The organism is Massilia sp. LXY-5, from assembly GCF_059801075.1.
Genome location: NZ_JBNNEH010000006.1, coordinates 172,555 through 596,962 on the forward strand (window position 1 = coordinate 172,555; position 424,408 = coordinate 596,962).

Here is a 424,408-nt window from a genome sequence, read left to right on the forward strand (position 1 = left end):
ACAAATTGCTTTGCTTAAAACGTGTGCAGTAGATGATTGCGCGTTCCGGCTGCAAAACCGAACGCGCGGGCGTCAAGGCTGGCTCGCCGTCGAGGAAGGTGTTTTGAATGGGCGGCCGCGCTTAGCCGGCAGGATGCGGCGCTGGGTCTGACGTTCGAGTTCAAGTTTAAATGCGTGCGAGCCGAGGGGCTGGCCCTTCTGGACGGCGTTCGCGACCTGTGCCAGCTCGTCCGCACCGATGCCCTGCTCAACCAGCTCGATATACGCCGCTTCGCGCTGGAAGGGCGTGTTGCCCAAGCCCCAGAACAGGGCGTGATCGGTGACGACGGGGTCCGCATGCACGCCGGCATGGTGGCGATAGCTCGACCACGGATAAGCGGCCGGCTCGCCTGCCTCTCCCTCGCGCAGTGGCGCCAGTTCGATGAAGCGGCTGCACATCAGGATGTGGCGGTCGGATTCGACCACGGCGGTACGAAACCGCCCTTCGAACAGCCCGCCGGCGCGTGCGTATTTGCTGTTATACCAGGGAACATACAGGCGGCCGAGCTTTTGCATCATCGCCGCCAGGCCTTCTTCCGTTTCGGGCGTGGCCAGCAGGTGCAAGTGGGTCGGCAACAAGGCGTAGGCGTGGATCGCGACTTTGTAGAAGCGGGCGGCTTCGGCCAGCCAGCCGAGGAAACGCTCGTAATCCTCGGGCTCGCGGAAGATGCGCTGGCGGTCGTTGCCGCGCTGGAGGATGTGGTGGGCTTGCTTGGGGAGGATGAGGCGGGGTTGGCGGGCCATGGTGCACAGTCAGGGAACAGATGGCCGTATTTTAGCGCGGCACCCTGACCATGTCCCCCATTTATTTAACTGCCGCGGATTCGCGCATTGACTTTGTCCCGATTTGTAGGGGTCATCGTGGCCAATGGCCGCGGTGGCGGAATTACCGGGCATGCCCGGTGAACCCGGCATCGAGGCCACTGGCCTCGATGCCCCCTACGCCAAGGTGAACCCTGCCGACAGGCTATACCCTTCGCCATACGCGCTGCGCAGCGGCAGCTCCTGCCCCAGCACCGTCCTCGTCTTCTTGCGCAGGCGATACACCAGCATGTCGACGCGGCGGCTGGCATCCGGATCGTCTCCCCCCATGCCGGCCACGATGGTGGCGCGGGGGACCGGGCGGGTGTTGATCGTCAGCAGGTGCAGGAAATTGAATTCCTTCTCAGTCAGATCGATCACCTTGCCCATCAGCTCGAGCTGGCGCGCACTCACGCGCAAGGTCCATTTCACGGGCGCCGGGGCCGGTTCGGCAGGGCGCACGCGGCGGCCCAGCGCTTCGATGTGGGCCGCCAGTTCCGGGAACTTGATCGGTTTCGTCAGGTAATGGTCGGCGCCGAGCTGCAGGCCGAGGATGCGGTTGTCGAAGGCCACGCGTCCGGTCAGCACCAGCAGGCCGATTTCCGGGTACAGCTGGCGCATGCGCGGGATGACCGTAAAACCGTCTTCGTCTGGCAGGCCCAGGTCGAGCACGACCACGGCGGCAGGGGTGCGCGTCAGCGCGGCCCACATCTCGCCGGCCGAGGTGGCAATGGTGACGTCATGCTCGAGTTCGCGCAGGAAATCGGCCATGTCCCCGGCGTAATCGCCGTTATCTTCCACAATCAGTATCTGCGTCATTGTTTTACCGCGTTTTTCATTGTGTATTGCCAGATGGTGGCAGGGCCATTGCCGCGAACGGCGCCGGATTATCGGTGCTGGCGCCCTGGCGCGCAAGCAGCTTCGCGGCGCCGGCCACCGGCAGCCAGATACGGAACTCGGCGCCACCGTCGCTCGGGTTGACCAGGCTCAGCACCCCGCCATGCACTTCGACAATCGAGCGCGCCATGTACAGGCCCAGGCCGCTGCCCGGCATGCCCGCGGCGTTGCGGCCACGATAGAACTTGTCGAACAGGTGTGCTTGTTCGTCTTGCGGCACGCCGGGACCGTGGTCGCGCACGGCCAGTTCGATGCCGCTTGCCGCCAGGCGCCCGACCAGTACGACCGGAGACGTTGGCGGCGAATACGCGATCGCATTATCGATCAGGACCTTCAGCGCCAGGCGCAGGCCTTCCGGATCGCAACGCAAAGTTTCGGGCAGTTCGTGCGCCTGGATGCTGGCCACGCGCCCGGCCGCGCGCAGCTGAGCGGCACCCTCTTCCAGCAGGGTGCGCGGGGCCACCGTGGTCGGCTGGCGTTCGCTGCCGATGCCGGCCATGCGCTCGGGAGAGAGGTAATCGTCGAGCATGCCGATCAGGCGGTCGGTGGCCAGCGCGATCTTGCGGTAGCGTGCGCGCGTCGGCTCATCGGCCAGGGTGCAGGTGGCCTCGAGGCGCTGGATGGCGCCGTCGATGGTCGACAAGGGGGTGCGGAATTCGTGGTTCAGCATGCTGGCGAAGCGTTTTTGTTCGGCTTCGCGCAGGCGTCGCGGCGACAGGTCGCGCACCAGGCCGACCAGCGCCGCCGGCTGCCCGTCTTCACCGCACAGCAGGGAAGAAATGATTTCGACCGGTACCGGATAGCCATGCGCGCCCTGCAGTTCGGTTTCGCGCACCAGGCGCAGGCGGCTACGGTCGCCCGCGCGCAGGCGTTTCACGCGTTCCGGCAGCCCGGCGCACAGCGCCGCCAGCGGCCCGCCGCCCTGGAAGCCGGCAGTCACCTCATCCGGGGTATAGCCGATCAGTTGTTCGATCGATGGACTGACATAGCGCAGCTCGCCGCTGGCGCAATCGATGCTGAAGGCAATGTCGCCGCCGATCTCGGCGATCACGCGGAACTGCTCGGCCAGCGCCAAGCCGGCATGGCCGGAACAGTCGGTGCTGGCGCTGCGGTTCATCAAACACCTTCCAAAAAATAAGGGAGATCAGGCGCTCCAGGCGGGCGCCGCCAAAGAGTATATAGCCGAGAACGCCTTCCTGTACAGGCGGGGGTGTTGCAGCGCTGACGATTGATTAAAGTTGCCCGACTGGTCAATTTGTTCAATATGTTTGAATGTACCGTCATTCTTGCCGAATTCTATTCAGCACGCATGAAAATGTCGGAAAAGGCAAAAAAAATGCCCGCCGAAGCGGGCATGACCGGTCCTGCCGGGCTTGTTTTATTGCTCGTCGAGCGGGGCGAAGATCGCCTGCAGATCTTCCTGGGTCAGCGCCATCTTCTGCGACTCGCCTTCGGCCAGGATCGACTGTGCCAGTTCCGACTTTTTCTGCTGCAGCAGCTGGATCTTTTCTTCCAGCGTGCCCTTCGCGATCAATTTATACACGAACACCGGCTTGTCCTGGCCGATGCGCCAGGCGCGATCGGTGGCCTGATTTTCCGCCGCCGGGTTCCACCACGGGTCGTAGTGAATGACGGTATCGGCCGCGGTCAGGTTCAGGCCGACGCCACCCGCTTTCAAACTGATCAGGAAAATCGGCACTGCGCCCTGCTGGAAGGCGGCGACTTGCGCCGAGCGGTCGCGCGTTTCTCCGGTGAGGAGGGCGTAGCGGATGCCGCGCGCCGCCAGTTCTTCCTCGATCAGCGCCAGCATGCTGGTGAACTGCGAGAAGACCAGGATCTTGCGGCCCTCTTCCAATAAATCGTCGACCATCTGCATCAAATCGGTCAGCTTGGCGGAGATGGCTGCCGTGTTCTTTTTCGACGGCATCGCTTTTACCAGGCGCGGATCGCAGCAGACCTGGCGCAGTTTCAATAATGCTTCCAGGATCACGATCTGGCTGCGGGCCACGCCCTTGCGGTCGATTTCCTCGCGCACCTTCTTGTCCATCGCCAGGCGCACGGTTTCGTAGAGGTCGCGCTGGGGGCCGGTCAGCTCGACCCGGCGCACCATCTCCGTCTTCTCCGGCAATTCCTTGGCGACGTTATCTTTCGTGCGGCGCAGCAGGAAGGGACGGATGCGGCGATTGAGTAACATGCGCCGCACCGGATCGTCCTGGCGTTCGATCGGGTGGCGAAATTGCGTATTAAAAGCTTTTTCCTCGCCCAGCAGGCCGGGCAGCAGGAAGTGGAACTGCGACCAGAGTTCGCCCAGGTGGTTTTCCAGCGGCGTGCCGGTCAGGCACAGGCGGTGGTTCGCGTCCAGCGAGCCGGCCGTCTGCGCCGCTTTCGAGCGCGTATTCTTGATGTAGTGCGATTCGTCCAGGATCACCAGGTGGTAATGGTGCTCGCGCAGCTTTTCCTCGTCGCGCGGCAGCAAGGCGTAGGTGGTGAGCACGATGTCGGCCTGTTCGATCTGGTCGAACATGTCCACCCGTTCCTTGCCCTGCAGTAGCAGCACTTTCAGACTCGGGGCGAAGCGCGCGGCTTCTTCCTGCCAGTTCGTCATCAGGCTGGTCGGGGCGATCACCAGCGCCGGGCTGGTCAGGCGACCTGCCTCTTTTTCGGTCAGGATGTGCGCCAGGGTCTGCACGGTTTTACCGAGGCCCATGTCGTCGGCCAGGATGCCGGCCAGGTCGTATTCGCGCAGGAATTGCATCCACGACAGACCGTCGAGCTGGTAGTCGCGCAGGGTGGCCTGCAGCCCGGCAGGCGGCGCCACCTTTTTGACGGAACCGAACTGGCTCAGCTTGCGGCCGGTCTCGCGCAACTGCTCGCCGCCGAACCAGCGCATCTCGACGCCGCGCGCGAGTTCCTCCAGGCGGCTCGCGTCCAGCGTCGACAGGCGCACGCGGTTCTTGATCTTGTCATTAAAATACAGCTCACCCAGCGTCGCCAGAATCGGTTTGACGCGCGCCCATGGCAGGGCGACCCGGAGACCTTCCGGCAGGGTCGCCAGCATCTGGTCGGTTTCACCATGGGCGGCGAGCACGGCCGGGTCGAAGTCAAGCGGGGCGTTGCGGATCAGCTGCACCAGCACCGGCAGCAGCGGCACGCGCTTGCGGTTGACGACGATGCCCAGTTCCAGCTCGAACCAGGCTTTACCGGCTTCTTCCGGCTCGTCGATCTCGGCATACCAGTCTTCCACCGGCACCACGTCATAGCGGTACTTGTTCGATTTTTGCAGGTGCCAGCCGGCATCCGACAGCGCATCGAGATCGTTTTCGGCAAAACGCAGCCAGTGCGCCTGGCTCTCCAGCTGCACCGCGCCGGCCAGGCTCGAGAGCGGCGTGGTCGCCGGTTTGCGGAAACCCAGTTCGGTCAGCTTGTCGAGCGCTGCAGCTTCGGCGGCGGCATCGCGGTCGATGATTTCGGTGACGTCGCCGATCTGGCGCACCACGCGCTGTGAAGGGTCGAAGGAGACGCGCTGGCCGTCGTAATCGAAGGACAGCACAGCGAAATCATGCCAGCGCGGCGCACCGCTGTCGGCCAGCGACACCGAATCGAGCAACAGGAAGGGTTGCGGCTTGACGTCATTGCGCAATCGTTGGGTCAGCGGCTGCGGCAGCGGCATCAGTTCCTGCAGGCCATGTGCCAGCAGCAGTTGCGACACGCGTTTCTTGTCGTTGCCGGTCAGGACCGGCGCTTGCGCCACCAGCGCCTGCAGTTCGGCCAGCGAGATATCGACCCCGCCGCGGTTCAGGGACAGGGGGCCGCAAGACAGGTTGTCGATGTACCACGGCGGATCGGTCGGCAGCATGTAGTCGATCAGGTCGGCGCCCGGGTGATTCGCCCCGTTCGCCGGTTCCACCGACCAGCCGAGCTTGGCGGCACGGCCCTCGTCGCGCCATGCCAGGTTCGCCTGGCGCGTGGGGCCGGCCTGCAGCGGATACAGCAAGCCGTTCGTCATGTCCGACCAGGAATTGGCCCACAACAGTTTGCCCTGACGCAGCAGGAGGTCGAGCAGGATGGCGCCGACTTTGCCCTTGGGCTCGGTCGCGCTGGTGCTTTGCGAGGCGCCGCTGCGCATGGCGATGAAGAAGCGCACCAGGTCTTCGTCCTCGCCCTCCAGGTAGGCGGGCGGCGCCGACAGCAGCGAAAACACTTCGTTCACCGGGCTGGCGGCGGCGACTTCACCGTTCGGGCGCAGGCGCGCCTTGCACAGGCAGACGGCGACGTGGCGGCCGCCACTGGTGGGCGCCATCACATACACGAATTTATATTGAACGGCCTTCGGATCGGCGACTTCGGCGCTCAGCTTCGGTTGCGGGTGCGCCGCCGCCTCGACCCGTTGCAGCCAGGTCGTCACCGGTGCGGGCAGTGCGGGCGCGCGGGCCGGCGTCGCGCGCGGTGCCGGGGCACCGTTCGCGTGTTCGCGTGGGAAATCAACTGTGTGCATTGGGTCCTTGACCTGTATAAAAAAAAGACAACAACCACCATTATCTCTCATACGGGCACTTCAGTTTTGTTCGGAATCGCACGCACCTGAGAAATCTTTACAAAACGAAACGCCGTACCACATCGACGTTTCGCATGTTCGGCAGGGACTGTCAAGACTGGCGCTTCGTCCCCGTTTGCGTAACACTGCCCGCCTGACTCACGCGCTTCCATTACGGATTTCCATGCTGCCTTCCATCGAACAACGCCTCGCCATTGAACTGGCCGCCAAGCCGGCGCAAGTCGCCGCCGCCATTGCCCTGCTGGACGAGGGCGCCACCGTCCCCTTCATCGCCCGCTACCGCAAGGAAGCGACGGGCGGTCTCGACGACATCCAGTTGCGCCTGCTGGAAGAGCGCCTGCGCTACCTGCGCGAGCTGGAAGACCGGAGAAGCGCGATCATCGCCTCGATCACCGAGCAAAATAAAATGACGCCGGAACTGCTGCAACAGATCGCCCTGGCCGAGGATAAAACCCGCCTCGAGGATTTGTATTTACCCTATAAGCAGAAACGCCGGACGAAAGCGCAGATCGCCGTCGAAGCGGGCCTGGCCCCCTTGGCCGATGATTTATTGAATGACCCGGCCCGCAATCCGGAAGAGGAAGCCGCCAAATACTTGCGCGAAGCGTTTACGAATGCCGACGGCGTGAATAACCCGGGCGTGGCGGATACGAAAGCGGCCCTGGACGGCGCGCGCCAGATCCTGATGGAACGCTTCGCCGAAGACGCAACGCTGCTGCAATCGCTGCGCGAATACGTGCAGGAACATGGCGTCGTCGAATCGAAAGTGGTGGCCGGTAAAGAGGACGAAGGCGAAAAGTTCGCCGACTATTTCGATTACTCGGAGCCGCTGGCGACCGTCCCTTCGCACCGCGCGCTGGCCCTGATGCGCGGCCGCCGCGAGGGTATTCTCGACGTCGTGCTGCGCCTGGATACGGAAGCCGAAAAACCGAAGTGGGACGCGCCGCACAATCCCTGCGAAAGCCGCATCGCCGCCCGTTTCGGCATCAAGGCGCAAGGCCGCCCGGCCGACAAATGGCTGCTCGACACGGCGCGCTGGACCTGGCGCGTGAAAAGTTTCATGTACATCGAGACGGAACTCATGGGCGCGCTGCGCGAAAAGGCGGAGCTCGATGCCATCAACGTGTTTGCGCGCAATTTAAAATCCTTGCTGCTGGCGGCACCGGCCGGCCAGCGCGCCACCATGGGCCTCGATCCGGGCCTGCGCACGGGCGTGAAAGTGGCGGTCGTGGACGCCACCGGCAAAGTCGTCGACACCGCCACCATCTACCCGCACCAGCCCAGGAACGACTGGGACGGTTCATTGCACGTGCTGGGCCAGCTGGCTTTGAAACACAATGTGTCGCTGATCTCGATCGGCAACGGCACCGCCTCGCGCGAGACCGACAAACTGGCGCAGGATCTCATCAAAGCCCGGCCGGAGCTGAAACTGACCAAGATCGTCGTGTCGGAAGCGGGTGCTTCCGTGTATTCGGCCTCGGAATTCGCTTCGCGCGAGCTGCCCGACCTGGACGTGTCGATCCGCGGCGCGGTGTCGATCGCGCGCCGCCTGCAGGACCCGTTGGCGGAACTCGTCAAAATCGATCCGAAATCGATCGGCGTCGGCCAGTACCAGCACGACGTCTCGCAGACCCAGCTCGCGCGCTCGCTCGACGCCGTGGTCGAGGATTGCGTGAACGCGGTCGGCGTCGACGTCAACACGGCTTCGGCGCCGCTGCTGGCGCGCGTGTCCGGCCTGTCCTCGAGCGTGGCGCAGAGCATCGTCAGCTACCGCGACATGAAAGGCGCGTTTTCATCGCGCGCGGCTTTGAAGGCCGTGCCGCGCCTGGGCGATAAAACCTTCGAACAGGCGGCGGGCTTCCTGCGCGTGATGGGCGGAGAAAACCCGCTGGATGCGTCGGCGGTGCACCCGGAATCCTATCCGGTGGTACAGAAAATCCTGGCCGACGTGAAACGCGACATGAAGGCGGTGGTCGGCGACAGTGGGCTGCTCAAATCGCTCAATCCGGCGAAGTATGCGGACGACAAATTCGGCGTGCCGACCGTGACCGATATTTTAAAAGAGCTGGAAAAGCCGGGGCGCGATCCGCGGCCCGAGTTCACGACCGCCACGTTTAAAGAAGGCGTCGAGGAGATCAGCGACCTGCGTCCGGACATGATCCTCGAGGGCGTGGTCACCAACGTCGCGGCGTTTGGCGCCTTTGTCGATATCGGCGTGCACCAGGATGGGCTGGTGCATATCTCGGCGCTGTCGAATACCTTCGTCAAAGATCCGCACACGGTGGTGAAGGCGGGCCAGGTGGTGAAAGTCAAAGTGCTGGAAGTCGATCCGAAGAGGAAGCGCATCGCACTGACGATGCGGCTGTCGGATACGGCGCCGCAGCCGGGTTCACAGCCGCAGCAGCGGGGTGACCGCGACGACCGCAAGCGCGTGGCCCAGCATCAGCGCCAGGAACGTCCGGCGGCGCAGGATGCGGGCGGGGCGATGGCAGCGGCGTTTGCCAAGCTGCGCAAATAAGATGGTGTGCGCGCCGGCGGACCCGGACAGTGCGGACGCGCGCGCGCTGATCGCCGAACTCGATGCGGCGCTGGCGGCAATATGCGGCGACAGCGGCTCGGGGTCCTTCGATCCGCTTGATGTGCGCGGGCCGGGCTCGGTGTTTCTCATGGCGCGCGATGGCGATGGGAAGGCGGTCGGCTGCGGTGCGCTGCGGCCGCTGGTACCCGGCGTGGCGGAGCTCAAGCGGATGTATGCGCGGCCAGGAAGCGGCGCCGGGCGATATTTGCTGATGGCACTGGAAGAACAGGCGGCAGGGTTCGGATACCGTGAACTGTGGCTGTCGACGCGGCGGGTCAATCTGACGGCGCTGGCGTTTTATGCACGCAATGGATATGCGCCGGTCGACAATTACGGAAGGTACGTGGGACGCGAGCAGTCGGTTTGTTTAGGCAAATGCCTATGTTGAACGTCAGAGGCTGACAGTAGCGTAACGTAGGGGCCATCGTGGCCAATGGTCACGATGGCGGGTTCACCGGGCTCTCGAGCCCACGCGTTCGGTGCCGATGCATGCCGCAACGCGTCTGCGCCGACGCGCCATGCATGAATCATGGGGGATGGGCGTCCCGCAAGAGCCAACACGGATCGACTGGTGATACGCGTGGGCTCGAGAGCCCACCCTACGTTACGCGGCCGCCAAAATTTTACCCGGCTTATCCAAAGAACTGGGCCAGCTCGGGCACGCGTTTGATCAACACCCCCGCCACATACAGCGCCAGGCAAGCCAGGCCGATCTTGTTCATGCGTCCGCGGCTCAGCGCCGGCTGGCCGGTCTTTTTGATATGGAGCGCGTCGCGCAGCAGCACGGCCGCGTAGAGCGTCATCGCCAGGCCGGTAATGAACACGCCGGCGCCGTCGCCCCGGGCGCCGACGACCAGGTCGAAGATGCCCATGAAGCCGAGCACGGCGGCGATGACAAGATTAAAACCTGCCGAAGGGGCGGCGCTGGGGCGTTGTTGCATGAAACGAATCCTGAAGGTTGGTAGAAGAGTAAGCTGGCGATGATACCGCAATCGCAGGCAAGGGAAGTCGGCCTCGGCGCCGCACCGCGCGCGTCGATTTCTTATAGAATGGCGCCATCCATATCATTCTCACCGAAGGCAGATCACATGAGCGACGTACAAACCTGGATCAAAGACACCGTGACCAACACCCCGGTCGTGCTGTTCATGAAGGGCACCGCACAATTCCCGCAATGCGGCTTCTCCGGCCGCGCCATCCAGATCCTGAAGGCCTGCGGCGTCGATAACATCGCCACCGTCAATGTGCTGGAAGATCCGGAAGTGCGCCAGGGCATCAAGGACTTCTCGAACTGGCCGACCGTTCCGCAGCTCTACGTGAACGGCGAGTTCATCGGCGGCTCCGACATCATGAACGAGATGTACGAATCGGGCGAACTGCAGGCGATGTTCAAGAAGTAATGACGAGTACCCGGCCGCGTCGTATTGTCGTCGCCATCACCGGCGCGACCGGCGCGGTGTATGGCGTGCGCCTGCTGCAGCGTTTAAACGCGGTCCCCGGCGTCGAGACCCACCTGGTCGTCTCCGACGCCGCCTCCCTCACCCTGCACCAGGAAGTCGGCATGCAGCGGCGTGACGTGGAAGCGCTCGCCCACGTCGTCCATAAGAATCGGGAAATCGGTGCCTCGATTGCCAGCGGCTCGTTCCAGACCGACGGCATGGTGATCGCGCCCTGTTCGATGAAGACGCTGGCGGCCGTCGCACACGGCCTGGCGGACAACCTGGTGGCACGCGCGGCCGACGTCGTGTTGAAAGAAAGGCGACGCCTGGTGCTGATGGTGCGCGAAACGCCGTTCAACCTGGCGCACCTGCGGAATATGACGGCGGTAACGGAAATGGGCGGGATCGTATTTCCGCCTGTACCGAGCTTTTATCATCGGCCGGCGAGCATCGACGAGATGGTCGACCACACGCTCGATCGCGTGCTGGATTTGCTGGGCATCGACAACGAGGCCGCGCCGCGTTGGCCCGGCATGCGCGGCACGCCGGAGACCTGAGGGGCTGTTCAGCGCTTCAGGTGGTCGCTGTCACCGGCCTTCTTCATTTCCCTTGCTTCCTCCAGCATCCTGCGCTGGGCGATGCGCTTGCGCATCACCTCGGCATGGCGCGCGGCCGTCATCGGCGGCGCGGTCATGAGCTCTTTCAGCTGGGCGGTGTTCATGTAATTGCTTTTCATTGGCGCACGATCCTCGGCTGTGAGAAGTCGATTATGCGCTAGTTCGACGCAATTTGGTCTACCCGACTCGGAAGAAAATTTGTAAGCGGAAACGCTGTCGCGAAGAAGGCCTCCGCTTACTTGGCAGGGGGCTGGTGGTTCAGGCGCACCAGCATGCGAATGAACTCGCGCGCCAGCTGGCGGTGGTGTTCGTCGAGCCGCTGCAGGTCGGCAATCAGCTTGACGTCGGCCGATTCGAAACGCGCGCTGGCGCCGCCTTCGGCTTGCGCCCCCGGGGCATCGGCGCCGCCGAAGCGCAGCCAGTCGGCCGGCACGCCCAGCCACTGGGCAATCATGCGCAGCTTTTCCTGGGTCGGAATGGCTTCGCCCACCAGCCACTTGCGCGCGGCGTGGACCGTGATCGGACGGCCTTCGAAGCGAATGTTAAATTCGCGCGCCAAGCGTGTCGGGCTGTCCGGCGAGTAATGGGCGTTTTTTAAAGCCTGCTGGAGACGCTCACTAAAGCTCTCCCGTTCGTTCGTGGAATTCATGATGGCACTATTTCATGCTCGACCATAAAAGTCAGTTAATGGGCTGTAAAGACCATCAATGACACCATTCGGGCCGATGACTTAACAAAGATGTGAAAATTGATGAGAATTTTCGCCGAGTTGGCGCATCATGCCACAAAATTTCCATTTGGCATGAATGTATCGTATCTGTGTTCGTACAGAAACAAACAGTTGTCGCGTGCGGGACACGCGCGCTCGGCCGGCCTGGCCGTTGCACCGGATCCGCGGGGGCGGGGAACCCCGGGCGGATCTGGCATATGAATACCTGTTACGTCAGCTGTCAGGTCAGCTGGAAGCGGATGATGCCGTCGTCTCCAGTTACCCGTTTTAACATACCATCATTCCAAAGTTTATGCAGGTGCGCGAGCGCTTCGCCGAGGGCAAAACTGAGCTGGTGGGCGTCGAGCTGGCGCCGGAACATGATCGGTACGATGTCCATCGCACTGCGCGGCGTCGTGCACGCTTCGAGCACCTCGGCCAGGCGCGCCACGTGGTGTGCGCGCAGCTGGGCGATGCGCGTGTGCAGGCCGCGGAAGGGTTTGCCGTGCGAAGGCAGCACCAGCACGTCCGCCGGCAGGTCCGCGAATTTATCGAGCGAATCGAGGTATTGCTGGAGCGGGTTGCCCTCGGGTTCGACGGCGAACACGGACACGTTGGTCGAAATGCGCGGCAAGACCATGTCGCCGGAAATGAGGACATTCAGTTCGTCCGAATACAGCGCCGCGTGTTCGGGCGAGTGGCCGAAACCGGTGATCACGCGCCAGTGCGCATTGCCGATCGCGATGCGCTGGCCATCCTGGATGCGGGTATAGGCGGCGGGCACGGCCGGCACGAGCGAGGGATAGTAACTGCGGCGGCTGCGCATCTGCTCGAGCATGGCGGGGTCGGTCAAACCGTGGCGCTCGAAATGGGGGATGGCCGACGGCCCGTCCACGCCCGGCAAGGCAGCGGCCATCATGCGCGCGAAGCCGAATTCGCCGGCAGTCAGCCAGAATGGCGCATCATGAAAACGGTCGCACAGCCAGCCGGACAGGCCGACGTGGTCCGGGTGGCAGTGGGTGGCGAGCACGCGCAGCACGGGTTCATTTTCCATGGCGCCCGCAAACACTTGTTCCCAGTGGGCGCGGGTGGCGTCGGTCGCCACGCCGCAATCGATCACGGTGTAGCCCTGCTTGCCTTCGCGCTCGTCGCGCAGCAGCCACAAATTGATGTGGTCGAGCGCGAACGGCAGCGGCATGCGCAGCCAACCCAGGCCGGGCGCCACCTCGCGCACGCTGCCTGCATTCGGCAGTTCGTCGGCGAAGGGATAGGACAGTTCGGATTCGAGCGGATTCATGGTCGACAATCTTTCGTATTCGGGACGGGTAGTGCGCGCTACAATGTGGTTGACGTTGACGTAAACGGAAAACGTCAGGAGATTCTAAGCGATTCCAGGATTTGCCACTTTCAGCCGCCTTCTTTCAGCCGTATTCAGTACTCAACCGAAATGCCCACGACCTACACCATCGCCGAACTGGCGCGCGAATTCGACATCACGGCCCGCGCGATCCGCTTCTATGAAGACCAGGGTTTATTAAGCCCCAGCCGCGAAGGCGTGGGCGGGCGCAACCGCGTCTATACCCCGCGCGACCGGACCCGCCTGAAACTGACCCTGCGCGGCAAGCGCCTCGGCCTGACCCTGTCGGAGATCAAAAGCATCGTCGACATGTACGAGTCGCCGAAGGACACGACGGCGCAGATCGACCGCTTCCTCGGCGTCCTGGCGCACCAGCGCGAAACGCTCGAGCAGCAGCGCGCCGACATCGAGATGGCGCTCGAGGAAATTTCCGCGCACGAGGAGGAATGCCGCCGGCTGCTGGCCAATGGCACGGCCGCCGGCGACGAGATCGACGCACCGGGCGGCGCCAGCAAGGCCGCCTGATATCAGGGAAACAATCAGGCTTCCTTTACCCGCTACTTGACGTTTACGTTAACGTCACACGCGAGTATGATTCACGGTGCCCAACCGCCAACCCGTTCACCGAGAGGACGACATGCTGCATCTTCCAGGCTTGACCTTTGACCATGGCGAAGACATCGCCGCACTGCGCGAAGCAGTCCAACAGTTCGCGGCGAGCGAAATCGCCCCGCGTGCCGCCGAAATCGACCGTACCGACCAGTTCCCGATGGACCTGTGGCGCAAGATGGGCGAACTCGGCCTGCTCGGCATCACCGTCAGCGAGGAATACGGCGGCGCCAACATGGGCTACCTGGCCCACATCGTCGCGATGGAAGAAATCTCGCGTGCCTCGGCCTCGGTCGGCCTGTCCTACGGCGCCCACTCGAACCTGTGCGTCAACCAGATCAAGAGAAATGGCACCGAAGAACAAAAACAGAAATACCTGCCGAAGCTGATCTCGGGCGAACACATCGGCGCGCTCGCCATGTCCGAGCCGAACGCCGGTTCCGACGTCGTCAGCATGAAGCTGCGTGCCGACCTGAAGGGCGATCGTTACGTCCTCAACGGCACCAAAATGTGGATCACCAACGGTCCTGACGCCGACACCCTGGTCGTCTACGCCAAGACCGATCTCGAGGCTGGCCCGCGCGGCATGACCGCCTTCCTCATCGAAAAAGGGTTTAAAGGTTTTTCGATCGCGCAAAAGCTGGATAAACTCGGCATGCGCGGCTCGCACACGGGAGAGCTGGTGTTCCAGGATTGCGAAGTGCCGGTCGAGAACGTACTCGGCGGCGTCGGCAAGGGTGTGAATGTCCTGATGTCGGGCCTGGACTTCGAGCGCACCGTGCTCTCCGGCGGCCCGCTGGGCATCATGGCGGCCTGCATGGATTCGGTCGTGCCCTACATCCACGAACGCAAGCAGTTCGGCCAGGCGATCGGCGAATTCCAGCTGATGCAGGGGAAAATCGCCGACATGTATTCGACCATGATGGCGTGCCGCGCCTATGTGTATGCCGTCGGCCAGGCCTGCGACCGCGCGACCAACGCCGCGGCCGTACGCGCCCTGCGCAAGGATGCTGCAGGCGCGATTTTATATAGCGCCGAAAAGGCCACCTGGATGGCCGGCGAGGCAATCCAGGCCCTGGGCGGCAACGGCTATATCAACGAGTATCCGGTCGGCCGCCTCTGGCGCGACGCGAAACTCTACGAAATCGGCGCCGGCACCAGCGAAATCCGGCGCATGCTGATCGGCCGCGAGCTGTTTGGCGAGACGATGTAAATCGCAGGGTAGGCACGGCGTGCCTACCCGTTGCATTGCAATAAAATAGCCGCTTCATCAGCCCAGGCGCGAGACGAACGATGACACAAGTTGCGTTCCCTAAACTGCTGTCTTCCCAGATCGCATTTGACATCGCGCGCACCATCCTCGACGGCTTCGACAAGCACTACCGCCTGTTCCGCGAGGCCAGCCAGGCAGCAAAACGCCATTTCGAAACCGCCGACTGGGCGGTCGCCCAGCGCGCCGCGCGCGAGCGCATCGATTATTACGACAAACGCGTCGGGGAAGCCGTCGCCACCCTGGAAAACGATTACGCCCCCGAGGACCTGGTCGACGGCGTCTGGCGCGAAATCAAGCTGCACTATATCGGCTTGCTGTCCGGCCATAAGCAGCCCGAACTGGCCGAGACCTTTTTCAATTCGGTCAGCGTCAAGATCCTGCACCGTACCTATTACCACAACGATTTCCTGTTCGTGCGTCCGGTGATCTCGACCGAATACATCGAGACCGAAGAGCTGCAGCCGACCTACCGCGTCTACTACCCGGCCGCCGACGGCCTGCGCTTTGCATTGAAGCGCATCGTCACCAATTTCCAGCTGGCCTGTCCGTTCGCCGCGCTGGATCGCGACGTGCAGCTGGTCGAAGCGCGCATGCGCGAGGCCTTCGGTCTCGACCAGCTTGAACCCAACCAGCAATTCCAGGTGCTATCGAGCCTGTTCTTCCGGAACAAGGGCGCGTACATCGTCGGCCGCGCGATCAATGGCGCGCGCGAATACCCCTTCGTGATTCCCGTCCTGCACAACCGGCGCGGAGAACTGGTGCTCGATACGGTGCTGACCGACCCGCTGCACATCGCCGTCCTGTTCTCTTTTACGCGTGCCTATTTTCTGGTCGACATGGAAGTACCGTCGGCCTATGTGCAATTCCTGCGCAGCCTGCTGCCGCGTAAACCGAAGAGCGAAATCTATACCCTGCTCGGCCTGCAAAAACAGGGCAAGACCCTGTTTTATCGCGATTACCTGCAGCATTTGAAGCACAGCTCGGACCGCTTCCAGAGCGCACCCGGCATCCGCGGCCTGGTGATGCTGGTGTTCGAGCTGCCCTCGTTTCCCTATGTATTCAAGGTGATCAAGGATTTCTATCCGCCGCCGAAAGAGACGACGCGCGCCCAGGTCAAGGAAAAATACCTGCTCGTGAAACACCACGACCGCGTTGGACGCATGGCCGATACCCTCGAATATTCGGACGTCGCCTTTCCCCTGCACCGTTTCAGCGAAGAGCTGCTGGCCGAACTCCGGCAGCACGCGCCTTCCCTGGTCGAGATCGAGGGCGAGCGCATCATCATCAAGCATTTGTATATCGAGCGCCGCATGGTGCCCTTGAATATCTACCTCGCCGAAGCGGGGCAGGCAAACGATGAAGAACGCATCGAGCACGGCATTGTCGAATACGGCAATGCGATCCGAGATTTGGTCGCCGCGAACATTTTTCCCGGCGATATGCTGTACAAAAATTTCGGCCTCACGCGCCAGGGCCGCGTCGTGTTCTACGATTACGATGAAATCGAATATTTGACCGATTGCGTGTTCCGCGATATTCCCGAAGCGCGCAACGAAGAAGAGGAAATGGCGTCCGAGCCCTGGTACCCGATCGGCAAGCACGACGTGTTTCCCGAACAATTCGGACGTTTTCTTCTTGGGAATCCGAAGATCCGTCACTATTTCATGCAGCACCACGCGGACCTGTTGACGCGCGCCTGGTGGCAGTCCCACAAGGACCGCATCCTGGCGGGCGAAGTGCAGGATATTTTTCCGTACCCGCAGCAGATCCGTTTTCACCACCCGATCACCACCCCGGCGTTGTAAATGAAACCAGCGCCATCTTTTGGAGACTTACCAACATGAATGATCCAGTCGTTATCGTCGGCGCCGCCCGTACCCCGATGGGCGCCTTCCAGGGCGATTTTTCCTCGAAAACGGCGAGCGACCTCGGTGCGGTGGCAATCAAGGCCGCGGTCGAGCGCGCCGGCGTCGACCCGCAATCGGTCGAACACGTCTATTTCGGTAACTGCCTGATGGCCGGCCAGGGCCAGGCCCCGGCACGCCAGGCGCTGATCAAGGCCGGCCTGCCGCTGTCGACCGGCGCCGTGACCTTGTCGAAGATGTGCGGTTCGGCCATGCAGGCGGCGATCTTCGCGCACGACCAGCTGGTGGCCGGCAGCGCCGACGTCGTCGTCGCCGGCGGCATGGAGTCGATGACCAACGCTCCTTACCTGATCCCGAAAGCCCGCGGCGGCTACCGCATCGGCCACGCGCCGATGTTCGACCACATGATGCTCGACGGCCTGGAAGACGCCTACTCGCGCAACGAAAAGACGGGAGAAGGCCGCTCGATGGGCACCTTTGCGGAAGAGTGCGTGGCCATGTACCAGTTCTCGCGCGAAGACCAGGACAATTTCGCGATCACCTCGGTGAAACGTGCGCAGGCGGCGAACAACGACGGCTCGTTTGACTGGGAAATCGCCCCGGTCAGCGTGGCGGCCCGCACCGGCGAACTGCTGGTCGAAAAGGACGAGGGTCCAATGAAGGCCAAGATCGACAAGATCCCGTCTCTGAAACCTGCCTTCAAAAAGGACGGCACCGTCACCGCTGCCTCGTCCTCGTCGATCAACGACGGCGCCGCCGCGCTGGTCATGATGCGCGAATCGAAAGCCAAGGAACTCGGCCTGACCCCGATCGCACGCGTGATCGGCCACGCCACCCACGCCCAGGAACCGAACCTGTTCACGACTGCCCCGATCGGCGCCATGCACAAGCTGTTCAAAAAGACCGGCTGGACGGCCGGCGACGTCGACCTCTTCGAGATCAACGAAGCCTTTGCCGCCGTGCCGATGGCGGCCATGCGCGACCTCGACATCCCGCACGAGAAGGTCAACATCCACGGTGGCGCCTGCGCGCTGGGCCACCCGATCGGCGCCTCGGGCGCACGCATTGTCGTGACCCTGCTGGGCGCTTTGAAAAAGACCGGCGGCAAGCGCGGCGTGGCGGCGCTGTGCATCGGTGGTGGTGAAGCGACCGCGATGGCAATCGAGATGGTGTAATTTAGGTTGTACCGCGTGGGCTCAAGAGCCCACCCTACGGTGCACCACTGCCGCGTAACCTAGGGTGGGCACTCGTGCGCACGCGGTCGAACCGCAATAAATCGCAACATGCATTCTGGCCGCGGACTAACCTGACGGGAATAAAATCATGCCTACTGCTTTGATCATCGGCGCCTCGCGCGGCATCGGCCACGAAATGGTTCGCCAATACCGTCTTGAAGGCTGGCGCGTGATCGCCACCGCCCGCAAAGCGCAAGACCTGGCCAATTTGGCGCAACTGGGCGCCGAACCACACGAACTCGACGTCACCAACGCTGACGCCATCGCCGGCCTCGGCTGGAAACTCGACGACGAAAAAATCGACACCGCCTGGTTAGTGGCCGGCCTGTACGGCCCGCGCCAGGACGGCTTTCCGACGCAAGCCGATTTCGACGCCGTGATGCACACCAACGTGCTGGCCGCGATGCGCCTGCTGCCGATCATTGCGCCCCTGGTCGCCGCGACGCGCGGAAAACTCGGCGTGCTGTCCTCGCAGATGGGATCGATCGGCGGGCGCCACAGCGCCAGCGGCTCGCTCTACCGCGCCAGCAAGGCGGCCCTGAATTCGGTGCTGCGCGACACGGCGATCACCTTCGGCCCGCAAGGCGCGACCTGCATCGCCTTCCACCCCGGCTGGGTGCAGACCGACATGGGCGGCGCCGGCGCCGCCATCAGCCCCGAACACAGCGTGCGCGACCTGCGCACCACCCTGGCGCAGGCGAGGCTGGAGGCCAACGGCAGCTTCCTGAACCACAATGGCGCCCCGATTCCCTGGTAAGCCAAACACACAATAACGAGACGAGACCCCATGATCCTGACCGAAGAACACCAGATGATCCGCGACGCCCTGCGCAGCTTTGCGCAGGAACGCCTGGCCCCGCAGGCCGCCCGCTGGGACAAGGAACACTATTTTCCGAAAGCGGAACTGAAAGAGCTGGCCCAGCTCGGCGCCTTCGGCGTGGCGGTGCCGGAGCAGTACGGCGGCGCAGGCCTCGATTACGTGTCGCTGGCGCTGGTGCTGGAAGAAATCGCGGCCGGCGACGGCGGCATCTCGACCATCATTTCGGTCAACAACTGCCCGGTCTGCAGCATCGCGATGATGTACGCCAGCGAAGAACAAAAACAACAGTGGCTGGTGCCGCTGGCCCAGGGCGAACTGCTGGGCGCTTTTGCGCTGACCGAGCCGCATACCGGCAGCGACGCCGCCGCCCTGCGCACCACGGCAACCCGCGATGGCGACGCGTATGTCATCAACGGCACCAAGCAGTTCATCACCAGCGGTAAATATGGCGATGTGGCCATCGTCATGGCGGTCACGGATAAAGCGGCCGGCAAGAAGGGGATCAGCGCGTTCTGGGTGCCCGTGAACACCCCCGGCTATATCGTCGCCGGGCTGGAGCAGAAGATGGGCCAGCATTCGTCGGATACGGCGCAGATCGTGTTCGAGAATTGCCGCATCCCCGCCGCCCACCTGATCGGCGAGGAAGGCATGGGCTACAAGATCGCCCTGTCCGGCCTGGAGGGCGGACGGATCGGCATCGCCTCGCAATCGGTCGGCATGGCGCGCGCCGCATTCGAGGCGGCGCTGGCCTATGCGAAAGAGAGAGAAAGCTTCGGCAAGCCGATTTTCGAACACCAGTCCGTGCAGTTCCGCCTGTCGGAGATGGCGATGCAGATCGAAGCCGCGCGCCAGCTGATCCTGCATGCGGCGTCCATGAAGGATGCGGGCCTGCCCTGCCTGAAGGAAGCGGCGATGGCGAAACTGTTTGCCTCCGAGATGGCCGAGCGGGTCGTCTCGAACGCGATGCAGGTGTTTGGCGGCTACGGCTATGTGGCCGACTTCCCGATCGAGCGCATTTATCGGGACGTGCGCGTGTGCCAGATTTATGAGGGCACCAGCGACATCCAGAAGATCCTGATCGCACGGGCACTCTGAGATGGGAGATGGCGTGCCGACCACGATCCACAGCGTGAGCGCCGCCGACCTGCCGGCCCTGTTCGTCTACCTCGACGACCACCTGCAGGACAACGGCCGCGCCGGCACGCCCCTGTTCCAGCCGATGGCGCGCGCCGATTCGCGCTTCCCGGCCGACAAGCGTGCCGCCTTTGCCATCGGTCTCGGGGCCGAGGTCGGGGCGCCGGGCTGGCGCCGCGCCTGGATAGCGCTCGATCGAGACGGCAGCATCTGCGGCCACGTCGACCTGCGCGCGCGGCCGGAGCGGGCGTCCAGCCACCGCTGCCTGCTCGGCATGGGCGTGCATCGCGACTGGCGCCGCCAGGGGCTGGGCGAACGCCTGCTGGCGCACGCCCTCGACTGGGCAGGCAGCCAGCCGGCCCTCGATTGGGTCGACCTCGAGGTCCTGTCCAGTAACCTGCCCGCGCGCCGCCTGTATGAACGCTGCGGCTTCAGGTTTGCCGGCGAATTGCCGGACCTGTTTCGCATCGATGGCGAGCAGCACGGCTATGTCTACATGACCTGTCGGGTTCAGAAGCTCAGCTGACCGCAGGCTCGAGCAGCGTCACCGTCTGCCGTTCGGTATCGAGCGTGGCGCGAATCCCCACCGGGATCGTGAACTGGTCGCGGATATGCCCGATCGAGTAACCCGTCACCGCCGGAATCGACAGCGGCTGCAGGTGGATGTCGAGCGTCTGGTCGAGCGTGAGCGAAATGTCTTCGTGCTCGGGGCCGCAGTCTTCGCAGACGCCGACCATCACCGCCGCGGCTTTTGAAAAGCCGACCGATAAATCGAGCTGGGTCATCCAGCGGTCGATCCGGTAGGGGGCTTCGTTGACTTCTTCCAGGAACAGGATGCAGTTGCGGAAATCGGCCGCATACGGCGTGCCGGCCAGCGCCGCCACCAGGCTCAGATTGCCGCCCATGAGCGGGCCGGTGGCCACGCCGCCGTGCACGGTGCGCAGCGCGAACTGCGGCTGCTCCAGGGCGCGCCGGCTGTTTTCCAGCGCCATCGGAATCGTATAGGTCGGCTGCGGGTCGCCCAGCACCGCCATCATGTGCTCGATCGCATACTCCGTCAGCGTCGACGAGGCCACTGGCCCATGAAACGTCACCAATCCGGCGTGCTTGTGGATCGCCAGGTGCAGCGCCGTGATGTCCGAGTAGCCCAATAAAATCTTCGGGTTGGCGCGGATCAGTTTGAAATCCAGGTGGGCCAGCAAGGAGATGCAGCCCGAGCCGCCTCGGACCGGCCAGATCATCTTGATCTCCGGGTCGCCGAACATCGCGTGCAGGTCTGCGATCCGTTGCGGCACGGTGCCGCCGTAATTGCCGTTCACTTCGCGCAGGGAGGCGCCCTCTCGCACTTTCAGGCCGAGGGCCTCGATGTTGCGGCGCGCCTTGGCGATCGTTTTCTCGGTGGCGTAGCCGCCCGGCGCGATCAGGCCGACGGTGTCGCCGGGCTGCAGGCGCGGGGGTTTGATCAGGGGTTTCATGCGGGAACGGGGTGGGAGACGCCTGCGTGGCGCAGCCAGCGCGGCCGCCGGCAGCAGCGCACTGGCGGCGAGCAGGGAAGAAAAGGCGCGGCGGCTGATGGGCATGCGGCTCGGCTTACAAAAAAACAGCCCCGGGGAGCGCGTGCGCGCTTCCCGGGGCTGCAGTCTATCTCACGGCAATCAGAAGAACTTGTACGTGAGGTTCAGGGTGTAGGCACGGCCACGCGGGTCGGCCACACGCGGATCCCAGCCGGCACCGACGACGTCGTCGACGTTGTGTGCGGTGAACGGCGGATCGCGGTCGAACAGGTTCTGGATACCGAAGGTGATCGACGTGTTCTTGAAGCCTTTATACGTCGTCGCCAGGCCGAAGCGGGTGTAGCTCGACACGTCCGGATCGAAACCGGACGGTGGCGTGCCCTTGCCGCCGTTCGGCAGCTGGTCCTTGTAGCCCGAGGCGAAGTTATTGCTTACCAGGACGTTCCAGTCGCCGCGGCTCACGCTGAAGGTGGCGCTGTGTTTCCAGCGCAGGTACAGGTCGCGCGTGAAGAACTCGCCGACGTATTCCTTGTACGGCTGGCCTGGAATTTCAGCGAACTTGTAGCTGTCGGTCCAGGTGCCGTCCAGGGTGGCGTTCCACTTGAAGCCGTCGCCGAACTTGCCGTCGCCGCGCAGGCCGAGGTCGATACCGCGGGTCTTGGCGCCGGAGGTGTTGATCCAGCCGGCCTGGACATAATCGACCGTACCGTCCGCGTTGCGGATGATGTTGCCCGACAGCGCGACCGGGTTCTGCAGCACGATGCTGGCGCTGCGGTTCAGGATGCGGTCACGCATGTTGATCGCCCACCAGTCGAGCGAGGCGGAGAAGCCCTTGAACGGCTCGACGACGATGCCCAGCGTGCCCTGCTTCGAGGTTTCCGGTTTCAGGTTCTGGTTACCGCCCGACTTGAAGCCGAAGCGCTCCGGCGCGCAGAAACGCACGTCGCCCGGATGGGCTGCGCAACCGACAGTGTCGATCACGCCGCTCGACAGCTCACCGTCGAGCGAGCCGCTGTAGAGCTGGGTAAAGCTCGGCGCCAGGAAGCCCTTGTTGGCCGAACCGCGCAGCAGCAGCCAATTGGTCGGCTGGTAGCGGAAGGCGACCTTCGGATTGGTGGTGGCGCCGATCACGCTGTAATCGTCGCGGCGCACGGCCAGTTGCAGTTCCAGGTCCTTGGTGACCGGCACGATGAACTCGGCGAACAATGCCTTCACGTCGCGCGTGGCCTTCGGCAGGTTGGCATTGCCGGGCGAGAGCAGGATCGGCTCGGCGGCCACGTCCTGGGTGTACAGGTAGCTCTCGCGGCGGAAGTCGAAACCGGCCGCCATCGCCAGCTTGCCGGCCGGCAGCTGGAACAGCTCGCCCGAGACAGTGCCGTCGACTTGGGTCAGGGTCGTCTTGCCGGTCTGGAAGGCGCCGCGGTACTTGGTTGCTTCGATCGCATCCATTGCCGCCTGGGTCTGGCTGCCATCGACCGACCATGGGTTGACGATACCAGTGCCCAGGAGCTTAAAGAACGGCACCGTGTAAACGTAGCCGTCGAGCAGCTCCATGTGCGAGGTGCTCTGGGCTTTCGACAGGCCGAACTTGTAGTCCCAGTCCTTGACGGTCCCTTCGAAGCCGACCAGCAGGCGGGCGCTTTCGGTCGTGTTTTCCTGGGTACGGTTACCCGCCGGGTTGGCGCGCCATTTGTAGATGATCGGCTTGGTGCGGTCGAAGGTCGAAATGAACGACGACAGATCCTGGTAATACGGGCCACCGACCGGATAAGCGCTGTTCACGCCGTTCGCCGTCAGCGAGGTCGAAATCTGGGCCGGGGTCAGGATCGAGACGACCTGCGAGCGCGAACCGATCGCCTCGACGAACATCTTGTGGTCCGGCGCCAGCTTATACGTGCCGCGCAACAGCAGGTTCGCCTGTTCCGACGGCGATTGCATCACGTAGTCGCCGCCGTAGTCGTAGGCGCAGGAATAGGTCGAGCGCAGCGGCGAGGTGACGTCCTTCCACAGCTCGGTCTGGTATTGCGACATGCCCTGGACCGTATCGCACTTGCCCTGGAAGCTCAGCGGATTGGCTTGCAAGTAGGTGTTGGTGCTGCCCGGGACCTTGAAACCGGTGCCGAGGGCGGTATTCGCGCCGGTCAGCTGGTTGGCGAAAGGCGTGCCGGTGGTATCGGGCGACAGGCCGCGCGCCGGCTGGAAGCCGTTGGCGAAATCGCGCTGGCGCGATTCCAGCTTTTCGTTTTTGGTATACGAAGCCGTGGCCATCACGTTGAAGCCATCGGTGTTCAGGTCGCCGTGGCCGACGATCAGCGAACCGCGGTGGATGTTGCCGCCGCCGGCTTCGGTGATGTTGGTATAGGCGGAGGCTTCAGCGCCTTGGTAGTCGGTTTTGAGGATGATGTTCATCACGCCACCGATCGCATCGGTGCCGTAGATGGCCGAGGCGCCATCCTTCAGGATCTCGATGCGCGCGATGGCCGCCATCGGGATGCTGTTCAGGTCGACGGCCTTGCCGCTCTTGCCGTGGGTCGGCGCGCGGCGACCGTTGATCAGCACCAGGGTACTGTTCGGGCCCAGGCCGCGCAGCGAAGCGAAGGAAGCGCCGCCACTGACGCGGTCGGCATCCGGGCCGAAGACGTTGTTGCCCGAAGTCGGGTTGTCGGCACCGGTGCCGTTGGCCGAAATCGTGGCCATCAGCTGTTCGGCCGACGTGATGCCCTGTTTTTGCAGCGTATCAAAGGTGATCACCTGCACCGGCAGGGCACCTTCCTTGGCGACGCGTTTGATGCTCGAACCCGTAATTTCGACGCGCGCGATCGGCGCTTCTTGCTGTACTTGCTGTGCAAGCACCGGGCTGGCGACCCCGATCAATGCAATCAGGTGGGCTAGTTTCTTTAACTTCACGCGTCTCTCCTAAGGTTCCGTCAATCTTTAATCAGGGCGGCTATCTGTCGCTCGGGCATCGCAATGTCATGGCATTACGTTATGTTGTCGCCCCGAGACTAGCCCGGCGCAAGGGCGCCAGCCAATGAAATAACCGGCGAGAAGTATAACTTCGAGGAATGTTTATAAGAGGAAATCTATCAAATTCTAACGGCGCTGCTGGGACAAGCGTGCCCTTTGCGCAACATCGACGTCCAGATAGCGCCAGGACGTGAATTCGACCGGATGACGCTTGTAGTTTTTTAACCACGGATGGCGGATGTCGGCCGAGACCGCATGGGTCAGCGGCACCCAAGGGTTATAGGCGTGGATCAGCTGGTTCATCTCGAAATACAGTTGTTGGCGGGCCGGGCCGTCGACCAGCTGGCGCGCCTGTTCGTAACGCGTGTCGTAGGCCGGCAAGTTGAAGCGCGCGTAGTTGGCGCGTCCTGCGTTGGGGCCGTACAGCAGCTGATAAAAATTGTCGCCGTCGGGGAAGTCGGCGATCCAGTTACTCTCGAACATCGTCACCTTGCCCAGGCGCGAAGCCTTGATGATCTCGGTCTTCTTGTCCGATTTGAAGACGACGCGCAGGCCGATCGCATTCAGGCATTTACGCCACAGCTCGTCGCGCAGGCGGCCGCCGACCGTCGCTTCGCTGTGCATGGTCAGCGTCAAGGGCTTGCCGTCCGGCGCGCGGCGGAACCCGTCCGCATCGCGCTTGCCATAGCCGTGGCGGTCCAACAAGGCGTTGGCGAGGGCGGGATCGTAGGGGATCGGGCTGCGGTAACCTGGATCGTAGCCGAGCACGTTCGGCGGCAGCGGCGACTCGGCCTTGATGGCAAACCCCTTCTTCAAGAGCGCGATGTCTTCCGCGCTGTTGTAGGCGAGCGAGATGGCGCGGCGCAGGGCGATCCGGTCTTTCGTGTAGCCGCCGAGCACCGGATCGTTCATGTTCATCCACATGTAGTAGGTCTGCAGCACCGGAAAGCGCGACAATTGCATGCCGCGCTGGGTGAGCTCCGGTTTCAGCTGGCCGTCGCGGATCACCATGTCGGTCATCGATTCCGGCACCTGCTCGAGATAATCGTATTCGCCGTTCAGGAAGCCGAGCATGCGGCCCTGGAATTCCTCGGCGATTTTGACCTCGACCCGGTCGACGCGCGGCAGGCGTTTATTCGCCAATGCCGCGGCGATCGCCCGGTCTTCCGGGTCGTTGCCGGGCGTGGCGCTGAACACGGCGGTCGAATACGGGTTCGCCAGCAGGACGATGCGGTCACTTCTCTTCCAGTCGCCGAGCATGAAGGGGCCGGTGCCAACCGGGTGGTTGCCGGCCTGGCCCGGATAGGCCTCGATGACTTCGCGCGCCACGACGCTCGACGCCGGCGTCGCCATATAGAACAGGAAATTATTGTCCGGCTCCTTCAGGCGGATGCGCAGGGTGTACTTGTCGAGGGCCTGCAGGCCGGGAATCGCGGTGCCGTAGCTGAACGTAGTTTTCAGGGCCTCGTCGCCTTCGAGTTTTCCTTCGAACATGTACGACCAGGGAGATTTGATGGCCGGGTCGTACAGGCGGGTGATGCTGTACACATAATCCTGCGCCGTCATCTCGCGTTTGATTCCTTTGAAGGCCGGGTCGGGCGTGAAATAAATGCCGGGACGGATCGTAAACGTGTAGGTGCGCTTGTCCGCGCTGATCTCCGGCATCTTCGTGAGCGTGTTCGGACGCAGCTTCACCGGGCGTGCCAGGTAGTCGTAGCGCAGCAGCGGGTCAAATAAATTTTCCAGCAGGGACAAGGTGGCGATGTCCGAGGCAGCGGCCGGATCGAGCCCGGTTTCGCTGGTCGACAGGAACATGTGCAGCACTTTTTCGCTTTTTTCCGCCGGGGCCGCCGGCGCGGCGTGGACGGCGCCCGAGACGAGCAGCAGGGCAATAAGGGTGGCGCGAAGGGTCATGTGTGCAGGTCCTGGTTGAGCGTTGCGTATCATATGCGCGGTGCCGGGCGCAGGCAAACGAAACGGAAGCCTCATAACTTTTGTGCATGGCGCGGCTGCATTCTTTCATCTGTGAACTTTGCTCTGCGCCTATACTCTCCGCTGCACAATCGTGCGCATGAACTGCCGTGACTGTCGTTTGCGGCGCTTGAATTGCCCCGCATTACGGACCCACTCATGGCATTGAATTACATCTGGACTGGTTTTTTCCTCGTCGGTTTCCTGGCAGCGCTTGCTCAATGGATTTTTCTAGGCGACACAGAAATCTTCAAACGCATCGTCGACGGCACGTTCAGCTCAGCCAAGCTGGCGGTGATGGACATCGCCCTGCCGCTGGCCGGCGTGATGACGCTCTGGCTCGGCATCATGAACATCGGAGAGAAGGCCGGCGCCATCAACGTGCTGGCCCGTTTTATTGCCCCCTTCTTCTCGCGCATCTTCCCGGGCGTACCGAAAGACCACCCGGCCAACGGCCACATGGTCATGAATTTCTCGGCCAACCTGCTCGGCCTCGACAATGCAGCCACGCCTTTCGGTTTAAAAGCCATGGAAAGCCTGCAGACCCTGAATCCCAACAAGGATGAGGCGAGCAATGCCCAGATCATGTTCCTGGTGCTGCACACCTCGGGACTGACCCTGATTCCGCTGGCCATCATGGCCCAGCGCGCGATTCTCGGCGCGGCGAATCCCGCCGACATTTTTATTCCCTGCCTGATCGCGACCTATGTCGCCACCATGACCGGCATCGTCGTGGTCGGCCTGCGCCAGCGCATCAACCTGCTCGACCCGGTGCTGTTCGGCTGGATCGGCGGCCTGACGGCGCTGATCGCCGGCATGATTTATTACATGAGCAATTACCTGAGCAAGGACCAGATCCAGCTTTTTTCGAACGTGGCAGCCAATCTGATCCTGTTCTCGATCATCGTGGTCTTCATGGTCGGCGCCCTGCGCAAGAAGGTGAACGTCTACGAGGCCTTCATCGAGGGTGCCAAGGGCGGCATCCAGACTTCGCTGACGATCATCCCCTATCTGGTCGGCATGCTGGTCGCGATCGGCGTCGTGCGCAATGCCGGCATCCTCGACTTCGTCGTGCGCGGCTTCGAGTGGGTGTTCAATCAGTTCAACCTGCGCACCGAATTCCTGCCGGCCCTGCCCACCGCCCTGATGAAACCGTTGTCGGGTAGCGGCTCGCGCGCCCTGATGATCGACACCATGACGACGTATGGCGCCGACTCCTTCGTCGGGCGCCTGGCCTGCATCTTCCAGGGTTCGGCCGACACCACCTTTTATATCGTCGCCCTCTACTTCGGTTCGGTCGGCATCCGCAAGACGCGCTACGCGATTTCCTGCGGCCTGATGGCCGACCTCGCCGGCGTGATCGCCGCCATTTTTGTTGCCTACCTCTTCTTCGGCTAAGGAGTTTTATGATCCGCCAGCTTGCCCTCGCCGCCGCCCTGTTCTCCTGCCTGTCGGCACGCGCCCAGTTGCCGGAACCGGTAGCGCGCCTGCTGGCGGAAAACGGCATGACACCGAATGCCGTCAGCGCCCTCGTGCTGCGCGGCGACCAGGTGCTCGTGTCGCACCTGGCCGAGCGCCCGATGCAACCGGCCTCGACGATGAAACTGGTAACGACCCTGGTCAGCCTCGAACACCTGGGCCCGGTGTTTCGCGGGCGCACCGAACTGCTGACGAACGCCGACGTGAAGGGAGAAGTATTAAAAGGCGACCTGGTGCTGCGCGGCGGCGCCGATGCCGACCTGTCCGGTGAAGTCCTGGAAAACATGCTGCGCGCCCTGCACAACGCGGGCATCCGGCGCATCGCGGGCAACCTGGTGCTCGACCGCAGCCTGTTCAATCCGGCCCGGAGCGACATCGGCCTGCCGCCTTTCGACGAGTCGCCCGAAGCCTATTACAACGTCATTCCCGACGCGTTATTAGTCAACAAGAACATGCTGCAGATCGACATGCGCTCGACGGATAAACGCATGCAACTCGACATGCAGCCGGCGCTGAACGGGGTGACGATCGCTTCCAACATGAAGCTGGTCGATGCCGATTGCGCCAAATGGGAAGACGGCTGGAAACTGCCGCAGGTCGTGCACACGGACGGCAAGATCAAGGTCGTGCTGGAGGGCAGCTATCCAAAAAACTGCGCCAAGACCAACAGCATCAACGTGCTCGAGCGCGACGCCTATCTCGACGGTTTATTTCGCCTGAAATGGAAGCAGCTCGGCGGCAAATTGAACGGCAGGACGCTGGCGGGCAGCACCCCGATCGATGCCCGCCTGCTGGCCGAGCACCGTGCGCGCGCCCTGCCGGAAGTCGTGCGCGACACCAATAAACCCTCGGACAACGCGCTGGCGCGCACCCTGTTCCTGAGCCTGGGCGCCCTCGAGGCCGACCCGGTGCTGGGCAGCCGGCCGTTGCCGGTGACATCGGACCAGACCACTTATACCCGTGCCGACGCCACGATCCGCAACTGGATGCGCGCGCACGGCATCGACGACAGCGGCTTCGTGATCGAAAACGGTTCCGGACTGTCGCGCATCGAACGCATCAGCCCGCTGCAGATGGGCGGCCTGCTGCGTGCCGGCCTGCTCAGCAACTGGGCGCCGGAGTTCCTGGCCAGCATGCCGATCGCGGCAACGGACGGCACCATGCGCCGCCGCCTGAACGGCAGCCCGGCCGCCGGCCGCGCCCGCCTCAAGACGGGGACGCTGCGCAATGTCGTGGCGGTGGCCGGCTATGTGCCGGATGCGAGCGGCGTGCAGAACGTGGTGGTGGCGATGGTCAACGACGAGCTGGCGGGAGAAGGACGCGGACGCGCGGTGGTCGACGCGCTGGTGGACTGGGTGGCGAAGTCGGGGCTGGTGACGCAGCCCTAGGCTTTCGTCGTGCGCCTGCCCATTTGAAAACACTTTTCACCGCTACGGTGCTCCACGGTTAACAAGCACGCACCAAAAACGGGCACAAGCGATCCAGCTTACTGCCTTTTCTCTTGCTTCGCACCCAATATTGCTGTGGTGGCACGCAAATACAACGCTCATGCAGGCTGCGTTGTATGGACAATCGTCAATTGTTAATATGACTTTTACGTATGGAAACATATCCATACCTTATGGTCGTATTTTCCGAGCACGCCGTTTCGATATTCAAGAAAAGAGAGAACATGACGCGTCACCCTGCCTGCCATCCTTTCCGACAAACCCTGCTTGCCACCGCCCTGCTGGCCGCGCTGTATCCCGCCGCTGCCCAGGAAACGACGAGCGCCGCCGCCAGCGCCGACGAGAACAATCCGGCCCGCGTCGTCGTGCTCGGTTCGCGCTCGAGCGCCAAGACCGCGCTCGATACCGCGGCGCCGGTGGGACTGATCAACGTGAAGGACATGCAGACTGCGGGCCCCCTGGAACTCGGTAAACTGCTGCAAACGCTCGATCCGTCGTTCAATTTCTCGACGACCTTCATCAGCGACGGTACCGACATCATCCGTCCGGCCACCCTGCGCGGCCTCGGCCCCGACCAGCTGCTGGTGCTGGTGAACGGCAAGCGCCGCCACCAGCAGGCGCTGGTCAACGTCCAGCAGACCATCGGCCGCGGCTCGGCCGGCACCGACATCAATGCGATCCCGATGTCGGCGATCCACCACATCGAGGTGCTGCGCGATGGCGCGGCGGCCCAGTACGGGTCCGATGCGATCGCCGGCGTGATCAACATTGTCTTGAAATCCCAGGTCAAGGAAACGCAGGTCAGCAGCTCGATCGGCACCACCTCCGAGGGCGACGGCGACATGATCTCGGCCAGCGCGAACACCGGCTTTGCGATCGGCGACGGCGGCTATGTGAACCTGTCGGCCGAGGGCCGCCGCCGCGGCGAAACCAACCGCGCCGGCGTCGACACCCTGCGCGTCGATCCGCCGCGCGTTACCCAGCGCATCGGCGACAGCCTGGCCAAGGACGCCTTCCTGTGGGTCAATGCCGGCCTGCCGATCGACAAGGACAGCGAATTCTATGCCTTCGGCGGCGTGTCGAAGCGCACCGGCGACTCCGCCGGTTTCTACCGTTCCAAGGGCGATGGCCGCAACGTGCCCGCCGTCTACCCGAACGGCTTCCTGCCGAATATCAAGACGACCGTGAAGGATGCCTCGTTCGCCGTCGGCTACCGCCGCGAGCTCGGCAACGACTGGAAGTTCGACGCCAGCGTCAACCACGGCCGCAGCCAGCTCGGCTTCCACGAGCGCGAGTCGATCAACGTCAGCTACTGGTACGAGCCGAAGCCGGGCGGCGGCATCTATGCCGAATCGCCGCTCGAGGCCGATACCGGTACCCTGAAATTCAACCAGACCACCTTCAATGCCGACCTGCGCGGCCCGATCGACCTGGGCGGACGCAAGATTTCGCTGGCCACCGGTTTCGAATACCGCCGCGACAATTACCAGATCGAAGCAGGCGATCCGATGTCCTATCAGTACGGGCGTACGAACAACCCGGCCATCGTGATCCGCGACCAGAACGGCGGTATCGCCGCCTCGGGCGCCCAGGGTTTTCCTGGCTACACGCCATCGACCGAAGTCGACGATGGCCGCCACAACATCGCCCTGTATGTCGATGCCGAGCACAACCTGACCGAAAAACTGCTGCTGGCCGCCGCGGTCCGTTACGAAAAATACTCGGACTTCGGCAGCACCACGACCGGCAAGCTGAGCATGCGCTACGACCCCTCGCGCACCGTCGGCCTGCGCGGCAGCGTCTCGACCGGTTTCCGCGCGCCCTCAGTGCAGCAGAAATTCTATAGCTCGGTGTCGACCAACCTGAACGCGGCCGGCGTGCTGACCGAAACCCTGACCGCGCGCGAAGGCAGCGCCGTCACCCGCGCCTTCGGCATCGCACCGCTGAAAGAAGAAACCTCGAAAAACGCCAGCGTCGGCATCGTGCTGCGTCCGCTGCAGAACTTCTCGGTCACGGCCGACCTGTACCGCATCGATATCGACGACCGCATCGTCTTCTCGAGCAACATCGCTCCGGAAGCCGGCGCCGGTCCGATCCGCGCCATCCTCGACCCGCTGAAGGTCGGCCAGGCCCAGTTCTTCACCAACGCGATCGACACCCGCACCAATGGCCTCGACATCGTTGCCGAGCACACCACGCGCTGGACCGATTCGACCCTGGTGCTGTCCGGCCAGCTCGGTTTCAACAAGACCGAAGTCAAGGCGCGCCACTCGCAATCTCCGGTGCTGAGCGGCACCCAGCTGTTCGACGACACGCAGGTGACGCTGATCGAACGCGGCCAGCCGCGCCAGCACCACGTGGTCGCCGCCGACTACACGACCGGCGCCTGGAACGTGAACACCCGCGCCAGCTATTTCGGCGCAGTGCAGGGCCAGGGCTTCACGCCCGGCTTCATCCAGACCTGGGATGCGAAGTGGCTGGTTGACCTGAGCGTGCGCTATGCCTTCAGCAAGCGCCTGACCCTGGCCGTCGGCGCCAACAACCTGTTCGACACCTATCCTACGGAGTGGGACAAGGTGCGCGCCGCGCCCTTCCCGCAGCTGGGCTTTACCCACTGCTGGGAAACCTGCCCGATCGGCATCAACGGGCGCCAGATGTACGCCCGCGTCGACTGGGCGTTTTAATCTGCACCCGTGCTTGCCTGCCGGACGATCGTCCGGCAGGCAAGCCGGCTCCCCGCACGGCAAGCTGGTCTTGCCGTGCTCTCCCCTCCGCCCCCGGACCTAGTCAGCCGCCCGCATCCGCCTGATAAACCGCAGGTTGTCGAACACGCCAACGTGGAGTCCATCGCCGTCATCGAAACCGGCGGCGGCGCCGCGCAGCGTGCCGAGCTGTGGCGCCGGCAGAGGCTGCGCGAGCGCACTGGCCGCCGCCATGGCGCCGTACGCCAGCGCCAACGGATACTCGGCATCGTTTCCCAATCTGCCCGGCGTCCCGTAGGCAAGCCGGTAGAGCTCGGCCAGCACCGACGAACCGAGGTAACTGATGCCGTCGCGCGCATCGATCTCCGCGCTCCATTCCACATCGTCGTCATCATAAACAGGGCTGCTCGCGACATAGAGATCGGTCACGGGCTCGTTCTCCACGACCGGATTGAAAATGCCGAACCACAGTCCCTGGTGGCCCTGGTGGAGTACCCCTTCGCGCCATGCCGACCTTATCCATCCGTTCAGTTGGACGGCATCGGCCTCGAAATCGATGCGGCGTATGCGTTCCCAATCCGGATGGGGCAGCCGGCGCGCGCAGGCGTCGACGAGCGCGTGCATGCGCTGGGCAATGCTGCCCGGTGCGGCCACGCTGTCCAGAATAATTTGAAACAAGCTGTCGTCGTAGGGCATGGTGTTTCCGTTCATCGGGTCAGGGTTTCGACGCCCGCGCAGCGCTGGGCGCCGGCTCCAGCCAGGGGGCACCGGCGACCTCGGGTTTGGCTTCGACCAGCGCGACTTGCGCCTTGGTCGTTTCGCGGATCGTGCGCACCAGGTCGAGCATGGTCTGTTCCACGTATTTTTCCGGGGTGCCGAGTACCGCGCCGGTGGCACGCCGTGGCCAGGCCAGCCAGCCGCCCTCCTTCTTGGTGAAGGCGGCGTACATGTCGAGGTGGTAGCCGGTTTTATAGGGATAGAGGCAGGCGACGATGTGCATGTCCTGGCTGCCGCGCACGTCAGGGCGCGCCTTGGCGGTCCAGCTGGCGCCGTCGCAGCTCGGGCCGCGTGCCGCGCCCGGGGTCTCGGCCATTTTGAAACGGCCGGGCTGGTCGAGCACCTCGGCCGTATCGGGCAGCGGCGTGGCCAGCGTGGCATTCAGGATATTCCGGCTGATGCCCTCGCTGGCCGCGTGCAGCACGGCCGGCGGAGGCGCGTCGGTCTTGATATCGAATACCCGGACATACTCGACCGTCTGGTCGCGCGCCGCGAACATATCGCCCGTCGCCGTGCCGCAGCCCGCCAGCGCCGTGCCCACGACAACTGCCATCATCACTCGTTTCATGGCCTACCTCTCTTGTCCGTTGGAAGAAGGGACCGCGCGAGGGAAAGAAGCAATGCAAAGAAGCGAGCTCGTCAAGCCGCGGCATCAATCTCTCGTCGGTACAAGAGGATTGTCCGGGCCTCAAACGTGAGGAAGGCTGAGAAAACTCAAGTGTGCGTGGAAGATGGATGCCGGCGGGACGTGCTTACAGTACGCGGCGGAAGGTCGAGCGCACCCGGTCGCGGTCGCCGCAATCGAAATGCCACCATTCGGTGTTGATGCCGACAAAGCCGGCGCCGAACAGGGCGCCGCGCAGCAGCCGGCGGTTGTTCACCTGCTGTTCGCTCAGCTGGCCAGTGCGCATAAAACCTTCTTCCAGGGCCGGGTGCGACAGGTCCGTCATGTCGTCGAAACCGGTGCCCATGTCGAGTTCACGGCCCTGCGGGTCGAGGATGGTGACGTCGAGCGCCATGCCGTAGGAGTGGATCGAGCCGCGCGCCGGATTGGCGAGATACATCTGCAGGCCGGTGCCGTCCAGGGCATCCCAGAGTTGCTGCTGCACCCGTTGCGGGCGCAGGGCGTCGAGCACGAGCAGGGTGTGGCCGGGCGCCTGAACCGCCAGCCAGGCCACGGCCGCCTCCAGGGCCGCCGCTGCCTCGACGTGCAGCCAGGCGCAGTCGAAGGGCGAATACAGGTCGCGCCCGACGAAATTGTTAGGGCCGGCGTAGCGCAGGTCGACCGCAATCCCCGCGATCGATGACAGGTGGCGGAACTCTTCGCTGCCGGCGATGTCTTCGCTGGCAACCGTCAAGAGTGGGCCGGTCTGATTCGTCCCGACGGGGCTTTGCCCGGCCGGGAACGAATTCTTTTCGTTCATGCACTTCCCTTTTCAAGACAGGCGCGGGCCGTCGCGCCGATACAATTGGCCAGTTCGCGCGCGCCGTGCGACAGCGGGGCGTGGTTCGCGGTCAGCAGGTACAGCTGGACCGGGATGCTCGGCTCCCACTGGCGGCGCTGCACCTTGTCCGCCGCCGCCGAGGCCGCAGTAAACGGGTCGACCACGGCCGTGCCGGCGCCCGCTTCGACCAGCGAACGGGCGATCTGGTAGGTTTGGACCACGGTACGGAACACCGGTTGCACGCCCTGCGCCTCGCAGGCGGCGACGACAATTTCTCCGAGCGGATCGTTGTCGGCCAGGCCGATGAGTTCACCGGATAGCCCTGCGGCGCCGATCGGCTGCGCGCACTCGGCTGCGCTCCAGGTGCCGGCGGGCGCCATCACGGTCAAGTTACCGTGGGCAATCGGTTCGGCGACGATGCCGGGATGGCGCGGATCCTGCAGGGACAGGGCCAGATCGGCCTCGCCCAGGCGCAGGGCGTTGACGATTTCGCTGGTGTGGTAGGTCGCCAGTTCGCAGCGCGTCTGGGCAAAATTGCGGCGCCAGGCCGTCATCGCCTGCGGCAGGACGCTGATCGCCAGGGTCGGGGTCGACACCAGGCGCACCGTTTCCACCGCGCGCCCTTTCAGACTGGCGGCGAGGCGGCGGATGCCCTGCAGGTCCCTATTTAATTTTTCCGTCTCGGCGAACAGGCGGTGCGCTTCCGGCTTCGGATACAGCTTGCCGCGCACGCGCTCGAACAGCGGCATGCCCAGCTGCAGCTCGGCATGCTGCAACACTTTCGTCACTGCCGGCTGCGAGATGTGGAGAACCTGGGCGGCACCGCTGATGGTGCCGACCTGCATGATGGCGTGGAAAACTTCGATGTGGCGCAGGCGCATTTTTTAAGTCCTTCAACGAGACGACCGCGCACGGCGCGGGCAGGCCGAAGGATACAGCGAAACCCAATGCAGAGCGAACCTCACTGTGGGTTCGCTGCAACCGGCGGCGTGTTCGGCGGCGTCGGCACCGGCGGCGTCGGCAGCGGCGAGGTGCCGGGCGGAACTGGCGGAACGGGCTGCACGGGTTCCACGGGCTGGACCGGTTGCAGCGGCTGCTCCGGCTGTACCGGACGCATCTCCGGAATCGGCGCGGGCGGCACCGGCGGCAGCGGCGCGTTGGCCGGCGTGGTCAGCACCTCCAGCATGGCTGCGGTCTCGGCATCGGGCTCGCCGGCGATGTTCGCCGGGCGGTATTTCATCTGGAAAGCGGCAATCACCGTTTTCGTCGGCCCGTCGAACAGGCCGGTCTGGGCCAGGCCGAAGCCGTGCGCGGCCAGTTTTTTCTGGAACCAGGCGGCATCCGGCGTTTGAACGTCGAACACCTGGCGCACGGCGGCGACGCGGTTCGCGTCCGGCCACACGACCAGGCCGGCTTGCGCCAGCTGGTACCACGGGAACATCGGACCCGGGTCCTGCTTGCGCAGCGGGGCGATGTCGCTGTGGCCGACGACGTTTTCCGGCAGGATGCCGTGGCGCGCGACGATATCTTTGACTAAAGGAATCAGGGCATCGATCTGGGTCTGCGGGAAGGGAGCGTAGACGCGGCCTTGTGGCGTGTCCTTCCAGCCGGCATTCACGATCTCGATGCCGATCGAGCTGTTGTTGAGCTGTGTATACCCCTTCCAACTGGAGTTGCCGGCATGGTAGGCGGCGCGGGTTTCGTCGACCAGGCCGTAAACATGCGGGCTGGCATCGTCGGTGAGCAGATAGTGGGCACTTACTTGCTGCTCGGTCAGGATCTTCAGCGAAGACGGCTTGTCCGATACGGTGTAGTGCAGCACCAGGAAGCGCACGCGGCTGGCTTGGCCCTTGGCCGAATAGGTCTTGTCGACGCCGCTCGGCGCGGTCACGCAACCGGCCAATAAGGCGATCAGGAGGGTAGCTGCAAGGGATTTCATGGCATTCCGTTCAGTGAATAAGTAATCAGGTCGTATTGCCGTCGGCAACGGCCAGGCGGGCGGCGGCGTGGTGGGCGCGCATCGCAGTGTGGGTGAGCTGCGTATTGTCCGGCAGGCTGGCGCGCATGCTTGCCACGATAGACGGGTGCAGGTCGGCGGCGCGGCCGGCCAGGGAGACCGGGCGCGGTCCGAAGCGGTGCAGCAAGGCGTTCGCCAGGCGGCCCAGTTCGCGGCCGGCTTCCGACAAAATGGCGGCGGCGGCCGGATCCTGCCCGGCGCTGGCGGCGACCGCCAGCGCCAGCTTGCCGACCTCGCCGCGTTCCTGGCCATAGATGAACTGGCGCGAACAGGCCCAGTCCGAGCCGCCGACGTGATCGAACACGGCGCGCGCCATGGGCGAATGTTCCCAGCTGCCCGGCGCCTCGTCCTCGCGGCGCCAGATGTGGCGCAATGCTTCGCGTGCGATCCAGAAGCCGCCGCCGCCGTCGTCGAGCACGACGCCGCGGCCGCCGGCCCGGTGGAATTGCCCGTCGTCATCAATAAAAGCGCCGATGGAGCCGGTGCCGGCATACACGAGGTAGCCTTCGCCAGGCATGAAGCTGGCGCGGTAGGCAATCTCGATGTCGTTGCACATGGCGATCGCACCCGGCGCAATGCCGAGCAGTTCGGCCAGCCAGCTTGCCAGGAGTTCGCCGTCGCCGCCGAACCCGGTCAAGCCGGCGCGCACGCGGGCCGGTTGCGCCTGCGCCAGTACCGCGCGCGCGAGCTCGGTAAACGTGGCGTGCACGCTGGCGCGGCCGTCGGGCTTACTCATCTGCAAGGCGGACAGGCCGGCAACGGTGCCTTCGGCCAGGATTGCGCCATCGGGCGCTGCCAGCGCCCAGCGGGTCTGGGTGCCGCCGGCATCGATGCCCAGGCCGATGCCTGGTGTCGCCGCGCCAGGCATCAGGGCTTGCCCCAGACCTGGATCCGGTCGCCTTCGATCCCCAGGCGGTCCACCGCGCCGACGAACACCGCTTCCGGGGCCCCGAAGCGCGCATCGTCCGGCAAGGTCCAGTCCACTTTCGAGGCCGGCACGACATTGAAACGCCACTCGTCGCCATGGCGCGACCACACCGTATATAAAGCGTTGGCCTTGCCGGCCGTCAGTTTCAGGTCGATCCCCTTGCCATTTCTCACCGCTTTGACGCGCGGCAGGCCCGGTTTCACGTTGCCGAGCCAGGGCGTGGCCGGCACCAGGGCCGGCGTGGCATAGGAACCGCTGCGCAGCTGGTCGGTAATGCCTTTGCGGTTCTGCATCAGTGCAACCATGCTGAAGTGTACGTGACCGCCGGCCTGCGGACGCGCACGGGTGGACTCGATCTGGCCGACGATTTCCTGCGGCGGATAATCCTTGCTCGGCGCGCCGATGCGGCTGGTGAACAGGCCCGGCCAGATGTGGCGGCCCTGCGTGTTCTGACCGATCCAGTAGTCGAGCAGCACGTCATACGCCTGCGGCGCCTGCGCGCGCGCCCAGTACAGTTGCGGCGACAGGTAGTCGAGCCAGCCCTTCTGCAGCCAGAGTTCGGCGTCCGCATACAGCTTGTCGTATTGCGAGAAACCGGCAATCCCCGGCGGGCGGCGGTCCGGGCGGCCCAGGCCAAAGGGGCTGATGCCGAAACGCACCCAGCTCTTTTCGCGGTGGATGCCTTCGTACATGTCTTCGATGAGCTGATTCACGTTCTGGCGGCGCCAGGATGCGCGGTCGAGCTTGCCGCCGCGGGCGAGATAGCGTTCCCAGGCCGGGGTATCCGGGAAATCGAGTTCGGCTTTTACGCCGGGCTTGCCGTCCAGCGCCGCTTCGTTGCCGGCCACGGTCGGGGTGGCGTCGATCGGGTAAGGATAAAAATAATCGTCGATGTGGACGCCGTCGATGTCGTAGCGGCGCACCACGTCGAGCACCACGTCCAGCGTCTGCTTCGATGCCGATTCCTCGCCCGGGTCCATCCACATGAACTTGCCGTAGCGTTTGACGGCGGCCGGGTTGGCGCGGGTGATGTGATTCGGCGCCGCCGGCGATCGGGCGCCGTCGTGGCGGGCCCGGTAGGGATTGAACCAGGCGTGCAGTTCGAGGCCGCGCGCATGCGCCTCGGTGACCCAGAATTTCAGCGGGTCATACCAGGGCTGCGGGGCTTGCCCCTGGGCACCGGTGAGATATTCCGACCACGGCTCGATCGGGGACGCGTAGATGGCGTCGGCCGAGGGGCGCACCTGCAGCACGATGGCATTCATGTTCATCGCCTTGGCGCGGTCGAGGATCGCGATCGCTTCCGCCTGCTGCTGCGGCGCCTTCAGATTTTGCCGGCTCGGCCAGTCGATGTTCGCCACCGTCGAGACCCAGGCGGCGCGGAATTCGCGCGGCGCGCCCGGTGGCAGTTTACCCTCGGCGTGAATGGTGCCGTTCGGCGCGGCGCCATTCTGCGCGCCCTTCTGCGGCGTCGTACAGCTGGCCAGGAAACCGCTGAGCGACAACATGCCCGCCACACCGGCCAGCGCCAACGCGCGTTTTTTTGTATCCACCACTACCGCTCCCACATCTCGTTGATCGTTATACTTTCACAAACCATTTACGGCGCCACATCGCCCAGGCCAGCGCGAACATGCAGGCGTTGAACAGCAGCGCGTACAGCACCGAGGTATTGACCGCACCAATCGGCAAATCGCGAATCGGCGCGTACAGGGTGCGGCCGAGCGACAGGCTGCTGCCGTCCGGCTGCGCCAGCTTGATGAAACCAAACATCTTCGCCACCAGGCCCGAGAACGCGAAAATGAACAGCGCGTTCATGCCGTAGATCCGCAGCGGTGCCGTCCAGCGCGCCGCCGCTGCGCGCACGGCGCGGTGGGGATTGACGTCCAGCAGCCAGAAGAAGGCGCTGAATATTAGCAAAGCCCAGCCCGTCATCAGGAGACAATAGGACGGCGTCCACAGGCTTTTGTTGATCGGCATGAGGATGGCGTCGCCGATCACGCCCAGCCACAACAACAATAGGCCGGCCAGCAGCAGCCACACCGTCTGCTCGGTGCGGCTGAACTTACTCAGCAGGAAACGCCCTGCCAACACGCCAAATAACTGGCTGCAGAGGGCGGGAATGGTCGTAAACAAGCCTTCCGGATCCCAGGTTTTGGTCTGCACCCACATATGCCCGCTGAGGAACATACGGTCGACGTAGGCGCCGAAATCCTTGCCCGGTTCCAGTACGCCAGCGCCGATGCCGGGCACTGGATAAAACAGCATCAGCGCGCTGTAGAGCGTGAGGAGGGCCGCGATGAGCGCCAGTTGCATTCTCCAGCCGCAGTAGACGACGATCGGCGCCGCCAGCAGCGTGCACAGGGCGATGCGCTGCAGCACGCCCGGGATGCGCACCTTTTCAAAATTGAAATACGGGATCAGGTTCAGCAGGAAGCCGATCAGGAAGATAAGGCAGGCACGTTTTGCCAGTTTGATCAGCAGTTGCGGTGTATTGGCGCCGCTTGCCGCCAGGCGGCCCAGCGACAAGGCCATCGAGACACCGCCAATGAACAGGAAGAAGGGGAAGATGGTGTCCGTAAACGTCCAGCCGTTCCACCTGGCGTGTTCGAGCTGGGAATACAGCTGACTCCAGTCGCCGGGGTTGTTCACCAGCACCATGGCGGCGATCGTGAAACCGCGGAAGGCGTCGAGCGAAGCCAGGCGGCCGGGGGCGTCGCGCAGGGCGGCGGGTGTCTCCATGGTCCCTTATTTCTTCCCGAATTCCGGATCGATTTTCACCAGGGCCGCCATGATGAAGGCGGGAACGGTCGCCACGCAGACCCAGATGAAGAAATGCTGATAGCCCAGGTATTCCTGCAGCCGCCCGCTCCACATGCCCGGCACCATCATGCCGAGCGCCATCAGGCCGGTGCAGATCGCATAGTGCGCCGTCTTGTGCTCGCCATCGGAGACCATGATCATGTACAGCATCATGGCGGTGAAGCCAAAGCCGTAGCCGAACTGCTCGATCGCGAGGAAAGCGGAGACCAGGTAAATATTCGTCGGCTGGGCCTGCGACAGGTAGACGAAGACCAGGTCCGGCAAGTGCACCGCGAACACCATCAGCCACAGGCAGCGTTTCAGTCCCAGGCGCGAGATCAGATAACCGCCAGCCAGGCCGCCGATCGTCAGCGAGATGATGCCGATGGTGCCGTAGGCCCAGCCGTACTGGGCGGTGGTGAGGCCAAGTCCCCCTTTTTCCAATGGATCCTTGAGGAAGGGCGCCACCAGTTTCAGCAGCTGCGATTCACCGAGGCGGAAAGTCAAAATGAAACCGAGGATCAGCCAGATGTCGCGCTTGCGGAAGAAGGCGCCGAAGGTGCCGAAGAATTCGCGCAGCGGATTGCTGCCGGCGGCCACCGCGTGGTCCGCCTCCGGCTTGGGCAAGACCAGCTGGTGCCAGGCGAAGGCGGCGGCGAACATGCCGGCCAGCACGAAGAAGACAATCGACCAGGCTTGATGGGCATCGCCGAGCGAGACGGCGAGATAGCCGGCCAGCACGACCAGGGGCCCCTGCCCCGCGAGGGTCGCCAGCCGATAAAACGTGCTGCGCACGCCGACGAATGCGGCCTGGTCCTTCTGGCGCAGGCCCAGCATATAAAAGCCGTCGGCCGAGATGTCGTGGGTGGCGGAACTGAAGGCCATCAGCCACATGACGGCCAGGCTGACCATGAAGAAGGAAGGTAGATGCAGCACCGTGCCGACCGCCACCAGGGAAGCGGCGACGACCAGTTGCAGTAACACGGTCCATCTGCGCTTGGTGCCGAACATGTCCACGACGGGCGACCACAGCGGTTTGATGACCCAGGGCAGGTAGAGCAGGCTCGTGTAGAACGCGATGTCGGTATTCGAGATACCGAGATCCTTGTACATGATGACCGACAGGCTCATCGCGACGACATAGGGGATGGCCTGGGCAAAGTACAGCGAGGGCACCCACAGCCACGGACTTTTTGCTTGAGAAGTGTGCATACGGCTTTCGTGATCGATCGGGCAATGGGGCCAGCCGGCCCTACCGCGTCACGGTCACTGGGCCAGTGCCTGGCGCACGCTTCCGCGTGCATTCTCCAGCAAGACCCGTGCTTGCTCGACATTGGTTTGTTTGGACAAGGCCACGATCGCGGTCTTGACGTGGAAATCGCACTGCTCCAGCACCGCGCGCGCCGCGTCTTCGTCGACGCCGGTGGCAAATGCCGTCAGGCTAATCGCGCGCCGTACCAGCTTGGCGTTGGTCGCCTTCAAGTCTACCATCAGGTTGCCATGAACCTTGTTCAAACGCACCATCAAGGCGCTCGAAAAAGTGTTCAAGGCAATCTTTTGCGAGGTGCCGGCTTTCAAACGGGTGCTGCCGGAAATCACCTCGGCGCCGGTGTCGAGGGTGACGCCGACGTCGGCCTCGTTGGCGATCGGGGCGTCGACGTTATTCGCAAAGCCGATCGTCAGCGCGCCGACGGCCCGCGCCGCGCGCAGGGCGCCCAGCACATAAGGCGTGCCGCCGGAAGCGGCGATCAGCAAGACAACGTCATTCTTCGATACGTCCACGGCACGCAGGTCGGCCGCGCCCTGGTCGACATTGTCTTCCGCGCCTTCGACGGCGACGAACATGGCATCGCTGCCGCCGGCCAGCAGGGCCACGGCACGGCCATGCGGCCAGGAAAACGTGGGATACAGTTCGACGCTGTCGAGCAGGCCCAGGCGGCCCGAGGTGCCGGCGCCGACATAAATCAGGCGTCCGCCCGCTTCCATGCGCGGCACGGCGGCGGCCACCGCGGCGGCGATGCGCGGCGCGGCCGCGCGCACGGCATTGACCGCATTGATCTGGTCATCCACCAGCGCGTTGACCAGTTCCGCGGTCGGGTACTGGTCGAGCAGGGCGTGGTCCTGGGCTGGGGTTTCGGTTTTCAGCATGGCGACTCGGTTCTGGCAGATTTTCGATAAAACCAGTGTAATACCAATTGGGCAAGACTTCCCATGAAAGTCAGGGCCGTCGCCATGCCGAAAAGTTATGCGTAATATTTACGCAGGGGCACGGCGCAGTTCGGCCACGAAATCGTAATAATCGCTGCGGCAATACGAATGCGTCAGTTCCACGGCGACACCCGACTCCAGATAGCCGACCCGGGTAATGAACAGCACCGCCTGCCCTTCCGGCACGTCCAGTTGATGCGCCAGTTCGGCGGGCGCATTCATGGCGCGGATGTGCTGCAGCGCGCGCACCGGCATCTGCCCGCTGCGCTCGAGGTGGGCATACAGCGAGTACTCCACCGCCTGCGGATCGGGCAGGACCTGGGCCGGGATCACGCTCGTTTCATAGGCCATCACCACTTCGTCGGCCAAACGTAAGCGCTCCAGGCGCGCTACCCGGGCGCCGGGCGACAGGCCCAGCGCCAGCTGCTCGTCGGCATCGGCGGCCACGACTTCCCTGCGTAACCAGCGCGAATTCGGCGTGTAGCCGCGCTGCTGCAGCTGCTCGGAAAAGCTCGACAGGTTCGACAGCGGCTGCTCGATGCGCGGCGCAATATAGTTGCCGGACCCGCGGCGGCGCACCACCAGGCCCTGCTCGACCAATTGATCGATTGCCTTGCGCGCCGTGACGCGCGAGACACCCTGCTGCTCGGACAGGGTGCGTTCCGAGGGCAGCGCCTGGTCGGCCTGGTAGCGGCCCTCGCGCACGTCCCGGGTCAGCTTGCGGGCAAGCTGCATGTAGAGCGGCGAGTTGTCGTTGAGATCGATTTTGAAATCGATGATGGCCTGGTTCATGTGTAGTAAAGGGTAAGGATCCCCCTTAGTGTAAGGGCAGCATCGGCATACAGACTGAAAATTGTTCGAAGCGCATGCATTATGATGTGGCGGCCTGACAAAAGGAGACAGCATGAATGAACACCGGCGCACCGTACTTGGACTGGCCCTGCTCGGCGCATGCGAGCCCCTGCTGGCGGCCGTTCCCGTGAAGGGCGGACGGACTTCCGCGCGCACGCTCGACGACGAGCTGAGCGCCATCGTGCGCGACCCGGCCTGCGAGCTGGCCAGCCTGTCGGTGCTGGCGATCCGCCACGGCAAACTGGCGTATGAGGGGCAGTTCGGGCGGCGCCGGATCGGCAATGGAGAGACGCCCGACCTGCCGGCGAACCGGGACACCCTGTACCGGATCGCCTCGATCTCGAAGATGATGACGACCCTCGGCTTGATGCGCCTGGTCGAAGAAAATAACGTCGAGCTCGACGCCGACGTCTCCCGCTACCTCGGTTTTACTCTGCGCAATCCGCATTTTCCGCAGCAAGCCATCACCCTGCGCCACCTGCTGACCCACCGCTCCTCGCTGCGCGACGACGCCGGCTATTCCTTCCCGGCCGGCAGCGCCTTGAGGGAGTTCGTGACGCCCGGGGCATCCCTGCACGGCGAAGGCAAGATGTGGGCAAGCAATGCCGGCCCCGGCGAGTATTTTACGTATTGCAACCTCGGCTGGGGCCTGATCGGCACCCTGATGGAAGGCATCACGGGCGAGCGCTTCGACCGGCTGATGCAGAGACTGCTCCTACAGCCGCTCGGACTGCAAGCCGGCTACAACCCCGCCGAGCTGCCGCCGCCGGCACTGGCCAATCTCGCCACCCTGTACCGCAAGCGCACGCTTGACCCGGAAATCTGGGACGCGAACGGCCCGTGGATTGCCCAGGCCGACGATTACCGCGCGCGTGCGCCGGCGCCGCCGCCCGGCATCGAGCGTTACGTCATCGGAGAAAACGCGACGCCCTTCAGCCCGACGGGCGGCCTGCGCATCTCGGCGCGCGACATGGGGACCGTGATGCTGATGCTGATGAACGGCGGCGTGCACGCGGGCCGGCGCATCCTGCGGAAAACGACGCTGCAGGCCATGTTCACGCGCCAGTGGACGGCCGACGGCAAGGGCAACAATGGCGACACCCTGAACGGCTTGTTCAATTGCTGGGGTCTCGGCAATGCCCAGTTCCCGGACCAGCCGGGACGCAGACTGGTCGAAGGCGGCTTCGACGCCGTCGGCCACCTGGGCGACGCCTATGGCTTGCGCTCGGTATTCGCCTTCGATCCGGCACGGAGAAACGGCATGATCGTCCTGGTCGGCGGCACCTCGTCGGACCCCGGCGTGCAACCAGGCGATTATTCGGCGCTGGCCCGCTTCGAGGAACGCATCTTGACGAGTACATTCCGCCACGCCATCGCCGGCTAGTGTCAGGTTCGCATGACCGCCGGTTATGGCCCGACGTTCCACTTTCATTGGCCCTGCGCGCGTCCAGCCCCTAAGCTCCTCCCTTATGTCAGCAAAATAACGGTGTATCGGGATGCAGCAAGGGGCGCAGGAAGTGATCGTCATCGGTGGCGGAGTCGTCGGCCTGACCTCGGCCTGGTGGCTGCTCGAGGCGGGCTTTCGCGTGACCGTCGTCGAACGCGCCCCCGAGGTCGCGACCGGGGCCAGCAAGGCCAATGGCGGCCAGTTGAGCTACCGGTACGTCTCTCCGCTGGCCGATGCCGGCGTGCCTTTGAAAGCCATCGAATGGCTGTTCCAGGAACACGGTCCGCTACGCTTCAAGCCCGAATTCGACTTGCGGCAGTGGACCTGGCTCGCCAGTTTCCTCGGCCAGTGCACGGCTGCCGCAAACCGGCGCACCACGGCCAAACTGCTGGAACTCGGTGAACTCTCGCGCGCCGGCATGAAGCAGCTCGACGCCATCGTCTCCCCCGATGAATTCTCCTGGCGCGACGCCGGCAAGCTGGTGGTGTACCGCTCCTCCAAGGTGTTCGAACAGGCGGCCGGCAAGGCGACCGCCGGCGAAATCTGGAGCGGCGCCGAATGCGCGCAGCGCGAACCGGCCCTGGCCGCGGCGCGCTCGCTGCTGGCCGGCGGCATCTATAACGGCGGCGAAGCGGTCGCCGACTGCCACGCCTTCTGCGTGAAACTGGCCGAACGCGTGCGCGCCCACCCGCGCTTCAACCGGTTTGTCCAGGCCGAGGTGACGCGGATTGCCGCCACCGGCGGACGGGTCGTCGGCCTCGACACGAATGTCGGCGCCATCGGCGGCGACGCCTTCGTGCTGGCGGCCGGCATCGAAAGCCGCAACCTGGCGGCCCACGCCGGCATCAAGCTGCCGCTGTATCCATTGAAGGGCTACAGCCTGACCGCGCCGATCCGCCCGGGAGACATCGCGCCCGAGATCAGCGTCACCGATTTCGAGCGCAAGGTGCTGTATGCGCGCATCGGCGACCGGCTGCGCGTGGCGGCGATGGTCGATATCGTCGGCGAAGATGTCACCCTGAATCCGAAGCGCATCGGCAGCCTGAGCCGGCAAGTGAAGGAAACCATGCCGCACGCGGCCGACTACGACCGCATCTCGGCCTGGGCCGGCCTGCGCCCGGCGACCCCGAACAGCGCCCCGATCATCGGTGCCACGGCCCTCTCGAACCTGTGGCTGAACGTCGGCCACGGCCCGCTCGGTTTTACCTTTGCCGCCGGCACCGCGCGTATCCTGGCCGACCTGATGACGGGCAAGGCGCCGCCGTTTACATTGGACATGCTGGCATTGCGGCATTAACAATCGAAAACCCTCCACCGAGGGTTTTTTCTTGCCCGGCGTTTTGCCCGGCGGCGTGTCTTGCCCCCGAATGCTCTATCATGAGGCCAACATTATAAAAAGAGCATTGGCACCATGACTCAGTACACCCTGCAACAAAAATTCTTCCTGCTGCTCCTGGCGCTCGTCACCATCGCCTTCGTCTACATCCTGCTGCCGTATTCGGGCGCCATCTTCTGGGGCGTGGTGCTGGCCATCCTGTTCGCCCCGCTGTACCGGCGCCTGCTGCGCCAGACGAAGCAGAAGCCGAACCTGGCCGCCCTGCTTACGCTGCTGTTGATCGTCGTGATGGTCATCCTGCCGGTGTCCCTGATTTCCGCTTCATTGGTGAAGCAGGCGGCCGGTATCTACGAGATGGTCAATTCAGGGCAGATCAATGTCGGCGCCTATTTCCAGCGCGTGCTGCATGCGCTGCCGCAGTGGGTCGTCAACCTGCTCGCGCGTTTCGACCTGACCGACCTGGCCTCGCTGCAGCAGAAGCTGGCGGAGGGCGCGGCGCAAGTGAGCCAGACGGTGGCGCGCCAGGCCCTCGCGATCGGCAGCAAAACCTTCGATTTCCTGGTCGGCATGTTCGTGATGCTGTATTTGCTGTTCTTCCTGCTGCGCGACGGCCAGGCGCTGGCGAGCCGTGTCCGCAGCGCCATTCCGCTCAGCCTCAAGTACAAGCAGCGCCTGTTTACCAATTTCACGACCGTGATCCGGGCCACCGTCAAGGGCAATGTGCTGGTCGCGGCGGCGCAGGGCGCCCTGGGCGGCCTGATCTTCTGGTTCCTCGGCGTGCAGGCGCCGCTGCTGTGGGCGGTGGTGATGGCCTTCCTGTCGCTGCTGCCGGCCATCGGCGCGGCCGTCGTCTGGGCGCCGGTGGCGGTCTATTTCCTCGTCACGGGCGCCATCTGGCAGGGCGTGGTCCTGATCGCCTTCGGCGTGCTGGTGATCGGCCTGGTCGACAACCTACTGCGCCCGGTACTGGTCGGCAAGGACACGAAAATGCCGGACTACCTGGTGCTGCTCTCGACCATCGGCGGCATGGCCTTGTTTGGCCTGAACGGTTTCGTGATCGGTCCGGTCGTGGCCGCCCTGTTCCTCGCCTGCTGGGATCTGTTCGTGGCGACCGAAGAATTCCAGGCGACTTGAACACAGCGGTGTTCCAAGGCATGATGATAGTTGAGCAAATACGCTGAAACTATGACATCATGCCGCGCACGCGGCCAAGCTGGTCGGCCCCCTCCGCTCCTCGACACCATGCTGCCCGATCCCGCCACCGCCCCTTCCACGCCAGAACCCCATGCCAGCTCCGAAACGCGGTTCCGGGAACTGTTCGAGCAGGCGCCGACCAGCATCCAGATCGTGGCCCCGGACGGCCGTACCCTGCGCGTCAACAAGGCCTGGGAAGCGCTGTGGCAGATCCATGAAGGCACATCCCTGTACGCCTTCATCCTCGGCGAGTACAGGCTGCTGACCGATCCGCAACTGATCGCGACCGGCATCGTCAGCTATTTGCAACGCGCCCTGAACGGGGAATCGGTCGAGATTCCGGCGATTTACTACGATGTCGTGGCCCTGGGCGGCAGCGGGCGGGCGCGCTGGGTGACGGCGCGCGCGCATCCGATCAAGGATCACACGGGGCGCGTCCTCGAAGTCATGCTGATGCATGAGGACATTACCGAGCGCATCGCCGCCGAACAGGCGCTGCGCGAGCGCGAACAGCGTTTCCGCTCGCTGGTGATGGCAACTTCCCAGACCGTGTGGAGCACGACGCCGGACGGCCGCGTGCTCGAGGATTCGCCAAGCTGGCGCGCCGTCACCGGCCAGAGCTATGACGAGTGGAAAGAGTACGGCTGGCTCGACGCCGTGCATCCGGACGACCGCGAACGGGCCCGCCGCACCTGGCTCGACTGCGCCGCGACCGGCACCGTCTACGAAACCGAATACCGCCTGCGCCAGCTCGACGGTTCCTATCGCTGGATGGCCGTGAAAGGCGTGCCGATCGCGGATGCCGATGGCGCGGTGCGCGAATGGATCGGTGCCACCAAGGATATCGACGACATGGTGAGCGCGCAGGCCGAACTGGCCGAACGCCTCGGCCGCGAGCAGCGCCATTCGGCCCTGCTGGTCAAGGTGGCGCAGGCCTCGCGCACGCTCGGCAGCGCCCTGTCGAGCCAGGACATTGCCGCGGGCCTGGTCGAGGAAGTGCGTGCCATCCTGGAAGTGCACCAGGCGGTCGTGTCCCTCAACGTGGCCGGCGACCAGGAAATCAATGCGGTGTCGATGTCCGACAAATACGCCCGCTACCGCAGCTTCGACGTCAAACCGAACGGACACGGTATCTATGCCGAGGTCTGCCGTACCAACCGGGTCATGCGCCTGACCCAGCAGGAGCTGGAAGCCCATCCAGCCTATAAAGGGTTCGGTGAACATGCGGCGCGCCACCCGACCATGCGCGGCTGGCTGGCGGTACCGCTGGTCGACCGCAAAGGCCAGAATATCGGCCTGATCCAGGCCTCGGACAAGCTTCAAGGCGATTTCACGGAGCAGGACGAAGCCATCCTGGTGCAACTGGCTTCGGTCGCGGCGAACGGTTTCGAAAACGCCCGCCTGTACAGCTCGCTGAAGGAGCAGGACCGCAGGAAAGACGAATTCCTGGCCATGCTGGCGCACGAGCTGCGCAATCCGCTGGCGCCGATCGCCTCCGCGGCCGAGCTGTTGAAGATCGGGATTGCCAGCGAAGAGCGGGTGCGCCGCTCGAGTGAAGTCATCAGCAGGCAAGTCAAACACATGACTTCGCTGGTCGACGACCTGCTCGACATTTCGCGCGTCACGCGCGGCCTGATCCAGCTGGAACACGTCGTGGTCGATATCGCCGCCACCATCCGCAGCGCCGTCGAGCAGTCGCGGCCGCTGATCGAAGCGCGCGAGCACAGCTTACGCATCGAACAGGACCCAATCGGCGCCAACGTCATGGGCGACCCGAACCGGCTGGTGCAGGTCGTCGCCAATTTGCTGAACAACGCGGCGAAATACACGCCGCGCGGCGGGCGCATCCTGCTGGCGGTGGAGCGCGCAGGGTCGACCGTCCACATCCGCGTGCAGGACAACGGGATCGGCATCGACAAGAACTTGCTGCCGCAGGTGTTCGACCTGTTCACCCAGGCCGAACGCACGCCGGACCGCTCGCAGGGCGGACTCGGGATCGGCCTGGCGCTGGTGAAAAACGTGGTGAACTTGCACGGCGGCACAGTGACGGCGGACAGCAGCGGTCCGGGTCAGGGCAGCGTGTTTACGGTGTCGCTGACTACAATTTAAGCAGCCCGGGTTGCCGGCGGCGTCGGACCCCGCCAAAATCGCGGATAATCGCGGGATGCCCACACCGACCATCTCTTCAGGCGCCTGTCCCTGCGGCGGCGCCTCGTACGCCACTTGCTGCGGCCCCTACATCGCCGGCGCGGCCCTGCCCCCCACCGCCGAAGCCCTGATGCGCTCGCGCTATACGGCCTATACCCAACGCGATGAGGCCTATCTGCGCGCGACCTGGCATCCGAGCACCCGGCCGCGCGACGCCATCGTCGACCCCGACGAAAAACTACGCTGGCTCGGCCTGGAGATAAAATCTGCTTTACGTTTACGTCAACGTAAAGCAGAATTGGCCCATCATCCAGATAGCGATCGAGACAGCGATCGGAATACGGTCGAATTCGTCGCCCGCTTCAAGGTCGGTGGCCGCGCGCACCGCTTGCACGAGACCAGCCGTTTTATACGCGAGCCCGACCCGGAGATCGGCGGCCAGGTTCGCTGGTTCTATCTGGACGGCACATTTCCCGAGTAACAGGTTATAAAAACGAGGACGGCATGCCCCACATCGAGAGCAAACTCAACCCGCGCAGTGAAGACTTCAAGGCCAACGCCGCGGCCATGCAGACCATCGTCGACGATTTGCGCGCCAAGGTGGCCGCGATCGCCGAAGGCGGCGGCGAAGCGGCGCGTAGTAAACATGTGGCGCGTGGAAAATTGCTGCCGCGCGACCGCGTGCAGATGCTGCTTGACCCGGGTACGCCCTTCCTCGAGTTTTCGCAACTCGCCGCCTACGACATGTACGAAAACGCGGCTCCGGCGGCAGGCATCATCACCGGCATCGGCCGCGTCGCCGGCCAGGAATGCGTGATCGTGTGTAACGACGCCACGGTGAAAGGCGGCACCTATTACCCGATGACGGTGAAAAAACACCTGCGCGCCCAGGAAATCGCCGAGCAAAATAAACTGCCATGCATCTACCTGGTCGACTCGGGCGGCGCGAATTTGCCGAACCAGGACGACGTGTTCCCGGACCGCGACCATTTCGGCCGCATCTTTTATAACCAGGCGAATTTATCAAGCCAGGGCATCCCGCAGATCGCCGTCGTCATGGGTTCCTGCACCGCCGGCGGCGCCTACGTGCCGGCCATGAGCGACGAATCGATCATCGTCAAGGAGCAAGGCACGATCTTCCTGGGCGGCCCGCCATTAGTAAAAGCGGCAACCGGCGAAGTCGTCACGGCCGAGGACCTGGGCGGCGGCGACGTTCATACCCGTTTATCGGGCGTGGTCGACCACCTGGCCCAGAACGATCTGCATGCGCTGTCGCTGGCGCGCACCATCGTCTCGAACCTGAACCGCGTGAAACCGGTGCAGGGCGCGACCCGCGAATCGGTCGAGCCGAACTATGCGCCGCAGGAGCTGTACGGCGTGATTCCGGTCGATACGAGAAAACCTTTCGACGTGCGCGAAGTGATCGCGCGCGTGGTCGACGGGAGCGAATTCGACGAATTCAAAGCGCGCTACGGCACCACCCTCGTCTGCGGCTTCGCCCACATCTACGGCGTCAAGGTCGGCATCATCGCGAATAACGGCATCCTGTTCTCGGAGTCGGCATTAAAAGGCACGCACTTCATCGAACTGTGCTGCCAGCGCAAGATCCCATTGGTCTTCCTGCAGAACATCACCGGCTTCATGGTGGGCAGAAAATACGAGAACGAGGGCATCGCCCGCAACGGCGCCAAGATGGTGACCGCTGTCGCCACGGCCTCGGTGCCGAAATTCACCGTCATCATCGGCGGCTCGTTTGGCGCCGGTAACTACGGCATGTGCGGCCGCGCGTTTTCTCCGCGCTTCCTGTGGATGTGGCCGAACGCGCGTATCTCCGTGATGGGCGGCGACCAGGCGGCGTCCGTCCTCGCCACCGTGAAACGCGACGGCATCGAGGGCAAGGGCGGCCAGTGGAGTGCCGAGGAAGAAGCCGCCTTCAAGCAGCCGATCAAGGACCAGTACGAGCACCAGGGCCACCCCTACTACGCCTCGGCGCGCCTGTGGGATGACGGCGTGATCGATCCGGCCGACACGCGGATGGTGCTGGGCCTGGGCCTCTCGGCCGCGCTGAACGCGCCGATCGAAGAGACAAAGTTCGGCGTCTTCCGGATGTAAGGAATCGAGATGAACTACGACACCCTCACCATCGCGATCGCCGACAAGGTCGCCACCGTCACCCTGAACCGCCCGGAACTGCGCAACGCGTTCAACGAACAGGCGATCGCCGAGCTGGCCCTGGTTTTCGATGAACTCGGGCGCAATGAGCTGGTGCGCGCGATCGTGCTGGCCGCGAACGGCCCGGCCTTCTGCGCCGGCGCGGATTTAAATTGGATGAAGAAGATGGCCGGCTACTCGCATGACGAGAACCTGGCCGATGCGTCCCGCCTGGCCGACATGCTGCGCACGATTTATTTGTGCCCGAAGCCGACGCTGGCCAAGGTGCAGGGCGACTGCTATGCCGGCGGCATGGGCCTGGTCGCGGCCTGCGACATCGTGGTTGCCGCGGAAGGAGTAAACTTCTGCCTGTCCGAGGTAAAACTGGGACTGATCCCGGCGACGATCTCGCCGTATGTGATCAAGGCGATGGGCGAACAGGCCGCGCGCCGCTACTTTATTAGCGCCGAGCGTTTCGACGCGGCGGCAGCCTTGCGCATGGGTTTTGCGCACGAAGTCGTGGTCCCGGAACAGCTCGACACGACGGTGGCCGGCATCGTCAAGTCCCTGGTGTCGAACAGCCCGCACGCCGTCGTCGAAGCGAAAAAGCTGGTGCGCGAAGTGGTGGACCTGCCGGTGACGGATGCGCTGCTGCTCGACACCGCCGGGCGCATCGCGGCCATCCGCGCATCGAACGAGGGCCGCGAAGGCGTGGCCTCCTTCCTCGAGAAGCGCAAACCGTCGTGGTTGAACTGATCGGCTGAACTGAACAAGCAATAGGAATCATTTTGAAGCACCAGACATCGTCCGACTGGATCGCACGCAGCCTGCGCAGCGTGTGGCACCCCTGCACCCAAATGCAGCACCATGAAGAGGTGCCGCTGATCGCGGTGAGCCGGGCCAAGGGGCCGTGGCTGTACGACCACGAAAATAAACGCTATCTCGACGCCATCAGCTCGTGGTGGGTGAACCTGTTCGGCCATGCGAACCCGCGCATCAACGCGGCTTTGAAGGACCAGCTCGACACGCTGGAGCACGCGATGCTGGCCGGTTTTACGCATGAGCCGGTGATTGAATTGTCGGAACAGCTGGCTGCCCTCACCGGCCACGCCCTCGGCCACGCCTTCTATGCGTCCGACGGCGCCTCGGCGGTCGAGATTGCGATGAAGATGAGTTTTCATGCCTGGCGCAATGCGGGGTTCAGCGACAAGCAGGAATTCGTCTGCCTGCAGGGCAGCTACCACGGCGAGACCGTCGGCGCCCTGTCCGTCACCGACGTCCCGCTGTTCAAGGATGCCTACGGCCCGCTGCTACGCGCGGCGCACGTGGTCGCTTCGCCCGACGCGCGCAATGCGCTCGAGGGCGAGTCGGCACAGGACGTGGCGCGCCGCGCGATCGCCGATGTCGAACGCCTGTTCGAAGAGCGTGCGAATAAAATCGCCGCGATCATCGTGGAACCGCTGGTGCAGTGCGCGACCGGCATGGCGATGCACGACCCGCTCTACCTGGAACTCTTGCGCGAGCTGTGCGACCGCCATCACGTGCACCTGATCGCCGACGAGATCGCGGTGGGCTGCGGTCGCACCGGCACCTTCTTCGCCTGCGAGCAGGCCGCGATCTGGCCCGACTTTTTATGCCTGTCGAAAGGGATCAGCGGTGGTTATTTACCGCTCTCGCTGGTGCTGACCACCGATGCGATTTATCAGTCCTTCTACAGCGAAGACATCACGCGCGGTTTTCTCCATTCGCACTCCTACACCGGAAATGCGCTGGCCTGCCGCGCGGCGCTGGCGACCCTGCAGATCTTCCGCGACGACGACGTCCTGAACCGCAACCGCGAGCTGGCCACGAAACTGACCATCGCGCTCGCACCCCTGGCCGAGCATGAGCGCACGAAGGCCTTCCGCCAGCGCGGCATGATCTTCGCGTTCGACGCCGTCGAGCCGGATGCGGCGCGTGCAGCGAGCTTCGCGCGCCGCTTTTTCACCACGGCCGTCGAGAACGAACTGCTGCTGCGGCCGATCGGGCGCACCGTGTACCTCATGCCGCCCTATGTGCTGGACGAGGAAGAAATCGACCTGTTGGGGTCGCGCGTGAAATCGGTGTTCGAATCGGTGATGGCGGCCTGACCATGGACCTGATCGATAACATCAACCGCAAGCTGGCCGCGCTCGATGCGCAAAGCCTGCTGCGCCGCCGGCGCGTGGTCGATACCCGCTGTTCTCCGCTACAGGTGGTCGACGGCCGCGCCATGCTGGCCTTTTGCAGCAACGATTACCTCGGCCTGGCCGCGCACCCGCGCGTGGTCGACGCGCTGCGCACCGGCGCCCAGCTGTACGGCGCCGGCAGCGGTGCCTCGCACCTGATCAGCGGCCATAGCCGCGCCCACGCCATCCTCGAAGAACGCCTGGCCGAACTGGTCGCACCCCATATCGAGGATGCGCGTGCGCTTTACCTGAGTACGGGCTACATGGCCAATCTGGCCGTGCTGACCGCGCTCGGGCTGGATGCCGACGCCGTCATTTTCTCGGAGGCGCTGAACCACGCCTCGCTGATCGACGGTGCGCGCCTGGCCAAGGCAGGCGTCAGCGTCTATCCGCATGGCGACGTTGCCGCGCTCGAGGCGCTGCTGGCAAACAGCACTGCCGCCACCAAGATCGTGGCCACCGACGCCGTCTTCAGCATGGACGGCAACCTGGCGCCGCTGCCGGAACTGCTGGCTTTGTGCGAGCGCCACGGCGCCTGGCTGTTCGTCGACGACGCCCATGGCTTCGGCGTGCTCGGCGCCCAGGGACGGGGCGCGCTCGAACATTTCGGATTGCGCTCGCCAAATATCGTGTATGTCGGCACGCTGGGCAAAGCGGCCGGCGTCGCGGGCGCCTTCATCGCGGCCCACGCCAGCGTGATCGAACTGATGATCCAGCGCGCCCGCCCCTACATCTATACGACGGCGGCGCCGCCGGCGCTGGCGCATGCCCTGCTCACGAGCCTGGACATCATCACCAGCGACGAAGGCGCGGCCCTGCGCAGCCATCTGGAGCTGTTGATCGCGCAGCTCGATGCCGACCTGCGCCTGGCACGCTGGCAGCGTCCTGCATCGAACACGCCGATCCAGCCGATCATCATCGGCGCCAACGACGAAGCGCTGCGCGTGGCCGCTGCGCTGTATGCGAAGGGCCTGTGGGTGCCTGCGATCCGCCCGCCGACGGTACCGAAAGGGACCGCGCGCCTGCGCGTGACCTTGTCCGCGGCCCACACCCATGACGAAGTCGCGCAACTGGTGACGGCATTGAATGAACTGGAGGCCATGTGATCAACAACCTGAACGATCCGCAGGAACCGGAGATCGAGATCGCCGTGCCGCCTGCACCCGTGCTGCCCGAGGTCGAGGTCGAGGACGAGCCGGCGAGCGCGCCGGGCGAGGCGCTGGCGGCGGAAGGCATTCCCAGCCGTTTCTGCTGCTTCGTCACCGGCACCGACACCGAGATCGGCAAGACGCTGGTGTCTGCCGCGATCCTGCACAAGCTGGTGGAGGCCGGCCACCGTGCCTGCGGCATGAAGCCGGTCGCGGCCGGCGCCGAGCTGGTTGACGGCGAACTGCACAACGAAGACGCCGACATGCTCGCCGCCGCCGGCAACGTGCACCTGCCGCAGAACATCACGACGCCCTTCATGCTGCGCGAGCCCTGCGCCCCGCACATCGCGGCCAGCCTGGAAGGCGTGACCATCGAGCCGGTGCCGATCATCGCTGCCTATGCCGAGATCCTGGCGGCGTCGGATGCGGTCGTGGTCGAAGGCGTCGGCGGTTTTTGCGTGCCCTTTTCAAACACCTTCGACAGCGCGCAGCTGGCCGAACAACTGAATTTGCCGGTGATCCTGGTCGTCGGCATGCGCCTGGGCTGCATCAGCCACGCGCTGTTGACGGTCGAGGCCATCATTGCGCGCAACCTGGTGCTGGCCGGCTGGGTCGCGAATACGGCCGACCCGGACATGCGCTTTTTTGAAGAAAACATCGAGGCTTTGGCGGCGCGCATCCCGGCCCCCCTGCTCGGCATCGTGCCGCGCCTCGAACAAGCAAGTGCCGCGAACGCGGCCCGATTCATCGATCTCGCAGGACTGCCGGGCTGGCCGTCCACGCGGGCTCTGTAACACACAAGCTGAAGGAAATCCCATGAATGCTCCCCAAACCGTCGCCCTCCACCGCCCGACCGCCGCGATTTCCGAGCGGCCCGATGCCACCTGGCCGTTGGCCGACGTGCTGGCCCTGTTCGAACTGCCGTTCAACGACCTGATGTTCCGCGCGCAAGAAGCGCACCGCGCCCACTTCCCGGACGGCGACGTCGAACTGGCGACCCTGCTGTCGATCAAGACCGGCGGCTGCGAGGAAGACTGCGGCTACTGCCCGCAGGCGGCGCGCTACGACACCGGCGTCGAAGCGAAAAAGATCCTCGACATCGACACGGTGCTCGACGCCGCACGCCAGGCCAAAGCCAACGGCGCTACCCGCTTCTGCATGGGCGCCGCCTGGCGCAGCCCGAAAGAGCGCGACATGGAAAAGGTCGAGCAAATGGTGCGCGAAGTGAAAGCGCTGGGCATGGAAACCTGCGCCACCCTCGGCATGCTCGAAGAGGGCCAAGCCGAGCAGTTGAAAAAGGCCGGCCTCGATTTTTACAACCACAACATCGACACCGCGCCCGATTTCTATAACAACGTGATTTCGACCCGCGAATACCAGGACCGCCTCGACACCCTGGGCCGCGTGCGCCAGGCCGGGCTGAAAGTCTGCTGCGGCGGCATCGTCGGCATGGGCGAGACGCGCGAGCAGCGCGCCGGCCTGCTGGCGCAGCTGGCGAACCTGAATCCGTATCCGGAATCGGTGCCGGTGAACCATCTGGTGCAGGTCGAAGGCACGCCGCTGCACGGGCTCGATCCGCTTGATCCGCTCGAATTCGTGCGCACCATCGCAGTGGCCCGCATCATCATGCCGGAAGCGCGCGTGCGCCTGTCGGCCGGCCGGCGCCAGCTGGGCGAGGCGGTGCAGGCGATGTGCTTCATGGCCGGCGCCAACTCGATTTTCTATGGCGACAAGCTGCTCACCACGGACAATCCGGAAGCGGACGACGACCGCGCGCTGCTGGCGAAACTGGGCCTGAAGACGCGCGCGGCGACGCTCGAATCGGCACCGAAGGAAAGCTGCGGCTGCTAAGGCCCGTCTACTTCATTCAACATTAAAAAGATAAAGCGAGACAAAACGCATGTTCACCAAAATCCTCATCGCCAACCGTGGCGAAATCGCCTGCCGTGTCGCCGCCACCGCGCGCCGCATGGGTATCCGTACCGTCGCCGTGTATTCGGAAGCGGACGCCGGGTCGAAACACGTTGCGGTGTGCGATGAGGCGGTGTTGATCGGGCCGGCCGCGGCCAAGGAAAGCTATTTGCGCGGCCAGAAAATCATCGAGGTGGCGAAAGCGACCGGCGCCCAGGCGATCCACCCGGGCTACGGTTTCCTTTCCGAGAACGCGGAGTTCGCCGAAGCCTGCGAGCAGGCAGGCCTGGTGTTCATCGGTCCGCCGGGCTCCTCGATGCGCGCGATGGGTTCCAAATCGGCCGCCAAGCAGCTGATGGAAGGCGCCAACGTGCCGCTGGTGCCGGGCTACCACGGAGAGAACCAGGACCCGGCCTTCCTGAACGCCCAGGCTGACCGCATCGGCTATCCGGTACTGCTCAAAGCCAGCGCCGGCGGCGGCGGCAAGGGCATGCGCGTGGTCGAACGCAGCGAGGATTTCGTCGCCGCGCTCGGCTCCTGCAAGCGCGAAGCGATCAGCTCCTTCGGCGACGACAAGGTCCTCGTCGAAAAATATTTGACGCGCCCACGCCATATCGAGATCCAGGTGTTTGCCGACAAACTAGGCAACTGCGTCTACCTGCACGAGCGCGACTGCTCGGTGCAGCGCCGCCACCAGAAGGTGCTGGAAGAAGCGCCGGCACCGGGCATGCCGCCGGATCGCCGCGCGGCGATGGGAGAGGCGGCGGTCGCTGCGGCGCGCGCCGTCGGCTATGTCGGCGCCGGCACCGTCGAATTCATTGCCAACCAGGACGGTTCGTTCTACTTCATGGAGATGAACACGCGCCTGCAGGTGGAGCATCCAGTGACCGAAATGATCACCGGGACGGATCTGGTGGAATGGCAGCTGCGCGTCGCCTTTGGCGAAGCGCTGCCGAAAAAACAGCACGAGCTGGCGATCCACGGCCATGCGATCGAGGCGCGCATCTATGCCGAGAATCCAGAAAAAGGGTTCCTGCCGTCGATCGGCACGCTGCGTCACATGGATACGCCCCAGGCCGTGAATTTTGAATTGGGCGGCGTCGCCGGCGTGGAGCCGGCCGCCGTGCGCATCGATTCCGGCGTGCGCGAAGGCGATGCGATTTCTCCGTTCTACGATCCGATGATCGCCAAGCTGATCGTCTGGGGTGTCGATCGCACCCAGGCGCTGGCGCGGCTGTCGCAGGCACTCGCTGAATTCCAGATCGTGGGTCTCGCCACCAATATCGCCTTTTTGAAACGCCTGGTCGAAGGGCAAGCGTTTTCGACGGCCGACCTGGATACCGGCCTGATCGAACGCAATGGCGACACCTTGTTCCCGCGTCTGAGCCCGGCGCCTGCCGGTGCGCTGGCGCTGGCGGCGGTGTCCCTGATCGAATCCGAACAGCGCGCGTCGAGCGGCGTGTCGGCGAATGCCGCCGATCCCTGGGGCCAGGCGCAAGGCTGGCGCCTGAACGGAGACTATCGCCGCCAGCTGTCGTTCGGCGACGAGTACGCAGCAAGCCTGGAAGGCGGCGCCTACAAGGTTGGCGTGGTGTATCACCCGCAGGGCTGGGAGCTCGAGGTCGATGGCGTGAAGCAGCCCCTGCACGTCAGCGGCCGTGACGGCGCGACCCTGTCGGTGCGCCTGGGCGAACAATCGATGCACGGCACCGTGCGCCGCGACGGCGACTTGTTCCACGTATTCACCAATGGCGCGCACCACACGTTCACGTACAACGATCCGATGGCGCACGCCGGCGAAGCCGAGGCCGCGGGCGGACGCCTGACCGCGCCGATGCCGGGCAAGGTCGTGGCCGTGATGGTGGAAGGCGGCCAGTCGGTGAAAAAAGGGGAAGCGCTCGTCATCATGGAAGCGATGAAGATGGAGCACACGATCGCCGCGCCGAGCGACGGCCTGGTCGAAGACGTGCTGTACGCGGTCGGCGACCAGGTGGCGGACGGCGCGCCGCTGCTGGCTTTCAAGGCGGCGTAATGCGCATCCTGCTGTACCGGAGCGATGGCCAGATCGGTGCCTGGGCCGAGGATCTCGCCAGGGCCCTGCCCGGCGTCGAGACGCTCGCCTGGCAGGAGGGCGACCTGCCGGCTGCCTGCGACTACGCCGTGCTGTGGAATCCTTCAGCCGGTTTGCTGGCGCAACTGGACAAGGTAAAGGCCGTGTTCCTGATGGGTGCCGGGGCCGATGCACTGCTCAAATTCGGCGACGCCTTGCCCAGTGTGCCGATCGTGCGGCTGGGTGACGCCGGCATGGCGGTGCAGATGGCGGAATACGTATCCTATGCGACGCTGCGTTACTTCCGCCGCTTCGACGAATACGAGGAGCAGGCGCGACACGGTCTGTGGGCGCCGTTGCCGCCCCACGTCAAAGAGGATTTCACGGTCGGCGTCATGGGGCTCGGCAAGCTCGGCCTGCGCGTGGTGGACACCCTGCGCGGGTTCGGCTTTCCGGTACGCGGCTGGAGCCGCACGCAGAAGGATATTCAAGGCGTGGCGTGCTTCGCCGGCATGGAGACGCTCGACGATTTTTTACGCGGCACGCGCGTGCTGGTCTCGCTGCTGCCGCTGACGATTGAGACGAACAACCTGCTCGACCGGCGGCGCCTGGCGACGCTGCCGCAAGGCGCGTATATCATCAACGTCGCACGCGGGGCGCAGCTGGCCGAGCCGGATTTGCTGACCCTGATCCGCGCCGGCCACATCGCCGGCGCCACCCTGGACGTGTTCCGCAACGAACCGCTGCCGGCGCCGCACCCGTTCTGGGACGAGCCGCGCATCACGATCACGCCGCACATCTCGGCAGTCACCATCCGCGCCGAGGCCGTGCGCCAGATCGCCTTTAAAATCGCCGCCTTCGAGGCGAACGAACCGGTGGACGACATCGTCGACCGCAACCTGGGATACTGAAATGAACAGCCAAGCCAGCCTGCCGAAAAAGGTCAAGATCGTCGAAGTCGGTCCGCGCGACGGCCTGCAGAACGAAAAGGAAACGATCAGCGCGGAAGTCAAAATCGAGCTGGTCGACCGTTTATCACGCGCGGGCTTCAGTAATGTCGAAGCGGCGTCGTTCGTGTCGCCGAAATGGGTGCCGCAGATGGCGACCAGTACCGAAGTGATGGCAAGGATCACGCGCCTGCCGGGCACGATCTATTCGGCGCTGACGCCGAACATGCAGGGTTTCGAAGCGGCGCTGGCCGCGAAGGCCGATGAAGTCGTGATCTTCGGTTCGGCGTCGGAAGCGTTCTCGCAAAAGAACATCAACTGCTCGATCGCGGAATCGATCGCGCGCTTCGAGCCGGTGGCGAAGGCGGCCAAGGCGAATGGGCTGCGCCTGCGCGGCAGCATCAGCACGGCCTTCGGCTGCCCCTACCAGGGAGAAGTGCCGTTGACGGCCGTGGCCGACGTGGTGCGCCGCATGCGCGACCTCGGCTGCGACGAGATCGACATCGCCGACACGATCGGCGTCTCGACCGCGCGCAAGACGCAGGAGGTGATGCTGGCGGCAAGCCGCGAATTCCCGCTGCAGCAGTTATCGGGCCACTTCCACGACACCTACGGCCAGGCGCTGGCGAACATCTACGCCAGCCTGGAAGTGGGCGTGCAGATTTTCCACTCGTCGGTATCGGGCCTGGGCGGCTGTCCCTACGCCAAGGGCGCGACCGGGAACGTGGCGACCGAAGACGTGCTGTACCTGCTGCACGGCCTCGGCATCGAGACCGGGATCGACCTCGACCAGGTAGTGGATGCCGGCCAGTTCATCTCGCAGCAGCTGGGTCGCAAAGGGTCCAGCCGCGCGGGCAACGCGATCGCGGCCAAGCGCCTCGGCTGAACCAGGCAACAGGCGCCCGGTCGAAGCATGTTCGAGGGGCGCTCTGCTGCATGCGGCCAGACGTAAACGAAAAAAGCCGACAACTTTCGCTGTCGGCTTTTCTCTCAATGCTGGTCGGAGTACAAGGATTCGAACCTTGGACCCTCTGGTCCCAAACCAGATGCGCTACCGGGCTGCGCTACACTCCGAAGACACACATCATAGCGGCTGAGCCGCCTTTGGTCAAGGTCGGGTTTTTCTTTTTTGGCTGTTTCGTACAACAGGAGGGGAACTGGTGGAACTGGCGGCAGCAGGCAGGGGCAGCTTGATGGACGACGCCGGCCGGATCAACCGGCGCATCGCGGCCGCAATCGCGCTCTCGCTGGCCGTGCACGCGCTCGTGCTGACGCTCGGGCGCAGCGCGCCGCCGCCGACCGTGGCCACGCCGCGCCCGATCGCCGTGCGCCTGCGGCCACCGCCCCCACCGCCGCCTGCGCCGCGCGTCGAGGAAGCGGCGCCGACCTCACCCGCCGCGCGGCCGGTGCAGCGGGCGAAGCCGCATCGACCCCGCCCCGTGATCGCGGTCGATCCGACGCCGGAACCGGCCCAATCCGATCCGTTGACGGTGCAGCAGGCGCCCGAACCTGCGAGCGAACCCGAGGCGCCGCACTTCGATCGCGAGGCGGCGCACAGGATGGCGCGTTCGCTGGCGAATATCCGCGATCCGGCCAAAGAGGGCACGGCCATCGGACAATTTCCGGAAAAACCACTGGAGACCGAATCCCGGGCCGCGCGGGCGATCGGGGCGGCGAAACGGAGGGACTGCAAGGACGGCTTGCCGGGAGGCTTGTTAGGGCCCTTGCTGATCCTGGCGGACAAAAAGGATAGCGGGTGCAAATGGTAGGGGTAGGCGAGGCCAATGGCCTCGCCTACGGTTTCATCGGGCACGCCATGCCCATGCGGAACGCTAGCCCTTGATCTGCAGCGCCCGCTCATACAAGGCATTCTTCTTGCGCCCGGTAATTTGCGCCGTCAGATTCGCCGCCTGCTTGACGCTGCATTCGGCCAACAAAATGTTGAGGATGCGCTCGGCTTCCGCATCCTGCGCATCGGTCTCGACCGTCGCCCCTTCGACCAGCACGACGAATTCGCCCCGCTCACGGTGCTGGTCGGACTTGACCCAGGCCAGCGCGTCGCCCAGCGGGCAGCGGTGGATTTCTTCAAACAATTTGGTCAGTTCGCGCGCGAACACGACCTGGCGCGTCGGCTCGAATGCCGCGGCCAGGGCCTCGACGCAATCGACGATCCGGTGCGGCGCTTCATAGATGACGAGGGTGGCCGGCTCGCGCGCCAGTTCCATCAATGCCGCTTCGCGCTGCTTCGATTTGGCCGGCAAAAAGCCGACAAAGTTAAAACGGTCGTTGACCAGGCCGGATGCGGACAGCGCGGTGACCGCCGCCGAGGCGCCCGGCAGCGGGATCACGCGCAGGCCGGCCTCCCTCACGGCGTCGACGATGCGCGCGCCAGGATCGGAGACAGCCGGCGTGCCGGCGTCCGACACCAAAGCGACACGTTCGCCTGCACGCAGACGCGCGACCAGCTTGTCGGCCGCTTCGCGCTCGTTATGCTGGTGCGCGGCAAGCATCTGTTTGTTCAAGCCGTAACGGGTGAGCAAGGCGCCGGTTTTGCGCGTATCCTCACAGGCGACCACGTCGGCCAGCGCCAGCAGGTGCAGCGCGCGCAGCGTGATGTCGGTGGCGTTCCCGATCGGGGTGGCCACCACATACAATGTTGCTGTAGGATAAGACTGTTGAGCTGCCTCGGCCATCACGGGGAGCTGGGCGATATCGATGGACTGGTTGTCGTTCATGTTGAGGATACGATGCTCGTAAAAAGTCTTATGAAAAAAGGCCTGCTGGCCGCCGGCGCAGTGGGCGCAGTGGGCGCAGTTGGCGCAGTTAGCATACTTGCGGGCTGCACCACGCCCATGCCGCCCGACCTGGGCTGCGGCGTACCGGGCGGATTGTGCGCGCCCGTCCAGCCAAACACAAGTGCGGTACCGAGCGAGCCGCCGCCAGCGCCGCCGGAAACGCCGCCCTCGGAAATGCGCACTTCGCCGGTGGAGCTGTATCCGGGAACGAATAACCCGCAGTCCGGCGCCCGGCCCGCCGCTGGTACGGCGCGCATTGCCCTGCTGTTGCCGCTGGGGTCGCCGGGTCTGGGCCAGGCGGCCGAGGCCGTGCGCGCCGGCTTCCTGGCCGGCCAGGAACGCGACGGCGCAGGAATCGAGGTCACCGTGGTCGCGAGCGGCGAGTCGCCCGAGTCGACCCTGCAGGCCTATGCCCGCGCGGCCGAACAGAACGATATCATCGTCGGCCCCTTGGCGCGCTCGAGCGTGGCGGCGATCATCGGCAGCAATGCCGTGACCCGGCCCACCCTGGTGCTGAACCACCCGCAAACCGAGGGCCCGCTGCCGCCGCAGGTGCTGGTCCTCGGCCTGTCGCTGGAAGAAGAAGCGCGACAGGCAGCGGACTGGGCCGCCCAGGAACACCCGGCCGGACGCGCCCTGGTGCTCAGTGGCAAAGCCGCCTGGCAGCAGCGCGCCGCCGGCGCGTTTACTGCACGCTGGACGCGCCTGGGCCACAACAACGCGCGTGTCGAACTGCCGATCAACGACGGTTATGTCGACGCCAATGCCCTGTCCGAGCTGCGTTCGCGCCTCGCGGTCGACCGTCCGGAACTGGTGTTCGCCGCGCTCGACGCCGGCACCCTGCGCCAGGTGCGCAGTTCGCTCGGCACCTCGCTGCCGACCTATGCGCTTTCGGCGGCCAATCCAGGGCGTTCCCCGGGCCTGGCAGTGCCGGAACTCGATGGCGTGCGCCTGGTCGACCTGCCCTGGACCATCCAGCCGGACAACGCGCAAGTGATGCTCTACCCACGCCCGGTCGACAGCGACTCGCTCGACATGCAGCGTTTATATGCGCTCGGCATCGATGCCTTCCAGGTGGCGCGCACCCTGGTCCAACAGCCGGGCACCGGCTTCGAGCTGGACGGCGTGACCGGACGCCTGTCGGTGCGCCGGAACAATGGCGCCTGGTCGCTGCGGCGCATTGAGGCGTCCGCCGTCTACCGCGACGGCATCGGTTACGAAGCGGTAGCCGGGAAGTGAGATGGCTTTTGTTAAGCTGTCCGAGAAGCAGGCGCAAGGCCGCGAGGGAGAGCAAACCGCCCTGCGCTACCTGCGCCGCCACGGGCTGGTCCTGGTCGAGGCCAATTTCACCTGCAAAGGCGGCGAGATCGACTTGATCATGCGCGACGGCGAGTCGCTCGTCTTTGTCGAAGTGCGCCAGCGCGCCGACCGCCGCCACGGCGGGGCCGCGGCCAGCATCACCCCCAGCAAAATCCGGCGCCTGATCCGTGCGGCGCAAGTCTACCTGCAACGCCTTCCCACCGTACCGCCCTGCCGCTTCGACGTCGTCGCGATCGACGGAGAAGCACTCGACTGGCTACGCGACGCGATTCAAGTGTGACAAGATACCCCGGCTTTGTAAGCAATGTTTAAAACGCTTTGCCGCCTGCCATTGCTACTACACTATAATCGTCGGCTATGAACACTCAACGCATCCTCGCTCACTTCCAGGAGAGCGCCGACCTCAAACTGCAGTCGGCCCCGGCCCTGGCGCAACCTATTTCGCAGGCGATCGAACTGATGTTCGGCGCCCTGTCCAACGGCAACAAGATTCTCGCCTGCGGCAACGGCGGCTCGGCTGCCGACTGCCAGCATTTCGCGGCCGAACTGGTCGGCCGCTTCGAGCGCGAGCGCTTCCCGCTGCCCGCCATCGCGCTGACCACCGACACGTCGATCCTGACGGCCGTCGCCAACGACTACAGCTTCCGCGAGATTTTCTCGAAGCAGGTGCAGGCCTTCGGCCAGGCCGGCGACATCTTGCTGGCCATGTCGACCTCGGGTAATTCGGCCAACGTGCTCGCCGCCGTCGAGGCCGCGCTCGAGCGCGAAATGCGCGTGGTCGCCTTTACCGGCAAGGATGGCGGCGCGCTCGCCAAATTGCTGACCGACGCCGACGTGCACATCAACGTGCCGCACAGCCGTACCGCGCGCATCCAGGAAGTCCACCTGGTCGCGATTCACTGCATCTGCGACGGCATCGACGTCGCGCTATTCGGAGGAGACGAGAATGAATAAACCCGGCCTGAAGGGCTCCCTGGCAAAAGCCGTCCTGTGCGCAGCCTTGATCGGCTCGCTGCAGGGCTGCGTGCCGCTGGTCATCGGCGGCGCCGCGATGGGTGCGGCCGCCAGCATGGACCGCCGCACGCTGGGCGCGCAGACCGAGGACAAGTCGATCACGGTCAAGGCCGAAGTCCTGGTGCCGAAACTGGTCGGCGACGCCGGCCACGTCAACATCGCCAGCTACAACCGCAAGGTGCTGCTGACCGGTGAAGTGCGCGACGAGGCAATGAAAGCGAATGTCGAGCGCGAAGTGCGCGGCATCGAGAACGTGGTCGCCGTCATCAACGAACTGGCCGTGGCCGGCCCGTCGAGCTATACCTCGCGTTCGTCGGATGCCATCATCACCGGCAACGTGAAGGGCAGCCTGGTCGAAATGAAAACGATCTCGGCCACCTCGTTCAAGGTCGTCACCGAGCGCGGTACGGTCTACCTGATGGGCCGCGTGACCCAGCGCGAAGGAGATCTGGCCGCGAACATCGCGAAGAGCGTCTCCGGCGTGCAGAAAGTGGTCAAGATTTTCGAGTATCTGACCGAAGAGGAACTGCGCACGCAGTATCCGAAAACTTCCTCGGTCGCCCTGTAATCACGGCGGGGCCCGCCCCGCTTTTTTTCCGCCTGCGCCATGAATGCTCCTACTCGCTCCTGGATCAAACCTGCCGCCATCGGCGCACTCGTGCTCGCGCTGGCGGGGGTCGGCTACACGACCCTGGCGCATGGCGAAAAAGCGCCCGACGTCACTTTCATCAGCATTGCCGGCGACAAGATCAGTACCGCGAATTTGCGCGGCAAAGTCGTCATGGTCAATTTCTGGGCAACCTCCTGCACCACCTGCGTGCACGAGATGCCGGCCATGGTCGACACCTATAACAAGTTCAAGGGCCAGGGCCTGGAATTCGTCGCGGTGGCCATGCAGTACGACCCGCCGAACTACGTCGTCAATTTTACGGAAACCCGCAAACTCCCCTTCACCGTCGCCCTCGATGCGGGCGGAGACATCGCCAAGTCCTTCGGCGATGTCACCATGACGCCGACTACCTTTGTGATCGGCAAGGATGGCAGCATCCTCAAGCGCTATGTCGGCGAGCCGGATTTCAAGCAAGTGCATGCCCTGCTGCAAAAGGCGCTCGCTGCGGGCTAAGGCTTCGATGGGCCGTGCTCGCCTTGCTGCGATGCCGAACTGTCATTACACTCGTATGCATGCGCGCCAGCGGGCCGCGATCGCGGCGAAGACGCTACAGCACGCCTGACTTAGCTCAAGCCGATGGCGCCGGAACGGGCCAAGCTTGATGCATTCGCGGGCCGCAAAGCCGCTGGCCGTACGCGCAAAGGAGATGCAATGGGGTATTTCATTCGCAGGATAGGCATGTGCATCGCGCTGCTCGCGCTGGCCGCCTGCGCCGGGCCGAAACCGAGGGCGGTCGCCGTGCTGCATTACCAGCATGTCGCGAACGCGCACGAAATCCGGTTTACCAACCCGATTCCCCTGTCGGCCGCGCTGTACCGCGTGGGCTACCTGTCTCCGGTCGATTCGCAGGGCTTCTGGGCCATCTTTGTCGTGTGCAGTGTCGACGTCAACGGGCGTGCGCAGCGCGGTTTTCATTACAGCGTCAATAATTTCCGTGTCAGCCACGAAGGACGCGAATTCGGCGGCCTGCCGCCCTATTCGCTGCGCTACCAGGGCCAGGTCGACCTGAACAATGCGGGCGATACGATGCCGATCCTCGACGCCATCGCCGCCGAAATCCAGGAAGGCCCGCCCGAACAGGTTTTCCAGAGCGGCTACTATCCTGAGCTGAACTACCGCTTCGCCATCTTCGTGCCGAAGGCGCTCGCCAACTATACGGGCGAGCAATTAACGCTCACCTATAAGGGCCAACCGGCGATTTTGGCCGGCAACGGCAAGCCGCCGTCCGATCTGCATGCCGTGGGCGGCACCGCGGCCGGCGTGGCGGCAGCTTGCGTGCCGCCGCCATAAGTTTCTTACTTCGGATACAGGATCATTTGCGTGCAGCGGAACAGGGCAATCGTCTTGCCGTTGGCCTTGTCCGTCACTTTCACGTCCCACACCTGGGTCGTGCGGCCCCCGTGCACGATGTTCGCCACGGCGACGATGGTGCCCTCGCGGGCAGTGCTGAAATGGTTCGATTTCAGTTCGATCGTCGTAAAACTCTGGGCGCCTTCGGGCAGGTTGGCGATGCAGGCGTAGCCGGCCGCGGTGTCGGCCAGGGTCACCACGCTGCCGGCATGTAAATAGCCGTTCGGCGCCAGGTGGTGCGGTTGAATAGGCAATTGCGCGGTCATGCTCTGGTGGCCGACCTCGATGATCTCGATGCCGAGGTAGCCGGGCAGCGTGCCGATGCCGCGCTGGTTGAAAGCTTCTAGGGTTGGTGCGGTGGTCATGTTGGGTTATCCCGAGTGGCGAATTGGCTATCCTACACCGGGTGGACAAGCATTGCCGGAGGGTGCCCCGGGCTAGGCCCTGCGCTTCGATTTATGCGCATTCCCGCCCTGCCGCTTGCGCGTGGCTGCATTCTGCTGCTGCAGCAGCGAATCGACCCGCTCCGATGCTTCCCGCGCCAGTTGCTGCGCTTCCTCGATGCTGGGGAAGAACTCCGGCGCGCGGTAGCCGAGCCAGGCATAGGCCGAATACATGCGGCAGGTGTCTTCCACTTCCTGCAGGTTCTTCCAGAACAGCCCTTCCGGATGCGGCGTGAGCCGGCTGACCTTCTTTTTCGCAAGAGATAAGGCCCAGTGCTCCCAGGCGCTTTGCAGCATCGGCACCCGGCTTGAAATCGGCACCAGGGACAGCATGAATTTTTCGGCCACCGTCAGGTCCAGGGTGTCGAGCCACTCGGCGCGTTCGTTCTGGTCCTCCGTGATGCGCGGATAAAAAAAGCCGTCCGGCACGTCGATGTTGTGCACGAAGCGGCGCAGCAGTTTTACGAGCGAGGTTTCTCCCGTCACCGACGAGATCCTGTGCAATTGTTCGAGCGAGGGGGCGACGGCAAAGCCGCTGGCCGGCACCGGCGGAATTTTTTCCTTCATCAGCGCGCGCATGACTTCGTGGGTGTCGTCGTCGTAGCCGGCGACAAAGCCCTCTTCGTGCACGCCGTAGCGCCCCGCACGGCCGGCGATCTGCTTGGCCAGCGCCGCCGAGATCTCTTCCTCTTCGACGCCGTTGTACTTGACGGCGGTCGTCATCACGATGCGCGCGATCGGCATGTTCAAACCCATGGCCAGCGCGTCGGTGCCGACCACGATGTCGGCCTGTCCCTCCCTGAAGCGTTCGGCCTGGGCGCGCCGCACTTCCGGAGACAGGTTGCCGTAGACGGTGGCGACCGATAGCCCCTTTTCCGTGATCATGTCGCGCCACATCAGGACCTCGCGCCGGGAAAACGCGATGACGGCATCGCCGCGGCGCAGGTTCGACAATTTACGGACCGGGCCTGGTTCCATCGCCAGCGGCGCCATGCGCTTTAATACGTGCACTTCGAGCGGTACTTCCAGCCGTTCGGCCAGGGCCTCGATCGCACGCCGCGCTTCCGGCGCCCCGACCAGGTAGACGACCGAGGCCGGCGCGCCGCAGACGGCGGCGGTCCAGGCGGCGCCGCGGTCGCGGTCGGCCAGCATCTGGATCTCGTCGATCACGGCCACTTCGATCGGCGTTTTACTGTCCAGCATCTCGACGGTGCTGGCGACGTGGGTGCTGCCTTCGGCGATGCGGCGCTCCTCTCCCGTGATCAGGCTCACCTTGATCGGCTCGCCATGGGGGCGCGCCGCCTGCAGGCGTTCGTAGTTTTCCAGCGCCAGCAGCCGCAATGGCGCGAGATAGGCGCCACTGCCCGCTTTCGCCAGCGCTTCCATCGCGCGGTGGGTTTTTCCGGAATTCGTCGGCCCGAGCAGCGCAATGAATTTACGCTGCATGCGGCTGGCGACCTCGAAGGACTCCGGGTATTCGGCCAGATTGATGCTTTCCTTGGTGCGCGCGGCGTGTCGTTCTTCCTGCTCGCGCTCGATCGCGTGTTCTACCCGCTGGCGAATCCGCTCGAACACGTAGTCGGCCGGCTCCGAGGTTTCCAGTTCCTCGAGCACCCCGAGGAAGACGCGCGGGTCGAAACCGGCATCATCGGCCTGCTCGGCGATGTCGCGCACGAACTCCTCGGTGTCGAGCTGGAGTTCCGCCAGCGCCTTGTCGCCCGTGCGCTCCTCGATCAGCGCGCGCCGGCTCGTCAAATCCATCTTGCGCCATTTACTCGGCTTGGCCAGCACGCCGCGCGCCGGCACCAGCGCGTAGCGCACGCGCAGGCCCTCGTATTTCACTTCTCCCGTAAAGCGCAGGAACACCCGCCCTTCCATTTTGACCAGTTCGATGCCGCGCTCGCCCAGGTTCAGTTCGCGTTCAAGGAAGGCGTCGTCGTCGCCGGTGTCGTTGTCGGAAGCGTCGTAGCGTGAATTGCTCATGTGTTTCAGGAGTGATGTCTGGTTGTTATCACTATAGCGCGGATGGCGCAGGCGCCCTGTTCCAGATCGCGCCGGCGTTCTAGGCTGAAACTTCGCATTTCGTCCGGAAGTGTGTACCGGTATCGACAAAAACTTGACCAGACAGGCAGTGAAAGCAGAATGTTATTTTCCTTGAAGAAATTTTCAACTATAGTCTGACGCTTCCCCACCACTTACTGTCGACCAGCGCCGCACACGCCCGGAAGGACCCGCCATCATGAAAAATAACCGGATCGGCCTGATTCTCATTGTCTCGTCGCTAGCGGTGATCGCACTGGTGGTAACCCTGCTGCTGCAACGCCAGCAGACCGAGCATGCGGAACAGGTACGCGCCCAGGGCCTGGGCATGGTGCGTTCGCTGGCGGCATTGCCGGTCGCGGTGCTGGCGCCGGGCAAGGGCGCGCCCAGCGTGCTCGACTCCATTCTCGCCTACCGCGACAATCCGGATTTTGCGTATGCGGCCGTCAGCTTCGAGAACGGGCGCAATGTGACCGAAGTGGCCAGCGCCGGCACCCTGGTGCCGCCCGCCGTGCCGCTGGCCCTGACCGGGTTTGCCGAGCGCCTCATCGCCGCCGGCCAGAACGGACGCGCGATCCGCGAATTCCACGGCCCGCTGGCCAGCGCCGACCAGAAAATGCAGGTGCGGATCGGCTATTTCGAGCCACGCACGCCCTTCGCCATGAAGGACCTGCCCTTCTATGCGCTGATTGCGCTGGCCATGTTCCTGCTGGTGCCGCTGATCTACCTCGTGATCAAGCGCGAAATGGCGCCGCTCGCCGCGCTCGGCGAGCAGCTGCGCACGGTCGCCGCCGCCCAGGCGGGGTCGGGCCAGGCGCTGCCGGCCGTGGTGCCGACAAACGGGAACGATGGCGATGCCGACGTGCGCGGCCTGGCGCATAAACTGAACCGCTACCTCGACCAGGCCAGCGCGCGCATCCGCGAGCTGGAACAGGAAAGCGTGGCCAGCATGGCCAGCGGCCGCCTGCTCGAATACGGCAGCAACAAGATGCAGGCGGTGCTGCAATGCCTGCCGGACGGTTTACTGGTGCTCGATCCGGCAGGCGAAGTGACTTTCGCCACGGGCAAGATCGAGCCCCTGCTCGGCGTACCTGTCGCCGAGGTGCTGTCGCAGCCGGTCGAGGCCTGGTGCCGCGACCCGGAACTGCGCGCGATGCTGGCGCGCTTTCGCAGCGCCGGACTCGATACGCGCAGCCAGATGACGATCGAATTCAACCCGGCCGGCGTGCCCGACAAGCGTTTATGGGCCACGGCCCAGGCATTACTCGGCCACTCGATGGCCTACGGCACCCTGGTGGTGCTGCGCGACGCCACCCGCGAGCACCTGGCGCGCCAGGCCGGCAACGATTTCGTCGCCCACGTGGCGCACGAACTGAAATCGCCGCTGAACGTGATCGGCATGTACGGCGAAATGCTGGCCGACGCCAGCGTCGACGATCCGGCGCTGCGCGTGGAAGCGATCAACGTGATCCAGGACGAAGTCGAGCGCATGAATTCGCTCGTCAACAACCTGCTCAACGTCAGCAAGCTCGAGATGGGCAGCATGCGTCCCGAGCGCCACCGCGTCAAACTCGACGACTTGTTGCGCGACGCCTGGCAGCAGGCGCGTGCGCGCGCCGACAGTAAAGGTATCCGCCTCGAACTGCAGGTGGCACGCGACCTGGCGGCCGTCTCGGTCGACAAGGACCTGTTCCGCATTGCCATCAACAACCTGCTGAACAACGCGATCAAATACAACCAGCCTGGGGGCAGCGTGGTGCTGGCGGCCGACGAAGGCGACTCGGACGTCGTGATCGCGGTGCGCGACAGCGGCATCGGCATGACCCCGGACGACCGCGAGCGCGTGACCGAGAAATTCTTCCGCGTGCGCGAAACGGGCCTTGAGCAGCGCGGCGGCCACGGCCTCGGGCTGTATCTCACCAATCAGATCGTCGAGCTGCACCATGGCCGCCTAACGATCGACAGCGAACTGGGACACGGCAGCGTGTTCTCGATCCACCTGAAAAAAATGCCGGCCCTGGTCGAAGGAGGCCAAGTCCTATGAACAAACGCATGATCCTGCTCGTCGATGACGAGCCGCACGTGATCCGCGTGCTGCGCCTGATGCTCGAGCGCGAAGGCTACGAGGTCGCCAGCGCCAACGACGGCGCCGAGGCGCTCGAAAAGATGGGCGTACGCCGCCCCGACGTGATGGTCAGCGACATCCAGATGGCCGGCATGGACGGGCGGGAGCTGTGTCGCACGGCGCGCGCCCGCTATCCCGACGCCCCCTTCCCGATCTTCGTGATGACCTCGATGACGGCATCGAACGAGCGTGAATGGGTGAAGGAACTGGCGAATGTCGATTTTCTCGAAAAGCCGCTCAGCCCCCGCCAATTGATCGCACGCCTGGCCGCCCATTTTACGAGTGCCGCCACCCAGCAGGAGAACACCCATGCAGCCTGACGCTTTGCACGCGCTCGATTTTTCCCGCCATGCGCGCTGGCTGCGCCGCGTCACCGGCGTCGAGCACGACTTCGCGGTGTGCGATGCCGGCGGCCTTGCCGTGTGGACCGCACGCGCCGACAGCGACATCGCCGCCTGGATCGGCGCGCGCTGCGCCGCCGGTTTCAACTGGCACAGCGATGGCGACGGCCTGCAACGCCTGGACGCGGACGGCGACACGCTGCTCTACATGGCGATCCACGGCAAGACCGGGCTGCTCGGCTACCTTGCCGTGCGTGTCGAGACCCTGGCTGAGGCCCCGATCGCCTGGGATGCGCTCGCCGAAACCTTCGAGGACATCGGCGCCGGCATCGCCGACGAAGTCGCGGCCAAGCGCGAACTCGACAACATGGCGCTAGAACTGTCCGAGCGCTACGAAGAGCTGCACCTGGTGTATGCGATCGACAAGCAGGTCCAGCAACTGGAACCGGGCGCCGACCTGTTCCAGAAACTGCTGCAAAGCTGGGCCGAGCACATGGACGCCGATGTCGCCGCCTTCGTCAAACCGGGCGAAAACCTGTGCGTGCATGCGACGAACCTGTCGGCGCCGATCCACAACCTCGACCTGGTGCTGGTCGAGATGCGCGGCGATTTATACCGTTTTACCCATTCGGCACGCGCACCGATCGTCATCAACGACGTGGCCGACCCGCGCCGCGCCTATATCTTTACCGACCTGCCCTTCAAATTGCTGTGCTGCCCGGTGATCCACGACCGCAGTGTCGTCGCGATCCTGGTGCTGGCGAACCATCTTGCGAAACCCGATTTTTCGAACAGCGACCGCAAGCTGGGAGAATTGCTGGCGAACCAGCTGTCGGGCTTATCCAGGATGTACGGCATGCTCGCCGAGACCCGGCAATTCAACGACCAGATGGCCAACGCCCTGATCGAGGCGGTCGAAGCGAAAGACCCGTACACGCGCGGCCACTCCGAGCGCGTGCACTACATCACGATGCAGATCGGAGAAGCGCTGAACCTCGGACCACGCGACACCGACGACCTGTTCTGGGGCTCGCTGCTGCACGACGTCGGCAAGATCGGCATTCCCGACGCGGTACTGTGCAAACCGGGCCGCCTGACCGCCGACGAGTTCACGTTCATTAAAGTGCACCCGGAGCGCAGCTACGAGATCCTGCGCCACATCGACCGTTTAAAAGGGGCGGTACCGGGCGCACGCCACCACCAGGAAAAATACGACGGCACCGGCTACCCGCACGGCCTGAAGGGCAACGATATTCCGCTGCATGCGCGCATCATCGCGGTGGCCGACACCTACGATTCGATCACCAGCTCGCGCGCCTATCGCGCCGGGCGCAGCCACGAAGTGGCGATGGCGGAGATCGCGCGCGTCGCCGGCAGCCAGCTCGACCCGGCCATCATCAAGGTGTTCGAGGCGGTCTGCGCGCAAGAGCCGGAATGGATCGCCCGTTTCAATATCGCGCGCGAGCCAGCCCTCAGTGCGGTGGGAGCTGCAGCCTAAATGAGCGAAGCAGTTACCCGCAGCCGCATCGGCTCGATGACCTACCTGGCGCCGGCGATGGCGCTGGTGGCAACGGAGGCCATCGACGCCGTGGAAAGCGCGCTCGCCGAATGCATCACCCAGCACCAGGTCAGCATCGTGCTCGACCTGGGCAAGGTGCCGCTGCTGTCCGGGCGCGCGCTGGAATTGATGACGCGCGCGGCCGCCCGCCTGGGTTCGCTCGGCGGCTGGCTCAAACTGGCCTATCCGAGCCCGCTGCTGCTCGATATCCTGACGATCACCGGCGTCGCCGACCAGGTGGCCCTGTATGACGCACCGCAGGCGCCGGCGAAACCGGCGCGCCCGGCCGGTCAATTAAAACTCGGCGACATCCTGGTCGAACGCGGCATCGTGACCGCCGCCCAGGTGGCGGAGGCGGCGAGATTGCAGGAGCAGACCGGCAAGCGCATGGGTTTCATCATGGTCGAAAAGAAGTGGCTGTCCGAGGCCGCTCTCTTTCAGGCGCTGGCCGAACAGCTGGACCTGCCTTTCGTCAGCCTGCGCGCGGGCCTGTACGATCCGACCGCCGTCTCCTTGCTGGAACGCGACGTGGCGAAACGCCTGAACGTGATCCCGCTGTTCGTGGTCGAGAACACGCTGACGATCGCCACCGGCGAGCCGCAGGCGGTGCACAGCATCGACGAGATCCGCGCCCGCACCGGCTGCCGCATCCGGGTGGCGATGGCGCCGCCGGCCGACATCAACCGCGTGCGCGACGATGCCTACGGCGGCACCATGCCGGACTTTATCCACAGCGAGGCGAACGACCTCGAACTGGTGGAAAACCAGATCCCGGACGACTACACGCAGATCGACCAGATGGCCGGCGCCAGCCCGGTGATCAACATGGTCAATGCCGTGATCCAGCGCGCGATCCACGACAACGCCAGCGACATCCACATCGAGATCTCGCGCAACAAGTCGCGCATCCGGCTCAGGATCGACGGCATCCTGTACGAGGTCATGTCGCCGCGCATCGAACTGCATCCGGCGATCGTCTCGCGTCTGAAAGTGATGGCGCACCTCGACATCGCCGAGCGCAGATTACCGCAGGACGGCCGCATCCAGGTGATGACGCAGGGCCGCACGGTCGACCTGCGCTTTTCTTCCCTGCCCGGCATCTACGGCGAGAAGGTGGTGCTGCGTGTGCTCGATAAAAACCAGTCGATCCTCGATGTCGACAAGCTGGGCATGAACGGCGGCGCCGTCGACACGTTTAAAAGGCTGCTCGGCCGCAGCCACGGCCTGATCCTGGTGACTGGCCCCACCGGCAGCGGGAAGACCACCAGCCTGTACGCGGCGATCAACTATTTAAAGAGCATCGAGAAAAACATCGTCACGATCGAGGACCCGGTCGAGTACCAGCTGGACATCATCAACCAGAACCAGGTGAACGATGCGATCGGCCTCACCTTCCCGAAAATATTAAAGCACGTGCTGCGCCAGGACCCGGACATCATCATGGTAGGTGAGGTGCGCGACCGCCAGACGGCCGAGATCGCGGTGCAGGCGGCATTGACCGGGCACCTGGTGCTCACTACCCTGCACACCAACGACACGCTGGGCGCCGTCGCGCGCCTGGTCGAGATGGGGGTCGAACCCTATTTGTTGTCGTCGGCCCTGATCGGGGTGATGGCGCAGCGCCTGGTACGCCGCATCTGCCCGGCCTGCAAAACGGGTTATCTCGTGCCGCCGAACGCGGCCGCCGCCTATGGTTACAAGGGAGAGGGCAATCTGAAACTCCTGAAGGGGCGCGGCTGTCCGTCGTGCTACGACTCCGGCTACAAGGGCCGGCTCGGCATCTACGAGCTGCTCGAAGTGGGGCCGGAGCTGCAGCGCATGATCGTGGCGAATGCCAGCAAGGACACGATGGCCCAGCACGTGGCCAACAGCGGCCACCGCGATTTGTATGCCGACGGCATGGAGCGCGCCTTTGGCGGCGACACCACGCCCGAGGAAATCGCGCGCGTCGTGCACTCGCTGTAAAGGACAGGCATGGCACTCGAATGGGACGATCTGCCGGCGCCGGTGACGGCGACCGAACTGGCCGGGCCGGCCGCCGCCAAGGCGGCCGCGCGCAAACCGGCGTGGACCTTCACACAGGAGCGCATCGGCAGTGCCGACCGCATGCTGTTTACGGAACGCCTGGCGCTGCTGCTGGAAACGGGCGTGCCCCTGCACGACGCCCTCGGCGCGCTGCGCGACCAGACCGTCAAGCCGCGTTTAAAGGCCATCATCGGCGAAGTGGCGGACGCCATCGTCGGCGGCCAGCGCTTTTCCGAAGCACTGAACAAACACCCGGACCTGTTCCCGCCGACCTACATCAACCTGATCGGCGCCAGCGAGGAAGGCGGTTTTCTCGCCGAGGTGCTCGAGCAGCTGGTCGACATGGACGAAAAGCAGGAGCGGCTGCGCAGCACCATCGTCTCGGCCTTGTCCTATCCCGGCTTCCTGATCGTGTTTTCGATCCTGGTGGTGGTGTTCATCCTGGTGGCCGTGTTCCCGAAGTTCTCGGTGATGTTCACGGCGATCTACGACGAACTGCCGCTGACGACCAAGATTTTTATTGCCGCCAGCAATGCCCTGACCCGGCACGGCACGGTCTTCGGCATCGGCGCCCTGGTTCTCGTCGGTGGCCTGCTGGTGGCCTCGCGCCGTCCCGACGTGCACGAATGGCTCGACCGCATGAAGCTGCGCGTGCCCTTCGTGAAAGACATCTTCATCAAGATCTACCTGACGCGCCTGATGCGCGTGATGGGCATTTCGCTCGAGCGCGGCGTGACCATCCTGGCCACGCTCGGCGCCTGCCGCAACGTCATTCCGAACGCCGAGTTCCAGCGTTTTATCGGCGACCTCGAGGTGCAAGTGACCGAGGGACGCGGCATCGCCGCCGGCTTTCGCGACAGCTCCCTGATTCCGGTCAGCGTCAAGCAGATGATCGACACCGGCGAGCAGACCGGTTCCCTCGGCCGCGTCATGGGACGGGTCGCCGATTTTTATGAACGAGATTTGACGCGCCAGCTGAACGCGCTGGCGAAGATGGCCGAACCGGTGATGCTGCTGGTGATGGGCGTACTGGTCGGCACCATCGTTACCTCGATCATTCTGCCTATCTTCAAAATGTCGCGCGCTGTGCACTGAAAAACGACAATCTGGAATGGTTAATGCGCAACGGCAACAAAAAGAGGTGATGTTTCATGCTACTCTTCGTTGCTACTCGTTAAGACTTTGCCCACAGCAAATCGCCCTTAGCCACCTACTCAAAAAATGATGAACTCTACTTTCCGCCGCGCCGCCGCCAAAGGCTTCACGCTTATCGAACTCCTGATCGTCGTGATCATCATCGCGATCCTGGCGGCGATCGCGATTCCGCAGTTTTCGAATACCTCGACCGACGCGCAGGAGTCGGCGGCCATTGCCAACCTGACGACGCTGCGCTCGGCCATCGAACTGTATCGCGTACAGCACAACAATACCTATCCGTCGACCTTCGTCGCCGGCGCCGCAGCGGCACTGCCCTGCACCGGTGGCACGGCTGGCGACGGTGCGGTCAACACGGAGGCCGCCCTCATCCAGCAATTGACGACCTTCTCTGACGCGGCAGGCCGCACCTGCAGCGTCGCCGCGCCTGGCTACAGCTTCGGCCCGTACCTGCGTGCGATCCCGGTCGAACCTGTCACGAATGTGGCGACCGTCACCGTGGTTACTGCCGCGGCCAACAACCCGCCGGGCGCAGCGACGACCGGCTGGCGTTTCCTGAACACCAATGGCACGCTGCAGATCAATACGACCCGCCTGTCGCGTGACGGCGCGACCGCATTGTCGGCCAAATAAAGCAGCACGCGCCATCGTGCTCCGTCGTCCTGCCGTTCGGCATGCGGGTGTCACGTTGGCGGAAATGGTGATCGTCATCGCCGTCGTCAGCGTGGTGGCCGCCATTGCCATCCCCCAGGCATCGTCGACGTCTCCCGCTGCCGCCGACGCGGTGGCGGCGGAGATCGCCAGCGCCCTGCGTTTCGCCCAGCGTGAAGCGATCCGGACCGGCAAGTACCAGCAGGTCAGCGTCAACCCTGCAACCCAGATCCTGCGGGTGTATGAGCCCAACTCCGGGAATGGCACCACCGCCACGCATCCGGTCGACAAACGCGACTACCAGATCAGCTTTGCCGGAAACGCCATGCCGCGCGCGACCATCGTCAGCGCCGTCTTCGACTACGAAGGCGGCCCCACCACCAACTACGCTTCGTTCGGCCCGGATGGGACGCCCTCGTACATCGACCCAAGCAAGCTGAGCCAGCTATGGAGCGCACTGTTCGGTACCAAGGACATCGACCCGCTGAAGGGCGAAGGCAGGGTCACGATCCGCTACGGGAATGTCGAGCGCGTGGTACGCCTGGCGCCGGTGACGGGCCGGGTGACGTTTTGAGCGCTGTCGCTCGCCAGCATGGTTTCTCGTTCGTGGAAATCATGGTGGCGGTCCTGCTGCTGGCGATCTGCGCGGTGCCGATGGGCGACGCCATCCGCAACGGCATCACGGCTTCGTCGATTGCCGCGGCCAAAGCACGAGAACTGCGCTGTATAAAGAACACAATGGAAACTGTTTTGGCCGAGCCGTACCAGAGCTTGTATGCAGCCGCCGCCGGCAAGGATCAGCTCGCGGCGCTGCCGCTGCCGGCCGATGCATCCTGCGATACCGCGCCGCGCGTTTATATTGCCTGCTACGAGCGCGAAAACGGCGCGGCTGAGGTTTGGCTCGCTTGCAACGTCAACTCCAGCGATCCCCGCCTGGAGTCGCCGCTGCTCCACATTACCGTCGCCGCGAACGGCGGCTATTCGTTCACTACGCTGGTGGCACGATGAAGCGGCCGCAGCGCTTCCGTGAACACGGCCTGAGCCTGGTCGAACTGTTGCTGGGACTGGCGATCACGGCCCTCGTGCTGGCACCGCTGGTGCCGATGCTGGCCACGGCGTCCAGCGCCGCGCGCATCGGCAGCAACCAGCTGACGGTCGAACGGGAAGCCAATTTCGCACTCGAGCGCATTGCCGCGCGCATCGGCGCCTCCACGGCGGCGGCGCAGCTGACCGGGTCGTCGTGCGGCGGCGCCAAGTCCGCCGCCTACGATGTCATCGATGGCGCACTCATCGAAACCTCGGGTAAAGACAAGTATGTGCTGGCCGAATCCGTCACCTGCATCACGCTTACGGCGCTGACATCGTCGAGCGAACGGCCTTTGATCCAGGTCAGCCTGAACCTCGCCCGCGACAGCGCCAGCACGGCCACGACTGCGGTCGTGCGCCTGGGGGTGGCGCCATGAGCACCGCAACCCAACGCGGCCTGCTGCTGCTGCCGGTGGCGCTCACCCTGGCGCTGGTGGGCACGCTCGCGTACAGCCTGACGCGCGAGGGCAGCATGTCGGTCTCCGAGGTGGATGCGAAATACGATATCGAAGCGGCGCGCTACCTGGCCAGCGCTGGCGTCGCTCTCGTACGCTGGCAGAACGAAAAACTCGGCTGCACCTCGACCAGGAAATTTGCCGACCTTCCCCTGGCAGGCGGCACGATCACGGCGGACCAGGTCAGCCTCGATGGCCGTGACTGGAAAATCAGCGTCACGGCCAAAACTGCCCGCAGCACCCGCTCGGTGGTCGACTACCGAGCCACGCGCTACAGCCGCGCGAACGCGAGCGACACAGCGCCGATCGTTCCCTCCGGCGACAGTGACACCACGATCAAGGACAGGCCCGGCAACATGGTCAACGTCCCTACCCTTGAAACGACCCAGGACACGGCGTATGCGCTCATCAAATTCGAGAACCTGCCGAGCGAGCTCTCCGACGCCCTGATCGTCAGCGCGCAGCTCAAGCTGGCGCACGCAAGCTCGAACACGGCAGCGCCGCGTTCCCTCGGCGTGCACCGGGTGACCACCAAATGGGGTGCCACCGCCACCTGGACCGCCCCGTGGACCAGCCCCGGCGGCGACTATGTACAAAAACCGCTGTGGACAGTCCCGATCAATGGCTCCAGCAGCGCCCTCGTCGAATACACCTGGCGCATCGACCCCCTGGTCGAAGGCTGGGTCAGCGGGGCGATCCCGAAATACGGCGTGCTGTTCAAACCGATCGGCCCGCTTGACGCGAAGTTCTACAGCCTCGATTCAAGCACGAACAAACCCACGCTCGTCGTCCGCTATTACCCGCGCTGCTGAGCGCATGCGCATCCAACAACACAGGCCATGAAAACCACCGCCTCCACCTTTGTCAGCGACCTCACCAAGGTCTGGTCCTGCCTCGATTTCGCCGGCGAGCTGCGCGACTACGCCACGCCGGTGATCACGCGCGAGACCCGCAAGGGCGTCGCCCTGCTCAGCCTTGTCGCCCTGCTCTTCCTGGGCCTGGTGCCCCTGGCGCCTGGCGAGGCGGCGGCATGATGAAGTCCTGGCTCAATTCCCTGGTCAGCAAAGGTGCCCTGGCGGCGCCGATCGGCGTCGATTTCGCCGCCCAGCGCCTGAACATGCTGCAGACCGCCCCTTCCGCCAAGGGCATCGTGGTACGCGCGGCGCTGTCGCTGCCTTACCCCGTCGAGCGCGCGCAGCTGCTGGCCGACCCGCGCCGCCTGAAAGCGTTCATACGCGAAGCACTGGCGGCCGCTCCTTTCGCCGGACGGCGCGTGGTGTCGGTGCTGGCGCCGAGCGAAGTGCGGATCCTGCCGCTGACGGTGCACGTCCCCGACGGCCAGAGCGAACCGCAGGCGGTGGCGCGCGCGGTGCGCGAGCAGCTGGGCGCGGCGGCCGTCGAATCGGTGGTCGACTACTACCAGGTGCGCAGCGTCGAGGCCTCCGGCATGGACAAGCAGGTGCTGGCTGCGGTGGCGGCCTCCAGCAAGGTGTTGACTTACCTGGAAACGCTGCGCGGCGCCGGCCTGGAGCCGGTGGCGCTCGATATCGGCCCGGCTGCGATCGCGCGATTACTGGCGGCGATGCAGGAAGATTTCGACCAGTCCGTCCTCCTGATCAATTTCGGGGCAAGTAAAAGCTATCTGACCGTGATCTGGGGCCGGCGGCTGATGCTGGATCGGGAAATCGACTTCGGCGAGATGCAGCTGGTCGACCGCCTGTCACGCGCGCTCGGGCTGAGTACCGAGGTCGCGCTGGCGCTGCTGCGCGAGCACGGCATCGGCACGCCGGCCGGCGCACCCCACGGGGCCGGAGAACAGCCCGACATCGGGCGCACGGTGCGCGAGATCCTGTACCAGGAATTCGCTTCACTGGCCGAAGAACTGGTGCGCACCCAGGTGTATGTGGCGTCGCGCACGCGCGGCAGCGCGATCAGCCGGGTCTACCTGAACGGCAGCGTGGCGCGCTACCGCCATATCCAGGAGCGGGTCGAGGAACTGGTGCGCCTGCCGGTCGAACTGCTCGATCCCTATAAAGCCTTCCACGGCGCGCCGCTGTCGGCGCCGGTCGGGAGCGACACGCACGGCATCGCCCTGGCCGCCGGCCTGGCATTGCGGGGAGAAGCCCATGGCTGATATCGACATGATCCCGCGCAGCTACCGCGAGGGCCTGCGCGTACGGCGCACCTTGACCGTGTATGGCGCCGCCCTGGCCCTGCTGCTGGTGGCCGGAGGCAGCGCCAGCGCCCTGCTGCGCTGGCGCCTGTCCCTGGAAACGCCGCGCCTCGAACAGAGCCGCACGGCCTCGCTGCAGATCGGTGCGATGCGCACCCAGCTGACGAACGCGCAGGCACGCAAGGATCTGCTGGCCGAGAACGTCGGCGCCCTGGACAGCCTGCGCGGCGCCGGCGACGTGGCGGCGCTGGCGACTATCCTGAATGGCACCCTCAACGACAAGGTCTGGTTCGAGCGGCTGCGCTTTGGCCGCACCCGGGAATTGCTGCAGGCGGCGCCGCCCGCGCCGCTGCCGCCCGGCACGGTGCAGGCACGCGCGCCGCAAACGGGCGCGGTGCAGGCCTGGCGCCTCGGCAGCCAGATCGAGATCGCCGGCCAGGCCGAGAGTAACGGCGCGATGACGGCCTTCCTGGCGGCGCTGGCCGCCGATCCGCATCTGGCGAATGTGCGCTTCCTGAACAGCAGCACGGCCGCGCCCGAGGATGGCGGCGCCGTCAGCTTCAGCGCCGCCGCCACCCTGGTCAAGCGGGGAGCGACGCCATGAACCCCGCCCTGATCCGCAAGGCCGCCGCCCTGCCCGCGCGCCAGCTGCACCTGATGGGCATTGGCTTGCTCCTGATCGTGTCCGCCGCATTGTGGTTCTATGCGCTGCGCGCGCCGCTGGCGGCGCTGCGCGCGGTGCGCGCCGAGCAGGCGCAGCTCGACCTCGGCGCGAACGACCCGCGCCTGCTGGCTGCGCAGCTGGCCGTGCTCGCAAGCGACACCGACACCCTGGCCAAACGCTTCGGCGCCACGGCAGCAAGCGCGCCCACGCAGGTGCTGGTGCGCCTGGTGGGCGAGCTCGGGCAGCTGGCGCAGGCCCAGGGCGTTACCCTGCACGGCATCGTTCCGGCGCCCGAGGAGACGGTACTGTCCTTTACCCAGGCCGGCTTCGATGCCGAGGCGAGCGGCACGTATGCCGCCCTGCTGGCCTGGATGGGCGCGATCGAGCACGCGCAGCCGAACCTGGCGATTGCCAGTTTCGAGATGCGCCCGGCCGCGGAGCCGGGCCAGGTCGCCATGAAAATCCGTATCGCGGCTTTCCGGCCGCAGGAGAGCAAGCCATGAAGCACGCCGCGACGATCTTGCTGGCGCTGGCGTCCCTCGCGGTGCAGGCGCAGCCCTTGCGCGATCCGTTCGCGCGCCCTGCCCCACCGCTGCGGGCTGCAGTAGCGGAAGCGGAACCGGATGCGCCGCAGCGCGCGCCGCAACTGCGCGCCGTCATGGTCGCGCCGGGACGCGCGCTGGCGAACATCAATGGCCAGATCCTCGCCGTCGGCGAGTGGTTCGGAGACTATCAACTGATCAAGGTGGAAGAACGCGGCGTCACGCTCAGCAAACGTGGCGTGAAAAGCGTTCTGGTACTGAACGAGGCAAGCCGCAAATGAAGCAGAACGTTTTAGTAAAACAGCTGATCCTGGCGGCCCTGCTCGCCACCGCTTTTGACGCGGGCGCGGCCAGGAAAAATGCGCCGCAAAGCGCCGTGCAGCCTGCGACCGCGGTGTCGTCCACGGTCGCGCCGGCCGGCGCCCCCACCTCGTTCGTGTTCCGCGACACCCCGATCGCCGAGCTGTTCGAGATGATCTCGCGCCACGAACGGGTCAACATCATGCTCGGCAAGGGCGTGACGGGCAATGTCGCCGTCAGCCTGTACGACATGACGCCGCGCCAGGCGATCTACGCGATCGCCGAAGCGGGCGGCTACCAGGTGATCGCGCGCGACAATGGCTATGTGATCGTCAATCCGGCGCAGCCGGCGGGCAGCGAGGTCGTCCCATCCGGCCAGCTGGAAGTGCGGGCGTTGAAGGTGCTGTATTCGGAGCCGCAGCTGGTGGCCGACATCCTCTCCAAACACGTCGGCCGCGGCGGCAAGGTGTCGGTACTGCCGACGCGGCGCATGATCGTGGTCGAGGACACCATTGAGGGCGTCAAGCGCATCGAAGCCGTGCTGCGCGAGATCGACACCCAGCCGCAGCAGATCATGATCGAGGCAAAAATCCTCGAGATCACGCTCGACCAGAACGAGAACTTCGGCATCGAATGGAACAAGGTGTTCAGCGGCGACGGCGTCAACCGCATCAGTACCGCCGGACTGGTTCCGCGCACAGGACAGGGCCTGGTCTTCAATTTCGTGAACAACAACGTCGACCTGTATTTGAACGCCCTGAGCAACAAGGGCCGCGTGCGCACGCTGGCCACCCCGAAACTGCTGACGCTGGAAAACCAGGAGGCGAGCACGAATATCGGCGACAAGCTGGGCTACCGCGTGACCACGACAATCAACAACGTCACCAGCGAATCGATCCAGTTCCTCGAAACCGGCGTGATCCTGCGCGTGACGCCATCGGTCGACAGCGACGGTCGTATCGCGCTGCGCGTGCGCCCGGAAGTGAGCTCGGGTTCGCTGCTGGGCGGGATCCCGTCGAAGAAGACGACCGAAGTCAACACCCAGCTGGTGGCGGAGAACGGCCAATCCATCCTGATCGGCGGCCTGATCAAGGCCAGCGCCGGCCTGCGCCGCACCGGCGTGCCGATCCTGGGCGAGGTACCGGGCCTTGGCAGACTGTTTTCGAACAGCGAGGAGACCGGCAGCTCGACCGAGACCATCGTCCTGATCACGCCGAGAATTGTGCCGACCCGCCCGGTCGGCGTGGACGCCCAGACCGTCGAGCGCGTCCGGCAGACGGAAGGGGAATTGCACCAGCAGGTCAAGGGACCGGCCATCCTGCCGTGACGGCGCATCCGCTTCGTCCATAAAAAAACGGCCTCCTCGGAGGCCGTTCCTGTTTGCGCCGGCAGGCAGGCTTTACGCCGCCACGCCCGCGTTGTGCGCCTGCTGGTCGGCATGGTACGAGGAACGCACCATCGCGCCGACGGCGGCGTGCACAAAACCCATCTCGTAGGCCGCTTCCTCGAATTTTTTAAATTGGTCCGGGTGCACGTAGCGGCGCACCGGCAGGTGCGAGTTCGACGGAGACAGGTACTGGCCGATGGTCAGCATCTCGACATTGTGCTCGCGCATGTCGCGCATCACCTGCAGGATCTCCTCGTCGGTCTCGCCGAGGCCGACCATGATGCCGGACTTCGTGACCGCGTTCGGATACAGCGCCTTAAAGTCGCGCAGCAGCTCGAGCGAGTGTTTGTAGTCGGCGCCCGGGCGCGCTTCCTTGTACAGGCGCGGCACGGTTTCCAGGTTGTGGTTCATCACGTCCGGCAGGCCGTCGGCGAAGATCGCCAGCGCTTTTGCGAGACGGCCGCGGAAGTCCGGCACCAGCACTTCGATCTTGGTGTTCGGGCTCAGGGCGCGCGTCTTGGTGATGCACTCCACAAAATGGCCGGCGCCGCCGTCCCGCAGATCGTCGCGGTCGACCGAGGTGATCACGACATACGACAGGCGCAGGTCGGCAATCGTCTTGGCGAGGTTGCCCGGCTCGTTGACGTCGAGCGGATCCGGACGGCCGTGGCCGACGTCGCAGAACGGGCAGCGGCGGGTGCACTTGTCGCCCATGATCATGAAGGTGGCGGTGCCCTTGCCGAAGCATTCGCCGATGTTCGGGCAGCTCGCTTCTTCGCAGACGGTGACCAGGTTGTTCGCGCGCAGGATGTCCTTGATCTCGTAGAAGCGCGACGAAGCCGTTGCCGCTTTCACGCGGATCCAGTCCGGCTTTTTCAGGCGCTCGGCGTCGGCGATCGGCACGATCTTGATCGGGATGCGCGAGGTTTTATTGGCGCCCTTTTGTTTATCAAGGGCGTTGTAGGCGGGATTCAGACCGGTATCGGTGTCGGTAGTCATGTCGCTTGGCCCACAGGGGCTTCAGTTGGTTTGTTCGGTTCGGCAGTCGAGGCCAGGTGCTGCACCAGGGCGTGCGCCAGGGCCTGCTGTACGTCGGCCAGCGGCGCCTCGATGCCCATGGTGCGCATGTCGACGGTGGAGAGGCCGGAATAGCCGCAAGGGTTAATCCACGAAAACGGCGATAAATCCATCGCCACGTTCAGCGAGACTCCGTGGTAGGTGCAGCCGTTGCCGCGCACCTTTAATCCGAGGGCGGCGATCTTGGCGCCGCGGCGGGGACCTTCGGCAATATAAATGCCGGGCGCGCCGGCAACGCGTTCACCGCCGAGATTATACGCCGCCAGCACGTCGATGACCGCCTGTTCGATTTTTTCCACAAATTGCCGGGCGTATAACTTGCCGCCCGGCTTGTTGCGCCGGAGATCGATCAACAAGTAGATCACGACCTGGCCGGGACCATGATAGGTGACTTCGCCGCCGCGGTCAGTCTGGATGACGGGGATGGCGTGTGCGGGCACGCCGGGCCCGGCCAGGACATGGCCGCGGTCGGCGCCGAGGCCGAGCGTGAACACGGGCGGATGCTCGACGATCCACAACTCGTCCTGCGTCTCCGGGGTGCGCGCATCGGTAAACGCGCGCATTGCGGCAAACACGGGTTCGTAGTCGGCGCGGCCCAGCTCGCGAATCAGCGGGCCGGCGGGGCGAGATGCATGCATGGGATCCGGTCGGAAAGGTGGACAGCCCCGACATTATATGCCAGTGCCTGCCGCCTTGCCCGGCGGGTCCGACCTTGCCGACCTGACACTTACATGACGATCTTGACCATCGGATGGGCCGACAGCGCGCGATACAGGTCGTCGAGCTGGGCGCGGCTGGTGGCGAGCACGGTGCAGGTCAGGCCGGTGTAATTGCCCTTGCCGGACGGACGCACTTCCATGCGGCCGTGATGAAAAGTCGGGTCGAAGCCGGTCACCACCTCGACGATCGTGGTGGGGAAGGCTTCATGCGTCGGGCCCATCACCTTGATCGGGAAGTCGCTCGGGTATTCGATGAGGGATTCTTTGGGGTCCATGGCGGCTCCTGTGCAAACCGATATTGTAGCCAATGCGAGACCAGCGCGTGAAATTGCCCGTCCGTCAACGTTCCATTTGACGTATGCCGTCGCGCCGGTGCGGGCCATCCTCGCCCCCGCGCTGCGTCCGTGGTGGCGCTGCCTGCGGCGGCGCGGACGGCTGGGGCGGCGCGGACGCCACCGCGGGAGGCGGCGTCGGCGCCGGGCGCGGCGGTGGAGAGACGATCGCCGTTGCCATCGGCCGCGCCATCTGAACCTGGGCGCGTGCCTGGGCCTGAGCCTGAGCCTGAGCCTGAGCCTGGGCCTGAGCCTGGGCTTGAGCTTGAGCTTGCGCCTGGGCTTGAGCTTGCGCCCGCGCGGCGGCCGCTTCCATCGCCGCGGCCGCTCCGCCGTGCTGAGCGAACGGTGCCGGCTGGGGCTGGGCGCCCTCGGCACGCTGCTGTAGACGCTGGCGGCGGCCATCCTCGAAGGCTTCGCGGCGCTCGCGGCCCTCGCGTTCGCGCCAGTCGCGCTGTCCGTCCGGCGCCGGGGCGGTCGTGATCACGCCCGGCTGGCGCACGAAGCCGACCTGGGGCGGCGGCGCGACGGGCGCCGGTGCCGGCACGGTCGTCACCATGGCCGGCGCGGCAGGGCGCTCGTCGCGTCCAGCCTGGCGGCCATCGCGGCGCCAGCCGCCGTCCGGCCGGCCGTCGCCGTCGCGGTCGCGCCTTTCCCAGCGGCCATCGTGGTCATCGGCGCGGCGCACGTCGTTCTGGTTGCGCTCGCGCCAGCTGCGCGGCACCGGCGGCACGGCGCCGGGCGCGCCCTGCCAGTTGGCCGGCGGCGTCACCCGCGCTTCATGTTTCACGATGACTTCGCCGCGCTGGCCGAAGCGGTCCTGCGGCACCACGGTGAGCCCGCGCTGGCGGTAATCCGGGATGCCGTCGTGGTTGCGGTCACGGCGTCCCTCGTGCGCATTCAGGCGCCGTAGACGGTTGTCCGACAGCCGGTAGCCGGGCACGAAGCGGTCGTAGGGAGACAGCGGATACCAGCCTTGCGCCACGGATCCGGCCCCGATGCTCCAGCCGGCGCCGCCGACCCAGCCGACCAGGGCCGGCGCCCAGACCGGATTTCGCTCGAGCCGGCCCGGGGCCCAGGCCCAGCGGTTGTGGAGCTGGACCCAGCGTCCATAGTGGAAAGGCGCATAGCCCCAGGGCGCGTTGTCGACCCAGGTCCAGCCCCAGGGAGCGATCCAGGTCCAGCGGCCGTCGCGGTAGGGCACCCAGTTCGAGGCCACCGCAGGCAGCCATACGCTGCCGTATTCGCTGTCTTCGCGCCAGCTGCCGTAGCGGTCGAGGTCCTCATAACCCGTCATCTCGGCCGGCACATAGCGGGTGGCGCGCACGGAATCAAATTCGCGGTCGCGCACGGCCGCCCACTCGTCGAAGCTGTCGCTGAGCGCTTGCGTCATGCGCAGATCGGGGCCCTGCATCTCGGCGCTGCGGCCGCTGCGCACGGTCAGGCGTTCGCCCCCGCCCTCGACCACGGCGACGCCGTCGAACACGCGGATGCTGCTGGTGTCGCGCACGCGCTCGGCGTCCACGCGTATCCGTCCCGGCTGCTGCAGCAGCACGCGCGCCTGCGGCGTCGTCAACTCGAAACCGGCGGCGACTTCCTCGTTGACGACGCGGATGCTGGCGCTGCCGTAGTGCAGGCGCAGGCGCAGCCTGTCGTCGTCGAGCTGGGACACCTCCAGGGCCGAGTCGCCGTCGAGGCGGATCGCGGTCGAGCCGACCCGCAGTTCGGTGCGCGCGCCGGGGGCCGTCGAGATCGTCTGGTTCGAGGTGACCGGCCAGTTGACCAATGCGGTATTGGCCACTTCGCCGGCACTGCTGATGCTGACTTGCCCCTGGGTGAGAGAGACGCGGCCGACCCGGGCCGGCGGGTCCTCGTCCGCCAGGGCGAATGTGGAACAGACCGCCAGCGCCAGCAGCGTTGCGGACTTCATCAAACGGAAGGTCATCATGGGCTCCAGGCGGTGGACGGAATGCGTCGACCTGATTACACCGCAAGCGCCCAGGCCACGACAACCGGAATTACAGACGGTTGCAAATGCTGCACAACCGAAACAAGCTCAACTAGCTGCGCGTTTTACGAAAAACAGCATCGAACCAACAACGATAAGGACTGCGCCAAAAAACCGGTTCTGGATACGCATCGCGCGCGGATCGCGGAACAACCTCTGCATCGAGGCGGCCAGCGTCGCATAGCCGTGCATCACGAGGCTGTCGATGGTGACCATGGTGACGCCCAAAATCAGCAGTTGCGGCAGCAGCGGGGCATCTTTCGAAATAAACTGCGGCAACACGGCCACCATAAAGATGATGCCTTTTGGATTCGTCGCATTCGTCAAAAAGCCGGTCAGCACGCGCTTGCCGAAAGAAGGGTGGGCGGCCAGGCCGGCGCTGCTGGCCAGCGGGCCGGCCTCGTCCTTCGAGCGCCATTGCGACACGCCCAGATAGATCAGGTACAGCGCGCCGATCACCTTGACGACGAAGAAGGCGGTGGGCGAGGCCAGCAGCAGGGAGCCGACGCCGGCGCCGGCGATCGCCAGCACCAGGATCAGGCCGAACTGCAGGCCGAGCACGGTGGCGCTGGCTTTTTTGACGCCGTAGGCCAGGCCGTGCGACATCGACAGCACGGCGCCGGAGCCCGGCGAGATGGCAATCACGGTGCCGGCGATGACGAAGGCGATCCAGGTGGCGAAAGGCATGGGGAAAATTCGGGGAAACGAAAAAAACGAAGAACGGGAACAACGGAAGAGGGCGGATGGCGCGCGGCTGCATGCCGCGGCGCCAGGCCGGATGCCCAACGGGCGTGCGGAATTAAAAAATTACTTCTTGCGCGGGTTGACCGCAGCCTTCAAGGTAGCGCCGGCCGAGAAACGCGGGGTTTTCGATGCGCCGATCTTGATGACCTCGCCCGTTGCCGGGTTGCGGCCCTTGCGCGCCGCGCGCTTGGTGACCGAGAACGTGCCGAAGCCGGTGATGCCGACGGTGTCGCCTTTTTTCAGACGCTCGGTGATGATCTCGATGATCGTGTTGACCGCGCTGTTGGCAGCGGTACCGGACATCTCGGTACGCTTGGCAAATTCCGCGATCAGTTCGCCTTTTTTCATGGTGCCTCCGGGGTTAAAAGAGCGGAAAGAGTAGCACAAATGTTTGCTACATGTAACTTTCTCGCACCCATCAACCGGACGTGGCGCCACGGCCCGGTTTTTCCGGGCATTTCAAGGCGTGCCCGTCAGAGCAGGCTCGGTTCGGCACCGGCCGCCGCCAGGCGGGTACGCAGGGCGGCGTTGATCAGGGTCTGGTAACCGGTGCCGCAGCGTTCCGACAGGTTACGGAATTCGTTCAGGACCTCGTCGTCGAGGTAGATCGTGATGCGCGTCTTGCGCTTCGGCGGACGGGTGCGGCGCAGCGGGGTGGCGGTCTGGGGTATCGTCAGGGTCGGGTTCGGTGTCATCGTCATCTCCATCGGCGGGGGCGAGGCTGGCGTACCGCAGCCTTCGATATTGACTATACGTACGTACAAGCGTCCCGTAAGCCGAAAGCGACGAGCTGCAGATTTGCGGGCCTGAACCGCAATTTATCGCGCTGAACCGTGTGCCCGCGCCATCCGTGCTCGGTTAAGATGCTGCCATATTGATAATTTCGGGAGTGGTTCATGGCTGCAGGCAGTTTGCTCGCATTATTCGACGACATCGCCGCCGTCCTCGACGACGTGGCGCTGATGAGCAAGGTCGCGGCCAAGAAGACCGCCGGCGTGCTCGGCGACGATCTGGCCCTGAATGCGCAACAGGTCTCCGGCGTGCATGCGGAGCGCGAACTGCCGGTGGTGTGGGCGGTAGCGAAAGGTTCGCTGGTGAACAAGGCGATCCTGGTGCCGGCCGCGCTCTTGATCTCGGCCTTCGTGCCCTGGCTGATCATTCCCTTGCTGATGATCGGCGGCGCCTTCCTGTGCTTCGAGGGTTTTGAGAAGCTGGCCCATAAATTCCTGCACAGCCCGGAAGAAGACGCGGACCACGAGGAACGCCTGGTCGCCGCCCTGGCCGACGAAAAGGTCGACATGCGCGAATTCGAGAAGGACAAGATCAAGGGCGCGGTGCGCACCGATTTCATTTTGTCGGCCGAAATCATCGTCATTTCGCTCGGCACCGTGTCCACCATGCCCTTCATGCAGCAGCTTGCGGTGCTGGTGATCATTGCGCTGGTGATGACGGTCGGCGTGTACGGCTTAGTCGCAGGCATCGTGAAAATCGACGACGCCGGCCTGTATTTGAGCCAAAAATCGGGCGGTTTTGCACGCAGCGTCGGCCGCATGCTGCTGGCCGCCGCGCCCCGCCTGATGAAGCTGCTGACGATCGTCGGCACCGCCGCCATGTTCATGGTCGGCGGCGGCATCATCGGCCACAACTGGGCGCCGCTGCACCATTTCGCCGAAGGGGCGGCCGAGCGCATGGGGGAAGTCGCCGTCATCGGCGGTGTGCTGCACGCGATCACCCCGACCCTCATCGACGCCCTGGCCGGCGTGATCGTCGGCGCGCTGGTGCTACTGGCGGTCACGATCGTGAACAAAGTCCGCGGCAAGAAGGTAACAGCGGACGCGCATTAAACACGGTTTCCCTTACGTCATCCTGACGTACTGACAACTGTTGCATTTGGTACTTACAGCACCCGTTGCAAATTGACATGCTCGGGTGCGCCCTCCAGACTGAGCCGGCAAGAGCCGTTCAGACTATCAATTTGAGGGAAGATCAATGCAAAGAACTATCAATAATAAAACGGTGCTGGCCCTGTCGATCGCCGCGATGTTCGCCAGCACGGCCCAGGCACAGGACAGCAGCGCCACCGAAGGCGGCACCGCGACCGTCGTCGTGACCGGCACCCGCGTGGCCAACCGCAGCGCGCTCGACACCGCTGCCGCAGTCGACATCATCTCGGCCGACACCCTGAAAAACACCGGCACCACCGAGATGAACCAGGCTTTGTCGGTCGCTTTGCCTTCCCTGAACTTCCCGCGCCCTTCGCTCACCGACGGTACCGATACGATCCGCCCGGCCACCCTGCGCGGCATGGCGCCTGACCAGACCCTGGTGCTGGTGAACTCGAAGCGCCGCCATTCGTCCGCCCTCGTCAACCTGAACGGTTCCGTCGGCCGCGGCTCGGCGGCGGTCGACATGAACACGATCCCGACCGCGATCGTGAAAAACATCGAGGTGCTGCGCGACGGCGCCGCCGCCCAGTACGGTTCCGATGCGATCGCCGGCGTGATCAACCTGCGCCTGCGCACCGACCGCAGCGGCGGAGAAGGCAGCGTGACGTATGGCGCGCGCATCACCGAATACGACCTGTGGAACGACGTGCCACCAAGCGGCGGCACCTGGAGCGGTCCCGCCTCGCGCGAGCGCACCGACGGCCAGAGCACCACGGTCAGCGCCTGGAAAGGTCTGCCATTGGGCGAGTCCGGCTACCTGACCATCGCCGCCGAATACAAGGACCAGGCGAAAACCGAACGCGGCGGCTACGACATGCGCCAGCAATACCCGAAACTGGCGAACGGCGCCTTCGATCCGCGCGAAAACACGGTCAACCGTTTTAACGCCTGGTACGGCGACCCGGAAATGCAGCAGACGACCCTGTTCGCGAACGCCGGCAACGATCTCGGCAACGGGATGAAGGCCTATGGCTGGGCCAGCTACCAGAAACGCGAAGCGCGTTCGGCCGGCTACTTCCGCCCGGCCCAGGATGCGCGCAACATCCAGGCGATCTATCCGGACGGCTTCCTGCCGATCATCGCCCCGACCGTGGACGATTTTTCCATGACCGGCGGCCTCACCTGGTCGCTGGGCAGCTGGGACATCGACACCTCGCTCGGCTACGGCAAGAACAAGATGCAGTTCGAGATCCAGAACACGCTGAACCGTTCGATCGGCCCGTCGAGCAAGACCGAATTCGACGCCGGCGGCTTTTCGTATGACCAGCTGGTGTTCAACCTGACCGGCGTGCGCACGCTGGACGTGGCCGGCCTGTCGTCGCCGCTGAACATCGCGGTCGGCACCGAAGTGCGGCGCGAAGGCTATGAGCTGTTCGCCGGCGAACCGGATTCCTACCGCTACGGCGGCCAGGTGCTGGCCAACGGCACCCCGGCCGCACCGGGCGCGCAAGTCTTCCCGGGCTTCCGTCCGGCCAACGAGATCGACACCCACCGCACCGCGGCCGGCGCCTTCGTCGACCTGGAAGCGAACATCACGCCGCAATTGCTGGCCTCGGTCGCCGTGCGCGCCGAACATTATTCCGACTTCGGCAACAGCCTGGCCGGCAAGCTGGCGGGACGCTACGATTTCAGTAAAATCTTCGCCCTGCGCGGTTCGGTCCAGAACGGCTTCCGCGCGCCGTCGCCGCAGCAGCAGAATTTCACGTCGACCTCGACCAATTTCATTAACGGCGTGCCGTTCGAGATCACGACCTTCAAACCGACCGACCCGGTCGCCGTCGCCCTCGGCGCCCAGCCGCTCGACGCCGAGAAATCGGTCAACGTGTCGCTCGGCGGCGTGCTGCGCTTCGACCGCATCAGCCTGACGGTCGATGCCTACCGGATCAAAATCCGCGACCGCATCGTGCTGTCGGAAAACCTGACGCAGGCGAACGTGCGCAACTACATCGCCTCGCAAGGTTTTGTGGGCGTGGGCGGCGGGCGCTTCTTCATCAACGGCGTCAACACCACCACCGACGGCGTCGACATCGTCATGAACTGGCCGGTGAATGCCGGCGCGGCAGGGCGCTTCGACACCACCCTGGCGGCCAATTTCAACAGCACGGAAGTGACCAAGACCCCGGTCACGGCCCAGCTGGCGGCATTGACCCCGGCGCCGGTGCTGTTCGACCGCGCCAACATCATCGCGATCGAGGAAGGCCAGCCGAAGAACAAGTTCAGCGCCAACGTCAACTGGAAGCTGGGCCAGTTCGGCGCCACCTTCCGCGCCACCCGCTACGGCAAGACGATGACGCCGGGTACCACCGCCGCCTTCGACTTCCCGCTGGCCGCACGCACCATCGTCGACCTCGAGGGCCGTTACGCCCTGACGCCGAAGCTGACGCTGGCGCTCGGCGCCGACAACCTGTTCGACCAGTATCCGGAAACGCTGCCGCCGGCGCTGAACACGACGGGGAATACGCCGTTCTCGAACTACTCGCCGTTCGGCCGCTCCGGCCGTTTCGTGTACGCCCGCGCCAACTACGCGTTTTAAGTTGAAGCGAGGGTCCTGAAACGCGCCCGGGGCTCGGTCCCGGGCGCGTTTTTTTCATTGCCCCCCGGGTGCCGTGGCGATCGCACCCAGCGCCAGGCCCACGGCGAAGGCGGCATAGACACCGGCCAGGGACTTTTTCGACAGGCGCTTTTCGTAACCGGGTTTCAGGCGTTCGGGCGTAAGCTTGTAGTCGGCGAAGCAGGCAATGGCCGAGGCGGCGGCGGAGGCGGCCAGCGTCACCCGCAGGTCCTTGTGGTCGAGTTTTTCTCCGGCCAGCTTTTCGAACAGCACCGACCAGAAGGTGGCGCTGAGGTGAGCTTCTGGCTGATGGTGGCCAGGCCGATGTAGGGCCAAGCGGAACAGGCGCCCGTAACGACCGCAGTAGAATGGGCCGCAACCAGTCAAGGAGAAGACGATGCGGGCTTACCAGATTCTGCCGGGCGACAACATCGACGGCTTGCAGTGCGTGAATTTCCCCGAGCGAGAATTGGCGAATGGTGAAGTCCGGGTACGGGTGCACGCGGTCTCGCTAAATTACCGCGACCTCATGGTTGCCAGCGGCAATTATCTGGTGAATGTGGACGATCCCATCATTCCCTGCTCCGACGGCGCCGGCGAAGTGCTCGCCGTCGGGCATGGCGTCACCCGGCTGCAGGTGGGCGACCGCGTCGCCGCTTCCTTTTTTCCCTACTGGCAGGACGGGCGCACCTGCGCCACCAAAATCCGCCATGCGCTCGGCGGAGACATCGACGGCGTACTCGCCGAAGAAGTGGTATTGCACGAGGATGCCCTGGTCAAAATTCCGCCGCAACTGAGCTATGTGGACGCGTCGACCATGCCCTGCGCCGGCGTCACCGCCTGGAATGCGATGTTTGAATCGAGCAATGGCATCAAGCCGGGCGATACCGTGCTGCTGCTGGGCACCGGCGGCGTCTCGGTGCTGGGCCTGCAACTGGCGAAAGCGGCCGGACTGCGCACCATCATCACCTCGTCCAGCGACGACAAACTGCAGCGCGCGCGCGAACTGGGCGCTCACCACACGATCAATTACCGCAGCACGCCGGAGTGGCAGGAAGAGGTATTACGGGCGACCCATGGCATGGGGGCGGACGTGGTGCTGGAAGTGGGCGGGCAGGGCACCGTCAACCGCTCGGTGGCGTCCTGCGCCATGGGCGGCAGCGTCGCCATCATCGGCGGCGTCAGCGGCTTCGGCGGCGAAGTCAATCCGGCCACCCTGCTGGCCGGCGCCAAGCGCATGGTCGGCATCTTCGTCGGCAGCCGCAGGATGCTGGAGCAGGTGATGGGCTTTGCCGCCATCAGCGAAATAAAACCGGTGGTCGACCGGGTGTTCGGGTTCGACGAAGCGAAGGAAGCCTACCGTTACATGGAATCGGGCTCGCACTTCGGCAAGGTCGTGATCGCGGTGACTGCCTAGGCTTTATCGTCCCTCGAAGCGCACCAGCTCGATTTCGAACAGCTTCGGCCAGAATTTACCCGTCACATACAGCTTGCGGTGCTTGCCATCGTAGGCAATGCCGTTGAGTACGGCATCGACCGAGTTGGTGCCGCGTTTTTCGCGCGGCAGCAGATTGGTCAGGTCGATCCAGCCCGTCACCTTGCCGCTGGCGGGATCGATGCGGGCAATGACGTCGGTGCCCCAGACGTTCGCAAACAGTTCGCCGTCGACGATTTCCAGCTCGTTCAGGGAATCGATCGGCTTGCCCTCGGCCGTGACCTGCACCCGCCGCAGCTCTTTCAGGGTGCCCGGATCGAGCACGCGGATGCTGGCGCTGCCGTCGCTCATGTAGACGTTCTTCGCGTCGCTGGCCAGGCCCCAGCCTTCTCCCTCGTAGGGGAACTTCGCTTTCATCGCAAACGTTTTGGCGTCGAACACATAGCCCGTCTTCGATTGCCAGGTCAGGCCGAGGATGTTCTCGCCGACGGCCGTGGAACCCTCGCCGAACACCTCTTTCGGCAGCTCGGTCTTCTGTACCACTTTGCCGCTTTTCAGTTCGACGCGGCGCAGGGTCGAGCGGCCGATGATGCCGGTGGTCTCGTAGAGCTGGCCGTCGCGGAAGAACAAGCCCTGCGTGAACGCTTGCGGATCGTGCGGATAGGTGTTCTTGACGATGAAGCCGTAGACGGGAATGGCCGCCACGGCGGCGGTGCTGACGCAGCTTGCGAGGACAAGGGCAAGGATGGCAGAAGCAGTGGCAGTGGGTTTCAGCATGCTGGAACGAGAGATTGATAAGGGGAATGGTCACTGTAGCATGAGGCGGACCAGGCCGCAGCTCAGACATAGGCGAGCATGCGGCCGCAGCTGATGACGCCCAGCCAGAGCAGGATCGACAGGCCGGCGCCCAGCCGGGCCAGCAGCGGCGCGGCGCGCTCGCGGTCCCAGCCGGCCACGCTGCGATACGGCAGCAGGTGGAAGGCGAGGGCGTTGCAGCCGGCGAGGGCGATCAGGGTCAGTTTCAGCAAAAAAACGGGATTCGCCGCCAGCTCGCCCGGGTGCGCACTGAACAGCAGCAGTCCGGCCGGAATCACGAGGACCAGGCTCGCCAGCGCCCAGCGCAGCAGGTGCCGGCCGAGGGCGGCGAGCGGCAGGCTTGTCGCACAGCCCAGCACGCGCAGGTCGAACAGCACCACGCTGCCGACCAATACCGAAAAACCGGCGATGTGGACGATCTCGACGATCGGATACAGCCAGGCGCTTTCGCGCATCGCGCCAGCCAGGGGCGTGGCCGCCAGGGCGTCCAATACGCCGGCGCCCTGCGCCATCAGCGCAGCTCCGTGGTCTTGCCCTCGATCGTGATGTTTTCGGCGCGCATCTCGTCTGCCTTGCTGCGGTGCGGGTAGCCGTGCACGCTGGCGCGCTGGCCCGGCACCAGTTTCTCCTTCATCAGGCCGCGGTTTTCCATGCGCGAGGGCGGCGCCAGCACCACTAGCCAGGTTTTATCGGCGGTTTTCAGGCGCACGAAACCGTGCGGCTGCTCGTAGCCGGCCTGCTCGATGGTGCCCGTCAGGTCAAGCGGCTTGTCGGACTGGTATTCGCTCCAGCCGTGGTGGGCCAGGGTGCCGGCGCTGAAAACGAGCCCGGCGGCGAGCAGGATCAGGCGTTTCATGACGTGTCTCCCGGTATGCGGTGCGCCCGATTCTACGCCCGGCCTGTGCGGGGAGGCGCACCGCTTATGTTAGGCTTTATGCATTGATTTTATAGAGAACGCGATGATGGGAAGTCTGCAGATCCTGGTGCCACTGGTGGCCGCGGCGGCTTTGAACGCACCGGCGCGCGCCGAACCGCAGTGCGCGGCCTATGCGGGGGAACTGGCGGCCATGGTGGAAGCGGCCGAGGCGGTGCGGAGCCGGATCGATTACCTGGCGTCGCCCGACGCTCCGGCGGCTGTGCAGGGGCGCACCGAGCTGGACGCGGTCGAGCGCGGCAACGCCGAGCGCCTGGGCGCGTGGATGAACGCCTGCGGCTGGCCGCGCCGCAGCGTGGAAGGCGTACAGGCCGCGCGCGGCGCCTGGCTCGTGGCCCAGCAACGCAGTGGGGACCTGCCCTTCCAGCGCCAGGTGGTGCGCCAGCTGGAGCTGGCCGTGCTCGATGGCGAAGCGCCGGCCATGTACCTGGCCACGGCCTCCGACCGGCTGGCGGTCAGGGAGGGCCGGCCGCAGCGCTATGGCACCCAGCTGCGCCAGGTCGACGCCTGCCGCTGGGATTATTACCTGCTGGACGATCCACAAAGGGTCGAGGCCCGCCGCAAGCGACTGGGCCTGCCGCCGCTCGAAGAACACATACGCGGCATCAACGATGCCGCCGCCAGCGAAAACTGCCCGCCAGCGCACCCGGTCGCGGCCGCGCCTGTCCGCTAAAATATACCGTATAAATCGTTTATTTTGTATGAATCATATAAACGATACTACGGTTTATTTGACGGTTTTTCGAGCAGTTTTTTCTTGGCCTAAAAAATGCCGAGAGACAATAAAACCTCACTAAAACTAGTCTCCAAAACCCTCGAGTACCACTTTGCCGCTGGCGGCGCCGCTCTCGATAAAGGCATGGGCGCGGCGCAGGTTGGCGGCGTTGATCGGCCCCATGTTCTGGGCCAGCGTGGTGCGGATACGGCCATCCTCGACCAGCTGCGCCACTTCGTTCAGCAGGCGGTGCTGGGCTTGCAGGTCGGGCGTGTTGAACAGGGACCGCGTAAACATCAGTTCCCAATGCAGCGAGATGCTCTTGCGTTTTAACAGGCGCACGTCGATCGGTTCCGGATCGTCGATCAGCGCCAGTTTTCCTTGCGGCTTGATCGCATTCACGAGCGCATTGAAATGCTTATCGGTGTGGGTCAGGCTGATCGCGTAGTCGACTTCACCCAGGCCGGCGCCGGTCAAGGCGGTGTCGAGCGGCGTGCCGTGGTCGATCACGTGATGGGCGCCGAAGATGCGCGCCCACTCGCGCGTTTCCGGGCGCGAGGCGGTGCCGATCACGGTGATGCCGGTCAGCTGGCGCGCCAGTTGCACCAGGATCGAGCCGACGCCGCCGGCGGCGCCGACCACCAGCAGCTTCTCTCCCTGATGGCCGCCGAACTGCAGGCCGAGGCGGTCGAACAGCAGTTCCCAGGCCGTGATCGCCGTCAGCGGCAGCGCCGCCGCTTCGGCAAAGCCGAGCTTGTTCGGCATGCGCCCGACGATGCGCTCGTCGACCAGCTGCAATTGGCTGTTGCTGCCCGGACGGTTAATGGCGCCGGCATACCAGACGCGGTCGCCGGGGCGGAACAGCGTCACCTCCGGGCCCACGGCGCGCACGATGCCGCTCGCATCCCAGCCGAGCACGCGCGGTTCAGCTTGCGCTTCGGCCGGCAAGCCACGGCGCACCTTGGTGTCGACCGGGTTTACGGAAACGGCATGCACCTCGACCAGGATGTCGTGGCCGGTGGCGACCGGATCGGGCAGCGTGATGTCCTGCAGGGATTGCTCGTCGGTGGCGGGGAGCGCGGCAAATGCGGCGATGGCTTTCATGGTCATTCCTTTTGTCAGTGTTAATTGGGTCCATCGTAGTCGGTTTCGATTACGCCGATTAGTCCTTATAATCCGGAAAGACTATCCAGCGGAGCGAACAATGAAACTCGATGCCATGGCCTTGTTCGCCCAGGTCGCGGCAAGCGGCAGCTTTACCGGGGCCGCCCTCGCCGCCGGCTTGCCGAAGTCGACCGTCAGCGCGCGGGTGGCGGAGCTCGAAAGCGCCCTCGGCGTGCGTCTGCTGCACCGGACCACGCGCCGCCTGAGCCTGACGGCCGCCGGCCAGGTGTATTTGATCCACTGCCAGGCGATGCTCGACGCCGCCAACGCGGCCGATGCGGCGATCTCCCGGCTGCGCGACGAACCGGCGGGTCACCTGCGCCTGACCGCGCCGGAAGCGTCGGGCATCCTGCTGCTGCCGCCGCTGCTGGCCGCTTTCCATGCACGCCATCCGGCCGTCACCGTCGAATGCGTGATCACCGATGCCCACCTCGACCTGGTGGCGGAGCGCATCGATCTCGCCCTGCGCACGGGCCAGCTCGGCGATTCTTCCTTCGTCTCGCGCCGCGTGGGGACGGTGCGGCGCGTGCTGGTCGCCGCTCCCGCCTACCTGGCGGCGCATGGCGCGCCTCAGCACCCGGCCGACCTGTCGCGTCAACGCCTGCTGCTGCACGATGTGCTGCCGCAGTGGCCGCTGCACAGCGACGGTAAAGTCGTGCACGTCTCCGCCGCCGGCGCCCCACTGCGCGCCAACAATTTGAACACCCTGCGCGGGCTGACGCTGGCCGGCGCCGGCATCGCCTTGTTACCCTGGTTCATGGTGCGCGAGGCGCTGCTCGACGCCAGCCTGCAGCTGGTGCTGCCCGAGCACCCGCCCACCGACAACACCTATTACGCCGTCTATCCCGGCCGCAGCCACCGTCCCGCCGCCCTCAGCGCCTTGCTCGAATTTATCGATCAATTCGGCCTGGCAAGTTACCTCGCCTGAGTCCCCACAGGTCGGCATTCTCGTCGGCTAATTGTGCGCCGGTTACCTTGCGCTTGCTACTAAGATGGTCGTAACGGAATGACAACAGCGAATCACAGCTGCGGTCGGCGCCGCCTCCTGCGCGCCTCGAACAGCCCTGTCCGACCCATCCAGAAAGGATTCACCATGACCGCTCCCGAGCGCTATCCGCTCACCCTGCGCATCAACGGGCAAGACCACCAGATAGACACCGAAGCCTGGGTGACGCTGCTCGACCTGCTGCGCGAGCGCCTCGACCTGACGGGTTCGAAAAAAGGCTGCGACCACGGCCAGTGCGGCGCCTGTACCGTCCTCGTCGACGGCAGGCGCATCAACTCCTGCATGACCCTGGCCGTGATGCAGAACGGCCGCGAGATCACGACCATCGAGGGCCTGGCCAAGGAAAATGAACTGCATCCGTTGCAGCAGGCCTTCATCGACAACGACGCCTTCCAGTGCGGTTACTGCACGCCCGGCCAGATCTGCTCGGCGGTCGGCCTGATCAATGAGGGACAAGCGAAAACCGTGGCCGAGGTGCGCGAGCTGATGAGCGGGAACGTCTGCCGCTGCGGCGCCTATCCGGGCATCCGCAAGGCCGTCTGCCAGGTGGCCGGCATCAAGGATGGCGACAACGCCGTCCACGCCATCGTTCCCGCGACGGTGCCGGCATGAACCCGTTTACTTTTTCCCAGGCCGATAGCGCGCAGGCGGCGCTGGCCCAGGTCGCCGGCAATGCCAGCTTCGCCGGCGAAGCCGTGCGTTTCATCGCCGGCGGCACCAACCTGATCGACCTGATGAAAGAGGGCGTGATGGCCTCGAGCCGCCTGGTCGACATCAACCGCCTGCCGCTCGACCAGATCGAAGAGGACGGCGAGGGCCTGCGCCTCGGCGCCACCGCCCGCAATGCCGATACGGCTTACCACCCGCTGGTGCGCGAGCACTATCCGCTGTTGACGGCGGCGATCCTGGCCGGCGCTTCTCCCCAGCTGCGCAACATGGCCAGCAACGGGGGCAACCTGCTGCAGAGAACCCGCTGCTACTACTTTTACGATGTCGGCACGCCCTGCAACAAGAGGGAACCCGGCAGCGGCTGCTCGGCGATCGGCGGCATCACGAAACAGCATGCGATTCTAGGGGCCAGCGACCACTGCATCGCGACCCACCCGTCCGACATGTGCGTGGCGCTGGCCGCCCTGGAAGCGACCGTGCACGTCGAATCGGCGCGCGGCAAACGCGACATTCCGTTCGCCGAATTCCACCGGCTGCCGGACGACGCGCCGCAATACGACACCGTGCTCGAAGCGGACGAACTGATCACGCATATCACCTTGCCCGACGCGCGCCGCTATGCGCGCCACTCGGCCTACATCAAGGTGCGCGAGCGCCTCTCGTATGCGTTCGCGCTGGTCTCCGTCGCGGCGGCGCTGGATATCGGTTCGGACGGCATCATCCGCAGCGGGCGCATTGCGCTCGGCTCGGTCGCGCATAAACCGTGGCGCAAGCCCGAGGCGGAAGCCCTGCTGGAAGGGCAGCAGGCCGACCCGGCCCTGTTCGGGCAGGTGGCCGACGTCCTGTTGAAAGGCGCCGTGGGCCAGGGCCACAACGATTTCAAGATAGGGCTGGCGCGCAAGGCGATCGTGCGCGCGCTGCAGACCGCGGTGCAGGGCACCGTCACCAATACCGGAGAGCCGCATGACTGACCTGATCCAGGCATTACATACTCCCGTCGCCGAACCGGGCACCGGACAGGTCGTCACCGGCACGGCTGTCTCGCGCGTCGACGGCCGCGCCAAGGTCACGGGTGCGGCGCGCTATGCGGCCGAACACCCGGCCGAGCATCTGCTGTATGGCGTGGTCGTCAGCGGCACGATCGCGAAAGGGCGCATCCTCGACATCGATACGGCCGAGGCGATGCTGATCGAGGGCGTGGTCGAGGTAATGAGCCACATGAACCGGCCGAAGCTGCGTTCCTTCGATCTCGCCTACAAGGACATGACGGCGCCGGCAGGGTCTCCCTTCCGCCCCTTCTACGACGACCAGATTTTGTACAACGGCCAGCCGGTGGCGCTGGTGCTGGCCGAGACCTTCGAGGCAGCACGGCGCGCGGCGGCCCTGGTGCGCGTGCGCTATGAAGAGGAAGAACACGACACGCGCCTGACCGCGAACCTCGGGCGCGCCTACACGCCGCGGCCCTTGAAGGCGGGCTATGAGCCGCCGCCCCCGGAAAAAGGGAATGCCGAGAAGGCGTTCAAGGCAGCCCCTGTAAAAATCGAGGCCGAGTTCTACCACGGCGTCGAGCACCATAACCCGCTGGAGCTGTTCGCCTCGACCGTGATTCGCGCGGAAGATGGCCACCTGACGATCTACGACAAGACGCAAAGCTCGCAGAACAGCCGCTGGTATGTCTCGCACGTGTTCGGCCTGTCAAAGGATAAAGTCACCGTGCGCAATCCGTATGTCGGCGGCGCCTTCGGTTCCGGCCTGCGTCCGCAATACCAGCTGACCCTGGCCGTGATGGCGTCCTTGCACCTTCAACGTTCGGTGCGGGTGCAGCTGACGCGCCAGCAGATGTTCAGCTTCGGCCACCGTCCGGAGACGGTGCAGTGGGTCAAACTGGCGGCCGATCGCGACGGCACCCTGACATCGATCCAGCACGAAGCGATCGCCGAAACCTCGCAGATCGAGGATTACGTGGAAGTCGTGGTGAACTGGTCCGGGCTGGTGTACGCCTGCGACAACATCAAGCTCGGTTATAAACTGGTGAGCCTCGATCAGTACACGCCGATCGACATGCGCGCGCCCGGCGCGGCGCACGGCATGCATGCGCTGGAAGTTGCGATGGACGAACTGTCCTATGCCCTGAAAATGGACCCCTTGACGCTGCGCCTGAAAAACTACGCCGACCGTTCTCCGATCGACGACAAGCCGTATTCGAGCAAGGAACTGCGCGCCTGCTATGAACAGGGGGCCGAAAAGTTCGGCTGGTCGCAGCGTCCGCTGGCGCCGCGTGCGCGCAAGGAAGGCAGCGAATGGGTCGGCTGGGGCATGGCGACCGGCGCCTGGGATGCACTGCAAATGTTCGCGCGCGCCAGCGCCGTGATGCATGCGGACGGCAGCCTCGTGGTGTCGAGCGCGGCCACCGACATCGGTACCGGCACCTATACGGTGATGGCGATGATCGCGGCCGAAGCCATGGGCCTGCCGCTCGAGCGCGTGACGTTTCAACTCGGCGACTCGACCTTGCCGGTGGCGCCGATCGAGGGCGGCTCGTCGCACGTGGCCACGGTCGGTTCGGCAGTGGCGGGCGTGTGCGACAAGCTGCGCCTGACCCTGCTGCGTTACGCCCAGGCGGACGCCGATTCTCCCTTCCGTGATAAACGTCTGAAAGATGTGGAATTCGCGGGCGGCGTGCTGCGTCTTAAAAAAGATCCAGATACCTTCATTTCGCTCGGCACCATCGTCCGCAACACGGGGCGCGAGCGGCTCGAGGAAAAATACCTGATGCTGCCGCAGATGCTCAAGCAGCGCAAATTCCGGCGCATGGTGCATTCGGCCGTGTTTGTCGAAGTGCGGGTCGACGAGGAACTCGGCATCGTGCGCGTGACGCGCGTCGTCAGCGCGATCGCGGCAGGACGCATCATGAATACCAAGACCGCGGGCAGCCAGATCGTCGGCGGCGTGGTCTGGGGCATCAGCCAGGCGCTGCACGAGGAAAGCCATACCGACCACCGCTTCGGGCGCTTCATGAACCACAACCTGTCCGAATACCATGTGGCCGTGAACGCCGACATCCACGACATCGACGTCATTTTCGTGGAGGAGGACGACCGCATCGTCAGCCGCCTGGGAGCGAAGGGCGTGGGCGAAATCGGTCTGGTCAGCGTGGCGGCGGCGGTGAGCAACGCGATCTATCACGCGACCGGCAAACGGATTCGCAGTACGCCGATCACGCCCGATAAAGTGCTGGCCGGAGGGCCGTAAGGCCGGGGAGAACACGGATGGCAGAATCTGCAGTCAAAGCGGCGATCGTCACCGGCGCCTCGCGCGGCATCGGCCGCGCGATCGCGCTGCGCCTGGCGCAGGACGGGTATGCCGTCGCGGTCAACTACGCCAGCCGCGCGGTGGACGCCGACGACGTAGTGCGGGAAATCGAGGCGGCCGGCGGACGCGCGATTGCGCTGCAAGGCGATGTCGCCCAGGCCGCCGATTGCGCGCGCCTGTTCGACGAAACGGAAAAAACCTTTGGCGCGGTCGATGTCGTCATCAACAACGCCGGCGTGATCCAGCCCGGCATGACGCTGCTGGCCGATACCGACGACGCCCTGTACGAGCGCATCATGTCGATCAACACGCGCGGCACGTTCAACATGCTGCGCCTGGCCGCGACGCGCCTGCGCAACGGCGGGCGCATCGTCAATTTTTCGACCAGCGCCATCGGCCTCGCCATGCCGGGTTACGCCGTGTATGGCGCGGCCAAGGCGGCGGTCGAGACCATGACCAACATCTTTGCCAAGGAAATGCGCGGCAAGGGGATTTCGGTGAACGCCGTGGCGCCGGGGCCGACCGCGACCGACCTGTTTTTGGATGGCAAACCGGCCGAGCTGGTGGAACGCCTGGCGAAGGCCGCGCCGCTCGAGCGCCTCGGTACGCCGGAAGACATCGCGAACCTGGTCGCGTTTCTGGTCGGGCCGCAGGGGGAATGGGTGAATGGGCAGACGCTGCGGGTGAATGGCGGGATCGTGTAATTCAATTCATCCGGATGTCGTAATGCACATCGTTGCGGTCGCGCTGCTGGGGCCCCGCGACCAGATAGGTATCCCAGCCGAGGCGGCCGAGCGGGCTGCCTTCGCGCATCGTGACCGGACGCACATCGGCCGCGCGCAGCACCAGTTCGACTTCGTATTCGAGGGACAAACCCGTAAACATCGTCAGCAGGCTGGTGAGCGCGCGCGCCGCCAGTCCACCCGGCAGGAAGGCCGTGAAACCGGCGTGATCGAGGGGACCGACCACCAGGCGCAGGCGCAGATCGCGCTGCCATACCCGTTCCCCGGCAATGGCGCGGCTGCCGAGGGTGGCGCTCTCGCAGCCCAGGGTGCTTTGCTGCGCGGGCGGCACCGCATACCAGGAACCGACGAATTGCTCGACCTCCACCGGTTGCGCGAAATATTCCGACAGCACGCGCGCCACCTGCACCGCGGAGATCGGCCGCTGGCGGATCGAGGCGGCGAAATAGCCGATCGACTCGTCCAGCACGGTGCCATTGTCCTCACGCGCCAGGCGCTTGCGCAAGGACGGATTGCCCAAGCCGGCCAGACTCATCAGCAACGGCAGGAAACTGTCCCTGCCGCCCAGTTCGTATTTGAGGTGCAGCCGGTACTTGCGCCAGGCCTCGTAGAACAGCGCCAGCGAGCGGTTCGAAAAGGTGTCGAGGAAAGCCCGCGCACCCTCGTCCTTGTCGTCGAACTGCTGTTCGGCCACGCGTTCCGTGTAATGCGGCGGCAGCACGCCGTTCACGCCCAACAGTCCCATGAAGGTCGGCGTGATGCGGATCCATTTCAGGGTGGCGGCCTGCAGCGCTTGGCCGAGGGAGGGCGCCGTCGGCTCGATCGTGCGCGGCTCGACGTGGAGCGCCTCGAGTTGGCTGGCCGGGAAACGCAGCGAGGTCGAATTCTGAAAGCGCAGGAAATTGGCGACGACACCGTGCTGGGGCGCGCCATGGCGGCGCAGCCAGAGTTCCAGCATGCGCACCGCCTGGAAATACTCGAAGCGGTAGGGTTCGCGGAACAGGCGTTCGATTACAGCAGGCTCAAATCGCCGCTTTTTGGTGTGCATGTCAATAGTTCTTCCCCGGTTTTTGCCGAAACGATGACCAGCTGCGTAAAACTGTTGGCGTGCACGTAGAGGGCGAGAAAACGTTCGACGATGTGGGTAAAGGCGTGGATGCCGCTGCCGATAAAGGCTTCTTCGTCGATGGCGAGGCGCACCTGCACCCCGCGCACGAGGCAATTAAAAGGGTTGCCGGCCAGCCAGGCGGTGGTGGCGCCCTGTTCGATGGCGGTAATGCCGCCGATCTGGCGCTGCGAGGAGGGAGAACGCGGCAAATCGTACAAAGCCAGCATCTCCCGGAAGGCTTCGACACCGCCGGCGCTGATCGACAGGTGGTTCAGGGACAAGTGCGAGATCAGGCGCCAGTGCGCGCTGCGCCCGCTGGGAAAACGCCAGGAGTGGGTCGGTTTGCGCAGAAAGTGGATCGTACGCACGCTGGAGCCGCCCTCGAGGAACAAATCGCCGCCGGCCTGACCATAGGGCAGCAAAGAGGGCAGGTCCCGGTTCGAGCAGGTCAGTTCCAAGTTCAAGGTATCGGTTTCGACCGCGGCCGGGTCGAAATCGATATCGACGATCGCGATTTGCGTTTCGAAGCCGGGGCTGCGCTCGGCCAGCGTCTCGTCGCGCCGCATCGCCCAGTAATGGCCGTTCTGCTCGGGCGTTTGCGCATGCTGCAGCGAGTAGAAGGGGCGAAACTGCACCACCGTCTCTCCCTGCGGGGTCTGGCGCACCAGGTTCACCGAATCGATAGCCTGCACCTCGAAGGCAAAGGCGCGCCGCGCATCGGCCAGCACCGGATAGCTGGCCGTGGTGTGGGTCAGCCGGATCGGTTCCCCGCGCTGGCGGAACAGATTCACGACGGGTGTGCAGCCGAGCAGGACGTTATTCGTCGACAGCGTGCCAAGCATGCGCGCCGTGTTCGAGTCGCTGCGAATGCCGGACAGGGCCAGGTGCAGGGTGATCGATTTCGCGCCGGGCAGGGCGGCGGACAGCTGCTGCAAGTCGATATCGAAAAAATTGAATTTCTCGGGAAAACAGAAATATTCGGTCAGCAGGCGGTAGGCGGCGTGCGAGCGGGCCGGGAAATCGATCAGCGATTCGGCGTCGTCGAAACCTGCCGGTTGGACGGGAATGGCGGGCAATTGAACCCAGCGTCCGTTGCCATCTCCTTCGGCATAGGCGGCCACCGTCCGCATGAACAGGGCGTCGCGCAGGGCGGCGCAGAACGAGGGTTCGCCGTCGATGAACACGCGCAGCCGGGGCAGGTCGAGTTGATTCACATCGACCTGCTCGGCGCTGCCGGCGATGCGCAAGCTGATGCTGGCCGTGGCGCCGGGCGGAGGCCGTACCGCATCGGGCGCGCGCAGGATGTCGGAAAAGCTGGCCGCGGCCAGCGCCAGCGGCGCCACCGCCACCGGGTACACGGTGCGGAACGTGCAGGCGGCGCCACGAACAGGACGCGTCGTGAGCTGGGTGCCACGCGGGATGGTGCCGGCCGTGGTCTGCTGCTTGGCCGCGCCGGTGAAATCCAGGCGCGCGATCGAGCACGAGGGAAAGGGCCGCAGGTAATGCGGGTACAGCACGTCGAACAGGGCTTCCGTGAATTCCGGATAGTCGTCGTCGAGCCGTTTGGCGATCCGGGCATTCAGCAGGGCAAACGATTCGATCATGCGTTCGGTGTGCGGGTCTTCACACACTTCTCCGCTGATCAGGAGGCGTCCGGCGATTTTCGGGTAGCGCTCGGCAAATTCGCGCAGGTTGCGGCGCAGGTAGCCCAGCTCGCTCTCGTAATACGGCAGTAATTGTTCCACTTGATCAGGCTCCCGCCGGCGCGGCGCGGCCGGCCTTGCTGATGCTGTAGCTCAGGGTCGAGGGCTGGAGCACGGCATCGAAATTCACGGCTTCTTGCGAAGCGCTGGCGACCAGCACCCCGGTGATCGAAAAATCCAGGCGGTTAACGGCGCCTTCCCGCATTTCCAGTGCGGCCTTGACGTTGCGCAGGCGTGGCTCATGGGAGCCGATCGCCTCTTCGATGCAGGCGCAGATCAGGGCCCGGTCCGAGGGACTGGACAGGGACAGCTCGGCAAAATCCTTCATTCCATAGCTGACGATCGAGCGGCTGCACTCCGGGTAGGCCTTCAAATAATCTTCCGGCAGCACGGCGCGGGTATTCAGCAGGGCTTCGAGGTCGCGCGCGACGGCATCCTTCATGTCCTCGACCGACAGGCGCGCGGCATTGCCGTTGCCACTGCCGTTGCTGCTGCGCAGTGGCGTCCCGAGCAGGCGGTCGAACAGGCCTGGCGTAAAACGGTTCATCGGTTTTCCTTGTCGAGCCTGGGTGAGGTCGGCGGGTGCACCGCTGCCGATCAGCTCCGTAGTGTTACCGCGCAGACTCCCCTCAACCTTGAAGAAGGATAAGGAAGCGGCATCGCCCGTGATGGCGTTGTGCAAACCCGACGTTTGCGCAAACGCAAGCTGCCACCGCCGAGGGCAGTGCTACTGTTTCCGTTGGCAAAGTTGCGCGCAACGAAAAATCACCGATAGGGATCACAGCGGACATGACCAGCAAAGTACTCTGGGGCGAGGGTTTATTGCTGCGCCCACAGCATTTCCAGCGCCAGGACGCATACCACGAGCATTGCCTGCAAAAAGGCATCAAGGCGGTGCACCCGTATGCCTGGGGAGTCGAGCGGCTGCAAGTCGATCGCGAAGCGCTGGCCAACAACACGCTGCGCATCCTCGACCTGGCGCTGCGCTTCCAGGATGGAGAGCTGGTCGACGCACCGAACGCCGATGCGCTCCCCGATACGGTCGGCCTCAGCCTGCTGCAGCAATCCCAGCAAAGCGTGACGTATTACGCGGCCCTGCCAAGCCTGAAACCGTTCAGCGGCAATTTCGCCACGCCCGGCCAGGCCGCGCATACGGCCCGTTTTATCCAGACCAACCTGGAAACGGCGGATTTATATACGCAGGCCGCGCCGGTGCAGCTGGCCTATCTCAAGAAATCGGTACGTCTCGTCTCGGAATTCGAGCCGCGCGACGCCTATGTTCACTTCCCGTTGCTGCGCCTGCGCCGTGCGGCCGTCGGCGGTTTTGAAATCGACCCCGGTTTCGTGCCGCCCAGCCTCTCCATTGGCGCCGCCGCCCCGCTGTTCCAGCAACTGCGGCGCCTGCTCGACGCGCTGCAGGCCAAGGTCAGCGCCCTGTATGGCCATCACCGCGAGCCGAGCCGCAACGTGATCGAATTTCGCTCCGGCGACATGTCCTCGTTCTGGCTGCTGCACACGGCCAGTTCCGCCTACGCCACGCTGACCCACCATTTTCATCACCCCAGCCTGCATCCGGAACGGCTGTACGAACAATTGCTGGACGTCGCCGGCGGCCTGATGACCTTTTCAAAAAGCTGGACCCTGGCGGATTTGCCTCCCTACCAGCACGCCGACCCGGGCCCCCCTTTCACGAAACTGCACACGATCATCCGCGAACTGCTCGACACCGTCATTTCGTCGAAATATTTTGCGATTGCCCTCAGCGAAGTGCGGCCCTCCTACCATATCGGCGCCCTCGACTCGGGCAAGATCGACGACAAGACGACGTTTTATATTGCCGTCTCCGCGGATATTCCCGCCGTGCAGCTGGTCGACGTCGTGCCCCTGCGTTTCAAGGTCGGCGCGCCGGACGATGTCGAAAAATTCGTGCTCTCTGCGCTGCCCGGCGTGCGCCTGCAATACACGCCGCAGCCGCCGGCGGCCCTGGCGGTGCGTCCCGATACCTGCTACTTCATGCTCGAATCGAAAGGGCAGATGTACGAGCGCATGCTCAAGGCGCAATCGATCTCGATCTATGTGCCGGCGGGGATGAAGGAGTTGAAGCTCGAGTTGCTGGCCGTGGCGGCGTAAGACCACGGTTACCTGCGACCACTCATCGGAGAAAACCATGTCCGGACCCTTGATTGTTCTCGGCGACAAAACCTCGCACGGCGGCGCCGTCATCGAAGCCTCAAACCAGAGCGACAGCGGCGGCGTCCCGATCGCGCGCATGGGCGATAAAACCGTTTGTCCGAAGCATGGGCCGAATCCGATCGTCAGCGGCGATTCGTCCTTGATCATCGACGGCAAACCGGCCGCCCGCCATGGCGACAAGACCGCCTGCGGCGCCTCCCTGATCGCCAGCCAGCAAGCCACGATCGACAAGCTCTGATTGACACCATGACTTCGACCACTGTTGCGCCGCCGCGCCTGGCGCCAAGCTGGATCAAAACAGCCCTGCTGGCCGCCGCCGTATTCGTGCTCTGCTGGGGCGGCGCCATCGCCTACTGGCGCTCGGCCGAGCACGGCCCGGCGACAGGCGACTTGCTGCTGGCGCTGCTGGCCGCGCCCCTCGGCGTGCTGGCTGCCGTCTGGCTCGGCAAGAAACTGGTCACCGCACGGCCCGCGGCCGCAGCGGCTGCCGGCACCGCGACTGCAGCCCAGCCGGCGCCCGCCGCCCCCGCGGCCCCACCACTCGCCGTCCTGGCCGCTGCCCTGCGCGCGCCGCACGGGGACTCACCCGACGCGCTCGCGACTGCGATTGCCGGCAACCAGGCGCACCCCGACCTCGATCCCGAGCTGATCGACGACGATGGTTTTCCGCTCACGAGCGCCCGCAGCGACGCTGCCGTTGACGAGGCGCTGCAGGAAGAAGTCCACGAATGGCTCATCCTGAACGGCATGGCCGAGCTGCGTTTTGGTGCCGCGCAGTGGCGCGCGCTGACCCTGGGCACGGCCGTCGTGCGCGACCTGGCCAACGAGGCCGTCATGCAATTGATGCCGCCCGAAGGCGCGCCGCCGCCGCTGCGCTTGCTGCCGCTGTTTCCGCCAGGCTGGACGGTCGAGCAGCGCCACGCGACGGGCCTGTGGTTCAGGCATACGGTGGCGCAATTTGGTTGGCCCGTGGACAGCCTGACCCGGATCGATGCCCCGCTGGATGCCGCTCCCACAACGATCCTCGGGCTATGTGCAGACGCGAGCGGAGCGCGCGCCCCGCAGCTTGCCACCATCCTGATCGCCTGCGCCTCGTCCATCGACCAGGAAATGGTGGATGGCTGGTCCGCAAACGGGTCGCTGCAGACGCCGGCCCGGGCCCAGGGGCGCATTCCGGGGGAAGGAGCGGCCGGCCTGCTGCTCACCAGCCTCGATGGGGCCAGCAAGACCGATGGTGCCGTGTTCGCGCAGTTGTACCCCATGGTCGAGGCACGCAGGGAAGTCTCGGCCGACAGCGCCAAACGCGCGGAAACAACACGCCTGACCGAGCTGGCGCAACGTGCCGTCCAGGCCGCCGGACTCGGATTGTCCGACCTCGCCTGCGTGGCCGCCGACACCGACCACCGCACCAGCCGCGGACTGGAACTGATGGGACTTGTCTCGTCCGCGCTGCCCGATCTCGACACGACGGCCGATGTCCTGCGTACGGGCGTGGCCACCGGCACCTGCGGCGCCGTGCCCTTCATGTGCGCCCTGGCGCTGGCGCGCCATGCTGCGCTGGCGGGCAATGCGCCGGCCCTGTTCGTCAGTCACGAGGATCCATTTACGTGCAGCATGGCGCTGGTCGCCCCTCCGCCTGCACCGGCACAGCCGGCCTGAGCGTCAGCCCTGATGAACACGCCGTGCGAAGCCGCCTACACGGCTTCAGCCCGCGCTCCTATTGGTGTACCTGAATAAACGGCTACCATCGATCCCATGGTTCATTACGCCAAGGAGATCGTCATGGCTGGAAACAAGCAATACGATGCAGGCGCCGGCAAGGCCGGTAGCCATCATCCAGATACGCGCGGACCGGATTCGTTGTCGGGCCGCTCCGACCCCGCCGACCCGGACACGGGCCAGCGCCAGCAGGCAGACAATGGCGGCTCGAATGCCGGCCATTACACCGGTGCTGGGGGAGCGAAAAGCGAACGCGAAGGCGGCATCGTCAGCGCGCCGCCGGAGAGCAATGTCGGGCCGGCAGGTGCACCGCAAAGCGACCGCGGCGCCCACGCCCACGCCGCCGGCATGACGGCGGCAGCGGCGGGCGGCAAGCCCGGTACCTCGGCGGCAGGCGAGGGGGAGGGCCAGGGACAATCGGTGGACGCCTCCGTGACCGGCACCGGCGTCGACGAGCTTGCCAAACAGACCCCGGACCGGCCGGGTGGTGCCGACTCGCGCTGATTCCCTTCCAAATCGGGAACGCCGCACGACAGGTCCATTCCTTACCCACATGCCGCTGGTGACAGCGGCTTTTTTTTTGCTCAGCCCGTCCGCCATTGCCCCGACACTGTTGCAAAACCGAGCAGCTCATCAATTTCTGATAAAACCTGCTTGCTTGTAATCTTTGTGTCATGCATCGTTGTAAAAATTTGTACTTTTATAACGAGAGGGGTGAGGCCACATGCGTCGCGTTCATACCATGAAGTTGCTGCCATTGGTGTTGGCACTCGGTTTCAGTCAGGCAGGCCTGGCATCGGAAGCGGACCACCGCGAGTTCGAAGCGACCCTGCATGCGCCCTATAGCGCAGCCGCGGCCGCCCAGGAAGGGCGCACGTTTGCCTTGACCTTCAGCTACCCCTTCGTCGTGGAGGCGCAGGACATTGTCTGGCGGCTCGAACTGCTCGATCCGGCGCAGCGCGTCATCGAGCGCTGGCAGGGCGTGCGGCGCCTGTCCGGCAAGCCGGTCGACGTCAAGGTCAACTGGCGCGGACGCGCCGGCGACCCGGCCCTGCGCGATGGCATCTACCAGGTGCGCATGGTCGCCGTGGCGCGCGCCGCCGAGGCAGGGCAAGCGCGGCCGCTGTCGGCCGCGGAGACGGACGCACTGCTCGAAGCGGAAGGCGGCCACCAGGTAGAACAGGCCTGGGACATCGCCGTCGGCGCGCCCGACACGGTCCCGATGCCGGCGTTTACGGCGCTGCCGACGACTGCCGGCGCCAGGGAAGCGGCAGCGCGCACGGGCGGCGGCATGGTGTCGCCCATATCGGTCCCGGCCACCGCCGCGCTCCCCTACACCGTGTATTACGCCAACCTGCACAGCCAGACCAACCACAGCGACGGCGGCGGGGCCCTGTCCTCCTGCACCGGCGCCCAGAGTCCGCAAACCGGCGCCTCCGGTCCGGCGCAGGCCTTCGCCTATGCGAAAGGCAAGGGCCTGGATATCCTGATGGCGTCCGAGCACAACCACATGTACGACGGCTCGGACGGCACCAATGCCGCGGCCAGCCCGGCGACGGCCAAGGCCCTGTACCAGTCAGGCCTGAAGGCGGCGAGCGATTTCAATCTCGCCAACCCGAATTTCCTGGCCGTGTATGGTCTGGAGTGGGGCGTGATCAGCAACGGCGGCCACCTGAATATCCTCAACAGCAACGAATTGCTCGAGTGGGAATACAACGGCAGCAACCAGCTGATCGGCGACACGTATACCGCCAAAAACGATTACGCCTCGCTCTACACCCTGATGAAAAACCGCGGCTGGATCGGCCAGTTCAACCATCCGGATACGAGCGGCCAGTTCCTCGTCAACGGCCTGCCGCTCGGCTACACGGCCGACGGCGATAACGCGATGGTGTTGTGCGAAGTGCTGAACACCTCCGCGTTTTCGACCAATACGACCGAAACCGAAACCGGCCGCAGTACCTTCGAGGGCGCCTGCAAAAAGGCGCTCGAGGCCGGCTTCCACGTGGCGTTTTCCAGCAACCAGGACAACCATTGCGCGAACTGGGGCGCCTCATACACCAACCGCACCGGCATCCTGATTCCGAATGGCACGGCACTGACGAACGCCAGTTTTGTCGCGGCATTGCAGGCGCGCCGCGTGTTCGCGACGATGGACAAGACCTCGCAACTGGTGCTGACCGCCAACGGCCACCTCATGGGCGAGCGCTTTGCCAATAGCGGCCCCCTGAACCTGGTCGCCAATTTCGCCAGCACCTCCGGCAAGACGGTGTCGTCGGTGGCGATCTTCGAGGGGGTTCCCGGCCGTAACGGCACGGTGACCCAGCTGTCCACCAGCGCCAGCACGACGATCACCCCAGCCACGGGCGAGCATTTTTATTATGCCAAGATCACGCAAAACGACGGCAATATCCTGTGGTCGGCACCGCTCTGGGTGACGCAAGCGACCTCGTCGTCCGGCGACACGGTCGCCCCGACGGTGAGCGCCAGCGAAAGCGGCACGGCCGGCACCGTGACCCTGTCCGCCAGTGCAAGCGACAACGTCGGCGTCAGCAAGGTCGAGTTTTATGTCGACAGCGTCCTGAAAGGCAGCGACACCAGCTCGCCCTATTCGATGACGCTCGACTCGACCACCCTGGCCAACGGCAGCCACACGCTGACTGCGAAGGCCTATGATGCGGCCGGCAACGTCGGCAGCTCGGGCGCGACCAGCTTCAGCATCAGCAACGCCAGCGGCGGCACCCAGCTGCTGCTGAACCCCGGTTTCGAGTCGGGCGCCGTGTCCTGGAATGGAGGTAGCGGCATCATCAACAATGCGACGACGACCCCGCCCCATACCGGCAGCTGGAAGGCGAAACTGGCCGGCACCGGCGCCACCCGTACCGACAACCTGTACCAGCAGGTCGCCATTCCCTCGACCGCAGCAAGTGCAAGCTTATCGTTCTGGCTGCAGGTGCAGTCGGCGGAAACGACGACCACCAGTGCCTACGACACCCTCAAGGTGCAGGTAAGGAACAGCGGCGGCACGATTCTCGCCACGCCGGCGACCTATTCCAACCTGGACAAGGGAACGAGCTACACCCAAAAGAGCGTCGATCTGTCGGCCTACAAGGGGCAGACGGTGCAGGTGTTCTTTGTCGGCAGCGAGGATTCCTCTTTGCAAACGACCTTCCTGGTCGACGACGTGGCGCTGACGGTGCAGTAAAGCGGCGTTCCATGCGCAAGACGTAAAAGCCCGGGCTGCGCTGCCCTGGGCTTTTTTTTGTCATTCGCGCATTGGCACAGTGGCGCCGCGCGCAGACAGCTGGACCGACTGCGCCGCGCGTTTGCCCGATTGCGGCGGCAGCGCACCGGACGATCCGGTCAAGGTCGGCACCGACGGATCGGTGGCGACGAGCCGGCGCTGCACCTGCGTGGCATTGCCGGCACGGTCCGTGACGGTGACCTTGACCACGAACGATCCAGCCTGGCAAAAGGTATGGCGCAGGCTGACGTCGCCCACTCCGCGCTGCTCGCGCAAGCTGGGCGCCGCCTGTGCGCACGCATCGTTGACGCTCGTCACCGCCCGGTGCGACTCGGCCACGGCGCTGTCGACGAAGTTGACGCTGAAGTCGACTGTCTGTCCCAGCCTGACGCCACCGTCGGCGGCCCCGCCGGCGACCGCACCCAGCACCGGCGCGGCCGTTCCTTCGCGCCCCGGACGCAGCAGGACCAGTCCGGCGTTCGAATCGGCGACGATGGTACCGTTGTCGTTGATCTTGCTTGCCGAATACAGCACCAGCCCGGCAGGAGCCCGGTACAGACGGGTGTTCAGGTCGACCGGATTGGCGACGTCGTTCCAGAGGACGGCGCGCCGGCTGCCGGGGTCGTCAAGCGTGCGTTCGAGGTAGCCCACCATTTCGCGCCGGTTGTTCAGTGCGTTGACTCTCCCTTCCGCTGCACCGGCCAGCGGCAAGGGGCGCATGCCGCGCGCGGCCGACCAGACGAAGGGGGCGTACCGGTATTGCGGGTCGCTGTCCACGACCAGGTTGTTCCCTGTGACTTCTCCGTTCTCGTTGAGCGCGGTGACATACTGATCGCCCGTGTCCGGGCCGATGCGCACCATGCCGCGTTGCCGGCTCCAGAGGAAGCCGATGCCGCGCCCCTCCTTGTAATAGGTGCCCAGCACCTGGCCGGTCGCGTTGATGTGGGTGGCGGTCGATTGCGTGCCGCCGAAGAGGCCGAGGTCGGTGGCCGTGCCGGCCCGGTCCCAGACCATGGCGTGGCTGTCCTGATACTGAACCTCGGAATCGCCGACCGAGACGCCGCTGTCATTGATGGCGCGCGCCGCCGATAACCTGGCGGGCGGCGGACCGAGCGGAGTAAGGGTGCCGTCGGCATTCCAGCGGTTGGCGCGGGTATAAAACATCTGCCCCTGCGCCCGGACCGCACCCACCACCTGGTTGAGGTTATTGATGGCATGGGCGTCGGACAAGGTCGGCCCCGGCAAGGCGCGCATGCCGCGCGCGGCGGTCCAGGCAAAGGCGCGGTAGTCGAAGGCGGCGTCCTGGGACTGGCCGACCACGACACCCTGGTTGTTCAAGCCCTGCACGAAGGTATACGACCCGCCCAGCGAACCCAGGGTGTACACGCGCCTGCCGTCGAAGAACCCGTTGAATATCGGTTCAGGGTATGACCAGGTGGCAAAGGCGACCTGGTCGCGCGCATTCAGGAATGCCTGTCCGGTGTCCGGACCGAGATTGACGACGCTGTATTCGGCGACACGTGCACGCGCCGCCGCATCCACGGATGCGCCTGGCGCGGTCGGGGGAGCGGCGTGGGCGCAGAGCGCAGCGATGGCGGGGACGAGCAAGCCCGCCCATTGCAGGCGTGCTTTGTTGCTGAGCATGAAAGTCATAGGAGCCTTTGGTGAAGAACAGAAGAACTACAGATTCACTGTAGATCCCGCTTCAGACTCGAACATGACTTCGCTCTAACTCAGCATCGGAACTAAAACCTCACTCAGCGGTCGGCACGCATGTTGACAGTGCCGCCGCTTGCGTGGTTGTCGATTACTCGACCGTCACCGACTTCGCCAGGTTACGTGGTTTATCCACATCGGTACCGCGTGCCAGCGCCGTGTGATAGGCCAGCAGTTGCAGGGCGACCACGTGCAGGATCGGGGACAAATCGCCGTAGTGTTCCGGCAGGCGGATCACGTGCAGTCCCTCGCCCGAGGTGATGCGCGAATCGACGTCGGCGAACACGTACAGCTGGCCGCCACGGGCGCGCACTTCCTGCATGTTCGATTTCAGTTTTTCCAGCAGCGCGTCGTTCGGGGCGATGGTCACGACCGGCATTTCTTCGGTCACCAGCGCCAGCGGACCGTGTTTCAGTTCACCCGCGGGATAGGCCTCGGCATGGATGTACGAGATTTCCTTCAGTTTTAACGCACCCTCCAGGGCGATCGGGTAGTGCATGCCGCGGCCCAGGAACAGGGCGTTTTCTTTTCTCGCGAATTCTTCGGCCCAGGCGATGATCTGCGGCTCCAGCGCGAGCACGGCGGAGATGGCCACCGGCAGGTGACGCATCAACTTCAGCTGCGACGCCTCTTCTTCGTCCGTCAGGCGGCCGTTGACCTGCGCCAGCGTCAGGGTCAGCAGGAACAGGGCGGCCAGCTGCGTGGTGAACGCCTTGGTCGAGGCGACACCGACTTCGACGCCCGCGCGGGTGATGTAGGCCAGTTCGCATTCGCGCACCATGGCGCTGGTCGAGACGTTACAGATCGTCAGCGTGTAAGGCATGCCGAGGCTGCGGGCATGTTTCAGGGCGGCCAGGGTGTCGGCCGTTTCACCCGACTGGGAGATGGTGACGACCAGGGTTTTCGGATGCGGGACACTGTCGCGATAACGGTATTCGCTGGCGATTTCGACATTCACCGGCAGCTTGGCGATGCACTCGATCCAGTATTTCGCCGTCAGGCCGGCATAGTAACTGGTGCCGCAGGCCAGGATCAGCACGCGGTCGATGTCCTTGAAAATTTTATAGGCCTTATCGCCGAACAGTTCCGGCATGATGCCGGTGACGCCCTCGAGGGTGTCGCCGATCACGCGTGGCTGCTCGAAAATTTCCTTCTGCATGTAGTGGCGGTACGGGCCCAGCTCGGCCGCGCCAGTGTGCGCGTGCACGGTTTTCACTTCGCGCTCGACTGGTTTGCCGTCGACGTCGACGATCCAGTAGCGCGACAGTTGCAGGTCGACGACGTCTCCCTCTTCCAGATAAATGATCTGGTTAGTCGTGCCGGCCAGCGCCATCGCGTCGGAGGCAACGAAGTTTTCTCCTTCGCCGACGCCCAGGATCAATGGGGAACCCTGGCGGGCGGCGACGACGCGGTGCGGTTCTTCGCGCGAGAACACGGCGATCGCATACGCGCCGTGCAGGCGCTTGACGGCCTGCTGCACCGTCTCGAACAGGTCGCCGTTGTACATGTGGTCGACCAGGTGGGCGATCACTTCGGTGTCGGTCTGGCTCTGGAACACGTAGCCGAGTTCGGTCAGTTCGCGGCGCAGCTCATCGTGGTTTTCGATGATGCCGTTGTGCACCAGCGCGATGCGGGCGTTTTCTTCGTTCGGAGAGAAGTGCGGGTGCGCATTGTGCGAGGCCGGGGCGCCGTGGGTGGCCCAGCGGGTGTGGGCGATGCCCGTAAAACCTTGCAGGCCGGTACCGGCGATCTGCGTTTCCAGGTCGGCCACGCGCGAGGTGCTGCGCGAACGGGCCAGACGGCCTTCGACGTGCAGGGCGACGCCGCAGGAATCGTAGCCGCGGTATTCGAGGCGTTTCAGACCCTCGATCAGGATAGGGGTGATGTTACGTTGAGCAACTGCGCCGACGATACCGCACATGGACTTACCTCGTTATAAAAAAATTAGCAATAAGGGATATCGTATGGCAAGTCATCTGAAATATGCTTTCAGAGCGCACCATTTTTTGTTATAAAATTTCACGCATCACGGAAGATGAAATATTATTTCATCTGATACGGAAAATTTAGAGAGAATTTCATGCCGAATGAATCTGTCTTGGATGAACTTGATCGTCGCATCTTGAACGTGTTGCAAACTGATGCATCTCAGACCAATGCGGAGCTGGCTGGGCAAGTTCACGTCTCGCCGCCTACTTGCCTGCGCCGCGTCAAGCAGTTGACCCAGAATGGTGTTATCTCACGGCAAGTCGCGCTTGTCGACCCCGATAAGGTGGGCGCCCGCCTTACCGCCATTGTCGAGATCACGCTCGACGTCCAGGCGGCGGACCGGATGGCGCAGTTCGAGAAGCTCGCCGCCACCGAGGATGCAGTAATGCAGTGCTACCGCGTCGCACCGGGACCGGATTTCGTCCTGATCATCCAGGTCGCCGACATGCCTGCTTACCACGCGCTGGCGCACCGTTTATTTGCCACCCACACCAACGTGCGCAACGTCAAAGCGTATTTTTCCACGTTCAGAAGCAAGTTCGACACCCGCATCGCCGTGTAAGCGCCAAGAGCGCCTAACAAAAACGTCAGGGCAAGGCGCAGCGCCGAAGACAGTACGAGCGTACGGCAAGGCGCTGCAACGCGGCCATGGCGATTTTGTCAGGCGCTCCAGGGCTGTGGATAATCCTGTGCAGAAGGCTGTGCAATCAGCGTGGGTATCCACTGCATAAGCCAGTGGATACCCTGTGATTTTCCTGTCGATTTCCGGTGGATTACTTTGGCTTTTTCACCGGACGGCTCCAGCCGTCGATGGTGATCTGCTTGGGCCGCGAGATCGTCAGCTTGCCGGCCGGGGCGTCTTTCGTCAGCGTGGTGCCGGCGCCCAGGGTTGCACCCTTGCCGACCGTGACCGGGGCGACCAGCTGGCTGTCGCTGCCGATGAAGGCGTCGTCCTCGATCACCGTGCGGAATTTATTGGCGCCATCGTAATTACACGTAATGGTGCCGGCGCCGATGTTGACCTTCGAGCCGACCGTCGCGTCGCCAATATAGGCCAGGTGATTCGCCTTGCTGTGCGCCGCCACCTGGCTGTTTTTGACTTCCACGAAATTGCCGATGTGAACATCCTGGCCCAGTTCGGTACCCGGGCGCAGGCGCGCGTACGGGCCGATCTGCGACTGGGCGCCGACGACGGCGTCCTCGATATGGCAGAAGGGCTTGATCTGGGCGCCGGCCGCGACCTTGGCATTGACCAGCACGCAATGCGGGCCGACCTTGACGCCATCGGCCAGTTCCACGCGACCCTCGAACACGCAGCCGACGTCGATGACGACATCGCGTCCGCAAATGAGTTCGCCGCGCACGTCGATGCGGGCCGGATCCATCAGGGTGACGCCCTTTTCCAGCAGAGCGTTGGCAATATTGAGCTGATGACGACGCTCGAGTTCGGCCAGTTGCACCTTGCTGTTCACGCCGGCCACTTCCCATTCGCCCGCCGGCGAAGCCGATACGACTTCCACGCCATCGGCAACGGCCTGCGCCACGATATCGGTGAGGTAATACTCGCCCTGTGCGTTGTTATTCGACAGCCCAGTCAACCAGCGCTTCAAATGACGGGTCGGCACCACCAGGATGCCGCTGTTGATTTCTTTGATCGCGCGTTCGGTTTCGCTGGCGTCCTTCTCTTCGACGATGCGCACGATGCGGCCGTTTTCACGCACGATGCGGCCCAGGCCGAAGGGATTGGCCTGCTCGACGGTGAGGATGCCGAGTTTATCGATACCGGCGGCCTCGACCAGGCGGCGCAACGAGTCACTTGTTGTCAGCGGGACGTCGCCGTACAGCACCAGGGTCGGCACGTTTTCGTCGAGTTGCGGCACGGCCTGCATCACGGCGTGGCCGGTGCCCAGCTGCGGCTGCTGCAGGGCGGTGTCGATCGGCGCCTCGCCGTCGCTGGCGAGCCCGGCCACCATCTCCGGCACCGCTGCGCCCCCGTGTCCGTAAATCACGCATAATTTACTCGGCCGCAGCATGCGGGCGGTATCGATGACATGCTGCAGGAGCGGCTTCCCAGCCAGCGGATGCAACACTTTAGGCAGCGCGGACTGCATGCGCTTTCCCATGCCGGCGGCAAGGATGACAACGTTCATAAGCCGTATTCAATAAGAGTTAATAAGATGAAAAAGTTTATCACGCATGACCCCTTGTTCTCGCGCACGCGTGCGCTGTTCCTGATCGTTCTGCTGGCTTTATTGGGCGCCTGCAGCACGATCCGGTTCAGCTATAACCATGGCGACACCTTACTGTACTGGTGGTTGGATGCTTATGTCGACTTTGAAGGCGACCAGTCCGATTGGGTCAAACGTGACATCGGTGAACTGTTTCAATGGCACCGCAAAACCCAGTTGCACGACTACGCCGCCCTGCTCGCCACGTTCCAGCGCCAGCTGGCCGCCAATCCGACCCAGGCCGATTTACTGGCCGACTACCGCGAGCTCCGTACCCGGACCGAAACCCTGGCGATGAAGGCGGTGCCGGATATGGTCGACCTGGCGCGTTCGCTGACGCCGGACCAGATTGAGCAAATGGAAAAGCGTTTTAACAAGAAAAATGAGGAATACCGCCGCAAGTTCGTCAGCGGCAGCGTCGAGAAACGCAATGAGGCGCGTTTCGACAAGTCGATGGACCAATTCAAGCTCTGGTTCGGCGCCTTCAGCAACGAGCAGGAAAAAGCGCTGCGCCGTGCTTCGGATGCGCGTCCGCTCGACAGCAATATCTGGCTGGAGGAGCGTATTTATCGGCAGCGCAAGATCCTGGCCCTGGCGCGCAAGATTCAGCAGGAAAAGCCGAACAAGGAACAGACCGGCACCATGATTACCTCGATGCTGCGCGAATTTTTCACGCGCATGGATACACCCGAGCGCAAGGGTTTTTATGACAGCTATATCAATGCGACCTCGAATTTCATTCTGACGGCGATCCACATCGCCACGCCAGCCCAGAAAGCCCACGCCCAGAAGCGCATGCAGGGCTGGATCGAGGATTTCAATGCCCTGGCCAAGGAAGCAAAATAAGGGCCGATCGCCTCTGGTATAGTGCGCGCCATGCAAAGAAAGCCAGCCAATAAACCCCAAGCTAAACCCCAGGGCCAGCACGGCCGTCCGCGCCTCGCGCCCCAGCAGGTGCGCATCATCGGCGGAGCATGGAAACGGCGCCTGCTGCCGGTGCTCGACGCGCTCGGCCTGCGCCCGACCCCGGACCGGGTGCGCGAGACCGTTTTTAACTGGATCCACCACCAGGTCGGCGGCGATTGGGCACAAGTCGATTGCCTCGACCTGTTCGCCGGCAGCGGCGCCCTCGGCTTCGAGGCGGCCAGCCGCGGCGCCCGCTCGGTGACGATGCTCGATTTTCACGCGCCCGCCGCGCGCCAGCTCGAAGCGAACAAGGAAATGCTGAAAGCGGAGAACGTCAGCATCCTGCGCGCTGACGCTTTGTCGGTCGCGCGCGACCTGGCCGCGCGTGGCCAGCGCTACGATGTCATCTTCCTCGATCCGCCGTATCAGCAGGATTTCATTGCGAAAGCGCTGCCGCTGTGCATCGACCTGCTCAAGGAGGACGGCATGGTCTACGTGGAAGCCGAATACGCCCTGCCGCAGGGAGGAGAAACGCCGGACTGGCTGGCCCCGTGGGAACAGGTGCGCGCCGACAAGGCCGGCATGGTTTTTTATCATCTACTCAAGCTGAACGACAACTTGCACGAAAACAAGGCTTAATTACCTGAAGTTTGCTCATTTTCCGGGCAAGGAAGGCGCCATACTGGGGCAGCTGCCGGATTTTCAGGCATAATGCGCGTTCCAACACAGGTCTTTCTTCATGGGAGCGACAATGGTAGTAGCCGTTTATCCAGGTACCTTCGATCCGCTCACCCGCGGCCATGAGGATCTGGTCCGCCGTGCATCGGGCCTCTTCGACACGCTCGTCGTCGGTGTCGCCGACAGCAAGAACAAGAAGCCGTTCTTCTCGCTCGAGGAGCGCCTGGAGATCGCGAACGAGGTGCTGGGCCATTACCCGAACGTGAAGGTCGAGAGTTTTTCCGGCTTACTTAAAGATTTCGTGCGCCAGCATGATGCGCGCGTGATCGTGCGCGGCCTGCGCGCCGTGTCCGACTTCGAGTACGAGTTCCAGATGGCCGGCATGAACCGCTACCTGCTGCCCGACGTCGAGACCCTGTTCCTGACCCCGTCCGACCAGTACCAGTTCATTTCGGGCACCATCGTGCGCGAAATCGCGATGCTCGGCGGCGACGTGTCCAAATTCGTCTTCCCTTCGGTAGATCGCTGGCTGCAAAAGAAGATCGCATCCATGACCGCGCCGAAAGCCTGACCAGGCATTCCTCTTTAGAAGCAGCATCATGGCCTTACTGATTACCGACGAATGCATCAATTGCGACGTGTGCGAGCCCGAGTGCCCGAACGACGCCATTTCGATGGGCGAAGAGATCTACGAGATCGACCCGCACAAGTGCACGGAATGCGTCGGCCACTTCGACGAACCGCAGTGCCAGGCACTCTGTCCGGTCGCCTGCATCCCGTTCAACCCGGCCTGGCGCGAAACGCGCGAAGAACTCATGGCCAAGTACGAACGCCTGACGGCCGCCAAGCACACCGGCTGATGCCGGACGCCGGCAGCCGCCGCGTACGCGCGTCGCCCGCTGTGGACAGCATGCTATGCTCGTTCCATGGGCGAACACGACGACGACCTCACATCGCGGCTGCCACAGTCGGTTAACGAAAACCTCGACACCATCGCCGAGTATTACGCTCGCCACGAAGAAAAGGTAACGCGGGCCCAGGCCTTCGTCGAGAAAATGAGCGTGTTTCTCGGCAGTCCCGGTTATGTCGCCACCAGCGTGGGCGTGATCGTCGTCTGGATCGCCTGGAACCTGGGCGCATTCGAGCTCCACCTGCAACCCTTCGATCCGCCGCCGTTTTCCTTCCTGCAGGGTTTTATCACCCTGAACGCCTTCATCATTTCCACGACGGTGCTGATTCGTCAGAACCGCATGTCGAAGCTGGCCGAGCGCAACGCCCACCTCGATTTACAGATCAGCCTGCTGTCCGAAGAAAAGATCAGCAAGATCATTGCCATGCTCGAAGAGATCCGGCGCGATTCGCCTACGCTCCCCGACAAGGTCGACGAAGAAGCCGACGAACTGGCCGAGTCGGCCGACACGAGTACCGTACTGGAAGCGATCGAACGCGACCAGGAACAGGACGAAGCCCGTCCTTCCTAAAACTTTCCCGTTGTATTGTGCCGTTGCAGCATTGAAATAGTCATTTTGTCTTGATTTACATCAAGATTTAGGTGCTATATTGACATTGCTGTTTTAGCACGATCAGACTTTTTCGACGAGACGGGGAGTTCGGTGAACATCAATAACTTGCGCATCGGCCAGCGCCTGGCGATCGGCTTCGGGGTCGTCATTTCCTTGCTGGTGTTATTGGCGGGCCTGTCGTACACGCGCCTGGCCAGCCTGGATCATGAAATGAGCGCACTGATCCACCTGCGCTATGCGAATACCGTCAGCGCCAACGCCATCAAAGCCGACGTCAACGAAGCCACGCGCGGTATGCTCAGCGTCTTGGTGATGAGCGATCCGGCACAGATCCGCAAGGAACTCGAGAGCGCCGCCGGGAAAAGCGCGAATGCCAGCGCCGCCGTCGCCGCCCTGGCCGGCACCACCAGCGAAGCAGAAGGCGCGCGCATCCTGGCCACCCTGAGCGCGATCCAGGCCAAATTCCTGCCGGGCGAGCAAGCATTTGCGAAACTGGTACTGGACGACCGCAAGGACGAAGCGATGGCGAAATTCATGTACGTCCTGCGGCCCCAGCAAACCCAGTATTTCGAACAGCTCGACCGTTTTATTGCTTACCAGAACGCCGCGATGACGGCCGCCGCCGACGCCGCTGCCGCCGTCACCCGCCGCACCCAGCTGCTGGTACTGATCCTGGCCGTGGCCGCCGCCGCCATCTCGCTGGGCGTGGCCTGGCTGTCCACGCGCAGTATCGTGCGACCGTTGCGCCACGTGGTCAAGGTTGCGCGCCGCGTCGCCGATGGCGACCTGACCAGCGAGATCCGGGTCGAGACGCGCGACGAAACCGGGCAGATGATGGGCGCCCTGCGCCACATGAACGACAGCCTGCAGCGCATCGTCGCCGACGTGCGCGTCAGCACCGAAGCGATGGCGGCCAGCTCGAGCCAGATCGCCAGCGGCAACATCGACCTCTCGGTGCGCACCGAACAGCAGGCTGCTTCGCTCGGCCACACGGCCGACGCGATGCGCGAACTGACCGACACCGTCCAGCAGAATGCCGACAACGCGCGCCAGGCGAACGCCCTCGCGGCCCAGGCCTCGACCGTGGCCGCGCGCGGCGGCGCGGTGGTCGAGCAGGTGGTCGACACCATGGGCTCGATCACGAAGTCCTCGCAGCGCATCGTCGACATCATCGGCGTCATCGATTCGATTGCCTTCCAGACAAATATCCTGGCCCTGAATGCGGCGGTCGAGGCGGCGCGCGCGGGCGAGCAGGGACGCGGCTTCGCAGTCGTCGCTTCGGAAGTACGCAGCCTGGCCCAGCGCTCGGCGGCCGCCGCCAGGGAAATCAAGCTGCTGATCGGCGATTCCAGCGACAAGGTCAAGGAGGGCAGCCTGCTGGTCGAGCAGGCCGGCGCGACCATGCGCGAGGTCGTCGACAGCGTGCGCCGCGTCACCGACATCATGGCCGAGATCACGGCCGCCAGCGTCGAGCAGAGCGCGGGCATCGCCCAGGTCAGCCGGAACGTGGTCGACATGGACCAGGGCACCCAGGAAAACGCGGCCCTGGTCGAGGAAGCGGCCGCCGCCGCGGCCTCGATGCAGGAGCAGGCGGCGCAGCTGGCCCGCGCCGTCAGCATTTTTAAGTTGACGGCGCCGGCTGAACTACCTGCGCTGGGCGCAGCAAGCACGCCGCGCCGCCTGCCGGCGCCAGCCGCAGCAAACGAATAACAAGTATGACCAACAGGAGACTGCATGACCCTTATCAAGACCACTATCCTTGCCTGCGCCGCCCTGACACTTGCCTGCAGCGCCCAGGCCGCCATCGACGTCAACGGCATCAAGTTCGAGGATCTCGCTAAAGTCGGCGGCAAGGAGCTGAAACTGAACGGCGCCGGCATGCGCACCAAGCTCGTCATCAAGGTCTATGCGGCCGGGCTGTATCTGCCGGAAAAGAAAACGGCTGTGGCCGACATCTTGAAAATGGACGGTCCGCGCCGCGTGACCCTGGTGATGGCGCGCGACATCGCTTCGGAAGACCTCGGCAAAGCCTTCATGGACGGCATCAACGAAAACCTGGACAAGGCGGAGAAGGCGAAGATCGTCAACCAGATCTTAAAATTCGGCGAAATGTTCGCTGCGGTCGACGACATCAAAAAGGGCGATGTCCTGCACATGGACTGGATCCCGGGCACGGGTACGGTCTGCGAGCTGAACGGCAAACGTATCGGCGACACGGTGTCGGATGTGAATTTCTATAATGCCGTGCTGCGCATCTGGCTGGGAGACAAACCGGTCGACCGTTCGCTGAAACCGGCATTGCTGGGCGACGCGCGCTAAAGCAGCGTCGATGAAATAAAAACGCGGCGCCGGGTAACCGGAGGCCGCGTTTTTTTATTGGGCAGGGTGTTTATTTCAAGCGCCGACGCCGGCGGAAGGCTGACGGCGTGGGGTGCGCGGGCGAACGGTCAGCACCAGGGCACGCAGCAGGCCGGAAAGCAGGGGACGGAAAAACATCAGCAGGCTGGCCAGCAAAGACAGCACCAATGCGGCGCGCACGAGTTCGGCAACCGGCAGCATCGGCAGAGACAAGTGAGTAAGAGCGTCGACAAACGGCATGGATTGGCTTTATTTTTAACTACAAGATGTTGTTTTTAAGAACTATACTGCATTGCAACATATAAATCTAATTCCGTTTACTGATGTGCCTTATATTGATTGTGAATGAAATCGGGTACACTTTGACGCAGACCAATAGCAACCCGATAGACGCCAACGAGACCGCCATGAGCTTCCTGACCCTGGATCTGAACCTGCTGCGCGTGTTCGACGCAGTCATGACCGAACAAAATTTAACGCGCGCTGCCGGCCATCTCGCCATGACGCAGCCGGCGGTATCGAACGCGATCAAACGCCTGCGCGAGAGCCTGGGCGACGAACTCCTGATCCGCACCGCCTATGGCGTGAAACCGACGCCGCGCGCGGAAGCGCTGTGGCCATCCGTGCGCGCGGCCCTGGCCTCGCTGGAAGCGGCGGTGATGCCGGAAACCTTCGACGTCTCGAAAGCGCAAGCGACCTTCAGGATGGCAATGGCCGACGCCACCGCCGCCTATTGGTTGCCGTCGCTCATGCGTTCGATCGAAAGCGAGGCGCCGGGGGTGAACATCCGCATGGTGCCGCTGACGACGCGCGAACCGCGTCCGATGCTGCTGCGCGGCGATATCGACCTCGCCGTCGGCTTTTTCCCGGGCGTGGCGGCGCAGCTGTCGTATGAGACCGGGTCGCCGATTCGCCACGAGCGCCTGTATTCCGGCCAATATGTGTGCGTGATGCGCAAGAACCACCCGCTCGCCGGCAACAAGCTCGACCTCGACACCTATTGCAAGGCGAACCATTTACTCGTGAGTTTCTCCGGCCGCGCGCACGGCCTGGTCGACGAAGCGCTGGCGCAAATCGGCCGCGAGCGCCGCATTTTACTGACCGTGAACCAGTTTTTTACCGCGGGACGGGTGGTGGCGAATTCGGATTTGATTACCGTGCTGCCGAAGCACCTGATGGTCTCGACCGGCATGACGGAATCGCTGGTCTGGCGCGAACTGCCGTTCGCCCTGCCGGCCGTGCACCTGGACATGCTCTGGCACGAACGCGACGGCCGCAGCCCGGCGCACCGCTGGTTGCGGAATAACCTGGAATCGACGGCGGCGCAGGCGACGGCGCCGAAGGGCGAGCGCGTCGCCGCCTGATCGAGGGCGGCAAGCTTGACTGAAGCGACGAAGTCAGCGGATCGGCAGCTTCGTCGTATTTTTCACTTCTTCCATCACCGCATAGGTGTGCGTCTCGCGCACGCCCTTCTGCAACAAGGTTTTTCCCAGGAATTCGCGGTAGGCCGCCATGTCCTTGACGCGCGCTTTCACGAGATAGTCGAAGCCGCCGGCCACCATATGGCATTCCAGCACTTCCGGGATCAGCTGCACGCTCTGTTTAAACGCATCGAACACTTCCGGCGTGGTGCGGTCGAGCACAACTTCAATAAAAACCAGCAGTGACACATCCAGCAGTTGCGGATTCAACTGGGCCGTGTATCCCATGATGTAGCCGGACTCGTGCAGTTTGCGCACGCGCTCGAGGCAGGCTGCCGGCGACAGGTTCACCCGGGTGGCGAGCTCGACATTGCTGATGCGGCCGTCGTTCTGCAACTCGGCGAGAATTTTTTTCGATATCTTGTCCAGCATGCCGTCTCTCCTGGGCGTAAATATTATTTGGTCGAATTCTCGCACCAAAAACTATCTATTGCTAGTGCCCCGTAAAAACAGAATTAATCCAGAAGAAATCCTTCTACAATCAAACGATTGAAGCACGTACCAAAACGCGCCGGCTGCCCCTGCAGACTGGCGCGTTTTGCTGTGCGCCCCTTGACCTACCCTGATAAGACCACCATGCAGATCGCCGCCAATTCGGCCACCACCTTCGTTCCGTTCGACGCGTTTCAGGCCGAAATCAAGCCGGACCAATCTCCCTTGCGTGCCGCCATCACGGCCGCCTACCGGCGCGACGAAAACGAAGCCGTCAACTGGCTGCTGGCGCAAGGCGCGCGGCCGAGTGCGGACGCGAAACCGCTGGCGCACCGACTGGTCTCCGCCGTGCGCGCCAAACGCACGCGCGCTTCCGGCGTCGATGCCCTGATGCACGAATTCTCGCTATCGTCGGAAGAGGGCGTTGCCCTGATGTGCCTGGCCGAAGCGCTACTGCGTATTCCCGACAGCGCCACCGCCGACCGCCTGATCGCCGATAAAATCAGCCGCGGCGACTGGCGCAGCCACCTGGGCGAATCGCCCTCCCTGTTCGTGAACGCCGCGACCTGGGGCCTGCTCATTACCGGCAAGCTGGTCTCGAGCAACAGCGAACGCGGCCTCGGTTCGGCCATGACGCGCTTGATCGCCAAGGGCGGCGAACCGCTGATCCGCAAGGGCGTCGACCTCGCCATGCGTATGCTCGGCAACCAGTTCGTAACCGGCCAGACGATCGACGAAGCCCTCAAAAACAGCCAGCCCAACGAGGCACGCGGTTATCAATACTCGTACGACATGCTGGGCGAAGCGGCGCTGACGGAAGCAGACGCGCAAAGCTATTACGCCTCGTATGAAAAGGCGATCCATGCGATCGGCAAGGCCTCGAATGGGCGCGGCATCAAGGACGGTCCCGGCATTTCCATTAAACTGTCGGCCCTGCACCCGCGCTACAGCCGCGCCCAGCATGCGCGCGTGATGAGCGAACTGCTGCCGCGCGTGCGCAGCCTGGTCTTGCTCGCGAAGGGCTACGACATCGGCATCAATATCGATGCGGAAGAAGCGGACCGCCTCGAGATCTCGCTCGACATGCTGGAAGCCCTCGCTTTCGACGCCGAGCTGGCCGGTTTCGAAGGCATCGGCCTGGTGGTGCAGGGTTATCAAAAACGCTGCCCCTTCGTGATCGACTACGTGATCGATCTGGCGAAACGCAGTGGCCGCAAGTTCATGGTGCGTTTAGTAAAGGGGGCGTATTGGGATGCCGAGATCAAGCGCGCGCAAGTGGACGGCATGCCGGGCTATCCGGTGTACACGAGAAAGGTGTACACGGACGTGTCCTATTTGACTTGCGCTCGTAAACTGCTGGGCGCAACAGACCTGATCTACGCCCAGTTCGCGACCCACAATGCCCATACCTTGTCCGTGATCTACACCTGGGCCAAGGAAAGCGGCGTCGAGAACTATGAATTCCAGTGCCTGCACGGCATGGGAGAAACCCTGTACGACCAGGTCGTCGGCAAGGAAAATTTGAATAAGACCTGCCGCATCTATGCGCCGGTCGGTTCGCACGAAACCCTGCTCGCCTACCTCGTGCGCCGCCTGCTGGAAAATGGCGCGAATTCTTCGTTCGTGAACCAGATCGTCGACGAAAAGGTCGCGATCGAAACCCTGTTAAACGATCCGTTCGAGGTGGCGCGCGCCAGCGGCGGCCTGCCGCACACGGGCATTGCCCTGCCGCGCGCGCTGTTCGGCGGCGAACGTCACAATTCGGCCGGCATCGACCTGACGAATGAGGATGCGTTGCGCGTCCTCGGTACCGAACTGTCGCGCCAGCGTGTTTATGAAGCGGCGCCGCTGATCGCCGGCAAGGTCGACGGGGCGGACACGCTGCCGGTGCGCAACCCGGCCCAAAACGCCGACCTCGTCGGCCAAGTGCAGGAAGCCTCGACAAGCGACGTCGAAACGGCGCTGGCCGCCGCTACCGCTTTTACGAGCGAGTGGAACAGCAGCGCCAACCGCGAGCGCGCGGCAATGCTCGACCGCGTGGCCGACTTGTTCGAAGCCAATTGCGCCGAGCTGATGGCCCTGGCCGTGCGCGAAGCGGGCAAATCGCTGCCGAATGCGATCGCCGAAATCCGCGAAGCCGTCGACTTTTTGCGCTATTACGGTGCCCAGATCAAGGACGCGCCGGCTGCCGAGGCCCTGGGCCCGGTCACCTGCATCAGCCCCTGGAACTTCCCGCTTGCGATTTTCACGGGCCAGGTCGCCGCGGCGCTGGCCGCCGGCAACGTCGTGCTGGCGAAACCGGCGGAACAGACGCCCCTGATCGCGCACCGCGCCGTCGAACTGTTTTACCAAGCAGGCATCCCGCGCGCCGCGCTGCAATTGCTGCCGGGCCGCGGCGAAGTCGTCGGCGCCGCCCTCACGGCGGATCCGCGTATAAAAGGCGTGATTTTTACGGGGTCGACCGAAGTCGCCCAGCTGATCAACCGCACGCTGGCCAAACGCGGAGAGAACGAGGGCATCGACATCCCGCTGGTGGCGGAAACCGGCGGCCAGAACGCCTTGATCGTCGACTCTTCGGCCCTGCCCGAGCAGGTCGTGCAGGACGTGCTGAGCTCGGCTTTCGATTCCGCCGGCCAGCGCTGCTCGGCGCTGCGCGTCCTGTTCCTGCAGGAAGACATTGCCGACAAGACGATCCGGATGCTGAAAGGTGCCTTGCAGGAGTTGCGCGTCGGTAGCCCGGACCGCCTGGCGACCGACATCGGTCCGGTGATCGACCAGGAGGCCCAGCGCAACCTGCTGGCCCACATCGAACGCACCAAAGCCACTGCGAAACAGCATTTCGCGCTCGACTTGCCGGCCTCCGTTACTTCGCAAGGCACCTTCGTGCCGCCGACCGTGCTGGAAATCGGTTCGCTGGCGGAACTGAAGCATGAAGTCTTCGGTCCGGTGCTGCACATCGTGCGTTACCGCCGCGCCGACCTGAATCAGGTCGTCGATGCGATCAATGCCACCGGGTACGGCCTGACCCTGGGCGTGCACTCGCGCATCGACGAGACCATCGATTTCATCACGGGCCGCGCCCACGTCGGCAATATCTACGTTAACCGGAACATCGTCGGCGCCGTCGTCGGCGTGCAGCCCTTCGGTGGCGAGGGCAAATCCGGCACCGGCCCGAAGGCGGGCGGTCCGCTCTACATCAAGCGCCTGCAGCGCCAGGCGGCGCCCTTGCCGACGCACGGCAGCGCGGCGTATGCGGCCCTCGCGGCGCTGCAAGTCTGGGCGCGTGCCAATGGCCATGAGGACATCGTCGCCCTGGCTGACGGCTATGCGCGCAGCCAGCTGAACGGCACCACGATCGCCTTGCCGGGCCCGACCGGAGAGAAAAACAGCTTGTCCTTCCATGCGCGGGGCGTCGTCCTGTGTGCGGCGCGCTCCACGAAGGGCATGCTGAACCAGCTGGCCGCCACCATGGCGACGGGCAATCGCGCCTTCGTGCTGGCGGGCAACCAGGTTGCGATGCCGGAAGAACTGCCGCCGGAAGTCAAGGATCGCATCCGTTTTATTGGCGCGGCGGAAGTGGACAACTGTGCATTCGAGATCGCGCTGGTCGAAAGCGGTCTGCAGGGCAGCCTGCGCTCGCAGCTGGCGGCACGTCCGGGCGCGATCGTCGGCATCGTCGATACCGATGCAGTATCTGCCGTTCCCGTGTGGCGCATGGTGGCGGAACGCGCACTGTGCGTCAACACGACTGCGGCTGGCGGCAACGCAAGCCTCATGACCCTGGGGCTGTAATCATGTAGTGAGCTTTTTCAACTGGAGGAAGACATGTTAGTTGGCGTTCCAAAAGAGATCAAAAACCACGAGTACCGGGTCGGCCTGACCCCGCCTTCCGTGCACGAGCTGGTCGCACGGGGGCATCAAGTGATTGTCCAGAAGAACGCCGGCACCGAGATCGGCCTCCTTGACGAGCAATATGTGGCGGCCGGCGCCACCATCGTCGACACGGCCCAGGAGATCTTTGCCCGGGCCGAGATGATCGTCAAGGTCAAGGAACCGCAACCGGGCGAATGCGCGATGCTGCGCGAAGGGCAGATCCTGTACACCTATCTGCACCTGGCGCCGGATCCCGAACAGACAGCGGCCCTGGTGCGATCGAAGGCGGTCTGCATTGCCTACGAGACGATCACCGGTCCCGGCGGCGGCTTGCCGCTGCTGGCGCCGATGAGTGAAGTGGCGGGGCGGATGTCGATCCAGGCCGGCGCGGCCCATCTGGAAAAATCGAAGGGCGGCATGGGCCTGCTGCTGGGCGGCGTACCGGGCGTGGCGCCGGGTCACATCGTGATCATCGGCGCCGGCGTGGTCGGCACCAATGCGCTGCAGATGGCGGTCGGCACCGGTGCCCGCGTTACCGTGCTTGACAAAAACATCGAGCGCCTGCGCCAGCTGGACCTGGTGTACGGCAACCGCATCGCCACCGTGTATTCGACGGGGCACGCGATCGAGGAAGCGGTGCTGGCGGCCGATCTCGTCATCGGCGGTGTGCTGGTACCGGGTGCGGCCGCGCCAAAGCTGGTCACGCGCAGCATGATTTCAAAAATGAAAAAGGGGGCAGTCGTGGTCGATGTGGCGATCGACCAGGGCGGCTGCTTCGAGACCTCGCATGCGACGACCCACGCCGACCCGACTTTCGTCGTCGACGGTGTAATCCACTACTGCGTGGCGAACATGCCGGGCGCCGTGGCCCGTACCTCGACTTTCGCACTGAACAACGCGACGATCGGCCATGCGCTGGCGCTGGCCAGTAAAGGCTGGCGCCGCGCCTTGCTGGACGACGCCCACCTGCGCCAGGGTTTAAATGTCTGCCAGGGCAAGGTCACCTATGAAGCCGTGGCCAAGACCCTGGGCTACGATTACGTGCCCGCCGATTCCCTGCTGGCCTGATCGCTTATTTTCACATCCTGCGCCTGCAGGCAAAAGCGCCTGACGATGTAACAGGCATATACCGCGGCCACCGATTTTACGAAACGTAAAAAATCGGTGGCCGCGTTTTCATTGGCGTTGTCCGAAATCGTCCGGATCACGGCGCAAGGCACGTCAAGCTCATGGCAGACCTGGGCCACTGCCGCCCCTTCCATTTCCACCGCCACCAGCCCGGGTAAAGCGGCATTCAAGCCGTTGATGTGCTCGCGGTCATCAATAAACTGGTCGCCGCTGGCGATCAGGCCGCGGTGAATCCTCGGCCGGGTCAGCCTGAACACCGCTTTTTCATCCGCTGCGATCGCTTCCATGAAATCTTCGTCGAGGAAAGAGGAGGCGGCGTCAAACAGGCGCGAGGCCAGCTGGTGGTCGGCGGGGAAATGCGTCAAGCCGAGCAAGGGGACTTCGAAGCGTGGAAACAGGGGACTGGCATCCATGTCGTGCTGGACCAGCGATTCGGCCACCACGATGTCGCCCACGTTCACCGTTTTGTCGCCGCTACCAGCCACACCCGTAAACAGGATGTGGGTAACTCCGAACTTCTCCACAAGCGTGGTGGTCGTCACTGCGGCGGCAACCTTGCCTATACGCGACAGAACGCACACAGCGTCGATTTCCCACAGCTGTCCGACCCAGTACTCGCGTTGACCATGGATGAGCTTGTAGGGGCTCTGCATGGCTTCCACGAGCCCCTGCTGTTCTTCGGACAGCGCGCTGATGATCCCGAGACGCATTTTTTGACGGTTTTCCAAGCTGGTGAAAGTGAAAAAAGGCGTTTTTCAGCCGTGGTTCAGGGTAAACACCGCTTGTCCACGCTGTTCGCGCTTTTCTCTGTTTACAGTAATAAAGGTATGTATACAGATTGGTAGTGATAGTAAACGCCTGTTTTTCTGTGGATAAGACGGGTTTACTCCACAAGATCAGCAGTTTAGGTCGACCTAAACGAGCTGGACAAGGATTGTATCGAGCCTGCACCGATGTTGGAAAAAAAACGTCGGCTTGTCAGTAAACGGTGTTCTGCACATCGGGTCCTGTGGATATGCAAGGGCTTGTCCACAGCCGGGATAGCTTTCACCGCGCTTTTAGCCTGGATACGGTCTGGACAGGGATACGGCCAACCGGTTTTGAGGAAAACGGGGTCCTCATGATCCTTGACGCGATCGTTTTCGCCATCGCCATCGGCATGTTGCTTTCTGCCAAACCATTGAGCAGCCGAACAGCGGCAGCTTGGCGTTCAGTCCGGAACGCATGCGAACCGATTTTTTTTCCAAGCGCTTGTAAGTCGAAGTCTTGTCTTCAGAGAAACCGGTCGCGTTTTTTTTCCTGCCAAACCTTTCAGTTGTCGATAGCAGATGGCTCGTCTCCTGGCCAGGAGCCGACGCGAGCCGGTTTTCACACACGCTTCGCTTCATCTATTTAATTAAATAAGGATGTATACAAATTGGTAGTAGTAGTAAACGAGGCGGTTTACTGTGGATAAGCCGGCTTTTCTCCACAGTCTCAAGGGTTTACGCGCGTTTCGATGTCCTGAACAAGCCCTGTATCGCGCTTGCACCGAAGGTGTACAGATTTTGCGGCGTGCGGATTCGCACTGCTTCTGCACATTCGCTCCTGTGGATATACATGGGTTTGTCCACAGCCGCCTGGCCATGCAGGAAGGGGTTTCCTCGAGTGCAGGGACTGGCAGGCAGGAGAGGCGGGTCAAGGCAGGGGCGGTTTCGTAAAACTTGTCGTGCCAGGATGGATCTGATGCAAGGGGCCAACAGTTCGGGCAGGGAACAAAAAAAATTTTTTGCGAACCCGCGGCCTGCGCGTTCTCAGGTTTACAACCAAAATAGGTATACAAGGATAGTAGTAGTGTTAACAACTGGCGTTTTCTGTGGATAAGCCGGTTAACGGATGAGAAATCATCGGTTTACGCGCGGTATAAGCCTGTGATGGCGGCTGTATCGTTGCGGTGACAAATCTGGACAAGATTTTGGCGTCCACAAAAAAACGGGTTTCTGCACAATCCGTTCCTGTGGATATCAAGAAGCTTATCCACAGATGCGCCTCTGGCTTTACGGTGACGATCTGGTAAGCTTGCCTTGGTGAATTGAAAACCGCATTGAAAACCCACTCGACAATGGAGGCGGACATGGGAATCGACGACTTGTTCCAGATACCGGTCATCCAGGGCCCGATGGCGGGCGGCGCTTGCACGCCGGAGCTGGTGGCCGCCGTGTCGAATGCCGGCGCGCTCGGCGCCTTGCCCTGCTCGCTGCTGTCTCCGGCGACGATCGAGGAGCAGGTGGCGCGCATCCGCACACTCACCAGCCGCCCCTTCATGCTGAATTTCTTCGTGCAGGGCAAACCGGCCCCGAGCGAAGAAGAAGTCGGCAAGGCCGTCGAACTGCTCCGCCCGGTCTGGGAAAGCCTGGGCTGGAACACGCTGCCGCTGCCAACCAAATGGTGCGAGGATTTCGAGGCCCAGTTCGAGTGCTTGTTGACATTACGTCCGCCGGCCGTCAGTTTCACTTTCGGCATCCTGGAAGCCGTCCAGGTCGAGCGCCTGCATGGGGCCGGCATCCGCGTGATCGGCACCGTGACCACGGTCGAGGAAGCGCTGGCCTGGCAAGCGATCGGCGCCGATGCGGTGGTCGCGTCCGGAATCGAGGCAGGCGGACACCGCGGCACGTTTTTGGGACCCCAGCAAGATGCGACCTTGCCGGCGGCCGAACTCTGGCCGGCCGTCGTCGCGGCCGTTCAGATCCCGGTGATTGCCGCCGGCGGCATCATGACGGGAACGGACATCAAGCGGGCCCTTCAACTGGGCGCGCGCGCCGTGCAGATGGGCACTGCCTTCCTCGTGACCGACGAAGCCGCGCTGCATCCTGCCTACAAGGCGCGCCTGCTCTCCGGCGAAGGGACGACAAAGCTGACGCGCAGTTTTTCGGGGCGCTACGCACGCGGCATCGAGAACGGCTTCATGCGGCAGATGGCAAGTGTAGAGCCGCTCGTTCCCCCGTATCCGATCCAGAATGCGCTGACCGGCAGCATTCGCGCCGCGGCAGCCAAAAGCGGCGACACGGAACTCATGTCGATGTGGTGCGGCACCGAATTTGCCCGGGCGCGGCCCATGCCGGCTCGTCAATTGATCGAATTGCTGGCATCCGAATTGCAGTCCTGAGGAGACGACAAGCGTGGAATCGGCTGGAGAATACGACTACATCATCGTTGGGGCCGGTACCGCGGGCTGCGTCCTGGCGAATCGCCTGACCCAGGACAAGCAGATCGAGGTCCTGCTGATCGAAGCGGGGGCACGCGACGACTATTTGTGGATCCACATTCCCGTCGGCTACCTCCACTGCATCGGCAATCCACGCACCGACTGGCTGTTCAATACCGAACCGGATCCCGGCCTGAATGGCCGCGCACTGATCTACCCGCGCGGTAAAGTGCTGGGCGGGAGCTCCTCGATCAACGGCATGATCTATATGCGCGGCCAACAGCAGGATTACGAGCGTTGGGCGGACAGTTGCGGCGACGATTCCTGGCGCTGGAATCACGTGCTGCCGCTGTTCAAAAAAAGCGAAGACCATCATCGGGGCGCCAGCGACGTCCACGGCGCCGGCGGAGAATGGCGTGTTGAAAAACAGCGGCTGTCCTGGAAAATCCTGGACGCGTTTCGCGATGCCGCAGCCGAGGTCGGCATCGAAAAGGTCGACGATTTCAATACCGGCGACAATGCCGGCAGCTCCTATTTCGAGGTCAACCAGCGCCGCGGCATCCGCCTGAATACCGCGAAGGCCTTTCTGAAACCGGCGGCCCAGCGGCCGAATCTGACCATCATGACGGGCTGCCACGTCGAGCGCCTGCTGCTGGAGACGACGGACGCCGGACCTGTCTGCCGCGGCGTGCAATTTAGCGGCGGCGGCAAAGCGCACACGGCAAAGGCGCGCCGCGAAACGCTGCTGGCGGCCGGCGCGATCGGCTCGCCCCACATCCTGCAACTGTCCGGCATCGGCGACGGCGCCCACCTGCAGCGCCATGGCGTCACACCCCTCGTCGAGCTGCCCGGCGTGGGCGAAAATTTGCAGGACCACCTGCAACTGCGCATGGTCTATAAAGTGCAGGGCGTAAAAACCCTGAATACCAGCGCTGCCTCCTGGTTCGGGAAGATGAAGATCGGCCTCGAATACGCTTTTTTACGCAGCGGACCGATGTCGATGGCGCCGTCGCAGCTGGGCGCCTTTGCGAAATCGCACCCGCAGCAGGCGACGCCGAACCTGCAATACCACGTGCAGCCGCTGTCGCTCGAAAAATTCGGCGACCCGCTGCACGGTTTCCCGGCATTTACGGCAAGCGTCTGCAACCTGCGCCCGACCGCGCGTGGGCACGTGCGCCTGGCCACGCACGACAGCTACGCGCCGCCGAAAATCACGCCGAATTACCTCAGTACCGTGGAAGACCGGCAGACGGCGGCGGCGGCGCTGGCGCTGACGCGCCGGATCGTCGCTTCTCCTTCCCTGGCACGCTACCAGCCCGAGGAATTCAAGCCGGGCATTCACTACCGCACCGAGGAAGAGCTGGCCGAAGCCGCCGGCCTGATCGGCACCACGATTTTTCATCCCGTCGGCACCTGCAAGATGGGCAAGGCCGACGATCCGGACGCCGTGGTCGACAGCCAGCTGCGGGTGCGCGGGGTAGGGGGCCTGCGCGTGGTCGATGCCTCGATCATGCCGTTTATCACCTCGGGGAACACGAATTCACCGACCCTCATGATTGCCGAGAAAGCGGCCAGCATGATCAAGGCCGCACACCCACGCTAGTCACCTGTTCATTTATGCACAACGGGTCTGCGCTGGCAGCCCAGTTGTGCGCTGCTGCACAGGTTCCCCTTGTATTGTATAAAGAACTGATCTGTGTAATATTTGCCAAGATCCTATTCGGATAGGCGCGCCAGCAGCGCGCCGGACTCAGCCGGACAGGATCAGAGTTCCCGACGCATCCACGCACTGGAGACACGATGGCAGACGTCATTCTTGAAACAAAGAACTTGACCAAAGAGTTCACGGGTTTTACTGCAGTCAATGATGTCGACCTGCGCGTTCAGCGCGGCCACATCCACGCCTTGATCGGCCCGAACGGCGCCGGCAAGACCACCTGTTTTAATTTGCTGACCAAATTCCTGGTGCCGACCTCGGGCCAGATCCTCTTCAATGGGCGCGACATCACGCGCGACAAGCCGGCGCAGATCGCACGCCAGGGCATTATTCGGTCCTTCCAGATTTCGGCCGTGTTCCCCCACCTGACGGTGCTGCAGAACGTGAGAATTGGGCTGCAGCGCGAGCTGGGCACCAGTTTCCACTTCTGGCGCAGCGAGGGGTCGCTGTCGTCGCTGGACGAGCGCGCCATGGCGCTGCTCGACGAAGTCGATTTGAGCAGCTTCGCCGACACCGTCACGGCGGACCTGCCCTACGGCCGCAAGCGCGCGCTCGAGATCGCGACGACCCTGGCGATGGAGCCGGAGCTGATGCTGCTCGACGAGCCGACCCAGGGCATGGGCCACGAGGACGTGCACCGCGTCACGGCCCTGATTAAAAAAGTGTCACAAGGACGCACGATTTTGATGGTCGAACACAATATGAACGTCGTTTCCGGCATCTGCGACCGCATTTCCGTCCTCCAGCGCGGCGCCATGCTGGCTGAAGGGACCTATGCCGAAGTCTCGAAAAATCCGCAAGTGATGCAGGCCTATATGGGCACCGCCGACGGCGAACTCGAAGCGGGGCATGCATGACCGCGGCCCTGGAAATCAGCGACCTGCAAGCCTGGTACGGCGAATCGCACATCCTGCACGGCATCAGCCTGTCGGTGGCGCCCGGCGAAGTCGTCACCTTGTTAGGTCGAAATGGCGCCGGCCGCACGACCACGCTGCGCGCGATCATGGGGCTGACGGGCCGCCGTACGGGCTCGATCCGCATCAACGGCGTCGAGGCGGTCGGTTTGCCGACCCACCGCATCGCCCACCTGGGTGTCGGTTATTGCCCGGAAGAGCGCGGCATTTTCTCCTCGCTGTCGACCGAAGAAAACCTGCTCTTGCCGCCTGCCTTGAAAGTGGGCGGGACGGCGATGTCGATCGACGAAATTTACGAGATGTTCCCGAATCTGAAAGAGCGCCGCCACAGCCAGGGCACGCGCCTGTCGGGCGGGGAGCAGCAGATGCTGGCGGTGGCGCGCATCCTGCGCACCGGCGCGCGCCTGCTGCTGCTCGACGAGATCTCCGAGGGCCTGGCGCCGGTCATCGTGCAGGGTCTGGCCCGCATGATCACCATGCTCAAGGCGAAGGGCTACACGATCATCATGGTCGAGCAGAACTTCCGCTTCGCCGCGCCCCTGGCGGACCGGTTCCACGTTGTCGAACATGGGCAAATTGTCGAGACCATCGAGGCGCGCGACCTCGAGGCGCGCATGCCTGTACTGACCGAGCTACTCGGCGTGTAGTAAAGCAATTCATAAGCAGTATCAACCACAAGAACGGAGACAAAACAATGAAACGTACCGCCCTCGCCCTCGCCGCCAGCGCCGCCTTCCTCGGCTTCATGGCACCTGCTTCAGCCCAGATCAGCGGCGACACCATCAAGATCGGCCTGCTCACCGACCTGTCCGGCGTCTATTCCGACGTCGACGGCAACGGTGGCGCCGAAGCCGTCCGCATGGCGATCGCCGATATGGGCGGCGCCGTGAACGGTAAAAAAATCGAATTCATGGTCGCCGACCACCAGAACAAACCGGACATCGCCGCCTCCAAGGCGCGCGAATGGTTCGACCAGCAAGGCGTCGACATGCTGATCGGCGGCACCAACTCCGGCGCCAACCTGGCCATGGCCAAGGTCGCAGGCGAGAAGAAGAAACTCTTCATTTCGATCGGCGCCGGCACCGCCCAGCTGACCAATGAGCAGTGCTCGCCCTACACTGTGCACTACGCCTACGACACCGTGGCGCTGGCACGCGGCACCGGCTCGGCCGTGATCAAACAGGGCGGCAAGAGCTGGTATTTCCTGACCGCCGACTATGCCTTCGGCCAGTCGCTGGAACGCGACACGACCGAGGTGCTGAAAGCCAATGGCGGCACCGTGCTGGGCAGCGTCAAGCATCCGCTGTCGGCCTCGGACTTCTCGTCCTTCCTGCTGCAGGCGCAATCGTCGAAGGCGCAGGTGCTGGGCCTGGCGAATGCCGGCGGCGACACGATCAATTCGATCAAGGCGGCCAAGGAATTCGGTCTGACCAAGAACATGAAGATCGCCGGCTTGCTGGTGTTCATCAACGACATCCACACCCTGGGCCTGGACGCAACCCAGGGCATGTACCTGACCGACGGCTGGTACTGGGACATGAACGCCGACACCCGCAACTGGTCGAAGCGCTATTTCGCCAAGATGAAGAAGGAACCGTCGATGCTGCAGGCGGCCGACTACTCGGCGACGATGAATTACCTGAACGCGGTGAAAAAGATCGGCACCGACGACTCGACCAAGGTCATGGCGCAGTTGAAGGCGACCAAGATCAACGACATGTTCACCAAGAACGGCGTCATTCGTGACGACGGCCGCATGGTGCACGACATGTACCTGATGCAGGTGAAGTCGAAGGCCGAGTCGAAGTACCCATGGGATTACTACAAGCTGGTCGCCACCATCCCGGGCGACCAGGCGTACACCAAGAAGTCGGAAACGAAGTGCGCCGCCTGGAAGTAATCTAAAGATAAAACGCCGCGGTAACGCAGGCGTGGTTTGAACGCGTGGGCGGGAAGACCCGCTCTCCGTAGGGTGGGCGGGTCCCGCCCACGCGTTTAACCACCGCCTGCACATCGCGCCGCACGTTTCGATGTTGTTTGTTCCCCTTGGCCGGTCCGGCCGCCCCGGCTGACCGCCATCCCGACTTTTTGCTTTGGGTACCTATGGAAATTTTTGGCGTCCCCCTCCAAGCCATGATGAGCCAGCTGCTGCTGGGCTTAGTGAATGGTTCTTTTTACGCGATGCTCTCGCTCGGCCTGGCCGTGATTTTCGGTCTGCTGAACGTCATCAATTTTTCCCACGGTGCGCTGTACATGATGGGGGCGTTCATCGCCTACATCGGCGTCACCTCGTACGGCCTGAATTACTGGATGATGCTGGTGCTGGCGCCCTTCGCCGTCGGCCTGTTCGGTATCGCCGTCGAAAAGACGATGCTGCGCTGGCTGTATAAACTCGATCATTTATATGGCCTGCTGCTGACCTTTGGCATCACTCTGCTGCTGGAGGGCGTGTTCCGCTCCTTCTTCGGCGTCTCGGGCCAGACCCTGGAGGTACCGGAAGCCCTGACCGGCGCGACCGACCTCGGCTTCATGATGCTGCCGAACTACCGCGCCTGGGTCGTCGTCTCCTCCCTCGTCGTCTGCCTCGGCACCTGGTTCGTGATCGAAAAAACGCGACTTGGCGCCTACCTGCGCGCCGGTACCGAAAACCCGAAACTGGTCGAGGCCTTCGGCATCAACGTGCCGCGCATGGTGACCTCGACCTATGGCTTCGGCGTCGCCCTGGCGGGCCTGGCCGGGGTGCTGGCCGCGCCCGTGATCAACGTCACGCCGCTGATGGGCTCGAACCTCATCATCGTCGTGTTCGCCGTCGTCGTGATCGGCGGCATGGGTTCCATCCTCGGTTCCATCATCACCGGCTTGCTGCTGGGCGTGATCGAGGGTTTAACACGGGTGTTCTATCCCGAAGGCTCCGAGGTCGTCGTATTCGTCGTCATGGTCATCGTGCTGCTGCTGCGCCCGGCCGGTCTATTCGGTAAGGAGAAATAAGCGATGAACAAGAAAATTTTCTATACGCTGGCCCTGGTCGCCGCGCTGGCGGCGCCTTTTGTCGGCTATCCCGTCTTCCTGATGAAGCTGCTGTGCTTCGCGCTGTTCGCCTGCGCTTTTAATCTTCTGATCGGTTTTACGGGACTGCTCTCCTTTGGCCACGCCGCCTTCTTCGGCAGCGCCGGCTACATGACCGGGTATCTGTTATCCACAGTTGGCCTGCCGACCGAACTCGGCATCCTGGCCGGCGTCGCCACCAGCGCCGTGCTCGGCCTCGTGATCGGCTCGCTGGCGATCCGCCGCCAGGGCATTTATTTTTCGATGATCACGCTCGCCCTGGCGCAGATGGTGTATTTTGCCGCCCTGCGCAGCCCGTTTACGCACGGCGAAGACGGCCTGCAGGGCGTGCCGCGCGGGAAGCTGCTCGGCGTGCTCGACCTGGGCAACGACTTGACCCTGTACTACGTGGTGCTGGCCATCTGCGTCGCCGGTTTTGCCCTGATCGTGCGCACCGTTCATTCCCCGTTCGGCCAGGTGCTGAAGGCGATCAAGGAAAACGAGCCCAGGGCCATTTCCCTTGGCTATGACGCGGACAAGTACAAGCTGCTCGCGTTCGTGCTCTCAGCGGCCCTTACAGGCCTTGCAGGGTCCACCAAAACCCTGGTGCTCGGCTTCGAGACCCTGACCGACGTCCACTGGACCATGTCGGGCCTGGTTGTCCTGATGACCCTGGTCGGCGGCATGGGCACGATGGTGGGCCCGATCATCGGCGCTTTTATTATTGTCGCGCTGGAAAACAAGCTGGGAGAGCTTGGCAATTTCCTGGCCAACAGCACCGGTATTTCCTGGTTCTCGTCCCTGGGGGAATCGGTCGGCATGGTCACCGGCCTGATCTTCATCGTCTGCGTGCTGCTGTTCCGCCGCGGTATCGTCGGAGAAATCGGCGCCCTGTTCGAGCGCATCGGCAAGAAGCGCCCGGCAGCGTCCACCCGCGTGGCAGCGGCTGCCGACCGCGAAGCAGCCTGATCGACACGCTGAGGAGGCAGCATGAAACAGGAGACCCTGGTCCTGACCGTGAATGGCTTGCGCATGCAGGTGCAGAGCGCAGGGGAGGGTCCCGCTGTCGTGCTGCTACACGGCTTTCCCGACACCCATATCGTGTGGCGCAAGCAGATCGCGCCGCTGATGGCGGCCGGTTACCGGGTGCTGGCGCCCGACCTGCGCGGTTATGGCGGCAGCGATGCACCACGTGAAGTTTCTGCCTACCGCTTGCAGCACATCGCCGCCGACGTGCTGGCCATGCTCGACCAGCTCGGCATTGCCCGGGCGCGCATGGTCGGGCACGACTGGGGCGCCGCGATCGGCTGGATGCTGTGCATGAGGGCGCCGGAGCGCATCGAGCAATATGTGGCGCTGTCGGTCGGCCATCCGCTTGCCTTCGCCAAGGCCGGCCCGATGCAAATGCTGCGCTCGAGCTACATGATGTGGTTCCTGGTACCGGGCCTGGCCGAGAAATCGCTGACGGCCGGCGATTTTTATCTGCTGAACCGGTTTACAAGGGACCGCGCCCAGGTCGGCCACTGGAAGAAGAATCTGCGGGAGCCGGGCCGCATGACGGCCGCCCTGAATTACTATCGCGCAAACGTGCCGCATGGGATAGCCATCGCCGCCAGAGCCGAGCCGGTGCGGGTGCCGGTGATGGGCGTCTGGAGCAGCGGCGACCAGGCGCTGGGCGAAACGCAAATGCGCGACTCGACTGCCTATGTGGCCGAGTATTTCCGGTATGAGCGCATCGAGGGTGCCGATCACTGGCTGCAGGTCACGGCCAGCGAGCAAGTAAATGCTTTACTGCTCGATTTCTTTGCCAACGGGCCGCATTCTGCGGCCCCTGCCACGTCCGCCTGATCCTATAAAGCGGCGGCGTAGATCGCGCGTGCGTCGGCACGCGTCAATTCTCTCGGATTGTTCCCCAGCAGGCGCGTCTGCAACATGGCGTCGTCCGCCAGCCGGTCCAGGTCGGCCTCCGCAATGCCTACATCCGCCAACCTGGTCTGGATCCCGGTGCGTAGCGCGATCTGTTGCATCGCAGCAATCAAGCCTTCGGTGCGTGCGGCGTGGCTGCCGCTGGCGCCCGGCACCACGATATCGGCCAGCTCGGCGTACAGGGGCGCCGCATGGGATGCATTAAAACGCAGCACATGCGGCAGGACGAGCGAATTCGACAGCCCGTGCGGCACATGGAAAATGCCGCCGATCGGGTAGGCGAGGGCGTGCACGGCGGCGACCGGCGCATTCGAGAAGGCCTGGCCGGCGAGGCAGGCGCCGAGCAGCATCGCCTGGCGCGCTTCCAGATTGCTGCCGGTTTCGACCGCCGTCATCAGGTTACTCGACAGCAGGCCGAGCGCCTGGCGCGCCAGGTTGTCGGACAATGGATTTTTCTTGTGCTTGCTCGTATAGGCCTCGATCGCATGCACCATCGCATCGATGCCGGTGGCGGCCGTCACCAGCGGCGGCAGGCCCAGCGTCAGCTCGGCATCGAGCAGGGCGAGGTCGGCATACAGCTGGGGAGCGACGACGCCCATCTTCGTCGTTTCTCCGGTGGTGACGATGGCGATATTGGTGACCTCGGAACCGGTGCCGGCCGTGGTCGGCACCTGGATCAATGGCAGCCGCTGACCCTTGACGTTGCCGATCCCGTAGATCTGGTGTAAAGGCTGGTCGCTGCCGGCCAGCACCGCCACCAGTTTCGCCACATCCATCGAGCTGCCGCCGCCGAAGCCGATGACGAGGTCGGTCTCGTGCTCGCGGGCAGAGGCTACCGCGGCGAGGACGATCTGTTCGGGCGGGTCGGCGACGACGTCGGAAAAAATGCGTACCGCGAGTCCCTGCGCTTCCAGGCTGGCGCGCGCGGGCTCGAGCAGGCCGGTGCGCAGGAAGCCGGCGTCGGTCACGATCAGGACGCGGCGGGCAGTGCTAAAACGTTCGGCGACGAGCTGGCCGAGGCGGGCGGCTGCGCCCGGTTCCGAAACGATGCTGGCGACGGTGTTGAAGGCGAAGGCGGTCATGGTCGATCCCGAGTCGTGGAGCAAATAGCTTACACCAGAAACGGAACGCCGAGCCGCCAGGGCGCTGCCGAGTTGCCGTACAATTTCGCCTCTTTTAAAAAGTCGAGAAGCAGTCATGATGGATTTTATGTGGCTCGGCGGCGCCGCCTTTCTTGCCGGGCTGGTGGATGCCGTCGTCGGCGGTGGCGGCCTGATCCAGGTACCCGCCATCTTTTCCTTCCTCCCGCGGGAAGCGCCGGCGACCCTGCTGGGCACGAACAAGCTGGCCAGTATTTGTGGCACGGGTGCGGCGGCGTTTAACTATTCGCGCCGCGTGCGCGTCGCCTGGAGCGCGGCAGCGCCGGCGGCGCTGGCCGCCTTTGCCTTGTCCTTTGTCGGCGCCTGGACCGTGACGCGGGTGCCGGGCGATTTCGTGCGCAGCCTGCTGCCCTTTATTTTGCTGGCGGTCGCGCTATATACCTTCCGCAAGAAGGACCTGGGGTCGGTGCACGCGCCGGTACACAGCGGCGCAGCGGAGCGCTGGTGGGCGGTCGGCATCGGCGCCGCCATCGGTTTCTATGACGGCTTCTTCGGCCCCGGCACGGGCAGCTTTTTGATTTTCCTGTTCGTGCGCTTTTTCGGTTTTGATTTCCTGAGCGCCTCGGCGGCGGCAAAGATCGTGAATGTCGCCTGCAACCTGTCGGCCCTGCTGTGGTTCGGCTACAGCGGTCATTTGCTGTGGCAGCTGGGACTGCTGATGGCGGTCTGCCAGATCGGCGGCTCGCTGGTCGGTACGCGGCTGGCGATCAAGCATGGCAGTGTCTTCGTCCGCAAATTGTTTCTGGTCGTGGTGTCGACCCTGATCGTCAAGACTGGCTTCGATGCCGTGGTACGTCTGGCCAGCTGAGTTGTTTCACGTGGAACAAAGCCGGGAAGCGCTCCGCGCCCCGGCTTTTTTTACGTCAGGCGCTTCAATTGTTCCACGTGAAACACAACTCGACCGCCACCTGACTGTGTTCCACGTGAAACAACATCCCCTGTGTTTTTTAGCCGCGCTGAGTTTGGGAACCCAAAAGATTCTATAATCGCGAATTAGACTCCTCGCCTCACACCTCCATCATGCTATTTCCAACTGAATTTGACGTGATCGTCGTCGGCGGCGGCCATGCCGGCACCGAGGCCGCGCTCGCGTCCGCACGCATGGGGCAGAAGACCCTGCTCCTTACCCATAACATCGAAACCCTGGGCCAGATGTCCTGCAATCCGTCGATCGGCGGCATCGGCAAGGGCCATCTGGTCAAGGAAGTGGACGCTTTAGGCGGCGCGATGGCGATCGCCACCGACGAAGCCGGCATCCAGTTCCGCATCCTGAACTCCTCGAAAGGTCCGGCAGTGCGCGCCACCCGGGCCCAGGCCGACCGCATCCTGTACAAGGCCGCGATCCGCTCGCGCCTGGAAAACCAGCCGAATTTGTGGCTGTTCCAGCAGGCGGTCGACGACCTGATGGTCGAGGGCGACCGCGTCGTCGGCGCCGTCACCCAGATCGGCCTGCAGTTCCGCGCCCGTGCCGTGGTGCTGACGGCCGGCACTTTCCTCGACGGTAAAATCCATGTCGGCTTGCAGAACTACACGGCGGGCCGTGCGGGCGACCCGGCGGCCGTCTCGCTGTCGAGCCGTTTAAAGGAACTCAAACTGCCGCAGGGCCGCTTGAAAACCGGCACGCCGCCGCGCATCGACGGCCGCAGCATCGATTACTCGGTGCTCGCCGAACAGCCGGGCGACCTCGATCCGGTGCCCGTGTTTTCGTATATGGGCAATGCCGCGATGCACCCGAAACAGGTGCCGTGCTGGGTCACGCACACGAATGCGCAGACCCACGACATCATCCGCAACGGCCTCGACCGCAGCCCGATGTACACCGGCGTCATCGAAGGCGTCGGCCCGCGCTATTGTCCCTCGATCGAAGACAAGATCCACCGCTTCGCCTCGAAGGAATCGCACCAGATCTTCCTCGAGCCGGAGGGTTTGACGACGCACGAAATCTACCCGAACGGGATCTCGACCAGCCTGCCGTTCGACGTGCAGATTGCCCTGGTGCGCTCGATGAAGGGCATGGAAAACGCCTTTATTTTGCGCCCCGGCTACGCCATCGAGTACGATTACTATGACCCGCGCGGCCTGAAATCCTCGCTCGAAACCAGGGCGATCAAGGGCCTGTTCTTCGCCGGCCAGATCAACGGCACCACCGGCTACGAGGAAGCAGCGGCCCAGGGGCTGTTGGCCGGCATGAATGCGGCCCTGCAAACGAAAGGCGAACCCGCCTGGACCCCGGGCCGTTCGGAAGCCTATCTGGGCGTGCTGGTCGACGACCTCACGACCCAGGGCGTGGCCGAACCGTACCGGATGTTCACCAGCCGCGCCGAATACCGTTTATCTCTGCGCGAAGACAATGCGGATATGCGCTTGACCGAAATGGGCCGCAAACTCGGCGTCGTCGGCGATGCGCAGTGGGCAGCGTTCGAGACCAAACGCGAAGCGGTGGCGCGCGAACTGGAGCGCCTGCGTTCGACCTGGGTCAATCCGCGCATCCTGGCGGCGGCCGAGTCGGAACGCGTCGTCGGCCAGGCGCTGGAACGCGAGTACAACCTGGCCGATCTGCTGCGCCGTCCGGGCGTCGAATACGCCACCCTGATGACGATGACCGGTGTCGAAGGCCAGCCGCTGGCCGGGCCCGGCGTTGCCGATCCTGCCGTGAAAGAGCAGGTCGAAATCCAGCTGAAATACGCCGGTTATATCGACCGCCAAGCGAAGGAAGTCGAGCGTCACGACCACTACGAAAACCTGAAATTGCCGGACAACCTGGACTACCTGGACATTGCCGCTTTGTCCTTCGAGGTGCGCCAGAAGCTCGATAAACAGCGTCCGGAAACCCTGGGCCAGGCTTCGCGCATCTCCGGCGTGACGCCGGCGGCCATTTCCCTGCTGCTGGTGCACCTGAAAAAACGCGGCGCCAAGGGGTTTACGACCATCCCGGCAATCAATGAGGAGGCAGCACAGTGAGGGGTTTTGACCGCGAAAAATTGATGACGGTACTGAGCGACGGCATCGACGCCATGGATTTGCCGCTGTGGGCCGCCCAGCGCGAGCAGTTGATGGACTATCTCGCCTTGATGGCCAAGTGGAACGGCGTTTATAACCTGACTTCGCTGCGCGACCCGCTGCAGATGGTCACCCACCATTTACTGGATTCCCTGGCGGCGGTCCCTGCATTCAAGGATGCGAAAAACGTGCTCGACGTCGGCGCCGGCGGCGGCCTGCCCGGGCTGGTACTGGCGATCGCGCGGCCGGACATGAAAGTCTCGCTGATCGACACCGTCCACAAGAAAACAGCCTTCCTGACGCAGGTAAAAGCGGAGCTGGGCTTGTCGAATGTCACCGTCTACACGATGAAAGTGCAGGACTTAAAAGCGGGACCTTTCGACGTCATCACCTCGCGTGCTTTTGCCGACCTCTCCGATTTCGTCAACTGGTCCGGGCACCTGCTGGCCGAGGGCGGGCAATTCATTGCCTTGAAAGGTACGGCGCCGGCCGAGGAGCAGGAAAGGCTGCCGCTGGAGTGGAGGGTGCGCGAACTACGCCCAATCAAGGTGGCGAAACTGGAGGCGGAACGGCACCTGGTTTTCATCGAAAAAGCAGCACAAACAACCTAACAATATAAATCGTTTATACCGTTTATATTTGATAAACCGAACCAACAGTTTATTTGATAAAAACGGTATTAACTGAAATGTCTCGTCCGAAGGAACAGATGGCAAAGATATTTTGTGTTGCAAACCAAAAGGGCGGCGTCGGCAAGACGACCACCAGCGTCAACCTGGCCGCCGGCCTGGCCAAGCTCGAGCAGCGCGTGCTGCTGGTCGACCTCGACCCCCAGGGCAATGCGACGATGGGTGCCGGCATCAACAAGGCGGACCTGGAAGCGTCCACCTACCAGGTACTGCTGGGCGAGGCGGAAGTGACGGAGGCGCGCCAGCGTTCGGAAGCAGGGCGCTTCGATGTCCTGCCGGCAAACCGCGAGCTGGCCGGCGCCGAAGTCGAGATGGTGGAACTCGACAACCGCGAGCGCAGGCTGAAACACGCGCTGGCGAAGGTCGACGCCGACTACGATTTCATTCTGGTCGACTGCCCGCCGGCCCTCTCCATGCTGACCCTGAACGGCCTGTGCGCCGCGCATGGCGTGATCATCCCGATGCAGTGCGAGTACTACGCCCTCGAGGGATTGTCGGACCTGGTCAACACGATCAAGAAGGTGCATGCGAACCTGAACACGGATTTGAAGATCATCGGCCTCTTGCGCGTGATGTTCGATCCGCGCATGACCTTGTCCCAGCAAGTCTCGGCCCAGCTCGAGCAGCATTTCGGCGGCAAGGTCTTTAAAACGATCATTCCCCGCAACGTGCGCCTGGCGGAAGCGCCCTCGTATGGCGTGCCGGGCGTGACCTTCGATCCGTCCTCGAAGGGCGCGCAGGCGTATATCGCGTTCGGGGCCGAAATGGTCGAGCGCATCAAGACAATGTAATCTGAAAGAGTGATCCACAATGGCGACAAAAAAACTCAAGGGCCTCGGCCGCGGCCTGGATGCTTTGCTCGGCGGAGACATGGATGACGCACCGGCACCCGCCGGCGCGCCGTCCTCTTTATCCATCTCCCAGCTGCAGGCCGGCAAATACCAGCCGCGCACCCGGATGGACGAGGGCGCATTGAACGAACTGGCCGCCTCCATCAAAACCCAGGGGATCATGCAGCCGGTGCTGGTGCGTCCCGTGGATGGCGGGCGCTACGAGATCATCGCCGGCGAGCGCCGCTTCCGCGCGGCCCAGCTGGCCGGACTCGAGGAGATCCCGGTACTGGTGCGCGAGGTCGACGACCAGGCCGCCGCCGCGATGGCCCTGATCGAGAACATCCAGCGCGAGGACCTCAATCCCCTGGAAGAAGCGCAGGGCATCGCACGCCTGATTTCCGATTTCGATTTCACCCACGAGCAGGCGGCGAGCGCCGTCGGCCGCTCGCGCAGCGCCGTCTCGAATCTGCTGCGCCTGGTGAACCTGGCGCAGCCGGTGCAGACCATGCTGATGGCGGGCGATATCGACATGGGCCATGCGCGCGCTTTGTTGTCGGTGGACAACGCCAGCCAGATCGCCCTGGCCAGCCACGTCGTCGCGAAACGGCTGTCGGTGCGCGAAACGGAAAAGCTTGTGGCACGCGCACTGGAGGAGCAGGCGAGCTCGGCCACGCAACCGCGTCTGAAAGAAAAGTCGGGAGACATCGTCCGCCTGGAAGAAGAACTGTCGGACAAGCTGGCCACCCCGGTCGTCTTCAAGATGGGACCGAAGGGCAAAGGCCAGATGATCATTGATTTTGCCGACCTCGACATTCTCGAAGGGGTACTGGCGCGCCTGCGGGCCTGAGCATCATCGGCGCGCTTGTGGATAAACCTGTCGACAAGCGCGTGAACAAGGCTGTGTACGGTTGTGGAAAACTGGCGGACAAGCAGTGCATGACTGCGGGATAACTTTTAATATTTCACCGCACACCACCGCAAGCCACACCGTCCCGGTTGCCTTGCATGCAAAATCACGCAGTCGCGGCCGGCAAAGGTTCCATACCGGCGCGCTGTGGATAAGCCTGTACACAAGCTTGTCGACAGCTTGTGCATAGCCGGTGAGCAACCTAAACTCCCTTGGGCGAGGAGGGCGACGCACCAGAGCGGTGCGCCCGCTCCAGCCGCTGAGCACCCTTCCTGTCCGCTTTCGATCTTCCCTGTCCGTACCCTTCCGACAACGCGGCCCGCTACCGCAAAACTACGGTAACGCGTCCTTCAGGTCGTCACATTCCTGCCGCCGTCCCTGCGTTTCCTGCTGCGAACTACCGCGAAAAACCCCGATTCGAGCAATATTTGTGTGACATTTTCACGTCTCGCGAAACGGCCGAACACAGCCGGAATCGTTTGACTCGCAAGCACGAAGGAACTTATAATCCCGCTGATTCATGTAATTACCACACCGTAACTCGGTTCCAACGGCCAGGGCAAAGAATAAAAATGTTACGCCTGGTCTCCCTGCAATTGATCGCAACGATAGTCGCCGGCGTCCTCGCTGCACTATTGGGGGGAAGGGCTGCGATGTTTTCGGCGGTGCTTGGCGGACTTTGCTGTGTCGTGCCGAATGCAATCATGGCGCTACGCTTGTTCGCCTCTACGAAAGCGGGCGGGGCCAACCCCTTCTCGTTTTTCATCTGGGAATTTATAAAGATCGGTTTAACGCTTGCCCTGCTGGGTGCAACTGCGTACTTGTACCGTGACCTGAACTGGCTGGCGCTACTCGCCGGGTTCATCGTGGCACTGAAAAGTTACATATTCTTATTATTTAGGCACTGATATGACGACAACCGTAGAAGGCGCAGCAAACCACGCGCCCACCGCATCAGAGTACATCCGGCACCACCTCGGCCACCTGTCGAATACGCACCAGAACGGTCCGGTCGACTTTTCCGTCATTCACTACGATACCCTGTTCTGGTCGATCGCCATGGGCGTCCTCGGCTGCCTGATCATGTGGATGGCGGCCCGCAAGGCGACCGCCGGCGTGCCGGGCCGCTTCCAGGCTGCCGTCGAAATGCTGGTCGAAATGGTCGAGAACCAATCGAAAACCATCGTCCACGGCGACCGCAGCTTCATCGCTCCTGCTGCCCTGACCGTGTTCGTCTGGGTCGCCCTGATGAACTCGCTGGACTTCCTGCCGGTCGACCTGTTCGCGGCTGCCTTCCGGGCGCTCGGCTTCGGCGAACCGCACCACCGCGTGGTCCCGACCGCCGACCTGAACGGCACCATCGGCATTTCGCTGGGCGTGCTGATCCTGATGCTGTACTACGGCATCAAGATCAAGGGCTTCGGCGGCTGGCTCCACGAACTCTTCGCAGCACCGTTCGGCATCTACATGGCGCCGTTCAACCTGCTGCTGAACATCATCGAATACGCAGCAAAAATGGTGTCGCTCGGTATGCGACTGTTCGGCAACATGTTTGCCGGTGAGCTGCTGTTCCTCTTGATCGCTTTGCTTGGTTCCACCGCTACCGTGTTCGGTTTCGCTGGCCAGGTGATTGCCGGCTCGATCTGGGCGATCTTCCACATCCTGATCGTGTTCCTGCAGGCATTCATTTTCATGATGCTGACGCTGGTGTACCTCGGTCAGGCCCACGAAGGCCACTGATCGGCGCCGCAAGCATCGAACAAGATAGTGGTTGTAACGAAGTTGTAGTTTTTAATCTAGTTTTTAAATTAACTTTTTGGAGTAATCATGACTGACGTTTCTTTTGTTGCACTGGCTTGCGGTTTGATCATCGGCCTCGGCGCTATCGGCGCATGTATCGGTATCGCTATCATGGGCGGTAAATACCTGGAAGCCTCGGCACGTCAGCCTGAACTGATGAACACCCTGCAGACCAAGATGTTCCTGCTGGCTGGTCTGATCGATGCGGCATTCCTGATCGGCGTTGGTATCGCCATGCTGTTCGCTTTCGCAAATCCGTTCACCCCGACCTAATCGGTCCGGAAGTCTGGTTTTGAAGGGCCGAACCATCGCGGTTCGGCATCCGTTTTTGTGAGAAGGGAAAAACCGTGAACCTCAACGCAACTCTGTTTGCACAGCTCGCCGTCTTCCTCGTCCTGGCGTTCTTCACGATGAAATTCGTGTGGCCGCCGCTGATGAAGGCACTCGACGAGCGCGCCGAGCGGATCGCCAATGGGCTGGCCGCCGCCGACCGTGGCAAGGCTGACCTGGCCGCTGCCGAAAAGCGCGTGCAGGCCGAACTGGCAACTGCCCGTGACGAAGGCCAGGCGCGCATCGCCGACGCCGAAAAGCGCGCCGCGATGATCATCGACGACGCCAAGAAGACCGCTGCTGAAGAAGCCGCCCGTATCGTCGCCAGCGCTCGCGCCGACGCCGAACAGCAAGTGACCCGCGTGCGCGAAGAACTGCGTGGCCAAGTCGCTGCCCTGGCAGTGCAAGGCGCCGAGCAGATCCTCAAGCGTGAAGTGAATGCAGAAGCGCACGCCGCCCTGCTGACGCAACTGTCGACCGAGCTGTAATCATGGCCGAACTCGCAACCGTCGCCCGTCCCTACGCCGAAGCGCTGTTCCGTGTCGCCCAAACCGGCGACATGGCAGCCTGGTCCGAACTGGTGTCGCAGCTGGCACAAGTCGGCGCCAACCCTGATGTGCAGGCGTTTGCCGCCAACCCGAAACTGACGTCCGCCGACCTCGTCGCAGCCTTGAGCTCGCTGGTCAAGGCCCCGGTCACCCCGGAGGCCACGAACTTCCTGACGATGCTGGCCGAAAACGGCCGCGTCAGCCTGCTGCCGGAAATCGGCGCGCAGTTCCAGGCGCTCAAAAATGCCCAGGCCGGCGCCGCCGACGCGGAAATCGCCAGCGCCTTCGCGCTGTCCGATGCCCAGGTGGCCGAGCTGGTCGCCGCGCTGGAAAAGAAATTTGGTCGCAAGCTCAACCCAACCGTTACGGTGGACCCGTCGCTGATCGGTGGTGTGCGCGTGCTGGTCGGTGATGAAGTGCTCGATACCTCGGTACGCGCCAAGCTGCAGCAAATGCATGCTGCGCTGACTGCGTAAGCGGAACTTCGCACTCTTTGCCGGCATCTCACGTCCTTGCCCTACGCATCAAGAAACTATTAGGAGTTAGCACTCATGCAACTTAATTCATCTGAAATCAGCGAACTGATCAAGAGCCGGATCCAGGGTCTGGAAGCGTCCGCTGACGTTCGCAATCAAGGCACGGTGATCTCCGTCGCCGACGGTATCTGCCGTATTCACGGTCTGTCGGACGTGATGCAGGGCGAGATGCTGGAATTCCCCGGCAACACCTTCGGCCTGGCGATGAACCTCGAGCGCGACTCGGTCGGTTCGGTCATCCTGGGTGCGTACGAGCACATCTCGGAAGGCGACACCGTCAAGACGACCGGCCGCATCCTGGAAGTGCCGATCGGCCCTGAACTGCGTGGCCGCGTGGTCAACGCACTGGGCCAGCCGATCGACGGCAAGGGTCCGATCAACACGACGCTGACCGCCCCGATCGAAAAGATCGCGCCAGGCGTCATCGCCCGTGAATCCGTCTCGCAGCCGATGCAGACCGGTATCAAGTCGATCGACGCGATGGTGCCGATCGGCCGTGGCCAGCGCGAGCTGATCATCGGCGACCGCCAGACCGGTAAATCGGCTGTCGCAGTCGACGCGATCATCAACCAGCGTGGCCAGAACGTCACCTGCGTGTATGTCGCAATCGGCCAGAAGGCATCGACCATCAAGAACATCGTGCGCTCGCTCGAGCAGCACGGCGCGATGGAGTACACGATCGTCGTCGCCGCTTCGGCGTCGGAATCGGCCGCCATGCAGTACATCTCGGCCTATTCCGGCTGCGCGATGGGCGAATACTTCCGCGACCGCGGCGAAGACGCGCTGATCGTGTATGACGATCTGTCGAAGCAAGCCGTGGCTTACCGCCAGATTTCCCTGCTGCTGCGCCGCCCACCAGGCCGCGAAGCGTATCCAGGCGACGTGTTCTACCTGCACAGCCGCCTGCTCGAGCGCGCAGCCCGCGTGAACGCCGACTACGTCGAGAAGTTCACCAACGGCGCCGTCACCGGCAAGACCGGTTCGCTGACCGCCCTGCCGATCATCGAAACGCAAGCGGGCGACGTCTCGGCCTTCGTGCCGACCAACGTGATTTCGATTACCGACGGCCAGATCTTCCTGGAGACCTCGCTGTTCAACGCCGGTATCCGTCCTGCGATCAACGCCGGTATTTCGGTCTCGCGCGTCGGTGGCGCTGCCCAGACCAAGGTCATCAAAAACCTGTCGGGCGGTATCCGTACCGACCTGGCGCAGTACCGTGAGCTCGCTGCGTTCGCGCAGTTCGCATCGGACCTGGACGAATCGACCCGCAAGCAGCTGGACCGTGGTGCGCGCGTGACCGAGCTGCTCAAGCAGCCGCAGTACTCGCCGCTGCCGATCTCGCTGATGGCCGCATCGCTGTTCGCCGTCAACAAGGGCTACTTCGACGACATCGAAGTCAAGCAAGTGCTGTCCTTCGAGAACGGCCTGCATGGCTACCTGAAGACCAAGCAGGCTGCGCTCCTGTCGAAGATCGAAGAAACCAAGCAACTGGACAAGGACAGCGAAGCAGCACTCGCGGCCGCCATTGCTGATTTCAAAAAATCCGGCGCATTTTAATTCATGAAATGAAGGATCCGGCATCGCCTGTTCACAGGCGATGCCGGTGACCGGAAGGAGTAAGGACTCATGGCAGTAGGCAAAGAGATTCGTGGCAAGATCAAGAGCGTAGAGAATACGAAGAAGATCACCAAGGCGATGGAAATGGTCGCCGCATCGAAAATGCGCAAGGCGCAGGATCGCATGCGCGCCGCCCGTCCCTACAGTGAAAAAGTTCGGAACATCACCGCCAATCTGGCCGGCGCAAATCCGGAGTACACGCACGTCTTCATGGCGCAAGCCAAGCACGTGCAGGCAAAAGCTGTCGGCTTCATCGTCGTCACGACCGACAAGGGTCTGTGCGGCGGCATGAACACCAACATCCTGCGCCAGGTGACGCTCAAGTCGAAGGAACTGGAAGCGGCGGGCAGCCGTGTCGAGGCAGTCGCCATCGGCAACAAGGGCCTGGGCTTCCTGAACCGCGTCGGCGTCCCGATCGTGTCGCATGCGACGCAGATCGGCGACACCCCGCACCTGGAAAAGCTGATCGGCCCGATCAAGGTCATGCTCGACGCATACCAGGATGGCCAGCTGGACGCGGTCTACCTGTGCTACACCAAGTTCATCAACACGATGAAGCAGGAACCGATCGTCGAGCAGCTGCTCCCGTTGCCAGCGAAACACCTGGAACAGGAGAAGGGCGCCATCTCGTGGGATTACATCTACGAGCCGGAAGCGCAAGTCGTGATCGACGAACTGCTGGTGCGGTATGTCGAGGCCCTGGTCTACCAGGCCGTCGCGGAAAACCTGGCGTCCGAGCAGTCGGCACGCATGGTCGCGATGAAGGCGGCAAGCGACAACGCAGGTAGCGTCATCGGCGAACTGAAGCTGGTCTATAACAAGACCCGCCAGGCAGCGATTACCAAAGAACTCTCCGAGATCGTCGCCGGTGCGGCAGCGGTCTAAACGACAAGAATTTAACTATATCTGAAGGAACGAACATGGCTGATGGCAAAATCGTTCAGTGTATCGGCGCAGTGGTTGACGTGGAATTCCCGCGTAATGCCATGCCGAAAGTGTACGACGCACTGAAAATGGAAGGCTCCGCACTGACCCTGGAAGTGCAGCAACAGCTGGGTGACGGCATCGTCCGTACCATTGCGCTGGGCAGCTCGGAAGGCCTGCGTCGCGGCATGATCATCCAGAACACCGGCGCACCGATCATGGTCCCGGTTGGCGTCGCCACCCTGGGTCGCATCATGGACGTGCTTGGTAACCCGATCGACGAGTGCGGTCCGGTCAGCAACGAGCGCACCGCCTCGATCCACCGCGCGGCACCTGTCTACGACGAACTGTCGCCATCGCAAGATCTGCTGGAAACCGGCATTAAGGTCATCGACCTGGTCTGCCCGTTCGCCAAGGGCGGTAAGGTCGGCCTGTTCGGCGGCGCCGGCGTGGGCAAGACCGTCAACATGATGGAACTGATCAACAACATCGCCAAAGCGCACTCGGGTCTGTCCGTGTTCGCCGGCGTCGGTGAGCGTACCCGCGAAGGTAACGACTTCTACCACGAGATGGCCGATGCCAAGGTCGTCGACCTGGAAAATCCGGAAAACTCGAAGGTCGCGATGGTCTACGGCCAGATGAACGAACCACCAGGCAACCGTCTGCGCGTCGCGCTGACCGGCCTGACGATGGCCGAAGCCTTCCGTGACGAAGGTAAAGACGTTCTGTTCTTCGTCGACAACATCTACCGCTACACCCTGGCCGGTACCGAAGTCTCGGCACTGCTGGGCCGTATGCCGTCGGCGGTGGGTTATCAGCCTACCCTGGCCGAAGAGATGGGCCGCCTGCAAGAGCGCATCACCTCGACCAAGACCGGTTCGATCACCTCGATCCAGGCCGTCTACGTCCCTGCGGATGACTTGACCGACCCGTCGCCTGCCACTACCTTCGCCCACCTGGATTCGACCGTCGTTCTGTCGCGTGACATCGCCTCGCTGGGTATCTACCCTGCGGTCGATCCACTGGACTCGACCTCGCGCCAGCTGGACCCGCTCGTCGTCGGCCAGGAACACTACGAGACGGCCCGCGCCGTCCAGGGTACCCTGCAGCGCTACAAGGAACTGCGCGACATCATCGCGATTCTGGGCATGGACGAACTGGCGCCGGAAGACAAGCTGGTCGTGGCTCGCGCGCGCAAGATGCAGCGTTTCCTGTCGCAGCCCTTCCACGTCGCTGAAGTGTTCACCGGTTCGCCAGGCAAGTACGTTTCGCTGAAAGACACGATCAAGGGTTTCAAGATGATCGCATCGGGCGAACTGGACCACCTGCCGGAGCAGGCGTTCTACATGGTCGGCACCATCGAAGAAGCGATCGAAAAAGCCAAGAAACTGGCTGCCTAAGTCGGCTCTTCAACCTGAAGGACACACATGGCAAACACAATTCACGTTGACGTGGTCTCGGCCGAAGCGCAGATCTTCTCCGGCGAAGCGACTTTCGTTGCGTTGCCGGGTGAAGCGGGCGAGCTGGGTATCTACCCGAAGCACACCCCGCTGATCACGCGGATCCGCCCGGGCGCGGTGCGCATCGAGAAGGCCGATGGCGGTGAAGAGTTCGTCTTCGTCGCCGGCGGCATCCTCGAGGTGCAGCCGACCGGCGTGACGGTCCTGGCCGACACCGCGATCCGCGGCGCCGACCTGGACGAGGCAAAGGCGCAAGCGGCCAAGCAGGCCGCCGAAGAGCTGATGCAGTCGCAGGACTCGCAGATCGACTACGCGAAAGCGCAAGCCGAACTGGCGTCTGCCATCGCCCAGCTGGCGGCAATCGCCCGCCTGCGGTCGAAAGGCCGCTAAGTCTTCAAGTCGTTCGCAACACAGCAAAAAGGCAGAGCTTCGGCTCTGCCTTTTTTTTATTCGCCGGCTCCCGTCCGGAAACCGGTATGCGATTCAGGTGTCCCGGAGTGCGGCCTCGGCAACCGCACGGCGCGCGCCGACTGCGCTAATGCGTCGCCTTGTATAACATCCCACCCAGTTTATAGCCGAGGTCGAGCGCCGCGCCCCCCAGTGCGACGACGGCGGCGGCTGCGGCGACGGCGGGATTTCCGCCTGAAACATCCTCGATTTCAAGATCGTTCAATTCGACCATCGCCATCGGATAAGCCGGCTGTAATGCGGCGGGCTGTAGTTCGGTTCGCGTATTCATTGTTATATTCCTTTCGTGTGGGCGAAGAGGCCTGGCGCGGCAGCGCGTCATGCCGTAAAACCGGTTTTATTTCTGCTGCTTCTTCTTGGATTCGTCCATCCATCCCGCCGCCGCGCCGATCACGATCAGCACCACGACGACCACTACCACTGCCGCTGCTCCGGCACCGCCACCGGCAACCTCATCAATTTCGTAATTAGTCAGCTCTTGCATGTTCCGTTCCTTTCGTCGATTAGATCAGTGCAGCATGCGATAACAAAGGGCGCCCAGTTGTCTACCGAAATCCAGGGCCTGATTCAAGGTAAAAAGGCAAACAAAAGAAATGATGATGACCCGGACATAGGAAGGTAGAGAATTGGCCAAACCATGGACTTCCTGAATTAAATTACTCATGCGGACTTCGATCCGTTAAGTTGAAATTCCGGCGCTTTATGCGTAGTCGATCGGATGCGGGTGTAAAGCGCTCGGGCCATGACACGGCGCGGCGACCACGCCTTCCCGGACAAACAGCGCAGGATGGGCGGCATCTGGGCCGTGACGTACAAATGAAGGCGTCTCATCTGTATGAATGGCCAGAATAGGGGAGTGTCAAAGTTTTAACTTGGTCGCGCTCAAGCCGGTCACAGCGCAGGCGGGGCGCCGACCTGAAGCGAAGTCGAGCTATGGAATTGTCAAGCTTTGTGCTTGATCAGGCTCGTATTCACGAGTAGGAAGGCAGAAACGATCAGGCAATTAAATGACAAGCATAAAGAGTGAAATGCGCTTGCGTTTTCGCTTCATAAAAATGTGAATATACGCGCCGGAATACCGTCAGCGCGGCGAATGCAGGCGCTGCGCGACCCGCTCTTTAAAATACCCGCCCTGCACATAATGGTATAAATGCGCGCCCGGGCAGACGGTCTTGTCCGAATAATCGCGGTGGCTGGCGATGTTCTCGACCGGGACCTTGTACTTCTGCGCCAGCATCGCCATCACATTCACCACCGCATCGAGTTGCGCCTGGTTCGGTTCGACTTCCTCGAAATTGCCGACCACCTCAATCAAGGCGTGGCCGCTCGGGTCGTACTCGGTATTCGTGTCGCCCGCATAGGCGATGTCGCGCCCCGCATAGACCCGTCCTTCGAGGTCGATGATGTAATGGTAGGGAATATCCAGCCAGCCTTTGCTGTTGCGCGACCAGGCCTGCAGCTTGCGCAGGTACTGGCGCGGGTCGGTCCCTGGTGTGAACGGTTCGCCCTGGTGGTGCAGGGTGATGTGGGTGATCGTGTGGCGCCGCGCTTGCGCCGGATCGGCCGGGGTGCCTCCCCAGTCGGCCACCGTCACGACCACTGGATCGTTCGACGCCGGCTTGGTGGCGCAGCCGCTGCAGGCCAGCGCCAGGAAGAGGGCGGCAACAAGAGAAGAGGTTTTCATGGACGAATCCGGCTTTAGGAAGCCGCCATCTTTTCACAGCGGCAGGCTGCATGCAAACACGCGGCGCACGATGCAAACCTGTTAAGCTAACGTCGATCCCTGACTACCCATTACGCCCATGAGAACGATCGCCCAAATCCTCAACGACAGCAAGACCATCGCCATTGTCGGCCTCTCGAACAAACCCGATCGTGCCAGCTTCGGCGTGGCCGAATACCTGCAAGGGCAGGGCTACCGCATCATTCCCGTCAACCCGGCGTATGCGGGCGAGGAGATCCTGGGCGAGAAAGTGTATGCCAGCCTGCAGGAAGCGGCCGACGCGCTGGCGCCGAGCGGCACCCGGATCGACATCGTCGACTGCTTCCGCAAGCCGGAAGACATCCCGCCGCTGGCGCGCGACGCGATCGCAATCCGCGCCGGCTGCCTGTGGATGCAGCTCGAGATCGAGAACCAGGCTGCGGCCGACCTGGCGCGCGCCGCCGGCCTCGATGTCGTCATGAACCACTGCCTGAAAATCGAACACCGCAAGCTCAACGCCTGATTTTAAATGGACCGACCATGCTGAAAACTGCCCTGACCCTTTCTCTGCTGGCTGCCGCGGCAACGAGCAGCGCCCAACAACCCACAGGCGTCGTCAATCCCCGTCCGCTCGTCGCAGCCACGCCGGCGCCGGCCAGCTGCCCGGCCCTGCTGAAACAGAGTTTTAAACGCCTGCAGGACGAAGCGCCGCAGGACCTGTGCCAGTACGCCGGTAAAGTGGTGCTGGTGGTGAACACGGCCAGTTATTGCGGCTACACCAAGCAGTACGAGGGCCTGGAAAAGTTATACGCGAAATACAGCCCGCGCGGGCTGGTGGTGCTCGGCTTCCCGTCCAACGATTTCAAGCAGGAAGCGGCCAGCACCAAGGAAATCGCCGACCTTTGCTACAACACGTATGGCGTGAAATTCCCGATGTTTGCCCCGACCGTCGTGAGCGGCGCCAACGCCAATCCGCTGCACGCGGCGCTGGCGAAACAGACCGGCAAGGAACCGAAATGGAATTTCACGAAATACCTGATCGGCCGTGACGGCAACGTGATCGCGCACTACCCGAGCAAGGTGACGCCGGACGATCCGGACCTGCTGAAACAGATCGAAGGCGCCCTGTAAGCGCCGGCGGCGGCGTCTCAGGCGCCGTCGCGCCGCTCGAGTAGCGCCAGCAGGGGGCCGCGCAGCGCATTGCAGACCACGATCCCTTCCGCCTTCTCGAGCATCTCGCGCGTGATGATGCGCTCGCGCGCAGCCCAGGCGGGCGCGCCCAGCATGATCGTGCGCATCACGCCCGGCAGCAGGCCGCAGGACAGGGGCGGCGTGTACCAGTGGCCGTCCAGGCGCACGAACACATTGCTGCGCCCTCCCTCCGTCAATTCCCCGCGCTCGTTGAAGAACAGGGCGTCGAAGGCGCCTTGCGCCTCGGCGGCGCGCCAGGCGGCGTCGTAGCGGCTGCGCACCGAGGTTTTATGGCGCAGGAAGACGTCGCTTGACTGCGTGGTCGACTCGGCCAGCACGACGCGCACCGGCTCGGTGAGCGGAGAAAGCGGAGCCGACGCAAGCGCGAGTGCGCCCTCGGCATCAAGCGACAGGCGCAGGCGGTGGATGCCGCCCTCTGGCGGCAAGCCGAGGCAGGCGTCGACCACGAGGGTATGCGCCGCCCTCGCATCGAAGGCCAGGCCGAAATAGGCGGCCGAGGCGCCGATTCTCGCCAGGTGCAGGTCGAGGTGGCGCGGGCCGTCCTGCCACGACGCCTTGATGGTCTCGAACAGCTCGAATTTGTTCGCCAGCCCGGTCAGGAAGCGCGCTTTTAATTTGCACTCGGCATACTCTGCTTGCGGATCGCTGTCGAACACGATACCGGCGCCGACGCCAAGTTCTCCGCGCCGCACGCCTTCTCCGGGCCCGAGCGCCAGCGTGCGGATCGGTACCGACAAACAAAAGTCGCCGAAGGGACGCGTGTCCTGTGGCGGATCGAACCAGCCGATCGCGCCCGTATAGATTCCTCTCGGGTCGGCTTCGAGTTCATCGATGATTTCCATCGTCCGGCGCTTGGGGGCGCCCGTGATCGAGCCGCAGGGGTACAGGGCGGCGAACAGCTCGTTCAATGTCAGGTCCTCGCGCAAGCGCGCCTGCACGGTGGAGGTCATTTGCAGCACGGCGCCGAAGCGCGTCACCTCGAACAGTTTGGGGACGGCCACGCTGCCGGTGCGCGCCACGCGTCCGAGGTCGTTGCGCAGCAGGTCGACGATCATGAGGTTTTCGGCGCGGTTCTTCGGGTCGAGCGCGAGCGCGGCGGCGCGTTGCGCATTCGTCGTCTCGTCCCCGGCGGCCGGCGCCGTGCCCTTCATCGGGCGCGCCAGCAGCGTCTCTCCCGTGCAGCGCACGAACAGCTCGGGCGAGAACGACAGCACGGCGCCGCCGTCGGGCAATCCGATCATGGCGCCGTAGGGCACTGGCTGGCGCGCGCGCAGGCGCTGGTACAGGGAGAACATGGAACCGAAGGCGTCGAAGCGCAGGCGGTAGGTGTAATTCACCTGGTAGGTGTCGCCGGCGGCGATGTAGTCGCGGATACGCTCGATGGCCTCCGTAAAACGCGCTTCGTCGACATTCGCTTCGATCGCGGCGACGCCGGCCGGGGTGTCGCCCGCGGCGCGGGTCGTGATCCAGGCCTGCGCTGCGGCCGCCGTCAGGTGCTCGCAGCGCTCGAACAGCAGCACCTGGGCCAGCGCACCCGGGAGGGGTTTGCAAGGAATGCCGAGCAAGTGCGCGCCCAGTTCATAGCTGAGCAGGGGCACGGCATACAGGCCGCGCGCCAGGGCCGCCTGCAGCTCGTCCAGCACGCCGTTCCAGCCAGCCGCATCTTTGCAGCTCAGGGTGCCGGCGTGGCCCGTGTACAGGCGCGAGCGCGCCTGCGCATGCCCCTCCGCGCTCGCATCGTCGAGCAATGCAAAGACCGTGTCCATGACCGCCTGCGTCAGGCTGCCAACAGGAGCGACAATTGTACGTCCGTCCCCTCGGCCGGGTTCTGGCGGAAGCCGCTCTTGGCGTAGCGGTGCCAGCGCCCGGTCACATAGCTTACCAGCAGGCTGGCGCGGGCCGCGACGTCGTCCTCGACGCCGTGGCCCTGGGTGACGGCCAGGCGCAGGGCGCCCTTGCAGGCCAGCTCGATCCGGTCATAAAAGCCGTTCATGCGTGCCTGCAGGCGTTCGTCTTCGCCGACCAGGGCGTCGCCGATCAGGAGCCGCGTCATGCCCGGATTGTTCGCGGCAAAGGCGAGCAGCATTTGCAGTATCGCGTGCAGCTGGTCGACGCCGCGCTCTTCCTTCTCCGTGATCTGGTTGATCACGCCGAACACGCTGGACTCGATGAACTCGATCAGCCCCTCGAACATCTGCGCCTTGCTGGCGAAGTGGCGGTACAGCGCCGCTTCCGATACCGATAGCCGCGCCGCCAGCGCCGCGGTGGTGATTTTTTCACCTTTCGGCTGCTCGAGCATGGCCGCCAGGGCCTGGAGGATTTGCAGTTTACGCTGGCCTGGCCTGGTGCTTGCCATGGGATCCCGAAAGAGTAATTGGATAAATTTAGCGGAGCCGCTGCAGGCGCTTCGGCAGCTGGCGCACGGATTTTACTTTGACATCGACGTAGTTTGGGAGAATCAATCGGCGGGGCCGCATTTGCGCCAGTGTGCTGGCCTCGTTCCGCCGCAGGTATTGGGTCACCCACACCGTGCGCAGGCCCAGCTGTTTGGCGCTTTTCAGGTTCACCAGCGTGTCTTCGACCAGGATGCAGTCGCGCGCCGCCACCCCATGCCTGCGCAGCAGCCGGGACAACATCAGCTTCGATGGCTTCGGTCGCAGCTGGCGGTGCACGTGCATCTGCTCGATCGCGATGTGGTGCGCGAAATGGCGCTGCAGGCGCAAATGGCGCATCACGTGCGTCGAATAATCGCGCGGCGCATTCGTCAGCAGGATTTTACGGCCGGGCAGGCGCTGCAGCAGGCGGCCCAGGCCCGTCTCCGACCGCATCATCGCGCGCAGATCGTGCAGATCGTGGGTCTCGCTCAGGAAGTCGGCGGCGCAAACGCCATGGTGGCGCATCATGCCGAGCAGGGTGGCGCCATATCGCTTCCAGTAGCCGAGGCGCGCGGCATCGACCCGTGCCTGCGTCACCGGCGTGACGCCGTCCTCGAGCACGCGCGCGATATACGTGTTCATGTTGGCGCTGATGGCCGGGAAGATCGCGTGTGAAGCGTCGTGCAGGGTATTGTCCAGATCGAATAGCCAGACGGGGGAGGCGGGGATATGATTCGGCACGTTGAACGATGACAGGAGAAGTAAATTGCGACGTCCGATTATAGTGGCCTTCCTCGGCTTGTTCCTGATGGCGTGTCAAGCGCTGGCCGCCGAGCGCGGCGCGCTGTTCAAGGTGAGCGCGAGGGGCCATAGCTTGTACCTGTACGGGACCATCCATGCGGGCAAGCCCGGCTACTATCCGCTCGAGCCGCGCATTCGAAAAGCGCTGGCGGGGGCGCCCACGCTGGCGCTGGAAGTGGACACGATGCGCGATCCTGGCGCCGTAGCCGCGGCGTTTCGCGAGCATGGCTTGTTTACGGCCGACAGCGCCGGCTATGCGGGTCTGGCGCCGGAACGGCGAAAGCGTATCGAAACGGCCTTGACGCAGCAAGGCATCAATCCGGCGGGCGTGGCGCAATTCAAGCCCTGGATGCTGGCGGCGGTGCTCGCGCTGGCGGACCTGGCGAAGCTGGGCTACGACCCGGAACTGGGCGTGGACGCGCACCTGGCCACACTCGCGCGCGGCAAGACGCGTATCGTCGAACTCGAGTCAGTGCAATACCAGGCGGCGCTGCTGGACCGGCTGCCCATCGAGGCGCAGTGGAGCTTGCTCGAAGAAACGCTGGCCTACATGGCGTCGGGGCGCTTGTTGCGCGAGACGCGCGACCTGTTCGACGCCTACGAGCGTGCCGACCAAAAAGCACTCGACGATATTGCCCATCGCATCGAGACCGACGACAGCCTGAACGGCAAGTTCATCCGGGAGGTGGTGCTGGCGGAACGCAACGGACCGATGGCCGATAAACTGGCGGCGCTGCTGGCGCGCGAAAACAATGCGGTGGCCGCGGTCGGTTTATTGCACTTGCTGGGGAAACGGGGCGTACCGGAGCTGTTGCGCCAGCGCGGTTTAAGGGTGGAACGGGTGTACTGAGGGGGAGGTGGTGCCCTTTACGTGGATTGAACACGTGGCCTCTCCCTTACCAAGGGAGTGCTCTACCACTGAGCTAAAAGGGCGGTACTGATATGGCGGCATGGACGCCGCCACAAGATTTTTTTAGTGCGAGCGGATCATAGTGCCAAAAGCCTGTTCGGTCAAGACTTCCAGCAACAAAGAGTGCTCGATGCGGCCATCGATGATGTGCACGGTGTTCACGCCGGACTTGGCGGCATCGAGTGCCGACGAGATTTTCGGCAGCATGCCGCCCGAGATCGTGCCGTCTTCGAACATCTCGTCGATTTCGCGCGCCGACAGGTCGGTGACCAGCTTGCCTTCCTTGTCCTGCACGCCGGCGATGTTGGTCATCATGATCAACTTTTCGGCTTTCAGAATTTCCGCAATCTTGCCGGCGACGACGTCGGCATTGATGTTGTAGGCCTGTCCATCCTGGCCGAAGCCGATCGGCGAGATGATCGGAATAAAAGCGTCGTCCTGCAGCGCTTTCACGACGGCCGGATTGATCGCCTCGATCTCGCCGACAAAGCCGATGTCGAGGAACTCGCCCGGCTTGTCGCGGTCGGGCATCGACATTTTGCGAGCACGGATCAGGCCGCCATCCTTGCCGGTCAGGCCGACTGCCTGGCCGCCGTAGTGGTTGATCAGCATGACGATGTCCTGCTGCACTTCGCCGCCCAGCACCCACTCGACCACTTCCATGGTCTCTTCGTCGGTAATGCGCATGCCCTGCACGAAGGTGCCTTGCTTGCCGATTTTTTTCAGGGCGTTGTCGATCTGCGGACCGCCGCCGTGCACCACCACCGGGTTCATGCCCACCAGTTTCAGCAGGATGACGTCGCGTGCGAAGCCGTGCTTCAGGCGTTCGTCGGTCATGGCATTGCCGCCGTATTTGATGACAATGGTCTTGCCGTGGAAGTTGCGAATATAGGGAAGCGCCTCGGCCAGGATCTGTGCCTTGATCTGCGGCGACACCGCGGTCAGGTCACTCGATGGGTCCTCGGTCTTCAGGCTGGTCACGTGAGCGTTCATGGGGAGTCCGAAATGAATGTGGCGGAGATTTTACAGGCAACACGGGCGCCCTTGTGGGCATTCTATGGCGCGTTTGTTGTATTTTATGGTGTAACAGGGTCGGGATCGCTGCCGATGAATGCTTCTACGATATTACACATGACGAATAATTCCTGTCGCAAGGCTGCGCCATGAGCGACTGTACCCGTTGCGGCGCCGCCTTCGGCTGCGCCATGGCCGATGGGGGTGATGCGCCCTGCTGGTGCACGACGCTGCCGCCGGTGGTGCCGCTACCCGGCATCGACGCCGGCTGCTGGTGCCCGGCCTGCCTGCGTGCGCACATCGCCGAGACGGCGCGACCGGCCTCCGAAAAGTTCCCGGCCGCCGATTGAGGCGCACCGGTCGCGTGCGGTGCATGCAGGCGCATCATCTGCCTGTCGAGCCGACCTTTGAATCATACGCCGGCGCCGGGCCGCATGAAGCGGCCGGCATGCCACGCCGTCAGTCTCAACGGTGGGTACTGAAGAAACGCATCATTTCGCGGCTGGCGTCCGGCCCCTTGCCGTCGGTATAGCTGCCGCGGGCGCTGCCGCCCGACCAGGCATGGCCGGCGCCGTGGATGACCCAGTGTTCGCCGTGGACCTTGCCGTCGGCGCGCTTGTGCATGGTGCGGGTAAAGGCGTGGCCGTCCGGTACTTGGCCCGGCTCGACCGCCATGCCGGCGGCGGCGTCACGCGCGTGCACCATGAGTTCGTCGCCATTGGTCGGGTGCACGGTATGGTCCTGGTCGCCGTGGAAGACGATGATCGGGATCGCGCGCGGCGGCCGCTTGCCGTCGGCGCGCTGGCGCTGGAGTTGACCTTGCATCGCGGCCAGGGCCGACGGCAAATCCTTGGCCGAGGCAAAGGGCAGGCCGGAGTGCACGCCGACGGCTGCGTACAGGTCGGGGTACAAGGTGCCCATGATGGTGGCCATGGCGCCGCCGGCGGACAAACCGGCCACGTACACCTGGGCCGGGTCGATGCGGTATTTGTTCATGATCTCGCGGGTGATGCCGGCGATGATCGAGGGTTCGCCCTGGTCGCGTTTCTGGTCGACGTCGTTGAACCAGTTCCAGCAGCGCGAGGAATTGGCCTGGCGCGATTGCGCCGGATAGACGACCAGGCAACCGGTTTCTTCGGCCAGCGCGTTCATTTGCGTGCCGAGGGCGAAGTCGTCCGGATCCTGGGTGCAGCCGTGCAGCATCACGACGAGCGAGGCCGGCTTGTCCGCGGTGTCCGTGTAACTGCTCGGCACGTACAATTTATAACTGCGGGTGCCGGCGGCATTCGTGAAACTGCCTTCGCTGAAGGTGCCGGGCAAGGCTTCTGCCGGTTCGTTGGCGGCGGCGGCGCCCCCGCCGAAGGTGCGGCTCAGTTCGGCGAGCATGTCCGGCACGTCGGACGGGGTGCGCAAGTGGGCCATGCCGTTCGCCTGCGACAGTCCCTGCATCTGCGCCTGGGCCGCCTGGGTCATGGCCGAGGCGTTTTTCAGCGCGTCCTGGATCACCTTATTGGTATCGATCCGGGGCTTCTTGATCAGGTTACGGGTGGCGGCACGCATTTGCGTGAGCAATTTATTATTCATGAGTTTCATTTGGCTTTCCTTGTATGCGCTTTAAAGTATGCGCTCTGCCAATGCGGCCTTGATGGCGCTGCTTGCATGCAGTGCTCCCAGGACCGAAATCGATTCAATGGTGGCCAGGGCCAGTTCGACCGTGACGTCGCTGGCGATGCTGGCCATGCCGAGCACCTGGATCTGCAGCCGGATACCGGCCTGTTGCGCCGCTTCCAGGTCGGCGCGCGAATAGTGGTGCATCCCGAGCACGAGACTGCGGCGCGCCACGGTTTGCCGGACCACGTCCGCATGGGTATTCAATTGGTTGCGAATGGCTGTGCGGATCAGGTCGGTCCGGTTGCTGTAAAAGCCTTCGCTCACCAGCAAGTCGATCTGGCCCAGGTCGATCATGCCGAGGTTGATCGTGATCTTTTCCGAGTCGACCAGCTTCGGTTTCGCTTCATTCGTCGTCATCAGTTCACCGCGCATGCCTTACACCCTCCTTACAAACCATCTGGATACCATCCACATGGATGGTGAAATCAGGTGCCAAGTCTACGCGACTGAAGCTTGAGGTCAAGCGCAATTCGATTGAATCGGGTACTCTATTTCTCCATGAGTCCAGAATTACAACCCGGCCTGCGCTTCGCATGGCAGTACACGGTACCGCCGCGCGCGACCGTCCCGCAGCTGTATCACGACACCCCGTTCTGCCTCGACATGCCGGACGTGCTCGCCACCGGTTACATGGTCGGCATGATGGAACTGGCCTGCGTCCATGGCATGCTGCCCTTCCTCGACTGGCCACGTGAACAGAGCCTGGGGACCATGGTCAATTTTCAACATCTGGCGCCGACGCCGCCCGGCATGACCCTGCGCATCGAAGGAGAAGTCATTGAAGTCGACGGCCCGCGCGTACGTTTTAAAGTGCAGGCCTGGGACGAGCAGGAGCGTATCTGCGAAGGCACGCACGAGCGTTGCGTCATCGATCGGGACCGTTTTAATGGACGCGTCGCGAAAAAGCGGAGGACTGCAATCGTATGAGCCCGCTCTCGTCTCCCGAACTGCAGACCCCGGTTCCATCCCCCTGCATCAGCCTGTGCGAGATGGACGGGCAGAGCGGCCTGTGCCGAGGCTGCCTGCGCACGATCGATGAGATCGTTGCCTGGGGCAGCGCCAGCGACGAGGTCAAACGCGCAGTGTGGATGGAGATCCGGCGCCGCGAAGCAGACCTGGATTTCGGCGCATGACCCATTCCCTGCCTGCCACGATGCGCGTCTTCGAGCGCGGCTGGCTGTCGTCGAACAATGTGTTGTTTATCGGCGAAGAGACGGCGCTGGTCGATAGCGGCTATGTGACCCACGCGCCGCAGACGCTGGCGCTGGTACGCCATGCGCTGGGCGGGCGGCCCTTGCACCGCCTGTTGAACACCCATCTGCATTCCGATCACTGCGGCGGCAATGCCGCGCTGCAGGCGGCGTATGGCTGCCACACGGCGATTCCCGCCGCGGAAGGCGTCAAAGTCGCCGCCTGGGACGAGGATGCGCTGAGTTTCCGGGCCACCGGACAGCAATGCGCGCGGTTTACGTTCGACGCGCTGCTGGCGCCGGGGCAAAGCCTGGAACTGGGCGATATGGACTGGGAAGTGCTGGGCGCGCCCGGCCACGATCCGCATGCCCTATTACTGTTCTGCGCGCAGGAGGGGATCCTGATCGCGGGCGACGCGCTGTGGGAAAACGGCTTCGGGGTGATTTTTCCGGAACTGGCAGGCGAACCGGGATTTAATGAAACCCGCGCGACGCTGGACCTGATCGCCACGCTCGACGCGCGCATCGTCATTCCCGGCCATGGCCGCATGTTTGCGGATGTGGCCGGCGCACTGCAACGCGCCTGGTCTCGGCTCGATTATTTATCGAGCGCGCCGCAGCGCAATGCCGAGAATGCGATCAAGGTGCTCGTCAAATTCCTGCTGCTCGAGCGGCAGCGGGTGGCGCTGGCGGACCTGCCGGGGCTGCTGGCGTCGATTCCGATGGTCGGGAGTGCGCTGCGGCAGATGGATCTTGCCTCCCTCGCGGCTGATCAGACGCTGCTTGAACGCGTGGGCAGCGACGCTGCCCGCCCTGCGGCGCTTGCGCAGAGCGGCAGGGTGGGCGGGTCCCCCGCCCACGCGTTCAACGAACGCTTGCCTGCCACGTCATTCGAGCCCTACCTGAGGCTGGCCAACTGGGCCATTTCCTCCCTGCTGCGCGCGCAAGCCGCCCGCATCGATGGCAATTTCCTGGTCGACGCCTGATTTAGAGCCGCCGATCTAGCACGATCGTGCTTTTATTCCCCGATAGACCCTATAATCAGTCAGTCACGCTCCATTACACCACGCCGAAAGTTGCCCATGACGCTGCCAACCGTACTGCAAAACCTCTCCTTACCCGTCATCGCCTCGCCGATGTTCATCGCCAGCGGTCCCGCCCTGGTCGCGGCGCAGTGCAAGGCGGGGATCGTCGGTTCCTTCCCGGCCCTGAACGCCCGTCCGGCCGAGCTGCTCGACACCTGGCTGACCGATTTACAGAAAGAGCTGGCCGACTACCAGGCCGCCCATCCGGATCGTAAAGTCGGCCCGATCGCCGTCAACCAGATCGTCCACGCCTCCAACGCCCGCCTCGAGCACGATGTCGAAGTCTGTGTCAAACACCAGGTGCCGATCATCATCTCGTCCCTGCGCGCGCCGCCGAAAGAGATGCTCGATGCCGTACACAGCTATGGCGGCATCGTGCTGCATGACGTGGTCTCGATCCGCCATGCGCAGAAGGCGCTCGAAGCCGGTGTCGACGGCCTGATCCTGGTCGCGGCCGGCGCCGGCGGCCATGCGGGCGCGCTGTCGCCGTTCGCGCTGGTGGGAGAAGTGCGTAAATTCTTCGACGGCCCCCTGGCCCTGTCCGGCTCGATCGCCACCGGCGACGCCATCCTGGCGGCGCAGGCGATGGGCGCCGATTTCGCGTATATCGGCTCGCGCTGGCTGGCAACCAAGGAATCGAACGTCAGCGACGACTACCGCGACGCCATCGTCGAATCGAGCGCGGCCGACGTGGTGTACACGAATTTGTTCACTGGCGTGCACGGCAATTACCTGAAAAAATCGATCGTCAATGCCGGGCTCGATCCAGACGCGCTGCCGGAATCGGACAAGAGCAAGATGAGCTTTGGCGACGGCAGCTCGAAAGCGAAAGCCTGGCGCGACATCTGGGGCGCCGGACAAGGCGTCGGCCTGATGAACGACGTGCCGACGGTGGCCGAGATGGTTGAGCGGCTGACACGCGAATACAACGCGGCGCGCGCGCGCCTGGCGCTGCGCTGATCGCTGGACGGGACACGTTCAAAAAACAAAAGGCCTCCATGCAGGAGGCCTTTTTTTGCGGATGATGTCGGTTCAGGACGCTTTCGCATCCGGCACCGGATACTCCAGCTCCGGCTCCGCCGGTTTCAAATCCTGTGGCGAAATGGCCCACAGCCCGGGCAGGTTGCGCCAGTAACCGTAGACGTCCATGCCGAAACCGACCACGAAGGCGTTCGGCAGCGTCAGGCCGACAATATCGGCCACGATCGGTTTATTGCGTCCGATGTCCTTGTCCGCGAACACGGCGATGATGACCTCGGCCGCGCCCATGTCGAGCAGGCGCTGTTTGACGTGCGCCAGCGTCTCTCCTTCGTCCAGGATGTCGTCGAGCACGACGATCGTGCGTCCGGCCACGTTCTGGCGCGGGATCACTTTCCACACCACTTGTCCGCCGCGGTCGTCGTCGCCGTAGCGGCTGACGTGGATGTAGTCGAATTCGAGCGGGAAGTCGAGCTGGGGCAGCAGGGTGCCCGTGAACACGACGGCGCCGCCCATTACCCCCAGCACCAGCGGGAAGCCGGCACCGGGCGCTTTAAAACGCTCGTTGAGCACGTCGGCCACCTGGCCGACCGCAGCCTGCACCTGGCTCGGGGTAACGATCTCTTGCGCATGTTCAAGCAGGGCTTGGGCGCGTGTAACATGAAAATCTTGCATGAGTATTGACGGTAAGGGGGCAATGCGCCAATTATCGCGAATATTTCCGATGACGGGCGGACATTTGGCAGGGGTCCGTTCCTGCCCTCCTTGTCTTCCTTGCCATGATGGTTTCCTTGCCCATCCCCGAGGGCGAAACAGGCACGGCCGCCTAGCTGTAGTCGCGCGCATCCTCGATCAGCTTGCCGTCCTCCGGCAGCGCGCCCGGCGCAACAAAGGCAACTTCGCCGCGCAGCTTGGTGACTTCGCGTATCGAGGCGCCGATGGCCGCGGCCAGCGCGGGATCGGGCCGCCTCTCCACTTCGCACTGCAGCGTCATCACATCGTTGGCCATCTGCCCCGACACCACCAGCCGCGCCTTCAGAATGGCGGGATGGCGGCGCACGATATTCTGCACCTGCGAGGCGTGCACGAACATGGCACGGACCTTGGTGGTCTGGTCCGCGCGGCCGAGCCAGCCGCGGATGCGGCTGTTGGTGCGTACGCCGCGCCTCTCTTCCACCAGCAGTGCCGACAAATCGCCGGTGGCGAAACGGATCAGCGGATAGTCGGGATTGAACAGGGTGACGACGACTTCGCCGATGTCGCCGGGCGCCACCGGCTCGCCGCTGCCGGGCCGCACGATTTCCAGCAGCACCTCTTCGTCGAGCACCATGCCCGGATCGAGCACGCCGTCGGTGGCGGTTTCATAGGCGATGCTGCCGATGTCGGCCGAGGCATAGGTCTGGAACACGTGCGGCACGCCCTGTTCGCGGAACCAGCTGCGCAGGGACTCCGGCAGCGCCTCGGCGCCGAGCAGAGCGTGCCGCACGCTGCCGATGTCGGCGCCGGTTTCGCGCGCCTTCTCGATGATGATGCGCAAAAACGAGGGGGTGCCGACATAGGTATCCGGGCGCAATGCCGCCATCGCCTGCACCTGCATTTCGGTCTGTCCGGTACCGGCCGGGATCACGCTGCAGCCGATGCGGGAAGCGCCGCTTTCGACCATGAAGGCGGCTGGCGTGAAGTGGTAACTGAAACAGTTCTGCAGCAGCCCGCCGGCGCGCACGCCGGCCGCAAACAGGGGCCGCGCGAAGCGCCACCAGTCCTGGCCGCGTCCTTCGGGGTCGAAGATCGGGCCGGGCGACATGAACACGTGCGCCAGTTCGGCCGTCGGCGTCGCGGCCAGGCCACCGAAAGGCGGCCTCTCCTCCTGCAGCGCCTTTAAATCGGATTTGCGCGTCACCGGCAGCGCCGCCAGCGCCGCGCGGCTGGTGATGGCGCCGGGGTCGACGCCGTCCAGGATCCTGGCCCAGCCCGGGGCCTGTTGCGCGCGCGCGATCAGGCCTGGCAGGCGCGCCAGCAGCGCACGTTCGCGTTCTTCGGGCGCGCGCGTTTCCAACGCATCGAGAGGGTTGCTCGTCATGGTGCTCTCCGTGAGGGGGAGGCTGGATTCAGGCCAGCCAGCGTTTGCGGCGTCGGTAAAACTTCATGTCCCTGAAACTTTTACGGCCGGCGCCGGACACGCCCAGATAAAATTCCTTGACGTCCTCGTTGTTGGCCAGGTCCTGCGCCGCGCCTTCCATCACCACGCGCCCGTTCTCGAGGATGTAGCCGAAATCGGCGTAGCGCAGGGCGACGTTGGTGTTCTGCTCGGCCAGCAGGAAGGAGACGCCTTCCTTTTCATTTAAATCTTTCACGATGCCGAAGATCTCGTCGACGATCTGCGGCGCGATGCCCATCGACGGTTCGTCGAGCAGGATCATCGAGGGGTTCGCCATCAAGGCGCGCCCGATCGCGCACATCTGCTGCTCGCCGCCCGAGGTATACCCGGCCTGGCTGCTCCGTCTTTCTTTCAAACGCGGGAAGTAGTGGTACACCGATTCGAGCGCGGCTTTCAGTTCGCCGCGCCCGATGTTCCGGGTATAGGCGCCCGTCAGTAAATTTTCTTCGATCGTGAGGTGGCCGAAGCAGTGACGTCCCTCCATCACCTGCGACAGGCCGCGCCTGACTAACTCGTTCGGCGTCAATTGGTCGATGCGCTCGCCCTGGAAGCGCACCTCTCCCTTGGTGACGTCGCCGCGCTCGCCGCGCAGCAGGGTCGAGATGGTTTTCAGGGTGGTCGACTTGCCGGCGCCGTTCGCGCCCAGCAGGGCCACGATCTTCCCCTTCGGGACCTGCAGCGACACCCCCTTCAAAACCAGGATCACGTGGTCGTAAATGACTTCGATGTTGTTGACGGACAGGTAGGGCGCGCTGGTGCTGGTCATGGTTATTTTTTCCGAAAACGCCCCCGCCAGGCGGCGGGGGCGGTTCATCGATTACTGCATGCAGGCAGGCGTGATGTTCTTTTCCTTGGCATAGGCCAGCGACGACTCTTCCAGCAGTTTGCGGGTCAACGCCTTGTCGCCGACCACCCAGTTCGGCGTGATCGCGACCCACTTCTTGCCATCCCACTGCTGGACTTTCACAGCCCCGGAACCCTCGTGGTCCTCGCAGCTGGTCTTCACGGTCGGGAACATGCCGAAGGCGCCGAGGGCTTTCTGGCGTGCCGCATCGACGTTCAGGTTTTCCAGGCCCCAGCGCACCTGCTCGCCGGTCATGGTTTTACCCTTGCCGAATTTCTCCTGCGCGGTGCGGATCGCCTCGACCCAGAGCACGCCCAGGGTCACGCCGCGCATGTGATAGACGGAGCCGATGCGGCCCTGGTCGGCCAGGTTGCCCTTGCCGGCGGCGTAGACTTTCTTGCGGATCTCGTCGATCAGCGGGTAATTGCCCGGCGTATTAAACGTCATCGAGGTATAGCCCTTGGCCGCTTCGCCCGACGGGATCGTGTCTTCTTCCGAACCGGCCCACCAGACGCCGAGGATTTTCTCGCGCGGGAAGCCGTTCCTCTGTGCGGTTTTGATCGCCACCGAATTCATCACGCCCCAGCCCCACAGGATCACATGGTCCGGTTTCGCCTGGCGGATCTGCAGCCATTGCGATTGCTGCTCGCTGCCCGGCGGCGCCACCGCAATTTTGATTAACTCGAACCCGTATTGCGCAGCCTGGGCATCGAGCACCGGCATCGCTTCCTTGCCGAAAGCCGAGTCGTGGTACAGGTAGACGATCTTTTTGCCTTTCAGCTTGGGATAGCCGCCGTTCTTGTCGGCCAGGTACTTGATCATCGCGGCGGCCTGGTTCCAGTAGCTGGTGATCAAGGGGAACACGTACGGAAAAACTTTGCCGTTGGCCGCGTCCGAGCGGCCGTAGCCGAGCATGGTCATCGGGATTTTATCGGTCGCGACGCGGTCGACGATGCCGTAGGCGATGCCGGTCGAGAGCGGGTCGACCAGGGTGGCGCCGCCGTTCTTCGTTTTCATGCGCTCGTAGCACTCGACGCCGCGCGAGGCGTTGTATTCGGTCTCGCACTCTTCCCAGGTCATCTTGACGCCGTTGATGCCGCCGTTCGCATTGACCAAATTAAAATAGTCGATCATGCCGCCATAGAAGCCGGAACCGCCGGCACCGTAAGGGCCGACGCGATACGAGGGCAGGGCGACGAACTGGTCGGCCGCCAGCACCTGGCCGCCCGCGCCCATCAGGGCTGCGGCGAACACGATCGATTTCATGAGTTTCATGGGTGTCTCCTCTTTATTAACGACGTTTGAATAGCGGATAAAAACCAACTCAATGCGGGAAGGGCCACAAGCGTAATTTCTCTTTGCCGATCTGCCACAGGCGCGCCAGCCCATGCGGTTCGACGATCAGGAAGAAGATGATCAATCCGCCGAACACCATCAGCTCGAGGTTCGAGGCGTAATTCGTCGCCAGTCCCAGCGCGTGCGCCAGCATGTTCAGGAAAATCGGCAGCAGGACAATAAAAGCGGCGCCGAGGAAGGAACCGAGAATGGAACCGACGCCGCCGATGATCACCATGAACAGGATCCGGAACGACAGGTCCAGGCTGTAGGCTTCCGGTTCCACCGTGCCGAGATAGGCAAACGCGTACAGGGCGCCGGCCACGCCGCAATAAAACGAGCTGACGGCAAACGCGAGCAGCTTGGTGCGCAGCGGCCGGAAACCGATCACTTCGGCCGCCATGTCCATGTCGCGGATCGCCATCCACGAGCGTCCCACGTTCGAGCGGATCATGTTCTTGGCCAGCAGCGCCATCAGGGAAACGATTCCCAGCACCAGCAGGTATTTCGCTTGCGGCGACACGAAGCGGTAGCCGAAGATCTGCATCGTCTGCACCGTCACCACGCCCGATGAACTGTAGTTGGTCAGGTACGGGATCTTGGTCAGGCACCAGATGACAAAGAACTGGGTGGCGAGGGTCGCCGCCGCCAGATAAAAGCCGCGGATGCGCAGCGAGGGCAGGCCGAAGGCGATGCCGACCAGGGCAGCGCACAGGCCGCCCAGGATAAAAGCGAGCAGCAGCGGCATGCCGGGAATGCGCGCCACGAAATTGAACGAGGCATAGGCGCCGACCGCCATGAAGGCGGCGGTGCCCAACGACAGCTGGCCGGCGTAGCCGGTCAACATGTTCAAGCCGAGCGCGGCCAGCGCAAAAATCAGGAACGGAATCAGGATGGCGGAGAGCAGGTAAGGGGAGGCCAGCAGCGGCACCGCCGCCAGGGCGACCGCCAGCAGCGCGCACAGGGCGACGCGGTCCTGGCGGATCGGCAGGATCTGGCCGTCGGCGACATAGCTCGTTTTGAACTGTCCGGCTTCGCGATAGAGCATGGTTTAAATTCTCCGGATGATTTTTTCGCCGAACAGCCCTTCGGGCCGCACCAGCAGGAACAGCAAGGCCAGCACATACGGGAACCAGCCTTCGATGCCGCCGCCCACCATCGGCCCGATATAGACTTCGGCCAGCTTTTCGCTGGCGCCGATGATCAGGCCACCGACGATCGCACCCGGTATCGAGGTGAACCCGCCCAGGATCAGCACCGGCAGCGCTTTCAGGGCGATGAAGGTCAATGCGAACTGCACGCCATTGCGCGCGCCCCAGAGCAGGCCGGCGACGAGCGCCACCAGTCCCGCGACCGACCAGACGACGACCCAGATTCTCTGCAGCGGAATGCCGACGGCCAGCGCCGCCTGGTGGTCGTCGGCTACGGCGCGCAGGGCGCGCCCGACCCGCGTTTTCGTGAACAGCAGCGCCAGGGCGACCACCAGCACCGCGCACACCACGGCCGCCGTCATGTCGAACTGCGATACCAGGATATTGAAATGCTCCATCAGGTATTCGTTTGGCACGTCCTCGATCGGCAGCTCGAGTTTACGGACCTGCGAACCCCAGAGCAGCTGGGCCAGGCCCTCGATAAAAAACGCCAGGCCGATCGTGGCCATGAACAGCGTGATTTCCGGCTGGTTCACCAGGGGCCGCAGCACGACCCGTTCGATGGCCAGCGCCAGCGCGATCATCACCAGGATCGTCAAGGGAATGGCGAGCCAGAGCGAGACGCCGAATTTGTCGACCATGCCGACGCAGGTCAGCGCCGCGAAGAAGACCATGGCGCCTTGCGCGAAATTGAAGACGCCCGAGGCTTTATAGATCAGGACAAAGCCGATGGCGACCAGCGCGTACATCACCCCCGACAGCAGGCCGCCGAGCAGCACTTCGATGAAAAAGCTCATGCCGCGCTCCCTTCGTGCGCCTGGCCGAGGTAGGCCTTGATCACGTTCGCATTAGTCCGCACCTCGTCCGGGGTGCCGTCGCCGATCTTCTTGCCGTAGTCGAGCACGACGACGCGGTCGGAGATGTCCATCACCACGCCCATGTCGTGCTCGATCAGGACGATGGTCGTGCCGAACTGGTCGTTCACGTCGAGGATGAAGCGGCACATGTCCTGCTTTTCCTCGACGTTCATGCCGGCCATCGGTTCGTCCAGCAGCAGGATCTCGGGTTCGGCCGCCAGCGCGCGCCCAAGTTCGACCCGCTTTTGCAGGCCGTAGGGCAGGCGCCCCACCGGCGTCTTGCGGATCGCCTGGATCTCGAGGAAATCGATGATCGCCTCGGCCTGTTCGCGGTGCGCGATTTCTTCCCTTCTCGCCGCGCCCAGGTAAAACGCTTGCTGCAAAAAATTCGTTTTCATTTTGAGGTTCCGGCCGGTCATGATGTTGTCCAGCACCGTCATCCCTTTAAAGAGCGCGATATTTTGAAAAGTGCGGGCGATGCCCGCTTTCGCCGCGCCGTAGCAGTCCATGTTCGTGCGGTGCACGCCGCGCAGCACGATTTCTCCCTGCTGCGGGCGGTACACGCCGTTGATCACGTTCAGCATCGAGCTTTTGCCGGCGCCGTTCGGCCCGATAATGGCGCGGATCTCGTGTTGCTTCACGTCGAAGGAAATGTCGGTCAGCGCTTTCACCCCGCCGAAGGAGAGCGAAATGTTTTTCAGGTCGAGGATCACGTCGCCGATCCGGCGCTCGGTGCCCGGCTGGCCTGGGGGCTGGGTCATTTCCATCACGCCGCCTCCTGCAGCACGGGATAGGTAGCGGCATCGACGATGCGCAGCTCGGCGCTGACGACACCGCTGCGCCCGTCCTCGAATTTGACCTGCGTGCTGATGAACTGCGAAGTCTTGCCCGTGTACAGCGCCTCGATCAGCACGGCGTATTTTTGGGCGACGAATTTTCTCCTCACCTTGCGCGTGCGGGTCAGCTCGTCGTCGTCCGGATCGAGTTCCTTGTGCAACACTAAAAAACGGTGGATCTGCGTTTGTCCCATCAGCGCTTCATTCGCGAGATCGGCATTCACTTTCTGTACGCAGTCGCGCATCAGTTCCAGCACCTGCGGATTGGCCGCCAGATCCGTGTAGCCGGAATAGGCGAGGTTGCGCCGCTCGGCCCAGTTGCCGACCGCTTCCATGTCGATATTCAGGAAAGCACAGACCTGGTCGCGCCCATTGCCGAAGGCGACCGCCTCCTTGATGAACGGGAAGAACTTCAGTTTATTTTCGATGTAGTTGGGCGCGAAGATGGCGCCGCCGTTCATCCTGCCGACATCGGCCGCGCGGTCGATGATTTTCAGATGCCCATCGCTGTCGAACATGCCGGCGTCCCCGGTGTGAAAATAACCGTCGCTGTCGATCACTTCGGCCGTCGCGTCCGGCCTTTTAAAATAGCCATCCATGTTCGACACGCCTTTTACCAGTACTTCGCCGTTCTCGGCGAGGCGCACCTCGACCCCGGGCGCGGGAATACCGACGCTGTCGAACTTGATGTTCCCGTCCGGCTGCAGGCAGACATAGGCGCAGGTTTCGGTCGAGCCATACAGCTGCTTTAAATTGATCCCGATCGAGCGATAGAAACGGAACAGGTCGGGACCGATGGCCGCGCCCGCGGTGTAGGCGATGCGCACGCGCGACAGGCCCAGCACGTTTTTCAGCGGCTCGTAGACGAACAGCCGGCCCAGCGCATAGTTAAGCCGTTCCAGGGCGCCGACCGGCTTGCCGTCCAGGATGGCGGCGCCGCTGCGGCGCGCCACGGCCATGAAATAGTCGAACATGCGGCGTTTGATGGCGCCCGCGTCTTCCATCCGGATCATGACGGTGGTGAGCATGTTCTCGAACACGCGAGGTGGGGCAAAATAATAGGTCGGGCCGATTTCACGCAGGTCGGTCAGCACCGTGTCGCTCGACTCCGGGCAGTTCACCGTAAAACCGGCGACCATCGCCTGCGCCAGCGAAAACAGGCAATCGCCGACCCAGGCCATCGGCAGGTAGGAAAGGATGTCCTCGCGTTCGGTCAGCTTGTCGAAGCCGACCCCGCCTTCGCCCGCCGCGATCAGGGCCGCGTGCGACTGCATCACGCCCTTCGGCTTGCCGGTGGTGCCCGAGGTGTAGAGGATGATGGCGGTGTCGCTGCCTTGGCCGCTTTGAACCGCGGCGTCGAAGGCGCCGGGGTGGGCCGCATCCCAGGCGCGTCCCATTTCCTGGAGGGCGGCAAACGACAGCAGGCCGGCGTGCCGATAATGGCGCATGCCGCGTTCGTCCTCGAACACGATGCGGCGCACGCGCGGGCACAGGGCCTGCAGTTCGAGCAGTTTATCGACCTGCTCCTGGTCTTCGACCACAGCGAACTCGATATCGGCGTCGTTCAGCACATGCGCCATGTCGGCCGCCGGCGCATCCTGGTAGAGCGGGACCGGCACGCCGCCCAGGCACTGGGCCGCCAACATCGCCCAGTACAGGCGCGGCCGATTGTCGCCGATGATGGCCAGGTTCATGCCGCGTTCGAAACCGAGCGCGGCCAGCCCGCAGGCGAGAGATCTCACCTCGGCATTGACCTGCAGCCAGGACCATTCCTGCCAGATGCCCAGGTATTTCTCGCGAAACGCCGGGCGTGCGCCGCGCTGTTGCCCGTGGGCGAGCAGGCGCCGCGGGAAAGTCTGCAAGGGCACGCTCTCCGATGTCTCCATCGCTGTCTCCTGGTGTGGTTCCGCACGAAATCTTTGGCCGGCGAAATTTTTATGTGAAGATAGTACTTGGCGTTCGTTTAATAAGTTGTCATCTGAATGACAATTGGCCGACTTTCGATGACGCGTTGCACAATGAAAATGCCGACACAGACCCTGCTGGAACACCTGCGCGCCACGATCTGGGGACGCGTGCTGACGCCTGTCGAAATGGCGCGGGTCGAGGCCGACTGTTTCGAGCAGTTCGTCCCGAAAGGCGGTTTTGTCTGCCGCAAGGGAGAAGCGCTGGAAAACTGGGTCGGCATCATCGACGGCCTCGTTAAGATCAATAATTTTTCGCCGTCCGGAAAAAGCGTGACGTTTACCGGGGTGACCGCCGGCGGCTGGTTCGGCGAGGGATCCTTGCTGAAGGACGAATTCAGGAAATACGACGTCATGGCGCTGCGCGACACCCGCGTTGCCCGCATGCCGCGCGCCACCTTCGAGTGGCTGCTCGAGATCAGCCTGCCGTTCAACCGGTTCTTGCTCATGCAGCTCAACGAGCGCCTGGGCCAGTTCATCGGCCAGGTCGAGACCGACCGCATGCTCGACGTCGATACGCGCGTCGCGCGCTGCCTGGCGGCGATGTTCAACGCCCACCTGTATCCGGGCGTGGAACCGCTGGTGCAGCTCTCGCAGGAAGAGATCGGCTACCTGTCGGGCGCCTCGCGCCAACGCGTCAACGTCGCCTTGCAGCTGCTCGAGAAGGCGGGGGTGGTACGGCTCGATTACGGCGGGATCCGGGTGCTCGATCTCGAGGGACTGCGCGCCTTCCAGGCGTAGGATGCACGGCCACGATTGCCTGCGCCATCTCCTATGGTTGGAGGTATGATAGGAGGCATGTCTACTCCAACGCATACCTCTTCCCCTGCGGCGCGTGTAAAACTGCTGCGCGCCGCGATGGCCCGCCACGGCATCGATGCGTATATCGTCCCGTCGAGCGATCCCCACCTGTCCGAATACCTGCCGCGCCGCTGGCAGGGCCGCGAATGGCTGTCCGGTTTTACGGGTTCGGTCGGCACCTTGATCGCGACCGCCGATTTCGCCGGCGTCTGGACCGATGGCCGCTACTGGACCCAGGCCGAGACCGAGCTGGCCGGCAGCGGGATCGCGCTGATGAAGATTCCGTCGGGCGCCAGCCTGCTGCACATCGACTGGTTGGCAAAGACCATGCAGCCCGGCCAGACGGTGGCGGTCGACGCGCGCGTACTCGGCCTGGCCGTGGCGCGCCTGTTGAAGGACGCCTTGCAAGCGCGCGACGTCAAACTGCGCACCGACATCGACCTGCTCGACCAGATCTGGAGCGAGCGCCCGGGACTGCCGACCGAAGCGCTGTACGAACACGCGGCGCCGCACGCGACCTTAGCGCGCGCCGACAAACTGGCCGCGACCCGCGCGGCGATGGCGCAACTGGGCGCCGAGCGCCATTTCATGTCGACGCTCGACGACATCGCCTACCTGCTCAACCTGCGCGGCGCCGACGTCCCTTTCAATCCGGTGTTCGTCGCCCACGCGCTGATCGAACAGGACGGCGCGACGCTGTTTGTCGCCGAAAATAAGGCAGCGCCTGAACTGCGGGCACGGCTGCTGGAAGACGGCGTGCGCCTGGCGCCGTATGCGCAGGCTGCCGCAGCCTTGTCGGCCCTGCCGGCGGGTTCCACCCTGCTGGTCGACCCGAGACGTATCACGGCCGGCATGCGTGAAGCCGTGGCCGGCGGCGTCAACGTGGTCGAGGCGATCAACCCGACCACCTTCGCCAAATCGCGCAAGACGGAAAGCGAAGCCGCCCACGTGCGCGCCACCATGGAGCAGGACGGCGCGGCCCTGTGCGAATTCTTCGCCTGGCTGGAAGCGACCCTGGCCGACCCGCAGCGCGCGCCGCTGACCGAACTGACGATCGACGAACGGATCACGGCCGCGCGTGCGCGCCGCCCGGGTTTTGTCAGCCCGAGTTTCGGCACGATCGCCGGCTTCAACGCCAACGGCGCAATCATGCACTATCGCGCCTCGCAGGCTTCCCACGCCGTGATCGAAGGCGATGGCCTGCTCTTGATCGATTCGGGCGGCCAGTACCTGGGCGGCACCACCGACATCACGCGCGTGGTCCCGGTCGGGAACATCAGTGCCGACCAGCGCCGCGATTTCACCCTGGTGCTGAAAGGGATGATGGCCTTGTCGAGCGCCCAGTTCCCGCGCGGCACCAGGTCTCCGATGCTCGACGCCATCGCACGCGCCCCGATCTGGGCGGCGGGCGTCGACTACGGCCACGGCACCGGCCACGGCGTCGGCTATTTCATGAACGTGCACGAAGGCCCGCAGGTCATCTCCCCATCGGCAGCGCCCGACCCGCACACGGCGATGGAGCCGGGCATGATCACCTCGATCGAGCCGGGCATCTATAAACCGGGACGCTGGGGTATCCGCATCGAGAACCTGGTGCTGAACGTCCCCGCGAAGGAGGAAGGAAATGCGGGCGAGTTCGGAGAATTCCTGCGCTTCGAGACGCTGACCCTGTGCCCGATCGACACGCGCTGCCTCGACTTGTCGCTGCTGCAGCCGCACGAGAAAGCCTGGCTGAACGACTACCACGCGCAGGTAGCAGAGCGCCTGCTGCCGCATGTGGCGGGCAGCGCGCGTGAATGGCTCGCACTGCGCACGGAGGCGATCTGATGGTCTCCGCCCGCTCCACCCGCGCCAGTTCCGCCATCGAGCGTTTAAAACGCCGCACCGGCCACACCGGCTATTCGATGGCCCGCACCGCCAGCGGCGGCTTTTATTTGTCCGAGATGCCGGGCTCTCCCCCGCTGTGCGAGCCGCTCGAACTGGACGACTTCGTCCGTTTCGTGAACGGCCTCGGGCCGCAGGAAGTCAAGCGCATGACCAAGAACGACATCGCGTTCGAGAAGCAGCTGGTCAAGAAAAAACCGTGAGGCGTCCCGTGGTCCCGACAAGCGCGCCATGACGAACGCCCAATACCTGCTGCCCTACTGGTCGCCGAACGAGATCGCCACCAATGCGGTGATCCTGCTGCACCTGGCCGGGGCGCTCTTTCTCGGCCTGCTGGTCGGCTACGAACGCTCCTATCACGGACGCGCGGCCGGCATGCGCACCTATGGCCTGGTGTGCATGGCTTCGTGCGCGCTGACCATCATCAGCGGCTATCCGGAGATGTGGTTCGGCGGCCAGATGGGGGCGATCGGCACGGTCGACCCGACCCGCGTGATGCAGGGCGTGGTAACCGGCATCGGTTTTCTCGGCGCCGGCGTCATCATGCGCGAGGGTTTCAATATCAGCGGCTTGACGACCGCCGCCTCGATCTGGAGTTCGTCGGTAATCGGTATCCTGGTCGGCGTCGGCTTTTATTTGTCCGCGATGGGACTGGCCTTCTTCTCGGCCATGATCATGATCTACCTGACGCGCGTGGAAGCGTTTCTGCCGTCGCGGCGCGCGGTGGCGGTGACGCTGCGTTTTCGCGAAGCCTTCCTGCCGCGCGAGGATGCATTGCGCGAAGCGGCCCTCGAACGCGGCTACCAGATCGCCAACAGCTCGCTGACGATCTCCAGCAACAACGGACGCCAGGAGTGGCGTTTCGTCGCGATCGCGATGTCGCGCCACAACCGTGCCACGCTCACCGAACTGGCCGCCGAACTGGCGGCCTCCGAAGGCGTCGAAGGTTTTCAACTCTCGCACGCACGTAATTAAAATGAAAACAAGACTGGGGTAATACGGATGAATGCTCAAGACGTTCTCGATTTCTGGTTCCTGCCTGCCGGCGATCCCGGCCATGGCAAGGCGCGGCCCGAATGGTTCCGCAAGGATCCGGCCTTCGACACGCAGATCCGCGAACGCTTCGGCAGCCTGATCGCCCAGGCGATCGCCGGCGGCCTGCGTGAATGGGACCTCGAACAGGGCGCGCAAGGCACGCTGGCGCGCATCCTGGTACTCGACCAGTTCACCCGCAATGCGTATCGCGAGACGCCTGAATCGTTTGCCGGCGACACGCTGGCGCTCGCCGCCGCCCAATCCCTGGTCGAAAGCGGCGGCGACCGCGTATTGGCGCCCTTCCAGCGCGCCTTTGCCTACATGCCTTACGAGCACGCGGAAGACGCGCGCATGCAGCAGTGCGCGGTCGACCTGTTCGCGCGCCTGGCGGGCGAACACGAGGGGTTTACGGAGATGCTCGACTACGCGCACCGCCACCGCGGCGTGATCGCGCGCTTCGGCCGCTTCCCACACCGCAATCCGATCCTCGGACGGGCCTCGAGCGCCGACGAATTGCAGTACCTGAGCCAGCCGGGCGCCGGATTCTGATGCTTGCAACGCTCAATATCGTGGGCGCCGGCCATGTCGGGCGCACGCTGGGCCGCCTGTTTCATGAGCACGGCGTGTTCGCCGTCCAGGACGTGCTGACGCGTTCGCAGGCCAGTGCCGCGGATGCCGTCGCGTTCATTGGCGCCGGCCGCGCGCTGGCGCAGGTGGCGCCATTGCGTCCCGCATCGGTCTGGATGCTGGCCGTCGGCGACGACCAGATCGCGCCCACCTGCGCGGCGCTGGCGGCAGCTGGACTACTGAACGGCGCCACCGTCTTCCACTGCAGCGGCGCCAAGGCCTCCGGTGAACTGCAAGCGGCAAGCCAGGCCGGTGCGCAGGTCGCCAGCATCCACCCGGTGCGCAGTTTCGCCGACCCCGATTCGGTCGCTGCCCATTTTGCAGGCACCTGGTGCGGCGTCGAGGGAGATGCGGACGCACTGGTGCGCTTGTCTCCCGCCTTCGAGGCGATCGGTGCGCGCCTGGTCGCCATCGATGCTGCCGCCAAGACGGTCTATCACGCGGCCTCGGTATTCGCCTCGAACTACCTGGTGACGGTGCTCGACGCCGCACTGCGCACCTATGCCGCCGCCGGCGTGCCACCGCACATTGCACGCGAACTGGCCCAGCCGCTGGCGAGCGAAACCCTCGCCAATGTGTTCCGCCTGGGCGCTCCCGCGGCGCTCAGCGGACCGGTCGCGCGCGGCGACATGGCGACCGTGGCACGCCAGCAGGCGGCGCTGCAGGACTGGGATGCACCCACGGCCACGCTGTATGCGGCCCTGGTCGAGGCCACCACGGCGCTGGCCGGGCGCAAGCGCCGCGGCGAGGCCTGACCCTTCATTACATTCACTGAGGAATATCGATGCTGTTGACCGCCTGGGCCACGCTGGCCGTTCTCGGGGTGTATTTCTGGACCGGCGTCATGGCCGGCTATGCGCGCGTGAAATACAAGGTAGCGGCGCCGTCGATGGACGGGCCCGCCGCCTTCCAGAGCGCCCAGCGGGTGCAGGCGAATACGCTCGAGCAGCTGCCGATCGTCCTGGTCCCCCTGTGGCTGTGCGCTGTATATTTGAGCGACACCTGGGCCGCGGCCGGCGGCTTGCTCTGGTGCGCGGGACGTATTGCGTATGCGCTGGGTTATTACCGCGACCCGGCCAAGCGCGAAATCGGTTTTGTGCTTGGCATGGTGGCAAGTGGCGCCCTCGTTTGCGGGGCGGCCGTTGGTTTATTGATGCACTAGAGCAAAAAATCTGCATCCAGTAATCGACAAAGTTCCCAAACGGCAATAAGCTTTGCTGTTGAATCCGTCATGTCGGTGACTGGTGCGCGTCGCGCCCGGGCCGGTTCGATGCGTAGGAGGCACCATGTTGTTTTTGAAAAGTACCGCGGCCATGAAGGCACCGGGCATTTATGAAGTCGATGTCGCCGCCAAGCCGCCCGGTAAAACCTTCGGCGTCTACCTGGCAACCGATCCCGACAATCCGCCCCAGGGCGTGCTCGCGGCGCTGGCCGAGCTCGGTTTCAAAAGCACCTACCAGAAGAACTACACCCACCGCGACGGCGGCCGCGTGCTCGACCTGCATTTCGAAAAGGATGGCACCGACCTGTTCAAGGGCTGGAAGGCCGAGGAATGCAGCGCCAACCTGGCCGCCATCAACAGCCTGTTCGGCGATCTCGGCGTGACGGTCACGACCCGCGTGATGAGCATGGCCGAAGCCTACGCCTGATGCCTGCCGGGAGTGCCGCCACCGGTGCTCCGGAGTTCCCCGCTACCTGTTCACGCACGAGCCCGCTTTGCGGCCTCGTGCGTTTGGCATTAAGCCTGCACGGCGATGTGGTACAAGGCCCAGGGGCAGGCGCCGAAACGGGCCGCCAGCGGCTGCGCCGCCATCTCCGGCACCCGGTCGGCATCGTAGACGGCCCACAGCGGTCCCAGGCCCCCGAGCGCCATCGGCCGTCCGTCGAGGTGGGTGGCCAGGATAAACCCCTGGGCCCGCGCCTGGCGCAGGGTGATGCCGGCAGCGTAACCGTCGACCGCGCGCAGGGTGATGCGGGTGTCATTTGCCCCCGGCGCGCCGGCCAGGGCCAGCACGTCGGACAACGAGGGGCCGTGCAGGGCATGCGCCTTGCCGTCGTACTCGAGCGTGGGGTGAATCGTGCGTGCCGGCAGCCGCGCCAGCGCCGCGAAGTCGAGCGCATGGGCCTGCGTAAAGCTGAGCTTGTGCCTGGCCATCATCTGGTCGAGCGCCGGATCGAGCGCGCCGCGGTTCGGGCGCCGGATATCTCCGTTGATCGTCAGCAGCACCGGGCCGGCCGGCGCAGCGCCGGCCGCGCCGGCCAGGCCGGGCAGGGCGCTCGCGGCGAGGGTCGCGCCGAAGAACTCACGTTTGTTCATGCGACAATTCTCCATCTGGCGATACGCCCATGATAATCGCTGAATGAATCCATGGATCTGTTCGACACCCCCGGCACACTGTTGCCGATTCCCATCGAAGACGGACAACTGGCGCTGCTGAGCCAGCTGCCGCTGCCCTGGCCGAACGCCGAGGTGTTACAGCGCCTGCTGGACGAGACGCCGTGGCGCCAGGAAAGCGTGGTCGTCTACGGCAAGCGCCATCCCCAGCCGCGCCTGACGGCCTGGTATGGCGAGGCCAGCTATACCTATTCGGGCCTGAAACTGGAACCCTTGCCGTGGACGCCACTGCTGCTGGCAATCCGCGCGGCGGTCGAGGCGGCCTGCGGCGCGCGGTTTAACAGCGTACTCCTGAACCGCTACCGCGACGGGCAGGACAGCATGGGCATGCACAGCGACGACGAGCCGGAACTCGGCCCGGAACCCATCATCGCCTCGCTCAGCTACGGCACGACCCGTCCCTTTATTTTGCGGCATAAACGCAACAAACAGACCATCCGCATCGCGCTGGAGGAGGGCAGCCTTTTATTGATGAGTGGGCAATTGCAGAAACACTGGCTCCACGGCATCAATAAATCGGCTCGTTCCCTAGGAGAACGGATTAATCTAACCTTCAGGTACGTCGTTTAATCTGCACGTATTCGGCGGCATTTCGCACGCAAAATAACTGAACTTTAGGTCAGTTATCTTACATTTGCTTACAGTTCTTACTGGATTTGGACTGTGTGCACCCTTTTCATGATGCTATCTTGGACACATCGCGATTCACGATGAATTGCGAGCCAGACAACAAACGTGAAAAGGATTTACGTATGAAAAAGCTCATCTTTGCACTGATCGCAGGCTCCGCACTCATGACCGCCGCCCAGGCCCAGACCATCACCCCACGTCCGTATGTCGGCGTCGGCGCCTCGGGTGCCGATCGCGAATACAAGGTGAACGGCGCGACCATGAACGACAATGACGGCTACAAGTTTTCGGGCAAAGTGTTCGGCGGCGTCGAACTGACCGATAAATTCGGCGTCGAAGCCGGTTATACCGACTTCCGCAAGGCCGGCGGCAACTACACCCTGAACGGTGCCAACGTTAATACCGAGACCGATGGCTACGGCGCCTATGTCGCCGGCAAGGCCTCCATGCCCCTGAACGACAAGTTCTCGGTCTTCGGCAAGCTGGGCGTGGCCCACACCAAGGCCGAAATGGAATCGGCTACCGCAGGCCTGAACCGCAAGGTCAGCGATAACGGTGGCTACGGCGCCCTGGGCATGCAGTACAACGTGACCCCGCAAGTCGCGCTGACCGCCGAGTACGAGCGCTACGGCAAGAAACAAGACTTCGGTCCAAAGCCGGACGTCTTCACCATCGGCGCGAAGTACCAGTTTTAATGCGTCGCTGAGGTAACAAAGTAAAAGGGCCTGCGGGCCCTTTTTCTATTGGTAGTAGCGCTTGGCGCGCGCTGCGCTTCCGACTCACAAAGCGGGTGCGGCCCCGATCCCTCCGCCGTTTCGCATGGCCCAGGGCGGCAGAACGGGCGGCGTTTCCAGTTGCGGCGCCAATAAACCTTCGGCAATAAAACGGTGGACCGAGGACCAGGGCCAGTCGTGGGCGCAGGTACACAGGCCATGGCGCACCGGATTGGTGTGCATGTAGTCGATCAGGGAGGCGTATTCGGCCTCGTCGGACACCCGGAATTCCTGGTACTGGCGCGCCCAGATTGCGCCGTCGGCGCTGGCGGCGGCCAGCGATTTGCGCAGCGCCTTGGAAAACGCGATTTTCACGGCGCGCCAGCGGCTGGAACAGTCGTGGTCGCCGGGCGGCAGGGTCCACATCGCGTGGGCATGGTCGGGCAGGACCACCCAGCCGTCGACGTGGAAGGGCTTGCGGACGCGCGCCTGGCGGATGGCGTCGCCAAAAGCGGCGATATGGTCCGTCAGCAGGGTACTGCCACGGTCCAGCAGGCGCACCGTGAAGAAAAAGGTCCCACCGGGGACCCGGTTGTCGCGGTAGTCTGTCATGAGCAAAGTGTGCCAATCGATGGTGATCGCCATGTCGATTGGCGCAAATGGGAGGCGGGAACTGGGATAGGTTCCAAGAGCCTCATCAATGATCGATTCTACACACGGCTTTTCAGGAACCGCGTTTCATTTCCGCGCGAAAATCATCTATCAAAACAAACGCCCGGCAGTGCCGGGCGTCGTGCTCGCAGGAGCCTGTTTCGATGACGATTCGGGGAATCAGGTCGTCAGCGGCTTGTAGCGGATCCGCTTCGGCTTCGCGCCTTCTTCGCCCAGGCGCTTCTTCTTGTCCGCTTCGTATTCCTGGTAGTTACCGTCGAAGAAGGTCACTTGCGAATTGCCTTCGAAGGCCAGGATGTGCGTCGCGATGCGGTCCAGGAACCAGCGATCGTGCGAGATCACCATCACGCTGCCGGCAAATTCCAGCAGCGCATCTTCCAGGGCGCGCAGGGTTTCCACGTCGAGGTCGTTCGACGGTTCGTCCAGCAGCAGGACGTTGCCGCCTTGCAGCAGGGTTTTCGCCAGGTGCAGGCGGCCGCGTTCGCCACCGGACAGGTTGCCGACGATCTTCTGCTGGTCCGAGCCTTTGAAGTTGAAGCGGCCGAGGTAGGCGCGCGACGGCATCTCGAAGCGGCCGACGCTGAGCATGTCGGCGCCGGCGGTGACGTCCTCGAACACGGATTTGTTGTTCGCCAGTTCGTCGCGGTGCTGGTCGACGAGCGAGATGCGCGCCGTCTTGCCGATCACGACTTCGCCGCTGTCCGGCTGCTCTTTACCCGCAATCATTTTAAAGAGGGTCGATTTACCGGCGCCGTTCGGGCCGATGATGCCGACGATCGCGCCTGGCGGTACCGTAAACGACACGTTGTCGAGCAGCAGGCGGTCGCCGAACGCTTTCGAGACGTTCTTGAACTCGATGACTTCGTTGCCGAGGCGCTCGGCGACAGGAATAAAGATTTCCTGGGTTTCGTTGCGCTTCTGGTATTCGAATTCGGACAGTTCATTGAAGCGCGCCAGGCGTGCCTTCGACTTGGCTTGACGGGCCTTCGGATTCTGGCGCGACCATTCGAGTTCCTTCTGCAGCGCCTTCTGGCGTGCCGATTCGGTCGACTCTTCCTGTTTTAAACGCGCCTGCTTCTGGTCGAGCCAGGAACTGTAATTGCCCTTCCACGGGATGCCCGAACCGCGGTCCAGTTCCAGGATCCATTCGGCGGCGTTATCCAGGAAGTAGCGGTCGTGGGTGATGCCGACCACGGTGCCCGGGAAGCGCAGCAGGAACTGTTCCAGCCATTCCACGGATTCCGCGTCCAGGTGGTTGGTCGGTTCGTCGAGCAGCAGCATGTCCGGCTTGCTCAGCAGCAGTTTACAAAGCGCCACGCGGCGCTTCTCGCCGCCTGACAGGACGCCGATTTTCGCGTCCCACGGCGGCAGGCGCAGCGCATCGGCCGCCATTTCCATTTGCAGGTTCAGGTTGCCGCCGTCGGCCGCCGAGATGATGGCTTCCAGGCGTTCCTGTTCCTTGGCCAGCGCATCGAAATCCGCGTCTTCGTCGGCGTAGGCGGCATACACCGCTTCGAGCTTGGCTTGCGCCTCGAAGGCTTCGCCGAGGCCCGATTCGACTTCCTGGCGTACGGTTTTTTCCGGATCGAGCTGCGGCTCCTGCGGCAGGTAGCCGATGTTCAGGCCCGGCATCGGACGCGCTTCGCCCTGGATGTCGGTGTCGATGCCGGCCATGATTTTTAAGAGGGTCGATTTGCCGGAGCCGTTCAGGCCCAGCACGCCGATCTTCGCACCGGGGAAGAAGGACAGCGAGATGTCCTTCAAAATCTGCCGTTTCGGTGGGACGATTTTGCCCACGCGGTTCATCGTATAGACGTAATTAGCCATTATTCAATTCTGTAGAAATGCAAGGTGCAAAGGATACGATAGAAGCGCCCGGTCGGGCACCCCCGTCACGAAACTTTCGGCGCCGGGGCGGCGCGCCCGCGCTGCAGCAGGCCTTCTCCGGCGAACAGGGCCAGCGCCGCCCAGATCAGGACAAAACCGACCAGCCGGTCGGCCGTGAACGCTTCCTTGAACAGCAGCACGCCGAGTAAAAACTGGATGGTTGGCGCCAGGTATTGCAGCAGGCCGAGGATCGACAGCGGAATTTGACGGGCGCCGCTGGCGAACAGCAGCAGCGGGACGGCCGTGATCGGGCCGGACGCGACCAGCAGCCAGCGCGTCGTGTCGGACGGCGTGTTGATGAACGCATTCTCGCCATGCAGCGTCAGCCAGGCAACATAGGCTGCCGCCAGCGGGAACAGCACCATCGTTTCGAAGGACAAGCCCTCCAAAGCGCCGAGGGCGGCCGTCTTACGTAATAAACCGTAGCCGCCGAAGGTGGCGGCCAGCAGCAGGGCGATCCAGGGCACGCTGCCGGACTGCACCGTGAGCCAGGCCACGCCGAGGGCGGCGATCGCGATGACGGCCCACTGCAAGCGGCGCAGGCGTTCTTTTAATAACAAAAAACCGAACATGATGTTCACCAGCGGCGTAATGAAATAACCGAGGCTCGCTTCGATCACGTGGCCGTTGTTGACCGCCCAGATATACAGCAGCCAGTTGCCGGCCAACAGGACGGCCGAGGCGACGAAACTCCAGAACACGCGCGGCTGGCGTACCTGCTCCAGCCAGCGCCATTGTCTGCGCAGCGCCAGCACGATCAACAGGAAGGCGAGCGACCACAGCATGCGGTTGGCGAGGATCTGCAGCGCCGGCACTTCGCCGATGGCGTGGAAATACAAAGGGAACAGGCCCCAGCACAGGAAGGCCAGGGCGGCGGAAACGATGCCGGTACGCATGAAGGAAGAGGGGATGAGTTGCCAGTCGAGTATTATCGGCGAATTGGCGCGGGTTTGCCGGAGGCAGCATTTTTGTTCACTACCCCGTAAAGGCGCGCTAACGCGCGACCAGCCGAGCCGTATTCGGGCAAACTTGCAACACTACCCAGCGTGCGTATCCCTGGCCAAGGCAGCCATCGAATAGTTCTTGCAATTTTCTTGTCGTTATTTTATGGTGCGCCGCACCAGAACAACAATATGGTGCAATCTTGACGTCGCAAAATAATAAAAGCGGCCTGGCGGCAATGACGCTGGCTGCGGTGGGTATCGTCTACGGCGATATCGGTACCAGTCCGCTATACACCCTCAAGACCATCTTCGACCCGGAACACGGCCTCGCGCTGAACACCCCCAACCTGCTCGGCATCGTCTCCCTGATCTTCTGGGGGCTGACCCTGATCGTCTCGCTGAAATACGTGACCCTGGTGCTGCGCGCCGACAACCGCGGCGAGGGCGGCATCATGGCGCTGATGGCGCTGGTGCTGAACTCCGTCACGAAAGCCTCGCGCTGGTACCATCCGCTGATGATGATCGGCGTGTTCGGCGCCACCATGTTTTATGGCGACAGCGTGATCACCCCGGCGATCTCCGTGCTGGGCGCAATCGAGGGCCTGGAAGTGGCGACCCCGGCACTGTCGCACTATGTCGTGCCGCTGGCGGTAGTCGTGCTGGTCGGCCTGTACAGCCTGCAGCGCCACGGCACGGCCGGTATCGGCCGCTGGTTCGGTCCGGTGATGATCGTCTGGTTCCTCGCGCTGGCGGTCATGGGCGTGATCAACATCGCGAAAGCGCCGGTCATCCTCGAAGCCCTGAATCCCTGGCATGCGGCGCGCTTTATGGCGGAAAACAAGTTCATCGCCTTCGTCGCCCTGGGCGCGGTGGTGCTGGCGCTGACCGGCGCCGAGGCCCTGTATGCCGACATGGGCCACTTCGGCAAGAAGCCGATCCGCTTTGCCTGGTTTTTAATCGTGTTCCCGGCCCTGGCACTGAACTACCTGGGCCAGGGCGGCCTGTTGATCACCGATCCGACGGCCATCGAAAATCCCTTCTTCCGCCAGCTTGGCAGCTGGAGCGTGTATCCGCTGGTCGTGCTGTCGACGATGGCGGCGGTGATCGCTTCGCAGGCGACGATTTCCGGCACCTATTCGATGACGAAACAGGCGATCATGCTCGGCCTGCTGCCGCGCATGCGCGTCCTGCACACCTCGGAAAGCGAGATCGGCCAGATCTATATCCCGGCCGTGAACTGGATCCAGCTGGCCGTGGTCCTGATCGCGGTGACCGGCTTCGGTTCCTCGGACCGCCTGGCCGGCGCCTACGGCATCGCCGTCACCGCCACCATGCTGGCCACGACGATATTGACCTTCTTTGTGACGCGCTATCGCTGGAAGCTGCCGCTGGCCGTCTGCATCGGCGCCACCGGCTTCTTCATGCTGATGGACATCGCCCTGTTCTCGGCCAGTACCCTGAAACTGCTGCACGGCGGCTGGTTCCCATTGCTGCTGGGCGCCATCCTGCTGACCGGCATGCTGACCTGGAATCGCGGACGGGAACTGGTCTTCGAAAACCTGGAAGCGCACGCCATTCCGCTCGACGCCTTTTTGCAGTCGCTGTTCGTCGGGCCGCCGACGCGCGTGCCCGGCACCGCGATCTTCCTGCGCGGCGAAACCGACGGCGTGCCGCATGCGCTGCTGCACAACCTGTCGCATAACAAGGTGCTGCATGAGCGCGTCGTCTTTCTCACCGTCCACATCCGGGAAGAACCCTGGGTCCCGGCGGCCGAGCAGGTCCAGGTGGTGGAACTCGGGCATAACTGCTTCCAGTTGAACGTGCATTACGGTTTCAAGGATGAACCGCACATCCCGGGCGTGATGAAGCATTGCGCCACGCTGGGGCTGCCGTTCGAAATGATGGAAACCTCGTTCTTCATCGCGCGCCAGACCGTGATCTCGACCCCGGGAAAGGGCATGGCGCCCTGGCGCGAGCACCTGTTCGCGGCCATGTCGCGCAATGCGCGCGCCGCGGCCGATTATTACCAGATCCCGCCGAACCGCGTCATCGAGCTCGGCACGCAAGTCGAGATCTGATACATAAGCCGTACAAAAAGCGGACAGTCTGGAGGTACGGGCTCGGGTAAGGTGCAGTGTTTCTCCTGTTAAACACCTACACCTTACGCGAGTTCCCGATGCACCTCCGATCTTCCCTTATCTGCGCCTGCTGCGCCGCCGTCCTGAGCCTGAGCGCCTGCGGTGGCGGCAGCGACAGCGACGGCAGCGCTCCTGCCATTGTCGTTGCCAACCCGGCTACGCTGATCGTGACCGACAGCGTGGTCGGCACCGGCGCCGTCGCCACCGCCGGCAAGAAACTCACGGTCAATTACACCGGCTGGTATTACAGCGCCGGCGCGCTTGACCACAAGGGTGCCCAGTTCGAAAGCGGCAGCTTTGCCTTTACGCTCGGCACCGGCATGGTCATCGCCGGCTGGGACCAGGGCCTGGTCGGCATGAAGGTGGGCGGCAAGCGCAGCCTGTCGATCCCCTCGAACCTCGCCTATGGCAGCAGCGGCCGCGGTCCGATTCCGCCGAACGCGGGCCTGCTGTTCGAGGTCGAGCTGACCAAGGTCGAGTAATCGGCCTGCGAAGCGTGCTGCGCCGGCGCCCCACACGCCGCTCCCGGCAAGCGCGCGCTACCGGCCCGCACACTCCTGTCCGCCAGGGCGCGCCATCGTTCTACCTGCTCTGGAGTACGATACGCCTTCGGCGACCTCAACAGGTCGCCGATTGTGCAATTACCGGAGCATTTAGCATGGCAGAAACACTTACCCCCACCGACATCCAGGAACTGACACCGCGCCAGCGCGTCTTTGCGATTGTCGGCGCCTCCTCGGGCAACCTGGTCGAATGGTTCGACTTTTATATTTATTCGTTCTGCGCCCTGTATTTTTCCTCGGCCTTTTTCCCATCGGGTAATCCCACCACCCAGCTGCTGCAAACGGCCGGCATTTTTGCCGCCGGTTTCCTGATGCGGCCGGTCGGCGGCTGGCTGTTCGGCCACGTGGCCGACCGCTACGGCCGCAAGAATTCGATGATGATCTCGGTGCTCATGATGTGCGGCGGCTCGCTGATGATCGCGGTGCTGCCGACCTATGCCCAGATCGGCACGGCGGCGCCGGCCTTGCTGCTGCTGGCGCGCCTGTTCCAGGGTTTATCCGTGGGCGGGGAATACGGCACCAGCGCCACCTACATGAGCGAAGTGGCGCTGCCCGGGCGGCGCGGCTTCTTCGCCTCGTTTCAATATGTCACCCTGATCGGCGGCCAGTTGCTGGCGCTGCTGGTGCTGGTGGTCTTGCAGCAACTCTTGAGCGAGGCGGAGCTGAAAGCCTGGGGCTGGCGCATTCCGTTCGTGTGCGGTGCCGCCGCCGCGCTGGTGTCGCTGTATTTGCGCCGTTCGCTGGCCGAAACCACCTCCGCTTCGGACCGCAACAGCAAGGAAGCGGGCAGCCTGGGCAGCCTGTTGAAGCACAAGCGCGCGTTCATTACGGTGCTCGGCTTTACCGCCGGCGGCTCGCTGATTTTTTATACGTTTACGACCTATATGCAGAAATACCTGGTCAACACGGCCGGGATGAGCGCCAAGACCGCCAGCGCCGTGATGACGGTCGCGTTGTTGATCTACATGGGCCTGCAGCCGGTGTTCGGCGCCATGTCCGACCGCATCGGCCGGCGTACCGCGATGATCTGGTTCGGCGGTTTGGCGACCCTGTGCACGGTGCCGATCATGTCGGCCCTGCACGGCGTCACCAATCCCTGGGTGGCGGGCGTGTTGATCGTCGGCGCGCTGGCGATCATCAGCCTGTACACCTCGATCAGCGGCCTGATCAAGGCGGAAATGTTCCCGGTCGAGGTGCGCGCGCTCGGCGTCGGCCTGTCCTACGCGGTCGCCAACGCGCTCTTCGGCGGCTCGGCGGAATACGTCGCCCTGTGGTTCAAGCAGGCCGGCATGGAGCAGAATTTTTACTGGTATGTCAGCGGCATGTGCGCGCTCGCCTTCATCGTCGCCCTGAGGATGCCGGATCCGAGCAAATCCGGCCTGCTCAAAGGCTGATTCGTCAGCGCAGCATGTCGATGTGCATGATGCCGTCTTCGTCGTAAGGAGCGGAGACGGTTTCAAAACCGAAGTCCTGGTAAAACTTTTCCAGGCGGTGCTGGGCGCCGATGCGGATGCGGTGACCGGGATGCAGCTGCTCGGCATACTGGATGCCGTGCGCGACCAGTTCGCGCCCGGCGCCGCTGCCGCGCACGTCGTTGGTCGTCAGAATGCGGCCGAGCGACATCTCGGCGTATTTCGCCCCCGGCGCCAGGCAGCGCAGGTAGGCGACCAGCATCTGCCTGCCGCCGATGTCGCGCCAGCCGAGCAGGTGGTGGGCGTCGAGGTCGTAGCCGTCGATGTCCGGATACAGGCAGGTCTGTTCGAGAATAAAAACCTGCTGGCGCTGCGCCAGGACTTCATACAGCTGGGCGCCGGAAAGGTCGGCGAAGCTGCTCCATTGCCATTCGATCATGTGTGAATCCGTGAAATTATAAATAGGCTGCGCTCTCGAAACCTTCGAGCACGTTGACCGTGTGGATGCCGGTCTCGGCCCCTTGCCCGCCCTCGAACACGAAGGCGGTCGGCAGGCCGAGCCAGGCGATGCGTTCGCCGCTGCGCAGGTAATCGGCGCCGGAGAGCGCAAACTGCGCGCTGGCGTCCGCCTCGCCCATGGCCTTGCCCACGCCGAGCGCGACCACCAGCGCCTCGGGCGCGAACGTTCCGACTTTCAGGCAGGCCGTCTCCAGCGCCGCCAGCCAGTGCGCGCCGGTCGCGCCGCGCGCGAGCGGCAGGTTCATGTTGCAGCCGGCGCCGTCGCCGCTGCCCGTTTCGCCGGCGTGGCCGAGGTAATACGGAAAATCGGAGCGCGGGTCGGCATGGATGGAAACGGTCAGCACGTCGCTGCGCGCATAAAAAATGCCCTGCGTGCCGCTGCCGTGGTGGTAGCCGATGTCGAGGATGGCCACGCGTTTGAGCCCATCGTCGAGCAGGTGCTGGGCGGCCAGCGCCGCATTGTTGAGAAAACAGCCGCCGCCGAAATGGTCGGCGCCGGCGTGCTGGCCGGGCGGACGGGTCAGTGCGAAGCTGCCGCGCCGGCCCAGGCGCAGCGCGTGCGCCGCATTGATGGCGCAGTCGGCGCCGGTTTTACAGGCATTCCAGGTGCCGGCCGTCAAAGGCGTGGCGTCCATCGAATACAGGCCGAGGCGTCCCGTAAAACTGTCGGGTTCGATGTCGCTGCGCGTGCCGCGGATCGGCCAGTTCGACGCCTGCGCAGCGTGCCCGCTATTGGCGGGGTCGAGCGCCAGCCACTCGCTCCAGGCGCTGCGCAGAAAGTGGATATAACGCGGGCTGTGGATGCGTTCGAGCGAGACCAGCGGCGCGCGGTGCGGGGTGACGATCTCGCCCAGCCCGCGCCGCTGCAGCTCCGTTAACACCAGTTCGACTTGCCCTGGCTTTTCAAACGCGGTCGGTACCTGCGCCAACGCGCGGTGCTGGGCATGGTGTTCGTTATAAAAAGTGAGCAAAGAAGCCCCGTGCGGATCAGCTGTGATTACCGCACAGTGTACTGGTATTGTAGGCGGCGACGAAATCGTCGAAGCTGCCGGTATCGGTCTGCTCGACGATCGCCTGCTCGGCCAGCGAGGCGGCGGCCATCTCGGAAAATTCCGCTTCCTCGGCCGGCATCAAGGGGCTTTCGCGGAAATAGGCCGCGTGCAGGCGGCTCTGCTGCAGGCCGAAGGCGGACGCCGAACCGAGCTTGCGCACTTCCGCCAGCACGCGCGCCGACGGCGTTTTTTCCGGATCGGCGACCTTCGCCTTTTGCTGCGCCAGTGAAGCTTCGTGCACGCCGCTCTCGTTGTGCTCTTCATCGAGCAGGCGCGCCAGCGGGCGGATGCGTTCGAGCAGTTCGTCGGCCCAGGTCGACAGCAGCACTTCTTCGCCGTCGCGTGTCAGGGTCAGGTCCGGACGGCGGCCTTCCTTCACCGTGCGCGCGAAGTTGCGGGCGTGGACCTGCCCCTCGGCGGCGCTGATCATCGGGCTTTCTTCCAGCGTACAGAACAGTAAGAAGGCGTCGAGGAAGCGGCCGGTCTCGATGGCGATGCCGATCGGCTCGAACGGATCGACGTCCAGGCAGCGCACCTCGATGTACTGCACGCCGCGGTTGCACAAGGCCTGTACCGGACGTTCGCCGGTGCGGATCACGCGCTTCGGGCGGATCGTCGAATAGTATTCGTTCTCGATCTGCAGCACGTTGGTCGACAATTGAATCCACTCGCCGTCTTTTTTCGTGCCGAGTTGCGCATACGGCGCATACGGGCGGTTGACCGCATCCATCAGGCTCGTGACATAGCTCTCCAGACTGTTTTCGTGCGGACGCAGGCCGGACTGGGCGTCGTTCTGGTAGCCCAGGTCGCTCATGCGCAGGCTGGTCGCATACGGCAGATACAGGGTGTCGTCGGACAGGGTCTCGAGTGAGTGTTGGCGCCCGCGCAAAAAACTTTTGGTCAGCGCCGGCGAGGCGCCGAACAGGTACATCAGCAGCCAGCTGTAGCGGCGGAAGTTGCGGATGGTGGCGATATAGCTTTCCGACTGAAAATCGCGCAGCGCATTACGGCGTTCTTCCGGAATGCCTTCGCTGGCCAGGATCAGCTGCCACAGCTGCTCCGGCAGCGAATAGTTGTAGTGAATGCCGGCGATGCACTGCATCGCCTTGCCGTAGCGCAGCGCCAGGCCGCGGCGGTAGACGTGTTTCAACATGCCGATGTTCGACTTGCCGTACCAGCCGATCTCGATGTCTTCTTCCGCCGGCAGTTCGCCCGGCATCGACGAGCTCCACAGCATCTCGTCGCCCAGCTTCGAATAGGCGAAGCGGTGGATCGCGTCGAGCCGGTGCAGCGCCAGGCCGATGTCGTGCTCGGCCGGGGTGATGAATTCGAGCAGCGCTTCGGCGTAGTCGGTCGTGATTTGCGGGTTGGTCAGGGCCGAGCCGAGCTGGACCGGATGAGGCGTGCGCGCGAGCTGGCCTTGCGGGTCGATACGCAAGGTTTCGCGTTCGATGCCGCGCAAGCCCTGGCCGAGCAGGCCACGGTGCGCATCGTCATCCAGCAAGGCCAGGCGGCGGGTCAGTTGGTTCGACACGGGTGTTTCCTTTCTTATACTACTGCTATAGCGATTGGTGCAGAGAGTAACCGAAATTCGGACAGCACGTCGGCGGCTGGTCCATTTCTGACCAGCGTCCGGATTCAGTCCTGAGTGGGCGTCGGCGGGGCGGGTTCGACCGGCGGCTTGCCCTTGGCCGGCGCGGGATTTGCAGGAGCGGACGGAGCCGCTGTGGAGGGCGTGCCGTCGGCGGCGGGGGCCTTGTTGACGGCGGCTGCAGGCGGGGAGACGGCCGCTGCCGGTGCCGCCGTCTCGGCAGGCGGCCTGGCGGCTGGCGGCGCCTCCGGCCCGCCCAGCTGGACCTTCAGCCATTTTCCCATCTCGCGATCGAGCAAGGGCAGCGGCAGCACCCCATTGCCCAGCAGGGCATCGTGAAAACGGCGCAGGTCGAAACGCGGACCGAGGGCCAGCTGCGCCTTCGCGCGCAAGGCGGTGAACCGCAGCTGGCCCGCCTTGTAGCTCAGCGCCTGGGCCGGTTGGGCGATGTAGCGGTCGACCTCGACTTCGTTGTCCTGGGCTGCGTTCGCCGTGTTCGCGTTCAGGTAATCGAGCGCCTGCTGGCGCGACCAGCCGAGCGCGTGGATGCCGGTGTCGACCACCAGGCGGGCGGCGCGGAACATGTCGTCGTTCAGGTAGCCGAAGCGGGAAAAGGGATCGCGAAAGAAGCCCAGTTCCGGCCCCAGGCTCTCGGCATAGGTGGCCCAGCCTTCGCCATACGCATCGTCCCAGCCTTTACGCCGGAACGCCGGCAGTTCGCGCAACGAGCGGGCGCGCGCCACCTGCAGGTGGTGGCCGGGTACGGCTTCGTGGAGCGCCAGGGTGTCGACTTCCCACAGCGGCTGGCTGCCCAGGCGCTCGGTATTCACGACCAGGGCCGCACTGCGCTCGCGCGTGCCGGCTTCGTAATAGGCCGCCACCTGGCCGGCGCCGCCCGCGAGACCCAGGCGCTTGACGCCAATCTCGTCCTCGGGAATCGCGCCGAACAGGGCCGGAAGACGCGAGGTCGCGCGTTCGATCACGCGGCGGTAGCGCGCCAGCAGCGCCTCCGCGTCGCGCGCGAACAGGCGTTGATCCGAGCGCGCAAAACTCAGGAACTGGGGCAGCGTGCCGCGAAAGCCGGTGCGCCGCACGGTGTCGAGCATCGCCAGGCGGATCCGCGCCACCTCCTTCAGACCGAGTGCGTGCAGTTCGAGCGGGGTCAGGTCGCCGCCGGTCGCATTCCGGGCCAGAAAGGCGTAGTAGCCGGGCCCGCCCGGCAGGCTGGAGGCGGCGAGGGTGTCGCGCGCGGCCGGCAGGTACTCGGTCCTCATGAACTCTTCCAGGCGGCGCAGGGCGGGTGCGGCGCTGTCGGCCAGGGCGCCGGTACCGGCCGCCAGCAGTTCCTCGCGCATTTTGATGTCGATGGTGGCGGGAATGCGGCGCAAGGGCGCGCCGAGCGGACCGTCGACCAGGCGTTCGCGCAGCACTTTTAGCTGGTCGGGCACGGCGCGCACGCTGGCCCTGGACGCGGTCCAGCCGCTGCGCACGCCTTCGCGCAGTTGCTCGATCAGGCCGTCGACGTGGTCCGGCAAGGCGTTCAGGCGCGCGATGTAGTTGCGGTAGTCTTCCTCGCTGGCGAAGGGCGTCTGCGCGACGAGGCGCGGCAGGCGTACCTGCAGGCCGTCCCAGCTTGTCAGCAGCTGCGGGTCGACCGGAGAGAAGGCGAGCGTGGCGAGCTGGCGCTCCTGGTCGAAAATCAACAGGTCGAGCGAAAGGCGCTCCTGGGCGCCCAGGCCCGTGCGGTCGATGGCGCGCGCTTCCTCGAGCACCGTGCGCAGGTGTTCGCGCCTGGCTTTTACGGCCGCCAGCGACAGGTCGGACAGGCGGTCGTTGTAGCGCCGCTCGCCGATGATGGTCGCGTATTCGGGCTGGTGTTCCAGCCGCCATTGCCAGTCGCGCTCGAACAAGGCCGCCGCCGGGCCGGGCGCGCTGAGCGCGATGCCGTGGGCGGTGAACAGGACGAGGGCGGTCAATAGGCGGCGCATCGGGAAACAAGGGTGGCGGTGTGAGCATTGTAGCAACGCTCGCCGAAGGGGCGCGCACCGCGCAGTCGGCTACCCGCGCCGGCCGCCGCTGACCCGTTCGATCCCGCCCAGGTCGCGCCAGCTCTGGACCTCACCATAGCCGGCCTCCAGTAACAGCGCCCGCACCGCCTCGGCCTGGTCATAGCCGTGTTCCAGCAGCAGCCAGCCGCCCGCCACCAGGTGGGCCGGCGCGCCCTGGATGATCGTGCGCAGTGCCGACAAACCGTCGGCGAAGTCGGTCAGTGCCCCGCTCGGCTCGAACCGTAAATCTCCCTGCGCCAGGTGGACGTCGCCGCCGGCGATGTAGGGCGGATTCGAGGCGATCAGGTCGAATGTCTCGCTCCCCAGGGCAGCGAACCAGTCGCTGCGCAGGAAGCGGACATCGGCCTTGTTCGCATGCGCATTCGCCGCGGCGACGGCGAGTGCTTCGGCGCTGACATCGAGCGCCGTCACGGCGGCGTCGGGCCGCGTATGCGCCACCGACACGGCAATCGCGCCGCTGCCGGTACCCATGTCGAGCAGGCGCGCGCGCGGCGCCAGGCGCTCGAGTGTCAATTCGACGATCAACTCGGTATCCGGACGCGGGATCAGCACGGCCGGGGTGACGTGAAAGGGCAAGCCGAAGAATTCGCGCTGCCCGACGATGTAGGCGATCGGCTCACCGGCCTGGCGCCGCGCCACCAGCGCGCTGAGACGCGCCGCCTCGTCCGCGTTCAGCACGCGTTCGGAATTGGTGATCAGCCCGACGCGCGTGAGGTCCAGCGCGTAACAGAGCAGGATGCGGTTTTCCAGCGGGTCGAGCGGCAGGCCCGCCTGCAGCGCGGCGACCGTGGTGCCGGCGGCAATGTTCATCGCGCGCGGCGGCCGGAGACCAGCACCCAGGCCAGGGGAATGGTCAGCAGCACGAACCAGACGGCCGACCATTGCGGGATCGACAGGCCGAACAGCGCATCGGTGGCGTTCTCGCATAGCCCCTCGGCCTTGAACAGCCAGGGCAGCAAGGTCGCCGTCGGGATTTTGTTCAGCATCGTTTCCATCGGATCGATACCGCAGGAAAAGCCGGGGTGCGCCAGCACATACAAGTGTTTGCCCACAGTGCCCAGCCCGCCCAGCGCCGCCAGCAGCGCGACGCCGGCGCCGCCCCGGATTTTATTGCCCAGCGCGCCGACCAGGCTGGCCACGCCGATGCCGATAAACGCATAGCGCTGGATCACGCACAGCGGGCAGGGCAGCATGTCGTGCGCGTGCTGCAGGTACAGGGCGGCGCCGACCAGCGCGAAGCTGATGAAGGAAGTAATGAGCAAAACGGAGCGGAAACGTGGCATCGCGTATGAACTTTCGGGGTCAGGAGAGTGGCGCGATTCTCGCATACGGAGGGATCGCTGCCGCATTTTCACATTGGCAAGACCTTCTTGCCTTAACGTGAACTTAATCGCCCAGCGCCGCCAGCAATTCCGCCTGGTGCTCGGCCGCCAGGGCGTTGGTCAGCTCGGTGAGGTCGCCGTCCATAATAAAGTCGAGTTTATATAAGGTCAGGTTGATGCGGTGGTCGGTCAACCTGCCCTGCGGGAAGTTGTAGGTGCGGATCCGCTCGCTGCGGTCGCCCGAGCCAATCAGACTTTTACGGGTGGCCGCTTCCTTCGACTGCTGTTCGCGCAGCTGCACATCTTTTATGCGCGCGGCGAGGACTTTCATGGCCTGCGCCTTGTTCTTGTGCTGGCTGCGGTCGTCCTGGCATTCGACCACGATGTTGGTCGGCAGGTGGGTGATGCGCACCGCCGAATCGGTTTTATTGATGTGCTGGCCGCCGGCGCCGGAGGCGCGGTAGGTGTCGATGCGCAGGTCGGCCGGGTTGATGTAGACGTCCTCGACCTCGTCCGCTTCCGGCATCACGGCCACCGTGCAGGCCGAGGTGTGGATGCGTCCCTGGGTTTCGGTGGCGGGCACGCGCTGCACCCGGTGGCCGCCCGATTCGAATTTCAGTTTCGAATACACGCCATTGCCGATCACGCGCACGATGACTTCGCGGTAGCCGCCCAGGTCCGAGCTCGATTCGGAAACCATCTCCACCTGCCAGCGGTTGCGTTCGGCAAAGCGGGTGTACATGCGCAGCAAATCTCCCGCGAACAGGGCCGATTCGTCGCCGCCGGTACCCGCGCGGATCTCGAGGAAAATGTTGCGCTCGTCGTTTTCGTCCTTCGGCAGCAGCATTTTTTGTAAATCGAGGTCGAGCGCGGCGAGGCGCCCTTTGGCGGACTCGATTTCTTCTTGCGCGAATTCCTTCATCTCCGGATCGCCCAGCATTTCCTGGGCCGCGGCAATATCGCCGTTCGCCTCCTGGTACTGGCGGTAGAGAGCGACGAGCGGACCGATCTCGGCATGCTCCTTCGTCATCTTCCGATAATTGTCCATGTTGGCGGTGGCGCCTTCATGGGTCAGCAATTCGTCGAGTTCGACCAGGCGGTTCGCGAGTTGGTCCAGCTTGGCCAGCATCGATGGTTTCATAGCGGATTCGGAAAGAGTTGGAACAAAGGCGCGTGGCGCCGGGACGCGCCCGATGGCGGGCGCAACTGCAGAAGTAAAAAAGCGCTAACGGCGGCCGCGGAACAGCTGCGGCAGCAGGCCGGCCAGGCGTGCGCGCTCGTCGCCTTCGGCACGGTGCAGCGCCTGCTGCGGACCGTGCAGGAACTTGGCGGTCAGGCCTTTCGACAAGGCCTCCAGCACGGCGTCGACGTCTTCTCCGCGCGCCAGCAGTTTGCGGGCGCGCTCGAGTTCGGCCAGGCGCAGCGCCTCGCTCGACTCGTGGAGTTGCTGGATCACCGGCACCACGGCGCGGTCGCCGATCCAGTGCATGAAGGAGGCGACCCGGTTCTCGATGATGGCCTCGGCCTGGGCGACGGCCGCCTGCCGGCTTTCCATGCCGGTCTGCACCACCTGCGCCAGGTCGTCGACGGTGTACAGGAACACGTCGTCCAGTCGCGCCACTTCCGGTTCGATATCGCGCGGTACGGCCAGATCGGCCATGAAGACCGGACGGTGGCGCCGCGCTTTGATGGCGCGCTCGACCAGGCCGAGGCCGAGCAGCGGCAGCGTGGACGCCGTGCAGGAGACGACGATGTCGAACTGGTGCAACTGCTGCGGCAGGTCAGCGAGGCGGATCGCGCGCGCGTTCAGGCGCGTGGCGAGCGACTCCCCGCGTTCCATGGTGCGGTTGGCGATGGTGATCGATTTCGGGTTCTGCGCCGCGAAATGGGCCGCGCACAGTTCGATCATCTCGCCGGCGCCGATGAACAGCACGTGCTGGTCGGAGATGCTGTCGAAGATGCGCTGCGACAGGCGCACGCAGGCCGCCGCCATCGAGACGCTGTGGGCGCCGATCTCGGTGGTGGTACGCACTTCCTTGGCCACCGCGAAACTGCGCTGGAACAGCTGGTGCAGGTAGGTGCCGAGACCGCCCGCTTCGTCGGCGGTGCGCACCGCGTCCTTCATCTGGCCCAGGATCTGCGGCTCGCCCAGCACCATCGAATCGAGGCCGGAGGCGACGCGGAAGGCGTGGCGCACGGCATCGTCCTGCGGCAGCATGTACAGGTGCGGACGCAGCTCGGCGAAATTCAGGGCGTGGTAGTGGGCGAGGAACTGAGCCGAGGCATCAAGCGGATTGGCGACGCCGCTGGCGGCATACAGTTCGGTGCGGTTGCAGGTCGAGAGAATCGCCGCCTCGTCGCCGCCGGCGGTGTCACTGTGCTTGATGCGGCCGAACCATTCGCGCGCCGAGTGCACCGCCCGTCCCAGCTGCTCGGGCCCGAGCGCCAGCTGCTCGCGCAGCGAGACCGGTGCAGTCGTGTGGTTCAGGCCAACGGCGAGCAGTTGCATGCTGGGGTAAAAGGAGGGAAACGGTGACAGCCATTATACGCGCATGCGCGCGCAGTGTCCGGCGGGTGCCCCGTGGAAGCTCGCAGGGTGGGCACGGGCGAACCCGGCATGCAGGCCGTTGGCCTGCATGCCCCCGCAGACATTATTGCGCGCCGAGCTTTTCGAGGCGATAGCCGTAGCTGTACACCGGCACCAGCCTGAAACCGTTTTCCGGGCGCAGGCTGAGTTTATTGCGCACGCGCGAGACATGGGTGTCCATGGTGCGCGAGGGCACGGCCGTTTCGCGGACCCAGACGGCTTCGTGGATATAGGCGCGCGACAGCGGGCGGCCGATGTTGCGGAAGAACAGCAGGGCCAGATAAAACTCTTTCTGGGTGACGTCGATGACGCTGCCGTCCTTCAGCAGGCGGCCCGGGCGGGTTTCGAAGACGTAGGAGCCGAATTGCAGCTGCTCGGTGCCGGTCTGCGCCGGATAGGCGCGGCGCAGCAGGGCCGAGACGCGCGCCACCAGTTCGCCGCGGCGCAGCGGTTTCACCAGGTAGTCGTCGGCGCCGGCGGCCATGCCGGCCACGATGTCGTCTTCGGCGCTGCCGCTGACGAGGAACATGGCCGGCGCGTCGGGCGCCATTTTTTCCTTGGCGCGGCGCAGGGTATCGGCCGCTTCCGGGTCGCCGGCGGGCCAGTCCATGATCAGGAGGTCGGTGCTGTCCTTGCGCATCTGCGCCAGCATCTCCTTGCCGCTGTCGAAGAACTGGCAACTGTGGCCGGCGGCACTCAGTACCTGGCAAACCAGGTCTGCCTGACTACGGTCATTATCAAGGACGGCTATTCTCATGGCGGCACGCTATTTGTCAAATTCGTACTGTAGGATGAGTCCTACAACGTTAAACCGACTATATCAGACTTTGACAAAATAATGCTACTTGTTAACTTCCATTTTTTATCGAAAGAGCATAGGCCTCGGGAAGGTGTGCGGAATTCTCAACAGTTCTTCCTCTATGAACACTCAATTCCGACAGTTTGACAGGAGTTGGACGTGAGCGAATCCTTGCAGCATAAATGCAACATAAATGGCCAAAAAACAACACTGTTGCATGGCCTGGGGGCATTGTGAGGGAAATGTGAAAGACGCGCTGGCGCGTATTCCTACAAGAAAGGCGGCCCCTGCGCTTCAAAAAGGCCGGGCGGAAACGACAGCGTCCGGACTGGCCGGACGCTGGTGGGGGAAGGAATGCGCTGTGTTACGCGTCGGGCAGGACCACGTTCACGTCGAGCACTTCCAGGTTGCCCTGGCGGTCGAGCGAAATCTTGATGTCGTCCGCGTTGACCTTGGTGTACTTCGAGATCACTTCGATCAGTTCGCGGTGCAGGGCCGGCAGGAAGTCCGGGCCGGTCCGATTCGTGCGCTCGCGGGCGATGATGATCTGCAGCCGTTCCTTGGCCGCGGTCGCGCTCTTCTTCTTTTCGGGGAACAGGAATGAGAGCAGGGCCATATCACTTTGTCCCGAAGAGGCGCTGCAGCAGGCCCGGCTTTTCGTAGTTCGTGAAGCGCAGCGGACGGTCTTCGCCGAGGAAACGGGCGACCACGTCTTCATAGGCTTCGGCCACGTCGGTGCCCTTGAAGTGAATCGCCGGATTGCCCTGGTTGGAGGCGTGCAGCACCGATTCCGATTCCGGGATGATGCCGATCAGCGGGATGCGCAGGATTTCCTGCACGTCCTGGTAAGACAGCATCTCGTCGTTTTCGACGCGCTTCGGCGAGTAACGGGTAATCAGCAAATGTTCCTTGACCGGCTCGCCGCCGGTCTGGGCGCGGCGCGACTTGGCCTGGATGATGCCGAGGATGCGGTCCGAATCGCGCACCGACGACACTTCCGGGTTGGTCACGATCAGCGCTTCATCGGCGAAGGTCAAGGCCATCAGGGCGCCATGCTCGATACCGGCCGGCGAATCGCAGATGATGAATTCGAAGTCCATCTTGACCAGTTCGTTCAGCACGCGCTCGATGCCGTCTTCCGACAGGGCATCCTTGTCGCGCGTCTGCGAGGCCGGCAGGATGAACAGGTTGTCGCAGTGCTTGTCCTTGATCAGGGCCTGGTTCAGCGTCGCCTCGCCATTGACCACGTTGACCAGGTCGTACACGACACGGCGTTCGCAGCCCATGATCAGGTCGAGGTTCCGCAGGCCGACGTCGAAGTCCAGCACGGCGGTCTTGTGGCCGCGCAGGGCCAGGCCGGTGGAGAAGCTTGCGCTGGAGGTGGTTTTGCCCACGCCGCCCTTGCCGGACGTCACAACAATAATTCTTGCCACAAAAGTGTCCTTTACAGTATCTGGTAGTGCCTGGCTCAGGTGCGCGATCAGATGCGCGACGAAGCCGGAGTCAGCGGTTCGAAGTCAGTGATGATATATCGATCCGGTCGCCGACCAGGCGAATTTGTGCCGGCTGGCGTGCCAGCTCGGCAGGGAAGCCGTCGTCGAAGGTGCGGTACACGCCTGCGATCGACACCAGTTCCGGTTGCAGCGACAGGCCGAAGATGCGCGAATCGGCATTCCCCGACGCCCCCGCCAGCGCGCGCCCATGCATGGGCGCGTAGACGTGGATGCTGCCGTCGGCAATGATCTCGGCGCCATTGTTCACGGCTGCCGTGATGATCAGGTCGCAGCCGCGCGCATACACGCGCTGGCCGGCGCGCACCGGCGTGTCGACGATCATGGCCGGCAGCGCCACGGTCTGCGGCTGTTGCGGCTGGGCTGGATGCGGGGCTGGCGGCGCGGGCGCCGGGGCCGCTTGCTGCACCGGCGCGATGGTGACGGCGGCGCTGGCGGCGGTCGCCGCGGCGACATCCTCGCGCGCGCGGTCGCCGCCGGCGCCGTCGTCGAGCGCCAGCCCGCGCGCCTTGATGGCCTCGCTCATCTCGGGCGTGGCGCCGCGCACGGCCACCGCGTTCAGGCGGTATTTCTTCAGCAGGTCGACCAGCGCGCGCCAGTCGATATAGGTGGGCTCGGGGCGCAGCGCGCCGACGTCGATCACCGCGAATTCATCTTCGAAAAAGTCCGAGACGCCGCCGGTCATTTGCTTGAGGGCCGCATCGATCGCAATCGGGTCAACCGAATGCAGGATCGCCGAGATGGCGACGACCGTGGAAATCTTGATTTCGATGGGCAGGCTGGACGGGCTTTTCGACATAAACGGTTCAGGTTGGATTAGCCCGTGCATTCTACTGTGAAATTTGCTGAAAAGGGAGGCATTTCCCCGATCATTCCATAGGGCAATTGACAGTGCAACAGCGTTCCTTATTTTGCTGGAAATAACCGTGTGGAAACCCCTGATCAACCTATAAGCTTTACTGGTTGTTTTCCGTGGATAAGCTGATAAGATTGACTTCGCTCAAACGTAAACGCAGGCGTGAAATCTACCATCCGAGGTTTCCGCCGGGCCGACATCGGCAGCCCTGCACCGTATCCGGGTGCACATTTACTAGCGCCACAGAGCGTACCGAGCGTATCGCTGCCAATCAAACCTGGCTCAGCCAGAACTGGAGAGAACAATGGAAGACGTCGTCATCGTAGCCGCCGGCCGCACCGCGGTCGGCAAATTCGGCGGGTCCCTCGCCAAGATCCCCGCCGCCGAGCTCGGCGCGCAAGTCATCCGCCAGCTGCTGGCGAAAACCGGGATCGATCCCGCGACCGTCAGCGAAGTCATCATGGGGCAAGTGCTCACCGCCGGCGCCGGCCAGAACCCGGCGCGCCAGGCCGCCATCAAAAGCGGCCTGCCCGACATGGTGCCGGCCTACACCATCAACAAAGTCTGCGGCAGCGGCCTGAAAGCCACCCATCTGGCCACCCAGGCGATCCGTTGCGGCGACGCCAACATCGTCATCGCCGGCGGCCAGGAAAACATGAGCGCCTCGCCGCACGTGCTGAACGGCTCGCGCGACGGTTTCCGCATGGGCGACGCCAAGCTGGTCGATACCATGATCGTCGACGGCCTGTGGGACGTCTACAACCAGTACCACATGGGCGTCACTGCCGAGAACGTCGCACGCAAGTACGAGATCTCGCGCGCCGAGCAGGACGAATTCGCCCTGAACTCGCAGCTGAAAGCCGAGGCCGCGCAAAAGGCCGGCAAATTCAAGGACGAGATCATCCCGATCGAGATCCCGTCGAAGAAGGGCACCGTTGTCTTCGATACCGACGAGTATCCGAAAGCCGGCAGCACGATCGAGGCCTTGGCCAGCCTGCGTCCCGCCTTCAACAAGGAAGGGACTGTCACGGCCGGCAACGCATCCGGCCTGAACGACGGCGCCGCTGCCGTGATCATGATGAGCGCCTCGAAGGCGCGTGAACTGGGCCTGACCCCGATCGCGCGCATCAAGGCCTATGCGTCCTCGGGCCTCGATCCCACCATCATGGGCATGGGCCCGGTGTCGGCGTCGCGCCTGTGCCTGCAGAAGGCCGGCTGGACCCACGACCAGGTCGACCTGATGGAAATCAACGAGGCCTTTGCCGCGCAGGCGGTGGCGGTCAACAAGGAAATGGGCTGGGATACCTCGAAGATCAACGTCAACGGCGGTGCGATCGCCCTCGGCCACCCGATCGGCGCCTCCGGCGCGCGCGTGCTGGTGACCCTGCTGCACGAAATGGTGAGGCGCGACGCCAAGCGTGGCCTGGCCAGCCTGTGCATCGGTGGCGGCATGGGCGTGGCGCTGGCGGTGGAACGCGACTAGGCAGGCTTGTGGTGCTGACAAAGGAGCCACGGGACACCAACGCACAAGCGGTGATCGCGGCTCCTCACAACGACGGACAAAACAGGAGAAGACAAATGGCACGAGTAGCTTTAGTTACGGGTGGTATGGGCGGTCTTGGCGAAGCCGTGTGCATCAAGCTGGCGGCACTCGGCTACACGGTGGTGACGACCCACTCGCCGGGCAACAACAAAGCCGAAAGCTGGCTCGCCTCGATGCGCGACCAGGGCTTTAATTTCAAAGCCTATCCGTGCGACGTCGCCGACTACGATTCCGCGCAGGCCTGCGTCAAACAGGTCGAGCAGGAAGTCGGTCCGGTCGACGTGCTCGTCAACAACGCCGGCATCACGCGCGACATGACGTTCAAGAAGATGGATAAAGTGAACTGGGACGCGGTCATCAAGACCAACCTCGATTCCGTGTTCAACATGACGAAACCGGTCTGCGACGGCATGGTCGAGCGTGGCTGGGGCCGCATCATCAACATCTCGTCGGTCAATGGCCAGAAGGGCGCCTTCGGCCAGACCAACTACTCGGCCGCGAAAGCCGGCATGCACGGTTTTACCAAGGCGCTGGCGCTGGAAGTGGCGAGAAAGGGCGTTACCGTCAACACCATCTCGCCGGGCTATATCGGCACCAAGATGGTCATGGAGATCCCAAGTGAGGTGCTGGAAAGCAAAATCATCCCGCAAATCCCGATGGGCCGCCTCGGCAAGCCGGATGAAGTCGCCGGCCTGGTCGCCTACCTGTCGTCGGACGAAGCGGCCTTCGTGACCGGCGCGAATATCGCGATCAACGGCGGCCAGCACATGTACTGACCGGCGTTTTGTACGTCACCGGAAGCACCGCCGCGGCCCTCGGCCCAGGCGGTGTTTTTTTATGAGCGGCGCAACGCAGGCGCAAGTGCAGATGTGCAAGAGCGCGGCTCGTTCGCGCCGTTTTTTGTATCCTGCATGGACCCCCTGTCAAACCGATAAACCGATGGACGCCAGCGAAACCTCTTCCGTAGTCAATCTTCCCAAGCAGCTGCGCTACGAACATTTTATTCGCCGTGTGGCCGATACCGGCCGGGTCTGGGGCCTGGTGCGCGACGGCTGGGCCATCGGCAAGACCGACGACGGCGCGCTGGTCTTTCCGCTCTGGCCGACGGGCGAGCTGGCGCAGCAATGCGCCGTGCTCGAGTGGGAAGGGTATGTGCCGCAGGAATTCGATTTGCAGGAACTGTTCGACGAACTGCTGCCGCAGATCGAGGCCGACGGCATCCTGCCCGGCATCACCTATACGCCCGACGAATACGGGCTGACGCCCTCGCACACCCAACTGCGCGCCGACCTGCAGGCGCGCCTGCGCCAGCGTGCGTTTTCCCGCAACGACTCCGCCGAATAAGGCCATCTCATGCATACCCTCCCGTACGACGGCCTGGTCCTGGCCGCCCTCGACGAACAGTTATTGCACCCCGGCGTCAAAGGTTTACCGATCACCGAGCCGCTGCGCCAGGGGGCGATCGGCGTGCAGGGCTGGAATGTGCTGCACGCCGACACCAGTTTCCCGGTCGCCGTCCTGAAAACAGGCGCCCTGCGCCATAACCTCGACTGGATGCGCCGCTTTTGCGAACGTTACCAGGTGACGCTGGCGCCGCACGGCAAGACGACGATGAGTCCGCAATTGTTCGGCGCCCAGCTTGCCAACGGCGCCTGGGGCATCACCCTGGCCAGCGCCACGCAAATCCAGGTCGCCTACCGCTTCGGCGTGCGGCGCGTGCTGTTGGCCAATCAATTGGTGGCACCGGCCGACATCAAGTCGGTACTTGCCCTGCTGCGCAGCGACCCCGGTTTCGAATGCATCCTGCTGGCCGATTCGCTGGCGGGGGTGGCGCGCCTGGCCGAAGCGGTGGCGCTGCATCCACTGGCGCATCCGCTGCCGGTACTGGTCGAACTGGGGCTGGCCGGTAAACGCGCCGGCTGCCGCACTCCGGAGGCGGCCATCACGGTGGCGCGCGCGATCGCCGGCGCGCCCGGCCTGCAACTGGCGGGTTACGAGGGGTATGAAGGGCTGCTGGTGACCGACGACCGCAAGCATGACCTGGCGGCCGTCGACGCCTTCCTGGCCCAGCTGGTGGAACTGGTGCGCAGCGGCGACGACGAAGGACTGTTCACGGGGGCCGAGATTCTGTTGTCGGCCGGCGGTTCCGCCTATTTCGACCTGGTCGCGCGCGGCCTTGGCGCCGTTTCCGGGCTGTCGCGGCCGGTACGCGCGGTGCTGCGCAGCGGCTGCTATCTGACGAGCGACCATGGCACCTACGAACGCATGATCGGCGAACTCAATGCACGCGAAGGAGATCGGGACGGCTTGCAACCGGCCCTGGAGGTGTGGGCGATGGTGCAGTCGCGTCCCGAACCGACGCTGGCCATTCTGACCATGGGCAAGCGCGACGTGTCGTATGACGCCGACCTGCCGGTTCCCCTGCTGTACCACCGCCCCGGCCCCGGCGCGCCGCACGCGCTGCCGCCGGGCTGCAGCATTTTCAAACTGAACGACCAGCACGCCTATCTGCGCCTGCCCGACGGCCATCCCTTGTGCACGGAGCTGGCGGTGGGCGACCTGGTCGGCTGCGGCATTTCCCACCCGTGTACCACCTTCGACAAGTGGCCATTGATCCTGAGCGTCGACGACGACTATCACGTGCGCGGCGCCTGCAATACCTTCTTCTAAGACGGTAGTACGGTAGGCTACAATCCTTGCTCGAACTTCAAGAGAGCCGCCATGCCCGCCACCCCGCCGTCGCTGTTCCCGCCGATCCAACCGACCCGCCACGGCATGCTCGCCGTGGATGCGCTGCATACGATCTACTGGGAGGAGGTAGGCAATCCGAACGGCATCCCGGTGCTGTTCCTGCACGGCGGTCCCGGCGCCGGCCTCTCTCCCCAGCACCGGCGCTTTTTCGATCCCCATGCCTACCGCGTGATCCTGTTCGACCAGCGCGGCGCCGGCAAGTCGACCCCGCTGGGCGAATGGCGAAATAACACCACGCAGTTGCTGATCGAGGACATCGAGCGCCTGCGTACCATGTTTGGCATTTCGCGCTGGCTGGTGTTCGGCGGCTCCTGGGGCTCCACCCTGGCGCTGGCCTATGGCCAAACGCATCCCGAGCGTTGCCTTGGTTTTGTCCTGCGCGGGATTTTTCTCTGCACCAAGGCCGAAGTCGAGTGGTTCCTGCACGGCGTGCAATGGTTTTATCCGGAACTCTACGCCGAATTCATCGCCCCGATCCCGGCCAGCGAGCGGGTCGATCTGCTGGGCGCCTATGCGCGCCGCCTGCTGTGCGACGACCCGGACTTGTACTGGCCGGCGGCGCGCGCCTGGAGCCGCTTCGAAGGCAGGCGGGTGTTCCTGCTGCCGCAGGAAGAAGAGCAGCCCTCCGATACGCTCGACCTGGGCGTCGGCCGCCTTGAAGCGCACTACATGGCGAATGGCGCTTTTTTGGAAGAAGACCAGCTGATCAGCGACATCGGGCGCATAGCCCACCTGCCGGCCGTCATCGTGCAGGGCCGCTATGACGTGATCTGTCCGCCGCTGTCGGCGCACCGCCTGCACGGCGCCTGGCCGGGTTCGATCCTGCGCATGATTCCGGATGCCGGACACGGCGCGCTGGAACTGGGCATCGCGCGCGCCCTGGTCGGCGCCACCGAAGCCTTTAAACGCTTCGGCCGCTTCGATTGACCGAAGACCCCACAGGCGGCTGCTACACTACGCCTGACACATTCCAACGCCCGTAAAAAAACGTGTTTTCATGAACATCCAGATTAGCGACATCGGCCACATGATCCAGCTGGCGATCGCGCCCGTCTTCCTCCTGACGGGCGTGGCGACCAAGCTGACGGTGCTGACCAACCGGCTGGCGCGCATCATCGACCGCACCCGCGTGCTCGAGGACCGCCTGCAAATCGGCCCGAACGACGCCTATACCGACGAACTGGAAACGCTGTATACGCGCTCGCACCTGATCAACTACGCGATCACCTCCAGCACCGCCTGCGGTTTCCTGGTCTGCCTCGTGATCGCGATGCTGTTCGTTGGAGACAGCGCCAACATCAAGCTCGACAAGTACATCGCCGCCTTCTTCGTGCTGGCCGTGTTCGGCCTGATCTTCAGTTTCATGTTTTTCCTGCGCGAGATTTTCATTTCCTCGCGCTTCATGCGCATCCGCCACGACGCCAGCCTGGTGCCGGGCGAGCGCCGTACCTGACTACCTACCTTCACATCGAATCGAGTTCCACATGCACGACTACCAGCGCCCACCCACCCTGCACCTTTACGGCATGCGCGACGAGCTCGAGCAAGCATTGAAGGCGGGCCAGTTCCGGCTGGTGCCGGCCAACGGCTTCCTGACGATTTCCTTCTCGCAGGCCTGGAACAAGTCCCTGTTCGAGGTGCTCGGGCCGGCCGACTGCTGCCTCGTCATCCACAACAGCGAAGAGTTCGGAGAGCGCCTGCACCGCGCCGTCCAGCGTGCCTTGCCGAACTGGGCCGGCATCGACGGCGCCGTCGAATACGGTACCCGCTCGCCGCTGGGCGCAGCGTTTACGAAAAGCCGTGCCGAAGCGCAGGAACAGGAATGGAAGTTCGCCTGGCGCTCGCTGTCGCCGAATACGAGCCTGAACCCGGTGACGGTGAAAATCGGCAGCATCGAGCAGTTTGCCGAATTGCGCGCACCCGAGAGTCACCTGGTGTGAGGCAGGGCATCTGCGACGTTTAGAACCACGACTCCACGGATTCCCGCTTTAATGTCGGGATGACAAATACTGCCTACCCCCATCTCCTCGCCCCGCTCGACCTCGGATTCACGACCCTGAAAAACCGCGTGATCATGGGGTCGATGCACACCGGCCTCGAAGACCGTTTCTATAACTACGGCAAACTGGCCGCCTTCTACCGCGAGCGCGCGGCCGGCGGGGTGGGATTGATCGTCACCGGCGGCATCTCGCCCAACCGGCAGGGCTGGCTGCTGCCGCTGGGCGGCACCCTGAATTTCATCGGCGACGTGCCGAACCACCGCCGCGTCACCCGCGCCGTGCACGAAGAGGGCGGCAAGATCCTGATGCAGATCCTGCACGCGGGCCGCTACGGCTACCAACCCTTCGTCGTCTCGGCCTCGCCCGTAAAATCGCCTATTTCAAAATTCAAGCCGAAAGAACTGAGCGAAAGCGGGATCGAGTCGACCATCCGCGCCTACGTGCGCTGCGCCAAGCTCGCGAAACTGGCCGGCTACGACGGCGTCGAGGTGATGGGCAGCGAGGGCTATCTGCTGAACCAGTTTTTATGCGCGCGCGTCAACAAGCGGACCGACCGCTGGGGCGGCGCGATCGAGAACCGCATGCGCCTGGCGGTGGAGGTCGTGCGCCGTATCCGCGCCGCCGTCGGTCCGGACTTCATCCTGATGTACCGTCACTCCGTGCTCGACCTGGTCGAAGGCGGCAATACCTGGGAAGAAGTGGCCAGCGTGGCGCGCGCCCTGGAAGCAGCCGGCGTCACCATCCTGAACACGGGTTATGGCTGGCACGAGGCGCGCGTGCCCACCATCGTCACCTCGGTCCCGCGCGCGGCATTCGCCAGCGTGGCCGGGCGCCTGCGGCGCGAAGTGAACATTCCCGTCGTCGCCTCGAACCGCATCAACATGCCGGGTGAAGCAGAGGACGTGCTGGCGCGCGGCGACGCCGACCTGGTATCGATGGCGCGCCCCTTCCTCGCCGACGCCGCTTTTGTTGCCAAGGCCGCCAGCGGGCGCGCCGACGAAATCAACACCTGCATCGGCTGCAACCAGGCCTGCCTCGACCACACCTTCTCGAATAAACGCGCCAGCTGCCTGGTCAATCCGCGCGCCTGCCACGAGACGGAATTGACCTACGCGAAGACGAATAAACCGCGCAGGATCGCCGTCGTCGGCGCCGGACCGGCGGGACTGTCGGCGGCGACGGTCGCAGCCGAACGCGGGCACGCGGTGACCTTGTTCGAGGCGTCGGATAGCGTCGGCGGCCAGTTCAACATCGCCATGCAGATCCCCGGCAAGGAGGAATTCGCCGAGACCGTCCGCTATTTCACGAGAAAACTGGCATTGACCGGCGTCGACGTGCAGCTGAACCGGCGCGTGACGCGCGACGAACTGCTGGCGGCCGGTTTTGACGACGTCATCGTCGCCACCGGCGTGCGCATGCGCATGCCGGCGATTCCCGGCATCGATCATCCGAAAGTGCTTTCTTACCTGTCCGTCCTGCGCGACAAGGCGCCGGTGGGCAAGCGGGTGGCGATCATCGGCGCCGGCGGCATCGGTTTCGACACCGGCGAATTCCTGCTGCACGATCCCGAACACCCCTTGCCGCAGCCGATCCGCACCTGGACCGGGGAGTGGGGCGTCGACCTGGATGCGACGGTGGAGGGAGGATTAGTCAAACCGGTGCCTGCCCACCCCTACCGCCAGCTCTACCTGCTGCAGAGAAAGAGCACGCGTCCTGGCGCGGGCTTGGGTAAGACCTCGGGCTGGGTACACCGCGCGGCGCTGGTGCGCGGCGGGGTGCAGATGCTGGCGGGGGTGCAGTACGACCGCATCGACGACGCCGGGCTGCACATCACCGTCGGCGGCCAGCAGAGACTACTTGAGGTGGACAACGTCGTGATTTGCGCGGGGCAGGAGAGCCTGGACGAGTTGACGGCCGGGGAGGCGGTATCGAAAACGGCCTTCCACAAGATCGGCGGGGCCGTGCTGGCGGCGGAGCTGGACGCCAAACGCGCAATCCGCGAAGGCGCCGAGCTGGCAGCGCAGCTTTAATAGTTCAGGCGCAGGACGACGTTGCGGTGATACTCGTTCAGGTAGCGCAGCAGGAAGTACTGGAAATACAGGATGGAGAAAATTTCCAGGGTTTCCTCGGCGGTTACCATCAGCATGAACGCAACATCGCGCACGCCATGGGTCTGCGCCATATGGTTTCCTTCGATGGTCTCGAAACCGATCGCGGCGAATACGAAGGCGGCGCCGGCCAGGGCGAAGTTGATCATGTAGACCTTCTTCAGGCGCAGCAGGAAAGGAACGAAATAGAAGGCCAGCACGACCAATAAGGCCGCGACCGGCACGGTCCAGGCCACGGTCAGCAGCGGCACCCCTTCGAACGAGCCGCCGGAAGCCGCCTTGACCATCCTCGACAGGATCTGGCGCAGGTCGGCGAATTCATCGACTGCCATGAAGAGGAAGCCTGCTGCCAGTACCCGCCAGGCCACCGCCTGCCGCTTGCCCTGCTCGCCTTGCCGTGCCAGGTAAGCGATCGCGAACAACAGTGCCGAGGTCAGCAGCAAGTTCAGCGACGAAAAATAGGTAGGGATGTTGCGCTCTTCGTAGAAGTCGAAAAGCGGCACCAGGCCGAACGCGATGTCGTTGCCCGCATAGTATTTGAGCCCCATGGCCGCGCAGTGCGCCAGGAACAGCAGCGCGGCCATCCCGAGCAGTTTGCGGTGCAGTCCGAACAGGTTGGCCGGACCGATGACGGCCTGGTGCCTGTCGGTGCGCAGTAGCTGGTCTTCGATAAGCTTTCCCACGACGTCTCCCCCGCATGTTGTAGTAATTGATTCTGGATATTATCAGAAACAATATATATTATTACAACTACGTTTTCTGGCGTGCGGGACTGGCTGGGCGCTGACGACAGACAGGGCATACAGGGAAAAAGACCTGCTTGCGGACGACTGAGCGGAGGGGATCCGGTCAGCTGGCCTTACTTCTTGCGTACCACCACGCATCCGATCGAATACCCGGCGCCGAAAGAACAGATCACGCCGTTCGCGCCCTGTGGCAAATCGTCCTGGTATTTGTGGAAAGCGATGATCGATCCCGCCGACGAGGTATTCGCATAGGTATCGAGAATCACCGGCGCCTCGTTCGGCTCGGCATCGCGTCCGAGCAGGGTGCGCGCGATCAGCAGGTTCATGTTCAGGTTGGCCTGGTGCAGCCAGTAGCGCGACACCTGCGGGATCTGCAGGCCGGCCGCTTCCGCCGTCTCGCGGATCATCTCGGCGGCCATCGGGCACACTTCCTTGAACACCTTGCGGCCCTGCTGGCGGAACAGTTTATCTGCTTGCCCCACGCCCGATTCGTCGAAGCGGTTCATGAAGCCAAAATTGTTGCGGATGTTATTCGAAAACTTGGTTTTGAGTTTCGATTCGAGGATCTCGAACTGGTGTTCGCCGACGGCCGTGTCGGCCGCTTCGATGATCATCGCCGTACACGCGTCGCCAAAAATGAAATGGCTGTCGCGGTCGCGGAAGTTCAGGTGGCCGCTGGTGATTTCCGGGTTCAGCACGAGTACCGCGCGTGCCTGGCCGGTCTGCACGGCCGCCATCGCGGTCTGGATGCCGAAGGTGGCGGACGAACAGGCCACGTTCATGTCGAAGCCGTAGCCCTCGATGCCGAGCGCGTCCTGGACTTCGACCGCCATCGCCGGGTAGGCGCGCTGCATGTTCGATGCGGCCACCAGCACCATGTCGATGTCGGCAGCCACGCGGCCGGCGCGGGCCAGGGCGTCACGGGCGGCGGCCACGCACATCTCCGCCTGCAACGACAGCTCGTCGTCGCCGCGCTCGGCGATGCGCGAGGTCATGCGCGTCGGGTCGAGGATGCCCTCTTTTTCCATCACATAGCGCGACTTGATGCCGGAGGCTTTTTCGATGAAACCGCTGCTCGATGGTTCGAGCGCTGTCACTTCGCCCGCGGCGATGGCTTCCGCATTCTCACGGTTGTGCAGCTCGACATAGGCATTGAATGCCGTCACCAGCTCGTCGTTCGAGATGGAAAACGGAGGCGTAAACAGACCGGTGCCGCTGATGACGACTGGTTTCATGTTGGGGACTTTCAAAGGAGATAAGGGGAGATTCCCCGGCGAATGACGGCGATTCTACACAATCAACCCGGGCCTGGGAATTGTCGGGGAGACCATCCGAGGCTGAGCTCTAGCAAACGATGCTAATGATGCCGCGCCAGCGTGGTCCCGGATGGGCGCTTCGACAATTGCATCGGCAGCCCCTTCAGGTGTTGAACGGCCTGCAGTAACTGAAAATCGCCCGCGCTGCCGTAGGCCAGCGGCTGGCGGTCGCGCGCCGCATCCAATAAGGCCATCTGCTCTTCGATATCGTCGGGACGGGTCTTCGTCTCCCCGCTGCCGTCGCCCGACAGGTGGTGGTCGAGGTCGGCTTCGCGCAGGCGCAGCGCGTTCAGGCCGTCGTTCTCGGCGTTTTCGTCGACCGCGAAATCGGGGACGATGCCGCGCGCCTGGATCGAGCGTCCGTGTGGCGTGAAATAGCGCGCCGTCGTCAGTTTGACGGCAGCATCGCGCCCAATCGGACGGATTGTCTGCACCGAGCCTTTACCGAAGGTCTGGGTGCCGACGATGGCCGCGCGCTTGTGGTCCTGCAGGGCGCCGGCGACGATCTCGGAAGCCGAAGCCGAGCCGGTATTGACCAGCACCACCAGCGGCAGCGTCTTGTACATTTTCGGGATGCTCGCGAGCGGATCGGGTCCGCTGCGCAGCATGTAGTGTTCGGGCTGCCCATAAAAACGCTGGCGCGACTCGGGCAACTGGCCGTTGGTGGAAACGATTTCCGCGCCTTCCGGCAAAAAGGCGGCGGCCACGCCGATCGCGCCCTGCAGCAGCCCGCCCGGATCGTTGCGCAGGTCGAGCACCAGCCCTTTCAAATGCGGTTCCCGGCGCGCGAGTTCGGTCAGCTTTTCCGCCATGTCGTCGACGGTCGGTTCCTGGAACTGGGCGATGCGCAGCCAGCCGTAACCGGGTTCCACGATCTTCGCCTTGACGCTTTTCTGGACGATCTCCTGGCGTTCGACAGTGAGCACCAGCGGCTGCGGCGCGCTGGCGCGCGCAATCGTCAGCGTGACGCGGCTGCCGGGCGCGCCGCGCATGCGCTTGACCGCTTCTTCCAGGCCGAGGCCACGCACATCGAGGCCGTCGATGCGGGTAATGCGGTCGCCGGCCTGGATGCCGGCGCGTTCGGCCGGCGAGTCTTCCATCGGCGAGACAATTTCCACATAGCCGTCGTCGCTTTCCCCGATCTCGATGCCGAGGCCCACGAACTTGCCTTCGGTTCCTTCGCGCAGCTCGCGAAAGGCGGCCGGGTCGAGGTAGGCCGAGTGCGGGTCGAGCGAATCGACCATGCCCGAGATGGCGCTGGTGAGCAGCTTGCCGCCCTCGACCGGTTCGACGTAATCGGCGCGGATCAGCTCCACCGCCTTGGCCAGCTGCTGCAGCTGGTCGAGCGGCATGCTCGGCTCGACCGGTTTATAGGCGAGCGCGGAAAACTGCATCGTGACGGCGGCGCCGGCGGCGAGGCCGACGGCAAGCAGGCCGGCGTTCTTGAGAGTGGAGCCCATAGTGTCGATGGTGGCGGAAGAGTAGGACCAGGTCCTGGCACGCATGAGATAGCGCGCCCCCAGTATAAACCCGAATCGCGCCCGGCCCGGGCTGCGCCCGCGCAAACGGGCGCGACTTGTAAAGCGGGTTGTACTTCCGGTAAGTAATTGTAAGAGTGGTCACCTGGGGCCCTGGCCGGTCCTATAGTCGATTCCAGTTTTTCTCTCTCCACCCCAAAGTGGTTGCGCCCACGGTTCCCCGCCGTGGGTATTTTTTTTCCGATCTCGTGTTGTATCGAAAAGTAAAAAAGGACCAATGGATGAGGCGGTCTCGACGGCAGCCGCTAGAATGGCCGGTTGCGTCAATACCGATGGCGCTGCCGGCCCGGCGGCGCCTCACATAAAAAAGAGACATGAACAAGCTGATTCCCACTGCCTGCCTTGCCCTGCTGGGTGCGGCAGGCTCCCCCGTCCTGGCCGCCGGCCAGAGCGTCGACACTGCCGCCCCTGCGCCCGATGCGCAGAAAACGACCGTCAAGGCGGCGCCCGCCACCAGCGGCAAAACAGACGGAAAAACGGGCGAGGCGGCCCCGGTCGCCCAGGTCAGCGTCACCGGTTCGCGCGCCAACGACACCGATCAACGGCGCCTGTCGACGGCCTCGAAAATGGTCTTCGGACGCGAGGAACTCGACCGCAACGGCGATTCCAGCGTCGGCGACATTTTGAAACGCTTGCCGGGCGTGACGATGGGCGGGCCGCCGGGCCGCGGCGGCGGCGGCGCCGTGCGCATGCGCGGCCTGGGCAACGGCTACACGCAAGTGCTGATCAACGGCGAGCGGGCGCCTGCAGGGTTTTCGATCGAATCGCTGCCGCCGGAGCAGGTCGAGCGCATCGAGGTCATGCGCGGACCGGTGGCCGAGCACAGCACGCAGGCGATCGCCGGCACCATCAACATCGTGCTGCGCGAGGGTTATCGTCAGAAGGACATCCAGTTACGCGCGGGCGACAACATCAGCGCCGGGCTGCATTCGCCGAACCTGTCGCTGGCGCTGCCTGGCCAGTCCGGCAAGCTCTCCTGGCTGACGACGGTGAATGCGATGACCGGGCGCAGCCACAACGACAGCGACAGCTATGTACGCGAGGAAGACCTCGCCGGCAAGGTGACGCGCGAGCAGGACATCCATACCGGCATCGATTCGCGCACGCGCGGCATGTTCCTGTCGCCCCGCCTGTCCTATAAATTCGAAAACAGCGATACCCTGACTTTTCAGCCCTTTATCGGGATCAACCGCAACGACAACGGCAGCGACACCCATATTGACCACCTGGGCGGCACCCGCCCGGCGGAATACGCGCGCCTGCGCACCGCTTCGACATCGGACTCCAGGTTCTTCCGCGCCATGGGCAACTGGCTGCACAAGATGGACGGCGGCGCCAAGCTCGACGTCAAACTGAGCGGGGGCGCGAGCCGCAACGACAGCGAGAGCCTGCGCCATACCTTCGATGAGGGAGGGGCGACCCTGCGCACCTTCAACGATGTCGACAACACCCGCAACAGCAACATCACGCACAGCGGCAAGTACACCAAGCCGATCGGTAAAGGCCATTTGTTCGCCATGGGCTGGGATGTCGAAGGCGCGCAATTGCGCCAGGTGCACGTGGCCGAAGACGACGGCGGCGCGCTGTTCGACGATTCCGGCGCCAGCCTGGAAGCGAGCACGCGCCGCCTGGCGCTGTTCGCCCAGGACGAGTGGGACATCACCGAACGCTGGTCGGTCTACCTCGGCCTGCGCTGGGAGGGGATCCGCACCACCAGCACCGGCAGCGCGTCGGAAGTCGAGAACACGAGCCGCGTCTGGAGCCCGGTCCTGCATACGGTATGGCGCATTCCCGGTTTCGAAAAGGACCAGGTGCGCGCCAGCCTGACCCAGAGCTATCGGGCGGCGCCGCTGAACGACATGATCGCTTCTCCCTCGTTCGCGACCTATAACGCGCGCGTCAGTCCCGACCGCAGCGGCAACCCGAACCTGAAACCCGAGCTGGCCAAGGGCATCGACCTCGCCTACGAACACTACCTCGGCAAAAGCGGCCTCCTCAGCGCCAGCGGTTTTATCCGCAACGTCGACAACCTGATCCGGCGCGTGATCACCGAGCGCCCGACGAACCAGGGCCTGCGCTATCTGTCGAGCCCCCAGAACATCGGCAGCGCGCGCACCAGCGGCATCGAACTGGAAGCGAAATTCCAGCTGGCCGAACTGGTGCCGAACAGCCCGGATATCGACTTCCGCTCCAACTACAGCCGCTTCTGGTCGCATGTCGAGGGCATTCCCGGCCCGAACAACCGGCTCGACGGCCAGGCCGAGCAGACGGCCAATGTCGGCCTCGACTACCGGATGAAGGGGCGGCCCTTGACGCTCGGCGCCAGCTACAACTGGACCCCGCCGCTGCTGGTGCAGACCAGCGCCACCGAGGCCAGCGCCGCCGGCGCCAAGCGCCAGGTCGACCTGTACGGGTTGTGGAAATTCAGCGCGAATAACCAGCTGCGCCTGTCGGTCAACAACCTGCTGGCCGAGGACTACGTGACCGCGCGGTATTACACCGCGCCGACCGGCTACGTGCGCACCAGCGCGCACACCGATCCGACAGTCGGTTTGCGCTTCGAAATGAAGCTGTAAATGGAAGGCGATCCGCGGACATGCATATGTGCGCGGACGCCGACGGGCTGTAGCGCCCGTCAATACAGGCGCCGTGCAAAATGCGCGGCGGCCCGCACTGTGCGCATTTTTGCCACATTCCCTCTCGACGGATGGGTCCGGATCGGGCATTCTTGCAGGATGACCCATGCCGCGGTCGCCAACGCTTGACACGAGGAACTCTCTTGAAACGTACCCTTCTGAGCACCCTGACCCTGTCCGTCCTTGCCACTCTCGCCCATGCCGGCGACACGACGAAATCCAACGCCGCACCCGTCGCCGTCGCGGCGGCCAGCACCGCCAGTACTGCCAGCGCGCCGATCTCCGGCATCGACACCCAGTTCATCGACTCCTCGGTGCGCCCGCAGGACGACTTCTTCACTTACCTGAACGGCAAGTGGCTGAAATCGACCGAGATCCCGGCCGACAAGGCCAGCTGGGGTACCTTCATGCAGCTGCGCGACGACAGCCAGGCGCACCTGCGCGGCATCATCGAGGCGGCCCAGAAGGATCCGCACAAGAAGGCCGGCACCGAGGTCCAGAAGATCGGCGACCTGTACGCCAGCTTCATGGACGAAGCGAAGCTCGAAACGCTGGGCGTGAAGCCGTTGGCAGGCGAACTGCAGCGCATCCGCACCCTGAAGGACAAGAAGGGTTTGCCGGACCTGGTGGCCCACCTGTCGAAGATCGGCGTCGCCACGCCTTACGGCATCCGCGTCGGCCAGGATGCGCGCGCCTCGACGAAATATGCGACCTATATCGGCCAGGGCGGCCTCGGCATGCCGGACCGCGACTATTACCTGAAACTTGACGACAAGCGCATGGCCGACACGCGCGCGAAATACGAAGCGCACGTCGCCCAGATCCTGACCCTGGCCGGCGAAAAGAACGCGGCCGAACAAGCCAAGGCCATCGTCGACTTCGAGACCGAACTGGCCAAGGTGCAATGGACCAAGGTCGAGAACCGCGACCCGGTCAAACGCTACAACAAGATGAGCGTGGCCGAACTCGGCGCACTGACCCCGGGCTATGACTGGAATGCCGCCCTGGCGGCCAGCGGCGTCGGCAACAAGCTCGACTACGTCATCGTCGCCCAGCCGAGCTATCTCACCGGTTTCAACGCGGTCGTGGCGAAAACCGATCTCGCGACCCTGAAGTCCTACTTCGAATGGCAGCTTCTGCGCGAATACTCGCCTTATCTGTCGAAGGCCTTCGTCGACGCCAACTTCGCCTTCTACGGCACCACGCTGACCGGCGTCACCGAAAACCGTCCACGCTGGAAGATCGGCGTGTCGACCGTCGAAGGCGCACTCGGCGAAGCGGTGGGCCGCCAGTATGTCGGCAAATACTTCCCGGCCGAGCGCAAGGCGCGCATGGAAGAACTCGTGAAAAACGTGCTGGCCGCCTACAAGGACAGCATCGATACCCTCGACTGGATGACCCCGGCGACCAAGAAGGAAGCGCAAGCGAAACTGGCGAAATTCACGCCGAAGATCGGCTACCCGAACAAGTGGCGCGACTATTCGAAGCTGAGCATCCGTAGCGACGACCTGGTGGGCAACGTCAAGCGCGCTTCGGAGTTCGGCTACAACCGCAACATCGCGAAACTGGGTAAACCGATCGACCGCGAAGAGTGGGGCATGACGCCGCAGACGGTGAACGCCTATTACAACAGCTCGATGAACGAGATCGTGTTCCCGGCCTCGATCCTGCAGCCGCCGTTCTTCGACATGCGCGCCGACGATGCCGTCAACTACGGTGCGATCGGCGCCGTGATCGGCCACGAAATCGGCCACGGTTTCGATGACAAGGGCAGCCAGTCCGACGGCGACGGCAACCTGCGCGACTGGTGGAGCAAGGAAGACCGCGCCGCCTTCCAGGCGCGTGCCGACATGCTGGTCAAACAGTACAACGGCTATAGCCCGATCCCCGGCTACAACGTCAACGGCGAACTGACCCTGGGCGAAAACATCGGCGACAACTCGGGCCTGGCGATCGCCTATAAAGCTTATAAAATCTCGCTCAAGGGCCAGCCGGCCCCGGTGATCGACGGCTTGACCGGCGACCAGCGCTTCTTCATGGGCTTCGGCCAGGTGTGGCGCAGCAAAATGCGCGAAGCGCAGCAGATCGTGCAAGTGAAAACCGACCCGCACTCGCCGGGCCAGTTCCGCGCCAACGGCACCGTGATGAACCACCCGGCCTTCTATGAGGCCTTCGGCGTGAAGGAAGGCGACAAAATGTATTTGGCGCCGAAAGACCGCGTCACGATCTGGTAAAGTCATCAACCTGGTCGTGCATAAAGCCCGTCGCGACGGGACGTATGCATAGTCGACCGATCCGGCCGGTGCCCACGAGGCGCCGGCCGCCAACCTGATAAATAGTGGAGAGACACCCATGAAGAAACACATGCTGAGCGCCCTGACGCTGGCACTGATCGCCGGTTTCGCACACGCCGAAGGCGCCGCCGGCACCGCCGCAGCCACCGCCAAAAGTGCCAAGGTCCCGGTCCTGTCGTCCGGCGTCGCCACCGAATACATCGAAGAGAGCGTGCGCCCGCAGGACGATTTCTTCGAATACCTGAACGGCAAGTGGCTGAAAAATACCGAGATCCCGGCCGACAAGGCAAGCTGGGGTTCGTTCATGCAGCTGCGCGAGAACACCTTGCCGCGCCTGCGCGGCATCATCGAAAAATCCGCCGCGACCAACCCGGCCGCCGCCACCGACGCCCAGCGCATCGGCGATTTTTATGCGAGCTTCATGGATGAGGCGCGCCTGGAACAGCTGGGCGTGACGCCGCTGCAAGGCGAGCTGGCGAAGATCGCCGCATTGAAAGACAAGTCCGAGCTGCCGGCCATGCTGGCGCGCCTCGGTAAAATCGGCGTCGGCGTGCCCTTCGACTTCGGCATCCACCAGGACAACAAGGATTCGACGAAATATGTGGCCGACATCGGCCAGGGCGGCCTGGGCATGCCTGACCGCGACTACTACCTGAAGGCGGACGACGCCAAGCTGGCCGCCACCAAGGCGAAGTACCAGCAGCACGTCGAGAAGATGCTGGCGATGGCGGGCGACAAGAACGCCGCCGCCAACGCCAAAGCCATCGTCGACTTCGAGACCGAGCTGGCGAAAATCCAGTGGACCAAGGTCGAGCTGCGCGATCCGATCAAGGCCTACAACAAGGTCAACCTGGGCGAGATGGACAAGATGGCGCCTGGCTACGACTGGAAGAGCTGGCTCGATACCACCGGCCTGTCGGGCAAGGCGACGTATGTGATCGTCGGCCAGCCGACCTACCTGAAGTCCTTCGTCGAGCTCTCGAACAAAACCTCGCTCGACACCTGGAAGGCGTATCTGTCGCTGCACCTGGTCCAGTCCTACGCCAGCTTCCTGTCGAAGAATTTCGTCGACGAGCGTTTCGACTTCTACGGCAAGACCCTGTCGGGCGTGACCGAGATCGAGCCGCGCTGGAAGCGTGGCGTCAGCGCCGTCGAGCGTTCGCAGGGCGAGTCGCTGGGCAAGCTGTACGTGGCCGAATACTTCCCGCCTGAGCACAAGGCGCGCATGGAAGCGCTGGTGAAAAACCTGCTGGCCGCTTATAAAACCAGCATCGACAAGCTCGACTGGATGAGCCCGGCGACCAAGAAGGAAGCGCAAGCCAAGCTGGCCAAGTTCACGCCGAAGATCGCCTACCCGAACAAGTGGAAGGATTACTCGGCGCTGGTCGTCAAGCGCGACGACCTGGTGGGCAACGTGATGCGTTCGCGGGTGGTCGAAGCGGACCGCGAGATCAACAAGCTGGGCAAGCCGATCGACCGCGAAGAGTGGGGCATGACGCCGCAGACGATCAACGCCTACTACAACCCGGAGATGAACGAGATCGTGTTCCCGGCCGCGATCCTGCAGCCGCCGTTCTTCGATGCCAACGCGGACGACGCGGTCAACTACGGCGGCATCGGCGCCGTGATCGGCCACGAGATCAGCCACGGCTTCGACGACCAGGGTGCCCAGTACGACGGCAACGGCAACCTGCGCGACTGGTGGAGCCCCGCCGACCACAAGAACTTCAAGGCCAAGGCCGACATGCTGGTCAAGCAGTACAACGGCTACAGCCCGCTGCCTGGCTACAACGTCAATGGCGCACTGACGCTGGGCGAAAACATCGCCGACAACTCGGGTCTCGCCATCGCCGCGAAAGCGTATAAAATCTCGCTGAAGGGCAAAAAGGCGCCGGTGATCAACGGCCTGACTGGCGAGCAGCGCCTGTACATGGGCTGGGCGCAAGTCTGGCGCGAGAAAATGCGCGAGCCGGCCCGGATCGCCCAGGTCAAAACCGACCCGCACTCGCCGGGCCAGTTCCGCGCCAACGGCACCCTGATGAACCAGCCGGGCTTCTACGAGACCTTCAAGGTCAAGCAGGGCGACAAGATGTACCTGGCGCCGAAGGACCGCGTGATCATCTGGTAAGCAGCGGTTCACGCTCCAAAATAAAACACCGCCTGGCTTGCGCCGGCGGTGTTTTTTTTCGTCCTGTGCCTGGGTGCGGGCCATAAAAAAACCCCAGCGGCCTTGCGGCGGCTGGGGCTGGGGCAAGCGTGATCCTTAGCGCGGCACGATGGCGAACTCCGGGCTCTCGCCGTAATTTGGCTTGACGGTGCGCGCCATGAACTTGCTCCAGGCGGCGGCGGCGTTCGGCAGGCGGGCATCGACTGCATACGCCAGCGCCGGCTGCATGTTCGACGGATAACCGGCATAGCTCGACGAATAGCCCGTCATCTCGCCCACCTTCAGCCCGAGGAAGCTTGCCATCGCCGCGCTGCCGCATTCGAGCGAGCGGAAGGTCGCCGTCTCGCTGGCGTCCGCTGCCTGCTTCATCGTCGTGTACAGCGGGCTGGTCGCCGAGTCGCGGATGTTCATCGAGTACAGCGCGCCATCGATCCAGCAAATACCCGGGTCAGTCATGCGGATCACGGGCGCCTTGGCTTTCCAGCTCAGCAGTGTCTGGGCGCCGGTGAAGCCCAGTTCGGCCACGTGACCAATCGCCGACGTGAAGAAGTCGTCCTGCCATGGTGCGATGCCACGGTTGCTGTTGTAAACAACGGCGCTGTTCATATCGAGGACGTTGAACACGTTGGCTGCCGGGTTATTGGTATAGGTGCTGTTGTACCAGTCCAGGTTACTCGTCACGATGCGGATGAAATGCGATTTCAGCGTGTCGCTGTCCGGCGTGATGTAGGCCGCTTCGGCCAGTGTGCGCATGCTCCATGCCTGGCCCCGTACCTGTTCCGGTGCCAGCAAGCCGGCAATGTTTTTACGGTAACCCGGATTGGTCGAAAACGCGTCGTACATCGCCCAGAACTGCAGCTCTTCCAGATAATAATAGTCGCCGGTGACCAGGTAGGGCAGGTAGGCAAATGCAGGCTGGTGCGCCGTATCGTGCGAGTAAGGCGTGCTGCAGCTGGCACCGACTGCGCACTTCGGGAACGCTTCGAGTTGCTTGGTGACGGGATTGCGCGTATCGGTCGGAATCCCGTAAATGGTCATGTAGGGATAGTCGATCAGGCTGACCGGGCGGCCCGTGTTCTTGTCGCGGTAGTGCGCTGACCAGCTGCCTGCGAGGTCGGCCGTGCCCAGTGTCACTTCCTTGGCGCGTCCCTCCATCGTCAGCAGGTAGGTGGCAGCCCAACCAGGCAACAGGCCGAGGTCAACGCGGCCGCCGGTAGTCGGCATATACGGAATCGCCATGCCGATGCCCATCGGCTCGATGGCGGCGCCGGTCCATTTCGATTTCAGGCTGGCGAAAGTCGCTTCCGGCACGACCACGCTCTGGTCGTAGTTCGGCACCGCACGGCTGGCGATCAGGTAGCCGACATTGTGCTTGACCAGCGCCTGCGATGCATCGCCGCCCCACCAGAACACCTTGCGCCAGCGGCTGTGGTGATAGTGGGTCAGGCCCGGCTTCGAATAGACCACGGCGCCGCGCACCATCACTTCGGCGTCATAGGTGAAATTTTGCGGATTCGGTTCGTAGGCCCAGTTGTTTTCGAGCGTGACGTCGACGCGCGCCTTCTTGATGTCGTTGTACCAGCGGATCGCGAAGCGCGCCGTCAGGTGCGGGTGGGCCACGCCGTCGGCGCTCGTCAGCGGCGCCGAGACCTGCCACTCGTTGGCGACCGCGCCCGCGAGCCAGGTCTGGTAGGCGCCGCCGGTCTTGATGATGTCGTCGGCCGACACGCTGTAGCGCACGCCGTTGATGGTGGCGTGCACCGACGAGCTGAAACCGTTCAGCAGGAGGGTCTTCGGACCCATGCCGCTGGCGTGCGGCGCGTTCGTTTTCATCAGCGACAGCAAGCGGGTTTCGCTCGCGTTCAGGCTCGGGATCAGGCCCGACACCACTGCATGGCGCACCGAACCGTCCGGGTGGGTCGCCTTGACGTCGAGCTGCAGCGGAACTTCGGTGCCGTCGTTGAAGCGGCCGACCAGCGAATCGGCCGGCATCAGGTCACCGGCGGCAAATACCTGGCCGAACGTGACCGGCAGGTTCGTTTGGGCGCTGGCGGTGGTGTTCTGGATGCGCACGTCGGTGACCACACCGAAGATGGTGTAGGCGGTGGTCGTGGCCGCCGTGGTGGCGGGCGCCGGGGCCGTGTCCGCAGGCGACACGGTGGCCTCGGGCGCTGCTGCGCCGACCGGCGCGGCCTGCGGGGCCACTGCGGCCGCGGCTGCCGGGACCGTTGGCGCCGATGTGCTCGAGGCGACACCGGCAGTTGAACCGGAACCGCCGCCGCCGCCGCAGGCCACGAGCGTGCTACCGAATACCGCGATTGCGGCAATTCGCATTGCAAAGTGTTGGAGTGGGAGTGTCATGGCGTCTTCAGAGGGTTACTTTGGGGAATAAATTATTGCCCCAGTGCATTTCTGAAGGTTACGCCAAAGCAAAACTGAACGACAGAAAAATCAGTCTTGCTGTTCCGGATTTCGTCCAAATACAACACAACATTGTCGATTACTTTACGAATATTATTCGTTTAGAAACCGAAACGAAGTGTATTTATATAGTTATTTTGACTCGCCACCCAATAAAAAAACCGCCCGGCGGGCGGTCTGGACCAACCATTCCTTGGGCTTCGTCAACGCGAGGAGGCCACCATGAAGTCGACTGCTGCCTTGACGTCGGCATCCGGGGCGCTGGAGCCGCCTTTGGGCGGCATGACGCCGGCCTTGCCCTGGAAGCCCTTGATGGCATGCTCGTACAGCACCTCGTTGCCCTGCTTGATGCGGGGCGCCCAGGCTGCCTTGTCGGCCACTTTCGGCGCACCGGCAATCCCGGCGCCATGGCAGGCGATGCAGGCACTATTGAACAGCGCCTTGCCGGCGTCGGCATTGGCGACGGCCGGTGCGGCCGCAGCAGGGGCAGCGGCCGCAGGCGTGGCCGCAACCGGGGCCGCAGCCGGAGTTGCGCTGGCCGGCGTGCCGCCGGCCGGGGCGGCCGTGGCGGCATTCGCTGCTGCCGGCGCGGCGGCGGTCTCGGCGCCGGCGGCGGGCGCGGCGCCCGCTGCGGGTAGCGCCGGCTCCTTGAACTTGGCGCCGCTCTGGTTGGCCATGTAGACCACCGCGCGTTCGACTTCCACATTGTCCAGGTCGGGATTGCCGCCCTTGGCCGGCATGGCGCGGATGCCTTCGATGGCATGCTTGGCGAGCGTATCGTAACCCTGCGCCAGGCGCGGGCCCCAATCGCCGGCGACGCCGATCTTCGGGGCGCCCGCGGCGCCGCTGGCGTGGCAGGCCGCGCACACGGCGGTGTAGACGGCATTACCTGCTTGCAGCACTTTCGGCGCGTTGGCATCGCGCAGCGTAAAACCTTCTTCGGCAACCGGGCGCAGGCGCTGGGCCACTGCTTCCTTGCCGAGGCTGTTGGTGCCGGCGCCTTCCAGCTTGTCGTTGGTGACAAAGGAGACAAGCAGGATGATGCCGATAACGATTACCAGGAAGAAGCCTGCGACCACCCCGATCAGTTGCTTGGGCGTCCTGATAAACGATTGTTCATTGTGTGCGTCGCTCATGATTTCCTTAATACGATTAAAAAAACCTGCTACCCGGCGTGTGTACTTCCTGCATGACTTTTTGGAAAGGCCGCCAATCGGCGATTATAGTCTCAAAAGATGCCCCATAGCACATGACTCGTTTGCAACTTCTACTTTCCATGGACGGGGAACGCGAAAGAATGTATCCTTCGCATCGCTCAGGCATTTCCTCGCGAGATGACTCGACGCGTTTTACCAGTGCGGCTGTAGCTCAGTGGATAGAGTATTGGCCTCCGAAGCCAAGGGTCGCTGGTTCGATCCCAGCCAGCCGCACCACCCCAAATTCCTTCAGGACCGTCAGATCAACGCCGTGCCCATCGCGTCGCATGCGGCGTTGATTCAGAGCCTGCAACTGCACGTTCTCTCGCCATTTTCTCTTGTTGTACACGGTTCGCCAGCCTTGCCCGGCAGCCGACTTCCGGCACGCCCATTCCCGGGAGCGTCCTTGCGCGCAAACTTTTAATGCAGGTCTAGTGATGTCCGCCGGCGAACTCGTCGGGAACAGCCAGGTCGACGTGTGTGTTGCAGGACAAAAACTTAAGGATTGGAAACATTCAGGACGGCTTGGGGAGAAATTTGCGCCGCTGACCAGTCGCGCGGTTCGCGCAGGCGCCATGCGGCAAAAGCCCAGAGCGGATGCTTGCGCAACAACTGCCGCGCTTGCGTAGGCTGGGCAGCGAGCCAGCCAATCACCAGGGCTTGCGTGGTCGCCGGCAGCAGATTCGGTGCCATGCGCTTGACCGCTAGGTGTTCGCGCAGCGCCCGGTTTTCGAGCTCGCCCTGGGCCTGGCGCAGGATGCGTTTCAATTGCGATACAACATTTTTATAGGTGATGTGGCCCAGCGAACGCACTTTCCAGACGGCGTTGGGGACCACGGCGATACGTTGCCGGTCCCATGTGTTGGCTGCGGGATCGAGGCCGAACATGAGCAGCGCACCAGTCAGGGAGTCGGTTCGGTACAGTCCGAGCGGCAAGCGGATCCCGGAAGCACGCATGGCGCCCATTACCTCGGCGCGGATGGCGTTCAGGTTGCCGTGGAAACCGCCTTCGCGCAACATCTGGGCGCGCAGGCTTGCGGCCGAACGTCCGCAGGTCGGTACGCCGGTGGCGCCCTGTGCCTCGGGTGAGGCCAGCAGCGCCTGGTCGAGGGCATCAAAGGCGTCGTGCGCGACCTCCACATAACCATCGACGAAAATAGCGTTGCCCTGTCCAGGCCAGATGCGGTGCACATATTCGTTCCAGGCATGCGCCTTGTCGCCCTCTGCGATGTTCCAAAGACGAAATGTGCAGTGGCTTGGGCAGTCGAGCTCGGCCGCTGCCACCTGTTGCACCAGTCCGGGATTGCCGTTTACTAAAACATCGATGACCGCAGCCCGTTCATGACACGCTTCAAACACCGAAACGATGCAATTTTTCAGTGTAGTGGCATCCTCACGCGACGCGATAATCGCGATCGATCGCGGCTCAACAGTCATGGCAAATCCAGTCAAAATTTTATTCTAGTGTTAACTCGCAAAACGCAGCACGCGGTTGCGATTTCACACAATTTTGATGGCAGAGGGGTGAAGCCGATGACGCCTATAAACTGATATAGCGCCGCAAGCGCCCGCCCAGGCTGTTCGCCACCCCCAGCGGCAACCGCTGCCAGGCGCTTTCGATCAGGGGCCGCAGGGAAGAGCCGCCCTTTGCCGCGGGAGCCGCGATCGTTGCCACCCCTTGCGCGTCCCATTCTTTCCACTCGAGCGCCACTGGCAGCGCGCCCCATTGTTTCTTGAATTTATAGGTCCCCTCGCCGAAGGTGGAGCGGCCGAAGTCGAACTGGCGCACGCCGCGTTCGCACAGGTGCGACTGGATCGCCCAGTACAGCAGCATATTCGGCGCCAGCGAGTTGAACTCGGCCAGGGTCGAGGCCCAGGGAATGACGGCCTTGTCTCCGCACAGCAGCACCCAGCCGGCGCCGACCGCCTTGCCCTCGTGGCGCACGATGACCATGAACATGTCGCCGGCCGCGCCGTAGTGCCGTTGGACGGCCTCGAACCAGGCACGGCTGTGGGGAGGACTGCCGAGGCGACGCATGTTGCGGCTGTAAATATCGTAAAACTCGGCGATGCCGGCCGCGCCGGTGACGACTTCCGAGGTCAGGCCGTTCTTTTCCGCTTTTCTCACCTGGCTGCGCAGCTTCGGGGGATACGACTGCATCAGTGCCGCCGCGCTCTCGGGCAGGCCGAGCAGCATGCGCACCTTGCGTCCCTCCAGTCCGGCTTCGTCCTGCGTCCCGGGCGCCGAGCAGCGCAGTTCCAGTCCAGCCGCCCCCTGGGTGCCCAGGTCGAGGCGCGCGCGTGCCGCCAGCGCCTCGGCGACGGCACCGGAGACGGCCAGCGGCCCGCCGAGGTCGCAAAACGGTAGCGAGATCCAGCGCGGACGCGACAGCGGCCGGGCGAATTCGCACAGCGGCAGCATGCCGGCCAGTTCCGATCCTTGCCAGGCCACCAGCACGCGGCCGGCATAGCCGTAGGCGCTGGCAACGGCGCGGCGCCAGGCCGCCAGCTGGTAAGCATTGCCCTCGGGATGCGCGCGCACGAAGGCGTCGAGCGTATCGTTGCCGGGATCGTCATTGTCGAGGGTGGAGAATCTGAGGTCGTTCAAGCGCTGCTCCTGCGGTGGCATCAGTGTTTGCTGAGATGCATGATGGGTCGCGCAAGATTGTAATCGATCGACAACATCTTTTCGTCGCCGTATTCCAAGTGTGTGCAGCGCGCACGATTCATTTTCTTACGGAACTTGTCAGACAGAAAATGCTATATTGCACAGTGTCATGCGAACAGCGTGGCCTCCTTGCTGTGCGCCGCGGCCGATGCTCCCTGATGAACCGGGGACGGGCCTGGTGAGCCGGTTAAGGAGAACGAAAAAACAACGGAACACACGGATGCAAATACAACATCGCCTATGCGTCCGTGTTGTTGATGGCGTACAAACTAGGGTGCCGCGTTGAGGGGCTTCTAGTTCCCATGCTATATTAAATATTGGCATAATAGCAAAACTTTATTCGATATCGAAAGCTGATAATGAAAGCAGATCAGGTCGTCGCAGTAGTAGGACTGGGTTACGTGGGCTTACCACTCGCAGTGGAATTCGGCAAGAAAGTACGGACGATTGGTTTCGACCTGTCGGCGTCAAAAATCGAGAACTACAAAAAATTCATTGACCCGACCGGCGAAGTCTCGACCGAGCAGTTGCAGGCAGCAAACAAGCTGGAAGTGACGACTGACGCGGCGCTGCTGGCGCAGGCGGACTACGTCGTCGTGGCCGTGCCGACCCCGGTCGACATCGCCCACAACCCGGACTTCACGCCACTGATCGGTGCCAGCACCACGGTCGGTAAAAACCTGAAACAGGGCGCGATCGTCATTTTCGAATCGACCGTCTATCCGGGCGCCACCGAGGAAGTCTGCATTCCGCTGCTGGAAAAGCATTCGGGAACGAAGTGGAAAGAAGGCTTTCACGTCGGCTTCTCGCCTGAGCGCATCAACCCGGGCGACAAGGAACACACGCTGACGACGATCCTGAAAGTGGTCTCCGGCGACGACGCCGAGACCCTGGAAAGCGTCGCCCAGTTGTACGAAACCGTGATCACCGCCGGCGTGCACCGCGCCTCGAGCATCAAGGTGGCCGAGGCAGCCAAGGTCATCGAAAACACCCAGCGCGACCTGAACATCGCCCTGATGAACGAACTGGCGATCATCTTCGACAAGATCGGCATCGATACCCTCGAAGTGCTGAAGGCGGCCGGTACCAAGTGGAACTTTTTACCGTTCCGCCCGGGCCTGGTCGGCGGCCACTGCATCGGCGTCGATCCGTACTACCTGACCCACAAGGCCGAGATGGTGGGTTACCACCCGCAAGTGATCCTGGCTGGCCGCCGCATCAACGACGGCATGGCGAAATTTGTTGCCGAGAAAACCGTGAAATCGATGATTTCGTCGGGCTTCCAGGTCAAGGGCGCCAAGGTCAACGTGATCGGTCTGACGTTCAAGGAAAACTGCCCGGACCTGCGCAATTCGAAAGTGGCCGACATCGTCCACGAGCTGGAAAGCTACGGCGTCGACGTGCACGTCTGGGATCCGCTGGCCGAGGCCGACGAAGCCCATCACGAGTATGGCATCACCCTGGAAAAGAACTGGGACGCGCTGCCGAAGGCGGACGCCCTGATCGCCGCCGTGCCGCATAAGGAAGTGCTGGCGATGTCGGTACCGGACTTCCAGGCAAAGCTCAACGACGGTGGCTGCTTCATCGACGTCAAGTCGCAATTCGATCAGAATGCCCTCCGCGAGGCTGGCTTCTGCGTCTGGCGCCTGTAAGTCGTCGTGCGGAACGAGCCGCCGCCTGACCGCGGCGGCTTTGTGCGTTCTGCCACCGCCCGAACTGCAGTGCGTTAGTTAATGAGAAAGTGTTGTGAAAACTGTGAATAAGATTCAAGACGTTAGGCAGCAGCTGGGCCAGCACAGCCATCACTGGCTGGTCACCGGCGCCGCCGGCTTCATCGGCTCGAACCTGGTCGAAGCCTTGCTCAAGCTCGGCCAGCGGGTAACCGGACTCGACAATTTCGCCACGGGTCACCGGCATAACCTGGATCAGGTGAAAGAATCTGTCACGCAAGAAGCCTGGGCGAAATTCAATTTCATCGAAGGCGATATCCGCCTGCCTGCCGATTGTGCGCGCGCCTGCGAGGGCGTCGACTTCGTGCTGCACCAGGCCGCGCTCGGTTCGGTCTCGCGTTCGATCGACGATCCGATCACGACCAACGACACCAACGTCACCGGCTTCCTGAACATGCTGGTGGCCGCGCGCGATGCGAAAGTACGCCGCTTCGTCTACGCCGCATCGAGCTCGACCTACGGTGACCATCCGGACCTCCCGAAACGCGAAGACGTGATCGGGAACCCGCTGTCGCCCTACGCGGTCACAAAATATGTCAACGAGCTGTATGCGAACGTGTTCGGCCGCACTTACGGTATGGAGACGGTGGGACTACGCTACTTCAACGTGTTCGGCCCGCGCCAGGATCCGCACGGTGCGTATGCCGCCGTGATCCCGCAATGGGTTGCCGCGCTGATCCGTAATCAGCCGCTGCGCATCAACGGCGACGGCGAGACCAGCCGCGACTTCTGCTACATCGACAATGTCGTGCAGGCGAACCTGCTGGCAGCGATGGCCTCGCCGGAGGCGGTGAACCAGGTCTACAACGTCGCGCTCAACGAACGTACCAGCCTGAACCAGCTGTACGCGATGATGCGCGACCTGCTGCGTGAGCGCTTCCCCCATGTGGATGGGCACGCACCCCAGTATGTCGACTTCCGCCGTGGCGACGTGCGCCACTCGCAAGCCGACATCGGCAAGGCCGCCGCGCTGCTGGGCTATGCGCCCACGCACCGAATCGGCGAGGGCCTGCGCCAGGCCATGGATTGGTATGTCCACGACCTGCTGAAGCAGGATTCTCGTGCGGCATCCGAGTAAGTAAAAAGAATCAGGAGGCTGACGTGTTCAGGATTTCTAACCATTATGTGTCGAAGATCGTATCCGTCCTGCTTGTCGTGGAAGTGCTGGTGCTGCTCGGCGCCGCCTACGCGGGCGCGGCGCTGCGCTACATGGAAGTCGGCACCACGGTGACGGTTCCGTCGCTCGACCATTTCTTCACCTCGGCCGTCGCGTTCGCGCTGGCCATCGTGTTCAGCATGAGCGCCATGGGCATGTACCAGCTCGATTTCGAAGAAGGCCTGCGCCACCCGTTCCTGATGAAGCTGATGCCTTCTTTCGTGATGGGCTTCCTGATCCTGACGCTGGTGTTCTATGTCGCGCCCGAACTCTCGTTCGGCCGCAGCATCCTGGTGATCGTGTTCGCGCTGGCGGCGGTCGGCATCTTCATCGCGCGCATGATTTTCTTCAAGACCTCGGAAGCGCGCTTCCTGCAGTCGCGCATCATGTTCCTCGGCGGCGGACCGCTGGCCAAGGAATGCAGCGAACTGGCCGAGCGCGCCAACCGCTACCACCGCTACGACATCGCCGGTTTCATTCCGGCGCCGGGCGAGGAGCTGTGCGTGACGCAATCGGACCTGCTGAAAATGCGCGACGGCGATTCGCTCGTCAAACTGGCGCGCCAGTACAACGTGTCGGAAATCGTGGTCTCGGTGCAGAACCGGCGCGGCGGCTTCCCGATCAAGGAACTGCTCGACTGCAAGCTGCAGGGGCTGAAGGTCACGGACGCCGCCACCTTCTTCGAACGCGAAACCTGCCAGATCCGGGTCGATTCGATCCAGCCGAGCTGGCTCGTCTTCGGCGGCGGCTTCGACCAGAGTTTCGTGCGCATCTTCATGAAGCGCACCTTCGACCTGATTTGCAGCACGATCATCCTGGCGCTGACCTTCCCCTTGATGCTGCTGGCCGCGCTGGCCGTGTGGTTCGAAGACCGCGGTCCGGTGTTCTATTCGCAGGAACGGGTCGGCAAGGACGGGAAAAGCTTCTTCGTGCATAAATTCCGCAGCATGCGCGCCGACGCCGAAAAGGGCGGCAAGCCGCAATGGGCCGCGCAGAACGATCCGCGCGTTACCCGCGTCGGCAACTTCATGCGCAAGACCCGGATCGACGAACTGCCGCAGATCCTGAACGTGTTCAAGGGCGAGATGTCCTTCGTCGGTCCGCGTCCGGAGCGCCCATACTTTGTCGAGCAGCTGATCGAAGTGGTCCCGTACTACAATGTCCGCCACAGCATCAAGCCAGGCATCACCGGCTGGGCGCAGGTGCGCTACGGCTACGGTTCCTCGGCCGAGGATGCGCTGCAAAAGCTGCAGTACGACTTGTACTACGTCAAAAACAACAGCCTGTTCCTCGACTTCCTGGTCCTCATTAATACCTTGAAGGTGGTGCTGTTCCGCAGCGGCCGCTAATCGTCGGCTCCGCCCGCGATAACGTTACATGCCGGGCCTGCGCGCCCGGCTGCGCACATGGATAGTGTCTCTCTCACCAGTATCGCCACCTACAGCTACGGCCTCGCGGCCGTCGGCTTCCTGCTGCTGGGCGTGCCGCTTCTGACGAGCTGGCGCGGGCGGGCGCACGGCCCGCTGCTGGTGGCGGCCTGCCTCATCTCGGCCTTCTGGGCCGCCTCCCTGGCCTGGGCCGCCACCGACCTGCTGATGTGGACCGACCTCTCCGACGGCTTCGAGGTGGCGAGGAATGCCGTCTGGTCGCTGTTCCTGGTCGTCCTGCTGGGAGACTGGCGCGCGCCCGGCAGCCGGCTGCCGCTGAAGCTGCGGCCGGCCCTGTTCGCGGCGGCCGTCTGCTACCTGGTCGCGCTGGCCGCGGCCAGCCTCGGCTACTGGGACCTGGCCCTCCTGGAAAGCGTGCTGCCGGTGACGGTGCGCGTGGTGCAGGCGGTCGGCGGCATGCTGTTAGTGGAACAGGCCTACCGCAACAAGACCACCCAGGAACGCTGGGCCATTAAATTCGCCTGCCTCGGCATCGGCGGCATGTTCGCCTACGATTTTTATTTGTACAGCCACGCGATGCTGTTCCGCGAAGTCGACCCCGACATCTGGGCCGCGCGCGGCGTCATCAATGCGCTGACGGTGCCGCTGCTGGCGCTGTCGATGCGGCGCGCCAAATCGTGGCGCTCGCCGCTGGCGGTGTCGCGCCGCGCGATGTTCCACTCCGCTGCCCTGTTCGGCTCGGCCATCTACCTGCTGGCGATGGGCTCGGCCGGCTACTACCTGCGCTATTTCGGCGGCAGCTGGGGCACGGTGATGCAGGTCACCTTCCTGTTCGGCGCCTTGCTGCTGCTGGCCGGGATCCTGTTCTCGGGCACCTTCCGCGCCTGGCTGAAGGTGTTTATTTCCAAGCATTTCTACAGCTACGGCTACGACTACCGCGAAGAGTGGATGCGCTTTACGCGCACGCTTTCCGAAGCGGGGCCGAACCTGGGGGAACGCACCGTACAGGCCGTGGCCGCCCTCGTCGAAAGCCCGGGCGGAGCCCTGTGGCAGCGCCGTGAAGCGGGCCGCTTCGAGCCGGTCGCGGCCTGGGAAGTGCCGCTGCCGGACGTCGCCGAGCCCGCCGACTCGGCCCTGTGCCGCTTCCTCGAATCGACCCAGTGGGTGATCGACCTCGGAGAGTACGCGGACGACCCGGACAAATACGAAGGGCTCGTGCTGCCCGAGTGGCTGCGCGATTTTCCGCGCGGCTGGCTGGTGGTGCCGCTGATGATGGGGGCAAATAAACTGTTCGGCTTCGTCGTGCTGCATACGGCGCGCAGCCCCGTCAAACTGAACTGGGAAGTGCTGGACTTGCTCGAGATCGCCGGCAGCCAGGCCGCCAGCTACCTGGCCCAGCAGGATGCGGCCGACGCGCTGATGACGGCGCGCCAGTTCGAATCGTTCAACCGCATGTCCACTTTTGTGGTGCACGACCTCAAGAACCTGGTTTCGCAGCTGTCCCTGATGAATGCGAACGCGGAAAAGCACAAGAACAATCCCGAATTCCAGGCCGACATGCTGGAAACGGTGTCCTTGTCCGTGCAGAAGATGCGCCTGATGCTGCAAAAGCTCTCGCGCATTGATGTCCAGGAAAAGCCGGTGCCGCTGGCGGTGGACCAGGTGGTGCGGCAGGCGGTGGCCAACAAGGCGGCCTTCGAGCCTCGCCCGCAGCTCGACCTGCGCGACACCGGCCTGCGCGTGCTGGCCGACCGCGAGCGCCTCGAGCGCGTCGTCGGCCACCTGATCCAGAACGCGATCGAAGCCACGCCGAAGGAGGGCAGCGTCACCATCGGCCTCTACCAGGACGGCGAAGCGGTCCGCATCGAGATCACCGATACCGGCGAAGGCATGAGCGAAGAGTTCATACGCGAGCGCCTGTTCAAGCCTTTCGAGTCGACCAAGTCGGCCGGCATGGGCATCGGCGTGTTCGAGAGCCGCGAATACATCAATGAGCTGGGCGGGCGCCTGGAAGTATCCAGCAAGCCGCTGTCCGGCACCACTTTCAAAGTCATCCTGCCCCTGTACAAGCAGGATGCGCTGCTCGTCGACCGTGCAGCCTGACCCGAGGATTGACCACTGTGACCCAGACCAAACAGAAACTCCTGATCATCGAAGACGACCCCGGCCTGCAAAAGCAGCTGAAATGGAGCCTCGACGCCTATGACGTCGCCGTCGCCGGCGACCGCGAAGCCGCGCTGGCGCAGATCCGGCGCCACGAGCCGGCGGTGGTGACGATGGACCTCGGCCTGCCGCCCGATCCGGACGGCTCGACCGAAGGTCTCGCCACGCTGCAGCAGATCCTGGCGCTGGCGCCGGACACGAGAGTCATCGTCCTGACCGGCAACCAGGACCATGCGAACGCGGTCAAGGCGATCGGCCTGGGAGCGTATGACTTCCACCAGAAGCCGTGCGATCCCGAGGTGCTGAACCTGGTGATCCAGCGCGCCTTCTTCCTGCACGACCTGCAGCAGCAAAACCGCCGCATGCAGCGCGAGCAGGCCGATTCGCCGATGGCCGGCGTGATCTCGCGCGCGCCCTCGATGCTGAAAATCTGCCGCAACGTCGAAAAGGTCGCGCCGACCTCGGCCTCGGTGATGCTGCTCGGTGAATCGGGTACCGGCAAGGAAGTGCTGGCGCGCGCCGTGCATGCATTGAGCCCGCGCGCAAAAGAGCGCTTCATGGCGATCAACTGCGCGGCGATTCCGGAAAACCTGCTGGAAAGCGAATTGTTCGGCTACGAGAAGGGCGCGTTCACGGGCGCGGCCAAGCAGACCAAGGGTAAAGTCGAACTCGCCCACGGCGGCACCTTCTTCCTCGACGAAGTGGGTGACTTGCCGATGCCGCTGCAGGCGAAACTGCTGCGCTTCCTGCAGGAGCGCGTGATCGAGCGCATCGGCGGCCATGAGGAGATCCCGGTCGACGTGCGCATCGTCTGCGCGACCCACCAGAAACTCAAGGAACTGTGCGCCACCGGCCGCTTCCGCGAAGACTTGTATTACCGCCTGTCCGAGATCGTCGTGACGATCCCTCCGCTGCGCGAGCGCGAGGGCGACGCCGCCCTGCTGGCCCACCATTTCAAAAATAAATTCTGCGCCGCCGAAGGACGTCCATCGCTGCATTTCGCGCCCGATGCGATTGCCGCCATCGAAGCCTATCCATGGCCGGGCAACGTGCGCGAGATGGAAAATTATATTAAGCGCGCCGTGATCATGGCCGACGGGAATACCATCGTCGCCGACGACCTGGGCCTGCCGGGCGAGGGGCTGGAAGAAGAGCCGATCAACCTGCGCCAGGTGCGCGACGAGGCCGAGTACAAGGCCATCGTCAAAGCACTGGCCCGGGTCGACGGCAACATCGTCAAGGCCTCGGAGATCCTCGGCATCAGCCGCCCGACCATGTACGACCTGATGAGCCGTCACAACATCAAGACCGGCGCATGAAGTTCATCAAGCTGCTGGCCGTGCCGCTGGTCCTGGCGGCGGCCGGCGCGGCGGCGGGTTTATATTACCTGCAGTCGCAAGGCGTCACGCCGCGCGCGCTGGCGCCGTATCTCCTCAAGCGCACGAGCGGCCACAACCCCCTGGTCGAAGGCGCGGGACGCTTCACCTCCGGCACCTTGCTCGCGCTCGACCGCGGCCAGACCGGCCCGTATGTGCCGCCCGCGCTGCTGCTGGGCGCCCAGCCCGAAGGCCTGCCGGCCCCCGCCGGGCGCGAGCGGCTGGTGGCAAGCGTCGACGAGCTGCGGCGCGCAATGGCCGATGCCGCGCCTGGTGACGTGATCACGTTTTTACCGGGGGAGTATGCCTTGCGCGCCACGCTGTATGCGAGCCGCCCCGGTACCGCGTCCGCCCCGATCGTGGTCCGTGCGGCGCGCCCCGGCACGGTAGCGGTCACGGTCGCCGTCGGCGAAGGGTTTACGGTGACCGCGCCTTACTGGCGTTTCGAAAACCTGAGCCTGCGCGGCGCCTGCGCCGAGGACGAGTACTGCGACCATGCCTTCCACGTGGTCGGCAACGCCCACCATTTTGTCGCCCGCAACAACACGATCCGCGACTTCAACGCCCACTTTAAAATCAACGGCGAGCGTAGCAGCTTCCCCGACCACGGCCTGATCGAATCGAACACCCTGAGTAACGCGGCGCCGCGTAAAACATCGCGGCCGGTCACGCCGATCGACCTGGTCGCCGCCAGCGACTGGACCATTCGTGCCAACCTGATCCAGGACTTCGTCAAGGCCTGGGGCGACCGCACCAGCTACGGCGCCTTTGCCAAGGGCGGCGCCGCGCGCACTGTCTTCGAGCGCAACGTGGTGCTGTGCGAGGCGCTGCTGGCCGGCCAGCCGGGACAGCGCATCGGCCTCTCGTTCGGCGGCGGCGGCACCGGCAAACCCTATTGCCGCGACGCGCGCTGCATTACCGAGCACGATGGCGGCATCATGCGCGCCAACCTGATCGCCGGCTGTTCGGATGTCGGCGTCTACCTCAACAGCGCAGCCGGCACCCAGCTGGTCGACAACACCGTGCTCGACACGGCCGGTGTGCAGGTGCGCTTTCCGACCAGCAGCGCTACCCTGGAGGGCAACCTGGTGGACGGACCCCTGCGTTCGGATGAGGGAGGGGTGCTGCGCGCCGGGGACAATCTGGCGACCGGTATCGGCTGGCTTTACCTGGGAAGGCATCCGCAGCGGCAGTTGTTCGCGGATCCGGCACGGCTCGATTTGGAATGGCGCGGCGAGGCGCCGCAGCGCGACGCGGGAGCGTCCGCAGCCGGCCTGTGTGAAGCACAGCGGCAGGCGCGGCGGGCCTACGGCGCGGCTGACGATTTCCGCGCCTGCTTGCGCCCCCAGCAGGCTGAGCTCGGTCGTCATCCGAAGATGATGTAATATTGCAATTCTAAATCGGCAATGCACTGTTCTTTGCCTGATCTCACTACTTTTGGATACCCCATGGAGCTCGATCCGCTCATCTCGCTGGCAAGGGCAACCCTGATGGGTCTTTCCCAGCGTCTTTCCAGCATCACGGAAATGGCAACGATCGCCGATTTCGTCCGCAATGCGCAGGAAATCGGTCCCTTCGAACACTATAAAATTTTTCCTCAGAACGCCCGTGCGCTCGTTCCGAGCTCTCAGCTTGCTGATGGCAGCAAGGCTTCAGCGATTTTCCTGAAAGCCGCCATTATGCAGGGCATGCTCGAGACGCTGACATCGAAGCGCTTTGCCAAGCTCCCGCCCCGCGTGCGTATGCAGCAGACAAGGCAGTTCGAGCGCATGCTCGCGGAGGGCGAGACGCTACCCGAGTGGCTGGACGTGGATCATGACCTCTTCCACAAGGAATTCGGCATTGCCACGCTGCGGCTTTACGTGGCGGGCGCGCAGCTCGTCGATGCCCGCTGTGGCATCCCGCGCTCGATCTTGTTCAAGGGGGGACTAGGCGGTGTGCCGGGGAACCTTGCGAAACTGCTGCGCCTGGGCGGCTTTCGCGCATATTTCCAGATTCATACCCATAAATTCATGCTCGACACCTTCAACGAAGAAGGGTGGAACGAATGCTACCGCTGCTGTGCCGAGCTGTATGCGCTCCATCCGGAAGTGCTGGGGATGTATGGGAGCAGCTGGTTCTACGATCCCGCACTCGACCTTGTCAGTCCGCGCCTTTCCTATCTGCGCGCGGTGCCGATGGCAGGGGGGGCAGAATTGTTCTTTGTGGAAGAGGGTGGGGATGCCCTGAACAATTCCTTGTCGACCTCGCCGACCCGGCGCAAATTATACGAAGAAAAAAAATATTCTCCGAAGAGTTATATGCTTGCTTGGGGTAGGGCAAAGCAGATCGGCTGGGCCCAAGCGCAACAGCACCTGGCGTCCTGAGGATGGCAGGTGCAGCACGCAGGGGCGCTTACGCGGTGATCGGTTGGGGCGCGGGACGACGCTCGCGGAGGAAGCTGAGCGCCTTGCGCATCAAGTCCGAAAATCCACTCATTTCTGCCTCGAATTCGAGGGGATGAACGTCCTCGCCGTCCAAGAAGCGCGGCAGATAATGACATTGCTCTCCGTCGAGGCTGTCGATCAGGCCGGGAATGCAGGTGGTCGCGGAACGGATGCCCAGTGCGTTGAGCGTGCCGGCTGCCTCCGGACCGAATGAGCCGCTCGGGTAACAATAGTGCTTGGGCGTATCTAGCCCGAGCCCGACAATCGTGGCCTCGCATTGTCGCAAATCGTTGGCGAACTGATCCGGTTTGCCTTTCGGATACTCATGCACATGGCCATGTGATTCGATGGCGCATCCTTGGCCCAGAACAGCGAGCACTTCTTGCTGGGTCACGTAGTCGAAGCGCCGGCTGCCCAAATTCAGCGTCGCCGCTGACACACCGAGGCCGCCGGCAAACGTCTCGAGTGCACTACAGACCTGTTCGCGGCCTCTTGCCAACGCATGGATCGCGTCTACGATGGTGTGCGCCAGGCGATGGCGCTCCCCGGCCTTGCGCAGGTCGTAGTCGCCATCCACCGCGGCACCCCATCCTTCGACCTTTACCGGTTGTTGGCCTGCTTTCCAGATGATGTAGCGCACCGTGACGTTCAGGATGGGATGGTCTGCAAGAAAATCCTTCGTGCTGAGGTAGAGCGTCGAGGGTATCTGCAAACGCGACAGCACCGGCAACAGCTTGCTGGCCGTCGAATACCAGCCATCGTCGAAGGTCACTACTGTGCGTAAGGCTGCCTGCCTGCCACCTGCGACTTGCTGCTTGACGCCTTCGTCGAGCGTGACGAACTGGAAGCCCTTGTTTTGCATCCAGCGCATGCGGGAATCGAGCGTTTCCGCGGTGCAGAACAATTTGGGATTGAAGCCTTTTTCGTCCCCGATCACGCCGCCGTGGTAGCACAGGATGCGTAGCTGCGATTTCGTCAGGTAGCGCGCTAGTTTGAAGAGGCCGAGCGTACGCGCACCGGTCAAGATGAGGATTTTTGGACGCAACATGAGTTCGCTTGAAATAAGGGCGTGTGGAATGCCGTAAGTCGAGGCAGGCGCATTGACGAAATGTTTGGCGGTTTATGTTTTCCCGATGACAACAAACGGTCAAACATGCATCGAGGAAATGCGACACAGTCCGCATCAACAGGCGTAATATGAACAATTCTTCTAAGCAATAGGAGAAATCCTACAGAGTATTTTGCATATTTACCATTTTTTATCGATGCTTATATGCTTTAAAACAACAAAATGCTTGGGGATTCGGTTTGGGACTTTGCAACTTCCGGTATCGCATGCGGGATGATGTATGTAAGTTACGCGCAAGCTTTCCTCAAGCTCAGCAATTCGTAACTCGGAGGATGTGTTTAGAGCCGGCGCGGCGGCCGCCAAGGAGATCGCAGGCGTCGTGGCCGTGCTGAAACGAAAGCAGCGGATGCTGCCTTGGCGTGAACTAGGCTCAGCGGCCTCAGGCGCCCGGCCGGATGTTCTGGTTGGTGCGGAACAGGTTGTCCGGATCGTATTTCGCCTTGATCTGCCTGAGCCGCGCGTAGTTCGGGCCATAGGCTTCGGCGATGCGGTCGACTTCGTCCTCGTTCAGGAAATTGATGTAGACACTGCCGGCGGCATGGGGCGCCGCGGCCTTGAAAAATTCGCGCGCCCAGGCCAGGCAGGCCGCATCCTGCGCCGCTTCTTCCCAGCGCGTGTGCACGTTCATCGCATACAGCGCGGCGCGGTGCGGATAGGCCATCTCGTCCGGGGCGTGGGTATTCGCCGCGCCGCCCAGCAGCCCGAGAAAAATTTCGCTCTGCGCGGACGGCAGCTTGCCGGCATAGTCGACCACGACGTCGATGGCCGCGTCCGACAGCGTATTGAAATTGTGCGACTTCCAGTAATTGCGTGCCGGCGGCACCAGCAGTGGATCGAAGGCCTGCTGCCAGGCGCTGTAGGGCACGGCGCCGACGTGTTCGCCCAGCGGGTTGCCGAAACTGCGCACCGTGTCGAGCGCAGCCTGCACCTGTTCGGGCGGCTGCGGCGAGAAAAAGGCGAGGGCGACGATCCCGGTGCCGTGCACCGATTCGGGCAGGAAGGGCAGTGGCGGCGCGCCGCGCAGCACGGCCCAGACGGATATGTTCTCGTCTAGCGCCTCCACATAGTCGCGGTAGTTGCGCAGCAGGGAACGCGCCTGTGCGAAAGGAAAAACGATCAGGCCGGCGGTGACCAGGGGCCCCACCTGGTGCAGCGCGAACTCGAAGGTGGTCACCACGCCGAAATTGCCGCCGCCGCCGCGGATGGCCCAGAACAGGTCGGGGTGATTGTCGCTGTCGATGTGCAGGCGCTCGCCGCTCGCGGTGACGATGTCGGCCGAGACCAGGTTGTCGATGGCGAGACCGTGCCTGCGCGTCAGCCAGCCGAAGCCGCCGCCCAGGGTCAGGCCGCCGACGCCGGTGGTCGAGTTGATGCCGAGCGGCGTCGCCAGCCCATAGGCCTGCGCCTCATGGTCGACGTCGCGCAACAGCGCGCCGCCCTCGACCCAGGCCCGCATCCTGTGCGGCGCCACCTGCACCGAGCGCATGCCGGACAGGTCGATCACCAAACCGTCGTTCACCAGGGCGCTGCCGGCGATGTTGTGGCCGCCGCCGCGCACCGCCAGCGGTATTCCGTGCTCGCGCGCGAAATCGACCGCCGTGCGCACGTCGGCCGCGCCGGCGCAGCGCACGATCATGGCCGGGCGCTTGTCGATCATCGCATTCCAGATCGTTCGCGCCTGGTCGTAAGCTGGTTCTCCCGGCAGCACTACACTGCCTCTCAGCTTGCCCTGCAGTTCCTCCATCTTGCTCACCGCCACCGTATCCATCGCACACCTCCGCATCGCTTGTCAAACCTTCAGGATAGGAAGACGAGGACGTTATGCAAGTGGGGCGGCGCCTTGGATTGTCCGCTGGAGTTGGTTCAACGTTAATATTTAATAGATGTAAGCTCGATAAGCTGATGTGATGCGTGTTGAAGCCTTCGACCTGATATCTGTCAAACCGGTTCACGGATCTAACGAATTTAAAAATGACAATTAGTAAGATTTTTCATTTAACAAATTGTTGTTAAGTATCTTCTTTTTCTATCAGTAACAGGATAATTGAACCCAAAAATATGCAAATGAAATAACATCAGCGGCTCAACGTAACATCGTGTCACTGATCGCGATGAAAAAATTGGCTAAGGGTCACCATGCAGAGCAATCAAGGTCCGTTAATTGTCGATCTCGACGGTACTCTTACACCCACCGATACCTTGGTTGAGTCGATCGTATCGATTCTTAAGAGAAATCCGCTGGAAATATTCCGATTGATCTATTGGTTGATCAGTCAGCGTTGCATCGCTGATTTCAAGCACAGGGTTGCGAAGATAAGTCGGTTTGCTGTTCCCAAAATTCCCTTTCGCGAAGATTTAATAGCTTGGTTAAAAAGCGAAAAAGAGCGGGGCCGCACCCTTGTGTTGGCAACGGCGGCGCACGAGAGCATTGCCAACGCCACGGCGGCGAAGCTAGGGCTGTTCGACGCCGTGTTATCCAGCACACCCCACACAAATCTGAAGGGATCATTGAAGTTGGAGGCTATCCGCATCCGCTTCGGCGACAATTTTACGTATGCGGGCGACAGTCATGCAGACCTTCCAATCTGGAAAAATGCCGCTGCCTCGGTGCTGGTCGGTGCCAACCGCCGTGTCAGTGACCAAGTTGAACGACACGGGAACCTTGAAAAAACGTTCAGCTACCCGGCACCATCGGTGTCGACTTGGCTGCGTGCGATCCGGATTCACCAATGGCTCAAAAACCTGTTGATGTTTGTGCCCTTGCTGACGTCGTTTTCCTTTGTGTCGCACCTGCACCTGCTGGGCGCAACGGTCGGTTTCGTCGCCTTCTCGTTTGCGGCCTCCGGTACGTATATCCTCAACGATATCTGGGACCTGGAAAATGACCGCAGCCATTCGCGAAAGCAAGCGCGTCCATTTGCTGCTGGGCTCATTCCGGTCCACCGCGGGATCGCTGCGTCGGCCCTGCTGATCGGCGTGGCGTTGCTGTTGGCCTATAGCCTGTCCCTTCAATTTTTCGGCATGCTGGTCACTTACATCGTCCTCACGACCACCTACAGTCTCGTCCTGAAGCAATATGTACTCGTCGATGTCGTGGTGCTGGCCCTGTTGTATACGTTTCGCGTGCTGGCCGGCGCTGTGGCCATTGGCAGTACCGTGACGCCATGGCTGCTTGCTTTCAGTGTCTTTATTTTCCTTAGTCTGGCCTTGGTCAAGCGCTGCGCCGAGCTCGTTGCGTTGCAAGGCACGGAGCAGGCCCATGTTCACGGACGCGACTATGGGGTGGCGGACTTGGCTGTGCTTTGGCCGCTCGGAATCGGCGCCGGCCTTTGCTCGGTCGTTGTCTTCGGCTTGTACGTCGGTAGCCCAACGGCGATCAATTTATATGGCGATACTACCAACGGACTATGGCTGGCCGGTATCGGCCTGATTTATTGGATAGCCCGTGTCTGGCTCAAAACGGCACGAGGCGAAATGGATGATGACCCGATCGTATTTACCTTGAAGGATTTCGGCAGCCGGGTCGCCATTGGTGCAATGGTGGCCGTTACCTTGAGCGCCCAGCTGATCAGCTAGAAATTAATGAAGACATATTTTCTCGCACTAGCCAGCATCGCCACTTCGGTAATGGCGCAGTTTACGTTGAAACTGGGCATGAGCACGCCGTCAGTCAAAGCGCTGGCCGGCAGACGTTTCGACCTGTCCGTATTGCTGACGACAATGACAGAACCCTATGTTCTACTCGGCTTTATCCTGTACGGCCTGGGCGCTGTCGTCTGGCTGGCAGTGTTATCCGAATGGGACGTCAGCAAGGCCTATCCACTGGTCGGCGCCGGCTTTGCGCTGAGTGCGCTGGCGGGCTACCTGCTGGGCGAGCATATTTCGTTACAGCGCGTCGTCGGCATTTGCCTCATTTGCTCCGGTGTATGGGTTGTAGCAAGAACTTGACAGGAAAATCAGTGAATAATACCTACCCCAAAATTTCCGAACGCCAGTTGTTGTGCATGGTGATTACGCTGTCTCTACTGTTGCGTTGCGTGACCGTGTACGCATTGCACATCGAGCCCGTCAGCGATTATCTTGCCTACGACCAAATGGCGCGTAATCTCGTGGCCGGTCGCATCATGGCCGACGATTTCGGAAACGTCGCCTTTTTCAGCGGAGGCTACCCTTTATTCTTTCTGACACCGATTTATATGGTGTTTGGCCACAATCTGCTTGCGGCACAACTGGGCAATGCACTGCTTGGCGGACTCAGTACCTATTTTGTCTACGTTTTGCTGAGTGAAGCAAAAGCAGGCCGGACTGCGCGTCTGCTTGGTCCTTTGTTGTTCGCTCTATATGTACCGTCCTGGATATATTGCGAATATCTAGCCAAGGAAAACCTGATGACACCACTGATGCTTGGCCTGATGGTGGGTTCAGCGCGCTTGCATCTTCGCCCGACGGTCGAGGCTGGTTTGGTTACGGGGGCGATCGTCGCCATCCTCGCAATTACCGGTACTGCCGGGATGGCATTGTTGCCAATCGCGTTCCTGGCGCTCGTGTTCGCCAGGGAGTCGACGGGGACAAAACTGCGTGCGGGGATAGCCTTGGTACTGGCCTCCGCACTGTTACTGGCACCTTGGCAATACCGAAATGCTCAGTTGCTGGGAACCCCAATCATCACCTCGAATGGCGGTTTTAATTTGTATCTAGGAAACAATCCCAATGCGGACGGTTTTTTCGTATCGATTGCGGAGACGCCATTAGGACACCAGTGGAAGAGCTTGCGGCAACAAGGCGAAGTATATGCTTCGGAGGAGTTAAAAAAGGCAGCAATCCATTGGATTGCCGAGCATCCTCTTCGCTTTGTCGGCTTGGCTCTGAAGAAAGCAGGTTTGTTCTGGATGCCGCCCATACATGAAGGGAAAGACAAACCGTCATTGATCGAGACGGTTACGCGCGCGATCTGGCTATTGCAATATATCGTCTTATGCCTGCCAGCAATCTATGTACTGCTGACCATCGCACGCCGTAACCGGGTCATGATAGGTATTGGCGGTGCGCTTATCCTGTATACAGGTATCCACATGGTCTTTTACGTGATCTTCCGCTACCGCGAGCCGATCATGCCACTGGTAATCGTCTTTGCGGCGATTGGTATCGAAGTCTTTTCGCTCCGATTCAGCAGATCCTTCAACGGGCTCCCGTTCTGGCAGACCGCGGTGTCGCGCAACAGGGCTGAGCGCGCGGCCAAGGGGTAAAGCGTAAGCTAGGGCAGCGGCGCTTTCGTCCGGCGGCGTCTCGCTGCCCGGACGCGGTTTACGCCATGGGCGAGCTCTCGAGGCTCTCTTCGTCTGCGATGACAGTGCCCCGTGTGCTGCCGTACTGGCGTGCCAGCATCCACTTTCCAAAGCGGTCGTAAGCCAGCTGGGCCATCATGCGGGGCAGCGTATGCCGTAGTGCGCTCTTGAGCAGGCGATTTTCGGATGCCTGCGCGGCGGGCAGGGCATCCGCGGCGCTGGCCATGCCGCAGGCGTCAAAGCGGTCGCTGTTTTCGTGCAGGAAGCGGCACAGTTTGACCAGTCGCGACTGGGTCAGGCGGTTGCGGCGCGTTTGCTGGAAGGCAAGGTCGCGTTTCTGGACAAATTCGAATGGATGGGTCAGCACGACGACGAGTGGAATGCCGTCGCGCCTGGCCTGTTCGATCAGGCGCCGCGTTTCGGCAAAGCTCGATCCGGCGATGGTCAGCGACTTGATCTTCTGTTTCGGTCCAATGCTCCAGTCGGTGAACGACAAGACCGGAAATTCCTTGACCCCATGCCGCTGATGCTGGCCGCTATAAAGGCGGTAATCGGGGTCGCCACTGTCGTAGATCGCCACGCCGATATTCGAGCTGTACGGAATCCCGGTGGCCGCCAGCGCACGGTACAGGTTGTCGCCATGGTGCAGGTTGCCGCTGCGGTAGACGCGCGGCGCAGGCAGGCTCCACTCCTTGAACGTATCAATTCCCTGCCTGATCAGCGTGACCGCATCCTCGGCCTGGTCGATATTGTCGTTGACGCGCTTCGTGCCCTTACGGCTGCGCCAGTCTGTATGCTGGAACACCGTCCAGCAAGGATGAGAGTGCAGCTGCACTTCATGACCTGCAGCATGGATTTTTTGGGCAATTGTCCGCATCGGATCGTGCCTGAAGTAGTAACGGTGTAGGGTCTCGACAAAGAAAGTCGCCTGGACGCCGTACTGGCGGAAGGTATCGAGCATGAAGCCCAAGCCCTCCGACCGTCCTTCGACATTGCACCAGACCAACGGCTCGGCGACCGGCTGCTTTGCCTTATCGGAGAACGCGCCGGCAATACTGAATTCGGTATCGATCGTGATGCAGACACGTGTGCGTGCCACGGTGCTGTCCATAGTTGCCTGATGAGGTTGTCTTGTCATACGCCGGGTGATCGGGAAACCGCACAACTGCATGTTTAAAGGTTTCTTAATCGCGTAGGATTTCTCCTACGTTAAGTCTACCGTAAATACAATAAGTAGGCGCAATAAATGATCCTTTGATGCAACAATGAGACGAATGGCAAGCTTGTTGTCGTAGATTGGGCTGGGTGGCCGGAAGGCGGGGAGGCAGGGAGGCCGTTCGGCCGTCTTCAGGGCGATTTGGAGGGAGAGACGCCGCTTGCGCCAGGTGTGGCGCCGGCAAGCAGGGAATGGAGGCTTTGCGGAGGAATCGAGGCGGTTCAGCTCACCAGCTGCGCAGCCAGTCGCGGGTCCAGCTCGACACCTGGTCCTGCCAGGGCCGGCGCGAGAAGGTGTGGTCCGCCTTGTCGATCTGCTGGCGCGTAAAGCGCGGCGTACCCAGCAGGCGCTGCCAGGGTCCGGAACGGTGCGAGAGCGCGGCGAATTCCTGGGCCGTGAGGTCGGCCCCGCTGAGGACGACGAGCACGCGCCCGCCAAAACGGGTCAGTGCGCCCTGCATGCGTTCCGGCAAGGGCGCGCCGTCGCCGGACGCAGCCGTGCCGGGGTCCGGCTTCGGTCCGAACGCCTTGCCGACGTTGTCCCACAGCGAACGGACCGAGTCCTTGACATCGAACTGGCCGCTGCCGATCTTTTTCCACAGGTGCGCGTCGAACAGGCGGTCCTTGTAGTAGTGCTTGATGGTGGCGCGCGCCGCCCCTCCCTCGGTGCGGACCCAGGGGTTCAACAGCACCAGCCCGGCCACGCGCGGATCCTGCGGCGCGTACATCGCAGCGGCCGAGGCGCCGTCGCACAGCCCCCAGAGCACGATTTCGGAGAGGCCGGGGACTTCCGCCACAAAACGGTCGATCGCCGCGCGCAGGTCGTCGTCAACGTTCTCGAAAGTTTGCAGGTCTCCCTCGCTGTCGCCCATGCCGCGGTAGTCGAAGCGCATGGCCGGGATGCCCGCATCGGCCAGGTCGCGCGCGAGCAGGGTGAACTGGCGGTGGCTGCCGGCGCGGTATTGCGGGCCGCCGACGACGATCAGCACGCCGCGCGACGATGGCTTCGCCGCTGCCTGCGGCAGGCTCAGGATGCCGTACAGCCAGGCACTGCGGCAGGAAAAGGCAATTGCGCGTTCCTCAGGCATCGGGTGTCTCCAGGCGGGCCAGGGTTGCCTCGATCAGGGCCGGGCAATCGATCGTTTCGGGCGCCGTCCAGAATTGCGGTCCCTGGACCGGGACCAGGTCGACCCGGCTGCCCTGCAGTCTCCAGGTATCGGCCACGCGCACCGCGGCCGGCGGCAGCGGGCGGCCGGCGGCTGCCGTGACTTCGAACCAGCTGATCGGGCAGCGCGGGCCGAGCGCGCGCGCATCGGCCGCGTCCAGGCCCGCGGCCAGTTGCGGATTCAGGGTATAGCCCGCGATCTCGAGCGCCTCGTCGGCGGCCAGCGCTTCGCGCAGAGCTTCGGTGCCGCCGCTGTCGCTGCCGCCCGCCAGCAGTTCTCCGGCCAGGCGCAAACGTAAAAAGCCGTTCAGGTAGCCCGAGCCGTTGGTGACCGGCTGCCACAGCAGCAGGCGCTCCGGCGCCACGGCCGCCGTTTGCGCATGCACGACCGCGAGCAGGGCGCCGACGCGCAGGCCCCACAGGCCGGCCGTGCGGCCGAGGCGTTCCTCGATCCAGGCGCGTCCCTGCGCGACGTCGCGCAGCCAGCCGTCCCAGGTCGCGTCGCCGAAGTCGCCGGCGCTGTCGCCGCAGCCGTGCAGATCGAGCAGCAGCACGCCGATGCCCTGGTTCGCCAGCGCACGCGCGCCCAGCGCGGCCATGCGGCGCGAACGGTTCATCTCTTCGGCAAACGGGTGCACGTAGACCAGCGCGCCGCGGCATTCCCCGCGCGGCGCGTGGTACATGCAGAAACGCGGTCCGTCGGGCGTGTCGAGGAAGAACGCGTCGGCGTGCGCGTGGCCGGGGTCGCTCATGCCTTAGTTGGCACCGTCGTCGGCGCGCTCGGCCACGAAGGCGGCCAGGCTGCCGAGGGTGGCGAAGGTGCTGGCGCTGATGTCGTCGTCGTCGACCATGATGCCGAAATGTTCTTCCATTGCGCCGATCAGGGTGACCACCGCCATCGAATCGAGTTCCGGCAGGCTGCCCAGCAGCGGCGAATCCGCATCCAGCGATTGTCCGGCCGGGCCGAGGTTCAGCACGTCGATCAGCAGGGTTTTGACTTCTTCAAGGTACTTCATAAGCTCGTCGTCGTTGTGTTGGCGGGGCGGGAACCCAGCTTGGTGCGGGTGTCCAGCAGCGTGTGCAGGCGTTTCACTCCCGGCCAGCGGTAATAGTTAACATGGTACAGAGTGCGTACCTCTTCCGTCCAGCGCGTATGCCATTCCATCACGCGGCCGTAGAACTCGAGCCGTTCGAAACGGCCGGCGTCGAACAGGCGCCGGGTCGCTTCCTCGCGCATCAGGAGGGTCGGCGACAGGTTCGAAGGCACGCTCTCGTCATATGCCGTCTTCAGCACGACGATGCTCGCGCCATCCTCGACGCACAGGTCCATCGCGACCAGCTGCTCGCCGAAATAATAGCGGTAGACGCTGGCGGCAGCGCGCGCCGCCATCGCTTCCAGCATGGCGCGATAATAACGGCCCTGGGCATTCTCGCTGCTGACCGCCGTGCCCTCGTTTCCCTTCCAGCCCGTGGTTTCGAGGCGCCCGTAGTCGGCCACGGCCTGCGCCATGGCTTCTGGTGCGCGCTCGATGACCATCCTCGTTGCGATGCCTTCGCGCTCCAGGCGCGCGCGCTGTTTTTTCAGGTTGCCGCGCAGGTTTTTTCCGCGCGCGTTCCAGTAATCCTCGAAGCTGCCGGCCAGGGTCACGCGCGCCGTGTCGATGTAGTCGAGCGTACGGGTGCAGGGTCCCTCGGCCGGGCGCGGAACCAGCATCGGGTCCATCTGCGTCAGCGCCAGCAGCAGCGGGAAGCCGGGCAGCGCGCCGAGCAGGCCGCGCGCGAGCGTCGCGGTGTCGCGGCCGTCTTCCTGCAGCCACAGCCCGACCGGCGCCTGCGCCGGCTGAAACGTGCTCCAGGCGCCGCGCCGGCTCGGGTGCACGATCGCCATGGCGCATACCGTGCCGCCATCGCGCAGGCAGGCCAGCAACTCGTCGCCGCGGCCGAACTGTTCGATCAGCGGCGCGACGAATTCCGCCGCCAGCAGGGCCGAGGCGTGCGTGGGGGCGAGCGAAGCGTGCAGCCGCATCCAGTCGCCGCTGTGGCGCGCGAACTCGCGCGCCGGATAAAGCGTCCAGCTCATGGCGCCACCGCCTCGCGCAGGCGCGCCGCCAGCCAGGACATTTCGCGCTCGGTGAGCTCCTGGTGACAGGGCAGGGCCAGCACGTGTTCGGCCAGCATCGCGCTGTTGGCGCAGGTGGCGGCGTCGACACCTTGCCACTGCGGGGTGCCGAAACGGGTCAGCGGCACGCCCAGCGCCTGCAGGCGTGCGAACAGGCGCCCGGGGTCGTCGGCCAGCAGCGGAAATACCCACGGGCAGGCGCCGTCGGGCAGGCGCGGATGCAGCGGGCGCACGCCGGGTAAGCCCTGCACGGCCGCTTCCAGGCGCAGGTAATGGCCGCGGCGCAGGGCGGCGATGCGCCCGGGCGCGGCCAGTGTCAGCATGGCGCGCGCGAACAGCGACGAGCGTTTATCTACCCAGGCCGGGTCGAAATTGAAACTGCTGTCGGAGGAGTCGGGCGCCAGTGCCGGGGCAGCGCCACCGCGCCTGCGCTTGAACAGTCCCCATACCGCGCTTTTCGCGCGCAGCGGCAGGGACAGGGCGGCGCGCACGGCCGGCAGGCGGCCGTACATGAATCCTTTTTCCAGGGAATTCAGGGCCACCTTGGCCTCGAAGCCGGCGCCGGCCGAGTGCAGGACGATGTGATCCAGGCTGTGGCGCGCCGATACCAATGCGCCGCCCTCGTAGATCGGCAAGAACTTCATGCTGCTGGCGATGGCGTAATCTCCCCAGGCGCCGACCGGGCGTCCGCCTGCCTCGCCGATAAAGCAGTGGGCGCAGTCTTCGATCAGGGCGATGCCGTGTGCATCGCACAGGGCGCGGATCGGCGCCATCTCTTGCGGGAAGCCGAAATAATGGGTGACCATCACGGCACGCACGTCGGGAGTGATTTTTTCAGCGAGGTCCCGCAAATCGACCGCGGCATCGGCGTGCACCCGATAAAACACGGGTTCGGCGCCGCGCCAGAGCACGGGAGGAATCATCGAGGCGCTGTGGTAAGCGGGCACCAGCACCCGCTGGCCCGGCTGCACGCCGATTTCGCGCAGCGCCAGCGCAATCGCGACGCGCCCGCTCGTCACCAGTTTATAGTTGCCGGCGTCGAGCACGGTGCGCGCAGGCGCTGCGGCCGCGCGCCGGAACGAGGACGCCGACAGGATCGGCGCCAGCGGAATCAGGGGCCGGACGGGTGACGGGTTCGCGCGCATCCGGCCAGTATAAACCGGGTGTTGAAAAATTTGCCACGAGACATCGCTTGTTGGCGACAGGGGCGCGATACGCGGGCTGGAAAGCTGCAAGCTGTTAAGATTGCGGGCTGCGCGGCCCTGATGTCGCGCTTCCGCATTCGACCCCGTATTGATCACGACCATGGCTGATTTGATCCACGATTTTCTGTTCGATTCCGCACGCCGTACGCCCGCTGCGGAGGCGCTCGTCTACGGCGCCGTGCGCCTCGACTACGCCGCCCTGGCCGCCGCCGTCGAGGGCGCGGCCGGCGCGCTGATCGAGGCCGGCATCGCGCCGCGCGAACGGGTTGCCGTGTTCCTGGAAAAGCGCATCGAGAACGTGGCCGCGATGTTCGGCGCGGCCCTGGCCGGCGCCGTGTTCGTGCCGGTCAATCCGCAGCTGAAACCCGAGCAGGTGGCCCACATCCTGGCCGACTGCAAGGTGCGGGTGCTGGTGACCTCGCCGGAACGGCTGGCGCAATTGACGGACGTGCTGGCCGGCTGCCCGGACCTGGGAACCGTGTTCGTGACCGGCGCGGCGCCGCTGCAGGCCGCCGTCGAGGTGCGCAGCTGGGACGCGGCGCAAGCGGTTCCTGGCGCCGCCGTGCTGGCCGCGCGCCGCCCGATCGACGCCGACATGGCCGCGATCCTGTACACCTCGGGCAGCACCGGCAAACCGAAGGGCGTGGTGCTGTCGCACCGGAACATGGTGGCCGGCGCGCGCAGCGTGGCGAGCTACCTGGCGCTGACGCCGCAGGACCGCATCCTGGCGGTGCTGCCGCTCAGCTTCGATTACGGCCTGAGCCAGCTGACCTGTGCCTTCCTGGCCGGCGCCACCGCGGTCCTGATCAACCACCTGTTCGCGAAAGACATCCTGAAAGCGGTGGCGGCAGAACGCATCACGGGCCTGGCGGCGGTGCCGCCGCTGTGGCTGCAATTGGCGAACCTGGCCTGGCCGGGCGACTGCTCGCTGCGCTATCTGACCAATTCCGGCGGCGCGCTGCCGACGGCGACTGTCGCCAGCCTGCGCGCGGCCTTGCCCCGCGCCGAGCTGTTCCTGATGTATGGCCTGACCGAGGCTTTTCGTTCCACTTATTTACCGCCATCCGAACTCGATCGCCGTCCCGATTCGATGGGGCGCGCGATCCCGAACGCGCACGTCATGGTGGTGCGCCCCGACGGCACGCCCTGCGCGCCGAACGAACCGGGAGAACTGGTGCACCGCGGCGCGCTCGTCTCGCTCGGCTACTGGAACGATCCCCTTAAAACCGCCGAGCGCTTCAAGCCGGCGCCGGGCCACGACCCGGCGCTGCCGATCGTCGAGATGGCGGTCTGGTCGGGCGATACGGTGCGCATGGACGAAGAGGGCTACCTGTATTTCATCGGCCGCGGCGACGACATGATCAAGGTCTCTGGCTACCGGGTCAGCCCGCTCGAGGTCGAGGAGGTGGTCTACGCCAGCGGACTGGTGGTCGAGGCGGTTGCCTTCGGCGCGCCGCATCCGCAGCTGGGGCAGGCGATCGTGCTGCTGGCGCTGCCGAAGGACGCGGACCTTAGCGGCGCGGCCCTGTTAAAAGCCTGCCAGCGCCACCTGCCGGCCTGGATGGTGCCGGCCCACGTCGCGTTGCGCGACGAGCCTTTTGCGCGCAACCCGAACGGCAAGATCGACCGCAAACTGCTGCAGCAAGCCTTTATTACCCTGTTTGAAAGCACACCATGAACGCAGACGCGAAGCTGAAGCCGGTCCATGCCTCCCAGACCCTGTTCCCGGTCGAGGACGGCTGCCTGCAGGTGGGCGGCGTCCCGCTCACGCGCCTGGCGCAGCGCGTCGGCAGCACCCCGTTCTATGCCTACGACCGGCGCCTGTTGACGGAACGGGTGGCCCACGTGCGCGCGCACCTGCCGCCGGCGGTAGAGCTGCATTTTTCGATGAAGGCCAATCCGATGCCGGCCCTGGTCCAGCACATGGCGCATCTGGTCGACGGCATCGACGTCGCCTCTGGCGGCGAACTGAAGGTCGCACTCGACACCGGCATGGCCCCCGGCCGCATCAGTTTCGCCGGTCCCGGCAAATCCGAGGCCGAGCTGACGCGGGCGGTGGCCGCCGGCGCCGTGGTCCACGCCGAGTCCGAGCGCGAGCTGCGCACGCTGGCGCGCGTCGGCGACGCGCTCGGCATCGCACCCTTGCTGGTCCTGCGCATCAACCCGGACTATGAGTTAAAAGGGTCGGGCATGCGCATGGGCGGGGGCGCCAAGCAGTTCGGCATCGACGCCGAGGATGCGCCGCGCCTGCTGAAGCTGTGCGCGGAGCTCGGCCTCACGGTGCTCGGCTTTCACATCTTCAGCGGTTCGCAAAGTTTAAAGGCCGAGGCCATCATCGAGGCCCAGGCCCAGACGTTTATCCTGGCCCAGCAGCTGAGCGGGCAGATGCGCGACCCAGTGCGCATCCTGAACATCGGCGGCGGCTTCGGCATCCCGTATTTTCCGGGAGAAGCGGCGCTCGACCTTTCTCCGATCGGAGATGCGCTCGCCGCCGCGCTGCCGGGCGTGAAGGCGGCACTGCCCGAAGCGCAGCTGTCGATCGAACTGGGGCGATACCTGGTGGGCGAGGCCGGCGTGTATGTCGCGCGCGTGATCGACCGCAAGGTGTCGCGCGGGCAGGTGTTTCTGGTCACTGACGGCGGCCTGCACCACCACCTGGCCGCTTCCGGCAATTTCGGGCAAGTTATCCGGAAGAATTATCCGGTCGCGATCGGCAACCGGATGAGCGAATCGAACGAACGCGAAACGGCTTCCGTCGTCGGCCCGCTGTGCACCCCGCTCGACCTGCTGGCCGAACGCATGGAGCTGCCGGCAGCGGAAGTGGGCGACCTGGTGGTCGTGTTCCAGTCCGGCGCCTATGGCCGCTCGGCCAGTCCGCAGGGTTTTCTCAGTCATCCGGAAGCGCCGGAAGTGCTAGTCTGAGGGCCATCCCTGAAGCTGGACGATATTTGCGTGGAAAGATAGCCACACTGCACGATATATTTCCCAATAACTAGGTATTTTTTCTTGGGGCGAGTGTTTCGTTATTAAACTGGGGCAAACTTTGGAAACGTAATGAAACAACACATCCCATATCTCGACGGTTGGCGCGGATGCGCGATCGCCTTTCTGTTGATCGGACATTTTTTCCCTTATTCAGGGATTAATTTCGGCACTGTTGGGGTGGCATTGTTTTTCGTTCTTTCCGGATTGTTGATGGCCCAGGTGCTGTTCGTCCAGCGAACGGATTTCGGCAGCTTTTACCGGCGCAGGATTTCGCGTGTCGTGCCCTCGGTGGTGGTGTACCTGGCCGCGATCACGGCGGTCTTCGCCCTTACCGGAAACCAGGTGTCCTCGAGCGAATTGCTGTCCGCCGCTACCTTCACCAATAATTATTTCGTGGCCACTAGATGGACCATGCCGTTCGGGCATATCTGGTCCTTGAGCGTCGAAGAGCACTCGTATGTGCTCTTGTCCTTGGCCGCCTTCTGGTGCCGCGCGCGTGGCGGGCGCGGCCTGCATGCCATTGCCGTCATCGTCTCCGCAATGCTGCTGGCGATCGCCGTGTATTCACTGGTCCCCGGTGCGCAGGCACCCAACTTTTCCCTGCGCACCGAGGTCGCCTCGTTCGGTATTTTCTGTTCCGGCTTCCTCGCCTTGCTTGTCACGCAAGGCCGCTACGCCCTGGCCCGGGCCTGGATCGCGCCGGCAGCGCTCGCAGCCGGGATCGCAGCGCACTGGTGGAGTGTTCCCATCGGGCTACGCGTGGTACTTGGCGCGGGCGGACTGGCGGTGGCGCTCAACGCGATGGCGTACGCGCCGCGCTGGCTGCTGGCCATTTTTGAATTTTCCTGGCTGCGCACCCTGGGACGCTATTCGTTCTCGATCTACCTGTGGCAGCAGCCGTTCTACCAGCTGACTTATCGCAGCGGGCTGCCACCCGTGCTGGGGCTGCTGTTATCGCTCATTGCGGGCTGGGCGGCTTTCCATCTGATTGAGGATCCCGCCCGCCTATACTTGAACAAGCGCTGGGGCGCGCGGGCGCGCATGGATTCGTACCCCGAGTCCGCAATCATCTCTCGCTAAGGCAGCAGGCGTTTCCGGAGGAATTCCAGGGTGCGCACGATTGTTGTGATTCTTGACACACTCTGCACCTTGGTCTACTCTGCGGTGGATATATTTCCCACGATCAAAGCACAATGCGCCGCACCTCAGGAAGTTTACAGCGCATGGGAGCAACGGGCACGGCTGATGTTCTGTCGGCGCTGTGCCCTGCGTCGCCCCGTGGCGTCGCCAATCGGTCACAGTTGCAGCAAAGGTAGTTCGTAAGATGTCCCAGAAAAACAGCAGCAGCATCACCGGCGGCGCAATGATCATGGTCGCGATGCGCTGGGCCGATCGTTTGATCGGCATCGTCAGCACCTTCATCCTGGCCCGCATCCTCATTCCCGATGATTTCGGCATTGTCGCCATGGCCTCGGTGGTGGTCTCGTTTGCCGACATCATCTTCGATCTCGGCGTCAACGTCGCCCTTATCCAGCGCAAGAACCCGAGCCAGGCGTACTACAACACGGCCTGGACCCTGCGCATCATCCAGACCGCCTGCGTGGCCACGGTACTGGTGATCCTGGCGCCCTTCGCGGCTGAGTACTACAAGGATCCGCGCGTCACCGTGGCGGTCCAGATCATGGCGCTGTCGCTGTTCGTGTCCGCGTTCGAGAACGTCGGCATCGTCGACTTCCAGAAAGAACTGCGTTTTGGAGACGATGCGAAATACGTGCTGTTCAAGCGGCTGGTGGGCTTTTTCATCACCGTGGTGCTCACACTCATCATGCAGAGTTACTGGGGCATGATCCTGGGCGCGCTCGCCGGCCGCGCGGCGGCGGTCGCGCGCAGCTATATGGTCCACTCGATGCGTCCGCGCTTTGCAGTGTCGGAATTCAAGGAAATCTTCGCGGTCTCGCAATGGGTACTAGTCAAGAACATCAGCTCCTTCCTGGACCACAAGCTGCATATCTTCATGGTCGGTGGTCTGGCCAGCACCAGCGTGACGGGCGGCTACACGCTGGCCACCGAAATCGCCGATGTGCCGGGTTCGGACTTGTTGGCGCCCATCAACCGGGTGCTGTTTCCCGCCTTTGCCCAGGCCAAGGACGATTTGCGCGAGCTGACCAAGCTGTTGCTGCGCGCGCAGGCGGTGCAGGTGATGGTGACCTTCCCCGCCTGTGTCGGTTTCGTGCTGACCGCGCAGGAATTCGTGCCGGTGGCGCTGGGCGAAAAGTGGCTCTTCATCGTGCCTTTCATCCAGATCCTGGCCCTGTCGAACATCATCCAGTCGATCAACAGCAGCGCGAACTACGTGCTGACCGTCATTGGCAAGATCCGCCTGCTGGCCGTGACGAGCTGGATCCAGATCCTCGTATTCTGCGCCGGCGCTCTCGTGCTGAGTGCAAATTTGACCCCGGAACGCATCGCCCAGTTGCGCATGGCCTCGATCGTGCTGACCTTTGGCGTTTCCTACAGCCTACTGATGCGCAATATTCCAGGACTGACCGTGCGGATGCTGGCCCAGGGTACCGGGCGCCCGCTGCTGGCTTGCCTGGCCATGGCCATGGCCCTGTTCTTCCTGCAGACGCAAGTGCAGGCCCCGAACTGGGCCATGCTCGTCCTGAAGGTGGGGACCGGGGTGCTCGTCTACTGCGCCGTCGTGATGTTGCTATGGCGCGTCGCCGGCCGTCCGGAAGGTGCGGAAACCTATTTTCTGTCTAAAATAAAGCGGACGAAGCCATTGCCCGTCGGCGTACCTGGCGAGGCCAAATGAACATCAACCTGGATTTGATAGCGCGTCAGTTCGCGGACGTCGAATTTTTCCTGGCCTGCGTCTTCCCCGACACGGCGCCGCAGTTCGGTCCGGTGCCGTCCACCCTGGCCGTGGCCAGTACGCCGGAGTTCTGGGCGGTCAGTTCGCGCGCGCCGTCCAACGGACGGGGCTTGCTGCATGAGGTCGCCGGCTCCCAGCTGGCCTTTCGCGGCTATGAGGCCGCGCTCGGCGTCCACTCCTATTCCGACCCGGCCATGCTCGAGCGCATCGCCGCGCCGGACGCGCTGCAGAACGGTGCTTTTGCCTACCTGAAATTCGACCCGCAGCTGCAGCAGGCAATGGTCAGGAACGATGCCTTCGGCTTCGGTCCGATGTATTACCGGCAGCGCGGCGGCACCTGGTTCTTTGCTTCGCACCCGGTCTTGCTGCACTTCGCCGGGGATGCGCCGGACCTGGGCTCCTGGGTGAGCCTGATGCACAACGGCAGCGCCATGGACGGCCGCAGCTTCTTCCAGGACATCAAACGTTTCCAGGCCGGGGCGCAGATGACGATCCGGCGCGACGGTGCCGACACGCAGCAGTGGTTCGATGTTGCCCAGCTCCCGCCGGGCGAGGAAATGATCGACGACAAGGCCTTCCGCATCGTCGAAGACGCCTACCTGGCTGCCATGGAGCGCTGCCTGAAGCTGGACGTGGGCGAGGTGACCTTGCCATTCTCGAGCGGCTTCGACTCGCGCCGCTTCTTCGCCACCTTGCTGCGCAAGGCGGTGCCGTTCAAGGCCGTCACCTGCCAGACCTTCCACCGCAAGAACGGTCGCGACTACGATATCGACTCCTATTTTGCGCCGAAGATCGCCGCCGCTTTCGGCGTCGATTGCGAGCTGGTGCGCGCCGTGCCTCCTTCCGCGATCGAAGCCGAGCAGGCGCGGCGCCAGGCCCTGATCGGCACCGAGACCTTCATGCACGGCTGGGCCTTGCCCTTCATGCACTGGCTCGCCAAACGGCCACCCTCGCTGGTGTTCGACGGCCTGGCCGGCGACACCTTCGGCAATTCCGGTTTCGAGATCGACGGGTTGCACGAGACGCCCGAAAAGGATGCGGAACTGGTGCTCGAGAAGTCGACCGGCCCCTTCGTGCTGCAGCAGCTGTCCTCCCGCTTCCCTTCCGGAGAAAGTTTCCGCCGGCATTACCGTGCATTCCTCGCGCAGTTCCCGCCCAACCTCAACCAGGCGGAACTGGCTTTCCTGCAGTCGCGTACGCGCCGCTGCATCAGCCCGTGGATCACGATGATGCACCCGCCGGGACACGTCGTCGTGTTCCCGTACTGCGACCTGGAATTTGCGATCGCAACGCTGAAATACCACCCTGCGGAAAAATACAAATATTTCTTCCAGAAGGAATGCCTGCTGCGCTTTTACCCCGAATTCTACGATTTCCATGGTTCGCGAAACCTGCCGGCCGATCACCCGCCGCTGGAGCAGGCCACCAGCCGGGCGCGTGACGAGGCCCAGGAGCGCTATGCCTATGGCGACGCCGCGGTGACCCGGGAAGCGCTCGGGTATCTGAACTGGCCGAACAAGCTCGTGCTGCTGGCGTCGCGGCTGATGCCGGGCCTGCGCCGGCGCCGCGACTGGCTGTTCCGGCCTCTGCTGCTGCTGGTGCGCACCTACCGCGAAGCGCCGGCCTTCATCGAACTCGATACCCGCGCGCAGGCAGCTCGCCAGGCCGGCCAGGCTGAATTGACCGAACCAACAACCGCAACCAGGGGATGACATGAAAACCGTTGGACTGATGATCAGTACGAAGGAAAACGAAAAACGGCGCGCCATGCTGCCGAAGCACATCGAACGCATCCGCAACCGGGGGCAGCTCTATTTCGAAGCCGGATACGGCGAGACGTTTGGCCACAAGGACGACGAATACCGGGCCGCAGGCGCGCACGTGGTGTCGCGCGAGGAGGCGCTGTCGAAGGACGTCATCGTCGATCCGAAGATCGGCGACGCCACCTATCTGTCCGAACTGCGCAGCGGCCAGACCGTGTTCGGCTGGGTCCATGCCGTGCAGAACCGCTCGATCACCGACAAGATCATCGACAAGCAAGTGACCGCGATTGCGTGGGAAGACATGTTCGAGGGCGGCCGCCATGTATTCTGGCGCAGCAACGAGCTGGCCGGCGAGGCCGCGATCATGCACGCCTTCACGCTGTACGGCAAACTGGTCTATGAATGCAAGGTGGCCCTGATCGGCCGCGGCAACGTCGCGCGCGGCGCCCACCGCGTGCTCTCCTGCATGGGCGCGCACATTAACGTCTACGAGCGCCGGACCGAGTCGCTGCTGCGCCAGGAACTGTCGAAGTACGATGTGGTCGTCAATGGCCTGCTGTGGGATGTGTACCGCAAAGACCACATCATCTACCGTGAAGACCTGCCGAAGCTGAGGAATCCGGCGATGATCGTCGACATCAGCTGCGACCGGGCCGGCGCCATCGAGACCAGCCGGCCGACGACGATCGAAGATCCGGTCTACACGGTCGACGGCGTGCTGCACTATGCCGTCGACCATACGCCGGCACTGATCGGCTATTCCGTCACCGCCTGCCTGGGTGAAGAAATGGTCAATTACCTCGACACCATTATCGAGGACCGGATCGAGGAAGACCCGGTTCTGCGCCCGGCGATCTGCATCCGCAACGGCAATATCGTCGACCAGCGCATCATCGATTTCCAGAAGCGCTGACTTCGACAGGCCCTGGGAAAAGCAAGTACAACACGGAGTTATTCGGTGGAGGATCCTGCGTGGCGCCCGTAACACGCCCTGTCGTCCTGTTTGTCCTGCAGTGGTCCCTGCGCTATGTCGGCGGCGTCAACCACGTCGTCACGCAGTTGGCGCAACAGATGCGCGCTGGCGGCGCGTTCGAGCCGCTGGTGCTGATGGCCGACTGGGATGCGCCGGCACCGGTGTATGAAGACATCCACGGCGTGCGTACCGTGCGCTGGCAACTGCGTGCCCGCCACCACGGCATGGGCGTCAAGGCGCGCCTGGCGTATGCGCTGTGGGAGCGGCGCTTTCGCAAGCAGTTCGCCCGCTTCTGCCAGGTCCACGACGTGCGCGCCGTGAACCTGCATTATCCGGGCGACGCCGCGTTTACCTTCGCGCGCGTGTTGCAGTCGCTGAGGCCGCGCATTCCGCTGCTCCTGTCCTTCCATGGCACCGATGCCAGCAAGCTGGCCACCCTTGGAATGGCCGAAAAAGACGCGTGGCGCCGTCTGATCGTGGGGAGCGACGCGGTCGTGACCTGTTCCCGCGAACTGGCGCAACGGCTCGATGGAGCACTGGCGACGCCGGTGCCCCATCGCATCATCTATAGCGGCGTCGATGCCGCCAGGTTCGCCCGCCGCGCGGCGCCGGACGCGACCGGCAAGCGCGTGATCCTGCACGTCGGCCGGTTCGATCGCAACAAGGGGCAGGATGTCCTGCTTGCGGCCTTTGCGCGCATCGCCGATACGTTTCCCGACACGGTGCTGCACCTGGTCGGCGACAACGACGGTAACGGGAGCACGCTGGACAGCCTGCGCGCGCAGGTGACCGACCTGCGAATCGAGGCGCGGGTACGCTTCTTTGTCAGTGTCCCGTTTGACGACATGCCTGCGCATTTTGCCCAGGCCACCGCATTCGCCTTCCCCAGCCGGCAGGAAGCCTTTGGGCTGGCCCTGCTGGAGGCGGGCGCCGGCGCGCTGCCGGTCGTGGCGGCGCAGGTCGGCGGCATTCCCGAACTGATCGAGGATGGGGTGACGGGACTGCTGGTCGAGCCGGACAACGCGCCGGCGCTGGCGCAGGCCCTGGCGACGCTGCTGGAGGATCCCGCCGCGGCGCAGCGGCTGGGAGCGCGCCTGGCCGAACGGGTTGCGGCCGAATTTTCCTGGAGCGCGACCCGCATGCGCTATGAGGAACTGATCCGCGAAACGGGCGGCAAGGCCCGCGGCGCGGCCTGAACGGAGCTCAGGCGGCCTTCGACGTCTTCTGCGTGACAACGCCATTGACGACTTCATCGAACAGCGCGGCCAACTGGCGCGCACGGTGCGCGCGCGACGAGCGCTCGACCAGTTCGAGCGAGGCGACATGCGCGCTGTCTTCGCGCAGGCGCTCCAGGAAGCGCTCCAGCCGCGCTGCGATCTCGGCGGCATCGTCAATGAAGGCGGTGTCGTCGAAGCCGGCATTCGCCAGCACGCGCGCCGTTTCTCCCTTGTGGTCGACCAGGCCGAAGATCGGCTTGCGGGCGCGGAAGTACTCGTACACCTTGGCCGGGATCTGGTTGTTGAAGGGCGTGCCCTGGAACAGCAGCAGGCCGTCGGCCGCGCCCATTTCGGCCAGCGCTTCGCGGTAGGGTACCGGCTCGGCGGTGGCGGCAATGTCGGCTACGCCATACCGTTCGATCAGGGCCGTCACGCCGGCGCTGTTGCCGGGCGCGCGCAACACCACGCGCAGCGTCGCGGCGCTGATCACGCCGCGTGCCTTGAGGCGCGCGAGGGCGTCCAGGAAGGCCGAGGGATCGCGTCCGGTGTCGTAGAGCAGGCCGCTGTGCACCAGCGTCAGCGCGCGTCCGGCCGCCGGCGCCCTGGCGGCGGGCGGGGCGCTGCCGAATGCGTCCTCGTCGTAGCCGTTCTCGATCACGACGAATTTCGCCGGCGGCAGCTCCGGGAAACGCTCGCGGTAGGAGGCCATGGCACCCTGGGTCGTAAACACGGCCTTGCTGCAGCGGCGGATGGTCTGCTGCTCGATCCACGCATACAGGCGGCGTTGCGCCTTGTTGGTCGGATAGGCCGGCTGCAGCATCGGGTCCCGGAAATCGGCCACCCAGGGCAGGCCGGTGAGGCGATGCAGGGCCAGGCCGATCAGGTGCGCGGTGGCGATCGGGAAGGTCGACCAGATCAGGCGCGGACGCTGCGCGCGGATCAGCGACAGGCCGGCAGGGACCGCGCCCATGCACCAGCTGATCCAGCGGTCGGGCAGGGCGCTCGCGTTCAGGTAGCGCCCGCGCCAGCCCATGTGGCGCTTGGCGTCGAGCGCGAACGCGCGCCGCACCAGCAGCTTGGGCGGAATGCTGGCCAGCTGCGAAGGATTCTGGGTTTCGTAAACGCTGGCGTTGGCGGTGAGAACCATCGGTTCCCAGTCGCTGGCGGGAAGATGGCGTGAAAAACTCAGGCTGCGCTGGATGCCGCTGCTGGCTGCCTGCGGCGGAAAATGAAATGCGATCAGTAACGCACGGTTGTGCATGTTGCTATCCTTGTTGCTCATCGTGGTTGCTGGCTGCTGGTTGCCTAGCGCCATCCAGCTCAGGAGGCGCAGGCCAAAACGAAATGGGGTGCGGTCCCAGGGCCGGCTGCGTGGCAGCTGGAAGCGGTCCTGGTCGGAGGTGATGCGCCCGACGGCGGTGGTGAAGGCTGCGAAATAGCCGGCCTGGCGTACCATCTCGACGTGGCGCGCATCGAAGTCCTGGCCGACCTTCCCGTTGGGATAGGCGAACAGGCGCACCGGTTTGCCGATCAGTTCTTCCAGCTGATTCTTGCCGCTGGCGATCTCGATGCGCGCGCTCTCATCGTCCAGGCTCGTCAAAATCGGATGGGAGACCGTGTGCGCGCCGATATCGACGCCGTTGCGGTCGAGTGCAACGAGCATGTCAGGGGTCAGCATCAGCGCGGCATGGTCCATGCCGCTCATGTCGTCGAGGCGGGCGACCAGACGCTCGCGCTCGGGCGGCGGCAGGTATTTGCCGGACTCGGTCAAGCGCAAGGCGGTCTGCTTGCGCTCCTCGAGCGAGTTCAGGGAATAGCGTTCGAGCCCGATGTCGCTCAGGTCGAGGGTACCGGCCGGCAGGGACTGCACCGCATGAATGATGCGGTCGTTCCACATATTGCCCGCGCCGCTGCCGAGAAAGCCGGTGGTAACGAAGACCGTGGCCGGCAACCGGAACTTGCGCAGGATCGGCAGCGCCAGGTCGTGCACCGAACGGTAGCCGTCGTCGAAGGTAATGCAAACGGTGCGCGGCGGCAGGCGGCCTTCGTCAAGCGCGCGCAGCGCCTCGTACAGCGGCATGACATTGAAGCACTCGGCCAGCAGCGCCATCTGCCAGTGGAAGGTGGCGACATCGGGTTCGGTGTCGAGCAGCGGATCGGGACGTGCGAGAACGCGGTGATAGTTCACCACGACCAGGCTGCGCTGGCTGGACAAGAGCCCGATGGCGCCGCCGGCAGCGCGCAGCAATTTGGTGCCGAGCCGCGTGTGTCGATGCGATTGGCTCATCGGATCAGCGGCCCTGGCGTTGACCGCGTCGCCGCCGTTGCGCGCGCATCGGATGCGCGCGGAAGGCAGAAAAGCATAGGGTGGTGCAAACATGCGATGTAGGGGGTCATCAAATTCGTGGGCGAGCGATTATTCGTACCGGGGGCGATACCGGGCTAACTGAGGGCGCGGGACACACCGTCCCGCCTGCCGAGCCAACTATATCATTCCATTTGGCAATTTATCCGTGTGCAACATAGGCAGGCTTGGCGGCAAACCCGGTATGCGGCCGCGCGTTTGGCGCCGGCACGACCGCGGCAAGCAGCCTTCTTTCCAACACGACGACCAGTCCGAACAACGCGAAGAGCAGATCGAAATACGCCAGGCTCAACGCGGCACCGCCGAGCGCGAACGCGAAAATACTGAGCTGCACCATGACCGCCGCGTTCGGCAGCCAGGCCGGCGCACCCAGGTTGCGTGCCTTGCGTGCGACCCTACCAGCCTTCAGGAAGCTCGTCACCAGGCAAGCGATGTACAAGGCGAGTCCGACGAAACCCTGGTCGCCCAGCACCTGGAAATAGATACTGTGGGCGGCGCGTGCGAATTTATCGTTCGGCAGCGAGGTGCCGGTATAGAACCAGGGGTAGGCAAAGAATTCCTTCGACAGCTCCGACCAGACCGGGAAATACTCGAGCGACTTGATGCCCCCTCCGAAAAAGGGATGGTGCATGGCCATGATGAAGCTCAGCTTCCAGGCAACGACCCGGCCCATGAACGAATCGTCCTGCCCCGCGGTCGTGATCGTGTCGATACGCGCCACATAGTCCGACGAAATGTAGAACGATGCACCGATACCGAAGGCCACGATCAGTATCGTGAGCAGGATCTTGCGATCGCTTTTGATGTACAGGTAAGCACCCAGCGTGAGCAAGGCGACGAAACCGCCGCGCGACTCGGTACCGATGACCCCAAGCGCTAGCAAGGCCATCGTTCCGATCAGGCCCAGGTTCAGGATGCGCGATTGCTTGCCATATTCGGTCCAGAGGTAATAGCAAAGCGGAAGCGTCATGACGAAGGCCAGCGACAGTTCGTTGCGGTCGCCCAGCACGTGGCCGGTGAGGCCAACGATCTTGTGGCCGCCACCGCTGGCGATGAATTTCAGCGTCTCCAGGTCGGCGTAAAAACCGACCGAGAGCACGACGCACCACAGGACGAAATCGAAGTGCAGCTTGTCCTTGATCACCAGGATCACGGCAATGAACAAGGCCATGACTTTTGAAAAACGGATCCAGTAGTCCCAGGCGACTTCCTGGTTACCGATCGACATCGCGGTACTGCCCAGGGTCCACAAGAAGAAGGCGAGCACGAACGCACCGACACCCGTCAACTCGATTTTCGGCTTGGTTTTCCAGGCCAGGTAGCTGATGATGGCAACGCCCGTAAACAGCAGGTTGTAACGGGGAATGCCGGCGATGCCGTAGACCCAGGCATTCGGGTAGAACAGCGCCGTCCACAGCCACATGCCGACCGCGATGAAGGGGCGTTGAATCATCGCATACAGCAGGACCGGCAGCAGGGCGAGCAGGAAGAGGTCACGCATCGCTTTGCTTCCTGTCGCGGGCAGCCTGGTCCTTGCGCTTTTCCGTCTTCAGCGCCCACAAGCACAAATAGGCGACCGCCAACAGGTCAAGCGCCCACAATATAGATTCCATTTTCGTCAGTCCACTGAAAAAGGGTTAAGCCAGCGCCAGCTTTCCGGCCCGGCGCAGCAGGACCTGCTCGAACAGGCGCAGCTGGCCATCAGTCGTATCGTCCCAGCTGAAACGCTCGGCGTAGCGGCGCGTTGCGCCGCGGTCGGGGTAATTCGCGCGCAGCGCATTGACGGCATCGGCCACGCCCTGGTAGCTGCGCTCGCCCATCAGGACGCCGGCGTCGGGCGAAGCCACCACCTCCGGCGTGCCGTAGACGCGGCTGGCCACGACCGGGGTGCCGCAGGCCATCGCCTCCAGCAGCACGTTGGCCCAGCCTTCGCGGCTCGACGACAGCACCAGCGCGTCGGCCGCGCCGTAATGCTCGCGCAGCTGCGCCTGCGGTACCGCGCCCAGGAAGGTAACACGGTCGCTGACCTTCAGCTCGCGCGCCAGGGTCTCGAGTTTTACCCGGTCCGGGCCGTCGCCGGCCAGCACCAGGCGCACGCCCGGCAGCAGGGGCAAGGCACCGATGATCAGGTCCTGGGCCTTGACCGGCACCAGGTGGCCGACTGCGAGCAGCGTGAACAGGGCGTTCGGCCTGCGCTCGGTCGGACGGAACAGTTCCAGATCGACGCCGTTCCTGAGCGAGACCACGCGGTCGGCGTCGACGCCGAGCGCCACCACTTCGTCGCGCAGCGCATTGCACACCGTGATCACCGCGTCCGCCCGTTTGGCGGCCCAGGTGATCATCTTGCGCGGCAGCGCGTACTGCGGAAACAGCGTGATGTCCGAGCCGCGCGCCGTGATCACCAGCGGCTTGTTGAAATAGCGACCCAGCATCGCGGCGGCCACGCCGTCCGGATAAAAATAATGGGCGTCGATCAGGTCGAAATCGAAACCCTCGTCGATCAGGCGCGCAATGGCCGGCTTGGCCGCCTGCGCCAGCAGCGCCGGCGCCAGGTTCATGCCGACTTTCGGGATCACCGGATAGCGCGGGTGCGCGACCTGGATCCCGTGGCGCACTTCATGACGCGGCGCCCTGGCAAAACGCGCCCAGTTGCCGAAGCGCGGATGGGTCGAGGGGAACCAGGGAATCGGCGCCACCACGCGCGACTCGACCTGGCCGCTCGCGACCAGGTGGCGCAGGCGCGTCTCCACGAAAATGCCGTGGCCCGGCTTTTCGCCGTTCGGGAACAGGGTACTGAACGTCAGGATCTTCATGCCGCTTTTAACTTGGAGCCCGTCAGCTGGCCATAGATGTTTTTATAACGCGCCACGCTGACCGGCCAGTTACGCTCGGTTTCCACGTATGCGCGGCCGGCCAGGCGCAGCGCCGGCCAGGTCGATTGGGCGTCGAGCAATTCTCCGACCTTGCTGGCCAGCGCGGCCGGATCGTCCGGCGCGAACAGGATGCCGGTCTTCCCGTCGTCGATCAGCTCGCGGTGCCCGCCGACGCTGGACGCGGCCAGGATGCGGCCCTGCGCCATCGCTTCCAGCGGCTTTAATGGCGTGACGAGGTCGGTCAGGCGCATCGACAGGCGCGGGTAGACCAGCACGTCGAGCAGGTCGTAATACTTTTGCACCTGGTCGTGCGGTACGCGGCCGGTGAAAACGACCTTGTCGGCGATGCCGAGATCCTTGGCCAGCTGGCGCAGGTTCGCATCCTGCGGACCGCCGCCGACCAGCAGCACGCGCAGGTCGGGCGCGCGCGCGGACAGGGCCGGCACCGCGCGCAGCAGCACGTCCAGGCCCTCGTAGGCATAGAAGGAACCGATAAACCCGATTAAGCGATGCCCCGCCAGGCCCAGCTGGCGCTTCAAATCCTGGTCGGCTTCGCCGCCGACGGCGAACTTGTCGATATCGACCGCGTTCGGGATCACGGTGACTTTACTGGCCGGGATGCCGCGTTCGACGATGTCGCGGCGCAGGCCTTCGCAGATCGTGGTCACCGCATCCGCGCGTTTCAAGGCATGGGTTTCCAGCGCGCGCGTCATCTTGTAGCGCAGGCCGTTCTCGGTGCTGGTGCCGTGGTCGACGGCGGCGTCTTCCCAGAAGGCGCGCACCTCGTAGACGACCGGGATGCCGAATTTGCGGCCGGCGCGGATCGCGGCGATCCCGTTCAGGCAGGGAGAATGGGCGTGCAGGACATCGGGTTTGATCTGCGGGATGATTTCGCTCAGGCGCTTTTCCAGGCCGTTGATCACTTCCAGCTGGTTCAGGATCGGCAGTTTTGCGAACGCACCCCTTGATTTCGCGGTGCGATAAAAATGCAGGCCGTCGGCCGTTTCCTCGGCCAGGTCCTTGGCGCCCTGGTGCTTGGAACCGGTCACGTGAAAAGTCTCCCAGCCGAGCGCGCGCTGTTCGCGCAGGATCGAGGCGGTGCGGAAGGTATAGCCGCTGTGCAGCGGGATCGAATGGTCGAGGACGTGAAGGACACGCATTTTATTTTAAAACTCCGAAAATCTTGTTAAGCGGCGGTGGCGATCAGCGGGCGCGCCACGCTGGTGGCGCTGTCGGCGCCGTTTTTACGCAGGAAGGCTTCGAACATCAGCACTGCCCACAGCGCGGTGCTGTGGTCCTTGGTGCCGGCCAGGTGTTCGTCGATCATCTGCTGCAGGAAGGCGGCATTAAAAATGCCGGTGTCGAGCAGCATCGGGTTCAGGACCGCCGCCTTCATCGACTCGCGCAGCGGACCGCGCAGCCAGGACGCGAGCGGAATCGAGAAGCCCATCTTCTTGCGGTACAAAATGTCGTCGGACAGGTAGGGCTCCAGCGCCTTCTTGAAAATGTGCTTGCCTTCTCCGTTGCGCAGCTTGCTCGACGAGGGCAAGCCGGACACCCATTCGACGAACTTGTGGTCCAGCAGCGGCACCCGCACTTCCAGCGCGTGCGCCATGCTGGCGCGGTCGACCTTGGTCAGAATGTCGCCCGGCAGGTAAGTCTTCATGTCGATGTACTGGATGATCGACAGCGGATCGTCGGTCGGCGCATTCGCGGCGTGGCCGCGCATCACCTCGACCGCGCGATAACCCTGCAGCTGGCTGCGGAAGCCCTGCGAAAACAGCTGATCCCGCACGCGGTCGACCAGGATCGACACGCCATGGAAGTAGCCGTCGGGCAGGTCGCGTGCCAGCGCCTCGAAAGTCGTCTTGGCGCGGAAGATGCGCGGCGCCCAGTCGGCCTTCGGATAGGCTTTACCCAGGAAGCCGAAGACGGGCTTGCGCAAGGCCAGCGGCAGCATCGAGCGCACCTGCTGCTCGCCCATCGCCATCCGGTGGCGGCGGTAGCCGGCAAAGTTCTCGTCGCCGCCGTCGCCCGACAGGGCGACCGTGACGCGCTTTCTCGCCAGTTCGCACACGCGGTAGGTCGGGATCGCCGAGCTGTCGGCATACGGTTCGTCGTACAGGCCGGCCAGCAGGTCGACCAGGCCGTAGTCGTCCTTGTCGACGGTTTCGCACTGGTGGTTGGTTTTATATTGCTCGGCCACCTGGCGCGCATAGGTCGATTCGTCGAAGGCTGGATCGTTGAAGGCGATCGAACAGGTGTTCACCGGGCCTTTGTTCAGGCCAGCCATCATGGCCACGATCGCGCTCGAATCGACGCCGCCGGACAGGAAGGCGCCGAGCGGGACCTCGGCTTCCAGCTGGCTCTCGACCGCTTCGCGCAGGCGCACGATCAGCTCTTCTTCCATCTGCTTTTCGGACATCGGCGCGTGCGGCGTGAAGGGCACGTCCCACCAGCGTTTCGGTTTCACGTTTTGCGCGTTGGCGCCCACCTTCAGCGTCAGCGAGTAGCCCGGTGCCAGTTTGAAAGCGTCCTTGAAAATCGTGCGCGGTTCCGGCACGTAGCCGTATGCAAAATATTCCTCGACGGCGCGCGGTTCGATCACGCGCGGCAGTTCCGGGAAGGACAGCAGGGATTTCAGTTCCGAACCGAATACAAACGTCCCATCAGGCAGGAACGCGTAGTGCAGCGGTTTGATGCCGAGGTGGTCGCGTGCGACGAAAAAGGTCTGCTTGTTGCGGTCCCAGATGGCGAATGCAAACATGCCGCGCAGGTGCTTGACGCAGTCCTCGCCCCATTCTTCCCAGGCATGGACGATGGTCTCGGTATCGGACCTGGTGGCGAATTTGTAGCCGAGTGCGGTCAGCTCTTTCGTCAGTTCGCGAAAGTTGTAGATCTCGCCATTGAACACGGTGACGACCGACCGGTCTTCGTTGAACAGCGGCTGCTGGCCGGCGGCCAGGTCGATGATCGACAGGCGGCGGTGGCCGAAGCCGACGCCCGGTTCCAGGTAGACGTCGCCTTCGACGGGGCCGCGGTGGAACTGGGTCTGGTTCATCCGCACGAGGGCGTCGCGATCGAATGCGCGCGTGCCGCGCGGGTCAAATATGCCTACGATTCCGCACATGGTTGGGTAATTTCTTTGAGGGTTGTCTTGGAGTTGCAGAGCTGGTCGTACAGGGCGGTATACGCGCCGACCATGGCTGCAACGCTGTAATGGCGTTCGATTTTTTCGCGCGCGGCCACGCCGTGGCCGGCGACGCGCGCGCGGTCGTCGACGTAGCGGCCGAGCGCCTCGGCCAGGGCCGGGGCGTTGGAAGCGGGAACCAGGGCGCCATTGACGCCGTCCTGCACCACTTCCGGGATGCCGCCGACGGCGGTGGCCACGACCGGCACGCCGCAGGCCATGGCCTCGAGCAGGGTCACCGGCGTGCCCTCGGCGATCGAGGACAGGGCGAACAGGTCGAAGCTGCGCATCAGTTCCGGGATGTCGTTGCGGGCGCCGGCGAACCAGACCAGGTCGGCCACGCCGGCGTCCTGCGCCTTTTGTTCCAGGCGCGCGCGCAGCGGGCCGTCGCCGACGATGGCCAGGCGCAAGCCGGCGCGTGCCGCAGGGCGGGCGGCGCACAGCAGGGCAAACGCCTCGATCAGCGTGGCCTGGTCCTTGACGTCCTGCAGGCGCCCGACGGTGCCGATCACGAACGGTTTCTCGCCGTCGGTCCACGGCATCGTCGCCGCCGGCAAATCCGGGGCATAGCGCACCGTGTCGACGCCGTTCATGATCAGTTGCGATTTCGCGGCCGGAATCTTCACCACGTTCTGCAACCAGCGCGCCAGGTCATGCGAGACCGGCACATAGCGGTCGATCCACGGCACCAGCGCGCGGCGTAACAGGTTGTGCTTGCGGTTCAGGCCCTGCGGGTCGCTGGCGTCGCGCCCGTGTTCGGCGTGGATGCGCACCGGCACGCCGGCGGCCCAGGCCGGGACGGCGTATTCGGCGCAGGCGAAATTATAGGTGTGCAGGATCGCCGGACGCAGTGCGCGCAGCAGTTTGAACAGTTTGACGTGGATGCCCAGGCCCAGGCCCGGCTGCTTGTGCAGGGCGTACAGTTCCACGCCCGGGCGCGTGATCTTGTCCGCAAACGCCGTGTAGTCGGTCAGGCAGACGATCGCATGGCGGTAGCGTTCGGGCGGCATGTGGTTGATGCAGTCGACCAGCAGGGTTTCCAGCCCGCCGAAGTCGAGCCGGTAGATCAGGTGCACGACCAGCGGGGTGTCCACTGGCCGGTTCTTCGTGACAGCCATGATTAATGTTCCCGTGCCGCCTCGAGCGTTGCCTGCAATGGTGCCAGGTTCGCGTCCAGGAAAGCGCGCAGCGCGGCGCGCGCGGTGTCCGGATCGTCGCCGACCGGGGTCGCGACCATGATCGCGGCGCCGTCGTCGCCGCGCATCATCAGTTTCGCCTGCGCCTGGCGCAGCTTGCCGAGGTAGTCGTTGGCGATGAATTGTCCGTCGATCCAAGTCCAGTGCCAGACCAGGTAGTTGCCGTCCGGGCCTTTTACGCGCGTCTCGCGCAGCGCCAGTTTCTCTCCGCGGATGGTTTCGAGCCGGCCCTCCGAGCTGACATGCTGGAATCTGGCCTTGCGGTTGTCGACCCGGTTGACGGAGCTGATCAGGCGCTTGTCCGGCCCCTGGTTGCGGTAGTACAGCAGGGTCAGATCGACCGGCACGCCGGCCGCCGTGTAGCGGCCCGCGAGGGTGGCGTCGGGTGCCAGGAATTCCGGGCTCCAGGCGGGAACGCCGGCCGGCGTGCCCGCCAGGCGCGTGCCGTCGAGGCGCACCGGCGCCGGATTGTGGGCCGCCTTGTCGCTGACCGCGCCCAGCGCCGGCCACAGTGCGCAGACCAGCAGCGCGGCGATCGCCACGGCGGTCAGCGGACGGGCCGGCAGGGCGGCCGGTGCCTCGACGGCGGCGCCGGCCGTTGCGGGCGCCACGTCTTCTTCGCGCCAGTAGCTGCCGATCCAGAACATGATGAACATGACCAGGCCGAAGAACAGCCAGCCGTAGATCAGGTGGTCGACGCCGGTGGCCAGCGCCATGTCGCTGGTGTGGCCGATCATGACGATCATGTAGGCACGCAGGCCGTTGGCAATGACCGGCACCACCACCGACAAAGCGATGAACAGGATGCGGCGCGCGGTCGAACGGTAGCTCAGGTAGGCGTACAGGCAGCCCAGGGTGATCGAGGAGATCAGGTAGCGCACACCGCTGCAGGCTTCGACCACCGACCAGTTGCCGGTCGGGAGTTCGAACATGGTGCCGTTGCGCAGCACCGGGATGCCGGTGGCGCGCACCGCGGCGACCGTGAAGTCGGCCGTAAAATTAATCAGGGGCGGCACGAAGACTTCGCCGAAGGGCACCGCGAACAGCAGGAACAGCAGCGGGAAGGCCAGCGCGCCGGCCAGGCGCCGGCCAAGGACCGCCAACGCCAGGGCCGGGATCATGGCGACGAAGGCATATTGCATCACGACCTGCACCTCGCCTGCGCGCGCCAGCAGCCAGGCGCCGCCGCACAGGGCGAGCAGGCCCAGCGCCGGCCAGCACGGGGCAGCCGGGATGCGCGTAAACACCTCGCGCCGGCGCCAGATCAGCCACAGGCTGATCGGCAGGATGGCGTAGCCGTGGGCGAAGGTCTCCGAGCTGTTCCAGACCGAGACCATCGAGGCGACGGTGCCGCGGTACAGCACCAGCAGCGCCAGCAGGGCGGCGACGAGGATCGCGATCCGCGGTACCGACAGGCGGGGCGACGCGGCGCCGGCCAGGGCCGGCTGGTCGTTCATCAGCATTCGAACCTCGTCTCGATCGGGGACAGGTGGGCGGCCCAGCTGTAGCGGCGCTCGACGCTGGCGCGCGCGGCCTGGCCCATGGCCGTGTCGGGAGTACGCAGCAGAGCAATCACGCTGTCGGCATGCTCCTGCGGCGTGTCGGCCACGATCAGTTCGCGGCCGGGCGCGGCCTCGATGCCCTCGAAGGCCTGCTGCGATGCGACCACCGGACGGCCCATCGCCATCGCCTCGAGCACCTTGTTCTGGATGCCGCGCGCAATGCGCAGCGGCGCCACCGCGGCCACGCAATGGGCGAGGTAGGGGCGCACGTCGGGCACGGTACCGGTGACGACGATGGCTTCGTTGGCCAGCGCCAGCACTTCCGGCGCCGGGCGCGAGCCCACGATATAAAACCGTGCGTTCGGTACCGAGGCGCGCACGCGCGGCAGCACGTGTTCGGTAAACCATTTGACGGCGTCGACGTTCGGCCAGTAGTCCATCGCACCGGTAAACACCAGCGCCTGTTCGCCGGCGGCATACGGATTGTCGTAGGCGCGCAGCGGGCTGAAATACTCGGTGTCGACGCCGTTGCTGAAGTGGCCGATCTTGGCGCCGCTCTCCGGCGCCAGGGTGCGGAACAGCTCCGCTTCCGGCGCCGAGACGAACAGGGAGGCGTCGAATTCGCCGGCGACCTTGCGCTCGTAGTCGAGCAGGCTGCGCGCTTCATGGGCATACACCCAGCTCATCGGCCATTTCTTCTTTTCGGCGTACTGGCGCCATTTGTCGGAGTCGATGTCGCAGAAGTCGATCACGCGGCGCGCGGCCGGGAAGTCTTCCGCATACTGGGCCATCACCGAGCAGAAGGTCATCACGCGCGCGATGCCGCGCTCGCGCATCGTGCGCGCAACCCAGCGCTTCATCCCGGCGTCGCGGTAATATTCCAGCGACAGCGATTTGCCCATCGCCAGCGCCTTTGCGCTGCGCAGCTTGCCCTGCAGCGGGTCGAGCTTCACGAAATGGCTGCTGGCGCACAGCGCCTCGACCGTCGGCACGTGCTGCCAGTCGTCGGCGTCGTCCACAAAAGTAGCCAGGTGCACCTTGTATTTCGTCGCCAGGTGTTTCAGCAGGTTGTACGAGCGGATCTTGTCGCCCTTGTTCGGCGGGTAGGGGATGCGGTGCACCAGCAACAGCAGGTCGGGCTTGGCCGCCTCGAAGGCAGCGGCGGACTGCCGCTGCAGCGCGCCCTCGATGATCGAATTCATGGCTTGCTCAGGAAAATGCGGTCCATCCGGTCCCACGCGAAATCGCGGGCGAGGGCGGCAATGCGCCCTTCCATGCGCTCGATGTTGATGTAGTGGCGAAAGCGCGCCTTGGCGCCGAGTCCTTCCGGGCGCGGCTGGCCCGGGTCGACTTCCCACGGGTGGAAGTAGAACAGGGCCGGCTCGTTGTCCAACTCATTTACGCGTTTCACCATCCAGCGCGACAGCGCATACGGCAGCAGGCGGAAATAGCCGCCGCCGGCCGGCAGCTTGCGCTTGCCCAGCATGGCCGTGGTGATCGGGATCTCCAGCAGGCCGTCCGGGCCATTCGGATAAAAGGCGAAGCGCGGCGCGTCCGGCATGCCGTAGTGGTCGTGGGCGATCGGGTAGATGCTCGAGCTGTAGCGGTAACCGGCTTCGGTCAGCGCCTCCAGGGCCCACAGGTTGCCTTCGCCGATCGAAAAACTCGGGGCGCGGTAGCCGATCACCTGCTGGCCGCCGATGTCTTCCAGCAGGGCTTTCGCGGAGCGGATGTCGTTGTCGAACTCGGCGCGGCTCTGGTCCGAGGCGCGCAGGTGGCCGTAGCCGTGGCTGGCCAGTTCGTGGCCGGCATCGACAATGCGGCGCACCATCTGCGGATAGCGTTCGGCGATCCAGCCGAGCGTGAAGAACGTGCCTTTGACGTCGTTTTGTTCGAACAGCGCCAGGATCCGTTCGACGTTGGCTTCGACGCGGCATTCGCGCGTCGGCCAGCTGTCGCGGCTGATGTAGGGCGCGAAGGCCGAGACCTGGAAGTAATCCTCGACGTCGCAGGTCATCGCATTCTTGATGCGCTCGCCCGGCTGGCGTTGCGGCCGGGCTGCGGGGGTCTGCATCTTCATTCGGGGGTATCCACGTGTTGGTTCGCGGGCACGCCGTTTTGCGGCGTGGCGACGATTTTTTTCAGGATCGACAGGACCGAGACGATCGATTTTTCGAGGCGCATCATGCGCTCGTCGAGCATGTCGACGCTGTCGCGGCGGTCCTGCATGCCGCCCAGGCCGCTGTCGAGCAGTTCGCCGCCGATGTCCGCGGCTGGCGGGCGCATCGCTTCCGGCAGCTCGAATTCCTCGCTGACGTCGGCGATCACGGTCTGGATATGCGCTTCCGTAAAATGGTGCAGTTCTTCCAGGTAGCCCATCAGGAGCACGCGGTCGAGCAGGGTATTGGTCTTGCGCGGGATGCCGCCGGTGTAGGCGAAGATGGCCGCGTGGGCGGCGTCGTCGAAGCTCGGGTCGCCGTTCCAGCCGACCGTGTGCAGGCGGTGCTCGATATAGGCGCGCGTTTCCGGCGCATCCATCGGGCCCAGGTGGTAGCTGGCGATGACGCGCTGGCGCAGCTGCTGCATGCTCGGGCTGTGCAGGGTGCCGCGGAACTCGGGCTGGCCCAGCAGGAAGGTCTGCAGCAGCGACTTGTCGTCGGTCTGGAAGTTCGACAGCATGCGCAGCTCTTCAACCGTCTTCGGGTTCAGGTTCTGCGCTTCGTCGATGACGAGCAGGGCGCGCTTGCCCTGGCGGTCGACCGTGTGCAGGAACTGTTCCAGCCGGGTGAGCAGGTCGGTCTTGCTCGCGCCTTCATACGGCAGGCCGAAGCCCGAGACCACCATGCGCAGCGTGTCGTCCGGATCGAGGTGGGTGTTGACGATGTGGGCCGCGACGATCTGGTCCGAGGGCAGCTTGTTGAACAGGTTGCGCACCAGCGTGGTCTTGCCGGCACCGACTTCGCCGGTGACGACAATGAAGCCTTCACCTTGCGACAGGCCGTATTCGAGATAGGCCATGGCGCGTTTGTGGCCCTTGCTGCCGAAGAAAAAGTGGGGATCGGGGCGCAGCTGGAAGGGCTTGGCGGTCAATCCATAATACGGTTCGTACATCGTGTCTCTCCGCTTTAGAACAGGGCCGTTAAGGTGGCGCTGATGGCGTTTTCTTTGTAATCCGAGCCAAAGCCGCGGTTGCCGCGCAGGTGGCGCAGTTCGGCGGTGCCGGACAGATTGCGGCTGAAGCGGCGCGTCAGGCCGAGGCGCACGGCCTGCTGGTCCGATTCGATGTCGGTGGTCAGGGAGCGGGTGCGCGACGTGCTCAGCGTCGCGTTGGCGCTGGTGCGCGCGTTGACGCGGTAGCTGTAGGCGGCACTGGCGCCGAACTGGCGCACGTTGTCGTTGAGCGAGAACAGCTGGTTGCCCAGCAGTTCGCTGTCGGCCGCGCCCGAGGACAGCGCGACACGCTCATTCGCGAACAGTGTCATTACCGCACCATGCTGGCGCATGGTGTACGCGACCGAGGCTTGCGCCAGCTTCTGGCGGAAGTAGCGATTGGTCAGGTAATTGACTCGTTCGCCCTGGGTCGCGGGCAGGCCGGCCAGCTGGATGTAGTCCAGCACCGCCTGGCGGCGCGCGACCGGGTCGGGAATCGATACGGCAAACAGGCTGTCGAGCAGGGCCGCGGTATCGATCTGCTGGCCCTGCGTGTACTCCTGGCGCGTACTCGTGACGGCGTCGGAATAGCTCGCCCGCCAGACCGTGTGGCGGCTGCGGTGCGTGGCCAGCAGGGAGCCGGTGTTGCCCAGGAAGTGGCGGCCCACCGACATCTCGATGGCGGTACGCACGGTCGGGCGCCAGGCGAAGCCGGCCGACCAGCTGGCCCCGGAGGTGCGTCCGCCGAAGTCGCCGTAGTCGTAGACGTCATAGCCGGCGCTGGCCGTCAGGCTCAAGGTGCGCTGCAGGCGGTAGCTCAGGCCGAGCAGCGCATTTTCCGAGGACGAATCGCCGAAGCGCTTGTTCGCCACTTCCTGGCGCGCATAGCGCAGGTTCCAGCCCAGGTCGCGCCAGGCACGTCCGCTGGCCAGGTTGAAGCTGACGCCGTCGGACTCGCTGCTGCCGAAGCGCGTCTCGTCGGCGTTCACGCTGTCGTGGGTGTAGCGCAGCGTCGCCGCGGCGAAGTTGCCGAAGCGCCGGACCAGGTAGGGACTGATGCTCCAGTTGGACAGCTTGGTCTGGTTTTCGTCCGTATAGCGGTTGAAGGTATTGTCCGGGCCGAAGGCCGACACCGGGCGCGTACCGCCATTCGCCCGCGCATCGACATACATGAATTCGTCGATCACCTTGAGGGTGCCGCCGGCATCGTACTCGACGCCGCTGCGGCGCGCGTTGGCAGGCCTGCTGTCGCTGTAATTGAAGGACGAGGCGCGTGCGTTGGCATGGAACTGGATGCGCGAATTGCGGCCGTCCACCCGGATGGCGGGCGTGACTTCGGTAATGAACTGGCCGCGCTTGTTGGCATCGCTGTTCAGGCCCGGGTTGTCGCTGTAGGTTTCACCCAGCGTGAGCGAAGGCGTGACATTCCACTGGGCCTGGGCCGGCAACGCCACCAGCAGCGCCGCGGCCAGCGGCGCCAGGCGCGGAACGCGTGCAGCGATGCGTTTAGCCGTAGTGATAGTCATACGTCTCTTCGATCCCCGGGATGTCCCGCGCCTTGTTATAGATGAGATTGACGTTGCTGCAGCCTTCCAGCTGGCGCAGCGCTTCCTTGACCGCGTGCTGGGTCGTGCCCTGGGCTTCGACCACCACCACGATCTGGCCCATGTGACCGGCCAGCACGCGCGCTTCGCTCGTGAGCAGCAGCGGCGGCGAGTCGAAAATGACGATGCGGTCCGGATAGCGGTTGGCGATCTCGTTGACCAATGCGCTCATCGTCGAACTGGCCAGCAGCTCGGTCGCGCGCGGCGTGCTGGTGCCGGCCGGCAGGATGCTCAGGGTGTCGACGTTGGTGCGCAGCATGACGTCCGACAGGTCGAGCTTGTCGTCGACCAGGATGTCCATCAGGCCGCGCTGGGCCGGCAGGCCGAGGGTGCGCAGCACCGATGGGCGGGCGACGTCGGCGTCGACCAGCAGCACCGTGTGGTCGAGTTCCATCGCGATGCTCATGGCCAGATTGATCGCGCAATAGGTCTTGCCTTCGCCCGGCAGCGAGCTGGTGATCATGATCAGGTTGTTCGGGCGGCCCGGCGTGCCTTCGCTGAAGGCTTGCTTGAGCAGCGGGCGCTTGATGACGCGGAAGTCTTCCAGCAGGTTGGTACGGCCGCTGGCGGCGGTGACCATGCCGGCTTCGCGCATGCGCACCAGGTCCAGGTCGACCTTGCGCACGCCCGGCTTCGGGGCCACCTTGCGCGGCGCGGCGACGCCCGGCTTGTCAACGCGCGGCGTAGCGACGCCCGGCGTTTCGACGCGCGGCGTTTCAACCCGCGGCGTTTCGACGCGTGGCGCCGGCGCGGCGGCCGGGGTCGGCTCGACCGCGGGCGGCGCGGCTTCGGCCGCGGGCGCCAGGCCCTGCGGTTCGAGCACGATGGGCTGGCCGTCGTGTTCGACGACGGTGGGGGCCGGCGCCGGTGCGCGGGTGTGGTCAATGCGGCTGGCCGCTTTTTCGATAATGCTCACATTCGCTCCTAATATTGTCCGTCAGGCGCTGGCGCGCGCCAGCATCGTCGCCACGCCGACGGCGTAGGCGACGATCAGCAGCAGTACTGCGACGCCGACACCGAGCAGGCGGCGCTTGCGCAGCACCTTCTGGCTGTCGGTCCAGTGCATGTTGATCGATCCCAGTACCGGCACGCCGGTCACTTCACGCAGCGCGGCGTGGCTGAGGAAGGTCGGCCGCACCTGGCTCATCATGAAGGCGCCGACCAGTCCCGCCACCAGGGCAAAAACGAACACGCCGGAGAACAGCGCGATGCGGTTCGGGCCGCTCGGCTTGGTCGCGGCCAGCGGCGGCTCGACCACGCGGAAGGTCAGCATGTCGGTGGCCGAGGACAGGTCGCCGGACAGCTTGGCCTGCTCGCGGCGCTGCAGCAGTTGCTGGTAATTCTCGCGGTTGACCGTGTAGTCGCGGTTCAGCTGGACCAGCTGGGCCTCGACTTCCGGCGCCGTCTGGCTCTGGTTGCGCAGGGTCGTGACGCGGGCCTGGTATTCGCCGACGCGGGCGCGCAGGGCGGCGACGCGCGATTCGGCATCCGACAGCGAGACGCTCAGCTGCTGCATCATCGGGCTGGCGGCCACCGACGGATCGGGACGGCCCTTCTTCATCTCTTCCTTCTTGCGCGCCTGCAGCTGCTCGACCAGGCGCTTGGTGGCGATGATGTCCGGGTGTTCTTCAGTGTATTGCAGGCGCAGGGTGTCCAGGTTCTTCTGGGCGGCCGCCAGGCGGCTTTCGGTTTCCGGATCGACCATGCCGCCGCTGCCGCCTTCGGCAGTGCCGCCACCGCCGCTCATGCGGCGACGGATGGCGTTGCGCGACTGCTCCGCTTCGGCCAGCTCGAGGCGCGCCTGGCTCAGCGCATCGTTGGCGGCGGCCACGCGGGCGCTCCAGTCGCCGCCTTCGCGCGGCAGCAGGCCCATGTTCTTGAGCTTGAATTCCTTCAGCGCGTTCTCGGCGGCGGCCAGCTTCGTTTCGTAACCCTTGATCTGGTCGTCGATGAACTGGACCGCCTTGTCGGAGTCCTGCTTCTTGCCGCCGAAGCTGCCTTCCACGAAGATGGTCAGCAGCGACTGTACGACGTCCTTGCCCAGCTTGGCATCGGTCGAGGTGTAACTGATGGTATAGATGTCGTCGCGTTCGGTGCCGGCGATCTTGATCTTGGTCATCAGCTCGTCGATCATTTTCTCCTTCTCGGCGCTGCTCGTCGCTTTCACGTCGAGGTCGGTGTCGCGCATGACCTTTTCGATGTTCGGACGGCTGATCAGCGTCTGGCGCATGAACATCACCTGCTGGTCGAGGTTCGGCAGCGTCGTCATGCCTTGCAGCAGCGGTTTCAGGATGCTCTGGGTGTCGACGTAGACGCGGGCCGAGGTTTCGTACTGGTTCGGCAACTTGAGCACGATCGCCCAGCCGATCAAGGCGACCAGCCAGGCGATGCTCACTGCGTGCCAACGGTATTTACCGAGGGCTTTGAGGAAATTCAGGATAAGGGCTGTTATTTCTGCCATCTCAGTCTCGCCATGTCCGCCCGGCACGGGGCCGGGCATAAATAATCACAAAAGAACACGCATCATCGCTTGTAGTTTGTGCAATTGCAATTGCGTCCCGGAAAATCGCGCTAATAAAGGTTCAGTCTTAGTACCCGATACAACACAAATTCCTGACTGCAATGCCGAAATTCACTGTCGCGCCCTCTCATCGGCGTTATTATTGCCAACCGACAAACAACAACAGTGAAAAATGTTGCACACCATCAAGAATGAGGTGGGGAGCAGGGGGCGTCACCGTGAAGTCCGGACACCGCCCATGCGTAACATCAAGCTGTTGTATTGTAATGTTTAATTTGCAAAAGGGCCTGCACGATTGATTCCTATTCGAAATAATGAATGCAACATGATCAAGGCCCGTGCGCGCCGCCGTGCGCTGGGCCTGTGTGCCGCGCTGGCGGCCCTGCTGGCGCTGGCGCCGGCGCGTGCCGACAGCCTCGTACGCACGATTGCTGCGGTGAAACCTTCCGTGGTCGGCGTCGGCAGTTTTCTGAGGACGCGCAGCCCGTCCGTCGTATTTTCCGGCACCGGTTTTGCCGTCGCCGACGGCATGAGCATTATCACAAATGCCCACGTGGTGCCAAGCAACCTCGACGCCTCCAAGATGGAGGAGCTCGGTGTCGTGGTCGGCGCCGGCCAGGATGTCCGTTTTCGCGCGGCGCGCCTGGTGGCGCTCGACCGCGAACACGACCTGGCACACCTGCGCCTGGTCGACGGTCCGCCGCTGCCGGCGCTGGCGCTGGGCGATTCGCGCGCCGCCGCTGAAGGGCAGGCGCTGGCGTTTACAGGGTTCCCGCTCGGCATGGTGCTCGGGCTGAACCACGTGACCCATCGCGCGACGCTGTCGGCGATCACGCCGATCGTCATGCCGTCGCTCAGTTCGCGCCGCCTCGATGCCCGTGCCATCGCCCAGCTGCAGCGCGATCCTGTGAAAATTTTCCAACTCGACGGCACGGCCTACCCGGGCAACAGCGGCAGTCCGGTCTATGATGCCGAGAGCGGCGCCGTGCTGGGTGTGATTAATATGGTGTTCGTCAAGGGCTTGAAGGAAACCGCCATCACCAGCCCGAGCGGTATCAGCTATGCGGTCCCGGTCCAGTATGTGCAGGAGTTGTTGCGGCAGAAGTGAAAACGAAGTATTTCAATCGTGCACGCCTTTCGTTAAGGCATGATTAAGATACAATATGCCCAGTTTGATGGCTAAATAACAATTTTATGTTTCTATTACAACAGCCTGGCTTTGCCGGTTGCTGCTGTCGTGAAGGGGAATGACGTGAGCAAGATCATGACGAATCTGATGAAACTGGCCCTGGCCGCCGCCTGCGCCATGGCCGTGTCCGGCTGTGCGTTCTGGAACAAGCCGGCTGCGCCGTCGGCAGCCGAGATGGCAGGTGCCGCGCCGGCCGATTACCTGATCGGTCCGGGCGATGCCGTCAACATCATCGTCTGGCGCAATCCGGAAGTATCGATGTCGGTGCCGGTCCGTCCGGACGGCAAGATCACGACCCCGCTGGTCGAAGACCTGCCGGCCGCCGGCAAAACCTCGACCGAACTGGCGCGCGACATCGAAAAGGCATTGGCCAAGTTCATCCAGCAGCCGGTCGTCACCGTCGTCGTCACCGGCTTCGTCGGCAACTACGGCGAGCAGATCCGCGTGATCGGCCAGGCCGCCAAGCCGCAAGCGCTGCCTTACCGCCGCGACATGTCGCTGATGGATGTCCTGATCGCCGTCGGCGGCGTCACCGAATTCGCTTCGGGCAACCGCGCCAGCATCATCCGCACCGTCGACGGCAAGCAGCGCAAGCTGAATGTGCGCCTCGACGACCTGATCAAGGACGGCGACATTTCGGCGAATATGCCGATGCGCCCGGGCGACATCCTGGTGATCCCGGAAAGCTTCTTCTAAGCTAATTGACTGTCGGCTTTTCTTACAACGGCGCCTGGGGGCGCCGTTGTCGTTTTGGGTAAAAGTCGAGGCTACCGGGCTAAGTGCTTGATTCGATGTTGCAATTAGTCAACTTATAGGTCTGTGGTCCGTATTTTGCTTATGTAGGAATATATGCCGTTGAACAAATGTGTATGGCATACTTTCTAAGACTTAGGAAACGTGCTCATGGACACTCAAGATAAAACTACCCCGATCTCGGCTGACACGCCGGCCGTGCCGCAGCCACTGCTGGATCCGCAGGGGATTGCCCGCCGCCGTTTTGCGCGCGCGGGGGCGGGCGCTGCCGGTGTCATCCTGACGCTGCACAGCCAGCCCGGCATGGCCGCGTTCAGCAAAACGATGTGCAACTCGCCTTCCGGCTATATGTCGATGAGGCCGGGCGCCAGCGCCAAGCCGCAGATGTCATGCAGCTATAACCGTTCCCACGGCTACTGGAAAACCCATCCGAACGAATGGAAGACCACGGCCGGGATGGATTCGAGCGCCAAGTTCAGTAGTTTTTTCATCTGTAGCGGCAGTTATGTCGCACTGGCCAACGTCACGATGATGCAGGTGATCGATCCGACGCGGGCCATCAAGGCGATCGACCGCAACAATGTGGCGATGCAGTGTGTCGCCGCCCTGGTGAATGCGCGCGCATCGCGCAACGCTGGTATCCCCACCGTGTTACCAGAGGACAGGGTCATCGAGATCTGGACCCAGTTCGTCACGAAAGGCTATTACTCTCCCGGCGCCGGCATGGCGCAGTGGGGCGGCGCGGACATCGCTGCCTATCTCGTGAGCACCTTCCGCTAGTACGGCGCCGCTTTGCACGCATGACAGCTTCCCCGACCTGGCGCCTGGTCTCCGGCCAGCGCCTGCGCTACCGTTGCTGGGACGGCGAGTGCGTGCTGTATAACGACCTGTCGGGCGATACCCACCTGCTCGACGAGTTTGCTCTGGCCTTGCTCGCGCAGTTGCAGGCGGCTCCCCAGGCGGTCGTGCAGCTTGCCGCGGTCTTCGGGCTCGATCCCGACGCCGACGCACACGACGGCGCTGCGATGCTGCACGATGTGCTGGACGACCTGGCTGCGCTGCACCTGGTCGAACCGCTCGCGTGCTGACCGTCGGCGCACTCGACCGCCACACGCTGGCGGCCCGCCTGCGCGGTCCCGGCCTGCGCCTGCAGACCGGCCCCTTCATTGCCTGCATCCGCAGTTCGCTGCCGGCGCTGGCCGTCGCCCTTTCTCGCATGTACGCCGACTATCCGGTGCTGGACGAAGACACGACCGCTGATTTCAACGTGCTGCTGCGCCGCCCGCGCGGGCTGCGGCGCTTCATCAAGCCGCAGGTCTATTTTCACTACGACGGCATGGAGCCTTTCCAGCCGCTGCCGCTGGCCCAGCTCTACCCGATGTTCGAATGGGCGATGAACTGGTGCGTCTCGAGCCACGCCCACTCCTGGCTGGTGATCCACGCCGCGGTGGTCGAGAAGGAGGGCGCGGCCGTGATCCTGCCGGCCCCGCCGGGTTCCGGTAAAAGCACCCTGGGCGCGGCGCTAGTCGCGCGCGGCTGGCGCCTGCTTTCCGACGAGCTGACCCTGGTGCGCCTGGTCGATGGCCAAATCGACCCGGTGCCGCGTCCGGTCAGTCTCAAAAATGCCTCGATCGACGTGATCCGGGCCTGGGCGCCCGAGGCCCACATCTCGCCCCCGGTGGCCGATACCGTCAAAGGCACCGTGGCGCACATGTGCGCACCCGGCGCGAGCGTCGCGCGTGCCCTGGAACCGGCGACGCCGGCCTGGATCGTGTTCCCGCAATGGAGGCAGGGCGCGCCGGCCGAACTGGTTCCGGTGGCGCAGGCGCGCGCCCACCTGCGCCTGGCCGAGAACGCATTCAATTACAGCCTGCTGGGCGGCGCCGGGTTCGACACGGCCGCGCGCCTGATCGACGGCACCCGCACCTTCGATTTCAGCTACGGCGCGCTCGACGACGCCATGGCCGTCTTCGAAGGCCTGCTCGCCGGACGCCGATGAATACCTTGCCCCTGCTGACCCGGGTGCTGCGCAGCCCCCCGACCATGGCGGCGTTCGACGCGCCGGCCTGGGAACTGCTGCTGCGCCAGGCGGTTTCCGCCGACCTCGGCGCCACGCTGGCCCTGCTGGCCGAAGAACACGGCATATTGCATGCCTTACCGGAGCGCGTACAGCGCCGCCTGGGCTGGGAGCGCAGGGCGTGGGAGCGCCACGGCCAGGCGGTACGCTTCGAGACGCAGCAGGTGCGGCGCGCGCTGCAGGACACCGGCCTGCCGCTGATCCTGCTCAAGGGAACGGCTTATGTGGCTGCCGGGCTGCCGGCGGCGGCGGGGCGCCTGTTTTCCGATATCGACATCCTGGTGCCGAAAGACAGGCTCGACGAGGTCGAAAGCCGCCTGATGCTGCACGGCTGGGTGTCGAACCATCACGACGCCTACGACCAGCGCTATTACCGCGAGTGGATGCACGAACTGCCGCCCTTGCAGCACCTGCGCCGCGCGACTGTGATCGACGTCCACCATGCGATCCTGCCGGAGACGGCGGCGGTGCGCCCCGACCCGGCCCGCTTGCGCGCCGCTGCGCGCGCCATTCCAAGCGCCCCTGGCCTGTCCGTGCTCGCGCCCTGCGACATGGTGCTGCACAGCGCCACCCACCTGTTCTACGAGGGCGAGTACGACCACGGCCTGCGCGACCTGTTCGACCTGCACCGGCTGCTGTGCCATTTCGGCGCGACCGAGCCCGGGTTCTGGACGGCGCTGCCCACGCGTGCGCAGGAACTCGAACTGGCCCGTCCGCTGTTCTATGCGTTGCGCTACTGTATACAGCTGCTCGGCACGCCCGTGCCGGCCGCCACCGTGGAGGCGGCCGCAGGCGGGCGCCCGGGGCGCGCCTTGCTCGCCTTGATGGACGGATTGTTCGCGCGCGCCCTGCGTCCGACGCATCCGAGCTGCGCCGCTGCCCTGACGCCGCTGGCGGATGCCATGTTGTATATCCGCGGCAACTGGTTGCGCATGCCGCCGCTGATGTTGTCACGCCATCTCTTCCATAAAGCTTTTTTGTCGCCTGGAAATGTTAAATCTGATCAAGTTTGAGTGCTCAAAAGTATTATAATTCCTACAAGAATTTTTTGTGAAAAAATGCTGTCGGGGTTTTTTACATAGCGGTTGAGTCCGCTCTAAGGTTGAGCCACAAGTGATTGATTATAAAAGGAATTAACAAGCTGGCACGCTGCTTGCTAATAGTTGAGTGTGTTTGCCCAAACCTATCAACTAAGCGAGGATTGAAATTATGAAATTTCTGAAGAAACTGGCATGCGCCGCAGCTGTTGCAATGACTGTCGCTGGTGGCGCTAACGCTGCTACCGTGTTGAACGACTGGGTCTTCAACCCAACCGGTGGCGGCTACGCCAGCGGTCAAAAAATCAACGAATACCTGGACGTGAACGGCAACGCCTTCATCCAGATCAACCCGACCGGTGGCTCCAGCTTCTCGTTCTCGGAACACGCAGTGTTCAACATCGTCCAGGCTGACAGCAACAGCCAGCTGTTCCCGGTGAACTACCCAGGCGGTAACATCTCGGCAACCTTCGAAGCGACCGGTACCGGTAACTTCAGCGGCGCCTTCAGCTTCAGCGGCGGCACCATCCGCATGTACCAGAACGCGACCAACCAGTACGGCACGTCGGCTGGTATCTACGGTGCCAACCAGGGCAACATGATCGCCGAGTTCACCGTGCTGGCCGGCGGCGGCGGCCGCGTCGATGCAAGTGGTTCGCCAACCAACAACGGTCAAGTCACCGTGTTCGCCAAGGCTGACCAGGGTTCGCTGGATTCGGGCTACTTCTTCCGTGAAAACGGCCAGGACCTGTCGACCGAGTCGATCATGGCCTTCGCCTTCACCAACGCCAACACCGTCGCTAACCCGACCAGCATCCTGGTGGACGAAGTCGCTTGCCAGTACGCCAACTTCACCGGCAACGGTTGCAACGGTTCGGCTTATGCCAACACCCCAGGCAACTTCTTTGTCAGCAACAACGGTCAGTTCAAACTGGCTGAAGTGCCAGAGCCAGGTTCGCTGGCCCTGTTCGGCATCGCCATGCTGGGCGCTGGCGTCGTGAGCCGCAAGCGCGCCAAGAAGGCTTAATTAGCCCTCTGAGCGTCAGGTAGTACAAGGAGAGAGCGGGCTTGCCCGCTCTTTCCCGTTGCAAACTACGTAAAACGCGAGTTGCTGGGCAAGCGCTGGCGATAACAAGAACAAGATCGACCAATTAGGGCAATGAAAGCAAAAGCGGCGTCAACCTTCGGGTCGACGCCGCTTTTTTTTGTGGCCGGGCCAGCTTGGTCAGCGCTTCATCAGTTCGGAAACGGGGCGGCGAACCGAGCGCGCCGCCGGTGCCGGGCCATAGCCGAGGCGTCCCATGTAGACCGGGAACAGGGCGTCGTTGAAGATCAGCGCTTCGGTCTCGCGCTGCAAGGCCTTGGCCGCATCCGTCAGTTTCGCCTGCGCCGTAAAACGCGTGCCTTCGCGCGCATACTTCGAGAAGATCAGCGGCGTCATTTCCGGCTGCATGTACAGCCCGAGGGTCGTCATGGTCAGCCAGAAGCGCTGCAGCGCGCGGCCGGCGGCGACGTAGTCGTCGATCGACTGCGGCGCGGATTTCGCCTTGAGCACGAAGTGGGCGGCGCAGGCCATGCCCGGGGCCAGGTCCATCTGCAGGCGCGGCGCCCAGGTGCCCATCAGCGTGTTGACGGACTTCATGCGGCGCCAGCTAACCATCGCCCATTTCATCAGGACCAGGGTCATGGCGTCGACGCCCAGGGCGCCGGCCGGCACCTTGTCCGGGCTGTGCGTGCGGTTGTCCCAGTCGATGATGCTGCGGTGGGTCTCGAAGGCTTCCGGCATCGTCAGGCGCAGCCGGGCGTTATTGAACATCAGCTTGGCGGCCTGCCATTTCTGCGGCCGGCTCTCGAGCCAGGTCAGGGAGTAGGCCGGCGCCACGGTGGCTTCCAGCAGGCGCTTGTGTTCGGCGGTCAGCGGCGTCGTCTTCATCGGCCGGCGCTGCACGGTGCGCACATTGATCACGTCGATCAGCGGATCGCGCACGATCGCCGCATCCTTGGTGAACCGCACGTCGAAGATGGGGTGGGTCTCGCGGCCCCCGGGGCGGCGTTCGATCCCGGCACGCAGGCCGTGGCCGCTGGCGGCGATGGCAATCGTCTCCAGCAGGGTGCCGAAGGCGATCTGGCTCGGGTGGCCGTCGAGGTCGTAGACGCAGTGGTCGCGCGTGTCGTAGGCGTGCACGGCCAGGTGATCGGGCGCGACGATCTCGAAGCGCCAGGTCTGCATGTTGTCGCCGCTGGGGGCCCAGCGCGCCAGTTCGAGGATCTGTTCGATCGTGCCGGGTTTGATGTCTGCATTCATGCGCTCGCTCCCGCGGCGGCCAGGTCCTTGGCCAGCTGCTTCTTGCCGATCTTGATCATCAGGCGGTGCAGGGGATTACGGTTGCCGCCCGGCCGCCAGGTACGCACCAGCTTGTTGCGATAGGCGTCGAACTGGATACCCCATGGGGCCGCCAGCACGCGTCCCCGTCCGAGCAGGATTTTGAGGGCTTCGGTGCCCATCACGCCGGCGCACAGCTGGCAGGCCATGATGGTCGAGGGACCGCGCCGTTCGACGAAGTTCACCGCTTCCGGCACCACCAGGTAGGGGCGGTGCAGGCCGGCCGGGGCCAGCCCGACCACGAAGTGGACGGCCTTGTCCGTTTCCGGCAAGTCTCCCCACTGGAAATACTCCTCGAAGGTCATCTGGCCCGGCAGGAAGTTCAGCAAGGCTGCCCCCATGCCCAGCGGCGCCACGGTGCTGGCGGGGATGCCGAGCCGGGCGCACAAGGCGAAGGTTTTCTGGCGGATATCGAAGGCGAAGAAGTCGAGCGCGTCGACGTACATGTCGGCGCCTTCGAGGAAGGCGTGCAGGTTGGCGTCGTTGATGCCCTGGTCGAACATCTCGACTTCGCATTCGGGGTTGATGTCGAGCAGCATGCGACGGATCACCTCGACCTTCGGCTGGTTCAGGGTCGAGACCATGGCGCCGACTTGCCGATTAAAATTGGGCACGTCGAAGGTGTCGAAGTCGGCGATCCGGAATTTGGTCACGCCCAGGCGCGCCAGGGTCAGTGCATGGACGCCGCCGACCCCGCCGCCGCCCGCGATCGCCACCCGTTTGGTACGCAGCTGCGCCTGCTCCTCACGCGTTACCCAGCCAATATTTCGGGAAAAAGCCTGCTCATAGCGGAAAGGAGATGTCATGTGTGGGAGAGGTAAAGCGGTCAACGTGAATGTCGGGATGGCGAAAAACAGGAAGCGCCCGGGCGGCGCATCCAATGGCGCTGCCCGAAAATGGGGCAGGCCGCAACCAGCGGGCAGATTACGCCGCCTGGTGTTCGTCGATGCGGCGCAGGCGGTTGATAATACCCTGCTCTTCGCGCGGGGAGAAGAAATATGGATAGAACGAGCGTTCGGTGGCCGCTTCGGTGGCCGATTGGCTGAAGGTGCCGCCGTGCTTTTGAATCTGCTCGGTGACATACGCCAGCTCGATACGCAGCAGATAGGCCGGCGCATTCACGCGCGGATTGTCCTTCAAATCGCCTTCGCGCTTGAACCCGAGCATATGCTCGTAAAAGCGGCGGTGACGCGGATTGACTTCGATAACGATATCGGTGCAATCGTGGATATCGCGGGCGTAAATGACAGCCAGGTGGAACAGATTGGCGAGCGAGGTTTTCGAACGCACGGTCGGATCGAAGGCCAGCTTGGTGAATTCACAGAGCTTGGCCCCGCGCGCGCGGTGCGCGTCGAGTTCTTCCTTGAAGATCTGGTCGGCCATCAGGCCGATGGGCGAATCGATACCGAGCGTCAGGGTGCCTACCACTTCGCCTTTGTCCGTGGCGGTGAGCGTGATGCGATTGGGATCGTCGCTGAACTGGTGCGTGCCAGCATAGCCGCGCCAAGCATACATCTTGTTGACCAGCATACTGGCCGAATTGCGTCCTTTTGCCGTATCGGTAAGCCGGATTCCATATGAATCTTGGTTCACGATAACATCCTCTAATTCTGAGTTCGCTATATTATCGCGATCCTCTGACACATGAGCGTTCGATAGAAACTCGAGGGTTCGTTCGTCCAGTTCCTGGACTTCGTCGGGATTCGTCATCGTGAGACACCTTGGGTTTTGGCGCGCCGCCGCGGTGGGCGGCGCCTTTATTTTGGCCCGGGGCCGCGCTTTGCCAGTCAGGCAAAAAGCGCGGCGCTGTTGGTTTTTTATTTAGCTGAAATATAGACCGTTATAAGGTTTTTAGCAACGAACGGGCTTCCTCCAGCTGGGCGAACGGCTTGTTTTGCGCGAGCAGGGTTTCGAGTTCCTTGCGTGCGCCGGCCTTGTCGCCCGATTTACTCAGGCCGACCGCCAGGTGATAGCGAATTTCCGGCAAAGCCGGCGCGCCGGCAGCTGCTTTTTGCAGCAAGGGCAGGCCGCGCTTCGTGTCCCCCTGTTCCACCAGCATCCAGCCCAGCGTGTCCATCACCGAGGCGTTGTCGCCGGCGACCTTGTACGCCTGCTCGGCGGTGGCCAGCGCGCGCGGATCCTTCTGCTGCTGGTAGGCATAGGCCAGGTTGTTCAGGGCCGCGCCATTGTTGGGCGCGCGCTTGACGACCTGCTCCAGTAGCGCCGCGGCAGGCTTGTATTCCTTCGCCGCCAGGTGCGCTTCGGCCAGGTAGTTTGCCACCTGCACGTCGTCCGGATGTGCCTTGGCCCAGGCGTTGACGCGCTGCTTCGCTTCGTCTTCCTTGCCCATCTGGCGCAGCGCCTGGGCGCTGCGCAGCAGGACCGCGCTCGACTTGGTGATGGCGAAGGCCTTGTCGTAGGCCGCCACGGCCAGCGCCGGCTTCTTCTGCGCCTGCTGCAGGTCGCCTTCCATCAGGAAGCCGACCGGGGAACCGGGCACGTCCTGCTGCAGCTGGCGCACCATGCCCAGCGCCTCGTCGGTACGGCCGCGGCGCATGGCGACTTCCACCTGGGCCACGCGTGCCTGCAGCAGGTTCGGCTGCAGTGCGCTGGCGCGCTTGAGCGATTCGGCCGCGCCGGCATCGTTCTTCAGCTTGCCCTGCGCCTCGGCCAGGCGCATTTGCGCCAGCGCCGATTTCGGCACGATGTTGACCAGCTTGCTGTAGCTGTCGAGCGCACCCTGGCCGTCGTCGTTTGCCAGCTGCGCCTGGCCGAGCAGGTCCATCAGCTCGGGATTCGACGGATGCGCGGCCTGGAATTTACGGGCCAGCGTCAGCGCCTTCTTTTCCTGCTTGGTCGCCAGGTAGTGGCCGCCCAGCCTGAGCACCGGTGCGATCGCATCCGGATTTTCGGCTTGCGCCTTTTCCAGCCAGGTCGTGGCTTCTTCCGGACGGTTCTGCAGCATCGCCAGTTCGGCCAGCGCACCCATCGCGCCGAAGTTCTTCTTGTCCTTTTCCAGGATCGCCTCGAAACGCTTGCGCGCGGCGTCCGGCTTCTTCTCCATCATGTCGAGCTTGGCCAGGTTGGTGGCGGCCGGGAAGAAGGTCGGCTGGATTTGCAGGGCTTTCTCGAAGGCGCTGCGGGCAGCGGGGATGTCGCCCTTGCTGAGCAACACAGTAGCCTTCAAGTTATAGGTCTGCGGATCGTTCGGTTTCAGTGTCTCGAGCTTGGCGGCGGCGGCGGCGGCCTTGTCGTAATGCTTCAGGCCGAGTTCGGCCTGCACCAGCGCCGTCAGTGCGCGCTCCGATTTCGGATCGAGCTCGGCGGCGCGTTGCAGTTCGGCAATACCCTTGGCGGCATCGCCCTGCTGCAGGCGCGCCATGCCCAGCGAGGTGTGCAGCGCAGCGACCTCGGGAGCAAGCTGGGACGCTTTTTCGAGGTAGGCGATGGCCTTGCCGAAATCGCGCGCCTGCATGTACGACTCGCCGGCCAGGGCCAGCAGCTGCGGGTCGCTCGTGTCCTTCAAGGCCGGCGCCAGCATGGAGGCGGCGTCAGCCGGCTGGGCGTTCTTCAACATGGCCTGCGCCATCAGCTTGCGCGCATACACGTTGTTCGGCTCGACTTCCAGGTATTTGCGCAGGTGCATCTGGGCCGACTGCGGCGAATCCAGGTTCAGCTCGACGGCGGCGGCCAGCAGCACGCTCGGCATATGGTTCGGCGCGCTTTTCAGGATGCGCTGCAGCGATTCGCGCGCTTCCTTGTTCTTGCCTTCGCTGTAGTCGAGCAGGGCCTGGCCGTAGGTCACGAGCAGGCTCCCTGGTGCGAGCTTGTGCGCCGCCTCGAGCTCGGTACGCGCTTCGGCATACTTCTTCTGGTTGATGCGGATATACGCCTTCTCCAGGTTCGCGTTGCGGTCTTGCGGACGCAGGGCGAGCACCTTGTCGAAGGCGGAGAGCGCCGCGTCGGGCTTGTTCAGGCCGCGCAGCAGGCCGCCCTGGAACATCCAGACTTCCGGATTCTTGCCGTCCTTGGCGATGGCGTCGGCCGCGAAGCGCTGCGCCGTCGCCGTATCGTTCTTCAGCAGGGCGTGGCGCGCCAGGCCGATGAGCGCGGCGCCGCTGCCGCCGTCGATGCCCAGTGCCGCATCGTAGGCCGCCTTGGCGGCGTCGGTTTCGCCGGTGGCGAGCAGGGCGTCGCCGCGCAGGGCCGTCAGCGGCGCCGACTTGGCGGCCAGTTCCGGCTTGATCTCGGCCAGCACTTCCTTGAATTTGCCCTGGGCCAGCAGTGCCTGGCCCAGCAGCGGCAGGCTGCGCGCCGGGGCCAGGCCCAGGCTGGCTGCCTTGCGCAATTCCTTCTCGGCCGATACGGCATCGCCCGTTTCCAGGTACAGCGACCCGAGCTGCACGCGCGCCTCGGCGTCTTCCGGGCTCTTCGCGACGGCATTTTTCAGCTGGATCAGGGCGGCCTTCTGGTCGCCCTTCTGTTGGTATTGCCTGGCCTCGGCCAGCAGGCTCGCGGTCGACTGGTCACGGTTGCAGGCACTCATGCCGGCAAGCAGGAGCGCACCGGAGACGACAGCGGTGGTGAATTTGATCTTGTTACGGGACATGGCTTCCTCAATTTGACGTGCTGATGCCGGCCGGGAAACGCCGGACGACAAGTTTCCTAGTCAACAATAATACCTCAAGGAACAGATTAATTACCGCACAATCGGGCAGGCGTTGTAGGCAGACGATTTCTTGTTGGAACTGCCTGTCAATCCTCGTCGGTCTTGCGCAGGCGGCCGAGCAGGGCTTCGACGTTTTCGCTGACGGGCAAGCCGTGGCGGCGCAGCAGCTGGACGTGCAGGACGAGGTTTTCGAGGACCAGCTTGGCGGACACCGCGAGCAGGGTCAGCAGGCGGTCTTCGGTACTGAAATTTTCCATGGCCGCCGCCATCTCGCACAGGTGGTTCGCCACCAGCGCTCGTAAATCGTCTTCCGCAAAGGGCAGATCGGCGAAATCGATCGGGTCTTCCAGCTCGACTTCGCGCATCAGGGCGGCAAGTTCTTCCGGCTTGATCGGCATGCGGGGCTCCGTGGATGGGTGACGCTTCCATTGTAGGCGCCGCGCAAAAAAAAAGGGAGCGGCAAGCCGCTCCCAAAGTCTGACGGGAAAGTTATTTAATTAAAAGCGATACAGGAGCGAGGCTTCCACCGCACGGCCGAAGATCGGACGGGCATTGATCGGACCGCTGCTCTGGGCGCCGGTCAGGCGCGAATTGCCTTCGGTGAGGCCCAGCTCGTTGGTGAGGTTGGTGGCCGCGACGCGCACTTCCCAGTTCGCGCCAATGCTGGCCAGCGCGCCGATGTCGAGCGTTTTATAGGACGGCAGGTAGGACAGGTTTGCCTGGTCGGCCCAGCGGTCGCCAACATAGGTGTAGGTACCGTACAACTTGACGGCGTTGTCGCCCAGCGGGATGCGGTAGCTCGGCGAGAAGCGGAACTGCAGGTTCGGCTGGCGCTGCACTTCGTTGCCGGTGATCGCCGGATTGTCGCGGTACTTCGATTTTTGATAATCGCCGGTCAGGGTCAGCTGCAGGTTTTTAACAGGACGCAGCGCCAGCTCGAATTCGACGCCGTGGCCGCGCGACCCGCTGACCGAGTTCAGGACCGCATCGGTCGTAATCTGCTGGAACGAAATGCCGGTGAATTCGGTGTAGAACGCGTTGATGTAAGCGCTGTACAGCGAGTTCGCCGTTTTGAAGCCCAGTTCGTACTGCTTCACCTTCGGGTTCGGCACGCCGTTGCGGTCGTTGACGGCCGCCTGGGTGCCGGCATTGCGCAGGTCGTCGAAGTAGATGAAGGTGTGGCCGGTGTTGGCACGGGCGAACACGCTGGCATCCTTGTTCAGCTTGTACAGGCCGCCGACGGTGAAGGAGGTGGCGCTGTCGTCGCGTTCCAGGCGGGTAAAGCTGCCGGTCGGGATCGAGGTGCCGTTATTGTAGACGGTCAGCGGATTGTTGTCGGTGTCGCCCGCGGACAGGTTCGAGATCGACCCTTCCAGGCTCTGGCGCTCGCGGCGCAGGCCGGCGTCGACGCGCAGGTTGTCGCTGATCTTCCATTCGTCGGCCAGGAACAGGGCGACGTTGTTGCCCTTGTAGTTGGCGACCGGCGCGTAGAAGACGTTGCCGCTCTTGCCGCCTTGCGAGACGATGGTGCCGTTGGTTAGGCTGGCGTTGATCAGGCGCGCGTTCGGCGTGGCCGTCATCAGGTGGGCGTTACCCAGGTACCACTCGTCGTCCGACTTGTAGTTCGCGTAGTAGCCGCCGACGGTGAGCGTATGGCCGGGGAAGACTTCGCGGCTGACACGCAGTTCATCGGTGAACGAGCGCAGCTGCTTTTCGACCGACCACAGGCCGGCCTGCACCACTTGCTGGTTCGGATCGACGGCGCCGCCGCCATTCACATAGGTCATGCTGCCGGAGCTGCTTGCCGCGGTCGGGTTGTACTTGGTGTTGGCGGCGGCCAGGTAGGCGGCTGCCGTCTGCGGGTTGTCGCCGGTGAACATCGAGATCGTGTTCAGGTCACCGTCGAAATAATTCGCCTTATTGGAAACGTCCCAGCCGTTGATCTTCTGCTCGTAGTCCACGCCCCAGACGGCGGCCTTCATGCCGCGGCCGTCGGCCAGGTCGCGCTCGAGCGTTTTGCCGGGCGCGGCGTCGATCGTGAAGTGACGCATTTCGTTGCTCATCAGGGTGCCGGTGAGCGGATCGAAGCCAGGGAATTCGCTGATGGTGCGGCCGTTGTTGCTCGAAATGAGCGGCACGCCGGTATAAAACGCGTTCTTTTCGTTGGTGGCGCGCACGTAGGCCGTGACTTCACCGCCCTCCAGCTTGCGGGTGATGGTCGCGGTCAGCTGGCCACCGTCGTCCGCCTTGAACTGCGGATCGCGCACGCCGTGGCCCTGGCGGTAGAAGCCGCCCACGGTGCCGTACCAGCCGTCGGCGAGCTTGCCGCCAACGAAGACGTCGCCGCGGCGCAGGTTGCCGGTGCCGGTGGTCAGGCGGATCGTGCGCTCAGGCACGTCATCACCCTTTTTCAGGATGAAGTTCATCGTCGCGCCAGGCTGGCCGACCGAATAGATCGTGCTCGGGCCGCCGCGCAGCACTTCCACGCGCTCGATCGTGTCGTCGAGGCGGAAGGCCGAGGTGCCCTCGAAGAAGGACAGCACCGGCACCGGATAGATTGGATTGCCGTTCAGCTGGACCGAGACGAAGGGCGAGTCGGAGCCCGACGGGAAGCCGCGCACTTCGACGTTGGCGCCCGACTGGCCGCCGGTCGCTTCTGCGTACACGCCCGGTACCAGTTTCAACACGTCGGCGGTGCTGCTCGGCGAAGCCGCTTTCAGCTGCTCTTCATTGGCGGTGGTGATGGAGAAGGAGGTGTCGATCCTGCGGGTGCCGGAAGCCGAGGCGGTACCGGTGACGACGACTTGCTGGATTTCCTGGGTGACTGCGGCATTGCTGCCTTCTTGAGGCGTAGCCTGGCCGGCGGCCTGGGCTTGGCTAACCAGGGTCAGCACGGCCAGTGCGACCGTGGACAGCACGAACTGCTTCGATTGGTTCATGTAATTGCTCTCTTTTTTATGGTTCAAAATCCGTCTCCTGGACATGCGGGCCCTGGCGGGCCGTTGAACGCGTACTGTCGCAGTGCATGTACTACTTCGTCGTCTTGCTCGTATTTGGTGCATTGGCGGGCTTGAATGGTGCACGCCTGTCAATGTGTGTCATTGAAACAAGGAATGATATCGATGTCAATAAAATTGTTATCGATGTCATTTGTGATTCCACCGTCATTTAAATCTGTCATAATTTGACGCAGAGTTGTTTCCTTCACCCAAGTAGCCCATGGCGACCAACAAAAATATCAAGCGCAGCAGCGAAGCCGGCATGACGATGGAAGACCTGGCCGCGCTGGCCGGCGTGTCCACGATCACCGTGTCGCGCGCGCTGCGCAACAGCCCGCTCGTGACCGAGAAGACGCGCGATAAAGTGCGCCGCATCGCCGAAGAGCAGGGCTACCGCCTGAACATCAGCGCCCGCAACCTGCGCATGGGCCGCAGCAATTCGGTGGCCGTGGTGGTGGAAATGACGCCCATTAAAGGGCGGCCGATGTCGGATCCGTATCCGCTGGCCCTGCTCGGCGGAATTACCGAAGAACTGACAGCGGCCGGCTACACCGTTGTATTAACGTCACGCCAACTGCTCGACAGCGCGCCGGTGCGCGGCGCCGACGGCATGATCCTGCTGGGACAGGGTTCGCATGGCGAAGCGGTCAAGGTCTTGCAAAAGGTCGGCCTGCCGCTGATCGTCTGGGGTGCACCGGAAGCGTCCGACTCATATGTGGTGGTCGGCAGCGACAACCACGCCGGCGGCGCCAGCGCCGCGGCGCGCTTCATCGAGCAGCGCCGCCGCAAGCTGGTCTTTCTCGGCGACGTAGACCACGCCGAAGTGCAGAGCCGCTGCGCCGGCTTCATCGAGGCCATGCGCGGCCACGGCATCGTCCATATCGTGCGCCCGAAAGCATTCACCTTCGAGGCCGGTTTCGACAGCATGACGGCGCTGCTCAAGAAGAAGGGAGAGCACGCCGTCGACGGCGTGTTCGCGGCCAGCGATTTGCTGGCGATGGGCGCGATCCGGGCGCTGGCCGAACACGGTCTGCGCGTGCCCGACGAGGTGTCGGTGATCGGCTACGACGATACGCCGGGCGCGGCCAGTTTCGTGCCGCCGCTGACCAGCGTGCACCAGGATTTGCGCGATGGCGGCGTTTTACTTGGACGCAAGATGCTGGCGCTGCTGAACGACGAGCCGGTCGCCTCCGAGACGCTTCCGACCAGGCTGATCGTGCGCCAGACCTGAGTTTTATCCGCTTCAACCCTTTACCCCGGTGTCCGCCCGAGCGGACGCCTGTTTTGTTTCGACTTCGATCCACCGTACTCCGTTTTGAGGACTCGCCGTGCAGCCATCCGACAGCCCAACCATGACCCTTCCGCTCGATCCGTGGAGCATCCGCGAGACCGGTTTCGATACCAGTACCCACTTCCTGCGCGAGACCCTGTTCGCGCTCGGTAACGGCTACATCGGCCTGCGCGGTACCGGCGAAGAGGGCTATACCGGCCCGGCCGGCACCTCGCTCGACGGCACCTACCTGAACGGCTTTTACGAGTCCGAGCCGATTGTCTATCCGGAGGCGGCCTTTGCGCTGGCCAAGACAAACCAGTTCATGCTCAACGTGCCGAACGCGAAGGGCGTCGAGATCGAGATCGACGGCGCACGTTTTAATCCATTGACCGGCACCCTCGGGCGCTACGAGCGTGTGCTCGACTTGCGCAGCGGCGTGCTGGTGCGCTCGCTCGAATGGACCGCACCGAACGGCAAGCGCATCGCGCTGCGCAGTCGGCGCGTGGTGTCGTTCGCAAATAAGCACCTGTTCGCGATCGAGGTCGAACTGACGCCGCTGAATTTCTCGGGCACGGTCATGATTAAATCCTTCCTCGATGGCGCCGTGAAAAACCAGGAAGCGGGCGACGATCCGCGCGTCGGCTCGGCGGTGTCGGGCCCGGCCCTGAAAACGGTCTCGGTCGAACAGGTTGATGCCTTCTCGGCCCTCGTGCAGCGCACCCACAACAGCGGTTTCAGTTTGGTGAGCGCGATCCAGACCGTCGTCGAGGGTATCGCGGCGAGCGCCTGGCAGGAAGGCCAGCGCGCCGGCCAGAGCTTCGCCTGCGACGCCGTCGAGGGACAAACCCTGCGCCTGACGAAATACGGCAGCTACCACTCCTCGCGCGACTATCCGGAAGGAGAATTGCTGGCTCGTGCCCGTGAGACGCTCGCGGCCGCCCAGGCAGCCGGCTTCGAAGCGCTGTGCGCCTCGCAGGCGGCCTTCCTGGCCGACTTCTGGGCCAGTGCCGACGTCGAGATTGCCGGCGACGACGCGCTCCAGCAGGGTATTCGCTTCAATGAATACCACCTGCTGCAATCGGTGGGACGCGACGGCCGCACCAACATCGCGGCGAAAGGCGTGACCGGAGAGGGATATGAGGGCCACTATTTCTGGGACACCGAAATCTACATCTTCCCGTTCTTCCTGTATTCGAAGCCGGAGATCGCGCGCAAGTTACTTGAATATCGCTACGCCGGCCTGGAGCAGGCACGCGAGCGCGCGCGCCAGATGGCGCATGCGAAGGGAGCGCTGTACCCGTGGCGCACCATCGCCGGCGGCGAGTGCTCGGCATACTTCCCGGCCGGGACCGCGCAGTACCACATCAACGCCGACATCGCGTATTCCATCAAATCGTATTACGAAGCGACCGGCGACCTCGATTACATGGCGCAGGCGGGCCTCGAGATCGTGCTGGAGACGGCGCGCATCTGGATCGGCATCGGCAGCGATGACCGCGAAGGGCGCTTCTGCATCAACGAAGTGACCGGGCCCGACGAATACACGGCGCTGGTGAACAACAATTACTACACCAACGCGATGGCGCGCATGCACCTGCGCTTCGCCGCCGACATGGCCGACCAGCTGGCAAGCGAGCGCGCGCACGACTTCGCGCGCGTCGCCACCGCGACCGGCGTGACGGACGACGAAATCGCCGTCTGGCGCGACGCCGCCGCGCGCATGCACCTTCCCTATGACGGCAAGCTCGGCATCCACGAGCAGGACGACAGCTTCCTGTCGAAAAAAGTGTGGGACTTCGCGAACACGCCGAAAGAGAACTACCCGCTGCTGCTGAACTATCACCCGATGGTGATCTACCGCCACCAGGTCTGCAAGCAGGCCGACGTGGTGCTGGCGCTGATGCTGCTGTCGAACGAGTTCACGCTGGAAGACAAGCGGCGCGACTTCGATTACTACGAAGCCGTCACGACCCACGATTCTTCTCTCTCGTCCTGCATCTTCAGCATCATCGCCTCCGAGGTCGGCTACCACGACAAGGCCTACGACTACTTCATGGAGACGGCGCGCCTTGACCTGGACGACACCCACGGCAATACCCATTACGGGGTGCACACGGCGGCAATGGCCGGCACCTGGATGGGCGTGGCCTATGGTTTCGCCGGCATGCGCGTCTCCGATGGCGCGCTGCGCTTCGCCCCGACTCTGCCGAAGCAGTGGCAGCACTACCAGTTCAAGATCCAGTTGCGCGGCGCCCAGCTGCAGGTGCGCGTCGATGCCGGCGCGGTCGAGTACTCGCTGCTGGCGGGCGATACGCTGGACTTCAGCCACCTCGGACAAGAGGTGCAACTCACCCGCGCGGCGCCGAACGCCCGCATCCCGATGGAGCCACAGGCATGAGTCACTTCAAGGCAGTCATTTTCGATCTCGACGGCGTCATCACCGACACCGCCCATTACCACTACCTGGCCTGGAAGGCGCTGGCCGAATCGGAAGGCGTGCATTTCGATCACGCGTTCAATGAAAATTTAAAAGGCGTGGACCGCATGGGGTCCCTGAACCTGATTCTCGCGGGTTCGCCGAAGACGTACACGATGGAGGAAAAACTGGCGCTGGCCGAGCGCAAGAACAATCAGTACGTGGAACTGATCGCGACCATGAGCGCGGCGGACCTGCTGCCGGGCGCGATTGACGCCCTCGCTGCGGTGCGCGCTGCCGGCCTGAAAATCGGCCTGGCCTCGGTCAGCAAGAACGCGTTCACGGTGCTCGATCGCCTCGGCATCCGCGACCGCTTCGATTACGTGGTCGACGCCGCTCGCATCGCCAACAGCAAGCCGCATCCGGAGATTTTCCTGAATGCCGCCGCGGCACTGGGCGTGGCGCCCGGGGACTGCCTGGGTGTGGAAGACGCGGTGGCGGGGGTCGCCTCGATCAAGTCGGCGGGCATGTTCGCGCTGGGAGTCGGCAGTCCCGCCGTGCTGACCCAGGCCGATCGGGTGATCCCGAGCCTGAGCGAATTCCGCCTGAACGACTACTGACACGCGCATCACACTAAAAAAACGGAGACAGCGTGAAAAACCAGCGCATTTTATTGGCCTTGTTCCTGATTTACTTCGTGTTCGCGATCCTGCTCAACAGCGTGGGCACGGTGATCCTGCAGGTCATCAACAACTACGACGTGAGCAAATCCGGCGCCAGCATCCTGGAGGCTTTCAAGGACCTGCCGATCGCCGCGGTGTCCTTTCTGGTCGCGTCGTTTTTGCCGCGCCTGGGCTACAAGAATGCGATGCTGGTCGCGCTGGCCATCGTCACCGCGGCCTGCGTGGCGATGCCGCTGTTGCCGAGTTTTGCGACGGCCAAGCTGCTGTTCCTGTGCGTGGGCGTGGCGTTTGCACTAGTCAAGGTGTCGGTGTATTCGACGCTGGGGCTGATCGCCACCGACCGGCGCCACCACGCCAGCATCATGAATACGCTGGAGGGCGTGTTCATGGTCGGCGTCTTGAGCGCCTACTGGGTGTTCGCCCATTTCATTGATTCGGCCAATCCGAAATCGCAGAGCTGGCTGCAGGTGTACTGGGTGCTGGGCGGCCTGTGCGCGTTCACGTTCGTCCTGCTGCTCACCACGCGCTTCGACGAGAGCGAGGCCCAGCTGCCGGCCGGGCGCAGCCGCTGGGAAGATTTCACGGCGATGTTCAAGCTGTTTACGAAACCCCTGGTGTGCGTGTTCGTGCTCACCGCTTTCCTGTACGTGCTGATCGAGCAGAGCGTCGGCACCTGGCTGCCGACGTTTAACAACGAAATCCTGAAACTGCCGGCGGCGATGAGCGTGCAGGTGGCCAGCATCTTCGCGGCCTGCCTCGCGATCGGGCGCCTGTCGGCCGGCGTCGTGATGCGCAAGGTGCACTGGTACACGGTAATGAACGGCTGCGTGATCGGCATGGCGGCGATGGTGCTGCTGGCCCTGCCGCTGACGCGCGAACTCGCCATCGACGCGAATGTGACGTGGGAGAACGCGCCGCTGGCGACCTTCCTGTTCCCGCTGATCGGCCTGTTCATGGCGCCGATCTACCCGGGCATCAATTCGGTCATGCTCAGTTCCCTGCCGAAGAACCAGCATTCGGCCATGACCGGTTTATTGGTGATTTTTTCGGCGCTGGGCGGCACCACGGGCTCGTTCATTACCGGCTACGTGTTCGGCAATTTCAGCGGCCACTTCGCGTTTTATCTGACGCTGGTGCCGATTACGCTGGTGTTGATTACGCTGTTCTTCTTCCGCCGCCAGGTGGAGCGCAGCGGGGAAGCCGTGGCGCAGCCGGCCTGACAGGGGTTGTGCGGCGCCACCGACCCGGGGGCGCCGACCTCGTCTAGAATGGCATGATGATGCCAAATAGCAATCGTCTCAGTATTGGAATCGTCGGCGCCGGCACGGCCGGCCTGGCGAGCGCCATTGCCCTGGCCCGTCTCGGGCACCCGGTGACGGTCTTCGAGAAGCACCCATCCCTCAGTCCTTTCGGCGCGGGCCTGCTGATCCAGCCGCAAGGCGTCGCCGCCCTCGATGCGCTGGGTGTCGGCGCCGCCTTCCACGCGGCCAGCGTGCCGGTGACGCGCCTGCTCGGCACCTGCCACCGCAACTGGACCCTGGTCGACATCACTTATGACGAACACGAAGCGCGCGGCGTGAGCCGGGCGGCGCTGGCGCAGGTGCTGCTCGAGGCCGCGCTGGCGCTGGGGGTGCGTATCCGCTATGGCTGTCCGGTCGAGATGGTCACGGTCGAGGGCGAGCGGGCGACCGTGCATGCCCCATGCGCTGCCGGCTTCGACCTGGTCGTGATGGCCGATGGCGCGGCATCCACCTTGCCGGCGCAGGTCGGGCTGTCGGTGGCCTCCACGGTCTATCAATGGGGGGGCATTGTGGGCGATGTTCGATGTCGCCGACTGGGACGGGCAGGCCCTGCTCGAGCAGCGCTACGAGACCACGCGCAAGATGTTCGGCCTGATGCCGACGGCGCGCGTGGACGGCAAGTTGCGCCTGTCAATGTTCTGGAGTTTACCGTGCGCCGACTATGCCGCGTGGCAGGCGCGTCCGATCGAGGAGTGGAAGGACGAATTGCGCGCCCTCTGGCCGCAGGCGGCGCCCGTCATCGATCAGATCGAACGCCATGACCAGTTCGCGCTCGCCACCTACCGCCATGCGCGCGCCCGGCGGTTGGCGGGCGGTCCCGTCTGCGTGATCGGCGACGCCGCGCATTCGATGAGTCCCCAGCTTGGCCTGGGCAGCACGCTGGCGGTGCAGGATGCGCTTGCGCTGGCGAACGCCGTCCGCCTGCACGGTGCGGTCGCCGGCGCGGCAGCCTATTCGAAGGCGCGGCTGTGCGCCGTGCGCAACTACCAGATGCTGAGCAAGGCGCTCACACCCTGCTTCCAGGCCGACAGTACGGGCCTGTGGCGCGACCTCGTGTTTGCGCTCGGCTTGAAGCTGCCGGGCATTCAGCGCCTCATGTACCGCAGCATCGCCGCGCCGGCGCGGGCAGTCAAAAAACAAATCCCTCCGGACGCCGCGGAGGCGTTGCGGAGGGATTGAGCGCGCCGGCCGCGGGCGCGGCCCTCGCGGTTCCGATCAGATCTCGGCCAGCAGCTGGCTCCGCTTCGAGCCGTATTCGGCGTCGCTGACGAGCCCCTGGCGCTTGAGTTCCTCCAGTTGCTTCAGGCGCTCCTGCAGGGAGGGGCCGCCGCTTGCCGCACGCTGCGGTGTCCTTTCGGTAGGCGTGGCCAGGGACGCCGACCCGCAAGCGGCATTGATGTCGTTCATCAGCGCGACTTCGTCGAAAACGGTCACGCCTTTCTGGTCGCGCGTGAGGTTGGCATAGGTCCGTCCCAGGTTCAACGTGGTCATGCGCAGCCCGGCATTGGTCGGATCCGCCGTCAACTTGGCAAGGCTGTTGTCGTAAGCTTCCTTCGCGCTCTTCCGCATCGTGGATTTACCCATGGCGGCGAGCACCATCACCACGGCTACGCCGATTAAGATTACCCAAAACATAGATTCCCCTTTGACTGTGGCAGCAGTTTCACTGCAGAACTTTGCAGGATGATACGCTTTTTTTCCTTGAGGAATCTATCGAAAATTCACAAGCGGTGCACCGGGATGCTGCGTTTCAGGATGGAGACGTGAGGACGAGGGCGCGTCCCGCGAACGGGGAATGCGCCGGCTGGCACACGAACGGCGCCAGCCGAGGATCCTGCTTACATATTGCGGCGGTACTGCCCACCCACCTCGAACAGGGCCGTCGTGATCTGGCCCAGCGAGCAGACGCGCACGGCGTCCATCAGTTTTTCGAACACATTCTCGTTGTCGATCGCGGCCTGCTGCAGCGCGGCCAGGGCCGCTGGTGCCTCGGCTGCGTGCTGCTGATGGAAGGCTTCCAGGCGCGTCAGCTGCGACTGCTTTTCATCGTCGGTCGAACGGGCCAGTTCGATCGTGGCCGGGGCTTCCGCGCCTTTCGGGTTGCGGAAGGTGTTGACGCCGATGATGGGCAGCGAGCCGTCGTGCTTCTTGTGCTCGTACAGCATCGACTCTTCCTGGATCTTGCCGCGCTGGTAGCCGGTTTCCATCGCGCCCAGCACGCCGCCGCGCTCGGCGATGCGCTCGAATTCCTGCAGCACGGCTTCTTCGACCATGTCGGTCAGTTCGTCCATGATGAACGAGCCCTGGTTCGGGTTCTCGTTCTTGGCCAGGCCCCATTCGCGGTTGATGATCAGCTGGATCGCCAGTGCGCGCCGCACGGATTCGTCGGTCGGCGTGGTGATCGCTTCGTCATACGCATTGGTGTGCAGCGAGTTGCAATTGTCGTAGATCGCGATCAGCGCCTGCAGCGTGGTACGGATGTCGTTGAAATCGATTTCCTGCGCGTGCAGCGAGCGGCCCGAGGTCTGGATGTGGTATTTCAGCTTCTGCGAACGGTCGTTGGCGCCGTATTTGTCGCGCATGGCGACGGCCCAGATGCGGCGTGCGACGCGGCCCAGCACCGTGTATTCCGGATCCATGCCGTTCGAGAAGAAGAACGACAGGTTGGGCGCGAAATCGTCGATGTGCATGCCGCGCGCCAGGTAGGCTTCGACAAACGTAAAACCGTTCGACAGCGTAAACGCCAGCTGCGAGATCGGGTTCGCGCCCGCTTCGGCGATGTGGTAGCCCGAGATCGACACCGAATAAAAATTGCGGACCTGGTGGTGGACGAAATACTCCTGGATGTCGCCCATGACTTTCAAGGAAAACTCGGTCGAGAAGATGCAGGTATTCTGGCCCTGGTCTTCCTTCAGGATGTCGGCCTGCACCGTGCCGCGCACGTTGGCGAGCACCCATTCCTTGATTTTGGCCGCTTCGTCGGCGGTCGGCTGGCGATGGTTGTCGGCCACGAATTTGTCGATCTGCTGGTCGATCGCGGTGTTCATGAACATCGCCAGGATGGTCGGCGCCGGGCCGTTGATCGTCATCGAGACGGACGTGCTCGGGCTGCACAAATCAAAGCCGTCGTACAGCACCTTCATGTCGTCCAGGGTGGCGATCGAGACGCCCGAGTTGCCGACTTTGCCGTAGATGTCCGGACGCAGGGCCGGGTCGGCGCCGTAGAGGGTGACGGAATCGAAGGCGGTCGACAGGCGCTTCGCATCCATGCCGGTCGAGACCAGTTTAAAACGTTTATTGGTGCGGAAGGCATCGCCTTCGCCGGCGAACATGCGGGTCGGATCCTCTCCTTCGCGTTTGAAGGCGAATACGCCGGCGGTGAACGGGAAGGAGCCCGGCACGTTTTCCAGCATCAGGAAGCGCAGCACTTCGCCGTGGTCCTCGAACTTCGGCAGCGCGACCTTGCGGATGCTGGTGCCGGACAGGGTTTTCTGCACCAGGGTCGTGCGGATTTCCTTGTCGCGGATTTTGACGACGTAATCGTCGCCGGCGTAAGCGGCCTGCATGTCGGGCCACATCGCCAGCAGTTTCTTGGCGCCGGCGTCCATCGCATTGTCACGCTCGGTGATCAGGTCGTCGAGGACCACTTCGCGATTCGCCGCGGCCAGCATGCGCTTGGTCTCACTGAGTTGCTGGCGCTCGCGCGCGAGTTTCACCTGTTTCGCGGTGTTCTTGTGATAGCCGCGCACGGTGTCGGCGATCTCGGCGAGGTAGCGTGCACGGGCCGGCGGGACGATCACGTTCTTGCCGCTCGAGTGTTTCTGCGATGGGACGGCCAGTTTCGACGGCTCGATGTGCAGGCCCAGTTCCGCCAGCTTCGGCAGCAGGCCGTGGTAGAGGGCGGTGACGCCGTCGTCATTGAAACGCGAGGCTTGCGTGCCGAACACCGGCATCTGGTCCGGGCTCTGGCTCCACAGTTCGCGATTTCTCTGGTACTGCTTCGCCACGTCGCGCAGCGCGTCCTGGGCGCCCTTGCGGTCGAACTTGTTGATCGCAATGAAATCGGCGAAATCGAGCATGTCGATTTTTTCCAGCTGCGAGGCGGCGCCGAATTCCGGGGTCATCACGTACATCGAGGCGTCGACGTGCGGCACGATGGCCGCATCGCCCTGGCCGATGCCCGAAGTCTCGACGATCACGAGATCAAAACCGGCGACTTTGCAGGCCGCGATCACGTCCGGCAGTGCATGCGAAATCTCGGAGCCGGCTTCACGCGTGGCGAGCGAGCGCATGAAGACGCGGGATTGGCCGTTCCACGGATTGATCGCGTTCATGCGGATCCGGTCGCCGAGCAGGGCGCCGCCCGACTTGCGGCGCGACGGATCGATCGAAATGACCGCGATGTTCAGGCGGTCGTTCTGGTCGAGGCGGATGCGGCGAATGAGTTCGTCGGTGAGCGAGGATTTGCCCGCGCCGCCGGTGCCGGTGATGCCGAGCGCCGGGACTTTCACGAGGTCGGCCGCTTCCACGATCTGCTTGCGCAGTTCCGGGTCGACTTTGCCGTTTTCCAGCGCGGTGATCAGCTGGGCCAGCGGGCGGTGACGCTCGGCGATGTCGCCCGATTGCAGCGGGGCGAGGGCGGTCGGCGCGTACGGGGTCAGGTCGATGTCGCAGGCTTCGATCATCGAGCGGATCATGCCGACTAAACCCATGCGCTGGCCGTCTTCCGGACTGAAGATGCGGGTGACGCCATAGGCGTGCAGTTCTTCGATTTCGGACGGGACGATCACGCCGCCGCCGCCGCCGAAGACTTTAATGTGCGCGCCGCCGCGCTGGCGCAGCAGGTCGATCATGTATTTAAAATATTCGACGTGGCCGCCCTGGTAGCTGGAAATGGCGATGCCTTGCACGTCTTCGGCCAGGGCCGCGGTGACGACGTCGTCGACCGAGCGGTTGTGGCCGAGGTGGATGACTTCGACGCCGTTCGACTGCAGGATGCGGCGCATGATGTTAATCGAGGCATCGTGGCCGTCGAACAGCGACGCGGCGGTGACGAAGCGGACCTTGTTGGCGAGCTTCGGCTGCTCCGGCAGCTCGAGCTTGGCGGCGGTGGTGATGTCGTTCATGGGGTTCCTTCTGGAAGTCGGACGCGGACAGGTTCGATTTGTACGGTATATGACGTTAACGTTAACGTCAAGTTTGGGATGCAGGATGATCGACGGATGAGACCGCGTGGGCACAAGTGCCCACCCTACGGAGGGTGGACTCCCGCGTCCACGCGGTACAACGCCAGAAATTAAGCTGCGCGCTTCTTGATGTTGCCGCTGAGCAGCTCCGCCTTGCGGGCACGGAAAGCTTCGACCGCCTTTTCCTTCACGTGACCAAAGCCGCGGATCTGTTCCGGCAGGTTCGCCAGCTCGACGGCGGTGGCATACGAGGCGCCGTTCAGGGACGGCAGCAGCATGTCGATCATCTGGCGATACTCGACAATCAGCGCGCGCTCCATCTTGCGCTCGGCGGTGTGGCCGAACACGTCGAAGGCGCCGCCGCGCAGGCCTTTCAGTTTAGCCAGCACTTTGAACGCGCCCAGCATCCAGGAGCCGAATTCCTTTTTGACCAGCTGGCCCTTGGCATCCTTCTTCGCGAACAGCGGCGGCGCCAGATTGAACTTGAATTTAAAATCGCCTTCGAACTGCGATTTCACCTGCTCCAGGAAGCGGCCGTCGGTGTACAGGCGCGCCACTTCGTATTCGTCTTTATACGCCATCAGCTTGAAGTAGTACTTCGCCACCGCCATCGACAGTTTATTCCCGAGACCCGCTGCCGTTTCGGCCGCGCGCACGCGCTCCACCAGCTCGGCATACAGGCCGGCATAGGCCGCGTCCTGGTAGCCGGTCAGGAACGCGACACGCTTCTTGATGACCGTATCGAGGCTTTGCGGCATCTGCACCAGCACGGCCTGGGCCGGCGTTGCCACCTTTTCGACGCGCTTGAAATCGACTGCGGCGCGACGGCCCCAGAGGAAGCTCTTTTTATTCGAGGCCACGGCGACACCATTCAGTTCGATCGCCCGCATCAGCGAGGCTTCGGTCAGCGGGATGCGCCCTTTCTGCCAGGCGTAACCCATCAGGAACAGGTTCGTTGCGATCGAGTCGCCCATCAGCGCAGTCGCTAATTTGGTGGCGTCGACGAAATCGGCGCCGGACGCGCCGCCGACCGCTTCCACGATCAGGCCGCGCACGTCGTCGGCCGGGAACTGCCAGTCGGCGTTCTGGGCAAAGGTGCCGGTTGGCTGCTCGTGCAGGTTGACGATGGCCAGCGTGCGGCCCGGACGCATTTTCGAGATGGCATCGGCGGCGCCGGTGGTCAGCATGTCGCAGCCGAGCACGAGGTCCGCTTCGCCGGTGGCGATGCGCTGGGCGCGCAGGCGCTCCGGCGTCGCTGCGATTTTCACGTGCGAGGTGACGGAGCCGTTCTTCTGGCTCATGCCGGTCATGTCCAGCACCGAAGCACCCTTGGCTTCCAGGTGCGCCGCCATGCCCATCAGCGCGCCGACGGTGATCACGCCGGTGCCGCCGATGCCGTTGATCAGGATGTTGTACGGATGCTCGACCGACGGCAGCATCGGCTCGGGCAGTACACCCCAGCCGTCGTCACCGGCGTCTTTCGACACACCTGCCTTGCTCTTCTTGAGCGTGCCGCCTTCGACCGTGACAAAACTCGGGCAGAAGCCTTTGGTGCACGAATAGTCCTTGTTGCAGGACGACTGGTCGATGGTGCGCTTGCGGCCGAAATCGGTCTCTTTCGGCAGGATCGAGACGCAGTTCGACTGGATGCCGCAGTCGCCGCAGCCTTCGCAGACGGCTTCGTTGATGACCATGCGCTTGGGCAGGTCGGGGAATTCGCCCTTCTTGCGGCGGCGGCGCTTCTCGGCCGCGCAGGTCTGGTCGTAGATGATGACCGACACGCCCGGCAGCTCGCGCAGTTCGCGCTGGATGTCGTCCATCTCCTTGCGGTCGTGCAGGGTCACCAGCGCCGGCAGCGAAGAGCGGTCCGCGTAGCGCGACAAATCTTCGGTGACGAGGGCGATGCGTTTGACGCCCTCGGCCGCCATCTGCTGGGCGATCATCGGCACCGAGGTCTGGCCGTCGACCGGCTGGCCGCCGGTCATCGCGACCGCGTCGTTGTACAGGATTTTATAAGTGATGTTCACCTTGGCCGACACGGCGGCGCGCACGGCGAGATAGCCCGAGTGGAAGTACGTCCCGTCGCCCAGGTTCTGGAACACGTGCGGCACTTTCGAGAACGCGGCCTGCCCGATCCAGGGCGCGCCTTCGCCGCCCATGTGGGTGGTCAGCTTGTTCATCTCCGGGTAGATGGACGTTGCCATCACGTGGCAGCCGATGCCGGCCAATGCGAAGGAGCCGTCCGGCACTTTCGTGGACGTGTTGTGCGGGCAGCCGGAGCAATAAAAGGCTGGGCGGAAGGGCGTGGTGATCGCCTTTTGCAGCACGGTGTCCTTGGCATCGAGGAAGGCGAGACGGGCCTTGATCAGGTCACGCGTGGCCTCGTCCGTAACGAGGCGTGCGATGCGGCCGGCGATCACGCGCGCGACCTGGGCAACTGAAAAATCGGCCTTCGGCGGCAGCAGCCAGTCGCCGCGCGGCGCAACCCATTCTCCCTTGTCGTCGAACTTGCCGATGATGTGAGGACGGACGTCGTCGCGCCAGTTGTACAGCTGTTCCTTTAACTGGTATTCGACGACTTGCCGCTTTTCCTCGACCACCAGGATTTCGTCCAGGCCCTGCGCGAATTCGCGCACGCCTTCCGGTTCCAGCGGCCAGATCATCGCGACCTTGAACAGGCGCAGGCCGACCTTGGCCGCCATCGCCTCATCGATGCCGAGTTCTTCCAGCGCTTCCAGAACGTCGAGATAGGATTTGCCCGAGGCGATGATGCCGAGCTTCGCGTTCGGGCTGTCGATCGTCTTGTGATTCAGCTTGTTTTCGCGCGCATAGGCCAGGGCCGCGTAGATCTTATAGTCCTGCATCAGCGCTTCCTGGTTGCGCGCCTGCTGGCCCAGCGGGACCGAAGACAATGTCGTATTCAGGCCACCTTCCGGCATCGCGAAATCCTGCGGTAGTTTGACCTGCACGCGGTGCGGATTGGCGTCGACCGAGGCGCTCGATTCGACCGTGTCGGCCAGCGCTTTGAAAGCCACGGCGCAGCCCGAGAAGCGCGACATCGCCCAGCCGTGCACGCCGAGGTCCAGGTATTCCTGCACATTGCAGGGGTACAGGACCGGGATCATGCAGGCCGAGAAGATGTGGTCCGACTGGTGCGGCAGGGTCGACGAATAGGCGCCGTGGTCGTCGCCGGCGACGAGCAGCACGCCGCCATGCTTTGCGGTACCGGCATGGTTCATGTGTTTGAAGACGTCGCCGCAGCGGTCCACGCCGGGGCCCTTGCCGTACCACATGGCGAACACGCCGTCGTATTTCGTCGGGCCGATCAGGTCCACCGTTTGCGTGCCCCAGACGGCGGTCGCCGCGAGGTCTTCGTTCACGCCCGGCACGAACTGGACGTGGCTCGCCTCCAGGTGGTTTTTTGCTTTCCACAGGGTCTCGTCGAGGCCGCCCAGCGGCGAACCGCGGTAGCCGGACACGAAACCGGCGGTGTTCAGGCCGGCCGCGCCGTCGCGCTCGCGCTGCATCATCGGCAGGCGTACCAGGGCCTCGATGCCCGACAGGAAGATGTTGCCTGACTTCGCAGTGTATTTGTCGTCGAGGGTGACCGCAGTTAAAGCTGAGTTATTGAGGCGGGACGGGACAGCATCCTGCGCGGCTTGTGGCGCGACGGTATCGGGCATGACGGACTCCATGGGTATGCGAGGGATCCTGCCGCGTCGGTCACGCCGGGTAGGCGCGGGGTGACGGCAGGGTGGTGTCGCGGTGGGCGACGGGCGCGTGGAGTGTATGGCCTTCCCGCTAACAGGGGAAATAGGGATTGCGGATAGGGGTATAAGAAAAAATGATGGCAGTTATTCGCGCAAACGCGCGCCGGGCCAGCCGCCATTGGCACACAGCATTTCGGTCACCTGGCGCACCAGGCGGCTGATCGCGGCAGCCGCATTCGTCAGCGGAATATTGCGCGAGGCGCACAGGGTAACGCTGCGGCGGATCGGCGGATTCTCGATCGGGGTCGCGGCCAGCAAGCCGCTGTTGATTTCAGCGCGCAGCGGCGCCAGCGGCAGCAAGGTCGCACCCATGTCGGCCAGCAGGGCGGACTTCAGGATCGCGATCGAGTTGATTTCGATCAGTTTGGTGAGCGCCAGCCCCGCACCCGCCGCGGCTGCCTCGATCAAGGGGCGTACGCCGTGCTGCTGGGCGGGCAGGATCAGTGTGTTGGACAATGCCGCGGCCAGCGCGATCGATGCCGAGCGCGGCTTTGACAGGGAATCGGTGCGGCAGATATACATCAGGTCTTCCTCGACCAGGGGTGTCGCCTCGAAGCCGCCGAGCTGACCATCGTCGAACAGGACGGCCAGGTTCAATCTCCCCGATTTCAGCTGTTCGATCAGGTTGCCCGAGATTTCCTCGGTCAGTTGCAGCGTGATTTCCGGGTAGGTGGTGCGCGCGGCCGTAAGCAGGGGTAAGGCCAAGGCCCCGGAGATGCTGTGCGGCAGCCCGAGTGTGACGCTGCCCGAGGGGCGGGTGGTCGACTGGGTGACGGCCGAGCGCGCGTCGGCCACCTGCTTCAGGATGGCTTGCGCATGTTCGTAAAAGACCTTGCCCGCATCGGTGCTCAGGACGCCGTGGGCGGAGCGGTGCAGCAACTGGGCGCCGAGTTCTTCCTCGAGCTGGCGCAGCTGCTGGGTCAGCGCCGGCTGCGCCACATGCAGCACCAGCGCAGCGCGCGACAGGGACCCGTGATCGACGATGGCAACGAAATAACGGAGTTGTCTTAATTCCATCGAGAACTAATTTGTGCCTAGCTGCAACACTTTAGTGGTAAAAAGTTTATTCAGGGAAACGAAGTTGATATACTGTATAGCCCGTCGTGCTGGCGGAGATTAACATACGGTCGGACCCTTGCATGCTTAAAAAAATCGATTCCTCCCAGCTTCGCGTGGGCATGGCTATCCACGACCTCGACTGCGGCTGGATGGAACACCCGTTCGTCCGCGCCAGGTTCGTTCTCAGCAGCGACGACGAGATCCGCAAGATCACCCGTGCCGGCATCCGCAACGTCATTATCGACTGTTTGAAAGGTGTCGACGTCGAGGCGGCCCCGACACTGGCCGAAGCGCAGGCGAAGACTGAAGCGGAAGTGACGGCCATTGCCAGCAAGCCCGTGAAACCGGTCCGTACCAGCCTCGGCGACGAGATGCAGCGCGCGGTCGGCATCCGTCGCCAGGCGGTCAACCTGGTGCGCACGGTGATGCAGGACGCGCGCCTCGGTAAAGCGGTCGAGATGGAGAATGTCTCGCCGGTCGTGACCAACATCACCGAATCGATCCTGCGCAATTCCGGCGCCTTGCTCAGCCTGATGCGTATCAAGACCAAGGATGACTACACCTTCCTGCACTCGGTCAGCGTGTGCACGCTGCTGGTCGCGTTCTGCCGTTCGCGTGGCATGGACGAGGAAACGATCTACCAGGCCGGCATCGGCGGGCTCCTGCACGATACCGGCAAGGCGCTGGTGCCGGATAGTATCCTGAACAAGCCGGGGCGCCTGACCGACGAAGAATTCGCGATCATCAAGAAGCACCCGCGAGACGGCTACGACCTGCTGCGCCAGACGCCGGAAATCGGCGCGATCCCGCTCGATATCACCTTGCACCACCACGAGCGGCACGATGGCAGCGGTTATCCGGAAATGCAAAACGCATCCGAGATTTCCGAGCTGGCACAAATGGCGGCGATCGTCGACGTCTACGATGCGATCACCTCGGACCGCAGCTACCACAAGGGCATGTCGGCGGCCGACGCGCTGCGCAAGATCTACGAGTGGAGCAAATTCCACTTCAATCCGGCGCTGGCCCAGGAGTTCATGCGCTGCGTCGGCATTTATCCGGTCGGCACCATGGTGATGCTCGAATCGGGGCGCCTGGGCGTGGTGGTCGAGCCGCACGAGAGCAACTTGCTCACGCCCAAGGTCAACGTGTTCTTCAACACCAAGAGCCAGACCTATATTCGTCCGGAGCTGCTCGACCTGTCGCGCGCGCTGGGCTTTGGCGGCGGCGACAAGATCGTGCGTCACGAGTCGCCCGACAAGTGGCGCGTCGACCCAAATAAATTCTTGCTGGTTGCCTGAAATAAGGCCTAGAAAAATTCGGCGGTTTCGTTCGAGGTCACCGTCTGCAACAGCCCGCGCTCGACCAGCTCGTTGTAATGGCAGACCTGGTTGCGGCCGTGGGTCTTGGCGTAGTACAGCGCCTGGTCGGCGTGACCGAGCGTCACCACCGGCGAATCGTAGGGGCTGATGCTGACGAAGCCGACGCTCACCGTCACCTTTCCCACCTGCGGAAACTGGTAGTTTTCGACATTGCCGCGGAAGCGGTCGATGATGCGGCGCGCATTCTCGAGCGTCGTCGAGCGCAGCAGGACCACGAACTCCTCGCCGCCAAAACGAAACACCCGGTCCTGGGCGCGGAACGATGCCTGCAGCTGATTCGCGATCAGGATCAGCACTTCGTCGCCGTACAGGTGGCCGAAGGTGTCGTTCACCATCTTGAAATGGTCGACGTCGACCACCGCCAGCCAGCCCGTCTTCTCGCCCTGATTGCAGCGCCGTTCGGGCTGGCCCGCTAGCGGCGGCTCCGGCTCGGCCGGGCATTGCAGCATGCGTGCGAGCTGGTCTTCGAAGGTTTTGCGATTGAGCAGGCCGGTAAGCGAATCGCGTTCGCTGTAGTCGAGCAGATTCTGGAAATTCCGGTAGACGCCGACGATGCCGGCGACCATGTGGATGGTGGTGGCAGGGAAGGGCGCTGCGCGCACGATTTCGATGCAGGTGGTGGCCTTGTCGCCGAACCAGATCGGCAGCCACAAGCTACGGGTGCCGTCAGGACCGCATGTTTCGGTGCTGGTGTCGTGGCGCGCCAGGCAGGCGGCCAGTTCAGGATAGGCTTCGAGTGGCTCGCCGGGCGTGCCGCCGTCGTGCAGGTCCTCGACGCGGGCGGCACCGCCGGTGCTGATGCTGGCGCGGACACGCACATGCTGGCGCCCACCGAACGTGGAGATGGACAACACCCGCGTCTGTGCGGCGGCGGCCAGTTCCTGCACTGCCGCCACCACCGAGATGTCGAGCATCGCATGGTCGCGGTGGCCGGTCATGTCCACCATGTGTTTCAGAAGGGAATCCATGTCATTCTCAGAAATGTAATCAACCCACCACTGCCTCTCTTCGACCAGCGCCGACCGCTAAAATTTCCGAAGAGCAAGCGAAACAGCATAATCCTTTTTTGTTATCAGAGCAATATTCGGCCTGCTAATTCGGTGGTTTCCATGACACAGACAGTCCCATTCGATCCGCATCAATGTTCTCCAAGAGAAAGTAATTCCTTATGGAAAGCTTGCTAACAGTCAACTTGCCGTGAGGCATCATATTTTATAGTGAACTCACTGCAGCGGAAACGACGAAGCGCAGTTAGCGGAGTCAACGGAGGTTCTCCAGCCGTTGCAGGGTTGTTCTTATAAACCACCATATGGAGTTTGTCATGAAAACGATCTTTACCGCTGTGCAAGCTTTCATCGCTGACGAAGACGGCGTCACTGCCATCGAGTATGGTCTGATCGCTGCGCTGGTCGGTGTCGCCGTGGCGGGTACCGCAAAGCTGCTCGGCACCGAGATCAAGACGACGTTCACCAACGTGATTAACGCCCTGAAAGGTACCACTACCTAATTACTCAGGTTTGCCCTCCGGATCTCGGTCCGGAGGGCTTTTTTTTTGGGGAATTCGATCATGCCCATTCCTACCTGGCTCGACCTGTTGCTGGTCATTCTCGTTGTCAGCGCGGCCATCACCGACCTCGCGATACGCAAAATCCCGAATTTATTTCTGTTACTTGCCTGGTGCGCGGTGGTCGGTCTGCACCTCGCCGACACTGCTCCCGTCGTCGCCCTCGGCCATGCCCTCGGTGGCGCTCTCATTGGGTTTGCTTTCTTCCTGCCCCTGTATGTCGTACGGGGCATGGCAGCTGGCGATGTCAAGCTGATGGCGACCGTCGGCCTGTTCCTCGGGCCCTCGAACACCGCACAGGCCTGCATCCTGACCTGGTGCGTGGGCGGGGTGATGGCACTGCTGATGATTCTCTTTACGCGCCGCTGGTCCGATGCCTATGCCAATTTGCGCAGCCTGCTCCTGCCGATGCTGCGTATCGGCCCCAGCGTACAGGCAGCCTCGCTGGCGCGTCCCAGCGTTGGTTCGATGCCCTATGGGTTCGCAATCGCCGTCACCACGCTCTGGCTGCTGGCACAACGGCATTTTACCTAAGGTAAGTAAGACTTTGCTTATGGTCAACTTTCCTTGCGGCATCATATTTTATAGTGGACATACTGCAGCGAGAACGGCAAATCATCGTTGGCAGAGTCAAGGAAGTCTCCTGCTGTTGCAGGGCTGTTTTATCAACCAACCTAGGGAGTTTTCATGAAAACGATGCTTAACAGTGTGCAAGCATTCATTGCCGACGAAAGCGGCGTGACTGCCATTGAGTACGGTTTGATTGCTGCCCTGGTCGGGGTCGCAGTGGCCGGGACCGCCAAGTTGCTGGGCGATGAAATCAAAACCACATTCAATAACATTGTGACGAGTCTGAAATTGGCGTTGACGTAAGCACGCAGGTTTGCCCTCCAGAGCGGCTCCGGAGGGCTTTTTTCAGAAGCGAGCTCGCCCGAACCAGCGTTGAATCCGTGCCTGATGGATTCGCAAGTTCAACGGCCACTTTATGGTGATGCGCACAACCTCATCTTCCGCGACGGTAACCCCTTGCTGCGCCTCAATGGCTTGGGAGAACCGGTCGCTAGAATGAAATCCATATTCCTAGGGAATGTTCTCTAGCGAATGCAAGGAGAAATACCATGAGTGAAACGCTGTCTTTCGCAGCGTCTGCGGGGGCGTTCGGCACGGCGCCGAGCGCGTCCACGATGCCGCCGGGCGAACTCGATGTCGCTGCGATCTTGCCGCGCCAGCCGAGGTCGGTCAGCGACACCGGACTCGACCTGCGCCTGGTATCGAGCCTGGTGCTCAAAACCTTGCATACCACCGGGCGCGCGCCGCTGCCGCTACTGTCCGGAAAGCTTCGCCTGTCCATCAGTGTGTTGCGTGAAGCGCTGGGGGCCCTGACGGTCGAGCAGCAGGTCGAAGTGGCCTGGTCGGGTGATTCCGACATCGACGTCCAATATCAACTGACGCCGATCGGCCAGCGTGCCGCGCTCGCCTGCCTGGCCGAGTGCGGCTATGTCGGGCCGGCACCGGTCACGCTCGATGCCTATCGCGCGATGGTCGAGCGCCAGTCCCTGCGGCGGCCGGCGCTGCGCCATCCGGAACGGCAGGGCGGACGCCCGTCGGCCCCGACTTGCGGGCCTGCCCCGGCCGCCCTGGCTGCCATGCTGGCTGACGATGGACTGGATCGGGCCCAACGCGAGCTGCTCGGTGCGGCCTTGCATGCGCAACGGCCGCTCTTGCTGCATGGCCCGACCGGCTCCGGCAAGACGACACTGGCGCGCAAGCTGGCGCGCCTGCTGCCGGGCACGGTGGCGGTGCCGTACGCGCTCCTGGTCGAGGATCGCATTGTCCCGTTCCACGATCCGCTGCGCCATCCGGCACCGCTGCCGCTGGGACGCCAGCAGGAAGAACGGCGCAGCTGCGATGCGCGCTGGGCGATCTGCCAGCGCCCGCTCGTGCATGTCGGAGCCGAACTCGATGCGTCCATGCTCACGCTGCACGCCGACCCCGACAGCGGAATGCATCACGCTCCGCTCCAGCTACAGGCCAACAATGGCATCCTCGTACTCGACGATCTCGGACTCGCACCTGCGCCGCCGAGCGAACTGCTCGCGGCCTGGCTCGGAGTGCTCGACGGCGGCCCGGCACGCCTCGCCGCGGGCGGACATGGTGAGACGGTGCCCTTCGACGCAATGCTGGTGCTCGTCACCAACCAGGCGCCGGGCAGCGTGTTCGATCCCGCTTTCCTGCGCCGCATCGCTTACCGGATCGAGCTCGGGCCGCTGGCCGAAGCGGCCTATCGCGCCATGTTGCGCCGTGCCAGCCGGCTACACGGACTGGACTGCGACGAGACCGTGATCGATCACCTGGTCACGCGCCTGCACCGCGCCGGCAACATACCGCTGCTGGCCTGCTATCCACACGAGCTGCTCGGCCGTGTGCTTGATTTCGCCGGCTTTGCCGGTACCGAACCCCGCCTGACGATCGCTGCCCTGGAGCAGGCGTGGAGCAGCATGTGCACCAGCGGCAGCGCCCCGGCCTCGTGCCACGTCGCAGGAATCGAACCATGAAAAACAAGCGCGCCCTTGTCGTGATGGCCATTGCCGTCCTGTTCGGCCTGACGGCCGTGATCCTCGCTTCGCGCTGGTTGCTGTTGCAGCCGACTGCCAGCGCCGGACATATCGTGGTCGCCGCCACCGACATCAACCTCGGCCAGCGCCTGACGCCCGAGATGCTCAAGCTGGCCGAGTGGCCCGCCGACAGCATGCCCAAGGGCGCCTTCACGGATCCGGCCAAGCTGGCGGGCCGGGTACTGAAAAGCAGTGTGCTGGGCGGCGAACCGGTCAGCGAAGCGAAACTGGCGCCGGCCGGCACGCTCGGCGGCCTGTCGGCCCTGATCACCGAAGGCAAGCGCGCGATCACCGTGCGCGTCAACGACGTCATCGGCGTGGCCGGCTTTGCGCTGCCGGGCAATTATGTCGACATCATCGTCAGCACCGCGAAGGATCCGGGCCCCGAGACGAATGCGCGCGAACAAAGCATTTCGAAGATCGTGCTCGAGCGCATCCTGGTGCTGGCGGTGGCACAGGAAGTCAACCGCGATGAGACCAAGCCACGCGTGGTCAATGCCGTCACGCTCGAGGTCACGCCGGAACAGGCCGAGAAACTCGACCTGGCGCGCAGTGTCGGCACGCTCTCGCTGGCGCTGCGCAACCAGGTCGATCCGCAATCGGCCCAGACCGAGGGCGCCACCAAACTGACCTTGTTGCCGCTCGCGGCCCCCGTTGAAAAACCAGCGTCGCCCAAGCCGGCAGTCGCGCCGCGCCGTCCCGAGAAGGCCGTCGTCTACCGCGTCGCCACGCCCCTGGTCCGGCGCAATTGCGTCACCGTCATCAACGGCCTGCATTCCTCGCAAGAGTGCCTCTGATCCCCTTACCGTGTCAGGTGAAATCATGAACACCAGTTCACAACCGTCCGGCTACCCGCTTCACCCGCGCGCCGGCTTGCTTTCCCTGTTGCGCCGCTGCGCTGTCGGCGGCGCGGCATTGGCACTGGCCGGCGCCGCGCACGCTGCGCGCCCCATTCCCCAGGCCGAGGCCGCGCCCGCCGCCGGCAGCGGGGCGGGGCCGCGCTGCAGCGGCGAGGCGGCACGCCCGGCCCAGGTGGCGCTGCAGATGGGTAAATCGACGCTGATGCGCCTGCCGGAAGCGGTCCAGAACCGCAGCGTCGGCAACCCGGAAGTCGTGCAGGCGATGCTGGTGTCGGCGGACACGATGTATATCGCCGGCGTCGATGTCGGCACCACGAACATGATCGTGCAGGGCCGCAGCGGCTTGTGCAGCGTGCTCGATATCACGGTATCGATGGATCCGAGCGCGCTGCAGGCGACGCTGGCTGCCGTCATGCCCGAGGAGAAGGAGATCCGCGTGCTGGCCGCCGCCGATTCGCTGGTGCTGACCGGGACCGTCTCCGATGCGTCGGCAGTGGCGCGCGCCGCTGACCTGGCCACTGCCTACGTGCACCGTCCGCTGCGCCCACTGGGCGCCGTGCCGAAGGATCTGGCACCGAACGGCGCGGGCGCAGCCAATGGCAATACGGGCGGCCCGCGCCTCGTCAATCTACTGAGTGTGGCTGCGCCGCAGCAGGTGCAGCTCGAAGTGAAGGTGGCCGAGGTATCGAAAAGCCTGCTCGAACGCCTTGAAGGCGGGGTCAACTGGAGTTTCGGATCCGGCAACTGGGCCGCTGTGCTGGGAGCGAATTTCCTGAGCGGTACCATGAAAGGAGGACTGGCTGCCCAGCGTCCGAACGGCAACGGCTTCGGTGCAGCCGCCCAGACGCAGGATAGCCTGGTACGTGTGTTGGCCGAGCCGAACGTCATGGCCATCAGCGGCCAGGAAGGCAGTTTCCTCGCAGGCGGCAAATTCTATATCCCGGTGGCGCAGGACAACAACCGCATCACGCTGGAAGAAAAGGAATTCGGCGTCGGCCTGCGTTTCACGCCGACAGTGCTCGGCGGTGGCCGCATCAACCTGCGTGTCGCGCCCGAAGTGTCGGAGTTGTCGCGCGAAGGCATCGGCATCAGCGCCACCGGTCTTTCCGGTAGCGCGATCCTGCCGGTCGTCACCACGCGCCGCGCCAGCACCACGGTGCAGCTGTACGACGGCCAGAGCTTCGCCATCGGCGGCCTGATCAAGAACAACCTGGTGACGGGCCTGAAGGGGTTGCCGGTGCTGGGCGAGGTCCCCGTACTCGGCGCCCTGTTTCGCAGTACCGACTTCCAGCAGGACCGCACCGAACTGGTCTTCGTGATCACGGCGCGCCTGGTCAAGCCGCTGACGGCGACCGGCTACAAACTGCCGACCGATGGTGTGGACGCACCGTCGCGCGCCGCCCTGATGCTCGGCGGCCGGTTGGAAAGCGCGGCCAAGCTGCCCGAGCCCGTCGCGCGTACGGGCCAGAGCGTCGACGGATTCGAACTCAAATAGGAGGCGGCAATGATCACCAGGATAACCGCATCAATCGTGGCGCTGCTGCTGCTGCAGGGCTGCTCGACCGCACCCCGTTTCGAAAAAGGCTTCGGCACGTCGGTACGCGCCAATCTCGCGGCGCAGACGATCGACCCGCGCGGCGCGGCCAACGCCAACCCTGCAATTGGCATCGACGGGCCGGCCGCGCGCGCGGCGCACCAGCGCTACCAGCAATCCTTTGTTCAACCCGACAGCGCGGCCAGCGCACCGCTGCTCAATACACTCGGCAGCGGGAAGTAAGTCGAGCGGCGCGCCATCGTCCCTCCACTGTTTCCAGCCCGAGTGCCTCCACGAGGATCGTCATGAAAGCCCTTTTGATCAGCCGCGACAGCCTGCTGTTTGCCGAGCTCGCCTCCCAGGGCGCGGCACGGGTGCCGCCGCTGAACGTGGCCAACAGCCGTGTCTCGATGCGCGAAGCGCTTGACCGGCCGCTGGGTGAAGCGCCAGGCCTGGTGATCGTCGACGCCGGCGAAGGCGCGCCCGACGATGCCGACCTGCTGGAACGGATGGTGCGCCAGTACCCGGAGGCGCAATTCATGCTCCTCACCAGCCAGCACCAGCCGGAATTCCTGATTCGCGCGATGCGTGCCGGCGTGCGCGAAGTGCTGCAGCTGCCGCTGGTGCACCGTGCCTTCCACGAGGCGATGGACCGCATTGCCACCGCCGCCGGCGTCGCCCAGATGCGCGAAGGCAAAGTACTCGCTTTCATCGCCTGCAAGGGCGGCAGCGGGGCGACTTTTATTTCGACCAACTTCGGCTACGCCTTGGCCACGCTGGCCGAAAAGAAGGTGCTGCTGATCGACCTGCACGGCCAGTTCGGCGACGCGGCTTTGTACGTGTCGGACCAGAAGCCGACGATGACGCTGTCCGACGTGTGCGAGCAGATCTCCCGCATCGACGGCCCCTTCCTCGATTCCTGCCTGGTGCACGTGACGCGCGGCTTCGGCGTGCTGGCCGCGGCCGACGACCCGTCGCAGGCGAAAGAGGCCAAGCCGGAACACATCGACGCCATCCTGCGCGTGGCGCGCCAGCACTATGACTACATCGTGCTCGATGTCGGGCGCCAGATCAACGCCGTCTCGCTGCGCGCGCTCGACAGCACCGACACCATCTATCCGGTGCTGCAGCTGGCGCTGCCCGACATCCGCGACGCCCGGCGCCTGCTCGACATCTTCCGCTCGCTCGGCTATCCCCTCGAGACGATCCGCCTGATCGTCAACCGCTACGAAAAAGGCGGCCGCCTGCGCCTGCCCGACCTGCACGCAGCGCTCGGCTGCGAAGTCGTGCATACCGTGCCGAACGATTACGTCGCCGTCACCGATTCGGTCAACCAGGGCGTGCCGGTCCTCGAACTGTCGCGCACGAGCGCGGCCGCGCGCAGCCTGGCCGACCTGGTGGAACTGGTCACCGCACGGCGCGCCCCGGAAACCCGTGGCTTGCTCGACCGCCTGTTCGGACGCGGCGAAGCCGATTATTAAGTATTCAGGGAGAAGCCCATGTCCTTGCGCGAACGCCTTTCCGTCTCCGACGATGACCGCAAGACCGGCGTACTGCCGGTCGAAGCCGGTAACGGGGCCTATCAGGAACTCAAGAAGACGATGCACCAGATGATCCTCGACCGGATCGACCTGGAGCGCCTCAAGCGCCTGACCGCCGAGCAGTTCAAGCACGAGCTGGCGCTGCTCATCCAGCGCATCATCGAAGAGGAACGCATCGTCCTCAACCAGCACGAGCGCCACAACCTCGTGCTCGACATCCAGCACGAGATGCTCGGCTTCGGCCCGCTCGAGCCGCTGCTGAACGACCCGACGGTATCGGACATCCTCGTCAACACGGCCAGTCGCGTCTACGTCGAGCGTCGCGGCAAACTCGAAATGACCGACATCAGCTTCCACGACAATGCGCACCTGATGAAGATCATCGAGAAGATCGTGTCGCGGGTGGGCCGCCGCGTCGACGAATCGAGCCCGATGGTCGATGCGCGCCTGCCGGACGGGTCGCGCGTCAACGCGATCATCCCGCCGCTGGCGATCGACGGGCCGATCCTGTCGATCCGGCGCTTCGGCGCAACGCCGTTGACGGTGCAGAACCTGCTCGAGTACAAGAGCGTGACGCCGCCCATGGTCAAGGTGCTGCAAGGCCTGGGTATCGCCAAGATCAACATTCTGATCTCGGGCGGCACGGGCAGCGGCAAGACTACCCTGCTCAACCTGCTGTCGGGCTTCATTCCCGCCAACGAGCGCATCGTCACGATCGAGGATGCGGCCGAGCTGCAGCTGCGCCAGCCGCACGTGGTGCGCCTGGAGACGCGGCCGGCGAATATCGAAGGCAAGGGCGAGGTCACGCAGCGCGCGCTGGTCAAGAACGCGCTGCGCATGCGCCCGGACCGCATCATCCTCGGCGAAGTACGCGGACCCGAGGCACTCGACATGCTGCAGGCGATGAATACCGGCCATGAAGGCTCGCTGGCGACGATCCACTCGAACACGCCGCGCGACGCCTTGTCGCGCCTGGAAAACATGGTCGGCATGGCCGGCGTGAACCTGACGCCGCGTGCGATCCGCCAGCAGATCTGCTCGGCGGTGACGGTGGTGGTGCAGGCGTCGCGCCTGATCGACGGCGGCCGCAAGATCGTCAGCCTCCAGGAAATCACGGGCATGGAAGGCGACATGATCTCGATGCAGGAGATCTTCCATTTCGAGCAGACCGGTGTCGACCGCGACGGCAAGGTGCTCGGGCAGTTTTCCGCCACCGGTGTGCGGCCGCGCTTTGCCGACCGCCTCAAGATGTACGGCGTCGACATTCCCGACAACACCTTCGACCCCGACCGCATTTTCCAATGAACCCGCAGGCCATGCCTGCAGTGGAGCCGCGCCATGGATCTGCTTTTCTACAGCTTCACCGTCTTCCTGTTCGCCGCCGTGATCCTGCTGATCGAGGGCGTTTATTTATGGTGGTCGAACACCCACGGCAAGGCTGCCCAGCGCATCGCGCGCCGGCTGCAGGTGATGTCCGGCGGGGTGGGGCGATCCGGCGAGCGCATCTCGATTCTCAAGCAGCGCCGGTTCAGCGCCCATGACGGCGTCGACCGCCTGCTGCACCGGATCACGCCGCTCCACCGGCTCGACGCCTTGCTGCTCCAGGCCGGCAGCGCGCTGACGGTCGACCGCTTCCTCGGCTGTTCCCTCGCGGCCTTCCTGCTGGCCCTGCTGGTGAGCGCGCACTGGCCGCTGCCCCTGGCGCCGCGCATCATCCTGGTGCTGCCCGCGCTCGGCGTACCGTATTTCCTGGTACGCCGCGCGCGGGCACGGCGCCTGCACCGCATCGAGTACCAACTGCCCGATGCCGCCGATTTCATCGCGCGCGCCCTGCGTGCCGGGCATTCGTTTACGAACGTGCTGCAAATCGTCGGCAACGAGCTGCCGGAACCGCTGAGCAGCGAGTTCCGCATCGCGCGCGAGGAAATCAACTATGGCGTGCCGATGGGCGAAGCCCTGCACAACATGGCCGCACGGATTCCGCTGACCGACCTGCGCTACCTGATCATCGCAGTGCTGATCCAGCGCGAATCGGGCGGCAACCTGGCCGAGATCCTCGGCAATATCAGCACCATCATTCGCAGCCGCCTGAAACTGGTGGCGCAGGTGCGTGTGCTGTCGGCCGAGGGCCGTATGTCGGCCTGGATCCTCGGGCTGCTGCCGTTTGCCGTGATGCTGGCGCTCACCCTGCTCAACCCGGAATACGTCAGCATGCTGTGGACCGACCCGAGCGGCGTGCGCCTGCTGTGGTACGCGGCCGGCATGATCCTGTTCGGCGTCGTCTGGCTGCGCAAGGTCATCCGTATTCGCATTTGAGGAGTTGCCATGAACGCCGCACAATTGTCCTTCCTGCTGATCGTCTTCGGCATCGTCTGCGCACTGGCATGGCTGGCGATGATCCTGTTCGCACCGGTGGCGCTGCGCACCCGCCTGCGCCGTTTCATCGGCAAGTCCGACACAACCCAGCTCGAGTCCGATGGCTGGGTGGAGCGGATCGCCAAGGTCACCCAGCCGCTGACCAAGCTGTCCGTTCCGGACGAGGGATGGGAACAATCGGCCTTGCGCACCCGTTTCATGAACGCGGGCTGGCGCAACCCGTTTGCACCGACCTTGTTCTTCGCCGCCAAAACGGCGCTGTCACTGTTCGGGCCGGCTGTGATCGGCGTGCTCGTCCTCGCTACCGTGATCGTGCTGTCGGGTATGAAACTCCTGTTTCTGCTGCTGCTGACCGCGTCGATCGGCTACTACCTGCCGAATGTCGCCCTGCGCCAGATCGCGCAGCGCCGCCAGCGCGAGATTTTCGAGACCCTGCCCGACGCGCTCGACCTGCTGACCGTTTGCGTCGAGGCCGGACTCAGCCTGGAACGGGCATTCGTGAAGGTCGCAGGCGAAATCCACATCAAAAGCGTGACATTGGCGCAAGAGCTGCAACTGGTGCTGATGGAAATGCGCGCCGGTTTCAGCAAGGAGCGGGCTCTGCGTAATTTCGCCCTGCGCAGCGGTGTCAACGACGTCGATACCCTGGTCGCCATGCTGATCCAGTCCGAGCGCTTCGGCACCAGTGTCGGCGACTCGCTGCGGGTGTATTCGGACAACCTGCGCAACAAGCGGCGCCTGCTGGCCGAGGAGTGCGCCGCCAAGATCGGACTGAAACTGCTGTTTCCGCTCATCTTCTGCATCTTTCCGACGCTGTTGATGGTCCTGCTCGGACCGGCCGCCATCCAGCTGGGCCGCACGCTGGGCTCCGTCAACGCCGGATTGTGAATCAAGGAGAACCCTCATGCAGACCCGCCGCCTACTCAAGAAGATCTCGGTCCTGTGCACCGGTGCGCTGTTGCTCGCCTGCGCGAATGGCACGCGCCAACCGGCCGCCGCGCCGGCTGCCGACGCCGAGCGCGCCTATGACCAGGGGCGCCAGCATCACCTGGCCGGACGCTATGAGGAAGCCATCGCCGCCTACCGCACGGCGCTGGCCGCCACGCCGCGCCATGTGGGTGCGCGCAATGCGCTGGCGGCCGCGTTTGCGCGCCAGGGCAACTTCGCGCAGGCCATTCCCATCTGGCGCGCCCTCACCGACGAGCTGGCACCAGGCAGCGGACCGGACAGCGCCTACCTGTTCGCCAACCTCGGCCACGCCTACCTGCTGGGCGGCGACCTGCAAAACGCCGTGACCGCGCTGGAGAAAGCCTGCGTGCTCGACCCGCTCGACCATCGCGCCTGGAGCAAGCTTGGCGAAAGCCTGCGCCGCCTCGGCCAGGACGAACGCGCGGCCCTGATGTTCCGCCAGGCCGAGGCGCTGCGCCAACACGATTTCCGGGGCGACTATGCAACCGCCGGCGGCACGGCGGTGGCGGCGATCGAAGCGGCGGTCGCGCAGCCGGCGCGGCCAGAGAACGGCTGGGCCGTCACCGAAGTGCGCACGGCCGCCGACGGCACCCTCGAACTGCTGCGCCTGCCGGCAGCGGGAACGCCGGCCAAGCCGGCGCTGGCACGGACTGCGCCGGCACCGCAGCCGGCGCCCCGTGCGCGGCTTGAACCCGTGCTGCTCGAAATCCGCAACGGTAACGGTGTCACCGGGATGGCCCGCTCGCTGTCGCGCCAGGTCGTGGGCGACGGCCTGCAAGTGACGCGGTTGAGCAACGAAAAAGGTTTCCAGGTGCGCCACAGCCGCATCGAGCACGCTGCGGACTTCCGCGCCGCGGCCGAACGGCTGGCGCAGCGCCTGGGCGGCGCCGGCAGCGGCCGCTTCGATCCGGTCCAGATCGTCCAGGTCGACAATTGCAAGCCGACCGACATGCGCCTGGTGCTCGGCCAGGACCTGGCACGCGGGCAACTTGTGCTGCGCCCGGCCGCGCAAGGCCAGCAGGCTCTGGCGGTGGCCGACCTGCCAACCAGGGCGCCTTGAGCGCGCGCTAGCCCGGCACCTTTGTTCCGTATCAAACGCTGTCGGTACGCCCGCCCGAAAATGGGAAGATCTTCTTCATCTCACGGGAGCGTTGCCATGAATATTGCACAGCGTTTTATCTCGATGTTTGCCGCCTTCATGGTGTTTGTGCTGGTCGGTTGCGCGCCGACCAGTACGCGCGAAGGCACGGGCGAGTACATCGACGACACCCTCATCACTAGCAAGGTCAAGGCCGCCTTTGCCGCCGATCCCACCGTGAAAGCCACTGAAGTGAAGGTGGAAACGTTCAAAGGTACGGTGCAGCTGAGCGGCTTCGTCGAATCGCGCGAGAGCGCCCAGAAGGCGGTACAGCTCGCGCGTGGGGTCAAGGGTGTGAAGGAAGTGCGCAACAACACTGTCCTGAAGTAGCGGGTTTTATTTAACGCCAGCTGACCTTGCCCATGCCACCAGTGGTCGCATTGCGCTGCGCCGGCTTGCCATAGACGGTGGCCGAGCCCATGCCGTTCAGGTTCAGGCTCGCCGCCGAGCTGGCATACACGGTCGCCCCGCCGAGACCGCTCATATCGAGGTCGACGGTTTCGGCGCGTAGCTTTTCGGCGTCGAGGTTGCCGACCCCGGCGAGGGTCGCGCGCAGCGCACGGGTCTGGCCGGTGACGGCGAGTCGGCCGGCACCGCGCAAGGCGAGGTCCATCCGCTCGGCCTTCGCCGCGTCGATGGTCAGGCTGCCGACGCCGCCCAGGCTGGCATCGACCTTGCGGTAGCTGCCCGCGAGCGTGACGGCCCCGGCGCCATCGAGGGCGAGCACGATCTTGTCGCCGCTGAAGCCGCTGACCGTGCTGGCGCCCACGCCTTCCGACACGAACTCGGCAAGGTTCGGCACGACCAGCTCGGCACGCAATTTCGGATTGTGGTCACGGGCGTAGTGATTGCGGCGTTCGGTGTCGATTTCCAGCGTCTCTCCCTGCTGGTGGGTCGTCACGCGCGCGACATCGGCGCGTTCGCCCGAGATCACGAGCGAAGGCGTGACGCCCTGGCGCACGACGAGGTCGACCACGCCGTCGAGTTTTACGCGCGTGACACGCGCATCGACTTTGCGCGCTTCGCGCACGAGGTCGTCCGCCAGGGCGGCGCTTGCGCTCAGGGTCAGGGCCGAGGCCATCAGGGTGGTGCCGAGCAGTTTGTTCATGGTTGTCTCCGTCATCGAGTGGATGATGCCACTATAGGAGCGGGAACCGGCCACGGCACGGGCCGTGCGACAGACTGCACGATAGACGGAATGAAGCGCTGAACCACCGCTCAGCGCCGCAGTGCCCGCCTGATGAGCAAGCCCGCGCCCAGCAGCGACAGCACGACCACCGCCAGCGCCATCCATCCTTCGTACGCGTGAATCAGGTGCGGCATCCCGGTCTCATGGGCCTGTGCGGGCGCCGCGGTGAGGGTGGCGGCAAGGATCGCGACCAGGATTGCGGCGATGGGAGCGAGGCGGCGCAGGAACGGGGACATGACAACTCCTTGGTCAGGTAAAAGAGGGAACGGCATCGAGCAGTCCCTGATGGCGGATGAAGGCAACGATGTCGTCGACACCGGCGCCATGGCGCAGGCTGGTGAACACGAAGGGACGCGTACCGCGCATGCGTGCAGCGTCCACGCGCATCACCTCCAGGTTCGCGCCCACATGGGGCGCCAGGTCGGTTTTATTGATGACGAGCAGGTCCGAGCGCGTGATGCCCGGGCCGCCCTTGCGCGGGATCTTTTCTCCGCCGGCCACGTCGATCACGTAGATCGTCAGGTCCGACAGCTCCGGGCTGAAGGTCGCGGCCAGGTTGTCCCCACCCGATTCGATCAGGATCAAATCGAGCTGCGGGAAGTCGGCGCTCATGCGCGCGATTGCTTCCAGGTTGATCGAGGCATCCTCGCGAATCGCCGTGTGCGGGCAGCCGCCGGTTTCCACGCCCATCAGGCGCTCGGCCGGCAGCGCTTCGGCACGCAGCAGGATCTCCATATCCTCGCGCGTATAAATGTCGTTCGTGATCACCGCCATCTCGTACTGCGCGCGCATCGCTTTGCACAGCATTTCGCACAGCGCCGTCTTGCCCGAACCGACCGGGCCGCCGATACCCACGCGCAGCGGCGTTTTAGTGGATTCCATCTCGATCTCCTTATGAGCGGTACAAGCGGCTGTATTGCACTTCATGCCGCATCGACAGCAGCGACAATCCCGGCGCCCAGTTCGACAGCGCGTGATCGGGCAATGCCTGCGCGTCGCCGGCAACCATCTCGACGACGGGTGCCAGCGCAAGCAGCATCTTTTGTCCGGCGACCTGGCCCAGGGGGATGGTCTTGACGCACACCAGCACCTGGTTCTCGGCCCAGGAAAACAGGGCACCGAGCAAAGCCTCGCGCGGCGCCACGCCGAGTGCGGCCGCGGCGCAGGCGTAGGCGACCGGCAGCGACAGCGCGGCGGCGTCGAGCAGGGGCAACATGCGCGCATCGGCGCCGGGCAGGTCCTCGAGCAGGGCACCCAGCAACTGGCGCAGCGAATAACCCATCTGGATGGTTTCGGCGCGCAATTCAAACGTGTCGCGCGAGGCGAGCCAGCGCTCGCTCCAGTCGCAGACTGCGGCGCCATCGCGCTCGGTGAATGCACATAACAGGCGCCACTGCAGCGGCGCGTCAAAGCGGCCCACGACCTCGGTCAGCGCTGCTCCGATCCAGTCGCGGGCGCTGGCCGCGTTGTGCACCAGGCCGGCATCGATCGCGCTCTCGAGTCCTTGCGAATAGCTGTAGGCGCCGATCGGCAGCGCAGGACTGGCCAGTTGCAGCAGGCGAAGCAGGGAAGCGTCGGCCATCATGCGAGGTCCGACGGCCGGTGGATTTTCTGGCGCAGCGGTACCGGCGCCAGCGGGTGGGTACCGTGTTCGCCATGATGGTGGCCGCCACCGTAGGCGCCCGCTTCCGGCTCGAACGGCGCCGTCTCGCTGCTCACCTGCGCCCCGAGTCCGATCAGCATCTCCTTCAGCACCGGATCGGCGCGGATGCGCAGCCAGCCGTTGCCCACTTGCGCCTGCGTATGCCGGTTCCCGAGGTGGAAAGCGCAGCGCACCAGGCCGGTCGTGTCGGCGTGCGCGATCGTATACAGGCTTTCCGCTTCGGCGACGATGCGCACGACACGGCCATCGTCGCCGCGCAGCAGGTCCCCTCCGCGCAGCACTGTGCCGCGCGGACGCAGCACGGCCACCTCTTCGCCGCTCGCCAGCGCCGCGCGCAGCCGGCTTTTTTCGCGCAGGTGAAACGGCAGCACCAACTCGCCATCAATCGGCGCCGGGCCATCGATCAGGGTATGCAGGGTCAGCATGGTGACACTCTCAGAATAGAAAATAACGCTGCGCCAGCGGCAGCTCGGTCGCCGGCTCGCACGCCAGCAGCACGCCGTCGGCGCGCACCTCATAGGTTTCTGGATCGACCTGCATGTGCGGCGTCGCATCGTTGTGGACCATGTCGGCCTTGCCGAGGCGGCGGGTGTCGCGCACCGCCATCAAGGGTTTGACGAGACCAAGCTGCGCGCCAATGCCGGCGTCAAACGCCGCCTGCGACACGAAGGTGAAGGATTTCGTCAAGGCGCGGCCGAAGGCGCCGAACATAGGCCGCGCGTGCACCGGCTGCGGCGTCGGGATCGAGGCATTCGGGTCGCCCATCTGCGCCGCCGCGATCATGCCGCCCTTGATCACCATCGACGGCTTCGCGCCGAAGAAGGCCGGCTTCCACAGCACCAGGTCGGCAATCTTGCCGGGTTCGACCGAGCCGACCGCGTGCGCGATACCGTGCGTGATGGCCGGATTGATCGTGTACTTGGCGACATAGCGTTTTACGCGCGCGTTGTCGTGGCGTGCCGGGTCGCCGGGCAGGGCGCCGCGCTGCAGCTTCATCTTGTGCGCGGTCTGCCAGGTGCGCAGGATGGTCTCTCCCACCCTCCCCATCGCCTGCGAGTCGGACGACATCATCGAGATCGCACCGAGATCATGGAGGATGTCCTCGGCCGCGATCGTCTCGCGCCGGATGCGCGACTCGGCAAAGGCGATGTCCTCGGCGATGGCCGCGTCCAGGTGGTGGCACACCATCAGCATGTCGAGGTGTTCGTCGAGCGTGTTGACCGTATAGGGCCGCGTCGGATTGGTCGACGAGGGCAGTACGTTCGCTTCGCCGACGGCGGCGATGATGTCCGGCGCATGGCCGCCGCCGGCGCCCTCGGTGTGAAACGTGTGGATGGTGCGGCCTTTGAAGGCTGCCAGCGTATGCTCCAGGAAGCCGGCTTCGTTGAGCGTGTCGCTGTGGATGGCGACCTGGATGTCCATGGCATCGGCAACGTTCAGGCAGGTGTCGATCGCGTTCGGTGTCGTGCCCCAGTCCTCGTGCAGTTTGAGGCCGATGACGCCGGCCTGCACCTGTTCGACCAATGGCGCCTGTTGGCTCGCATTACCCTTGCCGAAAAAGCCCAGGTTCATCGGAAAGGCCTCGGCCGCCATCAGCATCGAGTGGATATGCCAGGGCCCGGGCGTACAGGTGGTGGCCGCCGTGCCGACCGCGGGACCGGTGCCGCCGCCGAGCATGGTCGTGATCCCGCTGTGCAGCGCTTCGTCGATCTGCTGCGGGCAAATGAAGTGGATATGGCTGTCGACGCCGCCGGCGGTGACGATCATGCCTTCGCCGGCGATGATCTCGGTCGCCGCGCCGATGACGATCGTCACGCCCGGCTGGATGTCCGGATTGCCGGCCTTGCCGATCGCCGCGATCATGCCGTCCTTGATGCCGATATCGGCTTTCACGATGCCCCAGTGGTCGACGATGACGGCATTCGTGATCACGGTATCGGCCACCTGTGCATGTAGGCGCTGGGATTGGCCCATGCCGTCGCGGATCACCTTGCCGCCGCCGAATTTGACCTCCTCGCCGTAGATTGCATGATCGCGTTCGATCTCGATGAACAGCGCCGTATCGGCCAGGCGCAGGCGGTCGCCGACAGTCGGCCCGAGCATCTCGGCATAGGCCTGGCGCCCGATGCGGCTCATGGCGCCTCCGTCAACGGTCCGTTGACTTGACCATTAAAACCGAAGACGATCCGGTCGCCGGCCAGCGCAACGAGGGTGACGGTGCGCACCTGGCCCGGCTCGAAACGCACCGCAGTGCCGGCGGCGATATCGAGCCGCATGCCGTAGGCGAGGGCGCGCTGGAACTGCAAGGCCGGATTGGTCTCATAAAAGTGAAAGTGCGAGCCGACCTGGATCGGCCGGTCGCCACTGTTCGCCACCGCGAGCGACACGGTCGGCCTGCCGGCGTTCAGCTCCAGTTCGCCCGGTTCGATCAGCATCTCGCCTGGAATCATGCCGCCTCCTAGATGATTGGATGGTGCACGGTGACGAGCTTGCTGCCGTCGGGGAAGGTGGCCTCGACCTGCACATCCGGGATCATCTCCGGCACGCCTTCCATCACCTCGTCGCGCGACAGGATCGCCGTCCCCTCGCTCATCAATTGCGCCACGCTCTTGCCGTCACGCGCGCCTTCCATGATGGCGGCCGAGATATAGGCGACCGCTTCCGGATAATTCAGTTTCAGTCCACGTCCCTTGCGGCGCTCGGCGAGGAGGGCGGCCGTAAAAATCAGCAGCTTGTCTTTTTCGCGTGGGGTGAGTTCCATGATGTCCTCAGGTATTCCACAGACGCGGCACGGTGGCCTCGCGCCCAAGCAGGGCAGGGCGCAGGCGGCGCCAGGCCGCGAGCAGCACGGCGCGCGCCGCCTCGCTGGAGCGACCGAGATGGCGCACGACGACGATCTTCGGCAGCTGGGTGACGCCGGTTGTCCCGCCGGTGTGATCGAGTTCCTCACGCAGTTGCCGCAGCTGGCCGGCGTCGAGCGTGAGGCCGCAGGCGACCAGGCTGGCGCAGACTGTGTTGCCGTCCAGGCCGAACCGACTGTGCATCGCAGCCCCGGCGCCATCGATCCGGCCCTCTTCGTGCCACACCAGTTCCCCGTCGCGGCGAATGGTGCTGGTCTGCCGTATTGAACCTTCAGTGAACACTTCGCCCGACGCGGTGCGGCCGAAACACAGGATCTCGCTGCCGAGATAGCGCGCGTCCGCAGCGAGCGACACGTCGTGGGTCATCTCGACCTCGGCCTCGCGGTAGAACAGGGTTTCCTGGGGCAGCCATTCGAGCGCGGCGTTTTCGGCGACATCGATGCGCATGTCCTGGCGCGACGCACAGCCGTTTGCGCGATACCACTTGCCAGCGCCAGGCGTTGTCAGCAGCGCGTGGGCACCATTGGCGGCGCCGATATCGATGGCAAGCGCGTCGCCCCCGACGATGCCGCCGGGCGGATGGACAATGATCGCATGGCAGACCTGTGCGCCTTCCGGATACAAGGGCTTTTGCACGCGCAGCGGACCGCAGTGAACGCGTTCACCCAGCTTGGTTCCGTCGCCACCGCGCACGAAACCGAGGCGCAGCTGCGCCTGCCAGCGACCGCTAGGCAACGGTGTTCTCATCGGGAATAGAGCACGGTCTTCATAACCAGTTTTGAGCAAGAAGCATGCCGTGCTAAAACGCCCTTTGTTGTCTGAAAAGGCAGCTGGCCTGCACCCGAACAGGGCACTTTCCACGCCACGCGCCAGCATGGGGCACAGGTGCGTGAAAGGAGGATCCCTCCTGACGCCATGCCGGATCGGAACCGATAGACGATTGCGGGCGCGCTCGCACGGCCCGCGATCCGACGGCGTCGCTTGAAGGGCGCTATCAACACGCCCACAATGGATATCTGACGAACAGGGTGCTCGTTCGCGGTTACGCTAACTTTAATTTGAGAAATTTGATCGCGTCACTTAGGAGGCTACGGTCATGGCTTTCATTCCGTTTGTTCGCGCACAAGTTGCAAGCAGGCTGCCACAACCCGTCGATTTCAGAGTGAGACAAGCGCTCGAAATACAGCGTTTCTCCGAATTTGTCACGGACATCTCGCCGAAGCAGAAAGACGAGATCGAGCAATTGGCGCGGGAGATCGTTCGAAGCAATTCCACGAATGATCCCATTTATGCGTTTCGCGTCGAGGGCCATGCAGACATCGCTCGCACGATTCCTGTTGGACAACGAACGCAATTCGAAAACGAAATCAGCGAAGAGCGTGCGGAAAATGGCTTCCGGCTGTTGGTGGAAGCACTGGAAAGGATCGGCGGCAAGGCGCTGGCGGAAAAGATTGCCAGGGACTCGAAGGCGTTCGGCATGGGCACGCAGCGTTTGAAGATTCCGAATGCCATCACAAAAGATCAGTTCGAGCAGAACCGGCGCGCCGTCTTCTTCGTTCAGCAAGTCACCTATATCCAGCCAGGACCTCCGCCCCCACCACCGCCCACCTCGGTCATTGAGGACAGGTTCACGGTCCAGCTGGTGAAGAGTGCCACTGTGACCAAAACCATCACGCCCTCACTGAAGGTGGTCGACTTTGGGATCGAGGGCATCATCCTGGCGGCCACGCTGGAAATCGTCGATACGATCGACAAGAAACGCGCAACGTTCAATGTCTTTGCCACCGGGGTCGGCGTAAGTATCGGGCCACCGCAACTCCCGGCCGGTAGTCAGATCGTCTTCAGTCCGGGGCCGCCGGTGAAGTTCAAGATCTTTCGTTTGCTGGGGAAAAACCGTGTTCACATCGACCTGAACAGTTTCGTGGGATCTGTGACCGTCTTCATCAACGCCGGTACAAGTCCGGGCGGAACGCAGTCAGTGGGTGGCGCTTTGTCGTTTTCGTTCGACGCTCTGGAGGCGGCTGGCGTCAACACCCAGCCGACCTTGGTCATGGTTCCGAGCGGCTCTTCAAGCCTGTCGACGCCGTCCGTCGGGGGCGGCGATGTCTTGCCTTTGGCACGGATGATAATGATCGGAACACCGTCCGACCTCTGACCGGGCCGATGCAATCAAACGATGGCCGCGCCAGCGCTTCGCCGCGCGGATCCAGATCGCATAAGGACGCGTTTGCCTGGGAACCTGCATGGCAGCACAAGGTTCCAGAAATGAAAAAGGGTTACACGCAATGAGCATGTAACCCTTCGAATCGACCACTATCCTGGTGCCGGCTGCCGGTTTCGAACTGGCCACCTGATGATTACAAATCAACTGCTCTACCAAATGAGCTAAGCCGGCGTAATCTGTACGGCAGGAATTATAACGCTATTTAATCCGGGTCAGCGTCGGGCGGCCGCCTTTTTTCGGGGGCTCATTGTTGTCGTCGGGCGAATGCGACACCTCCGCCGGCGGCGCTTCGCTGGTCACACCAGGCACGGCCGACAGGGTCGGCGCGCTCGGGCTCGGCTCTTCCTCGGCTGCCGCCATCTCGGCCGCGGTGGTGCTGACGTCGAAGGCCATGCCCTGGCCGTTTTCGTTGGCGTAGATCGCCAGCACGTTTTGTACCGGCACGTAGATTTCACGCGAGACACCGGCGAAGCGGGCGCGGAACTGGATCGCGTCGTTGTCCATCTTCAGCCCGGAGGTCGCGCCATAGCTGATGTTCAGGATGATCTCGCCCTTTTTGACGTATTCCATCGGAACCGTCGTGGCCGCGTCGACCTTGACTGCAAGATAGGGCGTGAAACCGCTGTCGGTGCACCATTCATACAGGGCGCGCAGCAAATAGGGTTTAGTGGAAATATCAGGCATGTGCAGATGGGATAAACAGTGAGCCGGCTATGGGTCGGCGAAGGCGCCAGCGCAGCACACGCGCAGCGGCAGCAATGGGACTGCCAGCAAACACGTGTGAAACGTACATACACGAGGTGCCAGCTTACTGCGCTTTGTCAAACGACGTCGCAACACTGGCACGAACGACAGCACGCCGTCCGCCAGGCGGACGGCGTGCTTGCCACGTTTGCCTTAGCGGCGCATCACCTTTTCCGACGGCGTCAGCGCTTCGATGTAGGCCGGACGCGAGAAGATGCGCTCGGCGTACTTCATCAGCGGCGCGGCCGTCTTCGACAGTTCGATGCCGTAGTGGTCCAGGCGCCAGAGCAGCGGAGCAATTGCCACGTCGAGCATCGAGAACTCGTCGCCCAGCATGTACTTGTTCTTCAGGAACAGCGGCGCCAGCGTCGTCAGGCGGTCGCGGATTTCGGCGCGTGCCTTGTCGTGGGCTTTTTCGTTCGTCTTGTTGCGGTCGCTTTCCAGCACGTGCACGTGGACGAACAGTTCCTTCTCGAAGTTGAACAGCATCAGGCGGGCACGGGCGCGCATCAGCGGGTCGGCCGGCATCAGCTGCGGGTGCGGGAAGCGCTCGTCGATGTACTCGTTGATGATGTTCGATTCGTACAGGATCAGTTCGCGCTCGACCAGGATCGGGACCTGGCCGTAGGGGTTCATCGTCGAGATGTCTTCCGGTTTGTTGAACAGGTCGACGTCGCGCACTTCGAAATCCATGCCTTTTTCGAACAGGACGAGGCGGCAGCGTTGGGAGAACGGGCACGTGGTGCCAGAGTAGAGAACCATCATGGTTGGCGTTCCTTAAGAAACAAAGGGGCGAGCGCCGAGCGACTCACCCCGAATAAATAATTGCCCGTATTATAGCCAAGCGGGCAATGAAAACGAATTACTTCAGATCTTTCCAGTAGGACGCGTTCAAACGCCAGGCCAGGAAAGCAAATACTGACAGGAAAATCAGCACGATAGCACCAAGTTTCTTGCGGGTTCCTTGCGCTGGCTCAGCCATCCAGCTGAGGTAGGCAACCAGGTCGGCCGTCGCGGTGTCGAAGTCGGGTTGGGACAGCGCACCCGGTGCCACCTGCTCCCAGCCGGCGAACTTGTGGATCTTCTTGTGCGCGTCGTGCGGATCGGTCTCCTCGACCATTTTCGGGGTGCGTATGCCCTGCAACTGCCACATCGCGTGCGGCATCGCCACGTTCGGCACCACCATGTTGTTCCAGCCGGTAGGGCGGGCATCATCCTTGTAGAAAGTGCGCAGATAGGTGTACAAGTAATCGGCGCCGCTGCCTGCCGACGACGATTTTGCACGGGCGATCACCGACAAATCCGGCGGCACCGCACCGAACCAGGCCTTGGCGTCTTCCGGGCGCATTGCCGTCTTCATCAGTTCGCCCACTTTGTCGGCAGAGAACAACAGATTGTTCTTGATCTGCTCGTCGGACAGGCCGAGATCGCGCAGGCGGTTGTAGCGCATCGACGTGGCCGAATGGCAATTCAGGCAATAGTTGACGAACAGCTTGGCGCCGTTTTGCAGCGAGGCCATGTCGCTGCGTTCCGGTGCGCGGTCGAGCGGGAAGCCGCCTTCGTTGGCGAATACCAGTCCCGGCACCAGCGCCAGGACCGCAATCAGTTTCTTCGTGAGGTTCATGGTTGTCCTTGGCTAGTCCTGCGATCAATGCGGGTGGAAGGTCACGCGCGTCGGCACCGGCTTGAACCGGCCGGCGGCGCTCCACCACGGCATCAGGAGGAAGAAGCTGAAGTACAACAGCGTGCAGACCTGGGAAATCATCGTATAGGCCGGCGTCGGCAACTGGGTGCCGAGGTAGCCGAGCGCCACGAAGGCCATGCCGAACAGGACATAGAGCCACATGTGCCAGTTCGGACGGTAGCGGATCGAACGCACCGGCGAGTGATCCAGCCACGGCAGCGCGCCGATGATCACCACCGAGGAACCGAACAGCACCACGCCCCAGAACTTCGCTTCCAGCGTCAGCATGCCGACCAGCAGGATCAAGGCGATCACGGCGGTCGCGATCTTGGCCTTGTACGACAGGCGCGACTTGATCCAGATGAACACGACGTACAGGACAATCGCCGCCATCAGCACGAAAATAAAATCGGCCGTGGTTGCGCGCAGCACCGAATAAAACGGCGTGAAATACCAGGTCGGCGCGATGTGCGGCGGCGTCTTCATCGAATCGGCCGGAATGAAGTTGTTGTACTCGAGGAAGTAACCACCCATTTCCGGGGCGAAGAAGACGACTGCCGAGAAAATCAGCAGGAACATCGACACGCCGAACAGGTCTTTCGTCGAATAATAGGGATGCGACGGAATCGCGTCCAGCGGGTGGCCGTCCGGACCGATATGGTCTTTGACTTCGATGCCGTCCGGGTTGTTCGAGCCGACTTCGTGCAGCGCGATCAGGTGTGCCGCGACCAGGCCCAGCAGCACCAGCGGCAGGGCGATGACGTGGAAGGCGAAGAAGCGGTTCAGGGTGGCGTCGGAGACGACATAGTCGCCGCGGATCCAGAGCGACAGGTCGGGGCCGATGATGGGGATCGCGCCGAACAGGTTGACGATCACCTGTGCACCCCAGTACGACATCTGCCCCCATGGCAGCAGGTAGCCGAAGAAGGCTTCGGCCATCAGGCACAGGAAGATCGCGAAACCGAAGATCCAGATCAATTCGCGCGGCTTGCGGTAGGAACCGTAGAGCAGGCCACGGGTCATATGCAGGTAGACGACGATGAAGAAGGCCGAGGCGCCGGTCGAATGCATGTAGCGCACCAGCCAGCCCCAGGGCACTTCGCGCATGATGTATTCGACCGAACCGAAGGCGAGACTCGCGTCCGGTTTGTAATGCATCGTCAGGAAGATGCCGGTGACGATCTGCAGCACCAGAATCAGCATCGCGAGCGAGCCGAACAGGTACCAGATATTGAAATTTTTCGGGGCGTAGTACTTGCCCCACTGGTCGTTCCAGAGTTTCGACAGCGGGAAGCGGTCGTCGACCCAGGCCAGGGCCTTGTGGCCGGCCGGCGCGTCGGCCGGCAGCTTGGTTTCCTTGAATGCGGCGCCCATGTTATGCCTCGCCTTTCTCGTCTTTGCCGATCACGATCTTGTTGTCGGACAGGTACATGTACGGCGGGATGTCCATGTTCGTCGGGGCCGGCTTGTTCTTGAATACGCGTGCCGACAGGTCGAAGGTCGAGCCGTGGCAAGGGCAGAGGAAGCCGCCATGCCAGTCGTCCGGCAGGTTCGGCTGCGGGCCGGGCGAGAAGCGCGAAGAGGGTGAGCAGCCCAGGTGCGAGCAAATGCCGACGGTGACCAGGACCTCTTTATGTTCGGGGCGGGCGCGGAATTCGTTCTTCGCGTACTCCGGCATATCGAGCTGGAAGGTTTTTTCGGATTTGGGATCGGCGACGAGCGCGTCGTTCTGCTGCAGGCTGGCGAGCATTTCCGGCGTACGGCGCAAGATCCACACCGGCTTGCCGCGCCACTCGACGACCTTCATTTCCCCGGGCTTGACGTCCGAGATGTCCACTTCGACCGGAGCGCCGGCAGCCTTGGCCCGCTCGGACGGCTGGAATGTGCTGACCAGTGCACCTGCCGTAGCAACACCGACGACGCCACCCGCCGCACATGTCGCGACGAGCAAGCCGCGCCGGCCTGAATCGACCTGCTTTTCATTACTCATACCAACCCCACTCCGTGAAATTACGAATCTTGAGAATCAATTAAGAGCTTGCAGCAACACAAAATTATATGTGAATGGCAATCTTTATTGGAGAAAAAATATTGCGTGTGCAAGGAGGACGAAATGTCTGTCCCTTTCATGGCCTCGAAGCAGGGGTTTCCGGCTGCCCTGGCCCGGAGTGAAGCGGCATGAATATTCACCGCGCGTACGCGCACGGAGCCTTGCGGTATGATTGATCTTGGGATTTCCATAACAACCTGGGAGAGCAACGATGTCGATGATGAGTGAGTTCAGGCAATTCGCAATGCGTGGCAATGTCGTCGACCTGGCGGTCGGTGTGATCATCGGCGGCGCCTTTGGGCGCATCGTCGACTCCCTGGTGCAGGACGTCATCATGCCGCCCATCGGCAAAATCTTCGGCGGCCTTGATTTCGCAAATTACTATATACCCCTGAACAACCAGGCAACAGGCCTGGCGCTGGCGGAAGCGAAAAAAGCCGGTGCGGTGATCGCCTACGGTAACTTCCTGACGATCCTGCTGAATTTTATTATTCTCGCCTTCATCATTTTCCAGATGGTGCGCCTGATGAACCGCATGCGCGAGCGGCTCGTGCCGATCGAGGCAGCTGCCGCGCCGGCGACGCCGGAAGACGTCCTGCTGCTGCGCGAAATCCGCGATTCCCTGCGCCGCCCACCCCTACCGTAAACCGTGAAAGACGACATCGTCACCATCCGCCCGGTCTCGGCCTCGCGCCGGCTGTGGCTGCTGTTTGCCCAGGTGGTGACGGTCGCACTCGCCCTGTATTTCGTGGTGGCGGCCCTGCGCCCCGACTGGCTCGGACGCATGCCGGTGCAGGTGCCGGTCGGCGCCGGCGCGCGCGATGTGCCCGTGCTGCAGGCGCAGTCCGGCCCGCCCACCGCCAGCTACCGCGACGCGGCCGGGCGCGCGATGCCGGCGGTGGTCAACATCCTCACCAGCAAAGCCTCGCGCGAAGCGCATCCGATCCTGAAAGATCCATTCTTCCGGCGCTTTTTTGGGGACCGCATGCCGCCCGAGGAGCAGATGTCGAGCCTGGGTTCGGGCGTGATCGTCAGCGCAGAAGGCTATATTTTGACCAACTTCCACGTGGTGGAAGGCGCCGACCAGATCGAAGTGGGCCTGGCCGACGGCCGTAAAGCGGCCGCGCGCGTCGTCGGCACCGATCCGGAGACGGACCTGGCCGTGATCCGTATCGGCGAGCGCAACCTGCCGGTGATGGTGCTCGGCCAGCCGGACGAGGCGCGGGTGGGCGATGTGGTGCTGGCGATCGGCAATCCGTTCGGCGTCGGCCAGACCGTCACCATGGGCATCATCTCGGCCGTGGGGCGCAATAACCTGCACATCAACCACTTCGAGAATTTTATCCAGACCGACGCCGCGATCAATTTTGGGAATTCAGGAGGCGCCCTGGTCGACATCCACGGCAACCTGCTCGGCATCAATTCGGCGATCTATTCGCAGACCGGCGGCTCGATCGGCATCGGCTTTGCCATTCCCGTCTCGACGGCGCGCACGGTGCTCGAATCGATCATCAAGCACGGGCAGGTGGTGCGCGGCTGGATCGGCATCGAATCGCAGGACATCACCCCGGAACTGGCCGACAGTTTCGGCCTCGGGCGCAGCAGCGGCGCCATCATCGCCGGCGTCGTGCGCAACGGCCCGGCCGACCGCGCCGGCGTGCGCCCGGGCGACATCCTGCTCGCCGTCGAAGGAAAAATCGTCAAGAATACCGGCGACATGCTCAATCTCATTGCCCAACTCGCGCCCGGCGCCAAGGCAAGCTTGAAACTCATGCGCGAGAACCGCGAGTCGACCGTCAACGTGACCGTCGGCAAGCGCCCGCGCCCTTCACCGTAACCCCATTCTCTGGACCATCCATGCACCTGCGTGACTTGACGCAATTTCTTAGCGAGCTAAGCGAAAACAACACCCGTCCCTGGTTCATCATGAACAAACCGCGCTACGACATCCTGCGCGAAGAGTTTTTGGCCGTCGTTACCGAACTGATCCGCGAGCTGACGACATTCGACCGCCAGATCGCCGGCGTCGATCCAAAGAAGGCGATGTTCCGCATCAACCGCGACATCCGCTTTTCGAACGACAAGACCCCCTATAAAACCCGCTTTTCGGCAGGCATCACGCCGAACAACAAACGGCGTCCGAGCGAAGGCGGCGGGTCGACCTATTATTTTCAAATTGACGGCAACGGCACCCTGGGTCTCGGCGCCGGCGAATACCTGCCGCCCGCGGCGCGTCTGAAAGCGATCCGCGAACACGTGGTCAACGATGCGCCAGGTTTCGCGAAAATGTTAAAGAATAAACACCTGCGCGCGACCTATGGCGACCTGCTCGACGAAGATAAACTGCAGCGTCCGCCTAAAGGGTTCGATCCGGCGCACCCGCATATCGAACACATCAAGCTGAAAAGCTTTTTCGTGTGGACGGAACTGCCGCTCAAGGTGAACGATCCGGACGAGCTGGTGCCGCGGCTGGCGCGCGGATTCGAGGATGCCTTTGCGCTGGTCACCTGGCTGCGCGGGGTGCCGCACACAAACGAAGAGAACGAATAAGGAGGCGACATGGCCTTGCAACACGCAGCATCGGGCGAACGGATCGCCTTGCAACGCGGCGAAGACGACATCGCCAATTTCACGTCGATCGCGCTGGCGAAGACCGAACACATGGAACTGATCCGGCTGATCGTCCCGAAGGACAAGCCGATGCCGGAACACCGGGTTGAGGGAGAAGTCACCCTGTTGTGCCTGGAAGGAGAAGTCGTGGTCGATGCGCACGGCAACAGCGTGGTGCTGCGCCCGAACGAAATGCTGTACCTGATTGGTGGCGAACCGCATGGCATCCGTGCCAACGAGGATGCCGTGGTCCTGATGACGATTCTGTTGGGGCCGGTGCGCACGGGCGGGCCGACGCATACCGGCGCCGGCGCAGGTCAGGACAAATAAGCACGCAGTGCGCATTGTTCCGGGCAGGCTCGCGCAGCCTGCCCGGCGCAATCAAATCAATTCATTCCTCGGATCGCGCGCCAGCAACTGCTTCGCCATCTCCGCCGCGTCATAGCCGTCGAACAGGACTGCCGCCACCGCATTCGTGATCGGCATGTCGACCCCGAGTTTGGCCGCCAGATCGCGCACCGCTTTCGAACACGGCACGCCTTCGGCCACGTGACCGAGTTCGGCCACGATCGTCGCCAAAGGTTTGCCCTGCGCCAGCGCCAGGCCGACACGGCGGTTGCGCGACAGGTCCCCGGTGCAGGTCAGGATCAAATCTCCCATCCCCGTCAGTCCCATGAAGGTGCCGGGTTGGCCGCCCAGGGCCATGCCGAGGCGGGTGATCTCGGCCAGTCCGCGCGTGATCAAGGCCGCGCGCGCATTCAGGCCGAGGCCGAGGCCGTCGGCGGTGCCGGTCGCGATCGCCAACACATTTTTGACGGCACCGCCCACTTCCACGCCAATGACGTCATCGCAGGCATACACGCGCAGGTTGCCGCCGTGGACCGTGGCAACTACGCTGTCGCGCAATTGTTTCGAGGTCGAGGCCACCGCCAGCGCACAGGGCAGGCCACGCGCCACTTCCTGCGCGAACGACGGGCCCGACAAGGCCGCGCCCGGCACCGACTCGCCCAGCACTTCGCGCACCACCTGGTGCGGCAATAAACCGGTGCCGTATTCAAAACCTTTGCAGAGCCAGACCACGTTCGGGATCTTTCTCCCTTTGAGTTGCTCGAGCAGCGGACGCAGGCCGGCGACCGGGCAGGCCGCGATCAGGAGCGCGTCCGGCCCGGCGTCGAGCACGTGAGACAAGGCTTGCTCGAAATCGGCGGTGACGCGCAGGCTGTCGGGCAGCGGCTGACCCGGCAAATAGGTCGTGTTCTCGCGCGCGGCGGCGGTTGCGGCCATCTGTTCGGCGTTGCGGCCCCAGAGCAGCACGTCGTGGCGTGCAGCGACGGCGATGGCGACGGCGGTGCCCCAGGCGCCCGCGCCGAGAACGGTGATCTTGTTCATTTTCTTGGTTTCTTGCATGGTTGAATTCAGGTGCCCCAGATCTCAAACGCGCGCACGAAGCCGGCGATGCCGTCCTGGTGGCGCACGCGGACCCAGTCGTTCGCTTGCGGGTCGACTAGCTCGAGCAGGACGCCCTTGTCGGCCGTCATCAGGACGGCGGCGTTGTCGTCGGGCGCGGCGCGTACTTTGGCAAACGGCACCTTCACGACGACGTTGCGGCGCGCGGACAGTCCCCTCGATTCGGTCCAGGCGAATTCGCCATCGACGTCGCGCACCTTGACCCAGTCGCCGTAGCGCGCAACGATCTCGACCGGCATGCCTTGCGGCGCGACGTAGCGCTTGCCGCTTTTCGCAGAGGGCGCGTCATACAGCACGACGGAGGCGGCGCCGACCGAGCGGAAATCGGCGGCGCAGGCCTGCGCGCATGCCAGCATCAGCAGCACGGTGGAGAAGGATCGGGAAATGGTCATGGCAGGGCCCGGGTTCGGTAAAACCAGACGCCAATATGGCAGGAAGGGCATCCACCCCGCGCTTTTCATGGATATAAAAGGCGCGGCAGGGATGCCCGTCACGGTATGCCGACCCATCCAGCGCATGCCGAACGGGGCAGGCAAAGTACAACTTAGTTTGCCGGTGCGGCTGCAGCGGCTTCAGCCATCGCCTGGCGGCGCTGCTGGTAGAACACTTCGAAGTTGATCTCGGCCAGGTGCACTGGCGGGAAGCCGGCACGGGTGATCACGTCGGCGATGTTCGCGCGCAGGTACGGGTACACGATGTTCGGGCAGCCGATGCCCAGCAGCGGATCCATCTGGTCGGCAGGGATGTTGCGTGCCTCGAAGATGCCGCCTTGCTTGCCTTCGACCAGGAAAGCGACCTTGTCCTTGACCTTGGCGGTCACGGTGATGGTCACGGTCGACTCGTAGATGCCTTCGGCGATCGCTTCAGCGCCAACGTCCAGCGAGACCTCGATGGTCGGGGCTTCCTGCTCGAGGAAGATTGCCGGGGAGTTCGGTTGTTCCAGCGACATGTCTTTCAGATAGACGCGTTGGATTTGGAAGACTGGTTGCAGGTTTTCGTCAGACATGGAACGCTTTCGTTGTGAAGTAAAAGGGACGGCAAAGCGCCGCCCCCGATGGGCTTGGAGTCAAACGCAACGGCAATTGTATCAAAATCAATTTGGATAAAATACTCCCGCGGGGCGCCTTTTTCGCCCCGCCCCGATTTGTAGCCTGGGCACCTGTGCCCAGGGTGCGGCGCCCGATCAACCCGCACCCACGGCCTTACCTTACTCCCCCTTGAGCAGCGGATCGAGACGCCCGGCCTGATCCAGCGCATACAAATCGTCGAAGCCGCCGACGTGGGTCTCGCCCACGTAGATCTGCGGCACCGTGCGGCGGCCGGTCTTTTGCATCATGATCTGGCGCTGTTCCGGGTCGAGGTCGACACGGATGCGCTCGATTTCGGTCACGCCCTTGGCTTCGAGCAGGCGCTCGGCGCGGACGCAGTAGGGGCAGCTGGCGGTGTGATAGAGGACAACGTGGGCACTCATGATGATTTCCTTCCTGTCTTGATTTACTTGGTGGTCGGCAGGCCGGCTGCCGTCCAGGCCGTCATGCCGCCTTCCAGGCTGAGCGCGTCTTCGAAGCCGGCCGCCTTCAACTGGCGGACCGCCTTGTCCGAACGGGCGCCGGTCTGGCAGACGACGACCAGGGTGCGGCTTTTCGACTTTTCCAGCTCGCCGATGCGATTGCCCAAGTCTGCCAGCGGAATGTTTTTCGCGTCGCGCACGTGGCCCGCCGCAAATTCGTCGGCGCCGCGCACGTCCAGAATCGTGGTCTTGCCGCGGTTGATCAGCTGGGTAACCTGCAGCGCGGTCGCGCGGCGGCCCTTCGGCGCCAGGGCTGGCCACAGCAGCGCGCCACCGGAAACGACGGCAATAGCGACGATGAAGATATTATCGAGGATGAATTTCACAAGGCTTCCAATGGTTGAACGCAATCCGGCCATTATAAAATAGAAGCCGGACAGGAATATTTTTAGGGGCTCGATCAGCCGCAGCGGGCGCCTTTGCACGTTTTTTCAATAGATAGCAAAGAAGATCTTATGTACAAAATCGTATTCATGCGCCATGGCGAATCCACCTGGAACCTGGCCAACCGCTTTACCGGCTGGGTCGACGTCGACCTGACCGACAAGGGCATCAACGAAGCGAAGGCCGCCGGCCGCGTGCTGCGCGAAGCCGGTTTTCATTTCGACCTGGCCTACACCTCGGTCCTGAAACGCGCGATCCGCACGCTGTGGCTGGCGCTCGACGAGATGGATCAAATGTACCTGCCGATCAAGAACGACTGGCGCCTGAACGAGCGCCACTATGGCGCCCTGCAGGGCCTGGACAAGGCAGAAACGGCTGCCAAATACGGCGACGCGCAGGTGCTGGTCTGGCGCCGCAGCTACGACACGCCGCCGCCCGCCCTCGAGGAAGGCGACGACCGCGCATCGTTCAACGACCCGCGCTACGCCGGCCTGCCGAAGGAGCAGATTCCCCTCACCGAATGTTTAAAAGACACCGTAGCGCGCGTGATGCCGGCCTGGGACGAAGAGATTGCCCCGGCCATCCGCGCCGGCAAGCAGATCCTGATTTCGGCCCACGGCAACAGCCTGCGCGCCCTGATCAAGATGCTGGACGGGATCAGCGATGCCGACATCGTCGGCCTCAACATCCCGAACGGCCAGCCGCTGGTATATGAACTGGACGAAAACCTGAAGCCGATCCGCCATTACTACCTGGGCGACCAGGAAGCGATCGCCGCGGCGACCGCAGCGGTGGCGAACCAAGGGAAGGCGAAGTAAGTCTTGCGTTTTCCTATCAAGAAGTTGGCCGTCGGCACCCTGCTGTGCGGCCTGCTGGCCCTGTCCGCGGCGGGTACCGCCGCGGCCGCCAAGCCTACCGAACGCAGCCGCCAGAAGGCGGCTGCCGAGGCGCAGCGCGCCGGGATCCAGCAAAAGCTGACGGCGCTCAAGAAAGAGATCAGCCGTACCGAGAGCGAAAAGGACGATGCCGCCGACACGCTGGCCGAGTCGGAAGAGGCGATCTCGAACGCGAACCGCGCCCTGCGCGACCTGCACCAGGAAACGGTCGAGACCAATGTCCGCCTGCAAGACCTCGCGGGCGAACAGGAACGCCTGGCGCAAACGATCGCTGGCCAGAAAAAACAACTGTCGGCCCTGCTGCGCGAGCACTATGTGGCCGGCAATGAGGACAGAATCAAGCTGCTGCTGTCGGGAGACAACCCGAACCGCATCAACCGCGATTTGCAGATGATGGCCTATGTCTCGCAGGCGCAGGCAAAACTGCTGACCGCCCTGAACGCGAACCTGGCGCAAGTCGAGGCGAACAAGGAGAAGGTCGAGAACGCCAAGGTCGAACTCGAAGAGATCGCCGAGGAACAGCGCGACCAGAAAGCCGTGCTGGAAAAGGAAAAGGCGCGCCGCGCCGCCCTGCTCGGCGAACTGTCGAGCAAACTGGTGGTGCAGAGAAAACAGGCCGACAGCCTGCAGCGCGACGAGCAGCGCATGAGCGGCCTAGTCGACCAGCTGACCAAGCTGATCCGCGAACAGGCCGAGGCCGAACGCAAGCGGCAAGAAGCGCTCGCTGCCGCCCGCGCCAAGGCGAAGCTGGAAGCGGAAGCGGCCGCGAAAGCGCGCGCGCTGGCCCGTGCCGCCGCAAAAGCCGAGCGCGAGCGGTTGGCGCGCGAAGCGGCGAAAGCGGGCAAGCCGGCACCAAAACCATTGCCGCCGGAGCCTGATGAGCCGAAGGTGGCGGAGCAGCCGAAACACGAAGAGCGTACGCCCGATATTTCGCTCGCGCCCGCGGCGCCCGCCGGCGCCTTCGCCTCTCTGCGCGGACGGTTGACGTCACCGGTCAGCGGCACCATCGCGGCGCGCTTCGGCGCCAAGCGCGGCGGCGATGGCCCGAGCTGGAAAGGGATGTTCATCAAGGCGCCGGAAGGGACGGAAGTGCGCTCGGTGGCGGTCGGCCGCGTGGTGCACTCGGGCTGGATGCGCGGCTTCGGGAATTTGATCATCGTCGACCACGGCGGCGACTATTTATCGATCTACGCCAACAACCAGACGCTATTGAAACGCCTGGGCGATGCGGTGCGCGCCGGCGAGCCGATTGCGAGCGCGGGCAATACCGGCGGTAACGAAGAATCGGGGCTATACTTTGAGCTCAGGCATCTCGGTAAAGCCTTCGACCCGGCAAGCTGGGTTAAATTCTAGGGGCAGCGATGGGCAACAAAGTGAAAAGCATGGGCCTGGTCGGCCTGGGTGTCGTGGCCGGCGTGGCGCTGACGGTGCAGGTCTCGGCCTGGGCGCAGAAGGGCGAGCCAAGTCCGTTGCCGCTGGACGAACTGCGCCAGCTGGCCGATGTCTTCGGCCTCATCAAAAGCGATTACGTGGTGCCGGTCGAGGACAAGAAGCTTTTATCGGAAGCCATCGGCGGCATGGTCGCCTCGCTCGACCCGCATTCGGTCTACCTCGACCAGAAGGCGTATCGCGAGATGCGCGAAAGCGTGCAGGGTAAATTCGTCGGCGTCGGCATCGAAGTCGCGGCCGAAGACGGCTACGTGAAAATCGTCTCGCCGATCGAAGACTCTCCCGCCTACCGGGCCGGCATCAAGGCCGGGGACCTGATCACCCGCATCGACAATGTTCCCGTCAAAGGCTTGTCGATCGACGACGCCATCAAGAAAATGCGCGGCAAGCCAGGCAGCAAAGTGACGCTGACGATCGCCCGCCGCGGCGACGACCGCCCGTGGGTGGTCCCCGTCACGCGCGAGGAAATCCGCGTCCTGAGCGTCAAGGCAAAAATGGTCGAGCCCGATTACGCCTGGGTGCGCATCAGCCAGTTCCAGGAAGCGACTTTAGAGGAGCTGGCGACCAAGACGCAGGCCCTGTACGCCGCCAATCCGAACATCAAGGGGCTCATACTCGACCTGCGCAACGATCCGGGCGGCCTGCTGCCGGGCGCGATCGGCGTCTCGACCGCCTTCCTGCCGAAGGAAGAGCTGATTGTCTCGACCAAGGGCCAATTGCCCGACTCCAACCAGAGCTATTATGGCCGGCGCGAATTCTATGCCCCGCGCGGCGCCGATCCGCTGGCGAAACTGCCGGCCGGATTGAAAACGGTGCCGATGATCGTGCTGGTCAACGGCGGCTCGGCCTCGGCCTCGGAGATCGTCGCCGGCGCCCTGCAGGACTACAAGCGCGCCATCGTGATGGGCAGCCAGAGCTTTGGCAAGGGCTCGGTGCAGACCCTGCGGCCCTTATCAAGCGACACGGCCATCAAACTGACCACGGCGCGCTACTACACGCCGAAGGGACGGGCGATCCAGGCCAACGGCATCGTGCCCGACATGGCGGTCGACGAAACGGCGGAAGGCGACGGTTTGAATGCGCTGCGCGTGCGCGAAGTGGATTTGCAGCGCCACCTGGCGGGCGAGAACGAAAAGCCGGGCGCGGTCGCCAAGGATGCCCGCGACAGCGCCGAACAGAGACAACGCGCGCTGGCCCTGCTGAAGAACCGCAAACCGCTTGAATTGGGCGGCAAGGACGATTTTCAACTGGCCCAGGCGCTGAACCACTTTAAAGGGTTGCCAGTAAAAGTTGCCAGGGCGGAGGCGGTCGAAGTGATCTCGCCCGAGCCGAAGCAGTTGCCGGGGACCGAAACGAAACCGCCGGAGCTGAAGGGCTCGAAGAAGTAAAGCAGGTGAATGGCCGTACCCGGATGCATGATTGTCCGCGCCGACGCCGTCCACCCTGCATCGCTCCATGAACGACTCCCAACTGCTGCGCTATTCGCGCCACATCCTGCTCGATGAGATCGGTATCGAAGGCCAGGCCCGCCTGCTGGCCTCCCATGTCCTCGTCATCGGCGCCGGCGGCCTCGGCTCGCCGGCGGCGATGTACCTGGCCGCCAGCGGCGTCGGCCACATCACCCTGGTCGACGATGACCTCGTCGACCTGACGAACCTGCAACGCCAGGTGATGCACACGACCGAACGCATCGGCACCTCCAAAGTCGCGTCCGGCCGCGCGGCTTTGCACGCGATCAACCCGGAGGTGAGCGTCACTGCCCTCTGCGAACGCGCCGGCGACGCCCGGCTGCGCGAACTGGCGCAAGCTGCCTCGGTCGTGCTCGATTGCAGCGACAATTTCGCCACCCGCCATGCCGTCAACCGCGCCTGCGTCGCGGCCGGGGTGCCGCTGGTGGCGGGCGCGGCGATCCGCTTCGACGGGCAATTGTCCGTATTCGACACGCGCCGCGCCGACTGTCCCTGCTACGCCTGTGTCTTCCCCGAGGACAGCGGTTTTGAAGATGTTGCCTGCAGCACGATGGGGGTCTTCGCGCCCCTGGTCGGCATCGTCGGCGCCGTCCAGGCCGCCGAGGCCCTGAAGCTGATATTAAATGTCGGCATGCCGCTGGCCGGGCGCCTGCTGCTGCTCGACGGGCGCGCCATGGAGTGGACCGAGATCCGCGCGGCCCGCAATCCGGGCTGTTCTGTCTGCCAGGAAAGACCCGCGCACGCCTGAGAGTGCAGCGGGTTTTGCTCTGCAATACAATGGCGCACCGCCGCTGGTGGTTCTTGCCCCCCATTCCGCCTTATACTAAGCCGATTGTCCCATCCACCTTTTCAAGATTGACTATGCAGATCGTTTCGCACCGTGCAGTTGGCCGGCGTCTCGCGCGCGGCTTCACCCTCGTTGAAATCATGGTTGTCGTGGTCATCATCGGCATCCTGGGCGCGCTGGTCGTGCCGAAACTGTTGGGCCGTACCGGCGAGTCGCGCGTGGTCGCGGCAAAAACCGACATCGCCACCCTGATGCAGGCACTCAAACTCTACAAGCTGGACAACCAGCGCTACCCGACCACCGAGCAGGGCCTGCAAGCCCTGACCACCAAGCCGACCTCGGGCCCATCGGCCAATGGCTGGAAGGAAGGTGGTTACGTCGAAAAGCTGCCGAAGGATCCCTGGGGTAACTCGTACCAGTACCTGTCGCCCGGCTTGCATGGCGAAGTCGACATCTTCTCGTTCGGCGCCGATGGCCAGGCCGGCGGCGAAGGCGAAGACGCCGACGTCGGCTCCTGGCAGGGATAAGTCGTCATGGCCGGCGCCGCGCCGCCACGCAGGGCTGATGGTTTCACCTTGGTGGAAATCCTGGTCGTGATGGTCATCATCGGCATCACGCTCGGGATGGCCTCGCTCAACGCGATTCCCAGTCCGCGCCAGGATCTCGAAAACGAGGCGAAACGCCTGACCTTGCTGCTCCAGCTGGCGCGCGACGAAGCCATCGTACGTAACCGCGAAGTCGCCTTCGAGGCCACGCCCGAGCGCTACCGCTTCCTGGTGCGCGAGGACAAGGGCTGGACCCCCGTGACCCAGGACGATTTATTGCGCGAACGGCCTTTCCGGAATGCCCCGGTGCGCCTGCTGCTCGATCCGCCGGCCGCCGGCATCAACGCCAATAGCGAGGCCATGCGCGTGACCTTCGGCCGCGAGCCGGTCGACAAACCTTTTACCCTGACCCTCGCCAGCGGCAACAACAGCGTCGGCGTGCGCGCCGACGGCGTCGGCCATTTCACGGTCGTCGAACCGGGAGAACCGCAGTGACCCCTTCCAGGCAGCACGCCGGTTTCACCCTGCTCGAGGTGCTGGTGGCGCTCGTTATCGTCGGCACCGCGCTCGGCGCCGGCCTGCGCGCGATCGGCAGCCTGGCATCGAACGGTGCCGGCTTGCGTTCGTCCATGATGGCGACCTGGTCGGCCGAGAACCGTCTCGTGCAAATCCGCCTGAGCAAGGAATTCCCGGAAATCGGCAAGCGCAGCTATGCCTGCGGCCAGGGCGATTTACGCCTGATGTGCCAGGATGAAGTGCTGGCCAGCCCGAATCCCCAGTTGCGCCGCGTCGAGGTGTCGGTGTTCGACATGGACAATCCGAACCGGCGCATCCTCAAATTGGTGCAGCTCGTCCTGAGGCCCTCGCCATGAAGACGGCGCGCGGGTTCACCCTGGTCGAATTATTGGTGGCGATCGGCATCCTCGCCATGGTGGCCGTGCTCGGCTGGCGCGGCCTGGACGGCATCGTGCGTGCCCGGGTCGCCCTGACTGACCAGATGGAAATGACACGCGGCATGCAGCTGGCCTTTGCCCAGATGCAGAGCGACTGCGAACACGCGGCCGACGCCACCATGCTGGGTCGCCGTCCCTTCCTGCTGCAGGCCGACAACCGCCTGACCCTGGTCCGTACCGTGTTCAACGAAAACGAACCGGCGCGCCTGCAAGTGATTGCCTACCGCCTCGTCGACAAGCAGTTGCAGCGGCGCGAATCGAAGACCACCCGCGACCTGGTCGAGCTCGACGCGCTGTGGCAGGCCTCGGTCAGCGATACCGATCCAACCCCGCCGGTGACGCTGCAGGGCGGCGTCGAATCGATGGGCGTCCTGGTGTGGCAGAACGGCGCCTGGCAAAAGCAGGCGCAGCAGCAGCAGGTAGCCGCGGCTGTCCAGGGCGGGGTGGTGCCGAACGCCGTGACCGGGTTACAGGTGGTGCTGGCTGCACGCGGCTTCCCCCAGCCGCTGACCAAGGCCTTCCTGTTGGGGAGCATCTGATGCCTGCTTTTCGCCATCCCCGGCGCCAGAGCGGCGTCGCCGTCATCACCGCCTTGCTGCTGACCACGCTGGCGATTTCGATTGTCGCCAGCCTGTTCTGGCAGCAGCAGGTGCAGGTGCGCTCGATGGAAAACCAGAGGCTGCACCTGCAGACGCGCTGGATCCTGCGCGGCGCGCTCGACTGGTCGACCCTGGTGCTACGCCAGGACGCCTACACCAACCGCTACACGGCGCTGAACCAGGTCTGGGCCACACCGCTGGCGGAAACCCGGCTCGACCAGTACATCGAACGCGAGCGGGTGGAAGGTGAAGTGTTTGATGCTAGTCTTTCTGGCAACATCGTCGACGCCACCTCGCGTTACAATCTGCGCAACCTCGAAAGTGGAAACAGGATCGACAAGGCCCAGCTGGAAATTTTCCAGCGCCTGCTGACCAACCTGCAGATCAATCCGGCGCTGGCGAAAACCGCCGCCAACCTGATCGCCGGCAGCCAGCCCGTCATCCAGCCGCCCGGCCAGGTCGATCCGGTCACGGGCCAGGAGGTCGGCGGCCAGGAAAGGGACCCGAGCGCCGGCGGTACGCCGGGCGCCGTGGGCGCTGGAGGTGCTGCGGTAGCGGCGGCGGGCAGCGCTGCGGGTAACGGGACGGGAAGCGGCGACGCCGGCAATCCGGATGGCAGCGCCACGATCGCGGTGTCGCGCGAAGGCCTGGGCACGCCGATCAAATTCCTCGAAGTCGAGGATTTATTGGCGGTGCGGGGCATGACGCCCGAGATGCTGGAAAAGTTGCGCCCATTCGTCATCGTGCTGTCGGAACGCACGCCGATCAATGTGAATACGGCCTCGGCCGAAGTGCTGGCGGCGGTGATCCCGAATTTTTCGCTGTCGGAGGCGAACGCCTTGCTGGCGCGCCGCCGCAGTGTGCCCTGGACCGACATCGCCAACTTCCAGGCCGATATCACCGGGCACACGCCGGTACCGGATTCGGTGGACGTGAAAAGCAATTGGTTCCTCGTGAATAGCTACATCCGCCTCGACCGCGCCGCATTGAATGCGCAGTCGCTGGTCCAGCGCAGCGGCAACCAGATTGGCGGCGGCGTCAAGGTGGTTTGGGTTCGTCAAAACTAAAAGAAAGCGAGACGGTTTGACTACACTTTATATCCGGCATCCGGCGCGCGCAGAAGGAGAAGGCGCGCCATGCCGTTTCGCCGTCGTCGGCGACGGCGGCACGATCGAGCAGCAGGGGGAGGGGGCGCTGCGCAATCTGACCGATGTCGTCGCCGCCAGCCGCCGCGTCGTGCTGCTGCTGGCCGGCACCGACGTCAACCTGCTGTCGCTGCAGATGCCGCCGCTGACCGGTGCGCGCCTGCGCGCGGCGCTGCCGGGCCTGGTCGAAGAACATATCCTGGGCGACCCGAACGATTGCGTGCTGGTAGCTGGCCCCCCCACGGGCGAGGGCACGCGTCCCGTGGCCGTGGTCGCGCGCGACTGGTTCGAGCCGCTCGTGCGTACCCTGCTGGCCCAGGGCGCGCGTGCGGTGTCGGCCCTGCCGGCGCAGCTGTGCCTGCCCCTGCAGCCGGGCGGCGTCAGTGCGGCCCTGAACGGCGCCGAATTGCTGCTGCGCCAGAGCCAGTTCGGCGGACTCGGTCTGGCGCTCGACGCCAATCCTGCCAGCGCCCTGCAAACGGCGCGTGCGCTGGCGGGCGACGCCCCCCTGACGTTATACGTGCCGCGCGAGCAGCTGGGCGAGTACGGCGTGCTGCTGGCCGAAGCCGGTCCCGGCACGGTGCTGGAAGCCGATGACTGGGCGCACTGGATCGCCGGTGCGAAAACGATCAGCTTCGACCTGGTGCCGGGACTCGGTGCGGCCGGTGCGCGCCAGACCGACTGGCGCCGCTGGCGCGTGCCGATCGCGCTGGCCTTCGCCGGCGTGGTCGTCAACCTGGCCGGCATCAACATCGAATGGCTGCGCCTGCGTGGCGAAGCCGACGCCGTGCGCGCCCAGATGAAGCAAACCTTCCAGTCGGTCTATCCGAACCAGCCGATGGTCGACCCGGTGGCGCAAATGCGCCAGGGCATCGCCCGCGCCCAGGCCGGCAGCGGCCAGATCGGCTCCGACGAATTCATCTATCTGGCCGGCGCCCTGGGCGACGCAACCCGGCAATTGCCGCGTCCGCCCGGGATTAGCTCAATCGAATACAAGGAACGCACGCTGCGGGTGCGGGTCAAACCCGAAACGGTCGACCCCACCGCCTTGCGCCAGCTGCAGGCGGCGCTGTCCGCGCGCAGTCTTTCACTGGAAGCCGCCGCACCCGACAATTGGCTGGTGCGCAGCACGGGAGCCAAGCCATGAGTCTGCTCAGTCATGTCGGCCGGGTGCGCACACGCGCCACCGGATATTGGATCGCACGCAGCGAGCAGGAGCGCCGCTACCTGGCCGCCGGTTTCGGCGTCGTGTTCCTGGCGCTGGTGTACACGGGTTTGATCGAGCCGGCGGTCGAAGGCCGCGCACGGTTGCAGCGTTCGCTGCCCGAGCTGCGCCAGCAGGCCGCCCAGCTCGCCAGCATGGCGAACCAGGCACGCGCGCTGGCCGGCCAGGCACCGGTACCGGTCACGCCGATGACGCGCGAAAGCCTGATGACCAGCCTGAGCGGACGCGGCATCACGCCGGGCTCGCTCACGCTGACCGGTGAATTCGCACGGCTGCAGGTGACCGGCGTCTCGTTCGCCAACCTGGTGTCCTGGCTCGATGCCCAGCGTCGCGAGAGCCGCATCGCCGTCCAGGAAGGCAGTTTTACCGCCCAGGACCCGCAGGGACAGGTCGACGCCAACCTGACGCTGCGCCAGGATAACGGGACTGCCGCCCGATGAGGCGCAGCCTCGGTTGGCTGGTCGTGGTCGCCCTGGCGATCGCGCTGACCGTGCTCGTCTTCCTGCCGGCCAGCTGGCTCGGGACGATGGTGGAACGCCAGACCGGCGGTCGTTTGACTCTCGGGGATGCGCAGGGTACGCTCTGGCACGGCTCAGCCTTCGTGGGGGGGGCGCCGGGCGAAGGCGGGGCGGTAACGCCGCTGTTGCCGGGACGCTTTTCCTGGCGCCTGTCGCCGCTGGTGCTGGTGGGACATGTTGACATGCAACTGGAAAATCCGCAGGCGCTGGCCGAGCCGGTGGCGCTGACCGGCAGCTGGTCGGAGTGGCAGCTGAGCAAGGGGCAATTGCTGTTGCCGGCCGAGGGCCTGGCCGGGCTCGGCGCACCGCTCAACACGCTGGTGCCCTCGGGTGTGATCCGGCTGTCGTGGAACCGGCTCGACCTGGTGCGCCTGCCGGGCAGCGTGGCGGTGACGGGGCGCACGACCTTGTCGATGAGCGACATGGGTTCGCGCATGGCGCCGATCAAGCCGCTGGGCAGCTACGAGATGGTGATGGACTGGCGCGGCCAGCAAGCCGACCTGGTGTTGCGCACGGTGCGCGGCGCCTTGCTGTTGTCGGGAAATGGAACGTTGCAGAATGGACGCCTGCGCTTTTCGGGACAGGCATCGGCCGCCGATGGCTACGAAGACACCTTGGGCAATATGCTCAATCTTCTTGGCCAGCGCCGCATGGTGAACGGTAAAAACATAATCGCATTAGAGTTCAGATAATGAAAAAATCCTCCCGTAGCACCCCTGCATTCCCGACCTCGCGCCCGAATCTGCGCCGCATTGCGGCCGGCGTCATGCTGTCCTGTGCGGTGGCCGCGGCGATGCCGCCGGCGCTGGCCCAGGGCCAGGAAAATTCCGCCGCCCTTTCTTTCGTGAATGCCGACATCGAATCGGTGATCAAGGCCGTCGGCCACTACACGGGGATGACGTTCATTATCGACCCGCGCGTCAAAGGCACGCTGACCCTGGTGTCGGAAAAGTCGCTGACCAAGAGCCAGGCGTTTGGACTGCTGACCTCGGCGCTTCGGCTGCAGGGCTTTGCCGTCGTCACCACCGGCGAGGGCTATGCCAAGGTGGTGCCGGAAGCGGAAGCGAAACTGCAATCCTCGCCGACCCAGGTAGGCAAGCGCGGCACCCGCGTGCAGGGCGACCAGATCGCCACCCAGATTTTCCACTTGTCCTATGAATCGGCGGCCAACCTGACGGCCGTGCTGCGTCCGCTCATTTCTCCGAACAATTCGATCATGGCCAACCCGGGCAATAACAGCCTGGTCATTACCGACTACGCGGATAATCTGCGCCGCCTCTCCCGCATCATCGCCGCGCTCGACGCGCCGGTGGCGGCCGACCTCGACGTGGTGCCGATCCGTAACGGCATCGCCAGCGACATCGCGACCCTCGTGTCGCGCCTGATGGAGCCAAGCGCCGGCGGCGACTCCGGCCGCGTCACCATCCTCGCCGATTCGCGCACCAATTCGGTCGTGGTGCGCGCCCCGTCGCAGGCACGCGCGAACCTGGCCAAGTCGCTGATCGCCAAGCTCGACCAGGCGACCACCGAAAAGGGCAACATCCACGTCGTCTACCTGAAGAATGCCGATGCCACCAAGGTGGCGCAGACCCTGCGCGCGGTGGTCTCGCAAGACGCCTCGGCAACGCAGACGACGCAGCAGGGCACGGCCGGCGGCTCGATCCAGGCCGGCGCCCAGGGTGCCGGTGGCGCGGGCGGCCTCGGCGGGGGGCAGCAAGGCCAGCAGGGCAGCACCGGCCTCGGGGGCACCAGCAATACCTTCGGCCAGGGCGGGCAGGGCGCGAGCGTCGGCGGCGGCGGTGCCCAGGGCTCCGGCTTCATCCAGGCCGATGCCTCCACCAACAGCCTGATCATCACGGCGCCCGATGCGATCTACCGCAACCTGCGCGGCGTCATCGACCAGCTCGACGTGCGCCGCGCGCAGGTCTACATCGAGGCCCTGGTGGTGGAGATGAATTCGCAGAAAGCGTCGGAATTCGGCGTGCAGTGGCTCGGATTGTCGGGCAACGACACCAGTAAATACCGCGTCGGCGGCATTCAGTCGTTTAATAGCGGAAACGCCAACAACATCATCAACCTGGCCGCTGCCGCCCGCGCCGGCATCAGTTCCACGACCACGCCACCGCAACTCCCGGGATTCACGCTCGGCGTCTTCAGGCAGATCAACGGCGCCCTCGGCCTGGGTGCCGTCGCCAGCGCACTTGAAAACGAAGGCTCTGCCAACATCTTGTCGACACCGAACATGATTACGCTCGATAACGAGCTGGCGACGATCAAGGTGGGCCAGAACATTCCGATCATCACGGGTTCGTTCACGACCGGTACCAGCGGCGCGAACAATCCCTTCCAGACCGTCGACCGCAAGGACATCGGCCTGCTGATGAAAGTGCGCCCGCAGATTTCCGAAGGCGGCGTGATCAAACTCTCGATCTACCACGAGAATTCGGGCATCGACAATTCGGTGGTGCGGGCCGAGGGCATCGTCACCACCGTGCGCGCGATCGAAAGCAATGTGCTGGCCGACGATGGCCAGATCATCGTGCTGGGCGGCCTGATTTCCGATAACGAAGACCACGGCGAAGAAAAAGTGCGGGGTCTCGGCGACATCCCGGTGCTGGGCAACCTGTTCAAGTACCGCAACCGCACCCGCAACAAGACCAATCTGATGGTCTTCCTGCGTCCGGTCGTGGTGCGCAGCAAGGAGCAGAACAACGCCATTTCGCTCGACCGCTACGAATACATGCGTGCGCTGGGCGCGGAAACCCGTCCGCAGGACGATACGATCCTGATGCCGAACCTGGGCGCGCCGGCCTTGCCGCCGCTCACCAACGGCCAGCCGCCAGCCGGCAGTACCATGGCGACGATGCCGCCGCCGGCCCCGGTCGCCGCCCGTCCGGGCGCCGCCACCGGCCCCGGCACGGGCCCGCAGGGCGCGCAGCCCCAACCGAACCAGGCGCCCGTGCCCGAATTCCGCCCGGTGACGCCGCCGAACCAGAAGTGATTCCATCATGACCAACCTGTTGCCTTACGCCTTCGCCCGCGACCACGGGGTGCTGGCGCGCACCGGCGATGATGCGAGCCAGAGCGTGGAAGTGCTCATTTCAAACAGCACGCCGCCGGCCGCCATCGCCGAGGTCTCGCGCCGTTTCGGCCGCATCGCCCTGCGCCGCCTCGAGCGAAGCGAGCTCGACGACGCTATCGCCGCCGCCTACGCCGCCGCCGGCGGCGACGCCAACCAGGTCTCCGAGGAGTTCGACGCCGACCTCGACCTGACGCGCCTGCTGCAGGACGTGCCGGCCATCGAAGACCTGCTCGAATCGTCCGACGACGCGCCAGTGATCCGCATGATCAACGCCTTGCTCACGCAATCGCTGCGCGAAGGCGCGTCCGATATCCACATCGAACCTTTCGAGCAGACCTCGGTCGTCCGTTTCCGCATCGATGGCGCCCTGCGCGACATCGTGCGTCCGCGCAAGGGGATCCATGCTTCCCTGATCTCGCGTATCAAGATCATGTCGCAGCTCGACATCGCCGAAAAACGCCTGCCCCAGGATGGCCGCATCACGCTGCGCGTGGGCGGCAAACCGGTCGACGTGCGGGTCTCGACCTTACCGACCGGCCACGGCGAGCGCGCCGTGCTGCGTCTGCTCGACAAGGAAGCAGGGCGGCTCGACTTGTCGCACCTGGGCATGAGCCCGGACCTGCTGCCGCAGTTCGACAAATTGATCAACCAGCCGCACGGCATCGTGCTCGTCACGGGGCCGACCGGTTCCGGCAAGACGACGACCCTGTATGCGGCGCTGTCGCGCCTGAACGCCTCGACCACCAACATCATGACGGTGGAAGACCCGATCGAGTACGACCTCTCCGGCGTCGGCCAGACGCAAGTCAATGCCCGCATCGACATGACCTTCGCAAAAGCCCTGCGCGCGATCCTGCGCCAGGACCCGGACGTGATCATGATCGGCGAGATCCGCGACCTGGAAACGGCGCAGATCGCGGTCCAGGCCTCATTGACCGGCCACCTGGTGCTGGCGACCCTGCACACCAACGATGCCGCCGCCGCCGTCACCCGCTTACTCGACATGGGGATCGAACCGTTCCTGCTGTCGTCCTCGCTGCTGGGCGTGATGGCCCAGCGCCTGGTCCGTAAACTGTGCGTGCACTGTAAAAAAAGCGATGGCGTGCTCTGGCATGCGGTCGGTTGCGAGCGCTGCGGCCATACCGGCTACCACGGCCGGGTCGGCGTCTACGAATTGCTGGAGACGAACGAGGGCATCCGCGCCCAGATCCACAACCAGGCCTCGGAAGCGGAAATCCGCGCGGCAGCCCAGAAGAGCGGCATGCGCACCATGCGCGAAGACGGCGAACGCTGGCTGCGTGACGGCACCACGACGCAGGCCGAGCTGCTGCGCGTAACCAAGGATTAGCGATGCCGGCATTCCGTTACGAAGCCGTCGATGCGGGCGGCGCCACGCGCAAGGGCGTGGTCAATGCCGACAGCCCGCGCGCGGCACGCGCCGACCTGCGCGTGCAGGGCCTCACGCCTTTGAGCGTCGAGGCGATCGCCGCCCAGGTCGACGCCAGCGGCGTCACCCGTTCGCGCGGCTTCGGCGAACGTCTTTCCACGGTCGAACTGGCGCTGTTTACGCGCCAGATGGCCAGCTTGCTGGAAGCGGGCTTGCCGCTGGAACAAGCGTTCACGGCCCTGCTCGAACAGGCCGAAAAGCCGTATCTGCGCGACCTGATCGCCTCGATCCGCGCCGAAGTCATGGGCGGCATTTCGTTTTCGGATGCGCTGTCGCACCACCCGCGCGATTTCGACCAGATCTACCGCGGGCTGGTGTCCTCGGGCGAACAGATCGGCCAGCTGGCGCGGGTGCTCTCGCGCCTGGCCGACTACATCGAGCGCCGCAACGCGCTGGTGCAGAAGGTGCGCCTGGCGTTCACCTATCCGGCCATCGTTACCGTCGTCGCCTTCGCCATCGTCATCTTCCTGCTGACCTATGTGGTGCCGCAGATCGTGTCCGTGTTTGCCAACACCAAGCAGAAGCTGCCGCTGCTGACCGTCATGATGCTGGGCGTATCGAACTTCATGCGCGCCTGGGGCATCCTGCTGGGCCTGGCACTGGTGGCCGCCTGGTTCGCCTGGCGCCGGGCGCTGCAAAATCCGGTGCTGAAGCGGCGCTGGCATACCTGGCTGCTGACCGCGCCCGTGTACGGCAAGTTCGAGAGAAGCCTGAACACGGCGCGCTTTGCCAGCACGCTGGCGATCACGACCGGCTCCGGGGTGCCGATCCTGCGCGCGCTCGATACCAGCCGCGACACCCTGTCGAACGTCGCCATGCGCGAGCTGGTCGAACAGGCCACCGCCAGCGTGCGCGAGGGTATCAGCCTGGCGCGGGCGCTGTCCGTCCAAAAACATTTTCCACCGATGCTGGTGCACATGATCCGTGCCGGAGAAATTACCGGCGAGTTGCCGGCGATGCTGGAGCGGGCGGCCAATTCGCAGCAGGCCGACCTCGAACGCCGCACGCTGACCATCGCCGGCCTGCTCGAACCGGTGCTGATCCTGGCCATGGGCCTGGTGGTGCTCTTGATCGTGCTGGCGGTCCTGATGCCGATCATTGAAATCAACCAGCTGGTGCGCTAACAAGGATACCGATGAAGCGTCTGCCTCTCTTATTTACCCTGCTTGCCCTGATCTTCCTGGCCGTCTCGGCCACCTACTGGGGCATGCAGCTGTACAAGCCGGTACAAAGGCCGATCGCCGCGGCGCCGGTCGCCAGTGTGCCGGAACCCTCGCCCGATGCCGCCGCCACGCTGTTCGGCGGCCAGCCGGTCGCGAACGTCGCCACCAATTACCAGCTGACCGGCATCGTCGCCGCCGGGCGCGACAGTGTCGCGATCATCGTGGCCGACGGCCAGCCGCCGAAAGCCCTGAAGGTCGGCCATGAACTCAATCCCGGCGTCAGCATCAGCGAAGTGCACCCGCGCTACATCATGCTGTCCGAAGGCGGCGTCATGAAACGCATCGACCTGGCGGCCGACACCAAGCCGGCCATCGCGCTGTCGGGCGGCGCCGCGTCGCCGCTGCCCGTGCCGCCGCAAATGGGCCGTCCGACGCTGGCCCCGGCCGGCGCCTTGCCGGCAAGCGAGCCGCAAACGGCGCCCGGCGCCGTGCAGAGCCCGCCACCACAGGGCGAAGTCAATCCGGTCGTGCCGCAAGGGCAGGAACCGCCGCAGGAAGGCCCGCCCGCCGACGTCGCCCCGCCGCCGAACCAGCCGCAAATGCCGCCGCCGACCCGTTCGGTAGGCAGCCCGGTCAGCGGAACCAACCCGGTACGTTAACCGGGCCGGGTGGCCGCAACGCAGGGCCACCCGCTAGCGCCGCAAGGCCGTAAACGCGGCAAATTCCCACGATCTGAACCCGACCAGCAAGGTCATCCCCTCTCTTTCCTGCGCCGGCAGGCGCCGGTCGTGCCGGTGCAGGCGCGTCAACTCCCCGGCCAACTGGTGGATCTTCTGTGCCAGCTCGGCCGCGCTGGCCGGCGACAGCCGCGCCGGCAAGCACATCAATGTCTCACCGGCGCCGTCGAAGCGTCCCGCAAAATAATCCGGCACGATCTGTTCCCGAAAATAATGTTGGACCGGTCCGTCCGGCAGCCAGTGAAACGCGTTCGAGACGCGCAGCGTGTAGCGGTTCAGCGGGCGCAGTTCGATCAGGCCGAGCCGGTCGAGTTCGGCCAGGCAGCCGATGCACTCCGCCTCGGTCAGGCGATAAGTCTCGACGATCTGCTCCATGCTCCAGTAGCCGAGGCAGCAGATCGCCACCAGCAGCAATCTCGGCTTGGCGACGAGAGAGGTTTCCTGGGGCAGGGTCAGGGCGTCGGGCTGGGGGCGGCTATCGGCCGCGCGGCGCAGCACATCCTCGAAGGCGATGCCGGTGGCCTGGCAAATCTGCGCCAGGCGCGACAGCGGCATGTCTTTCTGGCCAAACATCCGCTTGACGCTCGACTCGCTCATGTCGATGCGTTCGGCCAGGGTTTTATAGGTGAGATTGGCCGCGCGCAGTTCGGCGCGCAGCACGTCGACGATCAGCTCGGGTGAGCTCATGGGGATCCTGTACTCGGCAATGGGCGCCAATCAATGTACAGGCGAATGATCCAGGCGGCAAGGTGCCCCGCGGCCGATCTGGCTCGCGTCCCGGCTTGCGCTAAACGAGCTCAGCCTGAAAAAACTTCCATTAGATTCGTAGAGGTTCGTCTCGGCGAACTGACTTGCCGGCTTCCTCGCGGGCAAGGTTAACCATAGGCATACGGCGTACTTCAAGGAGATGGTCATGTCGAACAATCAGCTTCAAAAACCTGAACGAATTTCCGCGGCTATCGGTGCCGCTTTCGCGGAGGACAGCCAAGACGTCCAGCAAGCGCTCGTGCAGCCGGCATTCGGCGCGGCCGCTCCCGAACCCGAGCTGAGCGGAAACGGTTTTACTTACCGCCATGATTGGGGTCTGCGCCGCGGCCAGTGGAAGCTCCGGCTCAACTGGGGAGACGTGAACCCGCGCTCGCGGGTGTTCGTGGCGATCGGCGAAGGCGCCGGCGCCGGCCCGGACGCCGGCAAGTTCCTCGGGGACGCCCGCTACACGCTGCACAATGTGGCGCCGCGCGCCGGAGGCGTCGACATCTGGGTGAACATCGAATGGAGTTCGGATATCCGGCTGTATGTCGACTACCTGGTGGTGAACCCGCCTGCGACGATCAGGACGGTGCAGGTCACCGTGCAGCGCCACAGCACAGTCGCCTTGACCGACGCGGAGGCCGATCGTATCTTGGGCGACATGGGAACGATTCTCCAGAGCGACGACTCGCCTGCGGACGTGGCGACCCCGGTCCGGTTCGTACGCAACGGGCCGGTCCAGCTGTTGCCGGCGGCGATCCCCGCGGCGATCCAGACCGAGGCCGACCTGACGGCACTGCTCAACGCAGGTTCCGGGGTCAAGATCGTGCAGGCGATACGCTGGTGCGGCGGTCCGGGCGGCTCGATCATCGGCTGTGCCCCGGTCGGCAGCCCGACGGTCAACCTGGCGGCCGTGCGCTTCACGGCCAACCAGGAAGGGCTGATCTGGGTGCACGAATATGGCCACAACTGCGGCCTCGGCCACCGCACGGATGACCTCAGGGCCGTCATGTACCCGAGCGTCGGCCCCGACCACAACGTGGTCAACAGCGCCGAGTCCGCCAGTTACCTGGCCGGCCCGCTGGCCGTCACCGGCGCCGTCATGGCGTCCAGCTGCCTGCTCGGCGCCGCCGTCCAGCCGCCGCAGGACGTGCGCGCATTCGTTTCCCAGCACTGGATCGCGGGAATTCCCTACGAGGCGGCTTCCCACTACACCGAGGAAGACGCCAAACGGCTGCTGGAATGGTTAGTCAACGAGCCCGAACAGCATGAGGAGTTCCTGCCGGAGATCGTCACCACGCTGGGCTTTATCGGCAGCGAGCTCGCCGTCCAGCCTTTGATCGATTTCGTGCAAAGCCCGCGCGCCAGCCAGGCCGTGTTCAATGCGAAGAACGCCGCCCTGATCCACCTCGGCGACCTGATCAACAAATCGGGAAGCCAGGCCGCGCTGGCATTCCTCACCCAAGTCGCCACCGATACGGCAGCGGCGAAAACCCTGGCCGTGCCGCGGGTCGACATCGCGGCGGCCGAAGCGGGTGTAGCAGGTGTGAGCGCGCCCGGCCTGGAGGAGCTGGCGGCCGAACTGGCGGTGTCCGCAAGCTTCGGTCTGGCGCTGGCGGGCAAACCGGAAGCGGAGCAGACCCTGATCAAGCTGGCGCAGGACACGAAGGCCTTCCCCGCTGTCAAGGCGGCGGCAGCGGAAGCGGCGGCGTTGTCGCAGAAGATGCGCGCCCAGGGCCAGGCGGCGTATTACAGCGCGAAGTGTGAAGGGAGCAAACAGCCGTAACAGGACGATCCGTCGGATCGCGCAGCGCCCCGGCCTTGATACTGGCCGGGGTTTTTTATTTTCACTCGTCTTCCGGAACCAGCGGCGCCTTTTTCAGCTGCTGCTTGGCGGCCTGGCGCTCGGTTGACGCCGGCTTGGCGTGCGGACCGGCCGCGCGCGCCTTGGCCAGGGCCGCGATGGGATTGCGCGGCTTGCCGAATTGCTGCGCCGGCATGGCGCGCAGCATCATCTTCTGCCGGGTTGCAAGTGCCTTGTTCGCCATGTCCTCTCCTTCCAGAAACCTTACAGCACGTAGCGCGACAGGTCTTCGTTGGCCGACAGCATGTCGAGCCGTTCGTTGACATAGGCCGCGTCGATCGTGATCTGTTTATCCTGCGTATCGCTGGCGTGGAACGAAATTTCCTCGAGCAGCTTTTCCATCACCGTGTACAGGCGCCGCGCGCCGATGTTCTCGGTCCGCTCGTTGACGGAAAACGCGATCTCGGCCAGGCGGTGGATGCCGTCCTCGGAAAAGGTCAATTGCACGCCTTCGGTGCCGAGCAAGGCTTCGTACTGCGTCGTCAGGCAGGCATCGGTGCTGGTCAAAATGCGTTTGAAGTCGTCGATCGAGAGCGATTCGAGTTCGACGCGGATCGGGAAGCGCCCCTGCAGCTCGGGGATCAGATCCGACGGTTTAGCAAGATGAAACGCGCCCGAGGCGATGAACAGGATGTGGTCGGTCTTGATCATGCCGTACTTGGTATTCACGGTGGTGCCCTCGACCAGCGGCAGCAGATCGCGCTGTACGCCGGCGCGCGAAACGTCGGCGCCGCCGTGCTCGGAACGGGTCGCGATCTTGTCGATTTCATCGAGGAACACGATGCCGTTGTTCTCGACGTTGTGGATCGCCTTCTGCTTCATCTCGTCTTCGTTGATCAGGCGTGCCGCTTCTTCCTCGGCCAAGACCTTCATCGCCTCCTTGATCTTCATCTTGCGCGCCTTCTTGCGCGTGCCGCCGACGCCGGCGAACATCGACTTGATCTGTTCCGTCATTTCTTCCATGCCGGGCGGGGCCATGATTTCCATCTGCGGCGCGGCGTCGGCGACCTCGATTTCGACCTCGCGGTCGTCGAGCGAGCCCTCGCGCAGGCGTTTTCTGAACGTCTGGCGCGTGCTGTCGCCTTCTTTCGCTTCGGCGGAGGCGCTGACATTGAAGCCGAAGTCGCGCGCCGGCGGCACCAGGATGTCGATGATGCGGTCTTCGGCCGCGTCTTCGGCATGCTGGCGCACCTTTTTCATTTCGCTGGCGCGGGTCTGCTTGACGCCGATGTCGATCAGGTCGCGGATGATGGTGTCGACATCGCGCCCGACATAACCCACTTCCGTGAACTTCGTCGCTTCGATTTTAATAAAAGGCGCATCGGCCAGCTTGGCCAGGCGGCGGGCGATTTCCGTCTTGCCGACGCCGGTCGGGCCGATCATGAGGATGTTTTTCGGGGTGATCTCGTGGCGCAGCGGTTCCTGCACCTGCTGGCGGCGCCAGCGGTTGCGCAGGGCGATGGCGACGGCGCGCTTGGCTTTACCCTGGCCGACGACGTGCTTGTCCAGTTCCGAGACGATTTCAAGGGGGGTCATGTTCATGGTATGCGCGCCGGTCAGTCCAGCGTTTCGATGATGTGGGACAAATTGGTGTAGATGCACAGCTCGCCGGCGATGGTCAGCGCCTTTTTGACGACTTCGCCTGGCGGCAGGTCGGTGTTTTCCTGCAAGGCTTTCGCTGCCGACTGGGCATAGATGCCGCCGGAACCGATCGCGCCGATGCCGTCCTCGGGCTCGAGCACGTCGCCGTTGCCGGTGATGATCAGGGTCGTTTCCCTGTCAGCCACCAGCAGCATCGCCTCCAGCTTGCGCAGCATGCGGTCGGTACGCCAGTCCTTGGCCAGTTCGACCGAGGAGCGCAGCAGGTTGCCCTGGTGCTTCTCCAGCTTCGCCTCGAAGCGGTCGAGCAGGGTGAACGCGTCGGCGGTGGCGCCGGCGAAGCCGCACAGGACTTTACCTTGGTAGAGCTTGCGCACCTTGCGTGCCGAACCCTTCATGACGACGTTGCCCAGCGTAACCTGGCCGTCGCCGCCCAATGCGACCTTCTCGCCGCGGCGCACGCTCACAATGGTGGTGCCGTGAAATTGTTCCATATCTGCCTCATGATTAACTAGCCCTCCGCAAGTGGGGGTGTTGCACAAAATTGCAAGACAGGATGAGATGCGTGCCGAAGCCCGTCTAGTATTTATGCGCGTAAAGGCGGGCGCAATCGCCGTAGTTCAACAGGCGCAGCAATGCCGCCACCAGGTGGTTCAGTTCGCGCAGTTCGATGCGGCGTTCGTCAGCGGCAAGGCGGCGCAGGGTGGCATGCAGGCTGGCGGCTGCGGCGAACTCGATGCGCACCAGCCGCGCACAGTCGAGCACGACCGGTGCGCGCGGATCCATGGCCGCATATGATTCGATGGCCTCCAGCAAGTTCCGAATGTCGCCCTCGACGACGGCGGGCAGCATGAAGCGCTGTTCCGCCGCCATGGCGCCATGCGCGGCGGCGCCGGCGCCGCCCTTCGGGGACGGCAACGCTTCGAACGAGGGCGGCGAGACTTCGAAAGTGACGCAATAATCCATCGCCGTTTCCTCGAAATCCTTTTCGCGCCCTGCCAGCTGCAGCACTTCAAGCAGCAACAGCCAGGGCGCTTCCCCGCTGCCGCGCTCGCCGATCGCCAGCATCGGCCGCAACACGGCGAGGAGGACGTCGGCGCCGGCCAGCACGACGTCGCGCCGCGCCGCGCGCAAGTCCTGCAAGGCGGCCAGCAGGGCGGCGCAGCCGTCGAGGGTCGCATGCGTGATTCCGGCGACATCGATGCGTACCGGGGAACCGGCGCTCGCGCCCAGGGCATGCAGGCGCAGCTGGGCGTCCTGATCCAGGGTACCCGTAAAACGCGCGGCCGGCGCCACCCCGGCGACGACTTCCTGCGGGCTGTCGGCCGGCAAGCGGTTGCTGTAGGCGGGCGGAGAGGTTTCGAAATGGCTGGCGTAGTCGATCGCGATGCTGTCGAAATCCTGCTCGCGGCCCGCCGCCTGGTAGAGGTCGAACAGCATCCACCAGGGCTGGCGCTCGCTGCGTCCCAGGTCGGCCAGGCTGGCGCGCAGCATGTGCTCGGCGAGTGCACCTTGACCGTTGGCATACAGGATGGCGCTTTCCTCGACCACGGGCGCGGCGGCGGGCGCGGCGGCGGCGTCGGGCTGCTCCAGCTGGGTGACGGGTTCGGTTTCGCCAGGCGCTTCGGGCACAGGGGCACCCGCAGCCGCGGCCGCAGCCGGTACGCGCCGCGTATTGCCCCAGCGTGCTTCGGCGTCGTCGAAAAAGTCGGTTGTCATCGCCAGTTCGATGGCGTCGATCTTGGCGGCGGTGGCGCGCGCAATTTCGCGCTGGCGCTCGCGGTCGGCGTCCAGCGACAGGCGCGCCGGCTCATCAAGGCGTGCGGGCGCCACCGGCGCCGCGGCCGGTTCAGGTTTTTTCTTTAAAAAGGAAAATATGCCCACGTTACCCTGTCGATCATCCGGCGCCGCGGCAGCCGTAGCGCTCATCCATGACGGTAGCATGGACGCGCGCACGCCGTCCTGCGCACACGTGCGCCCGCGCAAAGCCTGTGCGGGCGCCTGCTAGTGTATCCGATAGGAAAGTTTTGATCGCACGAACGGGAGCGACCAGGACGTAAAAAAGAGAAAAGCATGCGGCAGGCGCATGCTTTTATGAGGGCAAGGCGGACCGGAATCAGTCGCCGTAGAGCTTTTGCTTCAGTTCGCGCCGTTGCTGGGCTTCCAGCGACAGGGTCGCGGTCGGGCGCGCGATCAGGCGCGGGATACCGATCGGTTCGCCGGTTTCTTCGCACCAGCCGTAGTCGCCGCCGTCGATGGCAGCCAGCGATTGCTGCACTTTTTTCAGCAGCTTGCGCTCGCGGTCGCGGGTGCGCAGTTCGAGGGCATGCTCTTCCTCGATGGTCGCGCGGTCGGCCGGATCGGGAACCAGCACCGTTTCGCGCAGGTGCTCGGTGGTCTCGCCGGCGTTTTTCAGCAGCTCTTTCTCGAGCTGTTGCAGGCGGTCCTTGAAGAACGCGAGCTGGGCCGGGTTCATGTAGTCCTCTTCGCCCATCGCCCGAATTTCTTCTTCCGTCAAAAGTCGGTCTTCGGCCTGAGCGGCATTCGGTTTCGTTGTTTTAGTCATGACTTCACTTACCTTCGATACGACAGAGGTTTTCATTTTATCAGCTAGCTCAGCCGTAGCACCCTGAACTCAAGGGTGCGCGCCCTTGCTGCTGCCATGACGGCCCATACGATCCGCCGTCTTCGCTGCCTGGCTTCGGCAGCGGTCAATCATCAGTACTTGTTGGACCCTTGTGGGAACCGACCGGTACCGCTAAACCGGGATAGTTTATACCAAACATTGTTCCAATCCGCGGATAAATACGTCTTTCGGTAAATTTTTACCAATAAATACCATTTTGCTGCCACGGGCCTCGTCAAGCTCCCACTTGGCGCCGAGGTCGCTGCCCATGATTTGATGCACACCCTGGAAGACGACCTTGCGCTCGGCGCCTGCCATCGACAGTACGCCCTTGTAGCGCAGCATGCTCGGCCCGAAGACCTGCACCATGCTGCCGAGGAACTGGTCGAGCCGCTCGGGATCGAACGGACGCTCGCTCTTGAACACGAAAGCGGCGATGTCGTCGCTGTGGTGCGCGTGGTGGTGATCGTGCTGGCAAGCCTCGGTATGAACGTGGCCGTGCTCGTGGTGCTCGTGCTCGTGCTCCTCTGCGCGCAGGAAATCGGGGTCGAGTTCGAGCTTGTCGTTCAGGTTGAAACCGCGCAGGTCGAGGACTTCGGCGATCGGCGCGCGGCCGAAGTCGGACGTCGAGATCGGGGCGCGCGGGTTGATCCGCTTTAAACGCATCTTGAGGGTTTCCAGCGCATCCGCATCGACCAGGTCCAGTTTTGATAACAGGATCTTGTCGGCGAAACCGACCTGGCGCTGGGCTTCCTCGTGGCGGTCGAGCTGGTCCATTGCATGGCGGGCATCGACCACCGTCACGACGGCGTCGAGCATGTAGTGGGCGCCGACTTCTTCGTCGACAAAGAAGGTCTGGGCCACCGGGCCGGGATTGGCGAGGCCGGTCGTTTCGATGACGACGCGGTCGAAGCTGATCTCGCCGGCTTCCCGTTTTTGCGCCAGGTTCGTCAATGCGACGACCAGGTCGCCGCGGATGGTGCAGCAGATGCAGCCGTTGTTCATCTCGACGATCTGCTCGCCGCTGTCCTGCACCAAGATTTCGTTGTCGATGTTTTCTTCGCCGAATTCGTTCTCGATGACGGCGATGCGCAGGCCGTGCTCCTCGCGCAGGATGCGGTTGAGGAGGGTGGTCTTGCCGGCGCCAAGGAAGCCGGTGAGGATGGTGGTGGGAATGGGTGACATGGTCATTTTACAATTCGTACGGCTGGAAGCGGCATGGGAAGCCGAAGATTATGCCGCAATTTGCAATTTGCCACCATCGACCGCGCCAGCGTTTGCGCCAGCTCAGGCGAACCCTTGTCTACTTCGCTTTCGCTCTCGGATGAGCTCGGTCATATACGGCGGCAAGATGCTGGAAGTCGAGCGCGGTATACACCTGGGTCGAGGTGATGCTGGCGTGGCCGAGTAGCTCCTGCACGGCCCGCAAATCCCCCGAAGATTGGAGCAGGTGCGAAGCGAAGGAATGGCGCAGCACGTGCGGGTGCACGTGGACGGGCGAGCCGGCCTGGAGTGCGTGGCTCTTCAATCGCTGCTGCACCACGCGCGGGGTGATGCGGGTGCCGCGGGTCGACACGAACAGGGCGGCGCTGCCGTCCTTCGCCGGCGGACGCACCGCGAGCCAGGCGTCCAATGCTGCGCGCGCCGGGCCGCCGACCGGTACCCGGCGCATTTTATTGCCCTTGCCGGTGACCACGACTTCGCCGGCCGCCGCATCGAACCAACCGAGCGAAGTGGCGCCATCGGCATGCGTATAAGCCAGGTCGAGCCCGGCCAGTTCCGACACCCGCAACCCGCTCGAATACAGCAGTTCGAACATCGCGCGATTGCACAGTTCGCTTGGCTCCGGATGGCCGTGGCGGTTCGCTTCCAGCAGCTGGACGGTGGCGTCGACCGCCAGGGCTTTCGGCAGGGTCTTGGGACGGCGCGGGGCGCGCACGCCTTCGACCGGGTTGGCCGGCAGGGAAATCTGGCGCGACAGCCAGCCGTAAAAACCGCGCCAGCCCGACAGTTTGCGGGCAATCGAACGCGGTTCCTGGCCGCCGGCATGCAGGCGCGCGGCGAAGCGGCGCATGTCGGCATGGGTCAGAGCCGGCCAGTCATCGTGCCCGGCCAGGTTGCCGAGCTCGGCCAGGTCGCGCCGGTAGGCGGCGATCGTGTGTTCGGACAGCTGGCGCTGGGTGGCCAGTTCGCGCAGGTAGCGCCCGGCCCAGTCTTCGCGCGCCGTGTCCATTAACTGGCCTCAGGCGCGCAGCGGTGCCAGCGCGGCGCTCGCGGACTGGCCCAGCTGGACCAGAAAATCGGTCGCCATCACCGGGCTGAAACGCTCGGCGTCGGGCGAACCCATCACCAGCAGGCCGAAGCTGACGCCCTCGCTCGTGAGCGGCAGCAGCACGGTCGAGCGCACGCCGTCGGCTTCGTCGAGCCAGCGCAGGGCTTCGAAATCCTTGTTCGGACCGCAATACGGCGCGCGCAGGCTGGCGGCGAACAGGCGCGCATCCTCGGCCACGTCGGCTGCAAACCAGGCGTCGGCATGCTCGGGGCGCACATTCCACAGGCGCAGCGTCGCTTGCGGCACGCCGAACTGCGTCACCAGGGCGTCGACCAGGTCGCGCGCCAGCGCCGCGCCACCGGTCGATTTCAATAAGGCCAGGTGCCAGGCATGAAAGCGGTTCAGGATGACGGTGTTGTCGGCGGCCGTACGCATCAGCTCAGCCATGCGCAGCTCGAGCGCGTTGTACTTGGCGCGCATGACTTCCATTTGCCGCTCCTGCAGCGACACGGCCTTTCCGGTCAGCGGGCTCGACAGTTTGACTTCGCCCAGCAGGCCGGCATGTTCTTCAAAAAAGCGCGGGTGGTCGGCCAGGTATTGGGCGACGGCGGCGGAGTCCAGGGTGACAGTCATCGGTAATCTTGCAAGAAATAGGGTGTGCGCAATTCTACCGCAGCGGGGCAGGGCGGCGGACAGAAAAGGGTGACGCAAAAAAGGCAGGAACCGTTGCCGGTCCCTGCCTTTTCCAGATTCAACTCTGGCGGACTTGCGTCCGCATCAGCTTAGAACGAGTGGTTCACGCCGATCGTGTAGAAGTTGACCGCACCTGGGTCGACGGCACGGTTGGCCTGCGACTGTGGGCCGTCCTTGCGCGATGCATCGACGTAGACGTAGGTACGCTTCGACAGGCTGTACTCGTAACCCAGCGACAGTTGCTTGGTCTTGAACGAGTTGTCCGGATCCTTCTGGCCATAGCCTGCCAGGAACTTGCCTGGGCCCATGGTGTAGTTGGCGCCCAGCACCCATGCGTTGGTCTTCGCACCCGAGCCGGCTGGCAGGGTCACCAGGATATTGTCCTGGTCCTGACGGGTGTACAGGGCCGTCAGTTTCAGTTCCGGGGTCGCGTTGAACGCGGCGCCGATCGACATGACTTTCGATTCGACGGCGTTACGCTCGTAGCCCAGCATGACTGCTGCAGGACCGTTGTTGTAGGTTGCCGACACCGAGAACGGGTTGGCCGATGCCTGGGCGCCCACTGGGTACAGGGTGCCGATTGCCGGGCCGCCGTTGTTTTCCTTGGTGGCGATCGCGGTGTTCAGCTGGAAGCCGCTCACGACTGGCGTGTTGTACCAGAAGGCGTTCGACCAGCGGTTGTTCGAGCTGCCGGCTGGATCCAGCGGTGCCGAGTTGTAGCCGGCGACTGCCAGGTCGGTGTAGAAACCAGCCTGGTGTGGCAGTGCGTGGAACGGCTCGAAGGCGCCGACGGTTTCCTGGTACGGGGTCAGGCCGCGACCGATGCGGACCATACCGAAGTCACCCTGCAGGCCGACGCGGCTCTGACCCTGGAACAGCGGACGGCTGCCGTTTTCGACGGTGCCGGTGTCCGGCTCGTAGCGGATTTCCAGTTGGAACAGTGCCTTCAGGCCGTTGCCCAGATCTTCGGTGCCCTTGAAGCCCAGGGTGTTCGACGCGCGCTTGCCGATGGTCAGGGTCTGACCGGTGCGCTTTTGAACGCCAGCATCGATGGTGCCGTAGATTTGCACGGCGGTCTGTGCATGGGCCACACCGGCGAATGCGCCGACGAGTGCGACTGCCATCAGAGATTTTTTCATTTATTTGTATCCTTAGAAGATGAATCGGAATCCAAAGAGCGTTGAGACTTTGTTTGCTGAACACTCGGACGAGTGAACCTTAAAGGCTTAACGCGTCAAGATCGCCGGATTGGTGAATTATGACCGTTCGAGTTGGTGGAAAGCCAATTTAACCAATCGTGCTGTTGTATTTTCGAAACGCCTGAGCCCGGAAAAGGCCCCATTTTGGGCTTGACGCACTGCAAGGTAGCGGAGTTCCGCATCGTTTCGATGCGCTTGTTCGATATCAATCTTCAAGCTGTTCGGGAAGTTTGCACCCCAACGCTGGCTTAGACTTCCCTTGAACCGATGGGTGTGGGCGTGATCCGGGATCTTCTTGTATATTGGCAACTTTGCCAGCGACAGCCGACCCGTCGCCGCGTTCCGCCGATCCCGCCTGTACACGCTTGCCCACCCACGCCTGCCCACCAATTGATGAAGACAACCGATGGCTAATCGTGAAGAACTGGCGATCATCCGTGGCGCCCGCAGTGGCCGCGCCGAGGCGCAGCTCGAACTGGGCAAGCGCTACCTGTTCGGCAGCGCCGGCCTGCCGCGCAGCCTGCCGACGGCGCTGCACTGGCTCGACCGGGCGGCGCGCCAGGGCTGTGCCGAGTCCTGCGAACTGATCGGCAGCCACATTCCGCTCGACCTGGCGCGGGCACACGGCACGCCGCTGACGCCGTGGTACGAACGCGCCTACGACGGTGGCAACCTGCGCGCTGGACTGGTCCTGGCCCAGTTGCTGCTGGAAGACGGCCGCGCGGCGCCCGATGCGCTCCACGCCAAAGCCGTGCACGCGCTCGAAGAGGCCGCGCGCGCCGGCTTCGCCGAAGCGCAATGGCTGCTGGCGCGCCGGCCGGAAATCGCCGCAGGTATTCAGGCGGGCATGAGTCTTGCCGCCGCGTCCGGCACGGGCATGGGCATGGGTAGTGTCGCTGTTGCAGTGCAGCATCCGGCCGCGCCGCCACGCGACCGGGCGGGACAGGTGAGCGAGCGGCGCGCCACCGCGCGCCCCGGCGCCGCGGATGCGGGCACGGCAGCGGCGGCAGGCCAACCCTGGCTGCGGCGGGCGGCCGACAATGGCCTGGCCGAAGCGCAGTTCGCGCTGCTCGAGCAGAGCTGGGCAGCCGAATCCTGGCACGACTACCTGGCGCGTGCGCTGCCGCTGGCGCGCGCGCTGGTCGATAGCGGCGGCAGCAAACACACCCGGCGCCTGGCACCGGGCGAAGTCACCTTGTTGTCGCGTACGGCGCGCCTGCTGGCCGAAGGAAAGGGCAATGCGGAAGCGGGCAGCGACGAGATCCACGCCTTCTGGGAGCTGGCCGCCGCTGAGCACGATCGCCATGCGCAACTGGCCATCGGCCTGTGGTATGCGCGCATGCAGGTCGACGGCACCCGGATCCAGGGCGGCACGGGCGCAGCGAATTTCAAGAAGGCAATCCGTTGGCTGCTGCTGGCGGGCGAGCAGGGCCTGGCCGAGGCCTGGTACGCCTTGTCGCGCATCTATCTAAAACCCGAGTTCTCGCAACGCAATGTCGCCGACGCCCAGCGCTACCTCGAGCGGGCAGCGGATATGGGTTACGAGATCGCCCAGCTCGAATGCGGCAACAATGCCTGGCGCGCGCGGCGCGAAAACGAAAGCAACGATGTGCGCGCCGTGTTCTGGCTGCAGCAGGCGGCGGCACAGGGCAATGCGGAAGCCGGCGTGGCACTGCGCAAGATCGCGCCGCGCCTCGACGATGCGTCCCACACCGAAACCGGGGCGTTGCGCGATTGTGTCGGCGACCTGTCCGCCCACCCGCTGCTGGCGGCGCGGCTGGAACTGGCGGCGCTGTTTGGCCTCAGCCGGGCCGAAACCCTGCTGCTCGACGTGACCGCGGCCGACCAGGGACATTGCCTGGTGATCGATATCCGCGCCAGCTACGGGCGCAGCAAGCGGCGCCTGGTCATGGTCAATACGGCCCCGGAACGCCAGGCGCTCGACCGCATCGTGCGCCTGTTCGAGAACGTCGATTGCGGACCGGGTGGGCCGGAAGGCAATTACCGCCAGCGGCTGTACCGGCTGCGGACCCTGATGGCCGATGCCGCCATGGGCGAACGCACGCTCGACGATACGGACGGCAGGCTGACCCCGCCGGTCACGCCGGAGCGCGGCAATCCTTCCTACGGTATGGCGGCCTGAACAAATTGCCAGGCCGGCTGCGCTTTCCTGACAGGCGCCTGATTTAGATAGTGATCTCGCCTTCGAACACCGTGACGGCCGGGCCGCTCAGGTAGACCGGGGCGCCTTCGCCGGCCCAGGCGATCGACAATTCCCCGCCGCGCGCCGATACCCGCACCGGCGAATCGAGCAATCCACGCCGGATGCCGGCGACGACCGCCGCGCAGGCGCCGGTGCCGCAGGCCAGGGTTTCGCCGGCGCCACGCTCGAATACACGCAGTTTGACGTGATTGCGGTCGACGACCTGCATGAAGCCGGCGTTGACCCGCTTCGGGAAGCGCGGGTGATGTTCGACCTGCGGACCCAGCTCCGCTACCGGAGCCGTGTCGACATCCGGCACCGTCTGCACGGCATGCGGATTGCCCATCGAGACGACCGATACCGGAACGGTCAGTGGCCGCTCTCCCAACTGCAGGTTCAAAGGCCACAGCAAGTCTCGTCCTTCCGGCAGGCCGTCCAGGCCCTGGCTGTCGAAGGGCACCGCGGCCGGCTCCAGCACGGGCGCGCCCATGTCGACCGTCACGCTGCCGTCGTCTTCCAGGGCCGGGGCGATGATGCCGGACATGGTCTGCACCCGGATGCTGCGTTCGCCACTCAAGCCCTGGTCGCTGACGAAACGGGCAAAGGCGCGCGCGCCGTTGCCGCACTGTTCGACTTCGCCGCCATCGCTATTAAAAATACGGTAGCGGAAATCGGCGCCGGCGACGGTCGGGCGTTCCACAATCAGGATCTGGTCGGCGCCCACGCCGAAGCGGCGGTCGGCCAGGCGCTGCCATTGGGCGGCGCTGAGGTCGACCTGCTGGTGGATGGCGTCGATCACGACGAAATCGTTGCCCGCGCCCTGCATCTTGGTGAACTTGAGTTTCATAGGATTAGTTGTAATGCATCAATCGTAGAGCGATGGTTCGCCCGCTGGGCGGGTTTTGAACCGCTTATGCGTCCAGAAATATTCGGCAGGCGCTTCGCGCACCCGGTCTTCAATAAAAGCGTTCATGCGGCGCGTCGCGGCGAGCATGTCGTCGCCCGGATAATTCTCCCAGGCCGGATAGAAGCGCACGCGCCAGCCCTGGTAGTTCGGCAGGTAGGTGGCCACTACCGGGATCACCTTGGCGCCGGTGGTGCCGGCGATCCGGCCGAGCGCCGTCAGGGTGGCTGCCGGTACGCCGAAGAAGGGCACGAATTCGGCATCCTTTTCTCCGAAATCCATATCCGGCAGCATGAAGTAGGGAAGGCCGTCGCGCAGTGCGCGCAGGATCGGCTTGATGCCCTCTTTACGGGTCACCAGCCGTACCGGACCGTAGCGTTCGCGGCCATGGCGCAGCAGCCTGTCGAAGGCGGCGTTCTTTTGCGGCACATACATGCTGCACACCGGGATCACGCGCGAGGCGACACCGGCCACGTCGAGGCAAACGAAATGGGGGCACAACAAAATCGTCGGCCCGGCTTCCATCGCCGCCTGCGGCACCGCGCCCTCGACATGGATGAGTTGGCGCACCCGCGCTTCCGGTGCCCACCACAGGATCGAGCGCTCGAAAATGCTGCGCGCGTAGGCCCTGAAATGCTGGCGCGCCAGAGCACGCCGTTCGGTTTCCGACAATTCCGGCATGCACAGGCGCAGGTTGGTCAGCGTGATGTGGCGGCGCTTGCCCAGCACCACGAACAGCAGGCTGCCGATCGCTTCGCCGAAACGCCCGAGCACGGGCAGTGGCAGCCAATGCAGCAGCCACAGGAAGGCAATCAGGACCCTCATGCCACGGCCTCGGCCTCTGGCGCGGCCACCCCACCTGGTTGTTTATAACGGTTGTAGCTCCAGAAATACTGGGCCGGGCAGCGGGCAATCAGGGCTTCCATCGCCCGGTTGATGCTGGCGGCCTGCTCGGCCGGAGTACCCGTCAGGTCACCCTCGAAGGGGACGAAGCGCACGACATAACCGCGGCCTTTGGAAAGGCGCTCGGCATAGACGAGCAAAATGTCGGCCTTGCCCAGTTGCGCCAGCTTCGCCGGCAGCGTCATCGTATAGGCAGGGCGTCCGAAGAAGGGCGCCCAGACGCCTTCTCCTTCCTGCGGTACCTGGTCCGGCAACAAGCCGATCGGCTGGCCGCTTTTCAGGGTTTTGGCAAGGATGCGCACGCCCGACAGGTTGGCCGGCGCGAGGTGCAGGTTGTGACGGGCTCTGGCACCCTCGACCAGCGGTTTCAGCGCGCTTTTCTTCGGTGGGCGGTACATGACGGTGAGCGCCGTGTGCAGCGCGATCTGCTGGGCGGTCATTTCGAAGCAGCCCAGGTGGGGCGTCAGGAACACGATGCCGCGCCCGGCGTCGAGCACGCGTTGCACCATGTCCCAGTTCTCGACCGTGGCATGGCGCGCAACGCGCTCCGGCTTGCCGCACCAGACAAAAGCCAGCTCGACGATGGCCTTGCCGGCCTCGGCGACGGCAGCGCGGCGCTGGTCGCTATAGCCGGCCTGGGCCAGGTTGGCGTCGAGGCGGCGCCGGTACGAGGGAGACAACAAATACACCAGCCAGCCCAGCGCCGCGCCCAGGGCGTGGAGCAGAGGTAGCGGAAATACGGATAAGACTCTGAATAAGATAACTAGCATATTGACCAGCGTCGAGGAACAAAGCAGGCCCCTCCGCCAAAAATTTCTTAAAGGAGCGTAAAATACCACTTTACGCAGGATCCGCCGAGTTAATAGACAACTTGCGAAGCGGAATATAAATGTCGCTAAAGCGTCGCAGGCACAGGTTGCTGCGGCAGTTTTTTGATCACAGTAACTGGAGCCTTCATGTCCAACGATTATCTCTTTACTTCCGAATCCGTCTCGGAAGGCCACCCCGACAAAGTCGCCGACCAGATCTCGGACGCGATTCTCGACGCCATCCTCGAGCAGGATCCACGCGCCCGCGTCGCCGCCGAAACGCTGTGCAACACCGGCCTGGTGGTACTGGCCGGCGAGATCACGACGCACGCCAACGTGGATTATATCGGCGTTGCGCGCAACACCATCAAGCGCATCGGTTACGACAACACCGATTTCGGCATCGACTATAAAGGTTGCGCCGTCATGGTCTGCTACGACAAGCAGTCGCCGGATATCGCGCAAGGCGTCGACGAAGGCGCCGGCATCGACCTCGACCAGGGCGCGGGCGACCAGGGCTTGATGTTCGGCTATGCCTGCGACGAAACACCGGAGCTGATGCCTGCCGCTATCTATTACGCACACCGCCTGGTCGAGCGCCAGTCGCAGCTGCGCAAGGACGGCCGCCTGCCATGGCTGCGTCCGGACGCCAAGTCCCAGGTGACCCTGCGCTACGTCAACGGCCGCCCGGTAGCGGTCGACACCGTGGTGCTCTCGACCCAGCATCACCCGGACGTCTCCCACTCGCAGATCGAGGAAGCGGTGATCGAGGAAATCATCAAGCCGACCCTGCCGCGCGAATGGCTCGAGAACACGAAATATCTGGTCAACCCGACCGGGCGCTTCGTCATCGGCGGTCCGCAGGGCGACTGTGGCCTGACCGGCCGCAAGATCATCGTCGACACCTACGGCGGCGCAGCCCCGCACGGCGGCGGCGCCTTCTCGGGCAAGGATCCAACCAAGGTCGACCGTTCGGCCGCCTACGCCGCCCGTTATGTGGCGAAGAACGTCGTCGCCGCCGGCCTGGCGCGCCAGTGCCAGGTGCAGGTCAGCTACGCCATCGGCGTCGCGCGCCCGATCAACATCACGGTCTACACCGAGGGGACGGGCGTCATCTCCGACGAGAAGATCGCCCAGCTGGTGATGGAACATTTCGATTTGCGCCCGAAAGGCATCGTGCAAATGCTCGACCTGCTGCGTCCGATCTACGCCAAGACGGCGGCCTACGGCCACTTCGGCCGCGAAGAGCCGGAATTTACGTGGGAGCGCACCGACAAGGCCGCGCTGCTGCGCGCCGAAGCGGGCCTGGCGTAGATGTACCGATGACGCTCCAGCCCCCTGCGGCTGGGGCGTAACGTAGGGTGGGCTCTCGAGCCCACGCGTTCGTGCCGATGCGTACCGCACTGTCACCGCAGAGCGAAAACGTCGCGTGCCGGTATGAATTGGCGCGACAATTCAAGCGCCGCACGCGTGGGCTCGAGAGCCCGGTGAAACCGTCATGGCGGCCCTTGGCCGCCATGACCCCTACGGTATACCCCCATCTCGACAGGGCAATTTGTTGCAACCGCACAAATTGCCCCAGCAGCAGCTCCATCGCCCTGCCGCCGTCGCCCAGACGTGCTAAACTACCCCGTTCCGAGGAGCGTTGCGACGAAAAGATTCCTTTTCGCCAGGCTCGGATCATCAACACTGCGCTCACGTTACTTTTTTCTAACTGAAAGGAGGGCGTGATGAGCGCCGTACTGAAAACCACCCAAGACTTCCACATTGCCGACATCTCCCTGGCCGCCTGGGGCGAGAAGGAAATCCGCATCGCCGAAACCGAGATGCCGGGCCTGATGGCAATCCAGGAAGAATTCGCTGCTGCGCAACCCCTGAAGGGCGCACGCATCACCGGTTCGCTGCACATGACCATCCAGACCGCCGTGCTGATCCGCACGCTGGAAGCGCTCGGCGCGCAGGTGCGCTGGGCTTCGTGCAACATCTATTCGACCCAGGACCACGCCGCCGCCGCGATCGCTTCGGTCGGCACGCCGGTGTTCGCCGTCAAGGGCGAAACCCTCGACGAATACTGGGAATACACGCACCGCATCTTCGAGTGGCCGAACGACGCCGCCGGCAATGCCGTGTACTCGAACATGATCCTCGACGACGGCGGCGATGCCACCCTGCTGCTGCACCTGGGCGCACGCGCCGAGACGGATAGCTCGGTCCTCGACAAGCCGGGTTCGGAAGAAGAGATCTGCCTGTTCAACGCCATCAAAGGCCGCCTCAAAACCGATCCGCAGTGGTACTCGAAGCGCCTGCCGGAAATCCTGGGCGTGACCGAAGAAACGACGACCGGCGTGCACCGCCTGTACCAGATGCACCAGGAAGGCAAACTCGCCTTCCCGGCCATCAATGTCAATGACTCGGTGACGAAATCGAAGTTCGACAACCTGTACGGCTGCCGCGAGTCGCTGGTCGACGGCATCAAGCGCGCGACCGACGTCATGATCGCCGGTAAAGTGGCCGTCATCGCCGGTTACGGCGACGTGGGCAAAGGTTCGGCCCAGGCGATGCGCGCCCTGTCGGCGCAAGTCTGGGTCACCGAAATCGACCCGATCTGCGCCCTGCAGGCAGCCATGGAAGGCTATCGCGTCGTGACGATGGATTACGCGGCGCAGCACGGCGACATTTTCGTGACCTGCACCGGCAACTATCACATCCTGACCGAACAGCACATGCTGGCCATGAAAGACCAGGCCATCGTCTGCAATATCGGCCACTTCGACAACGAGATCGATGTCGCGTCGCTGAAGAAATATCAGTGGGAAAACATCAAGCCGCAGGTCGATCACGTGATCTTCCCGGACGGCAAGCGCATCATCCTGCTGGCCGAAGGCCGCCTGGTGAACCTGGGCTGCGGCACCGGTCACCCGTCCTACGTGATGAGTTCCTCGTTCGCGAACCAGACCATCGCCCAGATCGAGCTGTTCGCCAACACGGACAACTACCCGGTCGGCGTCTACACGCTGCCGAAACACCTGGACGAGAAGGTCGCGCGCCTGCAGCTGAAAAAGCTCAACGCCCAGCTGACCGTGCTGACCGACGAGCAGGCTGCGTACATCTCGGTGAAGAAGGAAGGTCCGTACAAGCCGGACCACTACCGTTACTGATCGGCGCTGGCCGAACTAGCGATGGTGAGACCCCTACGGACGCAGGCGCGTCCGTAGGTGCCCATAACAAGAAAACGCCCGACGAAAGCTGAACATGCGCCTGCTCCTGACCTGGCTGATCAATGCCGCCGCCTTGATGGCCCTGCCTTACCTCATGCATTCCGTGTCCGTCAGCAATGTCGGCACCGCCCTGATCGCCGCCCTCGTGCTGGGCCTGGTCAATACCCTGATCCGGCCCGTGCTGGTGTTGCTGACCTTGCCCGTCACGCTGCTGTCGATGGGCCTGTTTATCCTGGTCATCAATGCCGTGCTGTTCTGGCTGGTGTCGCATTGGGTCGAGGGCTTCGAGGTGGCGGGATTCTGGTCGGCCTTCCTGGCAGCGATCCTGTACAGCGTGATTTCGTGGGCGCTTTCTACCTTGCTCCTGAATAAAGATGGAAACCCCTAATTTCAGCATCGAGTTTTTCCCGCCCAAGACGCCCGAGGGCGCGGAAAAACTGCGCGTCACGCGCCGCAAACTCGCCGAACTGAACCCGAAGTATTTTTCGGTCACGTTTGGTGCAGGCGGCTCCACTCAGCAGGGCACCCTCGACACCGTGCTCGACATCATGGCGGACGGTCACCTGGCCGCACCGCACCTGTCGTGCATCGGCGCCACCCGCGAATCGATCCGCGCCATCCTGCAGCAGTTCCAGGACAAGGGCATCCGCCGCCTGGTCGCGCTGCGCGGCGATTTACCCAGCGGGTATGGCGGCGCGGGCGAACTGCGCTATGCAAATGAACTCGTCGAGTTCATCCGGGCCGAGACGGGCGACTGGTTCCATATCGAGGTCGCAGCCTACCCGGAAGTGCATCCGCAAGCCCGTTCGCCGCAGGACGACCTGCTTGCGTTCGAGCGCAAGATCAAGGCCGGGGCGAATGCCGCGATCACCCAGTATTTCTACAATGCCGACGCCTACTTTCAATTCGTCGACAATGCACAAAGACTGGGCATCGCCGTGCCGATCGTGGCCGGCATCATGCCGATCACGAACTACACGCAATTGATGCGCTTTTCGGATATGTGCGGCGCCGAGATCCCGCGCTGGGTGCGCCTGAAACTGGCCAGCTTCGGCGACGACAGCGCTTCCATCAAAGCCTTCGGTCTCGACGTGGTGACGAGCCTGTGCGAGCGCCTGCTGGCAGGCGGCGCGCCCGGCCTGCACTTCTACAGCATGAACCAGGCAGTGGCGACCACCGCCATCTGGCAGCGCCTGGTGTAACGGTAACGGGTCCACTCCGATCACCCAAAGGTGATCGGAGCCGGCACCTTAAAAGTCCACGTGGTAGTGCAACTGGAGTGAGCGGGTCTTCGCCTCGTCCAGCTTGAGTGCGTCGGACTGCAGCATCAAACTGAAATTGCCGGCTTCGAGGCCGATGCCGGCACTGTCGAAACGTGTTTCCACGTTTGCGCGCAGTGTCAGCCAACCGACCCGGCGCGACAGCGAGAAGGTCGGTATTGTTTCGCCTGCGTAGCGTGCGACCTGCACGCCCGCACCCCAGTCCCCATTTCGATAGTCGAACGCGGCCGCGGTGTAGCGTGGAATTCTGAAGTCGCGCTCCACCTGGCGTTTGCGGCCGCTGAGCATGGGCTCGAAGTTGACGTAACCATTCTCGGCATAGGACGTGACGTCGGAGCTGAGCGTCTCGGTATGGAGCGGCAGGTTTTTCCAGCGCAGGCGGCTGGCGAGGTCCTCGGCCCGCAGGCGCAGCGTCCAGGCATCCGACAGCGGCAGCGTGGCGGCCAGCGACAGGCCGGCGCCCGAGGCGCTCGGCGCGTCTCCCATGAACGGGTATGTCATGCGGCTGTTGGCGTCGGTGTGGCTGACGGCGAAACCGTAGGTTTCAGCGCGCGGATAGGTCAGCACGCCGTCGACGCTGCGCTCGCGCAGCCGCTGCCTGCCGTACACCGCGCCGCTGATCTCGATGGTACTGGAGCGCCCGCCGATGCGCGGCCCGTCGAACGTGTACCCGGCCCGCAAGCCCAAGGCCTGCCAGGAAAAATACTGTCCCTGCAGCGCCAAGCTGGCGGGCGGCGCCGGCTTGCGCTTCTGCTGATACAGATAAAGCGCGTCGAGGCTCTCGCGGTTCGTCGTGAGCGAGGCCTCCTGACGTAGCTCGAGGCCGAGGCGCCAGCCGTTTCTTTCGACGCCGGCGGCGGCCCGGCTGCGCATCAGGGCCGTATTGCGTCCGGCACGCGGCGCATACGTGGTCCACTGGCCGTCGAGCTGGCTGATCGGCACCGCATCGCTGGCTTGCCAGGCGGAGAGATCGGAATAAACGGTCCAGCCGTCCGCAACCGGCGCCGCCGTCGTTTGGGCGCAGGCTGCGCCGCAGGCGAGCGCGCCCGTTAACAAAATTGATCGCATAGCAGGTGTGATAAAAGCCTGGCGCAGTGCGCCAGGCTCGAGGAACGAAGTTCGTTCGGATTATTTCAATGACTCAATGCTGCCATCGCTGTAGGTGATGATGCCCTTGTGCAGATCCAGCTCGGCCGTGACGGCGCCATCCTTGGTCACCTGTACCGGCGTCGCGGTGCTGGTGAACGAGAATGCGACACCGTCCGCACTCGATACCTTCACCAGCGGATTGCGTTCGCCAACCTTGGCAGTCACGCTCGCATTAATCACCGACGTGTCGTCACGGTACTGGGCGCTGATGTTGGCGCTTTTCATGCCGGTGCGGGTGGCGCCGAGCGCCAGGCTCAACAGAGGACGGTTCGGTACCGACAGCGAGCCGCCGATTTCCACGGTGTCGGCGACGAAGTTCGTATCCGACTCGGCAGCGGTGGCGTCGAAATTCTCGTAGCCGTTGCGGGCGATGGCGACCTTGCCACTGAAGACAGTCGCGTCCTTGTGCTTGAGCGAACCTTCGAACCCCAGCCTGGTTGGCATGTGGGCCGTCTGGCTCTTGTCCTGCTTGTCGTCCGATACGCGCAGGGTGCCGTTGACCGTGGTGCTGCCCATGCTGCCGTGCAGCGTCACCTGAAGCTCGGTGGCGGCATTCGCCCCGACCTCGCTGCCCGCCACCGCCATGCGCAGGAACGATGTGCTGGCGATCTCGACTTGGCCGGAAGCTTGTCCTGCGGTGGCCGCGGTGCCTCCGGCGGTGGCGGTAAAGACGCCGCCAAACTGGTACAGGGCGATGCCGTTTGCTTCCTCGGTGCGCGCGGCTTTGAGCGACCAGTCTTCGTAATCGCTCTGGAACACGCCATCGCTGTTGAGCCGGCCCGGCATGCGACCCTTGACCGCAAGCTGCGTGATCGTGTTTCCGCTGCGGGTCAAGGTCATCTCGCCCGAGAACGCCTCGCCAAGTGGCTGGGCTGGCGGCATGCTGGTCACGGAGCCACGATAATCGTGCGTGACGGCGCGCTTGGCAAACGAGGCCGTATAGGTAAAGTCGCCCGGACTGCCTTCCTTCGGCTGGAATGTCAACGTGCGTGTCGCGTTGACGTTCGTGTAGCTGACATTGTCGTAGGTCGATTCGGGCAGATAGCCAATCTGGACAACGGTGCAGCTCATGCTGAGCGGGCTCTTCACGATCACACAGTTGCCGTTGCCTTCGTTTACAGCGAAGTAGTTAGGCTGAGCAGGCTGCGATTCCGTTTCGTAGAGCTGATGGTTCCAAACCTGGAAGGTCTCCGCGGTGCTGGTACCGGCGCGATAGCGGTCGAACTGTATCAGCGCATTCACTGCGAGCGATGCAAAGCGGCCGACGTCGTTGGCGAGCGGGGCAACGTTACCGATCAGGTCGGCCTTGATGCCATCGACGGTCACGCGGAATGCGTCGCCCTGGTCGAGTGCGCGCAGGTTGGTGCGCAGGCTGGCGAACAGTGCCTTGGTTGCCGCAAGTGGCGGCAGCGCCGGTACTGCCGGGGTTGGCGTCGTTCCCGAAGGACTGAGCACAGGAATGCCGACGACCGTGTCCTTGCCGGTACGGTTGATCTTCTTGTCCTGGGCCACGGCCTGGACCGCGTCGCGGAACTGCGCCAGGCGGTTCTGCTCGAGCGATGGCTGGCCATCGGTGAGCTTGACCGAGGAGGCCAGCTTGGTGACCACGCAGGCAATACGCTCGCCAGGTGTGCTTTGGCCGCAGTCGGCGCTGGCGGTGCTGCCCATCTTCGAGATCGCGGCCAGGGCCAGGCTCTGGTTCTTTTCGTCCTCGCTCGCCGTGGCGGCGGCGGCGCTGTTCGAATTGACCGGTTTGACGGTCTCGGGATCGAAGCCGAGCAAGGTACGCACGCTGCTCTTGGCCTGGGCGACAGCCTGCTGCGGCAGCTTGCCATCGGACGTTTCCGCCGTACGGGCCACCATTTCGGTCAGCGGCGAGACCGTGCCTTCATAGGTACCGGCGGCATTGCTGGCCAGCGTCACGACGCTGCGCAGCTTCATGTCTTCGGGCAGGGCGATATCGGTGCCGGTCGCTTCGTCGGCCATCACGGCGCCAGGGGCCGCGCTCACCTCGACCACGAAGTTCTGCACCGAAGCAGCAATCTGCAGCTTGTAGGTGCCGTCGGTGCCGGTGGTAGCGGTGGCCAGCGCGGCAGCGCCGCGTGTGCCTTGCGCGTCGAGCGCGTAGACGCTGATCCTGGCACCCTTGATCAGGCCCTTGGCCGCGGTTCCCTGCACCGTACGTTCCGGGCTTGGGGTGGCGACCGGAGCGCCCGAGGCGGGCGCGCCAGCGCCGCCACCGCCGCAGCCTGCCAATGCCAGCGCAAGTGCGATGACGCCAGTTTTTACTACCGTTTCAGTCATACTATGCATGATTTTCCTGTCAGTTTTTTTCCAAGACGCGCGTTGTTGCGCCCACGAATCCGGCGCAATTGTTGCGGCGAGGCAATTGTAGAGTCATCGCTCTAAATGTTGCAACAAGGAAAATATTATTGTGACAAAGGTATGGTGAAAAAATGACAGAGGGGAATCGGTAAAATTTCACGCGGCAATATCAAGGCAGGGCGAGTGGCGCGCTCGCCCTGCACTTCTACAGCATGAACCAGGCAGTGGCGACCACCGCCATCTGGCAGCGCCTCGTGTAACACCGGGGTGTGGGCTGTACCGGTTCCGGTCGCCCTCGGGGCCACCGGAGCCGGCCTCTTTTCTTAAAAGACCAAGTGGTAATGCAGCTGCAGCGAGCGCGCCTTCGTCTCGTCCAGCCTGCGCGCATCCGACTGCAGCATCAAACGGAAGTGTCCGGCCTCGACGCCGATGCCGGCGCTGTCGAAACGGGTTTCCAGATTGCCGTGCAGGGTCAGCCAGCCGACGCGGCGCGAGAACGACAGCGTCGGGATCGTCTCGCCGGCGTAGCGCGCGACGTGCACGCCCGCGCCCCAGTCCTGGTCACGGTAATCCAACGCCACCGCGGTATAGCGCGGGATCCGGAAGTCGCGTGCGACCTGGCGTTTCCGGCCACTGAGCAGGGGCTGGTAATTGACGTGGCCGTTTGCGTCATACGAGCTGACGTTCGAGTTGAGCGTCTCGGTATTCACCGGCAGATTTTTCCAGCGCAGCCGGCTGGCGACGTCGTCGGCCTGCACCCGCAGGGTCCAGGCGGCGGCCAGCGGCAGCGTGGCCGCCAGCGACAGTCCCGCGCCGGACGCGCTCGGGTCCTCGCCCATGAATGGGTAGGTCATGCGGCTGTCGGTATCGGCGTGGCTGACCGAAAAACCGTAGGTGTCCGTCTGCGGCCAGCTCAATGTCCCGCGCACGCTGCGCTCGCGCAGCCGCTGTTTGTCGTAGACGGCGGCGCTGATGTCGATCGACGCCGTACGGCCGCCAATGCGCGGACCCTCGAAGCGGTGGCCGATGCGCAGTCCTTGCGCCCGCCAGGAAAAATAGCGAGCCTGCAGCGCGATGCTGGCAGGCGGCGCCGGCTTGCCTCTTTGCTGATAGAGATACAACGCGTCCAGGCTCGCGCGGTCGGTCTTCAGATACGCATCCTGGCGCAGTTCCAGCCCCAGGCGCCAGCCGCCTTTTTCGACGCCGGCGGCGGCCCGGTTGCGCATGAGGGCGGTATTGCGGCCGGCGCGCGGCGAATAATCGGTCCAGGCGCCGTCGATCTGGTCGATCGGCACCGCATCGCTGGCCTGCCAGACGGAGATATCGGAGTACACGGTCCAGCCGTCCGCAGCCGGCGTGGCCTCCGTTTGGGCGCAGGCTGCGCCGCAGGCGAGGGCGCCGCTCAACAGGATTGTTCGCATGGTGAGAAGAGTAAAAAAAGCCTGGCGCGTCGCGCCAGGCTTGTGGGGACGATGCGTCCGGATTACTTCACTGACTCGGTGCTGCCGTCGCTATACGTAATCAAACCTTTCGCCAGGTCCAGCTGGGCGGTGACGGCGCCGTCCTTGGTGACCTGCACCGGAACCGCGGTGCCGGTGAACGAGAAGGCGACGCCGTCAGCGCTTGACACCTTCACCAGCGGATAACGCTCACCCGTCCTGGCGGTCACGCTCGCATTGATGACCGAGCTGCCGTCGCGGTACTGCGCGCTGATGTCGGTCGTGTTCGGTGCGCTGCGGGTGGCGCCGACCGTCAGGCTCAGCGTTGGACGCGCCGGTACCGAGAGCGCGCCGCCGATCTCGATGGTGTCCGTGACGAAGTTGGTTGCCGACACGGCAGCGGCAGGGTCGAAGTCCGCGTAGCCGTTGCGGGCGAGGGCGACGCCGCCGCTGAAGACCGTGGCGTCGCCGTGATCGAGCCAGCCTTCGAACCATACCCGGGTCGGGATCCGGGTCAGTGCGCGCTTGTCGCTTTCGTATTGGGCCAGATGCAGGGTGCCGCCGACCGTGGTGGCGCCGATCGTGCCGCGCATGCCGAGCTGCAGCTCGTCGACGGCGGCGCGCCCGGCGCCGCCGGCGGGCAGGCGAACGCGCAGGAAGGAGCTGTTGTCGATCTCGACCGTGCGGACCAGTCCGCCCGGAACGGCTGCGCTCACTGTCCCGCCGAAGCTGTACTGGGTGATGCCGCCGATATCCTCGTTGCGGGCGACATCGAGCGACCAGCCTTCGCCTTCGCCCTGGAAAATGCCTTGCTGCAGCCGGCCGGGCATGCGGCCCAGGATGGCAAACCCGGTGGCGGTCCGGCCGCTGCGCGCAAAGCGCATGTCGCCCGAGAAGCTGCCGCCCAGTGGGGTACGGGCAGGAATGCCCTGGGCCTGCGTGCCGTCGTAGGGCACCACGTTCTTCTCGTAGAAGACGGTATAGGTGAACTCGCTCGTACTGTCCGGTTTGGGCTGCAGCGTGATGGTGCGCGTTGCGTACACCATGTCGTTGTTCCCTACCCAGGTGCCGGGCAGGAAAGCTTCCTGGACGACGGTGCAGCTGATGGAGAGCGGGCTCGCCGTCATCAGGCAGTCGCCGTCGCCCTCCGCGAAACTGATCGAAGGGCGTTGCGGCCAGGTGTCCATGATGCGGTTGCGGGCGACAGTAAAATCTTCCGGCGCCATCTCGCCACTGCGGGCGCGGTCGAGGCGGTCGAGGGCGTCCAGGGTGAGCGCTGCGACGCCGCCGAGGTCGTTGCCGAAGGGCGCCATGGTGCCGCTCAGGTCAGCCTTGATGGCGTCCGCCGTCGAGCGGAATACATCGCCGTCGGCCAGGGCGTGCAGGTTGTTGCGCAGGCTGCCGAACAGCGCCTTGGTTGCGTCGAGTGGGGTGGTCCCGGTTGGCGGCGGCGGGGGCGTGACCGGGTCCGGAGCTGGCGGCGGCGTCACCGGGCCCGGAGGCGCTATCAGCACGGGAACGCCCACCACCTTGTCCTTGCCGGTGCGGTTGATGTTCTTGTCCTCGGCGACTGCCTGGACGGCATCGCGCAACTGCGCAAGGCGGGCCGGATCGAGGGCGGGCTGGCCATCCTTGACGATCACCGACGACGCCAGCCAGCTCACCACGCAGGCGATACGCTCGGCGGCGCTGCTCTGCGCGCAACCGGCGCTGGCGCTACTGCCCAGTTTCGAAATCGCGGCCAGCATCAGGCTCTGGTTCTTTTCCTCCTCGCTGGCGGCGGCGGCTGCGGCGCTGTTCGAATTGACCGGCTTGACCGTCTCGGGGTCGAAGCCGAGCAAGGTGCGCACGCGGGTTTTGGCTTGGGCGATGGCCTGCGGCGGCAGCTTGCCGTCGGCGGTCTCTGCCGTACGCGCAACCATTTCGGTGAGGGGCGATACGCTGCCCTGATAAGGGCCGGCGGCATTGCCGGCCAGCGTCACCACGCTGCGCAACTTCATGCTGGTGGGGAAGGCGAGATCGGTGCCGCTCGCTTCGTCGGCCATCACGGCGCCTGGCGCCGCCACCACTTCGATCAGGAAATTCAGCACCGCTGCAGGAATCTGCAGTGTATAGGTGCCGTCCGGGCCGGTCGTGGCACTCGCCAGTGCCGCACCGCCGCGCGCGCCCTGTGCGTCGATGGCATACACGTTGACCCTGGCGCCCTTGATCAGGCCTTTGGCTGCGGTTCCCTGCACGGTGCGTTGGGCAACCGGCGCGTCGGGCACAGGCGCGCTGTAGCCGCCGCCCCCGCCGCCGCATCCGGCCAATGCCAACGCCAGTACGAATACGCCCCTTTTGATTGCTGTTCCGGCAAATGTTTGCATGGTGATCCCTGTTGGTTTCCACTTCCGCGTAACGCGGCCCTGATACCCGCACTTATCTGTTGCAAAGATGCAAGTGTAGGGCGGGGACGGGCGGGATCGCCTTGGGGAAAATCAACAGGGAAGAGCTGGCTATGGTGGAAAAACGACAGGCCATGCCGATCGGGCAGCGATGGCGAAGGCGCGCTTCAAACCAGTTCCGTGCGCTCCGTAATCACCGTGTCGAGCGGGACATCGTGCTCATCCGCGGCGAATTGCGCCTGCTGGCACGCGTATGCGATGCCCAGCGTGAACGGGTGCGGCGGCGCGGCCAGCGTGCGGTCATAAAAGCCGCCGCCATAGCCGAGCCGGTAACCCTGTTCGTTGAAACCGAGGCAGGGCACGAGCAGCGCCGGCGGCCGCGCCACGGTGCGCAAGTCGGCCGGCACGGCGATGCCCATGGTGTCGACCTCCATCGCCTCGCCCGGCGTCCAGGCGGCAAACGCGAGCGCGGCGTGGCGTTTGAGCACGACCGGCAGGGCCAGCGCCGCGCCTTCTTGCGCCAGCCGGGCATAGGTCTCGCTCAGATCCGGCTCACCGCTCAAGGGCCAGTAGACGGCCAGCAGGGGCGGGCGCGTGCGGCGCCACCAGGCCAGCACCTGGTCCCCGATGCGGCGGTCGCGCTCACGCTTGCCGGCGCCGTCGAGGCTGGCGCGCTCGGCCTTCAGGTGACGGCGCAAGGCAGTCTTGGCCGACTTGGCTTCCTCGCCCGCGTCGTCGGCTGCGGGTGCGGCAGCCGCTGTTTGTTGTTTTGGCGCATCTTTTTGCGAGGCCGCGCAGGTCGCTTCGCGGGCAGCGTCGCAGGCCTGTTCCCCACTCGCGGCAAGGGCGCCGGAAGCAGGCCGCTCACCCCCATCGGGCTCCGTTACGGCAGGCTTGTGTGCTGGTCGCGCAATGGATGCGCATGGTATTCTTGATTTGCCGGTCATGGTTCGATGAAGGGTTGTCATTCGTGTTTTTGCTTCCGAAGAATTTCTTAGCCGGCGCCGTCCTTGCCGCAGCCAGTGCTTCCGTCCTGGCCGAGGCACCCCCGGCGACTGTGCCCACGCTGCCGCCGGTACCGGGCGCCGCCACCGTTCCTGCGGCGCCGGGCGCTGCGCCCGTCAACGAGGTTTCGCGCGCCGAGGACGACACTTTCCTGTTGCTGCGCGAAGCGGCGCGCCAGAACGACAGCGCGCGCGCCAATGCGCTCGCGTCGCGCCTGCCCAACTACGTACTGGCTTCCTACGTCGACTATTATCGTCTCAAACCGCGCCTGCGCGAGGCGAGCGCGGACGAAATCCGCGCCGTCCTGCTGCGCCACCAGGGCACGGCGGTCGCCGACCGCCTGCGCACCGACTGGCTGCTCGAACTCGGGCGTGCGCGCGACTGGAACAATTTTGACCGGGAATTGGCGCAAGCGGCGCGCAGCGACGACGTACAGGTACGCTGCTACGCCTTGCTGGCGCGCGCCGCGCACGGCGAACGGGTGGTCGACGAAGCGCGCACCTTGCTGGTCAATCCGCCGGCCTATGGCGAAGGCTGCGCGGCCCTGATGGCGCAACTGGCGCAGACCGGCCAGTTGAGCCAGGACGAACTGCTGGCGCAACTGCGCCTGGCGGGAGAGATGGCGGCCACCGGCCCCTCGCGCCGCATTGCGCAGCTGGTGGGTGCGTCCGACACGCGCGCCGCGCAAGCGGTCGACGTGCCGGCGGTGGCCATGGCGCGCGGCATCGGCACCACCCGCGCCGAGCACGAAATCTACCTGGTCGCCCTGGGCCGCATGGCGAGAACGAGCCTGAAACTGGCCACCGTCGCCCTCGACAAGAACAGCAGCAAGCTGAGTAGCGAGGAGCGTGCGATCGGCTGGGCGAACGTGGCGCTGGCCGCCTCGCTCGTGCTGGCGCCCGAAGCCTACGAGTACTGGCAGCGTGCCGAAGGCGCGCCCCTGACCAATTTTCAGCGCGAATGGAAAGCCCGCATCGCCCTGCGCCGCGGCGACTGGAAGCAGGTCGCCGCCACCATCGACGCCATGCCTTCCCCCTTGCGCGACGAGTCCGGCTGGGTCTACTGGCTGGGCCGCGCCTACGCCCAGCAGGGCCGGCGCGAGGATGCCGACGCCCTGTATCGCCGCATCGCCACCCAGAACAATTTTTATGGCCAGCTGGCGATGGAGGAGCTGGGAGAACTGGTGACGATTCCGCCGAGCGCGGCGCCGGTCACGTCCTTCGAGGTCAACCAGGTGGCGCAGTTGCCGGCCGTGCGCCAGGCGATGAAATTCTATGAACTGCGCCTGCGTCCGGAAGGCAACCGCGAATGGAACTGGGCGACGCGTTCGATGAACGAGCGCCAGCTGCTCGCTGCGGCCGAGTATGCGCGCCGCAACGACCTGCTCGACCGCATGGTCGAGACCTCGCTGCGCACCAGGACCGAACTCGACTACAACCAGCGCTTCCCGGCGCCGCACAACGAGATCCTGCAGCCGACCGCGAAAAACCTGTCGCTCGACACCGCCTGGGTGTACGGCCTGATCCGCCAGGAATCGCGTTTCATCAGCGATGCCCGCTCGGGTGTCGGCGCCTCCGGCCTGATGCAGGTGATGCCGGCCACCGGCAAATGGGTGGCGGCCAAGATCGGATTGACCGATTTCGTGCACGGCATGCTCAGCGACCTGCGCACGAATATCACGCTCGGCGCCAACTACATGAACATGGTGCTCGAAAATAACGGCGGCTCCCAGGTGCTGGCGACGGCCGCCTATAACGCCGGGCCGGCCCGTTCGCGCACTTGGCGTGGGCTGCTCGACGCCCCGATGGAAGGGGCGGTGTTCGTCGAGTCGATTCCCTTCTCCGAAACCCGGACCTATGTACGCAATGTCATGTCGAACGCTACCAATTACGCGGCCCTGTTCGAGAAACGCCCGCAGTCGCTCAAGGCGCGACTGGGCACGATCACGCCACGAAGCGGGGGCGCGGGACTGCCGTGATGAAGCTTCTGTAAATCTGCCGCGTGCGGGTTTATCATGATGCCTACACTTCTCTTCTCGAGGACCCCATGCGCGACCCGAATGTGGTGGTATTTGGCGGTTCCGGTTTCATCGGCAGCCACCTGCTGGCGCTGCTGGCGCAGGAAAGCATCCCGGCCCTGGTGCCGACGCGCCACTTCGAACGTGCGCGCCACCTGACGACCCTGCCGGGCGTCGACGTGGTCGAAGCGAACATCCACGACGACGCCACCCTGCGCCACTTGCTCGAGGGAAAGACGGCCGTCATCAACCTGGTGGGCATCCTGCACGCCAGCCGCGCGCACCCCTACGGTCCCGAATTCCGGCGTGCCCACGTCGACCTGCCGCGGCGCATCGTCGAGGCTTGCGCGGTGATGAAGGTGCCGCGCTACCTGCACATGAGCGCGCTCGGCGCGAACATCGACGGCCCCTCGATGTACAGCCGCTCGAAAGCCGACGGCGAACTGGCCGCGCGCAGCCGTCCGGAGGTGGCGGCGACCATTTTCCGGCCTTCGGTCGTGTTCGGCCCCGGCGACCATTTTTTGACCATGTTCGCCAAGCTGCAGCGGCATGTGCCGGTGGTGCCGCTGGCCTGCGCCTCGGCCGCTTTCCAGCCGGTGTACGTGGGCGACGTCGCCACCGCCTGGCTGCACGCATTGCGCGACCCGCACGCCAGCCACCAGGTCTACCAGCTCGGCGGACCGAACATCTATACGCTGGCCGAACTGGTACGGCTGAGCGGACGCTATGCCGGCTGCGAACGTCCCATCATCGAGCTGCCCCCGATGCTGGCGCGGATGCAGGCCGGCTTCTTCGAGCTGCTGCCGGGCGAGCCGATCCTTACGCGCGACAACCTCGATTCGATGAGCGTCGACAACGTGGTCGATCCGGCCATCGGAGACTTGACAGCGGCCTCGCTCGGAATCAAGCTGACCCCGCTCGAAGTGGTCGCGCCGCACTACCTGGCGCCGGGCGAACCGCTCGATCGCCTGCGCACCCGCGCCGGACGCTAGAGCGCCTGACAAAAGCGCCATGGCTGCGTTGCACCGTCTCGCCGTACAATCGTACTGCCTTCGACGGTGCGCCTTGCCCTGAAGCTTTTGTCAGGCGCGCTTCGTTGAACCCTCACCGCCTTTTTACCAGGAACGCCATGCAGACCACGGAACTCGACCCGACCCTCTCGAATACGCTCGACAATGCGCGCAAGCCCGGCCTGACGCTCGTCATCGGCAACAAGAACATCTCGTCCTGGTCGATGCGGCCCTGGGTGGCGGCGGTCGCGTTCAACATTCCGTTCACCGAAGTGCGCCTGCTGCTGGACCAGCCCGACACCGCGGCAAAGATCGCCTCGTATTCCCACGCAGGCCGCGTGCCCGTGCTGCTGGCCGGCGAGATGACGATCTGGGACAGCCTCGCCATCTGCGAATATCTGGCCGAGCAGTTCCCGGACAAGCACCTGTGGCCGCAGGACGTGGCCGCGCGTGCGCTGGCGCGTTCGATCGTCTGCGAGATGCACTCGGGTTTTAGCTCCCTGCGCAACGACATGTCGATGAATATCCAGGCGCATCTGCCGGGCCGCGGACGCACGCCGGGCGCCCAGGCCGACATCGGCCGCATTTGCGAGATCTGGGAAGAGTGTTTATCCCGCTTCGGCCACCGCGGCTTCCTGTTCGGCGAATTCTCGATCGCCGACGCCTTCTATGCGCCGGTCGTGATGCGCTTCAAAACCTATGGCGTGGCACTGGCGCCGGCGCTGCAGGGATACTGTGAGCGCATGTTGAAGCATCCGGCCGTGGCGCGCTGGGTGGCTGAGGCAATGGCGGAAACCGACGCGACGCCGCTGCACGACGCCGACCTGCCGCGCGCATGACGATGCAGACCTATGTGGTCGGCGGCGCCGTGCGCGACGCGCTGCTTGGTTTGCCCGTGCAGGACCATGACCACGTCGTCGTCGGCGCCACCCCGGACGACATGCTGGCGGCCGGCTTTCGTCCGGTCGGCAAGGATTTTCCCGTATTTTTACATCCGGACACCCAGGAAGAGTACGCACTCGCCCGTACCGAGAGAAAAACCGCGCCCGGCTACCACGGCTTCGTGTTCCACACCTCGCCCGAGGTCACCCTGGAGGACGACCTGGTGCGGCGCGATCTCACCATCAACGCCATGGCGCGCGCCGAGGACGGCAGCATCGTCGACCCCTACGGCGGCCGGCGCGACCTGGACGCGCGCATCTTCCGCCACGTCTCCCCGGCCTTTGCCGAAGACCCGGTGCGCATCCTGCGCCTGGCGCGTTTCGCGGCGCGCTTTCCGGAGTTTACGGTGGCCGAAGAGACCCTGGCCCTGATGCAAAAGATGGTGGAGGAGGGCGAGGTCGATGCCCTCGTGCCCGAGCGCGTCTGGCAGGAGCTGGCGCGCGGCCTGATGGAAAACCACCCCTCGCGCATGCTGGCGGTGCTGCGCGACTGCGGCGCGCTGGCGCGCATCATGCCGGAACTCGACGCTGTATGGGGTGTGGAAGTGGACACCGGCGTCCGCATGATGCGGGTGATCGATGACGCGGCCAGGCAGGGCTACGCGCTGGCGGTGCGCTTCGCGGCCCTCATGCACGATCTCGGCACGGACGGCATCTTGATCCACGCCGTCTGCAAGCGCTTGAAAGTGCCGAACGATTGCCGCGATCTCGCATTGATGACGGCGCGCGAGCACGACCATGTCGTACGCGCCTTCGAACTTGGTGCCGACACCATCGTGACCCTGTTCGAGCGCTGCGATGGCTTTCGCAAGCCCGAGCGCTTCGCCGACATGCTGCTGGCAAGCGAGTGCGTTGCGGGCGGGCAGGGCGACGCCGCCTGGCCACAGCGCCCGTTCCTGGAAGCGGCGCTGGCGGCGGCACGCGCCGTGAACGCGGGTGAAGTGGCGGCGCGCTGCGGCCCCGACAAGGTGCAGATTCCCGCAGCCGTGCACCGTGCGCGCGTTGCCGCGGTGGCGCAGTGGATCGGCGGCGCCGCAGGCGTGGGGGCGCAAGCTCCCCATGCACCATGACTGGACACCGCTACCCCGTCCTCATATAGTCGGGTTCCCCGCCCGCCAGGCCAGCCCATGCAGCGAATCGACTACCGGTCTCGGGCGCCTTTTGGGTGGCGCAGATGTTCGCCTGGCTGCGCCGTCGCAGCGACTCGATCCTGCCGGCGATTGCCGCCCACGCCGCTTTCAATGCCGCGATGAACGGCTGGATTGTTGCGCGCCTCTGGCCCTGAGACGCCGGCTCCAATTGTTACAAGACGTACCATGTGCGGTGGTGGACAAGGCAGTTTTGTTATGCTCGCAGCATGAGCAGATTGTTACAGCAGACGGACAGGGTCTTCGCGGTGCTGATGCATCGCCTGGAAACAATGGGACCGCGTCAGCGCCTGAGATATGGCGCGACGGCGGCGCTGGCGCTGGTCGCCTTGCTCGCCTTTCTCTACACCCGCACCACGGGCGTCGATGTCGACACCCAGAACCGGGTGATGTTCGACCTGCACGAATTGCAGCAGATCGACGCCGCCTGGGACACGAACCTGCTGCGCGCCCACATCGGCAGCAACGTCGCCGATGCGCAATTGGCCGCGCCGCTGCCGCAGATCGAGGAGCTGACGGCGCGCCTGGGCGAGGCGCTGCCGATGACGCGCGGGCGCGCTGCGCGCCAGGCCCACGTGGCCCTGGAAGCCTCCCTGCGCAGGAAGGCCGCCCTGGTGACACAGTTCCGCACCCTGAACCCGCCGCTGCGCGCAGCCCTGCTGTCGCTGCCGCCGGCACTGGTCGACCTGAAAACGGAACTCGGCGGTATCGAAGGCGCGCTCGCGCCGGGCCGCCTGGTGGTGCGCCTGGACCTGCTGCTCAACGATTTACTGGCCGACACGCTACGCTACAACCTGATGCCGAATCCGGGGCTGGCGCACCGCATCGAAGCGAGCCTGGCCCAGATCGAAGCGCAGAAGGAGCGCTTTTCGCTGGCCGTGAACGAGCAGATCGACGCCCTGGCGCGCGACACCCGCGTCATCCTGGCCAACCGTCCGCGCGAAAACGAGATCGAAACCCAGATCGCCGCGCTCGACACGGGCGAGGCGATGGCGCGCCTGGGTCGCGAACTCGACCGCTCGTTCCAGGCCGAAGTGCTCGAGCGCCAGCGCTACCGCGGCTTCCTGTTCGCGTATTCGATCCTGCTGCTGGGACTGCTCGCCTATGCCGGCTGGCGCTTACGCCGCAGCTACCGCATCATCAACGACGTCAACCGGCGCCTGACGGCGGCCAACGACACCCTGGAGCACCGCGTCGCCGAGCGCACCGCCGAGCTGGAAGCGCAATCGGCCAAGCTGGCGCGCCTGGCCCAGCACGACAGCCTGACCGGCCTGGTCAACTACGGCCAGCTGACCCGTCTGCTGGAACTGGCGCTGGTGCGCGCGGCGCGCCGCGACAGCGTGGTGGTGACGATGTTCATCGACCTCGACGGTTTTAAAGGCGTGAACGACACCTGGGGCCACGCCACCGGCGACCTGGTGCTGCAGCTGGTGGCGCGCCGCGTGCAGAAAGTGCTGCGCGCCGAAGACATCCTGGCGCGCCTGGGCGGCGACGAATTCGTGGTCATGCTCGAAGGCGTCAATTCACCCGAGGGCGCCCTGCGCGTCGCGCGTCTGGTGCTCGACCAGATCGAAGGCATCAAGGAGGCCGACGGCAACCCGGTCTCGATTTCGGCCAGCATCGGCGTTGCCAGCGCGCGCGGACGTGCCGGGGCAGAATGGGGCGCGGCCGCCCTGCTGGCCGACGCCGACAAGGCGATGTACGCCGCCAAGCAGGCCGGCAAGGGAACGTTTATTATCAGCCCGAATGCGCACTGGGCGGGCGAGGCCGCACCCGGCGGGGCCTGATCCCCGCACGTACGCTTGAGGCGGACTCGGCGCCGTTCCGCTACAATGACGCCAATGGTGCAGTGCACAAAACGGACCAATTCCCCCATGCCTGACAATTCGATAAGCAACTGGTTTGCCAGCCTGGCGGGCACCAGCGCGCGTCCGTCGGTGCTGGTCAAGGCGCTCGGCCGGCGCGACCGCCGCCGCATGCTCAAGCATTTCCTGGGACTTGACGACGCCGACCGCCTGCTGCGCTTCGGCACCAGGTTGCCGGACGAGCAAATCCACGCCTATGTGAATAAAATCGATTTCAAGCGCGACATCGTGTTCGGCGTCGTCAGCCGAGGGTTCCAGCTGGTCGGCGTCGGCCACCTGGCGTTTGCTCCGCCCGAACCGGGCCGCAAAGCCAGCACCGGCAAGGCGCGCGTGGCCGAATTCGGCGTCTCGGTATCGAAATCGGCGCGCGGGCAGGGTGTCGGTTCGCGCCTGTTCGAACGCGCCGCGATCCACTGCCGCAACAACGACATCGACACCCTGTATATGCAGTGTTTGTCGAGCAACCGCACGATGATGCACATCGCGAAGAAGGCGGGCATGGAAATCAAGCGGGAATATGGCGAGGCGGACGCCTACCTCCATTTACCGCCGCCCAGTCCCGGCAGCGTGATGCGCGAAGCGCTGGAAGAACAGTTTGCATCGATCGATTACACGGTGAAAGCCAACGCCCGCGCGGCGATGAAGTGGTTCATGCCCTGGAAGCGCTAGCGCAGGCCCCCCGGGTCAACGCGGCGTTTCGCCAATCGGCAAGGCCGTCGTCTCCTTGATCCTCTGCAGCGCAAAACTCGACTTCACATCCAGCACCGACGGATGGCGCAACAAGGTCGCCATCATGAAGCGCGAAAAATGGTCCATGTCTTCCACGTGGACCCGCAGCAGGAAATCCATGTCTCCCGTCATCGCATAGCAGGCCACCACTTCCGGCCAGGCGGCCACCGCCTGCGCGAACTCGAAGCGCGGGGAGGTGGCCGGCACGCGCGAGTTGGCTGGCCCCTCGCTGTGCTTTTCCAGGCGCACGTTGACATAGGCCAGCAGCCCGAGGCCGATCCGGTCCGGGTCGACCAGCGCCACGTACTGGCGGATGACCCCGGCTTCTTCGAGGCGCTTGATGCGGCGCAGGCAGGGAGAAGGCGACAGGTTCACGCGCTCGGCCACATCCTGGTTCGACAGGCGGCCGTCGGCCTGCAGGATCTCCAGGATCTTGCGATCGGTTTTGTCCAATTCTACCTTTGACATAAATTCCCCATGAGCTGACCAGAGCCGCAATTTTATTGCGCAATTGGGGAGTTGGGGGGAATTGATTGGTATTTAATGCCGAGGGCACAAGACTATACTGACGCTCAATTACGGAGGAGACAACTCCGTCGCCGCGCGAACAATAACAACAAGCGCGCTCACCCCAACGGAGACAAACCAATGAACGCACCCCTCGACCGCTCCCAGCTGGAACCGGCAGGTCCGGAGCACGAGATCACGCTCGACGACAAGTGGACGCTCGAGCGCGGCCGCGCCTTCATGACCGGCACCCAAGCCCTGATCCGCCTGCCGATGCTGCAGCGCGAACGCGACCTCAAGAATGGCCTGAACACGGCCGGCTACATCACGGGCTACCGCGGCTCGCCCGTCACCGCCGTCGACCAGACCGCGATGAAGGCAAAGAAGCACCTGGACGCCCACCACGTCAAATTCCATCCGGGCATGAACGAAGACCTGGCGGCGACCGCCGTCTGGGGCACCCAGCAAACGAATTTGTACAAGGACTCGAATTACGACGGCGTGTTCGCCATGTGGTACGGCAAGGGGCCGGGCGTCGACCGTTGCGGCGACGTTTTTAAGCATGGCAACAACGCCGGTAGCGCGAAGCACGGCGGCGTGCTGCTGCTGGCCGGCGACGACCACGCGGCGAAATCCTCGTCCACTGCCCACCAGTCGGACCACATCCTGACGGCCTGCGGCATCCCGGTGCTGTATCCCTCGTCCGTGCAGGAATACATCGATTACGGCCTGCACGCCTGGGCGATGAGCCGCTACACGGGCCTGTGGGTGTCGATGAAGTGCGTCACCGACATCATCGAATCGGGCGCCGTGGTCGACCTCGACCCGGACCGCGTCCAGATCACGCTGCCGACCGACTTCGAGCTGCCGGCAGACGGCCTGAACATCCGCTGGCCGGACGCCGTGCTGGACCAGGAAGTCCGGATGAACAACCATAAATGGTATGCGGCGCTGGCCTATGCCCGTGCGAACAAACTGAATCAAATCATCTGGGACAGCCCGCAACCGAAAATCGGCATCATCACCGCCGGTAAAAGCTATGTCGACACGCGCCAGGCGCTGGCCGACCTCGGCATCGACGAAGAGGCGGCACGCGACATCGGCCTGCGCCTGTATAAAGTCGGCATGACCTGGCCGCTCGAATCCGAAGGCGTGCACGAATTCGCGCGCGGTCTCGACGAAATCCTGGTGGTCGAAGAAAAGCGCCAGGTGATGGAATACGCGCTGAAGGAAGAGTTATACAACCTGCCGGATTCCGAGCGTCCGCGCGTGGTCGGCAAATTCGACGACACCGGCGAGTGGCACAATAAAAACCGCAGCGGCCACGGCGACTGGCTGCTGCCCGCGACCTATGAGCTGAACCCGGCGCAAATCGCGCGCGCGATCGCTTCGCGCATCTCGCACTACTGCGCCGGCCACCCGGTCGCCGAGCGCGTGAAGGAACGCATCGCCTTCCTCGAGGCGAAAGAGCTGGTGCTGAAGAATATTCCGGCGAAGGCCAATCCGGAAACCGACCGCATCCCGTATTTCTGCTCGGGCTGCCCGCACAACAGTTCGACCAAGGTGCCGGAAGGCTCGCGCGCCATGGCCGGCATCGGCTGCCACTACATGGTGCTGTGGATGGACCGCGAAACCTCCACCTTTACGCACATGGGCGCCGAGGGCACGACCTGGATCGGCCAGTCGCCGTTCACCAGCGAAAAGCACGTGTTCGTGAACCTGGGCGACGGCACCTATTTCCACTCGGGCATCCTGGCGATCCGCGCGGCCGTCGCCGCCAAGGTCAATATCACCTATAAAATCCTGTACAACGACGCGGTCGCCATGACCGGCGGCCAGAATGTCGACGGTCCGCTCGATCCGGGCATGATCAGCCGCCAGATCGCCGCCGAAGGCGTCGGCCCGATCATCGTCGTCACCGACGAACCGGAAAAATACCCGAGCGACTACGCCTGGGCCGCCGGCGTCACCGTGCGCCACCGCTCCGAGCTGATGGACGTGCAAAAAGAACTGCGCGAGCTGCCGGGCGTGACCGCCGTGATCTACGACCAGACCTGTGCCTCCGAAAAACGCCGCCGCCGGAAAAAAGGCGAGTTCCCCGACCCTGCCAAACGCGCCGTCATCAACGAGGCCGTGTGCGAAGGCTGCGGCGACTGCTCGGTGCAGTCGAACTGCCTGTCGGTCGAGCCGCTGGAAACGGAACTGGGCCGCAAGCGCCAGATCAACCAGTCCTCCTGCAACAAGGATTTCTCGTGCGTCTCCGGTTTCTGCCCGTCCTTCGTGACGGTCGAAGGCGGCGGCCTGAAAAAGCCGAAGAAGGCGGCCGTCGCCACGGACAAGGCGCCCCCAAGCCTGCCTGAACCGCGGATTCCGCAGATCGACAACCCGTTCGGCATCCTGGTCGCCGGCGTCGGCGGCACCGGTGTCGTCACCGTCGGCCAGATCCTGGCCGTCGCCGCCCACGTCGAGGGCAAGGGTGCCATCGTGCTCGACCAGAGCGGCCTGGCCCAGAAGGGCGGCCCGGTGATGTCGCACGTGCGCCTGGCCCGGCATCAAGCGGACCTGCACTCGACCCGCGTCGGTACCGGTAGCGCGGACCTCGTCATCGGCTGCGACCAGATCGTCGTCGCCAGCCGCGATGCGCTGTCCCGCATGGGAGAGGGCCGCACCTGGGCCGCGGTGAACTCGACCGGCGCGACGACCGCTGCGTTCGTGAAAAACCCGGACTGGCAATTCCCGGCCGAAGGTTCGCGCGGCGCCATCCTGCAAGCCTGCGGCGCGGACAATGTCGACTTCGTCGACGCCGGCCAGATCGCCACCGCCCTGATGGGCGACGCGATTGCGACCAACATGTTCATGCTCGGCTACGCCTTCCAGAAGGGCCATGTGCCGCTGCTGGAAAGCTCGCTGCTGAAGGCGATCGAGCTGAATGGCGTCTCGGTGCCGTTCAATAAAGCCGCGTTCAACTGGGGCCGCACCGCCGCCCACGACCTGGCTTCGGTGAAAAAGCTGACGACCCCGGCCAAGGTCGTGGAATTCAAGCGCACCCAGACCCTCGATGAGCTGGTGAATCGCCGCGTCGAACTCCTGACCGCTTACCAGAACGCCGGCTATGCAGCCCAGTACAAGGCGTTTGTCGACCAGGTGCGCGCCGAGGAAGCGAAACTGGGCAAAGGCACCCGCCTGACCGAAGCCGTGGCCCGCTATTTTTACAAGCTGATGGCGTATAAGGACGAGTACGAAGTGGCGCGCCTGCACACCGACCCGGCCTTCAAGGAAAAGATCGCGAACATGTTCGAAGGCGACATCCGCATCAAATACCACCTGGCGCCGCCGCTCCTGGCCAAGCACGACAAGGAAGGCCGCGCGATCAAGAAGGAATACGGGTCGTGGATGATGAGTGCCTTCGGCGTGCTGGCCAAGCTGAAGGGACTGCGCGGCACCCCGTTCGACGTGTTCGGCTATTCCGCCGAGCGCAAGACCGAGCGCGCCCTGATCGGGCAGTACCGCGCGACCGTGTCCGCACTGCTGCCCAAGCTGTCGGTTGAAAACCTGGCGCAAGCCGTTGCGATCGCCAGCATCCCGGAAGACATTCGCGGTTACGGCCACGTGAAGGAACGCCACCTGGCGGCAGCGAAGCAGAAGGAAGCCCAGCTGTTGTCGGCTTTCCACAATCCGGCAGGAATCACCCACGCGGCCTGATTGCCCTCAAGCCCGCCCCTGCGCCAGGCCCGGTTTACCACCCGGCCTGGCGTTTTCGTTTCATAGTAGCGATAGTTACTCAAAAAAAACTTTGAAACGAAGAGTGCGAGCTCTTCTCAAAGCGCCACGCCTGTCTTACTCTTCTTATTACTCTTTCCTATCGAACCTTGCTCGCCAAATATATCTTATGACATCGAGAATCCAACACGGTCGCCTGACCGCTTCGCTCCGCCTGTTGTGCGCCGGCCTTGCGGCCGCGTTGACGCTTGCCGCCTGCGGCGGTGGCGGCGGCAGCACCGGTGCGCTCAGCAACACGCCGGCGAGCACGACGCCCAACAATACCGCAGCGGACCCGGACCTCGCGACCCTGGGCGAAGCCTTCGACACTTACTGGAACAAGTGCGCCAAGCCGCGCACCGGCATCGATCCGTACACCAATAAACCCTACCCGGACACGCAGGGCACGCTGCGCGACGAGCTGACGTTTCTGCGCGCCTGGTCGAACCAGTACTACCTCTGGTACAACGAGATCCCGACCAATTTCAAAATGGCGGACTTCACCAATCCGGTCGACTATTTCGAGAAGCTGATGTCCCCGCGCGACAAGGACATGTACCACTTCACCTACCCGTCCGCCGAGTGGGACAAGCTGACCAATTCCGGTATCGAGCTCGGCTATGGCATCACCTGGAGCAGCGGCGGCCCGACCGCGCCGCGCAACTGGACGGTGGCGCTGGTCGAACCGGGTTCGCCGGCTGCCATTGCCGGCCTGCGCCGCGGCGACGTGCTGACCAATATCGACGGCGTCGACTTCATCAACGCCTCCGACAAGCCATCGGTCGACAAGATCAATGCCGGCCTGTTCCCGGAGACGGTCGGCCAGTCGCACAGCCTCACCTTCCGGCGCGCCGGCGCCGACATCGTGGCGACCATGCAGGCGCAGGACGTCACGGTGGCGCCGGTGAAGTTCACCCGGGTCATCGACACCCCGACCGGCAAGGTCGGCTACCTGAGCTTCGAGAGCCATAACGCGGTGTCCGAGCGCCAGCTGATCGACGCGATCACGACCCTGAAAACGGCCGGCGTCTCCGATCTGGTGCTGGACCTGCGCTACAACGGCGGCGGCTTGCTGAACATCGCCAGCGAGTTGGCCTACATGATTGCCGGACCGGCGACCGAGGGCAAGGTATTTGAACGCCTGCAGTACAACGACAAGATCGAAGCGAAGCAAACGCCCCAGATCATCCGCTTCGATTCGAAGGCCTACGGCTTCCCGGCCGGTACCGGCACGGTGGCAAAGGGGACGGTGTTGCCGACGCTGGCGCTGAGCCGGGTCACGGTGCTGACCACCTCGGGCAGCTGCTCGGCCAGCGAAGCAGTGATCAACGGCCTGCGCGGCGTCGACGTCCAGGTGAACGTGATCGGCGCCACGACCTGCGGCAAGCCGTATGGCTTCACGCCGGTGCCGAACTGCGGCACGACCTATTTCTCGGTCGAGTTCCAGGGCGTGAACGCGAAGGGTTTTGGTGACTACGCCGGCGGCATCACCCCGACCTGCACCGTGGCCGACGACCTGGCGCACGACCTGGGCAGCACCGACGAGGCGCTGCTGGCGAGCGCACTGAGCTACCGCGCCACCGGCGTCTGTGCGCCGCAGGCGCGCAGCTCGGCGCAGGCGATGGCCTTGTCGGTGCAGGTCCCGGTGCGCTCGCGAGCGTCGCAGATCGCGATCCACGTGCGGCCCCGTTAAACATGGGCGCGGCGCGCGGCGCTGCCATCCATACAGACAAGGCGCCACCTTCGGGTGGCGCTTTTTTTTCAGGTGCAAAGCGCTCGTCTGCGAGGGGGCAAACCCGACTATAATTTTCCGCTTTGCCCCCATTCCAACCTGCCGGAGCTTCACCGATGATTCGTTCTGCGTTACTGCTTGCCCTACTGGCCACCGCGCCCCTGACTCACGCTGCCAAGGCGGCGGCCGCGCCCGACCTGAGCACCGTCTCGGAGCGCTCCGGCTTCCAGTCCACGGGCCGCTACGACGAAGTGGTGACACTGTGCGCAGCCTTTGCGAAAGCCTATCCGAAGGAAGTCCGCTGCATCGAGTTCGGCCGCACGCCGGAAGACCGTCCGATGCTGGCACTGGTCGCTACCCGCAGCGGCGCATTCACCCCGCAGGCGGCGTTGAAAAAGGGGCTGCCGGTCACGCTGATCCAGGGCGGCATCCATGCCGGAGAGATCGACGGCAAGGACGCCGGCTTCCTGGCGCTGCGCGAAATCCTGGAAGGGCGCCTCGCCGGGCATTCCCTCGACCGGCAGGTGCTGCTGTTCGTCCCCGTCTTCAACGTCGACGGCCACGAACGCTTCCAGCAGTGGAACCGCCCGAACCAGCGCGGTCCGGTCGAGATGGGCTGGCGCACCACGGCCCAGAATTTCAATTTGAACCGCGACTACGTGAAGGCCGATTCTCCCGAGATGCAGGCCATGCTGGCGCTGGTGAACGCCTGGGACCCGCTGACCTATGTCGACCTGCACGTGACCGACGGCGCCAAGTTCCAGCACGACGTCTCGATCCAGGTCGAGCCCGTGTACTCGGCCGATCCCGCGTTCCGCAAGGCCGGCCTGGCGCTGCGCGAGAACGTCATCGCCGACATCACGAAACAGGGTTCCACGCCGCAGTCGTATTACATGTCGTTCGCCAAAACGGACGATCCGCAATCGGGTTTCGTCGACGGCGTCTCCGACCCGCGCTTCTCGACCGGCTACTTCCCGCTGCGTAACCGCATGGCGATGCTGGTCGAAACGCACTCGTGGAAGGACTATCCGACCCGCGTGCGCATCACCCACAACAGCGTGATCTCGGTGCTCGAGCAGGTGGCGAAGAACGGCAAACAATGGCAGATCGCCGCCGCCGCGGCCGACGTCCGCGCCGCCCGCCTGGCCGGCACCCCGGTGGCGCTGAGCTACAAGACGCTCGACAAGCCGAAGATGGTCGACTTCAACGGTTATGAATACACGCGCACGCCATCGGATGTCTCGGGCATCCTGATGACGCGCTACGACGAAAGCAAGCCGCAGGTCTGGCGCGTGCCCCTGCGTGACGAGGTCGTCGCCGACCTGGAAGTGGCGGCGCCGCGAGCCGGTTATATCGTGCCGGCCGCGCACGCGTCGATGGTGGCGGCGAAGCTGAATCTGCACGGCATCGTCTACCGCAAGCTGGGCAAGCCGCTCGAGCGTTTCAGCACCGAGACCTTCCGCGCCGACAAGGCGAGCTTCGGTACGAAATCCTTCGAATCGCACCAGCGCCTGACGGTCGAGGGCAGCTGGAAATCGGAAGCCCGCAGCGTCGGCAAGGGCGCGCTGTTCGTGCCGATCGCGCAGCCGAAGGCGAGACTGGTGATGGCGATGCTGGAACCGCAGGCGCCGGACTCGCTGCTGGCCTGGGGCATGTTCAACAATGCCTTCGAGCCGAAGGAGTACATGGAAGAATACGTGGCCGAAGACGTCGCGCGCGAGCAGATGGCGGCCGACCCGGCGCTGGCCGCCGAATTCAGGCGCCGCGTCGAGAGCGATCCGGCCTTTGCGAAAAGCGCCCACGCGCGCCTGGAATTCTTCGCGCGCCGCCATGCGTCGTGGGACGAGCGCTTGAATTTGTATCCGGTGCTGCGCACGAACGTGGCCCCATAAAGGGCGTATCCGCGTGGGCACAAGTGCCCACCCTACGTTACACCACCGCCGCGTCACCGAATCGAGACAGTGGCGCATCGTAGGGTGGGCTCTCGAGCCCACGCGTTACGACCGTAACAACTCCCGCACCGCGCCCACATACCGTTCGCTCACCGGCACCTCGGCGCCGCAGCGCAGCCGCAGCAGATAACTGCCGTCTCCCACGACCGACAAACCCACGCCCTGCCCACGCCGCACGATCACCCCGCGGTGCACCCGCAAAAACTCCCCCGGGTCCAGGTGCGCTTCCAGCCGGCTCAGCGCCACCCGGTGCAGCGGCGACCCGGCCGCCGTATGCAGCGCCACGTAATTCCCCTGCGCCTCGAGCCACAGGATGTCCGCGACCCGCACCTGGTCGATCCGCCCCACCGAACGCACGCTGATCTGCTCCAGGTATGCCGGTCCGTCCGCATAGGCGCGCAGCGCCTGGCCATAGGCGCCGCGCTGGCGTCCGGCCAGCAGCAGGCCGGCCCGCTCCACCGCCTGCGCCAGGCGCGCATCGTCCAGGGGTTTCAGCAGATAGTCGAGCGCGTGGACCTCGAAAGCCTCGATCGCGTGCGCGCTGTGGGCGGTGACGAACACTACCAGCGGCGGCTCGCGCATCCGTCCCAGTTCGCGCGCCAGCAGCAGGCCGGATTCGCGCGGCATCTGGATATCCAGGAACAGCAGGTCGATGCGCGCCGTGTCCGGGTTCGCCAGCGCCGCGCGCGCACGGGCGGCGCTGTCGGCCTCGAAGACCAGGTCCCAGCCGGGGTGCGCCTCCATCGCCAGGCGCAGGTTCACGCGGCCCGGCTCTTCGTCGTCGACGATGGCGTAGCGATGCGCCACCTGCGTCAATCCGCCACTGCCAGCGGCAGGCTGATCTCGGCCATGAAAGTGCCGTCCACGCTTTCGGTGCGCAGGCTGGCGCGCGGGTCGGCCAGCGCCAGGCGCGCCCGCGTATTCGCCAGACCGAGGCCGGTGCCGGGATTCGGCGAAGCCCAGGCGCTCACCGGATTCATCACGCGGATCAAGAGCTCATCGGCCGTACGCTCGAACGACAGCCGGATGTCGCCCGCGCCATCGTGGCAGTCGAGGTCGTGGCGCAGCGCGTTTTCGATCAGCGGCTGCAGCAGCAGCGGCGGGCATGCGCCCTGGCGCACCGCGTCGTCGTCGCCGTCGATGCGGATCTGCAGGCGCTCGCCATAGCGCAGGCGCTGCAGGGCGAGATAGTCGCGCACGAAGCCGAGTTCCTCCTCGATGGTCACGCCCTCGCGCTGGGTGGCCGACAAGGCGTAGCGCAGCAGGTCGGAGAGGCGCCCGATGCCGGCCAGGGCATCGGCCTTGTCGCCGGCGCGCACGAGGGCGCTGATCGCGTTCAGGGCATTGAAGATGAAGTGGGGTTCCAGCTGCGCGCGCAGGGCCAGCATGCGCTGCTGTTCCAAGGCCAGGTGCAGGTTCAGGTTTTCCGCCTGGGCTTTTATGAACGCCTCGCTGCGGGCGCGCGCTTCGCGGTGGTTGCCGATGGCGACCATGGCAATGAAGGTGCCGGTCGTCCACGCCGTCTCGGTGAACCAGGTCATCTTCCCCATCGCTTCCAGTTCGGCCCAGGCGCTGGCCAGCGAGAGCGCGTCGCCGCGCGTCAGGATTCCCACGCTGCCCACATAAAACCATTCGAGCGGCAGGAACACGAGCACCAGGCCGGCGTAGATCGTCAGCGTGGCGCGGCGCTCCATGAACAGTGCCGGACGGCGCAGCAGCACGAGGCCGAGGACGCTGCTCAGCGCCATCACGGGCACGTGCCACGAGCACCATTCGAGCAGGAGGGCGGGATACGATGCCGCCCGGCCGTGTTGCAGCCGGTCGCTGTAGTTGCCGAGCGCCCCGGCCGCGCACAGCGCCGTCCAGAAGGCGATGTGGTTGACAATCGTGCGCGCGTCCTTGCGTTGTTGTTCGTTCATGGTGCGCCGAGTATAGCAGCGCAGGGAAGGGCGAAAATGCCGGATGGCAGGCGCTCGTCACACGCCGGCGGCGCTTCGTCACATGGCTGGCGCCAGGGGCATCGCCGGCCCTACAATCGCCGCCTGCCTCACACCTCGACGAACCGCCATGAAACGCCTGCCGCTGTTGCTGTTGCTGTCTCCCTTGCCGTATGCCGCTGCGCAGGAGGCGCCGGCGCGCGTCGAGGTCAAGGGCGCGGCGCAGCAGCAGGATTCGGCGGCGGCGAAGCAGGTGGTCGGGCGTACCGAGATCGCGGCCTATGGCGACGCCAGCCTGGCCGACGTGCTGAAACGCCAGGGCGGCGTGTCCATCGTCGGCAGCGAGGTGCGCATGCGCGGCCTCGGCACCGGCTATACGCAGATCCTGGTGGACGGCGAACCGGTGCCCCAGGGTTTTACGCTCGATTCGATTGCGCCCGAGCTGGTCGAGCGCATCGAGATCGCGCGTAGCCCCACGGCCGACCGCAGCGCCCAGGCGGTCGCCGGCAGCATCAACATCGTGCTGCGCAAGCGCAGCGGCGGCGCCCGCCGCGAAGACAAGGTGTCCGCCAACTACCAGCGCGGCCGCTGGAGCCCATCGCTGTCGACCCAGGCCAGCGGCAAGGATGACAATCTGGCCTGGACCCTGGGCGCCACCTTCGACCGTATCGCGGGCATCGACGGCATCTCCACCGAGGAGACGGTCGACAGCGGCAGCACCAGGATCGCGGCGCGCCGCTTCCTCGCGGCGGGACTGGCCCGCACCAATCGCCTCAATCTCGCGCCGCGCCTGAACTGGACTTTCGAAAATGGCGATACCCTGGCCTGGCAAACCCTCGCCGGTGTTACCCGCGCGCGCGGCGGCACCGTCGAAGCCGAACAGACGCTCCTCGGCGCACCGACCGCCTACCCGGGCAGTGCCGCCACGCTCGCCTCGCAGACCGCCAGCCTGCGCAGCGACCTGGCCTGGGCACACCGCCTGCAGGGGGCCGGCAAGCTGACCGTCAAAGGCGTCGTCGACGGCAGCCGGCGCCGCGGCGATTACCTGTTCCTCGGCACCCGGCCGGACGGCAGGCCGGGCCTGGCGCGCGCCGTGGCTTCCGGTGCTGACGAGAAAACGGCCAGCCTGAACGGCAAGTACCTGGCGCCGCTCGGCGCCGCACACAGCCTGGGCCTCGGCTGGGACGCCAGCCATACGACGCGTGGCGAACATCGCAACCAGCACGACACCGTCGACGGCGCGCCGGGTGCCGAGCGCCTGCAAGACTACACCGCCCGCGTCGAGCGCCTGGCGCTGTTCGCCCAGGACGAGTGGACCATCTCCGAGACCTTCGAAGGCTATGCCGGGTTGCGCTGGGAAGGACTGCGCACGGGTACCGATGGCGCCGACCTGGCGCGCGTGGCCTCAAGCAGCAGCGTGGCCAGCCCGATCCTGCAGCTGCTGTGGAAGCTGCCGCACAAGCATCAGCTGCGCCTGGCGCTGGCGCGCACCTACAAGGCGCCGTTGACGCGCGACCTGGTCCCGCGCCGCTACACGATCAACAACAATAACGGCCCGGCCAACCCCGACGCCGAGGGCAATCCGGCGCTACGTCCGGAACTGAGCTGGGGCCTTGATCTCGCCTGGGAGCGCCCGCTCGGCAAGGGCGGTACGGCCACGCTGTCCGGCTACGCCAGGCGCGTCTCCGACGTGACCACCCAGCAGCTGTACCGGGACGGCGCCAGCTGGGTTTCTCGCCCGATCAACAATGGCAATGCGGACCTGGCCGGCATCGAGCTCGATCTGAAATCGCCCGTCAAACTGGGAGACAGGACGTTTGCGCTGCGCCTGAACGCGGGCCGCAACTGGTCGCGCGTGCGCAATGTGCCGGGGCCCGACAACACCCTGGCCGAGCAGGTCCCGTTCACGGCGAACGCCGGCATCGACTACCGCGGCGGCGCCTGGGACGCCGGCGCGAATGTGAATCTGCGGGGGAGTGCGACCAGCCGCTCGAACGACGGTGTCGCAACGTATCTCGGCCGGACCGCGCTGCTCGACCTGTACTGGACCCGCAAGCTCGATGCGCAGTGGCGCGCCCGCGTCAGCGTGGCCAATGCCCTGGGCCGCGACCGCCAGACGGGAACCTTGTATCGCGACGCCGGCGGCACGGTCGTCAGGCGGGAGCTGACCTGGGAAGGCATGGCCAGCCTGCGCGTCGGCCTGGAGCGCGCCTTGTAAAAAAAGGTTCAGGGCGCGGGACCGGTCGCCGGCGGGAACGTGAACAGCACGGTCGCCACGCTGCCGCCGGCGCCGGGAATGAGCTGGTACAGGCGGTCGTATTCGTTGTCGGCGATCTCCAGCCCCGGCTGCCCGCCGAACAGGCGTACCAGTTCCGACAGGGTGTTCGAGTGGCCGACGACGAGTACCGGGCCGCTCAATGCCTTGACCTTCTCGACCAGCGCCCTGGGCGCGCGCGGATCGTATTCCTGCACTTGCACGCCGCTCGCCTGCGCCAGCGGCTGCGCGGTCTGGCGGGTGCGGCGGGTTGCTGTACTGAAGATGTGCGCAATGCCGGTTTTACCCAGCATCGTCGCGATGTTCTGCGCGCGCAGGCGGCCCTGCGGTGACAGTTCCGGGTCCTTGCCCTCGAGCGCCTTTTCGCCATGGCGTACCAGGTAAATCATCGACGGCTCCGCGCTGGCGGCACAGGGCGCCAGCAGGGCAAGGGCAAGAGCGAAAACGCCGGACAGGCGCGCGAACAGGGGCATGGTGTCTCCATCATGAAATCGAACAAAAACAGGCGTGAACCGGGCATGGTTGGTGCTATTCTTTCTGGCAACAAAACGACGCTGTCCACAAGGATGCCACCACGATGATTGTCCTGCAAACCGAACGGCTACGGGTGCGCCATATGGTGCCGGAGGACGCCGCCTTCATGCTCGGCCTGCTCAACGACCCCGCATGGCACCGCTACATCGGTGACCGCGGCATCCGCACGCTCGAGGGCGCGCGCGATTACATCCTCACCGGTCCGATGGCGATGGTGGCGCGCCTCGGCTTCGGCTTCGATATCGTCGAGCGCGTGGAAGACGGCTGCCCGATCGGCGTCTGCGGCCTGGCCAAGCGCGATTTTCTCGACGATGTCGATATCGGCTATGCCTTCCTGCCGCAGTACGGCGGCCAGGGTTACGCCATCGAGGCGGCCAGGGCCGTGCTGGCGCACGCGAAACGACTGGGATTGAAGCGCATCGTTGCCACCGTCCGTCCCGACAACAGCGCCTCGATTCGCGTGCTCGAAAAACTCGGCCTGCGCTTCGAGCGCATGATCCAGGCGCCGGATTCCAAGCGCGAACTGCAGCTGTTCGCCATGGACCTCGCCTGAGCGGAGCAAAAAAAAACGGCAGCGTGCGCACGCTGCCGTGTTTACTACAACCTAGCCGATTTACAGCTGCGTCAGCGAAATCGACTTCGCCACCGGCGTCGAGCACGGCTCTTCGTCGAACGCGATATCGCCCAGCGGGTTGGGCACGCCATCCGTTTTCAGGTCCATGAAACCGAACAGATTCCGGTCCTGCAGGTGCGAGGGCACCACGGTCGAGAGCGACGAGAAGATATTGTCGACCCGTCCTGGATGCGTCTTTTCCCAGCCGCGCAGCATGGCCTTGATCTGCTTCCTCTGCAGGTTTTCCTGCGAGCCGCACAGGTCGCACGGAATGATCGGGAAGTTCTTCACTTCGGCATAGCGCTCCGTGTCCGCTTCTTTGACGTAGGCCAGCGGACGGATCACCATGTGCTTGCCGTCGTCCGACACCAGCTTGGCCGGCATGCCTTTCAGCTTCCCGCCGAAGAACATGTTCAGGAAGAAGGTCTCTAAAATGTCGTCGCGGTGGTGGCCAAGGGCGATCTTGTTGCAGCCCAGTTCGTCGGCGACGCGGTACAGGATGCCGCGGCGCAGGCGCGAGCACAGCGAGCAGGTCGTTTTGCCTTCCGGGATCAGGCGCTTGACGATGGAATACGTGTCCTGGTTTTCGATGTGGTAGGCCACGCCGAGTTTATCCAGGTAGGCCGGCAGCACCTCGGCCGGGAAATTCGGCTGCTTCTGGTCGAGGTTCACGGCGACGATATCGAAGTGAATCGGCGCGCGCTCGCGCAGCGTCATCAGGATGTCGAGCAGGGCATAGCTGTCCTTGCCGCCGGACAGGCAGACCATCACCTTGTCGCCGTCTTCGATCATGTTGAAATCGCCGATCGCCTGGCCGACCAGGCGGCACAGGCGTTTATGGAGCTTGTTGTTCTCGTGGGCGATCTTTTCCAGTTTTTTCGCGTCCGCGCCTTCCGGGGACACGTCATTCAATACGGCACTCATGCTTCTTCCTTAATTTGAAACACTTCCACGCCGACGCCTTCGCAGTCGGGATACACGTCCGGCTTCATCGTCGAGACGCGCGCGGCGCGCACGCGCGGGTGGGCCAGCATGGCGCGCACGACGTCGTCGCACAGGGTTTCCTGCAGGTGAACGTGGCCTTGCGCCATGCGCTGGGCAATGGTCTCGCGCATGAAATCGTAGTCGACGACTTCATCGAGCTGGTCGGCCGTCGGGGTCGATTCGGCCAGCGGGATGTACAGGTCGACATTGATCAGGACGCGCTGTTCTCCCTTCTTTTCGAAGTCGTGTACGCCGATGTTGATCATCACTTCGTAGTTGCGCAGGAACAGCCGGCGGCAATCGCGCAAGCTCGGGTGGGTGAGGGCGGACAGCATAAGCAAGACCTTAATCAGTTTTAATTCGGTTATTTCAATTCGTAAGAAACATCACGTCGCGCGCCAGCGGCACCAGGTGCTGGCCGCCGTCGACCACCAAGGTGGTGCCGGTGAGCGCGCGTGCCGATGCCGCATAGACGACGGCGTCGGCAATGTCCTGGGGGGTCGAAGAGCGTCCCAGCGGCGTGACGGTGTGCGCCTTGCTGAAACCTTCTTCGCTCTGGTCGCCCGACACCATCGTGATGCCGGGCGCGACGCCGACGATGCGTACCTGGGGCGCCAGCGCCTGGGCCAGCATGGTGGTGGCGGCGTCGAGCGCCGCTTTCGACAGCGTGTACGACAAAAAATCCGGGTTCAAATTGTACAGTTTCTGGTCGAGCAGGTTGATGACGACCGCCTGGCTGTTTTCCGGCGTCGCCGCATGTAAAGCCTGCGCCAGCAGCAGGGGCGCGGCCAGGTTCGTATTCATATGCGCGGCGAGCAAGCTAGGAGAAAACGTGGTGGCGCTGTCGTATTCGAACAACGAAGCATTGTTGACCACACAGGTTACCCGTCCCAGTGCTTCGGCGGCGCGGCCCGGCAGGGCGCGTACTGCCGCCTCATCGCTCAAATCGGCCGGGAGCAGGGCGGCGCGCCGGCCGAGCCCTTGAATCGCGTCTGCCGTTTCCTTCGCTTCGCGTTCCGAGTGGCGGTAGTGGACGGCGATGTCCCAGCCGGCGGCGGCCAGACCGAGCGCGATCGCGCGGCCGAGGCGGCGTCCGGCTCCGGTGACGAGCGCGACCTTGGTCTGGTCCCCGGCGCTTGGCGTGATGTGCGTCATAGTCTTGGCATTGGCTGAAATTGTTGATCCGTGCCGATCTGGCTACAATGCCGGGATGTCCCTGCCCCTTCCCGACAGCGACGCGCTGGCCGCGTCCCATGCCCTGCAACAGGAAATTGCCACCGCCATTCAACAGGCGGGCGGCGCCATTCCCTTCTCTCGTTTCATGGAGCTGGCGCTGTATGCGCCCCGGCTCGGCTACTACAGCGGCGGCGCGGCCAAGCTGGGGGCGAGCGGCGATTTTACGACCGCGCCCGAGATCTCGCCCCTGTTCGGGGCGGCGCTGGCACGCGCGGCAGCCGCTATTATCGCCCAAAGCGCGCCCAACATCATCGAATTCGGCGCCGGCACCGGCAAGCTGGCGCGCGACGTGCTGACGGCGCTCGCCGATGAAGGGGTGCAGGTCGAACGCTACACCATCATCGAACTGTCCGGAGAACTGCGCGCCCGCCAGCAGGTGGAGTTAAAAGATTTTCCGCAGGTCGAGTGGCGCGACGGCTTTCCCGCGTCCTTCAGCGGCGTCGTGCTGGCCAACGAAGTGCTCGACGCCATGCCGGTCGAGCTGGTGCTGAACACCCCTGAGGGTTGGCGCCGCCAGATGGTAACGATCGAGGACGGCCGTTTTACGTATGTCCAGGCCGAACTCGACGCGGACCTGGCGGCCCAGCTGGCGCGCCAGATCCCGGACGCCGATTCTCTGCCCGAGGGGTATCTGACCGAACTGCACCCGGTCGCCTGCGGCTTCATGGGTTCGCTGGCGAGCATGTTCGAGGGTGGCAAGGGTGCGGCGATTTTGCTCGATTACGGCTTCCCGGCCCACGAATACTATGTCGACCAGCGCAGCGGCGGCACATTGATGTGCCATTACCGCCACCATTCGCACCCGGATCCCTTTTATTTGCCGGGGCTGCAGGACATCACCTCCCACGTCGATTTTACCGCGATGGCGCTGGCGGCCCAGGACGCTGGATTGCCGGTGCTGGGCTATATGAACCAGGCCGGCTTCTTGCTCGGTTGCGGCATCGGTGACCTGCTGATGCGTACGGATCCCAACGATGTCGTGCGTTATTTGCCACAGTCGAAAGCCGTTCATAAACTGGTGGCGCCGAGCGAAATGGGTGAGTTGTTCAAGGTACTGATCGTCGGCCACGAAGTGGAGCTGCCCGACGCGATCGCACAAGCGGATCGCAGCCGCCGTTTATAGACTTTATGGTATCTTGCGCTGGGGATACAAACCCGGCTATGCTGTCCCGATCAGCCTCCGGGACCGCTGACCTTCCACCAGACCCGCACCATGGCCAAGATCCACACCCATTACGACAACCTCAAGGTAGCGCGCGGCGCGCCGCAGGAAGTCGTGCGTGCGGCCTACAAGGCGCTCAGCCAGAAATACCATCCAGATAAAAACCAGGGCGACGAAAAGGCCGCCCGCATCATGGCGATCGTCAACACCGCCTACAACATCCTGTCCGACCCGGTGCGGCGCAGGGAGCACGACGAGTGGATCGCGGCCGAGGAATGGGAAGTCGAGTGGCTCGAGAGCAGCGGCGATGAGGGTACCCGCGTGCGCGGCGAGAACTGGGAATCGCCGCCGCCCGCGCCGCGCCCGCGCCGCCGCCTGCTGCGCGACCCGCGCTGGTGGCTCGGCCTGCTCGGCGGCATGGCGGTCGGCGCCGTGTGCGTGCTGGTGCTGCTGCAGCCGCGCGTGCTGCCGGCCGCGCTCGCTTTCAGCGGCAAGGAGCAGGCGGCCGCGCTGACCTCGATCCCGAATCCCGATCCGGATGCCTGGGCCAGCCCGGCCGGCGCCAAGGCGCCGCCCGTCAAAACCCTGGCCGTGACCCAGCTGCTGGTACCGCCGCGCCAGCCCGAGTGCGATACCGATCTGGCCACCCCGGAAGCGCCGAACGGCGAGCCCTGGCCCGAGCAGTCCGGCTACGTCCCCGGCTACCCGCTGGGCAACAGCGGCCGCGAAATGACGGTCGTGGTCGACAACAGCGCGAATCCGACGCCGGTGTTCGTCAAGATTGTTGACCTGGAGCGCCGCTCGAACGTGCGCCATGCGTATGTGCTGGGGAACGGCACGCTGACGATCGACGGGCTGGCGGCCGGCAAGTACGAGGTGCGCTATCAGAACGTGGTCGGCAGCGCCGCGCGTAGCGAATGCGCCAATCGCACCCGCCGCGCGGATGCGGGCTTTTAGCAGCTCAATTCTCACCAACTGTTGCTTTTTCCCACTAGCAACCCGGTTTTCCGCAAACCCCGACCCGATTTAGCTATTTTGTTCCCCCGGCGTAATATACTCGTCCGGCAGCGGCCAGCGTAGCCGCCACTTGCCGCTGGCCCGAACGGAAATCGCCATGAACGAATTAGACGGCCTCACCGCCCTGCTCATCGAGCCCCACTCCGGCATGCGGGCCAACATCCACAGCATGCTCAACATGTGCGGCCTGACCCGCATCGAGCACGCCAGCAGCGCCAACCAGGCGGTGAAACAGCTGACCCTGCGCAGCTTCGACCTGGTGCTGTGCGAATACGACCTCGAAGGCGGCCAGGACGGCCAGCAGCTGCTCGAAGATTTACGTCACCATAAGCTGGTGTCGCTGGCGACGATGTTTTTCATGGTCACGGCCGAGGGAGACTACGGCAAGGTCGTCAGCGCGGCCGAACTGGCCCCCACCGACTACATCCTGAAACCGTTTACGGCCGACCGCCTGCTCGAGCGCATTGCGCGCGCGCTGGAAAAACGGAACGTCTTCCTGCCCGTCTACCGCCTGATGGAGGCGGGCGCCCAGCACGAGGCGATCGAGGCGTGTATTGCGGGCGAGGCGGCGCATCCGCGCCATACGGTCGACTTCCTGCGCCTGCGCGCCGAGCTGCACCTGTTCCTCGGCGAAGCGAACCTGGCCGAACCGATCTACCGCCAGCTGGCCGAAAGCCGTGCCATCGCCTGGGCCCGGCTCGGGTTGGCGAAAACCCTGTACCTGCGCGAGCAGTACGAGGAAGCCGGCAGCCTGCTCACGGAACTGGTGCAGACCAACACGAATTTCGTCGACGCCTACGACTGGCTGGCGCGCACCCACACGGCGATGGGCGAACTCGAACAATCGCAGGAAGTGCTGGGACGCGCGGTGGCGGTCAGCCCGCACGCGGTGCGGCGCCTGCGTACCCTGGGCGAAGTCGCCTTCGCGGCCGGCGACGACGAGACCGCCGAAAAGGTCTTGAAACAGGTGGTGGCGAAAGCCAAATATTCGGAATTCCGCGACCCCGAAGACCACGTCAAGCTGGTGCGCACCCTGGTGCGCAAGGGCGATCCGGTGGCGGCCGCCTCCGTGATTCGCGACCTCGACCGCTCGATGGGCGGCAAAGGCCATGCCGACGCCTGCAGCGCGATTTCGTCGGCCCTGCTGCACGAGTACACGGGCAACGAAGAGCGCCTGCTGGAATCGCTGAATGCCGCCGTGGCCGCCAGCCGCGACCTCCCCGGCATGTCGGCCGACCTGAAACTGGAACTGGCGCGCAGCTGCCTCGCGCACGACATGGCCGAAGGCGCGACCAGCCTCGTGCGCGACGTGATGCGCAACGCGGCCGACGCCACCGCGATGGACCGGGCGATGAGCGTCATGGCCCAGGCCGGCCACGCCGAGCTCGGCGCCAGTCTGGCCCAGGAAACGCGCCAGCACGTGGTCGACCTGGTAGCCGGCGGCGCCGAGTGCGCCCGCAGCGGCGATTACGCGGGCGCGGTGGCCCTGATGCAGGAGGCGGCGCAGCGCATGCCGGGCAACCCCCAGGTCGCCTTCAACGCCGCCCTGGCGCTGCTGCGCTGCCTGGAGCACACCGGCTGGGACGATAAACTGGGCCAGCAGGCCCTGGCGCAACTGGCGGCCGTACGCCGCCTCGATCCGCGCAATCCGAAGCTGGCGGCGCTCACGGCGCTGCACCAGACCGTTCTCAAAAAATACATGAAGTCCAATAAATAACAGGCCGCACGGGCCAGAAAAGCCGGTAATCCCAGATGTCAGAAGCACGGATAGCAAATGCGCAGCCGCAGGACGAAAGCGCGACCCGCCGCGTGCGCGCGGCCTTGATGCAAAAAGTGAACGGCGACGAAGAGATGTTCGCCCTGGGTGGTTCGATCGCACGCGTGATCGAACTGGCCGACGCCGACGAACCGGGTCCGCACGATCTCGCCTATTTCGTCCTGTCCGACGTGGCGCTGACCCAGCGCATCCTGCGCCTGTCGAACACGGTCCGCTACCGCACGGTCTCCGGCACCGCCGTCACCACGGTCTCGCGCGCGATCGCGCTGCTCGGCTTCGACAACGTCAAGACGACCGCGCTGGCGATGCTGCTGGTCGATACCCTCGACAACGGCGCCCACGCCGGCAGCGTGCGCGTCGAACTGGAAGCGTCCCTGTGCGCCAGCCTGGTCGGGCGGGAAATGGCGAAACTGTCCTTCTACCAGGGCGCCGAGGAAGCGGCGATCGGGGCGCTGTTCAAGAACCTGGGCGCCTTGCTGGTCGCCTCGCACGAACATGCGCGCTACCGTGAGATCAACCAGCTCGCCGCTGCCGGCAAGCACACGCCGGCGCAAGCTTCGCAGATGATCCTCGGCTGCAGTTACGACACCTTGTCAGCCGCCGTACTGGCCGAGTGGAAGATCCCGGACGTGATCGTGCGCGCCCAGGCGGCGCTGCCGCCGGGGACCTTGAAAACTGCCGGCAGCCGTCCCGAATGGATGCGCCAGGTCGCCTCGTTCAGCCTGGAGGTGGCGCGTCTTCTGGGCCGCCATGGCGGACCGGAAGACGCTGCGGCGACGCCGGAAGCACGCGCACTGCTGGCGCGCTACGGCGCCGCCTTCGAGATCGATGCCAAAGCATTGGAGCGCCTGTTCACGAACGTGGCCGAAGGCATGCAGGGCCTGATGGAAAGCATGAATCTGCAGCCGCTCCCAAAACCCGAACCGGAGCCGGGCGATGGCCTGCCCGACGTGCTGATGCTGGCCACGCTCGATGCCGGAGAAGAGGAGGAGGGCGCCTGGCCGAGCGGCAAACCGAAGAATGCGCGCGAGCTGCTGCTGGCCGGGGTGCAGGACGTGACCCAATTGCGCGCGAACGGTAAGGCACGCGTCAACGACGTCATCCTGGCCGTGCTCGAAACCCTGTACCGCGCGCTGGGTTTTCGCTTTGCCACCGTCTGCCTGAAAGATGCGCGCGCCGGGCAGTACCGGGCGCGCGTTTCCTTCGGCCCCGAGCAGGCGAGGGTCCAGGCCGGCTTCGTGTTCCCGATGTCCGCTCCAGGCCCGGCCCGGGGCGGACGCGACCTGTTCCTGCTGGCGATGGACAACGACGCCGACCTGATGATCTCGGATGCGGCGAGCCCGAAGATCCGCGAGTTGCTGCCCTCCTGGCACCGCGCCCTGCTGCCCGACGCGAAGAGTTTTATCGTGCTGCCCCTGGTGGTGGGCAAGGCCCAGCTCGGCTTCTTCTATGCCGACCGCGCGCAGCTTGCGCCCGAGGGCGTGCCGCCCGACGAAACGGCCATGATCCGCGCCCTCAAGCGTCAGGTACTGGCTGCGCTTGCCGCCGGATGAATTCGCGGAACTCCCCGGCCGGCATCGGCCGCGCGAACAGGAAACCCTGCGCCTCGTCGCCGTGCTTGTCGCGTAAAAAGCCCCATTGCGCCTGGGTCTCGACGCCTTCGGCCACCACCGTCAACCCGAGCGAGTGGGCGAGGCCGATGGTAGCGGCGACGATCACCGCATCGTTCTGGTTGTGTTCGATGTCTTTGACAAAACCGCGGTCGATCTTGATGCGGTCGATCGCGAACAGCTTCAAATAGGCCAGCGACGAATAGCCGGTGCCGAAGTCGTCGATCGCCAGTTTGAAACCGCGCGTGCGCAGCTGGCGCAGCAGCTGGCGCGTCGCTTCCGGGTCGCGCATGGCCGCCGTTTCCGTGATTTCGAGTTCCATCAGCGACGGGTCGATCCCGTAATGGGCCACCAGTTCATCGAGGCGCGAGAGCAGCGTGCCGCCCGAGAACTGGCGCGCCGACAGGTTGACGGCCAGGCGCAGGTCTTCCAGCCCCTCGCGCTGCCATTGCGCCAATAAAGCCATGGTCTGGCCCAGCACCCAGTCGCCGAGCGGCACGATCATGCCGCTCTCTTCGGCGACGGGAATGAAGCGGCTCGGCTCGACGCTGCCCAGTTCCTGGTCGTTCCAGCGCAGCAGCACCTCGGCGCCGATCACGCGGCCGGTCTCGAGTTCGACTTGCGCCTGCAGGTAGAGCTCGAAGTCCTCGGCGTGCAGCGCGCCCCACATCCGGTTTTCCAGCAGCAGGTGCTCGTGGGTGGCGGCGTTCATCGCCGGCGAAAAGAACTGGAAATTGCCGCGTCCCTGACGCTTGGCCGCGTACATCGCCATGTCGGCGTGCCGGATCAGGGTTTCGGCGTCTTGCCCATCGTCCGGGAACAGGGCCACGCCGACGCTGCAGCCGCTGTGGGCGGTCGACCCGTTGAGCTGATACGGCTGCGACAGCGACTCGACCACGCGCACGGCGACGCTGGTGACGCTGTCGGGCGTGAGCGGGCCGGCCAGCACGATGATGAATTCGTCGCCTCCCAGGCGCGCCAGGGTATCGACCTCGCGCAACAAATCCTTCATGCGTTCGGCGGCGCCCACCAGCAGCTTGTCGCCGGCCGCATGGCCGAGCGAATCGTTGATCTTCTTGAAATGGTCGAGGTCGATGAACAGCACCGCCGTCGGCTGGCCGAGGCGGCGTGCGCTGGCCAGCTGCTGCTCGAGGCGCACGTTCAGCGCAAAGCGGTTTTCCAGGCCGGTGAGGGCGTCGTGGTGGGCCAGTTTATAGATGCGTTCCTGCGAGCGCTGCTGCTCCGTCAGGTCGCGCAGGATGCACACAAAAAAAGCCTCTCGTCCCATCAGCACCGGCGCCACCGAGATCGACAGCGGGATGGTGTCGCCGCGCGCGTTGCGGCCCTCGAGCACGCACTCCTCGGGCGGCGCCGTGGCCAGCCGCGCCAGCTCGGCGCCCGCATCGCCGGCGGCGCCGCCCGCATTCGGCACCAGCGCGCCGAAGAACAGGCCGTCCAGGTGCTGGGGCGCGTAGCCGAACAGGCGCGCGGTGGCGGCATTCGACGAGACCAGGAAGCCGGCGGCGTCGACGGTGACGATGGCGTCGGCCGCATTGTCGAGGATGGCCTCGAGGCGCGCTTCGCGGTCGCGCAGGCGCGCCGTGCGGTCCGCGACTTGCTCCTCGATGACGGCGCGCTCGCCGCTGATGAGCAGCATCAGCGCGCCCAGCATGCCGGTCATCAGAAGCCCGGCGGAGAGCACCATCCAGCTGCCGGCGCCGGTCTCGGCCTCCTTGTAGGCGGGCGTCGGCCGGAAGCTCAGTTCATAGCTGCGCCCGGCGAAGGACAGCCGGACCCGGTAATCGTCGCGCTGCGGCTGGCCCATGGACCCGAATACCGGCAGCGCCGCGCCGTCGGTGACGTCGACCATGGCGGCGCTGAAGCCATTGAAGCCCGAGCGCGCGATGGCCTGCTCCAGCAGGCGCTGGGCATTGAGGATAAAGATCACGACCCCGGCCGGCGGCCCTTCTCCTTCTCCCACCGCGCGTAGCAGGCCGATCCCGAGTCCGCGCGTGGACAGCAAGTCGAACGGTTCGGACGCGACCGGCGTGCGTGAGCCCATGGCGCGCGCGGCGACGGCGGCGCGTCCGGGCGCGGCCAGGAAGTCGACTCCGCGAATGAAATTATTCGACGCCGGCCAGAGGTAGAGCACCGGCAGGTAGCGCTCGCGCTCGCCCGCCGGCACCAGGCGCCGCGTCTCGTCCATGTCGGCGATGCCAATGAAGGCCGGGTCGACCGTGCGCCGTACCCAGGCCTCGAAGCCGGCGCGCTCGGCGTGTGTGACCGGTACCGCCCAGTTCACGCTCTGGATTTCCGCGCGCCCGTCGGCATAGCCGCCGGCGATGCGCAGGAACTTGTCGCGCGCAAGGATGTGCTCGGTGTCGGCGAGGGTGCGGGCAAAGGTGCCGACGAAGCGCACGTGTTCGTTGAATTCGGCCTGCAGCACGTCGGCCGTCTGCTGCGCCTTCAGGCGGTAGGGCAGCAAATGCTGCTCGTGTTCCCAGCCGAGAGACAAGCGGTAGATCGTGACGACCGCCGCGCTGGCCATCAGCAGCGGCAGGGCGACCAGCGGCGCCCGGCGGCGCCACAAGCGGCGCGGCGAGCCGCACACGATCCAGCACAGCGGCGCGGCGAGCAGGACGCCGAGCGTGTCCCCGGCCCACCAGGCGAACCAGAAGCGGGTCTGGGCCACCTCGTCGAAGGCGCCCAGCGCGTACAGCACCGGCACCGAGACGCTGGCGCTGGTCAGGCAGACGAGTGGGGTGAGCAGCAGGAAGGCCATCACGTCGTGCCCGGAATCGATCGCCGGGCGCATGTGGCGGCGGAACTGGCGTGCGCCCAGCCAGGCCTGCAGCAAGGCGCCGAGCCCGGCGGTGAGCGTCGCGATCAGCGCGTCCGACTGCGTCAGCGCGGGATTGTTGAAGTGAAGGGGAATGACGGCGAGCGCGGCGCCGATGGCGACTGCGGGCAGCACGCGCATGCCGCCGGCGGTGGCCATCGCCAGGCCGACGCCGGCAGGGGGAAACAGCGGCAGCGCATACCCGGCCGGCAAAGCGAGCCAGTTGTTCACGAGCCGCATGGCGAGGTAGACTGCAACGATCGACAGGCTCGCAACGAGGATCTGCGGCCAGCTCCAACGGGGGTAATGGGGCGCCTTGCTGTCCATGTGGTCAAGTGTTTACATGCCTGACGCATACAGTACAGCACCCACGAACGCTATAGTGCACCGATCGTAAAAAAAGAGCCTTGCAGATTCGCCCCCCCTACGGTTACAATCACGCCCCGAAGCAACGCTGCTATTTGAGCCAGGTAAGTGTAGTTGGCACAAATAGTTGACAGCATGTTGAGCTTGCTTCATACTCTGCGGTTCTTCGCGGTGGGGTGGCCGAGTGGTTAAAGGCAGCAGACTGTAAATCTGCCCTCTCTGAGTACGCTGGTTCGAATCCAGCCCCCACCACCAAATGAAGAAGTCGTGAAGTCGAATTGAAGTTGTACCTCGCGGGTGTAGCTCAATGGTAGAGCAGAAGCCTTCCAAGCTTACGACGAGGGTTCGATTCCCTTCACCCGCTCCAGTAAATTGTGCCGCAGTCTGTGCGGTGCAAACAATAAGCCCTTTTAGCTCAGTGGTAGAGCACTCCCTTGGTAAGGGAGAGGCCACGTGTTCAATCCACGTAAAGGGCACCAGAATTTAAGCGGCAGTGCGCTGTACTTGTCCGTCATGTGTGCCTGGTAATTCTCAAAATATCGTTAGGAGTCTCAAATGGCAAAAGGTAAATTCGAGCGGACCAAGCCGCACGTCAACGTCGGTACCATCGGACACGTTGACCACGGCAAGACCACGCTGACCGCAGCAATCGCAACCGTCCTGTCGAAGAAGTTCGGCGGCGAAGCGAAAGCATACGACCAGATCGATGCAGCTCCGGAAGAGAAGGCACGCGGCATCACCATCAACACCGCGCACGTCGAGTACGAAACCGCCGCGCGCCACTACGCGCACGTCGACTGCCCAGGCCACGCCGACTACATCAAGAACATGATTACCGGTGCCGCCCAGATGGACGGCGCGATCCTGGTGTGCTCGGCCGCTGACGGCCCGATGCCACAGACCCGCGAGCACATCCTGCTGGCGCGTCAGGTTGGCGTTCCTTACATCATCGTGTTCCTGAACAAGTGCGACCTGGTCGACGACGCAGAACTGCTGGAACTGGTCGAAATGGAAGTGCGTGAGCTTCTGTCGAAGTACGAGTTCCCAGGCGACGACCTGCCAATCATCAAGGGTTCGGCACGTATGGCGCTGGAAGGCCAACCAGGCGAAATGGGCGAAGAGTGCATCATCCGTCTGGCCGATGCCCTGGACACCTACATCCCGACGCCAGAGCGCGCTGTTGACGGCGCCTTCCTGATGCCAGTTGAAGACGTGTTCTCGATCTCGGGTCGCGGCACCGTCGTCACCGGTCGTGTCGAGCGCGGCATCATCAAGGTCGGCGAAGAGATCGAAATCGTCGGCATCATCGACACCGTC

General features: G+C 64.1%; 380 protein-coding genes, 7 tRNA genes, 4 pseudogenes and 1 riboswitch. Of the genes and pseudogenes, 223 read left to right on the forward strand and 168 right to left on the reverse strand.

From position 1 onward, the window contains the following. Positions 1-72: 72 nt before the first annotated feature. The 4 genes from ACI48I_RS19200 to ACI48I_RS19215 form a co-directional block, all read right to left on the reverse strand. The gene (locus ACI48I_RS19200; RefSeq protein ID WP_193687706.1) at positions 73-783 is read right to left on the reverse strand and encodes a transposase; all 711 of its coding nucleotides are present in this window, start codon (positions 781-783) and stop codon (positions 73-75) included. 195 nt (positions 784-978) lie between these two features. After that, a complete protein-coding gene (locus tag ACI48I_RS19205) occupies positions 979-1,659 on the reverse strand; it encodes a response regulator transcription factor (RefSeq protein ID WP_193687707.1) in 681 nt (226 codons plus the stop codon). Between the two features lie 16 nt (positions 1,660-1,675). After that, positions 1,676-2,854 (reverse strand): PAS domain-containing sensor histidine kinase, encoded by a 1,179-nt coding sequence (locus ACI48I_RS19210; RefSeq protein ID WP_498575114.1) that lies wholly within the window; start codon positions 2,852-2,854, stop codon positions 1,676-1,678. Between the two features lie 261 nt (positions 2,855-3,115). After that, positions 3,116-6,232, reverse strand: coding sequence for a DEAD/DEAH box helicase (locus ACI48I_RS19215; RefSeq protein ID WP_498575115.1), 3,117 nt, complete (start codon positions 6,230-6,232; stop codon positions 3,116-3,118). Between the two features lie 223 nt (positions 6,233-6,455). On the opposite strand from ACI48I_RS19215, the gene ACI48I_RS19220 reads away from it, so the two are divergent. Further along, positions 6,456-8,810, forward strand: a complete 2,355-nt coding sequence (locus ACI48I_RS19220) for a Tex family protein (protein WP_498575116.1) — start codon at positions 6,456-6,458, stop codon at positions 8,808-8,810. Position 8,811: 1 nt separating this feature from the next. Beyond that, positions 8,812-9,258 carry a GNAT family N-acetyltransferase gene (locus ACI48I_RS19225; protein WP_498575117.1) on the forward strand — a complete coding sequence of 149 codons (447 nt, stop codon included), beginning with the start codon at positions 8,812-8,814 and terminating at the stop codon, positions 9,256-9,258. A gap of 244 nt (positions 9,259-9,502) precedes the next feature. Here the strand turns inward: ACI48I_RS19225 and ACI48I_RS19230 are convergent, their stop codons facing one another. After that, a complete protein-coding gene (locus tag ACI48I_RS19230) occupies positions 9,503-9,811 on the reverse strand; it encodes a hypothetical protein (RefSeq protein WP_193687712.1) in 309 nt (102 codons plus the stop codon). Between the two features lie 147 nt (positions 9,812-9,958). On the opposite strand from ACI48I_RS19230, the gene grxD reads away from it, so the two are divergent. Together grxD and ACI48I_RS19240 are read left to right on the forward strand one after the other, a co-directional pair. Then, the gene (gene grxD, locus ACI48I_RS19235; RefSeq protein WP_193687713.1) at positions 9,959-10,270 is read left to right on the forward strand and encodes a Grx4 family monothiol glutaredoxin; all 312 of its coding nucleotides are present in this window, start codon (positions 9,959-9,961) and stop codon (positions 10,268-10,270) included. After that, entirely contained in the window at positions 10,270-10,866 is a 597-nt protein-coding gene (locus ACI48I_RS19240) for a UbiX family flavin prenyltransferase (protein WP_193687714.1), read from the forward strand. The genes grxD and ACI48I_RS19240 overlap by 1 nt, the downstream gene beginning before the upstream one ends. An 8-nt stretch (positions 10,867-10,874) precedes the next feature. Here the strand turns inward: ACI48I_RS19240 and ACI48I_RS19245 are convergent, their stop codons facing one another. The 3 genes from ACI48I_RS19245 to ACI48I_RS19255 form a co-directional block, all read right to left on the reverse strand. Continuing rightward, positions 10,875-11,045: a hypothetical protein gene (locus ACI48I_RS19245; RefSeq protein WP_193687715.1), complete on the reverse strand. Its 171-nt coding sequence runs from the start codon at positions 11,043-11,045 to the stop codon at positions 10,875-10,877. A gap of 116 nt (positions 11,046-11,161) precedes the next feature. Next, positions 11,162-11,575: a hypothetical protein gene (locus ACI48I_RS19250; RefSeq protein WP_193687716.1), complete on the reverse strand. Its 414-nt coding sequence runs from the start codon at positions 11,573-11,575 to the stop codon at positions 11,162-11,164. Positions 11,576-11,876: 301 nt separating this feature from the next. Beyond that, positions 11,877-12,932 (reverse strand): MBL fold metallo-hydrolase, encoded by a 1,056-nt coding sequence (locus ACI48I_RS19255; RefSeq protein ID WP_498575118.1) that lies wholly within the window; start codon positions 12,930-12,932, stop codon positions 11,877-11,879. Positions 12,933-13,082: 150 nt separating this feature from the next. On the opposite strand from ACI48I_RS19255, the gene ACI48I_RS19260 reads away from it, so the two are divergent. The 7 genes from ACI48I_RS19260 (at position 13,083) to ACI48I_RS19290 (ending at position 20,454) form a co-directional block, all read left to right on the forward strand. Next, the gene (locus tag ACI48I_RS19260; protein WP_498575119.1) at positions 13,083-13,517 is read left to right on the forward strand and encodes a MerR family transcriptional regulator; all 435 of its coding nucleotides are present in this window, start codon (positions 13,083-13,085) and stop codon (positions 13,515-13,517) included. 112 nt (positions 13,518-13,629) lie between these two features. Beyond that, on the forward strand, positions 13,630-14,814 hold the full coding sequence (locus ACI48I_RS19265; protein ID WP_193687719.1) for an isovaleryl-CoA dehydrogenase: 1,185 nt from the start codon (positions 13,630-13,632) through the stop codon (positions 14,812-14,814). A gap of 80 nt (positions 14,815-14,894) precedes the next feature. Continuing rightward, complete coding sequence (aceK, locus tag ACI48I_RS19270; RefSeq protein WP_498575120.1) at positions 14,895-16,679, forward strand: bifunctional isocitrate dehydrogenase kinase/phosphatase; 1,785 nt, start codon at positions 14,895-14,897, stop codon at positions 16,677-16,679. A 35-nt stretch (positions 16,680-16,714) separates the two neighbouring features. Then, entirely contained in the window at positions 16,715-17,914 is a 1,200-nt protein-coding gene (locus ACI48I_RS19275) for an acetyl-CoA C-acyltransferase (protein ID WP_193687721.1), read from the forward strand. A 148-nt stretch (positions 17,915-18,062) separates the two neighbouring features. Then, positions 18,063-18,731, forward strand: coding sequence for an SDR family oxidoreductase (locus tag ACI48I_RS19280; protein ID WP_498575121.1), 669 nt, complete (start codon positions 18,063-18,065; stop codon positions 18,729-18,731). A gap of 30 nt (positions 18,732-18,761) precedes the next feature. Continuing rightward, complete coding sequence (locus ACI48I_RS19285; RefSeq protein ID WP_498575122.1) at positions 18,762-19,889, forward strand: acyl-CoA dehydrogenase family protein; 1,128 nt, start codon at positions 18,762-18,764, stop codon at positions 19,887-19,889. A 13-nt stretch (positions 19,890-19,902) separates the two neighbouring features. Then, positions 19,903-20,454 carry a GNAT family N-acetyltransferase gene (locus ACI48I_RS19290; RefSeq protein WP_498575123.1) on the forward strand — a complete coding sequence of 184 codons (552 nt, stop codon included), beginning with the start codon at positions 19,903-19,905 and terminating at the stop codon, positions 20,452-20,454. On the opposite strand, the gene ACI48I_RS19295 is transcribed toward ACI48I_RS19290, so the two are convergent. The 3 genes from ACI48I_RS19295 to ACI48I_RS19305 all read right to left on the reverse strand — a co-directional run bounded on the left by ACI48I_RS19295 (position 20,447) and on the right by ACI48I_RS19305 (position 26,323). After that, the gene (locus ACI48I_RS19295) at positions 20,447-21,508 is read right to left on the reverse strand and encodes a S66 peptidase family protein (RefSeq protein WP_498575124.1); all 1,062 of its coding nucleotides are present in this window, start codon (positions 21,506-21,508) and stop codon (positions 20,447-20,449) included. The two genes, ACI48I_RS19290 and ACI48I_RS19295, sit on opposite strands and share 8 nt — an antisense overlap. Before the next feature lie 75 nt (positions 21,509-21,583). Then, entirely contained in the window at positions 21,584-24,349 is a 2,766-nt protein-coding gene (locus ACI48I_RS19300) for a TonB-dependent receptor (protein ID WP_498575125.1), read from the reverse strand. Between the two features lie 186 nt (positions 24,350-24,535). Continuing rightward, positions 24,536-26,323: an ABC transporter substrate-binding protein gene (locus ACI48I_RS19305; protein ID WP_498575126.1), complete on the reverse strand. Its 1,788-nt coding sequence runs from the start codon at positions 26,321-26,323 to the stop codon at positions 24,536-24,538. A 216-nt stretch (positions 26,324-26,539) separates the two neighbouring features. On the opposite strand from ACI48I_RS19305, the gene ACI48I_RS19310 reads away from it, so the two are divergent. From ACI48I_RS19310 to ACI48I_RS19320, 3 genes are all read left to right on the forward strand, one after another. Further along, positions 26,540-27,778, forward strand: coding sequence for a nucleoside recognition domain-containing protein (locus ACI48I_RS19310; protein WP_498575127.1), 1,239 nt, complete (start codon positions 26,540-26,542; stop codon positions 27,776-27,778). A gap of 8 nt (positions 27,779-27,786) precedes the next feature. After that, the gene (dacB, locus tag ACI48I_RS19315; RefSeq protein ID WP_498575128.1) at positions 27,787-29,247 is read left to right on the forward strand and encodes a D-alanyl-D-alanine carboxypeptidase/D-alanyl-D-alanine endopeptidase; all 1,461 of its coding nucleotides are present in this window, start codon (positions 27,787-27,789) and stop codon (positions 29,245-29,247) included. 284 nt (positions 29,248-29,531) lie between these two features. Continuing rightward, positions 29,532-31,991 carry a TonB-dependent receptor plug domain-containing protein gene (locus tag ACI48I_RS19320; protein WP_498575129.1) on the forward strand — a complete coding sequence of 820 codons (2,460 nt, stop codon included), beginning with the start codon at positions 29,532-29,534 and terminating at the stop codon, positions 31,989-31,991. Between the two features lie 99 nt (positions 31,992-32,090). Here the strand turns inward: ACI48I_RS19320 and ACI48I_RS19325 are convergent, their stop codons facing one another. The 11 genes and pseudogenes from ACI48I_RS19325 to ACI48I_RS19375 all read right to left on the reverse strand — a co-directional run bounded on the left by ACI48I_RS19325 (position 32,091) and on the right by ACI48I_RS19375 (position 42,978). Beyond that, positions 32,091-32,705, reverse strand: a complete 615-nt coding sequence (locus tag ACI48I_RS19325) for a hypothetical protein (RefSeq protein ID WP_498575130.1) — start codon at positions 32,703-32,705, stop codon at positions 32,091-32,093. A 19-nt stretch (positions 32,706-32,724) separates the two neighbouring features. After that, positions 32,725-33,354, reverse strand: a complete 630-nt coding sequence (locus ACI48I_RS19330; protein WP_498575131.1) for a hypothetical protein — start codon at positions 33,352-33,354, stop codon at positions 32,725-32,727. A gap of 184 nt (positions 33,355-33,538) precedes the next feature. Next, complete coding sequence (locus ACI48I_RS19335; RefSeq protein WP_498575132.1) at positions 33,539-34,210, reverse strand: M15 family metallopeptidase; 672 nt, start codon at positions 34,208-34,210, stop codon at positions 33,539-33,541. Further along, a complete protein-coding gene (locus ACI48I_RS19340; RefSeq protein WP_193687734.1) occupies positions 34,207-35,112 on the reverse strand; it encodes a LysR family transcriptional regulator in 906 nt (301 codons plus the stop codon). Before ACI48I_RS19340 ends, ACI48I_RS19335 begins: the two co-directional genes overlap by 4 nt. Before the next feature lie 290 nt (positions 35,113-35,402). Beyond that, positions 35,403-36,170: pseudogene (locus ACI48I_RS19345) on the reverse strand (N-acetylmuramoyl-L-alanine amidase); the annotation flags it as partial. 25 nt (positions 36,171-36,195) lie between these two features. Next, positions 36,196-37,116, reverse strand: coding sequence for an N-acetylglucosamine kinase (locus ACI48I_RS19350; RefSeq protein WP_193688862.1), 921 nt, complete (start codon positions 37,114-37,116; stop codon positions 36,196-36,198). After that, positions 37,116-38,729, reverse strand: a complete 1,614-nt coding sequence (locus ACI48I_RS19355; RefSeq protein WP_498575133.1) for a glycoside hydrolase family 10-like protein — start codon at positions 38,727-38,729, stop codon at positions 37,116-37,118. Before ACI48I_RS19355 ends, ACI48I_RS19350 begins: the two co-directional genes overlap by 1 nt. A 28-nt stretch (positions 38,730-38,757) precedes the next feature. Continuing rightward, the gene (locus tag ACI48I_RS19360) at positions 38,758-39,918 is read right to left on the reverse strand and encodes an acyltransferase family protein (protein WP_498575134.1); all 1,161 of its coding nucleotides are present in this window, start codon (positions 39,916-39,918) and stop codon (positions 38,758-38,760) included. A gap of 6 nt (positions 39,919-39,924) precedes the next feature. Continuing rightward, entirely contained in the window at positions 39,925-41,190 is a 1,266-nt protein-coding gene (locus ACI48I_RS19365; protein ID WP_193687736.1) for an MFS transporter, read from the reverse strand. Positions 41,191-41,244: 54 nt separating this feature from the next. Further along, a complete protein-coding gene (locus tag ACI48I_RS19370; protein ID WP_498575323.1) occupies positions 41,245-42,147 on the reverse strand; it encodes an N-acetylmuramic acid 6-phosphate etherase in 903 nt (300 codons plus the stop codon). A gap of 87 nt (positions 42,148-42,234) precedes the next feature. Then, a complete protein-coding gene (locus ACI48I_RS19375) occupies positions 42,235-42,978 on the reverse strand; it encodes a GntR family transcriptional regulator (RefSeq protein ID WP_193687738.1) in 744 nt (247 codons plus the stop codon). Between the two features lie 112 nt (positions 42,979-43,090). On the opposite strand from ACI48I_RS19375, the gene ACI48I_RS19380 reads away from it, so the two are divergent. From ACI48I_RS19380 to ACI48I_RS19445, 14 genes are all read left to right on the forward strand, one after another. After that, a complete protein-coding gene (locus tag ACI48I_RS19380) occupies positions 43,091-44,422 on the forward strand; it encodes a serine hydrolase domain-containing protein (RefSeq protein ID WP_498575135.1) in 1,332 nt (443 codons plus the stop codon). Positions 44,423-44,534: 112 nt separating this feature from the next. Continuing rightward, positions 44,535-45,782, forward strand: coding sequence for a D-amino acid dehydrogenase (locus tag ACI48I_RS19385; protein ID WP_498575136.1), 1,248 nt, complete (start codon positions 44,535-44,537; stop codon positions 45,780-45,782). Positions 45,783-45,896: 114 nt separating this feature from the next. Next, on the forward strand, positions 45,897-46,955 hold the full coding sequence (locus ACI48I_RS19390; RefSeq protein WP_498575137.1) for an AI-2E family transporter: 1,059 nt from the start codon (positions 45,897-45,899) through the stop codon (positions 46,953-46,955). Positions 46,956-47,063: 108 nt separating this feature from the next. Then, a complete protein-coding gene (locus tag ACI48I_RS19395; RefSeq protein ID WP_498575138.1) occupies positions 47,064-49,124 on the forward strand; it encodes a PAS domain-containing sensor histidine kinase in 2,061 nt (686 codons plus the stop codon). A gap of 55 nt (positions 49,125-49,179) precedes the next feature. Beyond that, the gene (locus ACI48I_RS19400; protein WP_193687743.1) at positions 49,180-49,644 is read left to right on the forward strand and encodes a YchJ family protein; all 465 of its coding nucleotides are present in this window, start codon (positions 49,180-49,182) and stop codon (positions 49,642-49,644) included. Positions 49,645-49,667: 23 nt separating this feature from the next. Next, entirely contained in the window at positions 49,668-51,275 is a 1,608-nt protein-coding gene (locus ACI48I_RS19405; protein ID WP_193687744.1) for a carboxyl transferase domain-containing protein, read from the forward strand. A gap of 9 nt (positions 51,276-51,284) precedes the next feature. Continuing rightward, on the forward strand, positions 51,285-52,070 hold the full coding sequence (locus ACI48I_RS19410) for an enoyl-CoA hydratase/isomerase family protein (RefSeq protein ID WP_193687745.1): 786 nt from the start codon (positions 51,285-51,287) through the stop codon (positions 52,068-52,070). Between the two features lie 32 nt (positions 52,071-52,102). Next, on the forward strand, positions 52,103-53,443 hold the full coding sequence (bioA, locus tag ACI48I_RS19415) for an adenosylmethionine--8-amino-7-oxononanoate transaminase (protein ID WP_498575139.1): 1,341 nt from the start codon (positions 52,103-52,105) through the stop codon (positions 53,441-53,443). 2 nt (positions 53,444-53,445) lie between these two features. After that, the gene (gene bioF / locus ACI48I_RS19420; protein ID WP_193687747.1) at positions 53,446-54,627 is read left to right on the forward strand and encodes an 8-amino-7-oxononanoate synthase; all 1,182 of its coding nucleotides are present in this window, start codon (positions 53,446-53,448) and stop codon (positions 54,625-54,627) included. After that, complete coding sequence (gene bioD, locus ACI48I_RS19425) at positions 54,627-55,463, forward strand: dethiobiotin synthase (RefSeq protein WP_193688865.1); 837 nt, start codon at positions 54,627-54,629, stop codon at positions 55,461-55,463. The genes bioF and bioD overlap by 1 nt, the downstream gene beginning before the upstream one ends. Positions 55,464-55,485: 22 nt before the next feature. Beyond that, positions 55,486-56,520: a biotin synthase BioB gene (bioB, locus tag ACI48I_RS19430; RefSeq protein ID WP_498575140.1), complete on the forward strand. Its 1,035-nt coding sequence runs from the start codon at positions 55,486-55,488 to the stop codon at positions 56,518-56,520. A gap of 49 nt (positions 56,521-56,569) precedes the next feature. Beyond that, the gene (locus tag ACI48I_RS19435; protein ID WP_498575141.1) at positions 56,570-58,612 is read left to right on the forward strand and encodes an acetyl/propionyl/methylcrotonyl-CoA carboxylase subunit alpha; all 2,043 of its coding nucleotides are present in this window, start codon (positions 56,570-56,572) and stop codon (positions 58,610-58,612) included. After that, positions 58,612-59,541 (forward strand): 2-hydroxyacid dehydrogenase, encoded by a 930-nt coding sequence (locus tag ACI48I_RS19440; RefSeq protein ID WP_498575142.1) that lies wholly within the window; start codon positions 58,612-58,614, stop codon positions 59,539-59,541. Before ACI48I_RS19435 ends, ACI48I_RS19440 begins: the two co-directional genes overlap by 1 nt. 1 nt (position 59,542) lies before the next feature. Next, entirely contained in the window at positions 59,543-60,463 is a 921-nt protein-coding gene (locus ACI48I_RS19445; RefSeq protein WP_193687751.1) for a hydroxymethylglutaryl-CoA lyase, read from the forward strand. Positions 60,464-60,574: 111 nt separating this feature from the next. Here ACI48I_RS19445 and ACI48I_RS19450 read toward each other — a convergent pair. Further along, positions 60,575-60,651, reverse strand: a tRNA-Pro gene (locus ACI48I_RS19450). Between the two features lie 119 nt (positions 60,652-60,770). Here ACI48I_RS19450 and ACI48I_RS19455 point away from each other — a divergent pair. Beyond that, positions 60,771-61,346 (forward strand): hypothetical protein, encoded by a 576-nt coding sequence (locus ACI48I_RS19455; RefSeq protein WP_193687752.1) that lies wholly within the window; start codon positions 60,771-60,773, stop codon positions 61,344-61,346. 63 nt (positions 61,347-61,409) lie between these two features. On the opposite strand, the gene rsmI is transcribed toward ACI48I_RS19455, so the two are convergent. Then, positions 61,410-62,312: a 16S rRNA (cytidine(1402)-2'-O)-methyltransferase gene (rsmI, locus tag ACI48I_RS19460; RefSeq protein WP_193687753.1), complete on the reverse strand. Its 903-nt coding sequence runs from the start codon at positions 62,310-62,312 to the stop codon at positions 61,410-61,412. Between the two features lie 30 nt (positions 62,313-62,342). Between rsmI and ACI48I_RS19465 the strand changes: the two genes are divergently transcribed. The 6 genes from ACI48I_RS19465 (at position 62,343) to ACI48I_RS19490 (ending at position 66,666) form a co-directional block, all read left to right on the forward strand. Then, positions 62,343-63,611: a penicillin-binding protein activator gene (locus tag ACI48I_RS19465; RefSeq protein ID WP_498575143.1), complete on the forward strand. Its 1,269-nt coding sequence runs from the start codon at positions 62,343-62,345 to the stop codon at positions 63,609-63,611. Position 63,612: 1 nt separating this feature from the next. After that, positions 63,613-63,972 (forward strand): YraN family protein, encoded by a 360-nt coding sequence (locus tag ACI48I_RS19470; protein ID WP_498575144.1) that lies wholly within the window; start codon positions 63,613-63,615, stop codon positions 63,970-63,972. A 77-nt stretch (positions 63,973-64,049) separates the two neighbouring features. Further along, positions 64,050-64,646 (forward strand): phosphoheptose isomerase, encoded by a 597-nt coding sequence (locus ACI48I_RS19475; protein ID WP_193687756.1) that lies wholly within the window; start codon positions 64,050-64,052, stop codon positions 64,644-64,646. After that, positions 64,639-65,274: a BON domain-containing protein gene (locus tag ACI48I_RS19480; protein ID WP_193687757.1), complete on the forward strand. Its 636-nt coding sequence runs from the start codon at positions 64,639-64,641 to the stop codon at positions 65,272-65,274. The genes ACI48I_RS19475 and ACI48I_RS19480 overlap by 8 nt, the downstream gene beginning before the upstream one ends. A gap of 39 nt (positions 65,275-65,313) precedes the next feature. Continuing rightward, positions 65,314-65,829: a peroxiredoxin family protein gene (locus tag ACI48I_RS19485; protein ID WP_498575145.1), complete on the forward strand. Its 516-nt coding sequence runs from the start codon at positions 65,314-65,316 to the stop codon at positions 65,827-65,829. A gap of 225 nt (positions 65,830-66,054) precedes the next feature. Further along, a complete protein-coding gene (locus ACI48I_RS19490) occupies positions 66,055-66,666 on the forward strand; it encodes a hypothetical protein (RefSeq protein ID WP_498575146.1) in 612 nt (203 codons plus the stop codon). Between the two features lie 5 nt (positions 66,667-66,671). Here the strand turns inward: ACI48I_RS19490 and ACI48I_RS19495 are convergent, their stop codons facing one another. Together ACI48I_RS19495 and ACI48I_RS19500 are read right to left on the reverse strand one after the other, a co-directional pair. Next, positions 66,672-67,091 carry a PaaI family thioesterase gene (locus tag ACI48I_RS19495; RefSeq protein WP_498575147.1) on the reverse strand — a complete coding sequence of 140 codons (420 nt, stop codon included), beginning with the start codon at positions 67,089-67,091 and terminating at the stop codon, positions 66,672-66,674. A gap of 72 nt (positions 67,092-67,163) precedes the next feature. Next, on the reverse strand, positions 67,164-69,152 hold the full coding sequence (locus ACI48I_RS19500; protein ID WP_498575148.1) for a helicase-related protein: 1,989 nt from the start codon (positions 69,150-69,152) through the stop codon (positions 67,164-67,166). 256 nt (positions 69,153-69,408) lie between these two features. Here ACI48I_RS19500 and ACI48I_RS19505 point away from each other — a divergent pair, with 256 nt between their 5' ends. From ACI48I_RS19505 to ACI48I_RS19580, 16 genes are all read left to right on the forward strand, one after another. Further along, a complete protein-coding gene (locus ACI48I_RS19505; protein ID WP_498575149.1) occupies positions 69,409-71,253 on the forward strand; it encodes a PAS domain-containing sensor histidine kinase in 1,845 nt (614 codons plus the stop codon). Further along, positions 71,250-71,654: a response regulator gene (locus tag ACI48I_RS19510; protein WP_193687763.1), complete on the forward strand. Its 405-nt coding sequence runs from the start codon at positions 71,250-71,252 to the stop codon at positions 71,652-71,654. The genes ACI48I_RS19505 and ACI48I_RS19510 overlap by 4 nt, the downstream gene beginning before the upstream one ends. After that, complete coding sequence (locus ACI48I_RS19515; protein ID WP_498575150.1) at positions 71,644-73,173, forward strand: HD domain-containing phosphohydrolase; 1,530 nt, start codon at positions 71,644-71,646, stop codon at positions 73,171-73,173. Before ACI48I_RS19510 ends, ACI48I_RS19515 begins: the two co-directional genes overlap by 11 nt. Beyond that, complete coding sequence (locus ACI48I_RS19520; protein WP_498575151.1) at positions 73,174-75,198, forward strand: ATPase, T2SS/T4P/T4SS family; 2,025 nt, start codon at positions 73,174-73,176, stop codon at positions 75,196-75,198. Between the two features lie 9 nt (positions 75,199-75,207). Then, positions 75,208-76,353 carry a type II secretion system F family protein gene (locus ACI48I_RS19525; protein WP_193687766.1) on the forward strand — a complete coding sequence of 382 codons (1,146 nt, stop codon included), beginning with the start codon at positions 75,208-75,210 and terminating at the stop codon, positions 76,351-76,353. A gap of 126 nt (positions 76,354-76,479) precedes the next feature. Then, positions 76,480-77,046, forward strand: coding sequence for a prepilin-type N-terminal cleavage/methylation domain-containing protein (locus tag ACI48I_RS19530; RefSeq protein ID WP_227496631.1), 567 nt, complete (start codon positions 76,480-76,482; stop codon positions 77,044-77,046). Further along, the gene (locus ACI48I_RS19535; protein ID WP_227496632.1) at positions 76,979-77,638 is read left to right on the forward strand and encodes a GspH/FimT family pseudopilin; all 660 of its coding nucleotides are present in this window, start codon (positions 76,979-76,981) and stop codon (positions 77,636-77,638) included. The genes ACI48I_RS19530 and ACI48I_RS19535 overlap by 68 nt, the downstream gene beginning before the upstream one ends. After that, positions 77,635-78,072 carry a type II secretion system protein gene (locus ACI48I_RS19540; RefSeq protein ID WP_498575152.1) on the forward strand — a complete coding sequence of 146 codons (438 nt, stop codon included), beginning with the start codon at positions 77,635-77,637 and terminating at the stop codon, positions 78,070-78,072. The genes ACI48I_RS19535 and ACI48I_RS19540 overlap by 4 nt, the downstream gene beginning before the upstream one ends. Further along, positions 78,069-78,527: a prepilin-type N-terminal cleavage/methylation domain-containing protein gene (locus tag ACI48I_RS19545; protein WP_193687769.1), complete on the forward strand. Its 459-nt coding sequence runs from the start codon at positions 78,069-78,071 to the stop codon at positions 78,525-78,527. Before ACI48I_RS19540 ends, ACI48I_RS19545 begins: the two co-directional genes overlap by 4 nt. Then, on the forward strand, positions 78,524-79,417 hold the full coding sequence (locus tag ACI48I_RS19550; RefSeq protein WP_193687770.1) for a DNRLRE domain-containing protein: 894 nt from the start codon (positions 78,524-78,526) through the stop codon (positions 79,415-79,417). The genes ACI48I_RS19545 and ACI48I_RS19550 overlap by 4 nt, the downstream gene beginning before the upstream one ends. Positions 79,418-79,444: 27 nt before the next feature. Continuing rightward, positions 79,445-79,639, forward strand: a complete 195-nt coding sequence (locus ACI48I_RS19555) for a hypothetical protein (protein ID WP_193687771.1) — start codon at positions 79,445-79,447, stop codon at positions 79,637-79,639. Continuing rightward, a complete protein-coding gene (gene pilM, locus ACI48I_RS19560; protein ID WP_498575153.1) occupies positions 79,636-80,739 on the forward strand; it encodes a pilus assembly protein PilM in 1,104 nt (367 codons plus the stop codon). Before ACI48I_RS19555 ends, pilM begins: the two co-directional genes overlap by 4 nt. After that, on the forward strand, positions 80,732-81,382 hold the full coding sequence (locus ACI48I_RS19565) for a PilN domain-containing protein (RefSeq protein ID WP_498575154.1): 651 nt from the start codon (positions 80,732-80,734) through the stop codon (positions 81,380-81,382). The genes pilM and ACI48I_RS19565 overlap by 8 nt, the downstream gene beginning before the upstream one ends. Then, a complete protein-coding gene (locus tag ACI48I_RS19570; protein WP_498575155.1) occupies positions 81,379-81,945 on the forward strand; it encodes a GspMb/PilO family protein in 567 nt (188 codons plus the stop codon). Before ACI48I_RS19565 ends, ACI48I_RS19570 begins: the two co-directional genes overlap by 4 nt. After that, positions 81,942-82,265 carry a hypothetical protein gene (locus ACI48I_RS19575; protein WP_498575156.1) on the forward strand — a complete coding sequence of 108 codons (324 nt, stop codon included), beginning with the start codon at positions 81,942-81,944 and terminating at the stop codon, positions 82,263-82,265. The genes ACI48I_RS19570 and ACI48I_RS19575 overlap by 4 nt, the downstream gene beginning before the upstream one ends. After that, entirely contained in the window at positions 82,262-83,611 is a 1,350-nt protein-coding gene (locus ACI48I_RS19580) for a type II secretion system protein GspD (protein ID WP_498575157.1), read from the forward strand. Before ACI48I_RS19575 ends, ACI48I_RS19580 begins: the two co-directional genes overlap by 4 nt. A 72-nt stretch (positions 83,612-83,683) precedes the next feature. Here the strand turns inward: ACI48I_RS19580 and lipA are convergent, their stop codons facing one another. The 7 genes from lipA to ACI48I_RS19615 all read right to left on the reverse strand — a co-directional run bounded on the left by lipA (position 83,684) and on the right by ACI48I_RS19615 (position 89,246). Continuing rightward, positions 83,684-84,670: a lipoyl synthase gene (gene lipA / locus ACI48I_RS19585; RefSeq protein WP_193687777.1), complete on the reverse strand. Its 987-nt coding sequence runs from the start codon at positions 84,668-84,670 to the stop codon at positions 83,684-83,686. Beyond that, positions 84,667-85,386, reverse strand: a complete 720-nt coding sequence (lipB, locus tag ACI48I_RS19590; protein ID WP_498575158.1) for a lipoyl(octanoyl) transferase LipB — start codon at positions 85,384-85,386, stop codon at positions 84,667-84,669. The genes lipA and lipB overlap by 4 nt, the downstream gene beginning before the upstream one ends. 89 nt (positions 85,387-85,475) lie before the next feature. Next, on the reverse strand, positions 85,476-85,766 hold the full coding sequence (locus ACI48I_RS19595) for a DUF493 family protein (RefSeq protein WP_267878275.1): 291 nt from the start codon (positions 85,764-85,766) through the stop codon (positions 85,476-85,478). Between the two features lie 40 nt (positions 85,767-85,806). Beyond that, positions 85,807-87,747, reverse strand: a complete 1,941-nt coding sequence (locus ACI48I_RS19600) for a DUF6600 domain-containing protein (protein WP_498575159.1) — start codon at positions 87,745-87,747, stop codon at positions 85,807-85,809. A 108-nt stretch (positions 87,748-87,855) separates the two neighbouring features. Next, positions 87,856-88,494 carry a LysE family transporter gene (locus ACI48I_RS19605; protein ID WP_498575160.1) on the reverse strand — a complete coding sequence of 213 codons (639 nt, stop codon included), beginning with the start codon at positions 88,492-88,494 and terminating at the stop codon, positions 87,856-87,858. A 120-nt stretch (positions 88,495-88,614) separates the two neighbouring features. Continuing rightward, on the reverse strand, positions 88,615-88,899 hold the full coding sequence (locus ACI48I_RS19610) for an HU family DNA-binding protein (RefSeq protein ID WP_056340843.1): 285 nt from the start codon (positions 88,897-88,899) through the stop codon (positions 88,615-88,617). 125 nt (positions 88,900-89,024) lie between these two features. Continuing rightward, positions 89,025-89,246: a BrnA antitoxin family protein gene (locus ACI48I_RS19615; RefSeq protein WP_193687782.1), complete on the reverse strand. Its 222-nt coding sequence runs from the start codon at positions 89,244-89,246 to the stop codon at positions 89,025-89,027. A 201-nt stretch (positions 89,247-89,447) separates the two neighbouring features. Here ACI48I_RS19615 and ACI48I_RS19620 point away from each other — a divergent pair, with 201 nt between their 5' ends. Both ACI48I_RS19620 and ACI48I_RS19625 read left to right on the forward strand, forming a co-directional pair. Then, a complete protein-coding gene (locus ACI48I_RS19620) occupies positions 89,448-90,395 on the forward strand; it encodes a DUF808 domain-containing protein (protein ID WP_498575161.1) in 948 nt (315 codons plus the stop codon). Between the two features lie 145 nt (positions 90,396-90,540). Next, positions 90,541-93,030 (forward strand): TonB-dependent receptor plug domain-containing protein, encoded by a 2,490-nt coding sequence (locus ACI48I_RS19625; protein WP_498575162.1) that lies wholly within the window; start codon positions 90,541-90,543, stop codon positions 93,028-93,030. Positions 93,031-93,084: 54 nt separating this feature from the next. Here ACI48I_RS19625 and ACI48I_RS19630 read toward each other — a convergent pair whose 3' ends face one another. Next, positions 93,085-93,321, reverse strand: a complete 237-nt coding sequence (locus ACI48I_RS19630) for a hypothetical protein (protein WP_498575163.1) — start codon at positions 93,319-93,321, stop codon at positions 93,085-93,087. Between the two features lie 124 nt (positions 93,322-93,445). On the opposite strand from ACI48I_RS19630, the gene ACI48I_RS19635 reads away from it, so the two are divergent. Then, positions 93,446-94,465, forward strand: coding sequence for a zinc-dependent alcohol dehydrogenase family protein (locus ACI48I_RS19635; protein WP_498575164.1), 1,020 nt, complete (start codon positions 93,446-93,448; stop codon positions 94,463-94,465). A 3-nt stretch (positions 94,466-94,468) separates the two neighbouring features. On the opposite strand, the gene ACI48I_RS19640 is transcribed toward ACI48I_RS19635, so the two are convergent. The 3 genes from ACI48I_RS19640 to ACI48I_RS19650 form a co-directional block, all read right to left on the reverse strand. Then, positions 94,469-95,260, reverse strand: a complete 792-nt coding sequence (locus tag ACI48I_RS19640) for a glutaminyl-peptide cyclotransferase (RefSeq protein ID WP_193687787.1) — start codon at positions 95,258-95,260, stop codon at positions 94,469-94,471. A 62-nt stretch (positions 95,261-95,322) separates the two neighbouring features. Next, positions 95,323-95,811: a DUF6644 family protein gene (locus ACI48I_RS19645; protein ID WP_193687788.1), complete on the reverse strand. Its 489-nt coding sequence runs from the start codon at positions 95,809-95,811 to the stop codon at positions 95,323-95,325. After that, the gene (locus ACI48I_RS19650; RefSeq protein WP_498575165.1) at positions 95,811-96,155 is read right to left on the reverse strand and encodes a DUF6152 family protein; all 345 of its coding nucleotides are present in this window, start codon (positions 96,153-96,155) and stop codon (positions 95,811-95,813) included. Before ACI48I_RS19650 ends, ACI48I_RS19645 begins: the two co-directional genes overlap by 1 nt. Positions 96,156-96,258: 103 nt before the next feature. Here ACI48I_RS19650 and ACI48I_RS19655 point away from each other — a divergent pair, with 103 nt between their 5' ends. Next, on the forward strand, positions 96,259-96,906 hold the full coding sequence (locus ACI48I_RS19655) for a DUF6624 domain-containing protein (RefSeq protein ID WP_498575166.1): 648 nt from the start codon (positions 96,259-96,261) through the stop codon (positions 96,904-96,906). A gap of 126 nt (positions 96,907-97,032) precedes the next feature. Here the strand turns inward: ACI48I_RS19655 and ACI48I_RS19660 are convergent, their stop codons facing one another. After that, positions 97,033-98,052, reverse strand: a complete 1,020-nt coding sequence (locus tag ACI48I_RS19660; protein ID WP_193687791.1) for a zinc-binding alcohol dehydrogenase family protein — start codon at positions 98,050-98,052, stop codon at positions 97,033-97,035. A gap of 100 nt (positions 98,053-98,152) precedes the next feature. On the opposite strand from ACI48I_RS19660, the gene ACI48I_RS19665 reads away from it, so the two are divergent. From ACI48I_RS19665 to ACI48I_RS19685, 5 genes are all read left to right on the forward strand, one after another. After that, entirely contained in the window at positions 98,153-99,040 is an 888-nt protein-coding gene (locus ACI48I_RS19665; protein WP_498575167.1) for a LysR family transcriptional regulator, read from the forward strand. Positions 99,041-99,205: 165 nt separating this feature from the next. Further along, complete coding sequence (locus ACI48I_RS19670; protein WP_193687793.1) at positions 99,206-99,730, forward strand: (2Fe-2S)-binding protein; 525 nt, start codon at positions 99,206-99,208, stop codon at positions 99,728-99,730. Next, a complete protein-coding gene (locus ACI48I_RS19675) occupies positions 99,727-100,758 on the forward strand; it encodes an FAD binding domain-containing protein (protein ID WP_193687794.1) in 1,032 nt (343 codons plus the stop codon). The genes ACI48I_RS19670 and ACI48I_RS19675 overlap by 4 nt, the downstream gene beginning before the upstream one ends. Further along, positions 100,751-103,039 (forward strand): xanthine dehydrogenase family protein molybdopterin-binding subunit, encoded by a 2,289-nt coding sequence (locus tag ACI48I_RS19680; protein ID WP_498575168.1) that lies wholly within the window; start codon positions 100,751-100,753, stop codon positions 103,037-103,039. Before ACI48I_RS19675 ends, ACI48I_RS19680 begins: the two co-directional genes overlap by 8 nt. A 17-nt stretch (positions 103,040-103,056) precedes the next feature. Beyond that, complete coding sequence (locus ACI48I_RS19685; RefSeq protein WP_498575169.1) at positions 103,057-103,803, forward strand: SDR family oxidoreductase; 747 nt, start codon at positions 103,057-103,059, stop codon at positions 103,801-103,803. A 1-nt stretch (position 103,804) separates the two neighbouring features. Here the strand turns inward: ACI48I_RS19685 and tssG are convergent, their stop codons facing one another. From tssG to tssE, 3 genes are read right to left on the reverse strand one after another with little or no spacing between them, the layout of a single operon-like run. Continuing rightward, positions 103,805-104,890, reverse strand: a complete 1,086-nt coding sequence (tssG, locus tag ACI48I_RS19690; protein ID WP_498575170.1) for a type VI secretion system baseplate subunit TssG — start codon at positions 104,888-104,890, stop codon at positions 103,805-103,807. Further along, the gene (gene tssF / locus ACI48I_RS19695; RefSeq protein ID WP_193687798.1) at positions 104,854-106,695 is read right to left on the reverse strand and encodes a type VI secretion system baseplate subunit TssF; all 1,842 of its coding nucleotides are present in this window, start codon (positions 106,693-106,695) and stop codon (positions 104,854-104,856) included. Before tssF ends, tssG begins: the two co-directional genes overlap by 37 nt. A gap of 4 nt (positions 106,696-106,699) precedes the next feature. Further along, positions 106,700-107,200 carry a type VI secretion system baseplate subunit TssE gene (tssE, locus tag ACI48I_RS19700; RefSeq protein ID WP_498575171.1) on the reverse strand — a complete coding sequence of 167 codons (501 nt, stop codon included), beginning with the start codon at positions 107,198-107,200 and terminating at the stop codon, positions 106,700-106,702. A gap of 242 nt (positions 107,201-107,442) precedes the next feature. On the opposite strand from tssE, the gene tssK reads away from it, so the two are divergent. From tssK to ACI48I_RS19725, 5 genes are all read left to right on the forward strand, one after another. Beyond that, the gene (gene tssK, locus ACI48I_RS19705; protein WP_498575172.1) at positions 107,443-108,783 is read left to right on the forward strand and encodes a type VI secretion system baseplate subunit TssK; all 1,341 of its coding nucleotides are present in this window, start codon (positions 107,443-107,445) and stop codon (positions 108,781-108,783) included. A 37-nt stretch (positions 108,784-108,820) separates the two neighbouring features. Further along, on the forward strand, positions 108,821-109,084 hold the full coding sequence (locus ACI48I_RS19710) for a PAAR domain-containing protein (protein WP_193687801.1): 264 nt from the start codon (positions 108,821-108,823) through the stop codon (positions 109,082-109,084). 8 nt (positions 109,085-109,092) lie between these two features. Further along, complete coding sequence (locus ACI48I_RS19715) at positions 109,093-110,505, forward strand: hypothetical protein (protein WP_498575173.1); 1,413 nt, start codon at positions 109,093-109,095, stop codon at positions 110,503-110,505. Between the two features lie 123 nt (positions 110,506-110,628). Continuing rightward, positions 110,629-111,069 carry a hypothetical protein gene (locus tag ACI48I_RS19720; RefSeq protein WP_193687803.1) on the forward strand — a complete coding sequence of 147 codons (441 nt, stop codon included), beginning with the start codon at positions 110,629-110,631 and terminating at the stop codon, positions 111,067-111,069. A 220-nt stretch (positions 111,070-111,289) separates the two neighbouring features. Next, positions 111,290-113,770, forward strand: coding sequence for a CehA/McbA family metallohydrolase (locus tag ACI48I_RS19725; protein WP_498575174.1), 2,481 nt, complete (start codon positions 111,290-111,292; stop codon positions 113,768-113,770). Between the two features lie 60 nt (positions 113,771-113,830). Here ACI48I_RS19725 and ACI48I_RS19730 read toward each other — a convergent pair whose 3' ends face one another. After that, positions 113,831-115,453, reverse strand: a complete 1,623-nt coding sequence (locus ACI48I_RS19730; protein ID WP_498575175.1) for a hypothetical protein — start codon at positions 115,451-115,453, stop codon at positions 113,831-113,833. A 163-nt stretch (positions 115,454-115,616) separates the two neighbouring features. Beyond that, positions 115,617-117,446 (reverse strand): glutamine--fructose-6-phosphate transaminase (isomerizing), encoded by a 1,830-nt coding sequence (gene glmS / locus ACI48I_RS19735; RefSeq protein ID WP_193687805.1) that lies wholly within the window; start codon positions 117,444-117,446, stop codon positions 115,617-115,619. Between the two features lie 159 nt (positions 117,447-117,605). On the opposite strand from glmS, the gene ACI48I_RS19740 reads away from it, so the two are divergent. Next, positions 117,606-118,076 (forward strand): Lrp/AsnC family transcriptional regulator, encoded by a 471-nt coding sequence (locus tag ACI48I_RS19740; protein ID WP_193687806.1) that lies wholly within the window; start codon positions 117,606-117,608, stop codon positions 118,074-118,076. A 211-nt stretch (positions 118,077-118,287) separates the two neighbouring features. Here ACI48I_RS19740 and glmU read toward each other — a convergent pair whose 3' ends face one another. Continuing rightward, positions 118,288-119,664, reverse strand: coding sequence for a bifunctional UDP-N-acetylglucosamine diphosphorylase/glucosamine-1-phosphate N-acetyltransferase GlmU (glmU, locus tag ACI48I_RS19745; protein ID WP_193687807.1), 1,377 nt, complete (start codon positions 119,662-119,664; stop codon positions 118,288-118,290). A 27-nt stretch (positions 119,665-119,691) separates the two neighbouring features. Here glmU and ACI48I_RS19750 point away from each other — a divergent pair, with 27 nt between their 5' ends. The 7 genes from ACI48I_RS19750 to ACI48I_RS19780 all read left to right on the forward strand — a co-directional run bounded on the left by ACI48I_RS19750 (position 119,692) and on the right by ACI48I_RS19780 (position 125,168). Beyond that, positions 119,692-120,588: a DUF6279 family lipoprotein gene (locus ACI48I_RS19750; protein ID WP_498575176.1), complete on the forward strand. Its 897-nt coding sequence runs from the start codon at positions 119,692-119,694 to the stop codon at positions 120,586-120,588. A 30-nt stretch (positions 120,589-120,618) separates the two neighbouring features. Beyond that, positions 120,619-121,287, forward strand: a complete 669-nt coding sequence (gene rsmD, locus ACI48I_RS19755) for a 16S rRNA (guanine(966)-N(2))-methyltransferase RsmD (protein ID WP_498575177.1) — start codon at positions 120,619-120,621, stop codon at positions 121,285-121,287. A 112-nt stretch (positions 121,288-121,399) separates the two neighbouring features. Continuing rightward, positions 121,400-121,897 (forward strand): pantetheine-phosphate adenylyltransferase, encoded by a 498-nt coding sequence (gene coaD, locus ACI48I_RS19760; protein ID WP_193687810.1) that lies wholly within the window; start codon positions 121,400-121,402, stop codon positions 121,895-121,897. A 28-nt stretch (positions 121,898-121,925) separates the two neighbouring features. Then, positions 121,926-122,186, forward strand: a complete 261-nt coding sequence (locus tag ACI48I_RS19765; RefSeq protein WP_498575178.1) for a YfhL family 4Fe-4S dicluster ferredoxin — start codon at positions 121,926-121,928, stop codon at positions 122,184-122,186. Between the two features lie 66 nt (positions 122,187-122,252). Further along, a complete protein-coding gene (locus ACI48I_RS19770; protein WP_498575179.1) occupies positions 122,253-122,807 on the forward strand; it encodes a DUF1003 domain-containing protein in 555 nt (184 codons plus the stop codon). 132 nt (positions 122,808-122,939) lie between these two features. Beyond that, a complete protein-coding gene (locus ACI48I_RS19775) occupies positions 122,940-124,559 on the forward strand; it encodes a methyl-accepting chemotaxis protein (protein ID WP_193687813.1) in 1,620 nt (539 codons plus the stop codon). 24 nt (positions 124,560-124,583) lie between these two features. After that, entirely contained in the window at positions 124,584-125,168 is a 585-nt protein-coding gene (locus ACI48I_RS19780) for a chalcone isomerase family protein (protein WP_193687814.1), read from the forward strand. A 75-nt stretch (positions 125,169-125,243) separates the two neighbouring features. Here ACI48I_RS19780 and ACI48I_RS19785 read toward each other — a convergent pair whose 3' ends face one another. Continuing rightward, the gene (locus ACI48I_RS19785; protein WP_193687815.1) at positions 125,244-125,447 is read right to left on the reverse strand and encodes a hypothetical protein; all 204 of its coding nucleotides are present in this window, start codon (positions 125,445-125,447) and stop codon (positions 125,244-125,246) included. A 167-nt stretch (positions 125,448-125,614) separates the two neighbouring features. Between ACI48I_RS19785 and ACI48I_RS19790 the strand changes: the two genes are divergently transcribed. Then, positions 125,615-126,571 (forward strand): LysR family transcriptional regulator, encoded by a 957-nt coding sequence (locus ACI48I_RS19790; protein ID WP_498575180.1) that lies wholly within the window; start codon positions 125,615-125,617, stop codon positions 126,569-126,571. Positions 126,572-126,604: 33 nt separating this feature from the next. On the opposite strand, the gene ACI48I_RS19795 is transcribed toward ACI48I_RS19790, so the two are convergent. After that, positions 126,605-127,060, reverse strand: coding sequence for an Lrp/AsnC ligand binding domain-containing protein (locus ACI48I_RS19795; protein ID WP_056340766.1), 456 nt, complete (start codon positions 127,058-127,060; stop codon positions 126,605-126,607). 204 nt (positions 127,061-127,264) lie between these two features. On the opposite strand from ACI48I_RS19795, the gene putA reads away from it, so the two are divergent. Continuing rightward, positions 127,265-130,912: a trifunctional transcriptional regulator/proline dehydrogenase/L-glutamate gamma-semialdehyde dehydrogenase gene (gene putA, locus ACI48I_RS19800; RefSeq protein WP_498575324.1), complete on the forward strand. Its 3,648-nt coding sequence runs from the start codon at positions 127,265-127,267 to the stop codon at positions 130,910-130,912. A 33-nt stretch (positions 130,913-130,945) separates the two neighbouring features. Continuing rightward, entirely contained in the window at positions 130,946-132,061 is a 1,116-nt protein-coding gene (gene ald / locus ACI48I_RS19805; RefSeq protein ID WP_193687817.1) for an alanine dehydrogenase, read from the forward strand. On the opposite strand, the gene ACI48I_RS19810 is transcribed toward ald, so the two are convergent. Both ACI48I_RS19810 and ACI48I_RS19815 read right to left on the reverse strand, forming a co-directional pair. Beyond that, positions 132,031-132,831 (reverse strand): 5'-methylthioadenosine/adenosylhomocysteine nucleosidase, encoded by an 801-nt coding sequence (locus tag ACI48I_RS19810; RefSeq protein WP_193687818.1) that lies wholly within the window; start codon positions 132,829-132,831, stop codon positions 132,031-132,033. The two genes, ald and ACI48I_RS19810, sit on opposite strands and share 31 nt — an antisense overlap. Before the next feature lie 1,126 nt (positions 132,832-133,957). Then, complete coding sequence (locus ACI48I_RS19815) at positions 133,958-134,236, reverse strand: hypothetical protein (protein WP_193687819.1); 279 nt, start codon at positions 134,234-134,236, stop codon at positions 133,958-133,960. Here ACI48I_RS19815 and ACI48I_RS19820 point away from each other — a divergent pair. The 8 genes from ACI48I_RS19820 (at position 134,235) to ACI48I_RS19855 (ending at position 142,829) form a co-directional block, all read left to right on the forward strand. After that, complete coding sequence (locus tag ACI48I_RS19820) at positions 134,235-135,266, forward strand: NAD(P)H-dependent flavin oxidoreductase (RefSeq protein WP_498575181.1); 1,032 nt, start codon at positions 134,235-134,237, stop codon at positions 135,264-135,266. The genes ACI48I_RS19815 and ACI48I_RS19820 overlap by 2 nt on opposite strands. A 13-nt stretch (positions 135,267-135,279) precedes the next feature. Then, positions 135,280-136,908 (forward strand): GMC family oxidoreductase, encoded by a 1,629-nt coding sequence (locus ACI48I_RS19825; protein WP_498575182.1) that lies wholly within the window; start codon positions 135,280-135,282, stop codon positions 136,906-136,908. Positions 136,909-137,105: 197 nt separating this feature from the next. Further along, a complete protein-coding gene (locus ACI48I_RS19830) occupies positions 137,106-137,879 on the forward strand; it encodes an ABC transporter ATP-binding protein (RefSeq protein WP_498575183.1) in 774 nt (257 codons plus the stop codon). Continuing rightward, a complete protein-coding gene (locus ACI48I_RS19835) occupies positions 137,876-138,583 on the forward strand; it encodes an ABC transporter ATP-binding protein (RefSeq protein ID WP_193687823.1) in 708 nt (235 codons plus the stop codon). Before ACI48I_RS19830 ends, ACI48I_RS19835 begins: the two co-directional genes overlap by 4 nt. A 47-nt stretch (positions 138,584-138,630) precedes the next feature. Then, entirely contained in the window at positions 138,631-139,836 is a 1,206-nt protein-coding gene (locus ACI48I_RS19840) for an ABC transporter substrate-binding protein (RefSeq protein WP_193687824.1), read from the forward strand. A gap of 203 nt (positions 139,837-140,039) precedes the next feature. Next, on the forward strand, positions 140,040-140,924 hold the full coding sequence (locus ACI48I_RS19845) for a branched-chain amino acid ABC transporter permease (RefSeq protein WP_498575184.1): 885 nt from the start codon (positions 140,040-140,042) through the stop codon (positions 140,922-140,924). 3 nt (positions 140,925-140,927) lie between these two features. Beyond that, complete coding sequence (locus ACI48I_RS19850; RefSeq protein WP_193687826.1) at positions 140,928-141,950, forward strand: branched-chain amino acid ABC transporter permease; 1,023 nt, start codon at positions 140,928-140,930, stop codon at positions 141,948-141,950. Between the two features lie 21 nt (positions 141,951-141,971). After that, positions 141,972-142,829: an alpha/beta fold hydrolase gene (locus ACI48I_RS19855; RefSeq protein WP_498575185.1), complete on the forward strand. Its 858-nt coding sequence runs from the start codon at positions 141,972-141,974 to the stop codon at positions 142,827-142,829. A gap of 2 nt (positions 142,830-142,831) precedes the next feature. Here ACI48I_RS19855 and ACI48I_RS19860 read toward each other — a convergent pair whose 3' ends face one another. Then, the gene (locus ACI48I_RS19860) at positions 142,832-143,989 is read right to left on the reverse strand and encodes an iron-containing alcohol dehydrogenase (RefSeq protein WP_498575186.1); all 1,158 of its coding nucleotides are present in this window, start codon (positions 143,987-143,989) and stop codon (positions 142,832-142,834) included. 115 nt (positions 143,990-144,104) lie between these two features. Here ACI48I_RS19860 and ACI48I_RS19865 point away from each other — a divergent pair, with 115 nt between their 5' ends. The 14 genes from ACI48I_RS19865 (at position 144,105) to ACI48I_RS19930 (ending at position 157,101) form a co-directional block, all read left to right on the forward strand. Then, positions 144,105-144,875, forward strand: a complete 771-nt coding sequence (locus ACI48I_RS19865; protein ID WP_498575187.1) for a sulfite exporter TauE/SafE family protein — start codon at positions 144,105-144,107, stop codon at positions 144,873-144,875. A gap of 212 nt (positions 144,876-145,087) precedes the next feature. Continuing rightward, on the forward strand, positions 145,088-147,028 hold the full coding sequence (gene mnmG / locus ACI48I_RS19870; RefSeq protein ID WP_498575188.1) for a tRNA uridine-5-carboxymethylaminomethyl(34) synthesis enzyme MnmG: 1,941 nt from the start codon (positions 145,088-145,090) through the stop codon (positions 147,026-147,028). Then, entirely contained in the window at positions 147,025-147,678 is a 654-nt protein-coding gene (rsmG, locus tag ACI48I_RS19875) for a 16S rRNA (guanine(527)-N(7))-methyltransferase RsmG (protein WP_193687831.1), read from the forward strand. Before mnmG ends, rsmG begins: the two co-directional genes overlap by 4 nt. A 98-nt stretch (positions 147,679-147,776) precedes the next feature. Next, positions 147,777-148,547 (forward strand): ParA family protein, encoded by a 771-nt coding sequence (locus tag ACI48I_RS19880; RefSeq protein WP_193687832.1) that lies wholly within the window; start codon positions 147,777-147,779, stop codon positions 148,545-148,547. A gap of 19 nt (positions 148,548-148,566) precedes the next feature. Beyond that, positions 148,567-149,436, forward strand: a complete 870-nt coding sequence (locus tag ACI48I_RS19885; protein WP_193687833.1) for a ParB/RepB/Spo0J family partition protein — start codon at positions 148,567-148,569, stop codon at positions 149,434-149,436. Between the two features lie 632 nt (positions 149,437-150,068). Beyond that, positions 150,069-150,404 (forward strand): ATP synthase subunit I, encoded by a 336-nt coding sequence (locus ACI48I_RS19890; RefSeq protein WP_193687834.1) that lies wholly within the window; start codon positions 150,069-150,071, stop codon positions 150,402-150,404. A 1-nt stretch (position 150,405) separates the two neighbouring features. Beyond that, positions 150,406-151,236: a F0F1 ATP synthase subunit A gene (atpB, locus tag ACI48I_RS19895; RefSeq protein WP_193687835.1), complete on the forward strand. Its 831-nt coding sequence runs from the start codon at positions 150,406-150,408 to the stop codon at positions 151,234-151,236. Positions 151,237-151,323: 87 nt separating this feature from the next. Then, positions 151,324-151,569, forward strand: a complete 246-nt coding sequence (gene atpE / locus ACI48I_RS19900; protein WP_036253157.1) for a F0F1 ATP synthase subunit C — start codon at positions 151,324-151,326, stop codon at positions 151,567-151,569. 74 nt (positions 151,570-151,643) lie between these two features. Then, a complete protein-coding gene (locus tag ACI48I_RS19905; RefSeq protein WP_193687836.1) occupies positions 151,644-152,114 on the forward strand; it encodes a F0F1 ATP synthase subunit B in 471 nt (156 codons plus the stop codon). Between the two features lie 2 nt (positions 152,115-152,116). Further along, positions 152,117-152,650 carry a F0F1 ATP synthase subunit delta gene (locus ACI48I_RS19910; protein ID WP_498575189.1) on the forward strand — a complete coding sequence of 178 codons (534 nt, stop codon included), beginning with the start codon at positions 152,117-152,119 and terminating at the stop codon, positions 152,648-152,650. 75 nt (positions 152,651-152,725) lie between these two features. Continuing rightward, positions 152,726-154,267: a F0F1 ATP synthase subunit alpha gene (gene atpA / locus ACI48I_RS19915; RefSeq protein WP_193687838.1), complete on the forward strand. Its 1,542-nt coding sequence runs from the start codon at positions 152,726-152,728 to the stop codon at positions 154,265-154,267. Positions 154,268-154,336: 69 nt separating this feature from the next. Continuing rightward, positions 154,337-155,212: a F0F1 ATP synthase subunit gamma gene (gene atpG, locus ACI48I_RS19920; protein WP_193687839.1), complete on the forward strand. Its 876-nt coding sequence runs from the start codon at positions 154,337-154,339 to the stop codon at positions 155,210-155,212. 35 nt (positions 155,213-155,247) lie between these two features. Continuing rightward, positions 155,248-156,651, forward strand: coding sequence for a F0F1 ATP synthase subunit beta (gene atpD, locus ACI48I_RS19925; protein WP_498575190.1), 1,404 nt, complete (start codon positions 155,248-155,250; stop codon positions 156,649-156,651). 27 nt (positions 156,652-156,678) lie between these two features. Continuing rightward, on the forward strand, positions 156,679-157,101 hold the full coding sequence (locus tag ACI48I_RS19930; protein WP_498575191.1) for a F0F1 ATP synthase subunit epsilon: 423 nt from the start codon (positions 156,679-156,681) through the stop codon (positions 157,099-157,101). 145 nt (positions 157,102-157,246) lie between these two features. On the opposite strand, the gene ACI48I_RS19935 is transcribed toward ACI48I_RS19930, so the two are convergent. From ACI48I_RS19935 to ACI48I_RS19945, 3 genes are all read right to left on the reverse strand, one after another. Then, a complete protein-coding gene (locus ACI48I_RS19935; protein WP_193687842.1) occupies positions 157,247-157,450 on the reverse strand; it encodes a hypothetical protein in 204 nt (67 codons plus the stop codon). Between the two features lie 66 nt (positions 157,451-157,516). Continuing rightward, a complete protein-coding gene (locus tag ACI48I_RS19940) occupies positions 157,517-157,663 on the reverse strand; it encodes a hypothetical protein (protein ID WP_193687843.1) in 147 nt (48 codons plus the stop codon). Between the two features lie 597 nt (positions 157,664-158,260). Beyond that, positions 158,261-158,863, reverse strand: coding sequence for a peptidoglycan recognition protein family protein (locus ACI48I_RS19945; protein WP_498575192.1), 603 nt, complete (start codon positions 158,861-158,863; stop codon positions 158,261-158,263). Positions 158,864-158,981: 118 nt separating this feature from the next. Here ACI48I_RS19945 and ACI48I_RS19950 point away from each other — a divergent pair, with 118 nt between their 5' ends. Both ACI48I_RS19950 and ACI48I_RS19955 read left to right on the forward strand, forming a co-directional pair. Beyond that, positions 158,982-159,404 (forward strand): CoA-binding protein, encoded by a 423-nt coding sequence (locus tag ACI48I_RS19950; protein WP_193687845.1) that lies wholly within the window; start codon positions 158,982-158,984, stop codon positions 159,402-159,404. Between the two features lie 17 nt (positions 159,405-159,421). Next, the gene (locus ACI48I_RS19955; protein ID WP_193687846.1) at positions 159,422-160,012 is read left to right on the forward strand and encodes a glutathione peroxidase; all 591 of its coding nucleotides are present in this window, start codon (positions 159,422-159,424) and stop codon (positions 160,010-160,012) included. A 17-nt stretch (positions 160,013-160,029) separates the two neighbouring features. Here ACI48I_RS19955 and pabB read toward each other — a convergent pair whose 3' ends face one another. From pabB to ACI48I_RS19970, 3 genes are read right to left on the reverse strand one after another with little or no spacing between them, the layout of a single operon-like run. Next, a complete protein-coding gene (gene pabB, locus ACI48I_RS19960; RefSeq protein ID WP_498575193.1) occupies positions 160,030-161,859 on the reverse strand; it encodes an aminodeoxychorismate synthase component I in 1,830 nt (609 codons plus the stop codon). 11 nt (positions 161,860-161,870) lie between these two features. Beyond that, positions 161,871-162,449 carry a nucleoid occlusion factor SlmA gene (slmA, locus tag ACI48I_RS19965; protein ID WP_498575194.1) on the reverse strand — a complete coding sequence of 193 codons (579 nt, stop codon included), beginning with the start codon at positions 162,447-162,449 and terminating at the stop codon, positions 161,871-161,873. Between the two features lie 28 nt (positions 162,450-162,477). Further along, positions 162,478-163,209, reverse strand: coding sequence for a pyrimidine 5'-nucleotidase (locus ACI48I_RS19970; protein WP_498575195.1), 732 nt, complete (start codon positions 163,207-163,209; stop codon positions 162,478-162,480). A gap of 25 nt (positions 163,210-163,234) precedes the next feature. Between ACI48I_RS19970 and ACI48I_RS19975 the strand changes: the two genes are divergently transcribed. Further along, the gene (locus ACI48I_RS19975) at positions 163,235-164,119 is read left to right on the forward strand and encodes a TraB/GumN family protein (protein ID WP_498575196.1); all 885 of its coding nucleotides are present in this window, start codon (positions 163,235-163,237) and stop codon (positions 164,117-164,119) included. 8 nt (positions 164,120-164,127) lie between these two features. On the opposite strand, the gene ACI48I_RS19980 is transcribed toward ACI48I_RS19975, so the two are convergent. Further along, a tRNA-Thr gene (locus ACI48I_RS19980) sits at positions 164,128-164,202 on the reverse strand. Positions 164,203-164,242: 40 nt separating this feature from the next. Further along, positions 164,243-165,172 carry an acetylglutamate kinase gene (gene argB / locus ACI48I_RS19985; protein ID WP_193687851.1) on the reverse strand — a complete coding sequence of 310 codons (930 nt, stop codon included), beginning with the start codon at positions 165,170-165,172 and terminating at the stop codon, positions 164,243-164,245. Positions 165,173-165,342: 170 nt separating this feature from the next. On the opposite strand from argB, the gene ACI48I_RS19990 reads away from it, so the two are divergent. Then, on the forward strand, positions 165,343-165,543 hold the full coding sequence (locus tag ACI48I_RS19990; RefSeq protein WP_498575197.1) for a cysteine-rich CWC family protein: 201 nt from the start codon (positions 165,343-165,345) through the stop codon (positions 165,541-165,543). Between the two features lie 115 nt (positions 165,544-165,658). Here the strand turns inward: ACI48I_RS19990 and ACI48I_RS19995 are convergent, their stop codons facing one another. Both ACI48I_RS19995 and ACI48I_RS20000 read right to left on the reverse strand, forming a co-directional pair. After that, positions 165,659-166,786 (reverse strand): extracellular catalytic domain type 1 short-chain-length polyhydroxyalkanoate depolymerase, encoded by a 1,128-nt coding sequence (locus tag ACI48I_RS19995; protein ID WP_498575198.1) that lies wholly within the window; start codon positions 166,784-166,786, stop codon positions 165,659-165,661. A gap of 21 nt (positions 166,787-166,807) precedes the next feature. Then, entirely contained in the window at positions 166,808-167,236 is a 429-nt protein-coding gene (locus ACI48I_RS20000) for a ribbon-helix-helix domain-containing protein (RefSeq protein ID WP_407943881.1), read from the reverse strand. Positions 167,237-167,362: 126 nt separating this feature from the next. Between ACI48I_RS20000 and ACI48I_RS20005 the strand changes: the two genes are divergently transcribed. The 4 genes from ACI48I_RS20005 to ACI48I_RS20020 all read left to right on the forward strand — a co-directional run bounded on the left by ACI48I_RS20005 (position 167,363) and on the right by ACI48I_RS20020 (position 170,099). After that, positions 167,363-167,791, forward strand: a complete 429-nt coding sequence (locus tag ACI48I_RS20005) for a thioesterase family protein (RefSeq protein ID WP_498575199.1) — start codon at positions 167,363-167,365, stop codon at positions 167,789-167,791. Then, on the forward strand, positions 167,788-167,997 hold the full coding sequence (locus tag ACI48I_RS20010; RefSeq protein WP_193687855.1) for a DUF1289 domain-containing protein: 210 nt from the start codon (positions 167,788-167,790) through the stop codon (positions 167,995-167,997). The genes ACI48I_RS20005 and ACI48I_RS20010 overlap by 4 nt, the downstream gene beginning before the upstream one ends. A 20-nt stretch (positions 167,998-168,017) precedes the next feature. Then, the gene (locus ACI48I_RS20015; RefSeq protein ID WP_498575200.1) at positions 168,018-169,040 is read left to right on the forward strand and encodes an MBL fold metallo-hydrolase; all 1,023 of its coding nucleotides are present in this window, start codon (positions 168,018-168,020) and stop codon (positions 169,038-169,040) included. A 96-nt stretch (positions 169,041-169,136) separates the two neighbouring features. Next, on the forward strand, positions 169,137-170,099 hold the full coding sequence (locus ACI48I_RS20020; RefSeq protein WP_193687857.1) for an NAD(P)H-dependent flavin oxidoreductase: 963 nt from the start codon (positions 169,137-169,139) through the stop codon (positions 170,097-170,099). Positions 170,100-170,171: 72 nt separating this feature from the next. Here the strand turns inward: ACI48I_RS20020 and ACI48I_RS20025 are convergent, their stop codons facing one another. From ACI48I_RS20025 to ACI48I_RS20060, 8 genes are all read right to left on the reverse strand, one after another. After that, a complete protein-coding gene (locus ACI48I_RS20025) occupies positions 170,172-170,792 on the reverse strand; it encodes a hypoxanthine-guanine phosphoribosyltransferase (RefSeq protein ID WP_193687858.1) in 621 nt (206 codons plus the stop codon). 151 nt (positions 170,793-170,943) lie between these two features. Beyond that, entirely contained in the window at positions 170,944-172,197 is a 1,254-nt protein-coding gene (locus tag ACI48I_RS20030; RefSeq protein ID WP_193687859.1) for a phenylacetate--CoA ligase family protein, read from the reverse strand. 28 nt (positions 172,198-172,225) lie between these two features. After that, entirely contained in the window at positions 172,226-173,041 is an 816-nt protein-coding gene (locus ACI48I_RS20035) for an ABC transporter ATP-binding protein (protein ID WP_193687860.1), read from the reverse strand. 51 nt (positions 173,042-173,092) lie between these two features. Further along, positions 173,093-174,394, reverse strand: coding sequence for an ABC transporter substrate-binding protein (locus tag ACI48I_RS20040; RefSeq protein ID WP_193687861.1), 1,302 nt, complete (start codon positions 174,392-174,394; stop codon positions 173,093-173,095). 49 nt (positions 174,395-174,443) lie between these two features. Then, positions 174,444-175,502: a branched-chain amino acid ABC transporter permease gene (locus ACI48I_RS20045; protein WP_193687862.1), complete on the reverse strand. Its 1,059-nt coding sequence runs from the start codon at positions 175,500-175,502 to the stop codon at positions 174,444-174,446. A 3-nt stretch (positions 175,503-175,505) separates the two neighbouring features. Continuing rightward, a complete protein-coding gene (locus tag ACI48I_RS20050; RefSeq protein ID WP_498575201.1) occupies positions 175,506-176,402 on the reverse strand; it encodes a branched-chain amino acid ABC transporter permease in 897 nt (298 codons plus the stop codon). Next, entirely contained in the window at positions 176,399-177,229 is an 831-nt protein-coding gene (locus ACI48I_RS20055; RefSeq protein ID WP_498575202.1) for an ABC transporter ATP-binding protein, read from the reverse strand. The genes ACI48I_RS20050 and ACI48I_RS20055 overlap by 4 nt, the downstream gene beginning before the upstream one ends. Then, a complete protein-coding gene (locus ACI48I_RS20060; RefSeq protein ID WP_193687865.1) occupies positions 177,229-179,184 on the reverse strand; it encodes an AMP-dependent synthetase/ligase in 1,956 nt (651 codons plus the stop codon). Before ACI48I_RS20060 ends, ACI48I_RS20055 begins: the two co-directional genes overlap by 1 nt. 132 nt (positions 179,185-179,316) lie before the next feature. Here ACI48I_RS20060 and ACI48I_RS20065 point away from each other — a divergent pair, with 132 nt between their 5' ends. The 8 genes from ACI48I_RS20065 to ACI48I_RS20100 all read left to right on the forward strand — a co-directional run bounded on the left by ACI48I_RS20065 (position 179,317) and on the right by ACI48I_RS20100 (position 185,258). Next, positions 179,317-180,003: a Crp/Fnr family transcriptional regulator gene (locus tag ACI48I_RS20065; protein WP_407943882.1), complete on the forward strand. Its 687-nt coding sequence runs from the start codon at positions 179,317-179,319 to the stop codon at positions 180,001-180,003. A 57-nt stretch (positions 180,004-180,060) separates the two neighbouring features. Then, positions 180,061-181,890: an aminopeptidase P family protein gene (locus tag ACI48I_RS20070; protein WP_498575203.1), complete on the forward strand. Its 1,830-nt coding sequence runs from the start codon at positions 180,061-180,063 to the stop codon at positions 181,888-181,890. Next, positions 181,890-182,150 (forward strand): hypothetical protein, encoded by a 261-nt coding sequence (locus ACI48I_RS20075; protein ID WP_193687867.1) that lies wholly within the window; start codon positions 181,890-181,892, stop codon positions 182,148-182,150. The genes ACI48I_RS20070 and ACI48I_RS20075 overlap by 1 nt, the downstream gene beginning before the upstream one ends. 28 nt (positions 182,151-182,178) lie before the next feature. Further along, entirely contained in the window at positions 182,179-182,922 is a 744-nt protein-coding gene (locus ACI48I_RS20080; RefSeq protein WP_193687868.1) for an MgtC/SapB family protein, read from the forward strand. A 27-nt stretch (positions 182,923-182,949) separates the two neighbouring features. After that, a complete protein-coding gene (locus ACI48I_RS20085) occupies positions 182,950-183,531 on the forward strand; it encodes a DUF924 family protein (RefSeq protein WP_498575204.1) in 582 nt (193 codons plus the stop codon). Beyond that, the gene (locus tag ACI48I_RS20090) at positions 183,531-184,364 is read left to right on the forward strand and encodes a Rossmann-like and DUF2520 domain-containing protein (protein ID WP_498575205.1); all 834 of its coding nucleotides are present in this window, start codon (positions 183,531-183,533) and stop codon (positions 184,362-184,364) included. The genes ACI48I_RS20085 and ACI48I_RS20090 overlap by 1 nt, the downstream gene beginning before the upstream one ends. 29 nt (positions 184,365-184,393) lie before the next feature. Beyond that, positions 184,394-184,771, forward strand: a complete 378-nt coding sequence (locus ACI48I_RS20095; protein WP_193687871.1) for an MAPEG family protein — start codon at positions 184,394-184,396, stop codon at positions 184,769-184,771. Positions 184,772-184,895: 124 nt separating this feature from the next. Continuing rightward, positions 184,896-185,258 (forward strand): hypothetical protein, encoded by a 363-nt coding sequence (locus ACI48I_RS20100; protein WP_193687872.1) that lies wholly within the window; start codon positions 184,896-184,898, stop codon positions 185,256-185,258. 89 nt (positions 185,259-185,347) lie between these two features. On the opposite strand, the gene ACI48I_RS20105 is transcribed toward ACI48I_RS20100, so the two are convergent. Next, positions 185,348-185,926: a putative pterin-binding protein gene (locus ACI48I_RS20105; protein WP_498575206.1), complete on the reverse strand. Its 579-nt coding sequence runs from the start codon at positions 185,924-185,926 to the stop codon at positions 185,348-185,350. Between the two features lie 51 nt (positions 185,927-185,977). On the opposite strand from ACI48I_RS20105, the gene ACI48I_RS20110 reads away from it, so the two are divergent. Together ACI48I_RS20110 and ACI48I_RS20115 are read left to right on the forward strand one after the other, a co-directional pair. Beyond that, a complete protein-coding gene (locus ACI48I_RS20110; RefSeq protein ID WP_193687874.1) occupies positions 185,978-186,574 on the forward strand; it encodes an alpha-ketoglutarate-dependent dioxygenase AlkB family protein in 597 nt (198 codons plus the stop codon). A 182-nt stretch (positions 186,575-186,756) separates the two neighbouring features. Next, positions 186,757-187,329, forward strand: a complete 573-nt coding sequence (locus ACI48I_RS20115) for a porin family protein (protein WP_498575207.1) — start codon at positions 186,757-186,759, stop codon at positions 187,327-187,329. Between the two features lie 84 nt (positions 187,330-187,413). Here ACI48I_RS20115 and ACI48I_RS20120 read toward each other — a convergent pair whose 3' ends face one another. The 3 genes from ACI48I_RS20120 to rarD form a co-directional block, all read right to left on the reverse strand. Then, complete coding sequence (locus ACI48I_RS20120; RefSeq protein WP_193687876.1) at positions 187,414-187,959, reverse strand: REP-associated tyrosine transposase; 546 nt, start codon at positions 187,957-187,959, stop codon at positions 187,414-187,416. A gap of 219 nt (positions 187,960-188,178) precedes the next feature. Next, positions 188,179-189,846 (reverse strand): energy-dependent translational throttle protein EttA, encoded by a 1,668-nt coding sequence (gene ettA, locus ACI48I_RS20125; protein ID WP_193687877.1) that lies wholly within the window; start codon positions 189,844-189,846, stop codon positions 188,179-188,181. A 65-nt stretch (positions 189,847-189,911) separates the two neighbouring features. After that, the gene (gene rarD / locus ACI48I_RS20130; protein ID WP_498575208.1) at positions 189,912-190,802 is read right to left on the reverse strand and encodes an EamA family transporter RarD; all 891 of its coding nucleotides are present in this window, start codon (positions 190,800-190,802) and stop codon (positions 189,912-189,914) included. Positions 190,803-191,050: 248 nt separating this feature from the next. Between rarD and ACI48I_RS20135 the strand changes: the two genes are divergently transcribed. The 3 genes from ACI48I_RS20135 (at position 191,051) to ACI48I_RS20145 (ending at position 194,945) form a co-directional block, all read left to right on the forward strand. Continuing rightward, entirely contained in the window at positions 191,051-192,928 is a 1,878-nt protein-coding gene (locus tag ACI48I_RS20135) for a potassium transporter Kup (protein WP_498575209.1), read from the forward strand. A gap of 98 nt (positions 192,929-193,026) precedes the next feature. Then, positions 193,027-193,470 carry an FKBP-type peptidyl-prolyl cis-trans isomerase gene (locus tag ACI48I_RS20140; RefSeq protein WP_498575210.1) on the forward strand — a complete coding sequence of 148 codons (444 nt, stop codon included), beginning with the start codon at positions 193,027-193,029 and terminating at the stop codon, positions 193,468-193,470. 176 nt (positions 193,471-193,646) lie between these two features. Then, the gene (locus tag ACI48I_RS20145) at positions 193,647-194,945 is read left to right on the forward strand and encodes an MFS family transporter (RefSeq protein WP_498575211.1); all 1,299 of its coding nucleotides are present in this window, start codon (positions 193,647-193,649) and stop codon (positions 194,943-194,945) included. A gap of 4 nt (positions 194,946-194,949) precedes the next feature. Here ACI48I_RS20145 and ACI48I_RS20150 read toward each other — a convergent pair whose 3' ends face one another. The 12 genes from ACI48I_RS20150 to minC form a co-directional block, all read right to left on the reverse strand. Further along, positions 194,950-195,402, reverse strand: coding sequence for a GNAT family N-acetyltransferase (locus ACI48I_RS20150; RefSeq protein WP_498575212.1), 453 nt, complete (start codon positions 195,400-195,402; stop codon positions 194,950-194,952). A gap of 16 nt (positions 195,403-195,418) precedes the next feature. After that, on the reverse strand, positions 195,419-196,453 hold the full coding sequence (locus tag ACI48I_RS20155) for a histone deacetylase family protein (RefSeq protein WP_193687883.1): 1,035 nt from the start codon (positions 196,451-196,453) through the stop codon (positions 195,419-195,421). Between the two features lie 16 nt (positions 196,454-196,469). Further along, the gene (gene gshA / locus ACI48I_RS20160; protein WP_193687884.1) at positions 196,470-198,068 is read right to left on the reverse strand and encodes a glutamate--cysteine ligase; all 1,599 of its coding nucleotides are present in this window, start codon (positions 198,066-198,068) and stop codon (positions 196,470-196,472) included. Between the two features lie 104 nt (positions 198,069-198,172). Continuing rightward, positions 198,173-200,113 carry a DUF885 domain-containing protein gene (locus ACI48I_RS20165; protein WP_498575213.1) on the reverse strand — a complete coding sequence of 647 codons (1,941 nt, stop codon included), beginning with the start codon at positions 200,111-200,113 and terminating at the stop codon, positions 198,173-198,175. A 69-nt stretch (positions 200,114-200,182) separates the two neighbouring features. Further along, the gene (gene prmC, locus ACI48I_RS20170) at positions 200,183-201,004 is read right to left on the reverse strand and encodes a peptide chain release factor N(5)-glutamine methyltransferase (protein ID WP_193687886.1); all 822 of its coding nucleotides are present in this window, start codon (positions 201,002-201,004) and stop codon (positions 200,183-200,185) included. Beyond that, a complete protein-coding gene (locus ACI48I_RS20175) occupies positions 201,001-201,477 on the reverse strand; it encodes a disulfide bond formation protein B (RefSeq protein WP_498575214.1) in 477 nt (158 codons plus the stop codon). Before ACI48I_RS20175 ends, prmC begins: the two co-directional genes overlap by 4 nt. 103 nt (positions 201,478-201,580) lie before the next feature. After that, positions 201,581-202,657, reverse strand: coding sequence for a peptide chain release factor 1 (prfA, locus tag ACI48I_RS20180; protein WP_193687888.1), 1,077 nt, complete (start codon positions 202,655-202,657; stop codon positions 201,581-201,583). Positions 202,658-202,741: 84 nt separating this feature from the next. Then, a complete protein-coding gene (gene hemA, locus ACI48I_RS20185; protein WP_193687889.1) occupies positions 202,742-204,025 on the reverse strand; it encodes a glutamyl-tRNA reductase in 1,284 nt (427 codons plus the stop codon). Positions 204,026-204,167: 142 nt separating this feature from the next. After that, positions 204,168-204,860: a response regulator transcription factor gene (locus ACI48I_RS20190; protein ID WP_193687890.1), complete on the reverse strand. Its 693-nt coding sequence runs from the start codon at positions 204,858-204,860 to the stop codon at positions 204,168-204,170. A gap of 406 nt (positions 204,861-205,266) precedes the next feature. Next, complete coding sequence (gene minE, locus ACI48I_RS20195; protein ID WP_193687891.1) at positions 205,267-205,518, reverse strand: cell division topological specificity factor MinE; 252 nt, start codon at positions 205,516-205,518, stop codon at positions 205,267-205,269. 1 nt (position 205,519) lies between these two features. Beyond that, entirely contained in the window at positions 205,520-206,335 is an 816-nt protein-coding gene (gene minD / locus ACI48I_RS20200) for a septum site-determining protein MinD (protein ID WP_193687892.1), read from the reverse strand. 70 nt (positions 206,336-206,405) lie between these two features. Continuing rightward, positions 206,406-207,212, reverse strand: a complete 807-nt coding sequence (minC, locus tag ACI48I_RS20205) for a septum site-determining protein MinC (protein ID WP_193687893.1) — start codon at positions 207,210-207,212, stop codon at positions 206,406-206,408. Between the two features lie 361 nt (positions 207,213-207,573). Here minC and ACI48I_RS20210 point away from each other — a divergent pair, with 361 nt between their 5' ends. The 8 genes from ACI48I_RS20210 (at position 207,574) to ACI48I_RS20245 (ending at position 215,593) form a co-directional block, all read left to right on the forward strand. Beyond that, the gene (locus ACI48I_RS20210; RefSeq protein ID WP_193687894.1) at positions 207,574-208,752 is read left to right on the forward strand and encodes an acetyl-CoA C-acetyltransferase; all 1,179 of its coding nucleotides are present in this window, start codon (positions 207,574-207,576) and stop codon (positions 208,750-208,752) included. Between the two features lie 95 nt (positions 208,753-208,847). Next, positions 208,848-209,588, forward strand: a complete 741-nt coding sequence (gene phbB, locus ACI48I_RS20215; RefSeq protein WP_193687895.1) for an acetoacetyl-CoA reductase — start codon at positions 208,848-208,850, stop codon at positions 209,586-209,588. A 163-nt stretch (positions 209,589-209,751) separates the two neighbouring features. Further along, positions 209,752-210,156, forward strand: coding sequence for a DUF2750 domain-containing protein (locus ACI48I_RS20220; RefSeq protein WP_227496635.1), 405 nt, complete (start codon positions 209,752-209,754; stop codon positions 210,154-210,156). A gap of 9 nt (positions 210,157-210,165) precedes the next feature. Beyond that, the gene (locus ACI48I_RS20225) at positions 210,166-211,482 is read left to right on the forward strand and encodes an amino acid deaminase (RefSeq protein ID WP_498575215.1); all 1,317 of its coding nucleotides are present in this window, start codon (positions 210,166-210,168) and stop codon (positions 211,480-211,482) included. 51 nt (positions 211,483-211,533) lie between these two features. After that, complete coding sequence (gene pip, locus ACI48I_RS20230; RefSeq protein WP_498575216.1) at positions 211,534-212,490, forward strand: prolyl aminopeptidase; 957 nt, start codon at positions 211,534-211,536, stop codon at positions 212,488-212,490. 70 nt (positions 212,491-212,560) lie between these two features. After that, positions 212,561-213,016 carry a DUF2721 domain-containing protein gene (locus ACI48I_RS20235; RefSeq protein WP_193687898.1) on the forward strand — a complete coding sequence of 152 codons (456 nt, stop codon included), beginning with the start codon at positions 212,561-212,563 and terminating at the stop codon, positions 213,014-213,016. Between the two features lie 31 nt (positions 213,017-213,047). Beyond that, on the forward strand, positions 213,048-213,503 hold the full coding sequence (locus tag ACI48I_RS20240) for a hypothetical protein (protein ID WP_193687899.1): 456 nt from the start codon (positions 213,048-213,050) through the stop codon (positions 213,501-213,503). A gap of 59 nt (positions 213,504-213,562) precedes the next feature. Next, positions 213,563-215,593: a 2,4-dienoyl-CoA reductase FMN-binding domain-containing protein gene (locus ACI48I_RS20245; RefSeq protein WP_498575217.1), complete on the forward strand. Its 2,031-nt coding sequence runs from the start codon at positions 213,563-213,565 to the stop codon at positions 215,591-215,593. Here ACI48I_RS20245 and ACI48I_RS20250 read toward each other — a convergent pair. From ACI48I_RS20250 to ACI48I_RS20260, 3 genes are all read right to left on the reverse strand, one after another. Next, positions 215,590-216,354 carry a DUF8692 domain-containing protein gene (locus ACI48I_RS20250; RefSeq protein ID WP_498575218.1) on the reverse strand — a complete coding sequence of 255 codons (765 nt, stop codon included), beginning with the start codon at positions 216,352-216,354 and terminating at the stop codon, positions 215,590-215,592. The genes ACI48I_RS20245 and ACI48I_RS20250 overlap by 4 nt on opposite strands. Before the next feature lie 176 nt (positions 216,355-216,530). After that, a complete protein-coding gene (locus ACI48I_RS20255; RefSeq protein WP_498575219.1) occupies positions 216,531-217,652 on the reverse strand; it encodes a beta-ketoacyl-ACP synthase III in 1,122 nt (373 codons plus the stop codon). 122 nt (positions 217,653-217,774) lie between these two features. Continuing rightward, the gene (locus ACI48I_RS20260) at positions 217,775-219,193 is read right to left on the reverse strand and encodes a S41 family peptidase (protein WP_498575220.1); all 1,419 of its coding nucleotides are present in this window, start codon (positions 219,191-219,193) and stop codon (positions 217,775-217,777) included. 392 nt (positions 219,194-219,585) lie between these two features. Between ACI48I_RS20260 and ACI48I_RS20265 the strand changes: the two genes are divergently transcribed. The 3 genes from ACI48I_RS20265 to ACI48I_RS20275 all read left to right on the forward strand — a co-directional run bounded on the left by ACI48I_RS20265 (position 219,586) and on the right by ACI48I_RS20275 (position 226,329). Then, positions 219,586-221,847, forward strand: a complete 2,262-nt coding sequence (locus ACI48I_RS20265; RefSeq protein ID WP_498575221.1) for a TonB-dependent receptor plug domain-containing protein — start codon at positions 219,586-219,588, stop codon at positions 221,845-221,847. Positions 221,848-222,050: 203 nt separating this feature from the next. Continuing rightward, entirely contained in the window at positions 222,051-224,141 is a 2,091-nt protein-coding gene (locus ACI48I_RS20270; protein WP_498575222.1) for a M13 family metallopeptidase, read from the forward strand. A gap of 118 nt (positions 224,142-224,259) precedes the next feature. Continuing rightward, positions 224,260-226,329, forward strand: coding sequence for a M13 family metallopeptidase (locus ACI48I_RS20275; RefSeq protein WP_498575223.1), 2,070 nt, complete (start codon positions 224,260-224,262; stop codon positions 226,327-226,329). A 135-nt stretch (positions 226,330-226,464) separates the two neighbouring features. Here the strand turns inward: ACI48I_RS20275 and ACI48I_RS20280 are convergent, their stop codons facing one another. Beyond that, positions 226,465-228,702 (reverse strand): RIFT barrel domain-containing protein, encoded by a 2,238-nt coding sequence (locus tag ACI48I_RS20280; protein ID WP_498575224.1) that lies wholly within the window; start codon positions 228,700-228,702, stop codon positions 226,465-226,467. Between the two features lie 290 nt (positions 228,703-228,992). After that, positions 228,993-229,925, reverse strand: a complete 933-nt coding sequence (locus tag ACI48I_RS20285; RefSeq protein ID WP_498575225.1) for a c-type cytochrome — start codon at positions 229,923-229,925, stop codon at positions 228,993-228,995. A gap of 221 nt (positions 229,926-230,146) precedes the next feature. Between ACI48I_RS20285 and ACI48I_RS20290 the strand changes: the two genes are divergently transcribed. Continuing rightward, positions 230,147-230,222 (forward strand) — tRNA-Arg (locus tag ACI48I_RS20290). Positions 230,223-230,483: 261 nt separating this feature from the next. Here ACI48I_RS20290 and ACI48I_RS20295 read toward each other — a convergent pair. Both ACI48I_RS20295 and ACI48I_RS20300 read right to left on the reverse strand, forming a co-directional pair. Then, the gene (locus tag ACI48I_RS20295; protein WP_498575226.1) at positions 230,484-231,422 is read right to left on the reverse strand and encodes a hypothetical protein; all 939 of its coding nucleotides are present in this window, start codon (positions 231,420-231,422) and stop codon (positions 230,484-230,486) included. A 103-nt stretch (positions 231,423-231,525) separates the two neighbouring features. After that, complete coding sequence (locus ACI48I_RS20300; RefSeq protein ID WP_498575227.1) at positions 231,526-232,593, reverse strand: GNAT family N-acetyltransferase; 1,068 nt, start codon at positions 232,591-232,593, stop codon at positions 231,526-231,528. Positions 232,594-233,012: 419 nt separating this feature from the next. On the opposite strand from ACI48I_RS20300, the gene ACI48I_RS20305 reads away from it, so the two are divergent. From ACI48I_RS20305 to ACI48I_RS20335, 7 genes are all read left to right on the forward strand, one after another. Next, complete coding sequence (locus ACI48I_RS20305; RefSeq protein WP_193687914.1) at positions 233,013-234,305, forward strand: nucleotide sugar dehydrogenase; 1,293 nt, start codon at positions 233,013-233,015, stop codon at positions 234,303-234,305. 103 nt (positions 234,306-234,408) lie between these two features. Continuing rightward, complete coding sequence (locus tag ACI48I_RS20310) at positions 234,409-235,461, forward strand: SDR family oxidoreductase (protein WP_498575228.1); 1,053 nt, start codon at positions 234,409-234,411, stop codon at positions 235,459-235,461. Positions 235,462-235,484: 23 nt separating this feature from the next. Further along, complete coding sequence (locus ACI48I_RS20315) at positions 235,485-236,888, forward strand: TIGR03013 family XrtA/PEP-CTERM system glycosyltransferase (RefSeq protein ID WP_193687916.1); 1,404 nt, start codon at positions 235,485-235,487, stop codon at positions 236,886-236,888. 57 nt (positions 236,889-236,945) lie between these two features. Then, a complete protein-coding gene (gene prsK, locus ACI48I_RS20320) occupies positions 236,946-239,030 on the forward strand; it encodes an XrtA/PEP-CTERM system histidine kinase PrsK (RefSeq protein ID WP_193687917.1) in 2,085 nt (694 codons plus the stop codon). Positions 239,031-239,047: 17 nt separating this feature from the next. Further along, entirely contained in the window at positions 239,048-240,409 is a 1,362-nt protein-coding gene (gene prsR / locus ACI48I_RS20325) for a PEP-CTERM-box response regulator transcription factor (RefSeq protein WP_498575229.1), read from the forward strand. Beyond that, positions 240,406-241,851 (forward strand): right-handed parallel beta-helix repeat-containing protein, encoded by a 1,446-nt coding sequence (locus tag ACI48I_RS20330; protein ID WP_498575230.1) that lies wholly within the window; start codon positions 240,406-240,408, stop codon positions 241,849-241,851. Before prsR ends, ACI48I_RS20330 begins: the two co-directional genes overlap by 4 nt. A gap of 63 nt (positions 241,852-241,914) precedes the next feature. Beyond that, a complete protein-coding gene (locus ACI48I_RS20335; protein ID WP_498575231.1) occupies positions 241,915-242,832 on the forward strand; it encodes a hypothetical protein in 918 nt (305 codons plus the stop codon). Positions 242,833-242,860: 28 nt separating this feature from the next. On the opposite strand, the gene ACI48I_RS20340 is transcribed toward ACI48I_RS20335, so the two are convergent. Then, positions 242,861-243,940, reverse strand: coding sequence for a polysaccharide deacetylase family protein (locus ACI48I_RS20340; RefSeq protein WP_498575232.1), 1,080 nt, complete (start codon positions 243,938-243,940; stop codon positions 242,861-242,863). A gap of 460 nt (positions 243,941-244,400) precedes the next feature. Further along, positions 244,401-245,789, reverse strand: a complete 1,389-nt coding sequence (locus ACI48I_RS20345; RefSeq protein ID WP_498575233.1) for an FAD-binding oxidoreductase — start codon at positions 245,787-245,789, stop codon at positions 244,401-244,403. Positions 245,790-246,157: 368 nt separating this feature from the next. Between ACI48I_RS20345 and ACI48I_RS20350 the strand changes: the two genes are divergently transcribed. Genes ACI48I_RS20350 through ACI48I_RS20360 form a run of 3 tightly spaced genes read left to right on the forward strand, consistent with a single transcriptional unit; the run spans position 246,158 to position 249,267 of the window. Next, positions 246,158-247,597: a UbiA family prenyltransferase gene (locus ACI48I_RS20350; protein ID WP_498575234.1), complete on the forward strand. Its 1,440-nt coding sequence runs from the start codon at positions 246,158-246,160 to the stop codon at positions 247,595-247,597. 6 nt (positions 247,598-247,603) lie between these two features. Continuing rightward, positions 247,604-247,969, forward strand: a complete 366-nt coding sequence (locus tag ACI48I_RS20355) for a DMT family transporter (protein ID WP_498575235.1) — start codon at positions 247,604-247,606, stop codon at positions 247,967-247,969. An 11-nt stretch (positions 247,970-247,980) separates the two neighbouring features. Further along, positions 247,981-249,267: a glycosyltransferase family protein gene (locus ACI48I_RS20360; RefSeq protein ID WP_498575236.1), complete on the forward strand. Its 1,287-nt coding sequence runs from the start codon at positions 247,981-247,983 to the stop codon at positions 249,265-249,267. A gap of 58 nt (positions 249,268-249,325) precedes the next feature. On the opposite strand, the gene ACI48I_RS20365 is transcribed toward ACI48I_RS20360, so the two are convergent. The 6 genes from ACI48I_RS20365 to ACI48I_RS20390 form a co-directional block, all read right to left on the reverse strand. Then, positions 249,326-250,417, reverse strand: a complete 1,092-nt coding sequence (locus ACI48I_RS20365) for a polysaccharide deacetylase family protein (protein WP_498575237.1) — start codon at positions 250,415-250,417, stop codon at positions 249,326-249,328. A 331-nt stretch (positions 250,418-250,748) separates the two neighbouring features. Next, positions 250,749-251,609, reverse strand: a complete 861-nt coding sequence (locus tag ACI48I_RS20370; RefSeq protein WP_498575238.1) for a hydrolase 1, exosortase A system-associated — start codon at positions 251,607-251,609, stop codon at positions 250,749-250,751. Beyond that, positions 251,602-252,438 (reverse strand): hydrolase 2, exosortase A system-associated, encoded by an 837-nt coding sequence (locus tag ACI48I_RS20375; protein WP_193687924.1) that lies wholly within the window; start codon positions 252,436-252,438, stop codon positions 251,602-251,604. Before ACI48I_RS20375 ends, ACI48I_RS20370 begins: the two co-directional genes overlap by 8 nt. A 3-nt stretch (positions 252,439-252,441) precedes the next feature. Next, a complete protein-coding gene (locus tag ACI48I_RS20380) occupies positions 252,442-252,702 on the reverse strand; it encodes an acyl carrier protein (RefSeq protein ID WP_193687925.1) in 261 nt (86 codons plus the stop codon). Further along, positions 252,699-253,766 carry a GNAT family N-acetyltransferase gene (locus tag ACI48I_RS20385; protein WP_498575239.1) on the reverse strand — a complete coding sequence of 356 codons (1,068 nt, stop codon included), beginning with the start codon at positions 253,764-253,766 and terminating at the stop codon, positions 252,699-252,701. Before ACI48I_RS20385 ends, ACI48I_RS20380 begins: the two co-directional genes overlap by 4 nt. After that, on the reverse strand, positions 253,763-254,950 hold the full coding sequence (locus ACI48I_RS20390) for an aminotransferase class I/II-fold pyridoxal phosphate-dependent enzyme (RefSeq protein WP_498575240.1): 1,188 nt from the start codon (positions 254,948-254,950) through the stop codon (positions 253,763-253,765). Before ACI48I_RS20390 ends, ACI48I_RS20385 begins: the two co-directional genes overlap by 4 nt. A gap of 160 nt (positions 254,951-255,110) precedes the next feature. Here ACI48I_RS20390 and ACI48I_RS20395 point away from each other — a divergent pair, with 160 nt between their 5' ends. The 7 genes from ACI48I_RS20395 (at position 255,111) to ACI48I_RS20425 (ending at position 264,802) form a co-directional block, all read left to right on the forward strand. Next, complete coding sequence (locus ACI48I_RS20395) at positions 255,111-256,688, forward strand: acyl-CoA ligase (AMP-forming), exosortase A system-associated (protein WP_498575241.1); 1,578 nt, start codon at positions 255,111-255,113, stop codon at positions 256,686-256,688. Then, the gene (locus tag ACI48I_RS20400; RefSeq protein ID WP_498575242.1) at positions 256,685-257,932 is read left to right on the forward strand and encodes a pyridoxal-dependent decarboxylase, exosortase A system-associated; all 1,248 of its coding nucleotides are present in this window, start codon (positions 256,685-256,687) and stop codon (positions 257,930-257,932) included. The genes ACI48I_RS20395 and ACI48I_RS20400 overlap by 4 nt, the downstream gene beginning before the upstream one ends. Positions 257,933-258,064: 132 nt before the next feature. After that, on the forward strand, positions 258,065-259,075 hold the full coding sequence (locus ACI48I_RS20405) for an acyltransferase family protein (RefSeq protein ID WP_498575243.1): 1,011 nt from the start codon (positions 258,065-258,067) through the stop codon (positions 259,073-259,075). Positions 259,076-259,319: 244 nt separating this feature from the next. After that, positions 259,320-260,810: a lipopolysaccharide biosynthesis protein gene (locus ACI48I_RS20410; RefSeq protein ID WP_498575244.1), complete on the forward strand. Its 1,491-nt coding sequence runs from the start codon at positions 259,320-259,322 to the stop codon at positions 260,808-260,810. After that, on the forward strand, positions 260,807-262,582 hold the full coding sequence (locus ACI48I_RS20415; protein ID WP_498575245.1) for an asparagine synthetase B family protein: 1,776 nt from the start codon (positions 260,807-260,809) through the stop codon (positions 262,580-262,582). Before ACI48I_RS20410 ends, ACI48I_RS20415 begins: the two co-directional genes overlap by 4 nt. Before the next feature lies 1 nt (position 262,583). Further along, the gene (locus ACI48I_RS20420) at positions 262,584-263,546 is read left to right on the forward strand and encodes a N(5)-(carboxyethyl)ornithine synthase (RefSeq protein ID WP_498575246.1); all 963 of its coding nucleotides are present in this window, start codon (positions 262,584-262,586) and stop codon (positions 263,544-263,546) included. 59 nt (positions 263,547-263,605) lie between these two features. Beyond that, on the forward strand, positions 263,606-264,802 hold the full coding sequence (locus ACI48I_RS20425; RefSeq protein ID WP_498575247.1) for a glycosyltransferase family 4 protein: 1,197 nt from the start codon (positions 263,606-263,608) through the stop codon (positions 264,800-264,802). Between the two features lie 7 nt (positions 264,803-264,809). Here ACI48I_RS20425 and ACI48I_RS20430 read toward each other — a convergent pair whose 3' ends face one another. From ACI48I_RS20430 to ACI48I_RS20490, 13 genes are all read right to left on the reverse strand, one after another. Continuing rightward, positions 264,810-267,110, reverse strand: coding sequence for a polysaccharide deacetylase family protein (locus ACI48I_RS20430; RefSeq protein WP_498575248.1), 2,301 nt, complete (start codon positions 267,108-267,110; stop codon positions 264,810-264,812). Between the two features lie 220 nt (positions 267,111-267,330). Further along, the gene (locus tag ACI48I_RS20435; RefSeq protein ID WP_498575249.1) at positions 267,331-268,689 is read right to left on the reverse strand and encodes a putative O-glycosylation ligase, exosortase A system-associated; all 1,359 of its coding nucleotides are present in this window, start codon (positions 268,687-268,689) and stop codon (positions 267,331-267,333) included. A 136-nt stretch (positions 268,690-268,825) separates the two neighbouring features. After that, positions 268,826-270,001 carry a glycosyltransferase family 4 protein gene (locus ACI48I_RS20440; RefSeq protein WP_498575250.1) on the reverse strand — a complete coding sequence of 392 codons (1,176 nt, stop codon included), beginning with the start codon at positions 269,999-270,001 and terminating at the stop codon, positions 268,826-268,828. Continuing rightward, positions 269,998-271,221: a TIGR04063 family PEP-CTERM/XrtA system glycosyltransferase gene (locus ACI48I_RS20445; protein WP_498575251.1), complete on the reverse strand. Its 1,224-nt coding sequence runs from the start codon at positions 271,219-271,221 to the stop codon at positions 269,998-270,000. Before ACI48I_RS20445 ends, ACI48I_RS20440 begins: the two co-directional genes overlap by 4 nt. Positions 271,222-271,247: 26 nt before the next feature. Next, a complete protein-coding gene (locus tag ACI48I_RS20450) occupies positions 271,248-273,191 on the reverse strand; it encodes an XrtA/PEP-CTERM system amidotransferase (protein ID WP_498575252.1) in 1,944 nt (647 codons plus the stop codon). After that, positions 273,176-274,369: a TIGR03088 family PEP-CTERM/XrtA system glycosyltransferase gene (locus tag ACI48I_RS20455; RefSeq protein ID WP_498575253.1), complete on the reverse strand. Its 1,194-nt coding sequence runs from the start codon at positions 274,367-274,369 to the stop codon at positions 273,176-273,178. The genes ACI48I_RS20450 and ACI48I_RS20455 overlap by 16 nt, the downstream gene beginning before the upstream one ends. A gap of 2 nt (positions 274,370-274,371) precedes the next feature. Then, entirely contained in the window at positions 274,372-275,910 is a 1,539-nt protein-coding gene (gene xrtA / locus ACI48I_RS20460) for an exosortase A (RefSeq protein ID WP_498575254.1), read from the reverse strand. Then, on the reverse strand, positions 275,904-277,151 hold the full coding sequence (locus ACI48I_RS20465) for a TIGR03087 family PEP-CTERM/XrtA system glycosyltransferase (RefSeq protein WP_498575255.1): 1,248 nt from the start codon (positions 277,149-277,151) through the stop codon (positions 275,904-275,906). Before ACI48I_RS20465 ends, xrtA begins: the two co-directional genes overlap by 7 nt. Next, entirely contained in the window at positions 277,148-278,029 is an 882-nt protein-coding gene (locus tag ACI48I_RS20470; protein WP_498575256.1) for an XrtA system polysaccharide deacetylase, read from the reverse strand. Before ACI48I_RS20470 ends, ACI48I_RS20465 begins: the two co-directional genes overlap by 4 nt. Next, positions 278,026-279,060, reverse strand: a complete 1,035-nt coding sequence (locus ACI48I_RS20475) for an XrtA/PEP-CTERM system-associated ATPase (RefSeq protein WP_193687944.1) — start codon at positions 279,058-279,060, stop codon at positions 278,026-278,028. The genes ACI48I_RS20470 and ACI48I_RS20475 overlap by 4 nt, the downstream gene beginning before the upstream one ends. Before the next feature lie 14 nt (positions 279,061-279,074). After that, the gene (locus ACI48I_RS20480) at positions 279,075-280,625 is read right to left on the reverse strand and encodes a TIGR03016 family PEP-CTERM system-associated outer membrane protein (RefSeq protein WP_498575257.1); all 1,551 of its coding nucleotides are present in this window, start codon (positions 280,623-280,625) and stop codon (positions 279,075-279,077) included. Continuing rightward, positions 280,606-281,619 (reverse strand): XrtA-associated tyrosine autokinase, encoded by a 1,014-nt coding sequence (locus tag ACI48I_RS20485; RefSeq protein WP_498575258.1) that lies wholly within the window; start codon positions 281,617-281,619, stop codon positions 280,606-280,608. The genes ACI48I_RS20480 and ACI48I_RS20485 overlap by 20 nt, the downstream gene beginning before the upstream one ends. A gap of 21 nt (positions 281,620-281,640) precedes the next feature. Beyond that, a complete protein-coding gene (locus ACI48I_RS20490) occupies positions 281,641-283,164 on the reverse strand; it encodes an XrtA system polysaccharide chain length determinant (RefSeq protein WP_193687947.1) in 1,524 nt (507 codons plus the stop codon). A gap of 385 nt (positions 283,165-283,549) precedes the next feature. Between ACI48I_RS20490 and ACI48I_RS20495 the strand changes: the two genes are divergently transcribed. From ACI48I_RS20495 to pepA, 7 genes are all read left to right on the forward strand, one after another. Continuing rightward, a complete protein-coding gene (locus ACI48I_RS20495) occupies positions 283,550-284,332 on the forward strand; it encodes a S1 family peptidase (protein WP_498575259.1) in 783 nt (260 codons plus the stop codon). Positions 284,333-284,488: 156 nt separating this feature from the next. Beyond that, on the forward strand, positions 284,489-285,109 hold the full coding sequence (locus ACI48I_RS20500) for an XrtA/PEP-CTERM system exopolysaccharide export protein (RefSeq protein WP_407943895.1): 621 nt from the start codon (positions 284,489-284,491) through the stop codon (positions 285,107-285,109). A 207-nt stretch (positions 285,110-285,316) separates the two neighbouring features. After that, positions 285,317-285,946 carry a hypothetical protein gene (locus tag ACI48I_RS20505; protein ID WP_498575260.1) on the forward strand — a complete coding sequence of 210 codons (630 nt, stop codon included), beginning with the start codon at positions 285,317-285,319 and terminating at the stop codon, positions 285,944-285,946. Positions 285,947-285,966: 20 nt separating this feature from the next. Next, a complete protein-coding gene (locus tag ACI48I_RS20510) occupies positions 285,967-286,254 on the forward strand; it encodes an HPr-rel-A system PqqD family peptide chaperone (protein ID WP_498575261.1) in 288 nt (95 codons plus the stop codon). Continuing rightward, positions 286,248-287,165, forward strand: a complete 918-nt coding sequence (locus tag ACI48I_RS20515; protein ID WP_498575262.1) for an HprK-related kinase A — start codon at positions 286,248-286,250, stop codon at positions 287,163-287,165. The genes ACI48I_RS20510 and ACI48I_RS20515 overlap by 7 nt, the downstream gene beginning before the upstream one ends. Further along, on the forward strand, positions 287,162-288,256 hold the full coding sequence (locus ACI48I_RS20520) for a nucleotidyltransferase domain-containing protein (protein ID WP_498575263.1): 1,095 nt from the start codon (positions 287,162-287,164) through the stop codon (positions 288,254-288,256). The genes ACI48I_RS20515 and ACI48I_RS20520 overlap by 4 nt, the downstream gene beginning before the upstream one ends. Positions 288,257-288,452: 196 nt before the next feature. Further along, positions 288,453-289,307, forward strand: a complete 855-nt coding sequence (gene pepA, locus ACI48I_RS20525; RefSeq protein ID WP_498575264.1) for a flocculation-associated PEP-CTERM protein PepA — start codon at positions 288,453-288,455, stop codon at positions 289,305-289,307. 198 nt (positions 289,308-289,505) lie between these two features. On the opposite strand, the gene ACI48I_RS20530 is transcribed toward pepA, so the two are convergent. The 6 genes from ACI48I_RS20530 to ACI48I_RS20555 form a co-directional block, all read right to left on the reverse strand. Continuing rightward, positions 289,506-290,585: a nitroreductase family protein gene (locus tag ACI48I_RS20530; protein ID WP_193687954.1), complete on the reverse strand. Its 1,080-nt coding sequence runs from the start codon at positions 290,583-290,585 to the stop codon at positions 289,506-289,508. Beyond that, positions 290,582-291,469, reverse strand: coding sequence for a ThiF family adenylyltransferase (locus ACI48I_RS20535; protein WP_193687955.1), 888 nt, complete (start codon positions 291,467-291,469; stop codon positions 290,582-290,584). Before ACI48I_RS20535 ends, ACI48I_RS20530 begins: the two co-directional genes overlap by 4 nt. A 118-nt stretch (positions 291,470-291,587) precedes the next feature. After that, a complete protein-coding gene (locus ACI48I_RS20540) occupies positions 291,588-292,373 on the reverse strand; it encodes an N-acyl amino acid synthase FeeM domain-containing protein (RefSeq protein ID WP_227496641.1) in 786 nt (261 codons plus the stop codon). Between the two features lie 130 nt (positions 292,374-292,503). Further along, on the reverse strand, positions 292,504-295,272 hold the full coding sequence (gene prsT / locus ACI48I_RS20545; RefSeq protein ID WP_498575265.1) for an XrtA/PEP-CTERM system TPR-repeat protein PrsT: 2,769 nt from the start codon (positions 295,270-295,272) through the stop codon (positions 292,504-292,506). Between the two features lie 146 nt (positions 295,273-295,418). Further along, the gene (locus tag ACI48I_RS20550; protein ID WP_193687957.1) at positions 295,419-295,730 is read right to left on the reverse strand and encodes a hypothetical protein; all 312 of its coding nucleotides are present in this window, start codon (positions 295,728-295,730) and stop codon (positions 295,419-295,421) included. Positions 295,731-295,829: 99 nt separating this feature from the next. Continuing rightward, positions 295,830-298,271: a TonB-dependent receptor gene (locus ACI48I_RS20555; protein WP_498575266.1), complete on the reverse strand. Its 2,442-nt coding sequence runs from the start codon at positions 298,269-298,271 to the stop codon at positions 295,830-295,832. A gap of 280 nt (positions 298,272-298,551) precedes the next feature. Between ACI48I_RS20555 and ACI48I_RS20560 the strand changes: the two genes are divergently transcribed. The 6 genes and pseudogenes from ACI48I_RS20560 to ACI48I_RS20585 all read left to right on the forward strand — a co-directional run bounded on the left by ACI48I_RS20560 (position 298,552) and on the right by ACI48I_RS20585 (position 305,183). After that, entirely contained in the window at positions 298,552-299,562 is a 1,011-nt protein-coding gene (locus ACI48I_RS20560) for a LacI family DNA-binding transcriptional regulator (RefSeq protein ID WP_498575267.1), read from the forward strand. Positions 299,563-299,659: 97 nt separating this feature from the next. Beyond that, positions 299,660-302,002 carry a glycoside hydrolase family 65 protein gene (locus tag ACI48I_RS20565; RefSeq protein ID WP_498575268.1) on the forward strand — a complete coding sequence of 781 codons (2,343 nt, stop codon included), beginning with the start codon at positions 299,660-299,662 and terminating at the stop codon, positions 302,000-302,002. Further along, the gene (pgmB, locus tag ACI48I_RS20570; protein WP_498575269.1) at positions 301,999-302,640 is read left to right on the forward strand and encodes a beta-phosphoglucomutase; all 642 of its coding nucleotides are present in this window, start codon (positions 301,999-302,001) and stop codon (positions 302,638-302,640) included. The genes ACI48I_RS20565 and pgmB overlap by 4 nt, the downstream gene beginning before the upstream one ends. A 32-nt stretch (positions 302,641-302,672) precedes the next feature. Beyond that, complete coding sequence (locus ACI48I_RS20575; RefSeq protein WP_498575270.1) at positions 302,673-303,923, forward strand: MFS transporter; 1,251 nt, start codon at positions 302,673-302,675, stop codon at positions 303,921-303,923. Between the two features lie 59 nt (positions 303,924-303,982). Beyond that, positions 303,983-304,453, forward strand: a pseudogene (locus ACI48I_RS20580) (FAD-dependent oxidoreductase); the annotation flags it as partial. Between the two features lie 67 nt (positions 304,454-304,520). Continuing rightward, a complete protein-coding gene (locus ACI48I_RS20585) occupies positions 304,521-305,183 on the forward strand; it encodes an FAD-dependent monooxygenase (protein WP_498575271.1) in 663 nt (220 codons plus the stop codon). 36 nt (positions 305,184-305,219) lie between these two features. On the opposite strand, the gene ACI48I_RS20590 is transcribed toward ACI48I_RS20585, so the two are convergent. From ACI48I_RS20590 to ACI48I_RS20605, 4 genes are all read right to left on the reverse strand, one after another. Beyond that, positions 305,220-305,639 (reverse strand): SHOCT domain-containing protein, encoded by a 420-nt coding sequence (locus ACI48I_RS20590; protein WP_498575272.1) that lies wholly within the window; start codon positions 305,637-305,639, stop codon positions 305,220-305,222. 203 nt (positions 305,640-305,842) lie between these two features. Beyond that, positions 305,843-309,130 (reverse strand): fused isobutyryl-CoA mutase/GTPase IcmF, encoded by a 3,288-nt coding sequence (icmF, locus tag ACI48I_RS20595; protein ID WP_498575273.1) that lies wholly within the window; start codon positions 309,128-309,130, stop codon positions 305,843-305,845. 170 nt (positions 309,131-309,300) lie between these two features. Further along, positions 309,301-312,873: an indolepyruvate ferredoxin oxidoreductase family protein gene (locus ACI48I_RS20600; RefSeq protein WP_498575274.1), complete on the reverse strand. Its 3,573-nt coding sequence runs from the start codon at positions 312,871-312,873 to the stop codon at positions 309,301-309,303. Positions 312,874-313,044: 171 nt separating this feature from the next. Continuing rightward, positions 313,045-313,977, reverse strand: a complete 933-nt coding sequence (locus tag ACI48I_RS20605) for a LysR substrate-binding domain-containing protein (protein WP_498575275.1) — start codon at positions 313,975-313,977, stop codon at positions 313,045-313,047. 122 nt (positions 313,978-314,099) lie between these two features. Here ACI48I_RS20605 and ACI48I_RS20610 point away from each other — a divergent pair, with 122 nt between their 5' ends. Then, positions 314,100-315,320, forward strand: a complete 1,221-nt coding sequence (locus ACI48I_RS20610) for an HD-GYP domain-containing protein (protein WP_193687967.1) — start codon at positions 314,100-314,102, stop codon at positions 315,318-315,320. Positions 315,321-315,328: 8 nt separating this feature from the next. On the opposite strand, the gene ACI48I_RS20615 is transcribed toward ACI48I_RS20610, so the two are convergent. After that, complete coding sequence (locus tag ACI48I_RS20615) at positions 315,329-316,369, reverse strand: GGDEF domain-containing protein (RefSeq protein ID WP_193687968.1); 1,041 nt, start codon at positions 316,367-316,369, stop codon at positions 315,329-315,331. A 353-nt stretch (positions 316,370-316,722) separates the two neighbouring features. On the opposite strand from ACI48I_RS20615, the gene ACI48I_RS20620 reads away from it, so the two are divergent. The 13 genes from ACI48I_RS20620 (at position 316,723) to ACI48I_RS20680 (ending at position 328,328) form a co-directional block, all read left to right on the forward strand. Next, a complete protein-coding gene (locus ACI48I_RS20620; protein WP_193687969.1) occupies positions 316,723-316,908 on the forward strand; it encodes a Flp family type IVb pilin in 186 nt (61 codons plus the stop codon). 60 nt (positions 316,909-316,968) lie between these two features. Further along, complete coding sequence (locus tag ACI48I_RS20625) at positions 316,969-317,499, forward strand: A24 family peptidase (protein ID WP_193687970.1); 531 nt, start codon at positions 316,969-316,971, stop codon at positions 317,497-317,499. Positions 317,500-317,652: 153 nt separating this feature from the next. Continuing rightward, complete coding sequence (locus ACI48I_RS20630) at positions 317,653-317,838, forward strand: Flp family type IVb pilin (RefSeq protein WP_193687971.1); 186 nt, start codon at positions 317,653-317,655, stop codon at positions 317,836-317,838. Between the two features lie 245 nt (positions 317,839-318,083). After that, positions 318,084-319,520, forward strand: coding sequence for an ATP-binding protein (locus tag ACI48I_RS20635; RefSeq protein ID WP_498575276.1), 1,437 nt, complete (start codon positions 318,084-318,086; stop codon positions 319,518-319,520). Continuing rightward, positions 319,517-320,377 carry a Flp pilus assembly protein CpaB gene (cpaB, locus tag ACI48I_RS20640; RefSeq protein ID WP_193687973.1) on the forward strand — a complete coding sequence of 287 codons (861 nt, stop codon included), beginning with the start codon at positions 319,517-319,519 and terminating at the stop codon, positions 320,375-320,377. The genes ACI48I_RS20635 and cpaB overlap by 4 nt, the downstream gene beginning before the upstream one ends. 25 nt (positions 320,378-320,402) lie before the next feature. Further along, complete coding sequence (locus ACI48I_RS20645) at positions 320,403-321,935, forward strand: type II and III secretion system protein family protein (protein ID WP_193687974.1); 1,533 nt, start codon at positions 320,403-320,405, stop codon at positions 321,933-321,935. Between the two features lie 9 nt (positions 321,936-321,944). Beyond that, complete coding sequence (locus tag ACI48I_RS20650) at positions 321,945-322,217, forward strand: hypothetical protein (protein ID WP_193687975.1); 273 nt, start codon at positions 321,945-321,947, stop codon at positions 322,215-322,217. Positions 322,218-322,279: 62 nt separating this feature from the next. Then, the gene (locus tag ACI48I_RS20655) at positions 322,280-323,455 is read left to right on the forward strand and encodes a CpaE/TadZ family protein (protein WP_498575277.1); all 1,176 of its coding nucleotides are present in this window, start codon (positions 322,280-322,282) and stop codon (positions 323,453-323,455) included. Between the two features lie 18 nt (positions 323,456-323,473). After that, positions 323,474-324,820: a TadA family conjugal transfer-associated ATPase gene (locus ACI48I_RS20660; RefSeq protein WP_193687977.1), complete on the forward strand. Its 1,347-nt coding sequence runs from the start codon at positions 323,474-323,476 to the stop codon at positions 324,818-324,820. Positions 324,821-324,853: 33 nt separating this feature from the next. Then, on the forward strand, positions 324,854-325,831 hold the full coding sequence (locus tag ACI48I_RS20665) for a type II secretion system F family protein (protein WP_498575278.1): 978 nt from the start codon (positions 324,854-324,856) through the stop codon (positions 325,829-325,831). Positions 325,832-325,840: 9 nt separating this feature from the next. Then, a complete protein-coding gene (locus tag ACI48I_RS20670) occupies positions 325,841-326,779 on the forward strand; it encodes a type II secretion system F family protein (RefSeq protein ID WP_498575279.1) in 939 nt (312 codons plus the stop codon). 16 nt (positions 326,780-326,795) lie between these two features. After that, positions 326,796-327,920: a LytR C-terminal domain-containing protein gene (locus ACI48I_RS20675; protein ID WP_498575280.1), complete on the forward strand. Its 1,125-nt coding sequence runs from the start codon at positions 326,796-326,798 to the stop codon at positions 327,918-327,920. A gap of 96 nt (positions 327,921-328,016) precedes the next feature. Next, positions 328,017-328,328, forward strand: coding sequence for a BON domain-containing protein (locus ACI48I_RS20680; protein WP_193687981.1), 312 nt, complete (start codon positions 328,017-328,019; stop codon positions 328,326-328,328). 10 nt (positions 328,329-328,338) lie between these two features. On the opposite strand, the gene ACI48I_RS20685 is transcribed toward ACI48I_RS20680, so the two are convergent. From ACI48I_RS20685 to ACI48I_RS20725, 9 genes are all read right to left on the reverse strand, one after another. Beyond that, entirely contained in the window at positions 328,339-329,106 is a 768-nt protein-coding gene (locus tag ACI48I_RS20685) for a GIN domain-containing protein (protein WP_498575281.1), read from the reverse strand. Positions 329,107-329,216: 110 nt separating this feature from the next. Beyond that, positions 329,217-329,423 (reverse strand): hypothetical protein, encoded by a 207-nt coding sequence (locus ACI48I_RS20690; RefSeq protein WP_193687983.1) that lies wholly within the window; start codon positions 329,421-329,423, stop codon positions 329,217-329,219. 13 nt (positions 329,424-329,436) lie between these two features. Beyond that, positions 329,437-330,069 (reverse strand): urease accessory protein UreG, encoded by a 633-nt coding sequence (gene ureG, locus ACI48I_RS20695; RefSeq protein ID WP_498575282.1) that lies wholly within the window; start codon positions 330,067-330,069, stop codon positions 329,437-329,439. A 10-nt stretch (positions 330,070-330,079) separates the two neighbouring features. Continuing rightward, positions 330,080-330,769 carry an urease accessory protein UreF gene (locus tag ACI48I_RS20700; RefSeq protein ID WP_193688877.1) on the reverse strand — a complete coding sequence of 230 codons (690 nt, stop codon included), beginning with the start codon at positions 330,767-330,769 and terminating at the stop codon, positions 330,080-330,082. Further along, the gene (ureE, locus tag ACI48I_RS20705; RefSeq protein ID WP_193687985.1) at positions 330,769-331,275 is read right to left on the reverse strand and encodes an urease accessory protein UreE; all 507 of its coding nucleotides are present in this window, start codon (positions 331,273-331,275) and stop codon (positions 330,769-330,771) included. The genes ACI48I_RS20700 and ureE overlap by 1 nt, the downstream gene beginning before the upstream one ends. Positions 331,276-331,285: 10 nt before the next feature. Then, positions 331,286-332,986: an urease subunit alpha gene (ureC, locus tag ACI48I_RS20710; protein WP_498575283.1), complete on the reverse strand. Its 1,701-nt coding sequence runs from the start codon at positions 332,984-332,986 to the stop codon at positions 331,286-331,288. Then, positions 332,983-333,300, reverse strand: a complete 318-nt coding sequence (locus tag ACI48I_RS20715) for an urease subunit beta (protein WP_498575284.1) — start codon at positions 333,298-333,300, stop codon at positions 332,983-332,985. The genes ureC and ACI48I_RS20715 overlap by 4 nt, the downstream gene beginning before the upstream one ends. A gap of 8 nt (positions 333,301-333,308) precedes the next feature. Then, positions 333,309-333,611 carry an urease subunit gamma gene (locus ACI48I_RS20720; protein WP_193687988.1) on the reverse strand — a complete coding sequence of 101 codons (303 nt, stop codon included), beginning with the start codon at positions 333,609-333,611 and terminating at the stop codon, positions 333,309-333,311. 7 nt (positions 333,612-333,618) lie between these two features. Next, positions 333,619-334,446: an urease accessory protein UreD gene (locus ACI48I_RS20725; protein ID WP_498575285.1), complete on the reverse strand. Its 828-nt coding sequence runs from the start codon at positions 334,444-334,446 to the stop codon at positions 333,619-333,621. A gap of 361 nt (positions 334,447-334,807) precedes the next feature. Here ACI48I_RS20725 and ACI48I_RS20730 point away from each other — a divergent pair, with 361 nt between their 5' ends. Next, positions 334,808-335,866: an OmpA family protein gene (locus ACI48I_RS20730; protein WP_193687990.1), complete on the forward strand. Its 1,059-nt coding sequence runs from the start codon at positions 334,808-334,810 to the stop codon at positions 335,864-335,866. 164 nt (positions 335,867-336,030) lie between these two features. On the opposite strand, the gene ACI48I_RS20735 is transcribed toward ACI48I_RS20730, so the two are convergent. The 6 genes from ACI48I_RS20735 to petA all read right to left on the reverse strand — a co-directional run bounded on the left by ACI48I_RS20735 (position 336,031) and on the right by petA (position 340,353). After that, positions 336,031-336,106, reverse strand: a tRNA-Thr gene (locus ACI48I_RS20735). Positions 336,107-336,133: 27 nt separating this feature from the next. Continuing rightward, a complete protein-coding gene (locus ACI48I_RS20740; protein ID WP_193687991.1) occupies positions 336,134-336,619 on the reverse strand; it encodes a ClpXP protease specificity-enhancing factor in 486 nt (161 codons plus the stop codon). A gap of 213 nt (positions 336,620-336,832) precedes the next feature. Further along, the gene (locus tag ACI48I_RS20745; RefSeq protein ID WP_056342583.1) at positions 336,833-337,444 is read right to left on the reverse strand and encodes a glutathione S-transferase N-terminal domain-containing protein; all 612 of its coding nucleotides are present in this window, start codon (positions 337,442-337,444) and stop codon (positions 336,833-336,835) included. A gap of 97 nt (positions 337,445-337,541) precedes the next feature. Beyond that, complete coding sequence (locus ACI48I_RS20750) at positions 337,542-338,303, reverse strand: cytochrome c1 (RefSeq protein ID WP_193687992.1); 762 nt, start codon at positions 338,301-338,303, stop codon at positions 337,542-337,544. 24 nt (positions 338,304-338,327) lie between these two features. Continuing rightward, the gene (locus ACI48I_RS20755; protein ID WP_193687993.1) at positions 338,328-339,737 is read right to left on the reverse strand and encodes a cytochrome b; all 1,410 of its coding nucleotides are present in this window, start codon (positions 339,735-339,737) and stop codon (positions 338,328-338,330) included. A gap of 1 nt (position 339,738) precedes the next feature. Continuing rightward, the gene (gene petA, locus ACI48I_RS20760) at positions 339,739-340,353 is read right to left on the reverse strand and encodes a ubiquinol-cytochrome c reductase iron-sulfur subunit (protein ID WP_193687994.1); all 615 of its coding nucleotides are present in this window, start codon (positions 340,351-340,353) and stop codon (positions 339,739-339,741) included. 271 nt (positions 340,354-340,624) lie between these two features. Between petA and mscL the strand changes: the two genes are divergently transcribed. The 4 genes from mscL to ACI48I_RS20780 are packed head-to-tail and all read left to right on the forward strand — an operon-like array spanning position 340,625 to position 343,353. Further along, complete coding sequence (mscL, locus tag ACI48I_RS20765) at positions 340,625-341,059, forward strand: large conductance mechanosensitive channel protein MscL (protein WP_193687995.1); 435 nt, start codon at positions 340,625-340,627, stop codon at positions 341,057-341,059. A gap of 3 nt (positions 341,060-341,062) precedes the next feature. Continuing rightward, a complete protein-coding gene (locus tag ACI48I_RS20770; RefSeq protein ID WP_498575286.1) occupies positions 341,063-342,250 on the forward strand; it encodes a Do family serine endopeptidase in 1,188 nt (395 codons plus the stop codon). A 20-nt stretch (positions 342,251-342,270) separates the two neighbouring features. Then, positions 342,271-342,963, forward strand: coding sequence for a DUF2461 domain-containing protein (locus ACI48I_RS20775; RefSeq protein ID WP_193687996.1), 693 nt, complete (start codon positions 342,271-342,273; stop codon positions 342,961-342,963). Between the two features lie 9 nt (positions 342,964-342,972). After that, positions 342,973-343,353, forward strand: coding sequence for a cupin domain-containing protein (locus ACI48I_RS20780; RefSeq protein WP_193687997.1), 381 nt, complete (start codon positions 342,973-342,975; stop codon positions 343,351-343,353). Between the two features lie 51 nt (positions 343,354-343,404). Here ACI48I_RS20780 and ACI48I_RS20785 read toward each other — a convergent pair whose 3' ends face one another. From ACI48I_RS20785 to ACI48I_RS20805, 5 genes are all read right to left on the reverse strand, one after another. Then, positions 343,405-344,412: an NAD(P)H-dependent glycerol-3-phosphate dehydrogenase gene (locus ACI48I_RS20785; protein WP_227496645.1), complete on the reverse strand. Its 1,008-nt coding sequence runs from the start codon at positions 344,410-344,412 to the stop codon at positions 343,405-343,407. A 26-nt stretch (positions 344,413-344,438) separates the two neighbouring features. Continuing rightward, entirely contained in the window at positions 344,439-344,882 is a 444-nt protein-coding gene (locus ACI48I_RS20790; RefSeq protein WP_193687999.1) for an SH3 domain-containing protein, read from the reverse strand. A 152-nt stretch (positions 344,883-345,034) separates the two neighbouring features. Continuing rightward, a complete protein-coding gene (gene secB / locus ACI48I_RS20795; RefSeq protein ID WP_193688000.1) occupies positions 345,035-345,496 on the reverse strand; it encodes a protein-export chaperone SecB in 462 nt (153 codons plus the stop codon). A 201-nt stretch (positions 345,497-345,697) separates the two neighbouring features. Continuing rightward, positions 345,698-345,961 (reverse strand): glutaredoxin 3, encoded by a 264-nt coding sequence (gene grxC, locus ACI48I_RS20800; protein ID WP_056342617.1) that lies wholly within the window; start codon positions 345,959-345,961, stop codon positions 345,698-345,700. 23 nt (positions 345,962-345,984) lie between these two features. Continuing rightward, positions 345,985-346,386 (reverse strand): rhodanese-like domain-containing protein, encoded by a 402-nt coding sequence (locus ACI48I_RS20805; RefSeq protein WP_193688001.1) that lies wholly within the window; start codon positions 346,384-346,386, stop codon positions 345,985-345,987. A 129-nt stretch (positions 346,387-346,515) separates the two neighbouring features. Between ACI48I_RS20805 and gpmA the strand changes: the two genes are divergently transcribed. From gpmA to ACI48I_RS20885, 16 genes are all read left to right on the forward strand, one after another. Beyond that, a complete protein-coding gene (gene gpmA / locus ACI48I_RS20810) occupies positions 346,516-347,262 on the forward strand; it encodes a 2,3-diphosphoglycerate-dependent phosphoglycerate mutase (protein WP_193688002.1) in 747 nt (248 codons plus the stop codon). Between the two features lie 3 nt (positions 347,263-347,265). After that, entirely contained in the window at positions 347,266-348,693 is a 1,428-nt protein-coding gene (locus tag ACI48I_RS20815; protein ID WP_407943883.1) for a murein hydrolase activator EnvC family protein, read from the forward strand. Positions 348,694-348,701: 8 nt separating this feature from the next. Beyond that, positions 348,702-350,177, forward strand: a complete 1,476-nt coding sequence (locus ACI48I_RS20820) for a S41 family peptidase (protein ID WP_193688003.1) — start codon at positions 348,702-348,704, stop codon at positions 350,175-350,177. 67 nt (positions 350,178-350,244) lie between these two features. Further along, positions 350,245-351,006 (forward strand): HesA/MoeB/ThiF family protein, encoded by a 762-nt coding sequence (locus ACI48I_RS20825; RefSeq protein ID WP_498575287.1) that lies wholly within the window; start codon positions 350,245-350,247, stop codon positions 351,004-351,006. 113 nt (positions 351,007-351,119) lie between these two features. Beyond that, a complete protein-coding gene (gene gspG, locus ACI48I_RS20830; protein ID WP_193688005.1) occupies positions 351,120-351,572 on the forward strand; it encodes a type II secretion system major pseudopilin GspG in 453 nt (150 codons plus the stop codon). Positions 351,573-351,578: 6 nt separating this feature from the next. Next, a complete protein-coding gene (locus ACI48I_RS20835; protein WP_498575288.1) occupies positions 351,579-352,085 on the forward strand; it encodes a GspH/FimT family pseudopilin in 507 nt (168 codons plus the stop codon). Further along, entirely contained in the window at positions 352,082-352,462 is a 381-nt protein-coding gene (gspI, locus tag ACI48I_RS20840) for a type II secretion system minor pseudopilin GspI (RefSeq protein WP_193688007.1), read from the forward strand. The genes ACI48I_RS20835 and gspI overlap by 4 nt, the downstream gene beginning before the upstream one ends. Next, positions 352,459-353,082, forward strand: coding sequence for a PulJ/GspJ family protein (locus tag ACI48I_RS20845; RefSeq protein WP_193688008.1), 624 nt, complete (start codon positions 352,459-352,461; stop codon positions 353,080-353,082). The genes gspI and ACI48I_RS20845 overlap by 4 nt, the downstream gene beginning before the upstream one ends. After that, positions 353,082-354,209: a type II secretion system minor pseudopilin GspK gene (gene gspK / locus ACI48I_RS20850; RefSeq protein ID WP_498575289.1), complete on the forward strand. Its 1,128-nt coding sequence runs from the start codon at positions 353,082-353,084 to the stop codon at positions 354,207-354,209. Before ACI48I_RS20845 ends, gspK begins: the two co-directional genes overlap by 1 nt. A 16-nt stretch (positions 354,210-354,225) precedes the next feature. Then, positions 354,226-355,434 carry a type II secretion system protein GspL gene (gene gspL / locus ACI48I_RS20855; protein WP_227496646.1) on the forward strand — a complete coding sequence of 403 codons (1,209 nt, stop codon included), beginning with the start codon at positions 354,226-354,228 and terminating at the stop codon, positions 355,432-355,434. Continuing rightward, positions 355,431-355,952 (forward strand): type II secretion system protein M, encoded by a 522-nt coding sequence (locus ACI48I_RS20860; RefSeq protein ID WP_193688011.1) that lies wholly within the window; start codon positions 355,431-355,433, stop codon positions 355,950-355,952. The genes gspL and ACI48I_RS20860 overlap by 4 nt, the downstream gene beginning before the upstream one ends. Then, positions 355,949-356,722 carry a type II secretion system protein N gene (gspN, locus tag ACI48I_RS20865; RefSeq protein WP_498575290.1) on the forward strand — a complete coding sequence of 258 codons (774 nt, stop codon included), beginning with the start codon at positions 355,949-355,951 and terminating at the stop codon, positions 356,720-356,722. Before ACI48I_RS20860 ends, gspN begins: the two co-directional genes overlap by 4 nt. Then, entirely contained in the window at positions 356,722-359,031 is a 2,310-nt protein-coding gene (gene gspD / locus ACI48I_RS20870; RefSeq protein ID WP_498575291.1) for a type II secretion system secretin GspD, read from the forward strand. The genes gspN and gspD overlap by 1 nt, the downstream gene beginning before the upstream one ends. A 7-nt stretch (positions 359,032-359,038) precedes the next feature. After that, entirely contained in the window at positions 359,039-360,460 is a 1,422-nt protein-coding gene (gene gspE / locus ACI48I_RS20875; RefSeq protein ID WP_498575292.1) for a type II secretion system ATPase GspE, read from the forward strand. Between the two features lie 2 nt (positions 360,461-360,462). Continuing rightward, complete coding sequence (gene gspF, locus ACI48I_RS20880) at positions 360,463-361,683, forward strand: type II secretion system inner membrane protein GspF (protein ID WP_193688015.1); 1,221 nt, start codon at positions 360,463-360,465, stop codon at positions 361,681-361,683. 11 nt (positions 361,684-361,694) lie between these two features. Continuing rightward, positions 361,695-362,381, forward strand: coding sequence for a type II secretion system protein N (locus ACI48I_RS20885; protein ID WP_193688016.1), 687 nt, complete (start codon positions 361,695-361,697; stop codon positions 362,379-362,381). Positions 362,382-362,414: 33 nt separating this feature from the next. Here ACI48I_RS20885 and ACI48I_RS20890 read toward each other — a convergent pair whose 3' ends face one another. Next, positions 362,415-363,146: a helix-turn-helix domain-containing protein gene (locus ACI48I_RS20890; RefSeq protein ID WP_193688017.1), complete on the reverse strand. Its 732-nt coding sequence runs from the start codon at positions 363,144-363,146 to the stop codon at positions 362,415-362,417. Positions 363,147-363,465: 319 nt separating this feature from the next. On the opposite strand from ACI48I_RS20890, the gene ACI48I_RS20895 reads away from it, so the two are divergent. Next, the gene (locus ACI48I_RS20895) at positions 363,466-364,995 is read left to right on the forward strand and encodes a hypothetical protein (protein ID WP_498575293.1); all 1,530 of its coding nucleotides are present in this window, start codon (positions 363,466-363,468) and stop codon (positions 364,993-364,995) included. Between the two features lie 61 nt (positions 364,996-365,056). Here the strand turns inward: ACI48I_RS20895 and ACI48I_RS20900 are convergent, their stop codons facing one another. From ACI48I_RS20900 to ACI48I_RS20940, 9 genes are all read right to left on the reverse strand, one after another. Continuing rightward, the gene (locus ACI48I_RS20900; RefSeq protein WP_193688019.1) at positions 365,057-365,257 is read right to left on the reverse strand and encodes a hypothetical protein; all 201 of its coding nucleotides are present in this window, start codon (positions 365,255-365,257) and stop codon (positions 365,057-365,059) included. 20 nt (positions 365,258-365,277) lie between these two features. Beyond that, on the reverse strand, positions 365,278-366,615 hold the full coding sequence (hslU, locus tag ACI48I_RS20905) for an ATP-dependent protease ATPase subunit HslU (protein WP_193688020.1): 1,338 nt from the start codon (positions 366,613-366,615) through the stop codon (positions 365,278-365,280). A 14-nt stretch (positions 366,616-366,629) separates the two neighbouring features. After that, entirely contained in the window at positions 366,630-367,166 is a 537-nt protein-coding gene (hslV, locus tag ACI48I_RS20910) for an ATP-dependent protease subunit HslV (RefSeq protein WP_193688021.1), read from the reverse strand. Positions 367,167-367,251: 85 nt separating this feature from the next. Continuing rightward, positions 367,252-368,556 carry an STAS domain-containing protein gene (locus tag ACI48I_RS20915; protein ID WP_498575294.1) on the reverse strand — a complete coding sequence of 435 codons (1,305 nt, stop codon included), beginning with the start codon at positions 368,554-368,556 and terminating at the stop codon, positions 367,252-367,254. A 232-nt stretch (positions 368,557-368,788) separates the two neighbouring features. Then, the gene (gene dksA / locus ACI48I_RS20920; RefSeq protein ID WP_056342667.1) at positions 368,789-369,238 is read right to left on the reverse strand and encodes an RNA polymerase-binding protein DksA; all 450 of its coding nucleotides are present in this window, start codon (positions 369,236-369,238) and stop codon (positions 368,789-368,791) included. A 207-nt stretch (positions 369,239-369,445) separates the two neighbouring features. Continuing rightward, complete coding sequence (locus ACI48I_RS20925) at positions 369,446-370,483, reverse strand: CobW family GTP-binding protein (protein ID WP_193688880.1); 1,038 nt, start codon at positions 370,481-370,483, stop codon at positions 369,446-369,448. 118 nt (positions 370,484-370,601) lie between these two features. Further along, positions 370,602-371,531 carry a tyrosine recombinase XerC gene (gene xerC / locus ACI48I_RS20930; RefSeq protein ID WP_193688023.1) on the reverse strand — a complete coding sequence of 310 codons (930 nt, stop codon included), beginning with the start codon at positions 371,529-371,531 and terminating at the stop codon, positions 370,602-370,604. Positions 371,532-371,540: 9 nt separating this feature from the next. Further along, positions 371,541-372,203 carry a DUF484 family protein gene (locus ACI48I_RS20935; RefSeq protein ID WP_193688024.1) on the reverse strand — a complete coding sequence of 221 codons (663 nt, stop codon included), beginning with the start codon at positions 372,201-372,203 and terminating at the stop codon, positions 371,541-371,543. Between the two features lie 149 nt (positions 372,204-372,352). Continuing rightward, positions 372,353-373,402 (reverse strand): porin, encoded by a 1,050-nt coding sequence (locus ACI48I_RS20940; RefSeq protein ID WP_193688025.1) that lies wholly within the window; start codon positions 373,400-373,402, stop codon positions 372,353-372,355. Positions 373,403-373,868: 466 nt separating this feature from the next. On the opposite strand from ACI48I_RS20940, the gene ACI48I_RS20945 reads away from it, so the two are divergent. After that, entirely contained in the window at positions 373,869-375,605 is a 1,737-nt protein-coding gene (locus ACI48I_RS20945) for a tetratricopeptide repeat protein (RefSeq protein WP_498575295.1), read from the forward strand. Positions 375,606-375,648: 43 nt separating this feature from the next. Here the strand turns inward: ACI48I_RS20945 and dapF are convergent, their stop codons facing one another. Genes dapF through ACI48I_RS20960 form a run of 3 tightly spaced genes read right to left on the reverse strand, consistent with a single transcriptional unit; the run spans position 375,649 to position 378,242 of the window. Then, positions 375,649-376,512, reverse strand: a complete 864-nt coding sequence (dapF, locus tag ACI48I_RS20950; RefSeq protein WP_193688027.1) for a diaminopimelate epimerase — start codon at positions 376,510-376,512, stop codon at positions 375,649-375,651. Between the two features lie 18 nt (positions 376,513-376,530). Beyond that, entirely contained in the window at positions 376,531-377,394 is an 864-nt protein-coding gene (locus ACI48I_RS20955) for an LpxL/LpxP family acyltransferase (RefSeq protein ID WP_193688028.1), read from the reverse strand. Continuing rightward, the gene (locus tag ACI48I_RS20960; protein WP_498575296.1) at positions 377,391-378,242 is read right to left on the reverse strand and encodes a lysophospholipid acyltransferase family protein; all 852 of its coding nucleotides are present in this window, start codon (positions 378,240-378,242) and stop codon (positions 377,391-377,393) included. The genes ACI48I_RS20955 and ACI48I_RS20960 overlap by 4 nt, the downstream gene beginning before the upstream one ends. Positions 378,243-378,428: 186 nt before the next feature. Here ACI48I_RS20960 and metK point away from each other — a divergent pair, with 186 nt between their 5' ends. The 4 genes from metK to metF all read left to right on the forward strand — a co-directional run bounded on the left by metK (position 378,429) and on the right by metF (position 382,701). Then, positions 378,429-379,595 carry a methionine adenosyltransferase gene (metK, locus tag ACI48I_RS20965; protein ID WP_498575297.1) on the forward strand — a complete coding sequence of 389 codons (1,167 nt, stop codon included), beginning with the start codon at positions 378,429-378,431 and terminating at the stop codon, positions 379,593-379,595. Positions 379,596-379,912: 317 nt separating this feature from the next. After that, positions 379,913-379,985, forward strand: a riboswitch (S-adenosyl-L-homocysteine riboswitch). Positions 379,986-380,011: 26 nt separating this feature from the next. Then, a complete protein-coding gene (ahcY, locus tag ACI48I_RS20970; protein ID WP_193688031.1) occupies positions 380,012-381,439 on the forward strand; it encodes an adenosylhomocysteinase in 1,428 nt (475 codons plus the stop codon). Positions 381,440-381,533: 94 nt separating this feature from the next. After that, positions 381,534-381,887, forward strand: coding sequence for a phage holin family protein (locus tag ACI48I_RS20975; RefSeq protein ID WP_193688032.1), 354 nt, complete (start codon positions 381,534-381,536; stop codon positions 381,885-381,887). Next, on the forward strand, positions 381,874-382,701 hold the full coding sequence (gene metF / locus ACI48I_RS20980; RefSeq protein ID WP_193688033.1) for a methylenetetrahydrofolate reductase [NAD(P)H]: 828 nt from the start codon (positions 381,874-381,876) through the stop codon (positions 382,699-382,701). The genes ACI48I_RS20975 and metF overlap by 14 nt, the downstream gene beginning before the upstream one ends. A 48-nt stretch (positions 382,702-382,749) precedes the next feature. Here the strand turns inward: metF and ACI48I_RS20985 are convergent, their stop codons facing one another. Then, a complete protein-coding gene (locus ACI48I_RS20985) occupies positions 382,750-383,847 on the reverse strand; it encodes a hypothetical protein (protein ID WP_498575298.1) in 1,098 nt (365 codons plus the stop codon). Positions 383,848-383,907: 60 nt separating this feature from the next. Further along, positions 383,908-386,241, reverse strand: coding sequence for a hypothetical protein (locus ACI48I_RS20990; protein ID WP_498575299.1), 2,334 nt, complete (start codon positions 386,239-386,241; stop codon positions 383,908-383,910). Between the two features lie 191 nt (positions 386,242-386,432). Here ACI48I_RS20990 and ACI48I_RS20995 point away from each other — a divergent pair. Then, positions 386,433-386,513: pseudogene (locus ACI48I_RS20995) on the forward strand (methylenetetrahydrofolate reductase [NAD(P)H]); the annotation flags it as partial. A gap of 63 nt (positions 386,514-386,576) precedes the next feature. Here ACI48I_RS20995 and ACI48I_RS21000 read toward each other — a convergent pair. From ACI48I_RS21000 to ACI48I_RS21010, 3 genes are all read right to left on the reverse strand, one after another. After that, positions 386,577-387,674, reverse strand: coding sequence for a hypothetical protein (locus tag ACI48I_RS21000; RefSeq protein ID WP_498575300.1), 1,098 nt, complete (start codon positions 387,672-387,674; stop codon positions 386,577-386,579). Between the two features lie 62 nt (positions 387,675-387,736). Then, positions 387,737-390,058: a hypothetical protein gene (locus ACI48I_RS21005; protein WP_498575301.1), complete on the reverse strand. Its 2,322-nt coding sequence runs from the start codon at positions 390,056-390,058 to the stop codon at positions 387,737-387,739. Between the two features lie 185 nt (positions 390,059-390,243). Then, complete coding sequence (locus tag ACI48I_RS21010) at positions 390,244-391,044, reverse strand: 5-formyltetrahydrofolate cyclo-ligase (RefSeq protein ID WP_498575302.1); 801 nt, start codon at positions 391,042-391,044, stop codon at positions 390,244-390,246. Between ACI48I_RS21010 and ACI48I_RS21015 the strand changes: the two genes are divergently transcribed. From ACI48I_RS21015 to ACI48I_RS21045, 7 genes and pseudogenes are all read left to right on the forward strand, one after another. Next, positions 390,999-393,059 carry a lytic transglycosylase domain-containing protein gene (locus tag ACI48I_RS21015; protein ID WP_498575303.1) on the forward strand — a complete coding sequence of 687 codons (2,061 nt, stop codon included), beginning with the start codon at positions 390,999-391,001 and terminating at the stop codon, positions 393,057-393,059. The genes ACI48I_RS21010 and ACI48I_RS21015 overlap by 46 nt on opposite strands. 68 nt (positions 393,060-393,127) lie before the next feature. Continuing rightward, positions 393,128-394,090, forward strand: coding sequence for a complex I NDUFA9 subunit family protein (locus ACI48I_RS21020; protein ID WP_498575304.1), 963 nt, complete (start codon positions 393,128-393,130; stop codon positions 394,088-394,090). A 137-nt stretch (positions 394,091-394,227) separates the two neighbouring features. Continuing rightward, a complete protein-coding gene (locus ACI48I_RS21025) occupies positions 394,228-394,947 on the forward strand; it encodes a glutathione S-transferase family protein (RefSeq protein ID WP_498575305.1) in 720 nt (239 codons plus the stop codon). Positions 394,948-394,949: 2 nt separating this feature from the next. Then, positions 394,950-396,119 (forward strand): tRNA nucleotidyltransferase/poly(A) polymerase-related protein, encoded by a 1,170-nt coding sequence (locus ACI48I_RS21030; RefSeq protein ID WP_498575325.1) that lies wholly within the window; start codon positions 394,950-394,952, stop codon positions 396,117-396,119. A 65-nt stretch (positions 396,120-396,184) separates the two neighbouring features. Then, positions 396,185-396,334: pseudogene (locus ACI48I_RS21035) on the forward strand (CPBP family glutamic-type intramembrane protease); the annotation flags it as partial. Between the two features lie 72 nt (positions 396,335-396,406). Continuing rightward, positions 396,407-397,984 (forward strand): DAHL domain-containing protein, encoded by a 1,578-nt coding sequence (locus tag ACI48I_RS21040; RefSeq protein WP_498575306.1) that lies wholly within the window; start codon positions 396,407-396,409, stop codon positions 397,982-397,984. 87 nt (positions 397,985-398,071) lie between these two features. Continuing rightward, positions 398,072-398,731, forward strand: coding sequence for a GNAT family N-acetyltransferase (locus ACI48I_RS21045; RefSeq protein WP_498575307.1), 660 nt, complete (start codon positions 398,072-398,074; stop codon positions 398,729-398,731). Positions 398,732-398,746: 15 nt separating this feature from the next. On the opposite strand, the gene ACI48I_RS21050 is transcribed toward ACI48I_RS21045, so the two are convergent. Continuing rightward, positions 398,747-399,259 carry an Lrp/AsnC family transcriptional regulator gene (locus ACI48I_RS21050; protein ID WP_193688043.1) on the reverse strand — a complete coding sequence of 171 codons (513 nt, stop codon included), beginning with the start codon at positions 399,257-399,259 and terminating at the stop codon, positions 398,747-398,749. A 180-nt stretch (positions 399,260-399,439) separates the two neighbouring features. Here ACI48I_RS21050 and ACI48I_RS21055 point away from each other — a divergent pair, with 180 nt between their 5' ends. The 3 genes from ACI48I_RS21055 (at position 399,440) to ACI48I_RS21065 (ending at position 406,681) form a co-directional block, all read left to right on the forward strand. After that, on the forward strand, positions 399,440-403,000 hold the full coding sequence (locus tag ACI48I_RS21055; RefSeq protein ID WP_498575308.1) for an indolepyruvate ferredoxin oxidoreductase family protein: 3,561 nt from the start codon (positions 399,440-399,442) through the stop codon (positions 402,998-403,000). Between the two features lie 187 nt (positions 403,001-403,187). Then, positions 403,188-404,750, forward strand: coding sequence for a S41 family peptidase (locus ACI48I_RS21060; protein ID WP_498575309.1), 1,563 nt, complete (start codon positions 403,188-403,190; stop codon positions 404,748-404,750). A gap of 155 nt (positions 404,751-404,905) precedes the next feature. After that, complete coding sequence (locus ACI48I_RS21065) at positions 404,906-406,681, forward strand: M14 family metallopeptidase (protein ID WP_498575310.1); 1,776 nt, start codon at positions 404,906-404,908, stop codon at positions 406,679-406,681. A gap of 105 nt (positions 406,682-406,786) precedes the next feature. Here the strand turns inward: ACI48I_RS21065 and ACI48I_RS21070 are convergent, their stop codons facing one another. Next, on the reverse strand, positions 406,787-407,548 hold the full coding sequence (locus ACI48I_RS21070; protein ID WP_498575311.1) for a LytR/AlgR family response regulator transcription factor: 762 nt from the start codon (positions 407,546-407,548) through the stop codon (positions 406,787-406,789). A gap of 5 nt (positions 407,549-407,553) precedes the next feature. After that, the gene (locus ACI48I_RS21075) at positions 407,554-408,660 is read right to left on the reverse strand and encodes a sensor histidine kinase (RefSeq protein ID WP_498575312.1); all 1,107 of its coding nucleotides are present in this window, start codon (positions 408,658-408,660) and stop codon (positions 407,554-407,556) included. Between the two features lie 148 nt (positions 408,661-408,808). Between ACI48I_RS21075 and ACI48I_RS21080 the strand changes: the two genes are divergently transcribed. Then, positions 408,809-410,896: a TonB-dependent receptor plug domain-containing protein gene (locus ACI48I_RS21080; RefSeq protein WP_498575313.1), complete on the forward strand. Its 2,088-nt coding sequence runs from the start codon at positions 408,809-408,811 to the stop codon at positions 410,894-410,896. An 8-nt stretch (positions 410,897-410,904) separates the two neighbouring features. On the opposite strand, the gene ACI48I_RS21085 is transcribed toward ACI48I_RS21080, so the two are convergent. Further along, positions 410,905-411,426, reverse strand: coding sequence for a SixA phosphatase family protein (locus tag ACI48I_RS21085; protein WP_498575314.1), 522 nt, complete (start codon positions 411,424-411,426; stop codon positions 410,905-410,907). 104 nt (positions 411,427-411,530) lie between these two features. Between ACI48I_RS21085 and ACI48I_RS21090 the strand changes: the two genes are divergently transcribed. Further along, the gene (locus tag ACI48I_RS21090; protein WP_498575315.1) at positions 411,531-412,040 is read left to right on the forward strand and encodes a GNAT family N-acetyltransferase; all 510 of its coding nucleotides are present in this window, start codon (positions 411,531-411,533) and stop codon (positions 412,038-412,040) included. A 60-nt stretch (positions 412,041-412,100) separates the two neighbouring features. On the opposite strand, the gene ttcA is transcribed toward ACI48I_RS21090, so the two are convergent. The 3 genes from ttcA to ACI48I_RS21105 are packed head-to-tail and all read right to left on the reverse strand — an operon-like array spanning position 412,101 to position 414,239. Then, positions 412,101-413,024: a tRNA 2-thiocytidine(32) synthetase TtcA gene (ttcA, locus tag ACI48I_RS21095; protein WP_498575316.1), complete on the reverse strand. Its 924-nt coding sequence runs from the start codon at positions 413,022-413,024 to the stop codon at positions 412,101-412,103. Next, the gene (locus ACI48I_RS21100) at positions 413,021-413,419 is read right to left on the reverse strand and encodes a dihydroneopterin aldolase (protein ID WP_193688053.1); all 399 of its coding nucleotides are present in this window, start codon (positions 413,417-413,419) and stop codon (positions 413,021-413,023) included. The genes ttcA and ACI48I_RS21100 overlap by 4 nt, the downstream gene beginning before the upstream one ends. A 34-nt stretch (positions 413,420-413,453) precedes the next feature. Then, on the reverse strand, positions 413,454-414,239 hold the full coding sequence (locus tag ACI48I_RS21105) for an SDR family oxidoreductase (RefSeq protein WP_193688054.1): 786 nt from the start codon (positions 414,237-414,239) through the stop codon (positions 413,454-413,456). 55 nt (positions 414,240-414,294) lie between these two features. Here ACI48I_RS21105 and ACI48I_RS21110 point away from each other — a divergent pair, with 55 nt between their 5' ends. The 4 genes from ACI48I_RS21110 (at position 414,295) to ACI48I_RS21125 (ending at position 419,829) form a co-directional block, all read left to right on the forward strand. Next, the gene (locus ACI48I_RS21110) at positions 414,295-415,443 is read left to right on the forward strand and encodes a class I SAM-dependent methyltransferase (protein ID WP_498575317.1); all 1,149 of its coding nucleotides are present in this window, start codon (positions 414,295-414,297) and stop codon (positions 415,441-415,443) included. A gap of 90 nt (positions 415,444-415,533) precedes the next feature. After that, the gene (locus ACI48I_RS21115; protein ID WP_498575318.1) at positions 415,534-416,439 is read left to right on the forward strand and encodes a J domain-containing protein; all 906 of its coding nucleotides are present in this window, start codon (positions 415,534-415,536) and stop codon (positions 416,437-416,439) included. Between the two features lie 157 nt (positions 416,440-416,596). Further along, the gene (locus ACI48I_RS21120; protein WP_498575319.1) at positions 416,597-418,216 is read left to right on the forward strand and encodes a response regulator; all 1,620 of its coding nucleotides are present in this window, start codon (positions 416,597-416,599) and stop codon (positions 418,214-418,216) included. A 35-nt stretch (positions 418,217-418,251) separates the two neighbouring features. Then, the gene (locus tag ACI48I_RS21125) at positions 418,252-419,829 is read left to right on the forward strand and encodes an HDOD domain-containing protein (RefSeq protein WP_498575320.1); all 1,578 of its coding nucleotides are present in this window, start codon (positions 418,252-418,254) and stop codon (positions 419,827-419,829) included. Here ACI48I_RS21125 and ACI48I_RS21130 read toward each other — a convergent pair. Then, positions 419,792-423,052 carry a bifunctional diguanylate cyclase/phosphodiesterase gene (locus tag ACI48I_RS21130; protein ID WP_498575321.1) on the reverse strand — a complete coding sequence of 1,087 codons (3,261 nt, stop codon included), beginning with the start codon at positions 423,050-423,052 and terminating at the stop codon, positions 419,792-419,794. The genes ACI48I_RS21125 and ACI48I_RS21130 overlap by 38 nt on opposite strands. A 209-nt stretch (positions 423,053-423,261) precedes the next feature. Here ACI48I_RS21130 and ACI48I_RS21135 point away from each other — a divergent pair. The 4 genes from ACI48I_RS21135 to ACI48I_RS21150 form a co-directional block, all read left to right on the forward strand. Beyond that, positions 423,262-423,346, forward strand: a tRNA-Tyr gene (locus ACI48I_RS21135). A gap of 38 nt (positions 423,347-423,384) precedes the next feature. Continuing rightward, positions 423,385-423,458: transfer RNA gene (locus ACI48I_RS21140), tRNA-Gly, on the forward strand. Positions 423,459-423,495: 37 nt separating this feature from the next. Continuing rightward, positions 423,496-423,570: transfer RNA gene (locus ACI48I_RS21145), tRNA-Thr, on the forward strand. Between the two features lie 76 nt (positions 423,571-423,646). Beyond that, positions 423,647-424,408, forward strand: a 762-nt coding sequence (locus ACI48I_RS21150; RefSeq protein ID WP_498575322.1) for an elongation factor Tu, incomplete at its 3' end; no start/stop codon positions are given.

Coding starts and splice junctions, on each gene's coding strand:
- ACI48I_RS19200 (WP_193687706.1), bottom strand. CDS start 783: ATGGCCCGCCAACCCCGCCTCATCCTCCCCAAGCAAGCCCACCACATC.
- ACI48I_RS19205 (WP_193687707.1), bottom strand. CDS start 1,659: ATGACGCAGATACTGATTGTGGAAGATAACGGCGATTACGCCGGGGAC.
- ACI48I_RS19210 (WP_498575114.1), bottom strand. CDS start 2,854: ATGAACCGCAGCGCCAGCACCGACTGTTCCGGCCATGCCGGCTTGGCG.
- ACI48I_RS19215 (WP_498575115.1), bottom strand. CDS start 6,232: ATGCACACAGTTGATTTCCCACGCGAACACGCGAACGGTGCCCCGGCA.
- ACI48I_RS19220 (WP_498575116.1), top strand. CDS start 6,456: ATGCTGCCTTCCATCGAACAACGCCTCGCCATTGAACTGGCCGCCAAG.
- ACI48I_RS19225 (WP_498575117.1), top strand. CDS start 8,812: ATGGTGTGCGCGCCGGCGGACCCGGACAGTGCGGACGCGCGCGCGCTG.
- ACI48I_RS19230 (WP_193687712.1), bottom strand. CDS start 9,811: ATGCAACAACGCCCCAGCGCCGCCCCTTCGGCAGGTTTTAATCTTGTC.
- grxD (WP_193687713.1), top strand. CDS start 9,959: ATGAGCGACGTACAAACCTGGATCAAAGACACCGTGACCAACACCCCG.
- ACI48I_RS19240 (WP_193687714.1), top strand. CDS start 10,270: ATGACGAGTACCCGGCCGCGTCGTATTGTCGTCGCCATCACCGGCGCG.
- ACI48I_RS19245 (WP_193687715.1), bottom strand. CDS start 11,045: ATGAAAAGCAATTACATGAACACCGCCCAGCTGAAAGAGCTCATGACC.
- ACI48I_RS19250 (WP_193687716.1), bottom strand. CDS start 11,575: ATGAATTCCACGAACGAACGGGAGAGCTTTAGTGAGCGTCTCCAGCAG.
- ACI48I_RS19255 (WP_498575118.1), bottom strand. CDS start 12,932: ATGAATCCGCTCGAATCCGAACTGTCCTATCCCTTCGCCGACGAACTG.
- ACI48I_RS19260 (WP_498575119.1), top strand. CDS start 13,083: ATGCCCACGACCTACACCATCGCCGAACTGGCGCGCGAATTCGACATC.
- ACI48I_RS19265 (WP_193687719.1), top strand. CDS start 13,630: ATGCTGCATCTTCCAGGCTTGACCTTTGACCATGGCGAAGACATCGCC.
- aceK (WP_498575120.1), top strand. CDS start 14,895: ATGACACAAGTTGCGTTCCCTAAACTGCTGTCTTCCCAGATCGCATTT.
- ACI48I_RS19275 (WP_193687721.1), top strand. CDS start 16,715: ATGAATGATCCAGTCGTTATCGTCGGCGCCGCCCGTACCCCGATGGGC.
- ACI48I_RS19280 (WP_498575121.1), top strand. CDS start 18,063: ATGCCTACTGCTTTGATCATCGGCGCCTCGCGCGGCATCGGCCACGAA.
- ACI48I_RS19285 (WP_498575122.1), top strand. CDS start 18,762: ATGATCCTGACCGAAGAACACCAGATGATCCGCGACGCCCTGCGCAGC.
- ACI48I_RS19295 (WP_498575124.1), bottom strand. CDS start 21,508: ATGCCCATCAGCCGCCGCGCCTTTTCTTCCCTGCTCGCCGCCAGTGCG.
- ACI48I_RS19305 (WP_498575126.1), bottom strand. CDS start 26,323: ATGACCCTTCGCGCCACCCTTATTGCCCTGCTGCTCGTCTCGGGCGCC.
- ACI48I_RS19310 (WP_498575127.1), top strand. CDS start 26,540: ATGGCATTGAATTACATCTGGACTGGTTTTTTCCTCGTCGGTTTCCTG.
- dacB (WP_498575128.1), top strand. CDS start 27,787: ATGATCCGCCAGCTTGCCCTCGCCGCCGCCCTGTTCTCCTGCCTGTCG.
- ACI48I_RS19320 (WP_498575129.1), top strand. CDS start 29,532: ATGACGCGTCACCCTGCCTGCCATCCTTTCCGACAAACCCTGCTTGCC.
- ACI48I_RS19325 (WP_498575130.1), bottom strand. CDS start 32,705: ATGCCCTACGACGACAGCTTGTTTCAAATTATTCTGGACAGCGTGGCC.
- ACI48I_RS19330 (WP_498575131.1), bottom strand. CDS start 33,354: ATGAAACGAGTGATGATGGCAGTTGTCGTGGGCACGGCGCTGGCGGGC.
- ACI48I_RS19335 (WP_498575132.1), bottom strand. CDS start 34,210: ATGAACGAAAAGAATTCGTTCCCGGCCGGGCAAAGCCCCGTCGGGACG.
- ACI48I_RS19340 (WP_193687734.1), bottom strand. CDS start 35,112: ATGCGCCTGCGCCACATCGAAGTTTTCCACGCCATCATGCAGGTCGGC.
- ACI48I_RS19350 (WP_193688862.1), bottom strand. CDS start 37,116: ATGCCTGGCGCGGCGACACCAGGCATCGGCCTGGGCATCGATGCCGGC.
- ACI48I_RS19360 (WP_498575134.1), bottom strand. CDS start 39,918: ATGGAGACACCCGCCGCCCTGCGCGACGCCCCCGGCCGCCTGGCTTCG.
- ACI48I_RS19365 (WP_193687736.1), bottom strand. CDS start 41,190: ATGCACACTTCTCAAGCAAAAAGTCCGTGGCTGTGGGTGCCCTCGCTG.
- ACI48I_RS19375 (WP_193687738.1), bottom strand. CDS start 42,978: ATGAACCAGGCCATCATCGATTTCAAAATCGATCTCAACGACAACTCG.
- ACI48I_RS19380 (WP_498575135.1), top strand. CDS start 43,091: ATGAATGAACACCGGCGCACCGTACTTGGACTGGCCCTGCTCGGCGCA.
- ACI48I_RS19385 (WP_498575136.1), top strand. CDS start 44,535: ATGCAGCAAGGGGCGCAGGAAGTGATCGTCATCGGTGGCGGAGTCGTC.
- ACI48I_RS19390 (WP_498575137.1), top strand. CDS start 45,897: ATGACTCAGTACACCCTGCAACAAAAATTCTTCCTGCTGCTCCTGGCG.
- ACI48I_RS19395 (WP_498575138.1), top strand. CDS start 47,064: ATGCTGCCCGATCCCGCCACCGCCCCTTCCACGCCAGAACCCCATGCC.
- ACI48I_RS19400 (WP_193687743.1), top strand. CDS start 49,180: ATGCCCACACCGACCATCTCTTCAGGCGCCTGTCCCTGCGGCGGCGCC.
- ACI48I_RS19405 (WP_193687744.1), top strand. CDS start 49,668: ATGCCCCACATCGAGAGCAAACTCAACCCGCGCAGTGAAGACTTCAAG.
- ACI48I_RS19410 (WP_193687745.1), top strand. CDS start 51,285: ATGAACTACGACACCCTCACCATCGCGATCGCCGACAAGGTCGCCACC.
- bioF (WP_193687747.1), top strand. CDS start 53,446: ATGGACCTGATCGATAACATCAACCGCAAGCTGGCCGCGCTCGATGCG.
- bioB (WP_498575140.1), top strand. CDS start 55,486: ATGAATGCTCCCCAAACCGTCGCCCTCCACCGCCCGACCGCCGCGATT.
- ACI48I_RS19435 (WP_498575141.1), top strand. CDS start 56,570: ATGTTCACCAAAATCCTCATCGCCAACCGTGGCGAAATCGCCTGCCGT.
- ACI48I_RS19440 (WP_498575142.1), top strand. CDS start 58,612: ATGCGCATCCTGCTGTACCGGAGCGATGGCCAGATCGGTGCCTGGGCC.
- ACI48I_RS19445 (WP_193687751.1), top strand. CDS start 59,543: ATGAACAGCCAAGCCAGCCTGCCGAAAAAGGTCAAGATCGTCGAAGTC.
- ACI48I_RS19455 (WP_193687752.1), top strand. CDS start 60,771: ATGGACGACGCCGGCCGGATCAACCGGCGCATCGCGGCCGCAATCGCG.
- rsmI (WP_193687753.1), bottom strand. CDS start 62,312: ATGAACGACAACCAGTCCATCGATATCGCCCAGCTCCCCGTGATGGCC.
- ACI48I_RS19465 (WP_498575143.1), top strand. CDS start 62,343: ATGAAAAAAGGCCTGCTGGCCGCCGGCGCAGTGGGCGCAGTGGGCGCA.
- ACI48I_RS19470 (WP_498575144.1), top strand. CDS start 63,613: ATGGCTTTTGTTAAGCTGTCCGAGAAGCAGGCGCAAGGCCGCGAGGGA.
- ACI48I_RS19475 (WP_193687756.1), top strand. CDS start 64,050: ATGAACACTCAACGCATCCTCGCTCACTTCCAGGAGAGCGCCGACCTC.
- ACI48I_RS19480 (WP_193687757.1), top strand. CDS start 64,639: ATGAATAAACCCGGCCTGAAGGGCTCCCTGGCAAAAGCCGTCCTGTGC.
- ACI48I_RS19485 (WP_498575145.1), top strand. CDS start 65,314: ATGAATGCTCCTACTCGCTCCTGGATCAAACCTGCCGCCATCGGCGCA.
- ACI48I_RS19490 (WP_498575146.1), top strand. CDS start 66,055: ATGTGCATCGCGCTGCTCGCGCTGGCCGCCTGCGCCGGGCCGAAACCG.
- ACI48I_RS19495 (WP_498575147.1), bottom strand. CDS start 67,091: ATGACCACCGCACCAACCCTAGAAGCTTTCAACCAGCGCGGCATCGGC.
- ACI48I_RS19500 (WP_498575148.1), bottom strand. CDS start 69,152: ATGAGCAATTCACGCTACGACGCTTCCGACAACGACACCGGCGACGAC.
- ACI48I_RS19505 (WP_498575149.1), top strand. CDS start 69,409: ATGAAAAATAACCGGATCGGCCTGATTCTCATTGTCTCGTCGCTAGCG.
- ACI48I_RS19510 (WP_193687763.1), top strand. CDS start 71,250: ATGAACAAACGCATGATCCTGCTCGTCGATGACGAGCCGCACGTGATC.
- ACI48I_RS19515 (WP_498575150.1), top strand. CDS start 71,644: ATGCAGCCTGACGCTTTGCACGCGCTCGATTTTTCCCGCCATGCGCGC.
- ACI48I_RS19520 (WP_498575151.1), top strand. CDS start 73,174: ATGAGCGAAGCAGTTACCCGCAGCCGCATCGGCTCGATGACCTACCTG.
- ACI48I_RS19525 (WP_193687766.1), top strand. CDS start 75,208: ATGGCACTCGAATGGGACGATCTGCCGGCGCCGGTGACGGCGACCGAA.
- ACI48I_RS19530 (WP_227496631.1), top strand. CDS start 76,480: ATGATGAACTCTACTTTCCGCCGCGCCGCCGCCAAAGGCTTCACGCTT.
- ACI48I_RS19535 (WP_227496632.1), top strand. CDS start 76,979: ATGGCACGCTGCAGATCAATACGACCCGCCTGTCGCGTGACGGCGCGA.
- ACI48I_RS19545 (WP_193687769.1), top strand. CDS start 78,069: ATGAAGCGGCCGCAGCGCTTCCGTGAACACGGCCTGAGCCTGGTCGAA.
- ACI48I_RS19550 (WP_193687770.1), top strand. CDS start 78,524: ATGAGCACCGCAACCCAACGCGGCCTGCTGCTGCTGCCGGTGGCGCTC.
- ACI48I_RS19555 (WP_193687771.1), top strand. CDS start 79,445: ATGAAAACCACCGCCTCCACCTTTGTCAGCGACCTCACCAAGGTCTGG.
- pilM (WP_498575153.1), top strand. CDS start 79,636: ATGATGAAGTCCTGGCTCAATTCCCTGGTCAGCAAAGGTGCCCTGGCG.
- ACI48I_RS19565 (WP_498575154.1), top strand. CDS start 80,732: ATGGCTGATATCGACATGATCCCGCGCAGCTACCGCGAGGGCCTGCGC.
- ACI48I_RS19570 (WP_498575155.1), top strand. CDS start 81,379: ATGAACCCCGCCCTGATCCGCAAGGCCGCCGCCCTGCCCGCGCGCCAG.
- ACI48I_RS19575 (WP_498575156.1), top strand. CDS start 81,942: ATGAAGCACGCCGCGACGATCTTGCTGGCGCTGGCGTCCCTCGCGGTG.
- ACI48I_RS19580 (WP_498575157.1), top strand. CDS start 82,262: ATGAAGCAGAACGTTTTAGTAAAACAGCTGATCCTGGCGGCCCTGCTC.
- lipA (WP_193687777.1), bottom strand. CDS start 84,670: ATGACTACCGACACCGATACCGGTCTGAATCCCGCCTACAACGCCCTT.
- lipB (WP_498575158.1), bottom strand. CDS start 85,386: ATGCATGCATCTCGCCCCGCCGGCCCGCTGATTCGCGAGCTGGGCCGC.
- ACI48I_RS19600 (WP_498575159.1), bottom strand. CDS start 87,747: ATGATGACCTTCCGTTTGATGAAGTCCGCAACGCTGCTGGCGCTGGCG.
- ACI48I_RS19605 (WP_498575160.1), bottom strand. CDS start 88,494: ATGCCTTTCGCCACCTGGATCGCCTTCGTCATCGCCGGCACCGTGATT.
- ACI48I_RS19610 (WP_056340843.1), bottom strand. CDS start 88,899: ATGAAAAAAGGCGAACTGATCGCGGAATTTGCCAAGCGTACCGAGATG.
- ACI48I_RS19615 (WP_193687782.1), bottom strand. CDS start 89,246: ATGACACCGAACCCGACCCTGACGATACCCCAGACCGCCACCCCGCTG.
- ACI48I_RS19620 (WP_498575161.1), top strand. CDS start 89,448: ATGGCTGCAGGCAGTTTGCTCGCATTATTCGACGACATCGCCGCCGTC.
- ACI48I_RS19625 (WP_498575162.1), top strand. CDS start 90,541: ATGCAAAGAACTATCAATAATAAAACGGTGCTGGCCCTGTCGATCGCC.
- ACI48I_RS19635 (WP_498575164.1), top strand. CDS start 93,446: ATGCGGGCTTACCAGATTCTGCCGGGCGACAACATCGACGGCTTGCAG.
- ACI48I_RS19640 (WP_193687787.1), bottom strand. CDS start 95,260: ATGCTGAAACCCACTGCCACTGCTTCTGCCATCCTTGCCCTTGTCCTC.
- ACI48I_RS19645 (WP_193687788.1), bottom strand. CDS start 95,811: ATGGCGCAGGGCGCCGGCGTATTGGACGCCCTGGCGGCCACGCCCCTG.
- ACI48I_RS19650 (WP_498575165.1), bottom strand. CDS start 96,155: ATGAAACGCCTGATCCTGCTCGCCGCCGGGCTCGTTTTCAGCGCCGGC.
- ACI48I_RS19655 (WP_498575166.1), top strand. CDS start 96,259: ATGATGGGAAGTCTGCAGATCCTGGTGCCACTGGTGGCCGCGGCGGCT.
- ACI48I_RS19660 (WP_193687791.1), bottom strand. CDS start 98,052: ATGAAAGCCATCGCCGCATTTGCCGCGCTCCCCGCCACCGACGAGCAA.
- ACI48I_RS19665 (WP_498575167.1), top strand. CDS start 98,153: ATGAAACTCGATGCCATGGCCTTGTTCGCCCAGGTCGCGGCAAGCGGC.
- ACI48I_RS19670 (WP_193687793.1), top strand. CDS start 99,206: ATGACCGCTCCCGAGCGCTATCCGCTCACCCTGCGCATCAACGGGCAA.
- ACI48I_RS19675 (WP_193687794.1), top strand. CDS start 99,727: ATGAACCCGTTTACTTTTTCCCAGGCCGATAGCGCGCAGGCGGCGCTG.
- ACI48I_RS19680 (WP_498575168.1), top strand. CDS start 100,751: ATGACTGACCTGATCCAGGCATTACATACTCCCGTCGCCGAACCGGGC.
- ACI48I_RS19685 (WP_498575169.1), top strand. CDS start 103,057: ATGGCAGAATCTGCAGTCAAAGCGGCGATCGTCACCGGCGCCTCGCGC.
- tssG (WP_498575170.1), bottom strand. CDS start 104,890: ATGCACACCAAAAAGCGGCGATTTGAGCCTGCTGTAATCGAACGCCTG.
- tssE (WP_498575171.1), bottom strand. CDS start 107,200: ATGAACCGTTTTACGCCAGGCCTGTTCGACCGCCTGCTCGGGACGCCA.
- tssK (WP_498575172.1), top strand. CDS start 107,443: ATGACCAGCAAAGTACTCTGGGGCGAGGGTTTATTGCTGCGCCCACAG.
- ACI48I_RS19710 (WP_193687801.1), top strand. CDS start 108,821: ATGTCCGGACCCTTGATTGTTCTCGGCGACAAAACCTCGCACGGCGGC.
- ACI48I_RS19715 (WP_498575173.1), top strand. CDS start 109,093: ATGACTTCGACCACTGTTGCGCCGCCGCGCCTGGCGCCAAGCTGGATC.
- ACI48I_RS19720 (WP_193687803.1), top strand. CDS start 110,629: ATGGCTGGAAACAAGCAATACGATGCAGGCGCCGGCAAGGCCGGTAGC.
- ACI48I_RS19725 (WP_498575174.1), top strand. CDS start 111,290: ATGCGTCGCGTTCATACCATGAAGTTGCTGCCATTGGTGTTGGCACTC.
- ACI48I_RS19730 (WP_498575175.1), bottom strand. CDS start 115,453: ATGCTCAGCAACAAAGCACGCCTGCAATGGGCGGGCTTGCTCGTCCCC.
- glmS (WP_193687805.1), bottom strand. CDS start 117,446: ATGTGCGGTATCGTCGGCGCAGTTGCTCAACGTAACATCACCCCTATC.
- ACI48I_RS19740 (WP_193687806.1), top strand. CDS start 117,606: ATGCCGAATGAATCTGTCTTGGATGAACTTGATCGTCGCATCTTGAAC.
- glmU (WP_193687807.1), bottom strand. CDS start 119,664: ATGAACGTTGTCATCCTTGCCGCCGGCATGGGAAAGCGCATGCAGTCC.
- ACI48I_RS19750 (WP_498575176.1), top strand. CDS start 119,692: ATGAAAAAGTTTATCACGCATGACCCCTTGTTCTCGCGCACGCGTGCG.
- rsmD (WP_498575177.1), top strand. CDS start 120,619: ATGCAAAGAAAGCCAGCCAATAAACCCCAAGCTAAACCCCAGGGCCAG.
- coaD (WP_193687810.1), top strand. CDS start 121,400: ATGGTAGTAGCCGTTTATCCAGGTACCTTCGATCCGCTCACCCGCGGC.
- ACI48I_RS19765 (WP_498575178.1), top strand. CDS start 121,926: ATGGCCTTACTGATTACCGACGAATGCATCAATTGCGACGTGTGCGAG.
- ACI48I_RS19770 (WP_498575179.1), top strand. CDS start 122,253: ATGGGCGAACACGACGACGACCTCACATCGCGGCTGCCACAGTCGGTT.
- ACI48I_RS19780 (WP_193687814.1), top strand. CDS start 124,584: ATGACCCTTATCAAGACCACTATCCTTGCCTGCGCCGCCCTGACACTT.
- ACI48I_RS19785 (WP_193687815.1), bottom strand. CDS start 125,447: ATGCCGTTTGTCGACGCTCTTACTCACTTGTCTCTGCCGATGCTGCCG.
- ACI48I_RS19790 (WP_498575180.1), top strand. CDS start 125,615: ATGAGCTTCCTGACCCTGGATCTGAACCTGCTGCGCGTGTTCGACGCA.
- ACI48I_RS19795 (WP_056340766.1), bottom strand. CDS start 127,060: ATGCTGGACAAGATATCGAAAAAAATTCTCGCCGAGTTGCAGAACGAC.
- putA (WP_498575324.1), top strand. CDS start 127,265: ATGCAGATCGCCGCCAATTCGGCCACCACCTTCGTTCCGTTCGACGCG.
- ald (WP_193687817.1), top strand. CDS start 130,946: ATGTTAGTTGGCGTTCCAAAAGAGATCAAAAACCACGAGTACCGGGTC.
- ACI48I_RS19810 (WP_193687818.1), bottom strand. CDS start 132,831: ATGCGTCTCGGGATCATCAGCGCGCTGTCCGAAGAACAGCAGGGGCTC.
- ACI48I_RS19820 (WP_498575181.1), top strand. CDS start 134,235: ATGGGAATCGACGACTTGTTCCAGATACCGGTCATCCAGGGCCCGATG.
- ACI48I_RS19815 (WP_193687819.1), bottom strand. CDS start 134,236: ATGTCCGCCTCCATTGTCGAGTGGGTTTTCAATGCGGTTTTCAATTCA.
- ACI48I_RS19830 (WP_498575183.1), top strand. CDS start 137,106: ATGGCAGACGTCATTCTTGAAACAAAGAACTTGACCAAAGAGTTCACG.
- ACI48I_RS19835 (WP_193687823.1), top strand. CDS start 137,876: ATGACCGCGGCCCTGGAAATCAGCGACCTGCAAGCCTGGTACGGCGAA.
- ACI48I_RS19840 (WP_193687824.1), top strand. CDS start 138,631: ATGAAACGTACCGCCCTCGCCCTCGCCGCCAGCGCCGCCTTCCTCGGC.
- ACI48I_RS19845 (WP_498575184.1), top strand. CDS start 140,040: ATGGAAATTTTTGGCGTCCCCCTCCAAGCCATGATGAGCCAGCTGCTG.
- ACI48I_RS19850 (WP_193687826.1), top strand. CDS start 140,928: ATGAACAAGAAAATTTTCTATACGCTGGCCCTGGTCGCCGCGCTGGCG.
- ACI48I_RS19855 (WP_498575185.1), top strand. CDS start 141,972: ATGAAACAGGAGACCCTGGTCCTGACCGTGAATGGCTTGCGCATGCAG.
- ACI48I_RS19860 (WP_498575186.1), bottom strand. CDS start 143,989: ATGACCGCCTTCGCCTTCAACACCGTCGCCAGCATCGTTTCGGAACCG.
- ACI48I_RS19865 (WP_498575187.1), top strand. CDS start 144,105: ATGATGGATTTTATGTGGCTCGGCGGCGCCGCCTTTCTTGCCGGGCTG.
- mnmG (WP_498575188.1), top strand. CDS start 145,088: ATGCTATTTCCAACTGAATTTGACGTGATCGTCGTCGGCGGCGGCCAT.
- ACI48I_RS19880 (WP_193687832.1), top strand. CDS start 147,777: ATGGCAAAGATATTTTGTGTTGCAAACCAAAAGGGCGGCGTCGGCAAG.
- ACI48I_RS19885 (WP_193687833.1), top strand. CDS start 148,567: ATGGCGACAAAAAAACTCAAGGGCCTCGGCCGCGGCCTGGATGCTTTG.
- ACI48I_RS19890 (WP_193687834.1), top strand. CDS start 150,069: ATGTTACGCCTGGTCTCCCTGCAATTGATCGCAACGATAGTCGCCGGC.
- atpB (WP_193687835.1), top strand. CDS start 150,406: ATGACGACAACCGTAGAAGGCGCAGCAAACCACGCGCCCACCGCATCA.
- atpE (WP_036253157.1), top strand. CDS start 151,324: ATGACTGACGTTTCTTTTGTTGCACTGGCTTGCGGTTTGATCATCGGC.
- ACI48I_RS19910 (WP_498575189.1), top strand. CDS start 152,117: ATGGCCGAACTCGCAACCGTCGCCCGTCCCTACGCCGAAGCGCTGTTC.
- atpA (WP_193687838.1), top strand. CDS start 152,726: ATGCAACTTAATTCATCTGAAATCAGCGAACTGATCAAGAGCCGGATC.
- atpG (WP_193687839.1), top strand. CDS start 154,337: ATGGCAGTAGGCAAAGAGATTCGTGGCAAGATCAAGAGCGTAGAGAAT.
- atpD (WP_498575190.1), top strand. CDS start 155,248: ATGGCTGATGGCAAAATCGTTCAGTGTATCGGCGCAGTGGTTGACGTG.
- ACI48I_RS19930 (WP_498575191.1), top strand. CDS start 156,679: ATGGCAAACACAATTCACGTTGACGTGGTCTCGGCCGAAGCGCAGATC.
- ACI48I_RS19935 (WP_193687842.1), bottom strand. CDS start 157,450: ATGAATACGCGAACCGAACTACAGCCCGCCGCATTACAGCCGGCTTAT.
- ACI48I_RS19940 (WP_193687843.1), bottom strand. CDS start 157,663: ATGCAAGAGCTGACTAATTACGAAATTGATGAGGTTGCCGGTGGCGGT.
- ACI48I_RS19945 (WP_498575192.1), bottom strand. CDS start 158,863: ATGAAAACCTCTTCTCTTGTTGCCGCCCTCTTCCTGGCGCTGGCCTGC.
- ACI48I_RS19950 (WP_193687845.1), top strand. CDS start 158,982: ATGAGAACGATCGCCCAAATCCTCAACGACAGCAAGACCATCGCCATT.
- ACI48I_RS19955 (WP_193687846.1), top strand. CDS start 159,422: ATGCTGAAAACTGCCCTGACCCTTTCTCTGCTGGCTGCCGCGGCAACG.
- pabB (WP_498575193.1), bottom strand. CDS start 161,859: ATGGACACGGTCTTTGCATTGCTCGACGATGCGAGCGCGGAGGGGCAT.
- slmA (WP_498575194.1), bottom strand. CDS start 162,449: ATGGCAAGCACCAGGCCAGGCCAGCGTAAACTGCAAATCCTCCAGGCC.
- argB (WP_193687851.1), bottom strand. CDS start 165,172: ATGAACGCTCACGTGACCAGCCTGAAGACCGAGGACCCATCGAGTGAC.
- ACI48I_RS19990 (WP_498575197.1), top strand. CDS start 165,343: ATGAGCGACTGTACCCGTTGCGGCGCCGCCTTCGGCTGCGCCATGGCC.
- ACI48I_RS19995 (WP_498575198.1), bottom strand. CDS start 166,786: ATGAAACTCATGAATAATAAATTGCTCACGCAAATGCGTGCCGCCACC.
- ACI48I_RS20000 (WP_407943881.1), bottom strand. CDS start 167,236: ATGCGCGGTGAACTGATGACGACGAATGAAGCGAAACCGAAGCTGGTC.
- ACI48I_RS20005 (WP_498575199.1), top strand. CDS start 167,363: ATGAGTCCAGAATTACAACCCGGCCTGCGCTTCGCATGGCAGTACACG.
- ACI48I_RS20010 (WP_193687855.1), top strand. CDS start 167,788: ATGAGCCCGCTCTCGTCTCCCGAACTGCAGACCCCGGTTCCATCCCCC.
- ACI48I_RS20015 (WP_498575200.1), top strand. CDS start 168,018: ATGCGCGTCTTCGAGCGCGGCTGGCTGTCGTCGAACAATGTGTTGTTT.
- ACI48I_RS20020 (WP_193687857.1), top strand. CDS start 169,137: ATGACGCTGCCAACCGTACTGCAAAACCTCTCCTTACCCGTCATCGCC.
- ACI48I_RS20025 (WP_193687858.1), bottom strand. CDS start 170,792: ATGCAAGATTTTCATGTTACACGCGCCCAAGCCCTGCTTGAACATGCG.
- ACI48I_RS20030 (WP_193687859.1), bottom strand. CDS start 172,197: ATGACGAGCAACCCTCTCGATGCGTTGGAAACGCGCGCGCCCGAAGAA.
- ACI48I_RS20035 (WP_193687860.1), bottom strand. CDS start 173,041: ATGACCAGCACCAGCGCGCCCTACCTGTCCGTCAACAACATCGAAGTC.
- ACI48I_RS20040 (WP_193687861.1), bottom strand. CDS start 174,394: ATGAAACTCATGAAATCGATCGTGTTCGCCGCAGCCCTGATGGGCGCG.
- ACI48I_RS20045 (WP_193687862.1), bottom strand. CDS start 175,502: ATGCTCTATCGCGAAGCCGGACAGTTCAAAACGAGCTATGTCGCCGAC.
- ACI48I_RS20050 (WP_498575201.1), bottom strand. CDS start 176,402: ATGAGCTTTTTCATCGAAGTGCTGCTCGGCGGCCTGCTGTCGGGGGTG.
- ACI48I_RS20055 (WP_498575202.1), bottom strand. CDS start 177,229: ATGGAAATGACCCAGCCCCCAGGCCAGCCGGGCACCGAGCGCCGGATC.
- ACI48I_RS20060 (WP_193687865.1), bottom strand. CDS start 179,184: ATGGAGACATCGGAGAGCGTGCCCTTGCAGACTTTCCCGCGGCGCCTG.
- ACI48I_RS20065 (WP_407943882.1), top strand. CDS start 179,317: ATGAAAATGCCGACACAGACCCTGCTGGAACACCTGCGCGCCACGATC.
- ACI48I_RS20070 (WP_498575203.1), top strand. CDS start 180,061: ATGTCTACTCCAACGCATACCTCTTCCCCTGCGGCGCGTGTAAAACTG.
- ACI48I_RS20075 (WP_193687867.1), top strand. CDS start 181,890: ATGGTCTCCGCCCGCTCCACCCGCGCCAGTTCCGCCATCGAGCGTTTA.
- ACI48I_RS20080 (WP_193687868.1), top strand. CDS start 182,179: ATGACGAACGCCCAATACCTGCTGCCCTACTGGTCGCCGAACGAGATC.
- ACI48I_RS20085 (WP_498575204.1), top strand. CDS start 182,950: ATGAATGCTCAAGACGTTCTCGATTTCTGGTTCCTGCCTGCCGGCGAT.
- ACI48I_RS20090 (WP_498575205.1), top strand. CDS start 183,531: ATGCTTGCAACGCTCAATATCGTGGGCGCCGGCCATGTCGGGCGCACG.
- ACI48I_RS20095 (WP_193687871.1), top strand. CDS start 184,394: ATGCTGTTGACCGCCTGGGCCACGCTGGCCGTTCTCGGGGTGTATTTC.
- ACI48I_RS20100 (WP_193687872.1), top strand. CDS start 184,896: ATGTTGTTTTTGAAAAGTACCGCGGCCATGAAGGCACCGGGCATTTAT.
- ACI48I_RS20105 (WP_498575206.1), bottom strand. CDS start 185,926: ATGAACAAACGTGAGTTCTTCGGCGCGACCCTCGCCGCGAGCGCCCTG.
- ACI48I_RS20110 (WP_193687874.1), top strand. CDS start 185,978: ATGGATCTGTTCGACACCCCCGGCACACTGTTGCCGATTCCCATCGAA.
- ACI48I_RS20115 (WP_498575207.1), top strand. CDS start 186,757: ATGAAAAAGCTCATCTTTGCACTGATCGCAGGCTCCGCACTCATGACC.
- ACI48I_RS20120 (WP_193687876.1), bottom strand. CDS start 187,959: ATGACAGACTACCGCGACAACCGGGTCCCCGGTGGGACCTTTTTCTTC.
- ettA (WP_193687877.1), bottom strand. CDS start 189,846: ATGGCTAATTACGTCTATACGATGAACCGCGTGGGCAAAATCGTCCCA.
- rarD (WP_498575208.1), bottom strand. CDS start 190,802: ATGCGTACCGGCATCGTTTCCGCCGCCCTGGCCTTCCTGTGCTGGGGC.
- ACI48I_RS20140 (WP_498575210.1), top strand. CDS start 193,027: ATGCACCTCCGATCTTCCCTTATCTGCGCCTGCTGCGCCGCCGTCCTG.
- ACI48I_RS20145 (WP_498575211.1), top strand. CDS start 193,647: ATGGCAGAAACACTTACCCCCACCGACATCCAGGAACTGACACCGCGC.
- ACI48I_RS20150 (WP_498575212.1), bottom strand. CDS start 195,402: ATGATCGAATGGCAATGGAGCAGCTTCGCCGACCTTTCCGGCGCCCAG.
- ACI48I_RS20165 (WP_498575213.1), bottom strand. CDS start 200,113: ATGCGCCGCCTATTGACCGCCCTCGTCCTGTTCACCGCCCACGGCATC.
- prmC (WP_193687886.1), bottom strand. CDS start 201,004: ATGAACATTGCCGCCGGCACCACGGTCGCCGCGCTGCAGGCGGGCCTG.
- ACI48I_RS20175 (WP_498575214.1), bottom strand. CDS start 201,477: ATGCCACGTTTCCGCTCCGTTTTGCTCATTACTTCCTTCATCAGCTTC.
- prfA (WP_193687888.1), bottom strand. CDS start 202,657: ATGAAACCATCGATGCTGGCCAAGCTGGACCAACTCGCGAACCGCCTG.
- hemA (WP_193687889.1), bottom strand. CDS start 204,025: ATGCAACTGCTCGCCGTTGGCCTGAACCACACGACTGCACCGGTCTCG.
- ACI48I_RS20190 (WP_193687890.1), bottom strand. CDS start 204,860: ATGAGAATAGCCGTCCTTGATAATGACCGTAGTCAGGCAGACCTGGTT.
- minE (WP_193687891.1), bottom strand. CDS start 205,518: ATGGCCCTGCTCTCATTCCTGTTCCCCGAAAAGAAGAAGAGCGCGACC.
- minC (WP_193687893.1), bottom strand. CDS start 207,212: ATGTCGAAAAGCCCGTCCAGCCTGCCCATCGAAATCAAGATTTCCACG.
- ACI48I_RS20210 (WP_193687894.1), top strand. CDS start 207,574: ATGGAAGACGTCGTCATCGTAGCCGCCGGCCGCACCGCGGTCGGCAAA.
- phbB (WP_193687895.1), top strand. CDS start 208,848: ATGGCACGAGTAGCTTTAGTTACGGGTGGTATGGGCGGTCTTGGCGAA.
- ACI48I_RS20220 (WP_227496635.1), top strand. CDS start 209,752: ATGGACGCCAGCGAAACCTCTTCCGTAGTCAATCTTCCCAAGCAGCTG.
- ACI48I_RS20225 (WP_498575215.1), top strand. CDS start 210,166: ATGCATACCCTCCCGTACGACGGCCTGGTCCTGGCCGCCCTCGACGAA.
- pip (WP_498575216.1), top strand. CDS start 211,534: ATGCCCGCCACCCCGCCGTCGCTGTTCCCGCCGATCCAACCGACCCGC.
- ACI48I_RS20235 (WP_193687898.1), top strand. CDS start 212,561: ATGAACATCCAGATTAGCGACATCGGCCACATGATCCAGCTGGCGATC.
- ACI48I_RS20240 (WP_193687899.1), top strand. CDS start 213,048: ATGCACGACTACCAGCGCCCACCCACCCTGCACCTTTACGGCATGCGC.
- ACI48I_RS20245 (WP_498575217.1), top strand. CDS start 213,563: ATGACAAATACTGCCTACCCCCATCTCCTCGCCCCGCTCGACCTCGGA.
- ACI48I_RS20255 (WP_498575219.1), bottom strand. CDS start 217,652: ATGAAACCAGTCGTCATCAGCGGCACCGGTCTGTTTACGCCTCCGTTT.
- ACI48I_RS20260 (WP_498575220.1), bottom strand. CDS start 219,193: ATGGGCTCCACTCTCAAGAACGCCGGCCTGCTTGCCGTCGGCCTCGCC.
- ACI48I_RS20265 (WP_498575221.1), top strand. CDS start 219,586: ATGAACAAGCTGATTCCCACTGCCTGCCTTGCCCTGCTGGGTGCGGCA.
- ACI48I_RS20275 (WP_498575223.1), top strand. CDS start 224,260: ATGAAGAAACACATGCTGAGCGCCCTGACGCTGGCACTGATCGCCGGT.
- ACI48I_RS20280 (WP_498575224.1), bottom strand. CDS start 228,702: ATGCGAATTGCCGCAATCGCGGTATTCGGTAGCACGCTCGTGGCCTGC.
- ACI48I_RS20285 (WP_498575225.1), bottom strand. CDS start 229,925: ATGAGCGACGCACACAATGAACAATCGTTTATCAGGACGCCCAAGCAA.
- ACI48I_RS20295 (WP_498575226.1), bottom strand. CDS start 231,422: ATGACTGTTGAGCCGCGATCGATCGCGATTATCGCGTCGCGTGAGGAT.
- ACI48I_RS20305 (WP_193687914.1), top strand. CDS start 233,013: ATGAAAGCAGATCAGGTCGTCGCAGTAGTAGGACTGGGTTACGTGGGC.
- prsK (WP_193687917.1), top strand. CDS start 236,946: ATGGATAGTGTCTCTCTCACCAGTATCGCCACCTACAGCTACGGCCTC.
- ACI48I_RS20330 (WP_498575230.1), top strand. CDS start 240,406: ATGAAGTTCATCAAGCTGCTGGCCGTGCCGCTGGTCCTGGCGGCGGCC.
- ACI48I_RS20335 (WP_498575231.1), top strand. CDS start 241,915: ATGGAGCTCGATCCGCTCATCTCGCTGGCAAGGGCAACCCTGATGGGT.
- ACI48I_RS20340 (WP_498575232.1), bottom strand. CDS start 243,940: ATGTTGCGTCCAAAAATCCTCATCTTGACCGGTGCGCGTACGCTCGGC.
- ACI48I_RS20345 (WP_498575233.1), bottom strand. CDS start 245,789: ATGGATACGGTGGCGGTGAGCAAGATGGAGGAACTGCAGGGCAAGCTG.
- ACI48I_RS20350 (WP_498575234.1), top strand. CDS start 246,158: ATGCAGAGCAATCAAGGTCCGTTAATTGTCGATCTCGACGGTACTCTT.
- ACI48I_RS20355 (WP_498575235.1), top strand. CDS start 247,604: ATGAAGACATATTTTCTCGCACTAGCCAGCATCGCCACTTCGGTAATG.
- ACI48I_RS20365 (WP_498575237.1), bottom strand. CDS start 250,417: ATGGACAGCACCGTGGCACGCACACGTGTCTGCATCACGATCGATACC.
- ACI48I_RS20370 (WP_498575238.1), bottom strand. CDS start 251,609: ATGCCTGAGGAACGCGCAATTGCCTTTTCCTGCCGCAGTGCCTGGCTG.
- ACI48I_RS20375 (WP_193687924.1), bottom strand. CDS start 252,438: ATGAGCGACCCCGGCCACGCGCACGCCGACGCGTTCTTCCTCGACACG.
- ACI48I_RS20380 (WP_193687925.1), bottom strand. CDS start 252,702: ATGAAGTACCTTGAAGAAGTCAAAACCCTGCTGATCGACGTGCTGAAC.
- ACI48I_RS20385 (WP_498575239.1), bottom strand. CDS start 253,766: ATGAGCTGGACGCTTTATCCGGCGCGCGAGTTCGCGCGCCACAGCGGC.
- ACI48I_RS20390 (WP_498575240.1), bottom strand. CDS start 254,950: ATGCGCGCGAACCCGTCACCCGTCCGGCCCCTGATTCCGCTGGCGCCG.
- ACI48I_RS20395 (WP_498575241.1), top strand. CDS start 255,111: ATGGCTGATTTGATCCACGATTTTCTGTTCGATTCCGCACGCCGTACG.
- ACI48I_RS20400 (WP_498575242.1), top strand. CDS start 256,685: ATGAACGCAGACGCGAAGCTGAAGCCGGTCCATGCCTCCCAGACCCTG.
- ACI48I_RS20405 (WP_498575243.1), top strand. CDS start 258,065: ATGAAACAACACATCCCATATCTCGACGGTTGGCGCGGATGCGCGATC.
- ACI48I_RS20410 (WP_498575244.1), top strand. CDS start 259,320: ATGTCCCAGAAAAACAGCAGCAGCATCACCGGCGGCGCAATGATCATG.
- ACI48I_RS20415 (WP_498575245.1), top strand. CDS start 260,807: ATGAACATCAACCTGGATTTGATAGCGCGTCAGTTCGCGGACGTCGAA.
- ACI48I_RS20420 (WP_498575246.1), top strand. CDS start 262,584: ATGAAAACCGTTGGACTGATGATCAGTACGAAGGAAAACGAAAAACGG.
- ACI48I_RS20430 (WP_498575248.1), bottom strand. CDS start 267,110: ATGAGCCAATCGCATCGACACACGCGGCTCGGCACCAAATTGCTGCGC.
- ACI48I_RS20435 (WP_498575249.1), bottom strand. CDS start 268,689: ATGCGTGACCTCTTCCTGCTCGCCCTGCTGCCGGTCCTGCTGTATGCG.
- ACI48I_RS20440 (WP_498575250.1), bottom strand. CDS start 270,001: ATGAAGATCCTGACGTTCAGTACCCTGTTCCCGAACGGCGAAAAGCCG.
- ACI48I_RS20445 (WP_498575251.1), bottom strand. CDS start 271,221: ATGCGTGTCCTTCACGTCCTCGACCATTCGATCCCGCTGCACAGCGGC.
- ACI48I_RS20450 (WP_498575252.1), bottom strand. CDS start 273,191: ATGTGCGGAATCGTAGGCATATTTGACCCGCGCGGCACGCGCGCATTC.
- ACI48I_RS20455 (WP_498575253.1), bottom strand. CDS start 274,369: ATGGCTGTCACGAAGAACCGGCCAGTGGACACCCCGCTGGTCGTGCAC.
- xrtA (WP_498575254.1), bottom strand. CDS start 275,910: ATGCTGATGAACGACCAGCCGGCCCTGGCCGGCGCCGCGTCGCCCCGC.
- ACI48I_RS20465 (WP_498575255.1), bottom strand. CDS start 277,151: ATGAATTCGATCATCGAGGGCGCGCTGCAGCGGCAGTCCGCCGCTGCC.
- ACI48I_RS20470 (WP_498575256.1), bottom strand. CDS start 278,029: ATGAAGATGCAGACCCCCGCAGCCCGGCCGCAACGCCAGCCGGGCGAG.
- ACI48I_RS20475 (WP_193687944.1), bottom strand. CDS start 279,060: ATGTACGAACCGTATTATGGATTGACCGCCAAGCCCTTCCAGCTGCGC.
- ACI48I_RS20480 (WP_498575257.1), bottom strand. CDS start 280,625: ATGACTATCACTACGGCTAAACGCATCGCTGCACGCGTTCCGCGCCTG.
- ACI48I_RS20490 (WP_193687947.1), bottom strand. CDS start 283,164: ATGGCAGAAATAACAGCCCTTATCCTGAATTTCCTCAAAGCCCTCGGT.
- ACI48I_RS20495 (WP_498575259.1), top strand. CDS start 283,550: ATGATCAAGGCCCGTGCGCGCCGCCGTGCGCTGGGCCTGTGTGCCGCG.
- ACI48I_RS20500 (WP_407943895.1), top strand. CDS start 284,489: ATGACGAATCTGATGAAACTGGCCCTGGCCGCCGCCTGCGCCATGGCC.
- ACI48I_RS20505 (WP_498575260.1), top strand. CDS start 285,317: ATGGACACTCAAGATAAAACTACCCCGATCTCGGCTGACACGCCGGCC.
- ACI48I_RS20510 (WP_498575261.1), top strand. CDS start 285,967: ATGACAGCTTCCCCGACCTGGCGCCTGGTCTCCGGCCAGCGCCTGCGC.
- ACI48I_RS20520 (WP_498575263.1), top strand. CDS start 287,162: ATGAATACCTTGCCCCTGCTGACCCGGGTGCTGCGCAGCCCCCCGACC.
- pepA (WP_498575264.1), top strand. CDS start 288,453: ATGAAATTTCTGAAGAAACTGGCATGCGCCGCAGCTGTTGCAATGACT.
- ACI48I_RS20530 (WP_193687954.1), bottom strand. CDS start 290,585: ATGAATGCAGACATCAAACCCGGCACGATCGAACAGATCCTCGAACTG.
- ACI48I_RS20535 (WP_193687955.1), bottom strand. CDS start 291,469: ATGACATCTCCTTTCCGCTATGAGCAGGCTTTTTCCCGAAATATTGGC.
- ACI48I_RS20540 (WP_227496641.1), bottom strand. CDS start 292,373: ATGACGAATCCCGACGAAGTCCAGGAACTGGACGAACGAACCCTCGAG.
- prsT (WP_498575265.1), bottom strand. CDS start 295,272: ATGTCCCGTAACAAGATCAAATTCACCACCGCTGTCGTCTCCGGTGCG.
- ACI48I_RS20550 (WP_193687957.1), bottom strand. CDS start 295,730: ATGCCGATCAAGCCGGAAGAACTTGCCGCCCTGATGCGCGAAGTCGAG.
- ACI48I_RS20555 (WP_498575266.1), bottom strand. CDS start 298,271: ATGAACCAATCGAAGCAGTTCGTGCTGTCCACGGTCGCACTGGCCGTG.
- ACI48I_RS20560 (WP_498575267.1), top strand. CDS start 298,552: ATGGCGACCAACAAAAATATCAAGCGCAGCAGCGAAGCCGGCATGACG.
- pgmB (WP_498575269.1), top strand. CDS start 301,999: ATGAGTCACTTCAAGGCAGTCATTTTCGATCTCGACGGCGTCATCACC.
- ACI48I_RS20585 (WP_498575271.1), top strand. CDS start 304,521: ATGTTCGATGTCGCCGACTGGGACGGGCAGGCCCTGCTCGAGCAGCGC.
- ACI48I_RS20590 (WP_498575272.1), bottom strand. CDS start 305,639: ATGTTTTGGGTAATCTTAATCGGCGTAGCCGTGGTGATGGTGCTCGCC.
- icmF (WP_498575273.1), bottom strand. CDS start 309,130: ATGAACGACATCACCACCGCCGCCAAGCTCGAGCTGCCGGAGCAGCCG.
- ACI48I_RS20600 (WP_498575274.1), bottom strand. CDS start 312,873: ATGCCCGATACCGTCGCGCCACAAGCCGCGCAGGATGCTGTCCCGTCC.
- ACI48I_RS20605 (WP_498575275.1), bottom strand. CDS start 313,977: ATGGAATTAAGACAACTCCGTTATTTCGTTGCCATCGTCGATCACGGG.
- ACI48I_RS20610 (WP_193687967.1), top strand. CDS start 314,100: ATGCTTAAAAAAATCGATTCCTCCCAGCTTCGCGTGGGCATGGCTATC.
- ACI48I_RS20615 (WP_193687968.1), bottom strand. CDS start 316,369: ATGGATTCCCTTCTGAAACACATGGTGGACATGACCGGCCACCGCGAC.
- ACI48I_RS20620 (WP_193687969.1), top strand. CDS start 316,723: ATGAAAACGATCTTTACCGCTGTGCAAGCTTTCATCGCTGACGAAGAC.
- ACI48I_RS20625 (WP_193687970.1), top strand. CDS start 316,969: ATGCCCATTCCTACCTGGCTCGACCTGTTGCTGGTCATTCTCGTTGTC.
- ACI48I_RS20630 (WP_193687971.1), top strand. CDS start 317,653: ATGAAAACGATGCTTAACAGTGTGCAAGCATTCATTGCCGACGAAAGC.
- ACI48I_RS20635 (WP_498575276.1), top strand. CDS start 318,084: ATGAGTGAAACGCTGTCTTTCGCAGCGTCTGCGGGGGCGTTCGGCACG.
- cpaB (WP_193687973.1), top strand. CDS start 319,517: ATGAAAAACAAGCGCGCCCTTGTCGTGATGGCCATTGCCGTCCTGTTC.
- ACI48I_RS20645 (WP_193687974.1), top strand. CDS start 320,403: ATGAACACCAGTTCACAACCGTCCGGCTACCCGCTTCACCCGCGCGCC.
- ACI48I_RS20650 (WP_193687975.1), top strand. CDS start 321,945: ATGATCACCAGGATAACCGCATCAATCGTGGCGCTGCTGCTGCTGCAG.
- ACI48I_RS20655 (WP_498575277.1), top strand. CDS start 322,280: ATGAAAGCCCTTTTGATCAGCCGCGACAGCCTGCTGTTTGCCGAGCTC.
- ACI48I_RS20660 (WP_193687977.1), top strand. CDS start 323,474: ATGTCCTTGCGCGAACGCCTTTCCGTCTCCGACGATGACCGCAAGACC.
- ACI48I_RS20665 (WP_498575278.1), top strand. CDS start 324,854: ATGGATCTGCTTTTCTACAGCTTCACCGTCTTCCTGTTCGCCGCCGTG.
- ACI48I_RS20670 (WP_498575279.1), top strand. CDS start 325,841: ATGAACGCCGCACAATTGTCCTTCCTGCTGATCGTCTTCGGCATCGTC.
- ACI48I_RS20675 (WP_498575280.1), top strand. CDS start 326,796: ATGCAGACCCGCCGCCTACTCAAGAAGATCTCGGTCCTGTGCACCGGT.
- ACI48I_RS20680 (WP_193687981.1), top strand. CDS start 328,017: ATGAATATTGCACAGCGTTTTATCTCGATGTTTGCCGCCTTCATGGTG.
- ACI48I_RS20685 (WP_498575281.1), bottom strand. CDS start 329,106: ATGAACAAACTGCTCGGCACCACCCTGATGGCCTCGGCCCTGACCCTG.
- ACI48I_RS20690 (WP_193687983.1), bottom strand. CDS start 329,423: ATGTCCCCGTTCCTGCGCCGCCTCGCTCCCATCGCCGCAATCCTGGTC.
- ureG (WP_498575282.1), bottom strand. CDS start 330,069: ATGGAATCCACTAAAACGCCGCTGCGCGTGGGTATCGGCGGCCCGGTC.
- ACI48I_RS20700 (WP_193688877.1), bottom strand. CDS start 330,769: ATGGCCGACGCTTCCCTGCTTCGCCTGCTGCAACTGGCCAGTCCTGCG.
- ureE (WP_193687985.1), bottom strand. CDS start 331,275: ATGCTGACCCTGCATACCCTGATCGATGGCCCGGCGCCGATTGATGGC.
- ureC (WP_498575283.1), bottom strand. CDS start 332,986: ATGAGCCGCATCGGGCGCCAGGCCTATGCCGAGATGCTCGGGCCGACT.
- ACI48I_RS20715 (WP_498575284.1), bottom strand. CDS start 333,300: ATGATTCCAGGCGAGATGCTGATCGAACCGGGCGAACTGGAGCTGAAC.
- ACI48I_RS20720 (WP_193687988.1), bottom strand. CDS start 333,611: ATGGAACTCACCCCACGCGAAAAAGACAAGCTGCTGATTTTTACGGCC.
- ACI48I_RS20730 (WP_193687990.1), top strand. CDS start 334,808: ATGGCTTTCATTCCGTTTGTTCGCGCACAAGTTGCAAGCAGGCTGCCA.
- ACI48I_RS20740 (WP_193687991.1), bottom strand. CDS start 336,619: ATGCCTGATATTTCCACTAAACCCTATTTGCTGCGCGCCCTGTATGAA.
- ACI48I_RS20745 (WP_056342583.1), bottom strand. CDS start 337,444: ATGATGGTTCTCTACTCTGGCACCACGTGCCCGTTCTCCCAACGCTGC.
- ACI48I_RS20750 (WP_193687992.1), bottom strand. CDS start 338,303: ATGAACCTCACGAAGAAACTGATTGCGGTCCTGGCGCTGGTGCCGGGA.
- ACI48I_RS20755 (WP_193687993.1), bottom strand. CDS start 339,737: ATGGGCGCCGCATTCAAGGAAACCAAGCTGCCGGCCGACGCGCCGGCC.
- petA (WP_193687994.1), bottom strand. CDS start 340,353: ATGAGTAATGAAAAGCAGGTCGATTCAGGCCGGCGCGGCTTGCTCGTC.
- mscL (WP_193687995.1), top strand. CDS start 340,625: ATGTCGATGATGAGTGAGTTCAGGCAATTCGCAATGCGTGGCAATGTC.
- ACI48I_RS20775 (WP_193687996.1), top strand. CDS start 342,271: ATGCACCTGCGTGACTTGACGCAATTTCTTAGCGAGCTAAGCGAAAAC.
- ACI48I_RS20780 (WP_193687997.1), top strand. CDS start 342,973: ATGGCCTTGCAACACGCAGCATCGGGCGAACGGATCGCCTTGCAACGC.
- ACI48I_RS20785 (WP_227496645.1), bottom strand. CDS start 344,412: ATGAACAAGATCACCGTTCTCGGCGCGGGCGCCTGGGGCACCGCCGTC.
- ACI48I_RS20790 (WP_193687999.1), bottom strand. CDS start 344,882: ATGACCATTTCCCGATCCTTCTCCACCGTGCTGCTGATGCTGGCATGC.
- secB (WP_193688000.1), bottom strand. CDS start 345,496: ATGTCTGACGAAAACCTGCAACCAGTCTTCCAAATCCAACGCGTCTAT.
- grxC (WP_056342617.1), bottom strand. CDS start 345,961: ATGAGTGCCCACGTTGTCCTCTATCACACCGCCAGCTGCCCCTACTGC.
- gpmA (WP_193688002.1), top strand. CDS start 346,516: ATGTACAAAATCGTATTCATGCGCCATGGCGAATCCACCTGGAACCTG.
- ACI48I_RS20820 (WP_193688003.1), top strand. CDS start 348,702: ATGGGCAACAAAGTGAAAAGCATGGGCCTGGTCGGCCTGGGTGTCGTG.
- ACI48I_RS20825 (WP_498575287.1), top strand. CDS start 350,245: ATGAACGACTCCCAACTGCTGCGCTATTCGCGCCACATCCTGCTCGAT.
- gspG (WP_193688005.1), top strand. CDS start 351,120: ATGCAGATCGTTTCGCACCGTGCAGTTGGCCGGCGTCTCGCGCGCGGC.
- ACI48I_RS20835 (WP_498575288.1), top strand. CDS start 351,579: ATGGCCGGCGCCGCGCCGCCACGCAGGGCTGATGGTTTCACCTTGGTG.
- ACI48I_RS20845 (WP_193688008.1), top strand. CDS start 352,459: ATGAAGACGGCGCGCGGGTTCACCCTGGTCGAATTATTGGTGGCGATC.
- gspK (WP_498575289.1), top strand. CDS start 353,082: ATGCCTGCTTTTCGCCATCCCCGGCGCCAGAGCGGCGTCGCCGTCATC.
- ACI48I_RS20860 (WP_193688011.1), top strand. CDS start 355,431: ATGAGTCTGCTCAGTCATGTCGGCCGGGTGCGCACACGCGCCACCGGA.
- gspN (WP_498575290.1), top strand. CDS start 355,949: ATGAGGCGCAGCCTCGGTTGGCTGGTCGTGGTCGCCCTGGCGATCGCG.
- gspD (WP_498575291.1), top strand. CDS start 356,722: ATGAAAAAATCCTCCCGTAGCACCCCTGCATTCCCGACCTCGCGCCCG.
- gspE (WP_498575292.1), top strand. CDS start 359,039: ATGACCAACCTGTTGCCTTACGCCTTCGCCCGCGACCACGGGGTGCTG.
- gspF (WP_193688015.1), top strand. CDS start 360,463: ATGCCGGCATTCCGTTACGAAGCCGTCGATGCGGGCGGCGCCACGCGC.
- ACI48I_RS20885 (WP_193688016.1), top strand. CDS start 361,695: ATGAAGCGTCTGCCTCTCTTATTTACCCTGCTTGCCCTGATCTTCCTG.
- ACI48I_RS20890 (WP_193688017.1), bottom strand. CDS start 363,146: ATGAGCTCACCCGAGCTGATCGTCGACGTGCTGCGCGCCGAACTGCGC.
- ACI48I_RS20900 (WP_193688019.1), bottom strand. CDS start 365,257: ATGGCGAACAAGGCACTTGCAACCCGGCAGAAGATGATGCTGCGCGCC.
- hslU (WP_193688020.1), bottom strand. CDS start 366,615: ATGAACATGACCCCCCTTGAAATCGTCTCGGAACTGGACAAGCACGTC.
- hslV (WP_193688021.1), bottom strand. CDS start 367,166: ATGGAACAATTTCACGGCACCACCATTGTGAGCGTGCGCCGCGGCGAG.
- dksA (WP_056342667.1), bottom strand. CDS start 369,238: ATGACTAAAACAACGAAACCGAATGCCGCTCAGGCCGAAGACCGACTT.
- ACI48I_RS20925 (WP_193688880.1), bottom strand. CDS start 370,483: ATGTCACCCATTCCCACCACCATCCTCACCGGCTTCCTTGGCGCCGGC.
- xerC (WP_193688023.1), bottom strand. CDS start 371,531: ATGGACACGGCGCGCGAAGACTGGGCCGGGCGCTACCTGCGCGAACTG.
- ACI48I_RS20935 (WP_193688024.1), bottom strand. CDS start 372,203: ATGACTGTCACCCTGGACTCCGCCGCCGTCGCCCAATACCTGGCCGAC.
- ACI48I_RS20940 (WP_193688025.1), bottom strand. CDS start 373,402: ATGAAAAAATCTCTGATGGCAGTCGCACTCGTCGGCGCATTCGCCGGT.
- ACI48I_RS20945 (WP_498575295.1), top strand. CDS start 373,869: ATGGCTAATCGTGAAGAACTGGCGATCATCCGTGGCGCCCGCAGTGGC.
- dapF (WP_193688027.1), bottom strand. CDS start 376,512: ATGAAACTCAAGTTCACCAAGATGCAGGGCGCGGGCAACGATTTCGTC.
- ACI48I_RS20955 (WP_193688028.1), bottom strand. CDS start 377,394: ATGAGGGTCCTGATTGCCTTCCTGTGGCTGCTGCATTGGCTGCCACTG.
- ACI48I_RS20960 (WP_498575296.1), bottom strand. CDS start 378,242: ATGCTAGTTATCTTATTCAGAGTCTTATCCGTATTTCCGCTACCTCTG.
- metK (WP_498575297.1), top strand. CDS start 378,429: ATGTCCAACGATTATCTCTTTACTTCCGAATCCGTCTCGGAAGGCCAC.
- ahcY (WP_193688031.1), top strand. CDS start 380,012: ATGAGCGCCGTACTGAAAACCACCCAAGACTTCCACATTGCCGACATC.
- ACI48I_RS20975 (WP_193688032.1), top strand. CDS start 381,534: ATGCGCCTGCTCCTGACCTGGCTGATCAATGCCGCCGCCTTGATGGCC.
- metF (WP_193688033.1), top strand. CDS start 381,874: ATGGAAACCCCTAATTTCAGCATCGAGTTTTTCCCGCCCAAGACGCCC.
- ACI48I_RS20985 (WP_498575298.1), bottom strand. CDS start 383,847: ATGCGATCAATTTTGTTAACGGGCGCGCTCGCCTGCGGCGCAGCCTGC.
- ACI48I_RS20990 (WP_498575299.1), bottom strand. CDS start 386,241: ATGCATAGTATGACTGAAACGGTAGTAAAAACTGGCGTCATCGCACTT.
- ACI48I_RS21000 (WP_498575300.1), bottom strand. CDS start 387,674: ATGCGAACAATCCTGTTGAGCGGCGCCCTCGCCTGCGGCGCAGCCTGC.
- ACI48I_RS21005 (WP_498575301.1), bottom strand. CDS start 390,058: ATGCAAACATTTGCCGGAACAGCAATCAAAAGGGGCGTATTCGTACTG.
- ACI48I_RS21015 (WP_498575303.1), top strand. CDS start 390,999: ATGGTATTCTTGATTTGCCGGTCATGGTTCGATGAAGGGTTGTCATTC.
- ACI48I_RS21010 (WP_498575302.1), bottom strand. CDS start 391,044: ATGACAACCCTTCATCGAACCATGACCGGCAAATCAAGAATACCATGC.
- ACI48I_RS21020 (WP_498575304.1), top strand. CDS start 393,128: ATGCGCGACCCGAATGTGGTGGTATTTGGCGGTTCCGGTTTCATCGGC.
- ACI48I_RS21025 (WP_498575305.1), top strand. CDS start 394,228: ATGCAGACCACGGAACTCGACCCGACCCTCTCGAATACGCTCGACAAT.
- ACI48I_RS21030 (WP_498575325.1), top strand. CDS start 394,950: ATGCAGACCTATGTGGTCGGCGGCGCCGTGCGCGACGCGCTGCTTGGT.
- ACI48I_RS21040 (WP_498575306.1), top strand. CDS start 396,407: ATGAGCAGATTGTTACAGCAGACGGACAGGGTCTTCGCGGTGCTGATG.
- ACI48I_RS21045 (WP_498575307.1), top strand. CDS start 398,072: ATGCCTGACAATTCGATAAGCAACTGGTTTGCCAGCCTGGCGGGCACC.
- ACI48I_RS21050 (WP_193688043.1), bottom strand. CDS start 399,259: ATGTCAAAGGTAGAATTGGACAAAACCGATCGCAAGATCCTGGAGATC.
- ACI48I_RS21055 (WP_498575308.1), top strand. CDS start 399,440: ATGAACGCACCCCTCGACCGCTCCCAGCTGGAACCGGCAGGTCCGGAG.
- ACI48I_RS21060 (WP_498575309.1), top strand. CDS start 403,188: ATGACATCGAGAATCCAACACGGTCGCCTGACCGCTTCGCTCCGCCTG.
- ACI48I_RS21065 (WP_498575310.1), top strand. CDS start 404,906: ATGATTCGTTCTGCGTTACTGCTTGCCCTACTGGCCACCGCGCCCCTG.
- ACI48I_RS21075 (WP_498575312.1), bottom strand. CDS start 408,660: ATGAACGAACAACAACGCAAGGACGCGCGCACGATTGTCAACCACATC.
- ACI48I_RS21080 (WP_498575313.1), top strand. CDS start 408,809: ATGAAACGCCTGCCGCTGTTGCTGTTGCTGTCTCCCTTGCCGTATGCC.
- ACI48I_RS21085 (WP_498575314.1), bottom strand. CDS start 411,426: ATGCCCCTGTTCGCGCGCCTGTCCGGCGTTTTCGCTCTTGCCCTTGCC.
- ACI48I_RS21090 (WP_498575315.1), top strand. CDS start 411,531: ATGATTGTCCTGCAAACCGAACGGCTACGGGTGCGCCATATGGTGCCG.
- ttcA (WP_498575316.1), bottom strand. CDS start 413,024: ATGAGTGCCGTATTGAATGACGTGTCCCCGGAAGGCGCGGACGCGAAA.
- ACI48I_RS21100 (WP_193688053.1), bottom strand. CDS start 413,419: ATGCTGTCCGCCCTCACCCACCCGAGCTTGCGCGATTGCCGCCGGCTG.
- ACI48I_RS21105 (WP_193688054.1), bottom strand. CDS start 414,239: ATGACGCACATCACGCCAAGCGCCGGGGACCAGACCAAGGTCGCGCTC.
- ACI48I_RS21110 (WP_498575317.1), top strand. CDS start 414,295: ATGTCCCTGCCCCTTCCCGACAGCGACGCGCTGGCCGCGTCCCATGCC.
- ACI48I_RS21115 (WP_498575318.1), top strand. CDS start 415,534: ATGGCCAAGATCCACACCCATTACGACAACCTCAAGGTAGCGCGCGGC.
- ACI48I_RS21120 (WP_498575319.1), top strand. CDS start 416,597: ATGAACGAATTAGACGGCCTCACCGCCCTGCTCATCGAGCCCCACTCC.
- ACI48I_RS21125 (WP_498575320.1), top strand. CDS start 418,252: ATGTCAGAAGCACGGATAGCAAATGCGCAGCCGCAGGACGAAAGCGCG.
- ACI48I_RS21130 (WP_498575321.1), bottom strand. CDS start 423,052: ATGGACAGCAAGGCGCCCCATTACCCCCGTTGGAGCTGGCCGCAGATC.